The sequence below is a fragment of the Idiomarina ramblicola genome, assembly GCF_003987255.1.
GTDB lineage: Bacteria > Pseudomonadota > Gammaproteobacteria > Enterobacterales > Alteromonadaceae > Idiomarina > Idiomarina ramblicola.
On record NZ_PIQC01000001.1, the window covers coordinates 57,672 to 519,044 of the forward strand.

Sequence of the window (461,373 nt, forward strand, 5' to 3'; positions counted from 1 at the left end):
GAGCGGTGGGGTTACCACCGCTTCTGGATGGCTGAGCACCACAATATGACCGGAATCGCCTCGGCCGCAACCGCAGTTGCTTTAGGTTATGTCGCCGGCAAAACCGACAAAATTAGGATAGGTTCAGGCGGTGTTATGTTGCCTAACCATGCGCCTTTTGTGGTCGCTGAACAGTTTGGTACGCTGGATGCCCTGTACCCCGGACGTGTCGATATTGGTCTGGGCAGAGCGCCGGGAACAGACGGCCGAACATTACGGGCTTTAAGACGTAAACCAGACGACGCCGAACAGTTTCCTAACGATGTTCAGGAGCTCTTAGGTTATCTGGAAGAAGCGCAGGAAAGTGATGCGATTAAGGCTGTGCCCGGGTTTGGACAACAAATTCCGGTGTGGTTGCTCGGCTCAAGCACTTTTGGCGCCCAGCTTGCAGCGCATTTAGGTCTGCCTTATGCCTTTGCATCGCATTTTGCACCAGACTATTTGCAGCATGCATTAAAAGCGTATCGCGAGAACTTTCGTCCATCGCGTTATCTCAGCAAACCTTATGCAGCAGCGGCAATGAACGTTTTTGCGGCAGACAGCGAAACCGATGCGCGAAAAATGATGAGCTCAATGCAACAGCAGTTTATTGCGTTGCGTCGCGGTACACCCGGGCCTTTAAAAGCACCGGTGGATGACATAAGAACGGTTGCTGCGCCTCATGAACTGGCCGGGGCGAATCATGCATTAACCTATACGGCGGTTGGCACTAAGGATTCAGTTCAACGGCATATTAATCAGTTTATTAACGATACGGGTATCGATGAAGTTATTCTTACCTGCCATGCCTTTGATCATCAGGCTCGTTTAAGGTCGTTAGAAATTGCTGCAGAAGCTTTAAACGGAAAGTGAAAAGCGTTTAGCTAAAAGACTGACGCTTTACCTTAAACACGTTAGAATAGCGGCATCTTAAATAAGCTGTTTGGTAGTAGACTTATGAGAATTATAATTCGTTACTTTTTCCGTACTTTACGACTGATTTTGACGCCCATTGTTTTGCTTGTTGAAAAACTGACCACCCCAAAAGGACAGGTGCGCACTGAAGAAGAGCAAAATAAGGTCGATGAGGCTTGTAAATCGCTGGCGTTGTATCAATTTTCCGCGTGCCCTTTTTGCGTGAAAGTTCGCAAGGAAATAGCGCGCCTTAATTTGAACATTGAGTTACGCGACGCGAAAAATAACGAGCAACACAGAAATGAACTGCAAGATGGTGGCGGTCGAGTGAAAGTACCGTGCTTACGAATAGAGCAGGGTGAGACAGTACAATGGATGTACGAATCTGACGACATTAACCAGTATTTGCAGCAACGTTTCGCTTAATTTAGTTTAGGCCGATCACTTCCCAGCCATTTATCCAAACTACGTTGGAAGTCGGGATCGGCCTTTAGCTGTTCAATAACCTGGTCTAATTGGTTGACTGCATTACGACCCCATTCGTTATTGGTGCAGCCAACAGCGCCTTCGATGACCAAACTACCGTATTCCTTTATTGGTAAAAAAACTAAACCGCTGTTTTTCGTACTAGCTTCAGTTTCGTTGTAGTAAGTCATTATTGCTCTATAGTCAATCGTATAGTCTATGCGATCGTTAACTATCATGGTGAGCAGGTTAACGTGTGCGTTTTCACCGCTAATGAAGCTGAAGTTTTCAGAGTCTATAAGGTGTGTTTCGAGTAATGTTTGTAGTTGCCCGTAACGTCGTTCGGTTGGTTGTGCAAAGCGTAAATCAGAGTCTTTAACTAAGTCGGAAAATTTGACGGGTTGACCGTATTTTTTAATGATCTTTGCCGCAGTATTAGCCCGGGTAATAATGCCATGAGGCTCATAAAGATGCGTTGTTTCTGTGTAATTGAAATCAGAATTGTAACTGGTTCTTTTAATTAAACAGGGAAAGCAAAGGTTTTTATTCTTCTTCATTATCATCGTAATACGGCGGGAAGGCAGTTTCCGTATGCGGTGAGATAATTCAGGTAGCTGGCGCTGAAAACTGTCAACTAAAGCGTCGCAAAAGCCTTGTTCCTTATATTCTCCAGAATAGATATGGAAAGGCGGCGATGAGTTAACGCCCCAGATGATGTCTTCGTCTGCGGCCAAGCTATTTGCACTAAACAATAGAGAGACGAGCAGTACGATAAGCTGCTTTTTAAAAGTCATTAAATTTGCTTTCATTGTTCTGACTCGCTTAGTTTTGGCCGGTCATTACCTAACCAATAGTCGAGACTTTGCTGAAAATCATTGTTATTTCGAATTTTTTTTATGGCTTGGTCAATCAGTCGGGTTGCATTTTTGCCCCATTGATTATTGCTGCAACCGACGGCGCCTCGAATCGTCTTTCCTTCGTATTCTCTTATTGGAACAAACGCGAGAGATTCGCCGCTTCCGAAGTTCTGTTCATTGCGTTGGTATGATTGAATCATCATTTCGTAGTCAATGGTATAGTCAACTCTGTCAATTAGAATCATTGCCAGTAAGTTATATAAAGCAAGTTCTCCATTCACTTTTTTGTGGTATTTAGTACCAATTAGGTATTCATTAATTAGTGGTTGAATGTCTCCATAGCGTCGACCAACGGGTTGGGCAAAACGTAATTCAGACTGAGCCAGTAACTTTTCAAGGGAAACCGGGTTTCCGTATTTTTCTTTGAGTTCGTCTGCGAGCGAAGAACGAGTAATAATGCCGTGCGGTGCGTATAAATGAGTTGCTCTAGTAAAATAGTAATTGGGGTTATAGCTCGTGCGGTTTATCATACAAGGGAAACACATACTCCCTTCGCGCTTCATAATTGTCCGAATGCGGCCATGGGGCATTTCTCGAATAATTTGGTGGGTATCGGGCAGCTCAGCCTGAATGGTTCTGACTAAAACATCGCAGAACCCGTTATTAGCCTCATCGCCTTGTGTAATATGAAAGGGCGGAGAGGCATTAATACCAAAAATGAGTGGAGCCGACAGCTCTTCTTCCTGAGCTAATACCGTTCCACTAAATAACAAAAAACTCATAAGCAGTTTCATGCGAGTTGGGTTTACTATCATGGTATTCGTTAACATTGTTACCTAATGATTAACATTTATACTCAATCTATCTAAGCAACGAACGATAGGCAATTGTTAAATGCAGGTTGTTTTTAATCACGGCAAAGAAAGTGGCCCCTGGGGTATAAAGATCAAGGTGTTAGCAAAAACGGCTAAAAATGTCGGCATGGGGGTTAACAGTATTGATTATCAAGGAATGGATGACCCTGATATTCGTGTAAAAAAGCTATTGGAGTACATTGAGCGACTATCAGAACCTTTTGTGCTGGTCGGTTCCAGTATGGGAGGGTATGTCGCTACAGTAGCTGCTGAGAAAGATAGCTGCAAAGGCTTGTTCTTAATGGCACCTGCGTTCTACTTGGGTGGCCAGGCTGACTTTGACCAGATAACGCCGAAGTGCAAAATAAACATCGTCCATGGGTGGAAAGATACTATCGTGCCGGTTGAAAACAGTTGGCGTTATGCAAAAAGGACGCATGCGCAGCTAAATGTGGTAAACGATGATCACCGTTTAGTTGACAGTCTGAACCAAACTAACGCACTGTTTAAAGAGTTTCTTCAAACACTTTAAGGATAGGTTGTTATGGAATTCACATTAGCTTCAGAATTAGCCAGAGACAGTTATCATTTAGCCGACTGGCCGTTATGCGAAGTCAGAGTCATGAATGACAGGCAGTTTCCCTGGTTCTTGTTGGTTCCGAAAGTGGCTGATGTACGCGAAATAATCGACCTCACTGAAGACGACCAACTGCAGTTATTAAGAGAAAGCCGTTTTTTATGCCACTGGCTAAAAGCGGAATATCAGCCAGATAAACTCAACGTTGCTGCGCTGGGGAATCAAGTGCCGCAATTGCATGTGCATCACCTTGCACGCTTTCAAACAGATGTCGCCTGGCCAGCCCCGGTTTGGGGAAAGCAGCCTATGCATCCTCTTGAAGAGGGAGAAGTGGCCAGGCTACAGTCTCTGTTTGCAGATATTACGTTTTAAATTGCTCAAGTTGGCTGCGTAGGCTGTCTGCAAGTGAAGACATTTGATCGCATTCGTTATGACTGCTTTTAACCGCCGTTGAAACCTGAGTAGAGAAGTCTGCGATAGCTTGAATGTTTTTAGCGACATCCTGACTAACAGAAGCTTGTTCTTCAGTTGCTGTAGCAATCTGAGTGCTCATGTCAGCGGTATCCTGAATTAAAACAACAAGGTCATTGAGTTTTTCATTCGCAGAACGAATACGCTCACTGGTATTTTCTGCTTGAGTGCGATTGGTTTCCATTGCTGATACAGCAGCTTTTGAACCTTGTTGTAAGCGTGAAATTTTCTGCCGAATTTCTTCTGTCGACTTGCTGGTGCGCTGAGATAGTGTACGTACTTCATCGGCAACGACAGCGAAACCTCGTCCGGCTTCACCCGCGCGGGCAGATTCTATTGCGGCGTTTAGCGCCAATAAATTGGTTTGTTCGGAAATGCCCTCTATGGTGTCAATGACAGTCACGATACTGGCGACTTCGTCAGCCAATTCCTCCACAGAACGAGCCGCTGTCTGCATCGAACCGGATAACTCTTCCATCGTAGCGACCGCTTGTTGCAACTGTTGCTGATTCTGAGAGGTGGTCTCACGCGAGTCACTGGCATGACTTGCCGTCTGATTCGCATTTTCAGCGATCTCTCTGACCGTTGTTTCCATCTCATTCATGGCAACGGCGACTTGATCGGTTTTGTTTTCCTGCTCGGCCGATAGGTTATCAATTTGCAGCATGGATTTATCGATACCTTGCACTTTCTCGTTGACTTCGTAAGCGGTATTTCGAACATGCGTTATGATGCTGCCTAAATTGGCTACGAATGCGTTAAAGCCTTTTGCTAAATCGCCAACTTCGTCATTGCTCTCGATATCGAGCCGTTGGGTTAAGTCACCTCCCTCGTTTGACATTCTATTGAGGTTATTAGCAACGTACTTGATTGGCCGGACGATACGGCGTGCATAAAACCAACTGGCGATAACGAAACCTAAACCAATGATAAAGCTGATGATGACTATTGCGGTCACTGTCTGATTCAAGCCTGAATACAACTCTGCTTCCGGTAGCTCAATCACGATTCGCCAATCACTATTTGGAAGGTAGGTACTGGCAACGATTAAATCTTCCCCGCTTTGGCTGGTGTAATCAATTTCAACTTCACTGTTGTTCAGGAGCTTACTCGCAACCTCGCTGCCAACTTCTGTTGATAATTGGCGAAAGTCAGATAGGCGCGGGTGGATTTGGATACGGCCCTCTGCATCAACGAGATAGGCCACGCCGCTTTCTCCGACATTAAAATCAGCAATCGCATTCTGCAATGCCTCCAGGCTTTGTCCTATACCGCCGACCCCAAGCGTGCGACCGTTATCGCTAATACGGACGTTGACAAATACGGTCGGTGTACCGGATTGCTCATCAACGTCAAAATTCAGCTCTTGATCAATATTACTTTTTGCAAAGTCGAAAAACCAATCATCTCTTTTTTCATCGGGAGAAACGGTTTTAAAGAAACCATCAGCCGTATAGTAATTGTTACTTTCTGCACTAACGGTAAATGCAGCAGCGGCATTTCTCTGTTTATAGATACGGTTAAGATAGCGAGTGATCTCACTTTGGACGGAGGCAGATTCGTCACTTTTGAGAGCGTCAATTAAGTACTGGTTATTGGCGAGCTCTTGCGAAACTAACATAGGTGTCGCTATAAGTTGACCGACTTCCCCGCGAATTTCACCCAAGGTAGCAGGCAACTCTTGCTTGGTTACGCGCTCTTCTATTAAAGAACGCATCATAAAAGTTGATACACCCATGGCTATGGCAAGTAATGTCGTTAATGCGATAGCCATACTCAGAGTTAGTTTGTTTTGTAAATTCATGGCAGCCTCAAATAGTTACCCGAGCGCTTATATATACGTTAAGCTGATAAATGTTGTATCGGCTAAAAGCCTACAAATATTAGAACAAATAACGGAGAGTAACCACGAGGTTACTGATAAACATGGCAGCACCTGATTACTTGATTACCAGTCGATGCGTTAATTTAGTGGCGCAAATTAGTACCGACTTCGGACGTTGGTTGGCGTTTTTAGAATCTGATAGCAACGATCTAGCAGACTTTAAAGAACAGCAGATGCCGCTAAAGGTTCTTGCATCGGTCGGTTTTGAGGAACAGCCGAAGCAACTACAAAAAATTCGTTTAGAAGATGCCTATAAAAAGCTAATGGAATGGCGATTTGACTCGGAAAATGATTTAAAGAATGCCCACCAGTTAATATGTGCAGCGGTAACACCAAGTGCGGGAAGTTATAGAGCGACTGGGATGGGAGTCTATCGAAATAACAAACTTGTTCATATGACAGCACCAGCAGGTCAAGCTGGGAAATCAGTCAGGGCATTACTTACTTGGTTAGAGCAAAGCGACGAACACCCTTTACTAAAAGCCGCCATTTTTCTTCAGCAGTTTGAGTTTATCCAACCGTTCTCTGTTGCAAACGGTTGTGTAGGCCGACTTTGGTTTAGCCTTATTTTAGCAGAATGGCATCCGGCTATCGCCTGGTTAAGTTTTGAAGAAGCTTTTAAGGTCAATAAAGATGAGTATCTTGATTGCTTAAGACGTTCAATCAGCGACAACGACAGAGTGCCGCTGGTGGAGTTTATTCTACAGTGTCTGCAATTGACTATTTCGCGAACACTGGAAGATGAAAAGGGCAAAGCCAGACCGTATGGAGAAGAAACTTACTCTGCTACTTTAATCAATGAGCCGCCGGGCGGTTCGGATAAAAGTTCGCTGTTTGGTTCGGTTAACGGTTCGGATAAAACCGGGTATTCTGGTGTCAGCACGAGAAACATGGTTCTGAGGCTATTAAATGAACAACCTGAGTGGAGCGCAGCCAGAGTCGCCGAAGTACTGAATATTTCATCGCGGGCGGTAGAAAAGCACATTTCAAAATTGAAGGAGAAAGGTCTGCTAATTCGAAAAGGCTCTGCCAGAGGAGGTTACTGGAGAGTAACAAGTGAAATAGAAGAGCAGCTTAGCTTGCCAGAGTGGCGTTAGAGAAAACGTTGAGGTTAAGAAGAATTGGTCGGCGTGAGAGGATTTGAACCTCCGACCCCTGACACCCCATGACAGTGCGCTACCAAGCTGCGCCACACGCCGACCGAGGACTGCTATGTTACTGGATTAGCCCGAATTAGCAAGCAGGAACACGCTTTAAGACGCTTAACTGCTGCTATTTTCAACAATTACTCGTTTCCTTCAGTGCTACTGAAGCGTTTTAAATCTTTCAGTGCATCAATAAGCACGGGAACAGGCGGCTCTGCTTGTTTCTTTAATTCAAAATCTGCACTGCTGTACACACTAAACTGACCGCTATTGTCTAAGATGGTAATCTCTTTTTCGTCGTAAATGACAATGTATGGGCTGTAAGTTTCAACCAGCGGCCAGCGACGTTTAAGCGTCTGCAAATTCTCGCCATTGGTATAGTTCTTATGAGACCCTGCGCAAGAGATTCGGCTTTGAAGCATGGTCGGGACGATATCCATGAGCCCGGCAATCGGTTGATCTGCTAGTTGATACTCTCGTTGCCAAAGCGGGACTTGCATGTTTTCCAGAGCAAACTGCTTATTTCCTAATAACTCATCACTTTGTGCCGGAGATAAGGAGGTCAGCAATAGTTGATGCTGTGCGGTTTGTTCAAGCACCTTATTTAAAGCCGAAATGTCATTTTCAGTGATTAGAACAATATTAATTTGGTTTTGGCTGCTGCCACTAAATTCAGTTAGATTCTGGCTGTTCCAGTCACGACTAAATTGATTCAGGCTTAACTCATCTTCCCAGTTTTCACTGTGATACCAGCGCACATCAAAGTTAAAGTCATTAAGCGGTTTAAGATAGGCTGGTTTTAACTGCTGACGTTCAATAGACTCCTGATAAAAATCAGGAAGACCATAAAGAACTTGAAATAGCCCGCCATCACGGCTTGGGTGAGCCAACAGTTGAAGTTTGGTTCTCTCAAGTTGGTGCTCACTGGCTAATGCTTTCAATTCTCGTTGAATTGTTGTGCTGACACGGTCAAATAAAATAAGCGTAGTCGATGGCTGTGAGTCTGTTTTTGAACACAATAAAGGTTGCTGCGGATACTTAAGTTTTATCTGGTCGGTAGCCATGAGCATCTGCTGCCTTGCCTGGTAGCTTTCAACGTCAATCACCCCATGCTTTGCCATTAATGTTTTGGCTGTTGTGGGGTAGGACACAGGAAACATGTCGTCTTGCTGTGTAATTGGATCATACAGTACAGCATCAGCCCAAACGTGAAGACTGTGACTTACGAAAAAGCATAAAACGAAAATGCTGGTAGCGGGCGCTCCGATTTTTCGATGTTGTAAGTCTTCAAGGCGTTTCCAGGCTAAGTTTGCAAGGACCAGTTGTACCCCAACGATTAATAGAAAGCCTAGCAGAATGGCAGAAACGATGACGAAACTGGCACCGGTGAACACAGCTTCCGCATCACGGGTCATTTGAGCCAAAGAATAGGTGTTTAAGTGATACCCGTACTGACGGAAAAACAGGGCATCTGCGATAAGCGCTATAAGACCAAAAGAGGTTATTAGGGCGGCAAATCCCCTAAGTATTTTGGAGTAAGGCACAACCAGACAGAATGGGAAGATTAAAATAATAAAGAACACAAAAGGCAGAAACGCGAAATGACCAATCCAACTGATTAGCATGTAAATATTGCCAATAGCTGTTGGTGGCTTAGGGGCTGCCTCAATATATAAAAGACCAATAAACAAGCAAAGGATGATATTGGCAAAGGTAAACCAATGTCCCCAGCTTATTAATCGGGCAATTTTATCTCTACGTTGGTACTTTCCCATCGTCCGTCAGTCCCGTGTTACAATGTCGATATAGTAACACAGCAAAACAGCAAGGATAGTCCCCGTTATGCAATTGCGGATAGAAGAAAGCATTATTCACCAGTTTTATCAGAATGACGGGCAGGTCGGTCTGCGACTGGCTCCCTCAGCGTTAACCGAAGATGATCAGTTGCATGACTTGTTAGTCGAACTGACAGACGTTTATACCAGTAAACCTGCGAAAGGTTACGCCAGTTTCCTTAAAGATGATGAAGAGGGTGACCCAAGCCCGTTTCCGGAACAATTGAGCTCCTGGTATGATGGACAGCTGGAGTTTGTGGAGTTTAGTCAGCAATCAGCGAAGTTACTACTGGAAGAACTGCAGAACTACAATCTATTAGAAGCCGGTTTTTTGCTCGTAACGCGCTATCAGCATATCAGTACCGAGTACCTGCTGGTGTGTTTTCTACCGGTAAAAGAAGGCGTGACAATAAACCCTGACCTGGCGGTTGATCGTTCTTCCCAATTGGATATTACCAAAGTTCAGCTAGCGGCTCGTATCGACTTAACTGAATGGAAAACATCGCCAGAAAGCGAAAGATACATCTCTTTTATAAAGGGACGTGCTGGACGCAAAGTATCAGATTTCTTTCTTGATTTTCTGGGGTGTACTGAGCGCTTAAATTCAAAGGCTCATACTCAACAGCTGGTTGACTCGGTTCAGGAGTATGCAAAGCAATCGGAATTGGAAAATGAACAAAGGCAAGCCTTAAATAAAGCAGCCTATGACTATTGTGATGATCAGTGGAAGCAGGGCGATACAGTTAAAATTAAAGATCTTTCGGAACAGTTTGCGGAACAATACCCAGTAGAAAAAAGCTTTGAAAGTTTCTCTAAAGATTTTGCGGAACAGAACTCACGTGAGCTGGTTGATGATTTTCCGGCAGATAAATCAACGTTACGTAAGTTAGTTAAGTTTCAGGGGCAGGGTGGCGGCGTGAGTGTCGGTTTTGATCACACAGCGCTTGGTGAACGAGTACACTACGACCCGGCGACCGATACTCTGACAATTAACGGAACGCCACCAAATTTACGTGATCAATTACGGCGTTATTTTGGTATAGATAGTTAGTTGAAGTGATTAAGTGAATTAAAACGCCGGGCGAACCGGCGTTTTGAAAGCACTTAAATTGTTTGGTTGAGCCGGTATTATTTATCGGCAGCACCGGGAACAATGTTGTTGGCATGCAAACCTTTAGGGCCTTCTTCGAGTTCAAACTCCACAGGCTGCCCTGCTTTAAGTGTGCGATAGCCTTCCATCTCAATGGTTGAATAGTGGGCGAAAATATCACCCTCGCGGTCCTCGCTTTCGATAAAGCCGAAGCCCTTCGAATTATTGAACCATTTGACTTTTCCGGTAGCCATACTTCTACATCCTTCTTCTGCAACAGATAGTTTATTATTATTAGGTGCTTTGGCTTGAAAATTAGCCGATTTAGCACCATGTTTAACTCTAGGTGACGTGAGTGATTAGTCAAGCCCTAAAGTTCAAAAAATAATCTACATTGTTAATATTTTGGTTGTTTTTTTCCATTTTCGCGCAAATTTAAAACTATTATTATGGCAGGTTGTTAATAAATGAGTCAGTTTGACCACCAGCACCTTAGTGATACAGAGGAAAAGCAGGAGCTCAAGCCACCATCCATGTATAAAGTCATCATCAATAACGATGATTACACCCCCATGGATTTTGTGATTGAAGTGTTAATGAGATTTTTTAAAATGGATCAGGAGCGCGCCACGGACACCATGTTACAGGTGCATTATAAAGGGAAGGCCGTTTGCGGTGTTTATTCTGCGGAAATCGCCGAAACTAAAGTCGTACAGGTAAACCAATACGCTCGGGAGAATCAGCATCCATTGTTGTGTACCATGGAGCAAGAATAATCCGAGTTGGCTGGTAAGGAGTGGTCTATGTTGAATAAAGCCCTTGAATTAACGCTAAACGATGCGTTTCGGCTAGCGCGCGAACGTAATCATGAATTGATGACAGTTGAACATTTGTTGGTTGCATTGCTGGATAACCCAGATGCATCCGAAGCGCTTAGAGCTTGCGGGGCGAACTTTCAACAGTTGAAAGAAGAACTGCTGAGTTATATCGATCGCAGTACACCGTTATTTGGTCCGGACGAAGAAAATCCTGACACTCAGCCAACACTCGGTTTTCAGAGAGTGTTGCAGCGCGCAGTATTTCACGTTCAGTCATCGGGTAACGCCGAGGTGACTGGCGCGAATGTGCTGGTTGCCATTTTTAGTGAGCAAGAATCTCAAGCTGTTTATCTATTAAATAAAAACGATATCACTCGTCTGGATATCGTGAATTTCATTTCTCATGGCATTTCTCGCATTGACGATGATGAACCCCTTGACGAAGAAATGGCGGAAGAAGAGACAATAAAAGGTGGTGAAGAGCAACAAAGCTATCTGCAGCGCTTTTGTGCCAACCTTAATGTACAGGCGAAAGAAGGCAAGATCGATCCGTTAATAGGACGTGATTTTGAGCTGGAGCGCTGCGCCCAAATTCTTTGCCGTCGTCGTAAAAATAACCCGCTGTTAGTCGGGGAAGCAGGTGTGGGCAAAACAGCCATTGCTGAAGGCTTAGCTTATCGAATTGTTAAAGGTGAAGTTCCCGAAATTTTAGCCGACGCGACCATCTATTCACTGGACATGGGTGACCTGCTGGCGGGCACAAAATACCGGGGCGACTTCGAGAAACGCTTTAAAATGCTTTTGAAAGAGCTCCAGGAAAAAGAGCACGCGATTCTCTTTATTGATGAAATTCATACCATTATCGGTGCCGGCGCTGCTAGTGGTGGCGTTTTAGATGCCTCTAACTTAATAAAACCTTTGCTTTCAAGTGGTCAGTTAAAATGCATTGGCTCAACCACTTATAATGAATTTAAAAATGTCTTTGAGAAAGACAGAGCACTGGTTCGTCGTTTTCAGAAAGTGGACGTGGTTGAACCTTCCGTAGAAGACACTACGAAAATATTAATGGGCCTTAAAGAGCGATACGAGAGTCATCATGGTATCCGCTACACGCAGCCGGCTATTAAAGCTGCGGCAGAGCTCTCTGCTAAATACATTAATGAACGACACTTACCGGATAAGGCTATTGATGTAATGGATGAAGCTGGTGCCTCTCAACGTCTGCTGCCACCGTCAAAGCGCCGTAAGACGGTTGGTGTGTCGGATATCGAGACTATTATCGCTAAAATAGCCCGTATTCCTGAACAGTCGGTTTCACAGTCTGATCAAGACTTACTGAAGCAGCTTGATCGAAACCTGAAAATGGTGGTGTTTGGTCAGGATGAGGCGATTGATAAACTCACTGCGGCAATTCGCTTGTCGCGTTCAGGTCTGGCCAATGAAAATCAGCCAATTGGTTCATTCATTTTTGCCGGACCAACAGGTGTGGGTAAAACAGAGGTAACGCAGCAGTTGGCGAAAGCCATGGGCATTGAGCTGGTACGCTTCGATATGTCGGAGTACATGGAGCGTCATGCTGTTAGCCGTTTAATTGGTGCACCTCCAGGGTATGTTGGCTATGAGCAGGGCGGTTTATTAACCGACGCTGTTATTAAACAACCGCACTGTGTGCTGCTGTTGGATGAGCTTGAGAAGGCCCACAGCGATGTCTTTAACATTCTGCTGCAAGTGATGGATAATGGAACGTTAACGGATAACAACGGCCGTAAAGCGGACTTTCGTAACGTGATTATTGTTATGACAACGAATGCGGGTGTACGCGAAACCGTACGTAAATCCATTGGCTTTAAGCAGCAGGATCACAGCTTCGATGCGCTGGCAGAAATTAATAACATTTTCACGCCGGAGTTCCGTAATCGCCTGGATGGCATTGTGTGGTTCAACCACCTGACACCAGAAGTGCTGGAGCAAGTCGTTGATAAATTTGTCTGCGAGTTACAGGCTCAGTTGGATAAGAAAGGCGTATCGCTTGAGGTTGACCCATCGGCTCATTCCTGGATAGCCACAAAAGGCTATGACAAAGAAATGGGGGCTCGTCCAATGAGTCGTGTTATTCAGGAGCATCTGAAGAAAACTTTAGCGAACGAGATTTTATTTGGAAAGTTAGCCCGTGGTGGCAGCGTAAAAGTTAGCGCTGATGATAACGACGGATTACGATTTGACTACGACAGTAAGAACGAAACCGTTGAAGGTTAGACCTTTGCCAGAAATGAAAAAACCGGCCTGATTAATCAGGCCGGTTTTTTTTAATCCTCAGTGCGGATTAACGTGCGCGGAAGACGATGCGGCCTTTTGTCAGGTCGTAAGGAGTTAACTGCACAGTCACGGTATCGCCGGTCAGGATGCGGATATAGTGCTTACGCATTTTTCCTGAAATGTGAGCCGTAACCACATGACCATTTTCCAGTTCTACTCGGAACATAGTGTTAGGAAGGGTGTCAAGAACCGTTCCCTGCATCTCAATACTGTCTTCTTTCGCCATTAAAATCCTCTAATATTTGTTTTGAGCTTTAAGTGTGTGCGATTTTAGCTCTTTTTTCCAATGATTGCCAACCAGTCGTTCATATGGCGCAAAACGAGTCTTATAATTCATCTTTTTGCAGTCGTCAATTTGATACCCTAGGTAGAGTCTTGCGATGTGTCGCTCTTGGGCAAGCCGAATCATTTCTAATATAGCGTAAGTCCCTGGTGAGCGCTTTTCATGATCGGGATGAAAAAAGGTGTAAACTGCTGACATAGCGTCGGCTGTGCGGTCAACAACAGAAACTATTATCAGTTTATTGCTCGGATCGCGCCACTCCAGTATGTCGGGTGTTAACCAGTCACAGGACACCCAGCTCCAGAATTTATCCGGGTCGGGTGGGTACATTTCCCCGTCAGCGTGCCGCTTTTCAATAAAATGTGAAAAAAGTTCACTGTACTCAGCTTCTGGTTTTTCTTTAATGCTTAGCCGTAAGTCATCATTCTTCTTTAAGAGTCTTTTTTGATTTTTACTAAAATGAAATTCAGGTATCACTACACGCAATGATTGACAGGCACTGCAAAGACGGCAGTGTGGGCGGTAAACGTCATTATGACTACGGCGAAAACCGTATTGCATTAATTGCTGATACGCGTCTGCGTTAAAGGGTTCCAACTGATTGGGCAAGGCGACTACAAGTCGTTCCTCTTGTTCAGTTAAATAGTGGCACGGGCTCTCTTTCGTCACGCCAAATTGCACTACAATTCTCCAGAGTTAGGAATCTCGCGAGCCTGCCAAAAAGTATCTGGCATCGGTTGTTGCTGTGCAATATTGAGTTTCATTAAAAAACGCTCCCTATGCAAATTCGCAGCACCCAAAGAAAATAAGTGAGGGTTACCTACCTGACAATCGATTAACTGTCCACCTTGTTCATTAAAGTGTTGAGCAAAACGCAGTAACGCAATTTTAGAGGCATCGGTTTTGTAATGAAACATGCTTTCTCCACAAAATGCGCGACCCACAGAAATGCCGTATAAACCACCAGCGAGCTCGTTGTCGAACCAGACTTCGACTGAGTGTGCATGACCGAGCTTATGCAGTTTACAGTAAGCCTCGATCATCTCTTCTGTGATCCAGGTACCCTCATTGTCAGAGCGCTGATCGGCACAGGCGCGAACCACATCAACAAAACAGCGGTTGATAGTGATTTGCCAGTTTGATTTGCGATTTGTCTTGGCAAGTGAGCGGCTAATGTGGATTTTATCAGGCAAGAAAACGGCTCTGGGATTGGGTGACCACCAAAGAATGGGGTCGTTATCAGAAAACCAGGGAAATATACCTTGTTGGTAAGCGTGTATCAGTCGACCCGGCGATAGATCACCACCTACAGCGAGTAACCCGTTTGGTTCATGCAAGGCTGTCGCTGTGGGGGGGAAACTGATCGATGCCGGATCAAGCTGAACAATCACGTTAAAAGACTAAGACTTAGTCAGTGCGTCTAGATAACGCTCGGCATCTAATGCAGCCATGCAACCCGTACCGGCAGAAGTCACAGCTTGACGGTAAACGTGATCCATAACATCGCCTGCTGCGAAAACACCCGGCACACTGGTTGCCGTCGCATTTCCCTGAAGTCCGCTCTGAACTTGAATATAACCATCCTGCATTTCCAGTTCACCGTCAAAAATACCGGTGTTTGGTTGGTGTCCAATGGCAATAAAGCAGCCTGCTACTTCTAGCTCTTCTGTACTGCCGTCTTGCGTGTCTTTAATGCGAACACCCGTAACACCGGCATCGTCACCTAACACTTCATCCAGGGTTTTGTTCAGATGGAAAGTGATATTACCGTTCTGCTCTTTTTCATTCAGACGGTCGACCAGAATTTTCTCAGCACGGAACGTGTCACGACGGTGGATAACATGCACTTCGCTGGCAATGTTTGACAGGTACAGTGCTTCTTCAACCGCCGTATTGCCGCCGCCAACAACACAGACTTTCTGCTTTTTATAGAAAAAGCCGTCACAGGTTGCGCAAGCTGAAACACCTTTACCCATAAAGGCTTCTTCCGAATCTAAACCTAAGTATTTAGCCGAAGCACCCGTGCTGATAATGACGGAGTCTGCGGTGTACTCGCCCACATCGCCTTTTAAGCGGAAAGGGCGCTTGGAAAAGTCAACGCTGCTGATGTGATCAAACACAATCTCTGTATCGAAACGTTCCGCGTGCTTCTGCATGCGAACCATAAGGTCGGGACCGGTTAAACCTTCGGCATCTCCGGGCCAGTTTTCAACATCGGTTGTGGTGGTTAACTGACCACCTTGTTGCATGCCCGTTACCATAACCGGATTTAAGTTGGCGCGTGCAGCATAAACGGCAGCCGTGTAACCAGCAGGACCTGATCCCAGAATAAGTAACTTGCAGTGTTTGGCTTCAGCCATTAGGAAAACTCCATTAATTCGTTTTTGATTGTTCGTTCTCTAGCTATGGGGATTGATTGTAGGGTTTACAAGCTTGGCGAACAAGAACTGCCAATAAAAAAGCCCGCAAACTTTTGTTCACGGGCTTGTCCAAAAGAATCTGGCTATTATGCCTGAAGCGCTTCGCGTGGGTCCTGGTAATCCAGACCTAACTGCTGACCAAGGTCATCGTGAATGGCTTTATAGGTAATTTTACCTTTGTGCATATTCAGGCCGCGTAACAGATGCTCGTTTTCCAACATAGCTTTAACGCCTTTGTTTGCCAAAGCAATGCCGTAAGGCAGTGTTGCATTGTTCAGTGCAATAGTAGAGGTACGTGCTACACCGCCCGGCATGTTTGCCACACAGTAGTGAACCACATCATCAATAATGTAAACAGGGTCCTGATGTGTGGTTGCTTTTGATGTTTCAAAGCAGCCGCCCTGGTCAATCGCAACATCAACCAGTACTGAACCCGGCTTCATGTTGCTGATGTTTTCACGGGTCAGTAATTTAGGTGCCGCGGCGCCTGGAATAAGAACCGCGCCAACCACCAAATCGGCCTCACGAGAGTATTTGTCGATAGCATCAACGGTTGAGTAAACCGTTTGTACGCGACCGGCAAAGATATCATCCAATTCACGTAAACGAGGCAGAGAGCGATCTAAAATGGTGACTTCAGCACCCAGGCCAATAGCCATTTTTGCAGCGTTAGTACCCACAACACCACCGCCAATAATAAGTACTTTGCCCGGCGCTACGCCAGGAACGCCACCTAATAAAGTGCCGCTGCCACCATGTGCTTTTTCTAAATAGTGAGCGCCTGCCTGAATTGACATGCGCCCGGCAACTTCACTCATTGGTGCTAAAAGAGGCAAACCGTTTCGGTTGTCGGTGACCGTTTCGTAAGCAATAGCAGTACAACCAGCGTTACCTAATAACTCAGTTTGAGTTGGGTCTGGTGCTAAGTGAAGGAAGGTGTAAAGAATTTGTCCTTCACGAAGCATTTTGCATTCGTTTGGCTGAGGTTCTTTCACCTTAACAATCATGTCGGCACGCTGAAAAATCTCTTCTGGTGTATCAATAATGGTTGCGCCAGCTTCCATATATTGCTCATTAGTGAAGCCTATTGCGGCGCCACCATTATTTTCGATGATAACATCGTGGCCATTCTCCACGTATTCACGCACTGCTGCAGGGGTTAAGCCGATACGGTATTCGTGGTTTTTAATTTCTTTTGGTACACCAATTAGCATTGTCTGCCTCTTACAATTTTTCGTGTTTAAGGGGATTTATTTGGCGCAAATTATAGACGTAAACCATAGTGCATGACTTACTTTTTTTAAGTTATTTTTTGGTGTGATATACTGTTTTTAATTAATTATTTAGAGATTTATTATGTTTAATGCTGAGCAGCCAGCAGAAGTCACTATTGATAAAACAGACAGGAAGATCCTTCGGCTGTTACAAGACGATGGGCGCATGTCAAATGTCGAGCTAGCAAGGCGTGTAGGCCTAAGCCAGACGGCTTCTCTGGAGCGAGTACGCAAGCTGGAGCGGGAACAGGTCATTGAAAGTTACCATGCAAAGATTAATCCTGCTAAGTTAGGCGCTAATCTAATGGTTTTTGTTGAAATAACCCTAACAAGAACCTCAGCCGACGCTTTTGCTGAGTTTAGCGACGCCGCGCGAAAAACGGATGAAATTCTTGAGTGCCATTTAGTGGCCGGTGACTTTGATTTCCTAATAAAAGCTCGTGTCCCCGATATGCGGGCCTATCGAAAACTTCTTGGAGAAACCCTGTTAATGATGCCGGGTGTTGATGAATCACGAACTTATGTGGTTATGGAAGAAGTAAAACAAGAAAATAAAGTATTGGTAAAGGGGTAACATTAGGGCTGACATTCGCTACAATCATGCGGATACTAATGCATATAGACTGTGAACAAACAATAATATTAACGAAGGCGCTGCAATAAGATAATGACAGGTGTACAAAGAGTTTTAGAAGCAGGGTTGCTGATAAGTGGTGCGCTAGCCATTTTCATTTTTTTGTCATTGGTGAGCTTCAATCCTGCCGATCCCAGTTGGTCTCAAACCGGCTATGAAGGAAGTATACACAATGCGGGTGGAGCCGTAGGTGCGTGGGTGGCGGATGTGCTTCTGTTCGCTTTTGGTTTTGTTGCCTACCTTATTCCCTTTGGTTTTGTTGGTCTGGGCTACTTACTGTTCCGTAAAACGTATCATTTACTGGAAATGGATTATCTTGCGGTCAGCTTACGTATGATTGGTGCGATGCTTGCGCTGATTGGCGCTTCTGCACTGTCCTCAATTAACTTCGATGATATTTACTACTTTTCAGCCGGCGGTGTTATAGGAAATGTTATTGCCGCATCGCTACTGCCTTATCTGAACTTTGTCGGAACCACATTGTTGCTATTGACGTTCTTTTTTACCGGAGTGACTTTAGTCACCGGTATCAGTTGGTTGCAGGTGGCCGACAAGCTTGGTGAGTGGGTAATAGACGGAGTTCTGTGGTTAATAGAAAAAGCGAATCTACTCTGGCAAAGTCGTGGAAGTTCAGCGCCGGAAGATAATGAATCAGACAGGACTTCATTTGATGAGAATGATTCAGAGCAAGCTCTTGAAGATAAAGAGTCCTCAACGTTAACCCGTGATTTGTTTGGCTCAAGTAAACAAGAGCCTGTTTTAAACTTACCTTCAATTAACGCCGTTGATAGCGAAGGTGAGACGGATAGTGATGTATCGCGCTTTAGTAAACCAACTGCAAAGAAACAAGAAGCGGGCAAGCAGCCTGCAACTGCAGAGGTAAAAGAATCCGCTAAAGCTGAAGACGTGACAGAAGAAAGCAACGACGAAGGTGAATTGCTACCGGCTTTGCCATCGATAGAGCTTTTGGATCGCCCGAATAAAAAAGAACATCCGGTAACTCAAGATGAGCTGGACCAGGTTTCGCGCACGGTTGAAACGGTATTAAAAGATTTTGGCGTGGATGTCCGCGTGGCACACGTAGAGCCTGGCCCTGTCATTACCCGCTTTGAACTGGATTTAGCGCCGGGCGTTAAAGTGTCCAGAATTTCAAATCTGGCAAAGGATATTGCCCGTACCTTATCTGCCGTAGCTGTGCGTGTGGTTGAGGTTATTCCTGGTAAATCCTATGTTGGTCTCGAGCTGCCGAATAAACACCGTGAAATCGTTCAATTGAGCGAAGTGATTAATAGCGACCAGTTTACCAATAGCAGTTCGCCACTGACGATGATTCTGGGGAAAAACATTGCAGGCACGCCGGTAGTGGTCGACTTAGCGAAGATGCCTCATTTGCTTGTCGCCGGTACCACCGGCTCGGGTAAGTCGGTGGGCGTTAATGTGATGATACTCAGCTTGCTGTATAAGAGCACGCCCGAAGACGTGCGCCTTATTATGATTGACCCTAAGATGCTTGAATTATCTGTCTATGAAGGCATTCCGCATTTGTTAACAGAAGTTGTGACTGATATGAAAGATGCGGCCAATGCGTTGCGTTGGTGTGTGGGTGAAATGGAACGTCGCTATAAGTTGATGTCAGCTTTAGGGGTACGGAATCTAAAAGGCTATAACGCCAAGGTGAAAGCTGCTCAAGAAGCGGGGGAGCCGCTTCGGAATCCTATCTGGAAGCCGGGTGATTCTATGGATGAGTTGCCGCCGGTACTCGAGAAGTTGCCAAACATTGTTGTGGTAATTGATGAATTCGCCGACATGATGATGATTGTCGGCAAAAAGGTTGAAGAACTCATTGCTCGTATTGCGCAGAAGGCTCGTGCCGCAGGCATTCATTTAATTTTGGCCACCCAACGTCCGTCGGTCGATGTTATAACGGGCCTGATTAAAGCGAACATTCCAACCCGAATTGCGTTTCAAGTGTCATCTAAGGTTGATTCACGCACCATTTTAGACCAACCGGGAGCGGATCAGCTTTTAGGGCAGGGTGACATGCTTTATTTACCACCGGGAAGCGGTTCGCCGGTTCGGGTACACGGTGCTTTTGTTGATGACCATGAAGTGCACGCCGTGGTTAAAGACTGGAAGAAGCGAGGCCGTCCAAATTACCTGAAAGAAATTTTATCCGGGGACCAGGGCGAAGAAGCTTTGTTACCGGGTGAACAGCAAGAATCAGACGATGCTGAATCGGACCCTTTATACGACGAAGCGGTTGCTTTTGTAACCGAAACACAGCGCGTGTCAGTATCCAGTGTTCAGCGTAAATTCCGAATTGGTTATAATCGTGCGGCGCGAATTGTCGAACAAATGCAAATGAGCGGTGTCGTAAGTAGTGCCGGTAATAACGGTCAACGCGACGTGTTGGCCCCCAGACCCCCAAGGGATTAATTCATGAAAGCAGTTGTATTTGCCATGGTTATGGCCGTTTCTTTTAATGCGTTTGCATCGGGCAATGAATCAGATAAACAAGAGCTGCAAAAATTACTGAAGCAAACTCAAAGCCTCTCAGCCGAGTTCGAGCAACAAGTGAAAGATGAGCAGGGCGAGGTATTGCAAACTCTCAGTGGAACGCTAAAACTAAAACGTCCGGCCAGCCTTTACTGGCATACGAAGACACCGGATGAGAGTGTCATGGTCGCTGACGGAAATAAAGTCTGGTATTACAACCCGTTTGTCGAGCAGGTCACCATTTATGCTCAACAAGACATGGTTGATGACAGTCCTTTATTACTGGTCTTGGATAGCAATGGCAACCAATGGCAGAACTACCGGGTGATCGCTGATAATAATCGTTATTTTGTTGAACATGAAACCAACGGTAGCCAACTTGAGCTTGCGTTTGCAGGCGGAAAATTAACAGAGATAACCTTGGTTCAGGCACAGGGCGAACGCACCGAATTGCTATTGAGCAATGTGGTATTAAATGAAACGATCAGCGACGAGCAGTTTGTTTTTGAAGTGCCTGATGGCGTTGATGTCGACGATCAAAGTTAATTGTTGTGGCAGGCCTGGATTTAGATTTTCAACCCGATTTTAAACCGCTGGCGGCGCGGATGCGTCCCCGGACGGTTGATGAATACGTTGGTCAGCAACATTTACTGGCTCCCGGAAAGCCCTTGCGGGTTGCTGTAGAGCAAGGCCATCTGCACTCGATGATCTTGTGGGGGCCTCCGGGGACGGGTAAAACCACGCTGGCCGAATTAATTGCTGCACAGGCAAATGCTACAGTCAGCCGTATTAGCGCGGTCACCTCCGGTGTTAAAGACATTCGAAAAGCCATTGAAGAAGCAAAGTTACTGGCTCAGCAACAGGGGCGCCGCACCATTTTGTTTGTTGATGAGGTGCACCGTTTCAATAAAAGCCAGCAGGACGCGTTTTTACCTCACATTGAAGATGGCACCATTGTTTTTATCGGTGCGACTACCGAAAACCCAGGTTTTGAACTAAATAACGCTTTGTTGTCGCGTGCGCGCGTCTACCGTTTGCAGACACTGTCTAAAAATGACCTTGAACGGGCTCTGGAGAGCGCGTTAAAGGAGCCAGAACGGGGGCTTGGTCAGCGGGAGTTAAAGCTAGAGGGAGAAGCCAGGGCTAAATTACTGGATCTCGCCGGTGGTGATGCACGCCGCTTATTAAACTATCTTGAAGTGGTTGCTGATTTTGTCGAAAGCAGCAGTCAGCCAATTACACCAGAATTGATCACCGCTGCCATTGGTGAAAAAGCTACGGCTTTTGATCATCAGGGCGACCATTATTACGATGTTTTATCCGCTTTTCATAAGTCTGTCAGAGGTTCGTCTCCTGACGGAGCTTTGTATTGGTACGCGCGCTTATTAACCGGTGGTGGCGATGCCCTGGTTATCGCCCGTCGGTTATTAGCTATAGCCTCAGAAGATATTGGCAATGCGGACCCTCGAGCGTTGCAGCTGGCATTAAACGCCTGGGATACCTATCACCGGGTGGGCCCTGCCGAAGGTGAACGAGCCATAGCTCAGGCTGTTATTTATTGCGCTTGTGCCGCGAAAAGTAATGCGGTTTACAACGCTTTTAAGAGCGCATTGAGAACCGCTAAAGAGCACAGCGATGCACCGGTACCTGAACATTTACGTAACGCCCCAACCAAGGTGCACAAAGCACAAGGCTATGGTGCTGACTACCAATACGCTCATAATTATCCTAACGCTTATGTGCCGGGTGAACGTTACTTACCATCGGAAATAGCCGATACCCAATTTTATACCCCGGAGCCACGCGGGCTGGAAATAAAGTTGCAGGAAAAGCTTCGTTGGCTGCAAGATATGGATTCAAAGTCTGATTGGCACAGGGAGCCCGATGAATAATCTTCTTCTTCATTTTTTTTGTGTAGCAGCGGGCGGCGCTATTGGCGCTTCCGGTCGTTTCGCTATTGGACTGGCAATGCAATCATTTGGGCTTCGGGCATTCCCTTTTGCGACGCTGACCGTTAACATATTAGGCTCTTTTTTTCTGGGCTTGTTACTGGCTTATGCGCAGCAACAGTCACTTTCGGAAACCACTCGTTTGTTTTTAGGGGTTGGTTTACTCGGCGCTTTTACAACTTTTTCGACATTTTCTGTTGAGGTTGTTGCTTTAGCCAGTCAGGGCGAACTGTTTAAAGCCGCACTGCACGTAGGCTTAAACGTAATTATTTGTATTGCTGCTGTGGTAGCCGCAATGATGTTGTACTCAACAACGGTTAAATAGGACACTCATGCTAGACGCAAAATACTTCCGAGAGGAATTAGACCAGACCGCAAAAAAGCTAGCCACGCGAGGCTTTGACTTAGACGTTGCCAAATTACAAAAGCTGGAAGAGCAGCGTAAAGAGATGCAGGTGCGCACTGAGCAGTTGCAGGCAGAGCGTAACAGTCGCTCAAAAGCCATCGGCAAGGCAAAAGCTTCAGGCGAAGACATACAGCCTTTGTTGGACGCGGTAAGCGATTTAGGTGAGCAACTGGATAACGCTAAAGAAGAATTGAAAGTTATTCAGCAAGAACTCAACGACATTATTATGGGCGTTCCCAACTTGCCGGCAGATGACGTTCCGGAAGGTGCAGATGAAGACGAAAATCAGGAAGTTCTGACCTGGGGCAAACCAAAAGCGTTCGATTTTGACGTAAAAGATCACGTTGATTTAGGTGAAGCTTTAGCGAAAGGAATGGACTTTGAAGCTGCTGCTAAACTCACCGGGGCACGCTTTGTGGTCATGCGTGGTGGAATCGCTCGCATGCATAGGGCGCTGACTCAGTTTATGCTGGATTTACACACCGAAGAGCACGGCTACTTAGAGACTTACGTGCCTTATATGGTGAACCAGGATTCATTATACGGTACCGGGCAATTGCCTAAATTCGGTAAGGATTTATTCCATATTGAAGGTGAGTCACAAGACCAGATACCCATGTCGTTAATTCCAACGGCGGAAGTGCCGCTAACGAATTTATACCGTGACGAAATAGCGGACGAAGATGAGTTGCCGCTGAAGTTTGCCGCACATACGCCTTGTTTCCGAAGTGAAGCCGGCTCGCACGGACGCGATACTCGCGGACTTATCCGTCAGCATCAGTTTGATAAAGTTGAACTCGTTTGGCTGGTTAAGCCTGAACAATCGATGGAGGCGCTGGAACAATTAACAGGGCACGCGGAAACCGTGTTGCAGAGACTTGAGTTGCCGTATCGAAAAGTACTTCTTTGTACTGGTGATATGGGCTTTGGGGCAACCAAAACTTATGATTTGGAAGTCTGGTTACCAGCGCAGCAAGCGTACCGTGAAATTAGTTCTTGCTCGAATATGCAGGACTTTCAGGCACGACGTATGCAGGCTCGTTTCCGTCGTAAAGGGGCGAAGAAACCAGAGCTCATGCACACATTAAATGGATCAGGTCTGGCTGTTGGTCGTGCGTTGGTTGCTGTCTTGGAGAACTATCAGCAGGATGACGGCTCAATAGTCGTTCCTGAAGCGCTACGTTCTTATATGGGTGGCGTAGAAGTACTTAAGGTTTAATTTAAATGCATTTAGCCGGTTTGGGCAGGCCCGCAATTCTTGTGGCCTGCTTTGCCGGGCCTTTAGGAAACAGCTTGTACAGATAGCGACTGTTGCCTTTATCTTCTCCGAGCTGTTTTTTCATGGCTTTAACCAGAACCCTCATCGCCGGGCTGGTATCAAATTCACGATAAAAACCCTGCACGAAAGTCACAACTTCCCAGTGTGCCGGAGTCATTTCAATACTTTCCAGCTGCGCAAAGTGAAGTGCCAACTCCTCGCTCCAGTCATCCAGGTTTGCTAGATAGTTGTGTTTGTCGGTTTCGTATTCCTTACCGTTAAATTTAATCATGCGGTGTTATTACCAGGTCATTTGTTGTTGGAAGCTAAGCACCAGCTCAACCCATTGCTCGTCAGATTTTAACACGACGTAGTCCGGCGGTGCAGTATCAAGAGTAGCAACTTCCTGCTCACGCGCATAAACAGGTAATTCAACCGGTGACTCAGGCGGCAGTTGATTAAGTGCTACGCCGGACATTAGCAACGCATCAGTTTCATCCAACAGATGGCTATGCTGTTCCAGCCAAGATGGTAAAGGCGTATTTCTTAACCAGTGCAAAGTAGAGGTCATGAGAATTGTAATACCTCGTCAAATTGGTTTAGATGGTGCTTTAATTGTTGCGGGGAAACTATAACCGTATCGATGTTTGCCGGCAGGGCAGTTGTATCAGTTATGTTTGTCGAACTTATTGCTATAGGTTCTGCATCCAGTAATTCCAGCATTGCGTAACGTTTTGATGGTTGATTCAGTAATGATTTTACAGCCTCGTCGGACAGTATTAATTGAACCGGGTAATCAAAGCTGGCTAATGCTAAAGCAATATCCAGTGCTTCGGTTGCTGAGTCACGCGCTGCACTGCATTGTAAAATTGCAATTCTTTTCATGGTCATTAAAATTGTAAAGTCCGATCGCTGTTAGCCATAGCCGTTGCCAGAGCAGTTAGGCCTGAGGCTTCAAAACTGGGGTGAAATTTTTCCATTCCCTTGCGTTCAGCTACCGTATGACAGACAACCAGAGGAACCTGGTTGTGCTGGCTAAATGCATCCCACCGCGTAATCAAGTCTTCATTTTCTGTTGGTGCAGGAAATGTCGCATGATTTACTGATTCCCGATAAAAAAACACACAGGTTATGGTGTGGCCGGTTGCTATAGCCGCTTTTGCAAACGCCAGAGCATCCATAGATTGGGCATGCTCTTTAACTGAGCTTTGAAGGATAAGGGTAAGTTTAGCCATAAGCCATCCGTTCATACAAAAACGCCCCGCATTGCGGGGCGCCTATTACGATATTACCGAAGCGATTACTCGTCGCCGCCAAATGCCATTAGCAAGTGTAGCAAGCTAAGGAATAAGTTATAAATTGAGACATACAAGGTTACTGTCGCGAGAATGTAGTTACGCTCGCCACCGTTAATGATGTCGCTGGTCTGCCACATAATCAGCATCGCCATTAATGGAATCATAATAGCTGAGATTGCAAGTTGTAACGCCGGCAACTGGAAGAACAGGTTAGCCAACATTGCTACAAAGACCATGATAATACCAGCAGTAACCAGACCGCCCAGCTTAGACATGTCTTTTTTCGTGGTTAAGACATAAGCTGAGGTTGCAAAGAAGGTTAAAGCTGTACCGCCTAACGCAGTAGCAACCATCTCGCCACCACCAGGCATTGATAATGCCATGTTAAGGATAGGGCCAAGGGTGTAACCTAAAAAGCCTGTTAGAGCGAAGGTTAGTACAATGCCCATGCCGCTGTCTTTGGTTTTGTGAATACCAAAAAGTAAGCCAAAATAAGCAACTAAAGTGATGATGAAACCCGGATAGGGCAAGTTCATCATAGTGCTGATAGTAGCAACAATAGCACTAAAGGCTAATGTCATTGCCAATAAAGTGTAGGTGTTGCGTAATACCTTATTAACGGCCAGCGTCGATTCGTTCTGACCGACATAAGTCTGACTGCGATTGTTCATAGATTTCTCCGTGTTGAACTTACTGTCTGTTAAGACGGTTTTTTATTTAAAAAGTTTCCTTAATACTACAGCATAAGTGGGGACATATGGCAGTGATTTCCAGTAAAATTTGTACAGGTTGTCTAATAAACGCCCAAACGGACACTTTGTTCGAATTTTTACTTTACAAGCGTATCTTAGGTCTTTAATATTCGCATCGTTCTCAACGACGCAGTTGAAGAGAGAAAAAACTCGGAGAGGTGGCAGAGCTCGGTTTAATGCACCTGACTTGAAATCAGGCGTGGGTTCATACCCACCGGGGGTTCGAATCCCTCCCTCTCCGCCAAATTTAGAAAAAAGCCCCGTTCATTTGATCGGGGCTTTTTTTGTGCCTGAAACTATTGTTTGCTGATAGCGCAATTTTATCCCCCTTGCTATATTAGGCAGAAATGGAATTTGCCATGGAAACCACACTCAACCATTGTAAGAACTGTAATACACCACTGACCGGTGAATACTGCCATCAATGCGGCCAGCAAGATAAACAAAGCGTCCGCAGCGTTTTTGCGGTTGTAGGTGATCTCTTTGGCGAGTTAGGGCATTGGGATTCGCGCTTTTACCGTACGCTCAGCGGGTTGTTTCTAAAGCCCGGCTTTCTTTCTTCGGAATTTGTTATGGGTCGCCACGCCTCGTACGTTCCTCCGCTCAGACTGTACTTTTTTATCTCCCTGATATCTTTTATGGTGCTGACCTCGTTGATTCGTATTGATTTTGAACAAACCGCAGAGAACCGTGCGCAAGGTAATAGTCAAATAAATTCTTCGTTTGAGTTTCAAGATACTGATCTTACCTGGCTGGATGAAGAGCAAAAAACAGAACTAGAAGTAAAACTTCATCATTTGCAGAAAAATCCCGATCAGTTTGTACAAAAGCTGATCTCAATGACGCCACAGATGATGCTGTTAATGTTGCCTTTTTGGGCATTGTATTTAAAAGCTTTGTATTTATTCACGCACCGTTACTATTTAGAACACCTCACAGTAGCGCTTCATACTCATGCCTTTATATTACTCTCTCTCATGCTACTCACCTTACTGGAGAGTACACTCGATAAGGTCTCTCAAAGCCTGGAGTGGCAATGGTTAACCTCATTTGGTGATCTGCTGGAATACATGCTTTTTGGCTGGGGCATTATTTATCTAATACTCACGCAAAAACGTTTTTATCAACAAAGCTGGCCAATGACTTTGTTCAAGTTTTGCTGGTGTTTTTTAGGGTATCTATTTTTATTACTGGGTTCTTTTGTATTGATGGTAATAATTGGTATTCTTAACGCTTAAATTAAACAGCCGTTTGAATAGGAAATGTATGAGCTTCCACAACACAATAGAACAGATTACCAGCGAGAAGAATAATCAAGTCATTGAATTGCCTTCAGGCTGGGCTCAGGGCCGCGCTTTTTTCGGTGGTTTCAGTGCCGCGTTAGCTGCTCAGTTCTTACTAAAGCAATTTCCGGTTGAATACCATCTTCGTTCCATGAGTATTTCCTTTGTTGCGCCGGCAGAACCCGGTGAAGCTCAGTTGAATTATCGCGTTTTGCGAGAGGGCAAATCGGTTATTCAGGTGGCTGTGGAGTTATTACAGCAGGGGAACGTGATGTTGTCATGTCTTGCAAGCCTGGGCAAAGCTCGAGACTCTAAGGTGAAGGTTGAAGGTGAAACACCACCGGATCTAAAAACCATTAATGATGGGCCGGGCTTACCGGAAGCGGATATTGTTCCGGAGTTTGCTAAAAATTTCGATTATCGTATTACGTCGGGAGGCATGCCATTTAGTGGCCAACCGGGACGTACCTTTGGTGGCTGGATTCGTTTTCGTAAAGAGCAACAACCGCTCACAACAGCTGCTATTTTGGCGTTGGTGGATGCCTGGCCCCCTGCGGTACTGCCTCACCTGGACAGTCCAGCACCTGCGTCGTCATTAACCTGGACGATTGAGTTTCCGGACATTACGTTAGGGAACATTAATAGTCATGACTGGTTCCAGTACGAAGCCTTTATTGAACAGGCTGAGCATGGCTATGGTCATAGTAGAGCAGGATTGTGGACTGAACAGGGAGAGTTATTAGCAATCAGTCGACAGACCTTTACGGTATTTGCATAATAGGAACATGAAAACAACGCCTGAAGTCGTCAGACAACATCTTATCGATACGCAACCTGGTATCGATTTGCTGTTGTTGCAGTTACCAAAAAGGGGACTATTAATCCCCTCAGAAACTCCAGTTATTGACGCATTACCACGAATCATTATTCGTCAAATGCTATCCTTAAAAGCTTCCGCCAAAATTATCGAAAGAGCGGAACAAAAAGCAAAAGCGTTGGAAGTTGGTTGTATTGCCTACCTCCCCGCAGAGGAGTTGCTGAGCTGCGGTGTGAGTCGTTCCAAGGCTGGGGCAATTCACAGCGTTGCGCAGTGTCATCGTATGCAGCCCGATAGAGTAGCAGCATGGTCGACTATGTCCTCGACTGAACTTGTTAGAGATGTTACCCGTTTGAAAGGCATCGGTCCCTGGACTGCGTCGATTTTAGCGATGTTCCATTTTGCTCATGAGGATCTCTTTCCTATTCAGGATAGTTCACTGCGTAAAGCAATAAGCCTGCTAAAAGATCAGGATATCCTTATTATTCCTGAAAGGGCTCAACCCTACCGAAGTTATCTGGCCTGCTATTTGTGGGATATGCTGGATCAAGCTCGGCTTTGAACGCACACCAAAAATCGTTGTAAAACCTTTGTTAGACGTCATTTTCACATCTTTTGCTTGGCTTTTTCAGAGTTTTTGTAAAGTTCTGTAAAAGGCGCTTGTTATTGTCTTCAAAAGCTCAGAATATTCGCTTCGAATTCGGGCAAAGTGGTACGGATTTAACCTAATCAGGAAGACAAATAAGGTATAAAAAATAAGGAATGTGAACTCATGAACCGTATTATCTTAGCTATCCCAAACCCCATAATTAGCGCCGGCATGGCGGCAGTTTTACAACAACGTTTTAGTGACGAAATACTCACTGTGACCGGTATTGCTGATTTACGACGTGCTTGCTATGAGTATGAAGATGCTGTCGTTGTTCTATGTAGCCAGTTAGGCGGCGCAGCAACCGTAGAACACTGGCGTCGCTTAAAACGCCGGCATTGCGATTTAAAGCTCATTGTCTGGGGACGTAATCAACAGGATATTCTCGACTTTCAGTGTGGTATTAGTGTTGTGGACGGGTACTTACTGGATTCCTGTGATAGTGCAGATTTAGTGCAGGCTATTCGTTCGTTAAAGCAGGGCAACGTTTATGTAGCCGCTCCAGTCGCCGCTTATCTGGCGCAAAACCCTCGTTCGCAGAAGCAGAAAACCATGGTTGATATGCTGAGCGAACGAGAACTGCAGGTTGCTCAGATGCTCAGCCGGGGGATTCGTGTAAGGGAAATTGCACGTCATTTATGTATCAGTAGTAAAACAATTAATACCTTCCGTTATCGGATTTTCTCTAAACTCGGTATCGATGGTGATGTACAATTGTCTCATCTTGCAATTCAGTCAGGTCTTGTCGACTTAATTCAGTTTGAAGGTAGATGACAGAAGGTAATCAACAAAAGCAGTTTGACAGCGACAGTTTTCTTCGTCACTTGACTCATCAGCCCGGCGTATACCGGATGTACGATGAGTCGGGTGATGTGATCTATGTCGGTAAAGCAAAAGACTTAAGGAAACGTGTGTCCAGTTACTTCCGCGATAAAGTAGACCGGATGAAGACGCAGGTGTTAGTTAAGCAAATTGCCTCAATGGATGTCACTGTCACTAATACAGAAGCGGAAGCCTTAATATTAGAAAACTCTTTTATTAAGAAGTACCGGCCACGTTATAACGTACTGTTGCGTGATGATAAATCTTACCCGTATATTATTCTGACCGCGCATGAACATCCTCGACTGGGGTTTCATCGGGGCGCCCGGCGCACTAAAGGCGAATACTTCGGCCCATTTCCTAATGGCTCAGCCGTACGCGAAAGCTTAAACCTTTTACAGAAACTGTTTCCAATTCGTCAGTGCGATGACACTTATTACAGGGCACGAACCCGACCTTGCCTGCAGCATCAATTGAAACGCTGCCTTGCGCCTTGCGTTAATGTTTGCACTGATGAAGAGTACGGTGAACAAGTGGCCCTGGCGCGACAGTTCCTGCAAGGTAAGAACCAACAGGTTATTGATGAGTTGATGGCAAAAATGGAGCAGGCTAGTGAGAACCTTGACTTTGAAAGGGCGGCTAGATTTCGTGACCAGATTGCGGCGTTGAGAAAAACCCAGGAACGCAATTCGGTTACCGGGAGCCAACAAGAGTTAGATGTTATTGGTTTAGCCCGCGGCAACGGCATGACCACAGTACAAATGCTATTTATCAGAGATAACCATTTGCAGGGAAGCCGTAGTTACTTTCCTAAGGTTCCAACGGATACTCCGGATGATGAAGTGCTCAGAGCTTTTTTGCTGCAGTTCTATTTGTCGGATACGACCGGGAGGAAAATTCCAAGAGAAGTCGTGCTTCCTGTCGATATAAAACCTGACAACGTTTTAGCGGAAGTAATGAGTGACGCTTTGTCACAGCCAGTCAAGTTGCAAAGCTCGGTGCGTGGAGATAAGCGTCAATATCAGTCACTTGCCCAAAAAAATGCGGTTAATGCGTTAGAAAGTCGACTGAACCAACAAAGTACAATGAACCGCCGTACTCAGGCATTACAGCAGGTATTAGATTTTGGCGTGCCCATACAGCGCATGGAGTGCTTCGATATTAGCCACACCATGGGGCAGCAAACGGTGGCTTCTTGCGTTGTGTTCGATCAAAACGGCCCTAAAAAATCCGATTATCGACGTTACAACATCACGGGTATTACACCGGGTGATGACTATGCCGCTATGTCAAAGGCGCTGGCTAAGCGTTATGATAATGCGAAGGAACAAGGCAACCTGCCGGATATTCTATTTATTGATGGCGGTAAAGGGCAACTGGCCCAGGCCGAGAATTATTTCAGTGACTGGGGTAAAGAAGCGCCTGTTTTAATTGGTGTGGCCAAGGGAGAGTCGCGGAAGCCCGGGCTGGAAACTTTGATAATGGCCGGGAGCCATGAAACCATTCCACTGAGTAAAGATGCGAGTGCGCTCCACTTAATTCAACATATACGAGATGAATCGCATCGTTTTGCCATAACCGGGCACCGACAGAAAAGAGCAAAAGTTAAAAAAACATCAACCTTAGAGCAGATTGAAGGGGTAGGTGCAAAGCGCAGACAGGCAATATTAAAAAATCTAGGTGGATTACAAGAGGTAAAAAACGCTAGTATTGAGAAGTTGGCCAGCGTACCGGGTATTAGCCAATCATTGGCAGAGAAAATCTATTACTCATTTCGTGATGAGTAAAAACAATAAGGAATCAGCGGATAATGAAGTGGAATATCCCTAATATTTTGACCAGCTTCCGGATAGCACTTATTCCGGTATTTCTGGTGATTTTCTATTTACCAATGGAAGACGCGCGCTTCTGGGCGGCTTTTATCTTTTGGCTGGCAGCGATAACTGATGCTCTGGATGGTTATATTGCACGTCGATTTAACCAATTTACTAAGTTTGGTGAGTTTCTCGATCCGGTAGCAGATAAAGCGATGGTTGTAGCCGCTTTAGTGGTTATTGTGGAAGATTATAATTCGGCATTCATTACAATTCCTGCACTGACAATGATTTGTCGTGAGCTTATTGTGAGCGCATTGCGTGAATGGATGGCACAAAGCGGTAACAGAGCAAAGGTCGCCGTTTCCAGTTTAGGTAAATGGAAAACTGTGGCACAAATGATTGCTTTGATTGGACTGCTTTGGAACGCGAACATCTATATTTACTGGTTATCTATGTTTTTATTCTACGCAGCCTTTGTATTAACGCTTTGGTCAATGTGGGAATATTTGCGCGGCGCCAGCAAGGAATTGACCAGAAAGTAACAGCTTTGCCGTAAATTTGTGCAAACAGTCATAAAATTGATAAAAAGTCATTGACTGAAAACGATTAGACAGTAGAATGCCACGGCAGATGACGGTGCGGGAATAGCTCAGCTGGTAGAGCACAACCTTGCCAAGGTTGGGGTCGCGAGTTCGAATCTCGTTTCCCGCTCCAAATTCTGGCGGGTTGGCAGAATGGCTATGCAGCGGATTGCAAATCCGTGGATCTCGGTTCGACTCCGGGACCCGCCTCCATTATTCGAGAACACTTCAATACAGTGCCCGGGTGGTGGAATTGGTAGACACAAGGGATTTAAAATCCCTCGAAGGTAACTTCGTGCCGGTTCAAGTCCGGCCCCGGGCACCAATTCCGAATTTACAGCAGTACTTCAAAGTCTCTATATACTTTCAAATAAACCTCTTCGGTCAACGAAGAAACCGTTTAAGGCTTCTTCTGCCATTGTCCGTCGACATTGATATAGAGCCCTGACTTCGTCATTTCAATAGCGCGTTTTCCGGCTACTAACTCCACATCGGCTACGGCAATGTCATTTTCGTCAGCAATTCGCGTGTACTCTGTACGGCGGGCCTCGTTAATTTTTTTGACAATTTGTTCGGCAACTTCTGTCGATTCTACGACTCCCAGGTAGCCGTCGGTTTTCTCGCCCACCAGGCCTTTTTCTTTAGCTTCACTTAATTGTGCCTTTGCTTGCTGCAAATCTAACTGTTGTGCTTGCGCCAGCGGGCTTGATAAGCCAATAAATGTAATTAAAAGTAGTGTCAGTATATATTTCATGATTGCAGTCCTTTGTCGTTAAAATAAGCCACTGGATTCAGAAATGACATCGTCGAGCGCTTTATCAACTTTGACATAAATTTGGTGTTCAATTTTGACGTTCAGGTTGATGGTAATAGGCTCTTTAGGCGCCGCTACCTGAACCGTCGGCGTGCACCCTAAAATAGCTAAGGGTATGCTTAGTAATAGAATAAGTCGCTTCATATCATCCCCTGATTAATTGATTTTTTGTTGTACTCGCTTACGAATGGCTTCGTTCAAGCTGTTGCTCAGTGTCAGTCCTTTCATCAATGCGGGTAAGTCTTCTTCTAAATTTACGTTAAGTTCAACCGGGCGTCCATTTTCGACCTCAGGATTTGATCCCTTTAACTGCACAGCTAAATACAGTTTACCGTTTTGATCGTAGTCAACCACCGTGGACAGCTGTTGATAATAAAAGTTGCTAAGAACACCAGCCAGAGTCTTCAAACTGGGGTTATTACCCGCTGCTGATACTAACGCAGACGAATCTACCTGCAAATGACCGCCGGGAGAAAGAGCCCCTAAATAGCCTTGCTCAACGGTGAACTGTTTAGAGTCCCAGTGGACAGGTATGGTTCCGGAGACATCACCGTCTATCGAAATTTTGTTGCTAGGATACTGACGCATCAGTTCGCCAAGCGAAATTCTTTCAAATACAACGGGCAGTGCAAAGTTGCCGGCCAATGAATAGCGTTGATTAGGAATACTGATACTGCCGCCAAGACCCTTAATAGTATGACTGGTCAAATCAAGCGTTGACTGCCTGGGATGCTGGAAGGGTAGTTGTAAATCAAACTCAGCATTAACCGGGCCAAATGCGAATCCTTGTTGCAGGCTACTAATGTGAAGTTGTGCATGACTGATATTGAGCTGCTCGTTATTGGCACTGAATTTAAACTCAAGGTGACTATCGACTGCGGATAAGGTATCCGCAACCCAGTCGCTTTGCCGAATCTCCACTTGGCCGTCATCAAGCTGCCAGTGGTCATCCGCCCATAAATAACTGACGTTAGTTTGACCGCTGACTGTTGCCTTACTGATAACAAACTGAGGTGCGAATTGCTTGAGTAACGCATCCAGTTGCGGAGTTTGTTTCCAGTCAACGTCGTGAATCTTAATCTGACTTTTTAATTGTTTGGGCGTAATTTCGCTATGATGCTGTAGACGAATGTGTTCCCCAAGCAAAAGCTCCCCGTTACCGAAAAGCTCCTGATCTTGATATTGAAACTCACTGTTAAAAGTGGCTTTGATTTGAGGGAATTGTTCGAACTTAAGGGCGTCGGTATGGATATTAAGGCCAAACTCGACAGCAATATTACTGAATTCTGAGTACGGATAATAAAAGTTGGAGAAATCGATATCTGCGGTGGCGTCGTTATTTAAATGGGAGAACTCAATGTGTGTTGGTTCAATACTCTGGAGCTTAGCTGCGTTGCTTGAAAACGAGCCGGAAAGCTTTGCTGTCAGCTTATTAATAATTAGAGCCTGTTCGGTAACGGGCAACTCTATGTTGTTAGCCTGAAGGCTTAAATGGCCTAATTCTACTGAGCTAAACTGCCATTGTTTTTGTTCAACTGACAGCTTTGCTGACAGGTTGAGATTCTCGTTTTTTTTACCTTTTGCAACGGCTTTTACACTAACAGGCCAATGGGCTTTATTCACTGCCTGTTGAACGTTAAGGAATGGCAACCTAAGCTGGTCGTTACTTCTCAACTGCCAAGTTATTGATTCTAATTGTACCGGCAACTCGGATATCTTTTTGGACTTTAGATTGCCAGTTTCACCAGCCAGTTCCAGCGTATAGGAGTCAATAACGCCATGATTCAAGTTGAGCTGAAATTGGCCTGAGGCAGTGGTTGAATGACCCATAACCTTTATTTGGGCGTCTTCATTAACCGACAGCAACAATTGACCCGACAGGGCGGATGTCACGCTCTCAATACTTTTGAGTTCGATATCGGGAGACAAATTGCCTCGCAACCGGGCATTAACGTTGATTTTCTCTGTGCTTACCCTCCTGGAAAATTGCTGCGCCGCAAGTAAATAACTGGCGTCGGCTTTTAGCTGCCCAGAGTGATAGTCATACTCAGCTTGCAACACGTTGCTGTCGTACTGCGCCTTTAGCTCAATACTGCTATCGCTTCGAATTACCTCCAGATAGCTGGTAATGGGTTCATCACTCTCAACTTGCAGCCTTAGCTTATCCTGAGTGAATAATTTAAGAGTTGCGGAAATCTCGTCTGGTAACAATGTCCCTTTTATGTGTAGCGATTTAATATCAATGCGTTCGGGCATTAGGGTGGGCACTTCGATTGAGAGTATCTGCGCTAATTTTAAAGCGGTGGTGGTTTTTTTTGCAGAAGACTGTGGTAACGAGTCGATTGTTACTTCCAGCCGCTTAATAACAATGTGGCTGACTGTTAAGCGTTCGAACTCAATATTCCAACTGATGATACCGAGAGACTTAAGTTGTTGATTCAAATAGGCATAACTCAACAGTCCTACAGCGAAAGCAATGAGCAATATTACAAGCAGTATTCGCCATAGTTTCATTGAGATATCATTCCCTTTGATAAACACCTGACTTCAATTGTAGCCCAACCAATATAACGAGTACCTATACTCGCTTCAAGATGAAAGAGCTGTATAAAAAATAGCCAATTCAAGGGAAAGCGTATACTCTATTGTTATAAAAATAATTGACTCACTTATTTGTGGTTAACTATTACTATAAATTTATATAAAACATGCGCTGACTTCAGGCCTACTCATTAGCTGCCCTGGCTTCTAGTCAGAAATTACTGGCAAAGGTTAAAGTTCTGTAAAGGCTCTTTTCTGGGGTGAGTGACAAAGATAGTCTGAAGGCTGTCTAATAATTCACCAGTAATTGCTTTGAATAACTTGTGACAGGAGCTGACCGTGAGCACGATAACCAATACCGCAGTCAATGTGACACCGGATAGCCCAGCGTTTCTGGGAAGTAGTAATCCGCTGGAAAATGATGCTCAGTATAGTTATTTCTTTAATGGTTGTTTTATCTATTCGTACAACCATATGACAGACCGTTGCGCCTGTCTTTGCGGATTGGATGTAGCCACCACAAAAGTTAAGCCTTACGGGCTGGTCGATAAACAATACGTTGTCATCGGCGATAAACCCTTTCGCTCTGTTACACAAGCTCAGAAAGCCAGAAGCAAGGTGTCTATTACAAATGCTTCTACTGATAGCAACTCTGGTAAGCATCCGGCGCTTCCCACCATTGAGCAACTGTCTCCGATAAAATCGTTAGCTCGGATTGAAGAGTGGTTTAATACCGACTTTGAAGCCAAGTGGGAAGCCTATAGAGAAACCCCTGAATTCTACAATCTGATTCAGTATTACCTGGCGCTTAGCTGTGATGCTTATAAACAAAAAGCGGATACAGCCTTTTTGGACGCGGGCATTGAGTTTTATTTAAGTATGGCGCATTACAGTTGGTTAAATCCGTCTATTTTGCATAATGCCGCCTGCATCTACTGGTTAGCCGGTGAACAGGAATACGCTCTGGACTGCATCGAGTTAGCTTTGAATTTTCGTTATGCCGGCATGGACAGTTTATTAAAAGATGAAGACCTTCAGGGGCTCAGAAAAACTCGGAGATTTCGTCAGTTGGCACGTCGGTATGAATCCCTTAAGCCCAGGTTTAGTTATGTAACACTTGAAGTATTTGAAGTGTTCGAAAATTTTGCTGTGCAACAACCTGAATCTTTTGTCCGCTTCATGCGCAGTCATTTGCTGGCTAGTTTTCGGTTCTACGACATATCGGATTTAAGCGCCCGTATTGACGACAGCGAAGACGAAGAAGAGCGTGAATATTGGCAACGGCTTGCAGCATTTAATAACAGTTATCTCTACAAACATATGTTGGTTGATGAGTCTTTGGATCTGTCAACGGAGCAGGGCAGGACGAACTATCAACGTTTTCAACAGTATCGGCATTATCGAATATTGAACCCTATTGTGTTTGCGAGAGTTTCAGAACAACTCTTTCATCATGCGCATTATTGGGCCAGCAGACACCAGGGTGTTTTTAACGAAAGAGACAGAGCGCTGCTATCGCAAAGTTTTCAGCTATTTGAAGAGTTTAATGTTGCGACAGAAGGCCTGTGCTTTGAAAAGCGCAATGAACTTATAGACAAAGCGAAGAGTTATGATATTCACTATTACATGAGTAATTTAAAGCGCTTCTAATCAACCAGCCTGGCGGATAGTCAGGTTAATTCTGCAGCGTCCAGTAATGGGATGAACATCGTCTTTAAGCTGTTGCACCCCGTGGTACCTAAGCCTGTCATTCCCACCCCAAACTAGAGCATCTGCATGTTGAAGTTGAAACTTTTGGTATTTTTGGGAGCGCTTAAAGCCACCCCATAAAAAGTTAACCGAAAGACCAAAAGAGAATGAAACGATGGGTTTAGTAAAGTCAGTCTCGTCTTTATCCTGATGCAGTCCCATTTTCGCTCCGGGCAAATAGACATTAATAAGGCAGGAGTCAGGGCGAAAGTCATCAAACCCCGCAAGTACTGCGGCTTCTATAGCTTTGTTTCTAACGAGAGAAGGCATTTCGGGCCAGGGCGCCTCTGTCATCGGATCAGTTTTTTGGTATCGATAACCCTGACTATCACTCAGCCAGCCATATTCGCCACAATTACTGCTTTTGACCGACATTTTATGTCCGGCAGGCGTTTGTATGTGTCGTAGGGGAGAGTGCCTTAGCACACCGCGAATATCGCTTAACAGAGCATCATCATCTTCAGCTAAAAACTGGTGAAATAGCGTTGCGTGCTGACTAATATCTGAGCTCAGCGGTTCAGAATCCAAATTGCTAAATAAATCGAGAGAGGTCATGTTATGCCTTTGCTAAAGGTAAGCTCATTAGAAGGCGGTCTTCACCAGGTCCTAAATAGTCTTTCATAGAGTCAGTAGTTTGAAAGCCAACCCCTTCATATAAGCTAACAGCGAACTTATTTTCCGGTGAAACACTCAGCTCAAGGCGCTCATAACGAAGTGACTGGGCTAGCAAAATAGACTGTTGCAGCAATTCTTTACCCAGACCTTGCCCTTGAAAGCCTTTTCCTAAAAGCAGAGACATAAGTGCTAAAGCATTGTCAGGTAGAGGAACCATAAGGCTGTAGCCAGCTACTTTGGCGTCCACCTTTAGCGATAGAAATGTGTCGGACCACTGTTGTAATGCCTGATAGAAAAAGAGAGCAGGGTAGGCCTTGTTTGAGTAAAGCTGTTTCTCCAGAAACGCGATTCTGGCGATGTCATCATAGGTCGCTTTAGCGATGGAAAATTTACTTTCAGTGTTATCCGATGCTGTTAGTGAACCGACACACAAACGACAATCTCTTTCTATGGGAGCTGAGGCTTCAACATAACGCAGCTTATGTGATGCACGTTCACGGTTGCTGGAAACCTGATACACGCGTTCTCTGGATGCTTTTTCCTCACTCATTGCGTTTTACCCGACGTTTGCCCGTTAGCATAGGGCGAATAAGCTCTATTTTACCGAAATAAGCGGTAATAAATACGGCAATAATGTGAATAACTGCAAGCGCGAAAATGATGTTGGCGGATAGGCTATGCAGTGAGGTTAAAAAGCTGTCTCCATAGAGCGCATCGACTTCTTCACGAAGAAAGCCTGTAACAGCCTGAATTAGAAAAAGAGCCAATATAGAAAACACCATCAGGCCCCCGAGTGGATTATGGCCCTGCTCCTGTTTCACTTCTCTTTTTTTTAGTTCATGAAAATGACTCTTTATACCCGAAAATGACGGTATAAAATTCTTAAAGCGCGCATTAGAGGGGCCGATGAACCCCCAGACAATACGGACTAAAACCAGAACTGCTGCTGTGTAACCTACGATTTGATGGACGTTGTTGCCGTGTTCGAGGAAAAAGTAGTTGAGACAAAAGCACAGTACCAATAACCAATGAAAGGTTCTTATAAACTTATCCCAAATGATCATTGGCACTGCCTTTCCTTTGCTTATTCGGTTTCTTGCTTAACGATACTGCCATCTACAGGGTTAAAGTAAATTTCAACTTTTTGTTCGTTCTGGTTAAATCCATAAATTTCATAACAGTTTCCGTCGGTTACTTTAAATTCGTTTATTTCATAACCTTGTTCTTTCAACGAGCTCTGAAATTGCTCCTGATCTAACCAGTTTTCTTTAGGTTCCATTGTGCACTGCGTCATACTTGATTCAGGACTGCCACAAGCTGAAATAAACAATCCAGTGCCTGCAACAGCCGATAATTTAAGAAGTTGCTTTTTCATTTGACCTCCAGTTGAGTAGAACTTAAGCCTAAATGTAGCAACTTAAGCGAAATAACGCTAATTCATTGAAGCAGGTTAAAATGGTAATGCCCAACTTAACCAAAAGAAGTCGAGGCCGTCGTTAGGGCGTTTGATATCAGCGTTTGAGTAGTGGGTATAACCTAAGGCGATACGAGCTTTAGAGTTGTGGCTGTACTGCCACGACAGCGAAACTCTGTCCTCAAACTGAAATTGGGTTGATAAGCGGCGGTTACTTATTTTCGTTTTGTCGAAGTAACTGCCGCCTATGCCGGCCTCAACGAATAACGGTCGTTGGGTTCCTGTTATTTGCCAGGAGAGAATAGGGCTGATAGTTAAAGCGGTTATGTTGTCGGCAGTATTGTCCGAGTCTTGCCAGTGATTTAAAGCCGCTTCGACATGAAGCTTTGGTGAACCTATCCAGGTGGGTAACTCGACCGGGAGGTCTGTTACTCTGTAACCCGCTCTGATGCCCCTTAGCTGGTCAGTTGAGTAAGCTCCGGTAAAATGGATTTCATCGGCTAGAGGCGAAAAGCTTAAAATTATCAGTACAACCAGTGATGTTATACGCCACATATCACTCTCCAATAATAAAAAAGAGCGATATTTTACATACAAACATGAATGTATGTAAATGGTGGTCTATTCAGGCCTTCACTTAAGACCTGAACTTTTTATTTATCCAATGATTAATTGCAACCACTTTATAAATGCAACAAGGGCGACGGGCTGTCGTTGTCGCTTACGATAGTAAACGCTTAATGGGTACTTACAGGGCTGAGTAAAGTCATTATAAACTTTTAAGTTAGACAAGCCGGGAGTCATAAGGCTGTTGTCGATGAGCGCAATTGCCTGTTCTGCTGACGACAAATCCAGGGACATTTGCACGTCGTTACAGTGGATAATGCGTGTAGAAGCCAATTCCTGGCTATAAGTTTTTAACATAGCTTGATGGTCCGGGTTATCAGGATTGATTAACCAGGGTAAATGGAATGGGCTTTCATTCGTCTGAATAGCAGAAACCGGAGTCAGTTGGGTTTTCTTTAAAGCAATTGACTGAATGTGTTTGTCCGTTATTTTTCCATAACCAATCGCTATATCCCAGCTTTGGTGCTGTATTGCTGAAGCCATTTCAGCAGCGCTTTCATTAATGAAGTACTCGTTACAGCGACTAAAACTGAGTTGAATATGAGGATACAACGAATGAAAGTCCGAAAGTTTTGATGCCAGCCAAAAACGTAAGCGCTCGGAACTGATTGCGACAGTTAGCTGCGTTGTTGTATTGTCACTAAGATTTCTGGTGCGTTCTATCGTCCGCTCCAGCTGTTCAAATATTTGTTCAATTTGAGGAGCAAGCTCAAGGCCCACGGGAGTGAGTGAATGAACTCTGTTGTCTCGTTGGAACAAGCGAACTTCGAGCTGCTCTTCCAATGTCTGTATTTGCCGGGTAACGGCGGACTGAGTAACTCCAAGCTCTTGTGAGGCTTGCTTAAAAGATCCGCTTCTGGCAGCAACATCAAACACTCTCAGTGCATTTAATGAGGGGAGTTTCGTGTTTTTCATATTGATTAATAGTAATCTGTAATTAATAAAAAGTAACTTTGATTCTGGCAGTTAAAGTCTAAATACGCAATAAGGAGTTTGTGTTGTCTTACTGGAGTGAATTCTTAACCATTGCCTTAATTCATCTGTTTGCGGTCGCAAGCCCGGGGCCTGATTTTGCTGTTGTTTCACGTTATAGCCTCAGCTTCGGACGTAAGGCCGGTTATTGGGTGAGCCTGGGCATAGCTGCCGGAATTATTGTGCATGTGACTTACTCGCTCATTGGTGTTGCGCTCATTATTCATCAAACCGACTGGCTGTATCAGACCCTCCTTTGTGCTGGCGCAATATATTTAGGATTTATTGGTGTCCAGGCTATAAAAGCAAAGCCTAGAAAAGATATGTCGGACAGTGAGCTAGCCGCCACTCAACCACGCAAGCGCAAAGCTTTTATCGTAGGTTTTATTACCAATGGTCTGAACGTGAAAGCAACGATTTTCTTTTTGACGTTGTTTACGACCATTATTGCGCCGCAGACGCCTTTTGCTATTCAATTTGGTTATGGTATCTACCTTATAGTCGCGACAGGTCTTTGGTTTCTATTTTTGACTTGGTTACTGACTCAACCGCGGATATTTAAAACACTCTGGCACTACAGTCACTGGGTAGACCGTACTATGGGCGCCGCATTAATTTTGCTTTCGTTGAAATTATTGTGGGAGTGGGCAAACCTGATTGAGCTTATCGGATAAGGCGTTTCAGGTTATACTGGTGGCAGTTACTAAAGAAGAGACGAGAAAAGCTCACTATGCAGTTATTTGTGAATGATTTAACCGTTATTGATTGCTCTTACCTTTGCCCTGAGAGGGGGATAGTTGGTGAGAGCTGGATTGTTGATATCGTGCTGGACGGTGCGTTAAATGAGCAATCTATGGTGCTGGACTTTGGCCGGGTAAAAAAGCAAGTTAAGGCCATTATCGATAATTCGGTTGATCATAAGCTAGTTGTGCCGGCGGAGCACCCGTATACACAAGTGACGCATAACTCTGATGACAGTGCCAACTGGGTTGATTTCTTGCGTCCTGATGAGCGTTCTATTCATTTGTTTTGCCCTGCCGATGCCTTTGCTTTTATTGATGCGGACGTTGTGTCTATACAAACCGTTACTGAATACCTGAAAGCGGTTATCAAACGCGAACTCCCGGGGAATGTTGAAGGTCTGCGTTTATTGTTGCGGCCAGAAAGTATCGATGGGTTTTATTATCACTATACTCACGGGCTTAAGAAACACGATGGTAACTGCCAGCGCATAGCTCATGGGCATCGTTCAAAAATTCAAATTCGGCTTGATGATATCCGCCAGCCAGTACTGGAAAAGAAATGGTCAGATAAATGGCAGGATATTTACTTAGGCACCACTGAAGATGTTTGTTCACACAGCCGCCTCAAGTTATCAGAAGCCGCTCATTCAGCAACATCTGATGGCAGTCATACGTATTACAGCTATGTTGCCGATCAGGGGCTATTTGAACTCATTGTTCCCAACGCCGAGAACTTTGTCATCGATACAGACTCTACCGTCGAGTGTATTGCTGATTTTCTGGCGACAGAGATCAAACGAGAATATCCGGCTAAGAAAGTTGAAGTTCGTGCCTTTGAAGGTGTTGGTAAAGGAGCTATAGCCTATGCGTAATATCGTCGGTATTATTATTCTATTATTCTGCTTTGCCGGTGTTGCTAATGCCGATGAGCCATTACCCCTGGAGATAAGAGGTTCTTTAACACAAGGGGCGTTGATTCTGGCAAAATCTGAACCCGGTGTTAGCGCAACGTTAAATGGCGAATCTCTGCAAGTGACTGAACAAGGTTACATTGTGTTTGGGTTTGCGCGAAAAGCCCCTTTAGAAAACACCTTAGTCATTACTAAAGGTGAAGAGAAAGTAACGAAGGAACTCACCTTAGAGCCCCGTGAATATAAAATCGATCGCGTTGATGGTGTACCACAAAAAACAGTAACTCCGGATCCTGAACAAGTAAAAAGAGCCAGAGCAGAGGCTGAGAAGGTTTGGTTAGCCAGACAGAAAGAAACCACACGAACTGACTTCTTAACATCGGTTGCTAAGCCTGCGGAAGGTCGTATTAGTGGGGTCTATGGTAGTCAACGAATTTTTAATGGTGAACCGCGTAACCCTCACTATGGTGAGGATATCGCCGGGCCAACAGGCACTCCGGTTAAAGCGCCCTGGCCGGGTAACGTAGTTTTGGCCGAACCTGACTTGTTTTACTCAGGAGGCACAATCATTATTGAACATGGTTATAAAGTAACGACAACCTATTTGCACTTAAGTGAATTGCATGTCGAGGTGGGCGATAAGGTCGAGCAGGGCGATTCAATAGGCGCCATAGGTGCAACAGGCCGCGCAACTGGTCCTCATCTTGACTGGCGTGTTAACTGGGGAAATGAACGGCTTGATCCAGCGTTACTTCCCCAGCTTTATCAGGACTAACCGGAAGGCGTTAGCCAACCTTTTAGTTTGTCTGGCTGTGCCACGCTTAACAGGCAATTGCTTTTAACAGGTTCCAGCCAGGTAAGCTCCAGTGTCATCAATTCGTCACGGCGAAACGCGTGAGCTGTCACGGTGTCTCCCGGAATGTAGCGATCCAAAACCCGCTTAACGGATTTATCCGTTACCTGCAAATGATCGATGGCAATAATTCGGTCACCCGCTGATAAACCGGCATGATAAGCACTTTCATCATGGTAAACGTTAGTCAGCTCGAGTCCTTGCGATGAGGCTTTATACTTTGCTCCAAAGTTGACTTTTGCGGGCTGCTCAGAGGCCTTACCACCTGTACTGTTGTCGTCGCCGGGTATTTGCTTTTCAACCAATATGCCGAAGTTTTGTAATAACTCCGTGATAGGCAATGACTCTTTGTTGTATAAAGCATCTTTTAAGAAATCTGAAACATCAATGCCCGGGTAGTGGTTTAGCCAGCTAAGAACGGTATCATCGGCTGTACCAATTGCTGTTTTACCAAACTCATGCCACAGTTCTTTCATAACTCTTGCCAGGGTCAACTTATGCCCGGACTGCAGGCGTAACATCAAGTCAAGACTCAGCGCAATTAATGCCCCCTTAGCATAATAACTGACAATACTGTTGGGAGCGTTTTCGTTTTGCTGATAAAATTTGGTCCATGCCAGAAAACTGGATTCTGTCACACTCTGTTGAAGCTGACCGGCACTGCGTTCAACGCGTGCAATGGTATCACCAAGAATTTTTAAATAGCGTTTGTCGTTGATGATACCACTGGCGTGCAGAAGGTAATCATCAAAGTACGACGTCATTCCCTCATAGAACCAAAGTTGCTCAGTATAAGATTCTTGCTCGAGTTGATAAGGAAGAAACGCGCGGGGCTTTAGTGTCTTTATATTCCAGCTGTGAAAGTACTCATGACAGCAGAGGCTGAGAAAGTTTTGATAGTTGTCATTCATCTCGTGCTGATGAGCACTGATTAAATCTTTACGGCTACATAACAGGGCTGTCGAGTTTCTGTGCTCCAGTCCGCCAAAACCATCGCCAACAACCATCGTTAAAAAGGTATAAGACTGAAAGGGAGCTTCATCGAACATGGTTAACTGAGTTTCGCAAATTCGGGCGAGGTCGGCGGTTATGCGTGATGTATCAGCAAAATGTCGGCCACTTAGGACAAGCGAGTGTTTAATGCCATGAGCAATAAACTCTTCAATGGTTAAGTTGCCAATTAAGAAAGGGTAATCAATCAGTGCATCATAACTGTCCGCCTGGAAAGTGCCCCAAGAGTGTGACTGCCCATTTTTTCTCGGCATGCCGGTTGCTACTTGCCACTCCGGAGCCTGCGGCGGTGCATGCAAATGAAGCTCACAGGGGAGATCGGTCTGACCTTCGACAGCCAGACACAAACTGGTGTTATTAAAGAATCCTTGAAACTGGTCAAGGTAGGCGGAGCGAACGGATAAGTCCCAGGCATAGACTTGATAGTGGACGGTAACAGGGTGTTGGGACGACTCAAGTTGCCAACGATTTTTAGCGATAAGGCGAACCTTTAATGGACGGCCGTTGCTTTCAGCGTGTAACCCAATAATGTGTTTGCTGAAGTCACGTATTAAATAACTACCGGGGATCCAGTTTGGTAACCATAGCTCTTGTTCATCCATTGTTCGTTCAATGGTAAGAGAGACATTAAATAAATGCCCATGTAAATCGATGGGTGTTATATCGTAAGCGATCAAGGAGCTCTCCTTTGCTTGACACAGCCTGACAACTAGCGATCATAGTAACATATTGTTTCATATCAAAGAGCCCCTTATGGCAAGCAAAATTTCAGAGCTCGTTACCGGTCAAAAAATAGAAGTTCAACTGGCTAGTTCAAATGTTCCTGCTCGGTTTTATTCTGAGTTTATTGGCGCAGTGAAAGACCGTTGGGTCATTGTTAATATGCCTGATGCGCGTAAATACAAGGATGTACGAGAGCTTCTTCAAGAGAAAACTCCGGTTATTGTTCGTTTTGTATTGGAAAATGAAAGCGGCGAGATTTGCGCGTTTCGTAGTGAAGTCAGTTACGTGATCTCGCATCCGACAAAAATGCTTTTTATCTTGTGGCCGAGCCAGGTAGAACATCGAGTTATCAGAAAAGGCCGTCGCTTCGACGCCTTTCTGCCCGCCTCAGTTTCGGGGCAATCGGTAAAAGGTGAAGAAAAAACGTTTAAAGGCCATGTTTTGGACGTATCTGAAAGTGGCTGTCGCCTGAAACATGAAAAGCCCGAAGAGAAACTAGCGGAGCTTTGGGAAAATGGCAGTAAAATTGCGCTTAAAATAGAACAGAAGAATAATGGTGACTTAACGCTCAATGCAATGGTTCGACAAATAAAGCAAGTTGATGATCAGATTGAGCTGGGAGTCCAGTTCATGGGGAATCAAAAAGAGCAGGTAAACTCGCTATTTTCAGGCAGTTTGGTCGATATTGATGAATTATCTCGGCTTGAGTCCCCAAAATAATGATAAAAAAGCCAATTAAAACGCAATGGCAATTGCTGATGGATAACCGCAATCGATTTTTCTGGTTGCTCCAGGCCGGTGGTTGGATAGGGTATGCGTTGGTGAACTACATTGGTTCATTGATGCATGAAATGCGCGATATCTACACGCTTATTATTATACTGGGCGCTTATGCTGGCTTTCTTATTACGATTCCACTCAGGTATTTGTACCGCAGAATATGGGAATTACCACCGCCACTGATGATGTTAATTGCCATTGTGGCCTCCTATGTGACGGCTGTCGCATGGGCTATCGTTGATAACGCAACCTACTGGGAAATATACAAGTTTGGATTTCGTCCGGACAGTCCGTTTTTCTATTTAAAGAACAGCCTGGCTAAGTTTTATATTATTCTCAGTTGGAGTGGATTATATTTTGGCATCAAGTACTACCAGATGCTGCAAGAAGAAAAGCAAAAGGCTTTGTTGGCTTCATCTATGGCGCACCAGGCTCAGTTAAAAATGCTGAGATACCAACTTAATCCGCATTTTTTATTTAATACACTAAACGCAATATCGACTCTTATTTTGTTGAAAGATAATGAAAAAGCTAACTTAATGGTGAATAAGCTCAGTCATTTTTTACGTTTTTCACTGGATAACGAGCCGATAAAAAAAGTGACTCTTGAGAAAGAAGTGGATGCGTTGCTTTTGTACCTGGATATAGAGAAAGTACGTTTTGACGAGCAGCTCGAAATTGATATTCGGCTGTCCGATGAAACCAAAAATGCCTTAGTGCCTAGCCTGATTTGTCAGCCTTTAATTGAGAACTCGATAAAGTACGCCATCGCAAATGTTGAAGGTGTTGGTAAAATAAGAGTCCGTTCCTGGTCAGAAGAGGGTAATCTGCTACTGGAAGTTTGTGACAATGGCCCGAAAATACAAACGGATCCTGAAAAGCTCTTCCGCAAGGACGGTGTTGGCCTGAACAATACTCGACAAAGACTTAAATCTTTATACGGTAAACATTATCGGTTTGAGATGTTAAAGGGCGAGGAAAGTGGCCTCTGTGTGCGAATTACTCTTCCGATGGAAATGCTGGAGAACCAACAATGAATCGATTGAAAACCTTGGTTGTTGACGATGAGTCACTTGCCAGAAAAGGTTTGACTATCCGCTTGAAGGAATTTGAGTACCTGCAGTTGATGCCTGAATGCAAAAGTAGTCGAGAAGCCGTCGAAGTCATTATAGAGCAAAAGCCTGATTTGATTTTTCTTGATATACAAATGCCGGGGTTGAATGGTTTCGAGGTATTAAAAGCAGTTCAAGAACAGGGGAAAAAGTTGCCGATAGTGGTTTTTGTTACCGCGTATGACGCCTACGCAATAAAGGCATTTGAGGTAAGGGCTCTCGATTACTTGTTAAAGCCAGTTGATGATGCCCGCTTAGCTGATTGTGTTAAACGTGTTATCAGTGAGCATCAACAAGTTAAGGATGAACAACAGGATAAGCTCATAAGTCTTGTCGCTGACGTAACAGGTCAGGACGCTAATACCTTACTTGAGAAACTGGCAGCTGGAGAGAATATAGCGGCAAATGAGTACCCTGACTACATAGCAATTAAGGACAGTGGCGAGATAACTCGTGTGGCCGTTAATGATATTAAATGGGTTGATGCCGCTGGAGATTATATGTGCATTCATGCCGGGGATGAGACTCATATTTTGCGCAGAACAATGAAGGAACTTGAGCAAGATCTTAATCCTAAACTCTTTCAGCGGGTACACCGTTCCGCCATCGTTAATGTAAAACAAGTTGAAAAGCTCTGTAATCAGCAAAACGGTGAATATCATTTACAATTAAAAAATGGTCAAAAATTGAAAGTGAGCCGTAGTTATAAATACCGTATTAAACAACTTATTCTGAGCTGATCATGTATCGACTGTTAGGTGTACTCATCGTTCTTACTTTTATTGCAGGCTGCACAGCAAATATAGGTTATAAATTTGCTGATACTCTGGTGGAATGGAAGGTAAAGGACTATGTCGATCTGAATGATAAGCAAGAAGAGTTGCTGTCAAAAAAAGTTGATGAAATGCATCAATGGCATGCTCAAACCCAGCTTCCTTTGTATAGAAAAGAGTTGAAGAGCTTGCGCGATAAGGTCGAACAAAAGTCTTTAACACAACAGGATATTTCGGATTTTGAAAGTCGGCTGTGGGACTTTTGGGGCAATGTTTTAACACAAGTTGAAGCTGAAGCAGACTTACTCACCACACTGACTCTAACGCAGCGCGAACAGCTTATTAGACGCTTAGAAGAAGCTCAGGAAGAGCGTTACCAGCGTTTAGAGGAAGATAAAAAAGAAAGCGATATATTGCGCCGACTTGACCGCATTACTGAAGTTGAAGAGGATTTAGAAGATATTCTGGGCGATTTAACAACAGAGCAGGATAAGTTACTGCGGAGCTGGGTGAGTGAGTCGCCTGAATTACGCGAGCAGTGGTTAAGTTACAGAGCGAGCTGGCTGACGGAATTTGAGAAAGCGTTAATGAGTCGGCCTATTGATGAAAAACGGTTATCTTCTTTAATTCTTGACCCACGACAACTCAGAAATGAAGATTTTCAGCAGAATTCAGAACAAAGTAGTGAGTTGAGGAAAGAGTTTCTATGGGACATGTACCAAAGCCTTAATCCAGAACAGCGTAAAAAGGTCATAAAAAAGGCCGATGAATACATCGACCTTTTGGACTCACTTATTAATGACTTTAGCGATTAACGTACTTCGATAATCTTACAGGTATTGCTCGAGCCCACAGTTTCCATCACATCTCCATGGGTCAATATCACTAAATCGCCGGCTTTAATATGCCCACTCTTTTTAACAACTTCGATAGCTTCAGTTATTGGGTTATCAACACTGGTTGAGTCAAAGTTAATGGGGTAAACACCACGATAAAGAGCCGACTTATCACGGCTGTGTGAATGACGAGACAATGAAAATATCGGTAAATGCGAGGTGATTCGCGACATCAACTTGGCGGTAAAACCAGACTCTGTTAAGGCAATAATGGCCGTAACGCCATTAAGGTGCGTGGCAGCGTACATTGCTGACATTGCTGTCGCTTCTGTAATGCTGGAAAACATCTCTTCAAGATCCTGGTGACGCAACTGAGCCGATGGGTGAGTTTCCGCACCCAGGCAAATATCAGCCATGGCTTTTACGGTGGCTACAGGATGCTTGCCAGCCGCGGTTTCTGCAGAGAGCATCACCGCATCGGTTCCGTCCAGTACCGCGTTCGCTACGTCCATGACCTCTGCACGGGTTGGCATGGGGTTTTCAATCATTGATTCCATCATCTGAGTGGCAGTAATAACAACGCGGTTTAATTGACGTGCTCGAGAGATGATTTGTTTTTGCTTACCGACGAGCTGTGCATCGCCAATTTCAACACCTAAATCGCCACGGGCTACCATGACAGCATCAGATGCTCTTATTATGTCATCCAGAGCGTGCTCGCTGGCAACCGCCTCTGCTCGCTCTATTTTCGCACATAATACGCCTTGGCCTCCGGCATCCCTCAATAGGTGACGAGCCTGGTTAATGTCGTCGCCAGAGCGGGGGAAAGAAACGGCCAGATAATCGACGCCAATTTCAGCCGCCAGTTTTATGTCGGCGAGATCTTTTTCAGTTAATGCCGCAGCGGATAAGCCGCCACCCTGACGGTTAATACCTTTATTATTAGAAAGCAAGCCACCGACAGTGACTTCTGTTTTCACCTGACTGCCGTCAATTTCTTCAACTTTTAACTGAATGCGGCCATCATCCAGCAATAAGATATCACCTGAATTAACGTCATTCGGTAAATCTTTATAGTCCAGACCAACTCGGTTTTGGTCACCGCTGTCTTTTCCCAGCTCAGCGTCTAAAATGAACTTATCACCGACTGATAGCGTAATTTTATCCTGTTGGAAGCGCGCGACACGGATTTTAGGCCCTTGTAAGTCACCTAAAATAGCCACGTGAGCTTCTAATTCACGTGAAATTTTTCTGACCATAGAAGCGCGTTGCTTGTGGTCGTCGCCACTGCCATGAGAGAAATTTAGACGAACAACATTGGCACCTGCTTTTATCAATTCTCTGAGAGTTTCTTCAGAGTCTGTAGCTGGTCCGAGAGTAGTCACAATTTTAGTACGACGAAGCATGCAAAACCTCAGTAAAAATTACCCATGAATTTGGGATTAAGTTTAGCACAACCACTGTTACAGTAGTACGAAATTTAATTGAAAGATAAAGGAGTTAACTGAGTATGAGCGAAGGTGAATGGGGTAGTAAAACTGAGCAGGAATGGCGTGAGCAATTGGGGGATGAGGCCTATTACGTGTTAAGAGAAAAGGGCACGGAACGTCCTTTTTCTGGTAAATACTTGAGTTGCGACAAAGAAGGGGTTTATCGTTGTGCGGGTTGTGGACAAAAACTCTTTGAGGCAGATCATCAATTTGACGCTCATTGCGGCTGGCCAAGTTTTGATAAAGCGATACAAGGAGCTGTTGAGTATATTGAGGACCAAAGTCATGGCATGATGCGAACGGAAATACTTTGCAGCCGTTGTGGCGGGCATCTGGGGCACGTATTCGACGATGGCCCCACAGAAACCGGGCAGCGTTACTGTGTTAACTCGCTTTCTATGCGTCACGAAGAAGACGAGTAATAACCGCGGAAATTGCCGCTTTTTATTTTATCGACAATAGACTCTGCGCGATCGTCCCATTCTTCATACTGCTCTTTGCTGGCGTTGACAATATTCTTCATACTGTTTTTTTCCAGGTTGTCCTGACCAAGTTGCCAGGCAACCTGTGACCAGACGTAAGCTTCAGCACCGTTGCCTTCCTTTAAGTACATAGAAACTAAAGTTGATGGTATTTCAGGATTAATACGATCGCCCGGGCCGTAAAGTCTTAAGGCACTATAAAGAAGCGCAAACGTTTTCTGCGAGTCATGCTTGGTATAGTAAGTCGCTAATGCGAGTTTGAGTTCAGGTTTTTCAAGCTTAGCGGTTCCTTCTAAAGCCAGTAGTTTCTGTAAAGCGTCTTGATCACCCCGGTTTGACCAATGCCAGTAGAGCCAGAGCGGATGCTCAGAGTCAGCAGTTTGATCAGCCAGTTGCTTAATGTTTTTTTGTGAGTTAATAAAAGCTTCAATGCGGTTCGACTGCTTTCGTTTTAGCTTTTTATGTTCAATAGTTGAGGCCAGTTCAATACATTGCGAGTATTCTTGTAAATCCCGCATGAGGAAGTATTGCTTTTCATTTGTATCGTTTTGCTTCCGCTCATAACGACTAAAAATAAGTTGCCTACGCTCTGAATTACACCAGTTGTCGTCATTTAAGTCGTTGCACAGAGCTGGTGAAGACTCACAGATTTCCCGCACCGTCGGCTTTCCCTCAACACAACCTGTTAAGGCAACAACGGCACTTGTAAAAACAATTCTCTTGAACATAGGCTTCAACATTTTTTTAGTGAAATTCAATTGTTTCTTAAAATTGGCTTCATGCCAAGCTTTTCAGTACAATATCGCGGTTTTTAAAGCGTAGCACTTTATTAGCTCACTGACATTAGCATAGAGGACAGGGCTCACTATGAACTCTAACCAGCAAGATCCAACCTTATCAAGTTGGCAGGAACGCCAGGAATTCGCCGAGCAAATGCAACCTTTGCTTGGGAAGTTGTACCGGAACTTCGGTGTTGAAATTTTGGTTTACGGACGTTCATTATTGAATGTATCGACTATCAATATTATTAAGGCACACCGTCTTATTCTTCGCCACGAAGGGCAAAAGGTTCGCCTACGCGAAAGCTTTCCTTTCTTGCAAGCTATGGCAGAGCTGAAGCTCTCACCGGCCCGGGTGGATTTGGGCAAATTAGCTTATGGTTACTTGTTTGGCAACAAAGCCGATAATTTATCAGTGACCGATTACGTTAAACGTGAGTTGGCTGACATTATCGATTGCGAAGACAACATCCAGCCGCGTGATGTGGTTTTATATGGTTTTGGCCGTATTGGTCGTTTGTTAGCCCGTCAGCTAATTGAGCGAAATGGCGCTAATAATAAAATGCGTTTACGTGCGATTGTTGTGCGAGGTGGTCGTGAAGGTGACTTAGAAAAACGGGCAAGTTTACTGCGTCGTGACTCTATCCATGGCTTATTTAATGGCTCTATCACCGTCGATCACGAAAACCAGAGTATAAAAGCTAACGGTACAAATATTAAAGTCATTTACTCTGACGGCCCGGATCAAGTGGATTATACTCAGTACGGGATTGATAATGCCATTGTGATAGACAATACAGGCATTTGGAAAGATGAAGCAGGCTTAGGTCTGCATCTAAAATCAAAAGGCGTGAATAAAGTCCTGTTAACGGCACCGTCGAAAGGCAACATCAAAAACATTGTTTTCGGCGTTAACGACAACATGATTGAAGACAGTGACAACATTGTGTCAGCTGCAAGTTGTACTACAAATGCTATTACGCCGGTATTAAAAGCTTTGAACGATCAGTATGGTATTCGTAACGGTCATGTCGAAACCGTACATTCTTATACCAACGATCAAAACCTAATTGATAACTATCATAAAGCGGACCGTCGTGGTCGTTCTGCGCCTTTAAATATGGTCATTACCTCTACTGGTGCGGCTAAAGCTGTTGCTAAAGCGCTACCGGAAATGGAAGGGAAATTAACAGGTAACGCCATTCGCGTGCCGACGCCTAATGTTTCAATGGCAATCATGAATTTGAACCTTGAAAAGCTGACGACCCGTGACGAGTTAAATGATTACCTTCGTCAGACGGCATTGCACTCAGAGTTGGTCAATCAAATTGACTATACGGCTTCAACCGAAATCGTATCCTCAGATTTAGTCGGTTCACGTCATGCTGGTGTCGTTGATTCTCAAGCTACTATCGTAGAAGATGACAGAGCTGTTCTATACGTTTGGTACGATAACGAATTTGGTTACAGTTGCCAGGTCATTCGCGTAGCAGAAGCTATGGCTGGACTTAAAGTTCCTAATTTACCGAAGTAAGTGAGAAAAGCGCCTGTTTGGCGCTTTTTTTCTAGCGTTTTTCTTAGAGACAATTTAAAAGGTGAAGTATGCATATCACTGCAAACTTTGACAGTGGCAATATTCAAGTTATCAGCGCAAACAATGCTGATGATATCCGTTTAGCAATTAAAAAAGATCATCAATCCGATTTTTATCAGTGGTTTCATTTTAAGCTGTTTGCCGAAGCTGGCGAAGAACATGTGATGACTATTGAAAATGCATCGGGTTCGGCATATCCCGATGGTTGGAAAGGTTACCAGGCACTGGCTTCTTACGATCGTGAAACCTGGTTTCGGGTTCCGACCGAATACAATGGTAAAGAACTGACTATCCGCCACACACCAGAGCAAGAAAGCGTTTTCTATGCGTATTTCATACCTTATTCCTATGAGCGCCATCAGGATCTGATTCAGTCAGCTCAACAATCAATTGACTGTTACCATGAGCTACTGGGCGAAACCCTGGATGGTCGTGAATTAAACTTATTAGTTATTGGTGAGCCTGCTGAGCATAAGAACACCATTTGGGTGACAGCACGACAGCACCCGGGTGAGTCGATGGCTGAGTGGTTTATGGAAGGTTTTATTACACGTTTACTTGATGATGAAGATGGCGTTGCCCGAAAATTATTAGATGAAAACGTGTTTTATGTTGTACCTAATATGAACCCTGATGGAAGTGTTCGCGGACATCTACGGACTAACGCCGTTGGTACCAATCTAAACCGTGAATGGGCAGAGCCTAGCCTGGAAAAAAGTCCGGAAGTTTTTTACGTGCTTAAACGTATGCAGGAAACCGGCGTTGATATGTTTCTGGACGTTCATGGTGACGAAGACCTACCCTATAATTTCGTTGCAGGCTGTGAAGGTATCCCGTCGTATGACGAACGCCATAAAGAGCTGGAAGAAACCTTTAAAGCAGCATTTTTAGCGGCAACACCAGAGTTTCAGACTCAGTATGGCTATGAGTTAGATGCTCCTGGCAAAGCGAATATGACAGTGGCAAATTCAGCAGTGGGTGAACGTTTTAAGTGCTTATCTTATACACTGGAAATGCCCTTTAAAGACAATGCAGACTTGCCTGATGAAGATTTCGGCTGGTCAGTGGCTCGCTGTCAGCGTTTAGGGGAAGATGTATTAACAGCAATGTTGGCAGTCTCACCCAAATTGCGTTAAAACTAGAGTTGTATCACAAAATAATAACAACAAAGGGGGTCTTCCTTGGAAGTGCTCAACAATTTTTTGCTTTGGATTGATGGGTTCTTAGGTTCTGCAGCCTATTTCCCATTTATTTTGCTCGGTGTTGGTTTATTTTTCACCTTATATCTTGGTTTCCCTCAAGTGCGCTATTTTCGGCATGCGTGGAGAGTACTCGCGGGGAAATTTGATAAAAAAGACTCGCAAGGTGATACCAGCCACTTTGAAGCTTTATCTACCGCTTTATCCGGTACCGTCGGTACCGGTAATATCGGCGGCGTGGCGCTTGCTATCTTTTTAGGTGGCCCGGCGGCTATTTTCTGGATGTGGATGACGGCTTTCCTCGGTATGACCACGAAATTTGTCGAAGTGACTTTGTCGCATAAATATCGTGTTAAAACCGAAGACGGAACGATGGCCGGCGGCCCAATGTATTACATGGATCGTCGTTTGAATATGAAATGGCTGGCCGTTATTTTTGCCATTGCAACAATCATCAGTTCGTTTGGCACCGGGAATATGCCGCAAATTAATAATATTGCCCAGTCAATGGAACAGACCTTTGCGATTGATCCTATCTGGACTGGCGCCATTTTATCGATTTTGCTGGCTATGGTTATTATTGGTGGTATTAAGAGAATAGCGGCGGTTACCTCGAAAATAGTACCGATAATGGGGATTCTTTATGTTATCGGTTCTTTAAGCGTTATCTTCTTCAATATCGATAACATCGGCGCATCCTTCGTGTCTATTTTCAGTGACGCCTTCACGGGCTCTGCAGCTGCAGGGGGCTTCCTTGGAGCAAGCTTTGCTTATGCCTTTAACCGAGGGGTAAACCGTGGACTGTTTTCGAACGAAGCGGGTCAGGGTTCAGCGCCAATTGCACACGCATCAGCAAAGGCAAAAGATCCCGTAGCTGAAGGCTTGGTTTCAATTCTCGAACCTTTCCTGGATACCATCTTAATTTGTACCTTAACGGGTCTGGTTATTTTGTCTTCCGGTGTATGGACAGAGAAATTTGAAAACAATTTTGCACGAAGCGATCTCGATTTTATTGTCGGTGAATATAACGATGTTGAGAGCAATGACCGTCAAGAACTATACAAGTACTTGAATGGTATTGGTGATACAGAAATTGAACGTTATTCAGGTACACTACAAGTTGTTGACGGCGAAGCACAAACGAATGGGGAAATCACCATTTTACATGCTCGTTCAGTAGCTGAAGATGTTCGTTTCATTATCGCTGGCGAGGATGCATACAACGGTCAGGTGAAAATTGAAAATGGTAACCTGATAAAAGAGGACATCGAAGTTGTTGGTAAGTCACTGGTTCATTCCGCGGCACTGACATCATTAGCTTTTGCTAATGGTTACTTTGGCGATTACGGGCAGTACATTATTCCAATTACTTTATTGATGTTTGCTTTTTCTACTGCCATAGCCTGGTCGTATTACGGTGACAGGGCGGTCGTTTACCTAGTCGGTCAGAAAGGGGTAATGCCTTATCGTATACTCTATGTAGCCGGCTTTTTCTGGGCTTCATTTGCCGACACCACGTTAGTCTGGACGGCCTCGGCAGTCGCTATTGTCTTAATGACGTTACCCAACTTATTGGGTATGATTTTGCTCCATCGTGAAATGAAGTCGACAGTGAAGTCTTACTGGAAAGATTTTGGTGATGCGGACAAGAAAAAGTAATTTAGTACGAACAAGTTAATGCTAAACGGCCAACTTAAAGTTGGCCGTTTTACTTTTATTCCGAGGCAATGCTTGAAATTAAGAGCAAAAGCCTTATATTGCAAGGACTGCATAAGAGATAGGTTGTTTATGGCGTTAACACAATGTCCTTCGTGTAATAAAAGAATTTCAAGCAAAGTCAAAGAGTGTCCACATTGCCAGTTTGTGCTGGCAGGTCAGTCTAAAGATGAGATGGAGCGAGAGTCGCATAGATTAAGGCAAGAAAAGTCCGATAAGCTTGTATCACGCTCTATGCTCGCCTTACTTATTGCTATTGCCGCTTTTACTTACTTATTCCTTCAACAGCCAATGCCTGATACTTGGCAGTATGGTGTATCTGTCGGCTCTATGGTAGCTGGGTTGGTTTGGTTTGTTATCAACCGTGTACAACTTGTCTTTTTGAAAAAGAAAAAGCGCTAATTATGCAATTCGACGATTTAATAGGAAGTATGAACCAGGAAATTTATCAACGCCTGGTTCAAGCCGTTGAAACAGGCCGATGGCCTGATGGTAACAAGCTCACCGATGAACAACGCGAAAACTCAATTCAGCTGGTTATGGCGTATCAAGCTCGTTATGCCAATAGCGAAGAGGCATTTACTATTAGTTCAAATGGCGAAATAGTAACCAAAACTAAACGTGAATTAAAAGAGCAGTTTAAAGCCAGTTCTGGCGAGTCAATTGCTCGTTTCAAACTTGACCAACAAAAAGGCGAACTATGAGCTCTCAGTTGTATTCTGATTTATTAGCTCAAACTCGAGCTTTAACAGAAGATGAGCCTGATTTAATTGCAAACCTTGCGAATATTTCTGCGCTACTCTATGAACATATTGATGATATTAACTGGTTAGGTTTTTATTTAGTCCGTTCTGAAAACGAACTGGTGCTCGGACCGTTTCAAGGTCGTGTTGCCTGTGTCCGAATTTTGTTCGGTAAAGGGGTCTGTGGTGTTGCTGCAGAAACGCAGGCGTGCCAGCGAGTGGACGATGTTCATCAGTTCGCCGGACACATTGCGTGTGACTCAGCTTCTAATAGTGAAGTTGTAGCACCTATTGTAGTTAACGGAAAAACCGTTGCAGTGCTAGATGTTGATAGCCCATCGGTTAGTCGTTTTGGTGAACAGGATGCAAAAGGTATTCAAGCTATTGCTAACTATTGCCAAACCTTAGATTGGTCGGGGTTGCAACGCTAATATGTTTGTTGAATTTGATATTCATAGCTATTTAGTGACCAAACAAGATGCTGTTTTTTTTGAAGAGCAGGAAGAAGAAGCTGCTGATAGAATCAATGAAATGTTGCATCACATTAATGCATTACGAGAGGATGACGATACAACAGAGCAACTGGAAGAAATGGTTCGTCGTACACTGTACGACTGGATTGAAGAGCCTGCGTTGTTAGATCTGTCATTTGATGAAATGGACGACTACGTTCGAAACTTAATGAAAGTTGTCCGCGAACAGGAAGAAGAATGGAATGAGTGAACCTGAAAAGCTGACGAAAAGTAAAGATGTTATTGCTTATTTAACTGAGCAATTTCCTGAATGTTTTAGTGTTAAAGGCGATGCAAAGCCGTTAAAAATTGGCATTTTCGAAGATCTGGCAAAGCGTCTGGAAAGTGACGATAAAGTTAGCAAAACTCGTTTGCGAACAGCTTTACGTCATTACACGAACAGCTGGCGTTATCTTTATAGCGTAAAAGCGGGTGTCCAACGCGTCGACCTGGATGGTCAGCCGGTTGAAGCTGTGAATGAAGAACACCAGCAACATGCTCAGGAAACATTGAAAGAGTCTAAAGCAAAGGTGGCTGAAAAAAATAAAGCTGCCGCTAAAGCTTCTGCAAAAAAAGCGCCGACCAAAGATAAAGGTGCAGGTTCATCTAAACCTAAATCTAAACCCAAAGCGGCAAACAAACCAAACAAGCCTCAAGTTAAATTGGCTGACGTGGAACTCAATAAGCTTTCTGTTGGTCAACAGGTACAGGTAAAGGCAGGGAATACCCCAATGTCAGCAACAATTATGGAATTGGACAAAGATGATGTTCAAGTTCAGTTGCAAAACGGTTTAACCATGAAAGTTAAAGCAGATAAAATTTTTCTGCGCGCGTAGGAGTAGTCGATGAAACACTGGGCTGTAAAAAAATGTGCATTGGCACTGATGTGTGTTGTTCCTGCTGCGGTTGCAATACCGCCAGAGCACAAAATCAGTGAGTTACCAGAATTAGAGCAAGAAGCTCAACACGATACAGCCAGTGAGCGTATAACGTCTTATTTTACTCGTTATCACTTCAGCAGTTTAACGCTGGATAATGAGCTATCTGAAAAAATCCATGAACGGTATTTTGAGCTACTTGATTACAGCAAAATGTTTTTGCTTAAAAAGGACGTTGAGGCTGCTGATGAGTACCGTCACCTATTCGATGATATGTTGAAACGAGGGGAGCTGGATGTTGCCTTCGATATTTATCAAAAAAGCCTGGAACGCCGCTTCCAACGCTATGAATATGCGCTGTCTTTGCTTGATGAAGAAGAGCCCATGGATTTCTCAGCAGAAGACGATAAATATTACTATGATCGCGAAGATGCAGAATGGGCTGAATCTTTGGATGAACTCAATGATCTTTGGCAAAGTCGGGTTAAGTACGATGCGCTTAATTTAAAGCTTGCGGGCAAAGAGTGGCCAGAAATTGTTGAAACCTTAGGCAAGCGCTATAACAGCGCCTTAAATCGATTGACGAAATCTAAAAGCGAAGATGTCTTTCAAACAGTGATGAACGCTTTTGCCCGTTCAGTTGAGGCGCATACCAGTTATCTGTCGCCTTCGAATTCAGAACGTTTCCAGCAAAACATGAATCTTGAACTGGAAGGTATTGGTGCTGTTTTACAGTCGGAATACGATTACACGATTATCCGCAGTCTAGTGCCCGGTGGGCCGGCGGATAAAACGGGTGAGCTGTCACCTGAAGATAAGATTATCGCCGTAGGCCAGGGTAACGGTGAAGATGAAGAAGACTTCGTCGATGTTATAGGCATGCGTCTGGATGATGTTGTCGAATTAATTAAAGGTCCGAAAGGAACAACCGTCAGACTGCAGGTGTTAAAAGCGAGCCAAGGTGCTGGCGGTACGCCTAGCGAAATTGAGATTGTTCGGGATAAGGTCAAACTTGAAGACCGTGCAGCCAAAGCGGAAGTCAAAGAGTTTGAAGAAGGCCCTTATAAAGGCCGTCGCCTTGGTGTTATTGAGATTCCGGGTTTCTACAACAACCTAACCGCCGATGTGAAAAAGCTGATAGAAGACTTAGAGAGTAAAGACGTTGAAGGTCTTGTGGTTGATTTACGTGGTAATGGTGGCGGTGCCCTGACCGAGGCAATTAACTTAAGTGGTCTGTTTATTGATAAAGGACCTGTAGTCCAGGTTAGTGATGGTCGTGGTCGTGTGGATATCAGTAGAGATAAAGACGGAAAAACCTATTATGGCGGACCGCTATTTGTCATGGTTGACCGCTACAGTGCATCGGCTTCTGAGATATTCGCTGCAGCAATGCAGGACTATGAGCGTGCGCTTATTATTGGTGAAAACACCTTCGGAAAAGGTACCGTTCAACAGCATCGCGGATTAACTCGTCGTTTTGATTTTTATGATAAGCCGTTGGGCAGTGTCCAATATACAATTGCGAAATTTTATCGTATTGATGGTGGCAGCACACAATTGAAAGGTGTTCAGCCTGATGTTGTCTTTCCTTCTTTTGTAGAAGCCTCAGAGTGGGGTGAGAGCAAAGAAGATAACGCCTTACCATGGGACAAAATTGATAAGGCTGATTATAGCCAAGTAGGTGAAATCGACAGTGCTGAAGTCAAAGAGCTACAGCAACACTTAAACCAGAGAATTGAGGATGACCCAGAGTTTTCTTATATTTTTGAAGAAATAGAAAGATTCAGAAAAGAAAAAGATAAAACTTGGGTGAGTCTTGTTTTAACTGAACGAGAGCAAAAACAAGAGCAACAGAAAGCAAGACAGCTTGAGCGGGTTAACGAACGTCTAAAACGAGCTGGTAAAGAGGCAGTAGAAAGCGTTGAAGATGCACCCGATGAGTTTGTTGAGGTTGATCCTTACCTGGACCAAGCTGCGTTAGTTGCTTTTGATTTTATTGATAAAGCTCAACTTGCTTCAAATTAGTATAACTCTTTTAAAAGTACCGCCTTTACGGCGGTATTTTTTTGTGAACTTGTCATTGACCCACATTTTGTGGTCATATAGCGCGTTAATTAACACAAACGATTAATAATAATGACAACAAATAATCAGGCAATATCAAGTCGGTGGTCAAGCCGCTTGAGTTTTATCTTGGCATCTTCTGCTGCCGCTGTTGGCTTAGGAAACATTTGGAAATTTCCTTATGTTATGGGCGAAAATGGTGGTGGGGCATTTGTCCTTGTTTACCTTCTTTGCATTTTAGCCATTGGCATTCCCATTATGATGGCGGAAGTGATTATCGGCCGTCGCGGCCGTCACTCTCCAGGCTACGCAGCCAAATCGGTTGCACTAGAATCGGGTAAGCATCCAGCGTGGCAGACAGCAGGTTGGCTCGGCATGCTCACGGGCTATTTAGTTTTAAGTTTCTATACCGTTATAGCTGGCTGGGCATTGGCTTATGTATTCAAGGCTGGGCAAGGCGTATTCACCCAAGCTTCGGCTGAAGATATCGGTAAAACCTTTGAAGGGTTACTGGCATCTCCGGGTGAGTTAATGCTTTGGCACAGTCTGGTTATCATCGCCACGGTTTTGGTTGTTGGTAATGGTGTAAAAAATGGCCTTGAAAGGTCAGTTAGGCTATTACTTCCCTGCATGATTGTTCTGTTGGTTGTTATTGCTATTTATTCCGGCAGTATCGGGGACTTCTCTGCTGCAATTGGTTTTATGTTTGAACCGGATTTTAGCAAGCTAAGCGTTAATGGCGTCATGATAGCGCTAGGCCATTCATTTTTTACTTTAGGCCTGGCGTCCGGTGTGGTTATTATGTATGGCGCCTATCTTCCGCGGGAAACCTCAATTGTACAAACCAGTCTTTGGATTGCCGTTATAGATACTTTTGTAGCCTTGCTTGCCGGTCTGGCCATATTTCCGCTGGTTTTTGGTTATGGTTTAACGCCAAGTGAAGGGCCGGGGCTTATTTTCACAACTCTGCCATTGGCCTTTAGTGAGATGCCTGCGGGTGGTTTTGTCGGAACGGTATTCTTTATTATGCTGGTTATTGCAGCATTTACATCTGCCATTGCCATGATTGAATCGTCGGTTGCGTTTGTGGCTGAAAAGTTTTCTTTAAGCCGCTGGCCGGCAACACTCATTTCTGCCGGTGTGCTGTGGCTTTTAGGGCAGTTAACCATTCATTCGTTCGCTGGATCCGGTTGGGCTCAATTAAGTGGAGAGTGGTTTGGTAAGCCCATTAACTCACTCTTTGATATTATAGACGTTTTAACATCCAGCTTATTACTCCCGCTGGGTGGCTTACTGCTGGCAGTATTAGCAGGTTGGGTAATGCGCTCAGAATTTACGAAAGACGAACTGGATACCAAAAAAGGCATTTTCGATGTCTGGTTACTCTGTGTTAAGTACATTTCTCCAGTCGCTATCATTATTATTTTTTTACAGCTAATTGGCTTTATAAAACTTTAGGTTGAATAATTAATGAGTCACAAAACAAAAGCACCCAGTTTATTACAGGCGCTCATCCCTTTACTTGCGCTGATTGCGATGTTGTCTTCATCGGTTTATTTGTTCGGAGAGGATTCTTCTTACGGGCCTAATCAAATAGCCTTGTTGGTAGCAGCCGGTATTGCCGTCATTATCGGTTTTCGAAATGGTTTTAGCTGGCAACAAATAGAAGAGGGTATCACCGAAGGCATTTCCGTTGCTCTTGGAGCGATGTTGATTATTCTCGCTGTTGGCTCATTAATTGGTACCTGGCTGTTGTCGGGGACCGTTCCCACACTTATTTATTTTGGCCTCGAATTATTGAATCCAAGTCTATTTTACGCTGCAAGCTGCATTATTTGTGGCGTGGTTGCACTGTCTATCGGCAGCTCGTGGACAACCGCCGCGACTATTGGTGTGGCTTTAATGGGCGTAGCGTCCGGAATGGGGTTAGAACCGGGTATAGCGGCGGGTGCGATTGTATCCGGTGCCTACTTCGGCGATAAAATGTCACCACTGTCCGACACCACCAACTTAGCGCCGGCCGTTTCCGGAACGGAATTGTTTGCTCATATTCGCTATATGGGCTACACCGCAGGACCGGCGTTTGTGATTTCAGTTGTGTTGTTCTTAATTTTAGGCCTTAATGCCGACACTAACGTCAGTTTACAGCGTCTTGAACTTATGCAGGAGCAACTGCAAGCAACCTTTAATATCGGCTGGGAAATGCTAGTGCCATTGGCGATATTGCTCTATTTGGCGGCCACCCGTAAACCGGCTTTACCGACGGTATTCTTCGGTGCATTACTGGGTGGTATCTGGGCGCTTATATTCCAGCCTGAAATGATCAGTCAAATTGCCGGTGAGCAAGGCTGGGTGCCAGCGATTAAAGTCGTTTGGCTGGCTTTGTCTGACGGCGTTTCGGTTAGTACTGGTAGTGCCAATTTGGACTCTCTGCTAAGTGGCGGCGGAATGGTTTCAATGTTAAATACCGTCTGGCTTATTCTGAGTGCGATGACGTTTGGCGCTATCATGGAAAAGGTTGGCTTGTTGGAGCGCTTCATCCGCGGCATGCTAAAATCAGCTAAAAGTGTGGGCTCGCTGATTACTGGCACCATTTTTACTTGTTTTGGAGCCAACGTTTTAACCGCGGACCAATACATGGCGATTGTTCTGCCCGGGCGTATGTTTAAAGAAGAGTATGAAAAACGTAATCTGGACCCCAGAGTACTGTCCCGTACGCTGGAAGACAGCGGCACCATTACCTCCGCGCTGATCCCATGGAACACCTGTGGTGCTTATATGTTCTCAGTACTTGCAGTAAGCCCATTTGAGTACGGTATTTATGCGTTCTTTAACTACCTGACACCGCTTATTGCCATTGTATTTGCTTACACAGGCTGGACAATACTGTATCTAAATCCTAAAGAAGAAGCTGCTAAGGCTTAATCAAGACAGAAGGAAGCTATGACTCAATTACCAAAGGCGAAATATCGTAAAGATTACCAAGCACCTGAATTCACGATAACGGATGTCGATTTAACCTTTGATCTTCATCCGACAGAAACTCGGGTAAAGAGCGTCTTAAAAGTTGTACGGCAAGGCGAACATGAAAAGCCTTTGGTACTTGATGGTGAACAGTTAACGTTACTGAGCATTAAAGTTAATGGGGAAGAGGTTGCTGAAGACTTATATCAGCATGATGAACAAAACCTTACTCTCAAAACTTCTCTCAATTCGTTTACCCTGGAAATTGAAAACAGTGTGAATCCAACCGCTAATGAAGCGTTGGAAGGACTTTACCTGGCGGAAGATACCTTCTGTACACAATGCGAGGCAGAGGGTTTTCGTCGAATAACCTATTATCTTGACCGCCCGGATGTTTTAGCCAAATTCACCACCACCGTTATTGCCGATAAGAGTGACTTTCCTTACCTCCTATCAAATGGTAACCGAATCAAAAACCTTGAACTTGAAAATGGCAAACATTTGGCTACCTGGCAGGACCCTTTTCCTAAGCCTTGTTACTTGTTCGCTCTCGTTGCCGGCGACTTTGATGTGTTGCGTGATGAGTTTACCACTCGCGAAGGGCGCAGTGTTGATTTAGAGCTATTTGTTGATAAAGGCAACCTCGATCGGGCGGACCACGCTATGTTATCGCTTAAAAATGCGATGAAGTGGGACGAAGAACGTTTTGATCTGGTTTACGACCTGGATATCTACATGGTCGTAGCTGTCGACTTCTTCAACATGGGCGCGATGGAAAATAAAGGCCTGAATGTATTTAACGCAAAGTATGTACTAGCGAATCCGAAAACGGCAACAGATCAGGATTTTCTCAACGTTGAATCTGTTATTGGGCATGAGTACTTCCACAACTGGACCGGCAACCGGGTCACCTGTCGAGACTGGTTTCAACTGAGCTTAAAAGAAGGGCTAACAGTATTTCGAGATCAAGAGTTCAGTTCTGATTTAGGCTCTCGTGCCGTTAACCGAATTCAGGATGTTAGGGTTATTCGCAGTCACCAATTTACTGAAGACTCAGGCCCAATGGCGCATCCCATTAGACCAGACAAAGTGGTTCAGATGAACAACTTTTATACGGTAACGGTCTATAACAAGGGCGCTGAAGTAATTCGTATGATTCATACCTTGCTAGGTGAAGCTGGCTTTCAAAAAGGTATGAAGCTTTATTTTGAGCGCCATGACGGCAACGCCGTTACCTGTGAAGATTTTGTCAAAGCCATGGAAGATGCTAACGACCAAGATTTTAGTGTTTTTCGTAACTGGTACTCGCAGGCAGGAACACCGGTTGTGACAGTTGACGAGTCGTACGATGAAAAAGAGAAGCGACTGACATTGGTATTAAAGCAATCAACCGCTTCAACACCAGGGCAAGAAGAAAAGGCCCCGTTTCATATTCCCGTTAAATGGTCAGCGTACAGCCAACAGGGGCAACGATTGTCATTAGGCCATGATGACGTCCTGCATTTGCAAGACGCTGAAGCAACTTTTACTTTTGATAACGTGCCTGAGAAGCCTATTTTGTCCTTGTTTGACAACTTTTCAGCCCCAGTAAAAGTAAAACGGTCGTTAACGGGCGACGAGCTAAGAGTATTGCTTGCTCATAGTGACGATGACTTTAGCCGCTGGGATGCTGCCCAGTCTCTATTTACGCGCATTATAGAAAAAGCCATTGCGAACGAAGGTGATGCGGAATTATCGGAAGAAACGGTTCAAGCTTGCCAAAATTTACTTCGCGCCAATACCGATCCAGCACTTAAAGCGCTGGCATTAACTTTACCGACTGCATCAACTATCGCTGACGGTTATAAAATCATTCCGGTTGAAGCAATTAATACTCAGTTGAAATTGTTAAAACTGAAATTGGCTGAGGCGTTACAAGATGATTTCAAAAATCTTCTGGATGCTTGTGTATCGAGCAAAGCTTATCAGTTAAATGGTGAGGATATAGCTAAGCGTCAATTGAAGCAGGTTTGCCTGAGTTACTTAGCTGAGCTTGGCGACAAGACTTCCAGTGACCTGAAACAGCAATTTGAGTTGGCCGACAACTTAACGGATCAGCTTGGTGCTTTACAGGCCAGCGTCTGGGCGAATAACGCGGTGGCTGCACCGTTGTTAACTCAGTTTGAGGAACAATGGCGCGGTGAAAAACTGGTGATGGACAAATGGTTCAGTACTCAGGCGCTTGCTAATAATGATAAAACGGTTGAACGAATTAAGAAATTAATGACGCATTCGGATTTTTCAATGAAAAACCCCAATCGTATTTATTCACTGTTAGCGGCATTTACTCAGAATCAACCGCAATTCCACCGAGCTGATGGAGCAGGGTACGAGTTGATTGGCGAGATAATCCAGCAGTTAAATGACAGTAACCCGCAGGTTGCTTCACGGCTACTATCTGCTTTTGTTAGTTGGCGCCGATATGACGAAAATCGTCAGCGCTTAATGCGAGAACAGCTTGAGTCTTTACGCCGGCTGCCCAATTTAGCCAGTGATTTATTTGAAAAAGTAGAAAGTTGTCTAACTGAATAATTATTTAAAGGTATAACGCAACGGTGACCATCGAGTATGTTTTTGGCCTGAGCATGAGCTATCAAGAGTATTGTGATGTGTATTACAGCAAAGGCTATCAACAAGTCGTTGTAACGACGGATAACGGCACGCGGGTTGCACTTCCCGCGGGTCGCTTAATCCCTTTTATTGACAGTCAGGGCATTCATGGGCGCTTTGTTTTACAAGTTGATCATCAGCAAAAATTTGTGGGGCTAAAACGACTGCCATAGAGTCCATTCAATTAATCCTAATAGTTATTTTGTCTTACCAGCCATATCTGGTCTAAACACCTGTTTTTAGCGCGAATAAGCGTTGAAACCCCAGTCTAAATGTTCGACAATAACATCAATCATATATTCTCTGGCCGTGGGCCGCATTTGGGCTTGCCTACGACGTTTCACCAACAACCTCAAGGACTCTGTAATTATGTCGTTGGTCGATAGTCAATCTCCGGTTTTACTGGAAAAAGTCGTTGAATTGATAAATAAAAAAGTTCCTTCCTCTCAAGCGCATCTAGTAGCAGATTTTGCCAAGCGCCTATATCGTAATATTGCCAGTGATGACTTAACCAACCGCCACGACAGTGACATGTATGGTGCGGTTTTGGGCTTGTGGCACAGCTTTAATGAGTACAAGTCCGGCGATCAAGCGTTAATAAAAGTCTATAACCCGGAAGTTCCAACCGACGGCTGGGAGTCACCGCATACCATTATTGAAATTATTCAAAGTGACATGCCGTTCATGGTTGATTCTGTCCGTATGGCACTAGCTCGTCTTGGAATCACGTCGCATTTGCTTTTGCACATGCCGCTAAGCCATAAAAGAGATAAAAAAGGTCAAGTCACAGAGCTGCAGAAACCGGGTACCCGTAATGACGATAACTACGTCGACACCGTTTTTCTTATAGAGATAGATCGCCAGACCAGTAAAAAAGAAATTAAAGCGTTAAAAAGTGAATTAGTTTCGGTCATGGAAGAAATCAGTCTTGCTGTGGAAGACTGGCAGCCGATGCGTAAACGTTTGCAGACGGTTTCAGAGCAACTGAATCACGATTATTATCCGGGCACCAAGAAAGAGAAGAAAGAAATACAGCAGTTTTTGCAATGGCTGGCCAACGATAACTTTACTTTAACTGGGTATCGTTCTTACGAGTTAACGCCGGTAAAAGGCGACTATGAGCTCAAACAGGTAAAAGATTCCAGCCTTGGCCTAATGAAGAATTCGGTTAGCGATAAAGGACGTTTAGTTTCGAGCCTACCAGAAGATGCCCGGGAAATTACTCACAACGATCGTTTATTGTTGTTAACTAAGACAAACTCCAAATCCCGAGTGCATCGTCCAGCTTATTCAGATTACATTGGCGTCAAACGTTTTGATGAAAACGGGGAAGTGGTAGGTGAGGACCGCTTTATCGGTTTGTACTCAGCTAATTTCTATAACAACAGTGCACGTGATATTCCCCTCGTTAGCGAAAAAATATCACGAGTCTTGGATATGTCAGGCTTTGCGCCTCAGTCTCACGCAGCCAAAGCATTGCTGAATATTTTAGAAACTTACCCTCGTGACGAAATTGTACAAGCAGAAGAAGACGACTTATTGACCGTCGGCCTCGGCGTTTTGCAAATGCAAGAGCGTGATATGACTCGGGCTTTTTTGCGCCGTGATATTTTCGGCCGCTTTATGTCGTGCATGGTTTACGTGCCTAAAGAACGCTACAACACTTTATTACGCCAAAGAACTCAAAGTGTTTTGGCACGCACGCTGAAAACTGAATATGACGTCGATTTTACCACTTATTTTTCAGAGTCCTCATTAGCGAGAACACATTACACCGTGCGTTTGAGCCAAGACCATCAGGATGTGAACGTGAATGAACTAGAACAGAATTTAATTGAAGCGGCCCGCACCTGGGAAGACAACTTTGAACGCATTTTGCAGTCAACTTTTGGCGAAGCAAATGCGACACGCTTAAATAAAAGATATTCAATGGCTTTTCCGAGAGCCTACAAAGAAGACGTTCTCCCATCCGTTGCTATTTCTGATATTAAGCAGCTGGAATCGTTAAATGACGAACATAAACTGGGGATGGTTTTATACCGTGCGCAGGAAGAAAAGGACGACAGCAAGCATCTGCACCTGAAGTTATTCCATAAGGATGAACCTATTCATCTGTCAGATGTATTGCCTATGTTGGAAAACTTCGGGTTGCGTGTCATTGGGGAAAGCCCGTACCAGATAAAAGCCGCAGATGGCGATATTTACTGGGTACTAGACTTCCACATGCTCCACACAGCAGGCTCGCTTAACCTGGAAGAGAGTCGTGAGACATTCCAGGAGGCTTTTGCCTTAGTCTGGAACGGTAAGCTGGAAGACGATGGCTTTAACCGACTCGTACTTGGCGCTGGGATGAACGGTCGTCAGGCAACGATTTTGCGTATGCTGGCAAAATACATGCGCCAAATAGGCACAACCTTCAGCCAAAGTTACATAGAAAGTACGTTCAGCAAGTATCCATTATTAGCAAAACTGGTTGTAAAAATGTTTTACAGCAAGTTTGAGCCGGGTACGAAAGGTGCTGAGAAGAAAATCGAAGCGCTTCATACCCGCATTAACACCGAACTGGATAACGTTGCTAACCTTGACGATGACCGGATTATTCGTCGTTACGTTGAACTGATTGATGCGGCATTACGCACCAACTTCTTCCAACAAGACGAACAAGGTAACGATAAACCTTATATTTCGGTTAAGTTCTTACCTGAGTTAGTACCGGAAATGCCGTTACCTCTGCCTAAGTTCGAGATCTTTGTCTATTCTCCTCGAGTAGAGGGTGTGCATCTTCGGGGCGGAAAAGTCGCTCGTGGTGGCCTGCGCTGGTCTGATCGTCGAGAAGACTTCCGTACTGAAGTCCTGGGCTTGGTAAAAGCACAGCAAGTGAAGAACACCGTTATTGTACCTGTGGGTGCCAAAGGCGGCTTTATTTGCAAAGCATTACCAGAAGACCGTGAAGGTATGATGAGCGAAGGTAAAGAGTGCTACAAAACCTTTATCCGCGCGCTGCTGGATATTACCGATAACATTGTTGAAGGTGAGGTTGTCCCACCTAAAGATGTGGTTCGCCACGACGAAGATGACTCATATTTAGTGGTTGCTGCAGATAAAGGTACCGCTACTTTCTCAGACATTGCCAACGGCATTTCAGCTGAGTACAACTTTTGGCTTGGTGATGCTTTCGCCTCAGGCGGTTCCGTTGGTTATGACCATAAGAAAATGGGTATCACTGCGCGTGGCGCTTGGGAATCTGTAAAGCGCCACTTCCGTGAAATGGGCATTGATTGTCAAACCACTGCTTTTACTTGTGTCGCTGTAGGGGACATGGGCGGTGATGTTTTTGGGAATGGTATGCTGTTATCAAAACACACCCGCTTGCAGGCGGCATTTAACCATTTACACATTTTTATTGACCCTGAGCCGAACGCGGCGAAGTCATGGGAAGAACGCGATCGCTTGTTTAAAATGCCCCGTTCAAGCTGGGACGACTACAATCGCGACTTAATTTCAAAAGGTGGTGGCATCTTCTCAAGAAGCGCTAAAGCTATTGAGTTAACGCCTGAAATTAAGAAAATGCTGGGCACCCAGAAGAAATCGATGACGCCTAACGAGCTGATAAAAGCCTGCTTAACGATGGAAGTTGATCTTATCTGGAACGGCGGTATCGGTACCTATGTTAAAGGTAAGGCTGAAACAGACAGTGATGTTGGCGATCGTGCTAACGATTCATTACGCGTAAATGGCCGAGATCTAAACGCTAAAATTATTGGTGAAGGCGGTAATTTAGGCTTTACTCAGTTAGGTCGTATTGAATTTGCCCAGAAGGGCGGGCGAGTCAACACAGATTTCGTCGACAACGTTGGCGGTGTCGACTGTTCGGATAATGAAGTTAATATCAAAATATTGCTCAATGGTTTGGTCAATAATGGCGATTTGACTAAGAAGCAACGCGATAAGCTGCTTTATGATATGACCGACGACGTTGCGAAAATTGTGCTTGATGACTGTAACAGACAAACGCAATCCATCTCAGTAACCGCATTGCGTGGCACAGACCAGGTTAAAGAATACCAGCGCTTCATTCATCATCTAGAGCGGGAACACGCATTAAATCGTCAGCTTGAGTTTTTACCTGATGATGACGAACTGGTTGAGCGGCAGGCAGCTAACCAGGGTCTGACACGCCCAGAATTAGCCACTATAACGGCTTATGGAAAAATGGTCTTGAAAGAGCAGCTGATTACGGATGAAATTACGGAAGATCCGTATCACATGCGCGAATTATTTGACTCTTTCCCTCAAGCGTTGCGTGAAAGCTTTGCGGATAGCATGACATCACATCCGCTAAAAGGTCAGATTATCGCTACTAAGTTGGCTAATAATATCGTTAACGATATGGGGCCGAACTTTGTCTTCCGTAAGCAAGAAGCTACCGGCGCATCGTATGCAGAAATAGCATCGGCTTATGTGGTCGCACGCGAATGCTTTAAAGTTGAAGAGCTATGGGAACAAATTGAAGCGTTGAATAACAAGGTTCCTGCAGAAGTTCAGAACGACGTGTTATTCCAGCTGCGGCGCATGGTTCGTCGGGCAACTCGGTGGTTCTTACGTCATCGCAACCCAGCGTTAAGTGGCGTGCAGGAACACCTGGATTTCTACATGGGTGCCTTCGATGACTTGCGTAAAAATAGCCTCAAATACATGATTGAAGAGGAAGCCAAAGTCATTGAAGAAACCATTGAGAAATATAAAGAACACGGCTTCCCGGCTAATCTTGCTAAACAGGTTGCCAGCCTGAGTACGGTGTTCTCTGCTATGGACTTAGCAGAAGTTGCTAATGAAACAGGGCAATCGTTTAAGACGGTGGGAACCTTGTACTTCCGCTTAGGCGCAGAAATAAATCTGCACTGGTTCTTAACTCAAATTAATAACCAACCTGTTGCAAATCACTGGCAGGCACTGGCACGAGCAGCCTTCCGGGAAGAGCTTGACTGGCAGCAGCGTTCGTTGACTCAGGTTGTTCTGCGTTCGACGCCGGATGTTAGCGACCCTGAGAAAATGATCAGCGAGTGGATAGAGCAAAACGAAGTGCTGTTATCTCGTTGGCAGCAAATGCTATCAGACTTCCGTACAACGAAGAGCCACGAGTTTGCTAAGTTCTCGGTTGCTTTGCGCGAGCTTATGCTGTTGAGCCACAACTGTGCACCTAAAGTGATCAGTTAATGTACAAACTTATAAAGCCATTTTTGTTCCGTCAGGATCCTGAGAAAACGCACGAGTTAATGCTCGGGATCCTGAGTAAATGGCATCGCACACCGTTGTCGCTGTTCTGGAAACAAAACGTAGCTAGCAAACCGGTTCGGGTTATGGGAATTGATTTCCCTAACCCGGTCGGTTTAGCCGCGGGTCTTGATAAAAACGCCGAGTGTATCGACGCATTTTCTCAGATGGGCTTTGGCTTTATCGAAGTTGGTACAGTGACACCTGTAGCTCAGCCGGGTAATGATAAACCGCGTTTATTCCGCCTGACCGAAGACGAAGCAATTATTAACCGCATGGGTTTTAATAACCATGGAGTTGATGAGCTTGTTAAGAATGTCAAAGCGTCTTCCTATGAAGGCGTTTTAGGCATTAATATTGGTAAAAATAAAAACACGCCGGAAGAGCAGGCCATTGATGACTATCTTGCGTGCCTGAGTAAGGTTTATCCTTATGCAGACTACGTAACGATTAACATTTCATCTCCTAATACTCCGGGTTTAAGAAACCTTCAGCATGGCTCCAGTCTTGATGGCTTATTGTCCAGCCTTAAAACGGCTCAGCTCACTTTGGCAAAAGAGCATGATCGCTATGTGCCGCTGGTGGTTAAAATAGCTCCGGATCTTGAGGATCATGAAGTGGAAGTTATGGCGCAATCATTATTAAAAAATGAAATGGACGGCGTAATAGCAACCAACACAACTTTGTCGCGTGACGGATTGCAAAGCAGTCAGGCGGGTGAAGCAGGGGGGCTAAGCGGTAAACCACTTCAGGATAAAAGTACTCGAGTGATAGAGCTGTTGTGTAAAGCTTTGCAAAGAAAAATACCGGTGATTGGCGTTGGTGGTATTGACTCAGTCGAGTCAGCAGAGGCCAAACTCAAGGCTGGAGCGAGCCTGGTGCAAGTTTACACTGGGTTTATCTATCAAGGCCCAGGGCTAATTCGCTCAATTGTTAATCACTTGTAATGGTTAAGTGACTTTAGTATCTTATCGCAAAGCTTAAATTCTTCTAATAATAAAGGCTAACATCGTGGAATCGGAATCCCATTGGTTATGGTTATTCAATACAGAAAACGGCAAGCTTAGCGTTAAACTAAGTGATACCGACGTATTTGATACGCCTTACAAACCGAGTCAGCTAGTCAATATTCACTTTAATGAACAAATGATGGATATTGAAGACGCGACAACTTTCCAAACCGTTAGTGAAACATTAGAGGCTTACCCTGCCGATAAAATGCCTTGCGCACCGCAAAATGCAGCTCTTAATGCAACTGCCTGGTGTCGCTTTGGTCGTCCTCAAATGCCGCAGAGTTGGCATTTTCAAAAGTCTGATATTAACGAATGGCCGATAGAGCGGCGTTTATGCGAATTGAACTCAGGTTTTGATCAGGGACTGTTCTTAATTCTTGATACAGATGATGAATTTGCGACTTGCTTGCTGTTAAGTGAGGGCATGCAGCTTTCAGCGATTAAATCGCTACGTCAGTATCATGTCATTAAAGTCACCTTGAACCGCTTGTTACCGGCAACTGTTGATTTAGCTTTGTCGGCTCAGTCTAACTGGGGACAACAACTGGCGTAATTACTTTAAGTTTAAAGCTTAAGATTTAAGTGTATTTCAGGCTTACTTGGGAATTTATTCAAAGAAAGAGTATTTAGCAGGAAGGTATTACTGAATTCTAATTCCGGACGTTGGTTGCGGGGGCAGGATTTGAACCTACGACCTTCGGGTTATGAGCCCGACGAGCTACCAGACTGCTCCACCCCGCGTCCGATTGAGAGCGCATAGTATAGTCATAATTCGTGCCGCGCAAGCTTTATTTAAACCAACCGCATAGTATTTATACAAATACGGTTTAACTGCTGTTTTATTAGTCATTCCTCTTTGTAATTCCCTTATTTCAGCTGGAATTACAGACAGCCACTGAGCTCTCCGTTATAATTGTCTCCTTAATTTTTTAGGCGAAGTTTCTATGTATCGTTTTTTTATTGCGTGCTCCAAAGGCCTTGAAGGGCTTTTGTTTGATGAGTTGCAAGAGTTCAATTTAAGTCATGTTAAGCAAACCCTTGCGGGCTGCTATATAGAGACTGATTTACAGCAAGCTTATACCGTGGCTATGTGGTCCAGGTTAGCAAGCCGTATGCTATTACAACTGGGTGAAAAGGACGTTTCCAGCCTGGATGAGATTAAACTGGCATTGACTCAATTCTCGTGGAGCAAGGTTTTCGATGCGAACAGAACCTTTGTGGTTGATTTTTCCGGCGGTAATGACGACATCCGCCATACCCAGTTTGGCGCACAGTTAGTAAAAGACTGTATTGTCGATAACTTTCGTAATAGCGGATTTGAACGCCCCAGTATCGATAAGCAGGACCCGGACATTCGTATTGCCGTGCGAGTCCATAAAGACAAGCTCACCTGGTCTTTAGACTTTACCGGTGATGGCATGCACAAAAGGGGATATCGCTTGCAGCAGGGCGAAGCACCGCTGCGGGAGACCTTAGCTGCCGCCATATTAGTCCGCGCAGGCATCAAAAACGAATTAGAAAAAGACAAGCCCGTTATTTTTGACCCATTTTGTGGCTCGGGTACCTTAGTCATTGAAGCTGCCATGATGGCAATGGACCACGCTCCAGGCTTGAGCCGGGCGCATTGGGGCTTCTTGTTTTGGCATGAACATTCGCCGCAATTATGGCACGACGTACTAGAGCAGGCAGAACAGCGTTTTAAGGAAGGGAAAAAGAACTTTAAAGGCCAATTGAAAGGCTCTGACAACAACCCGCACTTGGTGGCTAAAGCCAAAGATAACGCCAAACGTGTGTTATTAAATGACCTGGTAGAGTTTGAAGTTGCGGATGCGACAAGCTGTGAAGCACCGGCGGAAAGTGGCCTGTTAGTCTGTAACCCTCCCTACGGTGAACGTCTGGGTGAGGCCGTTGAAACTTTGCTGTTGTATCGTCGTTTTGGCCGTCAATTAAAAGACACTTTCCATAATTGGCATATAGCCGTACTGGCAGGAGACGAGCAGCTACTGAAACGTCTGAAACTGCGTAGTCATAAGAAGTACCCACTGTTAAACGGCGCAATTCCGGTTAACCTGGCGCTTTACGACTTAACTAAAGAGCAACCTGACTTCGCAGAAAGTCAAGCTGATGACCTTGTCAATAGGATTAAAAAGAATTATGCGAAATTAAGTAAGTGGGCAGACAAGGAAGGACTGGATTGCTGGCGTGTTTATGATGCCGACATTCCTGAGTACAACGCGGCTATCGATATTTACCAGGATTACGTGGTTGTACAGGAATATGCAGCGCCGAAGGACATTCCTGAAGGCGTTGCCAATGACCGTTTGTGGTTCATGCTGGAATCCTTGAGTTCTGCCTTACCGGTATCAGAAGATAAAATCATTTTGAAACGCCGCCAGCGCCAAAGCGGTAAGCAGCAATACGAAAAACAATCGCAGGACAGCACGGTGTTAACGGTTAATGAATACGGCGCCAAGTTTGAGGTGAATTTAACCGATTACCTTGATACCGGCTTATTTATGGACCACAGACTGGTGCGTAAAGAGTTACTGGATAAGTGTGAAGAATTGGATGTACTGAATTTATTCGCCTATACCTGTACGGCTTCGGTTCAGGCCGCCAGAGCCGGAGCCGCACGAGTGGTTTCTGTTGATATGTCGAAAACTTATCTGAAGTGGGGCGAGCGTAACTTTGCGTTAAACCGCTTACGAGGCGACTACCAGTTTATTCAGGCTGACTGCTTTAGCTGGATGCGGGAACAACGTGGCAAACAACTGTTTGACGTTATTTTCCTTGATCCGCCCACCTTTAGCAATTCCAAGCGGATGAGCGGAACCTTAGACATCCAGCGTGACCACGTTGGTTTGATAAAAACCGCGACGGGAATGTTGAAAGAGGATGGCGTGATTCTGTTCTCTAACAATAGAAAGAAATTCCGCATCGACACCGAAGGCCTGGATAAAGCCGGTCTTGAAGTGAATGATCAGACACAAGCCTCGATACCGGAGGACTTCAAACGTCATAAAGGTATTCATCATTATTATATTATTTCACGGGCGTAGTTAATGTCAGACTTTTATTTGCTGATAAAGCCGAATTGCCCGCTCTGTACTCAGGCTATTCAGTTATTGCATTCGCTGTCACTGGATGAGCCGGTTGAACTTGGCGTGGTCGACATTGCCGAACAGCAGGAGCTGCAAGAAGAGTACGGCTGGTTGGTACCAGTCTTTATTCGGGGAAAAGACGACGCAGAATTGCGTTGGCCTTTCGATGCTAATCAATTGCTGGAGTTTGTAGAGCAATGAGTTTATTACGTGTACAAGATGCACACCTGGCCTTTGGCGCTGATGCCATTTTAGACGGTGTTGATTTTACCATTGAAGCCGGTGAACGAGTTTGTTTGGTTGGCCGTAACGGTGCCGGTAAATCCACCTTTTTAAAAGCAATAGATAACGAAGTGGTCTTAGATTCAGGCCAGATACAGTGGGTAGGCGACACTAAAGTGACCCGTTTGCCGCAGGACCCGCCTAAGCAGTCGGAACAAAGAGTTTTTGATTATGTTGCCGAGGCTCTCGCGGAGTCCGGTAAAGCGCTGGCCCGGTATCATGAACTGTCTGCCAGTCTTACTGATTCACCCAGCAGCGCAACGCTTGATGAAATGGACAAACTGCAGAATCAACTGGACGCTATTAACGGCTGGCAAGTCAATACGCGAATAGAGCAGGTTTTGACTCAGTTGCAACTACCGGCGGATGAAACCATGGCCGCACTTTCGGGCGGTTGGCTGCGTCGCGTAGCGCTGGCTCGTGCCTTGGTGGTTGATCCGGACATTTTACTGTTAGATGAGCCGACCAACCACTTGGATATTGAAATGGTGCGTTGGCTGGAAGAGCAAATCGTTAACTTTTCCGGCGCCGTGTTATTTATCAGTCACGACCGGGCATTTATCCGCCGTTTGGCCACACGAATTATCGATTTAGACCGCGGGCATTTAACCAGTTATCCGGGCAGCTACGATACTTACCTGCAGAAAAAGCAGGAAGCACTAGAAGTTGAAGCAAGCCACAACGCTGAGTTTGATAAAAAGCTGGCAGCTGAAGAGACCTGGATACGCCAGGGCGTTAAAGCGCGTCGTACTCGCAATGAAGGGCGGGTACGCGCTTTGCAGGATTTACGCAAGCAACGTCAGCAAAGACGAGAGCTTCAGGGTAAAGCGAACCTGTCAGTGAACGAGTCTTCTCGTTCCGGTAAAAAAGTGTTTGAAGGCGAAAATATGGCTTTACGCTTTGGCGAAAAGCCCATTATTAATGATCTTGACCTGCTACTAATGCGCGGCGACAAAGTGGCGTTTGTGGGGCCTAACGGTTGTGGTAAGAGTACGCTGATTAAGGTTATTTTGGGTATGCAGGACGTCGATAGCGGAAAGGTTCAGCTAGGCACGAATCTGGAAGTTGCTTACTTTGATCAACATCGATCGCAACTGGATCCTGAACAAACCGTGATGGATAACGTGGGTGACGGCAAGCAGGACATCGAGTTTCAAGGCCGCAGTCGCCATATTTTAAGTTATTTGCAGGACTTCCTGTTTTCACCGAAACAGTCGAGAACTCCCGTCCGGGCATTATCTGGCGGTGAGAGAAACAGGGCGCTACTAGCTAAAATACTGCTTAAGCCCAGTAATATTCTGGTACTGGATGAGCCGACTAATGACCTTGATATTGAAACCTTAGAATTACTTGAACAAATAGTTGCGAATTATCAGGGTACGGTTTTGCTTGTCAGTCACGATAGGGAATTTGTCGATAACACAGCAACGAGCGTGCTGTACTTTGAAGGCGAGGGCGTTATTACTGAAGTGATAGGCGGTTTTACAGAACTAAACCACTATTTGGCCGCAAAAGCCGAAAATTCATTTCATAACAACGGAACCAAAGCAGCAGCGAGAGAGTCTGACAGCAACAAAAGTTCGCAAAACAAGCAGAAAACGGCAGACAAAGGTTCAGACAAACCCAGGAAGAAGTTATCCTATAAGCTGCAACGTGAACTAGAACAGTTACCCAAAGTTATTGCTGAAAAAGAAGCTAAACTTGAAGAATTACAACAGTTAATGAATGAACCGGGGTTCTTCGAACAGCCATTAGAAAAAACTGAACCAGTCATGAGTCAAATAGCCGAAATTGAAGGGCAGTTGATGCAGGATCTGGAGCGCTGGGAAGAACTGGAAAACTTATCAGAACAGAGTAGTTAGTTAATAATGAAATCATTTACGCTGAAAACACTCACTGTCGCTATTGTGTCGACAATATCTTTGTCTGCAGTAGCAGATAAATATCAAGTTGAAGAAATTCCGACTGCAGATAACTTCCGCAACAGTTTTGCGCAAGATATTAACGCTCAGGAGTTTATTGTCGGTGTTTCAAGATTACCGACTGATGTAGAGATTGATTTGACTAAGGTATCGACCAACATTCTAAGAAATGCGGGTATTACCGATGTAGAAGAAGTCGAAACGTTAACGCAAGAGCAGCGTGAATATATCACGCGACAGCTGGCCAACGAAGCCAATTCCAATGCTCAACAGCAACGGGTTGGTGTTAACGGAGCTTACTACTTTGATACAACGACTCAGTCAATAGAGCCTTTTCCGGCAAATGAGGATCAGCTTGCAGACAGCACTGACAGCTATTTCTATTCTATAAATAACCAAAACTCTGCAGTGGGTTTTAGTAGCGCTCCATTTAGCCTTATAGAATACAGTTACACCGATGGTGATGGTGAAGAACAAAATCGGGAATACTTCGTATCGGACTTCATTACACGCGGTGTTTGGTACAACAACGGTGAAACAGCCTCAATTACGCCGCCAGAAACAGAGTATCTGGGTGGTGAAAGTGCTTTGTTTGACATTAACGAAAGTGGACTCGCCGCAGGTTATGCCAGTATTGATGTCAGTCCCAGAGCGGAAGAACGAATCGCCAGTTGCGCTCCTGAAGATGAAGAAGTCATTGTTACCACGCCATTTCAGGTCTGTGCGTGGAATATTTGGTTTGAGTTAAAAACGGCAGGAGCGACTAATATCGAGCCGTATTATAACCCCTATTTTGGTGGTAGCCGTTCAAACTTCTCAGCCAGACGTTCAATTTATGATATCAGAGGCTTCCTATGGCAACTTGATGCTAATGGCGAAGTCATTAGTGGCCAAGAGCTGGGAACCTTAGAGCCTCGCGATGAAGAAGATGAACGTGATTTTTCAAGTTATGCTTTTGCTGTAAACAATAACGACATCGCAGTCGGTCAAAGCTGGACCTATCATTCTCAACGTGGCGCGATTCGCATGCCGGCCGTTTTCATTAATGGTGACGCAGTTGCTGTATCTGAAGAAGATAAGTACTTTTGGGGAGCTGCGAACGATATTAATGACAACAATGTAACGGTAGGCTATTTAGTTGAAAACCTTTCCGGAACACTGAGAAACACCGGCTTTATTTATGATATCGATGCTGACGAGTTGACTCCTGTTCCAGGTTTCTTTACAGGTTCATCGACTATTGTCCACTCTATTAATAATAATGGTATGGCAGTCGGTACCGGTGAAATTGAAGCAACACTCTCTAATGTAAGGCAACGTGTTGGTTTTGCTTATGACAGCACCGATGATGCCGCAGAGTTCATTAATTTGAACGACGCAATCAGTTGTGAGAGTCCTTATAATATCGTTGAAGCAAACAGCATCAATGATAATGGCGTCATCCTCGCCACGGCTCTGAAACAAGAAGAGTACCAGGACGAGTCAGGGGAAACTCAAATTCGCGAAAAGTCGGTGACGGTAAAACTCGATCCAGTTGAAGGCGAATTGAACAATTGCCGTCAGGAAGAAAACCAAGTAGAACGTGAGGGCGCATCAGTTGGGCTATCCTCATTGCTAACTTTGGGTTCTTTAGGCTTGCTTATTACAGCAATAAGAAGAAGAGCTTTTCTTAAGACCAAAAAATCATAATAGCGCACTGAACAAAAAGTAGCACAGTTTCAACTCGTTAAAAAAAGTCAATGGATACTGTGCTGCTTTTACAATTGAACTCTACTGAAATAAGTCTATCAATAGTAGTGAGGCAGGAAGAAAAGTGTCTCAACTCTCTAAATAATAATCTGTGAATAACAGGCGAGGGATAGATTTATGAAAAGACAAAAGCGAGATCGCTTTGAAAGAGCACATACTCAAGGCTTTAAAGCTGGTTTGCATGGTCGCTCAAAAGACAACTGTCCTTATCAAACCCAAGATGATTTTCGTTCCCACTGGTTGGGAGGTTGGCGAGATGCAATGGAGGCTAGGAATACCGGCTTATTCCGCTAATTGTCAGATAAATATCATAGTTAAATAATTGAAACGCCGATGCCAAAGCATCGGCGTTTTTTCATTTCAAAAGCAATTAGAACGTTGAGGTGTCTGTAAATAGACCAACTTTCAAGTCTTTAGCGGTATAGATTTCACGACCGTCAACTTCGACCCGGCCATTACCCACACCCATAAATAGTTTACGCTTAATAACCCGCGTCATATCGATGAAGTAGCTGACCTTTTTGTGTTCCGGAAGTATTTGTCCTGTGAATTTCACTTCACCCACACCTAACGCACGTCCACGACCAGGACCACCTGACCAAGCCAAATGAAAGCCTAGTAGCTGCCACATAGCGTCAAGACCCAAACAACCAGGCATGACCGGATCACCTTTAAAGTGACAATCGAAAAACCAGAGGTCAGGATGGATATCAAGCTCGGCGTGAATAAAACCTTTTCCGGCAGAACCGCCATCTTCATTAATTTCAATGACGCGATCCATCATTAACATATTAGGTGCCGGTAACTTACTGTTACCAGGACCAAACATTTCCCCGCGACTGCAGGCTAGAAGTTCTTCACGAGTAAAGCTCGACTGATTCATAAATACCCTAATTTATTATGTCCAAAAACTAAGGCGCAGTTTAGCGTACAACTGTACGCTAAACAAATCCGACAAGTTCTTTATTAGCCAAATACACGACGCCAAAAGCTACGAGGCTGATCATTGTCAGGATTATCCAGTGTACGTTCTCGCACATTCCGGAAGAGTGTTTTAACGTGTGTTTCAGTGAGTAGTTCTAAAGCTTCTTCAACATGTTCTACGGTATAAACATGGAACTGCCCATTTTTAACCGCTTCAACAATCTCATCATTCAGGTTGAGTTGGTGTTTGTTTGACTGCGGAATAATAACGCCTTGCTCACCGTTGAGCCCGCGATGAGCACAAAGCGCATAGTAACCCTCTATTTTTTCATTTACCGCGCCAATTGACTGGACATTGCCAAACTGGTCAACCGCGCCGGTAATAGCAAGAGACTGTTTAACTGGCTGCTCCGCCAGAGCCGAAATGAGGCAACAAAGTTCGCCCAGTGAAGCACTGTCGCCATCAACTTCGTAGTAGGACTGCTCAAATACGACGGTTGCCGAAACTGATAGCGGCTCGTGACGAGCAAACTGATTAGCTAAATAAGCGCTTAAAATCATGACGCCTTTGGTGTGAATATTACCGGAGAGATCGGATTTTCTCTCAATATCAATAATGTCACCGTCACCATAATGGATGGTTGCCGTAATCCTTGATGGCTCACCGAATTCACTACCGCCCATCGTCACAACGGTCAGGCCGTTTAACTGACCGATGGCGGAACCATGGGTGTCAATGCGGACCTGCTGTTCAAGAATACTGCGACGACTGAGTTCTGCAAGATTACCCTCGCGATCACGCTGCTGCTGAAGCGCTAAGTCAATTGCTGCTTTATCAATTTTTGCGTGTTGATTTTGCAACGCGCAGTCATTGGCTTCCCGAAGCACTTGCAGTAGCTGTATTGTATTTAATGTGAGTTCCTGCTGATAATCTGTGTATCGTGCGCAAACGCGTAATAACGCCGAGTAACCATCGGTTGTTAAGGGCAAAACATCGGCCAGCTGCCAAACGTACTGCAGGTAATTAAAGTAGGGCGCTACCGGCTCGTTTTGGGTTGCGTAATGGCCGTGGAAATCGGCCAGAAATGGGAAGAAATTATCGAAATCCTCATCGTATTCGCGCAATTGCGCATACTCATTGCGTGAACCCAGTAAAATAATTTTGATGTTAATAGGAACAGACTCAGGGCGATAAAAGAAGGCCGCACCTGCATCAGGAGACTGGCGAGGCCACTCAAATTCACCGCCTTCAATGACATCTTTCAAGCGTTTCCAAAGCTTTATGTTCTCAAGCAACTGAGCTACTTCAATAGCCAGAACACCGCCATTGGCCTTATGCAACAGCCCGGATTCAATGAGATGAAGCTCTGAACTGACTGTACCTTCAACCGACTGGACGCCAATATGGCCGAACAAGCGCTCTTCAGTTACACGGTCACAATAATAATAAGGGGCAGGGTGCTCATGTCCCACTAAAACAGATGCCAGGCTTTCACCCTGAATATCTTCAGCCTTTTTATCACGTATCTGCTGCATATAGTCTCGCAGCTTATGAGTATCAAACTGCTCTATAATCGCTTTATAGGCCTCTTCTCGTTGCTCTAAAGGCCGTTGCAGGAAGCCCCAAATTGCTTTAATTGCCGCTTCAGCTGTGCCGGAAGGCAAATTAACACAAAGCGGACGTAAAGGATCCGACGAATTTGCTAAATATAACCAGTCGTACCAGCTCGTAAACTCCCAGTGATTACCTTCAAAGTACGCATCAAGAATGTCACGCTTTAATAGTCCCGGCGGAAACAACGCATAGATATTTGAGTAGGTGCCGTGTTGACGCAAGGCACTATCTAACGCGTTAACTGCGCGCTTTTGTCCAACCAGAGCATTCTCTGTAAGCTCTGCTGGTAGCTCTTTAAGCCATTCTGTGGTTTGCGGCTGCAGTGCCAGATGGTCTAAATTCATTGATTTGTTCTTCTATTAACTTGCAATAAACACATGATAACAGAAATGGTTAATTGAGAGAGTTTTGCTATGGTAAATAAAAACGGAGATAAACCATGCAATCAATCAAGCTCAGCTCTGTCATTCTATTCAGTCTTTTAGTCGTTGGCTGCAAAAGCTTATCCGAAGACTCACTTTACCCAGAAAGCTATAAAGCTTCCTATGTAAGACAACTGAATGATTACCAATTAAAAGGAACCGGAGCTGAGGCGCTTGGGCTGGTTTCCGCTAGCGATTGTCAGTCAGAAAGCAGCAACGAACCCGCAAGCCGACAACAAGCTTTAGACAGATTAAAAGCTGAAGTCTATAACCTGGGTGGCAATGTTGTCGTTTTGTCATCTTGTCACGATACTCGAAATAACCAGTGCCAAAGTTCCATTTCCTGCATTGGCGGAGCGTATTTTATTCCGTGGCAACGCAGGCCAGGGAACCAGCGAAGAACTTTTTAGAAAAGCGGCTGAACTGGGGGTAATCTTCTTTAATATATGATTGCGTATAATGTATAAAATAATAAGTGAAGCGACACACGGTCAAAGCTAAGATTATCATATCCGCATTTTTTGTCTAGCAGGGCGTGGTACAAGGCTCTTAGCGGCATTGGATTCGCACTGATACACCTCTTTTTGAGTCCATATGGTTTGAAATATTGTCAATCATCAGGGGGCTTTGCCCCCTAATAACCCCCAAAAACGGATAAATATGGCATTGTAGGGGTATAACCGATGGTTATGACTTTGATCATTTGTCCATCACGAAATTACGAGGACGGTTAATGGAAAATTTAGAATTAATACTAGCAATCATTTTTGGAGCAATAATCCTTGTATGTTCCATAATTTATTACTCTGACTCTAATTTGAATAGCTGCTTTGTTTGTGAAAAGCCTTTTAAATCAATAAAACAACACAGGGTTTGGTGGGAATTTGATGGAACAAAGAGACCTGTATGTTTGAGGTGCGATAAAAAGCTAGAAAAAGAAATGGAACAAGGTAATTAACGGCTTAGCGCCAACCAACCCGTCATTCTGCCTGCTTGCTTGCCGCTAGCCTATCCTTGTTTTATGTAGGGTGTTCAGTAAAGAACTGGCTTCATCAACCATGGATTGTAAGCGTCTTTCTATTTCAGGGACTCGTTCACGCTGGTTTCTGGCAATATCGGCGTATCGCCTTGATGACCATTTGTAGAGGTTTAGGAACTCCAGTTCAGCCGCCTGAAAACGCCCGTACGGCGTGTTGATGTAATCACCATCTATATACCATTGTATATACGGCTCTCTATCAGGCAAATAGCCCCGAGCGACTATCATTAGGTACTTTGTAACGTGCTTCGGAGCTTTATTAGCGTCAAACCACCTGTAAACAGTTCTAAGCGATATTCCTAAGTCATCCGCAGCAGCAGGGTAGTTGAATCCGTAAATATGGACGAATAGGGTGCGGAAGTCTTTAAATTCAATCATGACTCAGTACCCGAAAGGTCTATATTCATGATCTGATGCCGATGATTACGCATCCAACGTTCGCCCAAAGCTTCTTTCATGCTTTCAAATGATGGCTCGACACCTAAGTGATCTGCTACTGAATGCACGAAAATGGCTAGTTTTGTTCTGAAAAGCTTGGCACCATCAGAAAACCATTTAGCTCTGGAGAAACAGAAGAATAATCTCGCTTCCTGACAGCTTCAAAATCAAAGCCAGTCCTAATGTCGGCATCAACTGAGATGAGTAAATGAAAATGAATCCGGCCGGATAGGTGGCGTTCCTGAACCTTTATCCAGGACACTGTGTTTTTTCTGAGGAAGTTCGAAGCAAAGGAGTTAAAACGGCGGTTAGCTTCTTTGGGTTTATCTACGGGCTCTTTAAAAGTCAGAGTTAGAAAACCGACTGAGTTTAAACCAAAGGTATCAATGAAATATTCAGTATTGAGAGACAACGCAAAAACCTGTTTTTTGACGTTTGAGGGTAAACTCTCGATTGAGTTGTTCTTATTTAGACAAGGAAGAGAATCTCCGCTGCGCTCCGATTCTCGAACCACTGATTCAGCATCTGAATCACAATTAAATTTTGCGACCATAATCTGCTCCATTTCTGGAGCAGGCAACGATTTTGTAGTACATTAATTACGTCACCTGCGAGTTCATTCGAAAAGTTTCTAGGTGACCGCGCCCCCGAGGTTTTGCCGAACCTGCGGGGGTTTTCTGTTTTCGCTAACCAGCTTTTCTGGTGGACGTCGCCAATCCAATTCCTACCAATTACACGCTTTTCTTAATAATCACATTAGGAGGTAAAATCGTTAAAATACTTAATTGCGTATAATGTATATTATGTTAAATCATTACTATATCAGCATAACAGCCCGACGAAGTACTTACTTTTTAAAACTGTCTCTGTGCCAATTCTGGAAGCTTTTCAGCAAGGAAATCGATGAGAACACGCACGGATGGTAGTATTCCGCGTCGATGTGAGTACGTCATATGCATAATACCAACCGGTAAATGCCAGTCCGTTAAAACAGGAACTAGCTCGCCGTTATTAACGGCCTCTGTGCAGAGGTAATTCGGTAAGCTGGCAATTCCAAGCTTATTAATTGCAGCTTCTCTTAAAACGATCATGTCGTCACTAATGAGTCGGGGTTTTATTCTGATGTTTTTTTGACTCCCGGAACTGTGAGTCAATTCATAGCCATATCGACCATGAGTGTAGTGCATGCTGAGATGTTCAAACTTTTGTAAGTCTTCAGGTTCGAGTATTGAATCGTTCTTAATTAATGCCGGCGCGATGTATAAAGTTTGTGGGGCTGGGCTGATTGGCCTGGCGATCAAACTCGAGTCTTCTATTGTTGGACGAACCCGTAAGGCGATATCAATGCCCTCTTCTATCAGGTTTACCGGACGATTGGTTACGATAAGTTGAATTTCAACTTCGGGATATAAACTCATAAATTCCGGCAACACCTGCACCAATAAGCTTTGGCTTAAGGCATAAGGTGCACTTATTTCAACTTTTCCTCGGGGTTTCTCTAGTAACCGTTGTGTGACTTGCTGGGCTGATTCCGCTGCGCTGACTAGACGTTCGCAGTGCACCAAAAATTCCCTTCCTACATCGGTTAGCTTGAGTCCACTTCTACTTCTATGGAAAAGTCGTGTGCCCTGCTCTTGCTCAAGTTGAGCCATTCTACGACTGATAGTTGACTTGGGCAGGCTAAGTTCCCGTGATGCTGCACTAATACTGCCTGAGGCAATAACTTGAGCAAAAAGGTAATAGTTTGTGACATCAGGAAAGGACATAAGTAACCTCTAAAATGGTTCCATAAATGGAACAAGAGTTCTCATTTTATCGCCTTATTAAAGTATTTGGAACAACTTATACTGCGTGAATCAATTGGAAAAAGAAGAGGTTTTTATGAAAGTTTTACAATTAGATTCCGGTATTTTTTTAGAGCAATCGGTCAGCCGTCAATTAAGCCAGGATATTGTCACTAAACTCAAGGAAAAACAGGACATTACTGTTGTGCACAGAGACTTAGTGGCCAATCCTGTTAGTCATTTAACTGCAGAAGAACTCTTAGCGGAAGAGAAACCTCTGATAGATGAGCTGGTGCAGGAGCTGTTCGACGCAGATACGCTCGTTATAGGCGCACCCATGTATAACTTTACTATTCCAACTCAACTTAAAGCCTGGATTGATCGTGTGCTACAAGCCGGTGTTACCTTCAAGTACACGGAGCAAGGTCCACAGGGCTTGGTCAACGATAAGAAAGTGTATATAGCGTCTGGCCGCGGTGGTATTTACTCTGAGGGGGATGCAAAGGCACTTGATCACCAGGAAAGTTATATGAAACAGGTACTTTCTTTTATTGGTATTACAGACGTTACCATTATTCGGGCAGAAGGTTTAAATATGGGCGACGAGCCCCGTCAGCAAGGTTTGAAAGAAGCTTCGCTGGACATTGAAACGATATAATCTTGTAAAGCGCACCTTACTCGTCATCACGGTGCGCTTTTATCTGCACATCATCCCCTAACTGCAGTATTTCTATCTCAATTGGCTGACAACAGACCTGACAATCGACAATCTGGTGTTGGCCAATATCGTTTAACCAGTCAACTTCAAGATCGTTAATTGCCATGCAATAAGGGCACTCAAAAGTTTTCGGATCCGTTAAGCTCATTGAAACACCTCAGATTTAAGACTTAGTCTACAATAGTAATCGAATCTGCTGGACTTTGCGTAGTCTATAAAATAATCGTTTAAATAAACTGGCTGAGTACAAATGAAGACATCATGGTTCAGACAATCGTTATTATTGACGTTGCTAATAATCAGCAACGCAGCGCTGGCTCAGACTCCGGTAGAATACGTTGACGCTAAAGAGAAATCGATAATAAATACTATCGATGTACCCACCACTCTATCCGCCCTTAATCGTTCTCAACTTAGTTTTTCGGTTGAAGGAAAGTTACTTAAACTTAGAAAGGATATTGGCGATGTTGTGAGCAAGGGTGAGGTGCTTGCGACACTGGATAAGCGCCGAATAGAGTCAACGATTGAATCACTTAAAGCTCAAGTCGCCAGTGCACAAGCAAGTCTGGCCGATGAAAAACAACAACTGAATGAATTGCAGACATTAGCTGAAACAGATTTCGCACCGGTTAGTGAGTTACGGCGTTCCCGCACCAGAGTCCGGGTTGCGGAAGCACAATTGGCTGAAACCAAAGCACTGCTTGAAGAAACAAAAGTTAACCTTAATTATCATGAACTGAAAGCCCCCTTCGATGGCGTTATAACGAGTAGAAATGCAGATTTGGGCGAATGGCTTAACTCTGATCAGATGGTATTTCAGTTGGTCGGCAATCAGGTTCTTTATGCTGATGCCTTTCTTTCGCAAGCCTATTACTCATCTATTAATTCAGACACAAGAGCAACCCTGACTTATCAGGGAACGGCGATTGAGGCGGAGGTGCTTCGTATTGTTCCTTTTATTGATGGAACTGATCGCTCTTTCAGAGTTCGCTTAATCGGTAGTTATCCAGACAAATGGGTTGCTGGTAACTCTTTAAAGGCAACATTCAGAATCGATACAGGTCGCCGTCAAACAACGGTTCCTCAGGATGCGGTTGTCCGATACAGTGACGGACGCACATCTGTTTGGGTTGCAGTTGAAGATAATGAACAGTGGCAAGCTGTTGAACGCCCTGTAGAGCTCGGCTTGCGCTTCGAAGGAAGTGTTGAAATAGAAAGCGGGCTAGAGAACTCCGAGCGCGTCATCGTAAAGGGTAATGAGGCTCTTGTAGATGGCCAGACGCTAGAGTTAACGGAGTCTGACGACTATGATTGAAGCCGTCATAAAGCACAAACACGTTACTATTGTCGCCATTTTAATACTCTGTCTACTTGGGATAACTGCAGCGTTTCGTATTCCGATCCAAATGATTCCTGATTTAGAAGTCCGGACCATCTCAGTTCAGACTCAATGGCCAGGTGCTACACCTCAGGATATCGAAAAAGAGATTTTGATTGAACAGGAAGAGTTCCTGCGAACTGTACCGAATCTACAACGTATGGAAAGCAGCGCCAGTAACGGTGAAGCAACCATAGAACTCGACTTTCCTTTTGGTGTTGATGTTACCGAAACATTAATCCTAGTTAACAATGCGTTAAGTCAGGTTCCGGATTATCCGGCTAACGTCGATGAGCCAAGAATATTTTCTGCTTCATTTTCAAGTAACGCCTTCATGTATTTCCGCGTAGCTCCAGTCGAGGAAAATCCTAAGAATATTAATATGATCATGATGCGGGATTATATCGAAGACAATGTCCGTCCGAGGATGTCATCGGTTGCCGGTGTCTCGCAGGTGAATGTGAGTGGTGGCGCGCAGAGGCAAGTTCGCATTTTAATGGATAAAAACGCGCTCATTCAGTACGGCGTATCGGTTAATGAAGTTCGCTCAGCCATAAGCAGTCGCAACCGGGATACATCCGCGGGTGAACTGGAACAAGGTAAACGTCGTTTTTTACTCCGCACTGTAGGTCGCTTTGATTCGCTGGAGGAAATTGAGAATACCATCATTCGCAGAACGGGTGACAGCCTGGTTCGGTTAAAGGACGTGGCAAACATAGACTTTAATCATTTTGAACTTAATAGTGAATCCTGGTTTAAAGGTCAACAGGTACTTAGTCTTCAGGTTCAGCGTGAACTTGGATCCAATGTTATTGATATTAAGTACGCCATGCTCGACGAGGTTGAACGTATTAATGAAGAGTTGCTGCGGCCAGCGGGAATGGAGATCACCCTAAACTCAGATGACGTTCGTTACGTGGAGAGCTCAGTTCAAAATGTCTTAGTAAATTTATTGCTGGGTGCCCTATTTGCAACCTTAGTGATGTACGGCCTTATGCGGTCCGGCCGCGCAACGCTGATTGCTGTAATTGGTATCCCCATCTGTACTCTGGCCGGCTTTCTCGGATTGTTGTTGCTGGATCGAACTATTAATGTGATTTCGTTAGCGGGCATCGCTTTTGCGATTGGTATGACACTGGATAATACCATTGTTGTACTAGAGAGCATTGAACTTGAGCGTCGTAAAGGACTTAACCCGAAGGATGCCGCAATTGAAGGGGTGAAGCGAGTCTGGACTGCGGTACTGACCTCCACCCTGACCACCGTCATGGTCTTTCTGCCCATACTCTTTATTGTACAGGAAGCCGGGCAGCTTTACTCCGACATCGCTATCGCTATCTCTGCGTCCATTATTGCGTCAATGTTCGTGTCTGTCACATTAGTGCCCTTGTTAGCGGCTTACTTTCCTGCCAAGGCAAAAACGGAAGTGACCGACAAGCTGAGCCATCGTATTGATTCGATAAGCAGTCGATTATTACGCTCAAAACAATCGAAGCTGGGTACGGTAGGAGTTACTTTGGTTGCTGTCGTGGGTATCTGGTGGTTCTTAATGCCGCCAGCGGAGTACCTGCCCGAGGGTGAAGAAGCAAAAACCTTCGCTACAATGAGCGCCCCACCCGGCTACAATTTGCAAACCATGTCATCTATTGGTGATGAAATCCGAGATATTTTTGATCCGGCTTTAACAACAGAAAACTCAGAGATAACTCGTTCAGGCGTTACTATTCCTGCGCTTAAAACAATTAGTTTTAGTGTCGCGCCGTCAAATATTCGAATTATTGCTGAAACTCGGGATAAGAACAGAATTGACGAATTAATGAACGTGATTACGGATGTTTACGAACGCTATCCGGGCATGCGGGCCTTTGCTGCGAAAGGCTCTATCATCAGTAGTAATGACGGCGGTACCCGCAGTATTAATGTTGATGTTGGTGGACAAGAGTTAAACGAGGTGTATGCCGCAGCCCGAGCTATCTATCAGCGTTCACAGACGGTATTTGAAAACCCCAGAATACAATCGACACCCAATTCATTGACCCTGGCTCAACCGTTATTAGAAATACGTCCAGACTGGGAGCGAATGAGTGAATTGAACTTAGATGCTGACAGCTTTGGCTATGCTGTGTCAGCTCTCACCGATGGTGCCTTTGTTGGGGAGTATTTTCAGGGCGACGATAAAATTGACATGTACCTTTATAGCGAAAAAGGGACCGAGGTGACCCCTGAAATGCTGGAAGACTTGCCGGTTCTTAGTGTCGATGGTCGCTCGGTGGCGCTTAATGCTATCAGCGATGTTCGGCAAATAGTTGATACCAGCACCGTGCGTCGCATCGACAGTCGACGAACTGTCACTTTAAATATTATTCCGCCGGAATCAGTAGCACTGGAATCCGGTGTTGAAATGGTTAGGACTGGAGTCCTGCAACATCTACGCGATGAAGGCATTATTGCCGCTGATATTTCAACTCAGTTATCCGGCGCGGCCGATCAATTAGCGGAAACTCAGGCAGCCTTAAGTGAAAATTATCTTATTTCTGTGGCTATAATTTATCTGCTGATGGTTGCTATATTCGCGCATTGGGGCTATCCCCTGCTGATTATGGCGACTATTCCTATGGGGATCAGCGCCGGTATCGCTGGACTGGCATTAATGAACGGCGTCGGGCAACTGTTGCCAGCTATTGGGTTGCAACCATTAAACCAGCCTTTCGATATGATCACTATGCTCGGTTTTCTAATACTGATGGGGACCGTTATAAACAACCCTATTTTAGTGGTTGAACGCGCTATTTATCTTCGCGATAAGGAAAACTACCCCATTAAAAAAGCGGTTCACGAAGGACTACTTTCCCGTGTGCGGCCTATTACTATTACCACCTTAACGACCCTTTGCGGTATCGCTCCTTTAGTTTTCATCCCGGGAGCGGGTACGGAACTCTACCGTGGGGTCGGAGCTATTGTGATGTTCGGGCTAATTGGCGCTGCCCTTGTCACTATTTTTACATTGCCGGCATTATCTGCACTAGTACTTAAAAAGCGAATGGAGAATTCTTAGACAAAACATTGATCTTTGCCCTACTTTATTACTGTAAATATTTTGTAAACTGCCGATAATTTTTTAGATAAGCTTCTCGTCGGTTGGCTAAGGATCATCAATGAAGATCATACAACAGTTAAGTATTACGCAGAGACTTGTATCGCTACTGGGAATTGCCGCTTTAGGAACGGCTTTGATGGTGGCGTTTATGATGTTTATTCTGAACAACCTTTTGGTTGAAGAAGAAAAACGAAAACTCAACGCCGTACTTGATGCAGCTCATACCATAGTCAGCCATTACCATGAGCAATATCAGAATGGTAACCTGAGTGAATCTGAAGCCAAGGCGGAAGCGTATGCTCGTCTGGATAACATTAGATACGAAGGCGTAGAGTATATTTTTACGCTGAGCCGCGCTGGTGTTTTGGTGCAGCACCCTTTTTCTAAGCAATTAGTTGGCCAGGATGTCACTAGCTATGAAGATCCAGAGGGCACACGATTGTTCCAGGAAATGGTTCAAAAAGCACGATCCGCTGACCGCGCAACCGTTGAGTACATATGGCAAAAAGGCAGTGACGAAAGTAACCTGGTGCCAAAAATTAGCAGAATACGAGTGTTTGAACCCTGGAATCTTATTATGGGGACTGGCCAGTACACCGACAATATCACCGGTATGTTGTGGCAGGAGTTTTTGAAATTAGCCGGTTTAGCTGCATTTTTGGCCATCCCTCTCCTCTTTGTTTTTGTTTTGATCATACGCAGCATTACCCGTCCGCTGAAAGCGATTAATAATGCCATGTTTGATATTGCTGAAGGTGAAGGTGATTTAACCCGCCGGCTCGATGACTCAGGCTCTGATGAATTAGCCAAGTTGGCAACCTCATTCAATACCTTTGTGGACAAAATTCAGCAATTGGTGCAAAGCGTCCAGGAGAGCGCTCAAAATGAGAGCGAAGCTGCCAGCCAGCTCACTGACTTATCGACTACCAGTAGCCGCCAGAGTGATGAACTGAGTTCGCAAACAAGCTCTATTGCAACCGCGATTACTGAATTGTCGTCATCGGCATCAGAAGTTGCCGATCATGCTCGCCAGGCAGCCGATTCAGCGAACACCGCAGATGAAGAAGCCGGCCGTTCTGCAATTATTGTTCGCGAATCCGTCAACAACATTGAAGCATTGACCTCCGAACTCAGTAAGGCTGGAGAAAAGGCCCGGTTGTTACAAGATGGTTCAGATAAAATTGGTAATATCTTAGGTGTTATTGTTGCCATTGCCGAACAAACCAATTTATTAGCTTTAAATGCCGCTATTGAAGCCGCCAGAGCCGGTGATGCCGGTCGTGGTTTTGCAGTTGTCGCTGACGAAGTCAGAACGTTAGCGACCCGGACCCAGCATTCGACCGATGAAATTTCTTCTATTGTTGAGAGTATTCAGGGTGCGATTAAAGAGGTCAGTCAGATTATTAATGATGTAGAGCATCGTTCCTCGTCAACCAACGAAGAAGCATTGAAAGCTGAGCGGGCAATTAGTCAGATTCAAGAGGCGGTAGCCAACATTTCCAGCATGAACATTCAGATTGCTTCAGCGACTGATGAGCAAAGCCGGGTAACGAAAGATCTCAATGAAAATATCACCGGTATCTCAGACCTTTCTCATGCTAATCAAGACGCAAATACACGTGTCGCTGAAGTGAGTCAGGATCTCAGTAAAAACAGCGTTGATCTAAGTCAACTTGTCAGCCGATTCAAGACGAAATAAGCCCAAAGGTACTAGGAATACAAAGAATCTCCCCTGTACCTTTTTGCTCATAAGACGTAAAATAGGCGCACTTTTACATGGATTGTGTCTGGTAAAAGTCACCTTTTTCCTGATCTTAATCACTGCGGATTTAAAAGATGAGTCAAACAATTCCACAACAACCGATCGAATATAATATGAAGGTCGTTCGACAGTTTACTGTCATGACCATTATTTGGGGTATCGTCGGTATGGCGTTGGGCGTATTGATAGCTGCTCAGCTAGTCTGGCCGGAACTAAACTTCAATACACCTTGGTTAACTTACTCCCGTCTTCGTCCACTGCACACAAACGCGGTTATTTTTGCGTTTGGTACCAGTGCACTTTTTGCTACTTCTTACTACGTTGTTCAGAAAACCTGTAAAGTCAGCTTATTTTCAGACAAGCTGGCAGCCTTTACTTTCTGGGGGTGGCAGGCGGTCATCCTTGCAGCGGTTATTACTCTGCCTTTGGGGCTAACCAGCAGCAAAGAATATGCAGAACTTGAATGGCCAATTGATATTCTGATTGCTGTCGTTTGGATCGCTTATTTAATCGTCTTTTTCGGAACACTGGCAATTCGTAAAACATCGCATATCTATGTGGCTAACTGGTTCTACGGCGGTTTCATTGTCGTTATTGCTATGCTGCATATTGTGAACAGCATGGCTATACCCGTCTCGTTTACTAAGTCATATTCCATTTACTCCGGCGCTGCCGATGCCATGATTCAATGGTGGTACGGACACAACGCCGTAGGTTTCCTTTTGACCGCGGGTTTCTTGGGGATGATGTATTACTTTGTTCCTAAACAAGCCGAACGCCCTGTTTACTCATACCGCTTATCAGTGGTTCATTTTTGGGCTTTGATTACGCTTTATATTTGGGCCGGTCCTCACCACCTGCATTACACTGCTTTACCAGACTGGACTCAGTCGGTTGGCATGGTGATGTCAGTGATTCTGTTCGTTCCTTCTTGGGGTGGCATGATCAACGGTATCATGACCCTATCGGGTGCATGGCATAAGCTCAGAACAGACCCTATTTTGCGTTTCTTGATTGTTTCTCTGTCATTCTACGGCATGTCGACTTTCGAAGGCCCAATGATGGCAATCAAATCAGTCAACGCCCTCTCTCATTACACAGACTGGACTGTCGGCCACGTGCACTCTGGTGCTTTAGGCTGGGTTGCGATGATCACCATCGGCTCTATGTATTACCTGGTGCCTCGTTTGTTTAATCAGAAAGAAATTCACAGCACCAAATTAGTGAACGTCCATTTCTGGTTACACACTATCGGTGTTGTTTTCTACATCGTTTCAATGTGGATTTCAGGAGTTATGCAAGGTCTTATGTGGCGTGCAACAAACTCAGACGGAACATTGACTTATAGTTTTGTAGAGAGTGTTGAAGCATCATACCCATTCTGGACCGGCCGTTTTATCGGTGGCGTTTTCATTGTCATTGGTATGCTGCTTATGGCTTATAACTGTTATCAGACAATTCGTGCCGGCCGTCGTGAGACAGCTGCAGGCAACGTCGTACAAACTGCCTGAGGGAGAGAATAATGAGTCGCTTTAAACACGAATTTGTTGAAAAGAACTTAGGTTGGCTGTCTATTTTGATGATTATTGCTGTTTCTATTGGCGGGTTGGTGGAAATCACTCCCCTGTTGTTCCAGAAGCAGACGAATGAGCCCATAAAAGGCTTACAACCTTATACCGCTTTGGAACTTGAAGGTCGAGATATCTATATCCGAGAAGGTTGCAACAACTGCCACAGCCAAATGATTCGTCCTTTCCGTGCAGAAACCGAGCGCTATGGGCACTACTCATTAGCCGGTGAGCACGTTTGGGAGTTCCCTCATCTTTGGGGCTCTAAACGCACGGGGCCTGACCTGGCCCGTGTGGGTGGGCGTTACAGTGACGAGTGGCACCATGTTCATTTAATGAACCCTCGCAATGTGGTTCCTGAATCCAATATGCCTGCGTTCCCATGGCTTGCAGAAAACACGCTGACCGGTGAAGACACCGCTAAGAAAATGGAAGTAATGCGTACGTTAGGTGTTCCTTATAAAGATGAGGACATTGCTGGTGCAAAAGAAGCCGTTCAGGGTGAAACCGAAATGGATGCACTTATCGCTTACTTGCAGTCTCTTGGCACCGCATTACAGCAGGCTGATAAGTAATGGATTATGGAACTTGGCGCGGCGTGTTCAGCCTGATCATACTGGCAATATTTATTGCTATTGTGGTTTGGGCGTTCAGCCGCCGTACGAAAAAACAATTTGATGAAGCGGCTAATTCCATATTTGAGGACGAATCATCAATAGATAAAAGCGACAAACCGGAGTCGAAGAAAGATGAGTAGCTTCTGGAGTGCATGGATAATTGTTCTAACCTTAGCCACCTTAGTGGCATTAATATGGCTATTGCGCTGGAACATGAAAAATTATACTCACATCGAAGAAGGTCAGGAAATGGACCACGAATTCGATGGGATTGTTGAGTTAAATAACCCTCTTCCTAAGTGGTGGACCTATCTATTCTGGGCCTGCTTTGTCTGGGGCTTTTTGTATCTGGCCTTGTTTCCGGGGTTGGGTAATTTTAGCGGGTTGCTTGACTGGAAAAGCTCAAACCAGGATGTTCAATCGTTAGAAGAGTCTCGGCAGGCTATGGAAGAAGCTCACGAAAAAGGCATGATTGTCGAGTACGACCGTGCGGTTCGTGCGGCGGAAGAAAAGTATGGCCCTATTTTCGAAGCTTTCGCAGAACAGCCTGTTGAAGAATTGGCAAAAAACGAAGACGCTTTAGATGTTGGTCAACGTTTGTTCCTTCAGAACTGTGCTCAATGCCACGGCTCTAATGCTATGGGGGGCCAAGGCTTCCCTAACCTAACAGATGATGACTGGCTTTATGGTGGCGAACCCAACGATATTAAAACGTCTTTACTTCAAGGACGTCGCGGTAACATGGCCCCCTTTGGCGAGCAGTTTAGCGACAAAGAAATTAATGAGTTAGCGAATTATGTTGCCAGCCTGAGTGGCCGTGACAGAGATCCTGATCTTATTGAAGCCGGCAAGGCTAACTTTGCGGTTTGCAGTGCATGTCACGGCGCTGATGGTAAAGGTAACCAACAACTTGGTGCACCAAACTTAACTGACGATGTGTGGCTGTACGGCGGTTCAATTAATAAAATTGAAGAAACCATTCGCTATGGTCGTAGTGGTGTTATGCCTGCCTGGAAAGATATTTTAGGTGAAGATAAAATTCACGTTATTTCAGCCTATGTCTACAGCTTATCTAACGACGAATAAAACGTAATAAAGCCCCGCTACGGCGGGGTTTTTTGTAAGAGGTCTTATTATGAATCAACCTTGGTATAAGCAGTTTTGGCCATGGTTTCTTATTTCTCTCCCCGTTACCGTCATGATTGTTTGTGGCGTTATTATTTATCTGTCCATCTCTCAGGGCAATTTCTCAATGGTTGTTGATGACTACTACAAGCGTGGTAAAACAATTAACGCCATTATTGAACACGTCGAAGAGGCTCAACGTCGTAATATTTCTTTTGAGTTCACCGCTGACCAGGGCAAATTTACTCTTAAATATGCTTCAGGACATCCGGATGAATTATCGGCATTGAAGGTTTACTTTGTCCATGCAACTCAGGCAGAAAATGACTTTGTACGCATGCTGACTGTCGCTGCAGATGGTACCTATCGAGCTGATATTCCAGAAGATATCGAAGGCAAATGGACCATAACGGTTGAGCCTTATAATAAAGTCTGGAAAGTCAGTGAAAAATACCAACTGCCGAAAACCGAACTAACAAAACTTCGTCCGCTATTATACGGAGTTTAATTTGATGGAATGTTTCCACTGCCTGCAACCGGTGCCTAAGGGCGTTAATCTTTCAGTTGAATATAAAGGTTCAGATAGGCCCGTTTGTTGTGCTGGATGTCAGGCCGTAGCACAAACTATTATTCAACACAGGTTACACGCTTATTATGAGCACAGAGATCCCACTCAACTACAAGAGTCCCCTGTTCTTCCCGATGAGTTAAATGATCTGGCGCTGTACGATCATCCGGACTTACAAAAGGATTTTGTACGACACGAGAGTGACGATACAGAGATTGCCACCTTGACGGTAGAAAACATTACCTGCGGCGCTTGTGGTTGGCTTATAGAACGCGAATTAATGCGTTTAAAAGGCATACAAAAGGCAGTGGTTAATGTCACCAGTCGCCGCTTACAAGTTACCTGGTCCCCGGGTGAGTTAAAACTCAGCGAAATTTTAAGAGCTTTGGCTGGAATTGGTTACAAAGCGTTGCCGTTTCAACCAAATGAAGCCGAACAACAATACACGCGCCAAAGGAAAAACTACATTCGCCGCCTTGGTGTAGCAGGCATTGCGACCATGCAAGTCATGATGGTTGCTTTTGGCTTGTACTTTGGTGCAGTCAGCGATTTATCCCCAGATTTACAGCGCTTTTTGTGGGGTGTCAGTTTGGTTTTTGCAACACCGGTCATTCTATACAGTGCACAACCCTTTTATGCAGGGGCATTACGCGCATTGCAGGCGTCCCGTTTAAACATGGATATACCGGTCAGTATTGCCTTATTAGGGGCTTACAGCGCAAGTGTTTATGCCACGATAACGAATACCGGTGAGGTTTACTTCGAATCGATATCGATGTTTACTTTCTTCTTATTAACTGGGCGTTTTCTTGAATTACTGGCAAAAGAACGAGCATTAAAGTTTGCTACGAACCGCTTAACGCTGTTGCCAAAACTAGCAACCAGAGAAACCGAAAATGGTTCAGAGTCAATAGCCATTCGACAGCTTAATGTCGGTGACATCATTCGTGTGAAAGCGGGTGAAACAATTCCGGCCGATGGAAGCTTATTGAGTTCTCAAGCTCAAGTTGATGAAAGTCTGTTAACTGGCGAAAGTCTCCCTAGATCAAAAAAGCCAGGTGATGCCGTTATTGCTGGTAGCATTAACCAACACTCGCCTATAAGAATTGAAGTTACAGCAACAGCACAACAAACCGTTTTAGCCGGAATTGTATCGATGCAGGACTCTGCATTAGCGGTTAAACCGAAAGCTCAGCAAGTTATTGACAAAATTGCCGGGTATTTCATTGCTGCACTTTTGATTATTGCGGTTATTACATACTTTTGCTGGTGGTGGATTCAGCCAGAACACGCCCTCTGGGTAACCTTAGCTGTATTAGTTGCAACCTGCCCCTGCGCACTCTCTTTGGCCGCTCCCACAGCATTAACCGGTATTATTCATCGGCTTAATCGCGATGGCATTCTATTAAAAGGCGCCGATGTCCTGGAGTCGGTAAAGGAATTAGACAAAGTATGCCTTGATAAAACCGGTACTTTGACGGAGGGCAAGTTTAGGTTAGTGGAGCGAGATGATGTTATTGACTCTGAAACAGTGAATGACTTAGTTAGTGGTCTGGAGTCATTTTCTGAGCACCCTCTTTCTGTTCCTTTAAGCCAGCTCTCTGAAAGCCCTGCTCAGTTCCAAAACGTAGAAAATGAGATAGGTCTGGGGCTGCAAGGAGAGTTTAATGACAGACAGTATCGAGTCGGCAGTGAAACCTACATACAACAATGGCATCCTGAGTTTAAAGCACTTAACAAGCATCAGGTCATTATTGCCAGTAGAGAACGCGTTTTGGCACAGTTCAGGGTTGAAGATCAACTGCGTGAGGATGCTTTGGTGACCATTAACTGGTTAAAGGAAAAAGGGTATCAACCGATTATCTTAAGTGGTGACAGCCAGTCAAGAGTTGAATCATTGGCTCAGGAACTTGGTATTTCAGAATATCACGGGGCGCTGAAACCTGAACAGAAGCTCGCTTTTGTCACAGAACAACAAGACACCGGTAACACCGTCTGGATGATCGGTGATGGCATCAATGACAGCCCGGTTCTGGCTAAGGCGAATCTTTCGATGACATTTTCTCAAGCCTCTGATTTAGCCCAGACCGCAGCTGATGTGGTATTACTGTCTGAGCCGCTAAGCCAGGTTAAGACAGTGATAGAGAGCGCGTTAAAAACCCGTAGAATTATGCAACAAAACTTTGTTTGGGCATTAGTTTATAATGTTTCTATATTGCCGGTTGCCGCTATGGGAATGATAGCTCCATGGGCTGCAGCGCTTGGTATGTCATTAAGCTCGCTGTTGGTGATTGGAAATTCACTAAGGTTGTATCGAAAATGAGTGTAATTTACGCGTTAATACCTGTTGCAATTATCTTTGTCATTATTGCCGTTGCGATTTTCTTTTGGGCGGTTCGCTCTGATCAATTCGAGGACATTGAACGTCAGGGACTCAATATTCTGATGGATGATGACGACAAAAGCAGTGATGATGAATCCGATAACTCAAAGCGCTGATCTCATAACCGCATTACTAATGGGGCTGGCTGGTGCCGGGCATTGCTTAATGATGTGTGGTGGTATAGCCAGCGCCATGGGTATCAATACCCGTCCTCATCATGTCTGGCTTTATAATTTAGGCCGGGTCAGTTCTTATATGCTTATTGGCGCATTAGTCGGTGGTGCCATTGGGCTATTTGCCCCTGAAGGGGGGTATACGACGGTTGTTCTACGTTGGTTAGCGGTTCTGTTTTTACTTTTACTCGGACTCTATTTTACCGGCTGGTTTGCCGGATTGGTTTACCTGGAGAAAGCGGCACGACCCGTTTGGAATAAAATACAACCGCTGGCCGCTAAGCTTCGAAATAAACCAAACGGTTTTGCGGCTTTTCTAGCTGGTACCTTGTGGGGGTGGCTTCCCTGCGGCATGGTATATAGTGCACTAAGCTGGGCCGCACTAAGCGGTTCGGCTGGTAATGGCGCATTAACTATGGCAGCTTTTGGTCTGGGGACCTTACCGGCTATGATAGCTGCCGGTCATTTTAGTCAATTCTTACATCGCTTTTTACAAGCACAAGGGGTGCGAACCGCAATGGGAATCTTGCTTATTATTTATGCTTTATGGAGCATGCTGACTCTCATCAAACCTTTTTTTCAATAAAGCCTGCAAAGCCCCCTGCTTTCGTCTAATCTAAAATAGTGGATATAGATTAATTACGAGGTAAGTATGGATGCATTCCGTCATGTTTTAGTTGTTATAGACGCTGCCGACGAAGAGCATAAAGCGCTGAAGCGAGCCTTGCACATGGCTCGGTTAAGTGACGCAAGGTTGACCTTGTTCTTGTCTATTTATGATTTTTCTTACGAAATGACCACAATGCTATCCAGTGAAGAACGCGATGTCATGCGATCGAATCTGATTTCCGACAGAAAAGCCTGGTTAACCGATGTACTCAGTGAGTTTGATACCGATTCAGTTCGTATCGATATTAATGTGGTCTGGCATAATCGGCCTTTTGAAGCCATCATAAAAGAAGCCATTAAGCACGAGCATGACCTTATAATAAAAGGAACTCAGGTTAGTGCCAGCTTCCAGAATTTAATATTCACACCCACCGATTGGCATTTATTAAGAAAAGCCCCCTGCCCGGTTTTACTGGTTAAAGAGCATGAATGGCCAAGCCACGGCCAAATTATTGCGGCAGTCCACACAGGTTCAGAAGAGGAACATCATCAAAACCTGAATAGGCGAATTATCGAGCATGCCCAATCAATGAGTAAGGTCTTGAATGCCAGTGTCCACCTTGTTAATGCTTACCCTACCGCTCCCGTCAATGTGGCAGTAGAAATCCCCGAATTTGATGTCAGCGAATATACCGATGCACTTGAACAACACCATGTTAATCGCATAGCCGCCCTTGGTCGTGAGTATGGCATACCTAAAAACTACCAATACCTGTCGCAGGGGTTACCCGAACAGGTGATCCCTGAAGCCGCAAAGCAGTTGGATGCTGAACTGGTGGTACTCGGTACTATCGGTCGTACAGGGCTAAGTGCCGCGCTTCTGGGTAACACGGCTGAACATGTACTGGATAGACTAAATTGCGATGTGCTTGCTATAAAACCAGAAGACTTTGTTAGTCCCCTCGCGTGAGTTTAATGCCTCAGGTATAATCCGGCTCCTAGAACTTCCAGATGACACAGGTTGCAGGAGCCATTATGGCCAGTGAAAAAAAATACAGTTTCAATAAACTACAGAAACGTATTCGTCGCGACGCAGGCAAAGCCATACAAGATTTCGGTATGATTGAAGAAGGCGATCATATTATGGTGTGCCTGTCGGGTGGCAAGGACAGCTACACGATGTTAGACACCCTGCTTTACCTGCAAAAGGTGGCGCCGATTCATTTTTCTTTGGTCGCCGTTAACCTGGATCAAAAGCAACCGGGTTTTCCTGAACATGTGCTGCCCGCTTATTTAGATAAACTGAAAATTGAATACCAGATTGTCGAAGAAGACACATACAGCATAGTGAAGGACAAGATCCCGGAAGGAAAGACAACCTGTTCACTTTGTTCGCGGCTTAGACGTGGTATTTTGTACCGCACAGCAAAAGAACTGAAAGCGACTAAAATTGCCTTGGGTCATCATCGTGACGATATGATAGAAACACTTTTCTTGAATATGTTTCACGGAGGCAAACTAAAATCAATGCCACCCAAGCTGGCGAGCGATAACGGTGAGCACGTTGTTATTCGTCCTCTGGCTTATGCTCGTGAAAAGGACATAGAAGATTACTCAACTGCAATGGAGTTTCCAATAATTCCATGTAATTTATGCGGTTCTCAGGAAAATCTGCAGAGAAAACAAATCAAACAAATGCTGAATCAATGGGATAAACAATTTCCCGGCAGAATTGAAAGCTTATTCACCGCGATGCAAAATGTTGTTCCTTCGCACTTAGCTGACAGTACCCTGTTCGACTTTAAAGCAGTGACCGCCGACGGCGTTGCCGATGAAAATGGGGATAAAGCGTTTGACACTGACAGTTTCAGTGTCGACTTTTCGAGCACGGAAGTGCCCTTAGCAAGCAGTATTCCAATCAAGCAACTAGCATAAAAGCCGACAAAAAAAGGGCTCTTTATTCGAGCCCTTTTTTACTCATTTCTTTGTCGCCTACTTTATTCCGGCTTTGGTTCCGGCGAGTTTAGTTCTTCACTGACTCGTTCGACAATGGGTTGATTTATACGAATCATCGCCCGTAATTCGTCGATATACTCTTCTCCACGCTCTGAGTAACTGGATAATCCCGTAATCAGATCACGCGCCCGTATATCGGCGTTATCTAAACGTTTTTGCTCACGTAATAAACGTAAATCCAGATAGGCACCATGAGTATTAATATTACGCATGTAGCTTTTTACCGATGCATTAACGGAATTAAATTGCGCTACTTCGTGGCGACCACCTTCAACCCGCCCGGTAGGAACAAGGCCACAGCCTTTTGAGTAACACCATTGACCAAATAGATTTAAACCCTTTCGCGAAAATCTGGAAGTACCCCAGCCTGACTCGTTAGCTGCCTGAACCAACACCATCATTTCCGGAATAATATCAATACGGCGCTTTAAAAGGCCGAATAAATTTTCGTCAACGACGATATCGTCCTCTAAACGATAGTAAACTACCCACTCTTCTAGTTGCTTTTTATCTGCACCGGTAAGCTCATTGTTCTTAAAGCGATCATGTATTGCTTTAAGATAAGCCCGGTCATGCAGTATGCGGATATTTTCCGCTTCAACCAGGGGTAATAAAAAACGAAAGAACTCTTCTTTTTTCTCTGTTACATCGGTCATTGACATAAAGTCAGGCAGATCTCTATGCACTTCAACCTCTGGAATTGACGGTAGATGTGCCGTTACCGATTGCTCAGGAACTTGTACGCCGGACTCTTTAATAAACCAGGGTAAAAGCAGTGCCGCTATGCTCAGTACGACAAACAGTAAAATAGTTAATAATCGCATGTATTCCTCACGCCGAAATGTTTTCAGACGAATTGTCTTTTGGGTTCTCAATAACCGTTACGCCAATAATGTCCCGATAGACCACTCCAATCAGGTTATAAATCATTGGCAGTACCCAAATAAGACCTAACCCAAGAGTAAGAATACCCAACAGCAATAAGCCCGCAATAACCAAAAATAACAAAATAAATTTGGGCAATTGAAAATGAACAATTTTTATTGAGTAAAACAAAGCATTCAACGGGCCAGTGCCACGCTCAACCACCAATGGCATGGCTAAGACTAAAATGGCAGTAATATAAAGCTGCACAACTATCATAAGATTAGGGTGGATCAAGCCAAGTAATTGCGCCCCAATTAGTTTTAAAATCGTACTAATAAGTGCTATAGCAATTAAAGGCATCATGGCATTAAAACCCTTAAAAACATCTCCCGACTTTGTGGTAATACCGACACTATGTTTTATTGCCATTAACATCAGTCCACCCAACAATGGAGCAGTTATTACAGTCAATAAAATTTCTGAGAGGTATTGAACCTTTATTGAATTTTCCATTGCCTCAAGTGAGAACACATTCATCAACACCAATACCACCAGAAAAACAACAGCTATCAAGATCAAAAAGCCGCCAAGTAACGGAAGCAAACTTGATTTGGTAATGTTAAACGACTGTTCTAAAACTTGCCGCAGCGACAGCTGATAGTTTCCCTTCAGCGACTCAACTAAGGAACCGCCAATTATTACTTTATTATCATCCACAGAAATTCCCACACTTTTTTAATCAGTAAGATAAACTAGCGCCCGATATACTAGAGTATCCACTAGCGCGATCCAATTTAAATCGATACAAGAATTCGAGGCAGGCATGAAATCACAGAGTAAACGACCCGCCAACCCTAAGCTGGTTTTACTGAACAAGCCCTATGGGGTTTTATCTCAGTTCACGGGTGAGGAATCGGACCAGACATTAAAGTCATTTATCCCTCATAACGATGTCTACCCTGCCGGACGTTTGGATAAAGACAGTGAGGGGTTGCTGCTGTTAACTAATGATGGTGTCTATCAGGCTCGTCTGGCCAACCCGAAATACAAAGTTTGGAAAACCTACTGGGTGCAAGTAGAAGGCGACCCAAGCGAAGAACAGTTAGAGCAATTGAGAAACGGCGTAGAATTAAACGATGGTATGACTCGTCCCGCCGAAGCTTTCGTGATGCCGGAACCGATGAATTTATGGCCTCGTAATCCACCAGTTAGAGAGCGCAAAACGGTTCCGGATACCTGGCTCTGTCTGAAAATACGTGAGGGTAAAAACAGGCAGGTTCGTCGTATGACAGCTCACGTAGGCCTCCCGACTCTGCGTTTGATTCGAGCTGCTGTCGGACCTTTTCAGTTAAAAGGCCTGCAACCCGGTGAATGGCGATCGGAACCTCCGGTTTGGTAGCTTCCGAGCTACCCTCGTGCAGCCTAAAATGATAGAATGCGCAGCCAATTCAGGAGTTACAGTCAGTTAGAGTCAATCTATGTCAAATGCCAGTAAAAAAGTCATTGTCGGAATGTCCGGAGGCGTCGATTCCTCCGTTTCAGCTTACCTTCTTATGCAACAGGGCTATCAGGTAGAAGGCTTGTTCATGAAGAACTGGGAAGAAGACGATACTGATGAATACTGTGCTGCTTCGGAAGATTTAGCCGATGCCGAAAAAGTCTGTGAAACGCTTGGTATAGAACTACATACCATTAACTTCGCAGCAGAATATTGGGACAACGTATTCGAGTACTTTCTGGAAGAGTACAAGGCTGGTCGCACGCCTAACCCCGATATTATGTGCAACAAAGAAATTAAATTTAAGGCATTTCTTGAATTTGCAGCAGAGGCGCTGGACGCAGATTACATCGCGACCGGACATTACGTTCGCCGTCAGCAACGTGACGGTAAATGGGAAATGCGGCGTGGTTTGGACAGTAATAAAGACCAAAGTTACTTTCTTTATACCCTGAGCCATGAACATATCGGACAAACCCTTTTCCCGGTCGGTGAGCTCGAAAAACCTGAAGTCCGCAGAATTGCAGAAGAACAAGGACTGGTAACGGCGGATAAAAAAGACTCCACCGGTATTTGCTTTATTGGCGAGCGCAAATTTAAAGACTTTTTGCAGCAGTACCTACCAGCGAAGCCCGGCCCGATTGAATCCGTGGACGGTGAAAGCCTAGGCGAACACGAAGGCCTGATGTACCACACGCTGGGGCAGCGTAAAGGTTTACATATAGGCGGCATGGCCGATACCTCCGGCGAACCCTGGTATGTTGTCGACAAAGACGTCGAACGTAATGTTTTAATTGTGGCGCAGGGCAAAAACCACCCGCGCTTATATTCTCAGGGGCTTATTGCCGGTCAGATGCATTGGGTGAGTCGCCAAACGCCGTCAGAAGCTTTTGACTGCACGGTTAAAACGCGCTACCGCCAGCAAGATATCCCCTGCCGGGTCACTCCACTTGGCAACGGTGATTTTCAGGTTCAGTTTAAAGACCCTGTTGCTGCGGTGACTCCCGGTCAGTCCGCAGTCTTCTACCTCGACGACGTTTGTTTAGGTGGCGGCATTATTGAACAACGTATTACCGATTTTGAGGTCAAGCTATGAACGAATGGCAGCAACGAATTATTGCCTTAGCTGGCATGTCGTTAAGTGCTATGGCTGTGCAGAAGCTGGCTCGCAGTGGAGAACTCTATCCTGAGTCGATTACAAACACTTTGATTCATAGTCTCCTGCAACAGAACCCCGACAGCATAGAAGATATTTACGGCGGTCTGGAGAATATTCAGCCAGGCATTCAGGCATTTATTCGTCAGGCCGGAAATAATAAAAATAAAGATCTAGAGGTCACCCGCTATTTGGTGGGATTAATTCATCTTTCCAGACGTTTACTCAAACAGCCCGACGTACTTAATTTACTGGGCGAACGTATCGCTCAGGTAAAACGTCAGAAAGAAGAGTTTGAATTTGAAGATTATCGGGTTCAGCAGAGTTTTGCGGGAATTTATCGCGAATTGATAAGCCCTCTGGGACAACCTATTCGAATTAATGGTAACCCGGAATTTTTGAAACGGGACTCCAATCAAGACCACATTAGAACCTTGTTGCTGGCCGGCATTCGCAGTGCCGTGCTTTGGCAGCAAGTAGGCGGCAAACGCCGTCATTTCGTATTTTCAAGAAAGAAAATGTTAGATACAGCACAGCAATTGTTGCATGTCGCATAAAACGATTAATGACTTAATTAACTCTCGGAGAGCCAGTTTATGTTGCCCTTTTCTTCACTAACCGCGGTGTCACCTGTTGACGGACGATACGCCTCAAAAGCGGAAATGCTGCGTCCTATCTTTAGCGAGTACGGACTGATTAAATTTCGTGTGACTGTTGAGGTTCGTTGGTTGCAGTTATTAGCCGATGTAGACGGCATTAAAGAAGTGCCTACACTAAGTGAAGAAGCAACACAAATACTGAACGCCATTGTTGAAAACTTCTCAGTAGAAGACGCTGAGCGCATAAAAGCCATTGAGCGCACCACCAATCACGACGTGAAAGCGGTTGAATACTTCCTGAAAGAGCAAGTCGCTGATAACGAAGAACTGAATAAAGTATCCGAGTTCATACACTTTGCCTGTACGTCAGAAGACATTAATAACCTTTCTCACGGTTTAATGCTAAACACGGCTCGTGATGAGGTCTTAGTGCCGATGATGCAGGAGTTGGTTGACCGAGTTAAAGAGCTGGCGAAAGAGCACAAAGCCGTTCCTATGATGGCCCGTACTCACGGCCAGCCGGCAACGCCGACCACAATGGGCAAAGAATTTGCAAACGTTGCTGTGCGTTTGCAACGCCAACTGACACAGCTTAAAGCCGTGGACGTTATGGGTAAAATCAACGGTGCTGTCGGTAACTATAACGCGCACCTGGCGGCCTACCCTAATGTCGACTGGCATCAAATTTCAGAACAATTCGTGACGTCATTAGGTTTAAGCTGGAACGCATACACAACACAAATTGAACCGCACGATTACGTTGCGGAATACTTTGACGCACTGGCTCGTTTTAATACTGTACTCATTGATTTTGACCGTGACGTATGGGGTTATATTGCTCTTAACCACTTTAAACAACGCACGGTTGAAGGCGAAGTTGGCTCTTCGACTATGCCTCACAAAGTGAATCCTATCGACTTTGAAAACTCCGAAGGCAACCTGGGTATCGCTAATGCCGTTATGCAACATTTGGCTCAGAAGTTGCCTATTTCCCGCTGGCAACGTGATCTGACTGACTCTACCGTTTTACGTAATTTAGGTGTAGGCGTTGCGCATGCCGTTATTGCATTTCAGGCAACCTTAAAGGGGTTGAGTAAACTGGAAGTTAATGAGGCCCGTCTGGCAGCAGAGCTGGACGAAAACTGGGAGTTAATGGCGGAGCCGGTGCAAACCGTTATGCGCCGCTACGGTGTTGAAAAGCCGTATGAAAAGCTTAAAACCTTAACTCGTGGTAAGCGCATTAACAGCAATGATCTGGCGAAATTTATTGACTCTTTGGACGTGCCTGACGCCGCTAAAGACGAAATGAAAGCATTAACTCCAGCTAACTATATTGGCCGTGCAATTCAGTTTGTTGATGATCTTGTATGAAATTAGTTTTTGATAAAGATGATTTCTTAGCAAACTACTGGCAAAAAAAGCCTTGTCTTATCCGACAGGGCTTTGTTGACTTCATTGATCCGGTCAGCCCTGAAATTCTGGCGGGATTGGCCATGGAAGAAGGCGCTGACTCTCGGATTATTGAGTCACAGACCGATACCGAATCTGGCTGGCTGGTAACCCACGGACCGTTTGAGGAGTACGAACAGTTCGGTGAAAGTCACTGGACTTTATTAGTGCAGTCGGTCAATGAATGGCTGCCCGATGTTGGTGACTTGATTACGCCCTTCCGTTTTGTTCCTGACTGGCGCATCGATGATGTCATGGTCAGTTTCTCATGCGAAAACGGCGGTGTTGGTCCTCACCTGGATCAATATGATGTTTTTATCATACAGGGCGCGGGCTCTAGACACTGGCGTGTTGGTGAACGGCAATCAATGCGGGAGTACCAGCCAGCAGCCGATCTTTGCCAGGTAGAAGGCGAATTCACAGCGGTTATTGATGAGCACCTGCAAGCCGGTGACGTTTTATATATTCCTGCCGGTTGTCCTCACGATGGCATAGCCTTAGAGCCTTCGCTTAACTATTCGGTTGGCTTCCGAGCACCGTCAAAAGCTGAGCTGTTATTGCAGCTGGGTGATATTGCGATGCAACAGGAGTCTTTGCAGGAACGTTATCAAGATCCAGAATTGAGCAGCGAAGACATCTCCTGGGAGATTGCAGATAGCCAACTAAGCGCCTTGAAAAGTTTTTTAAAAGACGCTTTGACGGGTAACGACATAGACGCGTTGCTGGCAAGAATTATTTCTCAATCAAAACGCCCTCTTCCAGAGCCAGAACTACCAACAACAGCGCAGCAAGTGCCAGACTTATTGGCGCAACCGAATGCGTTCATCGAGAAGGCATCCGGTGCCCGCTTCCTGAAGCTGAGTCATACCGAGTTTTATGGTAATGGAGAAAATTTCAAAATTCCTCAGGAAGCCTTAGCAACAGCAGAATGGCTGGCTCAGTTGCAAGGCTCCAAACCGGCATCGGAATTGGCTGAGTTAGCTCATTTGGCACCACAGTCAGAGCTAATTGCTGAGATGATAAACCAGGGAATTATCTATTTATACATCAATGAATCGTGACTGATTCTGTGTAAACAAGAGTTGATAAACGCCCGTTTGAATAGCCTAATTTATTCACTCCATAAAGTAGCGCGAGCCTTATCTAAATGGTAATGTTCGCGCAATTTTTGAAGCAATGAGGAATTGAAATTCATGTCTCTATACGAGCATCCCGAATTCGATCATCACGAGCAAGTTGTCTTTTGTCATGATCAAGAATCAGGCCTTAAAGCCATTATTGCAATTCATAATACAACGTTAGGTCCAAGCCTTGGTGGTACCCGTTTGTGGAACTACGCATCATCAGCAGAAGCGTTGACGGATGTACTGCGTTTGTCCCGCGGTATGACCTATAAAAGTGCGATGGCAGGCCTGCCTTTAGGTGGCGGCAAAGCCGTTATCATCGGCGACGCAAAGAAAATCAAAAGCGAAGAGCTTTTCCGCGCTTATGGTCGTTTTATTGAGTCTTTAAGCGGTCGTTATATTACCGCTGAAGACGTGAACATTCGCACCGAAGACATCGATATGGTTGCGAAAGAAACCAGTCATGTTGCCGGAACTGCTGATAAAGCAGGCGATCCTTCACCACACACGGCACTGGGTACTTACCTGGGTCTTAAAGCTGCGGCAAAGCACAAGTTAGGCAGTGAAGATCTTAAAGGTGTAAAAATAGCGGTTCAGGGTCTTGGTTCTGTGGGCTATGATTTTGCTAAATACTGTGCAGAAGATGGTGCTGAGCTTATCGTTACCGACATTAACGACGACGCGGTCGAGAAAGCAGTTAAAGAACTTGGTGCCAAGGCTGTAGGTTTGGATGAAATCTACGGTGTTGATGCTGACGTCTATGCGCCATGTGCGCTGGGTGCAACCATCAATGACGAAACTCTAAAGCAACTGAAAGTTAAAATCATTGCCGGAAGTGCCAATAACCAGTTAGCTAACCCGAAGCATGATCAAGCGGTAAAAGATATGGGAATCCTTTATGCACCTGACTATGTGATTAATGCCGGCGGTGTTATTCATGTGTGTTCAGAAGCCGCTAATATGAGCTTAGAAGAGACCGATAAACGCGTTCGTGGCATATACGATACGCTGGATCAGCTTTTTGCTCGTGCAAACGATGAAGATCGTCCTACCGGAACCGTCGCTGACCAAATGGCACGCGAAATCATTGCCAAAGGTAAGCAGTAAAAGCCTGATTTAACTCAGGCTTTGTAAAAGAATTTCAAGCGGGTGTCTCACCCGCTTTTTTTCTATCCGCTTTATCTGAGACCGGCATGAGAAACCGGTAACAAGCACACCGCTGCTGCCGTATTGCTGAACAGCCTGCTCCCATCCCATTTCATAAAGACCCAGACTGTCATCCTGGTTTTGCTTTTCGTGACCAAAAGTTCCCGCCATACCACAGCAACCAACGTTAACGATATCCAGCGTTAACCCCAGTTGAGTAAATAAGGCTTGCCACTGTCGCGCAGACTCCGGAACGAAACTTTGTTCAGTGCAGTGTAATAACAATCCATAGTGGCTGGTACTGCCTGAGCTAACTTCACCAAAGTCTAATGTGCTGAGCCACTCTACAACAGTCATCACATCAACTTCAGGCAATTGACCTTCGTTTGATTTTTGGTATTCATCTCTAAATATCAACGCCGTAGAACTGTCCGGCCCAATTAATGGGATCCCCGCATCTGAAAGCGGCTTTAATTGCTCAGTGACTTTAGCCGCAGTTTTGTCGAAGTCATTAATAAAGCCTTTTACGTGCTGCGCCTTACCATGCCCTAAAAAGGGCAGTAGAACCGGTGTAAAGCCTAGCTTCTTAATAAGTAAACCTAACTTTAATACAAAATCAGCGTCGTAGAATGTCGTAAAAGGGTCTTGGGCAATCACAACGATCTTTCTAAGCTCGTTCTCGGTTAAACTCAGAGTTTGTTCTGTTGTTAACTCAGCAAGACCATTGCGTTTCCAGGCTGTTCTTAGGTTTGGTGCCGAAAATAAAGGAGTGTCGACATAACCTACGCCGTATTTAAGTACAAGCCGGCTTAAAGGGTTATTAATCAGTAAATTACTCAGAACAGGGAACTTACTTGCAACAGGCGCCGTTTTTTCTATGCCTTTTACTAAGTAGTCCTTTAATGGACGAGCGTATTTGCTGTAATAATGATCGTAAAAACGTGCACGAAATGTTGGAACATCGACGTTAACCGGACACTGATTCGTACAGGCTTTGCACGCCAGACATTTATCCATCGATTGTTTTACTTCGTGACTGAAATCGTTCGGTGCTGTAAGTCGATTTAATTGGCGTTTCAAAAAGCTTACCGATTCAGGGCGTTGAGTAGCATCGTAGCCTGCATTATGAGTCAGGCGTAACCATTCGCGCAGAAGCCCTGCCCGACCTTTAGGAGAATAGCGACGGTCACGTGTCACTTTATAGGAGGGACACATAGCGGATTGCGGGTCGTAATTAAAACATAAACCATTACCGTTACAATTCATCGCATTACTGTAACTATCTCGGGTCGCTACCGGAATTTGCCGATCAAAAAAGCCACGTTTTACCGCATCAACAGAAATTAACTGTGCGTCAGTATTCAGAGGCGTACAAATTTTACCCGGGTTCAATTGATTATAAGGATCAAAACTGGCTTTAATTTTCTGCAATTCGGTATAAAGGTGTTCTCCGAAAAAAGCCGGCGCGTATTCTGAGCGATAACCTTTTCCGTGCTCGCCCCACATTAGCCCGCCGTATTTCTGGGTTAACTCAGCGACCTGATCACTAATCTCCCTAAGCAGAATTTCATCTTCCGGCTCGCACATATCTAAGGCAGGACGCACGTGCAAGACACCGGCGTCCGCGTGTCCAAACATTCCGTAGTGCAACCCTTTTGCATCCAACAGAGCTCTGAATTCATTAATAAAATCAGCCAGCTTCTCTGGTGGCACAGCGGTATCTTCTGCAAAGGCAACAGGCTTACGGCGACCTTTTGTGGCGCCTAATAAGCCAACGGATTTCTTACGCATGGCATAGATGAGCTGTATACTCGGCAGGTCATCACAAATTTGATAACCAATGACGCCCTTGTTGTCTTTACTCTTAATCAGTTTATCCAGACGCTTGGTCAAAGAACCAACCTTTTCGTCAATTTCCTCCTGACTCAGTCCGGTAAACTCAACCATGTTAATACCGTCCATACGCTGACCTTCAACATCGGAAAGCAACGGTTCAACCGACTTCCAGATGATGTCTTTGCGCGCCAGACTTAAAACAGTACTGTCAACCGTCTCGACTGACGTTGCCTCAGCATCAACCAGGAAAGGAGAGTTTTCTAAAGCCGCCTGAAAATTTGAGTATTTGACGTTAACCAAAACACGGTGTTTTGGAATAGGTGTAATATTTAGCCTAGCTTCACTGACAAAGCCTAAAGTACCCTCAGAGCCCGCTATGATGCGTGACACGTCAACCTTCTGCTGTTTTGCGTCATACGCGTGCTTTAAATCGTAGCCGGTTAGAAAACGATTCAGTGGTGGAAACTTTTCTCGAATGCTTTTTTCTTCACCAACACAGGTATCAATGACCTGGCGATAAATTCGGCCCGTTCGATTATCCTGACGGGCTATAGTCTCTGCTTGCTCTAAAGAGACAGGTCCGCTGTCCAGCACAATACCATCTAGTAAAACTGTCTTTAGCCCCAGAATATGATCGCTGGTTTTGCCATAAACCAATGAGCCCTGACCTGACGCATCGGTATTGATCATCCCCCCCAGTGTCGCGCGGTTACTGGTGGAGAGATCTGGCGAAAAGAAGTAACCATGGGGTCGCAAAATATCGTTGAGTTGATCTTTGACCACCCCCGCCTGAACCTTCACCCAACCTTCTTCCGGGTTAACTTCAAGTACCCTATTCATGTGGCGACTTAAATCCACCACAATGCCCGAAGTTAAAGATTGCCCGTTAGTACCAGTACCACCGCCTCGTGGAGAGAACTGCACGCTACTGTTACTCTCCTGTCCGGCTAGCTTCATTAATAGCACGAGGTCATCATGATGATGTGGGTACAAAACTGCCTGAGGCAAATTTTGATAGACGCTGTTGTCCGTAGCCGCGATCAAGCGGCCCGAATAACTCACATCAATTTCGCCTGCAAACTCTGAGCTTCTTACCTGCTCAATAAAGTGCAGGTAATCATCTGGTAACGCATTCTCAGCAGCAATCTCAGGTAATACAGTCATACTTATAGGTTTTCCGCCAGGTACATCCAAGTCTCAATAACGGTGTCCGGGTTCAGCGATACTGAATCAATCCCCTGATCCACCAGCCAGGCAGCAAAATCAGGATGGTCCGAAGGCCCCTGACCACAAATACCAACGTACTTACCACGTTTCTTCGCGGTTTGAATGGCCATTGCCAACAGCTTTTTGACTGCCTCGTTACGCTCATCAAATAAATGAGCAATAACGCCAGAATCACGATCCAGACCCAAAGTTAACTGGGTTAAGTCGTTAGAGCCAATAGAGAAACCGTCGAAGATGTCGAGGAATTCATCTGCCAGCAGAGCGTTAGAAGGCAGTTCACACATCATAATAACGCGTAAACCATTTTCGCCTTGAACCAGCCCCTGCTCGGCCAGAAGCTCGATGACCCTGCGCCCTTCTTCCAGCGTTCTGACAAACGGGATCATGATTTCGATATTAGTCAGACCCATATCGTTACGAACGCGTTTAATTGCTTCACACTCTAGTGCAAAGCAGTCACGGAATTCTTCAGAGATATAACGTGAAGCACCACGGAAACCAAGCATTGGGTTTTCTTCGCCTGGTTCGTATTGCTTTCCGCCAATAAGGTTTGCGTATTCGTTCGACTTAAAGTCAGACATACGAACAATGACTCGTTCAGGCGAGAATGCGGCACCTAATGTAGATATGCCTTCAGCTAAACGCGCTACATAATATTCGCGAGGGCTGCTGTAACCGGCCATCATGCTATCAATTGTCTGTTTCAGCTCATCGCTTTGTTGGTCGTAATTTAATAAAGCTTTCGGGTGAACGCCTATCATCCGGTTAATAATAAACTCCAGACGAGCCAGGCCAATACCAGCATGTGGCAAGCTGGCGAAGTCGAAAGCTCTGTCCGGGTTACCCACATTCATCATAATTTTCAGTGGTAAATCCGGCATGGCGTCAATTTGTGACTCGGTAATATCAAAGTCCAGTTCACCCTGGTAGATATAACCGGTATCGCCTTCGGCACAAGAAACCGTAACCGCCTGACCGTTACTGATATGATCAGTTGCGTCACCACAGCCAACCACAGCCGGAATACCTAACTCACGGGCAATAATGGCCGCATGGCAGGTACGTCCGCCACGGTTAGTCACTATAGCGGCTGCACGCTTCATAATCGGTTCCCAGTCAGGGTCGGTCATATCGGTTACCAATACGTCGCCTGGCTGAACTTTGTCCATTTCGCTGATATCATTCAGCACACGAGCAACACCACGGCCAATACGCTGGCCAATAGCACGACCAGTGCAGACAACATCACTTTTGGCTTTTAACGCAAAACGCTCAATAGCCTGCCCTTTTTGGTTTGATTGCACTGTTTCCGGGCGTGCCTGAACAATATACAGCTTGCCGTCGACGCCATCTTTTGCCCATTCAATATCCATTGGGCGGCCATAATGCTTTTCAATAACCACAGCCTGTTTGGCCAATGTTTCAACTTCTTCGTCCGTTACCGAAAACGTCAGGCTTTTAGACGAATCAATGTCTTCAATTAGTGTCTGTTTTCCATGTTCTCTGTCGTCAGAGAAAATCATCTGAATTTTTTTACTACCCAACGTTCTGCGCAGAACTGAAGGACGGCCTGCTTCTAATGTTGGTTTATGTACGTAGAATTCGTCTGGGTTAACTGCGCCTTGCACGACCATCTCACCAAGGCCGTAAGATGAGGTAATGAAAACCACATCATCAAAGCCTGACTCTGTGTCAATACTAAACATAACCCCAGAAGAGGCAATATCACTACGCACCATTCGTTGGATACCAGCTGACAGCGCAACGCCGCGGTGGTCGTAGCCCTGATGGACACGATAGGAAATAGCGCGGTCGTTAAATAATGAAGCAAATACGTGTTTAATCGCTTCCATAACACTGTTTAAACCACGTACGTTAAGGAAAGTTTCCTGCTGACCGGCGAAAGAAGCATCCGGCATATCTTCTGCTGTAGCTGAACTGCGTACCGCAAAGCTAAATTCGTCGTTATTCTCACTTAGCTCAGCAAAAGTGTCTTTAATAGCCGCTTCAAATTCCGGCTGAAACGGTGTATCGATAATCCATTGACGAATTTTTTTTCCCGCCTGAGTTAAGGCCTGCACGTCTTCAACATCAAGCGTGTCGAGCAAATCGTGAATACGATCGTTTAAGCCACTTTGCTCCAGAAACTGGTTATAAGCATCTGCTGTTGTCGCAAAACCACCTGGAACTTCAACCCCTGCTCCGGATAAGTTACTGATCATTTCACCCAGTGAGGCATTTTTTCCACCCACTCGATTAACGTCCTGCATTCCCAGGTCTTGGTACCAAACTACGTATTCTTGCACGTCACAATCCTTAATTGATTTTTTCGGCATGGAAGTAGCATCTATTTTACACGCTGCAGCCCAACAAGTTAATATCGAACCTACAATCGCTTAAAAAGAGATCCGCCTGTGCGCTACGCATTTTACATTTCTGACGGTACTGCTTTAACCGCCGAGGCCTTTGGTCACGCGCTCTTATCAATGTTCCCGGTCACTTTTGAGCACAAAACATTGCCCTTTATCGATGACCCGGAAAAAGCCAATGAAGTGTGTAAAACAATAAAAAAAGCGCTTTCAGAGAGTGGTGAACCGCCTTTAATCTTCCATACTTTCGTTAACGAGAAGCTAAAAGCAAAAATTACTGACTGTGGCGGGATCTGTTATGACTTTTTAGACCACTTCGTGGCTCCGGTAGCGAAAGAGCTGGGAGTAAAAGCTGAGCCCAAGACACATCGTACTCATGGTGTTCATAAAAATTATAACTTCAGAATAGATGCAATTAACTACGCTCTCGATAACGATGACGGCAAGCGCTTAAATCAACTGGATAAAGCCGACCTGATCTTAATTGGTGTATCTCGCACGGGGAAAACCCCAACCAGCCTATACCTTGCCATGCAGTATGGGATTAAAGTTGCTAACTACCCACTGACGGACGATGATGATTTTGAGCGGTTACAACTGCCCAAAGAACTGAAATTGCATCGTCATAAGCTATTTGGCTTAACTCTTTCTTCGCAACGGTTGCATGAAATAAGAAGTCAACGTCGTGAAGGCAGTCAGTACGCCTCAATGGCTCAGTGCCGATTTGAACTTGCAGAAGTAGAACGACTTTACAGTCGAGAAGCCATACCTTTTATCAATTCAACACACTATTCTGTGGAAGAAATTGCAGCAAAAATTCTGGCTAAGACAAACTTAGAGCGGCATCGCTATTAATGCCGCTTTAAGCGTTTTAGAGCAAAAACTTATTTCGCGTTGGTGCTTTCAAAAATTTTGTCCGCTGACGCCGCGACAAAGCCGGTATACAGCTTGCCATCTTCAATCTCATAGCGTTTAGCAAACTCATAAAAGCAACTGGGAATTTCCGCCGTCTTATCAGAAAACTCGACAGGATGGTGATCCGCCATAGTGGATGATTGCTCCAGGAAAACTTCAGGAGAGCCTTTGATTTCACCACCAGAAGCATTCAGTTTGAACCCATTATCTTTCAACTTCTGGTTTACTTGCTCAAGTGACTCATAACCCGGCAACTGATTCACGCTAACCGTAAAGTGGTTGGCACAATAACCAAATGCCGCCATCCAGGCCGCGTACTCGCTCTCTTCTAGCAAGGCCTGGTAGTCAGCGTGGCTGACTTTCCAGTGTGTGCCTGAGTACAAGAAGTCCGACTTTCTGGTGTCTTCAGCTGACACCTGAGCCACCATGTCTTTGACCTTGCTTTGCAGCTCATCTGAAAACTCAGCTGTCATTAATTCGCTGATGAAAACCTTGGGCAGCTCAGGATCTTCATGCTCAAAGTGCTTTGCACGAAGTTTCTTCGCTTCAAAATGGTAATCTCCACCTTCTTTGTATCCCAAATCCAGAAAGTGCTGTGCCAATACTTCTAAGCCTACCGGGCTGATATCAAACGTACGAAACGCAACATGATCATTAACGATCGGATACCCTTCGCCTAAAATTTTATGAACCTTCTTTGCTGAAGGTGTACGTGATAAATAATCTTGCCACAAGTTTTCAAATAACACTTCTACCTGTTGCGACATACAACACCATACCTCTTAAATAATCGGTTAAAAGAGACTATCAACCCTCACCGTTGCGGGCTGCTTTTAATGACTCGGCGACTAAAAACGCCAATTCTAACACTTGATCAGCGTTCAGTCGTGGATCGCATTGCGTGCGGTAACGACTGGATAAATCCGCTTCACTGATACGGTAAGCGCCACCGGTGCATTCCGTAACATCTTCCCCGGTCATTTCTAAATGAATACCACCGGGATAAGTACCTTCCGCCTGATGAATAGCAAAGAAGTGTCTTAATTCCTTATGTATGGCATCAAAATTGCGAGTTTTCAAGCCGTTATCGGCTTTAATGGTATTGCCGTGCATAGGATCACTCGACCAGACCACATTGCGACCTTCCTGTTTTACACGACGTACTAATTCGGGCAATTTATTCGCAAGATTATCGGCGCCCATACGGGTAATCAGCGTTAAACGACCCGGTTCGTTATCAGGGTTCAACATATCAAGTAGCGCGATCAGTTCATCCGGTGGCATGTTCGGGCCTACTTTTACCCCTATTGGGTTGTGAATACCACGCATAAACTCAACATGAGCCTGATCCAGTTTGCGCGTGCGCTCTCCAATCCAGACCATGTGTGCAGAGCAGTCGTACGGAAGCCCGGTTAAGGTGTCTGTGCGTGTCAGCGCTTGCTCGTAAGGCAATAACAACGCCTCATGAGAGGTGAACAGAGACGTCTCATGAATGGTTGCATTGTTATCTGCGTTAATTCCCAGTACTTCCATAAAGCGCAGAGCAGACTGTATTTCTTCAGCGATTTGCTGGTAGCGCTCTTTTAGCGGATTTGATGCCAGAAAACTCAGATTCCACTTATGAACTTTGTGTAAGTTAGCCAGCCCCCCTTGAGCGAAGGCCCGCAGTAAATTCAGGGTCGCTGCGGAGTGATGATAAGCTTTAATCATACGCTCAGGATCAGGCTGACGAGCCATTTCATCAAACTCTGAACCATTAATGATGTCACCACGATAGCTAGGCAGACTCAGGTCACCAATGGTTTCAAAGTCACTGGAACGCGGCTTGGCATATTGCCCTGCCATGCGTGCAACTTTAGTTACCGGGCAGGAGCCTGCAAACGTCATGACAATGGCCATCTGCAGGATGACTTTAAAAGTGTCACGAATTTTTGGTGCATTGAAGTCACTAAAGGATTCAGCGCAATCACCGCCCTGCAGCAGGAACCCCTCTCCAACACAGACATTCTTTAACTGGTTTCTTAACGCTCGTATCTCTTCTGCGAACACCAGTGGCGGGAACTGACTCAGCTGCTGTTCTACAGCCTGCAACTGCGACGGATCTGAATACTTCGGTTGTTGTTCTATTGGCTTATCGCGCCAACTGCGCGCACTCCACTGGGCCATAACAAAAATTTATCCGTTTTATCGGTGAGTAAGAACTAAGAATGTACCGCTGTATCCCTTGAAAAGCAACGACTAACGCCGTTGCTCGAGAGCATGAATGCGCTCATCCAAAGGCGGGTGACTCATAAACAATTTCGACATTGTTGAGCGTTTGCCGCTAATGCCAAACGCCAACATCGTACCGTCAAGTTGTGACTCTTTACCTTGCTGCAAGCGACGTAAAGCGGCAATCATCTTTTGCTTTCCGACTAAGTCTGCAGAACCAGCGTCAGCTCTGAACTCACGCTGACGCGAGAACCACATAACAATGGTACTGGCTAAGACCCCGAATACAACTTCAAGCAACATCACAACGCCGTAATAAGCAAAACCCCCACCGCGTTGATTTCCACCACGCATTAATGCGCTGGCAATAATTCGTGCAAAAAACATCACAAAAGTATTGATCACGCCCTGAATTAACGTCAGCGTCACCATGTCGCCGTTAGCGATATGGCTTACTTCGTGCGCCAAAACGGCTTCAACCTCGTCGGCATTCATGTTTTGCAATAAGCCGGTGCTAACCGCAATTAAAGACGCGTTTTTACTACGCCCCGTAGCAAACGCATTAGGTTCCGGTGACTGGTAAACCGCAACTTGAGGCATAGGGATTCCAGCTTTTTTCGTCTGCTGCTGCACCATGCGAAGTAGCCATTCTTCAGACTGATTCTGGGGTTGTTCTATCACTCGGGCACCGGTTGAACGTAATGCCATCCAGCGTGATATCCAAAGCGAGACAAAAGCACCACCAAAACCAAACAACGCACAGAAGACTAACAATCCGACGGACCCTTGGGCATCAATGCCGGTTGCTGCAATCACAACATTAAACACCACACTAACCACCAGCAGAATGGCCAGGTTAGTGGCTAAAAACAGCAAAATTCTCTTCATTGCTCGTACTCCAGGGGGAACTTAACCTGATAAACTATGTGGGGTTAGTTCCTTAAATTTCAATCGTGTTTGTGGAAATAAATGCTCAAATCTTTTGCCGACCAGTCCGGTACATAAGGTATATGAGCAAGCTCCTGAGTGTTGAGCAATTCGCGTAATGAAGCGAGGTTCTCATCTTGTCTTGGCATCGGTTCCGGCTCCGTCTGTACTGCTATCCATCCGATAACCTCACAACCTTCCTGTCGTATTGACTGGAGGCTAAGTAAGGCGTGATTCAGACACCCCAGTTTTAATCCAACCACCAAAATCACTTGGGCATTAATAGCTTTGACAACCTCCGGCATGCACAATCCTGGTGCCAGAGGTAATTGCCATCCCCCTGCTCCTTCTATCACCAGACTGTCTATCTGCTGATCGCCAAACCACTCAACTGACGCCACTAACTTATCTTTCTCTATGACAGTATCGTTATCTGCAGCCGCAATATGTGGCGCTATTGCCGCTTCAAACGTGTACGGATTGACCTTGTCGTAATCAAAACTGGTATTGCTCTGGTGCATTAAATTCAGCGCGTCATCGTTCACCAGTTGCCCATTCTGTCGCTGGCATCCGGAAGCAACAGGCTTCATCACGGCGACTTTCTGCCTGGACTTAACCAGATGCTGAACAAAAGCACAGGCAGCAACCGTTTTACCTGCATCAGTATCCGTTCCCGTAATAAAATAGGTATTCATATAAACTTAAACTCAATACTACTTGATTAATTTGATATTAAGAATTGACCACTCGAGTGGCAATCCTTTCATTGTTCGATAACGTTCGAATGCGCTTTCCAGCTGCTGCAAACGACGGTGAGTCATCAATCCCGCATGCTCCGTTCGTCTGACATAATTCGCACCAACCCCTTTAATGCTGACCATAAGATCACGAACGTTAGAAAAGTGCTGAGTGTGTTGATCTAAAGAAAAATCTGCGGACTGCCAATTAAGTGCGGTGACTTCCTTTTGAACTCCATCGGCTGTTTGGAAAGCTTGTGTATGTTGCAGATCATCGACTGCATTCCAGCTTTTTATAAATGAACTGAAAGTCCCCTCAACAACGGTATTAACAGTAACGACACCACCAGGCTTTAAAACTCGGTAAGCCTCGCTCATTGCGCGCTCTAAATCATGTACCCATTGCATGGATAAATTAGCAAATATCCAATCAACGGTGTTATCAGCAATAGGCAGTGCTTCCCACTCACCATTAAGCCAGGTGAGTTGCGGATAATCCTCTACGGCTTTTGATAGCATAGCCTGTGCTATATCAACACCAAGGTAGTTATCCGCCCGGGTTAAGATATCTGCGGTCGTTGATGCAGGACCACAACCAACATCTAGCGCATTAGATGCGTAATCCGGACCGATACTTAATAGTTTACTCGCCGTCAGCCGCTGAATATCCGCGTGCTGGTGATAGTGTTTGGCTGCTTTATTAAATTGCCGCGCAACGGCTGGTTGAAAATTCATGGGTTTCATAATCGGCTACGAACTCTATCGACCGTATCCCAAAACGTGCTGAGTTCCGATAGTGGCATTTCTGACGTTAAACTAAACCGAATACGAGAGCTTCCCCACGGCACAGTTGGCGGGCGAATAACGCTGCACAGGTAACCATGAGTCTGCAACTGTGTTGCCATATTCAACGCGTCTTCATCAGAATCGAACAACCAGGTTTGTATCGCAGAACCTGAATCAATCGTTTTTAAATCGCGCTGTTTAAGCTCATCACGGAAATACTGAATACGCTCATTGAGTCTGCCACGACGTTCATCGCCTTCTGAACTGCGCACAATTTCTACCGAAGCTTTTATTGCCGCTGCCTGTGCCGGCGGCATCGCAGTGGAGTAAATATAATCGCGACAAAATTGAATCAAACTTTCAACCTCATCATCACCGGCACAGACAAATGCTCCACCAACGCCCAGGGCCTTACCGAACGTCCCGGTTACCACATCAGCAACAGACGATGCATGAGTTAACGACCCTTTTCCTTCGGTGCCGTAGGCGCCTATTCCATGAGCATCATCCAGCATGATTTTTATCATGTGTTCCTGCTTTAAACATGCCAACTGGTTTAAATCACAGGCATCGCCATCCATACTAAAAACGCCTTCAGTCACCAGCCAGTCGCCGGCAATTGCTTTGCTGACTATAGGCAATGGTTGATTATGAGGGTATCGCTTAAACCGGGCTTCGCCATGCTGCATACCATCAATAATTGAGGCATGAACCAGTTTGTCTGCAAAAAGTCTTTGTTGTTTATCAAGCAGCGTTGTCAGCACACCGTGATTTGCTGCAAAGCCCGAATTAAACAGCAAAGCTCTGGGTTTACCCAGCCAGTCTGCCAACAATTCTTCGAGCTCTTGGTGAATGCCACTATAACCACTGAGTAACGGAGACCCAGTACTGCCAACCCCCCAGATATCAACAGCCTGCTTAAAAGCTCGCTTTATACCCGAGTGCTGGCTTAGGCCGAGGTAATCATTGGTACTGAAATCCAGCTGCCATTGGGTATCACAGCTCCGTATTTTTCGTTTACGAAAAAGCGAAGACCCCTTTCGCTCTTCAAGCTGCTGTTGATACCCCGACACGGTCTTCTCCACTTTTTACTAGGATGCGTCGTAATATCGAACAGGATTCTGCCGTTCTTTAATAGCGTCTTCAATAACCGCCGTATGAACGTCATCATCATAACCATCGCGTTGTTCCGGCGTTATTCCAAGGCGCTCGAACAAACGTAAATCAGCATCAGCCTCAGGATTCGCTGTCGTCAGCAGTTTTTCACCATAAAAGATTGAATTAGCACCGGCTAAAAAGCATAACGCCTGCATTTCATCACTCATATCTTCACGACCAGCCGACAAACGAACATGTGAGGCCGGCATTAGAATACGTGCAACAGCAACCGTTCGTACAAACTCAAAATTATCCATGTCTTCTAGCTTAGCGAAAGGTGTTCCTTCCACTTTTACCAGCATGTTAATAGGGACACTTTCAGGATGCTTAGGCAAATTAGCTAATTGAACTAATAAAGAGGCGCGATCGGTGACACTCTCACCCATACCCACAATACCGCCTGCGCAGACTTTCATACCGGCATCACGAACATTATTCAGTGTATTCAGGCGATCCTGATAAGTTCGGGTCGTAATAATATCGCCATAAAATTCCGGTGACGTATCGAGATTATGATTATAATAATCAAGACCTGCCTGCTCTAGCATTTTTGCCTGCTCATTGCTTAGCATGCCAAGAGTCATACAGCTTTCTAAGCCCAATGCTTTAACGCCTTTTATCATTTCAATAACGTAAGGCATATCGCGATCTTTTGGATTACGCCATGCGGCGCCCATACAAAAGCGGCTAGCGCCCTTTTCTTTTGCCGCCTGAGCTTCTGCCAGGACACTTTCTACAGCCATTAAACGCTCGCGCTCCAGGCCCGTATGATAATGAGCGCTTTGCGGACAATACTTGCAGTCTTCAGGGCAGGCTCCGGTTTTAATCGACAGCAAGGTACTAACCTGAACTTCGTTCGGATTAAAGTGCTGACGATGCACGGTTTGCGCTTCAAAAACTAAGTCATTTAGCGGCTTTTGTAACAGTTCCTGAACCTCTTCAATGGTCCAGTCATTGCGGACTTGTGACATGATGAATCTCATAGGTTTGGCAAATTATGGTCGACTAGAATAATTCAGCTCGATACACTGTCAATATACTTTGCATTCCATACTTTACAATAGATTATTTTATGACCAAAAGCGATATTGAATTTGATCGCCAGCATATTTGGCACCCCTACACTTCTATGCTGAACCCGCTACCCGCCTATAAAGTCGAGTCTGCAGAAGGTTGCACGCTCATTTTAGAGGAAGGAATTAAGGTAATTGATGGAATGTCTTCCTGGTGGGCTGTCATTCACGGCTACCGTAACCCACGCTTAGACGCAGTGGCACACAGCCAAATTGATAAAATGAGCCATGTCATGTTTGGTGGAATCACCCATCAGCCCGCCATCGATCTTGCCAGACGCCTGCTTGATTTGACCCCTGCACCACTGGAGCGGGTATTCATTGCTGACTCCGGATCGGTGAGCGTAGAAGTTGCCATAAAAATGGCGCTGCAGTTTTGGTTGGCTCAAGAGCGCTCGGAAAAACACCGTCTACTAACAGTAAAAGGCGGGTACCATGGTGACACCTTTAAAGCGATGTCGGTTTGTGACCCTGTCAACGGTATGCATCACTTGTTTAATAAAGCGATTAACTCACAGCTTTTTGCTGATGCGCCAGCATTAAGTCCTGATGACGAATGGACAGACAGCGCAGGCCAGCAGCTCAAACTGTGGTTTGAACAGTTTCATAAAGAGCTTGCGGCGGTGATACTTGAACCCATTGTTCAGGGTGCCGGCGGCATGCGTTTTTATCACCCGGAATACTTGCGATTAATACGTAAACTTTGCGATGACTATGATGTACTGCTCATTGCAGACGAGATTGCCACAGGCTTTGGCCGTACTGGCAAGTTATTTGCGTGTGAGCATGCGGAAGTTACGCCTGACATTCTTTGTTTGGGTAAAGCGCTCACTGGTGGTTATATGACGTTGGCAGCAACGCTAACCACGAAAAAAGTGGCAGAAACCATAGGGGAAGGCCCTGGTGGCGGTGCCTTGATGCATGGCCCTACGTTCATGGGGAACCCCTTAGCGTGCGCGGTCGCTACAGAGTCGCTGGCCATTATTGCTGAAGGCAATTGGCAGCAACAGGTCAACGACATAGAAAGACAGTTAAAGAAAGAACTTCTTCCTTTAGCAAAATACAGTTCGGTAAAAGACGCACGAGTCTTTGGGGCTATTGGCGTACTGGAAATGAATCAGCCAATTGACGTAGCCAGTGCACAAAAACGGTTTATTGAACTGGGTGTCTGGATCCGGCCTTTCGGGCGTTTACTTTATATTATGCCGCCTTACATCATTAGTGCAGAAGAGCTTAGCCAGCTGACTTATGCAATGAAAGACTATGTTGAAAATCAGGACAATGGAACGGTTTAGAAACCAAAGAAATAAAGCGATAAGCCACCCAGGCAACTCATGATTAATATCATAATATTAATCCATAAATGCTGCTTGTGCTGGCGGAACAGGACATAATTAAGAACAAAACTAACCAGGCTAACAAACAACCCGATAATTAAAAGTATGACAAATAAGTCGCCTAAAGTGAGGTGCCAGTAGTCACGTACCGAAATCCCAAAAATTTCGGTCAGAATGGTATTTCGTTCAGGTTTCGCATAATTGAAAACAGTGGCCGCAATCACAAAGATCAGCCAGCCAAAAATAGACAACCATCCCAGAACTCGAGACCAAAATGGTACCCGCTTTAAATCCGTTAAGGATCCCCTTTTCATAATTTTTCTCTCTGTTCTCAGGGGTTATACTTGAGTCTGCGCCAAACCGAGGTAACATAGCAACCTTTCTATAGCAAAATAGTGTAAATTTCGGAGAAAACCAACTCATGTCGTATGCTTCTGTAGTGGATGTTCTGGCAGGAAAAATCGCTGTCGATGAAACCGTCACAGTCCGGGGCTGGGTCCGCACTCGCCGTGACTCAAAAGCCGGTATTTCATTTATTAACTTGCACGATGGCTCATGCTTTGATGCCATTCAGGCCGTGGTTCCGGCTGAACTTCCCAATTACAGTAATGAAGTGCAGAAGCTGACGACTGGTTGTTCTGTTGCTATTACCGGTGTTGTTGTTCCTTCTCAGGGCAAAGGTCAGTCATTTGAACTTCAGGCAACCAAAGTTCACGTGTATGGCTGGGTTGAAGATCCTGACACCTACCCGATGTCGCCTAAGCGTCATAGTATGGAATATTTACGCGAATACGCTCACCTGCGCCCTCGCACGAACATTACCGGCGCCGTAATGCGTGTACGTAATGCCTTATCCCAGGCTATTCACCGCTTCTTCCATGAGGAAGGTTATTTGTGGGTGAGTACACCCATTATTACAACATCCGATTGCGAAGGCGCAGGCGAAATGTTCCGTGTTTCAACGCTGGATATGCTAAACATTCCGAAAACGGACAAAGGTGAGGTCGATTATTCTGAAGACTTTTTCGGTAAAGAAGCTTTTTTAACCGTTTCCGGACAGCTGAACGTTGAGTCTTACGCCTGCTCTCTGTCAAAGGTCTACACCTTTGGGCCGACATTCCGCGCCGAAAACTCAAACACCAGCCGTCACTTGTCTGAGTTCTGGATGGTAGAGCCGGAGCTGGCATTTGCTACTTTAGATGATGTTGCCGGCTTAGCTGAAGCCATGTTGAAATATGTCTTTAAAGCCGTGCTTGAAGAACGCCCGGACGACATGACATTCTTTGCTGAGCGCATTAACTCAGATGCTATTAGCCGTTTAGAGGCTATTGTTAATAATGACTTCGTGCACATGGATTACACCGACGCTATCGAGATTCTGAAGAGTTGCGACAAAAAGTTTGAGTATCCGGTTGAATGGGGAGTGGATCTACAATCAGAGCACGAACGTTATTTAGCCGAGGAGCATGTCGGGGCGCCGATTATTCTGAAAAACTACCCGCGTGACATCAAAGCGTTTTACATGCGTCAGAATGAAGATGGTAAAACGGTTGCCGCCATGGACGTTTTGGCGCCGGGTATTGGCGAAATCATTGGTGGTTCAGCCCGTGAGGAACGCTTAGACATTCTTGACCAGCGTATTGAAGAAATGAACCTGCCAAAAGAAGAGTATGGCTTTTACCGCGACTTACGTCGTTACGGTACCGTTCCTCACGCCGGTTTTGGTCTGGGCTTTGAACGTTTAGTGGCTTATGTCACTGGCGTACAAAATATTCGCGACGTTATCCCATTCCCACGGGCTCCGAAAAGTGCTGAGTTTTAATCCAGCACTAAGTCGTTAGCGTCCATAAAAAACGGTGATGGATCTTTTTGTGGTTTTATCGGCGTAGGGACCGCAGGTGTCCCTACGTACAGAAAGCCAACAATGGCATCGTCTACTGATAATCCTAGCTGTTCCTTGATAAATTCGTCCTCAGCCATCCATCCCGTACGCCAAATTGCCCCAATGCCTTGAGAAAAAGCAGCCTGTTGCATGCCATGAGTCGCACAGGCAACCGTACAAAGTTGTTCATCACGCGGGACTTTTTGATGTTCCTGGAAGCGTAAACAGGAAACAATCACTAAAGGTGCACGAAAAGGTAATTGCCCTGCTTGTTCCACGACCGTTTCAGAAAAGCCACTAAGTTGAGCTGCTTGCTGGTAAATGTCGGCCAGAAGCTGCCTTTCTTTGCCTTGAAATTGAATAAACTGATAAGGCGTTAGCCCCATGTGATCAGGCGCTCTTACGGCAGCAGCCTGTATCAGTTCTAACTGTTCTTGTGTAGGTCCCGGCTCGTTTAAACGCGGCATAGAGGAGCGAGTTGTTAATAATTCTTCGGCTTTCATACATCAACCTTATTCAATGTGTAACGCTTCGTTACATTCTCTGACTGGTCTGTCGCCCAGACATTCGATATGCTAAGACCAATTTAAATTAGCAAGTGAGAATTAACTATGCGTTCAGTCGGGTCAATCTTCAGTTATTTGTGGAAAATAATCAACGGTACTCGTAAGTTCATCTTGAACCTTATATTTTTCATTATTTTAGCGATTTTTATTGCTAGCTTGATGCAGGGAGAAGATCCTATCGAAGTTCCTGAAAATGGAATTATGGTTCTTAATCCAAACGGAATGTTAGTTGAAGAAAAAACCTGGGTTGATCCTTTCAACAAATTTCTCAATGAAGCAATGGGCAATGGAGATGAAGTTCCTGAAGTACTTTTATCTGATGTTATTGACTCAATTGAGAAAGCTAAAACTGACGAACGCATCGGTGCGCTTTATCTGAACCTACAAAACTTGTACCCCAGTGGTTTGAATAAGCTACGCGCAGTTGCAGATGCATTAAATGACTTCCGTACCTCTGGAAAGCCAATTATCAGCAATGCTGACTATTATATGCAGCACCAGTATTACCTGGCAGCTCACGCCGACCAGCTTTACCTGAACCCAATGGGCGCCGTGGTTTTTGAAGGGCTTGACTATACTCAGGTTTACTTCAAAGAGTTGCTCGACAAACTCAAAGTTCAGCCTCATGTATTCAAGGTTGGTAAATTTAAAGCGGCTGTTGAACCTTTTATCCGCAACGACATGTCAGATGAAGCCCGCGAAGCCAACCAGTTCTTATATTCTGCATTGTGGGAAACTTTCCATGCAGATGTTACCGCAGCTCGAAACATTAATCCGTTAGTCACCAGCGGTAAAATAGATGATTATATGTCAGCATTTAATAATGCCGATGGTGATATGGCTAAGATGGCATTAGAAACGAACTTAGTTGATGCCCTGCGTACACGGACAGAAGTTCGTAATGAACTGATAAACCTGGCCGGGCACGACGAAGAGGAAGACACGTTCCGTCATATTACGTTTGACAATTACTTAGCTTCTGAAAAGGCTGTTCCTGAGAGTTTGGAGCCGAAAGATCGTGATCAAATTGCCGTTATCATGGCTCGAGGTCAAATCGTTAATGGTTCACAAAAAGCTGGTATGATTGGCGGGGACAGCACCGCCAAGCTTATTCGTGATGCGCGTAATGACGAGCAAACCAAAGCCATTGTACTTCGCATTGACAGCCCCGGCGGCAGTGCTTTTGCGTCAGAAATTATTCGACAAGAAATTTTACAGGCGAAAGAAGCGGGCATTCCGGTCATTGCATCAATGAGCTCAGTAGCAGCTTCTGGTGGTTACTGGATTGCGGCCGACGCAGACAAAATTGTTGCAGCACCAACAACAATTACGGGTTCAATCGGTGTTTTTGGTCTGCTAATGACGTTGGAAGACAGTTTCGCGGCTATTGGAATTCATAGTGACACCGTGAGTACCACCGAGATATCGGCATTGAATCCTCTTGAGGAAATGACCGATTATCAAAAAACACTCATACAGCGCTCTGTTGAGACCACTTACGAAAACTTTTTAACCATTGTTAGTAACGCACGTAATATGTCTCGCGATGATGTTCACGAAGTTGCTCAAGGTCGCATATGGACAGGAAAGCAAGCAATGGAGTTTGGCCTGGTTGACCAATTAGGTGATTACGATGACTCCATTACGCTTGCGGCTGAACTTGCGGCCATTGACGATTATGATGTAACTATTGTTAAGCAAGAGCTGTCTTCAAAAGAAAAGTTTTTAGCTGATTTATTTAACAGCAGTTCAGATTACCTGCCAACGCCGGATCTCAGTTCACAGCACTGGTTAATGGGTACCTTGAATAAGGTGAAATCTGAAACTGCGGTTCTGCAGAACTTTGATGACCCTAAAAATGTTTACTCTTATTGTGCACTCTGCCCTCAACCGCGATAGAATTATCGCGGTTATTTCGTAGAGCACAGGAGTGAACTTTGCCGCGTAAAAAGATTTATGTCGCCTACACGGGGGGCACCATAGGTATGAAAAAATCAGCTCAGGGTTATGTTCCGGTTGCGGGACACCTGAGCCGGTGCGTTGAAAACATGCCTGAATTCTTTCGTGATGAGATGCCGGAGTTTACCATTAATGAATACTCTCCATTAATGGATTCCTCCAATATGGCACCTTCTGACTGGGTGACTATTGCTCGAGACATTGAACGAAACTACGCCGATTATGACGGGTTTGTCATTTTGCACGGTACTGACACCATGGCATACACCGCATCGGCATTGTCATTCATGCTACAAAACCTGAGTAAACCCGTCATTGTTACTGGGTCTCAAATACCGTTAGCGGCTTTACGTTCCGATGGTCAAACAAACTTACTTAACTCATTATATGTTGCAGCGAACTACCCTATTCCAGAAGTTGGTTTATTTTTTAATAACACGCTTTATCGTGGAAACCGCTCTACCAAAGCCGACGCTAACGGGTTTAATGCGTTTGCTTCACCCAACTACCCGTCCTTACTTGAGGCTGGAATTCAAATTCAATTAAATGCGGGAGAACTCTCTGAGCCCTCAACTCATTCGTTAAAAGTGATTGAGATGACGCCTCAGCCCATTGGGGTTGTCATGCTATATCCAGGGATTTCAGCTGATATTATAAAAAATCAGTTACAGCAGCCGGTAAAAGCCATGATTTTGCAAAGTTACGGAGTGGGTAATGCCCCACAAGATGATGCGCTACTGGCAAGCTTGAAAACTGGAATTGATCAGGGGATTACCATTCTTAATTGCACTCAATGCTTCCGTGGGCGAGTTAATATGGATGGTTATGCGACAGGGAATGCTCTGGCTGAAATAGGTATCGTTTCAGGTGCTGACATGACCATAGAAGCGGCTCTCACAAAGCTACACTATTTATTGTCACAGAACTTAGATCAGAGCAAAATGCAAAAGTTGTTACAGAAGAATTTACGTGGCGAGTTAACTCCGCCATAATTTGACGCTGCTCAAATAATAATAAGAAAAAAGACATGGCAAATTCATCACCCGCGTTCGCAACCCGACTGGGTTTTATTTTAGCCGCCGCCGGTTCAGCGGTAGGCGTTGGAAATATTTGGGGCTTTCCTACACAGGCTGCCAGTAATGGAGGCGGCGCATTCCTGCTCGTTTACCTTATAATGATTGTGTTATTGGCTTATCCTATGCTGGTGGCGGAAATCACCATTGGCCGGATACGACGCCAAAACCCCATAGAGGCTCTGCGCAACTTATCCGACAAACCTTTTCTAAGGGGCTCAGGTGCAATAACGGGAGTTATCGGGCTGATAGTACTTAGCCTAATCCTAAGCTTCTATGCCATTGTATCTGGCTGGCTTTTATCTTATATGCTTGCGCCATTGATGGTACTCGTTGGTTTACCTGAAACAGCCGCTTGGTTTACTGAGTTTTCCGTCTCCAGAAACATGGCAACCATGGTATTTTTCATGCTGTTGACAATTTATGTGGTGCGCTCAGGAGTCAATAACGGTATCGAGCGTTGGTCCCGGCGATTAATGCCTTTGTTATTTATTCTGCTGATTGGTATGTCTGCCTATATTCTGACGCAGGACGGCGCTATGGAAGGCCTGAAGATGTACTTGTTACCAGACTTCTCAACCATAACGGATCCAAACCTCATTATTCGCGCTATGGGGCAGGCTTTCTTCTCTCTGTCACTGGGCGTTTGTGTCATGATGACCTACGGGGCATACCTTTCGAACTCTGAAAACATTCCAAAAACAGCAGCCTGGGTAGCGGGCATTGATACCAGTGTTGCCTTTTTAGCCGGATTATTGATTCTACCCGCCATGTTTGTTGCACAATCGAATGGCGTTACGATTTATGCAGAAGACGGTACCCTATTATCTGCAGACACTCTCGTTTTTACCGTATTACCAGCAATGTTTGATGCGCTGGGCTACGCGGGTTTATTTGTTTCCTTTGGATTTTTTCTACTCATGGTGATTGCAGCCATTACTTCGTCAATCTCTATGCTAGAGGCGCCCGTCAATGCGCTGCGGGAAGAAGCGAACTGTGACCGCAGTAGTGGCGTGTGGATCATTGCACTGGTCGTAACCAGTATTTCAACGGTCATTATTTATAATTTTGAACTACTCTTCGGTGCGGTTATTACCTTCAGCACGGTCTATATGCAACCAATAATGGCTCTTGTATTCGGTATCATGCTGACTTGGGTGTTACGCCAAAATCATTTGTTAAAAGCGCTAAAACAAGGTTCCCCCAATATTGATAAGAGCCTGTTCTGGAAAATATGGCCCTGGTACGTCAAGTTCATTTGTCCGGTACTGATTTTATTAGTTATCTGGCGAGGGTAAAACCTATAAAGCCCTTCGGTCTTGCGAGCGAAGGGCTTTTTTACTTTTGACTTTTAAATATGGACTAAATAACAAACATATCCATAAAGTCATTAACCGATATATTTTCAAAAGACACTTGTTGGCTACAACGGTTAAAAATAGAATTCACCTGTTGCTCAGGGAAGCGTGTCGCTAAATTTGCTTTAAATTTGCTCTCAAGCACCGATACCCCCTCTTCTCTACGTCGTCTGTGTCCTATCGGGTACTCGACAGTGACTTTTTCCGTGCTGCTCCCGTCTTTAAAGAACACCTGCAACGCATTAGCAATAGAACGCTTACTCGGATCGTGATAATCCTTACTGAACTCTTTGTCCTCAACCACCTGAATTTTTTCCCGAATGGTATCAATAACGGGGTTACCTTCATGAAATCCGTTCTCGTAATGATCCGCATTGAGCTCCCCAAAGAGTAAAGGCACCGCGGTCATATACTGTAGGCAGTGATCGCGATCAGCGGGGTTTGCCAGCTTTCCTTGTTTGGAAATAATGCGAATAGCCGACTCATGAGTGGTAATCTCGACTTTTTCTATCTCATCAATTCTGTCTTTTACTTCTGGATGCAGTGTCACCGCTGCTTCGCAAGCAGTCTGAGCGTGGAACTCAGCAGGAAATGATAACTTAAACAGGATGTTTTCCATGACATAACTGCCATAGTCTCTTTGAAATTTAAATTCCCAATCAGATTCTGGTTTCAGTTGCTGATCTTTATTCGTCTTATTAAATAAGACATCGTAAAAGCCCCACTGAGGTGCTGTCAGTGCTCCCGGAATGCCCATCTCACCGCGCATCGTCATATCCGCTAAGCGAACGGCTCGCGAGGTGGCGTCCCCCGCTGCCCACGATTTTCGTGAACCTGCATTGGGCGCATGTCGATAGGTTCTCAAAGACTGACCATCAACCCAGGCTTGCGACACCGCTGCCATGATTTGCTCTCTGGAGCCCCCCATTAACCAAGTAACGACAGCAGTAGAAGCGACCTTTACCAGAACCACATGATCAAGGCCGACACGATTAAAGCTATTCTCAATGGCTAAGTTGCCCTGAATTTCATGCGCTTTAATCATAGCCTCTAAAACGGTTTTCATCGTTAAAGGCTTGTCACCCTTCGACAATCGGTTTTGCGAAATAAAATCAGCAGTCGCTAATATGCCACCTAAATTATCCGACGGGTGTCCCCATTCAGCGGCTAACCAAGTGTCGTTAAAATCCAGCCAACGAATGATGCAGCCAATATCCCAGGCCGCCTTTACCGGATCCATACGAAATTGAGTGCCCGGTACCCGAGCCCCGTTTGGAACAGTCGTTCCTTCAACTAAAGGCCCCAGATGTTTAGCGCATTCCGGAAAACGCAGAGCTAACAAGCCACACCCCAAAGTATCCATCAGGCAATTGCGGGCGGTATTCCAAGCTTCATCACTCTTAATTTCATAATCAATGACATAGTCTGCGATAGTTTGAATCACTTCGTCATAGTCTGGACGTTCATTACTTTCAACTGTTGCACTCATCGCTGACTCCTCAGTTCAAATCTATAAGCATGATTTCTCAATAAACTTTCTTGATTTATTTGTACCTAAAAAGTCCTGTTTTTGATCGCTATCTTTTCTATCAGATATGATTTAAAAGGCAAAAAAAACCCGGAACCAATCCAAATTGTTCCGGGTATAGGGGAATGGCTCAAGTAATGAGCCGTGCGCTAACTCATGATAAAACGATAAAATAATTCGCCTAAAATTTGTTCGGTAAATTTCAGTTTAGACAATATTGAAGAGATGTCTAATATTTTAGTGAAAATTTTTATCTTACTGTTTTTAGTGAATTTTCATAAACTAGCACACAAGTTATTCACAGCTAATTAAGAGTTACTAAACAGCTTGTAATAGTTGGCTGTTGTTGTCTTCGCTACCTCTTCTAAGGTCACTCCCTTCACATCAGCAACACACTTTGCAACGTCCACAACATAGGCAGGCTGGTTTTCTTTACCTCTATGAGGAACCGGCGCTAACCAAGGACTGTCGGTTTCGATAAGCAATTTCTCCAGTGGCAAAGCTTTTATTGTGTCACGTAACTGTTGAGCATTTCGGAACGAAGCGATACCCGAGATAGAAATATAGAAATCGAGATCATCAATGGCTTTTTTAGCCATCTCAAGAGACTCTGTAAAGCAATGCAGAACACCACCTGGTTTCTCAGCGTGCCCGTTTCTTAATAACGACAAGGTGTCATCCTGCGCATCACGGGTATGAATAATCAGCGGTTTATTTATGTCACTTGCTATTTCAATGTGCTGCTCAAAGTTCTCCCGCTGTAAGGTTTTTGATTCAGGGTGATAAAAATAATCCAAACCTGTTTCTCCAACTGCTACAACATGGTCTGCAGAAGCCAGCTCGCGTAATTTTATACTGAGTTCAGCTATAGGAGTTTGGCTGTCTTTGACGTATAGCGGATGTACCCCACAAGAAATCGAAACGTCCTCAAACTCCGCAACCGCGGCCTGCATAGCAGGAAAGTCTTCAAGAGTAACGCAGACACACAGCATGTGTTCAACTTTGTTAGCACGTGCCTTATTAATAATATCTTTTAACTGAGCACCCGCTTTTTCAGGATTAATTTTATCCAAATGGCAATGCGAGTCGACAAACATAGAGGGCTCCACTTAGCGTTTATGACAGTGACAAGAGTCGTTAACAAGTTGATGAAAGAGTTTACCATATTCACTTGTATGATGGCGGCAAAGGTAACGAACAGAGTGAATTATCGCGTGCTGCTTGGGTGAAATCGAAACCGCTAACCAATGCTTCAATTCTTCAGTCTCAAAACGGAAAACAACCGTTACATCTAAACGCAGAACGTCCTGGTTTGATTCAAACCTTTCAATTTCTAATATCATCTTATCGCCAAGCGCGAGCTCATCGAGACAGCTTGCGTCATGATATACAAGCAAAGTAAATGAGGAAAACTCGGGAAGAACGTGTGTGGCAAACTCAATGGCAGAACCAGGTTTAAATTTTAAGGTCAGCACGGACGGCTCCTTTCTACGGAGTAGCTACCGCGAAAAGCTATCTGCCCAGCGACTCCATGCAAAACTTAATAATAGCGGTAAATTAATCCCGGTTGACCCCTGAAATCGCTGACGTAACTGTCGGCATTCTGATACCCATTCACTCAGTTGAGCAACACTGACCCATTCAAAGCGACTCACCTGCTGCAAATCATCCACTAACGGCTGATACCGCAAGCGACTGGTTGCCGCATTTTGACTCATTAGCAGCCAGTCGAGGAGCAAGTTTTCAGAAACATCGAGCCAAGCTAAAGCAACCTCTTTGTCTTTTAATAATGGAAACTCTTTTTGCCCTCTCAAAGCAATCAAAAGTTCTTTCGCAAAATCAATTTGTTCGTCGCTTTGGATGGTCGTTGGATAAGAGACACTGAGCCATTGCATACGACTTCTTAGTGTTGGAAGTAATCGCTCGGCATCGGCCGTTGAAACTAACCAATGTGTATCTGACGGAGGTTCTTCCAAAACTTTCAACAAAGCATTTCCCGCCTGCTCTGTCATTTTCTCAGCCTGTAATATTACCGCAACTTTTAAACCGCTCTGGTTTGCCGTTTGCATAACGTTTCTCTGTAACTCTCGAACGCTATCGACACCAATACGGTTAACCTCAGCACCATCAATTGTCCAGGTATCCGGATGATTACCTGACTGGTAAAGTAAACAGGATTTACATTTTCCACAGGCACTCTTCCCCGGCTGCTTACACAATAAAAACTGGTTCAACCGCTGAATAAACTCAGTTGAACCGGCCTCGACATTGTGCTGCAAATAATAGGCATGAGCCAAGCGCCCTGCTTCTGCACTCGCGACTAGTCTCAGCCAAGGTTCTCGCAGCCATGGAAAAGCCATTAAAACAAGTACTCCTCAATTGCTCTTAATATTTCCTGATGCACGTCCAGCATTGACTGATTTGCATCAATAACAATAATGCTTGGATCTTTAGCGGCAATGTTCAGATAGGCTTGCCGAGTCCGCTGAAAAAACGCCAAATCCTCTTCTTCAATCCGATCAAGCTCTCCGCGCTCTCGCGCACGCTCAAGACCTTTCTTTTCATCAACATCAAGCAATAGGGTTAAATCCGGTGTAAAGCGTCCTAACGTAATCTTGCGTACTTTTTCTAGCAATTCATCGCCAAGCTCACGCCCACCTCCCTGATAAGCTCTTGACGATAAATCATGCCGATCGCCAATCACCCAGCGATTCTTGGCTAACGCTGGCTTAATGATATTATCAACAAGCTGAACTCTGCTCGCGTACATCAATAATAGCTCAGTGGTTGGACTGACTTTTTCATCCCACTTCTTTTTTACTAAATCGCGCAGAGACTCCGCCAACGGAGTTCCGCCTGGCTCCCGAACCGTCTCAGCCTGAATCCCTTTAGCTTGCAAGTGCGTAACAACACTTGCTATAGCCGAGCTTTTGCCGGCACCTTCGAGTCCTTCGATAACAATAAATTTTCCTGACATAATCACTCTTGGTTCAGTTGGTATCGGCGTACAGCCTGTTGATGTTCTTTCAGTGTCTCAGAAAACACATGACCACCCGATTTGTCCGCGACAAAATAATAATAAGGAGAACGTACCGGGTTAGCGGCGGCTTCAATCGATGCTTTTCCGGGCATAGCAATTGGTGTTGGTGGCAACCCATTAATTCGATAGGTGTTATAGGCTGTTTTTTCGCGCAAGTGGGCTCTCGTCAGGTTACCGTCAAAGTTATCAATACCGTAAATTGTGGTTGGATCAGACTGCAAACGCATGCCGGTGGCCAGACGATTAGCAAAAACGCTGGCAACCAACGGACGTTCATCGGCCAAGCCCGTTTCTTTTTCTATAATAGAAGCCAGTATGAGCAGTTCATAAGGTGAGCTTACGGGGCAGCGATCCGAACGCTCCTCCCAGGCATGCTGTACGGCATTCTGCATTGAAATATAAGCCTGCTTCAGTATAGAAATATCGGTCGTATAGGCCCTGTAGCTATAAGTTTCTGGCAATAAAACGCCTTCGGCAGACGCTTCTTCAATGCCCAGCTTTTGCCGCAGTTCTGACTCATTTAACTCCGATGTTTTATCGATAAGATAAGGCTGTTCACTAAGTTGAGCTAACCATTGCTGCAGAGTTAACCCCTCGACTAAAGTGACACTAAAGGTTTTTTCACGCCCTTGGTTGAGCATCTTCCAAATATCAAACCAACTTTGCTGGCCTTGTATTTCATAAAGTCCTGCCTGCAAGTGGTTAATATCTGCAAAAATCTGGCTAAGACGATAACTTACCGCTGAGTGCCCGGATTGAAAATGCACTGTAACTTGGTTTGTTACGCTTCGTGCTGTTGCACCACCTTTAAAGTCTAGTAATAAAGGCGTCGTTGCCTCAGGTTTTATCGGTTGCGACAAATACCACCGGCCCGCTAAAAAGGCTGCAGTGACTGTCATTGCCAACGCCACAATAAGCAGCAATAAAGGAAGACGTATTTTCATAATGTAAACTGTTCTAATACCGCTGGTAACTCACTATTATCCAATACTTTACCATTAAACTGACTCACGCGAACAGCGCCACGGACGCTATTAGTGATTATCATCTGTTCAATATTGTCCATTTCATTCAGTGAGTAATCACCAATATTCAGAGGTCCAAGAAGCCCGCCATCAATAATGAGTTGCCGAATCACCCCGTTAACTCCCGCGACACTCAAATCAGGTGTGTACCACTGACCCTGCTTATGCCAAAACACATTACCCTGTATCGCTTCAATCACATTATTATCAGAGTCACACACTAATAAATCATCAAATGTTGACGCACGGCACTCTTTAGTCAATAAAACTTGTTCCATTCGGTTTAGGGTCTTTAAGCCGGCAAGTTTGGGTTGTTTTGCTAAACGTAGCTCAGCAAGCCCAAGGTGCACTGTTCGGACCGGTGCAGGCAAGTCACTCACCTGAATATACTCGTTCGCAACAGCATCATCCGAAAAGCTGTAACCGCGCCCACCGTATCCTCTGGTGACAATAACTTTGCAAACCCCTTCCCGGAATTCGGAACACGCCTTATGAATACGTTCATGGAGAGAATCAAAGTGTGAATGGTTTATGAATAAACGGGCATTCGCTTGAGACAACCTTTGCAGATGTCTTTCAATGAACAAGGGTTCACCGTTTACGACCCGAATGGTCGTAAAGTGCCCATCACCAAACTGTAATCCTCTGTCTATTTCAGAGAAATGAAACGGCTTATTATTGAGTAGTATTTTTCGTATTGTCATAACAAAAAAGGCGGAACCAATGGTTCCGCCTTTTATATCATGTTCAACGACAAATTAGTCGTTAGAATGATTATTTACGTAATCAATAGCTGATTGAACAGTTTTGATTTTCTCAGCTTCTTCGTCTGGAATTTCAGTTTCAAATTCTTCTTCCAAAGCCATTACCAGTTCAACGGTGTCCAAAGAGTCAGCACCCAGGTCATTTTCAAATGACGCTTCAGGCTTAACTTCTTCTTCTTTAACACCTAACTGTTCAACAATGATTTTTTTAACGCGTTCTTCAATAGTACTCATGATTATAAAATCCCTCAATAGTCATCGCGAGAGTGAAAATTGGCTGTAGTGTAGTGAAACCAGCCCCATTAATAAAGTAAAAAATAGCATAAAGTTAAGAGGTCGTACCGCTTACCCCTTAAACCATCGCCATACCACCATTAACGTGAATGGTTTCACCAGTGATATAAGCTGCACCGTCAGATGCTAAAAATGCTACCGCAGCAGCAATTTCCGCCGGTTCGCCCAAACGCGAAGCCGGAATATTATCAAAAATAGCTTGTTTTTGTTCGTCGTTTAGCGATTTTGTCATATCGGTATCGATAAAACCCGGTGCAACACAATTAACGGTAATACCGCGTGCTGCAACTTCCTTTGCCATAGCCTTACTAAATCCGACTAAACCAGCTTTAGCAGCACAATAGTTAACTTGCCCGGGGTTTCCAGTGGTACCAACCACTGAGCTAATATTAATAATGCGACCATTGCGACGCTTCATCATACCTCGCACAACCGCCTTACAAACCTTAAATACCGCTGACAAATTGGTATTCAATACGGCATCCCACTCGTCATCTTTCATTCTCATCATTAAATTATCACGAGTGATACCGGCGTTATTCACAAGGATATCGATAGAACCGTATTCTTTCTCAATATCTTTGATGACCTGTTGCAAGCTATCTGAGTCAGTAACATCAAGCGCTAATCCTTTGCCTTTTGAACCAAGGTAGTCAGAAATCGCGGCGGCACCTTTATCTGAGGTAGCCGTACCAATGACTTTGGCCCCCTGGCTGGCAAGTAGCTCAGCGATTGCTTTTCCTATCCCCCGGCTTGCACCGGTAACCAATGCGACTTTATTTTCAAAGTTTTGCACGTAAATAACCTTTTAATTAAAGTGAGTTCAAAGAGTCTAGCGTATTCAGTGCACTACAGCCAAAAGACTTAGTAATGCGCTTGTTCAACCCAGTTAAAACTTTCCCCGGGCCAACTTCATAAGCTGTTTCGACATCCATTTTCGCTATCTGTTCCACCGTTTCTGTCCAGCGAACTGGGCAGTAAAGTTGGCGCACTAGCGCATCTTTAATAGCCGCTTCATTATCCGCTATAGCGACATCTACGTTATTAATAACGGGGGTACGTGCTGATTTTAAAGTTACTGATTGCAATGCCTCAGCCAATTGGCTAGCCGCTGGTTGCATCAGAGCACAATGCGACGGAACACTTACGGGTAAAGGTAAAACACGCTTAGCACCGGCTTCTTTCAGAGCTTCGGCAGCTCGAGCAACCGCTTCCGTGTGTCCTGCTATAACCACCTGCCCCGGCGAATTATAATTAACTGGAGTAACAACTTGTCCAGCCGCCTGCTCTAAACAAATTTTCTCAATTTCTGCATCCTCTAAGCCAATAACTGCAGCCATGGCACCTTCGCCTTCTGCTACGGCCTGCTGCATAAACTGCCCTCGCAAGGCGACAAGTTTAACAGCATCACTAAAATCAAGAACCCCGGCACAAACAAGAGCTGAATACTCACCCAGACTGTGTCCAGCCATTACACTAATATCGGTCAAGCCCTTTTCTTTAGCTACACGATATAGAGCGACACTGGCCGTTAATAATGCCGGTTGAGTACGTTGCGTCTCATTCAGCTGTTGCTCTGGACCTTGCTGCACCAATTTCCATAGATCGTAATCCAGAGCACTGCTGGCTTCAGAGAACGTTTCTTTAATTAGTGCAAAGTCATTTGATAAATCACCAAGCATTCCGACACTTTGTGAACCTTGCCCCGGAAATAACAACGCTGTTTTAGTCATAACTATCCTCTTAATATTGAACCAGCGCGGAGCCCCAGGCGAAACCGCCACCAAAGGCTTCCAATAAAAGTTTTTGGCCGCGCTTAATACGCCCATCCTTAACTGCCCAATCAAGTGCAATGGGCACCGACGCAGCGGATGTATTTCCGGTTTTATCCAGAGTAATAACGACCCGATCCATCGGCATCTGCAATTTTTTTGCTGTGGCGTTAATAATACGCAAATTCGCCTGATGTGGAATCAACCAGTCTAAATCCTGCGCATGTAATTGATTTTTTGCCAAGGTCTCTGTCACTAGACTGCTCAATTTCGCCACTGCAACCTTAAAAACTTCATTACCCTTCATATACATCCAGGCACTTTCAGCACTGCTTTCTTTGCCCCTGGTTGCCTGTTTAGCTCCTAATAAATGACTATACTCACCCGCACTGTAGAGGTGAGTTGACAGAATACCGGGTGTGTCACTCTGCTCGAGAATAACCGCCCCGCCGCCATCACCGAATAATACCAGGGTATTGCGATCTTCAGGGTCACATAAGCGAGCCAGTACATCCGCGCCGATGACTAAAATACGTTGGTGTTGACCGCTTTTGATAAATTGGTCGGCTACTGAGAGCGCATAGATAAATCCAGAGCAGGCAGCTCCGACATCGAAAGCCGGAATTGATGTCACTCCCAGCATCCGTTGAATCTCACAAGCAGCACTTGGAAACGCATGCTCCGCTGAAGTTGTTGCCACCACAATCATATCCACATCTTGTGGACTCAGATTAGCTGATGCCAGCGCTTCTTTTGCAGCTTCATACCCTAACGTTGCCGCTGTTTCATTCGCTGCGGCTATACGTCGTTCCGAGATGCCGGTTCTTTCCTTAATCCATTCATCGGAAGTATCAACGCGTTGGGTGAGCTCTTCGTTAGTGAGTCGTTGTTCTGGGAGATAATGCCCGGTACCAACAATTTTTGAATAAGTCATAACGCTACTTAACTGATTACAGCTGTTCTGATAAGACTGCTTCAACACGATGTTTAATTCGCTCAGGAAGCTGTTCATGCGCTTCTGCGACGGCTTGTTGAATTGCACTATAAAAAGCGCCGGCGCTAGCACTACCGTGACTTTTTATCACGACATGCCGCAATCCTATCAGACTCGCACCGTTGTAGTGGTCGGGCTTCAGTCTATCCCAGGACTTATGTGTTCTTTTTTGTAGGAAACGAAAGAAAAATCGATAAAGCCAATGTGAATTTAACGTTTCCCGCATTTGTTCAATAATGAATGTTGCCAGACCTTCACAGCTTTTGAGTGCAATATTCCCGACAAAGCCATCACAAACAACAACATCCGCACGACCACTAAACAAGTGATTACCTTCAATAAAACCAATATAATTTACCTGGTCGCATTGGGCGAGTCTCGCTGCCGCATTACGTACAACGTCGTTACCTTTAATATCTTCTTCGCCCATGTTCAACAGACTAATTTTAGGAGCCTGCACGTCAGAAAGGTACTCTGCTGCCACTGCTCCCATCACACCAAACTGGAATAACGTTTCTGAATCGCAGCTGGCATTAGCACCAAGATCCAACAAGTACGATTTTCCACCCGTTTGGTTCGGTAGAGCAGTCATTAAGGCAGGACGCAACACCCCGGGCAAGGTCTTTAGTGTGAAATAGGCGTTAGTCATCAATGCGCCCGTATTGCCGCCGCTTACCATAGCCTGACATTCACCGTCAGCTAAGGCATTGAGCGCAATTCGCATAGAAGATTCGGGCTTGCTCCGCAGAGACTGACCAGGTTTTTCATCCATTTCAATGACTTGCTCGGCATGGCTAAGTTTTACTGAAGGATGAGAAGTTAAGTGATACTTTTCAAGTAGTGGGACGAGTTCTTGCTGGTGCCCGACAACGGTGAATTTAACATCGGGATACCGATGAACCGCTTTTTCCAGGGCTTCTATAACAATAGAGGGGCCATTATCGCCCCCCATTGCATCAATCGCTATGTTCAGTTCAGGCATGGCCTGTCTTACTTGTTAACGACCTTACGACCCTTGTAATAACCGTCGGCTGTTACGTGGTGACGACGATGCGTTTCACCCGTAGTTGAGTCAACCGACAGTGTGGGGCCGTCTATTGCATCGTGTGAACGACGCATGTCGCGTCTTGAACGACTTTTCTTACTTTTTTGAACAGCCATTTACGCTATCTCCTGATTATTTACGCTTCAATTCTTGTAATACGGCAAACGGGTTATCTGACTCTTCAGCAACTGATTCGTCAATCTCACCCCATGTCATCGCATCACGATCCACCTGACATGCCTTAGCATCGTGCTTAGGAGCTAATGGCATAGCCAGAATTAATTCGTCTTCAACAAGCCCATGCAAGTTAATTTCCCCAAAATCGTTTACCTCAACAGCTTCATAGCTATCAGGAAAGTCATCTGCTACCTGCCGCTTAGTGACAGGAGCATACGCAAATTGCGCGAGAATATCAACATCCAGAGGCGTATTACAGCGTTCACAAAGTACTTTGACAGCAACTTTTGCTTTCCCTGTAAAATAACTAATGCCTTGCTCATCAATTCCAAACTCAACACTGACCTCGGGATCTGAGCATGGTTCGACCAAGCTTTCCTGAAGTCTTGTTAATGTTTTGCCAGGTACTACCCCATCATATACCACTTTCTTGTTGGCACTTTTGACTGGGTCTACCGTTACGGGAATACGAACTTTTTGCATAGCGCGCGAATGTTAACGAAGTTCCACCTTAGTGACAAGGGAAATCTGTCGTTAATCCTTATTTAGAGGGTTAATTCCGTGAGTTCTCAGCATATCCAGTAAAGCGATAGCGGGTAACCCGATTAAGGTATTAGGGTCGTTACCTTTTAGACGGCGGAACAAACTGATACCCAGTCCTTCACTTTTAAAGCTTCCGGCACAATCAAAAGGCTTTTCGAGCTCGACATAGCGCTCTATTTCGTTGACTGTCAGTTGACGAAATTCAACCTCAAAAGGCTCTACTCTCACTTCGCACTGTTGAGTCTCTGTATTAAGAACGGCCAGCCCTGTATAAAAAGTCACCGTTTTGCTCACAAAGCCAGACAACTGTCGTACAGCATTTTCATAATTACCGGGTTTCCCTAATATCTGCCCGTCACAAACGGCGACTTGATCAGAACCAATAATAACAGCGTTGTTATGAGTCATACGTTGTTCAACTGCACGGGCTTTAGCGTCAGCTAAACGCCCCACCAGTTGCTGTGGACTCTCAGAAGTAACAGCGGTTTCATCAATATCGGGCTTCACAACGTCATACTTCAAGTGAAGTTTATCTAAAATTTCGCGACGATACTTAGAGCCTGACCCCAGAATTAATGGCAACGTCATAACGTCTCCCTGATAAGTTTATTGCTGAGTTCTGACAGCGAATCGACCACTATGCTTGCGCCGGCTTCGCGTAAACGTTCTGCATCATGCACACCAAAACTAACACCCACCGGATGCACACCCGCTGCGACCGCCATTTTTATATCATGAACTGAATCACCAACCATTACCGTTTGTTCCGGATGAGTTTTGAGTTCATTCATTATTTCATACAGCATTTGAGGATCGGGCTTACCCAATGTCTCACTGGCACACCGGGAAGCTGCAAAATAATGTTCGGTTTCACTTTCTGACCATACCCGCTGTAAGCCCCTACGAGCTTTACCGGTTGCAACAGCCAACTGAAAGCCCGAATCGGTCAATGCAGAGAGGATAGCTTTTGCATCATGAAATAACGGTGACGGTGTTGGGTTTAAATCAACATACTCATCACGATATCGAGCCAAAAAACTATCCAGTTGTTTAGGGTTAAGCATACCGAACAATTTTTCTATTGCCGGTTCAAGACTTAAACCAATAATATCTCTAACGGCAACATCGGTTGGAACAGGCAAACCGATGTACTGAGCGGTATTTTGCATCGATGACACAATCCGGCCGATCGAGTCCATTAAGGTGCCATCCCAATCAAATATAATCAGTCGCTTATCGTCCGTCATTATAAGCTATCCATATTATTGGGGAGTTAATTGCTTTAATGTTTGCTGTAAGTTGTCATCAAGAGGCGCTTCAAAAGCAACATCTTTTTCCGTAATCGGATGCAAAAATCGCAGCTTCCATGCGTGCAGAAACAGTCGGTTTAAGCCAGTTTCTGCCATAGCATGATCAAAGTCTGTATCGCCGTATTTAGGATCTTTTGCAATAGGATGACCGGCGTGCAGAGCATGTACCCGAATCTGATGTGTTCGCCCGGTCACAGGAGAAGCTTCAACTAATGTCCCTTCCTTATACCGCTGTTGAATTCTGAATCGTGTTAAAGAGGCTTTTCCCTCAGCATCGACACGTACAATTCTCTCGCCGGACTTTAACGTATTCTTTTTTAATGGCGCCTCAACACTGCGAACCCGTTTTTGCCATTGCCCCCGAACCAGCGCCAAGTATTGTTTGTTCATTTCTTTATTGCGCAGTTGCTCGTGCAAGCTTCGTAATACAGAACGCTTTTTAGCCACAAGTAATAACCCGCTGGTATCACGATCCAGGCGATGAACCAGTTCTAGACTCTTTTCCTTTGGTCGCAGAGCTCGTAATCCCTCAATAAGTCCAAACTGCAGACCCGAGCCACCATGTACCGCAACACCTGAAGGCTTGTTAATTAAAATCAGTGCGTCATCTTCATAAACTATGGCGTGTTCCAGCGCAGCAACCTGCTCAAGATTAGCTGAAGGTAATTCCGGCCGTTCGCTGACTTTAACCGGTGGAATACGAATAAGATCGCCTTCCTTTAGCTTATAATCCGGTTTTATTCGCTTTTTATTGGCGCGCACTTCGCCTTTGCGAACAATTCGGTACACCAAAGACTTAGGTACACCGCGTAATTGCGCAATGAGAAAGTTATCTATTCGCTGCCCTGACTCCTCTGTAGAGACGGTGTGCCAGCGCACTTCTTGTTGAATTGTTTTCATACCGCTATTTTACCATCATCTACGAGATTCAACAGCGAAATTGTTGCTTGTATTTTCAGTGGTTTTCATGAAATAATTAAGTGTCAAAGTCCATCGAAGATGGCAGACGAAGAATATATTTCGCGCAGTCGAAGTAACAGAGCGACGCATTATCCACATCAGCATACGGTTTTAAAGTTTAAAAGAGACTTGCCCGAGATGTTGATGGCACGGAGAAGAACACAGCACATAGAATACGCTTTGTTTAATAATCGATTGCAGACGTAAAATTTAGCGACAATATGACACCGAACAGTTGGTGTTATCGGCACAGTCAAACTCATTTTAGTTACACGTTGTAGATGACGGGTAACGCAGGTCCCAAAGGACCTGCAGCGACAGACGAATTCGATAATTGCACGATCGCCATAGGGGCGTGTCATATTGTGGCCCAAAGAATTGAGTCACAGTAATGAAAAGAATGCTAATAAATGCCACGCAATTAGAAGAATTGCGTGTAGCGCTGGTTGACGGCCAGCGCCTTTACGATTTAGATATTGAAAGCCCTGGTCACGAACAAAAGAAAGCCAACATCTATAAAGGCAAAATTACTCGTATTGAGCCTAGCCTTGAAGCCGCTTTCGTTGACTACGGCGCTGACCGCCACGGCTTCCTTCCTCTTAAAGAAATTGCAAAAACCTATTTCCCACAAGGCTATACCTTCCAGGGCCGTCCCAACATCAAAGATGTGGTTAAAGAAGGCCAGGAAGTTATCGTTCAAATAGATAAAGAAGAACGTGGTCAAAAAGGCGCTGCCTTAACCACGTTTATTTCTTTGGCTGGCAGTTACTTAGTGTTAATGCCAAACAACCCTCGTGCCGGTGGTATCTCACGCCGTATAGAGGGAGATGAACGTTCAGCTCTTAAAGAAGCACTGTCTGAACTAAACGTTCCTAAAGAAATGGGCCTTATTGTTCGTACAGCCGGCGTCGGCAAGTCGAAAGAAGAGCTGGAGTGGGATTTAAACGTCTTACTTAACCACTGGGAAGCTATTAGTAAAGCTGCCGATGAGCGCCCTGCCCCTTTCCTTATACATCAGGAAAGCAATGTTATTTTCCGGGCCTTACGTGATTACTTACGCCGCGATATCGGTGAAGTCTTAATAGACAGCCCGAAAGTTTATGAACAAGTTCGCAGTCATATACAACTTATTCGTCCAGACTTTTTGCAACGCGTTAAGCAATATGAAGGCGATGTTCCACTATTCAGCCACTACCAGATTGAAAGCCAAATTGAATCTGCTTTTCAGCGTGAGGTTCGTCTTCCCTCTGGTGGTTCAATTGTAATCGACCCAACTGAAGCCTTAACGTCCATCGACATTAACTCGTCGCGTGCGACTAAAGGTGGTGACATTGAAGAAACCGCCTTACAGACTAACCTGGAAGCAGCAGAAGAAATTGCGCGTCAGTTACGTCTCCGCGATGTTGGTGGATTAGTTGTCATCGACTTCATTGATATGACGCCTTCTCGTCATCAGCGTGATGTAGAAAACCGTTTGCGTGACAGCTTATCTCAGGACAGAGCCCGAATTCAGGTAGCCCGCATCTCACGTTTTGGTTTGATGGAGATGTCACGTCAGCGTTTACGCCCTTCATTGGGTGAATCGGCAAACAATGTTTGCCCACGTTGTAACGGCCAGGGAACCATACGTTCAAGCGACTCTTTAGCGCTTTCAATCTTACGTTTGATTGAAGAAGAGGCCATAAAAGATAACACCATTCAGGTGCACTCTCAGGTTCCGGTTGATGTAGCAACATACTTGCTAAACGAAAAACGTCAGTCCGTTAATCACATCGAAAAACGTCATAACGTCAAAATCGTTATTATTCCGAACCATCACCTTGAAACACCTCACTTTGAAGTGCTGCGTATTCGTGATGATGAAGTCCCTGAATCAGCAAGTTTTGAATTAGTACAGAAGCCGGAACAGACTGAATCTACTGTTTCTATTACTTTGACTCAGGATAAGGCAAAGTTTGAAGAGCCGGCACTTAAAGGCCTGCAGGCACCGAGTGCAGCACCTACACCAGCACCGGCCCCTAAAGTTGCAGAGAAGAAAGCAACTCAGGCTTCGCTTTTAAGTCGTTTAAAGACTTGGTTCTCCGGCTTGTTTGGCTCTGATGATGAGCAAAAGCAGGTTGAAGCTGATAAAGAGAAAGAGCGCAAGGCTCAAAGTCAGAGGAACCAGCAACGTCGCGGTCGTAATCGTCGCTCTGGAAATCGTCAGCAACGTGGTCGCAACCAATCAACAGGTAAGGACAAAGAAGCAGGTAAAGAGAATCACTCTGGTGCTACTACTACAGAAGAAAAGTCGGCGGAGTCCCGCGATGATGCAGGTAACCGCAACAGTCGCAACCGAAACGACCGCAGACGTCGTGGTCGCAGTAATAAAAATAATCAGCAACCAAAACCAGAAGCGACTAAGAGTGAGCAAGTCGATAGTCCAGCTGAAGCAGAAAAGCCCAAAGAGACTAAAGCTGTTCAGGACAAACCACGCCGTCAGCGCAAGCCAATTGAAAAATCTGTTCGTGTTTCAGCAACGGGTGATTCAGTAAAAGCTAATGAACCAAAACAGCAAGCTCAAAAGCCTGTTGATGCCTCTACCGATGATGCAAACACTCAGAAGCCAAGTCAGGCTAAAGAGAAACCAACACAACAATCAGGTTCCGGCAAGAGCGAGAGCAAAGCCATTTCTGATAAGGTGCTGGATCCGCGTATGCAGGCAGCCGCTGAGTTGGTACAAAATCAGACGCAAGCTACAACTCCGGTAGAAGAAAGTGTAGAGAAGAATGTTGACGAGAGTACTGAAAAGCTAGCTCAAACGGACGCTCAGGCAACTCAACAAACTGATACTGAAGCATCATCGAGTGCTGGAGAAGGGTCGGACACTAGCGAACCGGCAGCCACACCTGAGGTCGCTTCTGATGACAGCACAGACGCGCCAGTGACAAAGACCGAAGAGCCGGTATCTGAGTCAGAGGAAGAAGAAAATAGCAATGACGCTGCAACTGACGAAGCACCTAAGTCAGCTGAGGCAGATGAAGCAATTGAAGAAAAGTCCGAGCCTAAGGTTGAAGAGAAGAAAGGCAGAGATCGCTCTCGCCGCTCACCTCGCCACCAACGGGCAGCCGGACAAAAACGTAAGCAAATGAAAACCGAAGCGGTTATACCCAACCGGTCATTGAGTGGTTCATCATTTTCTGCAATGACAAAGGCAACAGCGGAAGAGCGCAAAGAAGCGTTTAAAGCTTTACCAGTAGCATCCGCAGAGAATCGTCCAAAAATTGTTAAAGACAGTCGTATCGCGAGCATTTCTCAGGCTAGGTCAAGCTCTTACGCTGAAATGGCAAAATGTGACTAAACTTAATTAAGCTCAATTTGAATATAAATTAAAAGGCCGGTAGTCAGAAGATTACCGGCCTTTTTATCTCTGGAGTTTGGCTTTACGGTTTAATCGTAATGAAAGCTCGGTTTTTTTCTAAAGTTTTAGCACCAATACCTTTTACATCAAGTAGTTGCTCTACTTCAGTAAAACCACCCAGTTGCTCTCTTAATTTAATAATCTGCTCTGCGCGCTTCACACCAACACCAACCAGTACAGCTGATATTTCGTGTGCTGAGCCGGTATTGATATTGACTGTTTTAACGTCTGCAGTTTGTGCTGTCGGCGATAAGTTTGGTAGAGCGGATAACGGAGAGGCTTGTGCCCCTGCTGCTAAGAACAGCGATGAGGCAACAAGTATGGGTATTAATTTTAGCTTCATAGTCTCTATTCCCTATTGAAAAATCACTGCGTCACTGCAGTAGGGGTACTATAGCTGAAGTTTCTTACCCTATTAGAAAGTTACGAGATGACAGAGCTATAAGTGAGTTATTCTCCTATGGAGCTTAGTATCTCGGTAATAGCGGCAGTGGGATCACCTGCCTGCGTAATGGGGCGACCAATAACCATATAATCCACTCCGGCCTCTATTGCTTCTGCTGGTGTCATAACCCGCTTTTGATCACCCGCTGCGCTGTTAGCCGGTCTAATACCAGGAGTCACAAGTTTAAACGAAGTGCCTATACTGCTTTTAAGCATTTTAGCCTCCTGAGCAGAGCAAACAACACCATCTAAGCCAGACTGATGCGCTAACTTGGCTAACTTAAGCACCTGCTGTTCTGCCGTTAGTTGAATACCCACTTCAGCAAGATCAGCATCACTCATACTGGTGAGCACAGTCACTGCTATCAGCAAAGGAGGTTTTTCAAACGGCTTCAGTGCGTCCTTTGCAGCGCTCATCATTTCGGTACCACCACTGGCGTGCACATTGACAATATCAACGCCCATCTTAGCGGCAGAAGTTACCGCCTTGGCCACAGTGTTTGGGATATCATGAAATTTTAAATCCAGAAAGACTGAAAACCCTTGAGCAACTTGCTTTTTTACCCAGTCTGGCCCAATCGCGGTAAACAACTCCTTGCCTACTTTCAGCCCTACTTTTCCGGCAGGTAATTTGCTGACTAAATTGTCCGCTTCTTCCTGTGTCTGGCAGTCCAGAGCAACATAAACTTTCGGTAATACCATCATGTTGTTATTCACCATCTAATCCAAAAATAGGTTTTGTTGTTGCCCAGCTTTTACAGGACGGACAACGCCAATACAAAGTATGCCCGGAGAAACCACAGTGGCGGCATTTATAATTTGGCCGCTGTACTATGTGCTCGTGAACCATTTTTTGCAGTCTCCGCAGGCTGTCGCGTGCACTTCCAACATCAGCAGCCCGAATATGCAACCCCATTAAATGATGGAAGCCACGCATAGTCGGGTGTTGCTCCAACACTTGTGTCATAAAGTGTTCAGCATCTTCAATACTTTGCGATTCACAAATTTTTTCCGAAAGCGTAATCGCTGCGGTAATTCCCGCATTCTGTTCAACACAGTTGTGCAGAAACTCAATAAAACTGTGTGTGTCGGACGTCTTTTCGAATGCTTCTTGTAGTAGAGGTATGGTTTCACAAACGTATGATTTATCTTGCTCAAACACTCGAGTTAGATAATTTATAGACTCAACATATTGCCCTTCTTTCATGTGAATTTTACCCAGGGAAAGTACGGCTCGAACACAGTTATCGTCGTGTTTAAGTGCTTTGTTATAGTGTTTTATTTTACTCGATATATTGTCGTCCAGCTCAGCCAACTCACAATAAAGCTGTGCCAGAACAATCCGAGCATCACTGTCTTGCTTTGCTAGCCGTAGGGCTATTTTTATCGCCTTATCCCATTCATGTGTAGACTCGTACAATTCAAGAAGATGCTTTTGGCTTTTTTCTCGAAACAATTTATAACTTTGCAAGCCTGCAAACATTTGCTCAGCGCGATCATAAATTCCGGCTGAGAGGTAATCTTTACCTAACTCGTACATTGCCGTTAATCGGTCATGCTCTGTCAAATTGGGAAGTGATGTCAGATTTTTATGAATTTTTATTGCACGGTCAACTTCGCCCCTACGGCGAAATAGCTTTCCTAAGGTCCAATGCGTTTCGATTGTTTCGCTATCGACATCTAATAGCTCTACGAACAAATCGACCGCTTTGTCCGGTTGATCAGACAGCAAAAGATTGATGCCGGTAGCGTATTGTTTAGAAAACCTCTTCTGCTCTTTTCTTTCTTCCGTACGAACACTATTACGACCCATGAACCAACCATAGGCAGCGGCAATAGGTAAAAGCAAAAAGAGAAGCTCTAACATGAGCTGTTAACTCTCCTTATCCAATTTATTCACGCGCTTTAACAAACGATTATACCGATAGCGCCAGGACAAACTCGATAAACAAAGTAATAAAATACCGACAACAAAACCACTACCAAAAAAGATAGCAAGCAATGACGCAACGGCCATTTCTGTTTGCAGAACCAGAAGATTAACAACGACTGTTTGCGGATTCTGCGCACCAAAAGCCATTGCTAAAAGGAATATAATTAGTACAGGGATGAGAATAAGCAGCTTTTTAAGCATAATTGCTTACCTGTTAGTTATAAAAAAACGGCATGCCAGTATAGCATGCCGTTTTTATCAATCGAGCGTAAAAACTAACTTAATATATTGACCCTCTCGCGAAGCTCTTTGCCCGCCTTAAAATGCGGTACATATTTCCCGTCCAATTCAACAGGATCACCTGTTTTAGGGTTACGACCAACACGAGGAGCCCGATAATGCAGAGAGAAGCTCCCAAAACCCCGAATTTCAACGCGCTTGCCTTGTGATAAGGATTGCACCATCTGTTCGAGTACCTCTTTTACAGAAGCTTCAACCTGCTTAGGAGGTAACTCGTGTTTCAAAGTTAACCTTTCAATCAGCTCTGATTTAGTCATCATTACCTCCTCTAATTAACTGCGAAAGTGCAGTAAATTATTCGTCGTCAGTTTTTGCAGCTTTAAAGGCTTCAGCCATTGCGCTGTTAAGACCTGATTCACTATCTTGCTGCTTATTAACGCTTTCAACCGCTTCTTTCTCTTGAACTTCGTCTTTCGCACGGATAGACAGGCTAAGAGTACGGTTTTTGCGGTCAACGCCCATGAAGCGAGCTTCAATAGAGTCACCAACGCTCAGTTCAGTACTTGCATCTTCAACACGCTCACGTGAGATGTCTGCTGCACGAACATAGCCTTCAACGCTTTCAGCTAACTCAACTTTAGCGCCTTTAGCGTCTACTTCAGTAACTTTACCTGTAACAATAGCACCTTTTTTATTGGCCGCCAGGTAGTTATTGAATGGGTCTTCTTCAAGCTGCTTAATACCCAGAGAAATACGCTCACGTTCAGCATCAACCTGCATGACTACAGCGGTAACTTCTTCACCTTTTTTGTAATCACGAACAGCTTCTTCGCCAGTAGCGTTCCAGCTAATGTCTGACAAGTGAACCAAACCATCAATACCACCGTCAAGACCGATGAAGATACCGAAGTCAGTGATTGACTTGATCTTACCAGTAACTTGCTCGCCTTTATTGTGGTTCTTGGCAAACTCTTCCCATGGGTTTGGTTTACACTGTTTCAGGCCTAATGAAATGCGACGACGTTCTTCGTCAATTTCCAGAACCATAACTTCAACAGTGTCGTCCAGGTTAACCACTTTAGAAGGATGAACGTTTTTGTTAGTCCAGTCCATTTCTGATACGTGTACCAGACCTTCAACACCCTCTTCGATTTCGACGAAGCAACCGTAATCAGTCAAGTTCGTAACACGACCAGTTAAACGATGCCCTTCTGGGTAGCGGTTTGCGATATCAGCCCATGGATCTTCGCCTAATTGCTTAAGACCAAGAGATACACGAGTGCGTTCACGGTCAAACTTCAATACTTTAACAGTGATTTCATCGCCAACGTTTACGATTTCACTTGGGTGCTTAACGCGTTTCCAAGCCATATCGGTAATGTGCAATAAGCCATCGACGCCGCCTAAATCAACGAACGCGCCGTAGTCAGTCAGGTTCTTAACGATACCCTGGACTTCTTGGCCTTCCTGCAAGTTCTCAAGCAGCTCTTCACGCTCTGCACTGTTTTCTTTCTCGATAACAGCACGGCGAGAAACAACAACGTTGTTACGTTTTTGATCAAGCTTGATAACTTTGAATTCTAAATCTTTGTTTTCCAGGTGCGTTGTTTCACGTACTGGACGTACATCAACCAGTGAACCAGGCAAGAACGCGCGAACGCCGCCTAAGTCTACTGTAAAGCCACCCTTAACCTTACCAGAGATAATACCGATAACGGTTGCATTGTCTTCGTGTGCTTTTTCCAGTTGCAGCCATGCTTCATAACGCTTCGCTTTTTCGCGAGACAGAATGGTTTCACCAAAGCCGTCTTCAACTGCATCAAGGGCTACGTCAACTACGTCGCCGACGCTGACTTCTAATTCACCTTCTGCATTACGGAATTGTTCTGCTGGAATCGCGCTTTCCGATTTAAGACCGGCATCGACTAAGATCAAATCTTTTTCGATAGCAACGATAGTACCTTTAACAATGGAGCCCGGGCGAGTTTCAACTTCCTTTAGGCTTTCTTCAAATAATTCTGCAAAATTTTCTGACATAGTAATTAACTTCGCTTATAAATAAGACGTCCACTGAACTTCCGTATACAGCGGGGTTATTAATAAAGTCTGTTTGCTTCCTTACAACAGACGCCTAATTAAGGTCACATGACCCTAGCTAGTCTTTGAGAGTTTGCTGTGCGCAAACGTCAATACGTGTTCCAATACGTCTTCTATCGGCGTATTAGTAGAATCTAGATATAACGCATCCTCGGCTGGCTTGAGAGGTGCCACCGAGCGATTCGTATCTCGATCATCTCGTTCTTTTATTTCGTTCACTAATTGATCAATATTAGCATCAAAACCTTTTCCCTTCAATTGCTCAAAGCGTCGTCTTGCACGCTCTTCGGCAGATGCGGTTAAAAAGATCTTTGCGTCGGCATCAGTGAAAACAACAGTACCCATGTCACGTCCATCTGCTACCAGGCCGGGAAGTTCTTTAAAACCACGCTGCCGACGAAGCAAAGCTTCTCTGACTCTTGGCAAGGCCGCCACTTTTGATGCCATATTACCAACCTGCTCAGTTCGGATGGTCATGGTAACGTCCTCACCCTCAAGAATAATATGTGTCAGTGAGCGTTCTTCTTCCGCTTCAAACTTTACATCCAAATGCGCAGCTAAAGCCACCAGGCTCTCTTCATCTTCCGGCGTAAAATCGTGATGCAAAGCCGCTAATGCCAGTACGCGATAGATCGCGCCACTGTCCAGCAAATGCCAACCAAGCTTTTCTGCCAATAGTCGGCTTATCGTTCCTTTTCCTGCCCCACTCGGCCCGTCAATTGTAATGACTGGAATATGAGTTGCCATAAAATCCTCTAATTACTCTGCATTACGCAGCATTTAGCCGCGCAATTATACGCATTTGTAAAAAAATTGCATTAATCAAAGTCAGCAAGTCTATGAGTTAACTGTGACAGAGCCGTGAAAACTCGGAGAAATAGTTGGGATAAGTCTTGGCGCAGCAATCCGGATCATTGATAGTGACTCCGGTAGGTGAAAACGCCGCAAGTGAAAAGCACATTGCCATGCGGTGATCATCGTATGTATCAATACAGGCGTGTTGCCAGTTCTTAATAGGCTCTACACGGAGGTAATCTCGCCCTTCTTCTACTATCGCACCCAGTTTGCGCAATTCTGTTGCCATAGCGTACAGGCGATCGGTTTCTTTAACACGCCAATTAGCGACATTGCGTATGGTTGTCGGTTTATCGGCAAAAAGCGCCAATGGAGCAACCGTCATTGCCGCATCAGGAATATCATTAAAGTCTTGATCGATGCCTTTTACTATTCCCGTTCCGCTTACTGTTATGCTGTTATTCTGGTAAGCCACAGAGGCTCCCATTTGCTCTATTACCTCTGCAAAGCGCTTATCTCCCTGTATCGATTTTTCACCGATACCAATTATCTCGACCGGGCCTCTGCCTAACAGCGCAGCTGCCATCCAGTATGAGGCCGCACTGGCATCGCCTTCCACCCAGTACTCACCCGGAGACTGATAAACTTGTTTTCCTGCAATGGCATAGCATTGAGGAGACAGCTCTTTTACCAAAATGCCGAAGTCCGCCAGCATTTGCAGTGTCAGATTAATATAAGGGCGGGAAACCACTTCGCCTTTTAGCGTTAAGGTTGAATTGCCAGGCAATAGAGGAAGCGCCATGAGTAACGCCGAAATAAACTGACTAGACACTGAGCCATCAATTTCAAACTTGCCCGGGGCTAAACCTTGTGAAATCGATAAAGGAGGAAATCCAGGTTCACCCAGATAATCAATTGACGCTCCCTGCATTTGCAAAGCATCAACTAAGTGTTGAACCGGGCGCTCATGCATTCGGGCATCGCCCTTCAGAACAATAGGTGCCTGCTCTTCTTTTGCCGTCGCTGATAACACGGCAATAAGCGGTCGCATCGCTGTTCCAGCATTACCTAAATAAAGTTCAGAGGAAGCCTGACGCCAATGACCACCAAAACCTTCAACCTGAGTTGTAAGTTCATCGTCTTTAAAGCTAACACCCAGAGCGAGCAAAGCTTCACGCATACGACTGGTGTCATCACTAACCAGTAAATTGTGTAAGGTAACGGGAGTCTGGCATAAAGCGGCCATAAGCAGTGCCCGGTTAGCAATGCTTTTTGAGCCGGGTAAAGTGACAGAGCCGCGACAATGCTGTCGCGGCTCTAAATGAATAGAATTAACCACGCAGCTTTTTCATTGCCTTAATAAAGGCCTGGTTTTCTTCAGGCAGGCCAATGCTGACACGTAAATGATTAGGCAACTCATAGCCACCAACAGGACGTACAATAACGCCTTCATGCAGAAGTTCGTCATAGAGCTTCTCGGCATCAGGACCGACTTCTATGGTTAAAAAGTTACCGTAAGAAGGAATGTAATTAAGTCCTAATTCTTCGCAAAACTCAGTTAACTGCTTCATGCCCTGGGCGTTTAGCTCAACGGCCTTTTGCAAATAGGCGTGATCATCCAGTACGACCTCAGCAGCTTTAAGTGACAGCGAGTTCATGTTGAATGGCTGACGGATACGGTTAAGAACATCGGCTACGCTTTCGTGGCTTACTGCGTAACCTGCGCGCAAACCGGCTAAACCGTAGGCCTTAGAAAAAGTTCGGCTCACCACCAAGTTAGGGTAACTCTTTATCCAGTCAACCGATGGTGCCCTTTCTTCTTCAGGAACATACTCGTAATAGGCTTCATCCAGAACCACAATGATATTCTGCGGTATTTTATCCAAAAAGCCTTTCAGTGCAGAAGTAGATAAAAATGTACCCGTTGGATTATTCGGGTTAGCAATAAAAATCATCTTGGTTTTATCGGTAACGGCTTTAGCCATGCCATCAAGGTCATGTCCATAATCTACCGCCGGAACGGCAACGGGTTTTGCGCCTATCGCCTGGGTAACCAGCGGATACACCACAAACGCATGCTGAGAGAAAATCACTTCGTCTTTATCTGACACAAAGGTACGAGCTAAAATTTCTAAAACATCGTTAGAGCCGTTACCCAGAGTAATTTGTTGCGTACCGACCTCGTTGAGTTCCGCCAGACGACTTTTAAGGTAATAACCGTTAGCATCGGGATAACGCACTAAGTCTGTTAACTCAGCTTCCAGAGCCGTTTTGACTTTTTCACTCAAGCCCAGAGGGTTTTCATTTGAAGCCAGCTTAACCACGTGCTGCAAACCTAACTCACGCTGCAATTCGGACGTAGGTTTACCCGCCTGATACGGACGTAATTTTTTAACTCCGGGATTAACCAGTTCTAATGCGTTAAATTCTGCCATAGCGATTCACTACCTTTTTTATTCTATTTATTTAGCCAAGCTTACGCTCAAAATCAGCCATATAACTTAGCAATGCTTCTACACCTTCCACCGGCATTGCGTTATAAATACTGGCTCTCATGCCACCAACAAAGCGATGCCCTTTTAACCCTAATAAACCTTCCTTTTTAGCACCGGCTAAAAAATCGGCATCGAGTTTGTCATCGGCTAACTGGAAAGGCACATTCATAATCGAACGGTAAGCAGGATTAATGTTATTTCTGTAAAAATCTGAAGCATCAACAAAGTCATAGATAAGTTGGGTTTTACGATGGTTGCGTTCGCCCATAGCCGCTAATCCGCCCTGAGCTTTTAGCCACTTGAAAACCAACCCTGCAAGGTACCAGGCAAAGGTGTTGGGCGTGTTGTACATAGACCCGTCTTTAGACTGGAGTTGGTAATCCATAATGGATGACACTTGCTTCTGCGGTTGACCCAAAAGCTTTTTATTGACGATAGCAATAGCAAAACCTGAAGGGCCTATATTCTTCTGAGCGCCGGCGTATATCACCCCAAATTTTGAGACATTCAGAGGTTCAGAGAGAATATTCGATGACATATCAGCCACAATGGGGGCTTTAACGTCAGGGATTTCATGTAACGCAATACCATCGACCGTCTCATTAGGACAGTAATGAAAATAAGCAGCGTTTTCAGACAGTTTCCAGTCTTTTGGCGACTGAATTTCCTTGCCTCTAGCGCCTTCCTGAACTTGCCCGGCAATATTCACTCTGGAAACGAACTTTTCGGCTTCACGGATAGCAAAACCAGACCATATTCCTGTATCCAGGTAATCTACGGTGGCATCCGGTGACGCGATATTCTGTGGAACCGCAGAAAACTGCCCGCGACCTCCACCTTGCAAAAAAAGCACTTCATAGTCATCAGGAACATCGAGCAAGTCGCGGAGATCTTGCTCAGCTTCTCGTGCCATATGAACATAAGCTGGGTCGCGGTGTGAAATTTCCATCACCGACACACCCTGTCCGTTCCAATTCAATAACTCTTCCTGAGCTTGCTTTAAAACATCGACCGGCAGCATGGCCGGTCCGGCAGAAAAGTTAAACAACTGACTCATGACTCGTCGGAACCCTCTTGATTTTCAGCGCTTTCTTCCGAGGAAACCTCACCTTCTTCCGTGACAATTTCTCCGTCAATTAACGCTTCTTCATCATCAATTTCATCAATTTTCTGTAAGCCAACCACTTTTTCGTCATCAGCGGTACGAATTAAGCGTACACCCTGAGTATTACGACCTACGGTTGAAACCTCATTAACGCGGGTTCTGACCAGGGTGCCTTTATTACTGATCAGCATGATTTCATTGCCATCAATCACTTCCATGGCGCCGACAACTGAGCCATTCCGCTCGCTAACTTTAATAGAGACAACGCCTTTGGTGGCACGGCTCTTAGCCGGGTATTCACTTAACGGTGTACGTTTGCCGTAACCGTTTTCAGTCACAGTCAATACGTTGGCTTCTTCGTCTTCGTATTCACGAGGAACAATCAGCGAGACAACGCGTTGCCCTTCTTCCAGACGAATACCGCGAACACCGGTAGCTGTACGGCCCATTGAGCGCACTTGCTCTTCCGCAAAGCGGACGACTTTGCCTGCGTCAGAGAACAACATGATTTCGCCCTTACCGTCGGTAATATCAACGCCTATCAGCTCGTCGTCATCAACCAGGTTCAGTGCAATGATGCCACCGTTACGAGGACGTGAGTACTCTGGTAATGGCGTTTTCTTGATAGTCCCTTTGCGCGTTGCCATAACAACGAACTTATCCTCAGGATAGTCCCGTGTCGGTAGAATAGCGGTGATACGCTCATCAGCTTCAAGCGGTAATAAGTTCACGATTGGTTTACCGCGCGATGCTCTGCTAGCCAACGGCAACTGGTAGACTTTCATCCAGTAAATACGACCACGAGTTGAGAAACACAGAATGGTGTCATGCGTATTCGCTACCCACAGTCGCTCAATAAAGTCTTCGTCTTTCATTTTAGTCGCAGCTTTACCTTTACCACCGCGACGCTGAGCTTCGTACTCCGTTAAAGGTTGGTACTTCACATAACCTTCGTGAGAGAGCGTCAGTACGACATCTTCTTCGTTGATTAAATCTTCCATGCTGATGTCGTGTGCAGCAGCCGTAATATCCGTTTTACGCTCATCGCCAAAGTTGTTACGTACTTCAACCAGCTCTTCACGAATCACTTCCATCAAGCGCTCTGAACTGTTCAAAATATGCAGCAGTTCAGCTATTTGTTCTAACAGGCCTTTGTATTCATCCAGAATTTTTTCGTGTTCTAAGCCGGTCAATTTGTGCAGGCGCAAATCAAGAATTGCCTGAGCTTGCTCTTCAGTCAGGTGGTAATTATCGCCTTTAATGCCATATTCTTCCGGCAAATGATCAGGACGAGCGGCGTCGACACCAGCGGTTTCCAGCATAGACGCAACGTCACCCAACTGCCATGCGCGGGCAATTAGTCCAGCCTTAGCTTCAGCCGGCGTTGGCGAGCGACGGATCAATTCAATAATTTCATCAATATTCGCCAGTGATATGGCCAGACCTTCTAAGATATGTGCACGCTCACGTGCTTTACGCAACTCATAGACTGAGCGGCGCGTAACCACTTCACGACGGTGACGGATAAAGCAATCCAGCATGTCACGCAGGTTAAACAGCCGTGGCTGATTTTTATCCAAAGCCACCATATTGATACCAAATACAACTTGTAGCTGTGTATTGGCATATAAATGATTAAGAACAACCTCTCCGACATCACCGCGGCGTATCTCAATAACAATACGCATGCCGTCTTTATCAGATTCATCACGTAAAGCGCTAATACCTTCAACGCGCTTTTCTTTAACCAGCTCGGCTATTTTCTCAATCAAACGAGCTTTATTCACCTGGTACGGAATTTCCGTCACAATGATGGTTTCTTTACCGGTTTTTTCGTCAACTTCGACTTCCGCCTGAGCGCGCAAATGAATACGGCCACGGCCGGTTTTATAAGCTTCAACGATACCGCTGCGACCAGAAATTGTTGCCGCCGTCGGGAAGTCTGGTCCTGGGATATATTCCATTAACCCTTCAACATCAATATCCGGGTTATCTATCATCGCAAGCGAGCCATCAATAACCTCTTTCAGGTTATGTGGCGGGATGTTCGTTGCCATACCCACAGCGATACCTGATGAACCATTCACTAAGAGGTTCGGTACCCGGGTAGGCAATACATCAGGAATGCGTTCCGTGCCATCGTAGTTGTCAACAAAATCGACCGTTTCTTTGTCAAGGTCAGCGAGCAACTGGTGAGCAATTTTTGCCATGCGAATTTCGGTATAACGCATCGCAGCGGCTGAGTCTCCGTCTACTGAACCGAAGTTACCCTGACCGTCGACCAGCATATAACGCAATGAGAAGTCCTGCGCCATACGAACAATCGTGTCATAAACCGCGCTATCGCCATGAGGGTGATATTTACCAATAACGTCACCAACGACACGGGCTGATTTTTTATAAGGTTTATTAAAGTCGTTACGCAATTCGTTCATTGCGAATAAGACACGTCTGTGCACTGGCTTCAGGCCATCACGGACGTCGGGTAAAGCACGCCCAACAATGACGCTCATGGCATAATCGAGGTACGAACTCTTTAGCTCGTCTTCAATATTTACCGGTGACACTTCTCTGGCTAGATCGCTCATAGTTTATTCCCTAAATATAGATCCGCATATTCATTGTTATTTTGATCCAATCATTGTACCCATCCCAAACGAGTCTCGCACCCTCTTTTTCTTATTCTTTGCCTGAGGTAGACTAGCCGCGTTATCCATCTCTTAAAGACGCATAATCTATGACCACCAGTCGCTCTAAAAGTGAACAAAAAAACGTCGATCCCGAAGAGATCGCTAAGTTTTCAGCTCTTGCCTCACGCTGGTGGGATCCCGATGGTGAGTTTAAACCTTTGCATAAAATCAATCCCGTCCGGTTGGGATTTATTGAAAACCATACCGAAGGGCTATTTGGCAAGAAGGTACTGGATGTCGGCTGTGGTGGCGGCTTACTCAGTGAGGCCATGGCAGAACGAGGTGCCGAGGTCACCGGTATTGATTTAGCAGAGCAGTCATTAAAGGTTGCCCGTTTACACGCGTTAGAAAGTGGCCGCCAAATTGATTATCAATGCATAGCTGTCGAGACTCTGGCGGAACAGCAGCCTGCAAACTTCGATGTGGTTACTTGTCTGGAGATGCTGGAACACGTGCCTGACCCCAATGCTATCGTTCAAGCCTGCGCTAAAGCGGTCAAACCGGGCGGGTTGGTCTTTTTCTCTACGCTAAACCGTAACGTTAAGTCCTGGCTGCTGGGAATCGCCGCCGCTGAACATGTCTTAGGTTGGGTGCCGAAAGGCACTCACCAACACCAACGCTTCATCAAGCCTTCGGAGCTGTTGCGTATGACCGATCAGGCAGCGTTGGAAGATATGGCAATTAACGGTCTTATTTTCCACCCCCTGAAGGGATTTATACTTTCGGATAACGATGTCGATGTAAACTACATAGTCGCATTAAGAAAGCCGGAGTAATCAATGACCACACCCGATATAAGCTCTCCGGTAAAAGCCGTTCTGTTCGATCTTGATGGTACTTTGCTTGATACAGCTCCGGATTTAGGCGCCGCGCTAAATGCGGTTTGTGAGCAATATGAACGCCCGGCTGTCACTGCAGAAACTTTCACACCAGTTGCGTCTCATGGTTCCAGAGGCTTACTTCAACTGGCGTTTGCCGATGACTATATTGACATGGAAACCGAGCTGCGACATGCGTTCCTTAGTGCTTATAAAGAAAACATAGCCCTTCATACACAGCCCTACCCCGGGGTTTTGGAGTTACTCTCGGTGTTACAACGAGAGTCAATCAAGGTTGCTATAGTGACCAATAAGCCAAAGCGACTGACAGAGCAACTGCTGCCGCACTTCCCTGAGTTTGAAGCCATTAAAGTTGTCGTTAGTGGTGATACGCTAAGCGTTTCAAAACCCTCTCCTGAGCCTCTCTTTTACGCCGCTGAACAATTGGGTATAGAGCCATCTGATTGTCTTTATGTCGGGGACGCCGAACGGGATATTGAAGCCGGTCGAAATGCAGGAATGGTAACAGTGCTTGCCGAATACGGTTATATTAGTAACGAAGACCAGCCACAACGTTGGCAAGCCGATTATCATATTGCATCGCCTTTAGCGTTACTGGAATTATTGGCCATCGATAACTCTTGATCTATAAACTTTATTTGAAAGACAAAAAAATTATATAGCAACCTTTTCCGCGCAAACTCACGCCAGTTAAAGGCTGACAAAAAATCAAGATTCCGAAATTAAAATTATTCGGTTTTTGACCGTAAATTCACTTGATCGTATTGGCAGTTAGACCTAGCATACAGTTCATCTCCAACCCACTAGATATTGTGTAAATATCGCTCTGTACAACTAATAAGCACTATATCTTGTGGCTACAAACCTATAACAAAAAGCTAAGAGTCGGCGCAAAATGAACGAGCAACTTTATGTTACGAAACGCAGCGGCGAACGCGAACCGCTAAACCTCGATAAAATTCACCGGGTGATCATGTGGGCCGCTGAAGGACTGAATAATGTTTCAGCTTCTCAGGTTGAAATTAAGTCTCACATTCAGTTTTACGATGGCATTAAAACTGAAGATATTCATGAAACCATTATTAAAGCCGCCGCTGATCTGATTTCAGAAGAAGCACCCGACTATCAGTACATGGCAGCCCGCCTGGCCATCTTCCATTTGCGCAAACGTGCCTACGGTAAGTTTGAGCCGCCCCGTCTTTACGATCATGTGAAGAAGATGGTTGCCGAACACCGTTATGATGAGCACCTGCTGGACGACTATACGGAAGAAGAATTCGACCAAATGGACGGCGTTCTGGATCACTGGCGTGATATGAACTTCTCTTACGCGGCAGTTAAGCAGCTTGAAAACAAATACCTGGTTCAGAACCGGGTTACAGGTGATATCTACGAAAGCGCGCAGTTCTTATACATCTTAGTCGCTGCCTGTTTATTTTCGGATTACCCGAAAAGCACTCGTATGGACTATGTTAAGCGCTTCTACGATGCGACTTCCGAATTCAAAATTTCGCTACCGACACCGATTATGTCAGGCGTGCGCACACCGACTCGCCAGTTCAGTTCCTGTGTCTTGATTGAAGCGGGTGATAGCTTAGACTCCATTAATGCCACCGCCAGCGCTATCGTAAAATATGTATCACAGCGCGCGGGTATTGGTATTAACGCGGGCCGTATTCGCGCATTAGGTAGCCCTATTCGTAACGGCGAAGCCTTCCACACCGGTTGTATCCCATTCTATAAATACTTCCAGACAGCGGTTAAAAGCTGCTCGCAAGGTGGTGTTCGCGGTGGTGCGGCTACTCTGTTCTACCCGCTTTGGCATCTGGAAGTTGAAAGCTTATTGGTACTAAAAAACAACCGCGGTGTTGAAGAAAACCGGGTTCGCCATCTGGATTACGGTGTGCAGTTTAACCGCACCATGTACCAGCGTCTCATTAAAGACGATTACATTACCTTGTTCAGCCCATCTGACGTTCCGGGGCTTTATGACGCGTTCTTTGAAGATCAGGACGAGTTTGAACGATTGTACCTTCAGTACGAACAAGACGAGAGCATCCGTAAAAAACGTATTAAGGCCATTGAACTGTTTGGTCTGTTTATGCAGGAACGTGCCAGCACCGGCCGTATCTATGTGCAGAACGTTGACCATTGCAACACACACAGCCCGTTTGATTCTAAAGTTGCTCCTATTCGGCAGAGTAATCTGTGTCTTGAAATTGCCTTACCAACGAAGCCATTAAGCCACGTGAATGACGAAGAAGGTGAAATTGCGCTTTGTACTCTGTCAGCGTTTAACTTAGGTAAAATTGAGAACCTGGGAGAATTTGAAAACTTGGCAGATTTGGCTGTTCGTGCGCTGGACAGCCTGCTGGATTATCAGGAATACCCGGTACCAGCGGCTTATAACGCCACCATGAACCGTCGTACACTGGGTATTGGTGTTATTAACTTTGCTTATTACTTAGCGAAGCATGGTGTTAAATACTCAGACGGCTCTGCCAATGGCCTGGTTCACCAGACCTTTGAAGCCATACAGTACAACCTGATGAAGGCATCAATGAACTTGGCCAAGGAGAAAGGCGCTTGTCCCAAATTTAATGAGACCACCTATTCTCAAGGCATTATGCCAACCGATACCTACAAGAAAGATTTGGATAAGGTTTGCGATGAACCACTGCATCTGGACTGGGATCAGCTTCGTGCAGACATCAAACAACACGGTATGCGTAACTCAACCTTATCAGCGCTAATGCCTTCTGAGACATCATCGCAGATTTCTAACGCAACCAACGGTATTGAACCGCCTCGAGGTTTTGTCAGCATTAAGTCATCAAAAGACGGCGTGACCAAACAGGTTGTTCCAGACTACGAAAACTTAAAAGACAAATACGAACTGCTATGGCAGATCCCTAGCAACAAAGGGTACCTTGAACTGGTCGGTATTATGCAAAAATTTGTTGACCAAACAATTTCCGCTAACACCAATTATGACCCAGGCAAGTTTGATGCTGGCAAAGTACCGATGAAGCAACTGCTGCAAGACTTATTAACGGCTTATAAGCTTGGAGTAAAAACGCTTTACTACCACAACACCCGTGATGGTGCTGCGGATAACCAATCCGACATTGCTGCACGTCAACGTGCCGATAAGCCTCAAGCCCAGCCGACAGCAGTCATTATTGAAGACGATGACGATTGTGCCGGCGGTGCCTGCAAAATTTAATAAGAAGGATTTTAGCGAATGTCGTACTCAACGTTTAACCAAGAGCAGAACAACCCGTTAACGGAGCCTATGTTTTTAGGTAACTCCGTTAACGTTGCTCGCTATGATCAGCAAAAGCACAGTATTTTTGAGAAGCTCATTGAAAAACAAATCAGTTTTTTCTGGCGTCCAGAGGAAATCGATGTCAGTCGCGACCGCATCGACTTTAATAAACTGACCGCCAGTGAAAAGCACGTGTTTATTTCTAACTTGAAATATCAGACACTGTTAGATTCAATTCAGGGACGTTCGCCGAACATTGCGCTACTTCCTATCGTTTCTCTTCCTGAATTAGAAACCTGGATCGAAACCTGGTCATTCTTTGAGACGATACATTCGCGCTCGTACACGCACATTCTGCGTAACCTGTTCAGTGACCCCAGCGAAGTCTTTGAAGACATCGTCATTAACGAGCAAATTAAAATTCGCGCTAATGACATCTCAAAGTACTACGATGATCTCATTTTTTACACTCAGCTGTTACAAACCCACGGCGAAGGTGATGTTGTCGTTGATGGCAAGACCCACACCGTTACCCAGCGTGAAATAAAGAAAAAACTGTTTTTGTGTATTAACTCGGTTAACGCCCTGGAAGCTATTCGTTTTTATGTCAGTTTTGCCTGTACATTCGCTTTTGCAGAACGTGAATTAATGGAAGGTAACGCGAAAATCATAAAGCTAATCGCCCGTGATGAGAACGTTCACCTGACATCGACACAGCATATTCTTAACTTATGGCAGTACGGCGAAGACGATCCGGAAATGAAGGAAATTGCCGAGGAGCTTCGTGATGAAGCCTATGAAATTTTCATGACGGCAGTAAAGCAGGAAAAACAGTGGGCACACTACCTGTTTAAAGACGGTTCAATGATTGGCTTGAACGAAAGCATGCTTTGCCAGTATGTAGAATACATTGCCAACTTGCGTATGCAGGCCATTGGCTTTGATGCTCCGTTTGAAAACCAGCGTTCTAATCCTTTGCCTTGGATGAACAAATACCTGGTTTCAGACAACGTTCAGGTAGCACCACAAGAGTCTGAAATTACCTCTTATCTTGTCGGCCAAATAGACAGTGAAGTTAATGCTTCCGACCTTGGGGACTTTGATCTCTAAGCTATGGCTAATACCTTTAAAGTCAAAGTCAACGGTGGGCCTGAGCTTGCCGTTGATGCGACTGAAGGCACCTTACTCGAGGCCTTAGAAAAGCACCAGTTAGAAATGCATTACCATTGCCGTAGTGGTTTTTGCGGTGCCTGCCGTAGCACCTTAAAGTCCGGCACAGTTCGCTACACAACCGAACCGCTCGCCTATGTCAGGAAAGGGGACATTTTGCCTTGTTGTTGTGTTCCTGAATCAGATTTAGATATTGAGCACTAGCCTCATTCATTAAATCGATTGTGCCCATCGTACAGAAGAATTGTTAACCAGCTCTAAAATCTGGATAATAGAGGCATAAATTTTTATGAGAGAGGTATTTCATGTTTACAGTAATTTTTGGACGTCCGGGTTGTCCTTTTTGTGTTCGTGCCGTAGAAGTTGCAGATAAATTAAAAGCCGATATGGATAATTTTGATTATCGCTATGTCGATATTCATGCTGAAGGCATCAGCAAAGCTGACTTGGAAAAAACGGTCGGCAAGCCGGTACAGACGGTTCCTCAGATTTTTGTCGACGAACAACACGTTGGCGGTTTCACAGAGTTTGAAGCCTACGCAAAAGAAAATTTAGGGCTTTACACTGCATAACTTTGTGTAAGTAATGTGACCCTATCGTAGAGGCGGCTATTTAGCCGCCTCTATTGCTTGTTTAACCCGCTTTTCTGACACCGGATACTTGGTTCCCAGCGTCTGCGCAAAAAACGACACTCTCAGCTCTTCAATCATCCAGCGAATTTCAGCAACCTCATCCGGAATCACCGAGCCTTTATTTTCATGAGCTTTTACCGCTGCTTTGTACTGCTCTTCAAGGTTGGCCAGAGTCAGAGTCATTAAACGGTCTTTATTCGGATCGACCGGCAGCTTTTCCAGCCGACGTTGAATAGCCTTCAAATAACGCACAATGTCACTCAAACGATCCCCGCCAAAAGCGGATACAAAACCAGCGAACACCAGGTTATCCAATTGATCCTGAATATCCCCCCGCGACTGAATCTGGTCCAGTGGAATTTTACCTTTAAGAGACTTTCTGACCTGTTGCGACAAAAGTAAACACTGCTCGACTTCCCCTGCTATTTGCTCAACACGTTCATTCAAATTAGCACGGACAATGTCTTTTAATTGCTCAAAGCCCTTTTGTTCACGGAGCTCATTGCCCTGTTCAATTTGCTCTTGAACGAGCCCGCCTACCGCCGCTGCGATACAGTCGGCTATTAACGCATCCACTTTTCCCCAGGGGTTAAAGTACATAGCCAACTTGGCTTTATTCGACAGTGATTTTTGTAAATGCTTAATTGGTGACGGTATTTGCTGTAGTAACAATTCGCGTACACCGGCTTTATGATGCTTCTTCGCCTGCTCCGGGTTATCGAACAATTGCAGAGCAACCTGTCCTTTGCCTTTATTGATTAAGCCCGGATACGCCTTCAGCTCAAAACCTTGCTGGCGCTCGGTAATAACTTCCGGTAAGTCATCAAAGTCCCAGCTATCGACGCGCTCACGGCTAATATCGTCACCGGCTGTTTTCTCCAGCCGCTGCTGCACTTTACCGGACAAACGCTGTTGAAGGCTTTGCAAGTCGCGCCCCTGACTCACCAGTTTCTTGCCGTCAAAAATCTTAAAGTTCATGCGCAAATGAACTGGTAACGACGAATCATCCCAATTTTCTTCCGGAACTGTCACGCCGGTCATACGGCGCAATTTAGTCGCCATAGCGTCAGTTAAGCGCCCTTGCAGCGGCTCAACATCGGCTATAATCGCACCAGCGAAGTTAGGTGCAGGTACAAAATTCCGACGTAAGGTTTTCGGCAGCGACTTAATTAAGTGGGCAATACGCTCTTCACGCAACGCCGGAATATGCCAGTCGAAACCTTCCTGCTTAACCTGGTTCAGAATACCCAGCTGAATATTCACACTGACACCGTCATCTTCTGCGTTAGGCTCAAAATGGTAGCTTAACGGCAATCGGAGGTTACCTTGTCGCCAGAACTCCGGATAGTCGCTTTCTGTAATATGCTCGGTTTCACCAGCAATAAGATCATCGCGCTCAAAAAACAGCAGCTTAGGTTCTTTTTTGGCCGCCTTATGCCACCAGCCTGCCAGTAGCTTTTCGTTGTAGATACCCTCGGGTATTGCGCGGTCGTAAGCCTCGAACAGTACCTCTTCATCCACCAGAATATCTCGCCGGCGGGACTTTGCCTCCAACGCCTGAACGTCCTGAATTAATTTCAGGTTGTGTTGAATAAACGGCAGCTTGCGCGTTAGCTGCGAATTAACCAGCCCCTCGCGTATGAATATTTCCCTGGCCTTAACCGGCGACACCGGGCCGAATTGAACGCGCCTTCTCGGTACCAGAATAAGCCCCAGTAAAGTCACCTGTTCATCGGCAATAACACTGCCTTGTTTCTTTTCAAAGTGAGGTTCAAGGTATTGTTTTTTAACTAAATGCGGAGCTGTTTCTTCTATCCACAAAGGGTCGATGTCAGCATTAATTCGCGCATACAATTTTGAGGTTTCGGCAAGTTCAGCGGTGACAACCCACTTAGGCGGTTTACCGAACAAACCTGAGCCCGGGAAAATATGAAAACGCGTTTGCCGTGTTCCCTGATATTCGTGCCGGTCCTCTTTAAAGCCCACTTGAGACAATAAGCCGGTAATTAAAGCCCGGTGCACTTGCTCAAAGGTGGCAGCATCCTCATTAATGGATAGTCCCATTTCCCGAACCGTTTGCCGGCTTTGCGTGTAAATGTCCTGCCATTCACGCAAACGCATAAAATGAATAAACTCACGCCCCATCTGCTTACGGAACTGGTTTCCTGACAGCGCTTTCTGCTGCTCTTTGACGTAGTTCCATAAATTGAGAAACGCCATAAAGTCAGAGCTTTTGTCGCGGAAACGTTGATGCCACTCGTCAGCCTTTTGCTGTGCATCGTGTGGCCGTTCACGTGGGTCCTGAATACTCAAAGCCGCCGTAATTATCAGCATTTCACGAACACATCCGTATTGCTGCCCGGCTATGACCATTCTGGCCAGTCGCGGATCCAGCGGCAGCCGTGACAGCTGCCGTCCCGTATCTGTTAATTTCGGTTGTTCATTTTTACGTCCGGGTTTAATGGCATGCAGCTCTTCCAATAAGTTCAAACCGTCTTTAACAAAGCGTTCGTCGGGCTTCTGTACGAAAGGAAACTGGCGAATGTCACCCAGGCGCAACGACGACATTTGCAATATGACCGCCGCCAAATTGGTACGGAGAATTTCTGGGTCGGTATACTCCGGACGCTGCAAAAAGTCCTCTTCACTGTATAAGCGAATACAGATGCCCGGACCAATACGGCCGCAACGCCCCTTGCGCTGGTTGGCACTGGCCTGTGAAATCGGCTCAATGGGTAAACGCTGCACTTTAGTGCGGTAACTGTAACGACTCATGCGCACCGTTCCCGGGTCAATCACGAAGCGTATGCCCGGCACGGTTAATGACGTTTCTGCTACGTTGGTGGCAATAACCACACGCCGTTGACTGTGCGACTGAAATACACGGTTCTGCTCGTGTGACGACAAACGCGCATACAGGGGCAAAACTTCCGTATTACGCAGTTGCAAGTCACCAATAGCGTCCGCGTAATCACGAATTTCGCGCTCACCACTGGCAAAAATAAGGATGTCACCTTCGCTTTCACGTTGCAGCTCTTCTACCGCCTCACAAACACCCTGCAATACGTCTGCATCAGCAGCTTTGCCGTCTTCTTTCGGGGGACGATACCGAACTTCCACCGGATAGGTTCGGCCGGTTACCGTCAGTACTGGGGCATCGTGAAAGTGTTTGGAGAAACGTTCTGTCTCAATGGTCGCTGAGGTAATAACAACTTTGAGATCACGGCGTTTGGGCAGCAGCGTATGCAGCACACCCAGCAAGAAGTCGATGTTCAGACTGCGCTCATGCGCTTCATCAATAATAATGGCGTCGTATTGCAGTAGCAGAGGGTCTTGCTGCAGTTCGGATAACAGCATACCGTCGGTCATCAGTTTTATTGCCGTCGTCGGTGCGGTCTCATCCTGAAAGCGGATTTTATAACCCACCTGTTTTTTAGCGTGATCCTGTAGCTCATCTCCAATACGGGCTGCAACACTGCGAGCCGCCAAGCGTCGCGGTTGAGTATGACCAATCGTACCTTTGCGACCATAACCCAGTTCCAGCAACATTTTCGGCAACTGCGTGGTTTTACCCGAACCCGTTTCACCGGCAATGACCACGACCTGATTCTGCTCAATGGCTTTTTTAATGTCGCCACGTTGCTGCGCAACCGGCAGTTCCTCGGGGTAACTGATATGAAACGTTTGCTGCTGACGTTCTAAGTATGCCAGCTCGGCGGTTTCGATATCGGCCGCTATCCGCTCCAGCACCTGCTGTTGCCGTTGTTCGTTTTTAATTTTACTCAGGCCACGCAAACGACCGCGCAAAAGCGCGGCCTGTTGTGTTGTACATTGCTCTAATTGTGTCTGAAACTTATCAACAAAGGGCTTACTTTGTAATTTATCGTGCGATTTTTGACGACTCATAGACTCCGAACTTATTCATCCTCGTTATAAATAGCAATATGGGCATCACCCTCGCCTTTAATATAGCCACGATACATACCTTCGGTATTAAACGGCATAGCAATATTGCCTTCTGCGTCAATAATGATAACGCCACCGGTACCACCGGCTTGTTCCAGCACGCCGTGAATGACTTCATCACCCGCGTCACTTACCGAAAGCCCTTTATACTTAACCCGCGAGCAGATATCAGCCGCCACGTGGAAGCGAATGAAGTACTCGCCGTGTCCGGTCGCAGACACCGCACAGCTTTCATTGTCAGCCCAGGTACCAGCACCAATAATGGGTGAATCACCTATTCTACCATAACGCTTCGCGGTCATGCCGCCGGTTGATGTTCCGGCACTCAATAGCCCATCTTTATCGACCGCCACAGCGCCGACGGTGCCGTATTTATAATCAAGATCCAAATATTCCCAGGCTTGTTGCTCCGGCTGTTCACTTTTCTTAATGGTTTCTTTGGCTCTCTGTAGCTGCTGATAACGGTGGTCGGTATTAAAGTAGCTGTTCTCTACCTGCTCCAGGCCTTGTTGACGGGAAAACTGCTCTGCGCCTTCACCACTTAGCATCACATGAACAGATTCTTCCATCACTTCGCGAGCTAATTCTATAGGGCTTTTTACTGTTTTCACGCCGGCAACTGCCCCCGCATTGCCATTCAGACCTTCCATCAACGAGGCATCCAGCTCATGCTCTCCATCCCAGGTATAAACCGCCCCTTTACCAGAGTTAAACAGCGGAGACGCCTCCATTACCTGAATTGCGGCAATAACCGCAGTGGTGCTGTCACCACCTTCTTTTAGTACCTTACGACCTGCCTCTAAAGCTTCAGTCAGTTTATCTTTGTAGGCTTGCTCTTGCTCGGCGGTTAAATTAGCCCGGGTAATGGTGCCGGCACCGCCGTGGATCGCCATAGCGTATTCCACATCGGTATCGCTCGCTTGAGCGCTTGGCATTAACGATGCAAAGGTAGCAGCGGTAAGTAATGCAGATAAGTAAAGTTTTTTCATCTCGACCTCGGTTTTATTGTTATAGGCTAGATTGTTAGTCATAACATAGTCGCAGGAAAGCACCGAACTGACAACGAGGAGATTTTTAGATGCCGAATTATCACGTTGAATACACACACTTAGGCGATAAACAACAAATTACGCTCGAAGTGGATAGTGGTTCGTTAGACGGTGAACAAGATTGAAAAGGAGTGAGTGGCTCACTTTATCTCAGCTTAGTTAAACTGGAAATCAGCAAAATGTTTTTATGCTAATAACATAATCCCCTAGCCTGTCAGAGTAATGAGCTTCACAAAGCGGCTTCTTGCCTCTGCTCTCTTCTTCAGGAGCTTCGCCGAGAAATAGACTCTCCTTACCCGGCATTGGGTTGTAGTTATCGCTGCCGTTATCTATCGTTGCTGAAACTGAAGCTGTTCCATACACTTCGCTCAGCGCTTCTACAGCACATGGAGAAAGTTCTAGCGGTGTTAACCTGGGGTTCTTCATATCGACCCAATATTTTCTGCTTAGATGCGTTTTCGTTCCATCTAAGCTAATTGAAGTGCCGTTATCAGATGGCGATAATCTAAAAGCCACTTGTGAAATTTTCTGATTGTTTTTTGTAGCTAAAAGGTCAGGATTTGAAAAAGTAAAAAAAGGGGTTTTATCGACTCGCTGATTATCCCAGTTGATTGAGACCCTGGTCCCCTTTTTTTCTAAGCGCAAACCAAATTCGGTAAACTCGGCATCATCAAAATTGCCGTTTAACTCTATATCTTCATCGGAATACGCACTATTGATTTTTGCTCGCAAGCGATTTCTAAACTCACCAGAAGTAATAGCTTTCACAGCCAGGTACTCAGAGCTTTCATTGCAAGAAAACTCAGAGGGTGAAGTGTTAGCTTGTGTTATAGCGGAATGCTTTGTTTCAGTCTGGTTGCTCAGCCAGTGTTCATACTCAGTCGACGAAGAGAATGAGCTACTCACTTCGCTGGCAACGTTTTGAAGCGCTGCAGATAAATCCTGGGTATATTGCACTCCATTTCTAATCACCTCTTCGATGGTTTGATCATGTTGGTGCTCCTCAACTTGAAGTTTCATTGCGCCAGTAGCATCTCCCTGCTTTGATTGGCTTAAGCGGAACCCCCAAAGTGCACCGCTGGATTGATTCAAAACAGCACTGTAAACAGCTTCCCTATAACACAACGTTTCCTCAACAGGCGTCATACCGCTATCACCAGTTTTACATTGCGAACCCGGAGACGCTTTGGATTTAACCATCTCCTTTGCTTCATCATAGCTGCAACTATCACAAATAAAGGCTAAAACGTCAGAATCATATGCGTACACAAAAGGTGAAAGACTCATTATAGTGGTCGAAAATAGCCCTATTACCAGTGAATGAATTTTCATAGTTTTTCCTTTTTAAGTCCTTGTAATTACGCTCCAGACCAATACATTTTTTTAACATAAGCTCATTACGTTAGCTACCTTTAGTTTCTGCGTATATGATATCCCACATGAGGTCTCTTCAGTTTGTTCTAAAAGCTCCTTTGATCTAGCGCTTTCCTTTCATGTCTGTAAGAATAAACAGATACACAACGACAAAAAGCCGCCCGGTATAAGACATGCAGCCAAACCTAGACAAAAATAATGAACAAGAAACCTTCTACTGGCACGACTACGAGACATGGGGGGCTAACCCGCTAGTGGATCGCCCCGCACAGTTTGCCGGCTTGCGCACAGACACTGACTTTAATGTTATCGGCCGGCCGTTAACGCTTTACGCTCAGCCCACACCAGACTTTCTGCCAAATCCGGAAGCCACTTTAATTACCGGGATAACCCCGCAGCTTGCTGCGAAGCAAGGTGTCGGTGAAGCCGAATTCAGCAAAGCCATAGCAAATGAGTTTCAAAAGCCTAACACCACCATTATTGGCTACAACAACATTCGTTTTGATGACGAAGTCACCCGTTTGCTGTTCTATCGCAACTTTTATGACCCTTACGAATACAGCTGGCAAAACGGCAATTCACGCTGGGACTTAATTGATGTGGTGCGCGCCTGTTTTGCACTTCGCCCTGGCGGTATTAACTGGCCGGAAAATGCCGATGGGCAACCCAGTCTAAAACTGGAGCATTTGAGTGTTGCCAATAACATTGAACATGGTCAGGCGCACGACGCTATGTCGGATGTTTATGCGACCATTGGTCTGGCAAAGCTCATCAGCGAGAAACAGCCTAAGCTGTGGCAATGGGCTTACAGTATTCGCCGTAAACAAAAACTACTGAACTTGTTTAACTGGCAGGCACCTGAGCCGCTGGCGCATGTCAGTGGCTTTTACGGTACGGCTAACCGCTATTTGTCGGCTATATTGCCGCTGGGCTTTCATCCTAAACAAAATAGCAACGTCATTGCCTGGGATCTCCGCATTCCACCCATGGGTTTTGCCAATAAATCGGTAGAGGAATTAACGACATTAACCTACACCAGTCGTAGAGAGTTGGAAGAGCAAGGCTTACAAAAGAGCGGTATACAAAATATTCACCTCGGTCGCTGTCCTTTCTTAGCGCCCATTAAGACCATTTCTGCTGAAGCTGCTGATAGTGCCGCATTAGATACAGCCGCCCTGGAGACAAACGCTAAATGGTTACAGGAAAACAGCGACTTCCGCGACAAGCTCATGCAGGTGTTTGAGCAGACCAAAGAATTTGCTCCAAGAACCGACGTTGACCACCAGATATACGATGGCTTTTTCTCCCCTCAGGATAAAAAGCACATGGAAATTATACGCTCATCAGAGCCACAACAACTGGCCGGGTTGGAACTGGATTTTCAGGACAATCGTATGCCTGCACTGCTATTCCGCTACCGGGCACGCAACTACCCCTCAACTCTTAGCGATAAAGAGCTAAATCAGTGGCGACAGTTTTGTCAGCAACGTTTAATTGAACCTCCCGAAGGCTTATTGTCCGCAGAAGACTATGCTCTGAAGCTGGAAGATCTGGCGAACCAGCATCAGGAAGACACGCACAAGCTGCGTTTACTGAAGTCTTTGTATGACTACGCCGCATCACTCTGACACCACGAAGTCGTTTGACTACATTATAGTCGGAGCCGGTTCTGCCGGCTGTACTCTGGCTAACCGACTCACGGAATGCGGGAAATATCGGGTCTTATTGCTAGAAGCTGGATCATCACATGGCGGGCTATTCTCTGATATGCCCTCGGGCTTCGCACGATTTATGCACAGTAAAAAATTCAACTGGCTTTACCGGAGTACTGAAGAACCACAGCTTACCAATGCCAAAGGCTGCTATACACCCAGAGGAAAAATGCTGGGCGGCAGCAGTGGTATTAACGCTATGATTTACACTCGGGGCCTACCCAGTGACTACAACGCCTGGGCTGAGCAGGGTAACCCGGGCTGGAGTTATAACGACCTGCTGCCCTATTTTATAAAAAGTGAGTGCAATAGTCGTGGTTCTAATCGATACCATGGAGATAATGGGCCTTTAGCCGTATCCGATGTAGCGCCGTACTACCGAGTATCGCAACGTTTCTTAGATGCCTGCAGCGAATACGGATTAGCGATTAATACCGACTTTAATGGCGCAAAACTGGAAGGCCATGGCCCCTTCCAGTTCACTATTAAAAATGGGAAGCGATGCAGTGCCTACCATGCTTATCTAAAGCCCGCCCTGGAACGAAGCAACTTAACCCTGCTGTCTGAATGCCTAACCGAGCGCGTGGTCTTTTGTGGCAAAAAAGCCACCGGGGTGTGCTATCACCAACGCGGCAAACGTTATATCGTCCATGCGGCAAAAGAAATAGTCCTTTGTGCGGGCGCTTTTAATTCCCCACAGATCTTACTGCGCTCGGGTATCGGCCCGGCCAGCGAGCTCTCAGAGTCTAACGTTGAACTTCTTTATGACAATTCTGCGGTGGGTAAAAACCTTCAAGAACACGTAGACATCAGTATTCACTGCAGAAATAAAGCCAAAGATGGCCTAACGCTGACGCCCTGGAGCTTAATTAAGTTGTCGATTCCTTTTATACAGTACCTGTTTACACGAAAAGGTCAGTTGGCACACTCAATTGCTGAGGTCGGCGCCTTTTATCGCTCCTCAGAAAAAATTAAGGAGCCTGACATTCAGGTGCATTTATTACCGGTTATGTTTAACGACAGCGGTTATGACTGGATGCCAACCTTAAAACACGGCTTTACATGCCATGTGTGTCTATTGCGTCCGAAATCACGCGGGCAATTACGCTTAAACCCGAATGACCCGCTTGGTAAACCAAAAATCACCTATGGCTTTTTAAATAAGCCCAGCGATCAAAGCGCCCTGCTTAATGGCATTAAAAAAGCGTTTGAAATACTGAACCAACCGGCATTGACTGAGCATCATGGTGGGTTCCTATTTCCCGGATCCAACACAAGCGATGAGCAACTTCTGGAACAGATTAAGTCCAAAACTGGATTGATTTATCACCCAGCAGGCACTTGCAAGATGGGGCCTGAAACGGATCCTGAAGCGGTCGTTACACCGACCTTAAAAGTGCGTGGTGTAGAGCAGCTTCGAGTGGTAGATGCGTCTATTATGCCTAATGTGATTAGTGGTAATACCAACGCGCCAACTATCGCTATAGCAGAAAAAGGCGCCGACTTAATAAAAGCCGACGCCTCAATTTATTCACTGACACCAGAATAAACGAGTTAAGCGTTCTTACTACCGACTCTGAACAACCTCGCTAGTGCCGGAATTAGAATCAGCGCACCCAACATATTCCAAAGGAACATAAAGGTCAGTAATATCCCCATATCCGCCTGGAATTTAATGGGTGAGAATATCCAGGTAGCGACACCGATGGCCAGGGTTAACCCTGTAAAGCCAACCGCCTTCCCGGTATTATCCAGTGAGTATTTGTAGGTTTCCTGCAACGACATTCCCTGCTGTAAACCCTCTTTTACCTTACTGTAAATATAAATGCCGTAGTCGACACCAATACCCACACCAAGAGCAATAACCGGTAAAGTCGCCACTTTAATACCAATACCAAGCACAGCCATTAATCCCTGGCTCATGACAGTGGTAAAGGCTAATGGCAACACGATACAGGCTACCGTACGAACGCTACGGAAGGTGATAAAGCACAGCACAATAACGACGCCATACACCCACAACAGCATCTTATTCTGAGCCGCCTCAATAACCGAGTTGGTTGCTGCTTCAATACCCGAGTTACCGGCTGCCATCAGCAGCTCTAAACCTTCCTGCTGATAGTTTTGATTAAACTCATTAACCGATCCAACGACATTTTCCAGCGTTTCAGCTTTGTGATCATCCAGATAAATAATCACCGGCGCCATTGAGCAATCATTGTTAATCAGGCCGTCAGGAATTCGGCTTAACGAGGCGTTAATAACGTATTGGTTACGGTTTAGACTAAACCACTTCAGATTGCCTTCGTTAATGCCAAACATGCCCATTTTAGAAACGTACACCACTGACTTAACGTCCTGTACGCCACTGGTGTTTTCCATATGCCAGCTAAAACGTTCCATCAATTCCAGATTGTCGTACGCAATACACTGCTCTGGAGCCGATGCGGCCATCACCACAAAAATGTCCGTACTGGAACTGTAGTTATCGACGATAAAGGCATTGTCCTGATTATAGCGGCTATCGGGACGAAGCTCCGGCGCTCCTTTATCAAGGTCGCCAATTGCCATGTTCTGACTATTAACCAGTCCCCAGGCCAGCATGACGAGCGCGACACCAAGTGCTGAGTACGCCCATTTAGGCTGAGTAAACTTAGCAAAGAACTCAAATAACGGATGACGTTCGCCTTCAATTCTCTTCTGATAAGCAACGCCGTTATCGGACGTGCCCAGGTAAGACATCAGAATAGGCAATAAACCAAGATTGGTTAGTACGACCACAGCAACACCAATACTTGCAGCTATTGCTAACTCTTTAATCACCTCAATATCGATTACCATTAAGGTGGTAAAACCTATCGCATCACTGGCCAGCGCAGTAAGACCGGCTATATAGAGCCCACGAAAGGCGGTACGTGCAGCAGCAACTTTATCCATTCCGGCTACCCGGTTAATACCAATGGCATTAATCACTTGCACACCGTGCGAGACTCCTATCGCGAACACCAGAAAAGGAACCAGCATTGAATACGGGTTAATTCCGCTGCCTATCAGTTTAATAATGCCCAGCTGCCAGATAACGGCAATAATCGAACAACTGAGTACCATAAAGGTGCTACGCCAACAGCGACTGTAGAGATAAAGCATTATCAGAGTAATGCCTATGGCTAACAGGAAGAACAGGCCAACTTGCTCAGCGCCTTCAATAAGATCACCGATGAGCTTTGCAAAACCGGTAATATGGATCGCGATTTTATCGCTTTGGTATTTATCCCGAACCAGCGTTTCAAGCTTTTCCGAAAAATCCTGATAATCCAGCTTTTCCCCGGTATCGGGGTTAACTTCATCAAGCGGGATATAAACAATGGTTGATTCGAAGTTATTAGCTACCAGATTTCCAACTTCGCCGGAGCGTAGAACGTTCGTTCTTAATTTCTCTAATGACTCTTCGCTGCCATCGTAGCCATCCGGAATAACCGGACCACCGACAAACCCTTCCTCGGTCACTTCCATCCAGCGAACATTCGGTGTCCACAAGCTGCGAAGCCCTGAGCGGTTTACACCGGGAATGAAAAATATTTCGTCGGTAATTTTCTGCAGTTGCTGCTGGAAGTCAGCTTCAAAAATGTCACCCTCTTTATTTTCAACAGCAACCCGCACAACATTACCGAGGCTTGCTAAGTCATCCTGATAATCAAAATAGTTCTGAATAAAAGGGTGATTGGTCGGGATCATTTTCGTCAGACTTGCGTCGGGACGAACCTGCGATGCGTGATACCCCAAAAACAGGGTGAGTAACAGGAAGACAATTAGCCAGGGAGCCCGTACCGTGAATAATAGTTTTTCCAGCAGACCGGCTGGTTTATTCGCACTCGGATTATCCATTTACTGCGCTCCTTGTTGCGTTGCTACGGCTTCTTCTTCGCTAATTTTTGCTGGCCAGTGTAGTAAACCACTGCGGCCAGTCATAATCCACTTGCCTTCAGTCACTTCTATAATATCGGTCATAACCGAACCGCTTGGATGCGTTCTATTTTTGACGTTAAGTTGATCGTCGATTTCAAGAATCGTTCCTGAATGCCCGACAATCAGCTGAGTTCCTGACTCGGTGCTGGTTCCGGCTGACAAATTCACTCGCGTTCCCGTATCAATTGTAGAGAAGCTCTGTCCCTTATCCTCAGAAACATAAGCATTGCCCCGCAAGCCATAGACCCAAACATCGCCGTTGGCATCAAGATGCCCGCCGAAAAGAGAACCACGATAAGGTGAATTTAAAGTCTGCCAGGTGCTACCGCCATCATAACTCGCAAAAGCTAAACCAGATTCACCGACAATATAAAGATCATCGCCCCGACCAAAAATGGTATTTAAATGGTAACCCCCGGGGTTTTCTAATTGACCTGAAATGACCTGCCAACTGTCTCCACCGTTTTCAGTTTTCAAAAAAGTGCCATAAGCGCCTATCGCCCAAACGGTATTACTGTCCTTAACATAAAGATCTAAAAACGGTTTACTCGGTCCCTCTTCTTCAGCAACTTCAATGTTACTGATTTGAAACTGAGCTTCTTCAAGCTGCCATTCCAATTCAGCGATGGCTTCTTCACCATCCGTTGATTCAATCTCTGCACTTAGTTTCTCTATGCGCGCTTCAAAGTAGCTCTTCTCTAGCCCCATCAGCTCAAAACCGTCGAGCTGGCGCTTCCAGGTTTTACCACCATCGTTGGTATTAATAATGACGCCGTGATGTCCTGTAGCCCAGCCATTCTGCTCGTCAGCAAAAGCAACACTGGTTAGTAATACACTGGTGTCTACTTCAGCTTGTTGCCAATCGCTGTCTTCATTCCAGAGAATATTGCCATGCGCTCCAACCGCAATCAGGCGCGGTCCGACAGTTGTCACTTCAATAAGTACTTCGTTTTCTATTCTGTCCGATGACAATGCTGGTGCACTGATCACGTCGTAATCAGTAATTGTTGCTGTGTCGCCATCCTGTGCGAGCACTGTGGTGCTAAAAAAAGCCCCCAACAACACCCCTAATGGGGTTAAAGACAAGCGCATGGAACCTCCCGGGTACTAAAAATGTCATAGGATTGTATAAGCTCAAGATAATTTGAAAACCTTTTTTCGTTAAATTTGTGCTTTTTTTCGTTAAAGTATTGCTTGAGAGGTCAGTCCTCTGGCAAAGTGATGTTGGAAAGTAGAACAACAAGGAAAATTATAATGAATAAACTGATGCTAAAAGCTGGCGTATTCGCCATGTCGGTGATTTCCGCGAGCGTTGCGGCTAAAGTATCACCAGAAGAAGCCGCACGGCTTGGTCAGGATCTCACTCCAATTGGTGCGGAGAAAGCTGCAAACGCTGATGGCTCTATCCCGGCATGGGATGGCGGTTACTCTGACCACGCGGTTGACGTTGTTCGCGGTAATGACCCATTCGCTGATGATAAACCTTTATTTACCATCACTCATGACAACTTGGATGAGCACAAAGAACATCTGAGCGAAGGTCAAATCGCGATGTTTGATAAACACTCCGACTATAAAATGATCGTATACCCAACTCGCCGTTCAGCGACTTACCCAGACGAACTCTGGCCAAAAATCAAGTCAAATGCTGAACAAGCTGAGATGGTTGCCGGTGGTAATGGTGTTGAAAATTTTGATACGACCATTCCTTTTCCTATTCCTGAAAATGGTTTAGAGGCGGTTTGGAACCATATTACACGCTACCGTGGTGGTGCTGTAACTCGTAATATTGCTCAGTTCCCAGTTCTCTCGAACGGTAACTACACCACTGTTGAGCTTAAAGAAACTCTGGTCTTCCCAGAATACCTTAAAACCGGTCGCCAGGAAGCTGATGACAACATTCTGTTCTATTTCATGCAGGAAGTTGAAGCGCCTTCTCGCCTAACCGGCACGGTATTATTGGTTCACGAAACCATTAACCAGGTAAAAGAAGGTCGTCGCGCCTGGATTTATAATGCAGGTCAACGTCGTGTTCGCCGCGCTCCTAACGTAGCTTACGACGGACCAGGTACAGCAGCAGATGGCTTACGTACTTCTGACAACCTGGACATGTACAATGGCGCTCCGGATAAATACAACTGGGAGTTAAAAGGAAAAGAAGAAATTTACATTCCTTATAACAACTACAAAATCATGGATCCTGAGCTCAACTATGACGATATTATTAAAGCCGGTCATATGAATCAGGACTTAATACGTTATGAGAAACACCGCGTTTGGGTTGTTGAAGGCACGCTAAAAGACGGTGAACGTCATATTTACTCTAAACGTACCATGTACCTTGACGAAGACAGTTGGACTGCGTCACTTGTTGACCACTACGATGGACGTGGTGAATTATGGCGTGTTGGTGAAGCACTGAATACTCAGTTCTATAACCAGGATGTTCCCTGGATGGCGGCAGAGGCCCTTTATGACCTGGACTCTGGTCGTTATATCTCTTTAGGCTTAGGCAATGAAGAAAGCCCTTATATGGAATGGGATATCTCACCAAGCCGTGACGACTTCAGTACTAACGCATTACGTCGCAAAGGTTTCCGTTAAGTTTTATACTTAGCTGAACAAAAAAGGAGGCATTTGCCTCCTTTTTTATTGCCCAAACAAACCGGCTTATTTTTCCAACCGAGCTAATAGGCTCGAAGTATCCCAGCGACTTCCGCCCATCTTCTGAACATCCGCATAGAACTGATCAATCAATGCTGTCGCTGGCAAAGAAACCCCCTGTCGGTCAGCTTCAGCTAATGCAATTTTCAAGTCTTTTCGCATCCAGTCGACTGCAAAACCATGTTCATAATGGCTTTCCCACATGGTTTTATAGCGATTTTCCATTTGCCATGAGCCTGCCGCTCCCTGACTAATCGCAGAAATTAGTTTCTCCGGATCCAGGCCTACCTTTCGCGCCAGTTGAAGCCCTTCCGAAAGCCCCTGCAACACACCGGCAATACAAATCTGGTTAACCATTTTTGCCAGTTGCCCGCTGCCAGCCGGACCCATTAACTGCCGAGTTTTTGCGTAACATTGAAAAAGTTCATCTGCAGCCTCAAAAGTCTGTTGCTCACCACCCAGCATAGCGGTTAAAACACCGTTTTCAGCTCCGGCTTGTCCGCCAGACACCGGCGCATCCAGAAAGGCCCCCTGTTTTTCTTTTACAGCCTTCTCCAGCTCACGAGCCAATTCGGCTGAAGCTGTGGTGTGATCAACAACAACAGCTCCCGATTTTAAATTAACGAGTAATCCATCATCACCGTAAAAAACGCTGCGTACATCATCATCGTTACCAACACAAACCATGACAAAGTCAGCATCATTCACCGCTTCAGCAGGAGTTGCGCCATAGTTACCAGAGTATTCCTCTACCCACTTTTCTGCTTTAATCTGAGTGCGATTAAATACGGTTACCTTGTGACCCGCTTTTTGCAGGTGGCCGGCCATTGGGTAACCCATAACACCCAGCCCAATAAATGCACATCGTTTCCCCATTTTCACTCCTCCTGACAATTTGGTTTCTCAATAATCCAATGCTGATAGCGTCCAAGCTCACGATAAGGCGACATCTGGTTATACTTCATTTCAAGTGCAAGTAATTCATCAAATCTCTGCTGATGCTCTATATTGCGCAAGTAGTCATGAAAACATCGGACACCCGTTTTTTGCGTTACCGCTAACCCTTCATTTTTTAGCCAACTCTCGACCTGTTCTGGTACAGCCGGATTCTCCGGACTTAAGCGAACCGTTTTCTTAACTTTCAAACCGCGCTCAATGTAGTCAAAGTTTCCATAAATCGCATTAGCAAAGAGTTTGGCATGATGGTTATAGAACATTAATGAGAGCCTGCCGCCAGGCTTTAACAATGAGGCCAACTGTTGAATAGCCAATTCGGTGTCGGGTAGCCATTCCAGTACGGCATGACAGAGAATAATATCGTACTGAGTAAACGGTTGCTGATTAACCAGGTCGGTTAAGCTTGACGAAATATACTGACATTGCTGATCCAAGCCTTGGGCCTTATGACGGAGTTCAGCCTCTTCAACCATCTCCGATGAGAGATCGGAATGAACAACCTTAAAGCCTTTCTGCTGGAACCATTGGTTCACTTGACCAAGCCCCGCCCCGACATCCAGCACTAAACAGGGCTCACTGGCTAGCAAAGGGGCTAAATCGCGTTTAAGCACCTCCATACGCAACTGACCTTTGCTAGTGTCGTAGATTGATTTAGAGAACTTTTGACTGATACCGCTAAAGTCGCCCCGTTCCTGCTTTTGCTTATTTATTGATCGCTTCTTTGTCATCAGGCTGGGCTATCAATATCTATAAACTGAACATCGAGCTCAAAATGACTTGCTAAATGTTCGCCCAATGCCTTAGCGCCATAACGTTCAGTGGCGTGATGGCCTGCGGCAAAAAATGCTATCCCCTGTTCGCGGGCGCTATGAACGGTGGGTTCAGAGACCTCTCCGGTAATAAAAGCATCCACGCCGAGTTGAGCCGCCCTATCAATAAAACCTTGTCCACCACCAGTGCACCAGGCCACCTTCTTAATCTTACTTGAACTATCCACCCGGCAAACCAGGCGGCGCTGCAGGCGTTGTTCCAACACATTGGCAAAGTCCTCACATGATAGAGGCTTAGCTAAACGACCCGTTACTAACGGACAAGCCGGATCAGACGAGTCTACCGCCCCCTCAAACTGCCAATCCATCAGTTTAGCCAACTGGGCGTTATTCCCTAGTTCAGGGTGAACATCAAGCGGTAAGTGATAAGCAAATAAATTAATGTCATGCTTTAGCAGCTGTTGTAACCGCCTTTTTTTCATGCCAACAACTTCTGCAGGCTCACCTTTCCAAAAATACCCATGATGAACAAGTATCGCATCCGCTTTTTCTTCGACCGCTCTGTCCACCAATGCCTGGCAGGCCGTTACACCACTCACAATCTTGTGTATAACGGGCTTACCTTCTACCTGCAGTCCGTTAGGACAAAAATCTTTAATCTGATGACTGTTTAAAAGTTGATTAAGATAATTTTGTAATTCATTCCTACTTATAGACATAATTAAAACCAAAATGACTGTCTGAATGACTCCAGTTTACCCGAAATTAGACAATAATCCGAAAAAACGGTATAAACGAAGAGTGAAGTATTTTTATACAAAACCTTCTAAAACAAACCTTGAATAAAGGAACACTTGAATGAGCAATCTGGATAAAGAAAAGGTAATTGCGGAATATACCGAAGCTTATCAAAAAGCTCACGGTAAAAAGCCTAAAATCGAGAGCAGCAACGGCTGGTACAGCGTTGATGGTGGTAAGAATATGCGTCTTGCACAATTAGCAGACGACACAAAGACGCTCGGTAAAGAGAAAAAAGCCGCCCCGAAAAAAGCTGAGTCGAAAAAATCGGAACCTAAGAAAGCCGAAACCAAGAAACCAGCGGCCAAGAAAGCTGAACCTAAAAAGCAGGCAACCAAAAAGCCAGCAGCTAAAAAGTCACCAACTAAGGCATCCACAGCGAAGAAATCCCCCGCTAAAAAGTCCAGTTCTGGCGGCTTAACAGCAAAAGAGCTGTGGAAACAGAAATTAGAAAGCAAAGAAAGTGATTGCCGTCTACCCAGAGGCAGCGTGTAATCAATAAGTAATAACGTAAAAAGCGACCTAATGGGTCGCTTTTTTACTTATAAGACATCCGGATTTTTACCCGCAACCCGGTCAATTGGAACCTTAATTTTACGATAGCGGTGTACCAAAAAGTCACTGCGCTTAAAAATAACCTTCTCGGAACCAAAGTCAGCCTGAGAAATCAGGAAACGGTCGCTATCCATTGATTTTGCTATTATTCCTAACTTCCCCTGGTGTGGACCGCGTTTAATAAAAACCGTCTGCCCATGAATGCGAGGGTTATTGTAAGAAAATGTCGGATAATTTATTGCCACTGCAGCTTCCCTAAACCTTTTAAGGCTTTACCAATACCTGGATTATACTGATATTATCGGTCGCTGACAGAGATTCTTGATATTTATTTCTTACCGATATACAGCGTTATCTCGCCAACTGGAAAGCCCCATTTAGACATATCAGTACGATTGATCATATTGTTCTTATCAATAAGATAAAGCCAGTCATCAAGGGTTAATACCATAGGTTCGCCATCCACTTCGACTTCTAACTGGTATTCCCAGTTCAGTACGTTTCCAGCTGTCGTCCCTTTTGCAACACCGTCAACATCATCTGCACGGCCTTCATAGCTGTTAGGTCCAGTTTTGGTTATATGCCAAACTCGTTGTTGTTCGCGTCCATCGGCATAAGTGAAGTGTTCATCTAAAACACCTTTATTGCCATTCCAGGTTCCGGTCATCGTTACTTCAAAGCGCTGAATCACCTCCCCGCTATAATCCTGAACCATGCCGTAAGCTACCAGCTCACCATTAAAAAACTCTTCAAGCTTCAGCTCCGGCTCCTCTGACTTATAAGCGTCAATTCCTGTTGAACAAGCTGAAATTAGCAAAAGTAACCCGGAAACCGTCAGAACTCTTAAAGTTTGCATTTTATTTTTCTCCAATTAACTCGTTTCGCTCAGACTTAAATCGGCTTTCTTCAGACAACCAGATAGCCAGAAATTGTTCAGTAAACTCATTGTCATCAATCTCTCCAAGCAATTTGTCGCCTTGATAGAACTCAGCTGCTCCGTTTGATTTTTCAACTAACAGAAGGCAGTCACCCTCCTTAATATCCGGCCAAATTGAGTCCAGCTTCGTTAACCATTTCTCATGGCTGTCACTGTTAAGACCTAGCTTCTGCCATTCTTCTTCTGTGGTTTCAATTAAGTCCTTCGCTTTGATATCGCGCAAGTAGTCCAGCATCAACGCTTGTCGTTCATCTTGGTTGTACTTACCTGACGGGCTGTAAAGAGTCGCATCATATACATCCCAGAAATAGACGCTGAGCCTTGTTTCACCCACTTTAGTAAAGTTCTCGGGAACCGAACTTGTGCATTCGGCCGCTAATAAATTCATGCTAAAAAGCGCAATAACACCACTTAGAAAATATTTCATAACGCTACACTCCCTTCTGTTTTCTGGGTGACATGGAGAAAACAAAATAGGCCATCATTAATCCCCAAACCACAGCATAACTCGCCACAACGACTGGCATTGAATCAATGGTTGCTGCATTTAATTTTATTCCGGCAACGTAACTCAATGGCCCGGAAACCATACCAACCAGAATGGCAAAAATTGTTTTAGGCGCTAGCCAGTCCAGCGCCACCGGCGCCATAGAAGAAAACCCCAGCCATAGCATCACCAGCCATAGCGGGAAATACCCGCCAACAAAATTAATAACGCCAAGACTAATAACAATGGCTTCCAGCAGTATGCCGACCGCAAAAAGGCGTAATATTAGGGTCCAACTGACTTTAGCGACAACAATGCTGTAGATAAATTGCAACGCCAGCAGAACACCACTCAGTACAATATAGTCTTCACGGCCTGCAACAGCGCTTAGCCAAAGTCCGTTGAATAAAACAAAGCTAACAATTTTATGCTGAATAGAAGTCATGAGTAGGCCTGCGATTTGCTGGCTGTAACCTGAACAACAGAGACCCGCTGCTCAAGAAAGCCACCTTCACAATAGCTAAAATAATAGTTCCATAGTCTCGAAAAACGCTCGTCATATCCGAGTTCTGCAAGTTCCGATTGTCTGGTGTTAAAGCGTTGCTCCCATTGCTTCAGCGTTTTTGCGTAACTCAAGCCAAAATCATGAACATCACGCACAACTAAGTCCGTATAACGAGTAAAAAGCTGAGTCATTTGGCTGAGAGAAGGCAAGAAGCCTCCGGGGAAGATATGCTTTTGAATAAAATCTACCGAACGCGCGTATGAAACGGCCCTCTGGTCGGCAATGGTAATCGCCTGTAAGGACATTTTGCCACCTTCTTTTAGCAACTTATTGCAGGTTCTAAAAAATGTGGGCAAGTATTCTTTACCAACTGCTTCAATCATTTCGACAGAAACCAGTTTATCGTATTGGCCTTTCAGATCACGATAATCACATTTTAACAGCTCAACCCTATCTGAAAGACCGGCAGCCTCAACCTGTTCTTTTGCGTATTGGAACTGTTCTTCAGAGATCGTTGTGGTGGTAACCCGGCAACCATAGTTTTCCGCGGCATAAATCGCAAGGCCACCCCAGCCAGTGCCAATCTCTAATAAATGATCATCGGCCTCTAACTCCAGAGAGTCACATAACCGCTGCATCTTGTTACGCTGTGCCTGCTCAAGCGAGTCTGTTGAGTGTCGGAATAATGCGCTTGAATACTGCATGGCATCGTCAAGAAAACGGGTATACAGTTCGTTACCGAGATCATAATGGGCAGAGATATTCTTCTTTGCCTGGCCTTTATGGTTTCGGTTACTCCAGTGCTGGTATTTATTAAAAGGAAAGGTTAACCACGCCAGTCGTGTTTCCAGCTTATCCAACGCGGGTAAATTACGGGCAAAAACTCGTATTACGGCTGTTAAATCCGGCGTATCCCAGTGTTTATCAATGTAGAGTTCGGCAGCACCAATGCTACCGCCTGTCACCAGCCTGCGATAAAAGGACGAGTCCTTCACATCAATTTCGCCGGCCAGATCCTTATCAGGATGGCCAAACGTTTCAATTAGCGTCCCTTTTTCCTTTATCGTCAGTTGCCCATATTCCAAATGAGCTAATAACTTAAATGCGATAGTACGGAAAAGCTTATCCCACACGCCATATTGAATAGGCGCAACCATAGTCGTTTCACCACTGGACATACAAACTGCCTTCTAATTATTTAACTACCAGGATTTCCGTAAAATGGAACCCGCTTGATAAAAAGCTTTAACGCCTGCCAATAAATGCCACCAATAATTCTAAGGGCCATGAAAGGCGTTGTTCTTAATACGCGGTAAATGCCACTACGGTTTAGCGGTTGACGATTTAATTTCATTCCAGCAACAAAATCTTTTTGTTCCTGATGAGCACTCAAAATAATTTTAAGACTGTCTGTAGGAGGAGCTACCTCCCAATGGTAAGTCATGTTCATTGGATTAAATGGGGAAACATGGAATTGCTTAGTCGTTTCAGGAGACTCTTCTGATAAATTGACCAAGTAATAATGGCGCTGCAGCCAGGGAGTATTACTTACCTCTGCCAGCATGTAAGTATATTCACCGTCGTTCTGGCGAAGGAAATAGAAATTAACCGGACTGAAGAAAATTCCAAACGTTCGTAAATTACCGACAAAGAGAACGTTACCGCTTAGAGCTTTTCCGGCAAGAGAAGACATTTTAGCCAACGCCGCCTGCTGTAAAGTACCCGGCTCGTCTTTCAAGTAGTCTTTTCGACGGAACCACAACGGAGCAAATCTCTTGCAGGACAACCATCGACTGAGAGAATGGCATTGCTCAAGCTCAGATAGATCGATGCACCACTGCTGAAACCGGTAATTAAACGCATGATGTTTAGGGCGATACCTTACGTGAAAAACGTCGCCCCAATAAATGCCACTTTTCATGAGTTCTCAATAGCGACTGTATTGAACCGATTAACCACATCAATAGCACTTCGTACACCGTCTTCATGAAAACCGTTATACCAATATGCACCAACGAAGTGGGTATTGTTTTTCCCGCAAATCAAACCGCGTTGCGCTCTGGCTTTTAAAGAGTCCACTGAGTATTGGGGGTGATCGTAACGGAACGTTTGAATAATCTCGTCAGGGTCAATGGCAGCGGTATTATTTAAAGTCACACAAACGGTTTTATCGCATTGTAACCCCTGCAATATATTCATATTATAGGTAACCGAGCTTGGCTTTTCCTCAGCTTCATTATCTTCGCGTAGTAAATAATTCCAGCTCGCCCAGGCTCTGCGATTCTTCGGAAGCAAGTTTTCATCGGTATGCAAAACGACATCATTCGGGCAGTACTTAATTTTGCCAAGAACTTGCTGCTCGTCTTCTGTCGCATCGTTAAGTAAAGCCAATGCCTGATCGCTGTGACACGCAAATACCACTTCGTCAAAATACTCTTCTTTACCATTACCAAAAATTAAAACGATTTGCTCGCACTGACGTTTAACCGCAACAATTTGACTGTTTAACTGAATATTATCTTTAAAGGGTTCGGTAAGCATAGGAATATAAGCATGAGAGCCACCAATTAACGTATGCCACTGAGGCCGGTCAGCAACATTCAATAAACCGTGATTATCGAAAAACCGTAAAAAGAATCCCAGAGGGAAGTCTTTCGCATCTGCCAGACTCGCCGACCAAATAGCCGATACCATTGGCAGTAAGTAATACTCTGAGACGGTTTCAGGAATGTCATGTCGAGTCAGAAAGTCATTTAAGGTGACATTATCTAATTCACTCATATCCCCTTGCAGCGCATTTTTTGCAGCCGAATTAAACTTCAGAATGCCTTGCAACAATCGATAAAATGACCAACTAAACAGATTCTTACGTTGAGCGAACAAGGTATTCAGGTTATGCCCGTTAAACTCTAAGCCTGATTTAGGATCGCGTACGCTAAAACTCATTTCAGTGTCGCGCCAGGTGACTTTTAACTCACTTAACAAGCGTTTGAATCTTGGGTAGGTCTTATCATTAAAGACAATAAAACCTGTATCAACAGCAAACATATTTCCGTTAATTTTAACGTCGCTGGTATTCGTATGTCCGCCGATATAGTCGTTTTTTTCGAACACACTCACTTGATGTTCACGGCTCAAATAATAGGCACTTGTTAATCCCGCAATACCACTCCCAATAACGGCGATCTTCATTTTGACTGCTTCCTTGCCATTTGCTCTGATAACTTAACTTGTATGCCTTCCGGCAAAATTGACATCAATTTCAAAAGACGACTAAATAACCAGGGAAACGCGATGTCTCGCTTTTTCTTTTTAACGCCCTTTATTATTGCTCGAGAAGCAAACTCAACATCAACTCGCATGGGCATTTCAAAATCGTTGGCATCCGTCATCGGCGTTTTCACAAACCCAGGTGAAACTGTTTGAACTTGCACTCCCTTTGACTTCAAGTCAACCTCCAGACTTCTGGCTATGTAATGCATGGCCGCCTTCGAACCACCATAAGCCTCTGCCTTAGTAAAAGGCAGGAGTCTCGCCAGGCTATCTACAATAACTAGGTGAGCAGAACTGTTGAATTGAGGTAATAACGCTTCGACACAATTCATTGTGCCAAACACATTCACCTTAAATACCCGTTCAAACATATCAGCGTCAAAATCATTCACATCAAGATACTCGCAAACACCAGCGCACAGTATGGCAATGTCAACGTCGCCAACTTTCTCCAGTGCTTCTTTCGTCGAACTTTTCGAGGTAATATCAAAAGCACTGCAGGTAATTCTGTCAGGGTACTGCTGTTGCACCTCCGACAAAGCGTCAATATTGCGACCGCACACCACCACTTGATTGCCGTCAGCAGCATAGTCCAACGCAAGCTGACGACCAATGCCTGATGACGCGCCGGTAATTAAAATATTCATTCCTCTGTCAGCCTCTTTTTGATTTTATCAATGACATAGCCTACCAATGGAACGTGCTCATAGAGCATAGCGCCAAGATCATAGTAATCTCGCTGCTCTCGAATTTTGCCATCTTCAAAAGTTAAGTAAGAAACGCCAGGCAAAATAATCTCCATGCCATTAGCAAGTTTCGGGTGAGCGTAGCGCATCTGCCAGGCAAGAAACGCCTGCTCTTTTCCGACGCATTGATCATCAAAGGCAAAATGGCAGTACTCAACATTTTCCATCGTATGCTTTAAATAGCTACGAAAGTCATCCAGACCAACAACATGCTGTATCGGATCGGTGAAAGCAATTTCCTCATGATAAAGCTCATCTAAATCATCAAGGTTTTCTGTTTTCAGTTCATCGTAAAATGCTTGTAGCTTTTCAACTAATTCACTGTTATCCATTTTTCACCTGCTTAAACGTTGTTAAGAATCGCTCGCGAGCAAATTTATGCTCAACCACGGGGTCGCAGTAGCTATTACTGCTTTGTTGCTGAAGCCAATTATGAGGCCAGTGAATATGCTTTGTTGGTACATCCTTAAGCTCGTCTACCCATTTACGAATGTACTCTCCGTCAGGATCAAATTTCTCACTTTGCTTAACAGGATTGAAAACGCGGAAATAAGGAACAGCATCGGTTCCAACCGAAGCACTCCACTGCCAACCGCCATTATTCGCCGGAAAGCTCCCGTCAATTAAATGCTGCATAAAAAAGCGCTCGCCTTTTCGCCAATCCATTAATAGATCTTTTACCAGAAAATTGGCTGTGATCATTCGTAAGCGGTTGTGCATCCACCCCGTTGATGTCAGCTGACGCATTCCGGCGTCAACAATTGGGTAGCCAGTACGACCATCACACCAACGCTGAAAAGCGTCCTCGTTTTCTAACCACTGAATACTGTCGGTTTCAGTCTGAAAGCTTTCACCTTTTGATAAGCGTGGCACAAAATACATAAGATGCTGATAAAATTCCCGCCATGCCAATTCTGTAAGCCAGGTATCGGCACCAGAAGCCAGTCCAAACGGAAACTCCGGTGAAAACTTGTGTAGTGCCCGGGCAGCCGTTTGCGGTGCGATAACACCTTGCGCCAAATAGGCAGAAAGTTGTGAGGTTCCATTTTCAGCCGGTAGATCTCTGGCTTGTTGATAATCATCAACACTGTGGCCAACGAATTGTCCCAGTTTCCCCAGAACTTGTTGCTCGCCGGCACTCCAGTCAGATGAGTCTTTTCTAGCCAGCGGGCACTCAGGGAGGCCCTTTACGGCTACCGGAGGAAAGGATTTGATTTGTAACGGTTCACCGTAAGCTTTTTCGCTTAATACTTGTCGCCAGCGTCGGTTGAAAGGCGTAAACTTTTTGTAGTACTCCCCTTGTTGTGTTCTTACCTCTCCGGGCGCCACCAACAGGTTGCCATGATGCGAAACCAGTTCAATATTATCATTGCTTAGTACCGCATTGGTCGCGGCATCTCTGCGCTTTTCATCCAATGCGTATTCCGCATTAATATGTAATCGGCCAATTCTATTTTCCCGACAGAAGGAACGTAAAGCCCCCGGAACCTGACTGAATTTGGGTACTAACAGCACATCCAACTCAATGCCTTTCTCGGCTAAATCCTGCTGCAGGCATTCTAAGTTTCTCCAAATAAAATCAACTTTTATCGGTGCCCAGTCATGGCTTTCCCAAGTTTCATGGCACACAAAGAATACCGCCAACGGTGGCTCATCGCCTTGGCATGCAGAAAACACCGCCGAGTTATCTAATATTCTTAAATCACTACGAAACCAAATTGCTTCTCGCATCACTACAACCCATAACGTAATTTTAAATCATCGGGATAAGGGGTCAGATACCATTGCCCTTCTAAATACTCTTTCGGAAACTCGCGCAAATAATGGCGTATTAACGTTAGAGGAGACATCAGCGGTAATATGCCATCGTGATACTGAAGAATAATGTCACTCAACTCCTCTCGTCGCTCATGAGCTAAGTCCGCTTTAAAGTAACCTTGTATATGTTGAAGCACATTAGTATGGTTTTTACGCGATGCCGGTTTAGATAAGGCATCCATAACATCAACGATGTATTGCTCCGCAAACTTTTCGTCTATCACTTCCTTTTCGCCTACACGTTTACCCAGCTCACGATAGCTTTGCTGGTTGTGCGCTAACAGAAGTAACTTACAGCGCTGATGAAACTGCAAAAGTTGATGCTTTGTCAGTTTTTGCATCATCTCTTTCCACTGACTAAAGACATAAACCCGCATTACAAAGTTTTCACGTAAATGAGGGTCATTGAGTCGTCCATCTTCCTCTAAAGGTAATGCCGGGTTATTTGCTTTCAATCGCGCAGCGAAGATACCCATACCGGCTTTTTGAGCGTGCCCGGTTTCAGGATCGTATAACTTAACTCTCTCCATGCCGCAACTAGGAGATTTAGCACAGAGAACGTAGCCACTTAACTCATCTACTTTGACCTGAACTTTGTCCGCAAAGCTGGCTAATTCTGAGGTTACATTTTGTCCTGTTTTAGGCACTACGGCCTGCACACGGCTATGTTGTTCCAATCTTATGGTTGGTCTCGGCACCGGCATACCAATACCAACCTCGGGGCAAAAACGTACAAGCTGAATGTGTCGACTTAACTCATCAACACAGAACGCCGATTTCTTGTGCCCACCATCAAACCGAACTTCATCACCCATTAAACAGGAGCTAATACCAACCTTTAGTTTCACCATTTTTACCCTTGTTAAACTTTTCTAATCGTAATGTACGGCATATCACTAAAAATAGTTTGTCATTTATAGGATAAAAAAGATCCAACACGACCTGCGTCAACGTAATGTCTATTAAATGTCCCGAATTGCTAACCAAATGAGGTTATATGCAGCAGTATCAGCAGTTACCGCTATTCCCGCTCACCGCGCATATAATGCCGGGCGGGCGCATGAAATTGAAGGTGTTCGAGCCTCGTTACACTCGGTTAGTAAAGGATTGTCTAAAAGATGACAGCGAGTTTGTCGTTGCCATGTTTAATAACGAACATGCGGCTACATCTGACGATTACCTCCTTCCCTATGCCACAACAGTCAAAATTATCGATTTTGAGCCAAGAGACGATGGTTTATTAGGTATCACCGTCGAGGGAAGAAACCGAGTTCGAATTGACGAGCACTGGTCTGAGAACGACAAATTACGACTCGGAAAGGTAGAGTACCTTGAAAACTGGCCTGAGCTAACACTGGATGCAACCTCAAATAAACTGAAAATGCGACTGCAAGAAGCCTTTGAAACTTACCCTGAATTATCAGAGCTTCTGCCGGACTTAGGCTACGAAAAACTCGATTGGGTTTGTTCGCGCTGGCTGGAAATACTGCCACTCGATGTTTACACAAAACAGGAGCTTATTCGTTGCGAAAACTGTCTTAAAGCAAAAGAATATCTGTTAGACTTAATTCGTTAATTGAATAAACATTCTGCCATTTGGGTGATCCAATTTTTTTGACACCCCGTAATAGTTAGAACATTGTGTGAAAAGTAGCAGGTCTAATTATGCAAATGGTGTCAGGAAGAACATCGAAACGGGGGTCTATGACTACCACCCAGACAGACGCTGCAGACAAAGCAGCGGAACTGCTGTCAAAGATTGCAGAAAATAGAAGTCGTGCTGCCTTTAGTGAACTTTTTAGGTTATTCGCACCTAAACTGCAATCCTACGCTACAAGACAGTTTGGTAATGAACAAACAGCTATGGACCTGGTCCAGGAAACCATGACAAACGTCTGGCATAAAGCGCATTTGTTCAAGCCTGACCGTGGCTCGCCCTCCACTTGGATATTCACCATAGCGCGAAATATCCGCTTTGATTTGCTCCGTAAAAATAAAAAGCGTAAAGACGACATTAGCGCCGATGAACTTTGGCCTATTCTCTCAGAACAGAACGACAGCCTGGACGATGGCTATGCGTTAGACCATGACGTTCTGATGCAGGAAATTTCATTTTATTACGCAAAACTACCCGACGCACAAAGGGTTGTTATTGAAAAGATTTATATTGAAGGTAAATCCCAGCAAGAAGTATCTGATGCTTTGGGAGTGCCTTTAGGGACAATTAAATCCCGAACTCGTCTAGCATTAAAGAAACTGAAAGAGTTGATAGTCGATGATGATTAAATCACACCCAGGCGAAAGCCTTTTATATCAGTACGCCTCTGGCGATTTGAGTGCGGCAATGACATTAGTTGTCGGCACGCATGTCGATATGTGCAAAACTTGTCGTCAAACGGTATGTGAGATTGAGCAGAAACTGTGTGAGGAAAACCTAGACGCCTTGGTTGGCGTTGCCAGCACGACCATGAGTAAATCTCAGTGCGATCAAATGCTGGAAGCCATTTTTGCTTCCTCAGCTTGCAACAAACAGGCGCACCAACCAAATGAGATATTATCTCTCGAAGGTCGCCGCTTTACCTTACCGCGCACGTTGGCACACAACAGTCATCGTATTGGCGAGTGGTCAAAACTGGTAGGGAAACTTTGGCGGGCCCCATTAACGTTAGATAATGGTAATCAGACCAATCTCATTTATATGGCACCTGGTGCAAAGGTTCCGGAACATACGCATAAAGGACAGGAAGCGACATTGGTTATTGATGGCGTTTTTAATGATGAGCAGAGCGAGTACCGGGACGGCGACTTTATTTTGTTAGACCCGAGTCGAACTCACACGCCGGAGACACAAGATGAAGATTGTTTAACTTTGGCAACTTTAGATGCACCGCTGCATTTTACTTCTGGTATCAGTCGGTTACTGAATCCCTTTAGTCAGCTCTTCTTTCGCTAACTCCAAACAACTAAGTACAAACTCAAATAAAAAAGAACCCGAGGTTAATCCTCGGGTTCTGCGTTTTCGACTCGACTTTTAAATTTCTGACCAGGCTTGAAAGTCACCACCCGACGCGCGGAAATTGGTATTTCCTCACCCGTTTTAGGGTTACGTCCGGGGCGCTGATTTTTGGTTCGCAGCTCGAAGTTACCAAAGCCTGACAACTTCACCTGCTCCCCTTTCTCCAAAGCAACTCTGATTTCTTCAAAAAAATCTTCAACTAACACTTTGGCATCTTGTTTACTAATACCGTATTTGTCGAACAACACTTCTGCCAGTTCTGCTTTGGTCAGCGCCATAGTTTAATCCCTCAATGTTGCATTAAACTCACTCTTTAATGTCTCAATAAATTTCGTCATAAGCTCAGTAACATCGGCTTCTTCCAACGTTTTGTCGCTGTCTTGTAAGGTGACAGATAACGCCAGGCTTTGTTTGCCCTCAGGTACACCTTCACCGACATAAACGTCAAACAAGTTTAGGTCAACTAACTGTTTTACGCCAACATTTTCCATCGCAGCAATCAGCTCACCCGCCGCAACGTGCTTATCAACGACCAAAGCAAGATCGCGGCGAATGGATGGGTAGCGTGAAACAGGTTTAGCTAATGGCAAAGGCCGTTGCGTTACTGCAGATAAAGATAACTCGAAAACGAAGGTGCGTTGATTAAGTCCCAGGGCTTTATCAAATTTCGGGTGCAGAGCACCAATATCACCAACCTTTTCTGACCCGCAATAAATAGCCGCCGACTGTCCTGGATGCAACGCCGGGTTTTGTGACGCAACAAAACGAAACGCTGCAATATTACCGGTTTGAGCGAGTAAGGCTTCAACATCGCCTTTCACATCGTAAAAGTCGACACCGCGATCACCTTCCGACCAATGCTCTGAATGCGCTTTACCAGAACGTATACCGCTGATAACCGCTTCCTGACGAACACCGTTTTCAGCTGACTCGTCTGGAATAAAGCGTAACCCCGTTTCTACGAAAGCCAGCACAGACTGCTGACGCTTCTGATTATGAGCAACCGCACCGACTAATCCCGGCCATAAGCTCACACGCATAGAAGACATATCAACCGAAATTGGGTGTGGCAAAGTCAACGCTGCGGTTTCATCAAACATCAGTGCCTGATGCTTTGGATCAACAAAGCTGTAGGTTATCGCTTCCTGATAGCCACGACTGACCATAGCATCCACCAACTGATGGGTACTAAGCTGGCTTTCTTTACGCTCGGTCATACGCAGTTGCGCTGCCGGCGGTGCAGCCTGAATTGAGTTGTAACCGTAAACACGGGCAACTTCTTCAATTAAGTCTTCTTCAATGCTTAAGTCAAAACGGTATGAAGGAATGCCCACCTGCCACTGTTCACCGTCAAATGAAACATCAAAGCCTAAACGCTCTAGAATTTCAGTGACATTGTCATTAGCAATGCTGACACCCAATACTTTAGCCAATCGACTGGCTCTTAACGTAATACCGTCACGCTTAGGCAAAAATGCTTCTGCAACCGCTTCAGTTACAGGTCCGGCTTTACCGCCGCAAATTGCCAACAATAATTCAGTGGCTCTCTCCATTGCAGTATGCTGCAACTGAGGGTCGACGCCGCGCTCATAACGATGCGATGCATCGGTATGTAACCCGTAACGGCGCGCTTTGCCTAAGATGGCATCCGGTGCAAAGAACGCGCTTTCCAGAAAAATATTTTTACTGCTTTCTGTTACACCACTGTTTTTACCACCGTAAACCCCCGCCATGGCTAGTGCTTTTTTCTCGTCAGAGATAACCAGGGTGTCTTCGTCCAGTTCAACTAATTGCTCATCTAATAAGGTCAGCTGCTCTTTCCGCTTAGCTAGGCGAACATCAATGTTCCCTTCCAGCGAGTCGAGATCAAAAGCATGCATGGGGTGACCCAGTTCAAGTAGCACGTAGTTAGTGACATCAACTACCGGGTCAATGCTACGAATACCGCTGCGTCTTAACTTTTCTGTCATCCATACCGGCGTTGGGCGAGTTAAATCGACACCTTTAATAACACGGCCTAAATAACGCGGACATTGCTCAGCCGCAGACAAACTAATGCTTAGCGTATCTTCAATACCAGCGGCTACTTTGTTGCTCTCTGGTACTTTAACATCCAGACGGTTCAATACCCCTACTTCGCGTGCGATACCACGAATACTCAGACAGTCACCACGATTCGGAGTTAAGTCGATATCGATGCTGTTGTCGTCAAGTTGCAGGTATTTACGATAATCTTCTCCGACCGGAGCATCTGCCGGAAGCTCAATAATTCCATCGTGCTCATCAATAAGACCCAGCTCTTTGAACGAGCACAACATGCCGTTTGACGGCTGACCGCGAAGCTTCGCTTTCTTAATTTTGAAATCACCAGGCAATACCGCACCAACTTTAGCCACCGCTACCTTAATGCCAAGGCGACAGTTAGACGCGCCGCAGACAATATCCACCGGCTCGCCATCGCCAACATCAACTTTGGTAATTTGCAGTTTATCTGCGTCCGGGTGAGGACCACATTCAATCACTTCACCAACGACGACAGTATGGAATTCATCGGCAACCGGCTCAACAGCATCTACTTCAAGGCCAGCCATACTGAGCTGCTCACTCAATTCATGACTGCTGATGTCGGGGTTAACCCATTCCCTTAACCATTGTTCACTGAATTTCATTGCTTACTGCCCGTTAGTTAAATTGTTTGAGGAAACGCAGATCGTTCTCAAAGAACGCACGTAAATCATTCACGCCGTAGCGCAACATGGTAAGGCGCTCAACGCCCATACCAAAAGCGAAACCGGTGTATTTTTCCGAATCAATACCCACCGCTTTCAGCACGTTTGGATGCACCATGCCGCAGCCTAAAACTTCTAACCACTTCCCATCTTTACCCATGACATCAACTTCTGCTGAAGGTTCGGTAAAGGGGAAGTACGAAGGTCTGAAACGCACCGTTAACGACTCTTCGAAAAAGTGATTCAGGAAGTCTTCCAGAATTCCTTTTAATTGCGTAAAGCTGACGTCGGTATCAACCATTAACCCTTCTACCTGATGAAACATTGGCGTATGGGTCTGGTCATAATCATTCCGATAAACTCGTCCCGGAGAGATGATCCGCAATGGCGGTTTTTCATTTTCCATAGTACGAATTTGTACACCTGAAGTTTGCGTGCGCAGCATTGTTGAGGGAGTAAAATAGAAAGTATCGTGATCCGCACGTGCCGGATGATTAGCCGGAATATTCAATGCATCGAAGTTATGAAAACCATCTTCGACTTCCGGACCTTCTTTTACGCTAAAGCCTAAATCACCGAAAAACTGTTCAATACGGCGAATAGTCTGAGTTACAGGATGCACACCGCCTACCGCTGAGTGCCGTCCGGGTAAAGTGACGTCTATACGTTCCGCTTCCAGCTTCTGCGCTAACTCAGCAGCTTTCAATAGCTCTTTACGGGCATTGATACTGGTCTGCACTTGCTGTTTGGCTTCATTAATTTTTTGTCCGGCTTCCCGGCGTTCAGACGGGTCTAACTTACCTAAGCCTTTTAAGAGCTCAGTGAGCTGCCCTTTCTTGCCCATATACTCGACGCGGACTTCGTCTAACGCAGTCGGTGAATCTGCGGCCGCAATGGCGGATTCAGCCTGCTCAACAATTTGCTCTAGCTGCATCGTATCCCTCAACAACACAAGATAAATAATAAAGGCGCTATGATAGCGAATTTTCAATGAAAAAGGGAGCCAATTGGCTCCCTTCTGAATCTGTTTATTCGAACCCCTAAAGGTTTTGAATAATTACAGTGCGCCTTTTGCTTTCTCAACCAAAGCGGCAAAACCGTTTTGATCATGAACAGCGATATCGGCTAAGATTTTGCGATCGATTTCAATAGATGCTTTTTTCAGACCATTGATAAAGCGGCTGTAAGACAGACCGTTTTGACGAGCCGCAGCATTGATACGAACAATCCATAGTTGACGGAATTGACGTTTCTTGTTGCGACGGTCACGGTATGCATATTGACCTGCTTTAGTGACTGCCTGGACCGCTACGCGATAAACGCGACTACGGGCACCATAATAACCTTTCGCCTGCTTCAGGACTTTTTTGTGACGCGCTCTCGCGATTACACCACGTTTTACTCGTGCCATTTGCTATCTCCCCTTATGCGTACGGTAACATGCGAGCGACTAATTGAACGTCGGCCTCATGGACCATGTTCTTCGCGCGAAGCTGACGCTTACGCTTAGGGCTCTTCTTTGTCAGAATGTGACGCAAGTGAGATTGCTTGCACTTAAAACCACCAGAAGCAGTCTTCTTAAAGCGCTTGGAAGCGCCTTTGTTCGATTTCATTTTTGGCATGAAATTAAACTCCGCATTGTTGATAAAAGTGTGAAAGGGTGAGCCTGACAATCAGACTACTTGTAAACCACGATCACTTCTTGTTGGGTGCCAAGACCATAATCATCTGGCGCCCTTCGGCACGTCTTGGGAACGACTCAACAATTGAGATTTCTTCTAAATCGTCTTTAACACGATTCAGCAATTCAATACCCAATTCTTGGTGTGCCATTTCCCGGCCACGGAAACGGATAGTGACTTTGGTTTTGTCACCTCCCTCGAGGAAACGACGCAGGTTGCGCAGTTTTACCTGGTAGTCGCCCTCATCAGTACCAGGTCGGAACTTAACTTCCTTAACCTGAATCTGTTTCTGCTTTTTCTTTTGCTCTTTCTGTTCTTTACTCTTTTCAAAGAGGAACTTGCCGTAATCCATCAAGCGGCAGACTGGTGGTTCTGCGTTAGGGCTCATCTCCACCAAATCAACACCAGCTTCCGCTGCTGCATCAAGAGCCTCGTTAATACTGACGACACCAGCTTGTTCACCATCGGTTCCGATTAAGCGAACTTCATCAACGCCTGTAATTTGTTCGTTGATACGGTTTTTATCTGCAGCTTTCTGAGTTCTTTTTCCGCCTTTAATGGTTTATTCCTCCAAACAATTAATCAATTTTGCGAGTACGGACTTCGTCCTCTACACGAGTAATGAAGTCTTCTAACGGGAATTTGCCCAAGTCTTCACCACCACGTGTACGTACCGCAACCTCACCAGCTTCGACTTCTTTGTCGCCGACAACCAGTAAATATGGAACACGTTTTAATGTGTGTTCACGGATTTTAAAGCCTATCTTCTCATTTCTCAAGTCAGCTGATGCACGAATTCCCTTTTCGTTCAGGGTTTTGACAACTTTTCGCACATAGTCGCTTTGATTATCCGTGATATTCATTAACACAACTTGCGTTGGCGACAACCACAACGGGAAGTGCCCTGCGTACTCTTCAATGAGAATACCCATGAAGCGTTCAAGTGAGCCCAAAATAGCGCGGTGAATCATAACTGGCGTGTGTCGCTCGTTATCTTCGCCTACGTATGTGGCACCTAAACGTCCTGGCAACGCAAAGTCGAGCTGTATTGTACCACATTGCCACGCTCTGCCCAGACAATCGAACAAAGTAAATTCTATTTTCGGGCCATAAAAGGCACCTTCACCCGGTAAATAAGAAAAATCGATGTCATTATTTTTCAAAGCCTGAGCTAATGCAGTCTCCGAGCGGTCCCATGTGGCATCGTCACCTAAGCGCTTTTCAGGGCGAGTTGAAAGCTTCACATCGATGTTCTCGAAACCAAAGGTTTTGTAAGTTTCGTACACCATTTTAATACAACCCGCGACTTCTTCCTGTACCTGCTGTTCGGTACAGAAAATGTGTGCATCGTCTTGTGTGAAACCACGAACACGCATCAGACCATGCAACGCACCTGAAGGTTCATTTCGGTGACAACTGCCAAATTCCGCCATGCGTAACGGCAAATCACGGTAAGATTTCAAGCCCTGATTAAAGATTTGAACGTGTCCCGGGCAGTTCATCGGCTTAACGGCATACTCGCGGTTTTCCGATGACGTGGTAAACATCAGTTCTGAGAATTTCTCCCAGTGCCCCGATTTTTCCCACAGTACCCGGTCCATCATCATCGGACCTTTAACTTCCTGATAGTCGTACTCGCGCATTTTCTCGCGAATGTAAGTTTCTAACTCGCGGAAAATGGTCCAGCCATTGTGATGCCAGAACACCATACCCGGCGCTTCTTCCTGCCAGTGAAATAAGTCCTGAGCCTTAGCTATTTTACGGTGGTCGCGCTTTTCAGCTTCTTCTAAACGCTGTAAATAGGCCTTTAACTGCTTCTTATCTGCCCAGGCCGTACCGTATATACGCTGCAGCATTTTGTTGTCAGAGTCACCACGCCAGTATGCGCCGGCCATTTTCATAATTTTAAAATGTTGGCAAAATTTCATGTTTGGCACATGAGGGCCACGACACATGTCGACGTATTCTTCGTGATGATAAAGCCCCGGGTTGGCATCGGTTGGGATGTCTTCGTCCAGGATCTCTATTTTGTAGGGTTCATGGCGTTCTACGAAAGTTTCACGGGCTTCTTTCCAGCTGACCTTTTTCTTAATAACGGCATATTCCGTTTTAGCCAGCTCTTTCATCCGCTTTTCAAGCTTTTCCAGGTCTTCCTGAGTGAAAGTGTGATCAACGTCGATGTCGTAGTAAAAGCCATTATCGATGACCGGGCCAATAGCCATTTTCGCATCTGGCCACAACTGCTTTACCGCGTGCCCCATTAAGTGAGCACAAGAGTGACGAATAATGTGTACGCCGTCGTCATCTTTAGGAGTGACAATTTCGACACGCGCATCGTGTTCAATCAGCTCACAGGCATCAACCAGTTCGCCATCAATACGGCCAGCAACCGTTGCTTTCGCAAGGCCAGCGCCAATATCGGCAGCCACTTCCATAATGCTTACGGGGTTATCGAATTCGCGTTGACTTCCGTCAGGGAGAGTAATTACAGGCATGAAACTTCCTTTCCAACCAGTGGTGACACCTACCAAGTGCCACGTGCTCTATTTTTGGTTTTAACTGCTCTATAGAAAAAACCTACGAAATTTTTTGCGTTCGGTACCATCGAACGCGAGACGCTACTATAATCGACCGCTTACATTTGAGCAACCGCCGAGCCCGTTTTGACATCAGACATTGCCGGAGAATTAACCGGACAACTTGCCGCTTTATTAGCCGCTGGCTTCTGGGCTGTCGCCACCGTGTTGTACCACCGCGCCGGTAGTCATTTCTCGCCCTTACAAATGAATTTGGTTAAAGGCGTTATTGCAACTCCCCTGCTTTTGATTGTGAGCCTGTTACTAGGTAACTCGCTGGAACTCAATTACGGCCTGTGGTTACTCGCATTAAGCGGCATTATAGGTATTACCATTGGCGACAGTTGCCACTTTGCTGCGTTGCGGCGTCTAGGTCCCTGGCACGCTATGTTACTGGAGTATCTGGCACCGCCACTGGCTGCATTCATGGCCTGGATGTTTTTAAGTGACGGTTTATCCACCATTGAAATTACCGGTGCAGTCATAACCTTAAGCGGTGTTCTGTGGGTCGTTACTGAAAAAGCTCCGGACAAACAGCCTGCGCTTTCATTATCAGGTATATTCTTCGGCTGCGGCGCAGCACTTTGTCAGGCTTCCGGTTTAGTCATGGCTTTTGCGGTACTAATGCAGTCGAATGTTAACGCTATTGATGCGGCATTTGTCCGTCTTGCCGCCGGCTCCTTTTTACTCGCCATAATTGTTGGGCTTTCGAAACGAGGCGCGTACGGCGCAATCATAAAACAAGTTGGTTCTATCAACCCGTTGCCGCTGCTCGGTGCCATTGTATTCGGTACGTTCCTGGCTATTTGGTTACAGCAAATATCTATCGCCAATATCAACCCGGGCCTAACCCAGACCTTACTCTCCACCGCACCACTCTTTTTAATACCGATATCTTTACTGAAAAAACAACGAATTACCCCACGTTCTATAGCCGGCGCTTTAATCTCACTGGGCGGAATCAGTATTTTATTTCTATAGTTACAACTAGGACTTTATAGTTGGCGAGCAAATTATGAACGAAGAAAACTTACAAAGCGTGCCAGTAAAATGCCCTCATTGTGGGCACAACACGTTTTTAGACATTGATGCATCAGAAGGCAGTCAGGACTATCAGGAAGAGTGTGCTGCCTGCGGTGACCTCATCCATGTTCAGTTGCAGGTTGATGAAGTTAACCAGCAGGCGCGTATTAAAGTAGACGGGAACGATGAGCAATTTTACTGACGTTCAGCCAACACACGCTCAACGGTTTCAACAATGGTGATGGTTTGCTGATCGAGTTCAATATTCAGTCTGTCACCCACCCGAGTTGATTCTAAATTGGTTAAGCGTAAGGTTTCCGGTATTAAGTGCAGACTAAAGCAATTACCTTCCACCCGACCTACCGTCAAACTGGCCCCATTAACCGCAATAAAACCTTTGGCGAATAAATAGGTTTGGTGTTGCTCAGGAACCTCTAACCACATAGCGACATTATTCTCCGACGTGTCAATTTTAGTCACTTTGCCCTGGCAGTGAATATGACCTGAAACCGCATGCCCGCCAATTTCGTCGCCCACTTTAAGCGATCGCTCCAAATTAACCGTGTCACCCTCGCCTAACAAACCCAAATTCGTTAGCCGTAAAGTCTCATCAATAACGTCAAAGTGTACCTGAGTCTCGCTAAATTCAACCACGGTTAAGCAGCAACCATTTATTGCAATACTTGCACCAATAGCCAAATTTTGTAGAAATTGAGGTTCAGTTTTAATAACCAAGTGTCGAAAAGATCCTTGGTCAGAGACTGAAAATATCGTAGCTTGGGTTTGGACAATACCGGTAAACATCGATAAAACCTTGTTGCAAGGAATAAAACAATGAAGCGAAGTGTACTGATTTTCAGGTCTTTTGGCTATGCGTTAGTCGTTATAGGCTTATCAGCCTGCTCAGATGATCCTGGGCTAACGGAGTACGCCGATAAGCTACATAACCAAGTTCACAGTACACTCAACCTGCCTACTCAAACGATACAAGCGCCTAAACCTCAACTGCAGTACCCTGCTAAACGCGATTTAACCCAGAATATTGAGCGCACCAGCATGGGGTTACTGGACAGCCTTCAGCTTAATCATTGTCAGTTAGGACAACTGATTGCAGAAAACAACAGCTCATTAGGAAGACTAAAAGATGGTTTTAGTCGATACCATGCTGACCTGACTATAATTCAAGCACTCAAAAAATGCATTGAGCACCCTGAGTCAGCCAACGTTAAAGATAAATTAAAAGAAGCTCTGGAACATAAGGAGTCACAACTTAAGCACAGCCTGGCAAATGCCTTTGCTCGTGACGACGGACTAAGAAAAGCGCTGTCTGTAGGAAATAATTCGTTACCCAAAATACACGTGACAGAGTACAACTATGCGGTGAATGCACTTGAACGCTTTACCCGCATATTAGAGCGTTGGAGCTACACACAAAAAGTCGACGATCCGGCAGAGTTAATAAAAATGCTTGGCCGTTTAGAGCGCAGTAATTACCTTCCCGACCTTTACCGCACTATGCTGGACTACTCCTATAAACTGGAGAAGATGACCGAACGACTGCCCGAAATTCCGCAATCTGTTTACTGTCAAGATGAGCAAGTGCCAGATAAAGCTCTGGAGCTGAAAAAAACGTTTAACACCATTTACATTAAAGAAATGCAAGGCGACATAGCAGAAATTATCGAACAGCATCAGCGTTTATTGATGACTTTGGAGAGCCTCGAAGGCATAGCACCTCAACCTGAACTAAAGGCGTACATTGCAGAACTAGGCACACTCAGTAAAAAGCTCACCGATGCATCAGTACATTTTGTGCGTCCATGGCAGAAGTTTTACAGTGTCTGTAAGTTTACGCCGGGGCTTGATTAACGCTTACAAGTGCCATTTCTTAGTCAGGCCTGGATGTGGTTTACCTTGCTCTTTTTGATGAATTTCATTAATAACGTACCGCAAACCAAGAAAAACCCAAAGCCAGAAAGCAGCAAACAACGTACCAACCATAATAACGATAACTGATGAGCGCATCACAACATCAACATGTAAAATGTTAAACCCTAGCTGGGCAATGATACCGGCTATTCCGGCAAGAAAAAGAAGCCCGGCAAACACCCTGATTACTCGTAAAAAATTCAGCATTAAACCTCCTAGTCTTCGCCTGTTATTTGTGACCTCTCTCCCCTTTATTGAAGCCGAAAAGGCAAATTTGAGCAAATAGAACCAGCCCCCAATACAATACGAGCTGGCTTTGCGTTGAATATAATTTCGGCAAACAAATGGGTTTCATAAAAAATCACTTGCACCTGTTAGCGCAAATCACTAATATACCGCCCGTCTTAACGACACTTCTAAAATGTGCGTCCGTAGCTCAGTTGGTTAGAGCGCTGCCTTGACATGGCAGAGGTCGGTAGTTCGAGTCTACTCGGACGCACCATTTGAAAATCCCCCTCTCGTCTTCTAAATTCAATACTTTCGGCACGTTAAACTTTTCACTTAGAAGTTGACCAATGCATGACGAATTCAGGCATCATACTGGTAGCGTCAGCGGCTTTTTTCTGGGGGTTGTCGGGCGGAATTGCCGGTATCCTCATCAATAATGACTGGGATGCCCTACTAATATCTTTTTACCGCGGTGCAGTCGGACTGTTGTTCGTGCTTATCTGGTTGTCACTAAAGCCGCGCTGTAGCGGTCTCGCTGATAGTCGCTTATGGCTGTGGTCGATAATTGCCGGGCTGGGTGTCGCCGGTAACTTCGGTTTTTACTTCTTTAGTATTTCTGAAAGTAGCGTTGCGGTTGCTGCTACCCTTATGTATTGCGCACCAATATTTGTCTACCTTATTTCTTTTGCACTCAAGCTGGAAAGCCCGACTCTCGTAAAGTGGGCAGCAATTGCGTTAGTTATGGTGGGTGTTGTGCTGCTGACCCGTGTTTATCAAATGGAAGGAAACAGCATTACCCTGCTGGGTGTCGCAACGGGGTTACTCTCAGGACTGTCGTTGGCTCTTTTTATCTTTGGTTTTAAGTATGCCACTCAGTACGGCAGTCCTCAGGCCATTCTTACCATTGCTTTTTTAACCCTTGTTGTGGCGTTGGGTGTTCTTATAGACCCGGCAGAAGCAGCTCAGGTGCCAGGTTCGGTCGACTGGCCCCTATTTGCCATTATCGGCGTACTTGGCGGCGGCACATCCTTTATTTTATACCTGATTGGTTTACGCCAAACACCACCGGCCTTAGCCTCTATTGTGGCTACAATAGAACCCGTCACGGCTTCGCTTTTTGGAGTTATTGTTTTAGGTGAAATACTGGCTTATTCACAAATATTGGGCATGTTGCTTATTCTCGTAACAGTTACTGCTTTGGGTGTTTATTCCGGTAAAGAGTCGTCTGATTAAACGGATTATCGCACTACCTTTTGTCCAAAGCCTGTTACAATACGCCCAGAAACTTAAACCGAAAGTAGCCTATTAATGCCTGACCAGACTCCAGCAAACACAACCGAAATTACTCAATTTAATCAGCTAAGCTTAGCGCCAGCCTTAATCTCCAGACTGAATGAAATTGGTTATGAACAAATGACGCCAGTTCAGTCATTAAGCTTGCCAGTTATTCTGGATAATACGGATGCGGTCGTACGGGCCAATACCGGTTCAGGAAAAACAACGGCTTTTGCGCTGGCTCTGCTCTCCAAGCTAAATACCAAAAGCTTTACCCCACAAGCGTTAGTGCTTTGCCCTACACGCGAATTAGCTCATCAAGTCGCCGAAGAAGTTCGTAACTTAGCTAAATCTATGACGAACATAAAAGTATTAACTTTATGTGGTGGAGAGCCAAGCCGTATCCAGACGAGTTCCCTTGAGCATGGCGCTCATGTACTGGTTGGGACTCCCGGGCGTGTACTTGACCACCTCGAGCAACGAAATGTTGATTTATCCGCGCTGAACATCTTCGTTCTGGACGAGGCTGACCGTATGCTCGAGATGGGGTTTCAGGAGAGCCTGAGCGCTATTGTTAAGCACATTCCTAAAGCGCGACAAACCCTGTTATTTAGTGCGACTTATCCAAAGAATATCGCGGCTTTGGCTGAGCAGGTAACAGCCAAAGCGACCAATATTAATGCGATTCAGGAAGAGGCCAAACCCAGGATTGAACAACACTTTTATGCAATGAACCATGAAGACAGCGCACAGCTGATTATGAACTTATTAAATGAACATCAGCCAGAGAACGTTCTTATTTTTTGCAACACAAAGAACGAAGTTAAGGACATACTCAGTACACTGCAGGCAAATAAATTCAGCGTGTTAGCTTTGCATGGAGAGCTTGAACAAAAAGACCGTGATCAGGCAATCATACAATTCAGTAACGGCAGCGTGCGGGTAATGGTGGCAACTGACGTCGCCTCCCGCGGGTTAGATATTGCTGAGCTCGACTTAGTCATTAATGTTCATATGGCACACGATTTAGATACCCATACCCACCGTATAGGCCGTACCGGCCGAGCCGGTAAAGAAGGTATGGCTATAACCTTAGTTGCCGCACAGGACGACTACAAAATGCGGTTGCTCGAAGACACTTTTGCTGAACCGATTCAGATAAAGCCAGCACCCGCCTTGTCTAACAACAAACCATTAAAGGCAACCATGACAACGCTGCAAATAAGCGGCGGCAAAAAAGACAAGTTAAGGCCTGGTGACATTGTCGGTGCACTGACCAAAGACAATGTTCTGAGCGCTGAAGATATTGGAAAGATAAAGCTGGAAAGTACGTTTGGCTTTGTTGCTGTAAACTCGCGTTTGGCGAAACACGCTTTAGGCCTTATTAGTAACAACAAGATAAAAGGTAAAAAGTTTCGCGCAAAACTGCTTTAGATGATAACTGTGTTCAGTATAAAAAACGGTGGCATTTTACCGCCACCGTTTCACTTCTACTTTTGCTGAGTTCAGGTTTTATTTCATATCAAAGCGATCTAACTGCATGACTTTCGTCCATGCTTGAACAAAATCGCCAACAAACTTCTGATCTGCATCACTCATTGCATAAACTTCTGCAACAGCACGCAATTCAGAATTCGAACCGAAAATCAGGTCAACCGGGGTTGCGGTGTATTTCTGTTCACCGGTCTTACGGTCGTAACCTTCGTAAATAGCTTCGTTGTTCGATGACTGTTTCCATTCGTTATCCATGCTTAGCAGGTTAACAAAAAAGTCATTACTCAACGTGCCCGGCTGGTCAGTAAACACACCATGATCACTCCCATCATAGTTAGCGTCTAAAGTACGTAAGCCACCCACTAGTACCGTCATTTCCGGTACCGTCAAGGTTAACTGGTCGGCTTTATCCACCATATGTTGAGCTGGTGAAACACGGTTGCCCTCAGCATAGTAATTGCGGAATGCGTCAGCTTTAGGCTCAAGGAACGAGAACGAATTAACGTCGGTCATTTCCTGAGAGGCGTCAGTCCGACCAGGTTCAAAAGGAACGGTTACGTCATAACCGGCGTCTTTCGCTGCCTTTTCGATAGCTGCTGCGCCACCAAGAACAATAACGTCCGCTAAAGACACTTGCTTGTCTCCAGACAGCTCATCGTTAAAGTCTTCCTGAATGCCTTTCAGCGTATTCAATGCCTTCTTGAGCTCAGTTGGATTATTCGCTTCCCAGTTGACCTGAGGCTCCAATGCGATACGAGCACCGTTTGCGCCTCCACGCATATCGGTACCACGGAAACTTGATGCCGATGCCCAGGCAGTACGTACTAGCTGAGGTACAGAAAGTCCTGAATCCAGAATAACAGCTTTAAGCTGGTCAACGTCATTATCGTTAATCAACTCAAAGTCCACTTCAGGAATTGGATCCTGCCACAAAAGATCTTCCTGCGGAGCCATATCACCTAAGTAACGCTGCTTAGGACCCATGTCACGGTGAGTTAGTTTGAACCAGGCTTTTGCGAACGCCAATTCAAACTCTTTCGGGTCTTCGTGAAAGCGTTTAGCAATTTTGCGATACTCCGGGTCTTCTTTTAACGAAAGATCCGTCGTAAACATGATAGGAGCGTGACGCTTACCTTCAACGTGCGCATCAGGAACCAGTTCTGACGCCTGACCGTCAACAGGGATCCACTGAATAGCGCCTGCAGGACTCTTTGTCTGTTCCCACTCAAAACCAAACAAGTTATCCAGATACTGAGTTGTCCAGGCTGTCGGATTAACTGACCATGCACCTTCTAAACCACTGGTGATGGTATCTTCAGCGTTGCCCTTGCCACATTTATTTTTCCAGCCAAGACCTTGTTCTTCGACACCTGCAGCAGCTGGTTCAGCTTCTAAACACTCTTCTGGCTTGTGCGCACCATGTGCCTTACCAAAGGTGTGTCCACCGGCTATCAGAGCGACTGTTTCTTCGTCGTTCATTGCCATACGACCAAAAGTATCACGAATGTCTTTCGCGGCCAGCAAAGGATCGGGCTTGCCGTTAGGTCCCTCTGGATTAACGTAAATCAGACCCATCTGAACAGCCGCCAATGGGTTTTCAAGTTCACGATCACCTGAGTAACGTTCGTCACCGGCTAACCACTCTTTTTCAGGACCCCAGTAAACAATGTCAGGTTCCCAGGCATCCTCACGCCCACCAGCAAAACCAAAGGTTTCAAAACCCATCGACTCAAGCGCCACATTGCCGGTTAGCACCATTAAGTCAGCCCATGAAATATTCTTGCCGTACTTCTGCTTAACCGGCCATAGCAAGCGACGTGCTTTATCCAGGCTCACATTATCCGGCCAGCTATTCAACGGTTCAAAGCGCTGCTGAGCGCCACCTGCTCCACCACGGCCGTCCTGAACGCGATAGGTTCCCGCTCCGTGCCACGCCATACGAATAAAGAAAGGACCATAATGACCGTAGTCAGCTGGCCACCAGTCCTGATCCGAGGTCATCAGCGCTTCAATGTCCTTTTTTACTTGCTCAAGATCAAGCTGATTAAAAGCTTTGGCATAATCAAAATCTTCGCCGTAAGGGTCTGACTCCGGACTGTGTTGACGTAAAGGCTCTAAATTGAGCTTATTCGGCCACCAAAATTCGTTCGACTTAGGCTCTGGAGAATTCACCTCGTAAGATGAATCTTGCTGAGCATTAGCAACACCTGATCCCACCGAAAACGATATAGCAATCGCAACAACAGAAAGTAAAGGTACTGTTTTCTTAAACATGATTAATTACCCTTTTTGTTAGACACAGTTAGTGCGCTATTAATATAGACTAAACGTACAGTTTTAGGGGGCTCAGATAGATTTGAAAAATAGATTGGCGTAATCGAATAGTCAGTATTTATTTAAAATAGAAGAGGAAATGTTAGTAATAAAAGCTTTTTAACTTACCTATTGTATGCGAACACGTTCTCGTCTTAACTGGAATTTACAGAACTAGAGTAAAACACTCAGAGTCAACTATATTAATGACTCTACTTAAAAAAATATTACAACACAGCCTTAAACCTGGAGAATAAATGCTCTCACTAGCCAGCGCTGCTTTATTTAGCCAGTTATCGCTTCAGCAACCTGAGAATGTTGAAAAGGAACCTGAGGATTGCGCTTTCGAGCAAATTAGTTTTACCACCAACTTTGCTGTCGGTCGGCTGCACCATTGTGAAAAAACCGATAACAATCAATACAGTCTCTACCTAGAGCCAGAAAGGGAAAAAATTAATCCAAGCCCATGGTACGCCTTTGCGATAGAGAACCTTACTGAAGAAAGTCAAACCATTGATATCACTTTGGTCGCCAGCGAAGGAGTGTCACGTTATAAGCCTAAGCGCAGCGAAGGTGACGACATGTGGCACCCAATTCCCTTTTCTGAAGGTGACAACTGGCTTCAGTTCGAACTGACGTTATCTGCTAAAACAAAGGAGTTTATTGCCGGGCAGGAGATCATCGATAACGTCCATTACATTGAGTGGCTTAGTAGCTTAATTAAAGAGCCGCAACAATCAGAAGTTATTTCTCTGGGGGTTTCAAGTGAGGGGCGAAACTTAGCGGCCTTAGAACACAAAGTGAAGTCGAGCGACAAATGGATAATACTTATTGGCCGACAACACCCGCCTGAGGTTACCGGAGCTCTAGCTCTACTCCATTTTGGCGAGATCTTATTCAGCGACGAAGCTTACGTGGTTAAGTTTCGCCAAAAATACAATATATTACTGGTTCCTAACATGAACCCCGACGGTGTCTATCATGGAAACTGGCGTCTAACAGCAGCCGGCATAGATATGAACCGTGACTGGAACAACCAAACGCTACCGGAAACCCAGGCCTTGACCAACTACCTCGAAAAGCTTGTCGAAAACGGTGGACAGATAGAATTTGCCATAGACTTCCACTCTACTCACCGCAATGTTTTCTATACCATGCCGAAAGACTACGAGTCACCTAGCGGAGCTCCTTTAAGAAACCCTCATAGGGTTTACGACTGGATTGAAGAAATCGCTGAAATGATCGACTCGGTTGAGCTCGAATATCAATCAGGAAATCATCCTGAAAGTGGCGTATTCAAACAGTTTATAGCTGACGAATTTGCCGCTCATGCCGTGACTTATGAGGTCAGTGATAGCGAAGACCGCAATAACATTAAAAAAGTTGCTGAGGCTGCGCTCGTTTCCTTAGTTAATCGCTTAGATTAAAGGTTTCGTAAAAGCCATTGCTGACTAACCTTAGTGCGACTAGGTTGAGTGCAAGGATAACCAATTGGTTACCCTTGCTGAGAGACTTACAACTAAGGAAGTATTATGAAGAAAACATTAATTGCAATTGCATTGATTGGAACTTCAACTAGCGCATTCGCTGATTCTCCTAATTGGGATAAAATCCAGGCATCCTATATCGAAACAGATATAGAGACGCCCATCGATGAAGATATCTCAATGGATGGTTATGCCGTGTCAGGGTCTCTGTCGCTAAACGAATCTATTTTTGTCCTGACAAATTTTGATTCCGTCGGTGACGAATCTGATTTCGGCGATGTTGATTTAGACTCTCTTAACGCCGGTATCGGATTTAATCATAACATCACTAATTCGACCGATTTCTTTGCAACGGTCACTTACGAAAAGCTCGAGTTGGTCGGTTCCGTGGATGCTATCGGCTCGGAGTCCTTTGATGAGTCAGGATATGGCGCAGGGCTGGGTATTCGGTCCATGATTACCGACTTTTTCGAGTTATCAGTAAAAGCGGACTATCTGGACATTGATGACGAAAATGCCATTCGTTACGATGCCTCAGCTTTTTTCCACCTGACCAGTAACCTGTCACTAGGGGTTGGTTATAAACTCTACGATTTAGACGAAATCGATCAGGATATTGATACTGTCGCCGCAACCGTTCGTTACAGTTTCTAACTCATATTTTTCCCTAAACACTGACGTGCCCCCCTATACAGCGCACGTCAGTGTCCTATTAAAGCAATTAAAATGCTTCTAATCTCTTATTTTCACAGCAAAAAACCGATCTAACTTTGAGAAATCTGCGTAGCTCTCTATACTCTAGTAATGAATTTAGAATAAACGTTTAAATTCAAGGCTTAAAAATGCCTACTTTTATAAAGGGGAGAGCTAATGAGCAAAAAAGAAGAAGAAGTGCTCCGCGGAGATAAAGATCTCGAGCGCGAGCGTCAAGCCAATGACCCGATGGTTCCTGACGGTGAAGTCAACCCAATAAACACCGACTATCAAGTAGGACAAGACAATGTTGTTATGAAAGTAGGACCTTTTGGTCTGGATTTCCATAACCGCGTATTTGCTATTTCAGGACTGGCAATTGTTGCGTTCGTGGTCATAACGTTAATGTTCCAAAATCAGGCAGAACCCATATTTACCAACACTAAAAACTGGTTAACGGGTAATCTTGACTGGTTCTTTATTGGTGCAGCCAACATTTTTGTCATTTTGTGTTTGTTTTTAATTTTTTCCCCACTTGGCAATGTTCGTCTTGGCGGTACAGAAGCCAGCCCTGATTTTTCCTACCTGGGCTGGTTTTCGATGCTATTCGCTGCCGGGATGGGTATCGGACTCATGTTCTATGGTGTCTCTGAACCGATAACTCACTTCAGTACGGCTCTGGCTGGAACGGAAACCAATGCCGACGGTATTCGTACCGACTGGGCTCCTCTTGGTGGTGCGGGTGGCGATCAAGCCGCGGCTATGAAACTGGGCATGGCAGCCACCATCTTTCACTGGGCGCTTCACCCATGGGCTATTTACGCCGTATTAGCCCTAGGTCTGGCACTGTTCTCATTTAATAAAGGGTTACCATTAACCATACGCTCAATTTTCTATCCAATTTTGGGTGAGCGCGTTTGGGGTTGGCCAGGACATATCATCGACATCATCGCCATTTTAGCGACCTTATTTGGTCTGGCCACCTCTCTTGGTTTGGGCGCTTCTCAAGCCGCAGCCGGGCTTAACTTCCTATTTGGCTGGGCTGAAGGCGATACAACAGAGGTATTACTGGTTATTGGCATAACAGCCATAGCACTTATTTCAGTACTGGCAGGACTTGAATCCGGTGTACAGCGACTTTCTCAAATCAACATGTCGCTTGCGGCTCTGCTGATGCTGTTTGTCATTATCGTTGGCCCAACAGTGGCTATTCTGACAGGCTTTGTTGATAACCTTTACAATTACATCGTTAACCTTCCGGCATTTTCTAATCCGGTCGGTCGTGAAGACCTCAATTACTCGCAAGGCTGGACCTCGTTCTATTGGGCCTGGTGGATTGCTTGGTCACCTTTCGTAGGCATGTTCATTGCGCGGGTTTCAAGAGGCCGTACTGTACGCGAATTCTTAATTTCAGTACTTTTGATTCCCTCGCTGGCTTGTGTCTTTTGGATGACCGTATTCGGCACTGCCGCAATTGAACAGTTCGTAGCAGGAGCAGAAGAAGTCGCCAACGTGGACCTTTCATTACAGCTATTTGTTATGCTTGAAGGCCTTCCTTGGACTGGCATCACCTCTTTTGTGGGCATTATTCTGGTTATGGTGTTCTTCATCACCTCATCAGACTCAGGCTCACTGGTTATCGATACCATCAGCGCGGGTGGTAAAGTCGAGGCGCCAGTACCCCAGCGTATATTCTGGTGTACATTTGAGGGCTTAGTTGCAATTGCTCTAATACTCGGTGGCGGTCTGGTAGCGTTGCAGGCAATGGCGGTGTCGGCAGGCTTGCCGTTCACTCTTGTGTTACTGGCCGCTTGCATAGCAGTCGTTCAGGGTTTGCGTTCTGAGCCCAGAGTTGGTAAACCTGCTAAATAGACGAGCTACGCAGTTCTTTAACCATGTAAAAGCGGCGCTCTCGCGCCGCTTTTTGCTATAACGGGTAAACTTATGGAAGCTGAACACATTGAAATTCTAAGTTTTTTACGTCGTTTCCCGCCTTTCAACGAACTACCTGAAGAAGAACTTGTTCAGCTCGTTAAGAATATCGAAATTGGTTACTTCAAAGCTGGCGTGCAATTGCTTGAATACAACCAATCAATCTCCGACCTGTACGTTATTCGTAGCGGTTCAGTAGAAACGTATAATCGTAACGGTGATTTATTTAACCGATTAAGCGAAGGCGGCTTTTTCGGTGAGGCTGGCTTATTGCGCAAAGGCAAAGTTCGGTATCCGGTTAAAGCGCTTGAAGATACCTTAATCTATTTTATTCCGGGCACCTTATTTAACCGTTTGTTTGACGAATACGATAGTTTTGCAGATGCCGTTGAAGTTGAAGGGCATCGTCGAATAAACCAAGCAGTAAGAGAGCAGGAAAATCGCAATGAATCACTCACTGCGACTGTCGACACTATCGTTACACGAGAACCCGTCTCTATTAATTTAAACGCCAGCATTCATGACGCCGCGTCTAAAATGACGGATGAAAAAGTGTCATCTTTACTTATCGTTGATGAGTCCCAGCACCTTCCTGTCGGTATTATAACCGATAAAGATCTGCGCAAACGGGTGCTGGCCGTTAACCGTTCCAGCACACAGCCTGTCTCATCCATTATGAGCGAGGACCTTACTTTCATTCAATACAATAGCCGGGTATTTGAAGCCCTGCTAACGATGATGCGAACCAACCTTCATCATTTACCGGTGTTGAAGAAGGGCCAAATTATCGGTGTCATCGCTTTATCGGATGTCGCACAGCATGAATCTAAAAGTTCTCTGTTTATCGTTAGCGGTATTTTCAAACAGAACTCTATTGAAGAATTGACCGAGTTGGCTGAAGGGGTTCCTTCCAGTTTCGTGCGCATGGTCAACGAAGATGCTAATTCACGTATGATAGGTTCTGCCATGGCGACTATTGGGCGCTCATTCAAACAACGGCTTTTAGAGCTTGCCGAGGAAAAATTTGGACCACCACCTGTGCCCTACTGTTTTCTGGCTTTAGGCTCTATGGCGCGGGATGAACAAAGCATTGTTACTGATCAGGATAACGCCCTGGTTTTACATGACGACTTTGACCCCAAAATACACGACAACTACTTCAAAGAGTTAGCTGCTTTTGTTACCGACGGCTTGAATGCCTGCGGTTACACCTATTGCACCGGTGGTATTATGGCGACAAACGACTCATGGCGACAGCCACTGAAAGTCTGGAAGAACTATTTTACCGACTGGATTGAAAACCCTTCTGCCGAAAAACTTCTGCATTCGTCCATATTCTTCGATTTAGACGGGGTCTGGGGACAACAAAAATACGCCGACGAGCTCAACTCCCTTATCCGCAGTAAAGCGAAGGGAAATAAACGATTTTTAGGCTCTATGGCGCGTAACGCTCTGAATCGCACGCCTCCGTTAGGCTTTTTTAAAGACTTTGTCATGGAAAAAGATGGCAAACATAGAGACAGCATTAATACGAAAAGGCGCGGCACCGGTCCTGTAGCGGACTTAATACGCGTTCATGCTTTGGCCATTGGTTCATCGCAACGTAACTCATTTGCACGGCTGGAAGACATAATCGAGTCACAAATACTCCCACAGGGACGAGGCCCGGACTTACGCGACGCTCTTGAGTTAATTTCAATGGTGAGAATTCGTCACCAAGCTTTAGCACTTGCCGCTGGCGAAATCCCTGATAATAATGTTGCCCCGGAAGACTTATCAGATTTTGAACGTAAGAATTTGAAAGACGCCTTTCAAATCCTAAGTAATGCGCAAAAATATCTGCGTTATCGTTACTCAGGAGCTTAATAGAAGATGCTTTATCTAGCCCCCGAAAAAAAGCAACGCCAGATGAAACCCAGAACGATTGACTGGCCCGAACGCTTTAACAGTTTGTCCAGGCAGAGCCAATCTTACGCACTGAAAAAGTATTATAACTACGGTATAAGTGCGCCTGAAGCACCAATAAACCAAGTACCTATGGTCGCCGTTGATTTTGAAACTACAGGTATGGATCCTGAACAACACGGCATTGTGAGTATAGCCGCAATTCCCATGACAACAGAACGCATCTTTTTCTCCCAGGCAAAAAGCTGGGTCGTTAAACCGCGGCGCACATTAACCGATCAGTCCGTTGTCATTCATGGGATTACTCATAGCGATATTGAGCAGGCGCCAGATCTTGAATCTATTATCGATGAACTATTAGAACTTGTAGCTGGAAAAGTGTGGGTAGTACATTATCACGGTATTGAGCGCCCTTTTTTACAAGATGCCTTTAAAGAACGTCTCAATGAAAGTATTCAATTTCCTCTTATTGACACTATGGAAATAGAAGCTCGTTTTTACCGAAAGCCCTTATCTTTATGGCAAAAACTGCGCGGTAAAAAGCCAGAATCGATTCGGCTAGCAGACAGTCGTGACCGCTATAACCTGCCCTTTTATCCACCGCACAATGCAACAACCGATGCGCTTGCCTGCGCCGAGCTTTTTCAGGCACAAATAGCGAAACATTTCGAGCCAACAACGCCGCTGGATAAAATCTGGCTACCTTAATCGAGGAATCGCTACACCAAGTTTTGCTATTTCTTTGCATTAAGGCAACTCAAGAATTAGTGACTAATGGAAACGGTTGTGACAGGGTACTCGGTATAACTTCATAATTATTTGATGCTAATTTAGGATAATTGAATGAACAGCTCTAAAATAAAAACCATCAACACGTTACTCATTGTTGGTTTAATGAGTACAACCCTCGCAGGAACTGCCTTAGCCGTTCAGCAAAATCAGGTAATTAAACCTGCCCCTCGAGTGGCTACACAAACTCAAGCGCAGTTTTTCTCGGCGGTTAACGAGCTTTGTGGTAACGCTTTTGCTGGGGAGGTGACGGTTGATACACCCAAGTCAGAAGGTTTTGAGGGTGATTTGATTATGCATGTGCGCAAATGCGGCGACCAACGTATTGAAATTCCATTTCATGTGGGTGATAACCACTCGCGAACCTGGATTTTAACGCAAACCGGATCGGGTATTAGCCTTAAGCACGATCATCGTAAGCCAGATGGTAACTATGACCCATTGACTATGTATGGTGGACATACAACCGATAAAGGCCACGCAACAGCGCAGTCTTTCCCAGCTGATGCTTATTCTAAAGAACTGTTTATTGAGCTTGGCGTTCCACAATCTAATACCAATATCTGGCAGATGTACATTCACGATGAGACATTTACTTATCGGTTAATCAGAGAAGGTCGTGAGTTTCGGGTCGATTTTGATTTAACTGCCCCTGTAGATACACCACCAACTCCCTGGGGATACGCAGACTAAGAAAGTCGCGCTAATTGCGCGACTTCTCATTTTACAGAATAACTTCTGGAATACGCACCTGCCCTTCCATTAGCACTCGGGCACTGCGACTCATAATAGCTTTAATGGCCGTCCATTGCCCATTAACTTGCTTGCATTCAGCACCAACTTGCAAGGTACCCGATGGGTGACCAAAGTTCACCATAGTACGGTCATTACCGCCTGCAGCTAAGTTTACGGTGGTACCTGGAATTGCCGCAGCGGTGCCGATAGCAACAGCAGCGGTTCCCATCATGGCGTGGTGCAATTTGCCCATCGACATCGCCCTTACCAACAAGTCAACGTTATCGGCCTTAATCACCTTACCACTGGATGCAGTGTAATCCTTCGGTGCGGCAACAAAGGCGACTTTTGGAGTATGCTGGCGGTTAGCCGCTTCGGCAATATCGCCAATCAAGCCCATCTTCACCGCACCATAGGCGCGGATGGTTTCAAAGCGATCCAGCGCTTCCGGACTGCCATTAATGACTTCCTGCAGCTCGGTGCCATCGTAACCAATCTCTTCCGCATTGAGGAAAATGGTCGGGATACCCGCGTTAATCATCGTGGCCTTCAGTATGCCAATACCCGGAACCTCTAAATCATCGATTAAATTACCGGTCGGAAACATGGAGTCGCCGTCGGCAGACGGGTCCATAAACTCCACCGCCACTTCAGCCGCAGGGAAAGTGACGCCATCCAGAATAAAGTCGCCGGTCTCCTGCACTTCACCATTAACCATAGGCACTTTATTGACAATGGTTTTACCAATATTGGCCTGCCAGATACGGACTTCGCAGACACCATTCTCAGGAATTTTATCGGCATCAACTAAGCCATTCGCAATCGCAAAAGGTCCTACGGCTGAGGATAAGTTCCCACAGTTCCCGCTCCAGTCAACAAACGGTTTATCAATAGAGACCTGCCCGAACAGATAGTCTACGTCATGCCCGGGTTGCTCGCTTTTAGAGACGATAACCGTTTTGCTGGTACTTGACGTTGCGCCACCCATACCATCTGTGTGCTTAGCATAAGGATCCGGACTGCCGATGACACGCATCAATATAGCGTCACGCACAGCGCCCGGCTGTTGAGCCGGCTCGGGTAAGTCCTGCAGGCGAAAGAAGACCCCTTTCGAGGTCCCGCCACGCATATAAGTGGCGGGAATTTTAATTTGTGGTTTATGCATCGTTTTAGAACCCCTTAGCTTGCTTCTGCTTCTAAAAAGTCCTGAGCAAAACGTTGTAATACACCACCAGCTTCATAAATTGATACTTCTTCTTTGGTGTCTAAACGACACTGTACCGGTACTTCTTCACTGTCACCATTGGCACGATGAATCACCAGCGTTAGCTTAGACCCGGCCTCAGGCGTACCTTCCACATCAAAGGTTTCAGTACCATCAATACTCAGCGTCTTACGAGTTGTGCCCTCTTCGAATTGCAGCGGCAATACGCCCATACCAATCAAGTTAGTACGATGAATGCGCTCAAATCCTTCGGCAACAATCACTTCAACACCCGCTAAACGCACACCTTTTGCGGCCCAGTCGCGTGACGAGCCCTGACCATAGTCGGCGCCGGCCACAATAATCAGCGGCTGTTTGTTCTCCATATAGTGTTCAATGGCTTCCCACATGCGCACGGTTTTACCTTCAGGTTCAATACGTGCCAGCGAGCCCTGAATCGCTTTGCCGTCTTCGCCTTTCACCATTTCATTAAACAGCTTCGGGTTGGCAAAGGTTGCGCGTTGCGCAGTTAAATGATCACCACGGTGCGTTGCGTAAGAGTTAAAGTCCTCTTCCGGCACGCCCATTTTCGCCAGATATTCACCCGCGGCACTGTCAGCCATAATGGCATTTGACGGTGACAAATGGTCAGTGGTGATATTGTCACCCAGCACCGCCAACGGACGCATTCCCTTCATGGTGCGTTCCGCAGCTAATGCGCCTTCCCAGTATGGCGGGCGGCGAATATAGGTGGTTTGTGGACGCCAGTCGTACAGCGGATTGTTCTTCTCACCGTAATCCACCGACAGGTCAAACATTGGGTCATACACCTTACGGAATTGCTCAGGTTTAACGCTCTGTTTTACAATGGCATCAATCTCTTCGTCGCTTGGCCATATATCTTTCAGCGTTACCGGATTACCGTCCGGGTCAATGCCCAATACGTCTTTCTCAATATCAAAGCGAATGGTCCCCGCTATAGCATAAGCCACAACCAATGGTGGAGAAGCCAGGAACGCCTGCTTTGCATGCGGGTGGATACGCCCGTCAAAATTACGGTTACCGGACAGTACCGCCGTGGAGAACAAGTCACGATCAATGATCTCCTGCTGTATTTTCGGGTCTAACGAACCACTCATGCCATTACAAGTGGTACAGGCAAACGCCACAACACCGAAACCTAAGCCCTCCAGTTCCGGTAACAACTCAGCTTCTTCCAGATACATTTTGACCGTTTTAGATCCCGGTGCCAGCGATGACTTAACCCACGGCTTACGGGTTAAACCCAGCTTGTTCGCGTTACGGGCAATGAGGCCAGCAGCAATCATATTGCGCGGGTTACTGGTATTGGTACAGCTGGTAATAGCTGCAATAATCACCGCACCGTCCGGCATTTTGCCTTCTTCCGGGTTCTCAATGTGCTTAGCTACACCACGCTCAGATAACTCTGATGCCGGTAACAGCGAGTGCGGGTTAGACGGTCCGGCCAAATTACGTTTAACTTTCGATAAATCGAACTTAAGCACCCGCCCATATTCGGCTGACTTGAGGCTGTCAGCCCACAATCCAGTTTCCTTGGCAAAATGCTCTACCAACTCAACCTGATCGTCATCACGACCGGTCAGTTTCAGGTAGTCAATGGTTTGATCATCAATATAGAACATGGCTGCAGTCGCGCCGTATTCCGGTGTCATATTTGAAATGGTTGCACGGTCGCCTACCGTTAGGGCTTCTGCACCTTCACCATAAAATTCCAGATACGCCCCAACAACACGCTCTTTACGCAAGAACTCGGTCATTTCCAACACTAAATCGGTACTGGTAATGCCCGGTTGCAGCTTACCGCTAAGCTCAACGCCTACAATATCAGGCAAGCGCATGTAAGATGCACGTCCCAGCATAACGCTTTCCGCTTCCAGGCCACCGACGCCCACAGAGATAACACCTAAGGCATCAACCATTGGCGTATGACTGTCAGTACCCACACAGGTATCAACAAAAGCGACATTGTCGCGTACCTGAACTACCGGAGACATTTTCTCCAGGTTTATCTGGTGCATAATGCCGTTGCCGGGAGGAATCACATCCACGTTTTTAAACGCGGTTTTGGTCCAGTTAATAAAGTGAAAGCGGTCGTCGTTACGACGGTCCTCAATAGCCCGGTTCTTCTCGAAAGCGTCTTTATCAAAACCGGCGTGCTCAACGGCTAGTGAGTGGTCAACAATCAACTGAGTTGGCACCACAGGATTTACTTTGGCGGGGTCACCACCTTTTTCTGCAATAGCGTCACGCAAACCAGCCAAATCAACCAAAGCAGTCTGCCCCAGAATGTCATGGCAGACCACGCGAGCCGGAAACCAGGGAAAGTCGTGTTCTTTTTTACGGTAAATCAACTGTTCAAGCGATTGTGTCAGAATGTCCTGAGGACAACGACGAACTAAGTTTTCAGCTAATACACGGGAAGTATAAGGCAGGCGCGCATAGGCACCCGGTTCAATCGCATCGACCGCGGCTTGAGTATCAAAGTACTCGAGCGTGGTACCAGCGAGTTTTTTACGGTATGAAGTCATGAGTTACCACTTATCGTCATGGTTAAACGAAAAAAGGAGCAGTCGATAACTGCTCCTGTACTATTTATCAGTTAGAGAGCCGATTAACGCTCTTCTAAAGCTGGAACTTTACGCGGTTCTGGGCCCGTATAATCTGCGCTTGGGCGGATAATACGGTTGTTTGCGCGCTGCTCTTTTACGTGGGCTGTCCAACCCGTAACACGCGACATCACAAAAATTGGCGTAAACAGTTTGGTTGGAATACCCATGTAGTGATAAGCCGATGCATGGAAGAAATCCGCATTCGGGAACAGCTTTTTCTCGTCCCACATAACTTTTTCACAACGTACAGAAACGTCGTACAAGCGGCTGTCACCCACTTCTTCAGACAGCTTTTTAGACCAGGCTTTAATGACATCGTTACGTGGATCAAAATCACGGTAAATGGCGTGACCAAAGCCCATGATTTTTTCTTTACGTTCCAGCATGCCTTTCAGCTTCTGTTCAGCGTCATCAGCATCTTTCATGCCTTCAATCAGCTCCATTGCCGCTTCGTTTGCACCACCATGAAGTGGGCCGCGTAATGAGCCAATGGCGCCGGTTACACAAGAGTGAATGTCTGACAGTGTTGAAGCGCAAACGCGAGCCGTAAAGGTTGATGCGTTGAACTCATGCTCAGCATACAGAATTAACGACGTGTTCATTACTGCTGCGTGCAGCTCCGAAGGCGATTCGTCGTGCAATAAACGCAGGAAGTGCGCACCAATAGACTCTTCTTCCGAGTCGGTATCAATACGGACACCGTCATGAGTAAAGCGGTACCAGTACAACACCATACCCGGAAAGGTCGCCAACAGACGTTCAATATGGTCATCAGCTTCATCAAAGCTCTCTTCCGTTTCCAGGTTACCCAGCATTGAACAACCGGTACGCATAACGTCCATTGGGTGCGCTGATTTTGGAATACGCTCAAGTACGTCTTTGACTTCCTGAGGTAAGGTACGCAGTGACTTCAAGCGCTTTTTGTAGTCTGTTAGCTGTTGCTTATTCGGCAGCTCACCTTTCGCTAAAAGGTAAGCCACTTCTTCAAAACTGACTTTTTCTGCCAGTTCAGAAATGTCATAGCCACGGTAGGTTAAACCTGAGCCACTTTTACCAACCGTACATAATGCCGTTTCGCCGGCTGACTGTCCGCGCAAACCTGCGCCACTTAGTTTCTTCTCTGCCATAATATTGTTCCCTTTATCTTCGAATTTATTTTTTAAATAACTGGTCGAGTTTTTCTTCAAAGTCGTGATAATTCAAAAAGTCATACAACTCTGCACGAGTCTGCATATCATCTACAACGGCTTTCTGATCACCGTTCTCTAAAATACTATTGTAGACGTTCAATGCCGCTTTGTTCATTGCACGGAATGCGCTTAACGGGTAAAGAACAATTTCCACCCCGACATCGGCCAATTCCTGTTTATTAAATAATGGCGTTGCGCCAAATTCAGTAATATTTGCTAAAACCGGTACATCTAAAGCTTCGGAGAACGCTTTGTATTGGTCAAGCGTGTGAACGGCTTCAGCGAAAATGGCATCAGCACCAGCGTCAACACAAGCCTGGGCACGTTCAATAGCCGCTTCCAAACCTTGTTGCTGCAGCGCATCGGTACGCGCCATAATCAAAAACTGGTCATCAATACGTGCATCAACCGCGGCTTTAACGCGGTCAACCATTTCTTCCTGAGTCACAATCTCTTTATTAGGACGGTGTCCACAGCGTTTCTGAGCAACCTGATCTTCAATGTGCATTCCAGCCGCGCCGGCACGTGTCATTTCCTGAACGGTACGGGCTATATTAAACGCTCCGCCCCAGCCGGTGTCTGCATCAACCAGCAGCGGCAAGTCGGTTGCTGCTGTTATGCGACGAATGTCTTCACAAACATCATTTAACGACGTCATACCCAAATCAGGTAAACCAAAAGACGCATTCGCCACACCGGCACCAGACAGGTAAAGCGCTTTGTGACCAACCTTCTCTGCCATCATTGCAGTGTATGCGTTAATGGTGCCCACAATCTGTAATGGATTTTCGCTGGCAATGGCTTGACGCAATTTAGCGCCTGGACTTGTCATTTGAGTCATGAGGTTTCCTTTTCTGTTTGTAACCGTAATTCAATGTTTTTACGAGACGCGCCAATATGGCGGCGCATTAATAAGTCGGCCAATTCACCATCGCGATTCGCGATGGCATTAATAATAGCTTTGTGTTCATCGAAAGCGCGTGAGACTCGCGGGCCGTTCATTCCCATCTGTACTCGATACATACGGACAAGGTAATACAGCTCGTCACAGAGCATATTGATTAAATACTGGTTTTTACTGCCGAGGATAATGCGATAATGAAAGTCCAGATCGCCTGCTTCCTGGTAATAACTCTCGCCTTCGCGCACTCTTTGAGTTTCGAGATGTTTGTCTAACAGTTGGCGTAACTCGTCTATTTCGCTCTCCGGCATTTGCTCCGCCGCTAAGCGGCAAGCTAACCCTTCCAGCTCTTCCCGAATTTGATATAACGAAATTAATCCTTCCGGAGACAGGGTAACCACTCTGGCACCAGCGTTCGGTATTCGTTCAATAAGATGACAACGCTCAAGTCGTGCTAAGGCTTCACGCAATGGCGCACGACTTACATTAAAACGTTTAGCGAGTTCCGGCTCGCTAATTTTACAACCCGCAGCAATATCACCTTCAACAATAGCCCGTTGTATTTCAAACAAAACTCTGTCTGAAGACGTAATGGCTGAACGCTCTAAAGGACTGACTATTTGCATTAATTGTCGACAGTAATTTTTGATTGCGTTATTTTCCATTAAAATACTCGTATTTGCAAGGCAGGCTAACTCAAATTGTCGACAATCTGAATTAGATTGTGTTTATCACTAATACCTTTCAATATAACGTCATTGTTTTAAAACGAATTAAGAGGTCAGTATGTTTGAATGGATAGCCATGCCAGAGGCCTGGATTGCCTTAGCAACCTTAACCGCTTTAGAAATTGTACTGGGCATTGATAACATCATCTTTATTTCCATTCTGGTTGGGCGTCTACCTGAGCATCAAAGGGATAAAGCTCGCACCATAGGTTTAGGCCTTGCTATGGGAACCCGGTTACTCCTGCTTTTTTCTTTAACCTGGGTAATGACCCTCACCGACCCGCTATTCAGTCTCTTTGCAGAAGAGATTTCAGGTCGCGATTTAATTTTGCTTTTAGGCGGCCTATTCCTTCTGGGCAAAAGCACATTAGAAATTCACCACGCGCTGGAAGGCGACTCTCAATCTGAAAAATCACCGGTTGCCGCGTCTTTTATTTCTATTCTTGTGCAAATAGCCATTTTGGATGTTGTGTTCTCTCTTGATTCAGTCATTACCGCTGTTGGCCTCGCCGAGCAGTTAAGCGTTATGGTCATTGCAGTGGTTATTTCCGTCGGCGTTATGTTAGTAGCCGCCAAATCGGTTAGTGATTTTGTCGATAAACACCCCACCATCAAAATGTTGGCTCTCAGTTTTCTAATATTAATAGGGATGACCTTAGTCGGCGAAGGATTCGGATTTCACGTTCCCAAAGGCTATGTTTATTTCGCTATGGCATTTTCTCTTGCGGTTGAAATGCTCAATCTAAGAATAAGAGCGAACCGCAAAAAGCCAGAGCCAGTGGCGCTGCGCAAGAGTATTCCGGGAGATAAACACCCCGAAAACTGAGTATTTCGTCGTTTTCGGTTTTATTTCTCAGCCGTCGCTAGTAAAGTAAGGCCACTTTTTTCGGCTTAGACCAAAGTCGAACCGGACCGAAGTTTCAATAACAAAAACGGATAATAAGAATGGATCCAACAAAAATAGTCGACAAAGACGCAAGCTTTTTCGGACAGCCTGGGGGCTTACAAACCCTGTTCTTTACCGAAATGTGGGAGCGCATGAGTTACTACGGTATGCGCGCATTGCTGGTTCTTTTTATGACGGCCAGCTTACAAGAAGGCGGCATAGCATTCACCGTTGCCTCAGCAACAGCCATTTACGGTTTGTATACCGGGGCCGTTTATTTTATGGGCCTGCCTGGCGGTTGGATTGCTGATAGGTTACTAGGTGGACAGCGCGCTACCTGGTACGGCGGCATCATTATTATGCTTGGCCACATAGTCTTGGCCATACCAAGTAAGGCTGGCTTCTTTATTGGTATGATTTTGGTGGTACTGGGTACCGGTTTATTAAAGCCAAACATCACCGCCATGGTTGGCCAGCTATATAGTTCTGACGACGACCGTCGCGACGGTGGTTATACTCTTTACTATATGGGTATCAACATTGGTTCTATCATCGGTTACATCGTTACCGGTTACCTGATGGAGAATGCTGGTTACCATTGGGGCTTCGGCGCAGCGGCTGTTGGTATGGCACTTGGCCTTATTCAGTACAAGCTGACGTTACCTAAACTGAAAGGCGTTGGTGAGAAACCACCAAAACCTCTAGGCCCGAAAGCAGCAAAACGCAGTTGGGGAATCATTTGGTTTTTACTGGCGAGTTTGGCTGTCTACACATTCCTGGCGCTAAACAACTATGTCAGCATTAATCCAGTCGCTGCTGCTGAAAGCGTTTCTATTATATTCACCGCTATCTTTTTCCTATTTTACCTATCGGTTTTCATTTTCGGTAAGCTAACCCGGGATGAAATGAAGCGGCTGGGTGCATTATTCTTAGTCTGTATTGCTTCGACTATGTTCTGGGCAGGTTTTGAACAAGCGGGTTCTTCGTTCAACTTATTTGCTCGTGACTTAACCGATCGCATGGTCGGCGACTTTGAAATTCCAACTACCTGGTTTCAGTCACTGAACTCGTTCTTCCTGGTCGCTTTGTCGCCCTTCTTCGCAGCGCTTTGGATAAACCTAAGCAAACGCATGATTAACCCATCTTATGGATTTAAGAGTGCGATTGGCCTAATCATTATGGCAACAGGCTTCATTGTCATGTTCTTTGCGTCGCAAGCAGCGGCAAGTGGCATGAAAGTCGCTCCATACTGGTTAGTCGCGGTTTACTTTATCCATACTGTAGGTGAGCTGTGCCTAAGCCCGGTTGCACTGAGCGCGGTGAGTAAACTGTCTCCGAAACGTATGGCAGGTCAAATGATGGGTATCTTCGTATTGACCTATTCAATCGGTAACGTCGTTGCAGGCCGAATAGCGGGAGGCCTTAACCCTGACGACCCACAGGCAATGCCTGAGCTTTACTGGACCATTTTCTTATTTGGTGTCAGCGTTGGTGCGGTTGTGTTCGTGCTGGCTCTGTTTACTCGTAAATGGGAGAAACTGGCTCCGGACGATGGTGAAGACGAGCACCCCGGTGCCGTTATTGATGCTAACGAGCCTGTCGGAAAACCATAATTCACTTCTTTGTGAAAAACTGCTAGAAAGGGACCTTCGGGTCCCTTTTTTAATATCGGTAGCACTTATGCTAAAACAAATCATTCTCCTGGTCAGCCTAACGTGCAGCACGCTCTTTTCCGCTAACGTGCTTGCAGAAAGTATCAGCCCCCTACCTCTTAAACAACGTGCAGAAGTTGTTGATGAGCTTCTTCAACAGCGAGTACAGCAACTACTCCCTGAGTTAATGCAACAAAATGACATTGATATGTGGGTATTAATAAGTCGCGAGTACAACGAAGATCCAATTCTTAAAACCCTTCTGCCCAGCGACTGGTTATCTGCAAGACGGAGAACCATCTTAGTTATACATAACCCCGACAATGGTGAGAATCTGGAAACCTTAGCAATAGCTCGTTATAACGTTGGCGAGGTGTTTAAAAGTGCCTGGAACCCAGAGCAACAACCTAATCAATGGCAACGTCTGACGGAAGTTATTACCGAGCGTAATCCTGGTTCTATTGCGATTGATCAGTCGAAAGACTTCGCTCAGGCGGACGGGATTACAGCAACAGATAAAGCACTTTTTATGGCAGCTTTGCCCGATAACCTAAAAGATAAAATTGTCAGTGCCGAACCGCTTGCCGTGTCCTGGCTTGAAAAGAGAATTGATGCAGAAGTTCCCTATTATCGCAATGCAGTTAAGTTAGCTCATCAAATTATAGCGGAGGGATTCTCCAGCAAGGTTGTTTCAGTTGGCAAAACTACTACCGAAGATCTCCAGTGGTGGTTCCGCGAACGGGCGGCGGAAGAAAACCTGCCGGTGTGGTTTCACCCTTCTGTGAGTCTACAGCGTATTGATGACCCTCAACCCGGACATCCTCGTTCAACTGGGCTCACCATACAACCCGGCGACTTATTGCATGTGGACTTTGGCATTACCTACCTGCGTTTAAATACCGATACTCAGCAACATGCCTACGTTTTAAAGGAAGGTGAATCCGACGCGCCTGATCATCTAAAACAAGCACTAACCAATGCCAACCAGCTACAGGATATTTTAATAAAGCAATTTAAAGAAACACGTTCAGGCAATGATATTTTGTTAGCAGCTTTAGAAGAGGCTAGAGACAAAGACCTGGAGCCCATGATTTATACTCATCCTATTGGCTATTACGGACATGGCTCAGGGCCAACCATTGGTATGTGGGATAAGCAGCACGCTATACCAGGCGGTGGCGAATACCCTCTGTTTTCCAATACGGCTTATTCTATCGAGCTTAATAACAAAACGACTTTTGAAGAAAAAGCCATCACCATCATGCTGGAAGAAGACGCATTTTTTGATGGTGAAGGTGTTAGCTACTTAAACGGCAGGCAGCAATCTTTTCATCTTATCGACTAGGCTTTTCTGAAACATAAATTGTAATGTGTCCGGCGGCTACAACGGTGCCGTCGCTGCGTTTTGCTTCTACGGATATTGGCTGATCACCTGGTTGCCAGGTGGACTCTGAAGCACTGGCTTCTATCGTCACATCGCTGTCCGTTTTCGCCAGATACTGCACATTCATACCTTTCGGAAGCCAACGCAGGTGCTTAGGAATTGACGCTTCGGCTAATGCGCCCATCGCCATTTCCATGCCGTTGCATACAGCAATGGCGTGCACAGTGCCAATATGGTTCTGAACTGCCTTTCGTTTTTTAAACGTCAGCTGACAGAAGTTCGGCTTTAGTTCAGTAATGAGCGGCTTAATCGTTTTAAAGTAAGGCGCTTTTCGGGCAAACATTGTCGAAAAAATCTTACGTCCAAAAGGCAGTTTCAGGCAGCGTTCGTATAAGTTAATAAGATAGTTGCTACTGGCCAAAATCTTGACTCCAAATAGGTTGGGTACAATTTGTCGATATAAAAAAAGCAGGCCGAGGCCTGCTTCTTACATTTATAGCTTTATTTACACTATGTAAATTATAAGCTGGCAAGCGTTTCATTCAACATAGAACAAGGACGCATTGCTGCTGATACCTTATCTGTGTTTGGCTGGTAGTAACCGCCAATGTCCACTTTAACGCCCTGGACTTTGTTCAGCTCGTCGATAATCGCCTGCTCGTTACCAGACAGTTTTTCAGACAGCTTGCTGAAACGCTCTTTCAGTTCAGCATCGTCGTTCTGGTTAGCCAGCGCTTCTGCCCAGTACATTGCTAGGTAGAAATGTGAGCCACGGTTATCAATTTCACCTACTTTACGTGACGGTGATTTGTTCTCTTCCAGGAACTTAGCCGTTGCAACATCCAGGCTGTCTGCCAGCACTTGAGCACGTTTGTTATCAAAAGTGCGACTTAAATGCTCAAGAGAGGCTGCCAACGCAAGAAACTCACCTAAAGAATCCCAACGTAAGTGGTTTTCTTCAACAAACTGCTGAACGTGCTTAGGCGCTGAACCGCCAGCACCTGTTTCAAATAGACCGCCACCGTTCATTAGAGGCACAATAGACAGCATTTTCGCTGACGTGCCCAGCTCCAGAATTGGGAACAAGTCAGTCAGGTAGTCACGCAATACGTTACCAGTAACAGAAATGGTGTCCTTGCCTTCTTTCACACGTTGTAATGTATGACGCGTCGCTTCAACCGGCGCCATGATCTGAATGTCCAGACCATCGGTGTCGTGCTCTTTTAAATACTCTTCAACTTTCTTAATCAACTGAGCATCGTGGGCACGGTTACTGTCGAGCCAGAATACCGCTGGCATATCGCTTAAACGTGAACGGTTAACCGCCAGCTTAACCCAGTCACGGATAGGTGCGTCTTTTACCTGACACATGCGCCAGATGTCACCTTCCTCTACGTTGTGTTCAAAAACAACATCACCAGCTTTGTTTAATACTTTCACAACGCCATTTGACGGAATCTCAAAGGTCTTATCGTGCGAACCGTATTCTTCTGCTTTCTGCGCCATTAGACCCACGTTAGGTACTGTCCCCATAGTGGATGGATCAAAGGCACCGTTTTCTCTGCAGAAATTAATGGTTTCCTGATAAACACCCGCGTAGCTGCGATCAGGGATCATTGCCTTCGCGTCTTTCTGGCTATCATTTGTATCCCACATTTTACCAGAATCGCGGATCATCGCCGGCATAGATGCGTCGATAATGATATCACTTGGAACGTGCAGGTTAGTGATACCTTTATGAGAGTTAACCATAGCCAGTTCCGGCTGTTTTGCATAAACCGCGTTCATGTCTGCTTCAATAGCATCGCGTTGCTCTGCAGTCAGTTTGTCCAGCTTACTGTATAAGTCGCCGATACCGTTGCTTGCATCAAACTCAATCTCTTCCATGACATCGGCGTGCTTTTCTAAAACATCTTTATAGAAAACACGTACCGCATGACCAAACATAATTGGATCAGAAACTTTCATCATGGTGGCTTTTAAGTGCAGTGACAACAACACGCCTTGCTCTTTAGCCGCTGCCGTTTCTTTCTCAAAGAATGCCTGCAGTTGCTTTTTGCTCATCGTCGCTGCATCAACCACTTCGCCAGCCAGTACCGGTACGGATTCTTTCAGTACTTTTTGCTCGCCATTGTTTTCAAAAACAATTTTGAAAGTATCTTCGCTAGCAGAAGTCACTGACTTTTCACTGCTGTAGAAGTCGCCTTCATTCATGTGCGCAACGTGTGACTTAGAGTCTTTAGACCATTCGCCCATACGGTGCGGGTGCTTCTTAGCATAATTTTTTACCGCGCTTGGGGCGCGACGATCAGAGTTACCCTCACGTAATACCGGATTAACCGCACTGCCTTTCACTTTGTCATAACGTGAACGAACATCTTTTTCTTCATCGCTTTGCGGGTCAAACGGAAAGTCAGGCAGTTTATAACCCTGTTCTTGCAATTCTTTGATGCAAGCTGTCATCTGCGGAATAGACGCGCTGATGTTTGGCAGCTTAATAATGTTAGCTTCTGCTGTTTTCGCCATTTCGCCCAGTTCAGCTAAAGCATCTGACTGACGTTGTTCTTCGGTCAGGTACTCCGGAAACTGCGAAATAATACGACCAGCTAAAGAAATATCGCGAGTTTCAACTGAAACACCGGCTGCCTTAGTAAATGCTGCAATAAAAGGCAAAAACGAATAGGTTGCCAAACGCGGCGCCTCGTCCGTTTCAGTATAAATAATCTTTGCTTTATCAGTCGACATAGTCATTCCTATTTATTGGACCAAAGTAAAAATCTATTCACTTACTTATGTAATTTTGTGGCGCAGATTATAGAGGATTTGCCCCGGAATTACCATTCGCCCGTATTTTCCATAGAAGCCCAGGGCTCCTGTGGCGGCAAGTTATCACCCTTTTGCAGCAGCTCGATAGAGATATTGTCCGGTGAACGAACAAAGGCCATGTGCCCGTCCTTCGGAGGACGGTTGATAATGACACCGTTGTCCATGAGCTTTTGGCACAACTCATAGATATTTTCGACTCGAAACGCTAAATGACCAAAATTACGGCCGCCACTATAAGTTTCTGGATCCCAGTTATAGGTCAACTCCATCATCGGCGCTTGTTCATTTTTAGCTCGCTCAACATCATCCGGGGCGGCTAAAAACACCAGAGTAAACCGGCCTTTTTCAACCTCTTTGCGCTTAACTTCCTGCAGTCCCAGTAAGTCACAGTAGAAATTTAAAGACTGCTCTAAATTGTGAACTCGCACCATGGTATGTAAATATTGCACTCACTACTCTCCTTGCTGTTCAATAAAGTCGACAAAGGGTTTAACCCCATCCTGCTACCCAGAATACGGGTTGAGAACCTGCAATGGTTCATTACTATTTTGATTATGAAATACCGACAAAACAATTCGACTTTCTGCCTAGGCTCTGCTGCTTATGTTTTGCATTCGTTACAAATGATCTTAACAGGTTTCTTCAAAGTGGCTTATCTGTGTTCAGGTTGATAGTACAAAATCAATGAGGAGAAGAGCTCAGGTAAACTGATTGGTCAGTTTTTTTCGCTCACGCCAGTCAGGGAGGAATTCATCCATTAGAGCGTAGAAACGCGCGTTGTGATAACGCTCAAACAGGTGCGTTAGTTCATGAACCACCACGTACTCAAGGCATTCAACCGGCTTTTTAACCAGCTCCAGGTTCAGCCATATCTTTTTGCTGCGTATATTGCAGCTACCCCAACGAGTTTTCATTACCCTGATGCCGAAACTGCTACTGTACGCTTTCATTCGCGGTTGCCAAATATCCAGTAAAGCTTTGACTTCCCGGGTAATTTGCTCTCGATACCAGCGGTCCAAAATCTGTTTACGCTGAACCGCATTGTAATGTGGCAGCGAAACCAGCTGTAGCTGATCATCCATGAACCTAACCGAAGTTCCACGTGTTTTAACCACAACATCCAGTATATGGTTCTTGCCCCAGAGCCGATGCTCTTCACCTGAAGTAAACTGAAGCTCGGGCTGAACTGGCTGCATGGCAATTCTTTTTCTTTGTTTTATCAACCAGTCATGACGCTCGAACAACCAGCTTTCAATTTCATTTAGAGAACACTGCTTAGGCGCTGAGACTTCAACATCGCCTGAAGGTGCGCGCACTCTTAAGTACATATTCTTGATCCGCTTACTCTTAACCGTAACGGGAATCTCGTTAATAAGAAGCTTTGCGCTGTATAGGCTTTTACTTTCTTTCGGCATCTTGCTGAGCCACTATCAGTTGTTTTAATTCCCTAATTTCCTGCTGCAGATCGGTTATTGACGGTTCCTGCTCAACACTGCCCTGCTCCGCCTGTTCCTGACCAAGCTCAACCTTACGCCCTTCTTTATCCATAACATTAATCACAATACCGATAACCATATTTAAAAACGCAAAAGCGGTCAGGAAAATAAAGGTCATGTAGTAAATCCAGCTCCAACCATAAACCTCCATGGTTTCGTACTGAATATCGGTCCAATCCTCAAAGGTCATCACCCGGAACAGCGTCAACATTGAAGTTGCAATGTTGTCCCATAAAAACGGATTGATGTCAGCAAACAAATAACTGCCTACTGCGGCATAAATATAGAAGATAATAAACATCAGCAGGACAACATAGCCCATCTGCGGAAGCGCTTTAAACAAAGAGTTTATTAAGGTTCTTAGCTCCGGAATGATGGATATCATTCGAAGTACCCGGAAGATCCTTACTAAGCGCGCCAGCAAAGCCAGTTCCGAGTCATTAATGGGTATTAGACTGACCAGCACGACCAGGGTATCAAACACATTCCAGGCGTCTTTGAAAAAGTGCTTTTTATGGTCTTCAGCAATAAAGCGAATGGTTATTTCAATTAAGAAAAACAGCGTAATAAAAAGGTCCAGACCGAAGGTCAGACTGTTAGCAAAGGCTGGTAACTCGTATGTTTTTGCGCCAATTTCTAATGCCGAAATAATGATGACGGCAACCACCAGCGCTTCAAATATTTTGTTACTTTTAAGATGAAATAACTGCTTTTTTATTTTTTCGTACATAAAGTAACAACTCAGAAGAATAGTAAGTACAAGACAACCGCTAAGACTAAACGGTAGATAACATAAGGCCACATACCGTACGCATTAAGCCACTTAAGAAAGAAATGAATAGCCGTAATAGCCGTTAGAAACGATACGATGCCACCAACCAGAAAGCCTAACCAATCAACGGCAATAGACTCTGAGGCTATGGTTAATAACTTTACCAAAGCAGCCGCCGCAGTAATGGGAATGGCCATAAAAAATGAAAACTTCGAGGCCGATTCCCGACTTAACCCCAAAAACAACCCAGCGGTTATGGTTGCGCCAGAACGTGAAGTGCCAGGAATAAGTGCTACCGCTTGAGCAAGCCCAACAATAATCGCATCTTTAAAGCCGATATCCTGCAAGGTTCGGCTTCCCCGGGCAAAGCGATCGGCAACGGCTAATAGTACAGCGAAGACAACCGTGGTGGTAATGATAACTCCCACAGCTCTCAGTGTCGTGTCGATATAATCAAGTAGCAGAATTCCGGCAATACAGGCCGGTATGGTTCCGACAACAACCGCCCAGCCTAAGCGGCTCTGACCGACATGCTGGCGAGCAGCAATAGATCGCAGTCCGTCAATAAAAAGTTCACTGACGTCTTTGCGAAAATACAGAATAACAGCAAGCAAGGTACCGACGTGAACCGCAAGATCAAAGCCTACGCCCTGATCGTCCCAGCCGGTAAGTATCGGCATTAAAATTAAGTGAGCAGAGCTGGATATTGGAAGAAATTCGGTTATTCCCTGGATAATGCCCAGGATGATCGACTGTAAGAAATCCATTAAAAATGCTCGCCTTCAATCTGCTCAAATAGAAAGCGAGCATTATAGTCAGTTTCGTTGTCAGAACGAAAGTAAGATTAAGCGATTAGGCTCCGCACTTACCTTCGCCACATTTGCCTTCTTCAGATTTTTCATCTTTTTTCTCGGCTCGTTCTTTCTTCTTGTCCTCGCCGCACTTACCTTCACCACACTTGCCTTCTTTCGCCTTTTCTTTTTTCTCTTTCATTTCTTCTTTAGACTTTTCTTTGTCTTCGCCACACTTGCCTTCACCGCACTTCATTTCCTGTGGCTGAGAAACTTCATAACCAGACGATAGTTCAGTTGCTTCGAACGGGTTAGCCTGTGCGGCTCCCATGCTCATTGCTGAGGCTACAGATAAGGCTGAAGTTATTGCCAGAGTTTTCGATGTTAATTGTTTCATAATAATCACCTGAATTTGGTTGCCAGAGTCTCTTTAACTGTAGTTTATTTTTACAATAAATAGACAGTTATTTACACATTATTAACTTAGTATCCGATCATGCAAGGTTCGAATCACATTCTCACCTTCACTGTCTTCTACGAGAAAGCAAAGATTATGCTCACTCGCTCCCTGGCAAATCAAGCGCACAGCGTAGTCGTTCACGGTATTAAACGTGAGTTGGCTGATATGAGCATCACGACCAATACCATTTCCAATAATTGCCACCAGCGACAACCCCGTTTCAATTTCTACGCGGCAAAACTGCTCCAGTTCCTCTAAAGCAGCGGCCGGTAATAAGGCTTGTCCATTTGCGATGCTTCCGCCTTCATCCAAAGTCAGCGCAATGCTCACTTCTGATGTTGTGACCAAATCCACACTGACATTATAGCGCGCCAGTATTTCAAACAGTCGTGCCAAAAAGCCGCTGGCATGCAGCATACTAAGACTATGAACGGTAACTAAAGTCTGATTCCGACGCAGCGCTACAGCTCTTACGTCAGGCCGGGTTGTGGGGTTAGCTGAAATATAAGTGCCACCTGCGGCTGCATTCTGGCTGCTGCCAATGAAGACCCGAATCGCATTTTTTATTGCCGGTGCCAGACTGGAGGGGTGTAGAATCTTTGCTCCAAAAGTCGCTAATTCGGCCGCCTCTGAAAAACTCATTTCGGCGATAGCGCGGGCGCTGGAGCAAATTCTTGGGTCCGTTGTATAAATGCCCGCAACGTCCGTCCAAATCTCTAAGTCGGTTGCATTAAAGCCGGCTGCTAACAAGGCTGCGCTATAGTCACTTCCCCCGCGACCTAAAGTCGTTGTCTGTGTCTTATCATCGGAGCCAATAAAACCCTGAGTGACCCACACACAACCGCAGTCGAGCTTTTGCTTCTGCTCAAGACAGTGTGATTTAGTAGAAACGTCATCCGGTTGTGCCTGCCCAAAGGCGCTATTGGTTTTCAGCAACTGACGCGCATCCAGCGTATCAGACAAAGTGCCTTGGTCATTTAGAACACAGGAGAACAAGAGGCTCGAGCAACGTTCACCAAAGCTCAGTAGTTCATCCCGCCAGGCACCCCAATTTTCGGTAGGTTTCTGGCAGTGGTATTCCAGTTCATCATGCAATTGAGACAACGAAGCTTCCAGGGTGCTGGAACGGTTTAGCTTCTGCTGAATAGATGAATGAATAGTATAAATTTCATTTCGCAGAGACTCTGTTTGTTTGCCTCGTTTATCAGCTATTTCCGCCAACCGATTCGTCACACCAGCACAGGCACTGACAACCACCAGCCGAATAGAGGAATTGTTCTGAACGATTTCGGCACAGCGCCGCATTGAGGGATAATCCGCAACGCTCGTACCTCCGAACTTAGCTACAGTAAAAGACACCGTTTTCTCCTGAACATAACAACATAAGTGTTCGGAGAACTCAGGTTTTGCAGAATACGTGGCGAGGTAAACTTAATAGCCAATAGGAAAATGCAAACACCAGAAGCTCTCCACCGTGAAGGTGACAGTTGTGGGTGTTCAAACCCTGCAACCGGTAGCATTGTCGCCAAGTGACAATACTACCTCGGCGTAATACCCCTCTCTTTCGACTCAATTCCGGCTTTGGCAACCTAAGTTCGAAAGTTCCTGGTATACGCACCTCTTCTCTGTGCAAATTAGACCACGCCCGACAAAGCGTGGTCAATTTATTTACTCATTAAGACTGCTTTAACGAGTCCATATCAATGACGAAACGATACTTAACGTCACCTTTTTTCATCCGCACAAAGGCGTCATTGATATTCTGTATATCCAACATTTCAACATCGCAGTGAATATCGTGTTCGGCACAAAAATCGAGCATTTCCTGTGTTTCAGGAAGACCACCAATTAAGGAGCCAGCTAATACCCGGCGTTTCATCACCAGCGCACCTGCTTGCAATGCAGGATCAACCGGTTCTAATAGCCCCACTAAAATATGCGTACCATCAACTTTCAAACAGTTAATGTACGGATTGAGATCATGCTGTACCGGCACGGTATCCAATAAAAAGTCGAAAGTCTCTGCTACCGCTTCCATTTGTTTTTCATCGGTCGAGATAACGACATGATCTGCGCCTTGCTTCTTAGCCTCAGACACTTTGCCCTCTGAGCGTGTGAAAATAGTCACTTCAGCACCCATAGCTTTGGCAAATTTAACGCCCATATGCCCCAGACCACCCATACCAATGACACCCACTTTGTGCCCTTTTTTCACACCAAAGTGGCGCAATGGTGAATAGGTTGTGATACCGGCACACAATAACGGTGCTGCTTTTGCCGGATCGAGCTTATCTGATACCCGCACCACAAAACGGTCACTGACCACGATTTTCTCGGAGTAACCACCATAGGTGATGCTCTTATCGTGTAAATCTTCCCCGTTGTAGGTTGGTACCATTCCATTAAGGCAATACTGTTCCAGCCCTTTTTCGCAGGAAGAGCACTCTCGACACGAATCAACCATACAGCCGACACCTACCGTGTCTCCGACACTAAAGCCCTTAACGTTATCTCCTACAGCCGTTACTTTACCGATTATCTCATGGCCTGGCACAACGGGGTAAATGGTACCGCCCCAGTCATTTTCCGCATAGTGAATGTCCGTATGACAAACACCACAATAAGTAATGTCGATAGCAACGTCATCGCTACGTAACTCACGACGCTCTATAGCGTGAGGCGCCAACTTAGAATTTTCTGATTGTGCAGCATAGGCTTTAGTCATTTATCGCTCCTTTGAATTATTGTCTCTCACTATTGTACTCATTAACTGGTTTTTTAGATTGTCGACTTTAGAGTTATTGCAACCCATCCTCCGACAACATACCATCAAGTTATACTGTTTAATGATAGATGACTTATGAAGTACTCCCTCTCTCTACTGTTGACGACACTTTTCTGCCTGAATTCATCGGTGGCGGCGGCTTTTGTTTACCAAAGCCACGCTACAGATCAGCAGAGCCCACTCAGTGACTACTTAGTCAGACACTGGGAAACGCGCGATGGTTTACCTCACAACTCTGTCAATGAAATTATTCAGGATGACAAAGGCTATCTTTGGTTAGCAACCTGGCAAGGTCCCGCCCGCTTTAATGGCCGTCGTTTTGATATCTACGATAATCTACGTGAAACCGGTTTACCTGATATTGGTATGTATACAGCCGCCTACAGCCATTGCGATGGCAGTGTTTACGTGGGTGGCAGTCGAGGGGGAATTGCACGCTTTTACGATGGCCGCTGGAAAACATTGCAGTCAGCTCCGCCATTCGTAAATCACTTATACACCGACGATAACTGTAATCTTTGGGTTTCGACTTCAGAGCTTGGTCTGTTAGTTTATAAAAACAACCAGCGCACCGCTCAGTTCACTACCGAACACGGTTTAAATTCAATGTTCGTTTACGAGTCCATTGTCGATAGCCAGGGCAACTTGTGGGCAGCAACCAATAAGGGGCTTCAAGTTAAAAAAGCTGGCGAGGCAAGCTTTCAAGCCGTTGCAACAGTTCCCAATCAACTGATTACGGCGCTGCTTGAACTTGATGACGGCAGTCTATTAATTGGTACAGAGCAAGGCCTCTATCAACAAACAAGTGACCCAGTTCAATTTGAACGTATGCTGCCGGAGGTGACGAGCAGAATCAGCACCCTATTTCAGTCACCTGACAACGGCCTTTGGCTGGGAACCTACCGTGATGGTCTCATTCGAATTAGCGAACATGGCATTGAAAAATTTGGTACAGAACAAGGACTCCCTAACAACCATGTGCTCGATATAATTCAGGACAAAGAAGGCAGTTTTTGGGTATCAACCCATGGTGGCCTGGTGCAGTTCAGAGACACATTGTTCTCTACGTATACGAAGGACGACGGACTTACCGGCAACTACATAAGAGCTTTAGCCGAAAATAAAGAAGGTGACATCATTGTTGGCTCTAGTAATGGAGCCGCTATCATCAAAAAATCAGGAATATCAGCACTCGCTCCCGGCAGCGTATTAACGGAGCAATCCATACTATCATTGGCTTACGATCATAAGCAGCAGCTTTATATCGGTACTTACACCGATGGCCTTTATATTTGGGATGGCGCGCAGATTGTTAGTCACTTTGACAGTGAAAATTTATTAAAAACCGACGAAGTTCGTCAGATAGAGCTGGATCCTAAACTCGGCGTCTTTCTGGCAACGCCGTTGGGTATCACCCATTTGTACAAAAATTCCGAGGGGACGTGGGCTTCCCAGCAAATCTCTCAAGAACACGGCTTAACCAATAACTATACAACCTCATTGTACCTGGATCAGCGAGGAACGCTTTGGGCTGGTTCGGCGCGTGGCGTGGTTAGCATTGACGTCATCTCCCAGAAAGAAAAATTCGATTATCGAATTACTCCCGTGGATTTAACTGAACTTAATGATGCCGAGCTGGCGTTTCATATCACCGGAAGGTCTGGTTACATTTGGATGGCCACAGACCGTGGACTTATTGTTCACCATCTCAATAACGACAGCTGGCAGATTTTCAATCGAGACCAGGGCTTGCCTTTCGATAACTTTATGTCTGTTGCTTTTGACGGTGACGGCAACCTTTGGCTGGGCTCAAACCGTGGACCGGTCATGGTAGAACATGATTCCTTCACCCAAGTTTTAAAAGGACAAGCCAGTAAACTTGATTTTCAACGTTTTAGCGAGGTCGACGGCCTTGCAAGTGCCCAAATCAATACCGGCGGTCCATCAATGCTTCAAGCCCAAAACGGTAATATCTGGCTGGCAACCAGCAATGGTGTTTCACAAGTTGATCCCAAAACTATTACCGAAATCGGCAATATTCCTCCTGATGTCAACATAGAGTCGGTAAAAGCAGACGGCGAAACAGTCATTTTTGGGGAAGAGTTAAGCGCAAAGACTGATCGTATTGTGTTTGAGTTCGTTGCCCCCGGCTATCTAATGGCAGAGCAAATTGATTACCAGGTACGCCTGGTCGGCTTTGACAAAGACTGGGTTAATAAAAACTCACTCAACTCAGTTGAATACACAACCTTACCTGCCGACGATTATGTACTTCAGGTTCGGGCAAGATACCCCGGAGGTCAATGGAGTCAGCCGGACTATTTCGCTTTCAGACAATCGGCACATTTTTGGATGCGGCCCTGGTTTTGGATTTTTTCCTCACTGGTTGTCGCTCTTTTAGCTCTGATTGCCGTTAGAGTCCGTCTTAATCAACACAACCGGACGCGTTTAAGACTTGAGCAAATGGTTAAAGAGAAAACCGCAGATTTGGAAACCATGGCGCGTCAGGACCCGTTAACCAACCTGGGTAACCGCCGTGCCTTTGACGAACGCCTGCAACACGAGTTAAACCGCTGTCGGCGTGACGGAACCTATTTAAGCCTTGCGATTCTGGATGTCGATTACTTTAAAGAAGTCAACGACACCTATTTACACACCGTAGGCGATAAAGTATTAATTCGTTTAGCTGAGGTACTTCGCGACGAAATCAGAGACATTGATTATGTTGCCCGCTGGGGTGGCGAAGAGTTTGCCGTGTTAATCACTCATTCTGAACTGGAAGTTGCGAAAGAAGCCAGTGAACGACTACGTGAACGTATAGCTGCTACCCCTTTTAAAGATCTTGTTGAAGACATGAAAATTACCGTTAGTATTGGTGTTGCAAGTAGTTATCACTATGCTGATCATGCTGGGTTACTGGTTGCCGCCGATCAAGCCCTGTATCAAGCAAAAAGCGCTGGTCGCAACCGAATAGAGTCAAAGCCATGAGTGAACACGATTGTATTAAAGTTACCGCCTTTCTCGATAACGACAGTGAAACTTTCAGTTATGTCGTTTATGACTCTGACAGTAAGCAAGCGGTTGTTATTGATCCAGTGCTCGACTTTGATTATCCCTCGGGTAAAACATATACCCAGGGCGCACAGCGAATTATTGATTTTATAAAAAGCCAAAACCTAAGTGTTGCATGGATATTAGAAACACATGCTCACGCTGATCATTTAAGCGCAGCACCCTTCTTAAAAAAGCACCTGAATGCGCCTATTGCTATTGGTCAACACATAACTGAAGTACAGAAGCTTTTTAAACAGGTCTACCACCTCGAAAAAGAATTTCTTCCTAATGGCGAACATTTCGACAAGCTTTTGGAGGACGGAGAGACTTTTCAGGTAGGCGCAATGGCATTCCGTGTAATACATACACCTGGCCACACGCCGGCAGATGTTGCCTACGTTGTTAATGAAAATAAAGTGTTTGTCGGCGATACCCTGTTCAACCCAGATGTCGGTACCGCAAGGTGCGACTTTCCTGGCGGAAGCGCCAGTACGTTATACCAATCGATTCAAAGATTATTTACGCTGGGGAAAGAAACGGAAGTTTATATTTGCCATGACTATCCACCCGAAGGCCGCCAGCACCAGTGCAAAACAACCATTGAAGCACAAAAGCAAAGCAATATTCATGTAGGCGGGCAAGCCAGCGAGGAACAGTTTGTAAAATGGCGGGAAGAGCGTGATGCGACCCTAAGTATGCCGCGCCTGATAATTCCCGCTATTCAGGTCAATATTCGAGCCGGACGACTTCCTCCTGCTGAAGACGATGGTACGGTGTACCTAAAAGTCCCGTTAAATAAGTTATAACTCATAGCAGGTACTCACAATGATGAAAAAAACCGCTCTCGCTATTTCAATGACACTACTATTAGTCGGTTGTGGTCAGCCACAACAAGCTCAGACGAGTACTGAATCGAAAAAAAGCTCAATAAAACAATCATCTCAAACCAAACAATTACAGCAAATTTATAAAGATTATTTTGACGAACAACTGCAGCTCAACCCTTTACTGGCCACTTATATCGGTGATAACCGTTACAACGATCAGCTACCAAATTTCTATTCTGAAGAGTATCTGGACAAATCACTGGCATTAGAAAAACGTTACTTAGAAGAAGTCGATAAGATTCATGCCGAACAACTTCCCCGTTCGGAGCGTATTAGTTATGAAATTTTTAAACGCAACCGTGAATTGGCCATTGAAGGAGCTCAATACCCAGAGCACTTATTACCCATTAATCAGTTTTACAATATTGCCGGTCGCCTCGCTATGCTCGCATCGGGTACCTCAGCCCAACCGTTCAACACGACAGAAGATTACCGGGCCTGGGCCAGTCGCATGGAGAAAATTCCAAGACTGTTTGACCAGGCTATCGAGAATATGGAAAAAGGGATTGAACAAGGCATCGTTCAACCTCGTGTTTTAATTGAAAAAGCCATCCCTCAAATTAATGCCCAAATTACCGAGGATGTAACTGATAGCATATTCTGGCGCCCTGTTGCAGATCTTCCAGAAGAAATTGCAGATACCGACGCGGAAGCGATTCGTAAGCAGTATCGTGACATTATTGCCAATACGGTCCTCCCCGCTTACCAGAAACTCAGCGACTACCTGAATAAGGATTACTTACCGGAGGCTCGCACCGACAGTTTCGGTTTAGGTCAGCTTCCGGGTGGTATGGAATGGTACAAGTATCGGATTCAAGCCAACACCTCAACCACTCTGAGTGCAGACCGTATTCACCAGATAGGGTTAGATGAAGTTGCCCGCATACATGATGAGATGCGCGATATTATGGAAGAAACTAACTTCGAAGGTGACATACAGACCTTTTTCAATTTCATGACTAACGACCAGCAATTTATATACGACAGCAGAGACGAAATGGTCGAAGATTACCGTTCCTTGCGCGGTGCCGTCGACAAAATGGTTGGCGAGCTGTTTGATATTTTCCCTCAAGCTGAATACGAAGTGCGCAAAGTAGAAGAGTTTCGAGAGCAGTCGGCAAGCTCCGGCTCTTATCAGGCTGCGCCTACTGATAACTCGCGCCCTGCCATTTTCTATCTGAATACCTACGATTTGTCATCTCGTCCAAGCTGGGCTAAAACGGCTCTGTTTCTGCATGAGGCAGCTCCGGGCCACCACTTCCAAATTTCTATACAACAGGAATTGGAAGACTTACCCAAGTTCCGGAAGTTTGGACGAGAAACAGCTTATACAGAAGGCTGGGGGCTTTATTCAGAGGCACTGGGTTACGACATGGGACTCTATGACGACCCTTACCAGCGTTTCGGACAATTAGCAGCAGAATTATGGCGTTCTATCCGTTTAGTCGTGGATACTGGCATTCACGCGAAGGGCTGGAGTCGCCAGCAAGTATTAGATTACATGTATGAAAGTGCCCCCGTTGCTGAAGCTCGTGCTGTATCCGAAGCTGAGCGCTTTATGGCGCTTCCCGGGCAGGCCCTGGCTTACAAAATTGGCCAACTAAAAATTAGTGAGTTGCGTCGTGACGCAGAACGAAAACTGGGGGATAAATTTGATATCAAAGCGTTTCACCGGGTCGTTTTAGAAGACGGCGCTGTTCCGCTTACTGTGCTTGAACGAAAAGTTAAGCGTTGGGTCGCACAACAACTTTAAACTACAGTAAATGATCAACCGGCAACCTGGCAGTTAACCACACCGCCAGGCGTCGCCAAATACCGGCACCGGGTTCTTTGTAAAGCTTCAGTGCCGGTATTTTACTTTTGTCCAACCAGTACAACTTATAAAAACGGTTCACCCGCGCTTCGTAAGTGCGCAGCGGCAGTTCGTGCTCAAACATCGCATTAATTCGCTCTGCCATCTCTGCGGACTCAATCAATAAACCCGATTCGGTATTGATTTGCGCTGATCTTGGATCAAAGTTAAAAGAGCCTACAAACACCTTTTCGCCGTCAACCGTCACTGTTTTTGCATGCAGGCTCGATGCAGAGCGTCTGAAATAAGGCCGAACAGCTTTGCGCAGTTGCTTTTCCTCTGTCCGGCGCAACTCAAACAGCTGAATTCCGCATAACAGTAAGCGCCTGCGATGACGCTGATAACCGGCGTGCACCGCCGGAACGTCTGTTACTGCCAGCGAATTCGTTAGCACCTTAACTTTCACCCCCCGCCTGGATAAATTTTCCAACTCTTTAACACCCACGGATGTCGGAACAAAGTAAGGAGACACCAATACGATAGAATGTTGTGCCGAACCTAAAGTTTTAGCTAACTGATAGGTTACGAGTCGACTGGGTTTACTATTGAGCTGCGCTTTTAAAGGGTCGTCACTGACTACAGTAGCTGACGCCTTGTACCAAATATCAGAGTTATCCTTAGGAACCTTGTTAAGATGCCCATCGGAAAGTACAAACTGATTTAAATCCTTAAGTTCTGGCTGCTTTTGATACTTAAGCCAGATATCCTCGAATAGCCGATGCCGGTCAGGTGACTTTATTAAATCAACCGACACCGATAATGAACAGTTCCAGTAATGCCGCCAGTCCTCAAGTAAAACCTTAACCACTTCACCTTTTGCAATCACATCAAGATCGGCAAAAAGCTGACCAGCGTGCGTTCCGAAGTATTCATTTCCTACATTACGTCCACCAACAATCCCCACTTTTCCATCGACCAGTAGAGACTTATTGTGCATCCGTCGGTTCATTCGCTTAAAGTCTGTCAACCAGTTAAGCCAGCGCCAGCGTCTGTGCTTGAAAGGATTAAAAAGCTTAATCGTAAAATTACGGCGTAACGACAAGTCTCGTAGTAACGGTTCTAACGGCTTACTGTGAAAATCGTCCAGCAACAAATCAACCCGGACACCGCGTTCGACGGCATTGAGTAACTCCTTCAGCAGCGTCAGTCCGCTGCTATCCGGACGCCACAAATAATACTGCAAAGCGATGTGGTGGCGCGCCTGGCGTATTAACCTAACGCGCTCAATCAGCGCCCGGTGAGCATCTTCCAGAAGTAAGAATTCATTGTCGGACGAAGCCGTTAATAAAGGGGTCATCTTATTGCGCTCATTGCCCTTTCAAGTCCACTCAGGGTCAAGGGGTACATTCTGCCGCCGACTAAATCGTGAATCATCCGCACTGACATATAATAGCGCCAATGATCTTCTGGTTGCGGGTTAAGCCAGGCTACCTTTTCAAAGTGACGGGTCAGACGATTCATCCAGGCTTCGCCAGGCTCCTCGTTCCAGTGCTCGACACTGCCTCCGGGGTAAGCAATTTCATACGGCCCCATGGTCGCATCACCCACAAATAGCAACTTATAATCCTCACCGTACGTCTGAGTTAACTGCTCGGTTGGAATCTGCCCTTCACGACGCCTTGAGTTCTCGCGCCATACCCCTTCGTACACGCAGTTATGGAAATAAAACAATTCCAGATGCTTAAACTCATTTTTTAATGCCGTGAACAACTGCTCGCACTGATACACATAGTCATCCATCGAGCCGCCAACATCCAACAACAGAATAATTTTAACCGCATTGTGACGTTCGGACTGCCACTTCAGATCAAGTAAACCGCCTTTTTTTGACGTGGCTTCAATAGTGCCGTTTAAATCCAGTTCGGTCGCCGCACCGGTACGCGCAAACTGACGCAGCTTTCTGAGCGCAACCTGAAATCCGCGTTGCTCCAGTCTGGCTTCGTCGTCCAAATCCTGAAACTCGCGTTTGTCCCACACCTTGGCGGCACTGCGATTACGATTGCCGTCCTGCCCTATCCGGATACCACCGGGATGATAACCATATGCCCCAAAAGGTGACGTTCCACCAGTACCAATCCATTTAGAACCACCCTGGTGGCGCTTCTGCTGCTCTTGCAAACGTTCATGAAAGGTTTTCATCAACTCATCCAGACTACCGAGCTGCTTTACCTTTTTTTTCTCTTCATCACTTAAATTACGTTTAAGCGCGTTATCCAGCCAGTCTTTAGGAATTTTATCGGTCACATCGACCTTCGCAACCTTATCCACGTACTCACTAAAAGCGCGATCAAACTTGTCGTACTGTGACTCATCCTTTACCAGGATAAGCCGCGACAAATAGTAAAACTGTTCGACATCAGCAAAAGCTAAGTTGGTCTTCATGGCACTTAATAAATCCAGCCATTCGGTAATACTGGTTTTAAGTCCGTGCCGCCGCAGCGTTTGAAAAAAATCAATAAACATAGTGCCGGTTAGCGCCGTTGAATGCGAGCGTGCTCAGCTAAGCGCTCGACATCCTGCTCGTGCTTAAGTAAAGCGCCTGATAAAGGTAATAGGCCCCCTTGTTCACGGCTTTTTTTCAACTCATTCGCGTCAATATCTTCCACTAACAACAACCGCAACCAGTCCAGTAACTCAGACGTCGACGGCTTCTTCTTTAATCCGGGGACATCTCTTAATTCAAAAAACAAGGCTAATGCGGTGTCCAGTAAATTACGCTGTAGATTGGGAAAGTGCACATTAACAATGGCTTTGAGTGTGTCACTGTCAGGGAACTGAATGTAGTGAAAAAAGCAACGACGCAAAAACGCATCGGGTAGCGCCTTTTCATTATTGGAAGTGATCAGAACGATAGGACGTTGTTGCGCCTTAATCTGCTCACCTGTCTCATAAACATGAAACGCCATTTGATCCAGCTCATGCAACAAATCATTGGGGAACTCAATATCGGCCTTATCAATTTCATCAATCAACAGAACCGGCCTCTTCTCCGCTGTAAAGGCTTGCCACAATTTACCAGGGCGAATGTAGTTACTGATATCATGAACTTTTTCGCTACCTAATTGACTGTCGCGTAAGCGTGAAACAGCATCATATTCGTACAGGCCCTGTTGTGCTTTTGTCGTTGATTTTATCGACCACTGCAGCAACTCGGTATCTAACGCATTTGCCAGCTCTTCTGCCAGTCGAGTTTTACCGGTGCCCGGCTCACCTTTGAGTAATAGCGGCTTTTCTAGTGTTACTGCGGCATTAACGGCTGTCGCTAACTCTTGCGACACGACATACTGAGAGCTACTGCTGAAATCCATTGGTCTATCCCTTAACTAAGCTAAAAACTGGGCCCATGGTACAACAGACGTCAGGGCTGTGCTAATCAGAGGGACTTTCCGGAGCGGAACATTTCAAAGCGCTCAAGAACTTTAGCGATATCAGCCTTCACAAAGGGTTTTGTGACATAGTCATTCATACCGGAACGTAAAGCCTGTTTCCGTGTTTTTGGGTAAGCATCCGCGGTAAGCGCAATAACATAAGGTTGATGGATGTTCATATCACGTAGAGCACGGGTAGCTTCCATTCCATCCATATGGGGCATGTGCAGATCCATAAAAAGTACATCATAATCTCTTGCCTGCATCATCTTTAAGGCGTTTCTGGCATCACTGACCAATTCCACGTCCTGGTTCAGCGAGAGCAGCATTTCTTTAATGATCAGCTGGTTAATTTTATTATCATCAACCACAAGAACGTACCTTTTGGCTAGGTTGGGTAACTCAGACGGCTGCCCCTCATGAGCACCTCCCAACTGTACTGTCATTGGCAGACACAGTGTGAAACAAGAACCGTGCTCAGGCTTACTATCGACCTGGATGGTGCCACTTAATAACTGGACTAAATTACGGACAATCGCAAGACCCAATCCACTCCCCCCTTCCGGCCGATTAAAACCGTCCTGCTCTTGTTCAAACAGTTGCCAGATACGCTGAGTGTCATGAATACCCACTCCAGTATCCTGTACCTTAATAACCAACTCACCTTCACTTTGCTTAGCAATATTGTCGTACCAGCTTGCACTCACCGCTATTGAGCCTTGCTGAGTAAACTTCAGTGCATTACTGACTAAATTACTGACAACCTGAGCAACCCTGGCCTGATCCATTAAAATCTGCTCAGGAATGTCGTCGCTAATATCGACAAGGAAATCTAGTCCTTTATCTTTTACCGGTTGTTCAAACAATCGAATGATATGGTTTAACACCTTTACTGGCGAATGCATTCCCAGCGTAACTTTAAGTTGCCCCTCTTCCGCCCGGGTTAAATCAAGCACATCATTAAGTGTGGTTAAGAGGTAATCGCCGCTGTTTTTTATCGTGCCTAAAAGTTGTTGTTGATGCGGGTTAAGATCGGTTGATTCGAGCACCGAAGCTATACCAAGAATACCGTGTAAGGGGGTTCTAATTTCATGCGACATATTGGCCAGAAACACATTTTTTGCATGTGCCGCTCTGCGCGCATCCAGTTCAGCCTTTTTCTGCTCGGTAACGTCCGTCACTGTTCCGGTGTAACGAATCGCCTTACCCTCACTGTCACGCTCTATTATTTTTCCGCGATCTAAGACATAAACCCAGTGCCCATCCCGGTGCCTTATGCGGTGCAGGCTTTCATAAAATGGTGTAATTCCGTCCAGATGATTTTTTATGGCTTGCCAGACGCTGTCATAATCCTCCGGGTGCAGACGACTGGACCAGCTTTCAACGTTAGTTTCCAGTTCAGACACTTCCCAGCCAAACATATTGGCCCAACGCTGGTTAAAAATGGTGACTCCGGTTTGAGGGTTCCACTCCCAGGTACCTAAGCGAGTGGCATCTAAAATTAACTGTAACCGGTTACGCTCCATCTCAAGTGCTATTTGCAGCTGCTTACGTTCGGTAATATCGATGAGATAGCCATAAAGATGATTTTTTCCATCGTCATGCCGAGTCACAACGGTGGTGTCTGATACCCAGATATCCTGCCCATTAAGGTTTTTTACGCGATAATCCTGATGAGTTAATGAAGAACCCGACTCGCTGCTTAAAAGGGTTTCGACTTCCTCAATTACCCGCGGTAAGTCATCCTGATGAATGAGATCCCGGTACTCAATTTCGCGATTTTCCAGTCGCGTCTTTTGATATCCCAGAAGTTCTTCTACATTGTCTGAAACAAAAAGTACCGGCCAACCTGGCGAGTCCTCCCAAATAAACAGACTCAGGCGACTGCCAACATTCAGCAGGGCCGCCAGGTTTTCATTAGAAACGGGTGTTATCATCGACTTCAACTCGCTTTAAACGCCATCTTCCAACCAGTTTGCCGCAGTAGCAACTTGGTGTACACTGGCAAAAATAATAACATAAAAACAACGATACGCGGATGACTCAGGCAAACGTCAATGAATGGCAAACAGCACTGCTAACGCAGGTTGATCAACTCATCGAGTTGGCTAAGACGCGCTTACCTGCAAAACAACAACCCATTATCCGCGGTCCTGAATACTGGCAACGTTTTGCTAAACATCACTACGTACGCGCTGCTGATTTACTTAAGTCAGAGCAAGGGTTTGAAGCAGCAAAACACTTTCGCCGGGCGGCTTTATTCGGACACAGTAAGGCCATGTTGTATTTAGGCCAGATGTTTTTACAAGGTAAGGACTTACCTGAAAGTGTCTTTCATGCTTGTTGTTGGCTGACTTTAGCCGATCGCGCAGGGGAAGCTGAAGCTGAAAAGATTATTGATAATTTGATTCACCAGCTTACGGCCAGACAGCTGAACAGCGCCCGCCAGCTTGCAGCTGAGCGCTTTGAGCAAATTTGTGATGCCAGCTTCGATGTACATGGTTTATAACTTAAGGTAACCACAACTGAGTCTTTTCACGCAGCTTGCCGGTAGCCACCCAATCCTGAAGCTGATCGGCCATCCGTTTTCCGGCATCAACCGCTTTTTCCCAGTAATCAATACGGGTCGCGGCATCCAGTTTCGCGAAATCTGTCCGGTCCGGAATTTTTCCGTAAGGCAGTGATTGTATAAAGTCATCCGATGGACTAATAAACACGACATTCGGCCATTTCTTTCCGGTCGTCCGTCGCCAACTTAAGCGCTTATCAAACCAACCAGGAATCGCCTCGCGATGAAAATGAGGATAAAGCACCAAGCCATTCACCTCAGAAAAATCCAGGTCAAAATGGTAATCGGTTACCCCCCCGTCACGATACGTTCCTGTCGGAGCGCCGGGAATATCAACGACGCCATCCAATACTAATGGTATGGAGCCGGTAGCGAGCAAAGCTTGTTGAAAGTTATTCTGCGTCAACTCAACGTGATGTGTGGGTAAATCTCGCCAGCCTTTAGAAAAACTAAGATCCGACTGAGGGTGGTGGAAAATAACCCGTTCATAGAACCGTCCTAGCCATCTGCGGTTAATGCTGTTAGCGAAAGCGGAGCTGAGTAAACCCAGCATCTGCTTTTTCGTTTCAGCAGCGGTCCACCCTCTGCAACGTGCAACAATGAAATGATGGCGAACCGCCGATTGCCCCAATATTTCGGTCACGGCCTGATCCGGAACATATTTAGCCAGTAGATCTTTCGCTTCACTGGTAATTTCATTGCGGTCCGGTTTTGAGCTGTAAGTCTGGGTTCTGTATAAGCGACAGAATAAATCACTGGCCGCCACCGGATCCTGCTGGCCCAGTGCCGCGAAACGCCAGGCCCCTGCCGAGGTTCCTAAAGTATTTAACGGTTCTTTCTTACCCTTAAAAAACTCACCGAACATCCACTTATCAAGCCCCTGCAGAACAAACCACTTAGGACCGCCGGAAGCACCTAACAACAACCCCACATCATCGGCGCTCAGCCCTTGTTCCTGAATATGCTGATAAGCCGAGGATCCGGCTTTTATGTTAATCCAATCCGTCATACAACTTTCCCTGGCTTATAATTGTCGTTTTCTCTCGGCGAGTAACCCCAGCAAGAACAATATTCCAACCGTACTGATCGCTAACAAATGCAGCGGAATAAGACTTAACCAACCGGCTAAAACAGGTGTAAACCAAACCGTCAACCAACCGTAACCAAAAGCACAAACTACGATAAACACTAAAGTTCGAAAGACAAAGTGCCAGTGCGCCACTTGTCGTCTCACCATTCGGTTCACTTCAGCGCCATAAATAACCAATAATGTCGCAACAATCACCATGGCTAATTCGTAAAAATGTGGGCGAATCATGAGGCCCAAATTATTTAATACGTTTTGCACGCTAATACCCCTATTAAAACCACCGCCAGAGTATACGAATTTTCTGCCGTGTTCGCATCCCAAGTTTGTGCTTTGCTGTGTTATCCTAAAAGGATAAAAAGCTCATTTATAGGACGTTTTATGAAAATCATTTCATTCAATATCAATGGTATACGTGCACGGTTACACCAACTACAAGCTCTAATCGATAAACATCAGCCCGACATTATTGGTTTGCAGGAAACCAAAGTACACGATGACCAGTTTCCGTTAAAAGATGTAGAAGCTATGGGTTACCACGTGATTTTTCACGGTCAGAAAGGACATTACGGAGTGGCAATGCTCAGTAAAAAGCCACTGGAAAACCCACAATTTGGTTTTCCTTCTGACGACGAAGAAGCACAGCGCCGAATGATTATGGGTGACTACCCGCTGGCTGATGGCACTCGTGTGCGCATCCTCAACGGCTACTTTCCACAAGGTGAAAGTCGTGACCACCCAACAAAGTTTCCCGCAAAAGAAAAGTTCTATCAGGACTTAATGAGCTACCTGGATAACGACCTTTCACCGGAGCAGCCCGTTATCGTTATGGGTGACGTGAATATTTCACGTATCGATTTAGACATTGGTATTGGTGAAAACAACGCAAAACGTTGGTTAAAAACAGGCAAATGCAGTTTCCTGCCAGAAGAACGAGAGTGGATGCAAAAGCTGATGGGTTGGGGCTTCACCGATACCTATCGTCAACTGAACCCGGATGTGGATAACCAGTTCAGCTGGTTTGACTACCGTTCTCGCGGCTTTGATGACAACCGCGGGCTACGCATCGACCTGATTCTGGCGACCAAAGCACTGGCAGAACAGTGTGAAGACAGCGGCATAGATTATGAGCTTAGGGGAATAGAAAAGCCATCGGATCACGCGCCAGTGTGGTCTACCTTTAAAATCTAAAATGCACGTTGCCGTCGGTTGGGGTTAATGCTCTTCCGGCGGCAATGTTTCTAGTGCTTTGCGCAGAATAATCGCTAAATCCATGTATTCTGGCCCTTTTTTTCCTTGCGGCTGACACTCAACCCCTTGCGCCCGCAATTTATCTCTCAACTCTTTATACCAATACCTTAGTGAGGGTTTTAATTGTTGTCGCGCACGCCAACCAAGCCAATACAATCCCTGAAGCGGTAGGCTCAACATGATCAAAGAGAGCATCAGTCCCGGAGCAAGCTGTTCCTGAGGCATAAATTGCCAGGTGAGTGCAGCATTTAATACCGCTATACCCGGAATCCAGCTAATCGCTTTACGGGTCACCGGTATGATCCGCGACTCAGCCATAGCAGCCACGACTGAGTGATGAGGCCATTTATCGGCATACACCTTTCCATCTCTTAAAACCGCAAAAAATGAACGACTCATGATGACCTCTTTGACAAACCTGTTGTAATTATAAACGATTCCCTATCTATTGTACGATATTCACACTTTTAATATTGTCTTTATTATTCAACACCTTACACCCTTACAACCGTGTAGTGCACAAAGATATCCACAGTTAATGTGGATACAGTTGCACCCGAGCTTTAGCTTTGCCACTATACTACCTGAATTAGTCAGTAGCATGGTGTCAGTCGTGGCAACAAGTAAACTTCCCTCTCTTTATGCACCGGTAACTGGTCGAGTCATCGCAGCACAACCGACAGCCGCAGTATGCCAGCAAGGCCTGCTGGGACAAGGCATCGTCATAGAAATGACCGGGAGTACGTTATATGCCCCGGCAGATGGCGAACTCAACCATATCAGCAGTAGCGGCGATTACTTATCTTTACGCCTAAATGACACGTACTCTCTACAGTTAGTCACAGGTTCAGGCGATGCGTTCGGAACCCACCCGGCTTTGACTGTACTTTGCCGTGAACAGACTCAGGTTAAATACGGTGACCCTTTGGTTAAAATTAATCAATCGCTATTGCGCAGCTTAAAGCCGATACAACAGCGTCTTGCCGTGCTGGTCTGTGCGCCGGATTCTGCGCAACCGATTGAGCCTTTCGACTGGCTGCAACCTGGACTCATTACCGCCAAAGACAGTCCACTTATTACTTATTAACATCGACAGGAGCTGTATCTATGTTGCGCGTTTATGGCATAAAAAACTGCGACACCGTAAAAAAATCACTGAAATGGCTGGATAAACATGAGCTTGCTTATGAATTTATCGATGTTCGCCAACAGCCATTACAAAAAGAAACCGTCAGTGCCTGGTTACAAAAACTACCGGCGGAGTCGCTGCTGAACAAGCGCAGCACCAGCTGGCGCAACCTGCCAGATGAACAAAAAGCGCTTGAAGACGCCAATGCCATAGCGGAATTAATTGCCGAACAACCGACACTATTCAAACGTCCACTGGTTCAGTCCGGTCAGGCCGTTCACTGCGGTTTTAATGAAAAACTCTGGAGCGAACGCTACTTATGAGTTCAGAAACATTAAAGCTTGCTTATGAGTTGATTTCCCGTCCTTCAATTACACCGGAGGACGAGGGTTGTCAGCAGCTTATCGGTGAAAGACTTGCTGCCTTAGGGTTTGAACTTGAATCCATGATTTTTGAGGATACGACCAATTTGTGGGCGCGGCGTGGTCAGGATCGTAAGCTGTTTTGTTTCGCCGGACACACCGATGTAGTTCCTCCCGGCGACGTCAACGACTGGCAGTTTCCGCCCTTTCAGCCAACCCTGCATGACGGCTACTTATATGGTCGCGGCGCCGCTGATATGAAAGGCAGCCTGGCAGCCATGATCACCGCAACAGAGCGATTTATTAAAGACTATCCAAATGTGGATGCTGACATTGGATTCCTCATAACCAGTGACGAAGAAGGCCCGTTTATTAACGGCACCAAGCGGGTAATAGAAACACTGCAGGAGCGTGACGAACAGATTGACTGGTGTATTGTCGGCGAGCCTTCCAGTACCGAAATCTTGGGCGACATTGTTAAAAATGGACGCAGAGGCAGCCTGACCGGCGATTTAACCGTGTTAGGAATACAAGGTCACGTTGCTTATCCACATTTAGCAAAAAACCCGGTACATGATCTTGCGCCGGCGCTGAGTGAGTTGATTAATGAAGAATGGGATCAAGGCAACGACAGTTTTCCGCCAACCACCTTTCAGGTGTCAAACATTCAAGCCGGCACAGGAGCCGGCAATGTGATTCCCGGGCGTATTGATACCCAATTCAACTTTCGCTTCTCCACCGAGCTGACAGCCGAAAAGATTAAACAACGCGTTGAAGCCATACTGGATAAGCATTCGTTAAACTACAACTTACAATGGAAGCTTAACGGACCGCCCTTTTTGACCGACTCAGGCGCCTTGGTTGAAGCCGTTCAATCTGCTATCGAACATGAATGTGGATTTTCTACTACCCTATCTACTGCCGGAGGCACATCCGACGGACGCTTCATTGCGCCAACCGGTGCTCAAGTAATTGAACTTGGGCCCGTTAATGCAACCATTCATAAAGTGAACGAGTGCGTCAAAGCCAGTGACCTGGATAAACTCAGCGAGGTTTATTATCGCTGTATGGAGAAACTTCTATGTTAAGCAACACAGAGCTTACGGGCGCCTGTGAAACGCACTTAACGGCGGTAGACGGACATAAGCTTCACCCTGATGCCGCGCACGCTTATCTCGCTATGCAGAAAGCCGCAGTCGCTCATGGACTTGAGCTCGCTATTGCCAGCGGCTTCCGTTCACTGGACAGACAGTTGTCCATCTGGAACAGAAAATGGAGAGGCAAGTTGCCTTTGTTGTCGAAGCAAGGTGAACCGCTGGATGTTTCGACTTTAACCGACACCGAAAAAGTGCACGCTATTTTGCATTGGTCTGCGTTACCCGGCAGCAGCCGCCACCACTGGGGAAGTGACTTCGATATCTATGACCCGCGCCCGTTCCAAAGCAATGAACTTAAATTGCGTTTAGTACCAGCAGAATATATCGACACGGATGGCCCTTGCCACAACCTTTGGCAATGGTTAACTCAACATGCACATGAAAATGGCTTTTTCTTCCCTTATGCCCGCTATCAGGGAGGCGTTGCACAGGAGCCCTGGCACTTAAGCTATCGCCCGGTTTCGCAAAAATGCCAACAGCAACTGAAGCTTGAATTACTGGCCGAAACCATTAATTCTATCGCTATCGAAGGTAAATCCATTATTCTGGATAACCTGGCACAAATTAAAAGCCAGTACATAGATACAATTACGGAGGATGACGGATGGACGAATATATGGTGTGGTTACTGATATTATTAGTTCTTGGAGTCATTATCAGTAATATTATGGTGCTAAAATATACGGCTAAATTTAAATGGCCAGGCACGAAGTCGCCTAAAACTAAAGACGACTCCGAGCAGGATCCTGATACTAAAGATTAGTCTAGTTGCACACCCAAGCGCTTGGCCACTTCACGATAGGCTTCAACGACACCACCTAACCCCTGGCGGAACCGATCTTTGTCCAGCTTCTCACGAGTTTCGGCGTCCCAAAGACGACAACCGTCAGGAGTGAACTCATCACCCAGCATGATTTCACCATCAAATACGCCAAACTCAAGCTTGTAGTCGACCAACAATAAACGCGCATCCGCAAACAAGGCCTTTAATACCTCATTGACTTTAAAGGTCAGCGCTTTCATCTTCTCAATTTGCTCTGCAGTTGCCCAGCCAAATGCCTGAATATGATATTCATTGACCATAGGGTCGTGCAATGCGTCATTTTTCAAAAAGAACTCGAATGTTGGTGGGTTAAGCTCTTTACCTTCTTCAACGCCTAAGCGTCTTACCAAAGAGCCTGCAGCGACATTACGGATAACGCATTCAACCGGAATCATATCGAGCTTTTTAACTAAAGACTCGGTATCACTTAAGCGCTCATCCAGTTGTGTCGGAATACCGGCTTCTTCCAGCTTTGCCATAATAAAGTGGTTAAATTTATTATTTACCATGCCTTTATCATCAAGCTGTTCTACCTTTTCGCCATCGAATGCTGAAGTATCATTACGAAACTCCAGGATCAGACGGTTAGGATCGTTAGTATGGTAGACCGTCTTTGCTTTGCCCCGATACAGTTCACTGCGTTTTTCCATGAATCTTTCCACTCGCACTTAAGTTAAAGTTGGCTTTGCTGTTTAACAGCATTCTTAAAGGCTTCAAACACTTGATTAACCCACTCATCCGAAACAATTTCATCGTCCTGATAAACGGTCACCGATGTATCTTCACCGTCTTCCAGTAACCGGAACTCGTACTCACCCTCAGCAATGCCAAGATCGTCGTAGTCATCTCCGCCAATGAACATAAAGCCGCTGCTAGGTTCGCTATACTCAACAAAGTAAGTTCCCGTTTCGCGGTTCAAGTCTTCAACTTCAAACCCGATATCTTCGAGAGCGAGGTTAACCAATGGCCAGGCTTGTTCAAAATCATCTTCAACGATGAACACAGAGTGGCCTTCAGTTGCTTTTGACAGGCGAGTATCAATTCCTTCCGCTTTTTCTCGAGCAACAGCTAATTGCTGCTTCCGGTTAACTTCCGAAATAACAGCATTGAGTAAATCCGTTTCCAGATTTCGCACAACCAAGGGCGCAACTTGTTTTTGTTCACCGTCAATAACCTGAGTAAACTCATTAACATCGACACGCAAAGCTGTGCTGCGCTGATGAGACTCCGTTTCCTGACTCAACTCATAGCGAAAGGTTCTTTCACGAGTACTATCACTCTCCCCGCCAAAACCAAGAAAACCGCCCTCACCATCAACACTTTGTTGCACGGTCATTTGCTCAGTAACCCAGCGGTTTTCATCAACTTTTTCCCATTCAATATTGCGACGCTCTAAAACATCAATGGTTGCCTGACGAACAAACTCAGTAACTGAGTCGCCCATACCGTCAACAATATCAAAATAAACGCGGGTCTCTGTTTCTGTTTCTAAAACCCGACTACCCAAGCCGATAGGACGAACCTGCTGGGGCGCAGTAATGTTCACTCTTTTCCCGATAGGAGCTGGAGCAATGTCAGTATCAGGAATTCGATATTGATCGCCCGTTTCCGGCTCGTCCAGATCTCCTGGAATATTCAGTGTTGCGGTAGGCTGAATATTGACGTATTCAAACCCTCCGCTCGCTCGTTCTTTTTCTACCGACGAACAACCTGTTACGACTACGGCAGCTACGCCCATCCACGCAAGGCGAGACAATTTCATTACGACTCCTGAATATTCAATAGGTTTGCTTGCTGCAATACTGACTCAATCAATTGTTGATTTTTTTCTTCCGGAGGTGTCAGTGGCAGACGATAATTTGCACTAACCCAGCCCATCAAAGCTAAAGACCATTTAACAGGAATTGGGTTAGATTCGACAAATAACATATTATGTAAGGGCTCAAGCTCGGCATCCAACTGGTTAGCTCGATCGGTATCGCCAGAAACAGCAGCCGTTACCATTGCTTTCACTTTAGCAGGTACAATATTAGCCGTTACGCTGATAACGCCATGACCACCAGCCAACATAAACTCGCGTGCCGTTGGGTCATCGCCGCTTAACAGGATAAAGTCATCGCCACAGCGTTGTTTTAGTTCCTGTACGCGACGGACATCACCAGTAGCTTCTTTAACGCCAATAACATTGTCAATTTTTGATAATTGTTCGATTACGTCCGGCGTCATATCAAGACTGGTACGACCCGGAACATTATAGAGAATCTGGGGTTTATCAGTGACATCTGCACAAGCTTGATAATGTGCAATAAGACCAGATAAAGAAGGTTTATTGTAGTATGGCGTTACATTCAAAAAGCCGCTTACACCAGCCTGAGTCATTTTCTCAGTAAGTTGAACTGCCTCGCTCGTTGAATTTGAGCCGTTACCAGCAATAATATCAATACGTCCTGCGCTCAGTTCGACCATCGCATTAACGACATCAATATGTTCTTCATGCGTTAAGGTTGTTGACTCCCCTGTTGTGCCAACCGCTACAATAGCGTCTGTACCCGCTTCGCAATGTTTATTGACCAGAAACTCAAGTTCACTGTAATCAACATTGCCATATTTTGTAAAAGGGGTAACTAAAGCGACAATACTGCCCTTAAGCATACATTCTCCAAGTCCTAAATTGGGGCTCCAATGGTAATGCCAGCCCCGACGAAACACAAGTGATAGGAACGTAACTTGCCAAGAAGGTTCCGTAAACTTTTTGCCAGTATGGCATTTTCCAAGACGGCATCTGTCCGCTATGATGTTGGCACTGTTAACTAAGTTCCAGGAGAATGCAATGCAGACACTACAACAAGGCGATAAGGCGCCTGATTTTACTTTACCCGATGCGAACGAGAACTCAGTGACTTTATCTGAGTTACTCAAAGAAAACCGGGTACTGGTCTACTTCTATCCTAAAGCGATGACGCCAGGCTGCACTGTGCAGGCACAAAATTTACGTGACAACCGCAAGCAACTGGAAGATTTCAATGTTGTGTCCGTCGGCATTAGCCCGGATGCGCCTAAACGTTTAGCAAAATTTACTGACAGAGATGAACTGAACTTTACGCTGCTGAGCGACGAAGATCACAAAGTGGCTGAAGATTTTGGTGTCTGGGGCCTGAAAAAATTTATGGGCAAAGAATACGACGGTATCCACCGTATTAGCTTTTTGGTAGAACAGGACGGAACCGTTTCAAAGGTGTTCGATAAATTCAAAACTAAAGAACACCACGATGTTGTGTTAGACCACCTTAAGCAGGCTTAAACTAAGAGCAAACACCGCGTTACAGCGGTGTTTGCTCTTCCGCTTTATTGCCTGTACCGCTGTCCCAGGCTGTTAATACGGCTTTCACCAGGCTCGCCAGAGGAATGGCAAAAAATACTCCCCAGAATCCCCAAATACCACCAAAGATTAATACTGCGCCGATAATATAGACCGGGTTTAAACTAATGGCTTCAGAGAACAGCAATGGCACTAGCAAGTTCCCGTCTAACGCCTGAATAACCAGGTAAGCCACCGTGACCCATACAAATGGTGCGGTTGGGCCAAACTGAAATAAGGCCACCAAAACAACCGGAATGGTCGCTACCGCGGCGCCGATATAAGGAATTAAAACAGACAAGCCAACCAAAATGGAAAGCAACGCCGAATAGCGCAAACCAAACAGGCTGAACGTGACAAAAGTCACTACCGCGACCACAACCACTTCAATGGCTTTACCGCGGATGTAATTCATAATCTGCAGGTTCATTTCCTGCCCTACCTGCGAAATTAACTGACGGTTTGATGGCAGCAAACGGCTAAAATGAGCAACCAAAACGTCCCGGTCTTTTAGCATAAAGAAGATGAGTAGCGGCACCACAATTAAATAAACCAGCATCGCCATCAAATTAACGATAGAAGTTAACGAGACCGTTAATAGGTTTTCCCCCAGACCAACGACCCGTCTTTTCATTTCCTGAGTAAATTCGTTAATTTGGCTGTCATCAACAATTGTCGGGAACATTTCAGGCAATTTATGAAGCCAAATTTGTAAGTTGGTCACCATATCTGGCAACTCCTGGATCAACGTGGTGCTCTGCTGCCAAATGACCGGAACCAAAGTCAGTAAGCCTATGAGCATTAACGCCAGGAATAGCGAGAACGTGATAATAGTAGCGGCAAGCCGGGACAATCCTAATTGCATTAACCGCATAACCGGCCAGTCCAGCAAATACGCCAGGGAAATGGCGATTAACAATGGCACTATCAAACTGCCAAAAAGCACAATGACAAGTACAGTAACCACCAGTAACAGAAACAATGTTACCGCATTAGGGTCTGCAAATTTCCGTCGATACCATTGTTGAATGTATTCCCACATAACCGTAGTCTCTTTGTCTTCGTTAACGTGATAATATCAGTCCTTGCAATCTTTCCATAACCCCATAGAGTAAAAAGGAACTAAAGATTAAAATTTGGTTCTTAAGAGAAGATTAAATCTGTTTCATTTAGCCAATGAGTCGTTGATGTCCGCCAAAACAATACACTTTTTTATCGCTTGCCTCTTCACCTTTACACTAAGCTTTAGTGCTGCAAGCAGCGCTACTCAGGATCGTCAGCGCTTACCCGAAATAGGTACCACCGGTGCTGCCTTCATGAGTATTGAACGCGAACAGGTAGTTGGCGACTTTTATATGCGTCAGGTTCGCTCGCAGGCACCTATCATTTACGATCCTGTGCTAGACAGTTATCTAAACAGTCTTGGTCAGCGCCTGGTAAGAAATACCGGCGGTGTTCGTTACCCCTTTAATTTCTTTTGGATAAACAATAAAGAAATAAATGCCTTTGCCTTTATGGGAGGCTATGTTGGTGTGCATACAGGGTTAGTCAACGAAGCCCGAACCGAGTCAGAGCTTGCTGCAGTGCTGGGACACGAAGTTGCGCACGTTACTCAACGTCATATTGTTCGACGCATGCAAGAGCAGCAACGCAGTATGCCAATGACTATTGCGGGTATTATTGGCTCGATTCTCCTCGGCATGGCAAATCCTGAAGCCGGCGCAGCCGGTATTTATGCCACTATGGGTATGACCGGACAATCGCAAATTAATTACACCCGCATGTATGAGCAGGAAGCTGACCGCATAGGCCTTTCTGTGTTGCTGGCTGCGGGCTTTGATCCTAGAGGTGCGCCCGACTTTTTTGGGCGACTGGCAGAAAAATACCGTTATGTGAGCAAGCCACCTGAAATGTTAATGACGCACCCCTTACCTGAGTCTCGTATAGCCGATACACGCGCTCGTGCGGAGAGTATGAGGCCGGTCGATGTGCCGCCAAGCCTTGACTTCGCATTAGCAAAAGCCCGGATTCAGGCACGCTATATTGGTAACAGTACACAGAGTGACTTTGAATCGATGCGTTCAAGTCGTAATGCAATTAATCAACAAGCGGGACAATACGCGCTAGCAATACGGGCATTGGATAACGGTCATACTGATTTAGCCCATGAATTAATGCAGCCACTGCTAGAACGCGCGCCGAACAACCCTTTTTATATCGATGTTCAAACCGATATTTTGCTTGCAAAAGAGGACTATGAAACGGTTTTAAATTGGTTACGCGGTAAGTATATCCAGCAGCCAACCGAGCCTGTCATTACACTTAACTTTGCAAACGCCGCACTCAAGGCCAGAGATACCGCGCTTGCTGAAAAGTTATTACGAGACTTTTTACTTCAGCAGCCAAACCATGCGCTGGCACTCGACCTTTTAATACAAGTTTACGAACGCGGTGGCAAACGCGCAGCTATGTACGAGACTCGTGCTGAAGCGCTTGCGTTACGGGGAAATTTTCAACTGGCAATTGACCAGTTGCATACCGCGCATAATCATACTGACAACGACCTGACCCATAAACGACTTAACGCACGTATCGATCAGATTCGAAACATGGAGCAGCAAGTTCAGTCGTTAATGTGAGTTCACAGCGTTTTCCAGTGACTCTAAGTCCTGCTCGCCCATCAATGGTCCTTTGATACTGCCATCCGGCTTAATCACGTAAGTCGCGGGTAGCATCTGAGGACGCTGAAAAGGAAATCGCGGGGCCGGATCCATAAGCGCCAGTTGAAATTCAATACCATGACGCTGCTTAAGCTCCGCAAGCTCACTATTCGACATTGGGTCAAAACTGACCCCGATTAACTCAACGTTTTCAGCCTTATGCTCATTAAACTCATTGAGTTCCGGAAGTTCTCGCAAACAAGGAGCACACCACTCCGCAAAATAATTCACAACCACGGTTTTACCTTCAAGCTCCGACCAGCGGAAGGCTTTATTTTCATCGGTAACCACATCAGGCTTTGGTGAACAGGCCGTTATCAATACAGCCGCGGCCGCGCAGACTAGCGTTCTCAATTTCATTCCTTACCTCAATTACGTTACTATTAACGGATACACAGATACTACAAGGTACGATACTCATGAGCCAAGTAACAATTTATCATAATCCGCGTTGCTCTAAATCAAGACAGACTCTGGAACTGCTCAAAGACAATAATGTAGAGCCAGAGATTGTCGAATACCTTAAGACACCGCCTAACGCCACAGAGCTAAAAGACATTCTGGGCAAGCTAAACCTTTCTGCAGATCAGCTTATGCGCAAAAAAGAAAACATTTATAAGGAATTAGGGCTGGCAGGTACCAGTAATGAAGATGAGTTAATTACGGCTATGGTCAACAACCCGAAACTCATTGAGCGCCCTATCGTTATTCAGGGTAATAAAGCCGCTATTGGCCGTCCTCCCGAAGCCGTACTGGACATTCTCTGATGACCCGCGTTGTTATTCTCTATTACAGCCGTAATGGAGCGACACAACTGCTTGCCGACGCCATAGCCGAAGGTGTGACAGCCGCAGGCGGCGAAGCCATTTTGCGCAGCGCCGGGCACGGCAGCAATGCCGTTAGCGACAGAGATCTCGAAATTGAGAACGCTGACCTGGAGGCCTGCGATGCACTTATTCTTGGTAGCCCTACGCGCTTCGGCCATATGGCTTCAAGCTTGCAAAAATTCTGGGAAGGCACTTCACGTGAATGGTTGCAGGCAACCCTAACCGATAAGCCCGGCGCGGTGTTTACTTCTTCCAGTTCATTACACGGTGGTCAGGAATCCACGTTATTAACGTTGGCACTGCCCTTAATCCACCATGGTATGATGTTGGTCGGCATCCCTTACTCAGAGCCAGCACTGCACCAGACGAAATCAGGAGGGTCGCCTTATGGCGCCAGTCACCATGAGCACAGCAATAAATTAACTGAGCATGAGCGTCAATGCGCTATCGCATTAGGCAAACGAGTAACAGACGCCGCTTCAAAGCTCTCATCATAGGATCTATCAATGCCAACATCCCCACGTTTTTATCGCTGGTTAACGCAAGTTTGCTATTGGCCTTTACTGATTTTAGTTGCGCTTTGGCACGGAGTACCAACCGATGCGCCCGGCACGCTGCCAGTTTATATTGCGCTATTCTTATGGGTATTGCCCCTGCTCTTTCCCCTGCACGGGCTAGTTAAAGGCAAACCTTATACACACGCCTGGACCAATTTTATTCTGATGTTTTACTTCCTGCACGGTTTAACGGTGGTTTATACGCATCCGGATGAACGACTTTGGTCAATACTGGAACTGATATTGACCACTGGTGCTTTCATTGGCGCAACAGGATATGCGCGTTACCAGGGCCGCGCGCAAGGTCTGGGACTGAAGAAGTTAAAAGACTACGACTAAATTTCGAGAACCTGCTTAACAAACGGAATTGTTAAGCGACGTTGGTAAGTAATAGAAGCCTGATCAAGCTCATTTAACGCTTTCATCAAATCACGCATTGAGCGACCTAAACGCTGCGTCATGAAAGCCGCGACATCATTCGGAAGTTCAAGCCCGCGCCACTGTGCCCGCAAAATTAACGCGTTAACTTTTTCTTCATCACTCAATGGCTGCAACTGAAACCCGGTTGCCCACTGAAAGCGGGATTGTAAGTCCGGCAAAATAACCTCGGTCTGAGCCGCAGACTGCTTCGCAGTCATGATCAGTCGCGTCGACTCATTATCGGTTACACGGTTAATGAGCGAAAACAATTCAAAACTCCAGCTCTGCTCAAAAGTGACGGTATCAATATCATCCAGACAAATGAGATCGGCTTGATCCATCCCCTGTAGCACTGCCGTTGGATCAGCATGTGCCAGTTCTCTCAAAGGTAAATAAGCAATACGTTGCTCTGGTTTTACCGATGCAATCACACTGTGCATTAAGTGGCTTTTACCAACACCACTGGCACCGGATAACCAGGTTAATTGTTGGCTCCGCTTTAACGGAGGTTTCGTTTCCGGTAGCCCTTCCAGCCAACTTAATAAAGTTGAGTTATCGCCGGTCAGAAAGGTTGAAAATATTTCGTCATCCGGTAACTGTACGGCTAATGGCAACTGCTGTGGCGACATCAGCGATTCTCGTTCCAGCGATAAACAGGTATCTCAGCTTCTCTGGCTGCGACAAACGGCCCAACTTCCTGAGACACCAGTCGCCCATCCAAGTTAATCGCCTGCAGTATTTGATCAACTGGACCGTTAACCACAATTTCAAATTCGCTCAGCGATTGCGAGTAAGTCAGTAAACGCACTTCCCGCACCGAAACAATACTTTTCAAAAAAGTCTCCAGTTCCAAAACACGACTTAAACTGGCTAACTGCTCGACCTTTACCGTCATGGTATTACGAACATTTTCATCACCCGCGGTAAGACTGTATTTTTGCGACAGTTTTGTCATTAACTGTTCAATTAACGGTTCCGCCAGCCAGTCCGGACTGGTTGCCGTCACTTCGCCAGAAAAGCGGTCATCCCCTACTTCCACAAACCAGTTTAAACTCCAGGGTTCTTCATTACCCTCTTGGCGAATAATTCGTCCAACCAATAAACCATCGGTACCATAACGTTCAGTACTGGTTCTGACCGGATCGAGAAACCGTCCCCAGACATCCATAGCACTGATGGTGAAGTTGTCAGTTAGGTCCATTAAAGGCAATTGAATTGGAATACTGTATTGACGCGCAAAGAACTTCAACTGCTGGGTAAAAACAGACTCACTGTTACTATCAATAATAATCCGTTGGCCGTTATTATTCTCCTTTGCTATCCACAACATCAATTGAGGACGGCGGCTGCCCCAATAAGGTAATTGATGCTCAGCAAGTAAAGCACGTAATTTCGTACCATCAAAAGTGGCCGTCAACGTACGTTGCCCCTCGTTTTCGCTATATCCGTATTGAACCAGGTAGTTGTTAACATCACGCTTTGCCCGTTTAACCGCTTCATGCTGTACCGACTCGCTCTGCCCGGTTAACTTGGTAATAACACGGTCAAAAGCTTTACCAATTGCTTGCTGCCGATGAGAAGCGCTCTGCGAATCAACCTCGACTTCTGCTGCATACAAATTGTCAATCAACCGCGCTTGGGCCTCGCTGGCTGAAAAGAACGCCAACAGCAAAAGTAAACCGGTAGCAATGTAATGAATCTGGAACTTTGACATGTCATTATCCAAATAAGACTTTGAGAGCATATTAAACAGCCAGATAGCGAACAGCAAGTAACAACTTGTGGATAAGCTTGTGGGAATCTCCACTAGGAAAATAAAGCCACTAAAGGTAGTATTGCGGCAAACGGACGAAGAGTGACAAAGGCATGCTAAAACAACAACTTCGAGGTATCAGTTCCTTACTTGGCAGTATCAGTCTAATTGGCGTCTGCGTCGGCATGACCAGTACCTTATTAAGTCTGCGCGCCACGATTGAAGGTTTCGGCACTCTCGTTACCGGTTTTATCATGTCGGCCTATTTCATCGGCTACCTGTTTGGTTCTACCCGTGCGCCAAAAGACATTCGCCGCGTTGGCTATATTCGATCATTTGGTGGTCTTGCAGCACTTGCAGCTTTCAGTATTTTAATGCAGGCCATATGGGTCGATCCCATTGTCTGGTTTGTCATGCGTTTTATTACTGGCTTTGCCATTTCCGGTATTTTTGTCATTGTAGAAAGCTGGCTGAATACCATGGCAGACAACCGCAGTCGCGGTACGCTACTGTCCATTTACCTGGTCATTATTTACACTGGTCTTATTGTTGGTCAGCTTATTTTGGGTGTTGCCGATCCGGCTGGCTTCGTTGCCTTTGCCATTGTCGCGTTATTGATTAACCTGGCACTTATACCGATTCTGGTCAGCGTGACAGCCGAGCCAACAACTCACGAAAACCGTAAAGTACCGGTTTCACTGTTGCTGAGAACCGTACCTCTCGGTGTGGTAAATGCCTTTATCATGCAGGCCTGTTACGCCATGTTTTATGGTATTGGGCCCATGTATGCGTCTTATATCGGCCTTAGTGTCGTGCAAATCACTTTCTTTATGGCCGCATTCATTGCCGGGGGCTTAGTATCGCAAGCACCTTTTGGCCTGTTGTCGGATCGAATCGATCGCCGCTTTGTCATTGCCATATGCGCCGCTGGTGGTACGTTGACCGCTGTCGCTCTGTCGCAACTTGATGCATCAAACGCTATTTTCATCTATTTGAACGTGGGTCTGTTAGGAGCGTTTATTTTACCCTTGTACTCACTGGGCATGGCGCACACAAACGACTACCTCGAACGCGATCAAATGGTGGGGGCAACGGGGGCAATCATTAAAATTGGTGGCGCTGGATCTATTATCGGTGCGCCGGCCGTTGCAGCATTAATGCAGTTTGGGGCAATTAACTACTTCTTTTTATTGCTGGCAACACTCACCGCCATGGTCGGTTTCTACTCGCTGTATCGCATTACCCGCCGGGCAAAAGCAGAAGACCAGTTACACAGCAACTTTGCCATACTGGCGCCGTCACAAACCTCTGATGAGCTATTAACATCAATGGCTGAGGAAGCGCCTGAGTCAGAAGAAGAGGACGACGAAGAAATGGAGTCCAACGCCGTCCTTCGTTAACTGACTAATCTGCCAGCAGGTCATTCACCCAAGTGGTGGCCTGCGCCAGAATGTCATCTAAATGCTGCTCGCTGACAAAGCTTTCCGCGTAGACTTTGTAAACCGGCTCTGTGCCTGAGGGTCTTGCAGCGAACCAGCCGTTATCGGTGGTCACTTTAATACCGCCAAACTGTGCCCCGTTACCCGCCGCTTTCGTGGATATCTCTGAAACAGTATCACCCGCCAGTTCTGATAGTTTCACTTTATACGCGCGAATGTCTTTAAAGCGAGCGTTTTTATCGGTACTGGAAACGGTATCAACCCGGCGATAATAAGCCGTGCCGTGTTGCTGGCATAAGTCATCATAATACTGCCCCGGATTTTTCCCGGTTTTCGCCAATATCTCTGCCGCCAGCAACGCCATCACAATACCGTCTTTATCCGTAGTCCAGGTGTTTCCTTTGCGATCCAGTAAGGTTGCACCAGCACTTTCCTCTCCAGCAAACGCAATACTTTGCTCAGCGAGCCCTTTCGCAAACCATTTGAAGCCAACCGGAACTTCCATCAATGGTCGTTCATTTGCGCTTACCACACGATCAATCATAGCGCTGGATACGAGCGTTTTACCGATGGCAATCCCTTTGTCCCAACCACGATTTTTGCATAAGTAATCTATCGCAACCGACAAATAGTGATTCGGATTCAGCAGACCATGTGTAGGAGTCACTATACCGTGACGGTCGTAGTCCGGGTCATTGCCAAAAGCTAAATCGTAGTTGTCTTTCAGCTCAAGCAAACTGGCCATAGCAAACGGCGAGGAGCAATCCATCCGAATTTTGCCGTCTTTGTCCAAGGGCATAAATGCGAAGGTTGGGTCAACAACGGCATTACGAACCTCAATCGATAAGTTGTAATGCTCAGCAATTTGCTGCCAATACTTAGCCCCTGAACCGCCCATGGCATCAACCGCCAGCGTCAGTTTTGCTTCCTGAATAGCTGACATATCAATGCAGTCTTCAAGCTGGCTAATATACTGCGCGCGCCAGTCTACAAAAGTCAGTTTAGGATGCTGTAAGACATCTTCGCTCTCGCAAGTGTTCACACCGACCAAACCGGATGATAACAACGCATTCGCGTACTTCTCTATGGTTCGGGTAACATCGGAGTCCGCTGGTCCGCCGTGCGGAGGATTATATTTAAAGCCGCCATCTTCCGGGGGGTTATGCGACGGTGTAATAACCACACCATCTGCTTTCGTTTTGTGATCGCGGTTCCACTCAATAACCGCACGGCTTAATACCGGCGTCGGGGTATAGTCGTGCTCGGTTTGTACCTGGACCTCTATACCGTTACCAATAAACACGTCCAGAGCGCTGATGTAAGCCGACTCTGACAACGCGTGAGTATCTTTAGCCACCATAATCGGCCCGGTAATGCCCTGCTCTTCACGGTAAGCGCAAATGGCCTGAGCAATTGCCAGAATATGAGCTTCATTAAACGAACGCTTCAATGAACTGCCGCGATGACCCGATGTACCAAAGCTGACTTTTTCTGCCGCCTTGCGCGGATCCGGCTCGTAAACATAATAGGCACTGGTGAGTTGCGCTATATTCGTCAGATCATCGGCCTGTGCCAGCTGACCTGCTCGCTCGTGATTCGCCATTATAAAAAGTCCCTAATCTTTTCTGCATCTACTGAATCATAGCCCAGCTTTTCTGCCACTTGAGTCAGCATGGATTTTTTCTTTGTGGTATTGGTATTGGTAATAACCCAAAAAGGCGAGTCCGGTATTTGCTTCGGGTTAGTACTGTTACCTGAGGTCAACAAAGCTTCTTCTGATCGGGCAAAATACTGGCGGTCACGCCCGCGAATATCCAACACTTGCGAGAACTCGTTGGAGTGGCAACGATATAGCATGCTCAAAATATAAAGAAAACGTGCTACCACGCTTTTTTGAATACGCACATCTTGCTCATTAAGGCGGTTAAAAACCGACTCAGTTTCTACACTTTTGCTTTCGACTTTAGGTTCACTGCTATTTACATCAAGCAACCGGCGCAGAATATCCGACGCGCTTTCACCTATTTGTCTGGTGTGGCTTGCAATGTGCGCGTATAAGTCATCGTCAATGTCAATCCGCTTCATTGTTGACTTTCTACCTCTAAAATTTGAAAGGTTGTGCTTTGTCACTTGCAACGCCCCGACAAAGCCTTGAAAATATACATCAAAGTTTATCACTAAAGGCGGTTCGATGGCAGACTCTTCCTTGTTGAATCACGAAACACTTGGCACCGAAAACAATCCGGCTATCATCATTATTCATGGACTGTTTGGCGACAAAGACAACCTAAAGAGCGTCGCCCGCGAGTTGTCTGAAGATTACTACTGTATCTTACCGGACACTCGTAACCACGGTGACTCGTTTCACAGTGACACTATGACTTATCCGGCTATGGCAGAGGACATCATCAACCTGGCCGACACCCTAAACATTAAGCAGTTTGCTGTGCTGGGTCACTCCATGGGCGGCAAAATCGCCATGGAAATCTGCATAAAGGCGCCTGAACGAGTCACCTCAGCCATATTCGCTGACATATCGCCCGCCGCTTACGATGGCACTCACGACAGCATCATGGACGCACTTTCAGGGCTGAATTTAAACCAGATAAAAAGTCGGGGTGATGCAGACAAGCAGTTAGCCGATAAAATTTCAGAAAAAGGTGTGCGTCAATTCTTACTCAAGAACCTGAAAAAAACCGACAACGGCTATCAATGGCGGCTTAACCTTGAAGGATTAAAGCAAAACTACGAGCAAATTTCAGCTGCTGTCAGTAAAGGTCAATATGAAGGTCCGGTGCTTTTTATCAAAGGCGGTAATTCAAACTACCTGACCGAAAAACACCAGCAAGAAGTCAGCTCGCGTTTCAACACTGCTGCAGTAAAGATAATCGAAGATGCGGGTCATTGGTTGCACGCCGAGAAGCCACGAATATTCAACCGCCTTGTGCATGAGTTTCTGGCTCAGTAATCTCGCCAGTAGCGCAGCTTTATGGTAATCTAGGCGCCGTAAAAAAGCAGCCCGAGCGATGCGTATCAGCGAGGTTAAGCCGTATGTTAGCTGAGTATTACGAACAAATTGAAGTTTTGGTCACCAATTTTACGCTGGCCATACTATTCTTACTCATAGGCTTAGCTATTCGTGACGTGTTGAAGCGCTCAGCCGTGCCCAAGTTTGGACAGATTATTGTTTGGGCGGTACTGTTTCTTGGCTGCTTTGGATTTATTGCAAAAGGTATTATTCAGGTGCTCTGGGAGTCCGGAGTTTAACCCAATTAATAATTTACGCCGCTGAGTGGCAATCCATTCAGTATTGTTTGTTCGTATAACTAGGTGAAAATTGATTTATGGCAACTGTTGGAATTTTCTTTGGAAGCGACACCGGTAACACCGAAGCCGTCGCTCAGATGATTCAGAAAGAGCTGGGTAAAAAACTTGTCGACGTTAAAGACGTGGCTAAATCCAGTAAAGAAGATATTGCCAGTTATGACCTACTACTGTTCGGTATTCCGACGTGGTATTACGGCGAAGCTCAGTGCGATTGGGACGACTTTTTCCCCGAACTTGAAGAGATTGACTTCACCGATAAGCTCATTGCTATTTTTGGCTGTGGTGATCAGGAGGATTACGCTGAATACTTCCTGGACGCTATGGGCATGGTGCGTGATATTGTCGAAGCACGAGGCGGCATCATTGTTGGTCACTGGCCAACCGAAAGTTATAATTTTGAGGCTTCCAAAGGCATGGCAGACGATAACCACTTTGTCGGCCTGGGTATTGACGAAGACCGCCAACCAGAGTTAACCAAAGAACGGGTTAGCAAATGGTGCCAGCAGGTTTATGAAGAAATGTGTCTGGCAGAACTGGCAAGTGACAGCTAATACAGGGTATGCTGTTGTACATGTTTAACTGAGATACGAATCATTATGGCGAGTAACGACGAACAGCTAAAAAAAGCAGGACTCAAAGTAACTTCACCACGGATGAAGATTCTGGAAATTCTAAAACAACCAGAAAACCAACACATCAGCGCTGAAGACGTCTATAAAATTCTGCTGGAACAAAAAGATGAAATTGGCCTGGCTACCGTGTATCGGGTACTAAACCAGTTTGATGACGCTGGTATTATTACTCGCCACCATTTTGAAGGTGGACGCTCGGTATTTGAATTAAGCGCAAAACATCACCACGATCATTTGGTGTGTTTAACCTGCGGACACGTCTTTGAATTTGAAGATGACGTCATTGAAGACCGTCAGGATAAAGTGGCCGCAGCCAATAAAATTAAACTGACTAACCACAGCTTGTATCTATACGGCGAATGTCAGCGCGGCGAAAGCTGCGAATACAAAGCCGCTGCTGAGGCAGACTAATGGCTCTACGCTGGCTCATATACGGGGCATACGGTTATTCGGGCAAGCTTATTGCCCATCAGGCAAAAAAACGTGGTTACCAACCCATTTTAGCCGGCCGTAACGAAGACACCCTTGAGCCAGTTGCCCGTCACCTGAACTTTCAGTACAAAGCCTTTTCGCTGGACAGCATTGATAAGGTGAAACAGCAATTAGAAGATGTCGATCTTGTCATCAATTGCGCAGGCCCGTTTAGCCAAACAGCGGCCCCTCTTATTCAAGCCTGTATCGATACCAAAACTCACTATTTAGACATTACCGGCGAGATAGACGTATTCGAGTACGCTCACTCGATGGACAAAGCCGCGCGCGAAGCCGGCATTGTTATTTGTCCTGGTGTTGGGTTCGATGTAATTCCCACAGACTGTATCGCCGCGCGGCTCAATGCCCAAATGCCGGAAGCCGAGCACCTGGCCTTAGGTTTTGATTCCGGTTCACGCATGAGTCGAGGTACAGCCAAAACCAGTATTGAGCGTTTAGGCCGTGGAGGCGCTGCTCGCATTAACGGACAAATTACTGATGTCCCGCACGCCTGGCACTCCCGCTGGATTGACTTTGGCAATGGTGAAAAATACGCCATGACCATTCCCTGGGGCGACGTTTCTACCGCCTACTACACCACGGAAATACCTAATATTGAAGTGTACATACCGGCCAGTCCGCGCTCAGTAAAAAAGATGCGTCGGATGAACTGGTTCCGTTGGGTATTTAACTTGAGATGGGTCCAGGCGAAATTAAAGAAAAAGCTGGAATCACAGCCTGCCGGCCCTGAAGAAAAAGAGCGGAAAAACAACCCAACTTACGTCTGGGGTGAAATTACCGACGCTAAAGGCAATAAGAAAAGTATGCGGGTAAAAGTGAAAAACGGCTATTCGCTAACCGCCGAAGGTGCGGTTGAGTTAGCCGTTCATACCTTAAGCCAGAAACAGTCAGGGGGCTTTTACACCCCCTCGCGTTTATACGGCGCTAAGCTACTGGACCAATTTACGATTCAGTAGTTTGCTGCTGTTCTATTTTCGCCCAGCTGTCGCGTAAGCCAACTGTTTGGTTGAATATCAAACGCCCTTCTGTCTCAGCATCTTGATCCAGGCAATAGTAGCCCAAGCGCTCAAACTGGAAATTCTCCGCCAGTTTTGCATTCGCCAGGTTCGCTTCCACAAAGCCTTTCTTAATAACCAGAGACTCAGGGTTCAGCGTCGAGAATAAGTCTTCCTCTGCAGCCGGGTTAGGTACCTGGAATAAACGGTCATACACACGGAACTCGGCTTCTTTCGCTGTTTCAGCCGAAACCCAGTGAATCACCCCTTTTACTTTACGACCATCCGCCGGGTCTTTACCCAGAGTGTCAGCATCGTAATGGCAGTAAATGGTCTGAATTTCACCGTTATCGTCTGTTTCTACCCGGTCGGCACGAATAACGTAGGCATTACGTAAACGCACTTCTTTATCCAACACCAGACGCTTAAACTTCTTGTTAGCCGACTCACGGAAGTCTTCCCGTTCAATCCAAATTTCGCGACTAAAAGTCACCTGGCGCGAGCCCATTTCCGGATCGTTCGGATGGTTTGGCGCGTCCAGCAATTCCTGTTCACCTTGCGGGTAGTTTTCAATAACAATTTTAACCGGGTCCATCACCGCCATAGCGCGGGGGGCATTGGCGTTCAGGTCGTCACGGATGCAGGCTTCCAGCATGCTCATTTCTACCTGATTATCCATTTTTGTCACACCAATCCGGCGACAGAATTCACGAATTGAGTCTGGCGTATAACCACGGCGACGCAAACCCGCCACACTGGCAACGCGCGGATCATCCCAGCCAGTCACTTTGTTTTCTTCTACCAGCGTATTAATAATACGCTTGCTCATCACCGTGTATTGCAGGTTAAGGCGCGAGAATTCAATTTGCTGCGGATGGCAGTCAATGCTGATGTTATCCAGCACCCAGTCGTACAACCGACGGTTGTCCTGGAACTCGAGCGTACACAACGAGTGCGTAATGCCTTCCAGCGCATCCGAAATACAATGGGTGAAGTCGTACATTGGATAAACGCACCATTTATCACCCGTCTGGTGATGATGCACAAAGCGCACACGATAAATAACCGGATCGCGCATACACATAAACGGCGAGCTCATATCAATTTTTGCCCGTAATGCCGCGGTACCTTCTTCATGCTTACCTGCTGTCATGTCAGCAAAGTGCTTTAAGTTCTCTTCCACAGAAGTATCACGGTATGGGCTATTCACACCCGGCTCTTTCAGGGTACCGCGCATTTCACGCATTTTATCCTGCGGGCTGAAATCAACGTAAGCCAGGCCTTTTTCAATCAGCTCAACCGCAAATGCATGCAGTTGATCAAAGTAATTAGAGGAATAGCGTGGTTCGCCTTCCCAGTGATAACCCAACCACTCCACGTCTTTTTTAATGGAGTTAACATAGTCCACTTTTTCTTTCAGTGGGTTGGTGTCATCAAAACGCAGGTTACAGGTGCCGTTATAGTCTTCGGCAATACCGAAATTCAGCACTATCGATTTGGCATGGCCAATATGAAGGTAACCATTAGGTTCCGGAGGAAAACGGGTATGTACGGTAGAGTGCTTACCACTGGCCAAATCTTTATCAATGATTTGACGAATAAAATTACTGGGACGTGAATCAGTATCAGCCATGAACCTTTTGTCTCCGCTACAAAATCAACACCGGATAAAATGAAGCGGTTATGATCGCAGGTTATCGCCTGCCTGACAAGCTAAGCGAACATTAAAAAACTGATAAAAACGGCGCAGTTGCTGCTGTGCGACTTTACCTTCAATGCGGGTAAAACGAACCGTCTGACCGGGTTGGCATTGCGCCAGCCGACCTAAATCGAACGGGTTAATGGTGCCCAGTTTGGGGTAACCGCCTAATGTTTGCCTGTCGTGCATCATAATAATGGGCTGGCCGTTCGCCGGCACCTGCACAGATCCCACATTCACACCTTCAGATACCAGGCCTTCATCGTCATATTCTAACGCTTTACCTGAAAGTCGTATGCCCATACGGTCGCTGTCTTTAGTGACTTCGTAATCTTCATAGCAGAAAGCTTCTCTTGCAGACATGGGAAAAGCATCGTACTGAAAGCCCGGTATTAAGCCAATAACCGGCGTTTTTTCGTAGTTTGGCCGATAAGTCCAGCCAACACGGCGTGATATTTGAAACTCTTGTTCATTAAAGTTGAGTTCATCATCCGCTTTTAGAGGCGAGCCGTCTCCATACAAACCACCCACTGCATCACGGGTAACCGTTGCACAGCTGCCCCACTTAGGTTCAACCTGAAACCCGCCCTGCACCGCTAAATACACCCGAACACCCGCCGTAGCGTAACCCATTTTTAGTCGCTGACCAGCTCGGACCTTAAAGTTCTGCCAGTTGTTTAACCTCTCGTCGTCCAATGTCAGTTCAACATCAGCGCCGGTTACGGCACACTGGCAATCACTGTCAAACTCTGCTTCAAAGCCACCTAAAGTAACTTCTATTTGTGCGGCATTAAAATCATTATTCAGTAGCCGGTTTGCCCATAAAAACGCATGCTCATCAACAGGTCCGCCCCGGGTCAGGCCCTTCGACAAATACCCAAAGCGCCCAAAATCCTGAACGGCTGAGCGCATACCCGGCTCAATAATACGCATCATGACAAGGCCTCCGTATCACCGCCTTCCTCAATAAACTGCTCTTTGCTTACCGCGTAAAACTCTACTTCATCACCCACATTAAGCGGACTGATGGTTCCCGATGACGGGTCATACAACTGGGTAGAAGTACGGCCAATAATGTTCCAGCCGCCGGGAGACGATGACGGATAAACCGCAGTCTGACTTTCGGCAATAGCAACACTGCCTGCGGTAATACGTTTTCTGGGGTTATCTAAACGAGGTGTTCTGATTTTCTCACTAACTTCACCTAAATAAGCAAAGCCCGGTGCAAAGCCCATGGCGTACACACGATAGATTTGCTCAGTATGGGCTTTGATCACATCATCTATTGAACAATTGTTTGTCTCTGCAATACGGGCTAAGTCCGGTCCGACACTCTCGTCATAATAAACCGGAATACGATGATGCTTGCCGTTCTGTTCTTGGTCATCGCTGGTTAAATCACTTAAGGTTTTACGCAGACGTTCTCGTATTTCGGGCTCATCGGTGCGCAAAACATCGTAATACACCATTAAAGAGTTATAGGACGGCACTAAGTCCAGCACCACGTCCGACAGTTGTTCCTCTACCGCTTTAGCTGCTGCAAGAACCTGTTGGTTAACCGAAACACTGATGCCCTCGCCTAAATAGACAATAACCGCGTCAGCTCCGGCCGACACCAGTTTGGGAAAATCAGTCCCTTTATTCGTAGAGTTACTCATAAGCTTTTCGGACGATATCCCGCAGTCTCTCCACTGTTTCTATCGCCTTTGGATTATCCCCGTGAACACATAGAGAATCGATTTCAATTTGCAGCTGTTTGCCCGAGACACTCTCAATAGCACGACCGTTAGCAAAAGCCTCAGCTTGGGCATACATGGTTTCAGGGTCACCATGCACGGCATCAGAATTGCTTCGTGAGCGCAGTTGCCCGTTGTCGTCATAAGCCCGGTCAGCAAAGCCTTCAAACCATAATTCGACATTAAATTTTTGCGCACGGTGGCGCCAGGCATCGTTTTCAGGGGTTGCCATAACCATTAACGGCAGCGGCTCATGCCGATCGTCCTGCAGCGCAGCAATAGCCTGACAAACCGCATCAAACTGCTGCCCGTCGCTCAGCATGTCGTTGTAAAGTGCTCCGTGCGGCTTCACATAACTCACTTCAGTTTTCTGCCCGGCGCAAATGCCCTGCAGAGCACCGACCTGGTATTGAATTAACGCCGTCACTTCATCGGGTTTTAACTTCATGTGGCGTCGCCCAAAACCAACGAGATCAGGATACGCGGGGTGCGCTCCTATGGTCACATTATGCTGTTTTGCAAGCTTGACGGTTTTTAGCATGGTCAGAGGGTCTGACGCATGAAAACCGCAAGCCACATTGGCGCAGTCAATGTGTGGCATGATTAAGTCATCGGCACCCATTTTCCAGGCGCCGAAGCTTTCACCAATATCGCTGTTTAATGTGATTTTTGGGGTAATCCGACGACTCATTCTTCGCCCTTTTCCGATTTTCTGGCTTCGATGTCTCCCATTAACTTGGTCAGACTCACGCCAAATAAATACAGACCAATACCAACAGAGGCTAACTGCAATGGAGGCAAGCTAAGCACCACCAACTGATGCTTAGCAAATACGGCTATTGCACCGATGAGCCCCATGGTGGTTATGGCACTGGCAACCAAAGTAACGGGCGCCATCCACGACAACAACCAACGCAGTCTTAACAGTGCGCAAAGTCCACCCAGTACTAAGCCCCAGGCAATAGGCACACCAAGCTTGTACCAACCGAGGTTAAAATTCGCAATCAGCGTAATCAGGTCTTCCTGCTCGGCCGTATAGAAAAATAAGCCGACTGCACCTGCTAAAATAACAATTCGTTTCGCTATATTCATTACTTAGATTCCTACATGAACAGACTGATAATAAAAAGGATAATCGCGATAATCGGAATCCACAGGATAGGCGACTGATACCACTTTAACGTCGGCTTATCAGTTCGATTAAGCGATTTTAAAGTGGGTTGCTTATAAAGCCAGATAATACCTATCAGCATGAGAACCGCACCCGACAGCCTGACATTGGTGTCGTTGTCGCTCACCACACCCAAAACAGCCATTAACAGTCCAGCAATAAGAATCAGTAATGCCAAAACACGTTGCCACATACTTCCCCCAAGTCATTGTTCTTATCATTATTGTCTTTATACTAAGAATTTATACTGTATCAGTTTCTGGAGCCATATGTTAAAGCAAATTCTGCTCGGCGTGAGTGCCATTATTATTACTGTTGTTGTTATTCTTGGTAGCGCGGTTATTTATCAAAAGACCACCATGCAGCCCGACCTTCCGCATGAGGAAGACTGTGAAATACAGCAAATGGCGACTACTGCCGATGGTTCTTTAGAAGCTCATAGTTATTGGTGTAAGCGTGGAGACAACACGCAGTGGCAAGGTTATGAAATTTGGCTGCACGAGCCACAACCAGACAAATGGCAGCGCATTATGACCACCGAACACGACGGCTGCATTAAACTGGAACTGGCTGATCAGAAGCTTGAGATCAACCACGACGGAGAACGCGGCGATATGTTTTTAGTCGAACCGGTATTTCTGTTTAACGATGCACAAGGCGTCAGCCAGTCGCTGTCGGTTCAGGTTTCTACCCGGGGCGACGCCGTGTGTTCTGACTCTGAGTAAAGCTCTGGCTCGGATTAAGCCAACTTTAACACCCACTTGAGCGGCAGGCGTTTCATTAGGAATGCCATTAACGCCCAGGGCCAGTAAGGGACGTACGCTTTTACTGGCTCTTTATTAATGGCCTTCGCCAGCAGTCGGCAACCTGTCTCGGTATCCACCATAAAAGGCGTGTTTTTCACTTTTTCATTAATTTCAGAACGAATGTAACCCGGATAAATGGTCGACACTTTAATTGGGCTGTTGCTGCCGTAGGTTTTCATTAAGTCCGCACGAATACCCTCGGTTAACGACGCCAGCCCGGCCTTGGTTGCCGCATACACCGTCATAGCCCGTGGCATACCACGGAAAGCACTCATGGACGAAATAGTCACTAAATGCCCACCCTTTTGCTCGCGCAGAATCTCCATAGCCGCTTCACATTGTACCAGCGCAGCCACAAAGTTCGTTTCCGCCGTGGCTTTATTGGCTTCGAAATACCCCGTACCTAACGCTGCGCCTTTGCCCATGCCCGCATTAATGATAAAGCGGTCAATTTGGCCCTGCTCTTGTTTGAACTCCTGAAACACACGGAATACGTCTTCATGAGCGTTTACGTCCAGCGTTTTAATGCTAACGGTTATGCCTGAATGCTTGTCTTCCAGCTCGGTTTTTAACGCCTCTAAGCGATCTAAACGGCGGGCGCACAGACATAAATTTTTGCCTTCTGCGGCAAATTCACGCGCCATGCCCTGTCCTAAGCCAGAGCTGGCACCGGTAATTAAAATAGTCTTCCGTTCTTGTGACATTACTGAGCTCTCTTTTTTTATAATTCGTTAGGCTTTAGCGATACGCCGACGGCAGCGCCACAGCAAATAGTTCACCAGGAACCAGAAGTTCTTAAAGGCTTTGTTATTGGTTTGCTTATGGTGGTAGCGGTAGTAGATTTGCTGGGCAATAACCGCCAAACGGAACAGACCAAACACCTCATAAAACGCAAAGTCTTCGACCTTGGTGCCAGTGCGTTCGCAGTAATAATCGATAATTTCTTTACGGGTTAACATGCCCGGATAATCACTCGGTTGGCGTTTAGTTGCGCGCGCCACTTTGTCATCGCCCGCTTCTATCCAGTACGCCAGCGAGTTGCCTAAATCCATTAACGGGTTACCTAGGGTCGCCAGCTCCCAATCCAGAATACCGATAATGTCGGTTGGGTCTTCCGGGTTGAGTATCAGGTTGTCCAGCCGAAAGTCATTATGAACCAAACAAATTTTCTCGCTTTGCGGCTGGTTCTCTTGTAACCAGCGCATGACCGACTTAGCGCCGAATACATTCCAGGTCTTTGCTTTTTCATAACGGCCACACCAGCCATTTACCTGACGCTCAGTGTAACCTTTACCTTTGGCTATTTTGCGTAGTCCGGTGCTGTCTAAATCCACCTGGTGCAGCTTTATCAGTTTATCCAGTGCATTCGTACATAACTTTCGAGCCTGCTCAGAGCTTAAGTCCAGCCCTTTGGGAAAGCGCCGGCGCGGAATAATACCTGTAATGTGCTCCATAACATAAAACTCAGCACCAATAACCGACTCGTCACGGCAATACGCCAGCATTCTGGGTACGTGTGGAAACTCTGGTCTCAGGCGTTTTTGCAGGCGGAACTCACGACCCATGTCGTGGGCTGACTTGGCCTTCGTGCCATCTGGCGGGCGGCGCAAAACCAAAGCCAGACCGTTGTAATCTAATCGGTAAGTCCAGTTAGACACTCCACCGGTATACTGAGTAATGCGTAGCGTACCCCGGTCTTCAGGCAGCTCATCACCAATATGCTCCGCCAACCAGTTATCTAAAGCCTCAATTGGTAAGGTTTCTTCTTCGCGTACGTCACTCGCCTGGTCAACTACGGCGGATGAAGGATCAGTCATTGGTGCGCCCTTTCCATTGTTTTAATTCGCTTTTTGCAATAGTCGCACGGTGAACCGCATCGGGTCCATCGGCAATACGTAATGAACGGGCTACCGTCAGTAACCCCGGTAACGGTGTGTCGTGACACATAGAAGCACCACCAAACAGTTGCATGGTTTCATCCACCACTTTTTGCAGCACATTCGGTGCCACCAGCTTAATGGCCGATATTTCTTTAATAGCCTTCATGGCACCAATGTTGTCGATTTGCCAGGCCGCGTGCAGAGTCAGCAAGCGCGCTTGATCAATCGCCACGCGTAAATCGGCTAAACGCTCGGTGTTGCCGCCCAGTTTCATTAAGGGTTCACCAAAGGCAATGCGCGATACGCCACGCTCAATGAAAAGCTCCAGCGCCCGCTCTGCCGCGCCAATAGCCCGCATACAATGGTGAATACGCCCAGGGCCTAAACGCCCCTGCGCAATTTTAAAACCCGCACCGGGGCCGACAATAATGTTTTCTTTCGGTACGCGCACATTGTCGAACACTACTTCACCATGGCCATAAGGCGCGTCGTACTCGCCTAACGCTGGCAGCATGCGCTCTATGTTAACGCCCGGAGTGTTTAACGGAACCAGCACCATAGAGTGACGATGATGCTTTTCAGCGTCTTCGTCGGTCAGCCCCATAACAATAGCAATTTCGGCGTCAGGGTGGCCTAAACCGGTACTCCACCACTTACGGCCGTTAATAACCCAGTCGGAGCCGTCGGCAACAATGGTGGTTTGCATATTGGTGGCGTCGGAGGACGCGACATCGGGCTCTGTCATACAAAACACCGAGCGAATGTCGCCGTTTAAAAGCGGCTTTAACCACTGCTCTTGCTGCGGATCATCACCAAAGTGATACAGCACTTCCATGTTACCCGTGTCGGGAGCATTGCAGTTGAATACTTCCGGCGCTAACAGGCTTCGCCCCATGCGCTCAGCTAATGGCGCATATTCCAGCGTGCTTAAACCAGCACCCAGTTCTTCGTCCGGCAAAAACAAGTTCCAAAGCCCCTGCTCTTTCGCTAACTGCTTAAGCTCCGCCACCCGTGGCGGCACCTGCCATTCACGCCAATTCGGCGTGCTGTTTAGCCGATAATTCTCTTTTTGATACTGGTCTTCATACGGCTCAATATGCTCGCGCATAAAAGCGTCAAGCCGCGCCAAATAGTCCTTTGTTTTCGCACTGTAGGAAAAGTCCATAATGCCCGCTCCGAACGAATATTTAACAGCATTGTAGACTTGAAACAGTTGGTGGTACAACCAGAGTTGAGGGCAAAGTTTTAGTAAACGATTGGTGAGGTTGCAGGTTTATAACTTAGTCAGCAGATTATTTAATTCGAGCATCGGAAACTTTTGGGTGGACGTCAGCCTTGTGCCAAGAGCGGACGTTAACTCCTCGTTATTGTGTTGTCACAACTCGACGACTTTAACTGCTCGCTTGTAGTCACCACCGCTAGGCTCAACAAAATATCTCATATCGCAATCTGGGCAGATTACACACGTATTCTCGCTTGGTCCTTTAAGTTGCCCTGACTTACCGAGTAAAGGAAGCTCACGCGCACAACAACATTGCCAACTGGCATTATTGCCAGTTGCTACGGCTCGTTCATCCGGTGTATTTGTTCGTACTAACGGGATTAACCTCTGTTCTTGTGGCATAAAATCTCCAAAAATAAATAGCGCTCATATTTCCGACAAATGTCGAGTGCAACCGAATGGAACCGAAAGCACAATGTGGTAGAAGTTAGCCAGCTCTCGTTAAAATCTTATTTGCTACTAGCAGTCATACCTGTCTTTGATGTAATGATGATAATGCCGACCTACTGAACGGGCATTGATAAATTCTCGGAATGCATGCTCTGGTACACCGCAGAAAGTGTAATACGGGTCGCTGTCTTCGAAGTCGATATACATACGACTTGTGGAAGCGTCGTAGCCAATTCTCCTTATTGCGGAAGACCTGACAATTACCCAATCGATCATCTTTCACTCCTTTGACTTTTAACGCTTATAAACTGTATGCGCGCTACTTTTGTTTTTTATGAAATCTACAAATTTGCATATTCAACCCACTGGGGAGGTGAATCCATTTTCTTAGTGAAATATTTAATTACATCAAATGCAGTCCTATGAGGCGTACTAAGCTTTAGCAATTGATGCCACAAAGTATCGTTTTCTGGGCCTGAAGATATCCTATCTTGGGACTTCATGTGAATAATTCGATCTCGTAATCTCTTTAGCTTCTTGAACTCCGACCAAGACTTATGCATTTTGGGCGACTTAACACCAAGGACTTCAGGGATTACTTTATCCAGTTTGTCTTCTAAAGAAATAAACCTTTCAATCTGTTGTTTGTTTGCAGTCTCTAGGATTGTCCTACTTTTACGAAAATGAGCGTACTCAAAATTATCAGGGATGACCTCGTTTGCGAAAGCTTCTATTGCCGAAAAAGCCAAAACGATTGATTGAATTGTATCTTCCAAGAAGTCAAAAGCGTCATATTCTGAGAGAAATGCGACTTCCCTCTTTTTTGATGAGTCAATCTTGCTTTTTACACGAAGCTCTTTTGCCCTCGAATGGCTCTTCTTCGAAGCATTCAGTAAAATAGCTGAACCGTTCGGGACTGGAATAGTAACAACTTTCTTGGAGTTTAGTTGTGCTACCGTTACAACTGTAATCCGCGTTCCTTTTGGTACAGTTTGACCAGTCCATGGATTATTCCAGTCTTTTGCAAGGCTGGTTGTTGTCTGAAGTCTCCAGTCTCGATCTGTCACGCAACACCTCTATTGGTTAAAAAACGCCCGCAACACGGACCGACAATTGGTTGTGGTTTTTACATACTAATGGCTAAGCTATGCGGTTGGCAGTCCGATGTTTAGTCTATTGACTTTTAATACGCACTATCCAGCAGCTACACCTAACACCGAAACAACAATCGCAAGTAAAGCAATGTTGGTTGAAAGCTTAAAGCCAGCTTGCGACTCATGAGAGTTCAGCATTTTTTGCGCTTCATCCAGTGTTGTTAAAACGACATTTCTAATCGAAAAGGTAACAGATAGCTTTCCTGAAACCATTTGTATTGAATTATAGTCGCCCGGTATTCTAGTATGTGGTCGAAGGCGTTGATCTACTTCGCTTAGCTGCTCTCTAAGCTCAACAAGCGCCGCTGTGTAATCTCCAAGCCTCCCTTTCGCGAATGCATGGTAGAAACTGGGCTTAAATTGAGAAAGCTCTTTTAATATTGCAACGATCTCCTCATTTAACCCCATCAGCTCTTCATTGAATTCGTTCATCGGCACTCCATTTGCGTATACATAGTATGTTAGAGCGACCACGCAAGGTCTTTTTCCTTACAAGCTAGATTACCTTGTAAGTTAAGGAAGTCCAACATCCGCTCTTCGCTCATTGCTGACTTTTGGTTTTGTGCCAGACACTGAAATTAACACCTAAATCAACGGGCTGAGTAATTGTTGGCTAAAATTGCGATGGAAGCGGAACATAGCCAACTGGACTTGCTACTTAAAATGGCTCCGATTTTTCGGGGAGATTACACACCACTAACATGCACAAACTCATGGTAATGGTTTCTCAAAGTAATTCCATCAAACTCATTTCCGTCAAAGACACTAGCTATGAATCCAGTGCCAGAAGGACTTAATGACAAAGACCAAAGGGTTGAATGGGAAAAGGACGGAAGCCTCTTTCTACAACGAGCCGACAGCTGAGCGTTGATACGTCCCGTGTAAAAAGAGAGAAGGTCGATGATTAGATATCGGGGTTTTCCATTAAAAAAGTGGTCATATGTTTAACGATATTCCAGGCACTTTTTCTGGCGGGCTTTAAATCGCCGTAATTGGTTGTGACGGCTATAGAGATTTGCAACTCCGGAATAATCACTAACAACGCAAACCAAAAGCGGTTAGAGCCGCTGTGATATAACACTTTGTGCTCATTCGCCCAGGAATCATCCAACGCCAAAATCCAACCATAGGCATAGTCTTCCATACCGGGTTCGTGGAGTCGTTGATAGGTTTGGGCACTCAACAGCTCGCTGTTACCCTGACTGCCCAAAAGATGTTCATTCGCATAGGCAGATAAGTCGTTGAGCGACATGTGAATCATACCAGCAGGTCCCATGATAGGCGAGTTATCAGTGTCGGTGGTTACCGCTTTCGGGCCGCTAAGCCAGGTGGTTTTATGACCTCGTGGTTGTTCCATCGTTTCGTTTACATCGACAGGTGGACCGAAGCCGCCGCTCGACAACTCCAGCGGTTGAAACACCTCTTCACGAATGAGAGCTTCCCAGGTTTTCCCGGTTTTGGTGGTAGCCAATACAGCAGCAATTGTATAGCCAACATTGGAATATTCGAAACTAGTGCCCGGCTTATAATCGGGCTTTCTCTCTAGTATTTTTAGGACTTCTTCTTTGCGCAGCGCGTCGCACTCTGTCCCTTCTTCCGGGGACAGCGACTGGATCCGCCAGGGAAAATCAGTTTTCGCTCCACCAGTGTGATTAAGCAGCTGCGACAAAGTGGCGTCTTGCCATTCAGGTCTTACCCTGCTGTCAGTGAGGATGTCACCCACTGTGGTATCCCATTGCAACACGCCTTTTTCCACCAGTCGGGCTATCATGGTGGCAGTCATTGATTTAGTGACGGAGCCAATATGCCATTTGTCATCGATTGATACAGGTACACCGCTTTTGGTTTCTCTTTCACCGTAAACCGCCGTCGCCAGATGTACTCGATTTTTGGAAATTGCCGCTCCCAGAGAGACTAAGCCACTGTCTGCATGTTCTTCAGACACGATAGCTTGCAGTTCTTTTGCTATTTTAGTATCTGTTGTCTGTGCAAATGTTACTGAAAAAGTCATACTCAATGTAACGGCAACCATTAGCTTCATTTGCCACTGAAACTCTACAAGATATTTTTTCAAAACTCTCACTTACTCGCTGTGGATTAAAAACCAAATAATTCAAGGCCTGATGAATAGCCAGCACCTGACGAATAATAAACTTACGTATTCAATCTGAAATTTTCAAGGATCTTGTTATCACACCATTTTATTTGCTGTTCTTTTTAGACGTCGAGGTTAAGCATACACACACTGCGAGGTCGCGAACATAAATTGAACAGTTGAGTCTGTTTTCTTTCTTGTTTCTGGACCTTTCCATATCATTGTGATCTTATACTCCCTTTTGGGAGCCGGTTTTATGAGTATTGATGTTTTCGCTGAACATTTTTCCAATGTCACCGATCCCCGGCAGTCTGCCAAAGTGATCTATCCTTTACACGATGTTTTGTTCTTATCCAATCAGGGTGTTATCACCGGATATGAAGGCTGGGACAACATTGAGGATTTTGGTCATGCCTGACTTAACTGGTTGCAGAGGTTAGGTTTATTCAGCCAGACGTAATTTTTAAAGAGCAGTTGCAACAAACTATGAGCGAGTGTTGCAGTTAATAGTTGAATTCGGGAATTGTTAAAAGCAGGGGTTGCGATTGAAAAGATTGATTTCATCAAAATCGACGACTTGTGCCAATGATTTAACTCGATGACATTGGAAATTGCCCCAAATTCTTTACACACTATGCATCCTGCCTCAATTTTAAGCAATTGGTACCAAATCGAAAGTCAGCAAAGAGCGAAGAGGCGACAAAATTGAGATTCTCAGAATAGTCTGCTCTTCGCTCTGAGCGGACTATCTGCATTCGGTAATTGTCGAGTGAAACTCGAAAGTCGTCCAGGTTGACGATACTATTAATGAAGTCACTGAAAATATTTAGTAAGGAGAATATATGAAAAGGCGGGATGGTGGAGACGCTGTTAATTATACTCTCGGAGTCACTGGCACCTCGACTCTCATTGCATTGTTTCAGTCTATAACTCGGTCAAAAGCTTTAGCTATCATGTTTGCCTTAGGCTTAGTCGCCTATATTTTCTCATGGCAGGTTGAGGAGTATTCTCTGAGGCAGTAATGCACTGAAAAGCTAATAAGCTGGTATCACATAAACCTAATCCTAACCACATACACGCCTGCAATGAGCGGGCATGTCGAAGTCATTATTCGACAATTCTATTAATCCACTGAATCGCATCTTCGACTGGGCGACTAGAGGATTCATCAACTGGAATCCTTCCTCCAAATATTGTACCACTCTTACTTGCCATAATTGCTGTCGTAATATTTAAGGTTGCCCCATTACTTAGCTTGAAAGATCGATTAGAGGTCGACATACCACAAGATGGTTCGCCAAACGAACGAACATTAGCTTTATCCTTAACAGCGACTAATAACGCCTCCCCAGAGCTCGCTGTTTGTTCGCTACTTAACACTGCTATTGGCATATCTACATCTCCCACGGAAGGCTTTTCAACTCCAATCATAAACTGATTATTGAGAAAACTTTGTCCGTCATAGGTTCCCCAAGCAGTTTTGGAGCCGTCAGGTTTCACAAAATAACCATGTACTCCGTTGCTTAGCAATGGCGCAACTGCAGCTAGCATAGGCCACATATTTCCGCCTGAGTTATACCGAAAGTCGATAATCCAGGTTTTTGTATCGCGATCTTTCTGTCTGTTGATCTCATCATGCAATTCTTTGATATAGCGAAGTTTAGCCTTATCCGAGGGGGCATTGAAGCTATTGACGCGAAGGTAGCCAATGTGCCCAGGAATGATAGGCAAGTCATAGGTATTCGTTGCCACACATTCAAACTTTCTTTGCATCACAAACTTTGGTTCAACGGTACTTTTATAAAATGTATGGCCAGTATCAGCTCGCTTTAAGATGAGATTTAGCGCCTCCCGTAAAGTCTCTCTGGTAAATGGGCGTTCAAGGTTATCCAATTCAGACTTTAATACCCGCCAATTTACTTGCTCTCGTGTAACAACGTGCTCCTTCATCAGATCCAAAACTTCATACGCTGTTACTTCGGGAGGTATATCTCCGCTGCGTTCTGCGCTTTGAGCGTATACCGAAAATGTCAATGCTTGCGAGAGAAGAAAAGCGCGTAATAAAAACACTTAGTTGAACCTCACTCCATGTGAAAAAATTAGCTTATACTAAAATGCTAATATGAAGGAAACCATTTTTACTGGAGATCCACATGCGTCCGATCCTGCCCCCCTGCTTTCCGGTAATCCCCGAAAACAGTGGAAAAAATAGCCGATTAATCCATATTAACTTAGGTAGTTTCATCACCGCTATTTAAGAAGCTCTGTGTGTAACACCTCGCCTTCAGCATTCGTTATTTTTATTTGACTACTGGACGGCGAAATAAAAATACCTGAAGCTTCATTCTCCGTTGATATGACTATGCGATCGGTGGGAACTTCATCTTCTCCATCGAGTCGGTAAACCTGAACAGTACAAGGGTAGCTTTCTCCACACCAACTTATATCAACGTGCATCAACTCCCGACCCAGACGAGCCCAGTCTGGACGATTTAAACTATACTCTGTTCTCGGCCAGATCACATTAACGTCGTATTTTTCAGGAGCAGACGACCAAAATTTACGCTCACTATCCATTAATAAAACGGGTGCATCAAAAGAATGATTCTCCACAAGCCATGTGTAAGTCTCCGACTCAAATTTCTTCTCGCTTTTTTCAGCAATCTCGGTCTGGTTTATCGTTAATGGATCCAGCTCTAATGATTCCTTTAAATAATATGCGAGCCAGCCATCTTCGTTAATATGATTGTAACCGACGTGGATAATAACTTTAGCGTCTGGAGTATTGTCGAATATTTTCTCGCGAAGGTTCTTGGCCGCACTTTTCTCTCTCGCTTCCGTTCCCCCTTGCATTTCAGAACCATAGTCATAAGAAACCAACTGAAAACCCAACTGCTGAGCATGCACTAGCAAATTTGCAAAGACTGGTTCTACTGTATAAAAGCCAGATTTCTCAGATACATAATCCTTAGCCAGTTCATTTTCAGCATTTTCTGATAAAGCTTCTAGAGCCAAGTAACGATACCCTTGTTCCCACAAGCCCTTTAGTAATCGATATGTCAGTACACGGTGCTGAGGAACATGGTGCGCTTCATTGATCATTAAAATTTGATACTCACCCGACGTTTCTACAATTGCATCCACTGCATTTTGTGTACTTAAGCTTTTAACCTCTTGATAAAGATTCTTAGGTTTGGAATTGCGCTTATCAAAAGCTGCCAACGCCTGCTGGTGCTGACCTATGAATGAATACGTGGTACCGCGCTCTTGAAGCAGCATGTCATACACCGCTTCATTGTCTGCAAACTCTACGGAAAGCTCTTTAAGCACATTAACCTGCTGACTTAACGTCTTCCCGTCCGTGGCCTCGAAAACTCTATCAAATGCCTTGTTAACTTCTTTTATATACTCTTCGTGAGATTGTTCGTCAGCAGAGCATGTGAAGCTCGTAAGCAAAGCGGCGACAAGAAACAAAGTTCTCATGATCTATCCTCCATGAATGATTATTTTCCATATATTGAATAAAATTAGTTTAGTCTAGCCTAGCCGGTTAATTACATGCATAGCATTCTCAAATCGTTATTGGGGTTCTGCTTAGTGACTAACCCCGACTATAAGGTAGTTTTCGTAAAGCAATAGTAAGCTCATATATTCTTAGCTATCAAGTCCGCCTTCAAAAGCCCACCTTTGGTAAACAGTTTCGCTGAAAACTTGGGATTCCGTCTCGACTTATAAGCCTCCAGTATTTTCTTCAAACCAGCAGCTTCCAACAATGAAATGTTCACTTCGGTATCCATCTCAGCCGACTCAACAAAGTCATTGGAAAAACTGGGGGCAACAATGAGTACCTGAGCAACGCGTTTACCTGCGGCTTCGCAACGTGTAACGTAAGCTTTTACCTGTCGAGATGTGGTGGAGTATTTCGCAAAGTCCCCCTTTTTAGAGGTCTTAGCTTCGCCGATAATAATATCGTCTTCACTTAACGACAGCAGAATGTCAGCTTTGTCTTTGGCTGTGTTGATGTCGCGGCGTAAGTCCTCGTCAACCGTTAGCCCAAGCTCTTCGAATATGGCTTTGGTGACCTCTTCAAACTTAACGCCAATATCAGCTTCTGCTATCTCAATATTCTTTTGCTTCAACGTAGCTAAATCTCTTCTCGCCAGGGCTTCGTAATTCTCGACTAACTTGTCTGTCGCATCAGCGAAGCTTTCAAGAATTACCTGTCTAGGATCGCCACGACGCGTAACTCCCATGTCAGACTTCAAATTCTTAACCTGCTCGTTCGAGAGCATAAATAAAATGTCATATGGTGTTATGGCAAGAGCTCTTAACTTCTCGACGTCTATGTCCTGATTGGGCTCAAGTTCAAACTCATCTTTTAGCATTTTCGGTAGCGTCGGCATATGCTGGCTTAGTGTCTCAAATAACGACTTGTAGCCTGTCGCTGAGAGAATATTAAATTCATGCTCTGCCGAAGAATTCAGCGCTCCAACAATTAAGCTGCAGCGTTCCTCTAAAGTTATTCCAAGTTTGTCCAGTGAGAGCTGCAAGTCATCAATAAGTGACTTTAAACGCTCCTTCTTCTCAGTCACGCCTGACTGTTCTCCATGCATATCTTCGCTAAGAATCTGACTGACCGATAATCCCATTTTAAAAACAGTTTCGATTTTCTCATCGCGACTAACACCACGAATGCGCTTGTCATGACTTTTCAAAATATTCGATAGCTCAGCATCGGAGAATGTCCGGAGAATTCTTAAAAGGTGTTTGTCGGCGAGCTCTTTAGATTGAATACGGTGTAACAATGCGACAATTTCATCAGGTACGTAAACGGTTTGATGCTTTTTAGAAACGAAGACAATACCTATTTCACGTAGCTGATTCAGACAGTCTGAAACACCCGTTTTAGGAATAGGATCAATTACGTGCTCAATGGCAACTCGGTTATCAGCAGTGACATCTAGTTTTTGAGCAAGAACATTTAGTATTCCGCGTTCTTCATCAGTGATTTTACCTTCCCGGTTAGAGCGTTCATCATTATGAAGTGCTTCATGTAAACACGCATAATAAATTCCTAACCGTTTAGGCTCGTCATAAACTTCCGTTTGTTCAGTTTCAGCAAAAAGTGCTTTTAAACTTTTACCTTGAGCATCGATTTGCTTCCATTCTTTTTCATACAATTGCTCTATCCAGGACACTCGCGCGACACAGTTTCCATCGCGACTAAGAATATTCACCAAGAGTGCGGCTTGAGCCCCACTGAGTGCTAGTTGCGATTTTACTTCTTTTTGAAATAACGACTGAGCAAGTTTAAATAATTGAGTAACCTCACCACTAGAGGCATTTTTTATCTGACCGTCTATATTTTTAAACTGCTTCGCTACTTCTTTATTGTGCGAGCTGGCTTCCGTGCATATACGATCAAGAAAGTTGATGAACTTAGACTTCTCAAACTGGTTAACGGTAGATAGGACGTTGGAGAGTTTCATTACGCGCCGTTCCCTGATTAGATTAATTATTAAACAATTAAACTACTCTTTTGCAACAATAAAGCAACCCAGATATAAAACATTTAGCCCTAGCGAGATACTCTATTGGGGTCAAGCCTGACCCAACAATTAAATCAAATGCGGCGAGCGCGGCCATCGGGTAGAATGCAGACTCTCATCACCATTGAATTGCTTATTGATACATGACTTTTTCTGATCTCGGACTTTGCCCTGAAACCCTTACTGCCCTTTCACGTCAGGGGTACAGCGAACCTACACCTATTCAGGCGGAAGCTATTCCGTTGGTGCTCGCGGGGAAAGATGTCATGGCAGCGGCGCAAACGGGGACGGGAAAGACAACGGCCTTTACGGCGCCTATTTTAGAGCGTCTGAAAGGTAACGAACGTGCAAAAGCAAACACAGCGCGTGCGCTTATTTTAACACCGACTCGTGAATTGGCAGCTCAGGTGGGCGAAAGTGTTGCGAATTTAAGTGCGGGTCTGCCATTAAACTACGCGGTGGCGTTTGGTGGTGTGAAAATTAATCCGCAACTGATGAAGCTTCGCAAAGGCGTGGATATTCTGGTGGCAACACCAGGCCGCTTGTTGGATTTATACAAACAAAACGCGGTTCGCTTCCCGAAGTTAGAAGTATTAGTGCTTGATGAAGCCGACCGCATGCTCGACATGGGCTTTATTCACGGCATTAACAAAATTATTAAGTTGTTGCCGGCTAAGCGCCAAACGCTTCTGTTCTCAGCGACCTTTTCTGATGATATTCGCACCCTGGCTACAGGCTTACTGAAAAGCCCGGTAGAAATTTCCGTAGCACCACCTAACGCCACTGCCGAGCCTATTGAGCAAACAATGTATGCGGTACAGAAAAGCGAAAAGCTGGGTATGCTGCTACGTATACTGCACAGCCTTAACGAGCCGCAAGTGCTTGTGTTTTCACGCACCAAACAAGGCGCCAACCGATTAGTTAAGCAGCTAGGTAAAGCCGGTTTCTCTGCCGCCGCTATTCACAGCGCCAAAAGCCAGGGTGCTCGCACCAGAGCGTTGACCGATTTCAAAAGTGGCAAGGTGAAAGTGCTTATCGCAACCGACATTGTCGCGCGTGGCATTGATATTGAAAAGCTGCCGTATGTTATCAATTATGACTTACCACAGGTTGCTGAAGACTATGTGCATCGCATTGGCCGGACCGGTCGTGCTGGCGAGGTTGGTCATGCTATTTCGTTGGTTACAGACGAAGAGTTTGCTGCCCTAAAAGCCATTGAAAAACTGCTTGGCCAGCCGATTCATCAGTGTAACCCAAAAAACGCTTTTTAGGGGGCATCCAACATTATACTCCCTCACACCTCATTCTCTTCAAATAGTTCATCACAGTGCGGTTAATTTCATCTTTAAGCCACGCAGGTCCGTAGTCCGTCATATCGTTATGCCGGGACTTTGGTATTTTCTTAACGCACATACCGTATTTTTCGCTCTCTTGCTGTGAAGGCAACACCCCGTCGTCTGCTGGGTAATCACTGCCGCGAATTGAGAGCACACCAATATCCTTATTGCGGGGAAGAGGAACGCGGCGGTGATCAATCGTAATGACAGTTTCTATGTAGTCCTTGCCCTCGTTCGCAAGCCAGGAAGAAATGTCGCCGCCGTTTGAGTGGCCAATCAGCAGCAAGTCATTAAAATTGTATTTCGGGTAAGCTGGCTCGAGGTTGTGCTTAATGAAATCAAGCGTTTTAGCGCCCCTGCTCCAGTTCTCGCTTCTGGTTTCATAAAGATCACCCGATACAGACAACGGAGGATCACTCTCTAGTTCATGCCCAATAGCCACAACCATATAACCCAACTGGTTTAGCTGCTCAGATAAAAAACTGTACTTGGCATGCGAGACGCCGTAACCGGCACTAAGAAAAGCTACCGGGCATTTTGGGGCTTCACCACCACACTGTTCTTCAGAAGTTGGATACGAGATTTGAACAGGAATATTTCTGTCTCTGGACTCATCGTAAACCATGTTGTCGGCAAAGCTAATTGAGCTGCAAAATAAGCCAGCGAGTAATATGAGGAGTTTCAAATTATAGTCTTTTAATATTTTTCTGGATTCTTATTCATACAGACTCAGAAATTCTGTGCCATCTGTAAAACGTTATGCCAGCAATAACGGCTTCTGCGGTCAAACCGAATTCTCGCTATTGCTAGAAGAAGAATCTGTTCAGAGATCAATTTGTCTGATAATAAAACGCGGTGTCTGAAATCTTTTCAATATCATCGTATTCATACCCAAGCTGATTAGTTTCACCGATTTCAGCCAGACGAAAATCAGCCTCATAAAGCACAGCGCCCCAATGATTATCAGCAAAACCACCGAAAACAATATTCAACCCGCCGTCTTCAATTTTTGCTATAGCGCTAACATTGTACTCATTCATGACTTCTATCAGTACTTCCGAATCTTCCGAGTACTTTTGGATTTTAGGCAATTCATTAAGCGTTCTGTGCTTTGTATATTGTGATGATGGTACGAATCCCGCATCCTTAGACGGCTCATAGGTCAATATTTCTACTGGACTGATAAAAGCATTATTTATTCTGTACAGTTCAGTGGATATCTGCTGAATAACTTCAAGTTCTCTATTTTTCTTGAATACCGTTAAGTGAGGTTTTACTTTATCAAGAAACACTTTAATTGCGTCGATTCTTCGTTTCCTGCATGAGTCTTCATAACATAGTGCGAGGTTTGATAAACTTTCAACTTGTGACTCATCCAGCCGTAACATTCCGTTAGATATAGCACCCAAATTAAAGTTGGCAAAGCTTTGTCTCTTTTCAACATCAGTATACTGAGTCGGGTGTACATCCAGAAAACCATAAGGCGTTAGCAAAGCAACAGAATACAAAGGATCAAGGTCGTCAGGAATGACATCCTCAAAATGATGGAGAACAGCCCGATATTCCTTATCAGACTTTTCTGATAACGGAATAGAATCATCAGCCAAGAGAGTGAAACTCGCTGAGAAAACGAGTATTGAAATTATTAGCGACGGTGTCTTCCTCATTGTTAACTTCCTTGTTGCAGATAGTATAGGTTTCGCCCCCTATAGAATAAGGGTATACAAAGAGTATCGTCCCAACGAATTGTTATCAACATGTTGAACTGATAGTGCACCTACGGCTGTTCAACAAATATCTCTAAAAACCTTAACGCCAGCGGGTTCTTCTCTATTTGTGCGCTAGTCAGACTATTAACCTCGTGTCGCAGTCCGTCGGTATTTCCGAGAGCAACTAATGTTACCCCATCATCAGGTGCTTTTAATAAGAGACCAGCATAGGCATCCGGCCACCAACCACCATGCCAAACAAGCTTATGACCTTGCCAATTCTGCACATACCAGCCATAGGCATAAGGCATTGCGTTGCCCTCTTTATCCTTTGCTGGCGTCCACATTTTCTCTCTCAAAGACGCAGGAAGAATTCGTTCTTCATCCAGAGCTATGGAATAGTGTGCAAGCGCTCTGGCGCTGGCGATAATTCCAGAGCTGGCGTTCAATTCAGTGTTCGGTAATACCGAAGGGGCAAGCCCATCCGATTGCTCAGGCGCGTGGCGAAACGGTGGCGCAATATGAGTCAGTACCTCGCCTCCATCCGGGTCACGCCAACCGGCTGCTACATTCTCTAATTTTGCCGGTTCAATAACGTATTTTTTCATCCAATAGCGCCAACTCTTATCCGTATTCTCCTCAACCCAGTTAGATAAACGGCCAAATACAATGGGGTTGTAGAAGAAGCTAGCGCCAGGCTCACCCTGTACCTGGTGCTGAAGGACATGACGCAGCGTTATCGCTTGGTCGCACTTTACCTTAGGTACTTCGTAGCCGTTATCCAGAGTGCCTCCACCGAAGACCGTCCCGCTTGTTGTTAACCAATGGCACCTTGCGCCCCAGTCACTTAAGGCCGTAAAGTCGGCATCGAGATCAATGTGTCCGTCGGCCTCCATGGCCAGTAACGTCGCACCAGTGAATGTTTTTGTGATAGAAGCCGCAAGATACGAAGTGTCTCCCGTCGTGAGCTCTTCGGCGTCGTGATCTTGAAAGCCAATACTTTCGAGCATAATGATTTCACCGTCTTTAACTACCGCAACGGAAAAACTTAAGACTTTGTTCTCCTTACGAAAGTCTCTGAGATAAGACTGAAATGCCTGGATTTTTTCGCTGGAAATTTCTGGTTGTGCCGTCGCTTCGCTTGCTGAAAAAAAGACGAGCGTACCCGCCAGCAAATAATAGATTATTGCTTTCATGGTTTTTCCTTTATTAACTATTTTAAATGTGGGGCTGCGCTATCAGCTATTTTTTGCCAAGGAAAGGAATACTGGGGTAAAAATACTTTTGTGCTTTTATCACAGCGATAACGTTAGCCAACATAACTAAGGCGGTATAAGGGATCACGGCAATAAAGAATAAAAATCCAAAACCTTTGACGCTGAGTAGTGCAACAAAAGCAAGCGCGTAAATGAGCATCATGGTTATTTGAAAATTAATAACCGCACGACCATGAGCATCATACAGCGGGTTATCTTCGCGCTTATGGATCCAAATAAACAGCGGGCACAGGATATTGAGAAATGGCACCACAAAGCCAAGAAATGGAGATGAGTGCATTAATAGCAGCCACTTTGTTTGAATATTCTCGTTGCTAGGGTCATCGAGTTCGAGTAAATCGTCAACATCTAACTCGAGTGCCGCCGCTAGTAGCTTTACCGTTCTTAAATGGGGGGTAACTTCACCTTTTTCTAAGCGTTGGATGGTGCGAACAGTCACCCTGGTACTCTCCGCAAGCTGTTCCTGCGAAAGTCCTTTTAATTTGCGCTGGTAAATTAATCGTTCTGCGAATTTGGTACTTTTCATGGTTGTATTCAGCTCTATTGCCCGATAACTCGAGTAAAATCTTATCTAAAAGCACCCGACACGGTTACGACATTGCTATGTCATGTTCCTGTCATTCGCATTAATGAGTCGCTACCTGAATGCACGCAGTTGGTATTCTGGATTTAAATTTGTCATAAGTACTTGATACATTACAATGCCATTTTAGTTTCTGAAACAGGATGTTAAGAATGGCCTCCTCTTACGTTGCAGTTAGACTGCTACTCGTTTTGTCTTTCTCTACTTTGTTCGCTGCGTGTGCATCATCTCCGGACAGCACAACGACCAACCCACCAACCAACTCATCCGCTCCAAGCTTAGATGAACCAAGATCCGGCCACGCTGCAGTAGCCGATGATGAATATATTTATGTCATTGGTGGCTTAAATAAAGCAGGGAATCTCTCCAGTATAGAGATTATCAACCCTAAAACTAAAGAAACGATGGTTCTGCGAGATAAAATCACAGCTCGCCGCTATTTAACCGCGGTCTGGGATGGAAAAGAGTCGATTTACATATTTGGCGGTATCAGCCAACAGGACGGTGTTATTTGGCAAGAAAAAACTGTCGAGGTTTTTAATACCCGGACACAAGAAGTAACAACCACCACTCCCATGCGGGTGCCCCGCCGCTTTAACAGTGCAGTACTGTTAAATAATAAAATTTACGTACTGGGTGGATCTATTTACTACCCTGAAGCCGTTGAAAAAGCATATGCCTTACGCGCGACATCGCTAGTCACCGCCTTTGATATAAACACTAAAAAGTGGTCTCGAGTAGCCAACTTACCTGCAGCAAGAAACACAAGAGCCTTCACCTTTAATGACCAAGTTTGCGCTGTAGGTGGTTACGATGGTTTTCACAAATGGTCTGTATTTGACTGCTACGATAAAGCAGCTGGAAAATGGCAGTTAATGCCAGATGCGCCCGATTCTGTCAGTGCGCATTCGGTTGCTGTCCACAATGACAAGCTCTACGTTTTCGGCGATTACGATAACCTTGATCAGGTCTTGATGTACGACTTCTCAGACAATACCTGGTCGTATGTTGATGCCCCTTACCGTGCTAGCCGGCATAATGCCGCTGTCGTATTTGGTAATGAGGTATTTGTGATTGGCGGTACTACCGGTGGTTCTGGTCCATTCTTAGACGATATTCAAGTGCTTTCCTTGCCATTGCAGTAAAAACTATAAAACCAGGGCTGCCATGAGCAACTTTTTCTCGGCAGCCCTAAGCCTCTTACAAGTGCTCACTTAATTTGACACCAAACCCGCCACTTCTTTCGCTCTGTTCAAACCTTGCGTTGCTTTTTCAGTCAGCTCTGTGGCTTCAGGCTGCCAATCAGCGATTTGCTTTTTACTTTGTTCAACCTCTTGTGGCTCTAGCTCACTTTCTAATGACTTCCTCATTTCTTCTACCCGGGCGTTATCCGGCGCCAAAGTTTTGATTTTTAAGATAGTTTGATACGCCAAGGTTCCACTGGCGAAATCGGAGTCGGGTTCCTGATACAAAGCCATTAGACTCATAAGAGCACCGGGGTCCCCCTGTTGCGCTGCGCGTCGGCTCCACTCCAATGCTTTTTGTTTATCTCCCTGCCGATAATATATTGCCGCTACATCGTACTGTGCCAGACTATACCCCGCCTCTGCCGCTTTTAGCTTATGGGACAAAGCCTTCTCTTTGTTCGGAGAGAAACCTTCAAAAGTGCCAAACTGGCCCGCGTAATAACATCCCACTTTATAATGAGCCAATAAATCCCCCTCTGTGGCCGCCTGAGCGAAAAGCTCAAAGGCCTTTTGCGGAGACTTATCAACTCCCAAGCCATTGTTGTATAACATCCCAAGGTGGTACCGGGCTTCAACCACACCCGAGTCAGCCTTATCGGTTAATGCATCAACAAGTTCGTCAGAATTAGCCTGAGAAGTGAAACTCGTGAGAAGTAAAACAAAGGGAATAGCGAGTTTTAACATGATTATTGTCCTTATTATTGTCTATTTAATGCCAAGTTAGTCTGCATTTCTACTTAGGCACTATCTGTTTTTCGTCCTTCCAGTAAAAGCCGGAACCATAGTGCATCTTCGTCACTGGTCAGTTCTTTCAAATGCTTCAGAAGTTGCTCAGTCTCCGTGACTTGCTCAGTCATATACCAGTGTAGTAGCCGCGCGAATTTCTCTTCGCCGATTTGCGCTTTTAACTGCTTCAACTTTAAAGGGCCTAAACCATAGTTCACTTTGGATGATGCTCTTTGCTCTATATCTGCGCGCCATACAAAGCTCTGTTTTTTCGCTCGAGATTTCCAGGCTGCTAAGACTTTTTCGTATGCTTCGGTGCCGAAATTCAATTTAACCTCTTCCGCGGCTACGTATTCCGCAAAGGATTCCATCATCCAATAGTCATGCGACATTGCGTTGCCAAGTGAGGTCCAGTTATGGGCTAGCTCATGACAAATATAATGATAGCTCTGTTGTTTTGATCGCCCGCCTTGGCTACTAACCGATAAATAGCTTCCACGTGCAAAACTGGGGCCTGCACGTTCTAAAATCACTAAACTGGCTGACTCTAACTCCTCGGTCTGACCAAACTTGCCATTCAATGCAGCCAGACAATTATTGCCTGCTGTAGCCAATCGTTTAGCTCTGTCTTTGTTTGCCTTGTCATAGACAACCGTGAAGTTTCCGTCTGTGTACTCATTGCCATTAGGCGAGGCATAGAAAGACACATCAATACGGTCCTTCGTCACACTCATTTGGTGTGCATTATTTTGCATGGAAACGGAGCCGGGTCCGTATACTTTCCATTTTTGCGGCAATATAACCTCAAGTTCACCCTGCATCGGTGTTGCAAAATTCTTATAGAACGGGTGCCAGGCCGAATCGATACTCAGATGAATACCTTTTGAAGCAATGAAATTGCCGTGCCCCGCAGCTTCATCTATCTCGCCACGGTAAGAAACCGTAACTTCATGTACTTTCGAGACCGATTCAAAAGACAAAGTGACTTCATTCCATGGCGGTACTTTTTTCGACGGGCTGACTGAGTATTCCTTTAAGCTTTCCCCTGCAATATCGTCAATATCGAAGCTTTTATTCAGGAATAGCTGCGCCTTATTATTTGTTAAAGCCGACACTGGAATCGTTAATTCGGTTAAGACCTTTAACTCATTAGACTCAAGAGCAAAACTGACCGAGGTGTTGTAACGCGTCAAGTCAGTTTGTTCCTGAGCAAGAGTAACGCCTGGAAGTAAAACTAAAATTGAAAGCAAGAGAGTTTTTTTCATATTTGTTCCCTGACTGAGTTTACCTAAAGCGGAAACTTCGAACGAAATAGAGTAAAACTCATCGGCACAGAAACGCTGACACCCTTTAATTTATCCGCACTCTTTTGACTCAATACAACTTCGTTTCCAAACTTTTCGCTGCCTTCTGTACGTATCCAGATATCTTCCCCTTTTAACGTGATTTGATCCTGCTGAAACTCTGAAGTTAAAGGATCCCAGGGCCCCAGAGGATAGAGTTTAAATTGCGAAGGACCATCTGCAGAATGTATTAGTCGAATTAAAGCCGGTTCGTTGCTCCAGCGAGCAATGCCTAACCACAAGCCGTACACGCCCTCTTGCTCAATCTCCTCCGACTTTTCTTCTGTCGGATACCAGTCTCCTCTATGTTCTTTAAAAGTAGATGAGCCAACCCGCCGCTTTAACGTATAAGATTGTGCGTCTACTCGCTGGTTGTCGATATCACTTTGAATTTCCATAACCTCAACGGCACCTCGTGTAGGAGCCCCTAAAATAAGACGAACAACGCCACCCCTTTCACTATTTTTATGATGAATAATACATTCATACTCGGAACATTTAATGTCGTCACTCGTAAAATCAACGGCTCCTCCAGAACGAAAACCGTCTTTAATGTTTAACTTAAACAATCGGTGCTCGCCGCTTTGCTTCAGTTCTAACAGGGTATAGAAGTGCTTGCTTTCAACTATGCCTTCCCATAATCCATAGGGAATATCGATAGCTTTTGGTTTACTGGCGAAACTTGAAAATGAAATAGCACCACCCAGTAGCGCCAGGATTAAAAACCTATTTACTCTATAGCTCATCGTGAATTGCCTCACTTTCTGACACTCAGTACGCACTCAGCGAATTGGTATGCATTTCAAATTATTGGCGTCAAACCCAGGAACAGCCTCTCTAAGTTAGCGAAGAGCATTGACTCAACCACCTGTTAATAATATGTTAATTAAAACTAAAATTACACACCCAATAAACGAAAGTTACTATGGTTAAGATAATAATCACCTTATTGCTAGTATGTTTTGCCTCAACGCTTAAGGCTCAAGAGGTTCCTACCTTTGTCATGAGCTGCAAAGATTGCTCAGCAAGAGAGGTTCGGGGGTGGTTCTTAAATGACATGGAAGTTGCGGTTGATGGCGAATCACAAGTTAACTATCACAATGATTCTCTTAGTTATAAATTTTTGGTTTTTCAATCACAAACGTCAGAATACAACGTTTTTAAACTCGTACCTAAAGGCTCCAAGCCTCACCTTAATCTACCGGAAACGGTGTTCAACATAGTTGATGATACCGCTTCCGAAGAGGAGGAGAGGCTGGCAGATAAACTACTCTCTTTCAATAAATCACTTAATGAAAAAATCGATACCATTGCTAAGCAGTTGAGCTTGTCATTTGATTCACTAGGTTCGTTTAACAAGTGGATTAATAAACCTGGTGAACCTTCCATTTTTCCTAAGCAAGAGGCTTTAGAGGGGTTCAATAACTACAGTGATGTCTGTCGCGATGCTCCCGGCTATTTATCACTAAAGGCGATACACTCCGAAGGTATAACTAAGCGACTGCTAGAGAAATCCTATGAGCTTTTTGACAAACAAAAGCTCACTCTTCAGCCGGATGATTACACATTAAAAAATGGTGAACTCTTTATAAGAGGCTCTCATAACGAACACTCCCTCTATTTAGTTAAAAGGGTATTTGATCATAAGCAAACCATTCGTCTTCAGTTCAAGGCAACTGATACCTCGGCTGAGGCGGCTTTTACTCTCTCATTAAGTGAAAATAACCTGGCCATTAATCCAAATTCTGTTTTCACGAAACTGGGTGACGTTTCTCTTGGCACGCTTAGCAGTTTTGGTGGTGAAGTTTCAAATTGCACCGTGGTTGCTATGAATGAAATACGGGGAATGCCAATTGTTAAACAAACCAAAGTAATACCTAAAGCTAACTTTAATAAAATCGACGGAGAAAAACGGCAGTTGTGCTCTTATATTTACTCTGATGCAGAGAGTACGACCCGCATGACTTTAGGTTCCAGTTGCTCTCTCGTAGAAAATAAATCTCTAATTCAGGATCTTAGATAATGACTAGAATGGACACTAAAATCACTAGAATTAATTCGTTAAGCGCATTTTCATCTATTCAGGTCCAATATTATTAAATAAAGCTGATGAAAGTGTCACAGATACCCGCCAGCCACTTGCATATTAAAAGGATACAGCGATGAAATGGACTTCTGTTCTTGCTTTGAGTATTGCCATTACTTTATTGTCTGGTTGCAGTTCTATAGTTTCTCAACAGATTCTTTACCCATATAGTGAGCGCGTAGAAGTTGAAGGAGCGTCTTATGAGCAATTGCTTGAAGAGCATAATCTCGAATTCAAGCTAGCTAACTCCTCTCAAGGTAACGCCATCCCCTATCTCTTTGGAGATTCAAGTAAATTAGATGAGGATTATTTAATTCCCAAGTTAGAGGTCTCATTTACTTTGACTAATACATCGTCCGGGGAAAAGCGACTGTATGAACTAGAATTTACTGGCAAAAACCAATCGCCACCCGAGAGAAAAAATAATAACGGTCTAGTTGTACTCCTTCACGCGTACAGTGCCACTCAAAAGCAGCTCTTTTTTGATAGTACCGCATGGCAACTCAAAGGTTATGACACTATTGTTGTTGAACTATTAGGACATGGTAGCAGTACAGATGGCCCAATTAGCTTTGGGCCCAAGGATATAGAGCGTATTCACACTATTATTGAAGAGTACTCACTCAATAACGAGCAACGACTGATCTTATACGGGAAGTCTTATGGTGCCTCAATAGCAGCACAATACATTCAAAAATACGAAGGTGTCGATGCATTTGTCGCAGTAGCTCCAATGACAAGTTTCACTAGCGCAGCTATGAACTTTCACAAACGTTATCATAGCGGTTTAATAAAGCTCATTCCCGAAGGTTGGCTACACGATAATATTGAAAAAACTCTGGTTGACTCTAATGTGACTTCAGAAAGTATTGCTACACCTTCTATTCTAAAAACCTTACCAAAAAATAGGCAGGTACCCACACTGATTTTATCAGGCCAAAATGACGTTGTGAGCGATTTTAACGAAATCGATTCCGCAACTAGTTTACCGAATGTAACCTTAAAAATGTTGCCGGAGCGTTTCCATCTTCTCATGATGGCTTATGACGACGTTATGGATAAAGACATTAACGACTGGCTAAACACTCACTTCTAAGAGCAAGCTTACTTGTTGCTGAGCAACAAAAAACCCGGCGCGAAGGCCGGGTTTTGTTTAAGCGTTGGCGAGTTATTACCAGCCAGTTTTCTCTGCAACAGCTTTGCCAATTTCGGCCAGGCTGCGTACAGTTTTAACGCCTGCTGCTTCAAGTGCAGCAAATTTCTCGTCAGCAGTACCTTTACCGCCTGCAATGATGGCACCAGCGTGGCCCATACGTTTGCCCGGAGGCGCAGTAACACCAGCAATGTAAGAAACAACCGGCTTAGAGACATTGTTTTTAATGTACTCTGCCGCTTCTTCTTCTGCTGTTCCGCCGATTTCACCAATCATTACGATAGCTTCGGTTTCTGGATCTTTTTCAAACAGTTCCAGAATATCGATGAAGTTAGAACCCGGGATAGGGTCGCCACCGATACCAACACAGCTAGACTGACCAAAACCTGCGTCAGTAGTCTGCTTAACCGCTTCGTACGTTAATGTACCTGAACGTGACACGATACCCACTTTACCTTTCTTGTGGATGTGGCCAGGCATGATACCGATTTTGCACTCGTCCGGAGTGATGACACCCGGGCAGTTTGGACCGATCATGCGCACGCCTTTGTGCGTCAGATATTCTTTTACGTACAGCATATCCAGTGTCGGAATGCCTTCAGTAATACAAACAATCAGTTCGATACCAGCGTCTGCTGCTTCGATGATTGAGTCTTTACAGAAAGGTGCTGGTACGTAGATAACGGATGCAGTTGCGCCAGTTGCTTCTACGGCTTCTTTTACAGTGTTGAATACAGGCAGGCCTAAGTGCTCTTGACCACCTTTGCCCGGTGTCACACCGCCAACCATTTGCGTACCGTAAGCAATGGCTTGCTCAGAGTGGAAAGTACCCTGACCGCCAGTAAAACCCTGGCAGATAACTTTGGTATTTTTATCGATCAAAATGCTCATTATTGACCTCCTGCCGCAGCAACCACTTTATCGGCAGCATCAGATAAGCTCTCTGCAGCGATAATGTTCAGGCCACTTTCGTTCAATTTCTGGGTACCCAGTTCAGCGTTGTTACCTTCAAGACGAACAACCACTGGTACTTTAACGCCCACTTCTTCAACAGCACCGATGATACCTTCAGCAATCATATCGCAACGTACGATACCGCCGAAAATATTAACAAATACGGCTTTCACTGAGCTGTCAGACAGGATAATTTTGAACGCTTCAGAAACACGTTCTTTTGTCGCGCCGCCACCAACATCAAGGAAGTTAGCTGGTTCGCCGCCACTCAGTTTAACGATGTCCATTGTACCCATCGCCAAACCAGCACCATTAACCATGCAACCGATGTTGCCGTCTAATGCTACGTAGTTCAGTTCCCATTTAGCCGCTTCTGCTTCACGTGCGTCGTCTTGTGACGGATCGTGCATTTCACGGATTTTAGGCTGACGGTACAATGCGTTGCTGTCGATACCGACTTTCGCATCCAGACAGTGAACGTTGCCTTCGTCAGTGATAACCAGCGGGTTAATTTCTAACAGGGCCAAGTCGTACTGTTCGAACATCTTAGCCAGGCCTAAGAAGACCTTAGTAAATTGCTTAACCTGATCTGGAGTCAGACCCAGTTTAAAGCCTAATTCGCGACCTTGGTATGGCTGCGCGCCGACCGTCGGATCAATTTCAGCTTTCAGGATTTTTTCAGGTGTTTCTTCAGCAACGGTTTCAATTTCTACGCCGCCTTCGGTCGATGCCATGAACACGATTTTGCGTGAAGCACGGTCAACAACTGCACCTAAGTAAAGCTCGTCTGCAATGTCTGTGCAGCTTTCAACTAAAATCTTAGCAACCGGCTGACCTTTTTCGTCGGTCTGGAAAGTGACTAAGTTTTTACCTAACCACTGTTCAGCAAATGCGCGAACATCGTCTAAACTCTTCACTAATTTCACGCCACCCGCTTTACCGCGGCCGCCTGCGTGAACCTGACATTTGACGACCCAAATGTCGCCACCAATACGTTTTGCCGCTTCTACCGCTTCATCAGCAGTGTCGCAAGCAAAACCTTCAGATACTGGTAAACCAAACTCTTTAAAGAGTTGCTTACCCTGATACTCATGCAAATTCATGATGCTCTTCCGATTCGTTGAAACAACTTAAGCAGCGAAGTGCTGCCTACCCGAATACCGCGCCGAATTTTAACGTGATCGGCGCATAATTAACAGCCGCAAGCTCAATTAGCGTTGCGGCTGGTTCTCAGCGTCTTTAGATATCCAGGATAAGACGTTGAGGATCTTCCAATAACTCTTTCACGGTAACCAGGAAACCTACCGATTGTTTACCATCAATAATTCGATGGTCATAAGAGAGAGCTAAGTACATCATCGGTAAGATTTCAATCTTACCGTCCACCACCATGGCACGCTCCTGAATTTTGTGCATACCCAGAATAGCGCTTTGTGGTGGGTTCAAGATTGGTGTCGATAACAGCGAGCCAAATACGCCGCCGTTAGTGATGGTGAAGTTACCACCCTGCATTTCGTCCATGGTCAACTTACCGTCACGACCTTTGATAGCCAAGTCACGAATACCGTTTTCCATGTCCGCAATGCTTAAGCGGTCAGTATCACGCAGAACTGGCGTTACCAGACCACGAGGTGTCGATACTGCAATACTGATGTCGAAGAAGTTGTGATAAACAATATCATCGCCATCAATCGATGCGTTCACGTCAGGGAAGCGTTTCAGTGCTTCTGTTACCGCTTTGACGTAAAAGCCCATAAAGCCAAGACGCGTGCCGTGCGTTTCTTCAAACACGTCTTTGTATTTCTTACGCAAGTCCATAATAGGCTTCATGTTGATTTCGTTAAACGTGGTCAACATGGCCGTGTCGTTCTTCGCTTGCAACAGACGTTCTGCGATACGTTTACGCAGACGTGTCATTGGTACGCGCTTCTGGTCTCGGTCACCTGAAACCGCAGGCTGTGAAGACTGTTGCTTGCTGCTACTGTCAGATGATTTAGACGAAGACTGACCTTTCACGTGTTTCTCAACGTCTTCTTTAGTGACGCGACCGCCTTTGCCCGTGCCTTTAACATCACTTGGCTTAAGGCTGTGCTCACCGAGCAAGCGACGAACCGCAGGACCCGCTACTTCGTTATCACCGCCGTCGTCTTTGCTCTCACCTTTACTTTCTGAAGAAGATTCGGATTTGCTCTCATCAGATTTGCTTGAACCTGAACTAGCAGAGCCACCGGCTTCTACTATACCGATAACGTCATCAGCACCGACTGTTGCGCCTTCTTCATGCTTAATTTCAGCTAAAACGCCATCAGCCGGAGCAACGACTTCCAGAACCACCTTGTCGGTTTCAATATCAACCAGGTTCTGGTCACGTTTGACTGCGTCGCCAGCTTTTACGTGCCATGTTGAGATTGTTGCATCGGAGACAGATTCTGGTAACTGAGGAACTTTAACGTCCATCTTTTCACCAGAGCCTTTCTTATCCGAAGAGTCAGATTCTTTCTTCTCTGATTTCTCTTTCTTATCTTCTTTGTCGTCTGAGCCTTTGTCTTCTGATTTATCATCAGAAGCTGACTCACCGTCACCTTCTTCAATTTTACCGATGACTTCTTCAGCAGTTACTGTGGTGCCTTCGTCGGCGGTAATTTCGCCAAGCACACCGTCCGCTTCCGCGACAACTTCAAGCACTACCTTGTCGGTTTCGATGTCAACCAGATTCTGGTCGCGAGACACTTTATCGCCAGGTTTTACGTGCCATGTTGCAATGGTTGCATCTGCAACAGACTCGGGTAATTGAGGAACTTTTATATCAATCGCCATGGTTCATCTTCACCTATTTAATGGTTAGCGCTTCGTCAACAAGTTTTTGCTGCTGCTTGTTGTGCTCTGATATGTATCCGACCGCTGGTGCGGCTGACGCACTACGACCACGATAAGACAACTGAGCTCCTTTAGGAATTGCGGCCCAGAAGTGGTGCTGGCTGCTATACCATGCGCCTTGGTTCTGAGGCTCTTCCTGACACCAGACAAAATCTTTAACGTGCTGATAATCTTTCATAATTTCTGCCACTTCTTCCGCAGGGAACGGGTAAAGCTGTTCAATACGAATAAGGGCAACATCTTCTTGTTCGCGTTCGCGGCGTTCTTTCAGTAAGTCGTAGTAGACTTTACCAGAGCAAAATACCACGCGTTTTACTTTTTTCGGGTTCAGATCGTCAATTTCAGCAATCGCATTCTGGAACCCGTGATCCGCTAAATCGTCCATTTCTGAAACGGCTAACGGATGACGTAATAATGATTTAGGCGTCATCACAACCAAAGGTCTGCGCACAGGGCGCAAGTGTTGACGACGGATCATATGGAAAACCTGTGCCGGCGTCGTTGGCACACACACTGACCAGTTGTGATCAGCTGAAAGCTGCAAGAAACGCTCCAGGCGTGCCGAACTGTGTTCCGGCCCCTGACCTTCGTAACCGTGCGGTAACAATAGTGTCAGACCACACAAACGACCCCACTTCTGTTCACCAGAGCTCAAGAACTGGTCAATAACCACCTGAGCACCGTTTACGAAGTCACCAAACTGCGCTTCCCACATGACCAACGCTTTTGGTTCTGCTGTGGCGTAACCATATTCAAAAGCAACAACGGCAGCTTCCGATAGCACTGAGTCGTAAATTTCAATCTGGCCCTGCTCTGATCCCAGATTATTCAGAGGCATATAAGTCGACGCATCTTCCTGATTATGCAACACAGCATGACGGTGGAAGAAAGTACCACGTCCACTGTCCTGGCCTGTCAGACGAATATGTGTACCGTCGTTTACCAAGGTGGCATAGGCTAAGGTTTCTGCAAAACCCCAGTCCATTGATTTATCGCCTTTCGCCATCTTCAGACGCTCTTGATAAACCTTAGCAACGCGTGAGTTTAGCTTATGTTCTTCTGGGTATTCTGTGATTTTTTTACCCAGATCTTTTAGCTTTTTAATCGACACTTTGTAGTCGTACTCAACGTCCCAGTCATTACCAACATACGGTGACCAGTCAACGGAGTGCTGACGCATAGGGCGATGCTCATCAACCACTACTTCGCCTTTATCTAATGCATCACGATAATCAGACATCCACTGTTTGGCAGTGTCTTCATCAACTATCGATTTTTTAATTAACTCTTTGCCATAAAGTTCACGAGCCACCGGCTGCTTTTTAACTTTAGCGTACATTAATGGTTGTGTTGCACTTGGTTCGTCGGCTTCGTTATGCCCGTGACGGCGATAACAAACCAAATCGATAACCACATCACGTTGAAACGCATTACGGTAATCTAGTGCTAACTGAGTGACAAAAACTACCGCTTCCGGGTCATCCGCATTCACATGGAAGATAGGCGCCTGCACCATTTTTGCTATGTCAGTACAGTACTGAGTAGAGCGTGCATCTTCTTGCTTTGCTGTGGTAAAACCGACCTGGTTATTAATAACAATTCGAACCGAACCGCCAACACGATAAGCTCGTGTCTGCGACATATTAAAGGTTTCTTGTACTACGCCCTGTCCAGCAACAGCTGCATCACCGTGAATGGTAATTGGTAGTACTTTTTTGCCTTCTGGATCTTGCAAACGATCCATACGCGCTCTGACTGAGCCCATAACTACCGGATTGACAATTTCCAAATGTGACGGGTTAAACGCTAATGCTAAGTGGACATCACCGCCCGGCGTAGCGTAGTCAGAAGAGAAGCCCATGTGGTATTTAACATCACCTGAGCCTTTTGTGCTGTCGTGCTTACCGGCGAATTCGTCGAATAAGTCTTGTGGTTTTTTACCCAGAACGTTAACTAAAACGTTCAACCGCCCCCGGTGCGCCATGCCAATAACCACTTCTTTGGCACCCTGCTCACCCGAGCGTGAAATAAGTTCTTTTAACAACGGAACGAGACTGTCACCGCCTTCCAGCGAGAAGCGTTTAGCACCCGGGAATTTAGACCCCAGATACTTTTCCATTCCATCAGCTGCGATCAGCTCTTTCAGAATTTTGGTCTGCTGTTCTTTTTCAAATTTTGGCTTGCCAAGAACACCTTCTAACCGTTGCTGAATCCAGCGTTTTTCCTCGGTTGAAACAATGTGCATGTACTCAGCACCGACAGAACCACAATAAATACTTTCCAGCGCTTCGTGAATATCACTCAGCTTCATTGTGTCTTTGCCGACCGCTAGAGAGCCCACATTAAACTCGCGTTCTAAGTCATCTTTACTTAAATCGTGGAAGTTTAATGACAAATCTGGAACGGTTTCCTGTTTCCATAAACCGAGAGGATCAAGATTGGCATGCTGATGACCGCGGAATCGGTAAGCATTGATGAGCTGTAAAACTTTAACCTGCTTTTGATCAGCGGCAGTCGTACTACCTGTTTGAGATTGCTTAAGCTTATTCTTTGCTGCTTCGCGGAACTGCTCTCTCACTTCGCTGATTTTGGTATCAACGATGTGGTTTTCTTTCGGCAACGCATCGAACATTTGACGCCATTCATCACTGACTGCCGTCGGATCATCCAGATACGCCTCAAACATTTGTTCAATGTAGGCAACGTTACCACCGGCTAGATGCGATGTTTCTAACCATTCACGCATTACACCATCTTGCATTGCGTTTCCTTCACCTGAATAGTAAACCGTTTTTATAAAAAAATAGCCATCCTTTGTGGGATGGCTATCCACAACATCAACCGCTTGAACTGACGCAACAATTTAACAAGTTAAATTGCGCGGTTCAAAAGCATCGATTTAATGTGTCCAATAGCCTTCGTCGGATTCAGTCCTTTTGGACAAACATTGACGCAGTTCATGATTCCGTGACAACGGAAGACACTGAAGGCGTCATCAAGATCATCCAAACGCTCATTCGTTGCGGTATCCCGACTGTCAATTAAGAATCGATACGCCTGCAACAAACCAGCAGGACCCACAAATTTATCCGGGTTCCACCAAAACGATGGGCACGATGATGAACAACATGCACATAGAATACATTCATACAGACCATCAAGCTTAGCACGCTCTTCTGGTGACTGTAGTCGTTCACGCGCTGGCGGCGTTTTCTCGTCGTTAATTAGGTACGGTTTGATCTTCTCGTATTGCTGATAGAACTGACTCATATCAACAATCAAATCGCGAATAACCGGCAACCCGGGCAACGGACGGATCACAATCTTACTGCCTTTAAGAGCAGAAGTTGGAGTAATACAGGCCAAGCCGTTTTTGCCATTTAGGTTCAGGCCATCTGAACCACAAACGCCTTCTCGGCATGACCGCCGGAACGCCAACGATGGATCTTGCTCTTTCAGTTTAATAAGCAAGTCCAGCACCATCATGTCCTGATTTTCTTCCACCTCTAGGGTGTAATCTTTCATGTATGGCGCGTCATCAACATCCGGGTTGTAACGATAAATCGAAATGTTCAATGTTTTCATCGTTGAACCCCTCTATTAGTACGTACGAGCTTTCGGAGGGAAAGCTTCGCGCAGTTTAGGTGCCATATTAACCTGACGAGTCACCATATCTTCCGATTCTGGACGATAAACGGTGTGAACCAACCATTTTTCGTCATCACGATCCGGATAGTCTGCACGACTGTGAGCACCACGACTTTCTGTACGGAAGTTTGCTGAAACCGCTGTTGAGTATGCAGTTTCCATAAGGTTATCCAGTTCCATACATTCAACGCGTTGCGTATTAAACTCTTTAGACGTGTCATCTAAACGCGCATGCTTCAGACGCTCACGAATCTCTTTCAATTCTTTCAGGCCGTCAGCCATCGCATCGCCTTCACGGAAAACAGAGAAGTTCATCTGCATGCAGTTCTGCAAGTCTTTCTTAATTTGTGCAGGGTCTTCACCTTTCTGCGTATTTTCCCAACGGTTGAAACGAGCCATTGCTTGCTCAACATCGGAATCCGACGATTCGCGAGCTTCACTGTTGGCCGCTAGGGTTTCGCCTAAACGCATACCGGTAGCACGACCAAAGACAACCAAATCAAGCAGTGAGTTACCGCCCAGACGGTTAGCGCCGTGTACGGATACACAAGCAATTTCACCACAAGCAAACAAACCAGGTACGGGCTTGGTTTCACCTTTGTCATCAACGGTAAGAGCCTGACCATGAACGTCGGTCGGAATACCACCCATCATATAGTGACAGGTTGGGATAACAGGAATAGGTTCTTTTACCGGGTCGACGTGCGCGAAGGTACGAGACAAATCACAAACGCCCGGAAGACGACTTTCCAGTGTTTCTTTACCCAGGTGGTCCAGCTTAAGTTTAAGATGAGGTCCCCACGGGCCTTCACAAGCGCGCCCTTCACGGATTTCTGTCATCATTGAACGAGCAACAACGTCACGTGAGGCAAGGTCTTTCGCATTGGGTGCATAACGTTCCATGAAACGTTCGCCGTCTTTATTCAACAGGTAACCACCCTCACCCCGGCAACCTTCAGTTACCAGACAGCCAGAGCCAGCAATACCCGTTGGGTGGAACTGCCACATCTCCATATCTTGTACCGGAACACCGGCACGTAACGCCATGCCGACACCATCACCGGTATTAATGTGCGCGTTGGTTGTTGATGCATAAATTCGACCTGCACCACCAGTAGCAAGAACAACAGACTTAGCTTTTACATAATAAACTTCACCAGTTTCAATATTCAGCGTGGTAACACCGGTTACTGCGCCGTCCTGGTTCTTCACTAAATCGAGTGCATACCACTCAGAAAATACGGTGGTTTTATTCTTAACGTTTTGTTGATACAGCAAGTGCAATAAAGCGTGACCTGTACGGTCCGCAGCTGCGGCTGTACGAGCGGCCTGCTCGCCGCCAAATTCTTTTGACTGGCCACCGAATGGACGCTGGTAAACTTTGCCGTTTTCAAAACGTGAGAAAGGTAACCCCATGTTTTCCAGCTCAAGAACAGCTTCAGGGCCAGCTTTACACATGTATTCGATAGCGTCCTGGTCACCAATGTAGTCTGACCCTTTGACGGTATCGAACATGTGCCACTGCCAGTCATCTTCGTGTGCATTACCTAAAGCAACGGTAATACCACCTTGCGCAGAAACGGTGTGAGAGCGCGTTGGAAATACTTTGGACATCAACGCACAACTCATTCCCTCTTGGGAAATTTGCAGTGCTGCTCGCATGCCGGCACCGCCAGCACCAATCACCACGGCATCAAATTCTAAAGTTTTAACGTTCACTTAAACACCCCACAGTACGAATAAGCCAGTGAGCCAAACAGCGATAAGACCAACGCTGAAAACTAATTGGATAAAAGCTCTTAAACCAGCCGCTTTCACATAGTCTGTTGACACCTGCCAGATACCAATCCAGCCGTGAATCAATACAGCGGACAGTGCCAGCATGGTAAAGACTTTCATCCAGATATTGGCAAACAGACCATTCCACACTTGATAAGTTACATCTGGCGTAGAAAGGAAGAACCCTGCCATGAACAGTGTGTATAAAACCAATACAATCGCGCTGGCTCTCAATAAGATAAAGTCATGAGTACCACTACGACCAAAAGTAGCTGCTGCTGTTACCATAGCCAAACTCCTACTAGCACGGAAAGAATGACAGAAAGTGCAATTGAAATCGTTGCGCTAATTCTTCCCGAATCGAGTTCTTCCCAGTAGCCCATGTCCATTACTAGGTGACGCAGACCGATGATTAAGTGAAATCCTAGCGCTGTCAAAATACCCCAGCCAATAAACTTCGCAATAAAGCTGGTCATGATACTCTCGATTTGAGCAAAACCTTCAGGACCGCTAAGTGACACGGCAAAAGCCCAAATTAAAAATGCCAGAGAGAACAGCATAACAACACCAGAAATACGGTGCAGTATGGATGCTTTGGCAGCGGCAGGAAACTTGATAGTTGATAAGTCTAAATTAACAGGTCTTTCTTTTTTCACGATAGATTGCCTTTTAATAAAGCACAAAAGAAATGCAATTTTCGTTTGCGCGACACAGATACATGCCACCAATACGGCGCAAAGTATATCTAGCCAAGCTATTAATTACAACGACAAACTCAGATTTGAGCGCTCAGTTAATACGCTCTACTACTAAAGTCTAACGCAACTCTGTAATTGTTCAATCTGAGTAATCTTTTCGTCATGTTTATTACGTATGTTTGACTATAATTGGTTCATGTTCCCCGATTAAAATTGACATTTAAGGGCATGATCGAGTTAAATTAGCGCACTTTTTCAAAGTAGACAGTGAGGAGAATTCCTTATGGCTGATCGTAAAGCCACTTTACAGATTGACGGCCAATCCATTGAGTTGCCGGTACTTTCACCAGCGGCAGGCAAGGATGTAGTTGACGTCCGAACTTTGGGCAAGCATGGTTACTTTACCTTTGACCCTGGGTTCCTGGCTACAGGCTCTTGCGAGTCGGCTATCACCTATATCGATGGTGAGAACGGAGTTTTACTGCACCGCGGCTACCCAATTGGCGAATTAGCAACTAAGGCAGATTATTTAGAAGTTTGCTACATGCTGTTACACGGCGAAGCGCCCGACGAAAAGCAATACCATGAATTTAAAGACACCATTACTAAGCACACCATGGTGCATCAGGGAATTCATAACTTCTTTAACGGCTTCCGTCGTGACGCGCACCCAATGGCAATGCTCTGTGCGGTAACCGGTGCTTTATCATCTTTCTATCACGATGATTTAGACATTCATGATGAAAACCAACGTTTACGCAGCGCTTACCGCCTAATTGCTAAGATTCCAACCATTGCAGCAATGGCGTATAAATTCAGCATTGGGCAGCCGTTCGTATACCCGCGTAATGACTTAGGTTATGCAGAAAACTTTCTGAACATGATGTTCTCTGTACCGGCTGAAGATTACAAAATTAGCCCAGCCGTTGCCCGTGCTATGGATCGCATTTTTACTTTGCATGCTGACCACGAGCAAAATGCATCAACTTCAACGGTTCGCCTTGCCGGTTCTTCTGGCGCAAACCCATACGCTTGTATTGCGGCCGGTGTTGCTTCTTTATGGGGACCTGCACACGGTGGTGCAAACGAAGCTTGTTTGCGCATGCTGGCTGAAATTGGCTCAGTAGAGAACATTCCAAAATACATCGAGAAAGCAAAAGACAAGAACGACCCGTTCCGTCTAATGGGCTTTGGTCACCGTGTTTACAAGAACACCGACCCTCGCGCTACCGTTATGCGCGAATCTTGCCACGAAGTATTAAAAGAACTGAACCGTGACGATCCATTACTTGACGTCGCGATGGAACTTGAGCGTATCGCGCTGGAAGACGACTACTTCATTGAGAAGAAACTCTTCCCTAACGTTGATTTTTACTCTGGTATCGTACTGAAAGCGATTGGTATTCCGACCAATATGTTCACCGTTATTTTTGCGCTATCACGTACTGTCGGCTGGGTTTCTCACTGGCACGAAATGATGGGTGAAGCGAACCAGAAAATTGGTCGTCCACGTCAATTGTATACCGGTTATACAAAACGCGAGTTTTCACCAATTAAAAAGTAAGATAAGTTCGTTTTGAAAAGCGCTCATTTGAGCGCTTTTTTTATGTCTATCGCTAATTAGTTTGAGTACATCGCTTTTTACCCCTTACAGAACGTGCAACCAGGCCTCAGTTTCTTTATACTACGTCGCATTTCGTTGGTCGCCACAGAGCTGACAGACAAATTCATTTTCAACGTGCTTAAGCAGGTTGCAGATAATTACAGAGAGGCTTATGCAGCAAGTAGTTAATGTACAACAACCCATCATTACACCACGCAAATTCAAGGTATATCAGCATCGCCAATTAGATAAAATTGAGGCGTTAAAAAAAGTGCCTGCTGACATGCGCTTTGAAATGAAAGTTGTTGCTAATGTTCTGCCATTCAGAGTTAACGAGTATGTGTTTAATGAACTCATTGACTGGGAAAATGTACCCAATGACCCGCTGTTTCAACTGACATTTCCACAAAAAGACATGCTGGAGCCCTCGGCATACCAGCGTATGGCCGACTTGATGTCGGGCAAGCATACCACTAACGAAGTGTTTGACTTAGCCACCCAGTTACGCGATGAAATGAATCCTCACCCTGCCGGGCAAATGCAAATGAACGTGCCGCATGTTGATGGCGAACCACTGCCCGGAATGCAGCACAAATACCGCGAAACGGTACTCTTCTTCCCGGCTCAGGGTCAGTACTGTCATTCTTACTGCACCTTTTGCTTCCGCTGGGCGCAGTTTGTCGGTAAAGCAACGCGGTTTAACTCAAACGATGCCGACCAATTGCACCGTTATTTGGCTCAGCACAAAGAAGTCACCGACCTGTTGGTTACCGGTGGCGATCCGATGGTTATGCGCACGCGTAAACTGGCACATTATTTAGAAGATTTGCTTAAGCCAGAGTTTGAGCACATTAAAACCATACGTATTGGTACCAAGTCACTGACCTTCTGGCCATATCGCTTCATTACTGACCCGGATGCGGATGATATGCTGCGCTTGCTAGAGCGTTTAGTCGCCGGCGGCAAACACGTTTCAATTATGGCGCATTTGAACCACCCCAATGAACTGCGTACCGAGGTTTGTCAGGAAGCTATCCGTCGCCTGCGTGCCACCGGCGCTCAAATACGCTGTCAGGCACCGCTGCTTAAGCACATTAATGATGATCCTGATGTCTGGGCTTCTATGTGGGAGAAGCAAGTACAGCTGGGTATGATTCCGTACTATATGTTTGTTGAGCGGGATACTGGCGCCAAACGTTACTTTGAAGTACCGCTGGAGCGCACCTGGGAAATATTCCAAAAGGCCTACCAACAAGTGTCGGGTATTGCGCGTACAGTTCGCGGCCCTTCAATGAGCGCGGGGCCGGGTAAAGTCGAAGTTCAGGGCGTGACCGAAATAGCTGGCGAAAAAGTCTTTGCTTTACGTTTTATTCAGGGGCGCAATCCTGACTGGGTGCAACGCCCCTTCTTTGCTAAATATGACCCGGACGCAACTTGGTTGCATCAATTAAAACCGGCCTTTGGTGAAGAAAAGTTCTTTTTTGAAGACGAATATTCAAAAATGTCAGCGATGGATTAACCATCGCCTGCCCGTTTTCGTGCCCGCTGCAGGTCTTCTTCAGTATCAATACCTGTAGCCGGTGCGAGAATGGCTTCAGCCACGTGAATACGCTCACCATGCCAAAGTACCCGCAGTTGCTCTAACGATTCAAGCTGCTCTATAGGACTGGCCTGCCACTCAATGTAGCGTCGCACAAAACCTGCCCGATAAGCATAAATACCAATGTGTCGATGGTAATGATCAACAACGACATCTGTTGCCCGGTCGGCAGAAAAATGCTCTCTGTCCCAGGGAATAGCCGCACGACTAAAGTACAATGCATAGCCGGCTGCATCAGTAACCACTTTTACCGTATTAGGATTAAAAATATCCTCTGCATCGGTAATCGGCACGGCCAACGTTGCCATAGGCGCCTGTCGCTGATTGGCTAAGTTGTCTGCTACCTGTCTAATAATCTCAGGTGGAATGAAAGGCTCATCACCCTGAACATTAACCACCACCTCATTTTCTGCCAGAGCCAGCTGTTCGATAACTTCTGCCAGTCGCTCCGTACCCGAAGTGTGTTCACTGGAGGTCATCATAACGCGACCACCAAATTTCTCGACGCCTTCTTTTACCCGAAGATCATCAGTTGCGACAATCACTTCCGCAGCGCCACTGGCTTCCGCTCTTTCAACCACGTGTTGAATCATTGGTTTGCCAGCAATGTCTGCTAAAGGCTTACCCGGCAAACGGCTAGAGCCATAACGAGCGGGAATAACAACGGTAAAACTCATGAAGGAACCTTTTCTAACTCTTGTGCGGACAGTTCTCGTGCTTTATCCGCTAACAGTACCGGAATGTTTTCATCAATCGGATAAGCCAGACGCTCTCCCCTGCATACCAATTCGTCTTTTTCTGTGTAATACGTCAGCTTGCCTTTACACTTTGGGCAAGCCAAAATCGCTAATGTTGTTTTATCAATGGACATTTTTCTTCCTTTCCAGCTCCACAAGCAAATTGGTTTTCATTACTTCGGGCAGCTTCGCGTCAATCGTTTGGTAATACCAATCAGGCTGGGCAAATTGTTGGCACTTCCCGGCATCTTTTTCAGTCATTAATATAGGCTTACCCATTAATTGAGAAAAGTCCCTCTCACTAAAAACATGATGATCGGCAAATGCCTGACTTTTCTCTAGCTCAATTCCCTGGTCTGCCAGCGAATTAAAAAATCGATGAGGATAGCCGATGCCAGCGACCGCGTTATACTTATCCTCGGTTTTGAGCTCAACCTTCTCATTATTATCAACCCGGAACCAACTGCCGGGCTCAACATCCACCACGTGTCGGGCAAAAGCATGACGACCGTAATTAGAAATGACCCAGTCAGCGCCTTTTAATCGCCAGGGGCCTTCTCGTAAAGGACCAGCAGGTAATAACCAACCATTTCCGGTTCCTCTTTCAGCATCTAACATGATCAACTCAATATCACGCTTTAATGCATAATGTTGTAAGCCGTCATCACAAATAATCACATCAACGTCCGGGTGCTGTTCTGTCATCAACTGTGCCGCTTTTCCTCGCTTAGGGGCAATGATAACCGGACAGCCGGTCCGTCGACGCATAAGCAAAGGTTCATCTCCGACTTTTGCTGGCTCATCAGTCTCTGCAACTGAATGAGGAAAAGGTCCTTTGGCGCCATAACCGCGACTAATGATTCCCGGCTTCCAGCCCTCTTCTTTCAGCCACTGACATAGCGCAACCACCAGAGGTGTTTTCCCGGTACCACCCACACTGATATTACCCACCACAATGACAGGAACTTTCGCCTTATAACGAGGAGCCAGGCCGGAAAAATAAAAGCTCCGGCGCAAATTGGTAATAAGCCAAAACAGCAAAGACAGTGGTGTAAGCAAATAAAGAAAGGGGTGCAGCTTGGCTTTATACCACTGCTGTTGAAGCCACATTAGGCACCCCCACTAAACTGCAGGTTATACAGTTGAGAATACGCGCCTTCCTGCTCCAATAATTGTTCGTGGGTACCACGTTCGATGATCTCACCGCTGTCCATAATCAGGATCTCATCCGCATTTTCAATGGTCGACAGTCTGTGAGCAATAACAATAGCAGTACGGTTCTGACGCAGAGTTCCCAACGCATCCTGAATATGGCGCTCTGATTCCGTATCCAGCGCCGAGGTTGCTTCATCCAAAATTAAGATGGGTGCGTCCTGCAGCAGTGCCCGGGCGATAGCAATACGCTGACGTTGCCCCCCCGATAACATAACACCGTTTTCACCCACCATAGTATCCAGCCCTTTCGGCATATTATCCGTAAACTCGGTGACATAAGCTTGTTCCGCCGCTTTAATGATATCGTCACGAGACAGATCTTTTACTGCACCATAAGCAATGTTGTTCGCGATCGTGTCGTTAAACAGGGTTACGTGCTGAGAAACCAATGCAAATTGACGTCTCAGACACTTCAACTTGTAATCATTAATATTATGACCATCCAATAGAATCCGTCCCTGTTGTACGTCATAGAAGCGGGTAAGCAAATTAGAGATGGTTGATTTACCGCTGCCCGAACGTCCTACCAGCGCTACTGTTTTGCCCCGATCAACACGAAAGTTTATGTGCTGAAGAGCCGGCTCATCGTCTTTTTGATAAGCAAAAGTCACGTCGTCAAAGACAATATCACCTACTGCACGATCAATGGCTCGCGACCCTTTGTCGATTTCAATTGGCTCGTCAAGTATCTCAAACACACTGGTGGCAGCCGCAATACCACGTTGAAAATCACTGTTTACATTAGTCAGCTGTTTCAACGGACGCAACAGCATCAGCATCGCCCCTAATAATGTTGTAAAAGCCCCCGCGGAAAGCTCACCTAACATTTCTGGGAAACTCGCTATTACTAACACCATCGACAGGCTTAAGGATGCGATAAACTGGATCACCGAGGTACTGATAGCCCGTGTGTTCACCAGTTTCATATTTTGATTACGGGTAATATTGTTTATTTCAGAAAAGCGTGCAGACTCTTTTTCTTGCCCTTCATGCATGACCACAACCTTATGGCCATTAATCATCTGTTCTGCGGTTGTGGTGACATTACCCATCGCGGTTTGAATTCGGCCGCTCACTTTACGAAAACGCCTAGAAACAACGCTGACAACTTTTGCAATTAAAGGGCCTATCACTAAAAACACCAACGATAATTGCCAGCTGTGATAAAACATCAGGCCTAACAGCCCAATGACGAATGCACCTTCTTTAACCAAAACTAAAACAGCCCGACTACTAGCTTCCGATACCTGCTGGGTGTCATAGGTTATTTTTGAAATTAAATCGCCGGTGGAATGCTGGTCGTGAAAACCTACCGGTAGCTTCATCATATGGTCAAACAACTGCTGACGCATTTTAGTTACAACTTTAAAACCAACCCAATTCAAAAAATAACTGGAACCAACGTTAAGTAAACCACGCAAAATGAAGATAAAAGGAACAAAAACCGCACCATAGATGAGAACGTTAGAGTTTTGTTCTGTCAGTCCATCATCGATTAAAGTTTTGATTTGAGATATGAATAAGGTGTCGATGCCTGCGTAGCCAATCATGCAAACAACAGCAACAATAAAAGCCGCTTTATAAGGTTTGATATAGCCTAATAAACGTTTAAAGGTGGTCTTTTTCTTAAACTGAGAATCCATGTAGTCTCAAATTAGTTATTAACACTTTGAGTATTCTACCTGTTTTCAAAGGGTAACTCCAAACTCCATGTACTGCCGTTACTGATAATAGTTAATTGCCCGTTGTCTTTGGTGCCGAACCAAGGCGTATGAGTGCGGGAAAGGCGCTTCAATGTATAACGGTGCGGAAAACGGTACCCACGATGCCTGCCATAGCTAATCAAGTAGATGTCTGCATCGACAGCTTGCAATAACGGCCAACTGCTTGAGGTTTTACTACCATGATGCGGGACAAGCATAACATCGGAGCTGATTTCGGCAGGCGAATCTAGCCTTGCCAACAGCAATTGCTCTGCTGGCATTTCGATATCGCCAGGCAGAAAAACGCTGAAATCACCAAAGCTAAAAACTAACACGCATGAGCGGTTATTTTTACTTAATTGCATCGTTCTTTGAGAGTCACTCGTTGGCCAGAGCACTCTCCAGTCCATACCGTTCCACTGGCCTGAGTCATCAGCTTTGCATGGCGTATCACTGCCGTCACCCCGCCACTGTAACTCAGGGTAACGCTGCGAAAGAAACGCTCTACCGCCGTTATGATCACTATCGCCGTGACTAATAAAGGCGTATTCAGGAACCAAACCATGATAATTTAGAAAAGGTTCAATAACTGATTCTGCGACGCTGAAACCCGAATTAAATTCAATGCCAGTGTCAATTAACATCGCCCGCCCATTTCTCTCCAGAACCACTGCCTGGCTCTGACCCACATCCAGAACATGAAGGCGCAAGTTACCGTCTCGTTGATTAAACAGTGCGAAAACAGACACAGGTAAACACAGCAATAAGCCGAAGCGCTGCCAGACATGCCTGACCGGAACTAATATGACTGCGATAAGAGCCAGTAGAAGAGCAAAGCGAGCTTCGCGGGTTATTGGCCATTGATTCAACTGCAGCCAATTAACTGGCTGTTCAGCCAAAACCTCTAGTATCGGATTAACATAGCGTAAGGGCAGTTCAGCCAATTGCCAAAAAGTTTCGGCAAAGTTTGAATCAAAAACAGCAAAACCTGTCCCGGTTAAAGCCAGCGGAAGTAGCCAGAAGCTGATAATCGGCAGCACCAATAAGTTGACCACTGGAGCCAGCAATGAAAATCCACCAAACAGCAGAAACGAGAGCGGAGACATCACAACAAGCAGCAGCCACTGAATTGACCAAAGGTTTTTGATAGTGGAAAACCGCCCACGGATTTTTTGCCAGCGCCAGCTTGCTAAAAACAATGCGGCAACGGCTGTTATCGACAACCAAAAACCCGGATCCTGCCAGGCAAGTACGTCAACGATCAACACTGACACGGTGACTCGCAACAATAAACTCAGCGGGCTCACCTTAAGGTTTAAAATCACATGCGCGAGCACAACCAAAAACATGGTCAGTGCTCTTACTGTGGATATGGGAAAATCGGCCAAGGTGGCATAAAATATTGTAACAAAGGCCGCAAAAACTAATGACCCAACGCGAGTATTTAACCGCTCCCGGGCCTTTAAACCTACTGGAAGACAACAAAAACAGAAACGAAACAGCAAAATCGCAGTACCGGCAACCATACCAAGATGCAATCCTGATATCGCTAAACTGTGAGCCAAACCGTTTTTTTGCCAAGTTTCACGAACTGCAGGCGTCAGTAAGCTGCGCTCGCCAATGGTTAGTGCGGCGAGTATTCCCGGATGAGCCAGATCCGACTGCGTCAATTTGTCAAAAATTCTTTGCCGCAAACTAACCGACTCAGCCACCGGTTTTCCGTGTTGGATAGTGCCAATGGCATAAATATTATTACGCAGTAAGTATTGTCGATACCTGAAGCTACCATGGTTACGATAATCGGTTGCTTGCTTTAGTCGCACACCCAGCTGCCAGCGCTGGCCGATTTTAGGCATGTCGGTTCGGTTATCCCTATACCAATTCAACCGGACTCTGGGTTGTTGCCAGTAAGGCAACGCCTCATCAAAAAGCCTGACTACCTTACCCGTTACCCGTAAGTGATATGGGTAGCGGCGTGATATTTCATCAACAATTAAGGTTAACTCGCTTTCGGTATCCATTAGAGAGTCTGGTATGGCACGTAAATTTTGCCAATAAAGGTTGGCATTAGCCCATAAAATACCGCAAAATAACGCCATCAGTAGTGGTACGGTCGATCGCCGTTTTATTCTTCTCTGTCCCAAATTCAGAAAGGCGTAAGCTATCGCCAAAAGTAGTAATGCGATAGTTGAAACAATGAGCCAGAATTTACTGTCAGAGTGTAATGAGGCGGATAGAATGCCGCCGAGAAATACAAGTAACCAGCGATCCATCGTTGCTCCTTCCGTGGGGCAGTAACAGGATAGGTAATAAACGTCATATTATGGCTAGACGCTTCATTAAACGCTTAATGCCTGATCATCAAAAAGTGCGTGATTCAAAAGCGATCCGCTTGTTTGGCAGCCTTTTGCACGATGCAAACCTATGGCATCTGAACAGGCGTTCGGCTTCAGGTGCTTTTGCGGTAGGCTTATTTTGCGCCTTTATACCTGTCCCTTTTCAAATGTTATTAGCAGCGGCTTCGGCCATTCCGTTTCGCGTCAATCTGCCACTTTCAGTGGGGCTTGTCTGGGTCTCTAACCCAATAACGATGCCACCCATGTTTTATCTTTGTTATCTGGTTGGGAATGCCCTGTTAGCTGAGCCTCCACAGCCTTTCGCTTTTGAAGCCAGTTGGGAATGGCTGATGCACAGCATTTCAACCATAGGTCCTGCATTTCTGCTTGGATGCTTAGTTTTAGGCACTTTATCCAGTTTTATCGGCTACGTTGGCATTCGGCTACTTTGGCGCCAGTCGGTCGTTAAAGCCTGGCGGCGCCGTAATCCTTAAAGCAACTAAACACTCTCGTGCAAAGCCTGAGCAGGCTCAACTTTTACGGCCCGCCAGGCCGGGTAAATAGTCGCCAGCAAACTCATTACCATTGCCACCGAGGCAACCAGGAAAATATCCGGCCAAATCCATTGAGACGGGACCTCACCAACAAAGTAAATGTCACTGGAAAGCACATCGAAATTAAACCATGTTTCCAGAGTCATCATGATATTCGGTAAAAACTGAGCCAGAAGTACCCCGCTCGCACAACCAAAAGCGACACCGTAGAGCCCATTCATAAGCCCCTGAAATATAAACGACTGCAATAAATCTCTATCCGTCATGCCTAACGTCTTTAACATGGCAATTTGGCTACGTTTTTTAGCGACAGTCATAATTAAGGTTGAAACAATATTGAAGCAGGCAACCGCCATCACTAAGACAAGAACCAGATAAACCACCCAACGAACCAACTCTATATCGCGATATAAATGCCCATGGCTCCGCGTCCAGTCATCCAGGTAAACGAGTTCAGACAGCTGATTCCCAACCTCTCTGGCAACCTCCGGGGCTGAAAACACATCGTTTAAACGCAAACGAACTGAACTGACATCACTGGCAAAGTTTAGCTCATCTTTTGCTGTTTCCAGCGAAACATACGCGTTGTGATAGTCAATCTGTCCACCAAACTTAAAGACTCCGGTAACCTGGAGTCTGACGCGTTCTGGTGAGCGAAAGCCTTGCTCTGACTTTTCCGGCGTCAACAAAGAAACTGAATCGCCAACCGACAACTTCAATTTTTCAGCAAGTCCTGCGCCGAGCAACAAGCCGCCTTTTTGTTGCCAGCGTTGCCAGTCTTCATCACTAACATAATCGGATAACGCCGACACTTTTTGCTCATGCTTTGCCGATATTCCACGCACCTGAATGCCGTGAAACGTTGACTGTGTCTGCACCATAACGGTGGCGTTAATTCCGGGCGCAGCAGCAATAACCTGAGGGTGTTGCTGCGCAATTTCGGCAATACCTTCCCAGTCCTCCAGTTGCCCTTCAACAGCGCTGTATTCAACCTGAGGAACAACCGCCAACAGCCTTTCCTGTAGCACTTGGTTAAAGCCGTTCATCATAGACAGTGCCGCAATTAAAACAGCGCACCCCAGCGCAATACCAATGGTTGATGAGGCCGAAATAAACGACAGAAACCCTTGCTTAGCGGTTCCCTGACGAAACCGTCGGGCAATTAACCAGGCAAGCCGCATTAGTCTTGTTCCTTATGTAAAAGTCCGTTTCTCAGAACTTCTACACGCTGCAACTGTTCAGCCAAGTGCAAGTCATGAGTTACAACAATAAAAGCGGTGCCCATTTCCTGATTAAGCTCCAGCATTAATTGATAAATACTCTCCGCAGCTTCACCATCCAGGTTCCCGGTAGGTTCGTCAGCAAGAACGACCTGGGGTTTGTTCACAAAGGCACGAGCAATAGCCACTCGCTGCCGTTCACCTCCGGATAACTGAGCTGGCCGGTGCGATAACCGATGTTCCAAACCGACTCGCTCTAATAACTGCTTTGCCTGTTGTTTAGCCTCAGCCGGACTCTTACCTGCTATCATTTGCGGCATAGCGACGTTTTCCAAAGCCGAAAACTCAGGCAATAAGTGATGAAACTGATAAACAAACCCCAGGTTTTGATTGCGCCATTTTGCCAATTTGTCTGCTTTCCAATGCGTCATTTCCTCTGCTTTGTAAAACAACTGTCCACTTGAAGGCTTATCCAGACCACCCAGCAAATGCAATAACGTGCTTTTGCCCGAACCTGAGGCACCGACAACCGCGACCATTTCTCCGGGTTGCAGAGCAAATTCAATGTCTTTTAACACGGTCACTTCGTTGCTCCCGTCCTGATATGATTTACTCAGTCCTTTACAACGCAACAGCGCGTCAGTCATAGCGTAGAGCCTCCGATGGTTGGACATGTGCTGCTTGTGATGCAGGATATAAAGTTGCCACCAGGGTTAATACAATTGCAGCAACAGCAGTAGCAATAATTTGGAAAACATTTATAACAATGGGTAGACCTTCTTCTGAACCCGCAAATATTCGCGCGCCGAATAAGGTGAGAATGTCATTTAGATACCAGCTTAGTAACAGACCCAGAATGACACCCAATAAAGAACCCAGTACACCGTTATACAAGCCCTGAAGTATAAAAACTGTGCGAATATGACTATTTGATAAGCCCAGGGTTTGCAATATGGCGATATCGTGACGCTTATCGTTTATGACCATAACCAAAGCCGATAGCGTGTTAAAAGCGGCAACGGCAATAATTAGCGCCAGCATTAACCACATCATTCGCTTTTCCATGCCAACGGCTTCAAACAACTGACCATAGTTTTGACGCCAGTCATTAACGCTTAAGTCAGTTTGATGACGAAGGCTCTGGGCAACTTGCGGCGCCTGAAAAGCGTCATCCAAGAACAGCTGGAGCCCCGTCACTTTTCCCTCTGGTAAGCGAATAAGACGTGCTAAATCACTACCATGCGCAAAAACAACCGACTCATCAACTTCGGAGCCCATCGCAAATAAGCCACTGACCATAAAGCGACGTTGTGAAGGCACTAAGCCAAATGGCGTGTAAACTCCGCCTTGCGCCGCGATAACCCGAATGTTATCGCCTACCGTTATTCCTTGCTTCTGTGCCAGGCGTTGCCCTATAACTAAATGATAACTGCCAGCTTTTAAATTTTCCCACTGGCCTGTAATCATCTTATCAGTAAGAGAGGGCGGCACGGCTCCTGTATCGGGGTAGATGCCCTGTATATTCGCTACCGACATTTTCTCCGATAGCTGAAGTATCGCCTGTGTTTGCACATAAGGCATTGACCCTTTAACAGAGGTTAATTGTGGCAAGCGCTCCTGAGTTTTTTGCCAGTCGGTTAACTCGGTTGTACTACCAGCGTCTGTTAGGGTTACCTGCGGCACGGCGCCCAAAATACGGTCTTTCAACTGACCTTCAAAACCATTCATAACCGACATCACAACCACCAATGCCATAACGCCAAGAGCAATACCGGCAAAAGCAAAGCGATTGATAAAAGCGGTGAACGCAGACCCCTGCCTTGCCCGGCTATAACGCAGGCCAATAAACAGCACGACCGGCTGAAACATATACCCTCAATTATTTGATGGTTGCTAATTCATAACGAGCAAGGATAATGAGTTGTATTGAGCCTGACAACTAAAAGCCGACACAATGACGCAATCGCAGACATCAATGACATCACCAATCGGAGATTTCTTCACTGTAGGAGATCGTTTCCCGGTCAATTTAATTGCGCTGGAATCGGCAGATAGTATTCCGAATGAAGACGCCTTTATTGCTGAAATTCCGGAGCTCTTTACTATTGCGTCCAGCATGGCTGAAAGTGATCAGCAGCAACTGCAAAGTATCAAAGTTGAGCAGTCGTCAGGCAGTGCGTTAGTGGCTTTTCTTGAACAGCAACACAAACGCATGAACATTCTACTCGGTTACATGCTTCGCAACGAAGATGATCCTGAGCATCGCTTTGAGGGCGTTGAGTATGGTGGGGGCGGTATCCGTATACTCAATGATTCTCCCTTAACTGAGAGACAGGTATTTCAGGCTAAGCTGTTTTTTAAAGAAGAAGCACTGGCAATATATTGCTACCTTACCCTTGATAATTGTCAGCAAGAAAAAGACAGCGAGCGCTATCGTTGCACGCTCAGTTTTTCTCAAATTCGCGAAGAAGATCAAGAGCTGTTGATTCGGGCCAGCCTTCACGCTCAAAGCCGTCAGCTTAAAGAACGTTCAAAGCAGCGCCGCGAACAAAAAGAAAGCGACACCCCATCATCCAAATCCTGATTGATTTCGGTATAATACCGACGTTTTTCCAAACCAGTTGAGTAGTCATGACTAAGGCATCTGTATTAAGACCTCCTTTTCCACCGGCAACAAATAACGATATTACCTGGCAGGAACTGCACGGCAGTGCGCCTGCTCTGGCTCTTGCCAAACTAATAGACGCCACGCCCGGGCGGGTTTTAATCGTAACAGCGGATGCCAATCAGGCACACCGGTTAGAGCAAGAAGTTAAATACTTTGCCGGTGAACACACGGAGTACCATGACGACATTACTCTGTTCCCGGACTGGGAAACCTTACCGTATGACAGTTTTTCGCCGCATCAGGATATTATTTCCGATCGTTTGAATGTGCTCGCGCGCCTTCCGGATGCTAAGCGCGGAGCATTAATTGTCAGCGTTAACACCCTATTGCACCGCATTGCGCCCACTTCTTTCGTTCAGGGGCAGGCATTACAAATAGAAAAAGGCCAGAAACTCGACAGCCTGAAGCTGCGACAACAGTTGGAAAATGCAGGCTACCGCCACGTAAACCAGGTTATGGAGCATGGTGAATTCAGTGCCCGCGGTTCTATCTTAGATTTGTACCCAATGGGCAGTCAGACACCGTATCGTCTGGACTTTTTTGATGATGAAGTCGACAGCATTCGGCCGTTTGACCCTGAGACTCAGCTTTCAAAAGACCCAATAGATGGGATAAACCTACTACCAGCGCACGAGTTTCCGTTGACCCAAACAGCCATTGAGCGCTTTAGGGCAAGTTACCGCGAGCACTTCGAAGCCAGCACTGAACGCGAATCAGTTTATCAGCAAGTGAGTAAAGGCCAGTTGCCCGGCGGCATCGAATATTATCTTCCGTTATTTTTTGAAGAAACCGCCAGCTTGTTTGATTACCTTCCGGACGACACGGTACTGGTTACCTTTGGTAACATTCAGGCCAGCCTGGAGCGGCTCTGGCAGGACATTAATCATCGCTACGACCAGCGCCAATTCGACCCATTGCGACCGCTTCTGCATCCAAATGAGTTATTCCTTCCGGTTGATAATATTCACGCTGGCTTTAAACAATACCGCCGGGTACGAGCCAACGTACCAGCCGAGATGGCACAACCCGGACCAACACCCTTTCTGACTGAAACAGTCACTGAGATAGCTGCTGATCATCAGCAAAAGCATCCTTTTGCCAAGTTAGAAGCTAAGTTAGAGCAGGCGCAGGCCAACAACGAAAAGGTTTTGCTTTCTGCTGAGAGTGCGGGCCGGCGTGAAGCTCTGCGTGAAATTGTCAGCAAGCTTGGTTTTCAGGTGAGACTCTGCTCTGGATTAGAAGAGTGCCCAACCCAACAAATCGGGTTAATCATAAGTCCAGTTATTAACTCCTTTTATTTGCCGGATGCAAAACTCTGGTTTATCACCGAAACCGAGCTGTTTGGTAATCGCGTTGTACAAAGCCGCCGACGTCAACAAAAGGCAACCGTCAGCGCCGACACGCTCATTCGCAACCTAGCAGAACTGCAAGCCGGTCAGCCTGTTGTCCATCTGGACCACGGCGTGGGCCGTTATCAGGGGCTGACCACGTTAGATGCCGGTAATGTCACCACCGAGTTTGTCACCATTGAGTACGCCGGTGGCGCCAAGCTGTATGTCCCGGTAGCAAGCCTGAACGTATTAAGCCGTTACAGTGGCGGCGAAGAAAGCCATGCTCCATTGCATAAACTGGGTAACGATGGCTGGGAAAAAGCCAAAAAACGAGCGGCGGAAAAAGTGCGTGATGTTGCGGCAGAACTGCTCGACATTTATGCCCGCCGCGAAGCGAAACCCGGCTACGCATTTAACATTAATGAAGAAGACTACCAACGCTTTGCCGCGGGTTTCCCCTTTGAAGAAACCATTGACCAACAAGCCGCAATCGATGCCGTGAAACAAGATATGCAACAGCCTCGTGCAATGGACCGGTTAGTGTGTGGCGACGTAGGTTTTGGTAAAACCGAAGTGGCAATGCGCGCGGCCTTTATTGCGGTTAATGAAGGCAAGCAAGTGATGGTGCTGGTTCCCACCACCCTGCTTGCCCAGCAGCATTATGAAAACTTTAGTGACCGTTTTGCTGATCAGGCCATTCGGGTTGAAGTGCTATCGCGTTTTAAAACCGCAAAGCAATCCAAAGGTATTCTTGAAGATTTATCAAACGGCAAGGTCGATATTGTCATTGGTACGCACAAATTGTTGCAGGACAATGTTAAATGCCATGATTTAGGCTTACTGGTCGTGGATGAAGAACACCGCTTTGGTGTAAGGCAAAAGGACACCATTAAGCGTCTTCGTGCGGATGTTGATATATTAACTCTGACCGCAACGCCTATTCCAAGAACCTTAAATATGGCCATGAATAACATTCGTGATCTGTCGATTATTGCCACTCCACCAGCTAAGCGCTTAGCAGTGAAAACCTTTGTCCGGGAGTACGACGAACCCACGGTTCGAGAAGCTGTGCTGAGGGAGATTCTGCGCGGTGGTCAGGTTTATTTCTTACACAATAATGTCGACACTATTGAAAAAACCGCGGCAGATATCGAAGCGTTGGTTCCCGAAGCTCGTGTTGTAGTTGCTCACGGACAAATGCGTGAGCGTGACCTTGAACGCATTATGTCGGACTTTTACCATCAGCGCTTTAATGTTCTGGTCTGTACCACCATTATTGAGACCGGTATCGACATACCCAGCGCCAACACCATTATTATGGATCGCGCCGACCACCTGGGACTGGCGCAAATGCACCAACTGCGAGGCCGGGTTGGACGATCTCATCATCAGGCTTATGCCTATTTATTAACGCCACACCCTAAACGTATGACCAAAGACGCACACAAGCGGCTTGAAGCTATCTCTCAGCTTGAAGATTTGGGAGCAGGCTTCATGCTTGCAACTCACGATTTGGAAATTCGTGGTGCCGGTGAGCTGCTAGGTGATGATCAAAGCGGTCAAATTGAAAGTATTGGCTTTACTTTATACATGGACATGCTGGAGCAAGCGGTCAAAGCCTTAAAAGAAGGCAAAGAACCCGCGCTTGCACAGCTGTTGCACGAACGTGCTGAAATTGACTTAAAACTGCCGGCACTTTTACCCGAAGCTTACATACCGGATGTTAATAACCGTTTAAGCTTGTACAAACGAATTGCCAACTGTGAGACCAGTAAAGAACTGGATGATCTGCAGGTGGAATTAATTGACCGTTTTGGCCTGTTACCGGACGCAGCCAAGAACTTGATGCGCCAAACACAACTGCGTAATAACGCCGAGCAACTGGGTATCCGTAAAATTGATATTGGTAATCAGGGCGGTATTATTGAATTTGCCGACGACACGAAGATTAGCCCCGAAGTCATTATTGGGTTGATTCAAAAAGCGCCCAGTTACTACAAGCTGGATGGACCAAACCGTTTACGTTTAAGTCAATCACTGGAAGATACTCAAAGCCGGTTAAAACTGGTAGAGTCTCTGTTAGAAGAATTTGCAGAACAATCTCAGGCGGCGTAACACAGGAGTGAAGGAATGACGCTGGTGCATCGTGGATTAAAATCGGTACTGGGTTTAACAGCAGCTCTAATGGCATTGGTGTCTGTTGATGTCGTGGCTCAGTCTGATAAAGACTACTGGCGCTGGTTTGAAGTAGAAGTGCTGGTTTTTAAACATACCGCCACAGACCAGTCCGGCGAAAACTTCTCGTTAACAATGCAGCCAATAACCATCGCTGGCAGCCGCGATTTACTCACCTCTTATCATAGCCAGCAAAACCGCTCGCTTCGTGCCGCTTTACCTATTTGTGAAACACTATCGGAGCAAGAGTGGCAGTTTGACGTCGCCTGCCAGTATGAAAACGAAGACCAATGGATCCCCATTGCAGGTAACCCGTTTGCTCCTTCACATATTTTATCTGAAATGGCATCTACGGAGGTCGTTATCGATGGCCCGGGCGGTAATATAGAAACAGCGTCACAACCGTTCTTAATGCCTGAAGACGTCTTAGAACTGTCACCTATCCGTACCGAATTGAACAACAAAGGCCAGGGCAAACCCCTGTTACACCTTGCCTGGAGACAGCCGGTATTTACTCGCAATCAGGCCAGCAAGTTCCGCTTGTTTGGCGGTAAAAACTACAGTGACGAGTTTTTCTATAATGGCTTCCCTCAAGAGCGTGAAAAACTTAACACACCGCTGTCCAGCGCCAGTCAGCAACAACGTATGGACAATATCCAGAGCCTGCTTAACGTTATTAATTCCGGTAAGGAACCCTTTCGCCGTTTAAATGAAACAACCCCAGTTCGTCCACCACTGATGGCAGCAGGCCAACCCAATCTTTCCTGGGAGTTCGACGGACTGATGCAGATTTTTTTAGTGGGTAACTATCTGCATATTGATGGCGAGTTTAATTTACGTGAAACAGACAGAATTCAGCGCACAGCAAACGATATAGAAGAACAAGCATCGTTAGCTCTCAATAATGCCAGTGAACAAATTCCTTATCTACGTAGCTATTATTTTTCACAGTTACGGCGGGTCATCAGCCACGAAACGCACTACTTCGATCACCCCAAGCTTGGCGTCGTTGTTCAAATCCGTCGTACCGATTTATCCGCTCCAAGGTACTAGCAGGTTTCGAGGCAACTATGGAAAAATATGAAGAATTGCTACTTGCTCTTAGAAAAGTCATTCGGGCCATTGATTTATATTCTAAGCAATTAAACAAGTATTCAGGACTCACCGCGCCTCAGTTATTAATTTTGCGAGAAATTAACGCCGCCAATGGCATAACCGCCAGTAAGATTGCTCAGAATATCAACTTAAGTCCCGCAACCGTTTCAAACGTTATTGAGAGACTCGAGCATCGCCAGTTCATTCACCGGCATCGCAGTGAAAAAGATAAACGCCGGGTTTCTCTGTACCTGACCGAACAGGGGCTTACATTGCTGGAAAAAGCGCCGCAACCACTGCAGGAAGACTTTATTAAAAAGTTTCAGGCATTGGAAGAATGGGAGCAATCGCTACTGCTTTCATCAATGCAAAGAATTGCCAACATGATGGATGCGGAGCGCCTGGACGCGGCGCCCGTACTCGAAGTTGGAAGCTACCACAACCTGGATCATTAATATGAATAAACGACTACTTAATGTGTTACCCGCTCTCTTTCTGTCGGGGACTGCCGCTGCAAGCACCTGTGATAATGATAACGATATAACCTCTATTGCAAACATTCAGGGTGAAACCGAGCTTTCCCAAATGGTCGGCGAACAAGTTAATGTGCGCGGTATAGTCACCGCCACGTGGCAAGCAACCGACGGTCTGGGTGGTTTTTTTATTCACAGTTTTGCTGAAGATGCCGATGAGAATCCGGCCACCTCTGAAGGGCTATTTGTCGTCACAGACAAGCAGCACTCGACTGTCACGACAGGAGAACAGGTAAAGCTATCCGGAGAAGTTGACGAGCGCTCGCAGTTAACCTCTCTGGTTAATGTATCCAATATGACCACCTGTGGTAACGCTACTAGTACTCCTGAAGTGACTGCGTTGCAGCTACCCGTAGACTCACTTAAAAAGCTTGAGGCCTTAGAGGGAATGCCCGTAACACTGTCCTCTGCTAAGGATGAAGAGCTGACTGTATCCGGGCACTACAATTACCCGCGCCATGGTTTTTTTGATGTCTCCTCGGGCCGCTTATGGACACCGACACAAATTGTTATGCCCGGCAAAGATGCCAAGCGCCAGAAACAGGAAAACACACTGAATCGGTTGCAGGTTGATGACAACAGTCAGGTTGTTGAACCGAGCCCACTGCCCTTTAGCTCCCTTCAACACGGGGAGCAACGCAGCCTACGCTCCGGCTCAACAATAGACAGCTTTAGTGGCATTATCAGCCAGTTTAATGACGGCTACAGAATTCAGCCTACCGAAGAACTCGTACTAAAAGCTGTATCAAAACAACCTCAGTTGGCGGAAAAGAACAGTGATGCCATTCGTATTGCCAGTTTTAACGTTTTGAATTTCTTTAATGGCAATGGTGCCGGGCAAGGCTTTCCAACACCGAGAGGAGCTGATACCCCCGAGCAAATGGAACGCCAACTACAAAAGATTGTGGCCGCACTGACAACGATGGATGCCGACGTTATCGGTTTGATGGAGCTAGAAAACGATGGCTTTACTGAACGCAGTGCCATTATACAGTTGGTTAATGCACTTGAACGTGTCTCAGGCAAAGATTATGAAATAGCCGAACCCCGTGCTGAGAAAATTGGCACCGATCAGATCACTGTTGGTATTATCTATCAGCCTGAACGCGTTAAACCAAACTCTCATGCTCTGTTTACCCGGCAAGGACCATTTTCCTGGGGAAGCCGCCCGCCACTGGCACAAAGCTTTATTCACGAAAAGACTGACACTGAGTTCAGCGTTATTGTGAACCATTTTAAATCGAAAGGTAGCTGTCCGGAGGACTCTGAAAGCCCTAACAGCAATCAAAATGATGGCCAGGCTTGCTGGAACGATTTGCGACTAAAATCCTCAGAGCAACTGACACAATGGATTGAAAAGGAACCCCTTGTAAATCCGATACTTTTGGGGGATTTTAACGCCTACTATCACGAGGACCCGATTCGTTACTTCAGCAAAAATGGTTTTTATAACCCTTCCGATGCGACTGATTACTCGTATGTTTACGACAGCCAGGCCGGTGCTTTAGATCATGTTTTTGTTGCGGATTCGCTCAAAGACAATATTCAGGGAGTGTATCATTTGCCTTTTAACGCGGATGAGCCTTGGGTTTATGACTATCGTGATGACACATACTTTTCCGAAGGACCATTTCGTTCGTCGGACCACGATCCTCTGGTACTCGATTTACGCTTTTCTGGATCCGGCATGTAAGCATTGTCGGTGCCAAAATGAACCTCAAACTCAACGCCAACTAACCACTGGCCGCTACGCTGCTCTGCTAAATGACCGCGTGGCCAGTGGTAACCCACCCAGCCTTCAACAAAAAACCATTCTCGCAAGTAACGCTGACGATTTAAAAATCGCAATCCGTAATCTCGAATAGGCACTTCATGATCGGTATTGCCTTCTATCCAGGTTTCAGTAGCCCAGGCTTTATCTTCGCCATACAAATGGTATAAACGCGCGGTACTGCTCCAGCGAACACCATCCGTTTCTTCCGCAAAAGTACCTATTGAAGCCCACCTGAGTAACCAGGTTTCAGTTAAAGTCGCTTCATAATCGACACGCTGTGCAACACCAAAACCATCGCTGTCACGCCAGAAAGCTGAAGACTGAGTACGAACCTGTTGATTATCGGAAAAAACGATACCGGTCATGTAACGTGCTCTTGCATAAGTATCAAAACGCAGGCCTCCACGAATACCGATACTGTAAGACACGCGATGAGCTTCGTTAATTTCCGGGTCGAAGCCCAGGCCCACTAACCACTCTTCATCAGATTCAGGCGAACGAATAACGGAAGGCCGGCCAGCAGAATCATCATCCAGAAACTCGTTTTCATCAACCCGACCAATAAAAGCTGAAAAGTTTTCTTTAAGTTTGGGTAAGGCAACACGCGCTCTAAAGCGTGATTTCACTTCAAAGCCATCATACTGATCCCACTGCGGTGCAACCGAAAGCCGACCGTAAGAACGCTCATATTGACTGATGCTTTCATCTCCGAATAAGCCATCGACCCAGCGAGCTGTTGCATCAACAGATGAACCTAGTCCGCTACGAAAACTGTCCAGCCACATGTCATCTTCTTCGTCTGACTGCTGCAATGCAACGGCAGGTTGACAGCTAAGGCTGAAAATAAAAGCTAACCAAGTAATCTTTTTCATATTGAACGGTCTATAACTAAACACCACCTGTGGTTGGAGAATACAATGTCGCTTCGCCTAATAATTGTTACTGCCAGTTTGTTAGTATCTTGTATCAGCATGGCACAGAATAATGAGCCAACAAAGCAAAAAAATGAGAAAGTCGCTACTTTAGCTGGCGGCTGTTTTTGGTGTGTCGAAGAAGCTTTTGAAAAAATGCCCGGCGTCCGGGAGGTTGTATCCGGTTACAGTGGCGGCGATGAAGCTAACCCAACTTATAAGCAAGTTGCCGGAGGACAAACCGGACACACAGAAGCAGCCCAAATTTACTATAACCCGGATATTGTCAGTTATGCCGCTTTGCTTCAGAAGTTATGGCGCATCAGTGATCCAACAGACAATCAGGGACAATTTGTGGACAGAGGTCAACAATACCGCCCGGCTGTTTTTTATCATAATGAGCAACAAAAACGTATTGCCATGCAGTCGCGCCAATGGCTTGATAAAAATGGCCCCTTCCCGGACCCTGTGGTTATTGAAATAACCCCTTTTAAAAGCTTCTATGAAGCGGAGGAGTATCACCAGAATTACTACGATAAGAACCCGGTTCGCTACCGCATCTATACTTATAACTCCGGCCGGTACGACTTTGTGGAAAAGCACTGGGGAGACACATCTGACGTCGATTATCAGCAATTCACTAATGAAAGCCCTAGCGGCCAAAGTGACGAACAGGTCTACGTACAGCCCAGTAAACGTGAATTAAAAGAACGCCTAACGGACATTCAGTACGCGGTCACTCAGGAAGATGCTACGGAACCCGCGTTTGACAACCCCTACTGGGATAATGAACGCCCTGGCATCTACGTCGATGTTGTTAGTGGAGAACCACTTTTTTCATCAGCCGACAAATACGAATCGGGAACCGGCTGGCCAAGTTTTACAAAACCGATAACGTCCGATGCTGTTGTTGAAAAAGAAGACGACAGCTGGTTTTTCACCCGCACCGAAATTCGCAGTCGCAAGGCTGATTCACATGTTGGCCATGTTTTTAGCGATGGGCCTGAACCAACCGGATTAAGGTATTGCATGAACTCAGCCGCACTACGGTTTATTCCTTTAGAACGAATGAAAGAAGAAGGTTACGGTGACTACATTTCTGCAGTCACCGGAGATTAAAAGACTAAACAGTCCAGCCCAGCTCACTCGCTCGTTGCTGGGCTTGCTTAGGCACGTCAGTCGCTACAAAGTGATGGTGCAGTACCTGAACGCCCAACATGTGGTTTATCACCGCATCAAGCTGCACACGCTCTTCATTGGGCACGTTATCATCCTGGTGCCGCTCAAACGTCCGCACCACTTCTTTATAGTCAAGCAGCCCAGCTGATTTTACCGCGTCTTCATTCAAAAACTGTTCTGCCAGCTTCTCAACGGCTTTCCATTTTTCCGGGTCGGTATGGGCCGGCGGTGCCATAAACGCAAACTTCTCACGCTTATACAGCGTTTCCGGTAACAAGCCTTTCATTGCCTCCCGCAACACATACTTCTCTTTATTACCTTTAATACGCAGGTGCGGTGGCACTGTAAAAGCGTACTCTGCCAAGTGATGGTCCAAAAATGCAGGGCGTGCTTCCATTGAGTTTGCCATGTCGACACGGTCGCCGCCCCAGGTCAGGATTTGGCCTTCCAGCATAGTTTTAATCCACACGTACTGAGCTCTGTCCAACGGATGTCGGCCATCGAGCATCTTCTTATCCAGCGTATCGGCAATAGCCTTGCTGGGATCATAGCTCTCAACTTGTTCACGTTTTTTCTCTGACATCAGCGGCAACGCAACCGATGAGCACGACAGCCACGGCTGCACACAGCTTGGGGTAAAGCCCATTTTCTGGTTAAAGGCGTCGCTGACAAACTCCTCACGAGCTAACATAGCGCCCTTAAAGAGTTTATTGTTTTTCTCCAGCAACTCTTGCCATTCAACCCGCTCCACTTCAGGCAAATGGTCGAGCCCATGCAGGAACATGTCCTTTCTAAAAGCCGGATAGCCGGCAAAAAGTTCATCCGAGCCCTCTCCGGTCATCACAACTTTATAACCGGCTTCGTGTACCTCTTTACTCATCAGATACTTGGCTACGCCCAGTGTGTTGTAAATTGTTCGTTCTGTGTGCCACAAAGTTTTCACAAAATGGTCATACAGGTCATCGGCTTTAAGCCGCATAATGTGGTGGTCAGCCTGAGTCGCTTCAGCCATTTCTTCTGCGATAGGTGTTTCATCATAATCAGCAGAATCAAAACCTATGGTAAAGGCTTTTACCGAGGTTTGAGTTGACGCAGATGCAAGTCCCAGAATGGCACATGAATCAATGCCACCCGACAGATAGCAGCCTACCGGGACATCAGCTGTCATTCGGTGCTGAACGGCTTCCAGTAATTTAGCGCGAACCCCTTCAATATAAGATTCTTCGTCAACATCGGCGCCCGGATAGCTCTCCTCAGGCGGAAAATCGACATCCCAGTATTTGTGTTCCGTCGCAACCACCTTGCCATTTTTTCGTTGTAACTTAACCACATAGCCAGGCTGAACCTGATTAATTCCTTCAAAGGCCGTAGAGCCCGGAACCATGACTTGAATAAGCTGGTGGTATAAACCCTCGGCCGAAAACTCCCGCTTAACATCCGGGTGGGCAAACAGTACTTTCAGTTCAGATCCAAAAACGACACCCTGTTCCGTTTCCGTCCAGTATAATGGCTTAATCCCAAAACGGTCGCGCACAAGATAGAGGCTTTCGTCTTTGGCATCGAACAAGCCAAACGCGAATTCACCACGCAGCTCTTTTAACGTATCTTCCAGGCCATAACGTTCAAACAAATGCAGAACAATTTCAGAGTCACTTTTGCTATTAAAGCGCGCGCCACGAGCTGTTAAGTCTGCACGAATGCGTTTAAAGTCATAAAATTCGCCGTTGTGAGTCAGCATCAATCGTTTGTCGGCTGACAAAAATGGCTGACGACCCCGCTTTTCGTCCAGGTCAATAATAGATAAACGAGCGTGGCTGAATCCCACGCCATAGTCTTGTTGTACTTCATAACCAAACCCGTCAGGACCACGATGATGCATTATCGCTGCCATATTCACTAAGGTTTGGGGGTCAATCGCTCTTTCCGTTTGATGATGAAAAACGCCAGCAATTCCGCACATTCTTTGCTTTTCCTCGTATCAGACGACATCAATGACGCGTTCAGCTCGCTGTACCATACAGGTCAGTAGCGCCATACGTAAAAACACCGCCCCCCGTGCCTGGCTGAAATACCAGTTATGGGGCGTATGGTCGAGATCGGCGGATAATTCTTCACCGCGCGCTAATGGATGTAAAATAATAGCGCTGTCTTTTAGCGGTGACTGCGCCGTTAAGTGAAACTCACTGCCATAAGTACTAAAGGTATCACCTTCCCATGAAATAGCGTTGATATAAACCACGTCAAGTTCTGGTAGTACCTGCTCTAAATCGCGAGTCGTACGAATCTTTATTCCGGCTTGTTCAATCTGCTCTCGTTGCTCACTTCCGAATAACTGAGTCGACGATTCTTCGTCATGAATAATGACAATTTCATCGATTGCTTTTGGAAACTTTACTAAACATTTAATAAAGCTGCGCACGGTACGCATTTTATCTGGTACACCAATAATGCCGATTTTTATCGGTGCTTTATCGGCTTCGTCCGTCACTAAATCGGGACGCCATTTAAACAGTGCGTACATATCCGTAAGCGCTTGGGTTGGATGTTCATCTGAACCATTACCGGCATTAATAATGGGAATGCGCAGCGAATCAATCATCTCTTCCAGTGAGCTTTCATTATTGTCCCTTAACACCACACAGTCGCCATAGTTATTAAACATTTCAGCCACATCGGCCAAACGCTCACCTTTGGCTATACCAGTAGTAGAACGGTCAGTAATTGACATGATATCGCCGCCTAACCGGTGCCAGGCGCTTTCAAATGACAAACGAGTCCGCGTACTTGGCTCATAAAACGCGCTGATTAAAATTTTGCCCTGCAATGAGGTACTAAAACGACGGGGATTAGCTTCATATTTAGCTGCAAGTCGAAATAACTGCAGCATCCCCAGCTGCGAAAACTGGTCAGCAGATACCACATGCTGATTCGATAGTTTCAGCAGGTAATCACCATCTTCCTGAATTGCTTTCAATAACGCCTTTGGGTGAGCATCGCCACACACATCTGGGCGATCTCGTTCAAAGGAGACATCCTTTATAGTCATACAATTACCATATGGTTTTAGAAATAAAATCTTTAATAAACAGGCCCACTAACAATACCGGAGCCGCACAGGTCATTACCAGCGCCAGAGAAATCAACCATTCAAAAGCCAGTTCACTTATCAGCATGAATTTGTTCCCCTTCATCTAATTGGTTCCAGTCAAACTGCTTATTGCTACGCATAATACCGACTAAGCAAATGAGCCCGGAAACCGCGCACGATACCAATGCGGCAACATAAAAACCGATAACAAAGTAACCCAGCATACCGAAGAGTGTACCAAAAGCCATAGCACAAGCAGCATAACTACCCGTCAGGCGGCGCTGGTACAGCCCCAGCACTATCGGCCAAATAGTACTGGCAACGAAAGCCCCGGCAAAGTTCAGCAAGGCGCCTAACGTAGCAATACGAGGTAAGCACAATAACCAGGTCATGATACCCAGACCAAGAATACAGCTGCGATTAAAGCGCATTAAGGTTTTATCGCTTGCTTTGGGTTTCAGTTTTTTATGAAAGATATCTTGTGTAACTAAGTCCGAAGTTGCGGCAAGTAACGAGTCCAGACTAGAGGCCAGCGCAGAAAAAATCACAATAAAGACGATAACAGCACCGACTTTACCCAGCACAGCTGCGGCAACAGTAGGGCCAATCATGTCCGGGCTTGGAGGAAATATCCCTAGCTGCGGTGCAGCCAAAGCGATAAATCCTGTCACGATAGGAATAGGCAACCACAACAAGCCGCCGGTTAAGTAAGCTTTGTAAGCGACACCTTTTTTAAACGAAAGCGCCCGTGACCACCAGACGTTGGAGTGAAATATTTCGCCCAGCCCAAAGAAAATATTGTTAAACAAAAACATAACCGCGGCAGGGAATAACAGGTCCAGTAATTTCGGGTGCTCACTGGTGAGGTTACTGTGGATACTTTCCAAACCAACATTATCAATCAGCCAGTACGCGATGAAACTGACACCAACAATAATAATCAGCGCCTGAATAAAGTCGGTGGCAATAACGGCTCGCATGCCGCCAAATAAAGTATAGCCGACACAAATTACCAAAATCGTCGTCATGCCAATGTGGTAATCAAGGCCGCTAAGTGACTCCAGCAAAATGCCACCCGCCATGCCCAGACTGATTAACCAGCCAAACGCGTAGACAACAGAAATAATAATAAAGACGAGCCAGGCTAAATTACCATAGCGCAGACGAACAAAATCTCCGGAGGTGTAGCCATTAGGTAATAACTCTTTTATTCGCTTGGCCATTGGCGCAAATAGAATAAGACCTAGTGCGGCAAAGGAATACCCTATCATTCCCCAAATACCGAACTGATAAGTCAATTGAGGTGCCACCAGTGTGGTATTGCTGGTCACCCAGGTTGCCATGGCAGTTGCTGCAGCAAAAGCGAAACCAACATTTCGACCTGCTAAGGCAAAATCCTCGTGGGTGCGGTTTTTTCGCCCCAGCCAATAACCAAAAGCAACCCAAAACACCCCAAACAGGATGATAATAGTAATACCCGTACTCGTCTCTAATGCAAACTCAGTCATGATGCTTATGTTGTTTGGAATGTATCCATTGACGATGCAACAGCAGCAAGGTTGCTACCAACGTAATGAATATGACTAAACCAATAAAGAACAAGGTCAAAGCCTGCCACAAGGGGTAATGTTTTACGGTAACTTCAACGGTATTACTCACATAGCTTTGCCCGTCGGTATCTTCCGCCCGGGCACGTAAGTAGTATGTGCCGTTGCTAAATCCCGTTAACGAAATGTCTTTAAAATCACCGAGTGCAGGGAACTGACGAGTACTTTCTGTAAAATTCGAATCGCTGGCAACTTCAATGGTAACTCTGTTAAGCTCACTCATATCATTAGCACGAACAGAAACGGTAAAGTAACCTTCCTTGATGACGGCCTCAGGCCCGCTTAGCGTTAAGGAGCTTGCAAGCGTTGTGGTTGGCAATATGAAGAACATACACAAAACCAACAAAATATATCGATAGTTAAAGCAGCTTTTCTGTGTCGTCATTAAGACTTCTGCTCACCAGCGTTAGTTGAAATTTCAGGCTATCAGCAGATCTCCGCAATTTCAACTGTTTGAGTCTGTCATCTGTTTGGTGTTTTTACCCGTATTTAAATCAACATATTATTCACGTTTAGCGGTCAGATATTCAATGAAAAAGTATTTATGCAGTCTTGGCTCAAACATAGAGCCTCAAAGAAACTTTCCTCAGGCACAAGCTGCACTAAAAGCGTTGTCAGGCGATATTAGTTTCTCACGAAATATTCCGACCTCTCCGGTCAATATGAACACCGACAGAAATTTCTTAAATGCCCTGTTTATTATCCAAACGCCTATGACCGCTAACGAACTCAAATCTGAATTTAATAAAATTGAAGAAGCATTAGGTCGTGACCGCTCTGACCCGAAGAGAAGCTTGAAGGACCGCACCATTGATATTGATATTTTGGGGAGAGTAGAAGATAAACCTCAAGTCCCCGGCTATTTATCCTCCTTACTCACAGATTTAGGGCTTGCGTCATGAAAAAAACAGCACTTATTACCGGCGCAGGAAGGCGCTTTGGCTTTGAATTAGCAAAAGCACTACTGGCCGAGGGATATCAATTGTTTGCTCACTATAATAGCTCACGCGACGGCATTGATGAATTAGAGTCGTTGGGCGCTAAAGGGATACAGGCCGACTTTACCGACACAGCTAGTATCAAAGCGATGATCAAAACAATAAGCAATGCCACCAATTCCATCGAGCTTTTAGTGAATAATGCGTCCTGCTTTTTTGATAACGACACCGTTGATAACCATGAAAACGCGTTAGCAGCCGTATTTCAGGTTCACGGCATGGCGCCTTATTTGCTTATTAGTGGCCTTCAACAGCAACTTAGCCACTCAGAAAACGGACTGGTCATTAATATAACGGATATTTACGCCGACCGCCCTTCCACCGACTACATTGCCTATTGCGCAGCAAAAGCCGCACTGGCCAATATGACTCAGTCATTTGCCAAAACCTTAGCGCCATCGGTAAGAGTAAACGCGATTCAGCCAGGTCCTATTTTATTTTTGCCCGAGCATGATAAAGAGCATCGCCTAAAAGTTCTGGATGAAACACCTTTACGGGTGGAAGGTGGTTTAGAACCCATGATAGAAACAGTTCGCTTTTTACGCGATAACCCATTTATTACCGGAGAGTCGATTAAAGTCGATGGTGGCCGCGGCTTGATGATATAAAAAAACCCGGCTCAATGGCCGGGTTTCAGTTCACTATAGTGACTCTTATTTAAGCATTCCGCGCAATACGTAATGCAGGATACCACCACTTTTGTAGTAGCTCATTTCATTACCGGTATCGATACGGCACTTAACCTCAAACTCAACTTCGCTTCCGTCTTTGCGTTTAGCAACAACTTTCAGCATCTGTCCAGGTTTGAGATTCTCATCAAGGCCCAGAATCGATATCTGCTCTTCGCCGGTCAGCTTGTGTTCCTTAACACCCTCACCTTCAGCAAACTGCAGCGGCAGAACGCCCATACCCACCAGGTTAGAACGGTGAATACGCTCGTAGCTTTCAGCCAGTACGGCTTTAACGCCTAATAACGTTGTGCCTTTTGCAGCCCAGTCACGGCTTGAACCGGTACCGTACTCTTTACCGGCCAATACAACCAGCGGCGTGTCGTTTTCCATATACTTCATGGCAGCATCATAAATTGCCATCTGCTCGCCAGTTGGGATGTACTTGGTGTAACCACCTTCAACATCATCCAGCATCTGGTTTTTAATACGGATATTGGCAAAGGTACCGCGCATCATCACTTCGTGATTACCGCGACGCGAACCATAAGAGTTAAAGTCTTTAATTTCTACGCCATTTTCCTGCAGATACTTACCTGCCGGAGAATCCGGCTTGATAGAGCCTGCCGGTGAAATGTGGTCCGTCGTAATTGAATCAGCAAACACGGCCAGCACGTTAGCGTCTTTAATGTCGCTCGGTGCCTGTAGAGGCTTATCAATGCCCTCAAAGAACGGCGGATTCTTAACATAGGTAGAATCGTCCTGCCAGTTATAGGTATTGCCTTCAGCAACGCTAATTGACTGCCATTCCTCATCACCCTCGAAAACTTCGCCATATTCTTTGCCGAACATCTCGTTATCCACCATTTTCACGGCTTCAGCAATTTCTGAACTACTCGGCCAGATGTCTTTTAAGAACACGTCATTACCGTCAGAGTCTTTACCTAGCGGATCTTTACTCAAATCGGTACGTGTTGTACCCGACAACGCGTAGGCGACCACGAGCGGTGGTGACGCCAGCCAGTTCGCCTTAACTTCTGGGTGTACACGCCCTTCAAAGTTACGGTTACCTGATAACACAGAAGAGACGGTCAGATCGCCCTCAGTAATGGCTTCTGTTATTTCATCATCCAGCGGGCCCGAGTTACCAATACAAGTGGTACACCCATAGCCCACTAAGTTAAAGCCAAGCTTATCAAGATACTCATCCAAACCGGCTTTTTCGAAATAGTCGGTAACCACTTTAGAGCCTGGCGCCAGCGAGGATTTAACCCATGGTTTACGAACCAGCCCTTTTTCAACTGCCTTCTTAGCCACTAAACCAGCTGCCATCATGACACTGGGGTTCGAAGTGTTTGTACAAGAAGTGATTGCAGCAATGACCACATCGCCGTGCGACAATGAATAATCTTTGCCTTTCACCTGTACTTCTTTGTCTTTCTCACCCGATTTACCGTTAGTTTCCAGTATCAGGTCGAAATTACTGCCAAGCTGCTCCATATCCACGCGGTCCTGTGGACGTTTCGGGCCAGCCAGTGAAGCCGTAACGCTACTTAAGTCTAACTCCAGCGTATCAGTGTACTCCGGCTCGTTATCGTTATCGCGCCACAAGCCCTGCGCTTTAGAGTATTTCTCAACCAGCTCAATGGTTTCTTCATCACGACCTGACAAGCGGAAATAACGCAGGGTTTCATCATCGACCGGGAAGAAACCACAAGTTGCACCGTATTCAGGTGACATATTCGAAATGGTTGCGCGATCAGCTAACGGCAAGTTATCCAGACCCGGACCATAAAACTCAACAAACTTACCTACTACGCCTTTTTCACGCAGCATTTGAGTTACGGTTAATACCAAATCAGTCGCGGTAACACCTTCTTTCAGCGCTCCGGTCATACGGAAGCCAACAACCTCAGGTATCAACATGGAAACGGGCTGCCCCAGCATTGCGGCCTCGGCTTCAATACCGCCGACACCCCAGCCTAATACACCAATACCGTTGATCATGGTGGTGTGCGAGTCAGTGCCAACCAAAGTATCCGGGTAGGCAAAGGTTTTGCCATCTTCTTCTTTAGTCCAGACACTCTTACCAAGATACTCAAGATTAACCTGGTGGCAAATTCCGGTACCCGGTGGTACTACGCGGAAGTTTTCAAAGGCACCCTGCCCCCACTTAAGGAACTCGTAACGTTCTTTGTTACGTTCCATCTCCATGCGGACGTTTTCTTTAAAGGCTCCTTCAGTTGCGTATTTGTCTACCATCACCGAGTGGTCAATGACCAGGTCGACAGGCGACAACGGGTTAATGACTTCAGGGTCATGCCCTGCTTTCGCCACTGCGTCTCTCATTGCGGCTAAGTCGACAATACCCGGCACACCGGTAAAGTCCTGCATGAGAACCCGCGCCGGACGATACTGAATTTCGCGGTCGATTTTTTTCTTTTTCGACCAGTCAACCATGGCTTTTAAGTCGTCTTTCGTGACGGTTTCGCCGTCTTCATTTCGCAATAGGTTTTCGAGCAATACTTTCATTGAAGCCGGAAGTTTTGAAATGTCTCCTAAGGCTTCCTCTGCTTTAGGCAGGCTGTAGTAATGAAAGGTTTTACCTTTAACGTCTAACGTACTTAAGGTTTTCAGACTGTCTTTGCCTGACATAGATACTCTCCCATTCGCTTCTAAAAGCGTAGTTTTTAGCTCAACGGTCTTCTAAATATAGACAAACTGAACCGTTTCAGCCATTGAAATTGTGCTTTGATGAAAACATAAATCAACGTTTTGTGCCAATTAACTGGTGGTTAAGTACCCAGTTAAGCAACTATTTTTATTATAAATTGTGTTTATATTACATAGTCTGTAAAAAGCGTTTAAGATCAATAAACATCAGTCTTACCGAAATTAATAAGGACATAACGGATGAGTCAGGTACTCGACGATTTACTCAACTTACTGACCCTCGAGAGCATTGAAGACGGTCTTTATCGTGGACAAAGTCAGGATTTAGGCTTCGGTGCTGTCTTTGGTGGACAGGTTATTGGGCAAGCTCTGTCAGCGGCAAAAGAGACTTTACCGCAAGAAAGAGTCTGTCATTCGTTTCATAGCTATTTTTTACGCCCCGGCGATGCGAAAAAGCCTATTGTCTATGACGTGGAAACCATCCGCGACGGTAAAAGCTTTTCAGCCCGTAGAGTCAAGGCCATACAGTACGGTAAACCCATTTTTTACATGACGGCTTCATTCCAGCAACAGGAAAGCGGCTATGAGCATCAGGACACCATGCCCGAAGTTCCCGGCCCTGAGGGCTTAGTTTCAGACTTGGACATCTATCGCGAGCACGAAGAACTGATACCAGCACCACTGCGCAAAAAGTTCATTTGCGATAAGCCCATTGAAATGCGGTTTGTCACCCCCTACAACCCGTTTAAACCTGAAAAAGATCAGCCCCGACGTTACGTCTGGTTCAGAGCAAACGGTAACATGCCGGATGACCAACGCGTCCATAAATACCTGCTGGCTTATGCATCAGATTTTAACTTCTTGCCAACAGCTTTACAGCCTCATGGCGTCAGCTTTGCGCAACCCAATATGCAAGTTGCTACCGTCGATCATGCCATGTGGTTTCACCGGGACTTCCGTATGGATGACTGGCTGCTTTACGCAATAGACAGTCCGTCGGCCAGCGGTCAGCGTGGTTTAGTCCGCGGGCAGATATTCACACGTGACGGAGTGTTAGTTGCGTCGACAATTCAGGAAGGTGTCATGCGGGACCGCGGTTAAACGCGATCCCGATATTGATTTAGGTTAGTGATACAAAGAAGCCAGCGATTGCGGCACTCATCATATTTGCCAGAGTCGCGGCCAATAAGGCACGCATACCTAAACGAGCAATATCATGGCGTCTGCTCGGCGCCATACCACCTAACCCGCCCAACAAAATGGCAATCGATGAAAAGTTAGCGAAGCCACACAGCACAAAGGTAATGATCACCTGAGAGTTTTCACTTAACTGATCTTTGTAGTTAACAAAATCCAGATAGGCAACAAATTCGTTGATCACCAGCTTCTGACCAATAAAGCTGCCGGCCAGGTTCGCTTCGTCCCAACTCACTCCCAGTACATAAGCCACTGGCTGGAATACGTAGCCAAAAATTTGCTGTAACGTCAGCTCGGAATAACCAAACCAACCACCGACCCAGCCAAAAATACCATTAACCAATGCAATTAAAGCCACGAAGGCCAATAGCATGGCGCCAACATTCATCGCTAGTTGCAGGCCGCTGGATGCCCCTTGCGCTGCAGCATCAATCACGTTCGCAGAGTTATCTTCTACTTCTACTTCTTCCAGGTCGTTGCGTGGCTTTTCACACTCGGGAATCATCATTTTCGCCATGAGGAAACCGCCCGGAGCTGCCATAAAACTTGCTGCAATCAGGTACTTCAACTCAACGCCAACACCGGCGTAACCCGCTAAAACCGAGCCAGACACCGATGCCATACCACCGACCATAACGGCAAAAAGCTCAGAACGAGTCATAGTACCGATAAAAGGCCGCACCATCATCGGTGCTTCAGTTTGTCCGACAAAAATGTTGGCGGCCGCTGACATTGATTCAGGACGACTGGTACCCAGCAGCTTTTGCAAGCCACCACCTAAGATACGAATCACCCACTTCATAATGCCCAAGTAGTACAAAACTGAAATTAGGGAGGAGAAGAAAACAATAACTGACAAAACCTGAATAGCGAATACAAAGCCAAACTCTTCTGAGGCCAGGTTACCAAACAGAAAATCGATACCCGCTTTAGTGTAACCTATGACAGCCGAGACGCCCTGCGCAAAACTGAACAGTAACTCCCGTCCAATAGGCACATAAAGTACAAAGCCAGCCAGTACCACTTGAATACCAAAAGCGCCAATAATTGTGCGCCAACGAATGGCTTTACGGTTCGTTGAAACCAAATATGCAACGATAAAAATGACGGCAACGCCGAGAATACTATTCATAAAAGAACCAATTTTATTCCGCCAGCAACTGACGTATTTTTGTTTTTATAATATCAATGGCGATTTCGTTTTGACCACCGCGAGTGACAACGAGATCAGCAAACTGCTTAGACGGGAATATAAAGTCAAAGAATGCGGGACGAACATACTGCTCATATTGCTCAGTAACCGACTGCAACGTACGGCCACGCTCTTCAATATCGCGCTTAATACGGCGCAGCAGACAAATGTCCAAAGGCGTATCCATAAACACCGAAATATCGAATTGCTCACGTAGCTTTTCATCTGTTAATAATAGAATACCTTCAACCATCACAACTTTAGCCGGTGCAACCCGTATGGATTCTTCCAGTCGAGTATGAGTGGTATGGCTGTACTGCGGCATATAGACGGCTTCGCCGGCCTTTAGCTGTCGCAAATGTTGCATCAGCAAATCGTGTTCGAAAGCGGCAGGCTGGTCATAATTCGTTAAAACCCGTTGCTCCATGGTCATATGACTCTGGTCACGGTAGTAAGCATCTTCGGCCAGAATAGCAATACCGTCAGTTCCTAACTCAGCCACCAACTCCTGATACACCGTTGAGGCAAACAGGCTCTTTCCTGACGCTGAAGCGCCAGCTATAGCTATCACTGTTATTTTACTCACAAGCTTCCGTTTCTATTTGCTGCAAACCGCGCGCAATTATCCTTGATTGTCTGTGTAATTAAAAGACTTGACTGCCACCTTTATTCCCACAATTTCTCAGCGTAGGTTTCCAGATGTTTAATTTCGTTACAATTTAGTCTAAACATAAGCAGGCACATTAACCGTTCCTCTCGTATAGTAAGTTGGCTTAATAAAAATAATCCAGGAACTCTTATGAAAATGATAAAAACCCTAACCGCTATGGCTGTTACCACCGCACTGTTAGGCGGCTGCCAGGCAACTCAATCAGCAGATAATCAACAAACTGTGAGTCAGTCGCAGTTTCCGGAAGTCAAAGTAAACTACGAGAGCTTTACGCTGGACAATGGACTGACCGTTGTAGTGCATGAAGATCGTAAGGCCCCAATTGTCGCCGTTAACGTTTGGTACGCAGTGGGCTCTAAAGACGAAGAACCCGGCAAAACCGGTTTTGCCCATTTATTTGAACACCTGATGTTCAACGGTACCGAAAACTACGACGATGAGTACTTTGGCCCGTTTGAACGTGCCGGTGCAACCGAAATGAACGGCACCACCAATAATGACCGCACCAATTACTTTGAGAACGTTCCTACCCCTGCGCTGGATATGGCACTGTGGATGGAGTCCGACCGTATGGGCCACCTATTAGGGGCTGTCACTCAGGACAAGCTGGACGAGCAACGCGGTGTTGTTCAGAACGAAAAACGCCAGGGCGAAGCTCAGCCTTACGGTAAAGCGTGGTCTCACATTGCGGAACAAACCTTCCCTGAAGGACACCCGTACTCTTGGTCGGTTATCGGCTCAATGGAAGACTTAAATGCTGCCTCCCTTGATGACGTACACCAATGGTTTGAAGATTACTACGGTGCAGCAAACGCAGTCTTAGTTTTAGCTGGTGATATTGATGTTGAAACGGCGAAAGAGAAAGTCACGAAATACTTTGCCGATATCGGCCCCGGTAAGCCGTTACAAAAACAAGAAGCCTGGGTTGCTAAACGTGACGAACAAAAACGCGCAACCATGGAAGATCGCGTACCGGCTCCTCGCGTCTATAAAGTGTGGAATACCGCACAAATGGGAACCGCAGACTCTGAATACCTTAGCTTGCTCGCCGACATTCTTGCTAACGGCAAAAACTCACGTCTATACGAGCGCTTAGTATACAACGAGCAGATCGCCAGCTCTGTTAGTGCGTTCCAGTATGGTCGAAAACTGTCTGGGCAATTTTTTATCACGGCCGACGCCAAACCGGATGTCGAACTTGAACGGATTGAAGCCATCATTGATGAAGAAGTTGCGCGTTTAATTAATGAAGGCCCGACCGCAGCGGAACTACAACGTACCAAGTTCAGCACAACCGCAGACTTTGTACGCCGCGCTGAAAAAGTCGGTGGTTTTGGCGGTAAATCCGATATTCTGGCTTCCGGCGCTGTTTACCATGACGATCCCGGTTTCTATGCACAAGAGATGGAATGGACTAAACAAGCCTCTGTTAATAATCTTCAAAATGCTGCAGAACAATGGTTAAGCTCTGGCGACTTTGTTCTTAATGTTGTACCGCAACCAGAATATGCTGCGCAGGAAACCAATACTGATCGCTCACAATTGCCAGACGTTGGTAACTTACCTCAGCTGGAATTGCCGACAATAGAACAGTTTACTTTATCTAATGGTTTAGATGTTTATCTCGCCCAGCGTAGCGATACCCCTACCATCGAAATGAGCCTGGTCTTTGACAGTGGCTATGCCTCCGATGTTGGTGCAAAACTAGGAACTGCCAGTTACACCATGTCGATGCTGAAAGAAGGGACGGAAAACCTGAGCGCGTTAGAACTTAATAAACGTCTGGAGTCTCTGGGAACCAACTTAAATGCATCAGCCAGTCTGGACAGCTCGCGCATCAGTATGGATACCTTAAGCGTAAACTTTGCCGAAAGTTTATCGCTAATGAACGATATTCTACAAAATCCTGCGTTCGCAGAAGAGGAAATTGAACGTAAACGTTCAAACTGGTTAGAGCAAATTCGTAAAGAAGAAGCTCGTCCCCAAACTCAAGCACTACGAGTTTTACCAGGATTAATGTTTGGTGAAGAACACGCTTACAGCCAACCATTAACCGGTTCGGGTACACCTGAGTCAATCAAGTCATTAGCCCGTGAAGATTTAGTTCAGCACGCACAAACCTGGTTGCGCCCAGATAACGCGAAACTTGTGATTGTTGGTGATACCACAGTTGAACAAGCGCAAAAATTATTAGAAGAACAGTTTGCCAGTTGGCAAGCCCCAGCTTCTGATAAACCAGAAAAGACGCTTGATTCTTCTATGGCATCAGAAACCAGCCGCGTATTCCTGATTGATAAACCCGGAAATCCGCAGTCCGTAATCATTGCCGGTCAAATGGCTCCATCAGGTCAGGTCGACAACGCCGATACGGTTGATGTCATGAACACCATTCTTGGTGGCAGTTTCACCAGTCGTCTGAACATGAACTTACGTGAAGACAAAGGCTGGTCATATGGCGCTCGTTCTATCTGGCTGGATAATGAAGGCCCTGGCTTGTTAGTGGCTCTGGCTCCGGTGCAAACCGATAAGACCAAAGAGTCTATTGAGGAAATTATCAAAGAGTTTACTCAATACGAAGACGATAAGCCTGCAACCGCCGACGAACTGGCAAAAGTAAAAGCCAATAAAACGGCTAAATTACCTGGCGCCTACGAGACAAAAGGCAGCTTGCTAAGCGGTTTAGTCAGCACCTTCAATAAGGGAAAAGATGTTGAGTACCTTGAAAACTATGGTCAACGCATAAACGCCATTACGCTTGAAGACATTCAGCAAAATGCGGACAAGGTTTTAACACCTGATGCTATGACCTGGGTTATCGTTGGTGACTTAGCGGAAATTGAAGAAAAAGTGCGCTCACTGAACTTAGGTGAAGTCACTATTCTGAGTGAAAGCGACGTTAAATAATATCGTCTCCCCCAGTCGTTCTGACTGGGGGAATTCCTCTCTCATTACTCACCAAATAGTTGCTCTGCGCGGCTGTGCAGGATCCAGCTGGTTAAAATGTACTTATCATTTGAGACAGGCATTCTGCCTCTGTGAGTGTGAGTAAAGTAAGCCGGCGCTATGACCATTTGACCCGCTTTTGGCTTTAGTGAGCGTTCCTGATAATAAAAATCGGTTTCCCCCCCTTCATCGACATCATTCAGGTAATACATAAACAATAAAGCCCGATGCAATGGCTCTGTCGAACCTCTCTGAGGAAACGCCTCGCAGTGCCAATAATTATAATTGCCTTCGCCTTTTTGATAACGCTGCATTTGTATTGCACCAACGCGAAACAGCTTTTGCATAATCGCCATTTCGTTACCTTTTGCAATCTCGTCAAAATTATCATGAGTTAAAGCGACGGGTTGTTGAGTTTTCGGGTGCTGCAAAGTCAGTGCCACCGGTGCAATCAAGGCAAAATGATACTTTTTAAAATACGCCAAAGCATGCTCTGCTGTTGTTTGCTGTATCTTCAGCAGCAACTCTTGGTATTCCGCGTGATTGTTCAACGCTAAATCGGTGCTGGACTTTTTGCTCACATCAACGCCCCCTCCGGTACGCCCCTGGAAGGTATGCGGCGACTTTTCGAAAACCGTAATAAGCTGTTGGCACAGTTCGGAGGATAAGGCGTTGTCGTAGGTTTCGATAAAATCATTCATAACGAGGACTCTTTTCAATAACTATACGCTTGGGCTAAAAAACGTTTCAAAGCAGGGTTAGTTTAATACGCGGCTAACTTCCGGTGATGGTTTACCAATATAGTACCCCTGCAAATACTCAATTTGCTGATCACACAAGTAACCGTTAACGTCTTCACTTTCAACAAATTCGGCTACGATTGGAATGTGTAACTCCTTACAAATACTGATTAGTCCGTTAAGAATACTGGCACTGGTTGGGTCATTCAGTACGTTCTGAACAATACTCCCATCAATCTTCAGATAATCTGGACGCAAGCTTATCAGACGCGAGAAGTTTGAATAGCCAACACCAAAATCATCTATGGCAATTTGACCCCCTAAGCGTCTGACTTCTTTAGCAAAAGCCTGAACTTTAGTGAAGTCCTCTGTTGATTCAGTTTCAGTTATTTCAAAGATAAGCTGGGCTTTTTTGTGCTCAGCCAAAACATAATGAATAAAGCTTACCGTTTCTTCATTTAAGATATCTTCAATCGATAGGTTCACCGATATAGCCACCTGATAATGCTCTGAGGTCAGTACCGCCTGTTCGATAACAGAGCGGGTAATTTCGCAGTAGTATCGTGTTGTTTTTGCTTTATCCAAAAACAATCCCGGGGCCAAATCTTTATTGTTGTCTCTTAAACGAACTAAAGCTTCGTAATAACTTGGTTTATCCTTTTTCGTACTTTTAATTGGCTGGTAATAATTCACAAAACGGTGATCAACCAGTGCTGACTGAATTTTAGGTATCCAGTTAACATTATTTTCTTTGAGAAAATCACGTTCATACACCACTTCAATTTTGTAACCGGAATAAATTGTTTTTGCTTTCGATAAGGCGCTTTCTGCCAACTGTAGCTGCTTATTGCGACCCACTCCCATACCAATAGCAATATCCAGAGCCACGTCACTATTCGCGACCTTTAATTTCTTCGAAGATAATACCTGACAGAAGCTTAAAAGGTGATCTTCGAATAAGTTTGGGATCATTCTGAAATCGGGGATCAAAGCAAATTTATCGCTGTATAACCGGTAAATATTAATATGCTTACTTCGTAAAAATGCCGATGCCCAGACACTAAATTCACGCAATAACTGGTCGCCAAATTCTAAACCGTGAAAATCTGCGTAGCTTCGGAATTTACGAATATCCAATACAGCAATACACTGAGCCCCTACTCGCTTTAAATCGTTCAGCAAGTCAACTCGGGTCGGAAGTCCGGTAACCTGGTCAAATCTCGCTTCCTGCAGCAGCTCATCAAGATACATTTCGCGAGAAATATCCTGAAACAATAAAACCTGTTCGGTTAAATAACCGTCGGTTTCGTAAAGTGGGATAGCAATACAACGACACCAGTTGCTGCGACTATTACTATCAAGGCAAAGTGTACCGTTCCATGCATCGCCATTATCTGAGGCTTGTTTAATCGCAGCGGTTACTTTCTTACGGTGATCAGCATGCAAGAATTTAGAAAAAGCGGTAGTTTGCTTTAAATAGTGAATATCTAATAACTTATGAAGAGGTTCACTCATCCATCGGATGTTGCCTTCAGGCGACAACCGCGCACATAAGGCTGTAGATTCAAGCGTATTAATGTACTGCTTCAACAAAAATTTATCACGCATGCATGCTCAGTCTAAGTCGGCGAAAGTAAATGTTAGCTTTTTGTAATGTACCGAATTCGCTGAGATAATAACAGACCATAACAAAAGATATTTACTTAACCTGCCCCATCGAATCCCGTATAATCCGCTCAAATTTTGAGTCATCAGATCACCACCGGATATTACGTCATGAAAAAACTGATTTTTACGTTCCTTTTATGCAGTTTCATTTCTTTTACTGCTAACGCTGAAAAATACTGGTCTGATACCAGCTTAACCTACCTGAACGGCAGCGATTACGAAGCCGGCGACCCTGATCGTCAGGTACTGACTTTTGAATACGCTGGAGGCTACAGCTGGGGTAAAATATTCACTTTTGCCGACAGATTGGAGTCTGACAACAACGATACAGAAACCTATATTGAGTTATCACCTGAGTTTTACTTACTTGAGTTTAACGACAGCCCGGTTAAAAACCTCAGCTTTACCACCACAGCTGAAATTGGCGATGGCTTTACCAATTATTTATACGGCATTGGTGCAGCGTTTGAAGTTCCCGGGTTTCAGTACTTGGAACTTGATGCCTATAAACGTAATAACGATGGTTTACCTAACAATTATCAGTTAACAGCAACCTGGGGACTACCGTTCTCAGTCGGTGATACCGAATGGTTATTTGACGGATTCATCGATTACGCGTCAGGCATCAGTAACGTCGGTCCGGCTAATCTTAACTTTACCTCTCAGTTAAAGTGGAACATTGCACCTTACTTTGAGTTATCAGCACCACTTTATATCGGTATTGAATACGTTTACTGGCGCAATAAATTCTATATTGATGGATTAACAGAGAAAAACCCTAACCTTCTGGTTAAGTGGCACTTTTAACGAAAAAAGGGGCTTAAAGGCCCCTTTTTCTTAAAACACTCAGCTTAAAATCGATAAGTCACACCGATATTTAACGAGTTAATGGTGTACTCATCTTTATCAATTAACTTGATCCAGTCAATAAAATACGTGGTTCTGGGGTTGCGATCATACTGGATGCCGGCGCCGTAGCTCAGGCTGTTTAAGGTCTTATCCTCTCCTCCAACCATAAACTTGCCACGAGAGAAGCCCCCGGTAACGTACAAAGCGACTTCAGGTGATAAATACAAACGAGGTTTAGCCAAAAGGCTGGCTGCGTAGTCAGTTTCAAACTTCACACCGTTATCACTACTGCTGTTAACACCGAAGCCATAACGGGCTTCCGCCGATAAGCTGTTATTGTACCGATAGCCTAACATGAGATTAATCACATGCGGCGTAAATGAGGGCGAACCGTCAAGCTCAGCATCGACATTAAGCTGAGCTAACGCTCCCGCGCCGTAATAACCACTGTCCTGCGCCTGAGAAAACACACTGAAAAACAAAAAGGCACTACCACACACAGCGGCTTTAAAAAACGTCATACAACTTCCTTACTCACGTGGTTATTTGAATAAAGCCTAGTTTATCAGAATCTGTAACCGTTTCTGCACCACCTAAAAATATGATACGCATGAACTTTACCTCTCTATGCGATTCTTTCCATGTCTTTTCGCCGCTAATAAAGCTCTGTCTGCACGGTCAATCGTTGCCATAACGTGTTCATTAGAAACCACCTCAGCCACCCCGAAACTGAAGGAAAAATAATGCTCAGTACCGACCAGCATGGTTTTGCTAATTTCAGTTCGCAATCTTTCGGCGGTTTCTTCTGCATACTTAACCGAGCTCTCCGGTAATAGAATCATAAACTCATCACCGCCGAAACGCCCCAGCAAGTCGCTACTTCTTAGCGCTGAAGCCACTTTATTGGTTATCTGAACTAAGGCTTGGTCACCAGCAATATGCCCATAGCTATCATTAATGTTTTTAAAGTCATCGACATCGAACATGATCAAAGAAATGGGTTTATTTTGACGTTTGCTCAGCTTGATTAAAACATCTGCGCTCTGCATAAAGTGTTCCCGCGATGCCGTCCTTGTTAGGCCATCCTCTGACACTTGTCGGGTAAGCAGCTGATTATGAGCAATGAGTGCAGGAACCGTTAGCCCAAACCAGGCACTGGCGGCAATAACTGTGACAGCAAATTGATAGACAATGGCGTAGTCCATTAACTCCAGAAGTCCGACAGATAGTGCTGTAGCGGTGCTGAATAGTGCTAAAGCAATAGCCGTGTTAAGAGGCGATTCGGTATAAGAAACCCACAATAAAGGCAAGATGAGGAAAAATATCGAAAAAGCCGCTTCATCTTTATCTGCTGTAACCGTTAAGACCAAGCACAGTGCTAATAACACCAGAATAAGTAAAACTTTCCAGACAAAAGAGCTTTGGCTTCCTGTCTTGACTCTAAAGCTTAACCCGCCTAACCATTGTTCCAATTCCTGGTAACGCCAACTCATTAACCCGATAAAAATCGGCGACAACACGATAATGCCGCTCATGTCACCTATCCACCACGGTAACCAGGTGTACCAAACAACATTGGCTTCAAGCATCCCCCGTGCTGCCATGACTTCCGTCCCAAACCATGCGGCAAATAAAGACGAAACAGCAGCAATTCCCAGAAAAGCCATGATGGTACTTGCCAAACCGTGGCTGCCCAAACGCGTCAGCTTCGATCTCAATAGCCAGGCTCCAATGAAATATGGAGTACAATGAGCAACGCCAAATATTACCCCGGTTGCGACCGCCTCCCGGACAACCACTTCATCGCCGTATAAATCCGTAACCCATAGGGTAGATAAGACGCCAGCTACTAGCAGAGCCGGCAGGGCTTTCCAGCGCATAACTAAAAGCGCCGCAAAGGTTAATCCGGCCGGCGGAAACCATATACTAGCGTGGGGGGCGTACTCCATAATGGCAGCGACCCGCCATAAAACGACCCAGCTAATGATTAATAACAAACTTCTCAATAAATACTGACGCAAAATAAATCTTTTAATTTAAACAGAATGAATAGCCCTACTGTTATCACAAACCACGATAAAGGCAACTATTAAACCCATTGACTTCACCTTTTTTAGTTGCTTCACTCAGTTAATATTAAGGAGTGGAAAATGACACAGCAATACCCAAAAGCCGATCAGTTTATGGCCAGCACGCATGAGGTTGAAAACCAGCCACGAGCGCTGGAAAACTACAATCTCTATTTGGCCGATACCGCTCTGCAACAGGCCCTTGAGCGAGAGGGAGCCAGTTGGGCTTATTCCGATCTTATCGCCTTTGGTGAATTAGCTGGTAAGCGTGAAAGCATAGAGCTGGGCTTTCAGGCTAACAAATACCAACCGGAGTTACGTACGCACGATCGCTACGGACATCGCATTGACCAAATCGACTTCCACCCCAGTTATCACCGGCTCATGACTACAGCCATTGAGCATGGTTTGCACGCGAGTCCATGGAGTGATCCTAAACCGGGCGCGCATGTCGCCCGAGCAGCCAAATATTACCTGCACACTCAGGTAGAAGCGTCTCATGGCTGCCCTATTACCATGACTTTCGCCGCTATACCGGCGCTTCGACACCAACCGGATTTACTTAAGGAATGGGGGCCTAAAATTACCGCCCGCCACTACGACCCACAAAATTTACCTCATACCGAGAAGCAGGCTGTTACTATTGGTATGGCTATGACCGAAAAGCAAGGTGGGTCCGACGTTCGACTTAACAGCACATACGCTTACCCAATCGAAAAACAAGGCTCTGGTCAGGCGTATGAACTGGTTGGTCATAAATGGTTTGTTTCAGCGCCAATGTGTGATGCATTCCTTGTTTTGGCGCAAACAACCAATGGTCTGTCGTGCTTTTTAGTGCCGCGATGGCGCCCGGATGGCTCAAAAAACCCCATTCAAATTCAACAGTTGAAACAGAAAATGGGGAATGCCGCTAACGCTTCCAGCGAAACCGAGCTTCGTGGGGCTTTTGGCTGGATGGTGGGAGAAGAAGGTCGAGGCGTGCGCACAATAATAGAAATGGTCGCAACCACCCGCTATGACTGCATGATTGGCTCTTCCTCAGGCATGCGACAGGCCGTTGCGCAGGCCGTTCACCATGCCAGTAACCGCAAAGCCTTTGGCGCAAAGCTAAGCGACCAACCGTTGATGCAGAATCTATTGGCTGATCTTGCACTGGAAAGTGAAGCGGCGATGACTTACATGATGCGGATAGCGCGGGCGATGGATAATCAGGACAACGAGCATGAAAAGTTATTATCCCGTATTGCAACGCCGGTTGGTAAATACTGGATCTGTAAGCGTACGCCTAATCACGCTTATGAGGCTATGGAAGTAATTGGTGGCAGCGGTGTCATGGAAAATCACATCATGCCAAGGCTGTTTAGAGAATCGCCGGTAAATGCCATATGGGAAGGCAGCGGCAATGTTCAATGCCTTGATATTTTAAGAGCCATAGAAAAACAACCGGAAGTTTTAGATGCTTACTTTGCAGAATTACAACGTGCGCAGGGCGCGGATAAACGATTAGATCAATTTCTAATACGGCTAAAAAATGAGTTTACCAACAAAAACGCCATGCAATACCGGGCTCGTACTATTGCCGACAACATGGCGGTGGGCTTACAAGCTGCCTTACTAGTTCAGCACGCAAATAGTGATATCGCTGATGCGTTTTGTGCCAGTCGACTTGAGCAACATCACGGCTTTAATTACGGTACCTTACCAGCAGGTCTTAACTGCGGCTCGATTGTCGAAAGGGCTTCACCATCAACCGAACGATAAGTTCCCCAAATATCGCTAGCAACAAGCCCGACACCAGACCAAATAAAATAGCGCCAGGATTTAACTTAACAGTATAAGAAAAGCTGGCACGAACCTCGCGCTGAATGTCATCAACGGGGGTGAAAAAAGCCTGTTGATAGGCATTCCAGGCATGTTTACTGAAATCCGTGTAGGCTTGTTTCAGTTGCTGATTCCGTTGGTAGATTGCGCCAATACTCTGCCCCCCTTCCTGGAAGACTTTGTCATCGCTTGCCTGATAATGCGCTATCAGTTCTTCAATGCTGCCATCAAAGAACCGTTCTGCTTCATCGCGGAATTCATCCAGACTGCGGTCAGATTCAATTAAGTGCGCCTGTAGGCTTTTACCGTACTGATCAACAAATCCGGGCAATTGTATCCCCGCCAGAACACCGATAATCAGTAAGATAATGCGTAGATAGGAAGTGAAGATTGCCATGGTCTCTCCTTAAAAGCCCAAAACCACTTTAGAGTAGACCTCTAGTGACAATCAAACTTAATTACGCTTTATTACACTTAAACCTTGCAATAACACCCTTTTGCAACGGTATTAACCCACTGAGGCGCCTTTGAGTTTATCGAAACTGACGGAATTAACTCTTCCACAAAGCTACTCTCTGTAGTGCAGAATGCTCCATCAGCATATGGACCCAGGTAAATCAGTTCTGATGATTCATTAAACATAATAATAGCCGGCGTTGCCGGAACGAAGCGCTTCAGGCTCGAAACCTGATCAATATCGATGACAAGGTTCTTTCCATCAGACTCGGTTACCTGTCTTTTTACAGCGGCTATATGGCCTGATGATCGCCAATTACAGGGACAATCCCGGGAAGTAATGTGGAAAACATGCCCGGCTACTGAATACCCAAGGTGACTCAACTCTGAAACTAGCTCAACTTCAAGTCTGTCATTATTACTGAGTTCAAGTAACTGTCCTTGCTCGTCAAACCAGACTAAACGCTGCTCGAGGAAGTAACTGATACTAAAAAGCACCAGCCCAAACCAGGCTATAACGGCCACAATAAGCCATTGGCGGCGTGCTTTACTCAACTTTTTAGCCAACGATGAAACGCCCCTCTTATTAATCAAGCTCATTGATGCTTTAGTGAATCGGCATTTTTCTAAATAAAGGTTTTCCGCCGTCTGTGGTATAATGCCCCAAAGTCACATTACTGTGATACCTATTATCATAACTCCCGGAGCTTCATGTCCACAGAACAAAACCAATCCTCATTCCAATCACTCGGATTGAGCAACGATATTTTACGTGCCGTTACTGAATGCGGTTATACCACTCCCACTCCAATTCAACAGCAAGCCATTCCAACGGTTATGGCGGGTCATGACTTATTGGCAGCTGCACAAACGGGTACAGGTAAAACGGCGGGCTTTACGCTTCCTCTGCTGCATAAATTATCCAGCACGAAAACGGAAGGTAAGCCAATTATAAAGGCACTGATTTTAACACCAACAAGAGAGCTCGCGGCACAGGTTGAAGACAACCTGAATACTTACGCCAAATACACCGGCCTTAAGTCACTGGTTATTTTTGGCGGTGTCGGTATTAACCCTCAAATTAACGCCTTACGCCGCGGTGTTGACATTCTGGTGGCAACTCCCGGACGTCTACTGGATCACAGCCGTCAGGGAACCGTTGATTTAAGTAAAATTGACGTATTGATTCTGGATGAAGCGGATAGAATGCTGGATATGGGATTTATTCATGACATTAAAAAAGTCATGAAACTGATTCCTGAAAAGCGCCAGACATTGCTGTTTTCAGCGACCTTCTCCAGTGAGATTAAGGCGCTGTCGCAACAATTTATGCAACAACCCAAGCTCATTGAAGTTGCACGTCAAAATGCCGCAGCCGACACCATTGAGCAACGGGTTTACCCGGTGGATAAAAAGCGTAAAAGAGAGCTGCTCAGTTACTTAATTGGTAGCCGTAACTGGCGACAGGTATTGGTCTTTACTCGTACTAAGCATGGTGCTAACAGACTGGCAACGCAGTTAACCGATGACGGCCTGCCCGCTATGGCAATCCACGGTAATAAAAGCCAGGGTGCAAGAACCAAGGCTTTAGCGCAATTTAAAGCCGGTAAATTACGCGTGTTGGTTGCAACAGACATTGCCGCGCGCGGTATCGATATCGACGAGTTACCGCACGTTATTAATTTTGAGTTGCCTCAGGTTGCTGAAGACTATGTACACCGCATTGGTCGTACAGGCCGTGCCGGGAGTGAGGGCGAAGCAGCGTCACTCGTCTGTGTTGACGAGCATAAATTGCTACGCGACATAGAAAAACTGACGAAAAATGAAATACCTAAAGACGTTATCCCAGGCTTTGAACCAGACCCAAGTATCAAACCTGAACCCATTCAAAAACCCAGAACAGGGCGTCCTCAGAACTCACGCCGTGCACCTCGCCAGAAACGACCGGACGCACGACGTTAATTCAGCAGTCAGATTAACGGATTGGACTTTACTTTAAAAAGTCCAATCCTCCAGTTACCGCTGCAACCTGAGCTTCAATACATTGCTCTGGGGTGGCTTTCGAACTATCCGGATACACTTCTGTTGTGGTGGCATACTCTGCTTTACTAAAGCTAATACACAGCCCCATTTTTGCCGTTGGCAATAAAATAAGACCACGTTGCGCAATATCCTCACCTATCAGTTTGTTTTCATCGTCAGCATCAGCAATATGAGTCACAGTTTCAACAGAGTCTAGTACGGCCTTCTGAAACTCAGGGTAAGGCTTTTCCGAGTTTCCGACTAAGTAGAAGCCGTCCGGAATGTTCCAGTTGCTATTGATAACCCCGTCCATCGCAGCTTTTGCTGGACGAAACTCGCTGTTATCAGTGTCGGTTGTCTCATGCAAGTCGATGTGAGCAAGAATATCCACGCCCAAACCAGCAATATAGTTCATGACATGCGCACATTCACCGGCTGGAGAGTCCGCTACAAACGAACGATTAGGATCAATAGCCGCCGGGTTCCAACGATTAATCGTTTCATAACCCCATGGGCTTAAACAAGGCGCAACCACAACGTTAAAGCGCGACTGGTAATCTTTTGCTTTGGTTTCAATAAAGCGTAATGCCCCATGAATGCCACTGGTTTCATAACCGTGTACACCACCCGTTACTAAAACGGTTGGTTTACTGTCATCCCAATTTTTTGTTCTGACCACAAACAAAGGGTAAGTCGCACTTTCATAAGCCAGCTCACCGTATTGTTCCACATCAAAATCAGCTTTGAAGCTTTCGATCTTACTAACCACATCGTCAAAGTATGAGCGCTTTTTGCTTTGCTCAGCCAGCCACTGCGCTTTCTCTTCTGCGCCCCAAGGCTTACCGGGGGTTCCAATATGATAAATCGTTTGTTGCGTCATATTCTGATCCTATTCGCTCTTCATGAAAACAAGAGCGCTATACTACCAAAGTCTTTGCAGGCACTAAATCGTATTCAGCAATCAGGCCGCTTTTGTTGACTCTTTATTGCTTGTTTTCGACGATTCAGGCTTTTCCGCTGACACTTTTTCAGTCTTTGGTTTTTTCGGCTTTTTAGCTCCTAAAGCGATAAGCACATTTTCACGCTCTTTCGCTAAAAACAGCGCCATATCTTCAAGCTGCTGTTCATCAGTAAAGAGTTCACTGCCTTTAATTAATGGATTCAGTGCCTCTGCCATATCCAGAATTTTATCGTGCGCATCGGCTTCAGCTTTTGAAGTGAATGTCATTTTCTCGGCTCCGTCGCGAATAACTACATATTGGGTTACTACAGCCATGGTATGGTCCTTTGCTGATGTGTAAATATACTGTTTATTTGTACAGTAAAATCACATAGATTGCAATAGCTGCAGCATTCGCTAAACTGCGCAATCTCAATCGGCTCAATTACTACAGGAAGTAGAACTGACTCATGGCTCCGTTTTCTAAAGCACAAATTAACCTCGCTATTTTTGCCATGGCAATTGGCAGTTTTGCTATTGGTATCGGTGAGTTCGTCATTATGGGGTTACTACCCGACGTTGCTGCCGACTTTAATACCGACACCAGACAAACCGGTCACCTCATCAGTCTTTATGCCTTAGGCGTTGTTATCGGCGCACCGCTCATTACCATTTTATTTGCGCGCTTTCCACGCAAACCCATGTTACTTATGTTACTGCTCGCTTTTGCGTTGGGTAACTTTGCCAGTGCCTCAGCAGAGAGTTACCCGGTACTGCAGCTTCTGCGCTTTTTAACTGGCCTGCCACATGGAGCCTATTTTGGTATCGCCTGTCTGGTTGCCGCCGATATGGTGCGGAAAAATCAACGCGGAATGGCCGTGACCATGGTGATGATGGGACTGACGGTTGCAATTTTGGTCGGTAACCCTTTAGCGACCTGGCTTGGCCAACTCATTGATTGGCGTACGGTTTACCATACCGTCGGTGCTTTAGGCCTGTTGGCTCTGGTCATGATTTTATTAGTGGTGCCACAGCACCCTAATGAGCAAAAAACCTCGGCCAGAGGAGAAATGAGAGCCTTACAAAACCCTCAGGTTTGGCTGACTTTGGCTATAGGCGCGATTGGTTTTGGTGGTATGTTCGCGGTTTTAAGTTACATCGCGCCAACACTGATCAATGCAACAGGACTGGCACCCCACTGGATACCTGTCGCTTTATTCATTTACGGCATTGGCTCATTAGCCGGCAGCTTAGTCGGTGGCTGGGCAGCCGACCGAAACCTGAAATTAACCATCGGCGGTTCTCTTTTATGGTCAGCAATTGTTCTGGCTATTTTCCCATTAACACTACAGAGCCTATGGACCGTCATGCCAATGGTCTTATTGCTTGGCAGCGCAGCCGCCCTGGTTCCTGCCCTCCAAGTTCGTTTAATGGATGTTGCAGGTGAAGCTCAGACGCTAGCCGCCTCATTAAACCATTCAGCCTTTAACGCCGCTAATGCACTAGGAGCCTGGCTGGGCGGACTGGCCATTATCTCCCCTCTTAGCTGGCAAGGCACAGGCTGGATTGGCTGCGCACTTTCGTTAGTCGGTTTGCTGCTGTTTTGGGTGACCAAGAAACACAGTCGCAAAGCGCCTGGCATTATGAGCCTGTAGAGCTTCCATCAATATCCAGTTCTTTTATTTCTTCATCGGGCTGTGCATAAGATAACCGCGCCGCCCGTTGAGTCCTGTGGTAACCATCGAGCCCCGAAATGGTCATCGTTCCTAACGATTCAATATCGATATAGCCATCATGTTGTACAGCCTCTTCCTTAACTCCAACCCAGCGAACTTCGCCAACAATTAACGCAGTATCATTATGCTGTATCGGGATCACTTCAACCAGCTGCATACCAATTCGCAAAGCACTTTCGGCAACATAAGGGGCATGGAAACCATCTTCAAACTCAGGCGTCAGGCCACAAGCTTCAAACTCTGAAATCTCTCTTGGGTAACGAGCTGAAGTCTGATGAGCTTGCTTGAAAAACTCTTCACCGACCTGGTTAATAGTGTAAACGCCACTTTCTTCAATATTCTCCCACGTGTGCCGGGTGACCGAATGAGGGCGCATGACAAAACCAAGAAAAGGCGGATTACTTCCTAAATGCACCACAGAACTTATCATTGCCAGATTATTCTGCTGATGCCTGTCACGAGTGCCAACCACATTCGCACTTTTAAACCCAGACAAACAATTCACAAAGCGCGCTCTCTCTTTGTCTTCCATATTCGCCAGATCTTGCTGTTTGTATAATTTCATTAAAACTCCAAGTCTCTTGTTTTATGAGTTATCTATACGTCTTACTTTTAAATTACGATCGTTTACAAATAACTTGTTGCGAACTATTATCATTTGCGTTAGCTTGTTTAATCAAAGCCAAGCGAAGGACGCATCATGACAAATACTTATAAAAGCTACTTTAATAGCCAACAGCAATTAAAAACTGCCACCTCATTACTCAACCGCAAAGACTATGAATCGGCAGTATTCTCTCTTAGGCAGGCACGTGAGTCGGCGCAAGACGTAAGCAACGATCCGGTACTGGCCGGTAATGCAATCCAGAACTACACAACCTGTTCTATCTTATTGATCGCAACTCACATTAGACGTCACCAAACATTGCCCGCCTACGAGCTTCAGCAAGAAAGCATCGAACAATTAAGGCGCTGGCAAAAAACGTCTACCACCGAACCACTCAAACAGTTATGCCGCTACTGTTGTCAGCTACTTATTACTGGCTGTCAGCATTCCCGTTGTCTTGGCCATTGTTTACAGCAACTAGAGGAGTCTGGTTATGCGCAGGAACAAACCTGAACGTTTACAACTTTCAATGAGTAAAGAACAGCTCAAGAAGTTATTGCTCGAACAAAAGTTAGTCGCTAGTGATATTCGTTGTTGTGATTACTGTAGCCAATGCGAGCTTAAGCAGCTAATACTTGAATGCGCCCGAATCAATTGTGCCGGTTCGCTACAGAAGTTTGGTAATTAAAATTCCTTTTTCCTAAGTGCCTTTTTTTGTCCCTGCTGCTTTTTTCGGGTCAGTCGTCTTTCTTTGGCAGAGCGCCCGGGCCTTGTTGGAATACGCTTTTTTTGAACCTGAGACACGCTACGAATTAAATCAATCAGCTGCTCAAGCGCCAGTTCCCGGTTACGAGCCTGGCTTCGGGTCTCCTGACATTTAATAATCACTTTTCCGCTTTGAGTAATACGGTGATCCGATTTTTTAAACAAGCGTAGCTTGTAAAAGTCCGGCAGTGAGGAAGCCTGAATATCAAAAATGAGTTGAGCCGCAGTCGCGACTTTATTGACGTTCTGGCCTCCGGCACCGCTGGAACGGATAAACTGCCATTCTATTTCATGCTCTGCAAATTCAACGCGTTGTGAAACTCTGATCATTTTACTCTGCGGGTTCTATGAAGTTATCAATGCCTTCTTCTTTTAAGGCGTCCAGCGCTTCGGCAAGTGCGTCGTCTTCTTTTTCAAATTCATCTTCCCAAAGCGTCGAGTTGTTATTCTCATCGACAATTTCTAAAATCCAGCCACTGTCTTCAGTGCGGTAAATATCAATTTCTACGGTTTTACCATCAGCACTGTATTGCTGCGTATGCTTGCTTTGAGTCACTTGCTGTTCATCGCTCATAATGGGCTCTTTGTTGTTCATCAGTGTAGGAGAAGCAGTCTACCATTCTTCTGCTTCCCCTGACGGGTCTTTTTACAGCGCTTTTAGTACGTCGCGCACGAAATCATGCTCATTAAACCCTTGCTCTCCGGCAAGGTCATAACCACGACGAACCACCACTAAATTCTTTGACGGAATGATAACCAAAAACTGTCCCCTGTTTCCTCGCGCCGCAATCGTATCATTGGGTAATTCAGGGAAACGTTCATTGTAGAGCCACCATTGTGCCCCGTACCCGGGAGCAGCGTCAGGCGGCTGAACAGGTGCTGGCATACTGATATAGTCGAGCCAGCCTTCAGGCAGAATTTGCTCACCCTGCCACTGCCCCTTCTGTAGATGTAAAACGCCCAAACGAGCTAAATCACGAGATGTGGTCCACACTTGCGATGATAATATGAAATCACCTTGCCAGTCCGTCTCCGCAAAAGTGTGCTGCATTCCAATTTTTTCCAGCAATGCGTTATACGGAAATCTTAAGTAGTCATCGGTGGAGTCGAAGCGCTCGTGGAGTGCCCGCAAAGCCAGCATGGTATCATTATTAGCGTATTTCCAGCGGCTGCCCGGAGCCACTTCCAGCGCGGTTTCTGTCGCTGTGTCACTTACCAGCCCGCCTCCCATATAAACACGGTCAGTGCGATTCCCAGCCTTATTACTGTCTAAACCCGATGCCATATGCAATAGATTTTCTAGTGTAATATGGCCACGAGGATCGAGCGGATGAGACCAGTTTGAAATGCCTGCAGGCGCATCCAGATCGATTTTGTCTTGCTGAACTGCCGCGCCGATAACACTGGCACCAATGCTTTTCGCAACCGACCAGGTGCGCTGAGCCGTCTCCGGAGTAAATCCCTCAATATAGCGTTCGGCAATAATCTCGTCAGGTGTTGCTATCAACACTGCCGAAGTGCGCGCACCAGAACCATACGTTTTAGTAAAAGCCTGTTGAAGCACTGACTCTAACTCTGCGTTATCAGTTGTCGAATTCACTTCCGCTTTTTGCTGCCAGGGCTCTCCATTATCCTTTCCGGTCATTTTATCCCCACGAAAAGGGTCCGCAACAAACTTAGCGTCGTCGACCGTCGCACCAACAGGTAAATCAACACAGCCTAGCTTAGGTCGCCAAACGGATATCCGCTCCCTATTGCCGTCATCATATGGCACCCGGACCCATTGGTTTTCTTTATCAATTTTTGCTTCCATCGTCGCCACACGGTCAGCAATTAGCGAATAAATTCCACTCAACTCGTGCTCTCGAATTTGCGCTACAGATTTATTACCATTGAAAACACCGCTGCAAGTAAAGCCCGCTGTGTAACCAGCAGCATAAGCATTCAGTGTTGTTTCGGTCTCTTCCGCCTGCGCCGCAGCCGTGACCATTAGCGCGCTAACCAGAGTCATTCTTAGTGTTTTACTCATTAATCACTCACCTATTGGTTTCTCGTTGATTCCTCAATGTAAGAGCATGACACAAAAGAAGCAAACCGCTGCGGTCATCCGAATAGTAAAAATTATGGTATATTACTGCGCAACTATTTACCCAAGCAGGATAACCTTATGGCAGCTTTTGGCACCGTATTTATGCCACAGATGACGTTGGCAACTTTTGAGGATTCAAACTGGAGTGCGCCAGAACTGGTCTCTTCTGACACAATACAGTTACACCCCGGAGCCCATGTACTGCATTACGCCAGCACCTGTTTTGAAGGCCTCAAAGCGTTTCGCCACGAAGACGGTTCTATCAATTTGTTTCGTATGGATCGAAACATTAAACGTATGCAACAAAGCAGCAAGCTGCTTTCTTTGCCCGACTTTGATGCCAGCCTGCTACAAAAAATGATCACAGATGTGGTTAAACATTTCGCTGACGAGGTGCCTAAACCGCCAGGGTCAATGTACATACGCCCGACTCATATCGGGACCGAGGCCGCTATCGGAAAAGCGGCGTCGCCAACCAGTTCTTCTTTGCTCTATGTACTACTGTCGCCCGTTGGTGATTACTTTTCTGGTGGTGATAAAACCCTGCGCTTATTGCTGGAAGAAAATGGTTCACGCTGTGCTGCTCATATGGGAATGGTCAAAAGCGGAGGCAACTACGCCAGTGCGTTACAACCTATTTTGCAGGCACGCGCTTCTGTAAACGCGGATCAAGTTCTGTTTTGCCCAAATGGTGATGTCCAGGAAACAGGTGCTGCCAACTTTTTACTCATTGATGGCAACGAAATTATCACCAAAGCATTGGATAGCAGTTTCCTGCACGGCGTTACCCGAGACTCCATACTGACCATTGCTCGTGATATGGGAATGACAGTGTCTGAACGCGAGTTAAGCGTCGAAGAATTACTTGAGCGCGCAGCAAAACCGAACACCGAAGCCGCTTTATCCGGTACAGCTGCTGTTCTGGCTCCGGTCGGCACCCTGATTCACAACGGAAAAGAATGTTCAGTTGGCGATGGAACCGCGGGCGAGACAACCTTGAAACTGCGCAAAGCGCTGAACGACATTCAGTGGGGCAAAGCGGAAGACAAACACGGCTGGTTAACCCAAGCTTAATCGTTTGGTGGCAATACCACCCATTCAGGATCTTCGAATTCGCCTAAGGGTGTTATTTCGCAAAAAGGGGCTGCGCTGCGAATAATCTCAGCAACTTTCGCGTTGTGTTGTCCCTCCATAGCGTCACGCTGGTTTTTACTATCCCATGACGCTATGGCGATTAATGTTTTATCATCCCCCATTTTTCGGTGTAGCTCTGTGCCTCTGGCGCCAGGCGCTCGCTGAATAATCTTACTTGCTTTAACCCAAGCGTCTGCATATTCCTCCGCCGTATGACCTTCTTTAATACGAACCTGAAAAATATACTTCATAAATCCCCTTTCAATTTATTGCTTACGTTTTTCTCCGATTTAATCATCTTTATATAGAAGAAAATAGCGTAAAACGCACATAGACCTAAAACAATCGCCAAGCCGCTAAAAGAAAAGAATATAACCGGATCATTTAAAAACTCTTGCCATAAGCTCATGATTATTTCCTCTATCTGAGTTCTTAAGGTCAGTTTATTTAAACTTGGTAATCGCGATATTGATCTTAATCAAAAATCTTAATAACACTGTTTATTTTCTGCTCTTTATTAGTATGGTCTGAATAACCAATCGCTCTTTTATTTAAAAACTGTAAAACCATGTAAATAAATTTGCGTAAATTCGTAATAACGTCTTAGCTTATTGGGAGTTCTTAACAAAAAACGAGGGTATTATGAGTAATAATCAAGCGAAGACCGAAGAAGCGGTTAACAAATCAGCGAATAAAGCTCACGACACCATCGATAAAGTTGCAGATGCCGCTAAACATGCCTCTGACAATTTAGGTGAAAAAGGGCATGACCTTAAAGTGACTCAAGAAAAGTGGCTTTCTACCGCAACGGATTACGTTAAAGAGAACCCCATTAAATCTTTAGGAATAGCGGCAGCAAGTGGCTATTTATTAAGTAGGTTATTTAGTGACCGTTCATAATCAAACGGAAACGAACGAAACCGACAGTTTGCTTAAGCAAGTCCGCGCATTGGAAAATGAAGTGCGCGGTGTTGTTAGAACACAGCTCCAACTCGCTGGTATGGAAGCTCGGCGGGCGGGAGAAAGTTTCGTTCGCATGGTTGCTTTTGCTGTTATCGCCAGTTGCTTAGTTTTATCGGCTTGGGGAGCGTTAGTTGCGGCGGCAGTAGCAGCTGTTGTAAATAGCGGAGTTTTATCCCTGACCACAGCACTTATTATTGTTGCTGCATGTCATTTAGCTATTGCGTTTTACCTTATGAAGCGCATAAAGCAGAAAAGCCGCGACCTGCTTTTTTCTAAAACAAGCAGCAACCTTTAATGGAGGCTTTATGGCATCAAGCCTGGATGATCAAATTGCGCAAATGGAACAAAACCTTAAAAATCGTAAGCTGGCTTTGAAAGTTCGCTCGCGTCAGGTCGTTTCCACAACGTGTGACAAATTGTCATCTCCTACGGCTCTTTGCTTTGCCGTTGGTGCGGGCTTCTTTGTAGGCAAACTGTCTGACAGACCGAAAAAGGAAGCACCTCAAAAGCAAGGAAAGTCAAAATCTGGTGCAGTGCTAAAGGTATTAAGAATTATTACCAGCGCACAAACTGCAGCCAGTTTTGCAAAACATCTGTAAAGATGACCGTAATGTCGTAAAGATGTAGCTATAGTGATTGTGGTAACGATTTTTCAATAACAGGAGGTTACCCATGAAGAATTTTAAAATGGCACTACCAGCAAGTTTAATTGCGCTTTCAATGCTAACAATTTCTGGTTGCAGTGAAGCAGAAACCGAAAAAGCGGAATCTAAAGCTGAAAACGCAATGCAGGAAACGGAAGATAAAGCTCAGGAAGCAAAAAGCTACACTGAGAAAAAGGCTGAAGACGCAGGTGAATATGTTGACGATGCTGTCATCACAACCAAAGTTAAAGCCGTTATCTTTGAAGACGACAATCTGAGCAGCATGGACATCAATGTTGAAACCAATAACGGTATTGTTCAGTTATCAGGCTTTGTTGAAGATGAAGCTGATATCGATACAGCAGAGAACTTGGCTGCAACCGTTAAAGGTGTTAAAGACATCGAAAACGATATTCAGGTTCGCAAAGATTAAGTCTTTATTACAAATTACGACTCCCTGATAAAAAGCGGCTTTTTAAGCCGCTTTTTTATTTCCTAAAAGGCTAGAACGCTTAGTAAAACACTGATAACTTTAGGACATAACAGAAATGACATAAGAAAATAATGTTAGCCGATAAATTTAGCAATCAATCAATAAAGCCAGACAGCCTGGCAAAAGTCAGTGCACAACAGTTCACCCCATTAAGTCGAGCTTACGTTAAGGTGAATTTGATGTGCCGTTTAGTGTTTTGGTTAATCGTTGTTAGTGTACTTTTAGTTCTTTATTGGCAACCCTGGTTTCCTCTTCCCAAAATGGTTGCGCTTTATTTACCCCAGTTACAGTTAGCTGCAGGTCTCTTTGGTTTATTAAGCTCGACTTATGGCGTTATCGCGGATAAAAACAAAGGGTATGCCATACGGCAGCATGACTTTAGTTATCGTAGTGGTGTCATCTTTAAATCTGTCGTTAGCCAGCCGATTTTACGCATACAACACGTTGAATTAAAACACGGCCCCGTTGACCGTCATTTTGGGTTAGCGAACCTGGAAATTTATAGTGCCGGCGGTTCCATGCATACCTTTGCAATACCCGGCTTACCGGAAGAAAAAGCGCGAGAACTTCGCTCCTACGTATTAACTCATAGTGATATCGCTGAAAATGACTAATTATCACGGTCAATGGCTAAAACTATCGCCAGTTGCAATTATTTACTTCGCAGTGCAGTTCGTAAAGGATGTTGGCAACAACCTTATTTACTTATTACCGGCTATTCTTGTTGGCTATAATCAATTTTCTGAAAATGGTTTAGTTATTATTTCTGGCCTGTCTGCATTACTACTGTTTGTTGCAATAAGTGCTCTGCTTAAGTTCTACTTCTATCAATACCGATTAACTGACGGGCGCGTACAAATTCACTCTGGAGTCTTTCAAAAGAACCATATCGACCTGCCTTTTGAACGTATTCAAAATGTTCGCTTTGAACAGCCTATCTTTTACCGGCCGACTAACCACATCTGTATGCTGTTGGATACGGCTGGCTCAAGCAAGCTCGAAGCAAAAATTATTGCTCTACCGAAAGGTGTTGCTGAATCTCTTAAGCAGGAAATTCTGTCCCATAAAACGGAACAAGTTTCTAACGCCGAGAACGAGCAGCCTGAGGCAGAACACGAGCAAATTTTAAACTCTCGCTCAGTTCAGGATTTAATTATTCATGGGCTTGCCAGTAACCGTATTTGGATTGTTTTAGGTGCTTTGGCACCTTTCTTTAATTCACTTTCAGAGAAGTTTATTGCGGGCATAGAAAACCTTGGAGTGGATGTTGACGCGCTAATGGCTTCTTCTCAATACGCCTTTTGGCAATACGTGCTGTTCTTTTTATCCATTGCCTTTATCGTCATTGCTTTTATGGCATTAATTTCAGTCTTAGGTTCAGTTATCACTTTCTATGACTTCAAATTAACCCGAAGCAATGATCGCTACATTCGGCGTAATGGCTTTTTCACTCGTCATGAAGTGGTCATGAAATTATCGCGACTTCAGATGATTGTTTACCAACAGAATTGGCTTGACCGAGTACTCCAAAGAGTTAACTTAAAGTTTGAACAGTTAGGAGCGAGCCTTGATCGCCAATCTGCCGGGACATCCGGTGGAAAAATCATGGTGCCTTCTGTAACCCAGGGTGAAGCAAACGATTTAGCGGCCGACGCCTGGCCTGAGAATAAGTTAAGTGCCATCAACTACCATCCGGTTAGCAAGCGTCTGGCTGTCAGAAACACGCTTATTGCCTTCTGGTTATTAATACCTCTTAGCGGCGTGCTGGCTTATTTTGGCAATGGCGAGCTTGCCGTAGCATCCATCACCCTTTTTATTCTTTCTACCGCCTTTATTATTTTAAGTTGGAAACGCTGGGGCTATGCAATTGACGATAATTTCATTTATCTCAGAAAAGGTCTTATTGGCGTTAACTACCGCTGCTTCCCTATTCATAAAGTTCAACAGACAAAGCTCTCGCAAAGCTGGTTTATGCGCCGATTCAAATTGTGTTCCGTTAAGCTTGTACTGGCCTGCGGAGGGCAAACACTGCCTTTCATAAAAAGAACAACCGGAGAGAAATACATAGACACCTGTCTTTACCAGGTAGAGGCCTTGCGAAAATCCTGGATGTGAATGCTGTCGATTCTCTTTTTGCTCATTCGACTACACTTAAAATGAAATAAAAGAGGCGAACGCTATGAAATATCTCTGTCTTGTTTACGCAAATGAAGAACAACTTCACAGCTTACCAGAAAGCCCTGAAGACTCTGAATGCTACGCTTATTCAGAACAGCAGAATCCACACGCAAACTTTCTGGCTAGTGAGGCACTTGAGTCGGTAGAAACCGCAACTACCGTCAGACCCAGAGGGAATGACGTGACCATTACCGATGGTCCTTTTGCGGAAACCAAAGAGCAGTTAGTCGGATTTTATATGATTGAAGCCCGTGACCTTAATCACGCTATTGATTACGCTAAAGGCATTCCCGCAGCCAGAGTTGGGTGTATTGAAGTCAGACCGGTACGAGACTTGGATATCTGACGTCTATGCCAGGCTTAAGCATCCAGCAACAAATATCGCTGCTTTATAAGCAGCAGTCACGACGGATCCTGGCAACATTAATACGTTTACTCGGAGACTTTGAACTTGCTGAGGAAGCTATGCAGGAAGCATTCTCGGCAGCTTTAAAGCAGTGGCCGGCTGAAGGCATCCCTGAAAAACCCCGAGCCTGGTTAATTTCAGCAGGCCGCTTCAAAGCCATTGATCGCCTGCGTAAATTAAAACGACAAGCGGCCTGGGCAGACGAGTTCATCGAACACACTGGCGACTCGTTTAGTTTATCGACACAAGATATCGATGATGACCAGCTACGCCTTATATTTACCTGTTGCCACCCTGCTCTTCCCGAAGATGCCCGTGTAGCGCTCACCTTAAGAGAGGTTTGCGGCTTGACCACAGAACAGGTTGCCAGTGCGTTCTTGCTAAAACCCACAGCAATTGCGCAACGCATTGTCCGGGCGAAACGAAAAATCCGTGAGGCAGGCATTCCCTACGAAGTCCCTGAGAAAAAGCAGCTACCGCAGCGGCTAAATACCGTTCTTCAGGTTATTTATTTGGTTTTTAATGAGGGCTATTGCGCCTCATCGGGTGATAATTTAGTGAATTCAGCACTGATGGACGAAGCAATACACCTGACGAGGCAGCTGTCACACCTACTGAATACAACTGAGATAAACGGTTTACTGGCACTTATGCTATTTCAGTCGTCACGACGAGCCGCACGGACGAACGAGCAAGGGAAGCTATTGCGTCTGGACCAGCAGGACAGAAGCCTATGGAATAACCAACAAATTAAGGAAGCTGACCGTTTACTCCAGGACATTTTACCCAAGCCCGATATGGGCCCTTATACGATACAAGCCGCCATTGCCGGGCTACACGCTGACGCACCCCATTACAAAGACACCAACTGGCGAGAGATTCTGGCCTTTTATGACTTGCTTATACGAATACAAAATACGCCAGTTGTTGCTCTTAACCGCGCTGTCGCTCTATCTATGGCCTTTGGTCCTGAGGAAGGCTTAAAAGCCATTAAACAACTCAATCATTCCGGGGTATTAGATAACTATCATCTGTTGCACGCCAGTCAGGCTGACCTTCATCGCCAGTTGAAACAGTTCAATCAAGCTGCCGCATGTTACCGGCGGGCAATTGAACTTAGCGAACAGTCTGCTGAACGACACTACCTTCAGCAGCAGTTAGATAAGCTCAATAAACCATAATTTCATGTCGACTTCCGGCTTTGCAAAACGACTATTAGACGAAGTCTACCTTCACAATAATAAAGGAGCATCGTTATGCAAGCTACAGAACAGTTTTTGAAAATTTTCAGTGACGCATGGGCAACTCAGGATATGGATACCATTCTGAACGCTGTAACTGAGGACTTTCAGTTTCGTATGGCCAATTGCGAAGAAGCCGTGAAAGGTAAAGCTGCCTTCGCCGACTGGCTAAAAAATATGAACTGCGGCGAAGGAAAAGCGACCATCACTCACAACCGAATTATCATCAACGAGCAGCAAGCCGCATTAACCGGAGAGATAAAGGTCACTGGTGATGGGCCCGAGCAGCATTTTGCTTTTTGTGATGTCTATACCCTCTTAGACGATAAGATCAGCACCCTAACAGCTTACTGTGTGAAATATGGGGAAGGTATGGGCTGTGAATAAAGGCTAATGGCCACCGAGTAGCCCCTCATTAAGTGTGGGGCTATCTTTTCATCGCTTCTCTGTTAAATTATCCGGCACTTAGAAGACAACTCGGTGAAACTTTATGGAACTCCCTTTCTCGCAAGCATGTGAAAACAACAAAAACCCAATACTTAATGTGCTGGAAGTCGCTTTTGCTAACGCTTCACGGGTTCTGGAAGTTGGCAGCGGTACAGGGCAACATGCCGTCTACTTCGCCAGAAAACTCTCTCACTTAGAATGGCAGGCAAGTGACCAGCCGGCCTATTTACCGGGGGTAAAAGCCCGAATTGAAAAAGAAGGAGTACCAGGTCAGCCTTTGCCGGTTGAGTTCGATGTGTTTCAGTCTGCACCTCATGGACAGTTCGATGCCTTATTTACCGCAAATACTTGTCACATTATGCCCAAAGAAGGTGTCGAAGCGCTGTTTAATCAATTAGCGGACAAGCTTAAATCAGTGAAGCATCTATGTATTTACGGACCGTTTAATGACAACGGGCATTTCACCAGTGACAGCAACCGTGCGTTTAATCAGTCTTTACGGGCGCGAGACAGCCAAATGGGGATACGTGATAAACAATGGATTGCGAAGCTTGCCAGCCAGCAAGGGTTAAGCTTAAAAAACATCCATGCTATGCCGGCAAACAATCAAATTCTGGAATTTCAGCGTTAATGCCTTAACTACCGCACTTATTTTGTATTAGGGACAATACGCAACTCAACCCGACGGTTTAACTGACGGCCGCTCTCCGTGTCGTTATCTGCAACTGGCATACTCTCGCCATAACCTTCTGTTGTTACACGACGCGAGTCCACGCCACCTCCAACTAAGTGGTTGCGTACGGCCTTAGCGCGGTTTAAAGACAGTTGCTGGTTATACTCTGCGGACCCTGTGCTGTCGGTATGACCTTCTATCAGCATGGTGGTTTTCTCATACTTTTGCAGAACCCGGGCAACATCGTCCAATACCGGATTAAAGCTTTGAGAAATGTTCGCACTGCCTGTGGCAAACGTAATATTGCTTGGCAGTTGCAAACGAAGGTTATCGCCGTCGCGTATTACCTTCACGCCACTGTCAGCCAGCTCTTCCCTGAATTCTTCTTCCTGCTTATCCATATAAGAACCAATGGCACCACCTGCCAGTGCACCAACAGCAGCACCCCAGACATAGCGGCTTTTGTCGTGATCGCCCGTTCCTTTACCAAGCAATGCACCCGTTACAGCACCTATAGAGGCCCCCTTTTGGGTGTTACTCATATTTTCACAACCAACAAGCGCTAACGATGACATTGTCATAGCCAAAACTAATTTTTTCATACCATTACTCCTTTAAGTGGTTAATGCCCTGAAAACTAGCATGCTTTAGTATAGACCCTTATAAGATTTGCGGATTCTTTACTAACCGTTTCACCTTCGTACTCAGCAGTGGTAACTTTAGGGGAAAGTTGTAACCCGTAAATATTTACTGCTATGACAATAACTGATCCTATCCAGGCCCGTGACGTTCTTATGGAATTTCTGCATAAGCACGCCCCGGTCACTATCATTACAGGTGCCGGTATGAGCACCGACTCTGGCATTCCTGACTACAGGGATAGTGACGGCGAGTGGAAACGAACACCTCCGGTTCAGCACCAGGACTACATGCGCAGCGAAGCTGTTCGTAAAAGGTACTGGGCGCGCAGTTTGTTTGGCTGGCCAGTTCTATATCACGCAAAGCCTAACTCCGCACATTACGCTATTACCCAATTGCAACAGCAAGGGTTAGTTCGTCACATTATTACGCAGAATGTTGATGGTCTGCACCAAAAAGCCGGCGCGAAAAGCGTGATTAACTTGCATGGGTACGCCAACGACATGGTCTGTATGAATTGCCGCCAGATTAGTCCCAGACTGGACATGCATGAACGCAGCCTGAAGATGAACCCGGATTTTGCTGCCCTTGAAGCGGTCGCCGCGCCGGACGGAGACGCAGACTTAGAAGCTGACTTTGAAAAATTCAACGTCGCCAGTTGCATGAGCTGTGGCGGCATTCTTAAACCTGATGTTGTCTACTTTGGCGATAATGTTCCCCGCCTCCGCGTCGAAGAGGCCCAAAAGGCATTAAAGGAGAGTAACGCTCTGCTCGCTATCGGAACATCGCTTATGGTTTTTTCAGGCTACCGTTTTGCCCGACAAGCCCATCAAAATAACCAGCCTATTGCCTTGTTAACACTTGGTAAGACTCGGGCTGACGATTTAGCGGATATGAAACTGAACTGCTCTATCAGGGACGTATTGCTATGAATTACGAACTTTCCAAAGGCAGTTTGTTTGAGTTGAGGAAGAAAGCTCAATGTTTCTTCCTCGTTTGTGCCAAAAAACTTATTGTATTAAGGCTTGCTGAATAGCATCGTCTAAGAAAATTGACTCAAAACGGTGCTTATAAATAGTTTGCATTTCGTTTGAGATAAGACCGTTGCCTACATCATTCTCGCCTTTAAAGCTTCGCTTGGTTTTCTCTTCGCCGTTTTTTCCTAAAACAAGCACGTCCACGTCGTACCAGGAGCTGTCAGAAAAGGCGTGGTAGTCGTATTTCCACTCATTCAGAGCAATAATAACTGAAGGACGCTCTTGCTTTGCCAGTGCCTCTTTAATACTGCTAACACTCATTGAGTGAGATGTCAGATAAGCCTCGGCTTTTACGCCTTGCTTTTTAAAGCCTGCAACTAACCGGTCAGTTAAGTATTCAGACATAGGCTGCCGATTATAAGTGTACTGAGAATAAGGGATCCCAAAGCTTGAACGCAACAACCCTTCAAAGCTTGGCGCTTTATCGTTATTCAAAACGTACTCTCGTTTATCAACCACAGCTATTGAAATCGACTCAAGTTCATTAGGTGTATTTACAGCAGGGGCCGCTTGCTCCGCATTCATTGTCGAAGTACAGCCCGACAAATAGAAACTCGCAACGGCTAACGCGACCAACTTTCCAATTTTAAACATTTATTTTCCTTAATTATTAAATACTAACAACGGTATTCTGAGGTTATCAGTGAGGCACCCCAAAAAGCCGCGCCAATAGTATCCTAATAACTAATTGTTATAAATATAGCATCCACTGTATATTTTAGGTTTTGGTGATAAGCTACGAGTTATTCATTAAAAAATTTGCTTTATTTAACGGAGCCGTGCCATGAAAGCAGTGATTTTAGATAGCGATAGTTTAGGTGAAGGCATTGACTTATCCCCTATTGAAAATCAGGTCAGCGAGCTCGTCTGTTACCCTCTCACTTCGCCTGAGCAAGTCGATGAACGTATTCAAAATGCCGATATCGTTATTACCAACAAAGTTGTGCTCAAGGGGTCTTCTTTAGAGAGGACAGAGAAGTTAAAGCTAGTCTGTGTACTGGCTACAGGCATGAACAATATCGACTTAGAGGCAGCCAAAAAGCTTGGCATTCCAGTTAAAAATGTTGAAGCCTATGGTACGCCAAGCGTTGTCCAACACACGCTAATGATGATGCTGTCGCTGGCGACAAAAATGCCGGTTATGCAAAAACGTATGGCAGCCGGTGACTGGCAACAATCCCCGTTGTTTACTCTGCTTGACCCGCCAACATTTCAACTTGAGGGCAAACACCTGGTTATTGTCGGCTCAGGCGAACTTGGGCAAGCGGTAAAAAAACAAGCTGAAGCTCTGGGTATGCGCGTGACCTTTACCGCCCGTCCGGGAAAAACCGACGACTCGCGCCCCAGTTTTGAGGCATTATTGCCTGAGGCCGACGTTATTTCTTTCCATTGCCCGTTAAACAACGAAACAAAAAGTTTACTTAACCGCGAGAATCTTAAGCATTGCCAGCCTCACGCTTTAGTCATTAATAACGCCCGGGGCGGTGTTGCAAACGAGCACGACGTGCTGGACGCGTTACGTAACGGCCAAATTGGCGGCTACGCAACCGATGTGCTTCCACAAGAACCTCCTAAAGACGGTCATCCGTTACTTGATGCACTCAACGAACCCTTGAACCTAATTGTGACGCCGCATAATGCCTGGACTTCTCCGGAAGCACGACAACGTATTGTCGAGCTAACTGCCAATAACATAAGCAGCGGGTGTTCCCAGACTTAAACTCTCACTCTCCTGCACCATTAGGGGAAGAGGGTTGGCAAGGACAACGTCACCGCCAACCCTCTGGCTTTATGGAAAATCACTTAACTCAAATTCGTCCTCAAAATATTCTTCTTTCAATTCGCCATTTTCGTAAACTGAAATTGAGAAGGGTTGACCTGACGTATATGACCAGGTTTTTCCATGTCTACGGTCGTTCTTGTATTGGCTTATACTATACAGAGCACCTTCCTCACTGAAACTAACCATAACACCTTCCAGCACACCGTCATCACTAAATGACTCAATACGACGCAAGTAGCCCTCTGGCGAGTATGTACGCCACTCGCCTACTTTCACATTACTCTCATAACTGCCCTGATAAGTTTTATAAGGCGCATAACCAAGTGACTCATGCCACTCACCCTCGCGTTTTCCATCAATATACTCGCCTTTAACGACAAGCTCTCCGTCTGAGTACTCACGGTATTCACCATCTCGAACACCATTTTTATAATGCTCTCGCAGTCGCAGGTTACCTTTATTATCGTAGCTTTCACGTACACCATTGAGTTTGCCTTCAGAGTTATACTGTTCTTTTAGAACACCGTAACTATCATCAATGACCCACTCACCCACTTTTTTACCATGGTCATACTCACCCCGTGACTTAACCTCACCTTCACTGTTGGTCACGGTATAGGACCCGTGTCTCTTTCCTTCAACGAACCGAACTCGCTCTAGTCCATTTCCATAACGAGAGACATAAAGACCATGAAGATCGTAACCTTTAAATTCGCGACGATCCCGAACCTTTCCATCTTCATCGTAGCTCTCACTCATGCGCCATTTCTTATCTAACGCCTGGCGAGTTAACCGGGTTAATTTCCCTTGTTCGTTGAACCATTTCCGTTCATCAACTAACCCTTTATCAGTCTCAATCTGTTCCCGCGAGCTGGTTAGCACGCCATTATTGTCGTAAGCACGATGAGCTATGACTTGACCTTTATCATTACGCTCTTCATAGCGTCGTAAATCACCGCTCTCATAATAGTGCTTCGTTTCGCCAACCCGCTTACGCCCTTTATATTCCTGAGTCTTTTTAACTGAGCCATCCTTAAAATAGTCGGTCGATACACCTTCACGTTTACCCTCTTTGAAATAAGATACTTTTGTCAGCTTACCTTCGGGGTCCCAGCGTTCTTCTTTGCCATGTTTTTCCCCGTTTTTATACTCCGTCTCATACATGACCTGACCATTCTTAAAATAACCGCGTTTCAGACCATTTATCTCGTCGTCTTTCATCACTTGTTCGGTCAGTAATATGCCGTTAGCCATGTAGGTTTTGTAAGTGCCATTGAGCTCACCATCTTCGTAGGTCATCTCACGCTTTTTCTTGCCGTTTTTATCATAGACAACTGTAGTTCCCTGCTGCACTCCATTTTTGTCGCGATAACCTTCCATATGAACCCCACCTGACTTAAAGTAGGTTTTATAGGGCCCTATCGCTATTGCCTTGTCGAACTCCAGAGAGTCAGAGCCAGTTTCGTAATATCGGCTGCCATCAAGGTGTTTAATGACCAGGCGGTAACCGTCATCAACCTTGTTAACTTCGGCCAATAAGTAAGCGGCTTCGTTTTTATCATCTGTTGGCTGCAACTCGTCATCCAGCCATTTGATTTCAGTTTCTACTTTTGAAGGCTCAGCAGAGTTATCATCCTGGGTATCTTGCCCCTCGGTATTAGCCAAGGCATTAAATGAAACCAGTGTTAAAGCGATTAAAAATAAATTTAAGAGTCGTTTCACTAAAGTCATCAGTTTGCCTCCTGCAGAGATTCAAAGTCAGGCATAGCCGGTAATTGATGTGACCATTCTTTCGTAAAAGGGTCACCTTCAACGACCAATTGCTCAATTCTTTCGACTCGTCCACCTATGCGGAGCAGACCATCATTCGAAACAAACTCACTCACACTTCTTTCAAAGTAATCAACCGAATGACGCGAACCATCTTTTGGCAAAACGGCTAAAGCCTGCCCACTGGCATCCAAAAACCGATACTCTCTCAATACCTCACTCATAGGAATATCAGACTGATTCTCTTCCCAGCTCTCACCCAACAGATCTTCAACCGGCACCATCCAGTCTTTTTCATTTAAAGCAATATCGAGGGGCTGCCAAACAGGCTTGCCATCACAACTAAGCTCTAACGACACTGTCTTGTCATAAAAATATCGTTGAACCCCATCGTCGGTCATCAACTGATAAACCACTTTGCGTGGCATTTGTAAGCTCGCATCAACATAACGCCGGTTAGGGTCTCTATTTTCCTTCATACGCAGCTCAGCTCCACTTTCTGTGGCATCGACATCTGTCTGCAAGCGACACACATTCGCTTGTTCAGGCGTTAAGGTAAGATACAACTGGGGGCGTCCAAAGCTTGTTGGTTCCAGTTTGTCCAGAGTTGACGTGTTAAACTCAAGTGCCTGATCATTGACGTAGTAATCCCGATTTTGCTCCGATTTAAACAAGGGAATATTGTCAATTGGTGCTATTGTCGTATCACCCTTAAGGGTTTCTTCGTCATAAAAAACAATGGTTTTCTCAGACAGTTTTTCATCGGTGAAATGGCTGAATTTAAGTTCAATAGAATCGGGAAGTTCATCCATAAAGGTTAACTGTAGGGTAACGGGGTAGTTACCGGCTTTGGTTACCGCTAATGCCCGGCTCTCTCCATCAGAAATCCAGCTCGGTGCTTTCGTGTCTTTGTCATACTTGAGGGACGCACCACTAACGCCATTAACCTGAGTATTGAAGTATGCCGTTTCAGTCGAAGTCAGCTTAAGTTCAAACACTCGCTCGTCACCGGTAGGCACCAGAGTGGCTTTGGCTCCTTCCATCGCTATACTCGAGCCTTCCTTATCAATTGGAAAATCAATAACCTCATGCGTCGCAACATAACGTTCTAGCGTTGCCTCAACAGAAACCATTTGTTCGAGATCATCAACCACGTTTTTCCACCCCAGCGGGTAGAGGTCAGTTACCGTCGTCGCGTTGTTGTTCGTCATAGCGGTATAAGTCAGAGCCCCGTTATAGTGCATGTCGACGTCGAGGGTTTCTCCGTCCTTTCCCTTAACCTGAACATCTTTTATTTTTATCGAGCCAAGCCTTTCAAAATCAACACCAGGGTGCGAATAACTCAATGTCATTCGGCCATCATAAAACAGTATTTTGCCCGCGTTGTTTGCAAACACTTCTGCGTCGGTAGCGTCATCATCAGGTGCTTCTTCGCTAAAGTCGGTGTTACTCATACTTATCGGATCTGCACGACGTAAAAATTCCAAATCCTGACCAAACATCCAGTCTTCCGGGTAAATGGATGTCACCATTCTCATCGAGCCGCTTGATGCAGCGGCCTCTTTAGGTAATGGCATATCAATGACCATAGTTAGGCGTTCAGTCCAGCCCGATTCGCGCTCCATTACCACGTAGCCAAACACCTTGGCTTCGTCATTTTCACCGGAGGCCGATAACGTCACAGTACTGTTTGTGAAGTCTTCAATACGCACAGTCACAGCCGGAAGCGGACTTTCCATTTCAATAACTTGTTCCGCACCTTTTTTAATTTTCAGGCCAGATACAAATCCGGGGCGTCCAAACTCGTCATTGAGTATTTCCTTGACCGGGTCAAAGCCTTTACTGCGAAAATCTTCAGGCTCTTCATGCACAATAAAGTCCAGCATTTCATTGCTGTCTTTATCGATATCGACCGTAAATCCCGCTTCCATCATGGCACGAATGTCATCGTCAGGACCTCCACGGCTCGGCTTCTCGAAACTGCGGTAGCCGCCCTGAGGAAATTTCATCTGCATATATAAAGGGGTCATCCGGATGCTGTATATATTGGAGCTTTCGGACACTTCGTAGTCCATCAACGTCATCATTTCGAGACGCTCAGAGCGGTTACCATAACGACTTTCAGCGCTGATCTTTGTATCCGAATACATTTGATAGCGCCTTTTTTCACCATCCTCTGGTTTAAACGATAAGGTCGTTGGTGGGCCACTTTCAGAACAAGCAACAGCAAAAAGAGCTGAAAAAGCCACAATTGATATACGCCTTAACATAAGTTTCCTTAAAGTTTATAAACTAATATGAAGAAGCTCATATGATAAACACTACCAATTTTTTGCTCAATGCAAGACCGTCATCTTAACTATTTCTTTACAGTAGGAAGGCTTACTTCGGAGTGGTTTAGTAGGACCATGTCCCTTTTTCGTCAACGAGAACACGGTCTTTTCCCTGAACAACTCGCAATACACCAGATTCGAGTACGATGTAGGTCGTGTTTCCATTTTCGAAACGATAACCGAGGAAGCGGCAAGGCGTAACGCCGTCTGCGCATTTGGTGTGCCACGTTTTCCCTTCTAAATTAATACGGTTGCCTGACACTTTGGATACGCCAGTATAGTGAACATCATTACAAGATACTGAACCTTCTGCACAGCGACTCTCAACCTCAACAATGTAGTTTTCGGTCGTCAGCGTGTCCGCTGCCGTCACATGACTAAATACGAAAGCAGATAATAGTAAAAGCGTTCTCATGCAGCTTTCCTTGTTAAATGGGTTCTTTGTTCGCGAAGTCTGATTCGGTTAATTGAAGCGACCAGAACAAAACTCAGCAACATTAGCAGAAACCAGGAGCTAAGCTTGGCTAAGGGAACAACTTCCCATTTCCCCGTTTGATTCGGATAAATCCAGACATTCGCGTATGTGCCAATATTCTCCGCAAACCAAATAAATAGTGCGACTAAAAACCAGCCCAATAGAAGCGGCATACTGCGATGCGTTTTGTGGACTTTGTAATAAATAGTGGTTCTGTAAAACAGGAAAACAGTGAATGCCAGTAATACCCAGCGCATATCCCAAATATAGTGATGACTGAAGAAGTTAAGATAAACGAAAACAACTAATAATATCGTAGCGCTTTTGGGAGGGTAGTACGAATACTCAAATTCAAAAATGCGCCAGACTCGTGCGATATAACTTCCCACCGCACTGTACATAAAGCCAGTAAACAAAGGTACGTTAGCAATACCAAAAACATACTCTTCGGGATAAACCCAGGCCCCTATCGAGTCAGATGTTTTAAATAATTCCATAACCGTTGCTACGATATGAAACACGAAAATCACAATAAACTCACGCCGCGTTTCTAAGCGAAAAGCCAGGAGGAATATTTGGAAACCAATGGCGGACAGGAAGATAAAATCGTACCGGTGCAACGCCTCTAGCGGATACCAAAACTTGGTAATCAACATTAACGCCAGTAAAAAACCACCAAACAAACAAGCGTAAGCTTGCTTTACACCGAATAACCAAAACTCTTTCAAGAAAGTTTTGACGTCCATATCTTCAATCCATCGAATTTATCAGGCAAGGCTAACCCTATGTTTACCATTCCCTTTGATGACAAACAATTTTTTTACTTTACATTTAACAAGAAAAGGCACCGCAGTGCCTTTTCTCACAAGTACAACTTAGAAGCTTACCGTAACACCAAACCAGAAGTTTCTGGCTTTGTCTTTCACATTGTAGTCGTCCGTGAAAACAACCTCACTTACCGCGCCGCGACCTGTTACGTATTCAAACTCGCCGTCACCGTTTAAGTCGGTATAGGTTGTTGAATATGTCGTGAAGTCACGGTCCAGTAAATTGTTAATACGCAGATTTAAATCGACCGATTCCGTCAGTTTATAATTCGCCCCTAAGTTAAGCAGACTGTAGTTTTCAAAATAAAGCTGTTTATCAATGCTGCTGTCATAACCGCGGTAACGATCAGAGCGAAGCTCACCTTGCAGGTAGACCGTCAGAACATCCGACGCTTGCCAGTTCAGCCAAAGGTTGGCCATATGCTCTGCGGTGTTGGTCAGCGGTAAACCGATTTGGCTGCCACTTTTTTGTTCGCTGTCGGTCCAGGTGTAATTACCACGGACTGACCAGTTCGTGCTGATAGCATATTGAGCAGCCAGTTCGACCCCTTGCACATCCACTTCATCAATATTGATATTCTGGCTGTAAGAGTCATAACCCAATTGATCGTACTCGCCTAAATTAACACAAGGACGAACACCATCGGTAAGTTCACAACTTAAAATCGTATCGCCTCGTGCAATTTTGTCGTCGAAGCGCGTATTAAAATAGGTGACATTAAAGTTATGGTCACCATTCATTGAGTTCCAGTAAAGCGCAATTTCTGAGTTAACACTGGTTTCAGGCTGCAACTCAGGGTTACCGGCAAATGGCATGGTGCCCTGTCCGCCAAAGCCAACAATTCCATCATACAAATCGGTCGTTTTTGGTGTCTTATAGCCGGTACTCACTCCTCCTTTAACGGTCCACGCAGCACTTAGGTTATAAACCGCATAAAGACGCGGTGATACCTGACTACCGAAGACATCGTGCTTGTCATAGCGGACTCCCCCGGTCAGAGTGAAGTCAGCAATTGGCATCCAGTTATCTTCGACAAATAATGAATACATTTTCTGCTCTTGAATAGCCCCGGCATTCCCGTCTTCCAGACCAAAGACACCGTCCTGTAGTTCACCATCAATAAGCTGACCACCAATAACCAAATTATGATGCCCGGCCAAACCAGAAAAAGGGATATCCAGTCGCGCATCAACCGTGTATTGACTGCTGTCTAACGGACGATCGGGTCGTGGTAAAAACGTTGCTTCAGCAATTGAGCGACGCTCGTCCTCAGAAAGACCGGCATATTCCCCTGTGCCATCGTACATTTCCTGCAGTAATAAGCGCTCGTCGACGCTCAACGGCAGTGTTCTGCCATTATTTTCAGTATCAACATAAGACAGAGAGACCATGCTTGAACCAAAGGACCAGTCAGCGTCATGCGCAATTGACCACCAGGTGCGATCAAAAGTTTGATCGGCGGCATAACCTGCCCGTGGGTTGACTTGCCCGCCACGTGCCTGCCAAATTGATTCAATGCTGTCCTTGGTTCCCAGAGGATACGTAATAGTATCGGTTTCTACGTCGTAGGACGGTGTGTTGTCGTACGACTGGTGCGAGTCGTCGTAATCAAATTTGATGTTATGGCCTTTTGCCGGCGTGTAAGAGACAGAGAAACCATAATGCTCGTCTTTATTATCAACAGTCCGTCCGCCGCTACCGAACCCAAGCTCTCTAACATGCACTGTACCGTTAGGGTCAACCGCTGGTTCAAACTCAGGAGAGGACGCTTGCTGATCATACAAACTGGCACGCACACCCAGGCTTAAAACATTCTCAATCAATGGGCCTGTCGCGCTAAAGTCGGTGGTGAAATCGTCACCAAAGTTATCGTTGGTTTGCAGGCTGCGACCGAAGGTTACCGCGCCAGACCAGTCTTCCGTATGCTTTTTAGTGATCACGTTAATGACCCCACCGAGTGCATCTGCACCATACAGAGTTGAAGCCGGGCCGCGGATCACTTCAATGCGATCGATGGTTTCCAGTGGTGGGATATGATTGAACGCATTACCGCCAAAATTATTTGGGTAAATATCGCCGTGGTTATTCTGCCGAATACCATCAACCAGAATAAGAGTGTAGTCGCCCGTTAAGCCGCGCATGCTAATACTGCCCTGACCGGTTTTATCACGCGAGGTTCCAATATCGATACCCTCTTGATATTTGACGGCATCTAGCAACGAGGTAAAAGAACGCGACCGTATCTCTTCGTTTGTAATAACCGAGATACTGGCAGGCGCTTCAGTGAGCTTTTGCTCAAAACCAGCCGCGGTCACAACAATGCGTTCCATACCATCAGGCAATACGTCTTCATTGGCTAAAGCGCTGCTTCCAAGAGTCGAGGCAATTAACAATGCAAGCGAGCTAGGTACGAGTTTATCCATTTCTGATTGTCCTTAATTAAGTTGGCTAAGCGGCTCAGTATGCTACCGATGCTTTCTCTAAATGTAAATACAAATAACAATAATTCGCATTATCAGTTTATAGGCAAACTAAATCTCGGATAATTTCGTATAAGGAACAACAACTACAACAGTATCTGGAGTTTACTTTGACGACATTGGCTTTTGACGTTTACGGAACACTCATCGACACTCAGGGCGTGGTCTCATTGCTGAGTTCATATCTTGATGACGAAAAAGCGCTGAAGTTCTCAAACCGTTGGCGTGATAAGCAATTGGAGTATTCGTTTCGACGTGGGCTCATGCAGCAGTACCAGGACTTCTCTACCTGCACTAAAGACGCACTCACGTTCACTAATAACGAATACGGCTCGGCTTTAAATGAAGAACAACAAGAAAAACTGCTAGAACTCTACAGAAGTCTGCCAGCGTTCGACGATGCTAAAAGTGCACTCAGTAAGCTCAACTTAGCGGGCGTACAGTGTTTTGCATTTTCCAACGGCAGTCCGGATGCAGTCGCCGGCTTATTGGCTCAGGCCGAATTAACCAGTTACTTCAAAGATATGGTTAGCTGCAACGACATTAAGAGCTTTAAACCTAGCCCACAGGTGTACCAGCACTTTCTCAATAGAAGTGGCGGTAAGGCTGAATCAACCTGGCTAGTATCCAGTAACAGCTTCGATATTATTGGTGCTCATGCCGCAGGCTGGAAAACCGCCTGGGTCAAACGTTCGAGAGACGCTCAGTTTGACCCGTGGGGAATTGAGCCAACGATTACAATCAGTTCCCTTTCACAATTACATGAAAATATAAAATAACGGTACTTGCGGTAGCGCAAGTTAACACTAAAAACTGGACCCCGGCTGTTTAAGGAAAGCTTCCTCTTCCGGGGTAGATTCACGGTTTAATATCGCGTTTCGATGCGGGTAGCGACCAAACTGATCAATGATCTCTTTGTGTCGAATTTCAAATTGATAATTGTTTTCAAGGCCAGGCTGGTCAAAAAGCCGCATTGCTTGTTCATGAATTAATTTTGATTCGCTATGCATATAAGGCATGTACAAAAACGCTTTTTCATCGCTCTCCAGCAGTTTGTCCGCGCCCTTCTCTATCGCTTCCTGCGCTAACACCAAAGCAACGTTGTCCTGCGCGAAAGCACTTGGTGTATTACGATAAATGTTGCGCGAGAACTGATCCAACACAACAATTTCGGCCAAGCGCCCTTTCGCTTCATTTCGCCACTGCCAGCACTCGCCGTTGGCAGCCGCTTCTAACGTGGGAGAAAATCGCTCTTTAATGGTGTTGTCCAGTTCATTACTTTTAACAAACCATTGTTTTGGCGTTAGTTCTTTAAACCAAAAATCCAGAATTCGTTGTGCTTCCATTTTATGTCCTGATTGCTCATTTGTTTGAGAAAACGACAGCACTTGTCGGCAGCTGACGATAAAGGTATGTTTTACCGTTATAAACTAACCACCGATAATACCCTGACAACTTATGCGCAGCCTCTTTTTTATTATAATCTTTATTGGTCTGTTTCCCAGTCTGGCATTAGCGGACACCTATACCCTGTATTTTACTCGTCATATGGAAAAAGCAGACGACAAAACGGATCCCGAACTCAGCCTTGTCGGCAAACAGCGTGCACAAGTGCTCGCGCAAGTTTTAAAAAACAGCAATATTGAAGCAATATTTTCTACCCAATTTAAACGCACTCAACAGACGGCTGAGTCACTCGCTAACTACCTTGGTTTACCGGTAGAAAACTATCCTTCTAAAGACTTTAAAGGAATCATGACGAGCATAAAGGGACTGAAGAAAAACGCTCTTATTGTTGGCCACAGCAATACCGTGTCGGAGCTTATCAAAGCCGCTGGCGGAACCGCTAAAGCACTTGAAGAAGACGAGTATGGTGATTTATTTCAGGTTGTTGTAAGTGACGATAGTGTTGTGACAAACCGACTTTATATTCCGGTTGTGCAGTAATCACTACGACGCAACTCTTTTTCACACAAGTAAATTCATTTCAAAAAGAAGCTTACGCGTACTTTGTCGAGAGTCCATAACCAGCAACAACTCAACTCTCGAATCAGATTGATTAACCTTGTAAATAATCAGGTTATGCTCATCAATTAACCATTGCCTATAGTCCGTTAACCCTAAGTCAAACAAACGCTCACTTATCGGTGCTATTTCAGGATTTACAGGCAACCTTTCCTGAATGCGAGACTTTATTGTCATTACCGTATTAAGGGCAACAGATTGGGAGTGTTTTCTGGTCAAAAAGGCTTTAAAGCGTTGTAGAGATAACCTAAATACGGGCGAAGCAACCACCACATAATTTCTATTCGAAGGCGTCGTCAAGGCTCAATACCTCATCGCTTAAAGACTTCTCCGACAACTTAATAAGTTTTAGAAAAGCCAGGGTTTCTTGCTGAAACTCATAGTCTGAATAGGACTGCACCACATAAGCCGGCTTACCCTTTTTTGTAACCAATAGGTCTTCTTGTAACTCAAGTGAATTGGCGTTTTCTTTTAAATACGTGACGGTTTCAGTTTTCATAGCAAACCTTAAAAAGACTTTTTACGGACTGTTTTAAGCATAGCAACTTATGCGGAGTTGAGAAACTCGGTTTTAACTTTTTAACGTACTAATAGAAATGGCGGCGTCGTAAAGCGGCCAAACAAGGCTTGCCTGGCCGCTAGCAGCTCCTAACGCTAAACGTTATTCCCAATGTGTTTTAAACCAGGACATCATTTCGCTTCTTATTGCTTCTGCGTTCTCACCATACCTATGCCCTCCCCCTTCATATATCGAGAGCTTATGTGTAAAGCCTTTTTCCTCAAGAATTTTATCCAGACCAATACTGGAATCCACTGAAACGCGTTTATCATCATCCCCGTGTATCAACAGAATAGGAATGTCATTATCAATTTCATCCATCCAGAACATAGCCGAGCGCTTTCTCAGCTCTTCTTCTCTATTTTTTTCATAGTTCGGGATACGCGCTTTATGCACTCGCTCCATTTCAGGTCGATGCTTTTGCCCCTCGAGTAAGTCGTATTGGCCCGCAAAAAGAACTATTGCATCAACGTCTAACCCGTTCTTTACTGCCAACAGCGATTGCATGCCGCCGCGACTGGCACCATATACTCCTACCTTTTCCGGATTAACATTAGGGAAGTGTTTAAACAACAATGGTAAAGCCACGACGTCATTCACATCCGCCCCACCAAACTCATCTTTACCCGGCAGTTTAGGATAGATGCCACGGTAGTTAGAAGCAAAAATAGCCACATTCTCATTTTTGGCTAAATCAAAAAGCTGAAGGTACACATTACCAAACACCCAGGCACCATAACGACCATTACCACCTCTATTATTGATGATCACTGGCAAATTGGATTGGCCTTTAGGGGCAACATAATAGCCAGTGACTACCGCATCATTAACTTTATAAACTATATTTTTGCATTTAATGTTTTCTCGGTAGTTTTCAAAATCCTCTTTTTTAAAAAGTTCTTTCATATTCTTTAGTCGCTGTTCAGAGCCGGGCTTATCAGAAACCTTTTCAGTAAGTTTCTTTATCCAGCGATCATAACTAGCAAAAGTTCCACTGAAGCAGTCACTCGTCTTTATTAACTCAACATCAAGCCCCGCCTGCACGGGCATACCTGTAAAACCAGCTACAGTGAACAGACTAAGAATAGCGGTGTGTTTTATTGTTTTTAACATTTTCCCTCCTTGGGTTCTAAGTTCCGACATTTAATCAACACATTTAAAAACTTACTTTATGAGGATTAAAATAACAAGGATGGGCAAAACCGAGGATTAAGCACCGCAATTTAATATATAATACAAAAAATCAAGGCAGGGGCTGATAGCCTTTCCAGTCTGGGATCAGCGCCTGTTGCTCGCCGTCAAACTCGAGAGTGACAAAATGATTGTCGACAAGGTCAACGCAAAGGCAGTCATCGACAGTCAGTAAATCATCTTTATGGATTAACTCTGCCCCGGCTAAGCCAGCTTGAGAGACCTGCGCGCGAGCCTGTCTTTTAGCGGCCTCAGGCGAGTCAGCCACGACCACAGTAAAGTCGTGATACTCAGCCAGTTTATTGGTGAAGTAGCCACCGAAGTTCACAAAATACAGTTGTTTATTGGCGCGTTGCTCAGGTGGTTCTGACGCCAGATGAATACGATAACCGTCGACATGATGTAACTGTACGAAGCTGTCGAGATGCAAACCTTTTTGAGTACCAAACCATTGCCGGCGGATAGCCTCATACGTGTCTTCCATCTTCTTACCGACAACAAAGCGGATATCGTGTAGCTCGATATTAGCTCCCTGCGCTGTGCCGCCAATGTACACTAAAAAGAGTTTGTTATCGGCTCCGTTCATCAATTTACCTCACTCATTCTCTCACTATCGACGATCAAAATAAGACTGGTCATTGAGCGTGTCATAAACGCCTTTAATATTCAGAGGTAACCACTCTTCATACATTTTTAAATCAGAAAACTCATTGAGTTTAATTTCCTGCTGCAGAGTTTCCAGGCTTTTTCCAGCCAGCATACCATCACGAACTTCTGAATAGAGTGCTTCCAGGTAACTCAAATACTGTTCTACGTCTTCTCTATCACCCATTTCAGCATGAGCCCCAACGAACACCTCGAACGGCTGCTCCTCTAACACTTTCTGCGTCGAGTGTATCATTCCGTGAATATCGTATCCGGGAAGCGTCTTATAAGGCATACGGCCCAATACAATCCAGTCCGCCACGAAAAGTACATTGCTGGGCATAAAGCGCATGCTGACCGACCCTCTGCCATTATTAGGGCCATAATACGTCATTTCCACGGTGCTTTTGCCCAGCTTAACGTTCAATTCGTCAGTAAATGTCAGGGTAGGCAATGCGGTTGGCGTCTTTGTCCAACGTAAATCTTTATCGGCAGAATCGTGCGCAATTACGTCCACATTACTCGTCGCTATTACCTCACCGCCCAATGTATGGTCCACATGGTTATGGCTATAAGCTAAGTAGCGTATTGGTTGCTCAAAACGCTCGGAGAGTTCCTTCTTAAGGTAACTGGCGGCATCCGGATTAATTGGGTCGGCGACAAAAATTCCCTGTTCCGTTACCATAAACACCGAATGGTAATTTCCTGCAGAAAACCGATAGACATTGCCCTTAACCTTCTCTATTGAATACTCGGCCGCCGCCAGAGTCCCACAAAGACTCAACCATAACATCAGGCTAAACAGTGCTTTCATAATATATTGTTCCCGTTTATCGGTTGAATCTTTCTGGACTCGCTGAACTTCAACTTAAAATTCTACGCAAATTTTACCGAAGTGTTTGCCCGACTCCTCATAACGAAAAGCGTCAGCCAAATCTTCCAGCGCAAAGGTTTTATCAATGACCGGTTTAATGCCATTAGCATCTAAGGCGCGCACAAAATCCTTTTGATTATCGCGACTGCCAACAATGAGCCCTTGCAAACGCGCCTGCTTAGCCATTAATTTAGCGGTTGGAACTTGCCCTTCGCTTCCGGTCAACACACCAATGAGTGCAATATGACCCGCAATAGCGACCGCATTAATAGACTGCGGCAAGGTGCCAGGACCGCCCACTTCAATCACATGGTCGACACCCCGGCCACCGGTTAATTTACGAACCGTCTTGCCCCATTCCGGATCTTCTTTGTAGTTAATCAGATGATCCGCTCCAAGCTCTTTATACTGCTTAAGCTTGTCATTAGACGACGATGTCGCAAATACGGTTGCTCCCAGGCTCTTCGCTAACTGGCAGGCAAATACGGACACGCCGCCACTGCCCAGTACCAGCACTGAGTTACCCGGCTTAATACCACCGTCTACCACCAAAGCTCGCCACGCAGTCAGGCCAGCCGTGGTCAGGGTAGCGGATTCCGCATGACTGTAGTTTTTAGGCTGATGCGTGAAGAACTGAGTGGGACGCACCACAACTTCCCTCGCATAACCATCAATGCCATCGCCCGGCGTATTGCGGAAGTCGCCCACTGGCGCCGGTCCGCTTTGCCAAAAAGGGAAAAAGGTTGAAACAACATTGTCCCCTACTTCAAACTCTTCCACACCATCACCAACAGCTTCCACAACGCCGGCTCCGTCAGACATAGGAATGCGCCCGTCCTCTGTTGGAATAAAGCCGGCCGCAACCCCGTAATCATGGAAATTAAGCGAGCTGGCTTTAACTTTAACGCGAATTTCTCCCGGCCCGGGCTGGCCAGGGTCTTCCATTTCGGTTACTTGAATATTATCCAGGCCAAACGGTTTTTTGAGCCGTAGCGCTTTAATCTTCTCAGTCATGTTGGTAGTCCTTTAACTAGAGTGTGTGTTCAATTGTAGTTCTTATGGGGGGGTATTGGATCATAACTAACGGACTAATTTCGGATATCCCGAATATGCTTGGACAAACGCCAGATAAAGAACAAGTAAAAAATTAACATTGTTACTAACGAATATGGGCCAACGTGGTCGGTTTCTTTACCGTAATAAGTGGCATCACCATATAAACTAACCACACCCAGAATAATGGCTAAGGGTATTAGCCGTATACCAACCACCCAGCCTATTGAAAGAAACTTATCTAGAAAACGACTTCCCTCATTACCACCATTCGACCTATACGCCGTTACAAACATCACTAAGAAAAGCGCAGCCTCTACTGCCATTTGAACGTTGAGCCATATAGATTCTGGATATGTAACTAACAGAACTCCCAAATAAGTTAATACGACACTTGCAATGGCATATACAAGACTATCCTTTTCCTGATACTGACCCGAGGTGTGTTGTTCCTTTAAAGAATTGATATTCACAAAATACATTTTTCTAAACCATCCCTGCTGTTAAGTAATTGTTATATCTCAAAGCTTTAGACTAAAGCAGGTACTGTTATGATTCAAATTCAGCAGGTTATATATAAAGTTTAGCTGGCAAGTTTAAGGACGATAACACCAGCAACTATCAGAGCTACGCCTGCGTAGCGAGCTAAGGAGGAAGGGTCACCGAAGCAAAGCACGCCGACCAGAAAGGTGCCGGCAGCGCCAATGCCCGTCCATACTGCGTAAGCAGTACCGATTGGTATTTCGCGTTGGGCTAACCAGAGCATCACGCCGCTAAACAGCATAAAAATAATAGCAATGCCGATGCCGAGCCAGCGAGTCTCCGGTTCCTGCGATACTTTTAAACCAACAGGCCAGCCTATTTCGAGCAGTCCGGCTATTACTAGGTATATCCAGGCCATGTTCATGGCTCCTCTGTTGTATCAGGAACTTCGACTGCGATAATAGCAGGCACAAAAAAGCCGCTCAAATGAGCGGCTTTTTATTTGGAATTGGTGGAGCTGGCGGGAGTTTTGTTTTAGACTTAATGACTTGATAATATTAAATATTTTAATAAAGCTAAATATTTTGGAATACAATCTGGAATACTAAAATCTATTCTAAGCCCTAGCCAGCAAATACTATTTTCATCAAACGTAAATCATCTTTCGCTTATCCACTGAAACTCATGATCTAAAACAGAGTCAGGTTCGACGTTTCCCGTTATTGCCAGGGCAACTGTTTCTCGGAATTTTTTGATTGATCTCATCCTTTCAATATCTTGGAACCTATTTGGTCGGCGACTCGGCGCATTACCTTTTAGCCCCTCTACATCAAGGTAGTGATTAAGCTTTTCTAAATCATATTCTTCAAAGAGCTTTATGACCATAGACTGAAGATTCTCACACAGTTTCACTATCTCAGAAAACCGCTCATCATCAAACTCAATATCTTTAACTTGCTTAGCCAGTTCGCTCCTGTGAGAGTTCACTTGCCTTCTCAAATGATCACACTCTTGTCTTAGGCTTTTCGCCTCCACGTTTTCACGATACCAACTGTATGCATCGTCGACCAGCTTACCAATCAGCAGCTCCTCTGATCTGATATCATCATGCTTATATACAGCACTTCTGTATTGTCTCAATCGGGACTCAATCGTCTCACTCAAGTAAATGAAGTCTTCTATCATCAAATCATCAGAGTAATCACCTAGTCTAGTGTCTGATATCGGGTCTTTTAAACGTTCAAAACTATCTGTGTTAGCGACAGACTTTCCAACGTCGTATAATACCCCTTCTTTCTCCATGACTCGGACAAACTCATGAGTCGTAAGAATTGGTTTACTGTCTCTTCTTCTTGCAATTGAAATGTTTAGCTTCTTAACGATAGCTTTTATACGCTGAACCAGCTGTTCTTCGTTAGGAAATGCTCGTGTGCCAAAGATTAAATCCCCTACTCGATTGAACTTCGCATATGAGCGGGCTATTTGCTCTGAGGTCAGCTTAGCCCCCTTTTTATCAGAAAGGTCATAAAGAGAGTCGACATTAGCTTGTTCCTCAATCAAGGCCTCTACTATCTTCTCTTTTGGAACCTCAAGCTTAGCTGCTAAGCCATCTAACTTGTCGACCGCAGATTTTGATAAGCGGTAAGTCCTATCAACATACTCTCTTTTATCGCGTCTCTTTTGCCTTTGCCGGTAGGACTCAGAAAGATTTCTGAGAAGCTGATAATGTATTGGGTCAGCCTGCTGATAAAACTTAATGACAATCCGTTTAGCTGCTTCCCGAGTGTCCTCTCCTGAATTCCTGTGAATCGATATATTCCTACTAGTTAAGTACCGAACCAACCAGGCACCATCCTGGTCCTTTTTGGGGTCAAGCTTTTTGATCCACTCAGGTACTTCATCACCATGTACATCTTCCTTCATTAGTCCAGTCTACTCCCTTAGAAAAAGGTCAATAAAAAATTCATTTATAGAGAATTTAAAAGTTTTCAACAACATTAACAACTTGTTGCAAACAAGTTTTTTATTAAGTCTTATAATCACTATTATCAATGCTTTTGTGCAGCCATAGGTACACGAAAATCATAAACTATCACACAATAAGATCATAAAAAATAATAAAGTTAAATGAAGATTTACGGTTGGAAACTAGGCGGAGCTATACGTGTGGTTTGTCGGTAATAGTAATATATACAACAATTACTACTACCACTGTTTACATCATTCATTGGTACGTCTAGTAACCAATACTTAGCCAGTGATGAGGTAAGCCCCAAAGCTTACCGTCTGACTCATGGTTAAAAGTTACAGGATCAGATCTCCTATGACTCAACAACGATCTAGGAGGTCAAAATGAATCAACCCAAACGCAGTAAATACAACCCTAACCACATCCCTTGCTACGGCCCCCGATATAAAGGCTTCGATATGTGGAAGCAGAATGCTCCTTACATTGAGCAGTACCTGGATAAGTTGTACGAGGTGTTCCAAAGGAGCTTTTACAATCATCCTCGAACACTAGTGGTGTGTTTTGACTTGCACTTACCTTTTTACAGTCAGCATAGCTTGGTTCGGAATCCAATAACGGAGTTCATTGAGAACATCAAACGAGGCATCAAAAGTTATCAACTGAAGCAGCAACGGGAAAAGAAACGGATACACCATACGCAAATCGAGTATGTCGCCAAGGTAGAGCAAACCATTGAGAGCCCGCTAGAGCATTACCACGTCGTTTTGTTCCTCAACAAGGATACCTTTTACAATGTCGGTAACTTAAGCCATGAGGACAGGACTCAGCTCGGTAGAATCATTCGTCATGCTTGGTTGAAAGTACACGGGATATCCACTGATTCAACAGCGGCGTTACTACATGCTTCAAATCCCGTCAGTTATTCATTGGTAGGACCGTTAACCTGCCTTAATAAGCAACACGAGGTGGTGTTTAAGCGTATCAGTTATCTGTGCAAAGAAGCGACAACCAAGTATCAGGGACGACACCAGTCGTTTTACAGCAGTAATGCAAAAAATAAAGCGCCAGCATAAGCCATTAAGCAACGTAGAAAAGGCCCAGGGAAAACCTCTTCTACGCGCTTAGCGGCATTACAACTACAACAACCCCCTTTCAGCAAACGAAACCGTGTCTTGGCCTACTACAATGTGGTCAAGCACGGGGACGTCTATGTGATTGAGCGCGTCCTTGATACGCGTCGTTACACGCTTGTCAGCTTCCGATGGCTCAGTCATACCCGAAGGATGGTTGTGCGCCAAGATGATGGCTGCAGAATTTTTCTGAAGCACTTCTTCCATGACTTCACGGGGATACACCGGCGCTGCGTTAATGGTCCCGAAGAACAGTTCCTTGTATTCGATTAAGCGATGCTGTGAGTCCATCAGCATCACAGCGAATACTTCGCGCTTTTGATGCGCCAGCTTGTATCTCAAGAAGTCTTTTGCCGCAGACGGGCTGGTAAAGCCCTCCCCCTTCAAAAACTTCGTCTCCAGGATCTCAGACGCTTTATTCAGCACATCGCGCTCAGTCATCGGCTCATTCGTTACATACTCGGCATTTTGCTCGTGCATTTTGTGTCTCCATGTTTTTAATTCTTCAATGCACGTGCGTGATATAGGCCTGAAATCGATTGGAATCTCAGTCCATGGTTATTTCTTACAGGATCAACTCATCCCATGAGAGAAACCAAAATCGGGAGAAAACTCATGCGATTAATACGATTAAACGAAGTCAAAGCCAAAGTTGGTCTAAGCCGTTCCACCATCTACCGTCTGATGCAGGAAGATAGCTTTCCTAAATCAATTATCCTGGCAGGCCGGTCAGCGGCTTGGATTGAATCAGAGATTGATGAATGGATTTTACAGCAGGTCCGCGAAGTTCGTGGAGCTGATTGGGAGGAATCACGTCATGCGGTTTGATTTTACAACAGGATATAGCGATACCGTCCGTAAATTGGGTATTTGCACGGTAAATCAGCGTGACCCATTAACGGGCCGCACTAACGTTGTTCAAATGCACGAGGTATACGACGAGGAGCAGTTTAAACAATGGTTAAACATGCCACCAGTAACATTTGAGCTGCTCGACTCAATACTGGCAACAATACCTATCAACCAATGGAGCGAGACGAACGACCGAAAGCTTCGGCAATACATGCTGCCAATCGTCATTAGTAGTTTTAAGGTCGCTGCTCATGCCTGCGACCCTGCTCTTCACATTGCATCGACTGCAAGGGAGATAGCTTACTTTGTATCAAGCGATAGCGACGACGATAACAAAGAGCTGGCGCTATTTATCGGCAAGCTAATAACGGTCTACCTCAGAGCTCAAGGGCAAAACATGCCAAAAACAGTCCGGCCTGAGCTGCTTGAGGCTATTCAACGGCAAGAAGCAGGTATCATTCATCGTGTCATCAACTCGAACCTATTGGGTATCAGCCCTCACCCACACCGGAAATACGTGGGCGAGACCAAACGGCAGGTTATTGACGATACACATGAGAGCAACGAATTAAGTGACTCAAACCACATAACCGCTTAGGTGGCAGCAAGCATAACCAATGACATCAAGTTAAACGCTTAATCATCACCCTACCCTTAACTTGCGTGACAACACCTGACAGGTGTCGAAAGGCAACCTTTCCGACAACCTCTTCTAACGACTCAAACTGTCGCATCACGCGTTTAAGATTGTACCCGTGACATCAATGTAAACCGTGGCATAATAACTGCAATTTACGGATGACAGTTTCATGTATAAAGTATTAGCAAGGAGCATCTTATGGAGAATATGGATAAAGTTGAGCGGCTAACTAATCTTTTAGATAGCACTGAATATCAAGAGATAACAAAGCGAGAAGCGCAATTTAATATTTTTGATGCTCTGGGAACGCGCCGACAAGAACTACGTCACTCCGACTTCCTTGCTTTTCTATTAGATCCAACCAAACCTCATGGTTTACAAGACCGCTTTTTACGAAAGTTTTTAACCTCGACGTTGTCATCGTCTGACAAGCACACTTTTTCAAAGCACTTAAATCCAGTCAATATAAGGCTCGACAACTTAGACGAGGTACGTGTTTTCCGAGAAAAACATCGATATGACCTCATGCTGCACTTTCCCGATAAGTGGCTTGTCATAATAGAGAATAAAGTTGGAGCTCAGCTCAGTAAGAACCAGTTAGAAAATTATCGAGCCAAAGCAGAGACTAATTTTCCAGATATAGAAAGGTATTACCTGTATTTGACTCCCGCAGGCGACAAGCCGACAGATGAAGAATGGCAATCAATCTCGTACAGGAAAATTTATGAGTTGATTGATAGTTTTACTAGAGTCGAAACCATTCAGGATAGAACTCTAAACGCATTACTTGACTACAACGATTATTTGGAGACTCACGTGCTAGAAGATTCCAAAGTTGCCGATCTTTGCCGAAAAATATATCGAGAGCACCGAGATGCAATCGATTTAATAGTTAGTCATGCAAATTCGCCCAGAGATCTGCTAAAACAAGCTGTTATTTCTTCATTACAAAATTTGGAAAATAAGGGATTAGTTAAGACTGATAACCTGCTAAATGGGATTCCAAGGTTTGCAGATGTTAGATGGGTAAATTCCGTGCCTGAAATTGCGGATGGTGTCACCTGGACAAGCTCTAGAAAAGGTATTCTTTTCGAATGGGGTTTTGCCAATAATGAGTTACAAGTTGATCTTGTAATAGGCCCGATTGAACGGACATCCCGAGATGATCTTATCAAGTTTTTATGTAATAAAAGCTCTAACTACAAAGACTCGGGTGGTAAGCAATACAATCACATCTCCAAAACGTCTATAGTGGCGTTAGATGATATTGAGCAATGGATGGATGAAAGCGATACAGAAGAGTTTAAAGAAAGCATCGAAGAAAAAATTAAAAAAATACTCAACTCTCACTGTAGTAACCTGCAGGATTTTATTGAATCACGCGGCTGTAAACAATCATAGCCTGTACTCATAAGCCATCCGGCGGAAACGAACAAGAGAAAATCTACTTGCAGCAATTCAAGTAGAGTTAAACGAGTTGGAAGCTGAATAAAACAAAAAATAAAAGGGGACGCTCTCGTCCCCTATCTAACATCGATATAATTGCATTAAACTGTACTAGCTGACTTCGCGTTGACACTCTCATCTGTACTTTCTTTGTTTGATCATGAACGCGCTCCCTGCGGGCAAATTATACCTCGTTTTGAATATGTCGTTAAAATCACGTAAAGCCCCGCAAACATTCACTACATGAGTTCTTAAATCTTTACTGTCGTTTTAATACGTAGTAGCCGCGGCCGCGTCTCCAACCCTCTAAGGTATTACCTTCTTTAGTAAAGTTAATAGTATCGCCCGAATCATATCCCCATGTGACTAGCGTTTTTGTAAAGTCTAATCCCTTATTTTCAGGCTCTTTTAACACGAAGCCTGGCAAGTTTGAGGTTACTTCATAAACTGCCTCAAACGTCGACTCGCTATACAAGTCTTTAGGATAGTCGCGCGTATATACAGTTACCTTTGCAACACCAGTTAAGTCGTCAGTGTCCGGAATGACAACTTTATAGCCAAAAGAAATCCCCCAACGTGAATAGATCTTTCCATCCCATTGGAATGGTACTGAAGTGTCCCATGTCCCGGTTAGTGACTTTCGCAGTTCCTTCTCGAGCTCTAACTTCTCTTTCCGCTCTTTTTCTAATCGTGCAAGGCGCTCTTTCTCTCGTTTCTCTCTGGCTGCCTCTTGTTTTTCGATGGCGTCATTTATTTTGGCAACATATGCAGCTAACTCGTCAGATCCTTTAATCAGGTAAGAGTTATCGTTTAGTCCTGATAAAGTTCGCCCGCGAAGTTCCGGGATTTCAACCTTCTCGAACGTGATATCCCAAACCCCTTTTTCATTACGCTTGGCCCTCGTGACAACCGAGCCTGATACTTGCTTTCCTGCTTTGTGAGTGAGTTCCATTACAGGTTTAAAATCAACGCCAGCACCACCAACCCTATCTACCTGCGCGTAAAGGTCTTCAGTGGCTTTTAACGTTACTTCGCTGCGAGCCTGAACTTCTGGATAAACATCAGTTCCAAGGTTAGTCTCGGCAATTTTATTAATTTCAGATACAACGATGCCACTTTTTAGATCAGATGACATAGTCACCTTAATGGCTTCTTCTGAAGGGCCAATATCGCTCCCAAAACAGCCTGAAATGAGTAAAGATAATAGTCCCGAAAGTAAGGCTCTAAGTTTCATGAGTTGCTCCTAGCTATCATTCTGTTATTTACTGCCACTCTCCAATTTCTTCCGCTCAACATAGGAAAAGCTGCTGGCATATGAACGCCCTGAGCGGTACTTCTTAACGTTAAGTTCTCGTTCACCGGTAATTAATACTGTCCCGTCATCAAAGAACTCAATATCGCTAATTGTGTCGTCTCCCAAAAAGGTTTTGGTAAGCAATACTCCCTCACTGGATAAAGTTACGAAATAAGTTTCTACTTCTGCGCCAAATGCTTCCTGTAATCTCATAGCCCCCGCTATGGTATTCCCCTTATTGTTTTCGGCTAAATACCTAAAAGATCCTACTTCGCCATCATGTTCAAAGGTCCTAGACCAGAGCATTTCGCCTTTGTAATTGAGTTTGGTTAGCCACATTGAGGCATTCTGTTTATCTCCGCGGCTAAAATCTATTGCGGAGCCAGCTACTAAAATATGATTATCCAAGTACTCGACGTGGCTAAGCTGAAGCCGACGCTGCCCCAACTCAATATTCGGCATCGAAAAAGTCTGCCATTGCTGCTCTCCCGTGACAGAGAACTTGCTTAAACTTAGGCTTTTCTGTCCAGTTTCTGGGTTGTAGTTGATCGCGACGCTGTAAAATGAACTGTCTTCTAAGAATTTAAGGTTGCCTATCGCGGTGTCCTCATACAGAGATTCACCGATCATTCGCATGTCGCTGTTAAACTTTGCCAGCCATGACACTTTTTGTCCTTTATAGGACTTTTTACCAACCGCCATGAATCCATTATCGGGTGTTTCTTTAATGTAATAGACAAAATCTCCTACACCACCTACCCTTCGTTTCCAAAGCTCTTTACCTTCTTCGTCAATTTTTACCGCATAGTTCTGCATTGAGGTTAAGCCGCCGTGATAACCACTGACTAAATAGCTATCATCTTTCATCAGTGAGACGCTGCGCGCCCTATTGGGCTCGGTGGTGGATAAGCTGAAGGGCTTTATCCATAGCGTGTTACCAAAAAAGTCGACCTTTTGCACAATTAGTTGTTCTATTGGATTACCGCCACGAGTAAAAAGCTTAGTAATTTCCGGCATCTGACTTAACCCAGCCAAAATAACTGACTGATCGTCGTGGTCTATAGTCATCGCGCTAAACGTACGTAACCCTTCACCACTACCGTATTCTCGCCGCCACTCAAGTGTTTCATTTCCAAATTCGCTAGGCTCGCTCGACTTTGCAGTATTGCCAAATCCTTGTTGAGCGATGGCGGTCGTTATAGGGAAGCAAAACCAAAGCATTACGATAAAAAAAAGATGACGATTAAGAGACATAAAATCACCTTGCTGATCAAATTTTACACAGTCTCTTTTATTGACGTTTTAATTACAAGTTTATGTATGAATTTTTTATATTAATAATCTTAGCTTTCTTTAATCCTACAAATGCTTAGTACAAAAAATAAGCTCAAGGTTAACCAACCCTGAGCTCACTATTTATAAACCAAGCTCAGCATTAGCTAGCGCTTATAATCACCTCCAAGCGGTAATATAGTCTCGTCAGCTAACTCAACTTGCCGGTAGCGACAAAGCGAACTTCACCGGGTCGAGTTTTCACTGCAATAATGTTTCTACCTATTCTAGCCATTATTAATCCCTCTCCATGACAAGATCGGCATCAATGCTATTACCGCCAGCTAACTTAATTGAAGATCGGCCTTTAATTGAGTAGTCGTTGTATACCGCGAAAATTAGAGTCGTACTTAACCCAATAGCGACAATCGCGGTGATCAACGTCCCGGTTGATAGTGTACCGATAATACCTGAACCCCATCCCAGCGGATTCCAGAAGTTAGTGGCAAACACACCTACTGACCCAATAGCTAAAGCAAAGGCCCCGGACGATGCAGACTTAATTGTTTTCACATCAGCCGCAAGTGCACGACTTCTTATTAAGACTGTTTTGTCACAGTGCTCAATTGCTTTTTCCAGTTCGCTCTTGGTATGAACTATCGTTACATCCGACATAATTAATCTCCTAGTGACAGTTAAATAAACGCAGCAATAACTGCCATTCGGTGATATAGGTTTGATTTATTTTCCTTTGGTAGTGAATATCAGCGAACGCCTACTTCCCCTAACGAGCCATCACCTGGGTAACAGACGAAATTCACGAATGGAGCTTGCAGCGTATTGCGGAACGTGATGACGAGTAACTAAATCAAAGAAATATCTCGCAGGCCATTACTTGGTCTGCGAATAAAACTGAGACAACTGCTCTTTAAGCTGCTATCAATGACATCAGATTTATCCGTGGCATAATGATTCTCTGCTTATAAAAAGGAGTTTATATGTTTTACCGTTATACAAAAGCCGCTTTCATATTTTTTACCATCATAGGACTTTCAGGCTGCGCTTCTTATCTGCCCTACGAGCAACAAATTCCCAAAACCAATTACGAAAATAATAAGACTATCCTAGTTTCAGTCGTAGATAACCGTTTCCCTAACTCCGAGCAATCTAATAACTTTATTGGTGTTTACCGTCAGGCGTTTGGAATTCCTGTCGACCAGTATGTATCAGATATTTCCCCTAAAGAACCGAATGCAGAGCTTGCCTTCTTTTTAGAAAGACGCTTAATCGATGGCCTTTCAAGTGGTGGGATGAAAGGAATTATAGCCAAAATTAATAATGTTCCAAGCGACGACGAAAGTGAAAATAAGCTCAATAAATCATTGGCATCCAGATGGCTGCTCATAGAGCTACAAAACTGGTATTTCAGTACTGATATGCATTTTGTCACAAGCTTTAATTTTGACACTGCTTATACAGTCTATGTATACGACGAAGTTGAAGGGTTAATTTTCAAAAAGTCCTTCAAGAAGCGTCAGGTGATTAAAGAAACCTCAGAGCGACACAATGATATTTTACGAGCTTATAGAGATAAGCTCTCGGAAATATTAAATGAAAAATCGATAAAAGAAGCGTTGCTTTAGACTTCCCTTTGATCCCTATTCGTTAAACGATAAACGACATTAAAGGCAAAGGCTACGAGCTTAATGATGATTAATTCTCGTTAATTAACCAGCAAGGTAGCCTTCAGCCTTAACCCAAAGCTCAGATGGCTTGCACTTGAGGGTTGTAGCTATTTTCTCAACTGAGGTAACAGAGGGGTTTGCTGCGCCCCGCTCAACTCGTGAAATAAACGAGCGAGCCATTTCAGCCCCATTCGCTAATTCTTCTTGGGACATGTCATTTTCAACACGCTTTATTTTTACGGCCTTACCAAACGCAGTTTTAATGTCCATAGCGGCATCACATTGAGAAAAGATATATAAATGATGTCAGTCTATGGACAATCGCTACACGCTCGATAAAATACCCATTGACTCATATAGTGATCATTGAGATTCTTTTAGGCACATATTTAAAAAGGAGCGTGTAAATGTCTAAAGTAAAATGTCCAGAATGTCGCGGTAAGGGCGAAATTCCATGTCCCCTCGAATACGGTGGTAGTCGCCATCCTGATAGTTGCCCCACTTGCGGCGGTGACCCTCAGTTCAGAATGGAATGCAATTACTGCGAAGGTGAGGGCAAGATCGACGACGAGTAATGGATTACGCGGAGCCACATGCTCCGCTTTCATTTGAGGGCAACGCCATGGGATTTTGGGATAAAGCTTGGGACATCAGTAAGAAAGTCGTCGCAGAAGTCACTGATCAAGCACAAGAAACTAACGAAAACTATAAGAAGCTTAAAGGAGCGAGTGATAACGAACTCCTGAAAATAGTACATACGAGTTCACTTTCCGCAAAATACGATCAAAAAGCTAAAACAGTAGCTCGTTCAATGTTAAAAGCACGAGGTTATGACGACGAGAAAATCCGTCAGAACAAAGTGTAAGCTAATCAAGGATAAGATTAATATGAAAGTAGCAAATCTCACTGTAATTTTATTAACGCTATTTACACTGTCAGCATGCGGCGGTGGTTCTGATTCAGAAACAGGTACTACTACTCCACCTCCTACAGGTGGTGGTAACGATGGTGGTGACGATAACGATGGTGATGGTGGTACTGGTGTAACCATCAGTGGCAAAGTCATCGATGGGTATGTTGTTGGTGCGACAGTATTTCTCGATATCAACGGCAACGGTCAACTGGATGCTGGTGAACCTAGCGGTAAGTCTAAAGAAGGTGGTGAATACGCCGTCGATATGTCAGACGTAGACGAAAGTGTTCAGGAGTGTCTTGCCTTTGCACCTGTTGTTGTTGATGTACCAGTTGGTGCTATCGATGAGGATCTGGGTGAAGTGGAAGAAGCCTACACCATGACTATCCCACCACTTAACGAAGATGCGTTTGATGAAGCACACATCACCCCATTGACTTCAGTCTTATGGGAAACCTTCCAGAATGACTTTGCTATAGAGGACGGTATCGAAGATCCGGTACTTGCCTGTGAACGCCTACTGGAAAACAACGAACTGATCTCTCAGTTCAAAGACCGCTTAGATCGTACCCTGGTCAAAATGACTGAAGACTACAATATCTCTGAAGAAACCATCTACGGTGACTTTGTAGAAAGTGGCGACACTGAAGCTTATGACCTTGCACAAACGATCGTGAAAGGTTTAAAGATGTCACTTGCTGAAACCAAAGCCATTATGGATGAAAGTCCTAATGCTGTACCACAAATCAGCTATCTGAAAGAAGATGGTCAATGGGTACGTGATGAGTACGTCTACATGCCAGCAAGAGAAGTGTCATCAGATCAATGGTCTGCTGATGCCCGTGTTAGCGCTAAGACTGAAGTAGTCAGTGATGACTTTGAACAACGTTTCGAAACCATCTGGGTATACAACCGCCGTTCATCTTTCAAGAACATCGATGAAGCCCAGGCTCAAGTCTCTTATTACGAGGAGACTTGTAATATGGCTGACCATTTCGAATGGACAGGTGATCGTGATGCCGCTCAAACTCAAGTCATTGAAGTTGTTAACAACAGCGACAGCTGCTTAGGTTTCCGTTCTAAGATGATCACTGTGCATAACTATACAGACACAAACGATCAATTAGGTGAAATGTACAGCTACATGATCAACTACGAATTTGATGCTGCTGCGTATCCACTATTCGACTACATGGAAGACTTCTATACTCGTAAAGAGTCTCTGAATATCGACTCTATCGTGTCAGATGCAACCTCATACGAGTTCAGCATGAGTCAGGATTATGATGCAGCTCAGTTGATGGAAACGTTTGCTATGGTTGAAACTCGTACTCGCGAGATGGATGGTGAAAACTTAGTTGATACCCGTCGTACATACTCAAGTGAAGACGGTGCTAGCTGGGAACGTCGCACGACTTACCCCGATGGTACTTATAATGATGAGTGTAAAGACGTCGGTGAAACCGAGTGGTCTGCTTGTGAATAATTAGTCACTTACCTAAGGCGGCAAGTACCTTGCCGCCTCTTCTATTAGAAGCTCCTTTCTTATAGGAAGGTAATTTATTTCCTTCTCTTTTAAACCGGGCGTAAAGCCCATCACGACTAGAAAACTGTAAAAACCACTTGTGAAATTTATGTTAAAAGTGTAGAAACTGATACAAACAAAATCTAATTGTAGAGTTCATAATGGCTAGAAAAGGCAACGCCTTCAAAACTGTAATGAAAGTAGCCAAAGCTATGGATCGAGCGGCTAAGGAACGACAACGGGAACTGCGTGCACAAGAAAGAGAGCAAAACCGTCAAGAGGCTGAATACCAAAGAAAATTAAGACGTCAAGAAAAAGAGCACCAACGAGAACTACAGCGCCAAGAGAAGGAAGCTAAAGCAGAATCACGGCGGATTCAGCGTCAAAAAGAACAAAACGAGCGGCTCCAAAACAAAGCCGAGATAGATGCAGTCAAACGAGAACAGACTGCGGCAAAGGAAGTTTTCGCTCAGCGAACAAAACAACGCGCTGAATATAAGACGAAAGTACTCCAAACCTACATGAGGTGACATATGGAAGTGATAATAGTAATTGGAGGCGTACTTAACCTAATAATAATAGTGGCTGTTTACAGTTTTATTTCGAAACGTATTCAAAAAAAATTGGATCGTTACAAAACGCTTGATGAAGCATTGAAAGATACGGAGTTGAGGGAGCACCGACTCAAGACAGTCCTAAATGAGACCATTGAAACCATCACTACGAAAGACACTGAACTGAGCAAACTTAACACTTATCTAGAAAAGTTAGAATCGTCGATCCTTGAGAAAGAAAATGAATTCAGAGAAATCGATACTGCAACAAAAGATCTTCAAGACCTGTCAAAGAATGCGAAAAATATCTCGGACCAACTTGAGCTCGATAAAAACCGACTAGAAGAAATAAAAAGTCTAATAGCTCTACAACAAGGTAAATTTGACTCAAGCGAAACCCAACTTCATGACATCATGGCAAAAATAGATCTTTACAGTCGTATAGAAGAATTTGTGGATTACGGTCATTTTGAGATGCCCGAATATCTGTACGAAACAGGTGAACGTTTTGCGGCCGAAATAAAGATGTTGCGAGATCAACAGAAATCAATGATAAAAAATGGCCTTGCGGTCACTAATATCAGCGAAATCAAGATTACCGGTGTCTCATCAATCGACAAAAGCATCATAGACGGTCAAATGAAAATGCTTTTAAGGGCATTCAATATAGAGTGTGATATGTTGATTAGCAAGGTTAGTCCAGCGACATTTGAGCGTGTACTGAGCCAGATAGAAAAGTTAGCAAACGATCTTGAAAAATTAGTCGCATCAAAACGGTGTGGCTTTAATAATGATTACGTGAACCTAAAGTATCAAGAATGCCGAGTACAATACCAATACACGCTGAAGAAAAAGGATGAGCAGGAAGAGCAACGGCTAATCCGAGAACAAATGCGTGAAGAAGCGAAAGCTGAGCGAGAATATCGAGAAGCTCTAGCTGCTGCAGAAAAAGAAGAAAAGTTGTATCGCGAACTTCTTGAAAAAGCACGTGAAGAGTTAACTGGAAGCTCTATTGAAGAACGAGCAGTAGCTGAAGCGAAGATAGCAGAACTTGAACAACAATTATTAGAGGCTGAAGCTAAAGAGCAGAGGGCCAAAAGCCTTGCTGAGCAGACAAGAAGAGGCCATGTCTACGTTATAAGCAACGTAGGATCATTCGGCGAAAATGTTTACAAAATAGGCATGACTCGACGCTTAGATCCTATGGACCGAGTTAAGGAATTAGGTGACGCCAGCGTCCCCTTTTCATTCGATGTGCATGCGATAATCTTTTCAGACGATGCTCCAGCTATGGAAACGGCACTGCATAGAGAATTTAATAAACACCGAGTTAACTCAGTGAACTTACGCAAAGAGTTTTTCAAAGTTGATTTGATAAAAATACGCGAAGCCGTCGAGCAGATTGGCGATGAGAAAGTTGACTTTAAGACAACAATTGTCGCCGAAGAGTTTTACGAGTCCAAACGCTTGCGTGATCAGCTTGTGGTTAGTTGATCGACTAAGAACTATGGATAATCTAATCTTGAAAACGAGCTTTGATAAAGGGATTTTTCCGATGAGTACAAAAATTAGTCTTATAGCTCTGTTAGCATCTGTTTTAGTTGCCTGTAAATCTACAGGTCCAGAGAAACTGACGACGATCGACGGCTCAAACTTCAACTATGATCCAAAAGAAAACAGTGAATTCGTCTTCGGTGAAGTTGCTAGCACTTTACAAAAGTATGCGTATAGCGATATTTGCTTTGAGTTACCTAAACGTTCGGTGGCCAATGATTGTATGAATGACCAACTAGCCTACGAGAACTATGTTGGTAAAAGAGGTTATTATACAGAAAAAGAGCCCTTAGTTGACTACAGCGGATACGTAATAAAAGAAGCAATTTTAGAAACAGGTGAGCGGATTTACATCGTCAAATCCAATGAATATGATCATGTCGGTGATAACTTTATAGCTCTTGAGGATTATAAAAAATACAGCCAATTCCAGCCCAAACCGATTGTTCCCGGAGCAAACGTAAATGTTATTGGTTATAGCAACATAAGTAAAGGACAACTAAAAGTAAGCAGCCAAGACGGACATACCTTTTCTGAAAAGGAAATTAAAGCAATAAAAAAGATAGCCTCTTCTTATCCTGAGAGGGGGACTCGAATCGCGGACCTTTTAACAACACTTAAAGTAGATTACGACGATTTCGAGAAGAGAACAATTGTAACTGGGCTACCCTACAACAACCCTGATTCGTTCGTTACCATTCGAATCATCATTTCTGACGATATTGTGATCAATTCGTTTTTGGTTGTTCACTACGAAGCAGATAACTGGTTATTTGTTGAAAGGTTTTCTATAGCTGCTGACGAGTTTCGTTGGAAGAGCCCCGCTTTGCAATTCAGCAGAGACCATTCAGCAGGCACTATATGGGAGTGGAATACCTCGAGGTTAGATAACGAGAATTTGTCATTAGTAAGCAAACTTGCGAATGCCTCAAATGCTAGAGTTCGCTTTCACGGCAAAAAATACTACAACGACTTTGAACTTAGCAAAACTCAAAAAGAAGAGCTCGCTAAGCTCGCAGAAGTTGTTAGGTTAATGAACCCATAATTAGGTATTGAGCAATAGATAAGTTAGACGTCAATAAAGTCGTCTAACTTACAGTTCTAACTCAGCAAAGTCCCTATCAACATCCTCCTGAGTAATGCCAATATAACGCAGCGTCACAGCCTCTGAGCTATGACGTAGCATCTTCATTACCCTGGCTATGTCGTTCGTATTCTTGTAAAGGTGATAGCCTCGGGTCTTTCGCATTGAGTGAGTTCCAAGTTTAATGCCAACCTCCTCTCCTATCGCCGCGAACGCCCGCGAAACGTAGCGGCGGCTAATCGGGGCCCCGTCCAAACCTTTGGACCATTGGCTCCGGTAGGACTGAAACAGGTAGATATGCTCGGGGTGCTCATTCTTTATCCGAGCAATAATCGACCTCGCTTTGTCGTTCAATTTAATGGTTGCTTGTTTCGACGTCTTCCCTTCAACCAGGGTCAAACGCTCATCGTTGATGTTTTCAAACTTGATAGACAGTAAATCTGAGATCCGTAACGCTAGATTCAAGCCAACGTCCCAAACGTCAGCAATTTGCTGACCATAAGTTCGTTTGAGAAGATAGCTAATCAGCTTTACGGTATCCAGATTCTTAACCGCTTGTACTTCGGCCATAATCTAGTTCCTTTTTTGCGGTAAAACGTGATTTTGAGTACTTAAGGGGGTATAAAGGGGTAAATAGCCCGTTTTTAGTGGGTTCGCTTGTTCCCATTTCGTTATTTTGGGAACAAGTCTAGGAGCAAGGCTTCCCTTGCTTCACGAACATGATGTATGTTTGAAATTTTTAGCTAGCGCACCTTAATACGTCTTATACTTGGGCTTTATAAGCTGGTATCGTGTTCAAAAGCGTGCCAACATTAGTGAAGGCTCAAGTTACGGAGTTGCAGCAATGGAACTTAAAAAAATTGAAAGTGAAGCGATGCATCTATCGGCAAAAGATAGAGCACATCTGATTCAAAAGCTCGTACAAAGTATCGACTCCCCTTCAGCTGATGAACTCAAGTCTGAATGGTTATCAGTTGCTAAAGATCGAGCAACACAATTAGATTCAGGCGCAGTAGATCCTGTTCCAAGCGATGTTGTATTAAAAAAAGCTCAAGCTCTGATTAAATGAGCTATACATTTCACCCTGCGGCAGAATCAGAGTTTCTCGAGTCTGTCGGTTACTATGAGTCAAAGGTTCAGGGACTTGGGCAGGCACTCATTAACGAGTTTTCTGTTCTGGTGAACTTAATTATCGACAACCCTGAAGCTTGGCAAGTCGAAGCAAAACCAGGAATCCGAAAGGCCCCGCTAAGTCGCTTCCCTTTATCGATAATTTATCGGAAATCTACAGGCAATATTCAAGTTCTTGCTATCGCACATCACCATCGACGCCCTCAGTACTGGCTTGGACGTGCGCTTTAACCGGAGTTTTAAGTTAAGGCTTCGACTCAGTAAAAGCAGATCGAAATATAAACGGAGTGAACTTTCCGTCTCCCAGGCTTTACCAGACAATAGTTTCGCCTATTTATAAATGTGTCTGTAAAATCAAGGTAGAACCCAAAGGAGCATCAGAATATGACGAACGAAACAATTATTCTCACGCTGGTTTCATCAGTTATATCAGGAGTGCTTGGGGTTGTAATCTCCTCCATATTCTACTCTCGATTGGAAAAGCGTCGTATCAAACTAGAAACTGCACGCAAGATGTTCGGAAATAAACATGCCATGTCAGGTAAAGAGTTTCAGGAATCGATTAATGAGGTGATGATCGTATTCTCTGATAGCCAGGAGGTAATTGATTTGGTGCAAAAACTTTTTGACGTGGTATCGACGCCGCAAGACGCGAGGGCACCAAAGGCCGCTGATGAAGCACTGATCAAATTAATGAAAGCCATCTGTAGGAGTATTGGCATAAAACACAAGAACCTACCAGACACCTATTATCTCAACTTTTTTACAGTTCCAAGCAATCCTTAACAAGGAGCAACACTACGCTTGGTCAACGCTCGGAAATATACGTCGAATGTGCTAAAGGAAGAAAAGAATGCACGATGATATTGAAAATGGGCTCAAAGGAGCTCATGCCATTGGATTAACAAAATTAGATTCTGATAATAGGACTATATTTTCTTACAACAAGAGAATCTATCGCACGTCAATGCAGAGAGGAAAGCCTAAGACAAGGCTCATATGTAATGTACTGGCTGAGCTGATAAGTATTGATAACAAAGGTACGGAAGATTGTCCTGCTCACGAGTATCTATTTAAAGTCCAGGCAAATCACTACGATCACACAGAAAAAAGGTACTTTAAGCCAAAGAACTTAACCTCTCCGCGTACATTTACAACCAAACTTATGGGCATGGTTCCTTTTGGAAAATTCTGTGGGAATCAAGATGATTTTTCACAATTTTTTATATCAGAAGTAGACAGGCTTCATACAAAGCAACATAGCAGATAATATTGCTGTAATTCGCTCCAGCCATAAAAGGGCCTTCATAGGGCGCGGAAAAATACCGCGCCGTTAAGTAAAGCGTTAGAATAAATATGAAACTATCGAATGAACTTTTAAGTAAAATAAATAAACAACTTAGCTCAGAAAATGTTGAACACAGAGCCCGACCTTGGAAAGCAATGGAATTGCTATCAACTCAAGAGGGAATTTCGATAGCCATACCTTCACAAGAAGCCGATTTTCTCTTTAAATGGTTTGAAAGTAATGGAAAGCCCAGAGCTCAAAAGCAGGGTCATTATCATCAAGGAGCTTATCTTTTCGACTCAGAATTTTGGTCAGTTAGCATTCCTCTGATTTACGGCAGTGTGAAAATAAATTCGTTAGACGCTTTGCACGAAATGCCAAAATCTATAAAGGATTCCTTGATAGCGAACAAGAATCGACTTTCGGACTATGTAATTTACTGGGCAGATTGCATTGATTTTGGAATGGGATATGGTGACTTAAGAGACGATAAAAATTTAGATCCGTTTGGAGTCGATCTTTTAAATGCAGGTTATGAAGAGCTATCTTCCGCTACGTTACTTATGCTAGAACATAGGCTTAACACCAGAGCAATTCTAAATTGTAGAATGGCCACAGAAATGTTCTTGAAGTCATTTATAAGCTTAAAAATCAGCCTGTCAGATAAAGAAGCAAGGAAAGCCGAGCATAATCTGAACACACTAATGGATAAGTTCATAGAATGTTCTGGTTATAAGCATTTGGAAAAAATCAAGCCGGGATTATCGATGTTTCCTGAAGTTAATGAGCGTTATAAAGAACAAAAGATAGATAGAAAGCAGCTCTTTGAAGCTTATTGCTTTGCACAGTCAATCGGTGTTTTAATCATTAGGGAGTTTACTGACAGAAATACGCTTAAGCAGGTATTAGCTTTTAACAAACCGCTATAATCGTTGAGACTGTAAACCCGATCCTGATACATAGTCTCGAACTGCGCCATAGCTGTTTTCTTAAACTAAATTCCGGCTTCCAAAGTAACAAATGCTAACGGTTAACTAAATCCCCCCACCACTCCATCATCTCAACCCGTTCACCCCAGTACTCAGCCTTATGCGAATAAGCTCCCTTCACTTTATTCTGTTCAACGTGTGCTAATTGTTGCTCAATAGCGTCAGAGCGAAACTTCTGGTCACTCTCATGCAGCGTTGAAGATGCCATGGTTCTAAAGCCATGTGGCACCGCCTTCTCTTTCAAACGACCATCCGGGTAATGTGCATTGTCCTAGTACTTGAGGTAGGTTTTTGCGATCTTACCGTCTTTAGTATCTTTCGCCTTTGGAAAGTAGCCCACTTTGAACATAGCCTGGCGCATTGTGTTATCAGACATTGCTCGCCGGTTTCAGTTGCAACAGCAGCTCATACTGTCCAGTCATGCTCGATACTCTCAAACTTAATCGATAGTAAATCAGAGGTTCGTAACACCAGGTTCAAGCCCACATCCCAAACATTAGAAATTTACTGATGTAGGTTCGCTTGAGAAGGCAACTAATCAGCTTAACGGCATCCTGCTCTTTAACCGCTTACACTTCGGCCATGACCGAGTTCCTTTTTTGCTGTAAAACGTGATTTTCAGTATTTAAGAGGATATAAAGAGGGAAATAGCCAGTTTTTAGCGGGCTTGCTTCCATTTCGGTCTTTTGGGAACAAGCTCAGGAAAATAGTTAATTATCTAAGTTTTCTTCCGTGATATCTATTTCAAGTTTTCGAGACCTCAGTTAGATGTCAGATCGAAACTAACCATGTCTTTTTGGACTCATTGTACTTAAGAATGGGGCATCCCCTAGTAATTAGTCCTCTACAAGTGTTATCAAAGTTAAAGCTACTATAAAAATTTGACAGAGTTCAAAAAAAATACAATATTAACTTGTTATTATTTAAAACTTGCTAATCCATAAATGCAAGTAAACTTCTTCTAAACGACACTCTCCTTAAGACGTTGAGAGGAATTCAAACTAAGGTAAAGAGCTATGAAAAGGCACGTACCCAATTGGACTATCATCATTATTACTTTTCTGAGTCTGTCAGGTTGTTTTAATGGAAACAACAATGAGCCTTCAGAAGAAAATGTTAAAAAAAGTCTGATGCTCAAGCTTCCCCCTGTAATAAAAGTAACAGAAATGGAAATTGAAGTTTCACAAAATATCGGAAACGAGGTCGAACCTAGAGTAAAATCACGTTTTAAAGGGGAGCTGGAGCTAACAGAGCCTTTATACAAAAGTGTTGAATACGTTATGGGCAAAGCGGTATTAAAAGAAATCACTAGGAAAGGAACGCAGTTCAAAGTTTACGGAGTTAGTCAAGCTGAATTGAAAATGGAAAGTTGGGATATTAGATTTGAAGAATTGCAGATATCGCCAGAAATCGATGGAAGTCCACTCTCCGAGTGGAAAAGCGGCCAATATGTTTTTATTGGCTCTTCAGAAGAGAGTGCTCTAAAAAAACAGTATGCAGAGAAAATGGAAACTGAAAGAGAAAATAAAGAGCGAGAACTAGAGTTAGCTAAAAAGAAAAAAGAAGAAGACAGAAAAATCTTGGTAGCTATCTTAGAATCCGAAAAAACCCAGACCGGAGAAGCGGGGAATAGGAGTAGCACGTGGCCGTTTCGCCTAACATTTAAAGGTTATGACTCCAAAGAAAATACTTTTACAGGGGAAATGGAGTGGCCCACCCTTTCTGGAGTGACCAAGATTGAAGGCACACTGATAGGAGGTTCTCTCGTGTTTAAAGAAGTCGCCCACATTAATAAAGGTAATGTAGATTTAGGCACTATGTACGAATTGAAAGCTGTTGAGCGAGGAAAAGTTAGAGGCACTTGGAATCAACGTAATTACAACTATGCATGGTTTGACATTAATATTTAATAGAAAATTATTACTCAATAGTATTTATTTACCCACCTAACTTTTCTCTTATTACATAAGGCCCCCTAATTAGGGGGCTAAACTCAGCTTTAGAGGTACCGGGGAAGATAAGAGCTCCACTAGAATAAAGTATCTACTTTATTTGCGAAGCCGTTATCAAACAGAAGAGGCTGAAAGTAATAGTCTGACTCAACAGTTGGCGACCAAAGAAAAAGAGGAGTTTTTCTGTCAACTCCCCCCGAATTTAATAGGGTCAAGTCTAAGACACATCCATCTTCTAGAGTTAACCAGACATGTGTGTCTAACGGTTCAGCTGATGGTCCTTTTTTAATTATAGATTTTAATGTATCAACAGTTTGCTCTTCATACTGGATTTCATTTTTAAAATATACGTTTCCGATCGTCATATACATTTTGATAGGGTAACCCTTTGATATGTCATTGTAATTTCTAATAAAATTATCGTTTACTATATGACACTTTCTCCCGATTAAACCATCGTCAGGTATGTTACTCAAAAACATTTTTGCAATAATCCCAACCTCTAACAGCTCATTTGAACTAAGGAATTTCGCTATATCAACTCCTATAGGCTTACCGAATAGTTTGGTGCTGTTATTAACTGCAAGTAACAAAGAATTGTTATAGGTTCTATTTTTATCTTCCATGTAGAGTCGCTCCTTTCTCTCTTTAGTCATTTAATTAACCTGAATATCCATATTTTGATTTCCGCACAATTATGAACTATATCTTATTAGCATGTTACCAATATTGTCTAACCATCAACAAAGGAAATCAAATCATGGCTGTTAAACACACACCTACCGGAGTCGTTCATCAAGGGACTAAAGGAGGCACCACCGGTTGTGGCAAAAATACAAAAGAGAGGTCTGAACACTGGGTAAACTCACATGAAAAAATCACCTGCGAGAAGAATGGTTGTAAGAATTAACTAAGTACAATTTGGAGCTACTAGTAAGTCCCTGTAGCTCCCCGACTTTCCCTCACAAGCCTATCTTGCCTTTATTAAAAGCCTTATCCAAATACCCTCCCCACCACTGCATCAACTCGCGACGACGCTCAAGGTATTGAGCCCGGTTATAAGCACTTCGCACTTGGTTAGGATCACCATGCGCCAGCGCCGATTCGATCAGGTCGGGATCTTTGCCTTCCTCGTTCATAATGGTGCTGGCTAAGGCCCTCAAACCATGGCTAACGAGTTTATCCTGGTAACCCATGCGTCTTAACGCCATATTGGCCGTTTGGCTGTTAATGGGAGTTTGTGGCTTTCGTAGTGAGATAAATATGTGCTCATACTGATCGCTTACGCTCTTCATGTCCTCCAGTACTTTCAATGCCTGTTCACACAGGGGGACGGTGTGCTGGCGACGCTTTTTCATCCGTTCAGCCGGGATAACCCAATTCACTTGTCCATCATCAAGCCATTGGATCTCGCTCCATTTAGCGCCAGCAGCCTCGGATGGCCTAGTCATCGTTAGCAACTGCCACTTAATAACTTGGCGAGTAATATACGTAACATTTGTTTCGTGGAGCTTTTTTAAGAAGTCAGGAAGCTCTTTTGCTGTAATTGTCGGTAAATGCTGCTTTTTAGGCTTTTTAAACGCAGATTTAATTGCAACGATTGGATTTCCGGTGATTAAGTTCTTAATGACAGCGTAATTCATTATCTCGCTTAATCGTTGAATCACACGCTTAACGGTTTCCAACCGCCCTGTTTTCTCAACCGGTCGTAGCACGTCAATTATCGTTTGAGCGCTAATCTGGCTAACCGGCGTTTCACCTAAACGGTTAAATACATGTAGCTCTAACGACCGCCAAATATCGTCGGCGTAGTCAGCAGTGACCTCGCTCTTTTTAATCTCGAACCACTCTTCAGCGACTTTTATCAAAGTCGCGTTCTCTGAATAGCGTTGTGCCGCCTTTTCTTCCTCTCTGGCGAGCTTAGGGTCTACTCCTTCAGCAACTTGACTTCTAGCAGCTTCTGTAAACTCACGAGCTTTTTTAAGGCTCACATCGGGATAACTACCCAACCCCATGTTCACGCGTTTTTTGGTAATAGGGTGAATGTAATTGAAGTTCCAAAGCTTAGAGCCATTGACTCTCACTCGCAGCTGCAAGCCCTTCCCATCGGACTTAACGTAGTCCTTGTCTTTTGGTTTGAGTTGTCTGACGGCTGTATCCGTGAGCCCAATAGTAGAGCGCGCCATAAGCAGATCTCCCTTCGTTGTATTCCAAAGAGTGTATCCCAAATCGCTTGGAATACAAATTGGAATACTAAAAACTCAGGCTGCTAGCAATTTTCTTGGGAAGAATTGGGAGGAGAAATGCCTCTGAAAGCCTTGTTTTCCGTGAAATAGAAAGAAAAAAGGGGATGCCGTGAGACATCCCCTTTTATGGAATTGGTGGAGCTGGCGGGAGTTGAACCCGCGTCCGCAATACCTACATCCTCGGTCCTACATGCTTAGTCAGTCTTTTAGTTAATCAGTGTGACGCCGACTGACAGGCTTCACAACTGACGAGTCCGATTGGTTTTAACGCTTCAGCTCCGGACAAAGCATCCACGCGAGTCTACATTAGTTTGAGCCATCCTGGTCCGGTCTCGCAGACAAAGCGCCGGGGGATGGGCTTAGCGGGTTATTAAGCCGCTAGAGCGTAGTTGTCGTCGTTTGCAACTATTAGGTTGAGGCTTTTTACGAGGCCTGCCTCACCTCGGCATGCACCTTGGGTTTCGTGTATCCCGTCGAATCCAGATCAGCCCCAAAGCTATTACTTACGTAACTTGTGTACTATAACTCAGACACCGCTTAAGTGCTATAAGTTCTGCACTCAAGCGGTTATTTATTGGACGTTAAGTTAGGTATTAGGCAGCCATATACAAGACTTTTTCAACCAGCTTGCTAATGCCCTCTTCGGCATCCGGCAGGTTTTCAGCCAGCATATAGGCAGGCGTGGTAACTAACTGGTGCTTGTCATCCACAACAATATCGCGAACACCGCAGTTCACGTGCTCACCACCCATTTTATTAATGGCACTGGCCACTTCACCGTCGGTACCGATAGTCACTTTGACGCCTTTCCCGTAAATTTGCGGCAACAATACAGGGGCAATACACATATAACCCGCAGGCTTGTTGGCATCAACAAAGGCTTTGCCTACTTTCAGCACTTGTTCGTTGATTGTCATATCAGCGCCTTTTACGGCAAAGTCGCAGAAGTTCTTCGCCACACCGAAACCACCTGGCAGAATTAACGCATCAAATTCAGACGCATCTAAATCGGTTAAGGGTTTGACCTCACCGCGAGTGATACGCGCAGCTTCTTCCAGTACATTGCGCTTATCGCCACTCTCTTCACCTTTGAGGTGGTTAATGGTATGCATCTGCTCAATGTCTGGTGCAAAACACTCATAGCTCGCCCCCTGCTTTGCTATGTGCAATAAGGTCAATACTGTTTCGTTAACTTCAGCTCCGTCAAAAACACCGGAGCCGGATAAAACAACAGCTACTTTTTTCATAGTGGAAACCTCCTGTCCGCTACTTAAAATTCGCTTTAATCTATCTCAATATGAGCATCGTTCTCGTCGCGCCACTTCCACTCATTTTCAAGTGTAGCGGTTGGTTGCAGCATGGCAAAATCTAGCTGACGTATTGGCTCCGAAGACTTTATCCGAATTGGAAAGTCCGGATTCGCCAATGACGTTTTTGCCATAGCCAATAAAGCATTCGGATAATGCGCCGCGACATGTTCATAATTTTTCTCGCTAATACCGCCGTTCACAATCAACGGAATATCCGAAAATTCCTGAACAATATCACCCAATGACTTATTGCTTCCGCCTGTAAAGGGTTTACGCATGACATCAGTATCGGTTGTGTGAATGTAATCCACACCCGCTTTTTTCATGGCCTTGACCACTTTTATCATGGCATCTTCACCTTCCGGCCACTGGTACTCAGAATCTGTTACGGTAATCTGGCTTAATCGCACACCCACAATAAAGTCGTCTCCGGCTGCTGACTTCGCGGCCTTAACAACCAGCTCCAGAAAGTGCATGCGTTTGGCCATGTTGCCGCCCCACTGATCAGGGCGCTGATTAAAGTAGTCACTTAAAAACTCATTCAGCAAATAGCCGTTAGCCGCATGCAGCTCCACTCCCTCAAAGCCTGCCTCTTTAGCCCGGTTTACGGCACCGACAAAACCGTTCATCACGGCATCAAAATCGGTTTCGTCCATGGCCTTAACTTCGGGCCAGCCATCTGTTTTACCGTACAGATCTAAGGGTTCGCCTTTCGGTTTGACTTCGCTGGGGCCAATTGGTGTATCGGTGTACTCGTTGTGTTGGAACTGCGCGCCGGCGTGCATCAACTGCATAATGAATTTGCAGTCATGCTTGTGAACCCGTTCGACAATTTCTTTCCAGGCATCAGTTTGAGGGGCATCGGTAATGCCTGGCTGATTTTCATAACCCTGACTTGCCTGACGGTCAGTGTAAACACCTTCACTGATGATCATACTCCAGCCACCTTTGGCAAAGCGCTCGTAATAGTCACCCATTAACTTAGTTGGCTTGCCTTTTTTATCGGCGCTGGTTCGCGTCATAGGGGCAACAACAAAACGGTTTTCCAGTTTGTGGCCTTTTAATTCAAAATCATCAAATGCTGAACTCATACGGAATTCCTTTTTCATCCAATACTGTTATATGACTTTGAGCATAATTACGGATAATTCAAGGGCAATTGATCACTTTGTTACCTAATTAGCCCAAAGCACAACCGCCGCTTTTTGCTTCCGGCCGCCGTAACCAAAGGCTTTGCTGAAGGTGCTTATAGGCACAGGTAAATATTGACGTTCGGTTGGAGACTCCCAGGGTAAGGTGTCGTAGTCTGGGTCATTTATGTAGATAAAATCATCATCCGCGGCGCAAATTAAAACCCAGTGTGGCGCGCGAATGCCGTCAAACTGATAAGTTGAAATCAGCGCCATAATCAGACAACCCTGACTTAAATCGTCCTTTATTAAATTGACGTCATAATCACGCACTGCAATGGGCACATCGTGCTCGCGTAAATAGCTCATATCTGCCTGCTGTATCCGTTGCATCACTGTTTTTTTCTGTTCCTGACGAACTGAATCCACAAACAAAGGCTGCTCGGTATTGACCTCCACCCGCACTTTCAAACCACGTTGGTACGCCGCTCGCGCCAGCCCATGTGGGCCACACCCACCATGCCCGGAGGTCATATAAATGGTGGTCGCCTGACGCCAAATTTCCAGCTCTTCGGCTTGCGGGTCGCTACTGGGACGACCGAAATAATCCATTGCCATAAGCAGACTGGCCGGACCGCAGGTAAATTCAGTCGACTGAGTCAGCATCGGAACGTACTCTTCCGTCGCTCCTACACCGGCATCCTCACCCATCTCGTATCGGGGAAGCAGCTTTTGTAACACTAATGCATCGGTCGATTGCGAAGCTGAAGGCGGGAAATAAGCCTCGCGCAGTTCGATAGCGCGAAACCCTTCACTGTTCATCAACTGTTGTGCCACCGTATTAGAGGTGGAAATTTCGGTACGCAAAAACAATGAATGTCGCTTATCCGCAAGCGCTTCTGCAGCTTGAAGCAAACGGCGCCCATAGCCTTTACTGCGGCAACTTTTTTCAACGACCAAAGCGTACAAACGAGCCAGATTGGTGTTATTACGATAAAGGATAACCGTGTAGCCAATGATCTTTTCATCATCCACTAACACGCGAAAATCCGCAGTTGGAGATTCAATGAATCGCCGAAAGCTGCGCTTACTGATTGCATCTTCGGGGAAAGTCAGAGCTTCCAACGCAGTTACTGCATCTAAATGCTCATTCCGCGCTGGTTGAATACAAGCCATATTAAAAACCCCTTAATTTTACGGAGATTTTACGCCTAAAGACGTTTTCGGTATAGAGATTTTACGCGCGCGAAGATTATTGTCAGTCATAGAACAATCAGGTTCAGAAAACGAGGTTATCGTGAATTTAAAAGCAACTTTGCGCCTACTGACCTGGCCTATAATCTGGATAGCCTCTATTCAGTTCTTTTTTGCTTTACTCTCTGTTTTTGTATTTAGGGATAAAACCTTTACCGACTTTATTTACCCCTCGTTGGTGTGCCTTATTCTGGCGCTTTTCCTCTTTGTCCGCACAAATCGCGGAGAACAGAAAAAAATTTTTTTCAGGGAAGCACTGGCCTTTGCTTCTTTTACCTGGATCCTCATGGGCGTTTTAGGTGCTCTGCCCATCATGTCCGTTACGGGTGTCAGTTTCACCGATGCCGTGTTCGAATCCGTTAGTGCCATGACCACCACCGGTGCAACTATTCTTACCGGTCTGGATGAAATGCCGAAAAGCTTTTTGCTATACCGCCAATTCCTGCAGTGGATGGGAGGGCTTGGTATCGTTATTTTTGTGGTCGCCATTCTTCCGATGTTGAATGTCGGCGGTATGCGATTACTAAAAGCTGAAACACCGGGGCCCATTAAGAACGATAAACTGGCACCTCGAGTTGCCAGCACGAGCCGTTACCTATGGCTGGTTTACCTCTGTCTCACATTAGGTTGCGCCAGCAGCTACTGGTTAGCCGGAATGTCCGCTTTTGACGCTATAGCTCATAGTCTGACTACTGTCTCAACCGGCGGTTTCTCGCCTTACGACGCCAGTATGGGTCACTTTCAACAGCCTGCTATTTTGATAGTCGCCGATGTGTTTATGATTCTCGGTGCCATTAGTTTTGCACTGCATCATAAATTATTCTCTAGTAAAGCTTTAAGCGGGTATTGGCAGGATGAAGAAACGCGCTGGTTTTTAATCGCACTAGCCATTTTCATCGTTATTCTCACTGCTCTGGCTTTTAGCTCACAAACTCACGACTCGTTCTGGCAATCGTTCAACCAGGCGGTTTTTCATGTTATTTCTTTTATGACCAGCACCGGCTACGGAGCCGACGATCTTTCTGCCTGGCCGGCAGCGACAGCAGGCTTTCTAGTGACTGCGAGCTACCTTGGTGGTTGCGCCGGTTCAACTGCAGGGGGCAATAAATTCATCCGCAATGTCATTACTCTGCGCGTACTCAAACATCAAATGCTACAAGCAATACACCCACGTGCCATTATAAAAGTGGTTTATCAGGGAAAAGCCATTACCTCAGACGTTATTCAGGCGGTAATGAGCTTTATGCTATTAGTTGCCATGAGCTCCTTAATATTCACCGTGATTCTTATGCTGACCGGACTCGACTTCTTTTCAGCATTTACCGCTGTTTCCGCCTGTTTAAACGTATTGGGACCGGGCTTTGGTGAAGTTTCGAGTAATTTCATTCCGGTTAGTGATAGTGGCACCTGGGTGCTGACCCTGGCTATGATTTTAGGGCGCCTTGAATACTTTACTTTGCTAACATTACTACTTCCTCAGTTTTGGCGGGATTAAAAAATGAGATTAATACATGAATAGGCATCCCTGGCTGGGCTACATTGCGGCTATTGTCATTACCAGCATCGCTGCGGGTCTTTCTTACTTGCTTGATCACTGGTTATTACCAACATCGGGCACAGTATTGATTCTGCAATTAGCCGTATTATTGATCGCATTTTTGACTAACTTTCGTGCCGCTTTACTAGCGGCAGTTTCGGCCGTACTGTTGTTCAACTTTTTATTCACTGAGCCTCGCTATTCACTGCACATGACCGACGTGGATGAAATTGTGACAACGATTGTTTTTATCGCTGTAGCCGTTATTACCAGTCACTTAGCAACGTCGTTCAGACACCAAAAAGAAAGTTTACGTCAGGCTCAGCTACGTTCAAATATTCTGCTGTCGGTGTCACACGACTTGAGAACGCCGCTTGCCAGTGTCATCGGTAACTTAAGTACTTTGCAGGCTTATCAGGAACGCTTGCCGGAACATGAACGGGCTGAACTTCTCCAGGGCGCGCTGGATGAGAGCGACCGCTTACATCGCTACATTGAAAACCTGCTGCAAGCCACGCGCTTACAACATGGTGAAATCCGTTTAACGCACGCAGTACAGGATATCCGCCCGGTTATCAGTAAAACAATTGCTCGTTTTCCCGCCCAGTCGCGATTATTAGTCCATGACAGCCTGCAATACGCAATGGTAGAGGTTCAGTCGTCATTACTCGAGCAGGCTCTGTTTAATGTCATTGATAACGCCCTGCGCTTTTCCGGTGACACAGCGCCAGTCTCTATTAACCTGTACGAGACCGATAACGCCATTATTATTGATATTAAAGACGAAGGTCCCGGTATCGATTCGAATAAACGGGCATTGGTCTTTAATGTTTTTTATTCTTCTCGGGAGAAAGATTCGGGCACCGGTGGCACCGGCCTGGGGCTGTCCGTTGCGAAAGGAATTATCGATACCCATAATGGACGAATCAGCATTGAAGACAGCAATAAAGGTTGTTTAATCCGAATTTCTTTGCCACGCGCCAGTATGACCGAGGAAGTCAAATGAATGCTCAAAGCAGCACCGTCGGAACCCGCATTTTAGTCATTGACGACGAGCCACAGATACGGCGTTTTATGCGCGCCTCGCTAACCGCCGAAGGTTACATCTATCTGGAGGCGGCAACCGCAGAACAAGGGATAAAACAAATCACCAGTCAAAACCCTCATTTGGTTATTCTGGATTTGGGTCTGCCGGATGCTGATGGTTATGAAGTGATGCAAAAACTGCGCGAATGGAGTCAAGTTCCCGTGTTGGTTTTAACGGCACGTGATGACGAATTGCAGAAGGTTAAACTGCTGGAAGGCGGTGCCAATGACTATCTAACCAAACCTTTTGGCATTCGTGAGCTGATGGCTCGTATCCATGTTTTACTGCGCGATCTTTCAGATCAACAACAGCCCTCTGCTGAAACTCAGTTTCATTTTGGTGAGTTATTAATTGACCGCGAGCAACACAAAGTATTTTTGCAAAACGAAGTCATTAACTTATCCCGTAAAGAGTATGCCCTGCTTGACTTCCTCGCCAGCCACCCGCAAAAACTGGTAACACAACAACAGCTATTGGAAAAAATTTGGGGACACACGCACCACGAAGACACCCATTACTTGCGTATTTTCGTCAGTCAGATTCGCAAAAAGCTGAAGGATGACCCGGCACATCCGCAATATATAGAAACAGAACCCGGTGTCGGTTATCGGTTCATTGCTCAAAAATCGTGATTGAATAAGCGCCGGCATGAGCTACCTTTTATCACTCAAATCGTGTTAAACTTGCGCGCAAATTTTGCCAGTCGGGATTATTCTGTGAGCGATAAAAAACCTTCTTTAAGTTATAAAGACGCGGGCGTCGACATTGACGCTGGTAATGCATTGGTTGAACGCATTAAAGGCGTAACCAAGCGTACGCACCGGCCTGAAGTCATGGGTAACATTGGTGGGTTTGGTGCTCTGTGTGAAATTCCGGCGGGTTATAAGCAACCGGTTCTGGTTTCCGGAACCGACGGTGTTGGTACCAAATTACGCTTAGCTATCGATCTTAAACGTCACCGTGGTGTGGGTATCGATTTGGTTGCTATGTGCGTTAACGATCTTATTGTACAGGGTGCTGAACCGCTGTTTTTCCTCGACTACTACGCAACAGGCAAACTGGACGTTGACGTCGCAGCCGATGTGGTTGCCGGTATCGGCGACGGTTGTGAGCAATCGGGCTGTGCACTTATTGGTGGCGAAACGGCAGAAATGCCGGGCATGTATGAAGGCGGCGATTATGACTTAGCCGGTTTTTGTACCGGAGTGGTCGAAAAATCTGAAATTATTGACGGCACCAAAGTTGCCGACGGCGATGCATTAATTGCTCTGGCCTCTAGCGGTCCTCATTCCAACGGTTACTCACTTATTCGTAAAATTATTGAAGTCAGCGGCGCAGATTTAGAATCTCACCTACAGGGCAAAACACTGGCTGACCATTTATTAGAACCAACGCGCATCTATGTGAAGTCGGTTCTGGAACTGATTAAACACGTGCCGGTACACGCTTTGTCGCACATTACCGGGGGTGGCTTCTGGGAAAACATCCCTCGCGTGCTGCCTAAAGGTAGTAAAGCCGTTATTGATGGCAACAGCTGGGACTGGCCGGTTATTTTCGACTGGTTAAAGGAAAACGGCAATGTCAGCATGAAAGAAATGTACCGTACCTTTAACTGCGGTGTGGGTATGGTTATTGCAGTTCCAAATGAACACGCAGACAAAGCCATTCGCCTTCTGACCGACGCTGGCGAAGACGCCTGGAAGATTGGCCGTATTGCCAACGCTGCTGAAGGTGAAGAGCAAGTCGACATTCTGGCCGACGAGACTCACTAATGAAGCGCATTGTTGTACTGATTTCAGGCACGGGCAGTAACATGCAGGCCATTCAACAGGCCTGCGAAAATGGAAAAGTCGCCGGTAAAGTTGTTGCGGTTATTTCTAACAAAGCGTCAGCTAAGGGCCTTGAGAAGGCTGCGACTAAGGGTATTGATACCGAAGTGCTTAGCCACAAAGAGTTTGACTCCCGTGAGGCTTATGACGCTGAGTTAAAGACATTGATAGACAGTTACCAACCCGACTTAGTGGTTCTGGCGGGCTTTATGCGCATCCTGACCGGTGAGTTTACGCGCCACTACGAAGGCCGTATGTTTAATATCCACCCATCGCTATTACCTAAGTACAAAGGCGTGAATACTCACCAGCGAGCTTTGGACGCAGGCGATACTGAACATGGTGTGAGTGTGCACTTTGTGACTGAAGAACTCGATGGCGGCCCTGTCGCATTACAGGCTAAAGTCCCTATTTTCGAAGGCGACACGGTAGAAGATATTCAGGCACGAGTTCACGAGCAGGAACACCGCATTTATCCGCTAGTGGTTAACTGGTTCTGTCAGGAACGTCTGAAACTGGAAGGCGGGCGCGTCACCTTGGATGGCGAAGTTTTAGGCGCCCAGGGTTACGCAGCAGATTAATTTACATCGACAAACTTTTCAGTGACATCGTCGCCTGTTCGTCGCCTTCTTTAAATTGCTGCATTTTAACCATCACGTAGTTTAGCTCCGGCGCAAACCAGAAAAAGGTCTGGCGCCGGTTATTATCCCGAATACGTGCCACTTTTATGGCTTCAACTTCACCATAAGGCAAGGACAGCGACTCTTTTGCCTGCACTTCAAAGCGATACTCATCCTCTTCGCCTTTCTCATTCACAACACGATATTCGAAAGTTTCAACGCCACCAGCCAAATCAACACGCAACTGTTCGGTCACATTGGCTTCATCGAATAAAGCGCCATCCCAGTTCACTTCCAACATGCGGTCAGTGTCTAGGTTACGAACCTTTTTTTCGTCAGCTTTGAATTCGCCGTGAAATGATTTATCTGACCCCGTACCGGTTCGCGTATAGATAAACTCGCGCGGTTCCAGTCGGTTATTTTCTTCATCAACAATAAACACCGAACGAGCTTCACGCGTATCCGACAAAATGAACCAGGAAATATCTGATTTAGTCCGTAATTGCCATTCGCTATCAGGCGAGGCTTCCAGGTAACGATACCCTTCTCCGTATTCGCTATCACCGCGCGTGATCACATAGTTGGCCTCGTAGGGCTTCATAGTTTGTTTCATTGATTGTGCTGCATTTTGATGGTCATCAGCACCGGCAGAGCTCATTGTCATACTGGTGACTAAAACGCTTGATACCAACCAACTGGCTATCCTTTTCACTGTCACTTCTCCACTTTTTCTCACTACTGGACGTTTATATTGACAACAAAATTCAAACGCGCGTTCAATTTTTGCTTGAAAATAACGGCTTGTTGATCTAACTTGCACAGTATCACTGGTCAGACCTCCAAGTCGGAGTATTACACTATGAGTATTGCACTTTGGATTGTCGCTACTGTTTTAGTTGCGGCTGCATTAATTTACAAACGAGCCAGCCTGCCCATGTTCAGCGCCGGCTTAGTTATTATGTTCGCTATTGGTAGCGCAATCGACATTGTTGGCCCAGTTCTCTGGGTTATCTTAGCCATTGTGCTGATACCACTCAACTTAGCACCGATTCGTTTAAACCTGCTGACTAAGCCTATTCTTAGCGCATATCGCAAGGTAATGCCAGAAATGTCTGACACCGAGCGCGATGCACTGGAAGCCGGCACCGTATGGTGGGATGGCGACTTATTCAGCGGCGACCCTGACTGGAAAAAACTTCACGACGTACCTAAGGCCGAATTAACGGCTGAAGAAAAAGCCTTCTTAGAAGGTCCATGTGAAGAAGTCTGCAAAATGCTGAACGACTGGGAAGTCACGCACGAGCTAACCGATATGCCCGAGCATGTCTGGCAGTATCTGAAGGATGAGAAATTCTTCGCCATGATCATCAAGAAAGAATATGGTGGTCTGGAGTTTTCTGCTTACGCGCAGTCGCGTGTGTTACAGAAACTGGCAGGCGTGAGTACAGTACTGGCTTCAACCGTCGGTGTACCTAACTCATTAGGTCCGGGCGAACTGTTGCAGCATTATGGTACCAAAGAACAGCAGGACCATTACCTGCCTCGCCTGGCCAGCGGTGACGAAATTCCATGTTTCGCACTGACCAGCCCGGAAGCCGGTTCTGACGCCGGTGCTATTCCTGACTCAGGTGTGGTTTGTAAAGGCGAATGGAACGGCGAAGAAATTGTCGGCATTAAGCTGAATTTCGACAAGCGCTACATCACGTTAGCGCCAGTGGCGACCGTACTAGGTCTGGCATTCAAAATGTACGATCCTGACGGCCTTATCGGCAAAGAGGAAGAGCTGGGTATTACCTGTGCCTTGATCCCTCGTGACACCAAAGGTGTTGAAATAGGTCGCCGTCACTTCCCGCTGAACGTTCCGTTCCAGAATGGTCCTATTCGCGGTAACGACGTATTCGTTCCATTAGATTACATTATTGGTGGTCAGAAGAACGCCGGTAAAGGCTGGCGTATGCTGGTTGAATGTCTGTCAGTTGGCCGTTCAATCACTCTGCCGTCAAACAGCGCCGGTGGCATCAAGTCAATTGCTCTGGCAACGGGTGCTTATTCACGTATTCGCCGTCAGTTCAAATTGCCTATCGGTAAAATGGAAGGTGTTGAAGAGCCAATGGCTCGCATCGCTGGTAACGCGTACCTGATGGACGCGGTCACCATGTTATCGACCAAAGGTATCGACCTGGGCGAAAAACCTTCGGTTATTGGCGCCATTGCAAAATACCACATGACTGAAAAGTTACGTTCTTGCATGGACGACGCTATGGACATCCATGGTGGTAAAGGCATTTGTTTAGGACCAAATAACTACTTAGGCCGTGGTTACCAGGGTGTTCCGGTTGCTATTACCGTTGAAGGCGCCAACATCCTGACTCGTAGCATGATGATCTACGGTCAGGGCGCCATCCGTTGCCATCCATTTGTCTTAAAAGAAATGGAAGCCTCGGCGGAGCAAGGCCCTGAAGCTCTGAAGAAGTTTGATAAAGCCGTATTTGGCCACATTGGTTTCGCCATCAGTAATTTCGTTCGTTCCGTGTTCTATGGCTTTGGTGGTCATCGCCTGAGCTCGGTTCCGGCAAGTGACGGAACTCGTAAATACTATCAGCAGATGAACCGCTTTAGTGCCAACATGGCCTTATTGTCAGACATTGCTATGGGTAAACTGGGCGGCAGCCTAAAACGCAAAGAGCGCGTTTCTGCACGTTTAGGTGACATGCTGAGCTACTTATACATTGGCTCTTGTATTCTGAAACGTTTCCATGACCAGGGTCGCATTAAAGAAGACTTGCCACTGGTTCACTGGGCTATGCAGGATACTTTGCATAAGCTGCAGGAAGCGCAGTTAGAAATGCTGGCGAACTTTGGTGGTGTTGGTAGCTTCATGCGCGCAATAATGTACCCGTTAGGCCGCATTGCTAAGCGTCCTTCAGACAAGAACGACCACAAAATAGCGCGTATGCTGATGTCACCGAATGATGTACGCACACGCTTAGGCGAAGGGCAGTTCCTGAGCCCTGAAGGCCACTTTGGTTTCCTTGAGCAAACGCTGCAAGACGTCGTTGCTGCCGAGCCATTGTACGACAAAGTCTGCAAAGCGGCAGGTAAACGCTTCAGCTTTACTCAATTAGACCAAATTGCTGCTAAGGGTAAAGAGCTGGGCGTGCTGAGTGACGACGAAGTGGCGCTGCTTGAGCGTACCGAGGTAGGTCGTTTACGCACCATCAACGTAGATGACTTTGCCCCGGAAGACTTATTAGCCGGTAAAGCTGCGTTTGATTATGCACTGAAAAACCTTAAAAAAAGCGACGCGGCATAACCGCTAACCGCTAATGTAAAAACGGCGCCCTGGTTTCAGCGGCGCCGTTTTTTTATGCTAGAATCTTGCGCTGGTCTAAAAACTGATAATAAAGGCGTGAGTAATGCAGTCTCCCAATAACGACTACAACGCAACCAGCAAGCGCGGTTGGTTTACCCGTTTTCTTGATAGCGTTGAGTGGCTCGGTAACCTGTTACCCCATCCTATTACCTTATTTGCTCTGTTCTGTCTGTTCATCATTTTTATTAGTGGCATTGCCGCTTACTTTGGTGTCAGCGCCATTGACCCCAGAGACGGCGAAACCGTTATTAAAGCGGTCAGCTTACTGAATGCGGAGGGAATACAGCGCATTGTCACCAATCTGGTCACTAACTTTACCGGATTCACGCCTCTAGGTACGGTTTTGGTTGCTCTTTTGGGTGTCGGCGTTGCCGAACGGTCAGGCTTAATCTCAGCCGCCATGCGCGGACTGGTCATGAAGGCTCCACCGCGCCTTATTACCGTTACTGTCGTATTTGCCGGAGTGGTTTCCAATACCGCGGCCGAGCTTGGCTACGTGGTTCTGGTGCCTCTTGCTGCAATGATTTTTTATGGACTGGGTCGTCACCCTCTTGCCGGTCTTGCGGCCGCTTTTGCCGGTGTCTCTGCCGGTTATAGTGCCAACCTGTTAATTGGAACGGTTGACCCTTTACTGTCGGGTATAACTGAAGAGGCCGCTAAAATAATAGACCCAAGCTATACCGTTGGCGCCGAAGCCAACTGGTACTTTATGATGGTCAGCACCTTCTTAATTGCCATTATGGGCGCTTTGATCACAGACAAAATTGTTGAGCCGAAACTCGGTAAGTATGACAAAGACGAAGCCTCTATTGATTTATCCGATCAATCCTCTATGGATCCACTCAGTAAACAGGAAAAACGAGGGTTACTGAATGCCGGGCTAAGTGTGCTGATACTTGCGGGCATTCTGGCTTTAACGGTCGTGCCTGAATGGGGCATTCTGCGCCATCCGGAAACGGGTGCTGTTAAAGGCTCCCCTTTCTTAGAAGGCGTTGTTGTCTATATTTTCTTCTTTTTTGCCATTCCCGGTTACGTCTATGGTCGTACCGTTGAAACCATGCGAACCGACCGTGATGTGATTGACGCTATGTCGCACAGCATGAGCACTATGGGCATGTACATTGTGCTGGTATTTTTCGCGGCACAGTTCGTCAACTTTTTTAAGTGGACTAACTTCGGGACCATTTTTGCGATTAACGGCGCTGAATTCCTGACCAACATTGGTATGACGGGTCCGTTAATTTTCCTATTCTTTATTATGGTTTGTGGTTTCGTCAACCTGATGCTGGGCTCAGCTTCTGCACAGTGGGCAATTACCGCTCCTATCTTTGTGCCTATGCTTATGCTGATTGGTTACTCACCGGAGGTTATTCAGGCCGCCTACCGTATTGGTGACTCAGTAACAAACATCATTACCCCTATGATGAGTTACTTCGGTTTGATACTAGCCGTGGCAGCGCGCTATAAGAAAGACTTGGGTATAGGAACATTGATTGCCATGATGCTGCCCTACTCTATGGTTTTCTTTGTCGGCTGGTCGGTGCTTTTCTTCCTTTGGGTATTTGTATTCGGTTTCCCTGTTGGACCCGCAGCACCGACCTTTTATAACTAAAACGCTTATTCCGGCCGGCGCATTAGGCGGTATGCAATAACCGCTAATAAGCCGGCCACACCTATCACCCAGGCCATGGCGTAATCAGTAAACGAGCCCGCCTGACTGACGCCCGCAGACACCAAACCGGCAATCAAGAATTGTAAGCTACCGGTCACTGCTGACGCGGAGCCTGCACGTTCTTGCTGCTCTGCTAGAGCCCCCGCCATCGCGTTCGGGAAAACCAGACCCAGCGTCGAGATATAAGCAAATAATGGCAGCAAAATGCCCCAAAAGCCCACGTTTAAGTAGGCCATTACACACATCACGATGGAAACAACCGCTAATATCGGTAGCGATACGTTCAGGATCTTGCGCGAAGAATGGTACTTCAACAACCAGCCATTAAGCTGAGAAAAACCAATAATGCCAATAGCGTTTAAACCAAACAACCAGCTGTAATGAGTGGGATCTAATCCGAACACCTCAATGAACATCTTTGGCGAACCGGTGATATAAGCAAATAAACCAGACTGGGCAATAGCGCCAGTTAAAGAGTAACGTAAAAAAGAGGGGTCCCGCAGAACGGTCCAATAGGTGCTACCGGTATTGCGCATGCGCACATCGTAGCGACGGCCTCGTGTTTCCGGCAGAACAAAATGAATGGTCACTGCAGAAGCAATACCTAAACCCGCGACAATTAAAAACAACGCACGCCAGCCCATCCACTCGGTCACGTAAGCGCCAAACAAAGGTGCTAAAATGGGTGCCACACCCATGACCAGAATCAGAAACGAAAATACCCGGGCAGACGCCTGCGGGGTGTATAAATCCCGTACGACAGCCCGCGCTATGACAATACCAGCACAAGCGCCTATCGCTTGTAAAAACCTCAAAATAATAAGCCACTGAATGTCAGGGGCAAAGGCACACCCAATAGACGTTACAACATAGATTGCCAGGCCGATATAAAGCGGGTTCTTACGCCCAAATTTATCGGTGGCCGTGCCATACAACAACTGACCAATAAAAAGCCCAAAGAAGAAGGCTGTGAGAGACAACTCCACGTGGTGTGTGTCGGTTGCATAATCAGAGGCAATAGCGCTAAATGCCGGCAGATACATATCAATGGAGAGCGGCGCAAAGGCGGTCAGTAACGCCAGAATGACAACGATAAAATCAAATCTGGCGTTATCAGAGACGGGTTTAGGCTCGAAACCTCGAGCCATTATTTATCTCCAGCAGGAACGTAAGACTGCGTTGCAAAATCCTGTGGGCGTCTCAGTATTTCTTGAGCGCGGGCGTAATTAACCAGCGACTCGGCGTAATCGATACCGGTGTTGCGAGCCCGTCCGCGCTCACTCACACGATAGAACGTATCATAACCATCCTGACCGCCGGCAATAAAGCTATTAGTGACCATGACGTAAGTTGCTCTTGCTGTCATTGGTTGCCAACTGTTACTGCCTTTATCCCACACTTGCAGATTAGACACGCGGCTGCCCTTTTCGTTGGTTAAGTCGACCGAATACCGAATACCAGCGCCGTATGGATAAGCTCGGGTTGAACCACCGTCAGAGACAGAATAGGCTAACGCCTCTTCCATAGCCTGCTTAAACTCAGAGCCACTAAGCTCCAGTTTTACCAGGGTATTTGCAAACGGAAGTACGGTAAACGCATCGCCGACTGTGAAGTCTCCCTGACTAATATCAGAACGGACACCGCCACCATTTTGTATCGCAAAATCTGCTTCGGGCACCGCATGCAAAAACGCTTCGGCGACTAGTCGGTGGGCACCTGAACTCATTCCATCTGCGCAGCCTTCCCTGCGAGGCAAATCAATTTCCTGGCTGCAAATTTGCTGCGGAACTTCTGCTAACACTTCAGCAGAAAAGTCCTCCACTTTGCGCTGATAATCTTCCAGCATGCTTTGCAACTCGGCATCCGGCGTAACAAAGCTGAACACACCGCTTTCTTCCAATGCTGTTTTGATGGGTTCATAAGTTGTCACAATACCGTCACTGACTTGGATGTCGTCGCTCAACAGATAATGTGGACGGCCACCGCATTCTACAATTTTATCGCCGTCAAACTTCGCCTGCATTTCGCCAACAACTAATGAATACTGGTACGCATGGCCAATACAAACCTTATCACCATCGGCATTTGTTAATTCTGTTGGGTAAGGGCCGCTGGCTTCCATTCCAAACTCACTGAAGTCGCCCAACAGCGTGTGTGAATCACCGCCTATAACGATATCGACTCCGGGCAGTTGCTGTACCAGTTCTTTATCGCGCTCGTATTGAATGTGCGTCAGTAGCACAATTTTTTCGACACCTTGCTGTTGAACTTCAGCTATATATTTACGAGCCGTTTCCAGCTCGTCTAAAAATTCCGTGTTTTCGTCGGGCCGCGATGACTTTTTCGTTTTACTGGCGATATCCAGGCCAATAATGGCTACTTCTTCGCCGCCACGCTCAACGATTGTGTACGGCTGAAACATTTGCCATTCGCGGTCGGGGGTTAGAGGCGACTGCCCTACTTTCGGCTTAATATTCGCTCCGAGCTTCACAGTTGGACAGCTGTCGGTACCCAGTTGCTGCAGAAATTCAGCCAGTCCGGCATCGCCATTATCAAACTCATGATTACCAATAGTAAACGCATCAAAACAGACATTATTCATCATACGAGCGTCGGCTTCACTGCCAAACAATGTGAAGTACAGACTACCGGTAAGAGCGTCACCAGCGTGCAATGTCAGTACGTTTTCATTCGCTGCTCGCAACGTTTTAATTTGCGCCCCAAGCCGCGGAAACCCACCAGCTTCAACCTGCCACTCCTGCTCGCCCCAGACCAACGTCTGTTGCTTTGCGGCCAAAGCAGAGTGATGATCGTCAACGTGCAATAATGTGAGTTGAAACTCGCTACTCTGAGGTTCCGACGGAGCCGATGCACAACTCAACAACAACGAGGAAACAGTGACAGCAGCCACAGCTCGAATCATATGTTTTAAAGTAAACTCGCCTGTTTTCACCAGTTGTTCCTTTTAGTCTTTTATTAGCCCAATCTCACGTAAGCGTTGCATTAGGTAATCATCCGCCGTGATCGGTTCATCGCGCTGCGGATTTTCATCAGAAATGCAGCTTTCCAATGGCGTAATCAGCACATCAGGATTAAAGTGCAAAAAGAACGGGATTGAGTAACGCGATTTAGCATTATAAGGCGCAGGAGGGTTAACCACCCGATGCGTCGTTGATGGTAGCACATGGTTGGTTAAACGCTGCAGCATATCGCCTACATTACAAATAATCGCACCTTCAATAATGGTCACCGGTACCCAACTGCCATCTTTTGCTAAGACTTCCAGTCCGGGTTCACGCGAACCAACGAGTAAAGTCAAAACGTTAATATCTTCGTGAGCACCGGCGCGCACCGATGGGGTATCTTCATCAATAATAGGCGGATAGTGCAAAGGCCGCAAAATCGAGTTACCGTTATTCACTTTGTCGCGGAAAAAGTCTTTCGGTTGCCCCAAATAAGCAGATAATGCTTCCAATACCTGGTTACCTAAGTTATCTAATGCCGCATAAATAGCCAGCATATCTTCTTTAAATTTGGGCAGCTCCTGCGGCCAGACGTTTGGCAAGAGTTGTGGGTAGGGTGGCTCACCTTCAATTTCACGACCCACATGCCAGAACTCTTTTAAGTCAACATGGGTCGCATCTTTCGCTACTTCTGTTCCAAACGGAGTATAACCCCGTGCCCCACCCTGTCCCGGGCGATGATATTGTTTTTTCACTTCATCCGGTAAAGCAAAAAGCTCACGACAGGTGTCCAGTGCTCTTTCAATAAGCGCCGTATCAACACTGTGCTGGGTTAAGGCAATAAAGCCGTACTTTTCATAACCGCTGCCTACATCTTGGGTAAAGGCATCAAAGTCGTCATGATAACGACGCATATCAACGTGCGGGATAGACTGCATGGTGGCTTCCAACTTCCTACAAGAACTGAGTGAATAGCCTTTCATTGTATGAATTTCAGGCCTAAATCACAAGTTTTCAAGCACTCGCTTAACCGGGTTAAATCCCTTTCTGTGTATAGGACAAGGGCCATGTTTTTCTAACAACTCCAGATGCTTTTTGGTGCCATAGGCCTTGTGTTTATGGAAGTCGTACTGCGGATAACGCTCATGCCACTCCAGCATCTGTCGGTCCCGTTCTACTTTCGCCAAAATAGATGCTGCGGCGATACATTGCTCACTGGCATCACCGCCTACAATGGCTTTCGCCGGTACATTCAGTTCGGGAACCCGGTTACCATCTACCAACACCATATCCGGTTTCACCGGAAGCGCTTCTATCGCTCTTTCCATGGCCTTCATAGAAGCCCAGAGAATATTAATGGCTTCAATTTCATCTGGGTCAGACTGAGCAATTGCCCAGTAAAGTGCCTTTTCTTTTATTTCCAGGCTGAGTTTCTCGCGCTTTTTCTCACTCAGCTTTTTGGAGTCATTCAGCCCTTCAACCGGATTATCCGGATCCAATATGACGGCAGCTGCTACCACAGGACCTGCAATAGGCCCACGGCCCGCCTCATCCGTACCACAAATCATTAACACTTTTTCATCCTGTTTGCTTTGTTCCGCTTCACAATAATGGTTATGATACCTGCGCATAATAATTAGACCAATAAAATAACAACCAGGGGTTTCACCATGGCTCAATCTCCACAACCTGACCGTTCGCAAAAGGAAAAGCCGGACAGTCTGCTTAATCGTCTTCTCGACGGCGTTGAAAAGGTCGGGAATAAACTGCCCGACCCGGCCGTCATGTTCTTTGGCTTACTAATCATTGTCTGGGTCATGTCCTGGCTGCTTTCAGGCGTGAGTTTTGATGAAAAGCACCCGCTTACGGGGGATTCCATTGGCGTTATTAACTTGCTAAGCGGAACCGAATTTACCGCTTTTCTCGCCAATATGGTCGATACCTTTATGGGCTTCGCACCGTTAGGAGTGGTCTTGGTGGCCATGTTAGGTGTCGGTGTTGCCGAACGCTCGGGTTACATTAATGTCGCCATTAAACTCATGTTGAACGTTACGCCGAAAATGCTGCTGACACCCATACTGATTCTGGTTGCTATAGTCAGTCATACAGCAGTTGATGCCGGCTACGTTCTGGTTATTCCTTTAGGTGGCGTTATTTTTTATGCTGCAGGCCGTCACCCTTTAGCCGGTATTGCTGCCGCGTTTGCTGGGGTATCTGGTGGTTTCAGTGCCAACTTTGTGCCTTCGGCTATCGACCCGTTACTGCAAGGCTTTACTCAAAGTGCCGCGCAAATTATCGACGCGGACATGCAGTTAAATCCGCTCAACAACTACTTTTTTACCGCGGCCTCTTCAATTGTGGTCGTTGCTATCGGCTGGTTCCTGACCGACAAGGTTGTTGAGCCTCGTTTACGCGGTGCAGAAGTTGATGGTGAAGCAGAAGACATGCCGGCAATGGATGAGGTTTCATCTCGTGACCGAAAAGCATTTCATGCCGCCACTCTGACTATGGTAGTTGGTTTAGCGCTGCTTTATTTCGCAGCGACAGCCGAGGCTTCACCTCTAGCCGACCCGGAAACAGGAAAGCTGGCATCAGTTGGAGCCCCTCTTATGGGCATGATTGTGCCGCTCATTTTCCTGCTGTTTATTATTCCGGGCATTGTTCACGGCTATGTTTCCGGGAACTTTACCAACTCGCAGGACGTTATCGGCGCAATGACCAAGTCAATGGAAGGCATGGCTTACTACATGGTTATGGCATTCTTCTGCGCCTTATTTATTAAAGCATTCGGCGACTCTCAACTGGGCACCTTAATTTCCGTTAAAGGTGCGAACTTCCTGGCTAGCCTGGAACTGTCCGGTGGGGTTACCATGGTCGGTATCGTCTTTTTAGTGGCTTTTATTAACTTATTTGTTGGTTCAGCATCAGCAAAATGGGCACTTATATCGCCTATTTTTGTTCCCATGCTGATGCAGTTAGGTTATTCACCCGACTTAACTCAGGCCGCTTATCGCGTGGGTGACTCCTCCAGTAATATCATTACCCCACTACTGCCCTACTTCCCGCTGGTTGTCCTTTACTGCCAGCGCTACGTTAAAGGCACGGGTATCGGCACGCTGGTTGCCATGATGCTGCCTTACACCATCGCATTATTAATTTTGTGGTCAGCGTTCCTGATTCTTTACTGGACTCTGGGCATTCCTCTGGGTTTCCAAGCAAACTACGTTTACCCGGCAGGTTAAATATTTAAGCTTTAACTCGTATGAAAAAACCAGTGAGTCACTTTACGAAAGGTGGCTCACTGCATTTACGACGTCAGTCGCACCTCTGTCAATTTCTTCCATTACCGCTTTCGCCTTTTCAATTTGCTCTTTACTGAGTTGAGCCATAGCCTGAATTTCATCAATAGACGTTGATATTGCGTTAGAGACCTCTGTACTACGCTGCATTACTCCAGAGATTTGGCTTGTTGCCTGAGTGGTTCTTGAGGCCAGGTTTCTCACTTCATCCGCGACCACAGCGAAGCCTCGTCCATGCTCTCCTGCCCGAGCCGCTTCAATAGCAGCATTTAACGCCAACAAGTTAGTTTGCTCGGCCAATCCATTAATCGTTTTGACGATATCCTCAATACTGTCTGCCTGCTCCTGAAGCTGCTCTATCACTTCATCTGTTTTATTACTTTTAGCCAGTATCTTATTCGACGTTTCTACCGAAGCCTCAATCGAGGTTTTACCATCTCTGACAATAGCAGCCGTCTGTTGTGAGGTTGAATACGCAACGGTTGCCGCGTCGTCAGTCTCCTGTGCTTTTACTACTCGCTCCGTCACATCACTGGCAAATTTGATAATCTTTGTAACTTGGCCGTTCTCATCGAAAATTGGGTTGTAGCTGGCTTCAAGCCAAATTGGCTCTCCATTCTTACTCAGGCGTTTAAATTGCCCTGCTTTAAACTCACCGTTACTCAGCTCTTTCCAGAAATTAGGGTTTTGATCATAAAACTTTTGCTCACAAAATAGACTATGGTGGCGCCCTTCAATTTCATCTGCACCATAACCTATAGTCACTAAAAAGTTATTATTGGCGCGAAGGATATCGCCTGCCGGAGAGAACTCTATTATTGCCATCGACTTATCAATTGCAGCACTAACAGCTACCTGATGCTCTAATTGAGAAGCCTCGCGTGTCACATCTTTAGCGATTTTAGTAATATACTCGACATCACCTTCCGAGTTTTTAATCGGAAAGTAAGAAGCTTCTAACCAAATAGCAGTGCCGTCGCTGCAAAGTCTTTTAAAGCGTCCATGATGAGACTTTCCCTGCGACAACTCCTTCCAAAAGTTCTGGTATTCTGCGCTTGTTGCATAACTGCTCTCACAGAAAATTTTATGATGCTTTGACACTATCTGGTCAAGCCGATAACCCATAGCGTCTAAAAAGAGATGATTGGCATTTAAAATATAGCCTTGAGGAGTAAAATCGATTCGTGCAATATTACTGTCTATGGCATTTACCAACTGCTCGTATTCATCCAGTTCTTTCCTGTTTTGCGCGAACTGGTACTTCTTTTTTGATCCAAACATGGGGCTTCCTATTTATAATAAAAGTTCACACAGATACGCTTAGAAAAGTCATTCAGGATCATCGGTGAGCTTCATTGTGACTGTAAATTCCGATAAACCTAAATATATCAACAACTCACTAATGAACTCTTTCTACTAAGTACTCCAACTGGGGTTCCAGGTCACCTCCCAAATGTGTCCGTCCGGGTCTTTGAAAAAGCCACCGTAGCCACCCCAGAATAAGTCTTTTGCAGGTTTTAAGATCTCAGCACCGGCTCGTTTTGCTTCTGTCATCACCTCATCAACCACACTTCGGGAACTGACATTGTGACTCAAAAGAACTTCATTAGCCGCATGAGCTACATCGACGCCCATTTCTGCGGCAATACTTTTACGTGGCCATAAAGCCAGTCTGAGCCCACTGGGTAACTTAAAGAACACCACCGCACCATGCTCAAACTCTTCGCCAATAATGCCATCGGTTTCCCAACCCAGTCCGTCTTGATAAAACGCCAACGAACGCTTCAGATCATCGACGCCTAAGGTAATTACACTAATACTCGGGTTCATAGAACCGACTCACTATTAACGCTAAACTCTTACAAACACTCTAATCAACATTGATACTCTGGTCAAAGCATGGATAAAGAGCTGCTCAATCATTACAAAAATACCGATTACCGGTTCCGGGTCGGTACCGGCGAAGTCATCCTGAGTATCGGTCAAAAGAACCGTCATTTTGATCGTTTATGTGAACGTCTCGGCTGTACCACAGGGACTTTTATCACAGCCACTAACCCGAGAAGCCAGATCCTTAAAAAGGACGAAAATGAAAGCAGAAACGTTCAATTAGAGACTCGTTTAAAACAAATAGACGAAATTAACTACTTTTATGGTGCAGGTCAGGATCGCGACCAACAATGGCCACCGGAAGCCAGCTTTATGGTTTTAGGGCTCAGTCAGAAAACAGCCATTGACCTGGCGCAAGAGTATCAGCAAAATGCGCTGGTCTGGATTGAATACCAACAAGCTGCAGTACTCATCGACGTATGAGTTAAGGGGGCCATCATGCCATCACACCATAACCGCTGATAAACAAGCATTTCTCTATGCGATCATTGCTGTGCTGTTATGGTCGACGGTCGCTACTGCCTTTAAAATAACCCTTCAGTACATGACACCACTGCAGATGGTTACCGCTGCAAGTACAGTTTCTTTTGTTATTTTAGGCTTGGTCTGCCTTATTCAGAAGAAAACTTCAGAGCTGATACTTGAGTTGCGTAAAATGCCCCTGTATTACCTGCTAATGGGGCTGATTAATCCGCTTATTTACTATTTAGTGCTTTTTCAGGCTTATAAACTGCTGCCTGCCTCCGAAGCTCAGCCTCTCAATTATACTTGGGCGATTGCGCTCAGCATTATGGCCGCTTTGTTCTTAAAACAGAGTATACGCCGTCGCGACTGGGTTGCCTGTGCCTTAGGTTATTTTGGAGTGCTGGTTATTGCCACACGAGGTAATGTGCTGGAGCTTAGCTTCAGTGACCCCTGGGGTGTCACGCTGGCGTTAATTTCCACATTCTTGTGGGCTGGCTACTGGATATTGAATACACGCCGCAACGCCGATTCAGTAGTCAGTTTGGTGCTTTCTTTCGGCTTAGCCTTACCCATACTAATTGCTGCCAGTTTTATCTGGAGTGACTGGTCTGCCATTCCGTGGCAAGGTTGGGCCGCGGTCAGCTATGTCGGACTTTTTGAGATGGGAATAACCTTCTTATTCTGGCTAAAAGCCATGAAAACAGCCACCAATACAGCGCTCATTAGTAACTTAATTTTTATTTCGCCTTTTATTTCACTGTTGCTACTTTCGGTCGTCATTGGCGAAACCATTTACCCCAGTACAATCGTGGGTCTTATGCTCATTATTTTTGGGCTCTTAGTTCAACGTATTCACTTTAGGCGTAAACTTAAGCCATAGCCTTTTTCACAATATCATCGGCGGCTTCCTTGTCTTCTTCATCTGGCGACGGCCCATCATTCACTCCATTTTCTCCCGGGGCTAAAGCAAGCTCTGTCAATAATGGGAAGTGGTCAGAGCCAAAGCCCGGTAATCGCGTCATAGAAACCAAACCAAAATGATGGCTATGAAAAATATGATCCAGTGGCCAGCGGGCAAACCAATGCTCGGCATGAAAAGTATTGAACATACCGCGCCCAATTCGAGGGTCTAACAAGCCACTGATTTTGCGGAAAAGAAGCGTGGTGCGGGACCAGGCAACGTCGTTTAAATCTCCGGTGACTATGGTCGGGTATTTCTCCGGTTCTACCCTGCGAGCAACTAACACCAATTCGGCATCACGCTCTTCCGACTCTTCATTCTCAGTCGGGCTTGGCGGCGCCGGGTGCACAAAATGCGCTTTCACCTTTTGCCCGCAAGGCAGCTCAATAAAGCAATGCACCGACGGTTTATCGTCCTCAACTAAATACTCAACACTAACATCGGACAGGGGCAACCGAGAGTACACGTGCATGCCATAGAGGTTATCCAAAGGCGCCTTTACCGTGTGCGGATAATCCTTTTCAATCGCATCTAACCTTTCCTGCCACCAGTCATCAGATTCAAGCGTGACCAGTACATCCGGAGTAAAATCCCGCACAAGATGGAGCAAACCAGCACTGTTATGATTGGGCATTAACACGTTTGCTGTCATGATCCGCAGGTGCGTTCCACCGCCACCAGCAGCAACGGCCTCAACCTCTTTTGGAAAGAAAAACGTATACGGTAAAATCCACCAGAGCTGACACACCAGACAGCCTATGACGATGCCTAATGCTACTGCCGTAACGGAATTCCAGTCGCGTGTAACAATGAGTCCGATAACCAGCAATGCGCCTAATAATACCGACAACTGCAAGCGGGGAAAATCCAGGCCTCGTATCCACCAAACCTGCGACCAAGACAACGGCGCCAAGGTAAGCACCATCAACAATACCGCTAAAGAAAGGTAAGTAATTTCAAACATGCTGGCTCTCAATGCTTCTCAGATAAGAAAACCATAGCACAGCTAAACAAAGGAAGCCGATAAGAAGTGTTAAAGCTCCTACGGATAGTGCGCGACGCTAGAAGTCAAAACCCTCTGCTCATTACAGCTCACGGCGGGACTTAGTGAAGCGGTAAGAGTTAAGGCCCTCTACTACAGGAGTGTCGAAGGCCATGGATGGCCTTCGTCAAGCCCTCATGGATGAGCTCGTCGCGTCTCCTGTAGTAGAGGGCCTTAACTCCTAGCGAAACTAAAAGTCCCCCGGGAGCTGTGTGACGCCAAGGATGGCGTCACACAAGCCCCCATATACGGGTTCACGGCGTGTTTCTTAACTTTGCCTAACTCTCTTTGTTTCTGGCTCAGCCTTTATCTTAGACCATGTTTACCAGCATGCTGGTTGGGTCTTCGAGGTATTCTTGCCAGAGTTTGTTGAAACGGGCAATGGTACCACCATCGATAATACGATGATCGCCTGACCAGCTTACCGTCATTATCTTACGGGCTACCACGTTACCGTTGGCATCAAAGCGCGGCAGTTCCTGCACTTTACCTAAAGCCACAATCGCGGCTTCCGGTTTATTGATGATAGGAGTTGCCACTGTACCGCCAATAACACCAATATTTGAAATGCTGATGGTGCCGCCTTTCATATCGGCTTGCGGCAACTTGCCTTCACGCGATGCCTGAGTCAGACGAGTCACTTCATTGGCGACATCAATAATGCTCTTGTTTTGTACCTGTTTTACGTTTGGTACTAACAGGCCAATTTTGGTGTCAACGGCCATACCAATGTTGTGATCATCAAAATAGGTGATCTCAGTACAGTCCTCATTCACCTGTGCATTCATCACAGGGAATTCCTTCAGCGCCAACGACAGAGCTTTGATAAAGAATGGCATGACAGTTAAGCGAATGCCTTTCTCTTTGTATTGCTCTTTTAGCTTTTCACGCAATGCGATTAAGTCAGTAACATCAAACTCATCGGCGTAGGTGAAATGAGGAATGGTGCTGACGGAGCTCATCATCTGCTTAGCCATAGCCGCTTTCACACCGCGTATCGCTTCGGTGCGAGTACCACCGCTAGTAGCAGCTGCTTTTTGAGGTTGCTGACTATCGCTTGATGCGGCTGACTTCTGGTCGCCCGATTTAAAGGCTTCAATATCTTTCTTCAGCACACGGCCCTTTTTACCTGAACCGGGTACTTCGGCAATATTAATATCGCTCTCACGTGCCAGGCGACGCACTGCCGGGCTGGCAACAGCTTTGCCCTGACGTGCCTTCGCTGGTGGCTCCGCTTCTGCTTTTGAGTCCGATGGCGAAGTCTTAGCGTCGGGGTCAACATGGTTCTGTGGAGCATTTGAACCCGACTCTTGAACGCCGCCCGCAGGCTTCAACGCAAACAACGGCTTGTGTACTTCGGCAATGTCACCTTTTTTGTGATACAGCTTAACCACGGTACCGTCGTCTTTAGCCGGGATTTCAACCGTTGCTTTGTCCGTCATGACTTCAACAACCGGCTGGTCTTCTTTTACTTCATCGCCTTCAGACACCAGCCATTCAACGATTTCACATTCGACAATACCTTCACCAATATCCGGTAAAATAAAGTCTGTTGTATCGCCGCCGGCTGAGGTTTGATTTTTCTCTGTTTTCGGTTCTTCTTTTTTCGCAGGCGCGCTGTCTTTAGCTGGAGCCTCATCAGAAGATCCGTCAGCTGGCTTTATTGCAAATAACGGTTCATGAACCTTGGCTATATCACCTTTCTGGTAATACAGTTTTTCCACAACACCATCATCTTTAGCCGGGATCTCAACCATGGCTTTATCGGTCATAACCTCAACCACTGGCTGGTCTTCTTTAACTTCGTCACCTTCGGCAACCAGCCACTCAACGATTTCGCACTCTACGATCCCTTCGCCGATATCGGGCAGAATAAAGTCTTTACTCATGTCGATGGGTCCTTAGTAGTTCATTGAGCGTTTAATCGCTTCATAAATCTTCAAGTGATCAGCCATGTACTCTTTCTCGTGACACAGCGGATACGGTACGTCGATACCGCACACTCGGCCAATGGGTGATTCCAGGTACAGGAAGCATTTGTCCTGAACTGTAGCCGCAATTTCGCTGGCAAAACCGCCGGTAATAGGCGCTTCCTGAGTAATGACCAAGCGGCCAGTTTTCAGAACTGACTGAGTTACAGTTTCAACATCCCATGGAGAAATAGTGCGCAAATCAATGACTTCGCACGAAACGCCGTCTTCTTCGGATTTTTCCACCGCTTTTTCAATCATTTCCATCTGCGCGCCCCAGCCAAGAACGGTAATATCTTTACCTTCTTTGACCACCTCGGCTTTGCCTAATGGAATGGTGTATTCTTCTTCTGGAACATCGCCTGTTGACGCGCGGTACAACCGCTTAGGTTCCATAAACAACACCGGGTTTTTATCAAAAATAGCACTCAGCAATAACCCTTTTGCTTCGTACGGGTTACGCGGGGTCACTATTTTAATACCCGGCGTATGCGCAAAGTAAGCTTCCGGAGACTGCGAGTGATAATGACCACCCGCGATACCACCACCGTACGGGGTACGAATAGTTAAACCACCCACGTTAAACTCATTACCTGAACGATAACGGAACTTGGCCGTTTCATTCACTATTTGGTCAAACGCCGGAAAGATGTAGTCACCGAATTGAATTTCAGCAATGGCATAACTGCCCTGAGAAGCAAGGCCATTGGCGAAACCAATAATGCCCTGCTCAACCAATGGTGTATTAAAGTTACGATGCTTACCGTACTTTTCAGTTAAACCTGAAGTGGCACGGAACACACCGCCAAAACCACCCGTGTCTTCACCAAAGCTGTATACATTGTCATGTTTGGCCATCGCCAGGTCTAGCGCGCTGTTGATGGCTTGTAATAAATTCATTTTAGCCATTAGTCCAGTCTCCCCGACGTTTTGCTGTAAGCATCCGGATACTTACGAATGTGTTCTTTTAACTCGTCTAACTGCTCTTTCAGCATGTCAGTCGGCTTGTCGTAAACATCGTTAATCAGTTCATCAACGTGCGGGACCGGTACTTTTTCTGACTCTTTTAAGGCTGCCAGCACTTTGGCTTTCACTTCCGCGTGATGCTCTTCAACATGGTCTTTATCCAACCAGCCTTCGTTCATCATCCATTTCTGTAAGCGATCCAGTGGATCCTTAGCCTGCCAGTCAGCTTCTTCTTCACGAGTACGGTAACCTGTCGGGTCGTCCGAGGTTGAGTGGCCTGACATACGATAAGACATGGCTTCAATTAAAACCGGTTCGTTTTCTTCTACGGCCAAACGACGGGCTTCCTGAGTCGCTTTCAACACAGCAAACGCATCATTACCATCAATACGTATGGTTTTCATACCATAGCCAATACCACGTGGTGCGATACCGTCGCCGCTATATTGTTCACCTTGTGCCGGAGTAGAAATAGCATAACCATTATTACGACAGAAGAAGATAACCGGCACTTTGTAAACCGATGCCATGTTCAGAGCCGCATGGAAATCACCTTCTGACGCTGCACCTTCACCAAAATAACAGATGGTGCACTTTCCAGTTTTATCCATTTTCTGGCCAAACGCATAGCCGGTTGCCTGTGGAATTTGTGTTCCCAACGGCGAGGAAATGGTCATAAAGTTCAAGTCAGCGCAGCCGTAATGAACCGGCATTTGACGACCTTTGCCTAAGTCTTTTTCGTTGGAAAACAGTTGATTCATGAACTGCTCAACGGTAAAACCACGATACGCTAAGGCGCCCTGTTCACGGTATTGACCCATGATCATGTCACCGAAATCAAGCGCCGCCGCAGAAGCCACACTTGCAGCTTCCTCACCGCGGGAAGCAAGATAAAAGCTGATGCGACCCTGACGTTGGGCGGCAATCATGCGTTCATCAAGAATACGAATAAATTGCATGGTGTCGTGAATTTTCACGATCAGCTCTTTATCGTATTCCGGCATGTCCGCATCTTTATGAAAACTGCCATCTTCTTTTAAGATTTGCAGCATTGGAATTGTGACAGAGTCTTTATCAAACCATTTCGGTTTAGTCACAATTTCTGTGTTGTGTTTTTTATCCTTGGCCATAACCTTCTCTTTCGGTTTTAAGCTGGGTGGAAAATTGCCGCTACTTTACCTTTACGTAAAGTGACATGCAAACCACACACTAATGAAAACTGAGTGCGCTAAGTGTAAATAGAAACGAACAGTAATAACAACAATGTCTGACTACTTAGACCAGTGAGTATCAGACCAGGTTAAGCGATTCTGTCGGTACCCTTACCACGGTTAATAGCGCTCGATGTCCCAGTGCCACATTAGCATTGGGGAAAATAATATGTTCACCGTCATGTTGTGCGTAATGCGCTTTGTCACCATCACGAGCCAACAAGTCGCCTTTATTAAAAGAGGTGAAATTAGCAACATCGTCCGCAAAGTTTAGTTCAAAGTCTTGTTGAGTGCGGTTAATGGTTTGCGCTTCTTTGAACACATAGTGTTGTTGCGGCTCAAATGGACCAAAATCCAGATCCGCGTCGGATATCAATTTGCGCAATGTGTTTTCTGCAGCGGCAAACTGCGTACGGTCATTTTCACCAAATGGACGCACCTTTCCTAATTCAACCGTAAATGCCTGCGCGTTAAACTGTCTGGCACTGAAGTAAGAAAAGGTAGTTGTCGGCGCCTGGTTCAGCAGGACAGTATCAACCCCACACGCCAATAAAACTTGAAGCTGTTGGCGACTGTAAGGTGCGCCGTGTGTAAACGGATAAACGGCAAACTTCTCGCGTTTTGAGTCACGGATAGCGGTGTGCAAGTCATAATGCAGACGCTCGCGCTGACCGTCCGGAGCCGCTTGGTAAAAACGCTCGACATAACCTTCAATTTTGGCCGCACGCTCACGTTCTTTATTACGCGTATCGCCCTGACTGTGCGTTCCGCTAAACAAGCGATTCATATTTTCTTCGACAAACCGCTCGCCTTTATTAATCGAAGCGGGGTTTGCGATTAAAAACAGTGTTCGATGCGTTACTGTCTGCTTTTCATTAATAATATCGTTAATAATGTCACGACAAATTTCGATAGGTGCCGTTTCGTTGCCATGTACCGCACAAGACAGAATAATGTCTTTATTCCCAGGTTCCGCGGGTACCACTTCCAGCACGCCACTATCCCAGACAGACAGTTTCGTGCCATCGGTCAGAGTCAAATTATGACTTTCATTACAACCCCATTCATGTTCACGGGTCCAGGCAAGAAAATCAGAAAATACCTTATTCACAACCTTCTCCTATTACTTTTTTCCCGGCACGTAGCCTTTAGTAGCCAGCAGTTCACGTAGTACTCTTGAGCGATACTCACGGCGATACAGTACCGCGACAACAATAGCGCTTGAAATAATCAGCATGGCAGGATGCAAAAACCAGGATAAATACGCTAAAGCGAAATAGTAAGTCCGCAGCCCTTTATTGTATTCGTGGCCAGACTGATCAAGCACTTTCGCGGCATGCATCGCAAAGCGTTGACGTTCTTCTTCTGGCTTATTGTCCTGATGATATTCTACCGAAGCGCCGAGAAGCACTGACACGAACCCGAATTGACGAATTGACCAGGTGAACTTAAAAAACGCATAAATAAAAATGAGCGCTAATACCGACAGTTTAAACTGCACTAAAATAGCGCTGGTATCAGGGTTTAATGGAATTTCATTCAAAACCAAAACCACTTCATCCGCGTGTGCCAAAACGGTAATAACCCCCGCCAAAACCAAAATGGTCGAAGAGGCAAAAAAAGTGACCGTTCGTTCCACATTGCCGATAAGCGAAGCGTCAGCAACTTGGTTGTCTTTATGCATCACCGTTGTAAACCAGTCGATTCTTAGGGTGCACAAAATACTGGATAAACAATGCGTGGTTCTGGCTCGCTTACGCGCAAACAGTGAATACCCTATCCAGGAGAAAAAGAAGAAGAGCAGTGCACTAAAATCAAGCAATGACAGCAACATGTCCGCGTTTCCTATGGAGTGGTTCAGTATTGATGAGTGAACAGTTTATTGTCGTTAGTTTACCAGTTTATGAACGTCCATACGATAAAGCCGGAGACTTAGCTCCGGCTTTATTTTACTTTCTCAGGCACTTAGTAGTTTTCCAGTGCCTCTTTGGTACTCATGTCTTTCGGTTCCGGCGGCTTCGCAAGCCCATACCAGGACAGCATAGTACGCATCCCCCGTTTACTGTCTGCTAAAATTAAATACAGACAAGGTATGAGCAGCAACGTAATAACCGTGGCAAAGATAATACCGAATGCCAGCGATATCGCCATCGGAATAACGATTTGAGCTTGCAGACTCTTCTCAAGAACAATAGGCAGTAATCCAAAGAAGGTGGTCAACGAGGTTAAGGTAATGGCCCGGAAGCGGCGGCAACCAGCATCCAGAACAGCCTTGCGTAAGTCTGTTCCCACTTCACGTGCACGGTTCACATAGTCGACCATAACCAAACTATCGTTTACCACAACCCCGGCCAACGCGATGATACCGAACATGCTCAACATGCTAACAGGCATGCCAATCACCCAGTGGCCGATGACGGCACCAATAACCCCAAAAGGTATGACCGACATAATAATCAACGGCTGACTGTAGGATTTTAACGGAATGGCCATTAACGCATAGACCGCAAGCATTGCAAGCAATCCACCGATAGCGAGTGAGCCTGTTGCTTCAGCTTCGTCCTGAGTCGCACCCTGTAATTGGAAACTAACGCTTGGGTGCTTATCCAGAATGGCCTGCATTTTCTCTTCGCGCACCTCCTTCACTATGCGGAAAGGCTCCACTTTGTCTTTATCCGCACGGGCACGAACATTCACAGAACGTTGACGATCGATACGAGTAATGGTGCTGTAACCTTCCGCAAACTCAATATCAGCCAGTTCGGTAAATGGGATTTCAGAGCCGTCTGGAGCCCGCAACTTCATATCCTGCAAGTTACCGACCGATTCACGTTGATCGCGAGGGTAACGAACCATCACTTTAATTTCTTCATCACCCCGTTGTATACGTTGTGCCTCAGCGCCGTAAAATGCGTAGCGAACCTGGGTTGCTAATTCAGCCAGGTTGATACCCATAGCCGTAGCCAGTGGCTTCGTTTGTAAAAGAATTTCTTCTTTGCCGTCACCAAAGGTATCTTCAATATCAAAAACCCCATCGTAGTCGGCAAGTACCAGTTTCAGTTCATCCGCTGCCGCTTTCAGTTCATCAAGGTCTTCGCCTACTACTTGAAATTCAATATCAAAGCCACTACCGCCGCTCATACTGCCCTGAAAATTCAAAGCTCGTACGCCGGCCAGTTCAGGCACAGCTTCACGCCATTGGTTCACAATTTCAAAACCGTCGATTTGACGTTCTTCACCCTTTTTCAGCTCAACGAACACAGTTCCGGAGGTAGTACCATTCATCCAAATATTCGTATGACGAACGACCTCTTCGCCTTCATTGGCTTTAATCTTTTGATTTACCTGTGCTAACGATTCCTGAACACTGTTCAGAACCTCAATAGTGCGAGTTTCCGAGGTTCCCGGCTGCATTTCCACATTCGCCTGTACAAAGTCACTAGGAATATCAGGGAAGGGCACCCAGCGCACTATTCCGCCGCTCATAAGTCCACTCATTAAAATAAGCAAGCCAAGGAAGCTGGCTAAGGTCGTGTATCGGTAATGCAGACATTTTTTCAGGAAAGGACGGTAGTACGTGTCTACAAAAGACTTAATGGCACTCGCAAACTTATTACGAAAACGTTGAAAAGCGTTAGCTTTCTCGCCTTTTTGCTTGGAGTACTTCATGTTGGCGATGTGCGCTGGCAATATCAGCTTGGATTCCACCAAAGAAAAAGCCAGACAGAGAATAACCACCCAGGCAATAGATTCCCAGATTGCCCCCATGCTCCCTTCAACGGTCAGCATTGGCACGAAAGCAACCATGGTGGTTAAGACACCGAAGGTGGCGGGCATTGCGACGCGTTTAGCCCCGGCAATGACATTATCGATGCTTTTGCCATTCTCCTCTATTTCGGTGTAGGCACTTTCCCCTATGACTATAGCGTCGTCCACCACTATCCCTAACACGAGTATAAAGCCAAACAGCGATATCATATTGATAGAGACATCAAACATCGGCAAGGGCATTAGCGCAATGGTCCCCAAAAAGCACACGGGAATGCCTATCATGACCCAGAATGCTAAACGCAACTGTAAAAACAGCGACAACATAAGAAAAACTAACAGACCGCCCATCCACATGTTGTTAAGCATGAGATCTAGACGCCCCTGCAGATAATGGGAAGCATCACCCCAATGAGCGAGCTGAACCGCATCTGGTAGTTCTTTATTCTTTCTTTCTACGTAGCCGCGAACGTATTCCGCTATCTTAAGATCGTTCTGATCCCCAACCGATTGCACCCGGATAAACGTTGAGGGCTTACCGTCAAAACGCGTGTAAGATTCCTCTTCCACAAAGCCGTCTTGTACTTTGGCTATGTCTCCTAAGGTTAGACTGGTGCCGTCCGCACGACTTAATAAAACGATTTTTTCATATTCGCCGCCGACATAAGCCTGATTATTGGCCCGCAGCAAAATATCGCCGTTGGGGGTTCTAATTGAACCACCGGCGACATCAATTGAGGTTCCCCGGACAGCCTCCACTATTTGCGAGAATGTCAGCCCGTAGCGCTCAAGGTCCTGTTGTGAAATTTCAATCGAAATCTCATAATCACGGTCACCAACAACATCAACTTTGGTAATTCCCCCCACCGTTTTCAGTTCATCTCTGACTTCTTTCGCTAACTCCTTGCGAGCTCGCTCATCCAAGTCCCCATAGACGGACATCCAGATAACTTGTCGCTGTGGCCGCACCCGGTAGATGTTGGGTTTTTCAATCTGCTGAGGGAAGTTGGGAATAGCATCGACCAGCATTTTCACTTCATCCATGACCACCTGCACATCATAGTCAGGCTCAACTTCCAACGTGACGCTACCGCCCCCCTCTCTGGACTGGGAGGTCATCTCCTCTATACCATCAACATCTTCGATAGCGTCCTCAATCAGCATGATAACGCCTTGCTCCACTTCCTGCGGAGCAGCACCCGGGAATGGCACCTGAATACTGACGATGTTGAGTTCAATTTCGGGAAACATCTGCTTGCGTACGGTAAACACCGATAACACGCCGGCAACCAGGATAATGATCATCAATAAGTTTGCGGCTACAGAGTTGCGTGCAAACCACGCAATCAGGCCAGTTTGTTTTTCTGTCGTCATGATGCTTACCCGCCTACGTTTTCAGAATCACCGGCTTCTTTCTGGCCGCTATCATCGTCTTTAGCTGCTGTTTCCATTTGCTCTGGTAATGGGTCACCCTGTAGACGCACTTTCGTACCGGGTAGCGCATTTTTCAGTTGCGTCAGCACCACTCTTTCACCACTTTCCAGCCCTGAGCTGATTAAACTTGTGTTGCCTTGTGTACGCACAACTTCAACATCGCGTTTTTCCAGCTCTCTGTTCTCAGGAACAGTCCAGACAGACCCATCCGGGTTGATGGCATAAGTCGGAACTTCCATAACGTCTTGTGCCGCTGTACCTTCTATTTTTGCCTGTACAAAGCGCCCATAGCGTAAAGCGACCGGGTGCGTTTCGGCATTAAGGTTATACGGATCCTTGACTTCGACAACCCCGTAAATAACCCGGCTGCTTTCATCTAAAACACCTTCCGTGCGAACTAAGCGGCCTTTCCAGGTTGCTGATTGACCCGAAACCATAGACTCTAACTGCACTCGAGGCTTTTCTTCCGCTACCGCAGGATCCAGAATGTAAGTCATATCGAGGTCGCTTAGTGGCAAGCGAACTTCGGCCGTACGAGTATCGAATACCAAGGCAATTTGGCTACCGGTTGAAACGAATTGCCCCAAGTTTGCCTCTTTACTTCTTAAAACACTGTCAAACGGTGCTTTGATGGTTGTCCGCTCCAGGTCACGTTCAGCTTTAGCCAGATTAGCTTCTGCCGACTCAACGGCCGCGACAGCACTGGCTAACTGTGGTTTACGTAAGCCTAATTCCGGCGCCTTACCTTCCTCGAATGCCGCCCATTCTTCTTCAGCAACACGAGCTCTTGCTTTTTCTTGTTCAAGCTCTGATTGAGCCTGCAACAACGCAGCACGTGCCTGCTGCACGGCCACTTCGTAATCGGAAGGGTCCACCTGAATGAGCATGTCACCTTCTTTGAAAAAGCCACCGGCATTATAATTGTCGGCAACATCAACAATCTGGCCGGTAACTTCTGCCACTAACATCGTGGAATGTTTCGGCTTGACTGTTCCCTGGGAATCAACAATAAACGTCATGTCACGAGGACTGACTTCCAGAACCTCAACCATTGCGGCTGGTTTAGTTTGCTCTCGTTGCTTTGGCGGCTCAGCAGTCATGCTTGCCAGTACCGCTAAAACGACAGCACCAACAATGATCAAAGGTGGAATAAAGGCGCGTTTTGGAAATTTCATTTTATTGTTCTACTCATAATTGGTTAACTCACAGCGTTATTATCGCCGCTAATAATGTAAAATGTTAGACGTTAACTGTTGCCAGTTGTGTGAATACGCCGAAAAGTTGTAACCGACTGTTTCAGCCTTCCAATAACCAACGCTCAGCAGCCTCTACATAACGCGGTTTACCCACGAGTAAGACCACATCCTGTGATTGCAGCTCGATATCACTATCAGGATTCGGGAATTCTTCATCATCACGCCGCAAAGCTTTCAACTGAACCTGATGCTTCTCCCAATCAAGCTCGTCAATGCGTTTACCATTAGCCCAGGCACCTTCCGGCAACGTTAAAGCTCGCAAAAACTCAAGTTTATCGGGAAGTTCTGGATCCATATCCGTTTCTGACCCCTGGAAGAAGCCATGCATCTCACCGTAATGGTTACGCCGTTCTTTATCCAGCCGCGCCAGAATGCGGCGTATCGGAATGCCACTTCGATTCAGCACATGAGAAATCAGCATCAAACTCGCTTCCAGTGTATCCGGCACCACCTGAGAGGCGCCGGCTTCCTGCAACTGAGTCAGTCGCATATCATCCTTACTACGTACAATAATATAAGCCTCTGGATTTAACTGCCGCAGCTCTTTTAATACGTCCAAAGCCCGTAAGTCATCAGCGAAACTGATAATAATCAAATCGACTTTTTCGGCCCCTACAGCCCGCAAAATATCTCGACGTGAGCTGTCTCCAAAGTAAACCCGGGCACCACCAGCCACTGCCTCCTGCACCCGCATAGGGTCATTGTCGACGGCAATATGTGTAATTCCCTCTGCGTCCAGAAACCGGCTCATGGTCTGCCCAACCCGGCCAAAACCGCAAATGAGCACCTGATTTTCAAGTCCTTCATTGCCCGTGGTACGTTGTTGCTCTATATCAACTAAGGGATCGGGGTGGCGAACAACCAAGTTAACCAGAGGTTTAAGGCGATGAATGGCGATGGGTGTTATCGCCATACTCAGCACACCAATGCCTATCATGCTGGTGATAATCTCTTTGCTCAGTAAGCCGTGGCTACTTGCTAACGCCACAATAACGAAACCAAATTCCCCCATTTGGAACAACGAAATACCGCTACCCCAGGCATCTTCGTCTCTTTCCCCCATAAGTCGGGCTACCGAACTTATCAGAGCAATTTTAATCACCGCCATAATAACCAATGCAAGCAGTATCCAGTGCAAATTCTGAACAAATCCGTAAAGCTGAAGCTGCATGCCGATAGTGGTAAAGAACAAACCCATCAGAATGTCACGAAATGGACGAATATCGGCTTCCAACTGATGTTTGTACTGGCTTTCACCCAGCATCATTCCGGCAAGAAAGGCCCCCAGCGCCATAGAAAGTCCGAATATGTGCGTCATACCACCAGCAACCAAGGCAACCAGCAGTGTGGCAAGAACAAACAGCTCGTCCGTCCTTTGCTTGGCAATTTCCTTAAATAAATAGGGTAATACCCACTTGCCAATGGTCATCAGCACAGCAATAACCGCTGCACCTTTCGCTAGCGCAAGCAGTAAAGTATAGCCAATGTTGCCGTCATCAGATGCCAGTAATGGAATAATAATAAGTAACGGGACAACGGCTATATCCTGAAATAATAGGATAGCGACACTCATCTGCCCCCGCCGAGTGGAAGTTTGCGCGCTTTCTTTCAGCTGTTTAATTACAACCGCAGTAGATGAAAGCGCTAACGCCCCCGCTATCGCCAGCGAAGCTGCCCATTCGTCCAGCCAAATAAACCCAATGAGCAAAAATATTAACAGCGACCCGAGAACCTGAGCCGCCCCTAATCCGAAAACCCAACGTCGCATGGCAATCATTTTCGGCAACGAAAACTCTAATCCAAGCGAGAACAAAAGCAGTACTATTCCCAGTTCTGCCACCAGGTGATAGTCATCAGGGTCGGCTATCCAGCCCATGACATCCGGTCCGGCAATAATACCAGCCACTAAGTAAGCCAAAATGGCTGGTAGCTTAATTCTTCGGAACAACCAGACCAAAATCACGGCAACTGCTAATAACAGCAGAAGACTGGAAAAAGTACCGTTCATTTAGACGCCCCCGAATAGATGTATTTCTGTCGTGTCAAAATAGTAACACTCTTTTGTTTCAGAAAAACTAGCTCTTATAAAGTTTTGTAAATTCTACAGTTTTTATTTTTGGCTTAAATTTTGCAATGTCATTTTTAATTACTAAATTGAGGTGCAAAGGTTTGCCATGTTAAACAGAGCAGTCGCAAAAGCTGAGAGTAAAATAACTGAGGGAAAAACTCAGGCGATCATCAGTCAATTGACGTCATCAACTGATCTGCAAAGCCGATCGACGCCATTAAGCGAACGTTTGCAAACCTCACTAGACCTGCACCAAGTGCTTTCCATATACGCGGAGTACATGCTCCAGCGTTTACCTGTCAGCGCGCTACAATTCATTTCCGATGACCAAATTATTAATGTCGTCGGTGACTATGAGAATCGTGAAAGTGAATTTTCCGTCATGCTCTACGCAGACAAAGAATATCTGGGCCAAATGGTTTACCAATTCAAACGCCCTCCCTCATACGTCAATAAGGTTCGACTGGAGCAGATGCACCGTCTGTTGACTTTCCCTTTGCGAAACGCCATTCAATTTTCACGTTTAAGAAAAGTTGCCGTACGCGATCATTTAACCGGCTTGGGCAACAGAGCGTTACTGGATGAAACATTAGAACATCTTAGTGCCCGTTTAAAGCGCGATAACAATCAATCGCATAGTGTAATGCTATTGGATATGGATGGCTTCAAAGCAGTCAATGACCGCCACGGCCATCAACAAGGCGATGAAGTACTCAAACAGTTTGGGCGTTTATTGCAACAACAGTTACGCGATACCGACCGAGTGTTCCGCTATGGCGGTGATGAGTTCGTCCTGATATTAGAAAATACGCAGGCTGAACAGGCTGAAGAAATTTTTTCGCGCATTCGTAATGCTCTCAATAATGACATTAACCTTGCCACTTTTAATATTGGTGTCAGCGCTGGCAGTCTGGTAATGGAAAGCTTTCACAGCCCTCAGGATATTATTGATGAGGCAGACAGACGCCTATACGCCGCTAAAGTAGCGGGTAAAGATCAGCATCTGAGCTAATCCAGACAGGTTCAGGTAAGGCAATATTATCGATAGTCTGGTAGCTAAACCAACCAAGGCTCGCAACCCATAGGTATTCGTCGTTTAGCTCAAGGACCGGTCGTCTTTGTCTTAACCAAGGTGGAACTCCCGCTTGCTTTAACCAGTCTTTAAGTTTTTTTCGCCCTTGTCGTCCCGGTTTTGCCAGCTTTTCTGCCGTTGGTGAAAAAGTCAGCTTGAGTCGATTATCACCGGCAATTAAATCCGCCGGAATACTCAGTTTACCCCAGACACCTAAGTCTATATCGGTATCAATAATCTGGCGCTCTTCAGGTAACTCCCCTGCGACAATATCGCACCACAACGCTTGCTGAAAATAGCGGACGCAGTACCCATCACATTGCACTTGTAACTGACTATCTTTACGGGCCGACTCTGCCTGCAGTCGAATTTGTTCTAGTTGCTCATAACTGGGCAGCGAGCGCTTCATTGTCTGCAACCAGGTTCTCAGTAAAGCTCTCTGCATTGCAGACGACTGATTTTCTAAAAGGCTGAGCGGAAAGTGACTCTTATGCGTCTGAGCTTTACCTAATCTCTCCAGTAACAGCTCGTCCATAACCTGTTGTTGCTCAGCACAGAGTTTTGCTGCCCTTAAAACGCTCTGACCGAATTGTGGCCAGCGTTCTTCTATAAGCGGAACCACTTTGTGACGCAGAAAATTTCTTTCAATACGAGTGTCGTAGTTGGTGTCGTCTTCAATCCAGGTCAGACTCTGTTGCTGTGCATACTCAAGAATTTGCTCTTTACTGACACTGAGCAACGGACGGCACAATCGACGGTTTCCTGTCCATGGCTGAATACTGGCCATAGACGATAATCCTTTCGGGCCACTGCCGCGTTTTAATTGCAGGAAAAACGTTTCGATCTGATCGTTTCTGTGTTGTCCCAATAACAGCACAGCGTCATCTTTGGTTAGCTCTGCTAATCGCTGATAGCGTCTTTCCCTTCCGGCCGCTTCTTTGCTTTGACGGTTTGCAATCGGCACGTGCAGCGGTTCAAAAATGGTTTCAATACCATAAGCTTTAGCCGCTTGCTCGATAGTCAATGACCAATTAGCCGAACTTGGATGGAAACTATGATCGAGATGAATCGCCAAATAGCGATATTGTGGGTTTTGCCGACGATACCGCATCAGCAAATCAAGAACAGTCTGCGAGTCGGCTCCCCCGCCCAGGGCCGCAACCAATTGCTGCCCCGGCTTTAGGGAGAGAGACTCTAAGCTTTTAGAAAACAGGTCGTAAAGACCATCAGCCATCATTGGAAATTAGCAGTAGCCAAAAGACATGAGTTTACGGTAGCGCTGGTCCAGCAACTCGTCGTGACTCAAGCCTTCCAGGCTTTCCAGGTCAGACAACAACTGATGTTTCAGGCGTGACGCCATTTCTTCCTGGTGACGGTGCGCGCCACCCAAAGGTTCCGGTATAATCGCATCGATAAGCCCAAGTTCCTTGCTGCGCTGTGCCGTAACGCCCATTGCTTCTGCGGCTAATGGTGCCTTGCTGGCGCTCTTCCACAGTATCGAGGCACACCCCTCAGGAGAAATGACCGAATAAGTGCTGTATTGCAGCATGTTGACCCTATCACCAACACCTATTGCTAATGCGCCGCCAGAGCCACCTTCACCGATAACAGTACAAACGATAGGAACGGTTAAACGTGCCATCACTTTCAAATTACGTGCGATGGCTTCACTCTGACCGCGTTCTTCTGCACCAATACCGGGATAAGCCCCAGGCGTATCAATAAAAGTAACGACGGGCATGTTAAAACGTTCAGCCGTTTCCATCAGGCGCAACGCTTTACGATAACCTTCAGGTTTTGGCATACCAAAGTTACGACGGATTTTTTCTTTGGTTTCGCGCCCTTTTTGTTGACCGATAACCATGACTGGTTTACCGCCTAAACGGGCAATACCACCAATAATCGCTTCGTCGTTGGCAAACGAACGATCTCCGGCCATTTCATCAAACTCGGTGAATATCATGCGAATATAGTCAAGCGTATAAGGTCGCAATGGATGCCGTGCCAGTTGAGCGACTTGCCACGCGCCAAGATCAGAAAAGATTTTTTCTGTCAGCTCCTGACTCTTAGTGGTCAACCGCTGAACTTCTTCTTCTAAGTTAAGATCCAGTTGTCCACGGTCACCGACAGATTTCAGCTCTTCGATTTGCGCTTCAAGTTCCGCAATAGGTTGTTCAAAATCCAGAAAATTAAGGCTCATTCGCTGTCATTTCCTTTAAAATTCAAGTGAAACTTGCTGAATTCCCAGCAAATTCTGTAATTCGTATAGTAATTCATCAGACGGATTCACATACCATTGTGCGCCAACATTTAAAGTGGCCTCAACACGTTCCGACTGATACCGCATTTTTATCGGACAAGTCCCTTCAGCAAAGGGCTGTAATAGCTTTTCCAGTTTTCCGGCCAGGCCGTTGGCGAGCTGTTCATCTGTTACTGTAATCGCCAAATGTCGGAGATAAGTCTCCCGAGCCTGTTCAATTGCCATCACTTCTCTGGCAGTCATTGTATTGCTATTACTGAAGTTATCAAATCTGACCTCACCTTTTATCCACAAAATTCGGTCTTTTTCGAGCAATTCCTGATAACTTTCGTACTCATTACTAAATAAGCGTACATCCATGCGCGCGGTTTTATCATCTAAGGTCACTATAGCAAAACGCTGACCCCGTTTATTGGTCAGAACCCGTACATCGATAACTAACCCAGCAATGGCGATACTTTCATCTTTACGGGTTGGAGTAACATTCGCCAAGGTACTATTAATATAGTGCTTAAGTTCTTCTCGAAAACGATTAATTGGATGGCCCGTTAAATATAAACCAAGGGTATCACGTTCCCCTTCTAACCAAACTGCTTCCGACCACTTACGAACACTGACAAACTCTTGTTCCACGGCTTCCGGCTCTGTCGTCAGAACCCCAAACATATCCGACTGACCAATTTTTTCTGCGTTCAAATGCTGCTCTGCCTGACGAATCGCTTTTTCCAGTGTTGCCATTAACGCTGCACGGTGAGGCCCCAGATTATCCATTGCGCCGGCCCGAATTAAACGCTGAAGAATACGTTTGTTCATTCGTTTTAAATCGACCCGGCAACAGAAATCAAATAAGTCGCGGAATGGACCACCTTCTTCCCGCGCTTTTATTATTGATTCAATTGGCCCTTCGCCTACACCTTTTATCGCACCAATACCGTAAACCACCCGCTGCTGCTCATCGACGATAAACTTGTACTCGCCTTTATTCACGTCTGGTGGCAGCAAATCCAGTCCCATGCGTTCACATTCGTCGGCCAGGGTGACAATTTTGTCCGTGTTGTCCATATCAGCAGACATCACCGCTGCCATGAACTCCGCTGGATAATGCGTTTTCATCCATAGGGTTTGATAAGACACCAACGCATAGGCTGCAGAGTGTGACTTATTAAAGCCATAACCCGCGAACTTTTCCACCAAATCGAAGATTTTCGTGGCCAGTTCGGGATCGATGTTGTTTTGAGCTGCCCCTTCGCGGAAAATCTCGCGCTGCTTCTCCATTTCTTCGAGCTTTTTCTTGCCCATGGCCCGGCGTAATAAATCTGCCCCGCCCAGCGTATAACCAGCTAAAACCTGAGCAATTTGCATGACCTGCTCTTGATACAGAATAACGCCGTAAGTCGGTTCCAATATGGGTTTTAAACTGTCGTGCTGATACTCCACGTCAGGATAAGAAATTTCTTCCCGGCCATGCTTACGATCGATGAAGTTATCCACCATGCCAGATTGCAATGGGCCCGGACGGAATAACGCAACCAAAGCGATGATATCCTCAAACGAGTCTGGTAAGAGCTTTTTAATCAGCTCTTTCATACCACGCGATTCCAACTGGAAAACTGCCGTGGTTTCCGCCTTTTTAAGTAATCTAAAACACTTCGGATCGGTTAAATCAATTGAGGTAATATCAATAGGCTCTTTACCACTTTGGGCATGGCGACGGTTCACCATATCAACGGCCCACTGAATAATGGTCAGCGTTCTCAACCCCAAAAAGTCGAACTTAACCAGGCCTGCCGATTCCACATCGTCTTTATCAAACTGAGTTACCGGATTGTTGCCTTCGTCATCACAATACAGCGGCGAAAAATCGGTAATTTTAGTTGGGGAAATAACCACACCACCGGCATGTTTACCGGCATTACGGGTCACACCTTCCAAAATTCTGGCCATATCAATAATGGCCTTAACTTCTTCATCTTGTTCGTACGCGGCACCAAGTTGAGGCTCAATTTCAAAGGCTTTGGCCAGAGTCATGCCCGGATCGCCCGGTATTAATTTGGAAATTCGGTCGACAAAACCATAAGGGTGAGCCAGTACTCGCCCAACATCTCGTATCGCCGCCTTGGCCGCCATGGTGCCGAAAGTAATAATCTGCGAAACCGCTTCACGACCATAAAGGTCAGCAACGTGATCAATAACCTCATCGCGGCGATCCATGCAAAAATCGACATCAAAGTCAGGCATAGAAACCCGTTCTGGGTTCAGGAATCGTTCGAAAAGCAAGTCAAACTCGAGCGGATCAAGATCAGTGATTTTAAGCGCATAGGCCACCAATGACCCTGCACCCGATCCCCGTCCCGGTCCGACTGGTATGCCGTTGTCTTTACTCCACTGAATGAACTCCATAACGATAAGAAAGTAGCCGGGAAAGCCCATATCGTTGATAACACCCAGCTCTCGTTTGAGTCGTTCATCATACTCCGGCCGTTTTTGTTGCCGCTCTTCGGCATCCGGAAACAAAAACTCTAAGCGCTCTTCTAAGCCTTCTTCCGAAGCTTTAATTAAAAATTCTTCAGTGGTCAGATTACCGGTTGGGAACTTGGGCAGAAAGTACTCACCCAGCCGCACGGTGACATTACAGCGTTTTGCTATCTCAACCGTGTTCTCTATTGCTTCAGGAATGTCAGAAAACAATTCGACCATCTCTTCGCTGGAGCGTAAATATTGCTGCGGAGAGTATTTTTTGGGGCGGCGCTTATCTTCCAGCTGATACCCGTCGTGAATAGCCACTCGAATTTCGTGAGGATCAAAGTCTTCTTCTTTGAGAAAAACGACTTCGTTGGTGGCGACAACCGGCAGTTCTGTTTCACCGGCAACAGCGACGGCTTTATGCAGATAATCTTCTTCCTGAGGGCGTCCGGTGCGAACCAGTTCAAGATAAAATCGATTCGGAAAGTATCGCTGATAAAAGTCCAGTGCAGCATTAAGCGGGCCATCATGGCCTCTGATTAAAGCTTGTCCAACATCGCCCTGACGACCACCGGAAAGCAGAATAATGCCTTGGTTATGCTCTTGTAACCAGTCTTTATCGATAACTGGCTTACCTTTAATATTACCGCGCAGATAAGCCTTTGAGATAAGCTGAGTGATTTGTTGGTAGCCATCATTATCCATGGCCAGCGCAGTCAGCCGGAAAAGCTCCGATTCAGGATAGTCAGCCTGTACCCAAAAGTCACAGCCAATTAAGGGCTTTAGCCCAAGCTTGTGCGCCGCGCCATAGTAGCGAACCAAACCACAAAAGTTCATTTGATCGGTAATAGCTAACGCTGGCATGCCAGCATCAGCAACCGCTTCACAAATCGGCCCAACTTTCGCCAGGCCATCTATCATGGAAAAGTCACTATGAATTCTTAGGTGAACAAAATTTGGTGCAGTCATTTTACGAATACAGTCTGGCTTTTTTCATTATCATTTTATGGTCTTTATTGTGCCTTATGCGGGCTCTGAAGTATATCGTCAGTGTAACTTCAAGCGTGGCTTTACTACGTGATTCAGTTTATCGACCATCAATAACAGCAGCATTTTCCACCAACCGTGTAAGGCTCTTTGGTGCATGCGATATAAACTGGCGTAAGCCCAGCGCGCCAAAGTCCCCTCAAGCGACATCGACAAGCTCTTACTTTGCATCAAGTTACCCACAGCGGAAAAGCGGCTGAGCGAGACAAGTGAACCTCTGTCTTTATACTGAAATAATTTTGCGGGTTTGCCCCGGTACTCACGCACAATATTCTGATACAAGCAGTCGGCCATCTGATGCGCAGACTGAGCCCTGGGCGGTACCCAACGTTCATCATCAATGCGACAACCAGCGCAGTCACCAATGGCATAAATGCTTTGGTCAGATACCGACTGAAGATATTCATTCACTTCAATTTGATTGTTTTTACGGACTTTTAAGCCCCACTCTTTCACAATATCGGGCGCGCGAACACCGGCTGCCCATACCATCAAGTTTGATTCAATGTTCTCGCCTTCTGACAGTACCAGAGTATTTTCTTTAACCTCCGTGACAGGATTATTCAGGATAACCTCAACGCCAAGCGACTTGAGCTTTTTCTCGACCGACTTTGACAAACGTTCAGGCAAAGCCGGTAAGAGTCGCTTACCAGCTTCAACCAGACGGACTTCGAAATGCTTTTGGTCCAAATAAGACAAACCATAAATAGAAAGCAACGAGACTGAATGAATTAACTCTGCCGCTAATTCAACTCCTGTAGCGCCACCGCCAACAATAGCCAACGATAACTTTGTTTTCTGACCGTCTTCAATTGACTGATTTACCCGCAAAAATTCATTTAACAGATGTTCATGAAACTCATCGGCCTGACGTAACGAATCCAGAAAGTAACAGTGGTCTGCGACTCCAGGCGTGCCAAAGTCTGCGGTAACGCTACCGATTGCCAAAATTAACCGATCATATTTAATGCTTCGCGGCGCTAGCACTTCATGGTTTTGTTCATCTTTTATCGCTGCTAGTTGAATCGACTTTTCTTCTTTGTTCACTGACTCTAATGTACCCACCAGGAATTGAAATCCTTCGCGAGCACTTTGCCCTCGATAATCCAGCTCAGCTAAGCGTGAATCTAAAGCACCCGAGGCAACCTCGTGTAATAGCGGCTTCCACAAATGAGTGCTATTACGGTCAATTAACGTTACTTTTGCTTTCTTTTTGCGACCCAGCTTTCTTCCCAGCATCGTCGCTAATTCCAGTCCACCTGCACCACCACCAACAATAACAATCCGTTCTTGCATTTGTGCCTCACCAATCTGCAGATAATAAAAAAGCCACTGACGATGATAACGCCAGTGGCTTTATATAACGACTGTTCAGTCGAAATTATTTCAGCACAACTTAGTCGATGCTTGGATCAGTCAATCCTCGACGTTCCAGCAGTGCTTCAACAGTCGGCTCCTGGCCACGCCAGTCAATGTACTGTTGCATTGGATCTTTGCTGCTGCCCTGTGACAGAATTTCCTTACGGAAAGCCTGACCATTTTCAAGGCTCAAACCACCGTTATTGCCCATGTGTTTGAACGCATCGGCCGCCAGCACTTCACTCCACATGTAAGCGTAGTAACCCGCTGAATAACCACCGGCAAATACGTGAGCAAAATAAGTTGAACGGTAACGCGGCGGTACCGCTTCAACGGCTACACCGTTTTTCTCCAGTGCTTCTTGCTCGAATGCCGCAACGTCATCAATCTCAGTTCCTGGCTCCACAGTGTGGTATTCAAGGTCAAGTAATGCAGCAGAGAGATACTCTAAGGTATCAAAGCCCTGGTTGAAGTTACGTGCATCCAGTACTTTTTGCAGTAGTTCGTCAGGTATCTGCTCACCGGTTTCATAATGCTTCGCATACTTCGCGATAACTTTTTCGTTCAGTGTCCAGTCTTCCTGGAAGGTCGATGGAAACTCAACGTAATCACGTGGTACTGACGTACCCGCTTGCGACGGATATTTCACATCAGAAAACATACCGTGCAATGCGTGTCCCATTTCATGGAACATGGTTGATACTTCATCAAAGCTGATTAAGGTTGGTTCACCTTCCGGCGCTTTGGTGATGTTCATGTTGTTCAGAATAACTGGCTTCTGATTCATCAGCTCAGACTGACTACGGAATGAACTCATCCAGGCACCACCACGCTTACTGTCACGAGTGAAGTAGTCAGCGTAGAACAAACCAATACTTGAGCCGTCGACGTCTTTTACTTCATAGACAACCACTTCGTCATTGTAAACCGGAATGTCGTTGCGCTCTTCGAAAGTAATGCCGAACAATTGGTTCATTGCGTAAAACACACCGTCTTCCAACACGCGGTTAAACTCGAAGTATTGTTTTACTTCTTCTGCATCAATAGCGTATTTTTCTTCACGCACTTTCTCTGCATAATAGAACCAGTCCCAAGGCTTCAATTCAAAATCTTCGCCTTCGGCTTCAATCATAGCCTGAATTTCAGACGCTTCTTTTTCAACGTTGCTAACAACGGCCGGAACTAAGTCACGCAGCATCGACTGCGCCGCTTCTGGTGTGCCCGCCATGTTGTCGGCCAGCACGTAATCGCCCCAGCTGTCATAACCCAACAATTGCGCTTTATCAGCACGCAGTTTTGTCAAGCGCTGAACCATAGGACGAGTGTCAGTCTCGGTATTACCTGAGCCACGATTTGCTGAAGTTTCCCAAATTTTCTGACGTAATTCGCGATTTTCCAGATCAGTAAGAATTGACTGACGAGTGGTGTTTGTCAGGGTAATTGCGTACTTGCCTTCCATATCACGACTTTCTGCCGCACTTGCCAAAGAAGCAATTTGGCTGTCGCTTAATCCGGCCAATTCTTCTTTATTATCTACGACAATAACGTTTTCCTGAGTCAACGCCATCAAGCTCTTTTGGAACTCGGTGGTTAAGCTTGAAAGTTCCTTGTTGATATCGCGGATTTGCTGCTTTTGCTCTTCATTCAGTTCCGCACCAGCGCGAACAAAACCTTTGTAAGTGTCTTCCAGCAAACGCTCAGACTCAGAGTCCAGATCAAGTGCTTCACGGTTATCAAATAAGCGTTTAACTCGCGCAAACAAATCTGCATTGAGCATAATATTGTCGCGGTGTGACGCCATCTTAGGCGCTAACTTGCCTTGTAATTCACGAATTTCATCGCTGCTGTCAGAAGAGGAGAGGTTATAGAACACTGAACTGACGCGGCCGAGGATTTCACCGGCTTTTTCCATCTCGACGATGGTATTTTCAAAGGTCGGTTCTGCCGAGTTTGTCGCAATAGCATCAATTTCTGCCATATGCTCTTCCATACCGCGTTCAAATGCTGGTTCAAAATGTTTGAACTCAATCGCATCAAAATTCGGTGCCTGATAAAGCAAAGAGCTTGCCTTGAAGAACGGATTGCTTGATGTCGCTTGCTGACTACTGTCAGCTGAAGCGGCTTGGTTTTCAGTTGTTGATGAGTTATTTGCATCACTGCAAGCTCCCAACGATACTGCTGCACTCACAGCAACAGCCAGTAAAGTTTTACGCATGGGTATCTCCCGTTGTCTTTGTTTTGTCGTTGTGTTTTTGGTGACATTACTCTAGCCCTGCAAAGGCTCAGGCTCAAGAGGTAAACGGCAAAAAGCATGATCTTCGGGGTAAAATTTGAAAACAGGCTAAGAATAAAACAATACAGGGGAACTTTTTAAGCGGGTGCTTATAAACTTGAAGAATAATGGCGGAGTGGACGGGACTCGAACCCGCGACCTCCGGCGTGACAGGCCGGCATTCTAACCAACTGAACTACCACTCCGCAATATTCTTTGGGGGCGTACTAAATGGCGGAGTGGACGGGACTCGAACCCGCGACCTCCGGCGTGACAGGCCGGCATTCTAACCAACTGAACTACCACTCCGCACTCAGTACAACGTTGAAGTATCTCTCCCTCAACGCGGCGTGCATATTACGAGTGAGGGGCAAATGAGTCAACACTTTTTTTAAAGATTTTAACCGACTGTCTGATTTATATTCAGATCTGTGCTTTTTTGACCACAAAGGTCATTTTTTACCACTTTTCTCTGATTTTAAAGATTCGGAACTAGCAACGTCGGTTGCTACTTTCTTTTTGCGAAATTTAAACCACCAGAGTGCAAATAGAGCCAAGCCAATTAAAACAATATTCACCACCACAATAATTATCAGATTGGTCATCGCTTGCTTTTGCTTTGCCTCGCGTTCTTGTCTCGCCAGTTCTCGCTGTCGTTCAAGTTCAATTTTCTGCTGTTGAGCCCGTTCTGCGGCGGTCGGTTCCGGAGGTGGCGGTTCTTTCGCTATAAAGCTAAAGTCATCAATTCTGGCCTCGAATTCGCGACCATCGACACTGGTTGCGAAAATATCTAAATCGACCAGATGCTTACCAAAGGCAAGGTTGGCAATAGCAACATTATGTGGAAACGTCTCTATTTCACTGACCGTAAACTTTCGCACTTCACCGTTAGGAAAACTGGTTTCACCGTTGATAACCACACTTTGTGGATCAATCCAATTTTCATCAACCTGAATAGTCAACTGGTGGTTTTCATCTACCGCTTCGGACTGAATCACATTGAATTCAACCGGCAAGGGCTCTACCTCTACGGGTCCAAACTCGAACACACGTTGATACAATGGTGTTGTCATTTCATAGGTCGCCAGCCATTCGCCGGGCTCAACGTCCAGATTAAAAAAGCCTGTAAAAACACCATCACCGGCACGTTCATCATGACCGCGCCCATTATCTTCAAATTGTGCTACTCGTGCCGGATTGGCACCAAAGTTATCAAAAT

The 461,373-nt window shown here is 45.6% G+C and carries 440 protein-coding genes, 9 tRNA genes, 1 other RNA gene, 1 pseudogene and 1 riboswitch (2 of these 452 running past the window's edge); of the genes and pseudogenes, 199 read left to right on the forward strand and 252 right to left on the reverse strand.

Annotation, left to right across the window (positions count from 1 at the left end):
* Together CWI78_RS00270 and CWI78_RS00275 are read left to right on the forward strand one after the other, a co-directional pair.
* Nucleotides 1–891: the 3' portion of an LLM class flavin-dependent oxidoreductase gene (locus tag CWI78_RS00270; RefSeq protein WP_126779131.1), read on the forward strand. It extends 93 nt beyond the left edge of the window; only the last 891 of its 984 coding nucleotides appear in the window; the start codon falls outside the window, past its left edge; its stop codon occupies nucleotides 889–891.
* Between the two features lie 84 nt (nucleotides 892–975).
* Nucleotides 976–1,359 (forward strand): glutaredoxin family protein, encoded by a 384-nt coding sequence (locus CWI78_RS00275; protein WP_126779133.1) that lies wholly within the window; start codon nucleotides 976–978, stop codon nucleotides 1,357–1,359.
* Here CWI78_RS00275 and CWI78_RS00280 read toward each other — a convergent pair.
* Both CWI78_RS00280 and CWI78_RS00285 read right to left on the reverse strand, forming a co-directional pair.
* Entirely contained in the window at nucleotides 1,356–2,207 is an 852-nt protein-coding gene (locus CWI78_RS00280) for a TIGR02285 family protein (RefSeq protein ID WP_244213039.1), read from the reverse strand. The two genes, CWI78_RS00275 and CWI78_RS00280, sit on opposite strands and share 4 nt — an antisense overlap.
* Nucleotides 2,204–3,037 carry a hypothetical protein gene (locus CWI78_RS00285; RefSeq protein ID WP_126779135.1) on the reverse strand — a complete coding sequence of 278 codons (834 nt, stop codon included), beginning with the start codon at nucleotides 3,035–3,037 and terminating at the stop codon, nucleotides 2,204–2,206. The genes CWI78_RS00280 and CWI78_RS00285 overlap by 4 nt, the downstream gene beginning before the upstream one ends.
* A gap of 112 nt (nucleotides 3,038–3,149) precedes the next feature.
* Here CWI78_RS00285 and CWI78_RS00290 point away from each other — a divergent pair, with 112 nt between their 5' ends.
* Both CWI78_RS00290 and CWI78_RS00295 read left to right on the forward strand, forming a co-directional pair.
* On the forward strand, nucleotides 3,150–3,641 hold the full coding sequence (locus tag CWI78_RS00290) for an alpha/beta hydrolase (protein WP_126779137.1): 492 nt from the start codon (nucleotides 3,150–3,152) through the stop codon (nucleotides 3,639–3,641).
* Between the two features lie 12 nt (nucleotides 3,642–3,653).
* On the forward strand, nucleotides 3,654–4,058 hold the full coding sequence (locus tag CWI78_RS00295; RefSeq protein WP_126779139.1) for an HIT domain-containing protein: 405 nt from the start codon (nucleotides 3,654–3,656) through the stop codon (nucleotides 4,056–4,058).
* On the opposite strand, the gene CWI78_RS00300 is transcribed toward CWI78_RS00295, so the two are convergent.
* On the reverse strand, nucleotides 4,048–5,961 hold the full coding sequence (locus CWI78_RS00300; protein WP_126779141.1) for a methyl-accepting chemotaxis protein: 1,914 nt from the start codon (nucleotides 5,959–5,961) through the stop codon (nucleotides 4,048–4,050). The two genes, CWI78_RS00295 and CWI78_RS00300, sit on opposite strands and share 11 nt — an antisense overlap.
* A gap of 122 nt (nucleotides 5,962–6,083) precedes the next feature.
* Between CWI78_RS00300 and CWI78_RS00305 the strand changes: the two genes are divergently transcribed.
* Entirely contained in the window at nucleotides 6,084–7,139 is a 1,056-nt protein-coding gene (locus CWI78_RS00305; protein WP_126779143.1) for a Fic family protein, read from the forward strand.
* A 25-nt stretch (nucleotides 7,140–7,164) separates the two neighbouring features.
* Here CWI78_RS00305 and CWI78_RS00310 read toward each other — a convergent pair.
* A tRNA-Pro gene (locus CWI78_RS00310) sits at nucleotides 7,165–7,241 on the reverse strand.
* Nucleotides 7,242–7,327: 86 nt separating this feature from the next.
* On the reverse strand, nucleotides 7,328–8,962 hold the full coding sequence (locus CWI78_RS00315; protein WP_126779145.1) for a DUF3413 domain-containing protein: 1,635 nt from the start codon (nucleotides 8,960–8,962) through the stop codon (nucleotides 7,328–7,330).
* Between the two features lie 67 nt (nucleotides 8,963–9,029).
* Here CWI78_RS00315 and yejK point away from each other — a divergent pair, with 67 nt between their 5' ends.
* A complete protein-coding gene (yejK, locus tag CWI78_RS00320; protein WP_126779147.1) occupies nucleotides 9,030–10,073 on the forward strand; it encodes a nucleoid-associated protein YejK in 1,044 nt (347 codons plus the stop codon).
* A gap of 77 nt (nucleotides 10,074–10,150) precedes the next feature.
* Here the strand turns inward: yejK and cspD are convergent, their stop codons facing one another.
* Nucleotides 10,151–10,366: a cold shock domain-containing protein CspD gene (gene cspD, locus CWI78_RS00325; protein ID WP_011233928.1), complete on the reverse strand. Its 216-nt coding sequence runs from the start codon at nucleotides 10,364–10,366 to the stop codon at nucleotides 10,151–10,153.
* Between the two features lie 213 nt (nucleotides 10,367–10,579).
* On the opposite strand from cspD, the gene clpS reads away from it, so the two are divergent.
* Both clpS and clpA read left to right on the forward strand, forming a co-directional pair.
* Entirely contained in the window at nucleotides 10,580–10,888 is a 309-nt protein-coding gene (gene clpS / locus CWI78_RS00330) for an ATP-dependent Clp protease adapter ClpS (protein WP_011233927.1), read from the forward strand.
* Nucleotides 10,889–10,915: 27 nt separating this feature from the next.
* Nucleotides 10,916–13,186, forward strand: a complete 2,271-nt coding sequence (gene clpA / locus CWI78_RS00335) for an ATP-dependent Clp protease ATP-binding subunit ClpA (RefSeq protein WP_126779149.1) — start codon at nucleotides 10,916–10,918, stop codon at nucleotides 13,184–13,186.
* A gap of 67 nt (nucleotides 13,187–13,253) precedes the next feature.
* On the opposite strand, the gene infA is transcribed toward clpA, so the two are convergent.
* The 5 genes from infA to ald form a co-directional block, all read right to left on the reverse strand.
* The gene (gene infA, locus CWI78_RS00340; protein ID WP_008489926.1) at nucleotides 13,254–13,472 is read right to left on the reverse strand and encodes a translation initiation factor IF-1; all 219 of its coding nucleotides are present in this window, start codon (nucleotides 13,470–13,472) and stop codon (nucleotides 13,254–13,256) included.
* A 9-nt stretch (nucleotides 13,473–13,481) separates the two neighbouring features.
* Nucleotides 13,482–14,210 (reverse strand): arginyltransferase, encoded by a 729-nt coding sequence (locus CWI78_RS00345; protein ID WP_126779151.1) that lies wholly within the window; start codon nucleotides 14,208–14,210, stop codon nucleotides 13,482–13,484.
* The gene (gene aat, locus CWI78_RS00350) at nucleotides 14,210–14,920 is read right to left on the reverse strand and encodes a leucyl/phenylalanyl-tRNA--protein transferase (RefSeq protein WP_126779153.1); all 711 of its coding nucleotides are present in this window, start codon (nucleotides 14,918–14,920) and stop codon (nucleotides 14,210–14,212) included. The genes CWI78_RS00345 and aat overlap by 1 nt, the downstream gene beginning before the upstream one ends.
* A gap of 9 nt (nucleotides 14,921–14,929) precedes the next feature.
* Entirely contained in the window at nucleotides 14,930–15,889 is a 960-nt protein-coding gene (trxB, locus tag CWI78_RS00355; protein ID WP_126779155.1) for a thioredoxin-disulfide reductase, read from the reverse strand.
* A 146-nt stretch (nucleotides 15,890–16,035) separates the two neighbouring features.
* Nucleotides 16,036–17,163, reverse strand: a complete 1,128-nt coding sequence (gene ald, locus CWI78_RS00360) for an alanine dehydrogenase (protein WP_126779157.1) — start codon at nucleotides 17,161–17,163, stop codon at nucleotides 16,036–16,038.
* Between the two features lie 142 nt (nucleotides 17,164–17,305).
* Between ald and CWI78_RS00365 the strand changes: the two genes are divergently transcribed.
* From CWI78_RS00365 to serS, 6 genes are all read left to right on the forward strand, one after another.
* Entirely contained in the window at nucleotides 17,306–17,797 is a 492-nt protein-coding gene (locus CWI78_RS00365; protein WP_126779159.1) for an Lrp/AsnC ligand binding domain-containing protein, read from the forward strand.
* 93 nt (nucleotides 17,798–17,890) lie between these two features.
* Nucleotides 17,891–20,293 carry a DNA translocase FtsK gene (locus CWI78_RS00370; protein ID WP_126779161.1) on the forward strand — a complete coding sequence of 801 codons (2,403 nt, stop codon included), beginning with the start codon at nucleotides 17,891–17,893 and terminating at the stop codon, nucleotides 20,291–20,293.
* Between the two features lie 3 nt (nucleotides 20,294–20,296).
* Nucleotides 20,297–20,899: an outer membrane lipoprotein periplasmic chaperone LolA gene (gene lolA / locus CWI78_RS00375; protein WP_126779163.1), complete on the forward strand. Its 603-nt coding sequence runs from the start codon at nucleotides 20,297–20,299 to the stop codon at nucleotides 20,897–20,899.
* Nucleotides 20,900–20,904: 5 nt separating this feature from the next.
* Complete coding sequence (locus CWI78_RS00380; protein ID WP_126779165.1) at nucleotides 20,905–22,245, forward strand: replication-associated recombination protein A; 1,341 nt, start codon at nucleotides 20,905–20,907, stop codon at nucleotides 22,243–22,245.
* Complete coding sequence (gene crcB / locus CWI78_RS00385; protein ID WP_126779167.1) at nucleotides 22,238–22,627, forward strand: fluoride efflux transporter CrcB; 390 nt, start codon at nucleotides 22,238–22,240, stop codon at nucleotides 22,625–22,627. Before CWI78_RS00380 ends, crcB begins: the two co-directional genes overlap by 8 nt.
* 7 nt (nucleotides 22,628–22,634) lie before the next feature.
* Nucleotides 22,635–23,927, forward strand: coding sequence for a serine--tRNA ligase (serS, locus tag CWI78_RS00390; RefSeq protein ID WP_126779169.1), 1,293 nt, complete (start codon nucleotides 22,635–22,637; stop codon nucleotides 23,925–23,927).
* A 1-nt stretch (nucleotide 23,928) separates the two neighbouring features.
* On the opposite strand, the gene CWI78_RS00395 is transcribed toward serS, so the two are convergent.
* From CWI78_RS00395 to CWI78_RS00415, 5 genes are all read right to left on the reverse strand, one after another.
* Nucleotides 23,929–24,258, reverse strand: a complete 330-nt coding sequence (locus CWI78_RS00395; protein ID WP_126779171.1) for a TusE/DsrC/DsvC family sulfur relay protein — start codon at nucleotides 24,256–24,258, stop codon at nucleotides 23,929–23,931.
* Nucleotides 24,259–24,267: 9 nt separating this feature from the next.
* Nucleotides 24,268–24,537, reverse strand: coding sequence for a hypothetical protein (locus tag CWI78_RS00400; RefSeq protein ID WP_126779173.1), 270 nt, complete (start codon nucleotides 24,535–24,537; stop codon nucleotides 24,268–24,270).
* Nucleotides 24,534–24,857, reverse strand: coding sequence for a DsrE family protein (locus CWI78_RS00405; RefSeq protein WP_126779175.1), 324 nt, complete (start codon nucleotides 24,855–24,857; stop codon nucleotides 24,534–24,536). Before CWI78_RS00405 ends, CWI78_RS00400 begins: the two co-directional genes overlap by 4 nt.
* Nucleotides 24,857–25,201, reverse strand: coding sequence for a sulfurtransferase complex subunit TusD (gene tusD, locus CWI78_RS00410; RefSeq protein ID WP_126779177.1), 345 nt, complete (start codon nucleotides 25,199–25,201; stop codon nucleotides 24,857–24,859). Before tusD ends, CWI78_RS00405 begins: the two co-directional genes overlap by 1 nt.
* Nucleotides 25,202–25,266: 65 nt before the next feature.
* Nucleotides 25,267–25,935, reverse strand: a complete 669-nt coding sequence (locus CWI78_RS00415) for a Bax inhibitor-1/YccA family protein (RefSeq protein WP_126779179.1) — start codon at nucleotides 25,933–25,935, stop codon at nucleotides 25,267–25,269.
* Between the two features lie 233 nt (nucleotides 25,936–26,168).
* Between CWI78_RS00415 and CWI78_RS00420 the strand changes: the two genes are divergently transcribed.
* From CWI78_RS00420 to CWI78_RS00465, 10 genes are all read left to right on the forward strand, one after another.
* Nucleotides 26,169–26,260, forward strand: a tRNA-Ser gene (locus CWI78_RS00420).
* 115 nt (nucleotides 26,261–26,375) lie between these two features.
* Nucleotides 26,376–27,254, forward strand: coding sequence for a DUF3667 domain-containing protein (locus CWI78_RS00425; protein WP_126779181.1), 879 nt, complete (start codon nucleotides 26,376–26,378; stop codon nucleotides 27,252–27,254).
* Between the two features lie 28 nt (nucleotides 27,255–27,282).
* Entirely contained in the window at nucleotides 27,283–28,077 is a 795-nt protein-coding gene (locus CWI78_RS00430) for a thioesterase family protein (RefSeq protein WP_126779183.1), read from the forward strand.
* 7 nt (nucleotides 28,078–28,084) lie between these two features.
* Nucleotides 28,085–28,678 (forward strand): DNA-3-methyladenine glycosylase family protein, encoded by a 594-nt coding sequence (locus CWI78_RS00435; RefSeq protein ID WP_126779185.1) that lies wholly within the window; start codon nucleotides 28,085–28,087, stop codon nucleotides 28,676–28,678.
* A gap of 210 nt (nucleotides 28,679–28,888) precedes the next feature.
* The gene (locus tag CWI78_RS00440) at nucleotides 28,889–29,539 is read left to right on the forward strand and encodes a LuxR C-terminal-related transcriptional regulator (protein WP_126779187.1); all 651 of its coding nucleotides are present in this window, start codon (nucleotides 28,889–28,891) and stop codon (nucleotides 29,537–29,539) included.
* Complete coding sequence (uvrC, locus tag CWI78_RS00445) at nucleotides 29,536–31,374, forward strand: excinuclease ABC subunit UvrC (RefSeq protein WP_126779189.1); 1,839 nt, start codon at nucleotides 29,536–29,538, stop codon at nucleotides 31,372–31,374. Before CWI78_RS00440 ends, uvrC begins: the two co-directional genes overlap by 4 nt.
* A 23-nt stretch (nucleotides 31,375–31,397) precedes the next feature.
* On the forward strand, nucleotides 31,398–31,946 hold the full coding sequence (pgsA, locus tag CWI78_RS00450; protein ID WP_126779191.1) for a CDP-diacylglycerol--glycerol-3-phosphate 3-phosphatidyltransferase: 549 nt from the start codon (nucleotides 31,398–31,400) through the stop codon (nucleotides 31,944–31,946).
* A 96-nt stretch (nucleotides 31,947–32,042) separates the two neighbouring features.
* Nucleotides 32,043–32,118, forward strand: a tRNA-Gly gene (locus CWI78_RS00455).
* 6 nt (nucleotides 32,119–32,124) lie between these two features.
* Nucleotides 32,125–32,198, forward strand: a tRNA-Cys gene (locus CWI78_RS00460).
* Between the two features lie 25 nt (nucleotides 32,199–32,223).
* A tRNA-Leu gene (locus CWI78_RS00465) sits at nucleotides 32,224–32,310 on the forward strand.
* Between the two features lie 75 nt (nucleotides 32,311–32,385).
* Here the strand turns inward: CWI78_RS00465 and CWI78_RS00470 are convergent.
* The 3 genes from CWI78_RS00470 to CWI78_RS00480 are packed head-to-tail and all read right to left on the reverse strand — an operon-like array spanning nucleotide 32,386 to nucleotide 35,313.
* Nucleotides 32,386–32,739, reverse strand: coding sequence for a YdbL family probable chaperone protein (locus tag CWI78_RS00470; protein ID WP_126779193.1), 354 nt, complete (start codon nucleotides 32,737–32,739; stop codon nucleotides 32,386–32,388).
* 18 nt (nucleotides 32,740–32,757) lie between these two features.
* Nucleotides 32,758–32,943, reverse strand: coding sequence for a YnbE family lipoprotein (locus CWI78_RS00475; protein WP_126779195.1), 186 nt, complete (start codon nucleotides 32,941–32,943; stop codon nucleotides 32,758–32,760).
* Between the two features lie 12 nt (nucleotides 32,944–32,955).
* Nucleotides 32,956–35,313, reverse strand: coding sequence for an intermembrane phospholipid transport YdbH family protein (locus CWI78_RS00480; protein WP_126779197.1), 2,358 nt, complete (start codon nucleotides 35,311–35,313; stop codon nucleotides 32,956–32,958).
* Nucleotides 35,314–35,679: 366 nt separating this feature from the next.
* On the opposite strand from CWI78_RS00480, the gene CWI78_RS00485 reads away from it, so the two are divergent.
* Nucleotides 35,680–36,990, forward strand: coding sequence for a TPR end-of-group domain-containing protein (locus CWI78_RS00485; RefSeq protein WP_126779199.1), 1,311 nt, complete (start codon nucleotides 35,680–35,682; stop codon nucleotides 36,988–36,990).
* Here the strand turns inward: CWI78_RS00485 and alkB are convergent, their stop codons facing one another.
* The 6 genes from alkB to CWI78_RS00515 form a co-directional block, all read right to left on the reverse strand.
* Entirely contained in the window at nucleotides 36,991–37,644 is a 654-nt protein-coding gene (gene alkB, locus CWI78_RS00490) for a DNA oxidative demethylase AlkB (RefSeq protein WP_126779201.1), read from the reverse strand.
* A gap of 1 nt (nucleotide 37,645) precedes the next feature.
* A complete protein-coding gene (locus tag CWI78_RS00495) occupies nucleotides 37,646–38,254 on the reverse strand; it encodes a GNAT family N-acetyltransferase (protein WP_126779203.1) in 609 nt (202 codons plus the stop codon).
* A complete protein-coding gene (locus CWI78_RS00500; RefSeq protein ID WP_126779205.1) occupies nucleotides 38,247–38,768 on the reverse strand; it encodes a cytochrome b/b6 domain-containing protein in 522 nt (173 codons plus the stop codon). Before CWI78_RS00500 ends, CWI78_RS00495 begins: the two co-directional genes overlap by 8 nt.
* Nucleotides 38,769–38,788: 20 nt before the next feature.
* Complete coding sequence (locus CWI78_RS00505) at nucleotides 38,789–39,079, reverse strand: PepSY domain-containing protein (protein ID WP_126779207.1); 291 nt, start codon at nucleotides 39,077–39,079, stop codon at nucleotides 38,789–38,791.
* Nucleotides 39,080–39,154: 75 nt separating this feature from the next.
* Nucleotides 39,155–39,673 carry an acyloxyacyl hydrolase gene (locus CWI78_RS00510; RefSeq protein ID WP_126779209.1) on the reverse strand — a complete coding sequence of 173 codons (519 nt, stop codon included), beginning with the start codon at nucleotides 39,671–39,673 and terminating at the stop codon, nucleotides 39,155–39,157.
* A gap of 102 nt (nucleotides 39,674–39,775) precedes the next feature.
* Complete coding sequence (locus tag CWI78_RS00515; RefSeq protein WP_244213040.1) at nucleotides 39,776–40,660, reverse strand: LysR family transcriptional regulator; 885 nt, start codon at nucleotides 40,658–40,660, stop codon at nucleotides 39,776–39,778.
* Nucleotides 40,661–40,740: 80 nt separating this feature from the next.
* Between CWI78_RS00515 and CWI78_RS00520 the strand changes: the two genes are divergently transcribed.
* Genes CWI78_RS00520 through CWI78_RS00530 form a run of 3 tightly spaced genes read left to right on the forward strand, consistent with a single transcriptional unit; the run spans nucleotide 40,741 to nucleotide 43,146 of the window.
* Nucleotides 40,741–41,391 carry a LysE family translocator gene (locus tag CWI78_RS00520; protein WP_338067613.1) on the forward strand — a complete coding sequence of 217 codons (651 nt, stop codon included), beginning with the start codon at nucleotides 40,741–40,743 and terminating at the stop codon, nucleotides 41,389–41,391.
* Between the two features lie 56 nt (nucleotides 41,392–41,447).
* Nucleotides 41,448–42,332, forward strand: a complete 885-nt coding sequence (locus CWI78_RS00525) for a 6-carboxytetrahydropterin synthase (RefSeq protein WP_126779214.1) — start codon at nucleotides 41,448–41,450, stop codon at nucleotides 42,330–42,332.
* Nucleotides 42,325–43,146: a M23 family metallopeptidase gene (locus tag CWI78_RS00530; RefSeq protein WP_126779216.1), complete on the forward strand. Its 822-nt coding sequence runs from the start codon at nucleotides 42,325–42,327 to the stop codon at nucleotides 43,144–43,146. The genes CWI78_RS00525 and CWI78_RS00530 overlap by 8 nt, the downstream gene beginning before the upstream one ends.
* Here CWI78_RS00530 and CWI78_RS00535 read toward each other — a convergent pair.
* Complete coding sequence (locus CWI78_RS00535; RefSeq protein ID WP_126779218.1) at nucleotides 43,143–44,912, reverse strand: M61 family metallopeptidase; 1,770 nt, start codon at nucleotides 44,910–44,912, stop codon at nucleotides 43,143–43,145. The two genes, CWI78_RS00530 and CWI78_RS00535, sit on opposite strands and share 4 nt — an antisense overlap.
* A 76-nt stretch (nucleotides 44,913–44,988) precedes the next feature.
* Between CWI78_RS00535 and CWI78_RS00540 the strand changes: the two genes are divergently transcribed.
* From CWI78_RS00540 to CWI78_RS00555, 4 genes are read left to right on the forward strand one after another with little or no spacing between them, the layout of a single operon-like run.
* On the forward strand, nucleotides 44,989–45,678 hold the full coding sequence (locus CWI78_RS00540) for a flagellar brake domain-containing protein (RefSeq protein WP_126779220.1): 690 nt from the start codon (nucleotides 44,989–44,991) through the stop codon (nucleotides 45,676–45,678).
* Nucleotides 45,678–46,775 carry a sensor histidine kinase gene (locus CWI78_RS00545; protein ID WP_208642023.1) on the forward strand — a complete coding sequence of 366 codons (1,098 nt, stop codon included), beginning with the start codon at nucleotides 45,678–45,680 and terminating at the stop codon, nucleotides 46,773–46,775. Before CWI78_RS00540 ends, CWI78_RS00545 begins: the two co-directional genes overlap by 1 nt.
* Nucleotides 46,772–47,590 carry a LytR/AlgR family response regulator transcription factor gene (locus CWI78_RS00550; protein ID WP_126779222.1) on the forward strand — a complete coding sequence of 273 codons (819 nt, stop codon included), beginning with the start codon at nucleotides 46,772–46,774 and terminating at the stop codon, nucleotides 47,588–47,590. The genes CWI78_RS00545 and CWI78_RS00550 overlap by 4 nt, the downstream gene beginning before the upstream one ends.
* Before the next feature lie 2 nt (nucleotides 47,591–47,592).
* Nucleotides 47,593–48,438: a DUF6279 family lipoprotein gene (locus tag CWI78_RS00555; RefSeq protein WP_126779224.1), complete on the forward strand. Its 846-nt coding sequence runs from the start codon at nucleotides 47,593–47,595 to the stop codon at nucleotides 48,436–48,438.
* Here the strand turns inward: CWI78_RS00555 and pyk are convergent.
* Nucleotides 48,435–49,865, reverse strand: coding sequence for a pyruvate kinase (gene pyk, locus CWI78_RS00560; RefSeq protein ID WP_126779226.1), 1,431 nt, complete (start codon nucleotides 49,863–49,865; stop codon nucleotides 48,435–48,437). The genes CWI78_RS00555 and pyk overlap by 4 nt on opposite strands.
* 104 nt (nucleotides 49,866–49,969) lie before the next feature.
* Here pyk and msrB (CWI78_RS00565) point away from each other — a divergent pair, with 104 nt between their 5' ends.
* Complete coding sequence (msrB, locus tag CWI78_RS00565; protein WP_126779228.1) at nucleotides 49,970–50,371, forward strand: peptide-methionine (R)-S-oxide reductase MsrB; 402 nt, start codon at nucleotides 49,970–49,972, stop codon at nucleotides 50,369–50,371.
* On the opposite strand, the gene CWI78_RS00570 is transcribed toward msrB (CWI78_RS00565), so the two are convergent.
* On the reverse strand, nucleotides 50,353–51,159 hold the full coding sequence (locus tag CWI78_RS00570) for a DUF2989 domain-containing protein (protein WP_244213041.1): 807 nt from the start codon (nucleotides 51,157–51,159) through the stop codon (nucleotides 50,353–50,355). The two genes, msrB (CWI78_RS00565) and CWI78_RS00570, sit on opposite strands and share 19 nt — an antisense overlap.
* Nucleotides 51,160–51,298: 139 nt before the next feature.
* Here CWI78_RS00570 and CWI78_RS00575 point away from each other — a divergent pair, with 139 nt between their 5' ends.
* From CWI78_RS00575 to CWI78_RS00650, 16 genes are all read left to right on the forward strand, one after another.
* The gene (locus CWI78_RS00575) at nucleotides 51,299–52,744 is read left to right on the forward strand and encodes a glyceraldehyde-3-phosphate dehydrogenase (RefSeq protein ID WP_126779232.1); all 1,446 of its coding nucleotides are present in this window, start codon (nucleotides 51,299–51,301) and stop codon (nucleotides 52,742–52,744) included.
* A gap of 68 nt (nucleotides 52,745–52,812) precedes the next feature.
* Nucleotides 52,813–53,940: a M14 family metallopeptidase gene (locus CWI78_RS00580; protein WP_126779234.1), complete on the forward strand. Its 1,128-nt coding sequence runs from the start codon at nucleotides 52,813–52,815 to the stop codon at nucleotides 53,938–53,940.
* Between the two features lie 45 nt (nucleotides 53,941–53,985).
* Nucleotides 53,986–55,662, forward strand: coding sequence for an alanine/glycine:cation symporter family protein (locus CWI78_RS00585; RefSeq protein ID WP_126779236.1), 1,677 nt, complete (start codon nucleotides 53,986–53,988; stop codon nucleotides 55,660–55,662).
* Nucleotides 55,663–55,791: 129 nt separating this feature from the next.
* Nucleotides 55,792–56,121 carry an eL43 family ribosomal protein gene (locus CWI78_RS00590; RefSeq protein WP_126779238.1) on the forward strand — a complete coding sequence of 110 codons (330 nt, stop codon included), beginning with the start codon at nucleotides 55,792–55,794 and terminating at the stop codon, nucleotides 56,119–56,121.
* Between the two features lie 2 nt (nucleotides 56,122–56,123).
* On the forward strand, nucleotides 56,124–56,423 hold the full coding sequence (locus tag CWI78_RS00595) for a YeaC family protein (protein ID WP_126779240.1): 300 nt from the start codon (nucleotides 56,124–56,126) through the stop codon (nucleotides 56,421–56,423).
* Nucleotides 56,420–56,893, forward strand: coding sequence for a GAF domain-containing protein (locus CWI78_RS00600; RefSeq protein ID WP_126779242.1), 474 nt, complete (start codon nucleotides 56,420–56,422; stop codon nucleotides 56,891–56,893). The genes CWI78_RS00595 and CWI78_RS00600 overlap by 4 nt, the downstream gene beginning before the upstream one ends.
* A 1-nt stretch (nucleotide 56,894) precedes the next feature.
* Nucleotides 56,895–57,185, forward strand: a complete 291-nt coding sequence (locus CWI78_RS00605) for a hypothetical protein (RefSeq protein WP_126779244.1) — start codon at nucleotides 56,895–56,897, stop codon at nucleotides 57,183–57,185.
* Nucleotides 57,178–57,810, forward strand: a complete 633-nt coding sequence (proQ, locus tag CWI78_RS00610) for an RNA chaperone ProQ (protein ID WP_126779246.1) — start codon at nucleotides 57,178–57,180, stop codon at nucleotides 57,808–57,810. The genes CWI78_RS00605 and proQ overlap by 8 nt, the downstream gene beginning before the upstream one ends.
* A 9-nt stretch (nucleotides 57,811–57,819) precedes the next feature.
* Complete coding sequence (gene prc / locus CWI78_RS00615; RefSeq protein ID WP_126779248.1) at nucleotides 57,820–59,877, forward strand: carboxy terminal-processing peptidase; 2,058 nt, start codon at nucleotides 57,820–57,822, stop codon at nucleotides 59,875–59,877.
* A 111-nt stretch (nucleotides 59,878–59,988) separates the two neighbouring features.
* Nucleotides 59,989–61,374 (forward strand): sodium-dependent transporter, encoded by a 1,386-nt coding sequence (locus tag CWI78_RS00620; RefSeq protein WP_126779250.1) that lies wholly within the window; start codon nucleotides 59,989–59,991, stop codon nucleotides 61,372–61,374.
* 12 nt (nucleotides 61,375–61,386) lie between these two features.
* Nucleotides 61,387–62,841, forward strand: a complete 1,455-nt coding sequence (gene nhaC / locus CWI78_RS00625) for a Na+/H+ antiporter NhaC (RefSeq protein WP_126779252.1) — start codon at nucleotides 61,387–61,389, stop codon at nucleotides 62,839–62,841.
* Between the two features lie 18 nt (nucleotides 62,842–62,859).
* Nucleotides 62,860–65,451: an aminopeptidase N gene (gene pepN / locus CWI78_RS00630; RefSeq protein ID WP_126779254.1), complete on the forward strand. Its 2,592-nt coding sequence runs from the start codon at nucleotides 62,860–62,862 to the stop codon at nucleotides 65,449–65,451.
* 23 nt (nucleotides 65,452–65,474) lie between these two features.
* Nucleotides 65,475–65,702, forward strand: coding sequence for a DUF2835 domain-containing protein (locus CWI78_RS00635; protein ID WP_126779256.1), 228 nt, complete (start codon nucleotides 65,475–65,477; stop codon nucleotides 65,700–65,702).
* A 196-nt stretch (nucleotides 65,703–65,898) separates the two neighbouring features.
* Entirely contained in the window at nucleotides 65,899–70,746 is a 4,848-nt protein-coding gene (locus CWI78_RS00640) for an NAD-glutamate dehydrogenase (RefSeq protein ID WP_126779257.1), read from the forward strand.
* Nucleotides 70,746–71,750 carry a quinone-dependent dihydroorotate dehydrogenase gene (gene pyrD, locus CWI78_RS00645; RefSeq protein ID WP_126779258.1) on the forward strand — a complete coding sequence of 335 codons (1,005 nt, stop codon included), beginning with the start codon at nucleotides 70,746–70,748 and terminating at the stop codon, nucleotides 71,748–71,750. The genes CWI78_RS00640 and pyrD overlap by 1 nt, the downstream gene beginning before the upstream one ends.
* Nucleotides 71,751–71,814: 64 nt before the next feature.
* Nucleotides 71,815–72,369 carry a cell division protein ZapC domain-containing protein gene (locus CWI78_RS00650; RefSeq protein ID WP_126779260.1) on the forward strand — a complete coding sequence of 185 codons (555 nt, stop codon included), beginning with the start codon at nucleotides 71,815–71,817 and terminating at the stop codon, nucleotides 72,367–72,369.
* A gap of 111 nt (nucleotides 72,370–72,480) precedes the next feature.
* Here the strand turns inward: CWI78_RS00650 and CWI78_RS00655 are convergent.
* Nucleotides 72,481–72,557 (reverse strand) — tRNA-Met (locus CWI78_RS00655).
* 203 nt (nucleotides 72,558–72,760) lie between these two features.
* Here CWI78_RS00655 and rlmKL point away from each other — a divergent pair.
* The 5 genes from rlmKL to rmf all read left to right on the forward strand — a co-directional run bounded on the left by rlmKL (nucleotide 72,761) and on the right by rmf (nucleotide 79,164).
* Nucleotides 72,761–74,875: a bifunctional 23S rRNA (guanine(2069)-N(7))-methyltransferase RlmK/23S rRNA (guanine(2445)-N(2))-methyltransferase RlmL gene (gene rlmKL, locus CWI78_RS00660; RefSeq protein WP_126779262.1), complete on the forward strand. Its 2,115-nt coding sequence runs from the start codon at nucleotides 72,761–72,763 to the stop codon at nucleotides 74,873–74,875.
* A gap of 3 nt (nucleotides 74,876–74,878) precedes the next feature.
* Entirely contained in the window at nucleotides 74,879–75,118 is a 240-nt protein-coding gene (locus CWI78_RS00665; protein WP_126779264.1) for a glutaredoxin family protein, read from the forward strand.
* Nucleotides 75,115–77,061, forward strand: a complete 1,947-nt coding sequence (gene uup / locus CWI78_RS00670; RefSeq protein WP_126779266.1) for an ATP-binding cassette ATPase Uup — start codon at nucleotides 75,115–75,117, stop codon at nucleotides 77,059–77,061. Before CWI78_RS00665 ends, uup begins: the two co-directional genes overlap by 4 nt.
* Nucleotides 77,062–77,067: 6 nt before the next feature.
* Nucleotides 77,068–78,810, forward strand: a complete 1,743-nt coding sequence (locus tag CWI78_RS00675; protein ID WP_126779268.1) for a DUF3466 family protein — start codon at nucleotides 77,068–77,070, stop codon at nucleotides 78,808–78,810.
* A gap of 177 nt (nucleotides 78,811–78,987) precedes the next feature.
* Nucleotides 78,988–79,164 carry a ribosome modulation factor gene (rmf, locus tag CWI78_RS00680; RefSeq protein ID WP_011234532.1) on the forward strand — a complete coding sequence of 59 codons (177 nt, stop codon included), beginning with the start codon at nucleotides 78,988–78,990 and terminating at the stop codon, nucleotides 79,162–79,164.
* Nucleotides 79,165–79,240: 76 nt separating this feature from the next.
* Here the strand turns inward: rmf and fabA are convergent, their stop codons facing one another.
* Nucleotides 79,241–79,753: a 3-hydroxyacyl-[acyl-carrier-protein] dehydratase FabA gene (gene fabA, locus CWI78_RS00685; protein ID WP_126779269.1), complete on the reverse strand. Its 513-nt coding sequence runs from the start codon at nucleotides 79,751–79,753 to the stop codon at nucleotides 79,241–79,243.
* An 83-nt stretch (nucleotides 79,754–79,836) separates the two neighbouring features.
* The gene (locus CWI78_RS00690) at nucleotides 79,837–81,753 is read right to left on the reverse strand and encodes an AAA family ATPase (protein WP_126779271.1); all 1,917 of its coding nucleotides are present in this window, start codon (nucleotides 81,751–81,753) and stop codon (nucleotides 79,837–79,839) included.
* Between the two features lie 95 nt (nucleotides 81,754–81,848).
* On the opposite strand from CWI78_RS00690, the gene CWI78_RS00695 reads away from it, so the two are divergent.
* Together CWI78_RS00695 and CWI78_RS00700 are read left to right on the forward strand one after the other, a co-directional pair.
* Nucleotides 81,849–82,241 carry an Rcs stress response system protein RcsF gene (locus tag CWI78_RS00695; protein ID WP_126779273.1) on the forward strand — a complete coding sequence of 131 codons (393 nt, stop codon included), beginning with the start codon at nucleotides 81,849–81,851 and terminating at the stop codon, nucleotides 82,239–82,241.
* A gap of 323 nt (nucleotides 82,242–82,564) precedes the next feature.
* Nucleotides 82,565–82,789 carry a hypothetical protein gene (locus CWI78_RS00700; protein ID WP_126779275.1) on the forward strand — a complete coding sequence of 75 codons (225 nt, stop codon included), beginning with the start codon at nucleotides 82,565–82,567 and terminating at the stop codon, nucleotides 82,787–82,789.
* A gap of 45 nt (nucleotides 82,790–82,834) precedes the next feature.
* On the opposite strand, the gene CWI78_RS12910 is transcribed toward CWI78_RS00700, so the two are convergent.
* The 4 genes and pseudogenes from CWI78_RS12910 to CWI78_RS00715 form a co-directional block, all read right to left on the reverse strand.
* Nucleotides 82,835–83,098: a hypothetical protein gene (locus tag CWI78_RS12910; RefSeq protein ID WP_126779277.1), complete on the reverse strand. Its 264-nt coding sequence runs from the start codon at nucleotides 83,096–83,098 to the stop codon at nucleotides 82,835–82,837.
* 42 nt (nucleotides 83,099–83,140) lie between these two features.
* Nucleotides 83,141–83,248, reverse strand: a pseudogene (locus CWI78_RS13020) (helix-turn-helix domain-containing protein); the annotation flags it as partial.
* Nucleotides 83,249–83,384: 136 nt separating this feature from the next.
* Nucleotides 83,385–83,861 carry a rolling circle replication-associated protein gene (locus CWI78_RS00710; protein ID WP_126779279.1) on the reverse strand — a complete coding sequence of 159 codons (477 nt, stop codon included), beginning with the start codon at nucleotides 83,859–83,861 and terminating at the stop codon, nucleotides 83,385–83,387.
* A 301-nt stretch (nucleotides 83,862–84,162) separates the two neighbouring features.
* Nucleotides 84,163–85,074 carry a LysR family transcriptional regulator gene (locus tag CWI78_RS00715; RefSeq protein WP_126779281.1) on the reverse strand — a complete coding sequence of 304 codons (912 nt, stop codon included), beginning with the start codon at nucleotides 85,072–85,074 and terminating at the stop codon, nucleotides 84,163–84,165.
* 115 nt (nucleotides 85,075–85,189) lie between these two features.
* Here CWI78_RS00715 and CWI78_RS00720 point away from each other — a divergent pair, with 115 nt between their 5' ends.
* A complete protein-coding gene (locus tag CWI78_RS00720) occupies nucleotides 85,190–85,750 on the forward strand; it encodes an FMN-dependent NADH-azoreductase (protein WP_126779283.1) in 561 nt (186 codons plus the stop codon).
* Between the two features lie 16 nt (nucleotides 85,751–85,766).
* Here the strand turns inward: CWI78_RS00720 and CWI78_RS00725 are convergent, their stop codons facing one another.
* Nucleotides 85,767–85,958, reverse strand: a complete 192-nt coding sequence (locus tag CWI78_RS00725; protein WP_126779285.1) for a zinc ribbon domain-containing protein — start codon at nucleotides 85,956–85,958, stop codon at nucleotides 85,767–85,769.
* A gap of 102 nt (nucleotides 85,959–86,060) precedes the next feature.
* Between CWI78_RS00725 and CWI78_RS00730 the strand changes: the two genes are divergently transcribed.
* The 13 genes from CWI78_RS00730 (at nucleotide 86,061) to ttcA (ending at nucleotide 101,025) form a co-directional block, all read left to right on the forward strand.
* A complete protein-coding gene (locus CWI78_RS00730; protein ID WP_126779287.1) occupies nucleotides 86,061–87,125 on the forward strand; it encodes an efflux RND transporter periplasmic adaptor subunit in 1,065 nt (354 codons plus the stop codon).
* The gene (locus CWI78_RS00735; protein ID WP_126779289.1) at nucleotides 87,118–90,243 is read left to right on the forward strand and encodes an efflux RND transporter permease subunit; all 3,126 of its coding nucleotides are present in this window, start codon (nucleotides 87,118–87,120) and stop codon (nucleotides 90,241–90,243) included. Before CWI78_RS00730 ends, CWI78_RS00735 begins: the two co-directional genes overlap by 8 nt.
* A gap of 100 nt (nucleotides 90,244–90,343) precedes the next feature.
* Nucleotides 90,344–91,984 carry a methyl-accepting chemotaxis protein gene (locus CWI78_RS00740; RefSeq protein ID WP_126779291.1) on the forward strand — a complete coding sequence of 547 codons (1,641 nt, stop codon included), beginning with the start codon at nucleotides 90,344–90,346 and terminating at the stop codon, nucleotides 91,982–91,984.
* 137 nt (nucleotides 91,985–92,121) lie between these two features.
* Nucleotides 92,122–93,558, forward strand: a complete 1,437-nt coding sequence (gene ccoN / locus CWI78_RS00745) for a cytochrome-c oxidase, cbb3-type subunit I (RefSeq protein WP_126779293.1) — start codon at nucleotides 92,122–92,124, stop codon at nucleotides 93,556–93,558.
* A gap of 11 nt (nucleotides 93,559–93,569) precedes the next feature.
* On the forward strand, nucleotides 93,570–94,190 hold the full coding sequence (ccoO, locus tag CWI78_RS00750) for a cytochrome-c oxidase, cbb3-type subunit II (RefSeq protein WP_126779295.1): 621 nt from the start codon (nucleotides 93,570–93,572) through the stop codon (nucleotides 94,188–94,190).
* Nucleotides 94,190–94,372 carry a cbb3-type cytochrome oxidase subunit 3 gene (locus CWI78_RS00755; protein ID WP_126779297.1) on the forward strand — a complete coding sequence of 61 codons (183 nt, stop codon included), beginning with the start codon at nucleotides 94,190–94,192 and terminating at the stop codon, nucleotides 94,370–94,372. Before ccoO ends, CWI78_RS00755 begins: the two co-directional genes overlap by 1 nt.
* Nucleotides 94,365–95,318, forward strand: coding sequence for a cytochrome-c oxidase, cbb3-type subunit III (gene ccoP, locus CWI78_RS00760; protein ID WP_126779299.1), 954 nt, complete (start codon nucleotides 94,365–94,367; stop codon nucleotides 95,316–95,318). The genes CWI78_RS00755 and ccoP overlap by 8 nt, the downstream gene beginning before the upstream one ends.
* Before the next feature lie 49 nt (nucleotides 95,319–95,367).
* Nucleotides 95,368–95,865, forward strand: coding sequence for a FixH family protein (locus tag CWI78_RS00765; RefSeq protein WP_126779301.1), 498 nt, complete (start codon nucleotides 95,368–95,370; stop codon nucleotides 95,863–95,865).
* Nucleotides 95,866–95,869: 4 nt separating this feature from the next.
* Nucleotides 95,870–98,248 carry a heavy metal translocating P-type ATPase gene (locus tag CWI78_RS00770; RefSeq protein WP_126779303.1) on the forward strand — a complete coding sequence of 793 codons (2,379 nt, stop codon included), beginning with the start codon at nucleotides 95,870–95,872 and terminating at the stop codon, nucleotides 98,246–98,248.
* Nucleotides 98,245–98,424 (forward strand): cbb3-type cytochrome oxidase assembly protein CcoS, encoded by a 180-nt coding sequence (ccoS, locus tag CWI78_RS00775; RefSeq protein WP_126779305.1) that lies wholly within the window; start codon nucleotides 98,245–98,247, stop codon nucleotides 98,422–98,424. Before CWI78_RS00770 ends, ccoS begins: the two co-directional genes overlap by 4 nt.
* Nucleotides 98,399–99,067, forward strand: a complete 669-nt coding sequence (locus CWI78_RS00780; protein ID WP_244213042.1) for a sulfite exporter TauE/SafE family protein — start codon at nucleotides 98,399–98,401, stop codon at nucleotides 99,065–99,067. The genes ccoS and CWI78_RS00780 overlap by 26 nt, the downstream gene beginning before the upstream one ends.
* Before the next feature lie 66 nt (nucleotides 99,068–99,133).
* Nucleotides 99,134–100,060 carry a universal stress protein UspE gene (uspE, locus tag CWI78_RS00785; protein WP_126779307.1) on the forward strand — a complete coding sequence of 309 codons (927 nt, stop codon included), beginning with the start codon at nucleotides 99,134–99,136 and terminating at the stop codon, nucleotides 100,058–100,060.
* 65 nt (nucleotides 100,061–100,125) lie between these two features.
* A complete protein-coding gene (gene ttcA, locus CWI78_RS00790) occupies nucleotides 100,126–101,025 on the forward strand; it encodes a tRNA 2-thiocytidine(32) synthetase TtcA (protein WP_126779309.1) in 900 nt (299 codons plus the stop codon).
* 62 nt (nucleotides 101,026–101,087) lie between these two features.
* On the opposite strand, the gene CWI78_RS00795 is transcribed toward ttcA, so the two are convergent.
* A complete protein-coding gene (locus CWI78_RS00795; protein ID WP_126779311.1) occupies nucleotides 101,088–101,930 on the reverse strand; it encodes a glucosaminidase domain-containing protein in 843 nt (280 codons plus the stop codon).
* Nucleotides 101,931–101,937: 7 nt separating this feature from the next.
* Nucleotides 101,938–102,690: a hypothetical protein gene (locus CWI78_RS00800; protein WP_126779313.1), complete on the reverse strand. Its 753-nt coding sequence runs from the start codon at nucleotides 102,688–102,690 to the stop codon at nucleotides 101,938–101,940.
* Between the two features lie 106 nt (nucleotides 102,691–102,796).
* Between CWI78_RS00800 and CWI78_RS00805 the strand changes: the two genes are divergently transcribed.
* From CWI78_RS00805 to CWI78_RS00830, 6 genes are all read left to right on the forward strand, one after another.
* Complete coding sequence (locus CWI78_RS00805) at nucleotides 102,797–103,372, forward strand: pseudouridine synthase (RefSeq protein WP_126779315.1); 576 nt, start codon at nucleotides 102,797–102,799, stop codon at nucleotides 103,370–103,372.
* A 79-nt stretch (nucleotides 103,373–103,451) separates the two neighbouring features.
* The gene (gene mnmA, locus CWI78_RS00810) at nucleotides 103,452–104,567 is read left to right on the forward strand and encodes a tRNA 2-thiouridine(34) synthase MnmA (protein WP_126779317.1); all 1,116 of its coding nucleotides are present in this window, start codon (nucleotides 103,452–103,454) and stop codon (nucleotides 104,565–104,567) included.
* A complete protein-coding gene (gene hflD / locus CWI78_RS00815) occupies nucleotides 104,564–105,184 on the forward strand; it encodes a high frequency lysogenization protein HflD (protein ID WP_126779319.1) in 621 nt (206 codons plus the stop codon). Before mnmA ends, hflD begins: the two co-directional genes overlap by 4 nt.
* Nucleotides 105,185–105,226: 42 nt before the next feature.
* A complete protein-coding gene (gene purB, locus CWI78_RS00820) occupies nucleotides 105,227–106,597 on the forward strand; it encodes an adenylosuccinate lyase (protein ID WP_126780302.1) in 1,371 nt (456 codons plus the stop codon).
* Complete coding sequence (locus CWI78_RS00825; protein ID WP_126779321.1) at nucleotides 106,594–107,736, forward strand: cupin domain-containing protein; 1,143 nt, start codon at nucleotides 106,594–106,596, stop codon at nucleotides 107,734–107,736. The genes purB and CWI78_RS00825 overlap by 4 nt, the downstream gene beginning before the upstream one ends.
* A gap of 132 nt (nucleotides 107,737–107,868) precedes the next feature.
* Nucleotides 107,869–108,906 (forward strand): Glu/Leu/Phe/Val dehydrogenase dimerization domain-containing protein, encoded by a 1,038-nt coding sequence (locus tag CWI78_RS00830; protein WP_126779323.1) that lies wholly within the window; start codon nucleotides 107,869–107,871, stop codon nucleotides 108,904–108,906.
* A 9-nt stretch (nucleotides 108,907–108,915) separates the two neighbouring features.
* Here CWI78_RS00830 and ydiJ read toward each other — a convergent pair whose 3' ends face one another.
* Complete coding sequence (gene ydiJ / locus CWI78_RS00835; RefSeq protein WP_126779325.1) at nucleotides 108,916–111,945, reverse strand: D-2-hydroxyglutarate dehydrogenase YdiJ; 3,030 nt, start codon at nucleotides 111,943–111,945, stop codon at nucleotides 108,916–108,918.
* Nucleotides 111,946–111,947: 2 nt separating this feature from the next.
* The gene (gene ppsA, locus CWI78_RS00840; RefSeq protein WP_126779327.1) at nucleotides 111,948–114,314 is read right to left on the reverse strand and encodes a phosphoenolpyruvate synthase; all 2,367 of its coding nucleotides are present in this window, start codon (nucleotides 114,312–114,314) and stop codon (nucleotides 111,948–111,950) included.
* Nucleotides 114,315–114,422: 108 nt separating this feature from the next.
* Here ppsA and ppsR point away from each other — a divergent pair, with 108 nt between their 5' ends.
* A complete protein-coding gene (ppsR, locus tag CWI78_RS00845) occupies nucleotides 114,423–115,232 on the forward strand; it encodes a posphoenolpyruvate synthetase regulatory kinase/phosphorylase PpsR (protein WP_126779329.1) in 810 nt (269 codons plus the stop codon).
* Nucleotides 115,233–115,261: 29 nt separating this feature from the next.
* Here the strand turns inward: ppsR and CWI78_RS00850 are convergent, their stop codons facing one another.
* From CWI78_RS00850 to bioB, 7 genes are all read right to left on the reverse strand, one after another.
* Nucleotides 115,262–116,059, reverse strand: coding sequence for a DUF1338 domain-containing protein (locus tag CWI78_RS00850; RefSeq protein WP_126779330.1), 798 nt, complete (start codon nucleotides 116,057–116,059; stop codon nucleotides 115,262–115,264).
* Nucleotides 116,060–116,099: 40 nt separating this feature from the next.
* The gene (locus tag CWI78_RS00855) at nucleotides 116,100–117,458 is read right to left on the reverse strand and encodes a class II 3-deoxy-7-phosphoheptulonate synthase (protein ID WP_126779332.1); all 1,359 of its coding nucleotides are present in this window, start codon (nucleotides 117,456–117,458) and stop codon (nucleotides 116,100–116,102) included.
* Nucleotides 117,459–117,530: 72 nt separating this feature from the next.
* Nucleotides 117,531–118,391, reverse strand: coding sequence for a protease HtpX (gene htpX, locus CWI78_RS00860; RefSeq protein ID WP_126779334.1), 861 nt, complete (start codon nucleotides 118,389–118,391; stop codon nucleotides 117,531–117,533).
* Nucleotides 118,392–118,450: 59 nt separating this feature from the next.
* Nucleotides 118,451–119,125 (reverse strand): dethiobiotin synthase, encoded by a 675-nt coding sequence (gene bioD / locus CWI78_RS00865; protein WP_126779336.1) that lies wholly within the window; start codon nucleotides 119,123–119,125, stop codon nucleotides 118,451–118,453.
* A gap of 18 nt (nucleotides 119,126–119,143) precedes the next feature.
* Complete coding sequence (locus CWI78_RS00870; protein ID WP_244213043.1) at nucleotides 119,144–119,902, reverse strand: methyltransferase domain-containing protein; 759 nt, start codon at nucleotides 119,900–119,902, stop codon at nucleotides 119,144–119,146.
* A gap of 5 nt (nucleotides 119,903–119,907) precedes the next feature.
* Nucleotides 119,908–121,026, reverse strand: a complete 1,119-nt coding sequence (locus CWI78_RS00875; protein WP_126779340.1) for an aminotransferase class I/II-fold pyridoxal phosphate-dependent enzyme — start codon at nucleotides 121,024–121,026, stop codon at nucleotides 119,908–119,910.
* An 18-nt stretch (nucleotides 121,027–121,044) separates the two neighbouring features.
* Nucleotides 121,045–122,082, reverse strand: coding sequence for a biotin synthase BioB (bioB, locus tag CWI78_RS00880; RefSeq protein ID WP_126779341.1), 1,038 nt, complete (start codon nucleotides 122,080–122,082; stop codon nucleotides 121,045–121,047).
* A 101-nt stretch (nucleotides 122,083–122,183) separates the two neighbouring features.
* Here bioB and bioA point away from each other — a divergent pair, with 101 nt between their 5' ends.
* Nucleotides 122,184–123,479: an adenosylmethionine--8-amino-7-oxononanoate transaminase gene (bioA, locus tag CWI78_RS00885; protein ID WP_126779343.1), complete on the forward strand. Its 1,296-nt coding sequence runs from the start codon at nucleotides 122,184–122,186 to the stop codon at nucleotides 123,477–123,479.
* Here bioA and CWI78_RS00890 read toward each other — a convergent pair.
* Nucleotides 123,476–123,835 (reverse strand): hypothetical protein, encoded by a 360-nt coding sequence (locus CWI78_RS00890; protein ID WP_126779345.1) that lies wholly within the window; start codon nucleotides 123,833–123,835, stop codon nucleotides 123,476–123,478. The two genes, bioA and CWI78_RS00890, sit on opposite strands and share 4 nt — an antisense overlap.
* A 107-nt stretch (nucleotides 123,836–123,942) precedes the next feature.
* Here CWI78_RS00890 and asnS point away from each other — a divergent pair, with 107 nt between their 5' ends.
* Nucleotides 123,943–125,343, forward strand: a complete 1,401-nt coding sequence (gene asnS, locus CWI78_RS00895) for an asparagine--tRNA ligase (RefSeq protein ID WP_126779347.1) — start codon at nucleotides 123,943–123,945, stop codon at nucleotides 125,341–125,343.
* Here the strand turns inward: asnS and CWI78_RS00900 are convergent.
* Nucleotides 125,340–125,906, reverse strand: coding sequence for a nitroreductase family protein (locus tag CWI78_RS00900; protein WP_126779349.1), 567 nt, complete (start codon nucleotides 125,904–125,906; stop codon nucleotides 125,340–125,342). The two genes, asnS and CWI78_RS00900, sit on opposite strands and share 4 nt — an antisense overlap.
* Before the next feature lie 108 nt (nucleotides 125,907–126,014).
* Between CWI78_RS00900 and sppA the strand changes: the two genes are divergently transcribed.
* From sppA to CWI78_RS00915, 3 genes are read left to right on the forward strand one after another with little or no spacing between them, the layout of a single operon-like run.
* Nucleotides 126,015–127,868, forward strand: a complete 1,854-nt coding sequence (gene sppA, locus CWI78_RS00905) for a signal peptide peptidase SppA (RefSeq protein ID WP_126779351.1) — start codon at nucleotides 126,015–126,017, stop codon at nucleotides 127,866–127,868.
* A 38-nt stretch (nucleotides 127,869–127,906) separates the two neighbouring features.
* Nucleotides 127,907–128,920, forward strand: a complete 1,014-nt coding sequence (gene ansA / locus CWI78_RS00910; protein ID WP_126779353.1) for an asparaginase — start codon at nucleotides 127,907–127,909, stop codon at nucleotides 128,918–128,920.
* Between the two features lie 35 nt (nucleotides 128,921–128,955).
* Nucleotides 128,956–130,299 (forward strand): sodium-dependent transporter, encoded by a 1,344-nt coding sequence (locus CWI78_RS00915; RefSeq protein WP_126779355.1) that lies wholly within the window; start codon nucleotides 128,956–128,958, stop codon nucleotides 130,297–130,299.
* A gap of 64 nt (nucleotides 130,300–130,363) precedes the next feature.
* On the opposite strand, the gene CWI78_RS00920 is transcribed toward CWI78_RS00915, so the two are convergent.
* The 17 genes from CWI78_RS00920 to rluC form a co-directional block, all read right to left on the reverse strand.
* Nucleotides 130,364–131,848 (reverse strand): bifunctional 2-methylcitrate dehydratase/aconitate hydratase, encoded by a 1,485-nt coding sequence (locus CWI78_RS00920; RefSeq protein ID WP_126779357.1) that lies wholly within the window; start codon nucleotides 131,846–131,848, stop codon nucleotides 130,364–130,366.
* Between the two features lie 347 nt (nucleotides 131,849–132,195).
* Nucleotides 132,196–132,984, reverse strand: a complete 789-nt coding sequence (locus CWI78_RS00925) for a TatD family hydrolase (protein WP_126779359.1) — start codon at nucleotides 132,982–132,984, stop codon at nucleotides 132,196–132,198.
* A 12-nt stretch (nucleotides 132,985–132,996) separates the two neighbouring features.
* Entirely contained in the window at nucleotides 132,997–133,362 is a 366-nt protein-coding gene (locus CWI78_RS00930) for a hypothetical protein (RefSeq protein ID WP_126779361.1), read from the reverse strand.
* A 24-nt stretch (nucleotides 133,363–133,386) separates the two neighbouring features.
* A complete protein-coding gene (locus CWI78_RS00935; protein ID WP_126779363.1) occupies nucleotides 133,387–134,247 on the reverse strand; it encodes a DNA polymerase III subunit delta' in 861 nt (286 codons plus the stop codon).
* Nucleotides 134,247–134,864: a dTMP kinase gene (tmk, locus tag CWI78_RS00940; RefSeq protein WP_126779365.1), complete on the reverse strand. Its 618-nt coding sequence runs from the start codon at nucleotides 134,862–134,864 to the stop codon at nucleotides 134,247–134,249. Before tmk ends, CWI78_RS00935 begins: the two co-directional genes overlap by 1 nt.
* A 2-nt stretch (nucleotides 134,865–134,866) precedes the next feature.
* Entirely contained in the window at nucleotides 134,867–135,871 is a 1,005-nt protein-coding gene (gene mltG / locus CWI78_RS00945; protein WP_126779367.1) for an endolytic transglycosylase MltG, read from the reverse strand.
* Nucleotides 135,868–136,656 (reverse strand): aminodeoxychorismate lyase, encoded by a 789-nt coding sequence (pabC, locus tag CWI78_RS00950; RefSeq protein WP_126779369.1) that lies wholly within the window; start codon nucleotides 136,654–136,656, stop codon nucleotides 135,868–135,870. The genes mltG and pabC overlap by 4 nt, the downstream gene beginning before the upstream one ends.
* Nucleotides 136,657–136,710: 54 nt before the next feature.
* Nucleotides 136,711–136,950 (reverse strand): acyl carrier protein, encoded by a 240-nt coding sequence (acpP, locus tag CWI78_RS00955; protein WP_011234585.1) that lies wholly within the window; start codon nucleotides 136,948–136,950, stop codon nucleotides 136,711–136,713.
* Between the two features lie 118 nt (nucleotides 136,951–137,068).
* Complete coding sequence (gene fabG, locus CWI78_RS00960; protein WP_126779371.1) at nucleotides 137,069–137,806, reverse strand: 3-oxoacyl-ACP reductase FabG; 738 nt, start codon at nucleotides 137,804–137,806, stop codon at nucleotides 137,069–137,071.
* 16 nt (nucleotides 137,807–137,822) lie between these two features.
* A complete protein-coding gene (fabD, locus tag CWI78_RS00965; protein WP_126779373.1) occupies nucleotides 137,823–138,743 on the reverse strand; it encodes an ACP S-malonyltransferase in 921 nt (306 codons plus the stop codon).
* Between the two features lie 10 nt (nucleotides 138,744–138,753).
* On the reverse strand, nucleotides 138,754–139,716 hold the full coding sequence (locus CWI78_RS00970) for a beta-ketoacyl-ACP synthase III (protein WP_126779375.1): 963 nt from the start codon (nucleotides 139,714–139,716) through the stop codon (nucleotides 138,754–138,756).
* Between the two features lie 16 nt (nucleotides 139,717–139,732).
* A complete protein-coding gene (gene plsX, locus CWI78_RS00975) occupies nucleotides 139,733–140,758 on the reverse strand; it encodes a phosphate acyltransferase PlsX (protein WP_126779377.1) in 1,026 nt (341 codons plus the stop codon).
* 8 nt (nucleotides 140,759–140,766) lie between these two features.
* On the reverse strand, nucleotides 140,767–140,937 hold the full coding sequence (rpmF, locus tag CWI78_RS00980) for a 50S ribosomal protein L32 (RefSeq protein ID WP_011234590.1): 171 nt from the start codon (nucleotides 140,935–140,937) through the stop codon (nucleotides 140,767–140,769).
* A 16-nt stretch (nucleotides 140,938–140,953) separates the two neighbouring features.
* On the reverse strand, nucleotides 140,954–141,481 hold the full coding sequence (gene yceD, locus CWI78_RS00985; RefSeq protein WP_126779379.1) for a 23S rRNA accumulation protein YceD: 528 nt from the start codon (nucleotides 141,479–141,481) through the stop codon (nucleotides 140,954–140,956).
* 51 nt (nucleotides 141,482–141,532) lie between these two features.
* On the reverse strand, nucleotides 141,533–142,129 hold the full coding sequence (locus CWI78_RS00990; RefSeq protein ID WP_126779381.1) for a Maf family protein: 597 nt from the start codon (nucleotides 142,127–142,129) through the stop codon (nucleotides 141,533–141,535).
* The gene (locus CWI78_RS00995) at nucleotides 142,126–142,788 is read right to left on the reverse strand and encodes an HAD-IA family hydrolase (protein WP_126779383.1); all 663 of its coding nucleotides are present in this window, start codon (nucleotides 142,786–142,788) and stop codon (nucleotides 142,126–142,128) included. Before CWI78_RS00995 ends, CWI78_RS00990 begins: the two co-directional genes overlap by 4 nt.
* 15 nt (nucleotides 142,789–142,803) lie before the next feature.
* Nucleotides 142,804–143,751, reverse strand: coding sequence for a 23S rRNA pseudouridine(955/2504/2580) synthase RluC (gene rluC, locus CWI78_RS01000; protein WP_126779385.1), 948 nt, complete (start codon nucleotides 143,749–143,751; stop codon nucleotides 142,804–142,806).
* Nucleotides 143,752–144,202: 451 nt separating this feature from the next.
* On the opposite strand from rluC, the gene rne reads away from it, so the two are divergent.
* Nucleotides 144,203–147,151 carry a ribonuclease E gene (gene rne, locus CWI78_RS01005; protein ID WP_244213045.1) on the forward strand — a complete coding sequence of 983 codons (2,949 nt, stop codon included), beginning with the start codon at nucleotides 144,203–144,205 and terminating at the stop codon, nucleotides 147,149–147,151.
* Between the two features lie 82 nt (nucleotides 147,152–147,233).
* Here the strand turns inward: rne and CWI78_RS01010 are convergent, their stop codons facing one another.
* The 11 genes from CWI78_RS01010 to gyrA form a co-directional block, all read right to left on the reverse strand.
* Complete coding sequence (locus CWI78_RS01010) at nucleotides 147,234–147,554, reverse strand: ComEA family DNA-binding protein (protein ID WP_126779387.1); 321 nt, start codon at nucleotides 147,552–147,554, stop codon at nucleotides 147,234–147,236.
* A gap of 107 nt (nucleotides 147,555–147,661) precedes the next feature.
* Entirely contained in the window at nucleotides 147,662–148,357 is a 696-nt protein-coding gene (gene pyrF, locus CWI78_RS01015; RefSeq protein ID WP_208642026.1) for an orotidine-5'-phosphate decarboxylase, read from the reverse strand.
* Nucleotides 148,358–148,364: 7 nt separating this feature from the next.
* Nucleotides 148,365–149,522, reverse strand: coding sequence for a lipopolysaccharide assembly protein LapB (gene lapB, locus CWI78_RS01020; RefSeq protein WP_126779391.1), 1,158 nt, complete (start codon nucleotides 149,520–149,522; stop codon nucleotides 148,365–148,367).
* Nucleotides 149,523–149,528: 6 nt separating this feature from the next.
* The gene (locus tag CWI78_RS01025) at nucleotides 149,529–149,789 is read right to left on the reverse strand and encodes a lipopolysaccharide assembly protein LapA domain-containing protein (RefSeq protein WP_126779393.1); all 261 of its coding nucleotides are present in this window, start codon (nucleotides 149,787–149,789) and stop codon (nucleotides 149,529–149,531) included.
* A gap of 74 nt (nucleotides 149,790–149,863) precedes the next feature.
* Nucleotides 149,864–150,145 (reverse strand): integration host factor subunit beta, encoded by a 282-nt coding sequence (gene ihfB, locus CWI78_RS01030; protein ID WP_126779395.1) that lies wholly within the window; start codon nucleotides 150,143–150,145, stop codon nucleotides 149,864–149,866.
* A gap of 37 nt (nucleotides 150,146–150,182) precedes the next feature.
* Nucleotides 150,183–151,865, reverse strand: a complete 1,683-nt coding sequence (rpsA, locus tag CWI78_RS01035) for a 30S ribosomal protein S1 (RefSeq protein WP_126779397.1) — start codon at nucleotides 151,863–151,865, stop codon at nucleotides 150,183–150,185.
* 114 nt (nucleotides 151,866–151,979) lie between these two features.
* Nucleotides 151,980–152,672: a (d)CMP kinase gene (gene cmk / locus CWI78_RS01040; RefSeq protein WP_126779399.1), complete on the reverse strand. Its 693-nt coding sequence runs from the start codon at nucleotides 152,670–152,672 to the stop codon at nucleotides 151,980–151,982.
* Between the two features lie 97 nt (nucleotides 152,673–152,769).
* Nucleotides 152,770–154,059, reverse strand: a complete 1,290-nt coding sequence (aroA, locus tag CWI78_RS01045; protein ID WP_126779401.1) for a 3-phosphoshikimate 1-carboxyvinyltransferase — start codon at nucleotides 154,057–154,059, stop codon at nucleotides 152,770–152,772.
* A complete protein-coding gene (gene hisC, locus CWI78_RS01050; protein WP_126779403.1) occupies nucleotides 154,052–155,155 on the reverse strand; it encodes a histidinol-phosphate transaminase in 1,104 nt (367 codons plus the stop codon). Before hisC ends, aroA begins: the two co-directional genes overlap by 8 nt.
* A 31-nt stretch (nucleotides 155,156–155,186) precedes the next feature.
* Nucleotides 155,187–156,272, reverse strand: a complete 1,086-nt coding sequence (gene serC, locus CWI78_RS01055) for a 3-phosphoserine/phosphohydroxythreonine transaminase (protein WP_126779405.1) — start codon at nucleotides 156,270–156,272, stop codon at nucleotides 155,187–155,189.
* On the reverse strand, nucleotides 156,269–158,908 hold the full coding sequence (gene gyrA / locus CWI78_RS01060; RefSeq protein ID WP_126779407.1) for a DNA gyrase subunit A: 2,640 nt from the start codon (nucleotides 158,906–158,908) through the stop codon (nucleotides 156,269–156,271). Before gyrA ends, serC begins: the two co-directional genes overlap by 4 nt.
* A gap of 149 nt (nucleotides 158,909–159,057) precedes the next feature.
* Between gyrA and ubiG the strand changes: the two genes are divergently transcribed.
* From ubiG to CWI78_RS01090, 6 genes are all read left to right on the forward strand, one after another.
* Complete coding sequence (gene ubiG / locus CWI78_RS01065) at nucleotides 159,058–159,786, forward strand: bifunctional 2-polyprenyl-6-hydroxyphenol methylase/3-demethylubiquinol 3-O-methyltransferase UbiG (protein WP_126779409.1); 729 nt, start codon at nucleotides 159,058–159,060, stop codon at nucleotides 159,784–159,786.
* 3 nt (nucleotides 159,787–159,789) lie between these two features.
* On the forward strand, nucleotides 159,790–160,473 hold the full coding sequence (locus CWI78_RS01070) for an HAD family hydrolase (RefSeq protein ID WP_126779411.1): 684 nt from the start codon (nucleotides 159,790–159,792) through the stop codon (nucleotides 160,471–160,473).
* A 271-nt stretch (nucleotides 160,474–160,744) separates the two neighbouring features.
* Nucleotides 160,745–163,075, forward strand: a complete 2,331-nt coding sequence (nrdA, locus tag CWI78_RS01075; RefSeq protein ID WP_126779413.1) for a class 1a ribonucleoside-diphosphate reductase subunit alpha — start codon at nucleotides 160,745–160,747, stop codon at nucleotides 163,073–163,075.
* Nucleotides 163,076–163,093: 18 nt separating this feature from the next.
* Nucleotides 163,094–164,227: a class Ia ribonucleoside-diphosphate reductase subunit beta gene (nrdB, locus tag CWI78_RS01080; protein WP_126779415.1), complete on the forward strand. Its 1,134-nt coding sequence runs from the start codon at nucleotides 163,094–163,096 to the stop codon at nucleotides 164,225–164,227.
* 3 nt (nucleotides 164,228–164,230) lie between these two features.
* Nucleotides 164,231–164,491, forward strand: a complete 261-nt coding sequence (gene yfaE, locus CWI78_RS01085; RefSeq protein WP_054487612.1) for a class I ribonucleotide reductase maintenance protein YfaE — start codon at nucleotides 164,231–164,233, stop codon at nucleotides 164,489–164,491.
* Between the two features lie 101 nt (nucleotides 164,492–164,592).
* Nucleotides 164,593–164,859 carry a GrxA family glutaredoxin gene (locus CWI78_RS01090; protein WP_126779417.1) on the forward strand — a complete coding sequence of 89 codons (267 nt, stop codon included), beginning with the start codon at nucleotides 164,593–164,595 and terminating at the stop codon, nucleotides 164,857–164,859.
* Between the two features lie 36 nt (nucleotides 164,860–164,895).
* Here CWI78_RS01090 and hrpA read toward each other — a convergent pair whose 3' ends face one another.
* From hrpA to CWI78_RS01105, 3 genes are all read right to left on the reverse strand, one after another.
* Nucleotides 164,896–168,825: an ATP-dependent RNA helicase HrpA gene (gene hrpA, locus CWI78_RS01095; RefSeq protein ID WP_126779419.1), complete on the reverse strand. Its 3,930-nt coding sequence runs from the start codon at nucleotides 168,823–168,825 to the stop codon at nucleotides 164,896–164,898.
* Nucleotides 168,826–168,836: 11 nt separating this feature from the next.
* Entirely contained in the window at nucleotides 168,837–169,874 is a 1,038-nt protein-coding gene (locus CWI78_RS01100; protein ID WP_126779421.1) for an isoaspartyl peptidase/L-asparaginase family protein, read from the reverse strand.
* A 231-nt stretch (nucleotides 169,875–170,105) separates the two neighbouring features.
* The gene (locus CWI78_RS01105; RefSeq protein WP_126779423.1) at nucleotides 170,106–171,266 is read right to left on the reverse strand and encodes a hypothetical protein; all 1,161 of its coding nucleotides are present in this window, start codon (nucleotides 171,264–171,266) and stop codon (nucleotides 170,106–170,108) included.
* A gap of 215 nt (nucleotides 171,267–171,481) precedes the next feature.
* Here CWI78_RS01105 and sbcB point away from each other — a divergent pair, with 215 nt between their 5' ends.
* Both sbcB and CWI78_RS01115 read left to right on the forward strand, forming a co-directional pair.
* Complete coding sequence (gene sbcB / locus CWI78_RS01110; protein WP_126779424.1) at nucleotides 171,482–172,936, forward strand: exodeoxyribonuclease I; 1,455 nt, start codon at nucleotides 171,482–171,484, stop codon at nucleotides 172,934–172,936.
* A complete protein-coding gene (locus tag CWI78_RS01115; RefSeq protein WP_126779426.1) occupies nucleotides 172,914–174,569 on the forward strand; it encodes a GMC family oxidoreductase in 1,656 nt (551 codons plus the stop codon). The genes sbcB and CWI78_RS01115 overlap by 23 nt, the downstream gene beginning before the upstream one ends.
* 5 nt (nucleotides 174,570–174,574) lie before the next feature.
* On the opposite strand, the gene CWI78_RS01120 is transcribed toward CWI78_RS01115, so the two are convergent.
* Both CWI78_RS01120 and CWI78_RS01125 read right to left on the reverse strand, forming a co-directional pair.
* Nucleotides 174,575–176,905, reverse strand: coding sequence for an efflux RND transporter permease subunit (locus CWI78_RS01120; RefSeq protein WP_126779428.1), 2,331 nt, complete (start codon nucleotides 176,903–176,905; stop codon nucleotides 174,575–174,577).
* Nucleotides 176,906–178,078 (reverse strand): WD40/YVTN/BNR-like repeat-containing protein, encoded by a 1,173-nt coding sequence (locus tag CWI78_RS01125; protein ID WP_126779430.1) that lies wholly within the window; start codon nucleotides 178,076–178,078, stop codon nucleotides 176,906–176,908.
* A 162-nt stretch (nucleotides 178,079–178,240) separates the two neighbouring features.
* Here CWI78_RS01125 and CWI78_RS01130 point away from each other — a divergent pair, with 162 nt between their 5' ends.
* Nucleotides 178,241–179,590 carry a DUF1329 domain-containing protein gene (locus tag CWI78_RS01130; RefSeq protein WP_126779432.1) on the forward strand — a complete coding sequence of 450 codons (1,350 nt, stop codon included), beginning with the start codon at nucleotides 178,241–178,243 and terminating at the stop codon, nucleotides 179,588–179,590.
* Between the two features lie 66 nt (nucleotides 179,591–179,656).
* On the opposite strand, the gene CWI78_RS01135 is transcribed toward CWI78_RS01130, so the two are convergent.
* The 3 genes from CWI78_RS01135 to CWI78_RS01145 are packed head-to-tail and all read right to left on the reverse strand — an operon-like array spanning nucleotide 179,657 to nucleotide 182,096.
* A complete protein-coding gene (locus CWI78_RS01135; RefSeq protein ID WP_126779434.1) occupies nucleotides 179,657–180,526 on the reverse strand; it encodes an NAD(P)-dependent oxidoreductase in 870 nt (289 codons plus the stop codon).
* A gap of 2 nt (nucleotides 180,527–180,528) precedes the next feature.
* A complete protein-coding gene (locus tag CWI78_RS01140; RefSeq protein ID WP_244213046.1) occupies nucleotides 180,529–181,335 on the reverse strand; it encodes a methyltransferase domain-containing protein in 807 nt (268 codons plus the stop codon).
* A complete protein-coding gene (locus CWI78_RS01145) occupies nucleotides 181,335–182,096 on the reverse strand; it encodes a Nif3-like dinuclear metal center hexameric protein (protein WP_126779436.1) in 762 nt (253 codons plus the stop codon). Before CWI78_RS01145 ends, CWI78_RS01140 begins: the two co-directional genes overlap by 1 nt.
* Nucleotides 182,097–182,235: 139 nt before the next feature.
* Here CWI78_RS01145 and CWI78_RS01150 point away from each other — a divergent pair, with 139 nt between their 5' ends.
* Complete coding sequence (locus CWI78_RS01150) at nucleotides 182,236–182,670, forward strand: hypothetical protein (RefSeq protein WP_126779438.1); 435 nt, start codon at nucleotides 182,236–182,238, stop codon at nucleotides 182,668–182,670.
* A 47-nt stretch (nucleotides 182,671–182,717) separates the two neighbouring features.
* Here CWI78_RS01150 and CWI78_RS01155 read toward each other — a convergent pair whose 3' ends face one another.
* The 11 genes from CWI78_RS01155 to CWI78_RS01205 all read right to left on the reverse strand — a co-directional run bounded on the left by CWI78_RS01155 (nucleotide 182,718) and on the right by CWI78_RS01205 (nucleotide 191,347).
* Entirely contained in the window at nucleotides 182,718–182,975 is a 258-nt protein-coding gene (locus tag CWI78_RS01155) for a DUF3912 family protein (protein WP_126779440.1), read from the reverse strand.
* An 83-nt stretch (nucleotides 182,976–183,058) separates the two neighbouring features.
* The gene (locus CWI78_RS01160) at nucleotides 183,059–183,586 is read right to left on the reverse strand and encodes a DUF3833 domain-containing protein (RefSeq protein ID WP_126779442.1); all 528 of its coding nucleotides are present in this window, start codon (nucleotides 183,584–183,586) and stop codon (nucleotides 183,059–183,061) included.
* A 1-nt stretch (nucleotide 183,587) separates the two neighbouring features.
* Nucleotides 183,588–184,094 carry a chalcone isomerase family protein gene (locus tag CWI78_RS01165; RefSeq protein WP_126779444.1) on the reverse strand — a complete coding sequence of 169 codons (507 nt, stop codon included), beginning with the start codon at nucleotides 184,092–184,094 and terminating at the stop codon, nucleotides 183,588–183,590.
* 4 nt (nucleotides 184,095–184,098) lie between these two features.
* Entirely contained in the window at nucleotides 184,099–184,599 is a 501-nt protein-coding gene (locus CWI78_RS01170) for a DUF2878 domain-containing protein (protein WP_126779446.1), read from the reverse strand.
* Nucleotides 184,596–185,837 carry an SAM-dependent methyltransferase gene (locus CWI78_RS01175; protein ID WP_126779448.1) on the reverse strand — a complete coding sequence of 414 codons (1,242 nt, stop codon included), beginning with the start codon at nucleotides 185,835–185,837 and terminating at the stop codon, nucleotides 184,596–184,598. The genes CWI78_RS01170 and CWI78_RS01175 overlap by 4 nt, the downstream gene beginning before the upstream one ends.
* 20 nt (nucleotides 185,838–185,857) lie before the next feature.
* Entirely contained in the window at nucleotides 185,858–186,580 is a 723-nt protein-coding gene (locus CWI78_RS01180) for a DUF1365 domain-containing protein (protein WP_126779450.1), read from the reverse strand.
* A complete protein-coding gene (locus tag CWI78_RS01185) occupies nucleotides 186,577–187,851 on the reverse strand; it encodes an NAD(P)/FAD-dependent oxidoreductase (protein ID WP_126779451.1) in 1,275 nt (424 codons plus the stop codon). Before CWI78_RS01185 ends, CWI78_RS01180 begins: the two co-directional genes overlap by 4 nt.
* Nucleotides 187,848–188,579, reverse strand: coding sequence for an SDR family NAD(P)-dependent oxidoreductase (locus CWI78_RS01190; RefSeq protein ID WP_126779453.1), 732 nt, complete (start codon nucleotides 188,577–188,579; stop codon nucleotides 187,848–187,850). The genes CWI78_RS01185 and CWI78_RS01190 overlap by 4 nt, the downstream gene beginning before the upstream one ends.
* A complete protein-coding gene (locus tag CWI78_RS01195) occupies nucleotides 188,576–189,010 on the reverse strand; it encodes a nuclear transport factor 2 family protein (protein WP_126779455.1) in 435 nt (144 codons plus the stop codon). The genes CWI78_RS01190 and CWI78_RS01195 overlap by 4 nt, the downstream gene beginning before the upstream one ends.
* Entirely contained in the window at nucleotides 189,003–190,409 is a 1,407-nt protein-coding gene (phrB, locus tag CWI78_RS01200) for a deoxyribodipyrimidine photo-lyase (RefSeq protein ID WP_126779457.1), read from the reverse strand. The genes CWI78_RS01195 and phrB overlap by 8 nt, the downstream gene beginning before the upstream one ends.
* A gap of 2 nt (nucleotides 190,410–190,411) precedes the next feature.
* Complete coding sequence (locus tag CWI78_RS01205; RefSeq protein WP_126779459.1) at nucleotides 190,412–191,347, reverse strand: YbgA family protein; 936 nt, start codon at nucleotides 191,345–191,347, stop codon at nucleotides 190,412–190,414.
* 146 nt (nucleotides 191,348–191,493) lie between these two features.
* Here CWI78_RS01205 and CWI78_RS01210 point away from each other — a divergent pair, with 146 nt between their 5' ends.
* From CWI78_RS01210 to CWI78_RS01220, 3 genes are all read left to right on the forward strand, one after another.
* Entirely contained in the window at nucleotides 191,494–192,072 is a 579-nt protein-coding gene (locus CWI78_RS01210) for an LON peptidase substrate-binding domain-containing protein (protein ID WP_126779461.1), read from the forward strand.
* A gap of 89 nt (nucleotides 192,073–192,161) precedes the next feature.
* Nucleotides 192,162–192,782, forward strand: coding sequence for a sigma-70 family RNA polymerase sigma factor (locus CWI78_RS01215; RefSeq protein WP_126779463.1), 621 nt, complete (start codon nucleotides 192,162–192,164; stop codon nucleotides 192,780–192,782).
* On the forward strand, nucleotides 192,772–193,449 hold the full coding sequence (locus CWI78_RS01220; protein WP_126779465.1) for a ChrR family anti-sigma-E factor: 678 nt from the start codon (nucleotides 192,772–192,774) through the stop codon (nucleotides 193,447–193,449). The genes CWI78_RS01215 and CWI78_RS01220 overlap by 11 nt, the downstream gene beginning before the upstream one ends.
* A 44-nt stretch (nucleotides 193,450–193,493) precedes the next feature.
* Here the strand turns inward: CWI78_RS01220 and CWI78_RS01225 are convergent, their stop codons facing one another.
* From CWI78_RS01225 to thrS, 7 genes are all read right to left on the reverse strand, one after another.
* Nucleotides 193,494–193,790: an integration host factor subunit alpha gene (locus CWI78_RS01225; RefSeq protein WP_126779467.1), complete on the reverse strand. Its 297-nt coding sequence runs from the start codon at nucleotides 193,788–193,790 to the stop codon at nucleotides 193,494–193,496.
* Nucleotides 193,791–193,793: 3 nt separating this feature from the next.
* A complete protein-coding gene (gene pheT, locus CWI78_RS01230; protein WP_126779469.1) occupies nucleotides 193,794–196,181 on the reverse strand; it encodes a phenylalanine--tRNA ligase subunit beta in 2,388 nt (795 codons plus the stop codon).
* A gap of 13 nt (nucleotides 196,182–196,194) precedes the next feature.
* Nucleotides 196,195–197,175 carry a phenylalanine--tRNA ligase subunit alpha gene (pheS, locus tag CWI78_RS01235; RefSeq protein WP_011234641.1) on the reverse strand — a complete coding sequence of 327 codons (981 nt, stop codon included), beginning with the start codon at nucleotides 197,173–197,175 and terminating at the stop codon, nucleotides 196,195–196,197.
* 123 nt (nucleotides 197,176–197,298) lie between these two features.
* Nucleotides 197,299–197,652 (reverse strand): 50S ribosomal protein L20, encoded by a 354-nt coding sequence (gene rplT, locus CWI78_RS01240; RefSeq protein ID WP_011234642.1) that lies wholly within the window; start codon nucleotides 197,650–197,652, stop codon nucleotides 197,299–197,301.
* 13 nt (nucleotides 197,653–197,665) lie between these two features.
* A complete protein-coding gene (gene rpmI, locus CWI78_RS01245) occupies nucleotides 197,666–197,863 on the reverse strand; it encodes a 50S ribosomal protein L35 (protein WP_054487561.1) in 198 nt (65 codons plus the stop codon).
* 73 nt (nucleotides 197,864–197,936) lie between these two features.
* Nucleotides 197,937–198,482 (reverse strand): translation initiation factor IF-3, encoded by a 546-nt coding sequence (gene infC / locus CWI78_RS01250; RefSeq protein WP_126779471.1) that lies wholly within the window; start codon nucleotides 198,480–198,482, stop codon nucleotides 197,937–197,939.
* A 19-nt stretch (nucleotides 198,483–198,501) separates the two neighbouring features.
* Complete coding sequence (gene thrS, locus CWI78_RS01255) at nucleotides 198,502–200,418, reverse strand: threonine--tRNA ligase (RefSeq protein WP_126779473.1); 1,917 nt, start codon at nucleotides 200,416–200,418, stop codon at nucleotides 198,502–198,504.
* Nucleotides 200,419–200,586: 168 nt separating this feature from the next.
* Here thrS and CWI78_RS01260 point away from each other — a divergent pair, with 168 nt between their 5' ends.
* Together CWI78_RS01260 and CWI78_RS01265 are read left to right on the forward strand one after the other, a co-directional pair.
* Nucleotides 200,587–201,480, forward strand: coding sequence for a DMT family transporter (locus tag CWI78_RS01260; RefSeq protein WP_126779475.1), 894 nt, complete (start codon nucleotides 200,587–200,589; stop codon nucleotides 201,478–201,480).
* A gap of 34 nt (nucleotides 201,481–201,514) precedes the next feature.
* Entirely contained in the window at nucleotides 201,515–201,724 is a 210-nt protein-coding gene (locus CWI78_RS01265) for a CPXCG motif-containing cysteine-rich protein (RefSeq protein WP_126779477.1), read from the forward strand.
* On the opposite strand, the gene CWI78_RS01270 is transcribed toward CWI78_RS01265, so the two are convergent.
* Nucleotides 201,718–202,326 (reverse strand): riboflavin synthase subunit alpha, encoded by a 609-nt coding sequence (locus CWI78_RS01270; protein ID WP_126779479.1) that lies wholly within the window; start codon nucleotides 202,324–202,326, stop codon nucleotides 201,718–201,720. The two genes, CWI78_RS01265 and CWI78_RS01270, sit on opposite strands and share 7 nt — an antisense overlap.
* 30 nt (nucleotides 202,327–202,356) lie before the next feature.
* Between CWI78_RS01270 and CWI78_RS01275 the strand changes: the two genes are divergently transcribed.
* Nucleotides 202,357–203,391 carry a DUF3080 domain-containing protein gene (locus CWI78_RS01275; RefSeq protein WP_126779480.1) on the forward strand — a complete coding sequence of 345 codons (1,035 nt, stop codon included), beginning with the start codon at nucleotides 202,357–202,359 and terminating at the stop codon, nucleotides 203,389–203,391.
* Between the two features lie 3 nt (nucleotides 203,392–203,394).
* Here CWI78_RS01275 and CWI78_RS01280 read toward each other — a convergent pair whose 3' ends face one another.
* Nucleotides 203,395–203,658: a hypothetical protein gene (locus CWI78_RS01280; RefSeq protein ID WP_126779482.1), complete on the reverse strand. Its 264-nt coding sequence runs from the start codon at nucleotides 203,656–203,658 to the stop codon at nucleotides 203,395–203,397.
* Between the two features lie 218 nt (nucleotides 203,659–203,876).
* On the opposite strand from CWI78_RS01280, the gene CWI78_RS01285 reads away from it, so the two are divergent.
* The 3 genes from CWI78_RS01285 (at nucleotide 203,877) to dbpA (ending at nucleotide 206,388) form a co-directional block, all read left to right on the forward strand.
* Nucleotides 203,877–203,953, forward strand: a tRNA-Val gene (locus tag CWI78_RS01285).
* Between the two features lie 77 nt (nucleotides 203,954–204,030).
* Nucleotides 204,031–204,912, forward strand: a complete 882-nt coding sequence (locus CWI78_RS01290; protein WP_126779484.1) for a DMT family transporter — start codon at nucleotides 204,031–204,033, stop codon at nucleotides 204,910–204,912.
* Between the two features lie 75 nt (nucleotides 204,913–204,987).
* On the forward strand, nucleotides 204,988–206,388 hold the full coding sequence (dbpA, locus tag CWI78_RS01295; protein ID WP_126779486.1) for an ATP-dependent RNA helicase DbpA: 1,401 nt from the start codon (nucleotides 204,988–204,990) through the stop codon (nucleotides 206,386–206,388).
* A 78-nt stretch (nucleotides 206,389–206,466) separates the two neighbouring features.
* Here dbpA and katG read toward each other — a convergent pair whose 3' ends face one another.
* The gene (gene katG / locus CWI78_RS01300; RefSeq protein ID WP_126779488.1) at nucleotides 206,467–208,722 is read right to left on the reverse strand and encodes a catalase/peroxidase HPI; all 2,256 of its coding nucleotides are present in this window, start codon (nucleotides 208,720–208,722) and stop codon (nucleotides 206,467–206,469) included.
* Nucleotides 208,723–209,018: 296 nt separating this feature from the next.
* Between katG and CWI78_RS01305 the strand changes: the two genes are divergently transcribed.
* From CWI78_RS01305 to CWI78_RS01330, 6 genes are all read left to right on the forward strand, one after another.
* On the forward strand, nucleotides 209,019–210,188 hold the full coding sequence (locus CWI78_RS01305; RefSeq protein WP_126779490.1) for a M14 family metallopeptidase: 1,170 nt from the start codon (nucleotides 209,019–209,021) through the stop codon (nucleotides 210,186–210,188).
* 105 nt (nucleotides 210,189–210,293) lie between these two features.
* The gene (locus CWI78_RS01310; RefSeq protein WP_126779492.1) at nucleotides 210,294–210,902 is read left to right on the forward strand and encodes an outer membrane protein; all 609 of its coding nucleotides are present in this window, start codon (nucleotides 210,294–210,296) and stop codon (nucleotides 210,900–210,902) included.
* Nucleotides 210,903–211,118: 216 nt separating this feature from the next.
* Nucleotides 211,119–212,813 carry a BCCT family transporter gene (locus tag CWI78_RS01315; protein WP_126779494.1) on the forward strand — a complete coding sequence of 565 codons (1,695 nt, stop codon included), beginning with the start codon at nucleotides 211,119–211,121 and terminating at the stop codon, nucleotides 212,811–212,813.
* Nucleotides 212,814–212,885: 72 nt separating this feature from the next.
* Nucleotides 212,886–214,739, forward strand: coding sequence for a DUF294 nucleotidyltransferase-like domain-containing protein (locus CWI78_RS01320; RefSeq protein ID WP_126779496.1), 1,854 nt, complete (start codon nucleotides 212,886–212,888; stop codon nucleotides 214,737–214,739).
* 6 nt (nucleotides 214,740–214,745) lie between these two features.
* Nucleotides 214,746–215,486 carry a 3'-5' exonuclease gene (locus CWI78_RS01325; RefSeq protein WP_126779498.1) on the forward strand — a complete coding sequence of 247 codons (741 nt, stop codon included), beginning with the start codon at nucleotides 214,746–214,748 and terminating at the stop codon, nucleotides 215,484–215,486.
* A gap of 186 nt (nucleotides 215,487–215,672) precedes the next feature.
* Nucleotides 215,673–216,260: a hypothetical protein gene (locus tag CWI78_RS01330; RefSeq protein WP_126780308.1), complete on the forward strand. Its 588-nt coding sequence runs from the start codon at nucleotides 215,673–215,675 to the stop codon at nucleotides 216,258–216,260.
* A gap of 31 nt (nucleotides 216,261–216,291) precedes the next feature.
* Here the strand turns inward: CWI78_RS01330 and prpF are convergent, their stop codons facing one another.
* From prpF to CWI78_RS01355, 5 genes are all read right to left on the reverse strand, one after another.
* Nucleotides 216,292–217,467: a 2-methylaconitate cis-trans isomerase PrpF gene (gene prpF / locus CWI78_RS01335; protein ID WP_126779500.1), complete on the reverse strand. Its 1,176-nt coding sequence runs from the start codon at nucleotides 217,465–217,467 to the stop codon at nucleotides 216,292–216,294.
* A gap of 14 nt (nucleotides 217,468–217,481) precedes the next feature.
* Nucleotides 217,482–220,076 carry a Fe/S-dependent 2-methylisocitrate dehydratase AcnD gene (gene acnD / locus CWI78_RS01340; protein WP_126779502.1) on the reverse strand — a complete coding sequence of 865 codons (2,595 nt, stop codon included), beginning with the start codon at nucleotides 220,074–220,076 and terminating at the stop codon, nucleotides 217,482–217,484.
* A gap of 83 nt (nucleotides 220,077–220,159) precedes the next feature.
* The gene (gene prpC, locus CWI78_RS01345) at nucleotides 220,160–221,284 is read right to left on the reverse strand and encodes a bifunctional 2-methylcitrate synthase/citrate synthase (protein ID WP_126779504.1); all 1,125 of its coding nucleotides are present in this window, start codon (nucleotides 221,282–221,284) and stop codon (nucleotides 220,160–220,162) included.
* A gap of 25 nt (nucleotides 221,285–221,309) precedes the next feature.
* Nucleotides 221,310–222,188 (reverse strand): methylisocitrate lyase, encoded by an 879-nt coding sequence (gene prpB / locus CWI78_RS01350; protein WP_126779506.1) that lies wholly within the window; start codon nucleotides 222,186–222,188, stop codon nucleotides 221,310–221,312.
* Nucleotides 222,185–222,874 (reverse strand): GntR family transcriptional regulator, encoded by a 690-nt coding sequence (locus CWI78_RS01355; protein WP_126780310.1) that lies wholly within the window; start codon nucleotides 222,872–222,874, stop codon nucleotides 222,185–222,187. Before CWI78_RS01355 ends, prpB begins: the two co-directional genes overlap by 4 nt.
* 160 nt (nucleotides 222,875–223,034) lie before the next feature.
* On the opposite strand from CWI78_RS01355, the gene CWI78_RS01360 reads away from it, so the two are divergent.
* The 3 genes from CWI78_RS01360 (at nucleotide 223,035) to CWI78_RS01370 (ending at nucleotide 226,859) form a co-directional block, all read left to right on the forward strand.
* The gene (locus CWI78_RS01360; protein WP_126779508.1) at nucleotides 223,035–223,802 is read left to right on the forward strand and encodes a TerC family protein; all 768 of its coding nucleotides are present in this window, start codon (nucleotides 223,035–223,037) and stop codon (nucleotides 223,800–223,802) included.
* A 119-nt stretch (nucleotides 223,803–223,921) separates the two neighbouring features.
* Nucleotides 223,922–225,475: a peptide MFS transporter gene (locus CWI78_RS01365; RefSeq protein WP_126779510.1), complete on the forward strand. Its 1,554-nt coding sequence runs from the start codon at nucleotides 223,922–223,924 to the stop codon at nucleotides 225,473–225,475.
* 67 nt (nucleotides 225,476–225,542) lie between these two features.
* Nucleotides 225,543–226,859 carry a M24 family metallopeptidase gene (locus CWI78_RS01370; protein WP_126779519.1) on the forward strand — a complete coding sequence of 439 codons (1,317 nt, stop codon included), beginning with the start codon at nucleotides 225,543–225,545 and terminating at the stop codon, nucleotides 226,857–226,859.
* Here CWI78_RS01370 and CWI78_RS01375 read toward each other — a convergent pair.
* The 9 genes from CWI78_RS01375 to CWI78_RS01415 form a co-directional block, all read right to left on the reverse strand.
* A complete protein-coding gene (locus CWI78_RS01375) occupies nucleotides 226,849–227,319 on the reverse strand; it encodes a hotdog fold domain-containing protein (RefSeq protein WP_126779521.1) in 471 nt (156 codons plus the stop codon). The two genes, CWI78_RS01370 and CWI78_RS01375, sit on opposite strands and share 11 nt — an antisense overlap.
* A gap of 98 nt (nucleotides 227,320–227,417) precedes the next feature.
* Complete coding sequence (locus tag CWI78_RS01380) at nucleotides 227,418–229,643, reverse strand: NADP-dependent isocitrate dehydrogenase (protein WP_126779523.1); 2,226 nt, start codon at nucleotides 229,641–229,643, stop codon at nucleotides 227,418–227,420.
* An 89-nt stretch (nucleotides 229,644–229,732) separates the two neighbouring features.
* On the reverse strand, nucleotides 229,733–230,173 hold the full coding sequence (locus CWI78_RS01385; protein ID WP_126779525.1) for a VOC family protein: 441 nt from the start codon (nucleotides 230,171–230,173) through the stop codon (nucleotides 229,733–229,735).
* A gap of 249 nt (nucleotides 230,174–230,422) precedes the next feature.
* A complete protein-coding gene (locus CWI78_RS01390) occupies nucleotides 230,423–231,052 on the reverse strand; it encodes a YgjP family zinc-dependent metalloprotease (RefSeq protein WP_244213047.1) in 630 nt (209 codons plus the stop codon).
* A gap of 70 nt (nucleotides 231,053–231,122) precedes the next feature.
* A complete protein-coding gene (locus CWI78_RS01395) occupies nucleotides 231,123–231,950 on the reverse strand; it encodes an ion transporter (protein ID WP_126779529.1) in 828 nt (275 codons plus the stop codon).
* 11 nt (nucleotides 231,951–231,961) lie between these two features.
* Entirely contained in the window at nucleotides 231,962–232,759 is a 798-nt protein-coding gene (locus tag CWI78_RS01400) for an undecaprenyl-diphosphate phosphatase (RefSeq protein WP_126779531.1), read from the reverse strand.
* Between the two features lie 85 nt (nucleotides 232,760–232,844).
* Entirely contained in the window at nucleotides 232,845–233,180 is a 336-nt protein-coding gene (locus tag CWI78_RS01405) for an HvfA family oxazolone/thioamide-modified RiPP metallophore (RefSeq protein ID WP_126779533.1), read from the reverse strand.
* Nucleotides 233,181–233,261: 81 nt separating this feature from the next.
* Entirely contained in the window at nucleotides 233,262–234,602 is a 1,341-nt protein-coding gene (lysC, locus tag CWI78_RS01410) for a lysine-sensitive aspartokinase 3 (protein WP_126779535.1), read from the reverse strand.
* Between the two features lie 95 nt (nucleotides 234,603–234,697).
* Nucleotides 234,698–234,874: riboswitch (Lysine riboswitch) on the reverse strand.
* A gap of 44 nt (nucleotides 234,875–234,918) precedes the next feature.
* On the reverse strand, nucleotides 234,919–235,968 hold the full coding sequence (locus tag CWI78_RS01415; RefSeq protein ID WP_126779537.1) for an NAD(P)-dependent alcohol dehydrogenase: 1,050 nt from the start codon (nucleotides 235,966–235,968) through the stop codon (nucleotides 234,919–234,921).
* Nucleotides 235,969–236,103: 135 nt separating this feature from the next.
* Here CWI78_RS01415 and CWI78_RS01420 point away from each other — a divergent pair, with 135 nt between their 5' ends.
* Genes CWI78_RS01420 through CWI78_RS01430 form a run of 3 tightly spaced genes read left to right on the forward strand, consistent with a single transcriptional unit; the run spans nucleotide 236,104 to nucleotide 241,722 of the window.
* A complete protein-coding gene (locus CWI78_RS01420; RefSeq protein WP_126779539.1) occupies nucleotides 236,104–239,016 on the forward strand; it encodes a ligand-binding sensor domain-containing protein in 2,913 nt (970 codons plus the stop codon).
* The gene (locus tag CWI78_RS01425) at nucleotides 239,013–239,888 is read left to right on the forward strand and encodes an MBL fold metallo-hydrolase (RefSeq protein ID WP_126779541.1); all 876 of its coding nucleotides are present in this window, start codon (nucleotides 239,013–239,015) and stop codon (nucleotides 239,886–239,888) included. Before CWI78_RS01420 ends, CWI78_RS01425 begins: the two co-directional genes overlap by 4 nt.
* A gap of 19 nt (nucleotides 239,889–239,907) precedes the next feature.
* Nucleotides 239,908–241,722, forward strand: a complete 1,815-nt coding sequence (locus CWI78_RS01430; protein WP_126779543.1) for a DUF885 domain-containing protein — start codon at nucleotides 239,908–239,910, stop codon at nucleotides 241,720–241,722.
* Nucleotide 241,723: 1 nt separating this feature from the next.
* On the opposite strand, the gene CWI78_RS01435 is transcribed toward CWI78_RS01430, so the two are convergent.
* The 4 genes from CWI78_RS01435 to CWI78_RS01450 all read right to left on the reverse strand — a co-directional run bounded on the left by CWI78_RS01435 (nucleotide 241,724) and on the right by CWI78_RS01450 (nucleotide 247,126).
* Nucleotides 241,724–243,118, reverse strand: a complete 1,395-nt coding sequence (locus CWI78_RS01435) for a phospholipase D family protein (protein ID WP_126779545.1) — start codon at nucleotides 243,116–243,118, stop codon at nucleotides 241,724–241,726.
* A complete protein-coding gene (locus CWI78_RS01440) occupies nucleotides 243,115–244,284 on the reverse strand; it encodes a vWA domain-containing protein (protein ID WP_126779547.1) in 1,170 nt (389 codons plus the stop codon). The genes CWI78_RS01435 and CWI78_RS01440 overlap by 4 nt, the downstream gene beginning before the upstream one ends.
* An 8-nt stretch (nucleotides 244,285–244,292) precedes the next feature.
* Nucleotides 244,293–245,129, reverse strand: a complete 837-nt coding sequence (locus tag CWI78_RS01445; protein WP_126779549.1) for an AAA family ATPase — start codon at nucleotides 245,127–245,129, stop codon at nucleotides 244,293–244,295.
* 65 nt (nucleotides 245,130–245,194) lie between these two features.
* Nucleotides 245,195–247,126: a hybrid sensor histidine kinase/response regulator gene (locus tag CWI78_RS01450; protein ID WP_126779551.1), complete on the reverse strand. Its 1,932-nt coding sequence runs from the start codon at nucleotides 247,124–247,126 to the stop codon at nucleotides 245,195–245,197.
* 101 nt (nucleotides 247,127–247,227) lie between these two features.
* On the opposite strand from CWI78_RS01450, the gene CWI78_RS01455 reads away from it, so the two are divergent.
* The gene (locus CWI78_RS01455; RefSeq protein WP_126779553.1) at nucleotides 247,228–247,698 is read left to right on the forward strand and encodes an SEL1-like repeat protein; all 471 of its coding nucleotides are present in this window, start codon (nucleotides 247,228–247,230) and stop codon (nucleotides 247,696–247,698) included.
* A 1-nt stretch (nucleotide 247,699) separates the two neighbouring features.
* On the opposite strand, the gene CWI78_RS01460 is transcribed toward CWI78_RS01455, so the two are convergent.
* Nucleotides 247,700–248,767, reverse strand: coding sequence for an alpha/beta hydrolase (locus CWI78_RS01460; RefSeq protein WP_126779555.1), 1,068 nt, complete (start codon nucleotides 248,765–248,767; stop codon nucleotides 247,700–247,702).
* A 15-nt stretch (nucleotides 248,768–248,782) separates the two neighbouring features.
* Nucleotides 248,783–249,106 (reverse strand): DUF3392 domain-containing protein, encoded by a 324-nt coding sequence (locus CWI78_RS01465; RefSeq protein WP_126779556.1) that lies wholly within the window; start codon nucleotides 249,104–249,106, stop codon nucleotides 248,783–248,785.
* Between the two features lie 120 nt (nucleotides 249,107–249,226).
* Here CWI78_RS01465 and xthA point away from each other — a divergent pair, with 120 nt between their 5' ends.
* Entirely contained in the window at nucleotides 249,227–250,036 is an 810-nt protein-coding gene (gene xthA / locus CWI78_RS01470; RefSeq protein WP_126779558.1) for an exodeoxyribonuclease III, read from the forward strand.
* 24 nt (nucleotides 250,037–250,060) lie between these two features.
* Here xthA and yfbV read toward each other — a convergent pair whose 3' ends face one another.
* The gene (gene yfbV / locus CWI78_RS01475; protein WP_126779560.1) at nucleotides 250,061–250,495 is read right to left on the reverse strand and encodes a terminus macrodomain insulation protein YfbV; all 435 of its coding nucleotides are present in this window, start codon (nucleotides 250,493–250,495) and stop codon (nucleotides 250,061–250,063) included.
* A gap of 214 nt (nucleotides 250,496–250,709) precedes the next feature.
* Between yfbV and CWI78_RS01480 the strand changes: the two genes are divergently transcribed.
* From CWI78_RS01480 to CWI78_RS12925, 5 genes are read left to right on the forward strand one after another with little or no spacing between them, the layout of a single operon-like run.
* The gene (locus CWI78_RS01480; RefSeq protein ID WP_244213048.1) at nucleotides 250,710–251,183 is read left to right on the forward strand and encodes a PTS glucose transporter subunit IIA; all 474 of its coding nucleotides are present in this window, start codon (nucleotides 250,710–250,712) and stop codon (nucleotides 251,181–251,183) included.
* Between the two features lie 20 nt (nucleotides 251,184–251,203).
* Nucleotides 251,204–251,548: an arsenate reductase gene (locus tag CWI78_RS01485; protein WP_126779564.1), complete on the forward strand. Its 345-nt coding sequence runs from the start codon at nucleotides 251,204–251,206 to the stop codon at nucleotides 251,546–251,548.
* Entirely contained in the window at nucleotides 251,545–252,675 is a 1,131-nt protein-coding gene (gene dapE / locus CWI78_RS01490; protein WP_126779566.1) for a succinyl-diaminopimelate desuccinylase, read from the forward strand. Before CWI78_RS01485 ends, dapE begins: the two co-directional genes overlap by 4 nt.
* Nucleotides 252,669–253,376 (forward strand): M15 family metallopeptidase, encoded by a 708-nt coding sequence (locus tag CWI78_RS01495; RefSeq protein WP_126779568.1) that lies wholly within the window; start codon nucleotides 252,669–252,671, stop codon nucleotides 253,374–253,376. The genes dapE and CWI78_RS01495 overlap by 7 nt, the downstream gene beginning before the upstream one ends.
* A gap of 35 nt (nucleotides 253,377–253,411) precedes the next feature.
* A complete protein-coding gene (locus CWI78_RS12925; protein WP_244213062.1) occupies nucleotides 253,412–253,507 on the forward strand; it encodes a hypothetical protein in 96 nt (31 codons plus the stop codon).
* Here the strand turns inward: CWI78_RS12925 and purC are convergent.
* The 3 genes from purC to dapA are packed head-to-tail and all read right to left on the reverse strand — an operon-like array spanning nucleotide 253,504 to nucleotide 256,219.
* The gene (gene purC / locus CWI78_RS01505) at nucleotides 253,504–254,217 is read right to left on the reverse strand and encodes a phosphoribosylaminoimidazolesuccinocarboxamide synthase (protein WP_126779572.1); all 714 of its coding nucleotides are present in this window, start codon (nucleotides 254,215–254,217) and stop codon (nucleotides 253,504–253,506) included. The two genes, CWI78_RS12925 and purC, sit on opposite strands and share 4 nt — an antisense overlap.
* Nucleotides 254,218–254,240: 23 nt before the next feature.
* Nucleotides 254,241–255,329, reverse strand: a complete 1,089-nt coding sequence (bamC, locus tag CWI78_RS01510) for an outer membrane protein assembly factor BamC (RefSeq protein WP_126779574.1) — start codon at nucleotides 255,327–255,329, stop codon at nucleotides 254,241–254,243.
* Nucleotides 255,329–256,219, reverse strand: a complete 891-nt coding sequence (dapA, locus tag CWI78_RS01515) for a 4-hydroxy-tetrahydrodipicolinate synthase (RefSeq protein WP_126779576.1) — start codon at nucleotides 256,217–256,219, stop codon at nucleotides 255,329–255,331. Before dapA ends, bamC begins: the two co-directional genes overlap by 1 nt.
* Nucleotides 256,220–256,397: 178 nt before the next feature.
* On the opposite strand from dapA, the gene bcp reads away from it, so the two are divergent.
* Entirely contained in the window at nucleotides 256,398–256,868 is a 471-nt protein-coding gene (bcp, locus tag CWI78_RS01520) for a thioredoxin-dependent thiol peroxidase (RefSeq protein WP_126779578.1), read from the forward strand.
* 19 nt (nucleotides 256,869–256,887) lie between these two features.
* Here bcp and CWI78_RS01525 read toward each other — a convergent pair whose 3' ends face one another.
* Nucleotides 256,888–257,967 carry an AI-2E family transporter gene (locus CWI78_RS01525; RefSeq protein ID WP_126779580.1) on the reverse strand — a complete coding sequence of 360 codons (1,080 nt, stop codon included), beginning with the start codon at nucleotides 257,965–257,967 and terminating at the stop codon, nucleotides 256,888–256,890.
* A gap of 145 nt (nucleotides 257,968–258,112) precedes the next feature.
* Between CWI78_RS01525 and bepA the strand changes: the two genes are divergently transcribed.
* Entirely contained in the window at nucleotides 258,113–259,564 is a 1,452-nt protein-coding gene (gene bepA, locus CWI78_RS01530; protein ID WP_126779582.1) for a beta-barrel assembly-enhancing protease, read from the forward strand.
* Here bepA and CWI78_RS01535 read toward each other — a convergent pair.
* The gene (locus CWI78_RS01535; RefSeq protein WP_126779584.1) at nucleotides 259,556–260,005 is read right to left on the reverse strand and encodes a TlpA disulfide reductase family protein; all 450 of its coding nucleotides are present in this window, start codon (nucleotides 260,003–260,005) and stop codon (nucleotides 259,556–259,558) included. The two genes, bepA and CWI78_RS01535, sit on opposite strands and share 9 nt — an antisense overlap.
* Before the next feature lie 59 nt (nucleotides 260,006–260,064).
* On the opposite strand from CWI78_RS01535, the gene arsC reads away from it, so the two are divergent.
* The 3 genes from arsC to CWI78_RS01550 are packed head-to-tail and all read left to right on the forward strand — an operon-like array spanning nucleotide 260,065 to nucleotide 261,368.
* Entirely contained in the window at nucleotides 260,065–260,412 is a 348-nt protein-coding gene (arsC, locus tag CWI78_RS01540; protein ID WP_126779586.1) for an arsenate reductase (glutaredoxin), read from the forward strand.
* A complete protein-coding gene (locus tag CWI78_RS01545) occupies nucleotides 260,412–260,969 on the forward strand; it encodes an NAD(P)H-dependent oxidoreductase (protein ID WP_126779588.1) in 558 nt (185 codons plus the stop codon). Before arsC ends, CWI78_RS01545 begins: the two co-directional genes overlap by 1 nt.
* 9 nt (nucleotides 260,970–260,978) lie before the next feature.
* On the forward strand, nucleotides 260,979–261,368 hold the full coding sequence (locus tag CWI78_RS01550) for a DUF2069 domain-containing protein (protein ID WP_126779590.1): 390 nt from the start codon (nucleotides 260,979–260,981) through the stop codon (nucleotides 261,366–261,368).
* On the opposite strand, the gene hda is transcribed toward CWI78_RS01550, so the two are convergent.
* Both hda and CWI78_RS01560 read right to left on the reverse strand, forming a co-directional pair.
* On the reverse strand, nucleotides 261,365–262,078 hold the full coding sequence (gene hda, locus CWI78_RS01555) for a DnaA regulatory inactivator Hda (protein ID WP_126779592.1): 714 nt from the start codon (nucleotides 262,076–262,078) through the stop codon (nucleotides 261,365–261,367). The two genes, CWI78_RS01550 and hda, sit on opposite strands and share 4 nt — an antisense overlap.
* The gene (locus CWI78_RS01560; protein ID WP_244213049.1) at nucleotides 262,078–263,163 is read right to left on the reverse strand and encodes a DUF2066 domain-containing protein; all 1,086 of its coding nucleotides are present in this window, start codon (nucleotides 263,161–263,163) and stop codon (nucleotides 262,078–262,080) included. Before CWI78_RS01560 ends, hda begins: the two co-directional genes overlap by 1 nt.
* A 152-nt stretch (nucleotides 263,164–263,315) precedes the next feature.
* Here CWI78_RS01560 and CWI78_RS01565 point away from each other — a divergent pair, with 152 nt between their 5' ends.
* Nucleotides 263,316–264,602 (forward strand): MFS transporter, encoded by a 1,287-nt coding sequence (locus tag CWI78_RS01565; protein ID WP_126779596.1) that lies wholly within the window; start codon nucleotides 263,316–263,318, stop codon nucleotides 264,600–264,602.
* A gap of 4 nt (nucleotides 264,603–264,606) precedes the next feature.
* On the opposite strand, the gene pgm is transcribed toward CWI78_RS01565, so the two are convergent.
* Nucleotides 264,607–266,244, reverse strand: coding sequence for a phosphoglucomutase (alpha-D-glucose-1,6-bisphosphate-dependent) (pgm, locus tag CWI78_RS01570; protein ID WP_126779598.1), 1,638 nt, complete (start codon nucleotides 266,242–266,244; stop codon nucleotides 264,607–264,609).
* The gene (locus CWI78_RS01575) at nucleotides 266,244–266,726 is read right to left on the reverse strand and encodes a replication initiation regulator SeqA (protein WP_126779600.1); all 483 of its coding nucleotides are present in this window, start codon (nucleotides 266,724–266,726) and stop codon (nucleotides 266,244–266,246) included. The genes pgm and CWI78_RS01575 overlap by 1 nt, the downstream gene beginning before the upstream one ends.
* Before the next feature lie 106 nt (nucleotides 266,727–266,832).
* Between CWI78_RS01575 and CWI78_RS01580 the strand changes: the two genes are divergently transcribed.
* The 5 genes from CWI78_RS01580 (at nucleotide 266,833) to CWI78_RS01600 (ending at nucleotide 270,048) form a co-directional block, all read left to right on the forward strand.
* Complete coding sequence (locus CWI78_RS01580) at nucleotides 266,833–267,609, forward strand: alpha/beta fold hydrolase (protein WP_126779604.1); 777 nt, start codon at nucleotides 266,833–266,835, stop codon at nucleotides 267,607–267,609.
* An 83-nt stretch (nucleotides 267,610–267,692) separates the two neighbouring features.
* Complete coding sequence (locus tag CWI78_RS01585; protein ID WP_126779606.1) at nucleotides 267,693–267,908, forward strand: DUF2788 domain-containing protein; 216 nt, start codon at nucleotides 267,693–267,695, stop codon at nucleotides 267,906–267,908.
* A 77-nt stretch (nucleotides 267,909–267,985) separates the two neighbouring features.
* A complete protein-coding gene (fldA, locus tag CWI78_RS01590) occupies nucleotides 267,986–268,519 on the forward strand; it encodes a flavodoxin FldA (protein WP_126779608.1) in 534 nt (177 codons plus the stop codon).
* Nucleotides 268,520–268,564: 45 nt separating this feature from the next.
* The gene (fur, locus tag CWI78_RS01595; RefSeq protein WP_126779610.1) at nucleotides 268,565–269,011 is read left to right on the forward strand and encodes a ferric iron uptake transcriptional regulator; all 447 of its coding nucleotides are present in this window, start codon (nucleotides 268,565–268,567) and stop codon (nucleotides 269,009–269,011) included.
* A complete protein-coding gene (locus CWI78_RS01600; RefSeq protein WP_126779612.1) occupies nucleotides 269,011–270,048 on the forward strand; it encodes a saccharopine dehydrogenase family protein in 1,038 nt (345 codons plus the stop codon). Before fur ends, CWI78_RS01600 begins: the two co-directional genes overlap by 1 nt.
* On the opposite strand, the gene glnS is transcribed toward CWI78_RS01600, so the two are convergent.
* The 6 genes from glnS to CWI78_RS01630 are packed head-to-tail and all read right to left on the reverse strand — an operon-like array spanning nucleotide 270,035 to nucleotide 274,886.
* The gene (gene glnS, locus CWI78_RS01605) at nucleotides 270,035–271,720 is read right to left on the reverse strand and encodes a glutamine--tRNA ligase (RefSeq protein ID WP_126779614.1); all 1,686 of its coding nucleotides are present in this window, start codon (nucleotides 271,718–271,720) and stop codon (nucleotides 270,035–270,037) included. The two genes, CWI78_RS01600 and glnS, sit on opposite strands and share 14 nt — an antisense overlap.
* Nucleotides 271,721–271,768: 48 nt before the next feature.
* Nucleotides 271,769–272,722 (reverse strand): 5-oxoprolinase subunit C family protein, encoded by a 954-nt coding sequence (locus CWI78_RS01610; protein WP_126779616.1) that lies wholly within the window; start codon nucleotides 272,720–272,722, stop codon nucleotides 271,769–271,771.
* A complete protein-coding gene (gene pxpB / locus CWI78_RS01615; protein ID WP_126779618.1) occupies nucleotides 272,719–273,444 on the reverse strand; it encodes a 5-oxoprolinase subunit PxpB in 726 nt (241 codons plus the stop codon). Before pxpB ends, CWI78_RS01610 begins: the two co-directional genes overlap by 4 nt.
* Nucleotides 273,437–274,213 carry a 5-oxoprolinase subunit PxpA gene (locus tag CWI78_RS01620; RefSeq protein WP_126779620.1) on the reverse strand — a complete coding sequence of 259 codons (777 nt, stop codon included), beginning with the start codon at nucleotides 274,211–274,213 and terminating at the stop codon, nucleotides 273,437–273,439. Before CWI78_RS01620 ends, pxpB begins: the two co-directional genes overlap by 8 nt.
* Nucleotides 274,210–274,614: a hypothetical protein gene (locus CWI78_RS01625; RefSeq protein WP_126779622.1), complete on the reverse strand. Its 405-nt coding sequence runs from the start codon at nucleotides 274,612–274,614 to the stop codon at nucleotides 274,210–274,212. Before CWI78_RS01625 ends, CWI78_RS01620 begins: the two co-directional genes overlap by 4 nt.
* An 11-nt stretch (nucleotides 274,615–274,625) precedes the next feature.
* On the reverse strand, nucleotides 274,626–274,886 hold the full coding sequence (locus tag CWI78_RS01630; RefSeq protein ID WP_126779624.1) for a hypothetical protein: 261 nt from the start codon (nucleotides 274,884–274,886) through the stop codon (nucleotides 274,626–274,628).
* Between the two features lie 76 nt (nucleotides 274,887–274,962).
* Here CWI78_RS01630 and CWI78_RS01635 point away from each other — a divergent pair, with 76 nt between their 5' ends.
* The gene (locus CWI78_RS01635; RefSeq protein WP_126779626.1) at nucleotides 274,963–275,418 is read left to right on the forward strand and encodes a hypothetical protein; all 456 of its coding nucleotides are present in this window, start codon (nucleotides 274,963–274,965) and stop codon (nucleotides 275,416–275,418) included.
* A 14-nt stretch (nucleotides 275,419–275,432) separates the two neighbouring features.
* Here the strand turns inward: CWI78_RS01635 and CWI78_RS01640 are convergent, their stop codons facing one another.
* From CWI78_RS01640 to CWI78_RS01675, 8 genes are all read right to left on the reverse strand, one after another.
* Nucleotides 275,433–276,203 carry an SDR family oxidoreductase gene (locus tag CWI78_RS01640; protein WP_126779628.1) on the reverse strand — a complete coding sequence of 257 codons (771 nt, stop codon included), beginning with the start codon at nucleotides 276,201–276,203 and terminating at the stop codon, nucleotides 275,433–275,435.
* 27 nt (nucleotides 276,204–276,230) lie between these two features.
* On the reverse strand, nucleotides 276,231–277,316 hold the full coding sequence (locus tag CWI78_RS01645; RefSeq protein ID WP_126779630.1) for a phosphotransferase family protein: 1,086 nt from the start codon (nucleotides 277,314–277,316) through the stop codon (nucleotides 276,231–276,233).
* Nucleotides 277,309–278,544, reverse strand: coding sequence for an acyl-CoA dehydrogenase family protein (locus CWI78_RS01650; RefSeq protein WP_126779632.1), 1,236 nt, complete (start codon nucleotides 278,542–278,544; stop codon nucleotides 277,309–277,311). The genes CWI78_RS01645 and CWI78_RS01650 overlap by 8 nt, the downstream gene beginning before the upstream one ends.
* Before the next feature lie 210 nt (nucleotides 278,545–278,754).
* Nucleotides 278,755–279,003, reverse strand: a complete 249-nt coding sequence (locus CWI78_RS01655) for a hypothetical protein (RefSeq protein WP_126779634.1) — start codon at nucleotides 279,001–279,003, stop codon at nucleotides 278,755–278,757.
* A gap of 117 nt (nucleotides 279,004–279,120) precedes the next feature.
* The gene (locus CWI78_RS13025) at nucleotides 279,121–279,327 is read right to left on the reverse strand and encodes a KTSC domain-containing protein (RefSeq protein ID WP_126779636.1); all 207 of its coding nucleotides are present in this window, start codon (nucleotides 279,325–279,327) and stop codon (nucleotides 279,121–279,123) included.
* 65 nt (nucleotides 279,328–279,392) lie between these two features.
* Nucleotides 279,393–280,118: a hypothetical protein gene (locus CWI78_RS01665; RefSeq protein ID WP_126779638.1), complete on the reverse strand. Its 726-nt coding sequence runs from the start codon at nucleotides 280,116–280,118 to the stop codon at nucleotides 279,393–279,395.
* A gap of 126 nt (nucleotides 280,119–280,244) precedes the next feature.
* Nucleotides 280,245–280,637 carry a hypothetical protein gene (locus tag CWI78_RS01670; protein WP_126779639.1) on the reverse strand — a complete coding sequence of 131 codons (393 nt, stop codon included), beginning with the start codon at nucleotides 280,635–280,637 and terminating at the stop codon, nucleotides 280,245–280,247.
* Between the two features lie 472 nt (nucleotides 280,638–281,109).
* Entirely contained in the window at nucleotides 281,110–282,279 is a 1,170-nt protein-coding gene (locus CWI78_RS01675; RefSeq protein ID WP_126779641.1) for a serine hydrolase domain-containing protein, read from the reverse strand.
* A gap of 277 nt (nucleotides 282,280–282,556) precedes the next feature.
* Between CWI78_RS01675 and CWI78_RS01680 the strand changes: the two genes are divergently transcribed.
* Nucleotides 282,557–282,718, forward strand: a complete 162-nt coding sequence (locus tag CWI78_RS01680) for a transposase family protein (protein WP_126779643.1) — start codon at nucleotides 282,557–282,559, stop codon at nucleotides 282,716–282,718.
* A 689-nt stretch (nucleotides 282,719–283,407) separates the two neighbouring features.
* Here CWI78_RS01680 and CWI78_RS01685 read toward each other — a convergent pair.
* From CWI78_RS01685 to CWI78_RS01695, 3 genes are all read right to left on the reverse strand, one after another.
* Nucleotides 283,408–284,370, reverse strand: a complete 963-nt coding sequence (locus tag CWI78_RS01685) for a S41 family peptidase (protein WP_126779645.1) — start codon at nucleotides 284,368–284,370, stop codon at nucleotides 283,408–283,410.
* 180 nt (nucleotides 284,371–284,550) lie between these two features.
* Nucleotides 284,551–285,783 carry a hypothetical protein gene (locus CWI78_RS01690; RefSeq protein WP_126779647.1) on the reverse strand — a complete coding sequence of 411 codons (1,233 nt, stop codon included), beginning with the start codon at nucleotides 285,781–285,783 and terminating at the stop codon, nucleotides 284,551–284,553.
* A gap of 161 nt (nucleotides 285,784–285,944) precedes the next feature.
* On the reverse strand, nucleotides 285,945–287,789 hold the full coding sequence (locus tag CWI78_RS01695; RefSeq protein ID WP_126779649.1) for a hypothetical protein: 1,845 nt from the start codon (nucleotides 287,787–287,789) through the stop codon (nucleotides 285,945–285,947).
* Between the two features lie 203 nt (nucleotides 287,790–287,992).
* Here CWI78_RS01695 and CWI78_RS01700 point away from each other — a divergent pair, with 203 nt between their 5' ends.
* Nucleotides 287,993–289,120, forward strand: coding sequence for a DEAD/DEAH box helicase (locus tag CWI78_RS01700; RefSeq protein ID WP_126779651.1), 1,128 nt, complete (start codon nucleotides 287,993–287,995; stop codon nucleotides 289,118–289,120).
* Between the two features lie 13 nt (nucleotides 289,121–289,133).
* Here the strand turns inward: CWI78_RS01700 and CWI78_RS01705 are convergent, their stop codons facing one another.
* The 4 genes from CWI78_RS01705 to CWI78_RS01720 form a co-directional block, all read right to left on the reverse strand.
* Nucleotides 289,134–289,871: an alpha/beta hydrolase gene (locus tag CWI78_RS01705; protein WP_208642024.1), complete on the reverse strand. Its 738-nt coding sequence runs from the start codon at nucleotides 289,869–289,871 to the stop codon at nucleotides 289,134–289,136.
* 145 nt (nucleotides 289,872–290,016) lie between these two features.
* Nucleotides 290,017–290,793 carry a hypothetical protein gene (locus CWI78_RS01710; RefSeq protein ID WP_126779653.1) on the reverse strand — a complete coding sequence of 259 codons (777 nt, stop codon included), beginning with the start codon at nucleotides 290,791–290,793 and terminating at the stop codon, nucleotides 290,017–290,019.
* A 170-nt stretch (nucleotides 290,794–290,963) separates the two neighbouring features.
* The gene (locus CWI78_RS01715; protein ID WP_126779655.1) at nucleotides 290,964–292,091 is read right to left on the reverse strand and encodes a serine hydrolase domain-containing protein; all 1,128 of its coding nucleotides are present in this window, start codon (nucleotides 292,089–292,091) and stop codon (nucleotides 290,964–290,966) included.
* 46 nt (nucleotides 292,092–292,137) lie between these two features.
* Nucleotides 292,138–292,698, reverse strand: a complete 561-nt coding sequence (locus tag CWI78_RS01720) for a helix-turn-helix domain-containing protein (RefSeq protein WP_126779657.1) — start codon at nucleotides 292,696–292,698, stop codon at nucleotides 292,138–292,140.
* Nucleotides 292,699–292,907: 209 nt separating this feature from the next.
* Between CWI78_RS01720 and CWI78_RS01725 the strand changes: the two genes are divergently transcribed.
* A complete protein-coding gene (locus tag CWI78_RS01725; protein WP_167468590.1) occupies nucleotides 292,908–293,900 on the forward strand; it encodes a Kelch repeat-containing protein in 993 nt (330 codons plus the stop codon).
* A gap of 69 nt (nucleotides 293,901–293,969) precedes the next feature.
* Here CWI78_RS01725 and CWI78_RS01730 read toward each other — a convergent pair whose 3' ends face one another.
* Genes CWI78_RS01730 through CWI78_RS01740 form a run of 3 tightly spaced genes read right to left on the reverse strand, consistent with a single transcriptional unit; the run spans nucleotide 293,970 to nucleotide 296,817 of the window.
* Nucleotides 293,970–294,686 (reverse strand): tetratricopeptide repeat protein, encoded by a 717-nt coding sequence (locus tag CWI78_RS01730; protein ID WP_126779661.1) that lies wholly within the window; start codon nucleotides 294,684–294,686, stop codon nucleotides 293,970–293,972.
* A 53-nt stretch (nucleotides 294,687–294,739) separates the two neighbouring features.
* A complete protein-coding gene (locus tag CWI78_RS01735) occupies nucleotides 294,740–295,993 on the reverse strand; it encodes a M1 family aminopeptidase (RefSeq protein ID WP_126779663.1) in 1,254 nt (417 codons plus the stop codon).
* Nucleotides 295,994–296,016: 23 nt separating this feature from the next.
* Nucleotides 296,017–296,817, reverse strand: coding sequence for a hypothetical protein (locus CWI78_RS01740; protein ID WP_126779665.1), 801 nt, complete (start codon nucleotides 296,815–296,817; stop codon nucleotides 296,017–296,019).
* 179 nt (nucleotides 296,818–296,996) lie between these two features.
* Here CWI78_RS01740 and CWI78_RS01745 point away from each other — a divergent pair, with 179 nt between their 5' ends.
* Together CWI78_RS01745 and CWI78_RS01750 are read left to right on the forward strand one after the other, a co-directional pair.
* The gene (locus tag CWI78_RS01745) at nucleotides 296,997–298,094 is read left to right on the forward strand and encodes a hypothetical protein (RefSeq protein ID WP_126779667.1); all 1,098 of its coding nucleotides are present in this window, start codon (nucleotides 296,997–296,999) and stop codon (nucleotides 298,092–298,094) included.
* A gap of 139 nt (nucleotides 298,095–298,233) precedes the next feature.
* A complete protein-coding gene (locus CWI78_RS01750) occupies nucleotides 298,234–299,253 on the forward strand; it encodes an alpha/beta hydrolase (protein WP_126779669.1) in 1,020 nt (339 codons plus the stop codon).
* A 75-nt stretch (nucleotides 299,254–299,328) separates the two neighbouring features.
* Here the strand turns inward: CWI78_RS01750 and sucD are convergent, their stop codons facing one another.
* The 8 genes from sucD to sdhC form a co-directional block, all read right to left on the reverse strand.
* Nucleotides 299,329–300,201 (reverse strand): succinate--CoA ligase subunit alpha, encoded by an 873-nt coding sequence (gene sucD, locus CWI78_RS01755; RefSeq protein WP_054487381.1) that lies wholly within the window; start codon nucleotides 300,199–300,201, stop codon nucleotides 299,329–299,331.
* Nucleotides 300,201–301,367, reverse strand: coding sequence for an ADP-forming succinate--CoA ligase subunit beta (gene sucC, locus CWI78_RS01760; protein WP_054487379.1), 1,167 nt, complete (start codon nucleotides 301,365–301,367; stop codon nucleotides 300,201–300,203). The genes sucD and sucC overlap by 1 nt, the downstream gene beginning before the upstream one ends.
* A gap of 136 nt (nucleotides 301,368–301,503) precedes the next feature.
* Nucleotides 301,504–303,081, reverse strand: coding sequence for a 2-oxoglutarate dehydrogenase complex dihydrolipoyllysine-residue succinyltransferase (gene odhB, locus CWI78_RS01765; protein ID WP_126779670.1), 1,578 nt, complete (start codon nucleotides 303,079–303,081; stop codon nucleotides 301,504–301,506).
* 13 nt (nucleotides 303,082–303,094) lie between these two features.
* Nucleotides 303,095–305,902, reverse strand: coding sequence for a 2-oxoglutarate dehydrogenase E1 component (locus CWI78_RS01770; protein ID WP_126779672.1), 2,808 nt, complete (start codon nucleotides 305,900–305,902; stop codon nucleotides 303,095–303,097).
* A 110-nt stretch (nucleotides 305,903–306,012) separates the two neighbouring features.
* Complete coding sequence (locus CWI78_RS01775; RefSeq protein ID WP_126779674.1) at nucleotides 306,013–306,726, reverse strand: succinate dehydrogenase iron-sulfur subunit; 714 nt, start codon at nucleotides 306,724–306,726, stop codon at nucleotides 306,013–306,015.
* A gap of 15 nt (nucleotides 306,727–306,741) precedes the next feature.
* Nucleotides 306,742–308,508 carry a succinate dehydrogenase flavoprotein subunit gene (gene sdhA / locus CWI78_RS01780; RefSeq protein ID WP_126779676.1) on the reverse strand — a complete coding sequence of 589 codons (1,767 nt, stop codon included), beginning with the start codon at nucleotides 308,506–308,508 and terminating at the stop codon, nucleotides 306,742–306,744.
* On the reverse strand, nucleotides 308,509–308,856 hold the full coding sequence (gene sdhD / locus CWI78_RS01785; protein ID WP_126779678.1) for a succinate dehydrogenase, hydrophobic membrane anchor protein: 348 nt from the start codon (nucleotides 308,854–308,856) through the stop codon (nucleotides 308,509–308,511).
* Nucleotides 308,850–309,224 carry a succinate dehydrogenase, cytochrome b556 subunit gene (gene sdhC, locus CWI78_RS01790; RefSeq protein WP_126779680.1) on the reverse strand — a complete coding sequence of 125 codons (375 nt, stop codon included), beginning with the start codon at nucleotides 309,222–309,224 and terminating at the stop codon, nucleotides 308,850–308,852. The genes sdhD and sdhC overlap by 7 nt, the downstream gene beginning before the upstream one ends.
* A 325-nt stretch (nucleotides 309,225–309,549) precedes the next feature.
* Here sdhC and gltA point away from each other — a divergent pair, with 325 nt between their 5' ends.
* Both gltA and CWI78_RS01800 read left to right on the forward strand, forming a co-directional pair.
* Nucleotides 309,550–310,830, forward strand: coding sequence for a citrate synthase (gene gltA, locus CWI78_RS01795; RefSeq protein ID WP_126779682.1), 1,281 nt, complete (start codon nucleotides 309,550–309,552; stop codon nucleotides 310,828–310,830).
* 211 nt (nucleotides 310,831–311,041) lie between these two features.
* On the forward strand, nucleotides 311,042–312,388 hold the full coding sequence (locus CWI78_RS01800; protein ID WP_126779684.1) for a KamA family radical SAM protein: 1,347 nt from the start codon (nucleotides 311,042–311,044) through the stop codon (nucleotides 312,386–312,388).
* Here CWI78_RS01800 and kdsB read toward each other — a convergent pair.
* From kdsB to CWI78_RS01825, 5 genes are read right to left on the reverse strand one after another with little or no spacing between them, the layout of a single operon-like run.
* A complete protein-coding gene (gene kdsB / locus CWI78_RS01805) occupies nucleotides 312,385–313,146 on the reverse strand; it encodes a 3-deoxy-manno-octulosonate cytidylyltransferase (RefSeq protein ID WP_126779686.1) in 762 nt (253 codons plus the stop codon). The genes CWI78_RS01800 and kdsB overlap by 4 nt on opposite strands.
* Nucleotides 313,143–313,340, reverse strand: a complete 198-nt coding sequence (locus CWI78_RS01810; RefSeq protein ID WP_126779688.1) for a Trm112 family protein — start codon at nucleotides 313,338–313,340, stop codon at nucleotides 313,143–313,145. The genes kdsB and CWI78_RS01810 overlap by 4 nt, the downstream gene beginning before the upstream one ends.
* Nucleotides 313,330–314,316: a tetraacyldisaccharide 4'-kinase gene (lpxK, locus tag CWI78_RS01815; RefSeq protein ID WP_126779690.1), complete on the reverse strand. Its 987-nt coding sequence runs from the start codon at nucleotides 314,314–314,316 to the stop codon at nucleotides 313,330–313,332. Before lpxK ends, CWI78_RS01810 begins: the two co-directional genes overlap by 11 nt.
* Nucleotides 314,316–316,064 carry a lipid A export permease/ATP-binding protein MsbA gene (gene msbA, locus CWI78_RS01820; RefSeq protein WP_126779692.1) on the reverse strand — a complete coding sequence of 583 codons (1,749 nt, stop codon included), beginning with the start codon at nucleotides 316,062–316,064 and terminating at the stop codon, nucleotides 314,316–314,318. The genes lpxK and msbA overlap by 1 nt, the downstream gene beginning before the upstream one ends.
* Nucleotides 316,065–316,099: 35 nt before the next feature.
* Nucleotides 316,100–318,397, reverse strand: coding sequence for a DNA internalization-related competence protein ComEC/Rec2 (locus CWI78_RS01825; protein WP_126779694.1), 2,298 nt, complete (start codon nucleotides 318,395–318,397; stop codon nucleotides 316,100–316,102).
* 50 nt (nucleotides 318,398–318,447) lie between these two features.
* Here CWI78_RS01825 and CWI78_RS01830 point away from each other — a divergent pair, with 50 nt between their 5' ends.
* On the forward strand, nucleotides 318,448–318,954 hold the full coding sequence (locus tag CWI78_RS01830; protein WP_126779696.1) for a DUF2062 domain-containing protein: 507 nt from the start codon (nucleotides 318,448–318,450) through the stop codon (nucleotides 318,952–318,954).
* A gap of 5 nt (nucleotides 318,955–318,959) precedes the next feature.
* Here CWI78_RS01830 and CWI78_RS01835 read toward each other — a convergent pair whose 3' ends face one another.
* Genes CWI78_RS01835 through CWI78_RS01845 form a run of 3 tightly spaced genes read right to left on the reverse strand, consistent with a single transcriptional unit; the run spans nucleotide 318,960 to nucleotide 322,103 of the window.
* On the reverse strand, nucleotides 318,960–320,195 hold the full coding sequence (locus tag CWI78_RS01835) for a lipoprotein-releasing ABC transporter permease subunit (protein WP_126779698.1): 1,236 nt from the start codon (nucleotides 320,193–320,195) through the stop codon (nucleotides 318,960–318,962).
* Nucleotides 320,195–320,881 carry a lipoprotein-releasing ABC transporter ATP-binding protein LolD gene (gene lolD, locus CWI78_RS01840; RefSeq protein ID WP_126779700.1) on the reverse strand — a complete coding sequence of 229 codons (687 nt, stop codon included), beginning with the start codon at nucleotides 320,879–320,881 and terminating at the stop codon, nucleotides 320,195–320,197. The genes CWI78_RS01835 and lolD overlap by 1 nt, the downstream gene beginning before the upstream one ends.
* The gene (locus tag CWI78_RS01845) at nucleotides 320,874–322,103 is read right to left on the reverse strand and encodes a lipoprotein-releasing ABC transporter permease subunit (protein WP_126779702.1); all 1,230 of its coding nucleotides are present in this window, start codon (nucleotides 322,101–322,103) and stop codon (nucleotides 320,874–320,876) included. Before CWI78_RS01845 ends, lolD begins: the two co-directional genes overlap by 8 nt.
* Nucleotides 322,104–322,209: 106 nt before the next feature.
* On the opposite strand from CWI78_RS01845, the gene CWI78_RS01850 reads away from it, so the two are divergent.
* From CWI78_RS01850 to CWI78_RS01870, 5 genes are read left to right on the forward strand one after another with little or no spacing between them, the layout of a single operon-like run.
* Nucleotides 322,210–322,818: a PilZ domain-containing protein gene (locus tag CWI78_RS01850; protein WP_244213050.1), complete on the forward strand. Its 609-nt coding sequence runs from the start codon at nucleotides 322,210–322,212 to the stop codon at nucleotides 322,816–322,818.
* A gap of 47 nt (nucleotides 322,819–322,865) precedes the next feature.
* Nucleotides 322,866–326,348 carry a transcription-repair coupling factor gene (gene mfd / locus CWI78_RS01855; RefSeq protein WP_126779706.1) on the forward strand — a complete coding sequence of 1,161 codons (3,483 nt, stop codon included), beginning with the start codon at nucleotides 322,866–322,868 and terminating at the stop codon, nucleotides 326,346–326,348.
* Nucleotides 326,349–326,363: 15 nt separating this feature from the next.
* Nucleotides 326,364–327,461 (forward strand): peptidoglycan binding protein CsiV, encoded by a 1,098-nt coding sequence (locus CWI78_RS01860; protein ID WP_126779708.1) that lies wholly within the window; start codon nucleotides 326,364–326,366, stop codon nucleotides 327,459–327,461.
* A 17-nt stretch (nucleotides 327,462–327,478) separates the two neighbouring features.
* Nucleotides 327,479–327,958 carry a MarR family winged helix-turn-helix transcriptional regulator gene (locus CWI78_RS01865; RefSeq protein WP_126779710.1) on the forward strand — a complete coding sequence of 160 codons (480 nt, stop codon included), beginning with the start codon at nucleotides 327,479–327,481 and terminating at the stop codon, nucleotides 327,956–327,958.
* A gap of 1 nt (nucleotide 327,959) precedes the next feature.
* On the forward strand, nucleotides 327,960–329,729 hold the full coding sequence (locus CWI78_RS01870; protein ID WP_126779711.1) for an ExeM/NucH family extracellular endonuclease: 1,770 nt from the start codon (nucleotides 327,960–327,962) through the stop codon (nucleotides 329,727–329,729).
* Here CWI78_RS01870 and CWI78_RS01875 read toward each other — a convergent pair.
* On the reverse strand, nucleotides 329,633–330,682 hold the full coding sequence (locus CWI78_RS01875; RefSeq protein ID WP_126779713.1) for a hypothetical protein: 1,050 nt from the start codon (nucleotides 330,680–330,682) through the stop codon (nucleotides 329,633–329,635). The genes CWI78_RS01870 and CWI78_RS01875 overlap by 97 nt on opposite strands.
* A gap of 45 nt (nucleotides 330,683–330,727) precedes the next feature.
* Between CWI78_RS01875 and msrB (CWI78_RS01880) the strand changes: the two genes are divergently transcribed.
* A complete protein-coding gene (gene msrB / locus CWI78_RS01880; RefSeq protein WP_126779715.1) occupies nucleotides 330,728–331,840 on the forward strand; it encodes a peptide-methionine (R)-S-oxide reductase MsrB in 1,113 nt (370 codons plus the stop codon).
* Between the two features lie 4 nt (nucleotides 331,841–331,844).
* Here msrB (CWI78_RS01880) and asnB read toward each other — a convergent pair whose 3' ends face one another.
* Genes asnB through CWI78_RS01900 form a run of 5 tightly spaced genes read right to left on the reverse strand, consistent with a single transcriptional unit; the run spans nucleotide 331,845 to nucleotide 336,980 of the window.
* Nucleotides 331,845–333,860 carry an asparagine synthase (glutamine-hydrolyzing) gene (gene asnB, locus CWI78_RS01885; RefSeq protein WP_126779717.1) on the reverse strand — a complete coding sequence of 672 codons (2,016 nt, stop codon included), beginning with the start codon at nucleotides 333,858–333,860 and terminating at the stop codon, nucleotides 331,845–331,847.
* An 18-nt stretch (nucleotides 333,861–333,878) separates the two neighbouring features.
* Complete coding sequence (locus CWI78_RS01890) at nucleotides 333,879–334,946, reverse strand: aspartate/ornithine carbamoyltransferase family protein (protein WP_126779719.1); 1,068 nt, start codon at nucleotides 334,944–334,946, stop codon at nucleotides 333,879–333,881.
* 4 nt (nucleotides 334,947–334,950) lie between these two features.
* Nucleotides 334,951–335,073, reverse strand: a complete 123-nt coding sequence (locus tag CWI78_RS12985) for a hypothetical protein (RefSeq protein WP_276567873.1) — start codon at nucleotides 335,071–335,073, stop codon at nucleotides 334,951–334,953.
* Complete coding sequence (locus CWI78_RS01895) at nucleotides 335,060–336,496, reverse strand: sodium:solute symporter family protein (protein WP_126779721.1); 1,437 nt, start codon at nucleotides 336,494–336,496, stop codon at nucleotides 335,060–335,062. Before CWI78_RS01895 ends, CWI78_RS12985 begins: the two co-directional genes overlap by 14 nt.
* A complete protein-coding gene (locus CWI78_RS01900) occupies nucleotides 336,489–336,980 on the reverse strand; it encodes a hypothetical protein (RefSeq protein WP_126779723.1) in 492 nt (163 codons plus the stop codon). The genes CWI78_RS01895 and CWI78_RS01900 overlap by 8 nt, the downstream gene beginning before the upstream one ends.
* Nucleotides 336,981–337,125: 145 nt before the next feature.
* Between CWI78_RS01900 and folK the strand changes: the two genes are divergently transcribed.
* Nucleotides 337,126–337,497, forward strand: coding sequence for a 2-amino-4-hydroxy-6-hydroxymethyldihydropteridine diphosphokinase (gene folK, locus CWI78_RS01905; protein ID WP_126779725.1), 372 nt, complete (start codon nucleotides 337,126–337,128; stop codon nucleotides 337,495–337,497).
* A complete protein-coding gene (locus tag CWI78_RS01910) occupies nucleotides 337,494–338,201 on the forward strand; it encodes an SDR family NAD(P)-dependent oxidoreductase (RefSeq protein WP_126779727.1) in 708 nt (235 codons plus the stop codon). Before folK ends, CWI78_RS01910 begins: the two co-directional genes overlap by 4 nt.
* A 45-nt stretch (nucleotides 338,202–338,246) precedes the next feature.
* Here the strand turns inward: CWI78_RS01910 and acnA are convergent, their stop codons facing one another.
* Entirely contained in the window at nucleotides 338,247–340,916 is a 2,670-nt protein-coding gene (acnA, locus tag CWI78_RS01915) for an aconitate hydratase AcnA (protein ID WP_126779729.1), read from the reverse strand.
* A 258-nt stretch (nucleotides 340,917–341,174) separates the two neighbouring features.
* On the opposite strand from acnA, the gene tesB reads away from it, so the two are divergent.
* Nucleotides 341,175–342,035, forward strand: a complete 861-nt coding sequence (tesB, locus tag CWI78_RS01920) for an acyl-CoA thioesterase II (protein WP_126779731.1) — start codon at nucleotides 341,175–341,177, stop codon at nucleotides 342,033–342,035.
* Between the two features lie 19 nt (nucleotides 342,036–342,054).
* Here tesB and CWI78_RS01925 read toward each other — a convergent pair whose 3' ends face one another.
* Together CWI78_RS01925 and udk are read right to left on the reverse strand one after the other, a co-directional pair.
* Nucleotides 342,055–343,263, reverse strand: a complete 1,209-nt coding sequence (locus CWI78_RS01925) for a NupC/NupG family nucleoside CNT transporter (RefSeq protein WP_126779733.1) — start codon at nucleotides 343,261–343,263, stop codon at nucleotides 342,055–342,057.
* 13 nt (nucleotides 343,264–343,276) lie between these two features.
* Complete coding sequence (udk, locus tag CWI78_RS01930) at nucleotides 343,277–343,909, reverse strand: uridine kinase (RefSeq protein ID WP_126779735.1); 633 nt, start codon at nucleotides 343,907–343,909, stop codon at nucleotides 343,277–343,279.
* Between the two features lie 213 nt (nucleotides 343,910–344,122).
* Between udk and CWI78_RS01935 the strand changes: the two genes are divergently transcribed.
* A complete protein-coding gene (locus CWI78_RS01935; RefSeq protein ID WP_126779737.1) occupies nucleotides 344,123–346,897 on the forward strand; it encodes a M16 family metallopeptidase in 2,775 nt (924 codons plus the stop codon).
* Between the two features lie 44 nt (nucleotides 346,898–346,941).
* Here CWI78_RS01935 and CWI78_RS01940 read toward each other — a convergent pair whose 3' ends face one another.
* Both CWI78_RS01940 and CWI78_RS01945 read right to left on the reverse strand, forming a co-directional pair.
* On the reverse strand, nucleotides 346,942–347,637 hold the full coding sequence (locus CWI78_RS01940) for a 2OG-Fe(II) oxygenase (RefSeq protein WP_126779739.1): 696 nt from the start codon (nucleotides 347,635–347,637) through the stop codon (nucleotides 346,942–346,944).
* Nucleotides 347,638–347,694: 57 nt separating this feature from the next.
* Nucleotides 347,695–349,284, reverse strand: coding sequence for an EAL domain-containing protein (locus CWI78_RS01945; RefSeq protein WP_126779741.1), 1,590 nt, complete (start codon nucleotides 349,282–349,284; stop codon nucleotides 347,695–347,697).
* 168 nt (nucleotides 349,285–349,452) lie between these two features.
* Here CWI78_RS01945 and CWI78_RS01950 point away from each other — a divergent pair, with 168 nt between their 5' ends.
* Nucleotides 349,453–350,151, forward strand: a complete 699-nt coding sequence (locus CWI78_RS01950) for a nucleoside-binding protein (RefSeq protein ID WP_126779742.1) — start codon at nucleotides 349,453–349,455, stop codon at nucleotides 350,149–350,151.
* A gap of 44 nt (nucleotides 350,152–350,195) precedes the next feature.
* Here the strand turns inward: CWI78_RS01950 and CWI78_RS01955 are convergent, their stop codons facing one another.
* Both CWI78_RS01955 and CWI78_RS01960 read right to left on the reverse strand, forming a co-directional pair.
* A complete protein-coding gene (locus tag CWI78_RS01955) occupies nucleotides 350,196–350,714 on the reverse strand; it encodes a porin family protein (RefSeq protein WP_126779744.1) in 519 nt (172 codons plus the stop codon).
* A gap of 96 nt (nucleotides 350,715–350,810) precedes the next feature.
* Nucleotides 350,811–352,214 (reverse strand): GGDEF domain-containing protein, encoded by a 1,404-nt coding sequence (locus CWI78_RS01960; protein ID WP_126779746.1) that lies wholly within the window; start codon nucleotides 352,212–352,214, stop codon nucleotides 350,811–350,813.
* A gap of 129 nt (nucleotides 352,215–352,343) precedes the next feature.
* On the opposite strand from CWI78_RS01960, the gene CWI78_RS01965 reads away from it, so the two are divergent.
* Nucleotides 352,344–354,023 (forward strand): isovaleryl-CoA dehydrogenase, encoded by a 1,680-nt coding sequence (locus CWI78_RS01965; RefSeq protein ID WP_126779748.1) that lies wholly within the window; start codon nucleotides 352,344–352,346, stop codon nucleotides 354,021–354,023.
* On the opposite strand, the gene CWI78_RS01970 is transcribed toward CWI78_RS01965, so the two are convergent.
* Both CWI78_RS01970 and CWI78_RS01975 read right to left on the reverse strand, forming a co-directional pair.
* Complete coding sequence (locus tag CWI78_RS01970) at nucleotides 353,974–354,480, reverse strand: DUF2937 family protein (protein WP_126779750.1); 507 nt, start codon at nucleotides 354,478–354,480, stop codon at nucleotides 353,974–353,976. The genes CWI78_RS01965 and CWI78_RS01970 overlap by 50 nt on opposite strands.
* Before the next feature lie 77 nt (nucleotides 354,481–354,557).
* A complete protein-coding gene (locus CWI78_RS01975) occupies nucleotides 354,558–355,106 on the reverse strand; it encodes a DUF6436 domain-containing protein (protein WP_244213051.1) in 549 nt (182 codons plus the stop codon).
* Between the two features lie 144 nt (nucleotides 355,107–355,250).
* Between CWI78_RS01975 and CWI78_RS01980 the strand changes: the two genes are divergently transcribed.
* Entirely contained in the window at nucleotides 355,251–356,501 is a 1,251-nt protein-coding gene (locus CWI78_RS01980; RefSeq protein WP_126779755.1) for a DEAD/DEAH box helicase, read from the forward strand.
* 28 nt (nucleotides 356,502–356,529) lie between these two features.
* On the opposite strand, the gene CWI78_RS01985 is transcribed toward CWI78_RS01980, so the two are convergent.
* A complete protein-coding gene (locus tag CWI78_RS01985; RefSeq protein WP_126779757.1) occupies nucleotides 356,530–357,441 on the reverse strand; it encodes a M14 family metallopeptidase in 912 nt (303 codons plus the stop codon).
* An 81-nt stretch (nucleotides 357,442–357,522) separates the two neighbouring features.
* Nucleotides 357,523–357,837, reverse strand: coding sequence for a YebG family protein (locus CWI78_RS01990; protein ID WP_126779759.1), 315 nt, complete (start codon nucleotides 357,835–357,837; stop codon nucleotides 357,523–357,525).
* 134 nt (nucleotides 357,838–357,971) lie between these two features.
* Here CWI78_RS01990 and CWI78_RS01995 point away from each other — a divergent pair, with 134 nt between their 5' ends.
* A complete protein-coding gene (locus tag CWI78_RS01995) occupies nucleotides 357,972–359,156 on the forward strand; it encodes an MFS transporter (RefSeq protein ID WP_126779761.1) in 1,185 nt (394 codons plus the stop codon).
* Here CWI78_RS01995 and CWI78_RS02000 read toward each other — a convergent pair.
* Nucleotides 359,143–359,802: a flavin reductase family protein gene (locus CWI78_RS02000; protein ID WP_126779763.1), complete on the reverse strand. Its 660-nt coding sequence runs from the start codon at nucleotides 359,800–359,802 to the stop codon at nucleotides 359,143–359,145. The genes CWI78_RS01995 and CWI78_RS02000 overlap by 14 nt on opposite strands.
* Before the next feature lie 135 nt (nucleotides 359,803–359,937).
* Here CWI78_RS02000 and CWI78_RS02005 point away from each other — a divergent pair, with 135 nt between their 5' ends.
* Nucleotides 359,938–360,357 (forward strand): hypothetical protein, encoded by a 420-nt coding sequence (locus CWI78_RS02005; RefSeq protein ID WP_126779765.1) that lies wholly within the window; start codon nucleotides 359,938–359,940, stop codon nucleotides 360,355–360,357.
* Entirely contained in the window at nucleotides 360,338–360,532 is a 195-nt protein-coding gene (locus CWI78_RS02010; protein WP_126779767.1) for a hypothetical protein, read from the forward strand. The genes CWI78_RS02005 and CWI78_RS02010 overlap by 20 nt, the downstream gene beginning before the upstream one ends.
* On the opposite strand, the gene arfB is transcribed toward CWI78_RS02010, so the two are convergent.
* The 3 genes from arfB to CWI78_RS02025 form a co-directional block, all read right to left on the reverse strand.
* Nucleotides 360,529–360,939: an alternative ribosome rescue aminoacyl-tRNA hydrolase ArfB gene (gene arfB, locus CWI78_RS02015; RefSeq protein WP_126779769.1), complete on the reverse strand. Its 411-nt coding sequence runs from the start codon at nucleotides 360,937–360,939 to the stop codon at nucleotides 360,529–360,531. The genes CWI78_RS02010 and arfB overlap by 4 nt on opposite strands.
* Nucleotide 360,940: 1 nt before the next feature.
* Nucleotides 360,941–361,183: a hypothetical protein gene (locus CWI78_RS02020; protein WP_126779771.1), complete on the reverse strand. Its 243-nt coding sequence runs from the start codon at nucleotides 361,181–361,183 to the stop codon at nucleotides 360,941–360,943.
* A 72-nt stretch (nucleotides 361,184–361,255) separates the two neighbouring features.
* A complete protein-coding gene (locus tag CWI78_RS02025; RefSeq protein ID WP_126779772.1) occupies nucleotides 361,256–362,638 on the reverse strand; it encodes a serine hydrolase domain-containing protein in 1,383 nt (460 codons plus the stop codon).
* 138 nt (nucleotides 362,639–362,776) lie between these two features.
* Between CWI78_RS02025 and CWI78_RS02030 the strand changes: the two genes are divergently transcribed.
* Nucleotides 362,777–363,772, forward strand: coding sequence for a branched-chain amino acid aminotransferase (locus tag CWI78_RS02030; RefSeq protein ID WP_126779774.1), 996 nt, complete (start codon nucleotides 362,777–362,779; stop codon nucleotides 363,770–363,772).
* On the opposite strand, the gene CWI78_RS02035 is transcribed toward CWI78_RS02030, so the two are convergent.
* On the reverse strand, nucleotides 363,769–364,083 hold the full coding sequence (locus CWI78_RS02035; protein ID WP_126779776.1) for an antibiotic biosynthesis monooxygenase family protein: 315 nt from the start codon (nucleotides 364,081–364,083) through the stop codon (nucleotides 363,769–363,771). The two genes, CWI78_RS02030 and CWI78_RS02035, sit on opposite strands and share 4 nt — an antisense overlap.
* Nucleotides 364,080–364,241, reverse strand: a complete 162-nt coding sequence (locus tag CWI78_RS02040; RefSeq protein ID WP_126779778.1) for a DUF3149 domain-containing protein — start codon at nucleotides 364,239–364,241, stop codon at nucleotides 364,080–364,082. Before CWI78_RS02040 ends, CWI78_RS02035 begins: the two co-directional genes overlap by 4 nt.
* 233 nt (nucleotides 364,242–364,474) lie before the next feature.
* Here CWI78_RS02040 and CWI78_RS02045 point away from each other — a divergent pair, with 233 nt between their 5' ends.
* The 10 genes from CWI78_RS02045 (at nucleotide 364,475) to CWI78_RS02090 (ending at nucleotide 370,835) form a co-directional block, all read left to right on the forward strand.
* Entirely contained in the window at nucleotides 364,475–364,732 is a 258-nt protein-coding gene (locus CWI78_RS02045; protein ID WP_126779780.1) for an ElaB/YgaM/YqjD family protein, read from the forward strand.
* Between the two features lie 49 nt (nucleotides 364,733–364,781).
* A complete protein-coding gene (locus tag CWI78_RS02050) occupies nucleotides 364,782–365,090 on the forward strand; it encodes a phage holin family protein (RefSeq protein WP_244213052.1) in 309 nt (102 codons plus the stop codon).
* A 10-nt stretch (nucleotides 365,091–365,100) separates the two neighbouring features.
* Nucleotides 365,101–365,394 (forward strand): hypothetical protein, encoded by a 294-nt coding sequence (locus CWI78_RS02055; protein ID WP_126779784.1) that lies wholly within the window; start codon nucleotides 365,101–365,103, stop codon nucleotides 365,392–365,394.
* A 73-nt stretch (nucleotides 365,395–365,467) separates the two neighbouring features.
* Nucleotides 365,468–365,872, forward strand: a complete 405-nt coding sequence (locus CWI78_RS02060) for a BON domain-containing protein (protein WP_126779786.1) — start codon at nucleotides 365,468–365,470, stop codon at nucleotides 365,870–365,872.
* Nucleotides 365,873–366,003: 131 nt separating this feature from the next.
* Nucleotides 366,004–366,546, forward strand: coding sequence for a PH domain-containing protein (locus CWI78_RS02065; RefSeq protein WP_126779788.1), 543 nt, complete (start codon nucleotides 366,004–366,006; stop codon nucleotides 366,544–366,546).
* Nucleotides 366,539–368,047, forward strand: a complete 1,509-nt coding sequence (locus CWI78_RS02070) for a PH domain-containing protein (RefSeq protein WP_126779790.1) — start codon at nucleotides 366,539–366,541, stop codon at nucleotides 368,045–368,047. Before CWI78_RS02065 ends, CWI78_RS02070 begins: the two co-directional genes overlap by 8 nt.
* Before the next feature lie 64 nt (nucleotides 368,048–368,111).
* Nucleotides 368,112–368,456: a YciI family protein gene (locus CWI78_RS02075; RefSeq protein WP_126779792.1), complete on the forward strand. Its 345-nt coding sequence runs from the start codon at nucleotides 368,112–368,114 to the stop codon at nucleotides 368,454–368,456.
* Between the two features lie 5 nt (nucleotides 368,457–368,461).
* Nucleotides 368,462–369,697 carry an RNA polymerase sigma factor gene (locus CWI78_RS02080; protein ID WP_126779794.1) on the forward strand — a complete coding sequence of 412 codons (1,236 nt, stop codon included), beginning with the start codon at nucleotides 368,462–368,464 and terminating at the stop codon, nucleotides 369,695–369,697.
* Nucleotides 369,698–369,772: 75 nt separating this feature from the next.
* Nucleotides 369,773–370,144, forward strand: coding sequence for a nuclear transport factor 2 family protein (locus CWI78_RS02085; protein WP_126779795.1), 372 nt, complete (start codon nucleotides 369,773–369,775; stop codon nucleotides 370,142–370,144).
* 103 nt (nucleotides 370,145–370,247) lie between these two features.
* Nucleotides 370,248–370,835: a DUF938 domain-containing protein gene (locus CWI78_RS02090; RefSeq protein ID WP_126779797.1), complete on the forward strand. Its 588-nt coding sequence runs from the start codon at nucleotides 370,248–370,250 to the stop codon at nucleotides 370,833–370,835.
* Nucleotides 370,836–370,852: 17 nt separating this feature from the next.
* On the opposite strand, the gene CWI78_RS02095 is transcribed toward CWI78_RS02090, so the two are convergent.
* Nucleotides 370,853–371,479, reverse strand: a complete 627-nt coding sequence (locus tag CWI78_RS02095; protein WP_126779799.1) for a YiaD family glycine zipper/OmpA-like lipoprotein — start codon at nucleotides 371,477–371,479, stop codon at nucleotides 370,853–370,855.
* Between the two features lie 153 nt (nucleotides 371,480–371,632).
* On the opposite strand from CWI78_RS02095, the gene CWI78_RS02100 reads away from it, so the two are divergent.
* The gene (locus tag CWI78_RS02100) at nucleotides 371,633–372,448 is read left to right on the forward strand and encodes an NAD-dependent protein deacetylase (protein ID WP_126779801.1); all 816 of its coding nucleotides are present in this window, start codon (nucleotides 371,633–371,635) and stop codon (nucleotides 372,446–372,448) included.
* Between the two features lie 78 nt (nucleotides 372,449–372,526).
* Here the strand turns inward: CWI78_RS02100 and CWI78_RS02105 are convergent, their stop codons facing one another.
* Nucleotides 372,527–373,147: a hypothetical protein gene (locus CWI78_RS02105; protein WP_126779803.1), complete on the reverse strand. Its 621-nt coding sequence runs from the start codon at nucleotides 373,145–373,147 to the stop codon at nucleotides 372,527–372,529.
* Nucleotides 373,148–373,337: 190 nt separating this feature from the next.
* On the opposite strand from CWI78_RS02105, the gene CWI78_RS02110 reads away from it, so the two are divergent.
* On the forward strand, nucleotides 373,338–374,273 hold the full coding sequence (locus CWI78_RS02110) for a D-2-hydroxyacid dehydrogenase (protein ID WP_126779805.1): 936 nt from the start codon (nucleotides 373,338–373,340) through the stop codon (nucleotides 374,271–374,273).
* 69 nt (nucleotides 374,274–374,342) lie between these two features.
* Here CWI78_RS02110 and CWI78_RS02115 read toward each other — a convergent pair whose 3' ends face one another.
* From CWI78_RS02115 to CWI78_RS02135, 5 genes are all read right to left on the reverse strand, one after another.
* Nucleotides 374,343–376,067 (reverse strand): toxin-antitoxin system YwqK family antitoxin, encoded by a 1,725-nt coding sequence (locus tag CWI78_RS02115; RefSeq protein ID WP_126779807.1) that lies wholly within the window; start codon nucleotides 376,065–376,067, stop codon nucleotides 374,343–374,345.
* The gene (locus tag CWI78_RS02120; RefSeq protein ID WP_126779809.1) at nucleotides 376,067–378,376 is read right to left on the reverse strand and encodes a hypothetical protein; all 2,310 of its coding nucleotides are present in this window, start codon (nucleotides 378,374–378,376) and stop codon (nucleotides 376,067–376,069) included. The genes CWI78_RS02115 and CWI78_RS02120 overlap by 1 nt, the downstream gene beginning before the upstream one ends.
* Nucleotides 378,377–378,503: 127 nt before the next feature.
* The gene (locus CWI78_RS02125) at nucleotides 378,504–378,854 is read right to left on the reverse strand and encodes a hypothetical protein (protein ID WP_126779811.1); all 351 of its coding nucleotides are present in this window, start codon (nucleotides 378,852–378,854) and stop codon (nucleotides 378,504–378,506) included.
* A complete protein-coding gene (locus CWI78_RS02130; protein ID WP_126779813.1) occupies nucleotides 378,851–379,660 on the reverse strand; it encodes a DUF817 domain-containing protein in 810 nt (269 codons plus the stop codon). The genes CWI78_RS02125 and CWI78_RS02130 overlap by 4 nt, the downstream gene beginning before the upstream one ends.
* Before the next feature lie 129 nt (nucleotides 379,661–379,789).
* Entirely contained in the window at nucleotides 379,790–382,165 is a 2,376-nt protein-coding gene (locus CWI78_RS02135) for a TonB-dependent receptor domain-containing protein (RefSeq protein ID WP_126779815.1), read from the reverse strand.
* 167 nt (nucleotides 382,166–382,332) lie between these two features.
* On the opposite strand from CWI78_RS02135, the gene CWI78_RS02140 reads away from it, so the two are divergent.
* Nucleotides 382,333–383,001: a haloacid dehalogenase type II gene (locus CWI78_RS02140; protein ID WP_126779817.1), complete on the forward strand. Its 669-nt coding sequence runs from the start codon at nucleotides 382,333–382,335 to the stop codon at nucleotides 382,999–383,001.
* A gap of 27 nt (nucleotides 383,002–383,028) precedes the next feature.
* On the opposite strand, the gene CWI78_RS02145 is transcribed toward CWI78_RS02140, so the two are convergent.
* Nucleotides 383,029–383,568 (reverse strand): DUF924 family protein, encoded by a 540-nt coding sequence (locus CWI78_RS02145; RefSeq protein WP_126779819.1) that lies wholly within the window; start codon nucleotides 383,566–383,568, stop codon nucleotides 383,029–383,031.
* A 112-nt stretch (nucleotides 383,569–383,680) separates the two neighbouring features.
* On the opposite strand from CWI78_RS02145, the gene CWI78_RS02150 reads away from it, so the two are divergent.
* Nucleotides 383,681–384,169 (forward strand): phosphoglycerate mutase family protein, encoded by a 489-nt coding sequence (locus CWI78_RS02150; RefSeq protein WP_244213053.1) that lies wholly within the window; start codon nucleotides 383,681–383,683, stop codon nucleotides 384,167–384,169.
* 358 nt (nucleotides 384,170–384,527) lie between these two features.
* On the opposite strand, the gene CWI78_RS02160 is transcribed toward CWI78_RS02150, so the two are convergent.
* The 8 genes from CWI78_RS02160 to CWI78_RS02195 all read right to left on the reverse strand — a co-directional run bounded on the left by CWI78_RS02160 (nucleotide 384,528) and on the right by CWI78_RS02195 (nucleotide 390,975).
* Nucleotides 384,528–384,746, reverse strand: coding sequence for a type II toxin-antitoxin system Phd/YefM family antitoxin (locus tag CWI78_RS02160; RefSeq protein ID WP_126779823.1), 219 nt, complete (start codon nucleotides 384,744–384,746; stop codon nucleotides 384,528–384,530).
* A gap of 162 nt (nucleotides 384,747–384,908) precedes the next feature.
* Nucleotides 384,909–385,919 carry an alpha/beta hydrolase family protein gene (locus tag CWI78_RS02165; RefSeq protein WP_157982687.1) on the reverse strand — a complete coding sequence of 337 codons (1,011 nt, stop codon included), beginning with the start codon at nucleotides 385,917–385,919 and terminating at the stop codon, nucleotides 384,909–384,911.
* 130 nt (nucleotides 385,920–386,049) lie between these two features.
* Nucleotides 386,050–386,583 carry a DUF1543 domain-containing protein gene (locus CWI78_RS02170; RefSeq protein WP_126779826.1) on the reverse strand — a complete coding sequence of 178 codons (534 nt, stop codon included), beginning with the start codon at nucleotides 386,581–386,583 and terminating at the stop codon, nucleotides 386,050–386,052.
* Nucleotides 386,584–386,607: 24 nt separating this feature from the next.
* Nucleotides 386,608–387,456 carry an MBL fold metallo-hydrolase gene (locus CWI78_RS02175; protein ID WP_126779828.1) on the reverse strand — a complete coding sequence of 283 codons (849 nt, stop codon included), beginning with the start codon at nucleotides 387,454–387,456 and terminating at the stop codon, nucleotides 386,608–386,610.
* A gap of 54 nt (nucleotides 387,457–387,510) precedes the next feature.
* Entirely contained in the window at nucleotides 387,511–388,530 is a 1,020-nt protein-coding gene (locus tag CWI78_RS02180) for a zinc-dependent alcohol dehydrogenase family protein (protein ID WP_126779830.1), read from the reverse strand.
* Between the two features lie 74 nt (nucleotides 388,531–388,604).
* The gene (locus CWI78_RS02185) at nucleotides 388,605–389,051 is read right to left on the reverse strand and encodes a hypothetical protein (RefSeq protein WP_157982688.1); all 447 of its coding nucleotides are present in this window, start codon (nucleotides 389,049–389,051) and stop codon (nucleotides 388,605–388,607) included.
* 101 nt (nucleotides 389,052–389,152) lie between these two features.
* Nucleotides 389,153–389,470, reverse strand: coding sequence for a DMT family transporter (locus CWI78_RS02190; RefSeq protein ID WP_126779834.1), 318 nt, complete (start codon nucleotides 389,468–389,470; stop codon nucleotides 389,153–389,155).
* Nucleotides 389,471–389,709: 239 nt separating this feature from the next.
* Nucleotides 389,710–390,975, reverse strand: coding sequence for a hypothetical protein (locus CWI78_RS02195; RefSeq protein ID WP_126779836.1), 1,266 nt, complete (start codon nucleotides 390,973–390,975; stop codon nucleotides 389,710–389,712).
* A gap of 429 nt (nucleotides 390,976–391,404) precedes the next feature.
* Here CWI78_RS02195 and CWI78_RS02200 point away from each other — a divergent pair, with 429 nt between their 5' ends.
* Nucleotides 391,405–392,094 (forward strand): YagK/YfjJ domain-containing protein, encoded by a 690-nt coding sequence (locus tag CWI78_RS02200; protein ID WP_126779838.1) that lies wholly within the window; start codon nucleotides 391,405–391,407, stop codon nucleotides 392,092–392,094.
* Nucleotides 392,095–392,157: 63 nt separating this feature from the next.
* Here CWI78_RS02200 and radC read toward each other — a convergent pair whose 3' ends face one another.
* Nucleotides 392,158–392,631, reverse strand: coding sequence for a RadC family protein (gene radC / locus CWI78_RS02205; protein WP_126779840.1), 474 nt, complete (start codon nucleotides 392,629–392,631; stop codon nucleotides 392,158–392,160).
* A 135-nt stretch (nucleotides 392,632–392,766) separates the two neighbouring features.
* Between radC and CWI78_RS02210 the strand changes: the two genes are divergently transcribed.
* The 3 genes from CWI78_RS02210 to CWI78_RS02220 all read left to right on the forward strand — a co-directional run bounded on the left by CWI78_RS02210 (nucleotide 392,767) and on the right by CWI78_RS02220 (nucleotide 395,044).
* Nucleotides 392,767–392,979 carry an AlpA family transcriptional regulator gene (locus CWI78_RS02210; protein ID WP_126779842.1) on the forward strand — a complete coding sequence of 71 codons (213 nt, stop codon included), beginning with the start codon at nucleotides 392,767–392,769 and terminating at the stop codon, nucleotides 392,977–392,979.
* Nucleotides 392,969–393,601, forward strand: coding sequence for a hypothetical protein (locus CWI78_RS02215; RefSeq protein ID WP_126779844.1), 633 nt, complete (start codon nucleotides 392,969–392,971; stop codon nucleotides 393,599–393,601). The genes CWI78_RS02210 and CWI78_RS02215 overlap by 11 nt, the downstream gene beginning before the upstream one ends.
* Before the next feature lie 240 nt (nucleotides 393,602–393,841).
* Nucleotides 393,842–395,044 (forward strand): PDDEXK-like family protein, encoded by a 1,203-nt coding sequence (locus tag CWI78_RS02220; RefSeq protein ID WP_126779846.1) that lies wholly within the window; start codon nucleotides 393,842–393,844, stop codon nucleotides 395,042–395,044.
* Between the two features lie 304 nt (nucleotides 395,045–395,348).
* Here the strand turns inward: CWI78_RS02220 and CWI78_RS02225 are convergent, their stop codons facing one another.
* From CWI78_RS02225 to CWI78_RS02235, 3 genes are all read right to left on the reverse strand, one after another.
* On the reverse strand, nucleotides 395,349–396,323 hold the full coding sequence (locus CWI78_RS02225; protein WP_126779848.1) for a hypothetical protein: 975 nt from the start codon (nucleotides 396,321–396,323) through the stop codon (nucleotides 395,349–395,351).
* A 24-nt stretch (nucleotides 396,324–396,347) separates the two neighbouring features.
* Nucleotides 396,348–397,637: a hypothetical protein gene (locus CWI78_RS02230; RefSeq protein ID WP_126779850.1), complete on the reverse strand. Its 1,290-nt coding sequence runs from the start codon at nucleotides 397,635–397,637 to the stop codon at nucleotides 396,348–396,350.
* 315 nt (nucleotides 397,638–397,952) lie between these two features.
* Entirely contained in the window at nucleotides 397,953–398,330 is a 378-nt protein-coding gene (locus CWI78_RS02235) for a hypothetical protein (RefSeq protein ID WP_126779852.1), read from the reverse strand.
* Between the two features lie 323 nt (nucleotides 398,331–398,653).
* On the opposite strand from CWI78_RS02235, the gene CWI78_RS02240 reads away from it, so the two are divergent.
* Complete coding sequence (locus CWI78_RS02240) at nucleotides 398,654–399,298, forward strand: YajG family lipoprotein (protein ID WP_126779854.1); 645 nt, start codon at nucleotides 398,654–398,656, stop codon at nucleotides 399,296–399,298.
* 84 nt (nucleotides 399,299–399,382) lie between these two features.
* Here CWI78_RS02240 and CWI78_RS02245 read toward each other — a convergent pair whose 3' ends face one another.
* Complete coding sequence (locus CWI78_RS02245; protein ID WP_126779856.1) at nucleotides 399,383–399,610, reverse strand: helix-turn-helix domain-containing protein; 228 nt, start codon at nucleotides 399,608–399,610, stop codon at nucleotides 399,383–399,385.
* 304 nt (nucleotides 399,611–399,914) lie between these two features.
* On the opposite strand from CWI78_RS02245, the gene CWI78_RS02250 reads away from it, so the two are divergent.
* The 5 genes from CWI78_RS02250 to CWI78_RS02270 all read left to right on the forward strand — a co-directional run bounded on the left by CWI78_RS02250 (nucleotide 399,915) and on the right by CWI78_RS02270 (nucleotide 404,931).
* Nucleotides 399,915–400,205: a hypothetical protein gene (locus CWI78_RS02250; RefSeq protein WP_126779858.1), complete on the forward strand. Its 291-nt coding sequence runs from the start codon at nucleotides 399,915–399,917 to the stop codon at nucleotides 400,203–400,205.
* A 22-nt stretch (nucleotides 400,206–400,227) separates the two neighbouring features.
* Nucleotides 400,228–401,739: a hypothetical protein gene (locus tag CWI78_RS02255; protein ID WP_126779860.1), complete on the forward strand. Its 1,512-nt coding sequence runs from the start codon at nucleotides 400,228–400,230 to the stop codon at nucleotides 401,737–401,739.
* Between the two features lie 200 nt (nucleotides 401,740–401,939).
* Complete coding sequence (locus CWI78_RS02260) at nucleotides 401,940–402,308, forward strand: hypothetical protein (RefSeq protein ID WP_126779862.1); 369 nt, start codon at nucleotides 401,940–401,942, stop codon at nucleotides 402,306–402,308.
* A gap of 3 nt (nucleotides 402,309–402,311) precedes the next feature.
* The gene (locus CWI78_RS02265; protein ID WP_126779863.1) at nucleotides 402,312–403,826 is read left to right on the forward strand and encodes an SNIPE associated domain-containing protein; all 1,515 of its coding nucleotides are present in this window, start codon (nucleotides 402,312–402,314) and stop codon (nucleotides 403,824–403,826) included.
* A 61-nt stretch (nucleotides 403,827–403,887) separates the two neighbouring features.
* Complete coding sequence (locus CWI78_RS02270) at nucleotides 403,888–404,931, forward strand: hypothetical protein (RefSeq protein ID WP_126779865.1); 1,044 nt, start codon at nucleotides 403,888–403,890, stop codon at nucleotides 404,929–404,931.
* 48 nt (nucleotides 404,932–404,979) lie between these two features.
* On the opposite strand, the gene CWI78_RS02275 is transcribed toward CWI78_RS02270, so the two are convergent.
* Nucleotides 404,980–405,540: a tyrosine-type recombinase/integrase gene (locus CWI78_RS02275; RefSeq protein ID WP_126779867.1), complete on the reverse strand. Its 561-nt coding sequence runs from the start codon at nucleotides 405,538–405,540 to the stop codon at nucleotides 404,980–404,982.
* Nucleotides 405,541–405,814: 274 nt separating this feature from the next.
* Between CWI78_RS02275 and CWI78_RS02280 the strand changes: the two genes are divergently transcribed.
* The 5 genes from CWI78_RS02280 to CWI78_RS02300 all read left to right on the forward strand — a co-directional run bounded on the left by CWI78_RS02280 (nucleotide 405,815) and on the right by CWI78_RS02300 (nucleotide 408,318).
* Entirely contained in the window at nucleotides 405,815–406,039 is a 225-nt protein-coding gene (locus tag CWI78_RS02280; RefSeq protein ID WP_126779869.1) for an addiction module protein, read from the forward strand.
* Nucleotides 406,036–406,332: a type II toxin-antitoxin system RelE/ParE family toxin gene (locus tag CWI78_RS02285; protein WP_126779871.1), complete on the forward strand. Its 297-nt coding sequence runs from the start codon at nucleotides 406,036–406,038 to the stop codon at nucleotides 406,330–406,332. The genes CWI78_RS02280 and CWI78_RS02285 overlap by 4 nt, the downstream gene beginning before the upstream one ends.
* A gap of 153 nt (nucleotides 406,333–406,485) precedes the next feature.
* Nucleotides 406,486–406,887, forward strand: a complete 402-nt coding sequence (locus tag CWI78_RS02290; RefSeq protein ID WP_126779873.1) for a DUF6680 family protein — start codon at nucleotides 406,486–406,488, stop codon at nucleotides 406,885–406,887.
* Between the two features lie 67 nt (nucleotides 406,888–406,954).
* A complete protein-coding gene (locus tag CWI78_RS02295; protein ID WP_126779875.1) occupies nucleotides 406,955–407,371 on the forward strand; it encodes a hypothetical protein in 417 nt (138 codons plus the stop codon).
* Nucleotides 407,372–407,457: 86 nt separating this feature from the next.
* Nucleotides 407,458–408,318: a hypothetical protein gene (locus tag CWI78_RS02300; protein WP_126779877.1), complete on the forward strand. Its 861-nt coding sequence runs from the start codon at nucleotides 407,458–407,460 to the stop codon at nucleotides 408,316–408,318.
* 94 nt (nucleotides 408,319–408,412) lie between these two features.
* Here CWI78_RS02300 and CWI78_RS12930 read toward each other — a convergent pair whose 3' ends face one another.
* Nucleotides 408,413–408,622 carry a hypothetical protein gene (locus CWI78_RS12930; protein WP_244213054.1) on the reverse strand — a complete coding sequence of 70 codons (210 nt, stop codon included), beginning with the start codon at nucleotides 408,620–408,622 and terminating at the stop codon, nucleotides 408,413–408,415.
* 772 nt (nucleotides 408,623–409,394) lie between these two features.
* On the opposite strand from CWI78_RS12930, the gene CWI78_RS02315 reads away from it, so the two are divergent.
* Nucleotides 409,395–410,288, forward strand: coding sequence for a hypothetical protein (locus tag CWI78_RS02315; protein WP_126779879.1), 894 nt, complete (start codon nucleotides 409,395–409,397; stop codon nucleotides 410,286–410,288).
* A gap of 119 nt (nucleotides 410,289–410,407) precedes the next feature.
* Here the strand turns inward: CWI78_RS02315 and CWI78_RS02320 are convergent, their stop codons facing one another.
* From CWI78_RS02320 to CWI78_RS02350, 6 genes are all read right to left on the reverse strand, one after another.
* Nucleotides 410,408–410,956, reverse strand: a complete 549-nt coding sequence (locus CWI78_RS02320) for a hypothetical protein (RefSeq protein WP_126779881.1) — start codon at nucleotides 410,954–410,956, stop codon at nucleotides 410,408–410,410.
* A gap of 336 nt (nucleotides 410,957–411,292) precedes the next feature.
* Nucleotides 411,293–412,516, reverse strand: coding sequence for an integrase domain-containing protein (locus CWI78_RS02330; RefSeq protein WP_126779885.1), 1,224 nt, complete (start codon nucleotides 412,514–412,516; stop codon nucleotides 411,293–411,295).
* A 193-nt stretch (nucleotides 412,517–412,709) separates the two neighbouring features.
* Nucleotides 412,710–413,068: a transfer-messenger RNA gene (gene ssrA, locus CWI78_RS02335) on the reverse strand.
* A 101-nt stretch (nucleotides 413,069–413,169) separates the two neighbouring features.
* Entirely contained in the window at nucleotides 413,170–413,823 is a 654-nt protein-coding gene (gene elbB, locus CWI78_RS02340) for an isoprenoid biosynthesis glyoxalase ElbB (protein ID WP_126779887.1), read from the reverse strand.
* 35 nt (nucleotides 413,824–413,858) lie between these two features.
* Complete coding sequence (locus CWI78_RS02345; RefSeq protein WP_126779889.1) at nucleotides 413,859–414,977, reverse strand: NADH:flavin oxidoreductase; 1,119 nt, start codon at nucleotides 414,975–414,977, stop codon at nucleotides 413,859–413,861.
* Between the two features lie 84 nt (nucleotides 414,978–415,061).
* Nucleotides 415,062–416,192: a peptidase C39 family protein gene (locus CWI78_RS02350; RefSeq protein WP_126779891.1), complete on the reverse strand. Its 1,131-nt coding sequence runs from the start codon at nucleotides 416,190–416,192 to the stop codon at nucleotides 415,062–415,064.
* 121 nt (nucleotides 416,193–416,313) lie between these two features.
* Here CWI78_RS02350 and CWI78_RS02355 point away from each other — a divergent pair, with 121 nt between their 5' ends.
* The 5 genes from CWI78_RS02355 to purN all read left to right on the forward strand — a co-directional run bounded on the left by CWI78_RS02355 (nucleotide 416,314) and on the right by purN (nucleotide 421,304).
* Nucleotides 416,314–417,765 (forward strand): TrkH family potassium uptake protein, encoded by a 1,452-nt coding sequence (locus CWI78_RS02355; RefSeq protein WP_126779893.1) that lies wholly within the window; start codon nucleotides 416,314–416,316, stop codon nucleotides 417,763–417,765.
* Between the two features lie 16 nt (nucleotides 417,766–417,781).
* Nucleotides 417,782–418,813 (forward strand): sensor histidine kinase, encoded by a 1,032-nt coding sequence (locus CWI78_RS02360; protein WP_126779895.1) that lies wholly within the window; start codon nucleotides 417,782–417,784, stop codon nucleotides 418,811–418,813.
* Nucleotides 418,810–419,526 carry a response regulator gene (locus tag CWI78_RS02365; protein ID WP_126779897.1) on the forward strand — a complete coding sequence of 239 codons (717 nt, stop codon included), beginning with the start codon at nucleotides 418,810–418,812 and terminating at the stop codon, nucleotides 419,524–419,526. Before CWI78_RS02360 ends, CWI78_RS02365 begins: the two co-directional genes overlap by 4 nt.
* An 84-nt stretch (nucleotides 419,527–419,610) precedes the next feature.
* Nucleotides 419,611–420,666: a phosphoribosylformylglycinamidine cyclo-ligase gene (gene purM, locus CWI78_RS02370; RefSeq protein ID WP_126779899.1), complete on the forward strand. Its 1,056-nt coding sequence runs from the start codon at nucleotides 419,611–419,613 to the stop codon at nucleotides 420,664–420,666.
* Entirely contained in the window at nucleotides 420,666–421,304 is a 639-nt protein-coding gene (gene purN, locus CWI78_RS02375) for a phosphoribosylglycinamide formyltransferase (protein WP_126779901.1), read from the forward strand. The genes purM and purN overlap by 1 nt, the downstream gene beginning before the upstream one ends.
* A 1-nt stretch (nucleotide 421,305) precedes the next feature.
* Here purN and CWI78_RS02380 read toward each other — a convergent pair whose 3' ends face one another.
* Nucleotides 421,306–422,055: a DUF3108 domain-containing protein gene (locus tag CWI78_RS02380; RefSeq protein WP_126779902.1), complete on the reverse strand. Its 750-nt coding sequence runs from the start codon at nucleotides 422,053–422,055 to the stop codon at nucleotides 421,306–421,308.
* Between the two features lie 147 nt (nucleotides 422,056–422,202).
* Here CWI78_RS02380 and fadE point away from each other — a divergent pair, with 147 nt between their 5' ends.
* Both fadE and CWI78_RS02390 read left to right on the forward strand, forming a co-directional pair.
* Nucleotides 422,203–424,656, forward strand: coding sequence for an acyl-CoA dehydrogenase FadE (gene fadE / locus CWI78_RS02385; protein ID WP_126779904.1), 2,454 nt, complete (start codon nucleotides 422,203–422,205; stop codon nucleotides 424,654–424,656).
* Nucleotides 424,657–424,759: 103 nt separating this feature from the next.
* On the forward strand, nucleotides 424,760–426,328 hold the full coding sequence (locus CWI78_RS02390) for an AbgT family transporter (RefSeq protein WP_126779906.1): 1,569 nt from the start codon (nucleotides 424,760–424,762) through the stop codon (nucleotides 426,326–426,328).
* 5 nt (nucleotides 426,329–426,333) lie between these two features.
* Here CWI78_RS02390 and CWI78_RS02395 read toward each other — a convergent pair whose 3' ends face one another.
* The 4 genes from CWI78_RS02395 to rnhB form a co-directional block, all read right to left on the reverse strand.
* Entirely contained in the window at nucleotides 426,334–427,536 is a 1,203-nt protein-coding gene (locus CWI78_RS02395) for a multidrug effflux MFS transporter (protein ID WP_126779908.1), read from the reverse strand.
* A complete protein-coding gene (locus tag CWI78_RS02400; RefSeq protein ID WP_126779910.1) occupies nucleotides 427,536–429,341 on the reverse strand; it encodes a bifunctional metallophosphatase/5'-nucleotidase in 1,806 nt (601 codons plus the stop codon). The genes CWI78_RS02395 and CWI78_RS02400 overlap by 1 nt, the downstream gene beginning before the upstream one ends.
* Nucleotides 429,342–429,353: 12 nt before the next feature.
* Entirely contained in the window at nucleotides 429,354–430,289 is a 936-nt protein-coding gene (locus CWI78_RS02405; RefSeq protein WP_126779912.1) for an isopenicillin N synthase family dioxygenase, read from the reverse strand.
* A gap of 66 nt (nucleotides 430,290–430,355) precedes the next feature.
* Nucleotides 430,356–430,919, reverse strand: coding sequence for a ribonuclease HII (gene rnhB / locus CWI78_RS02410; protein WP_244213063.1), 564 nt, complete (start codon nucleotides 430,917–430,919; stop codon nucleotides 430,356–430,358).
* Nucleotides 430,920–431,021: 102 nt separating this feature from the next.
* On the opposite strand from rnhB, the gene CWI78_RS02415 reads away from it, so the two are divergent.
* On the forward strand, nucleotides 431,022–432,593 hold the full coding sequence (locus CWI78_RS02415; protein ID WP_126779916.1) for an AbgT family transporter: 1,572 nt from the start codon (nucleotides 431,022–431,024) through the stop codon (nucleotides 432,591–432,593).
* 42 nt (nucleotides 432,594–432,635) lie between these two features.
* Here CWI78_RS02415 and CWI78_RS02420 read toward each other — a convergent pair whose 3' ends face one another.
* The gene (locus CWI78_RS02420) at nucleotides 432,636–433,931 is read right to left on the reverse strand and encodes a methyl-accepting chemotaxis protein (RefSeq protein ID WP_126779917.1); all 1,296 of its coding nucleotides are present in this window, start codon (nucleotides 433,929–433,931) and stop codon (nucleotides 432,636–432,638) included.
* Between the two features lie 135 nt (nucleotides 433,932–434,066).
* The gene (locus tag CWI78_RS02425) at nucleotides 434,067–434,480 is read right to left on the reverse strand and encodes a VOC family protein (protein WP_126779919.1); all 414 of its coding nucleotides are present in this window, start codon (nucleotides 434,478–434,480) and stop codon (nucleotides 434,067–434,069) included.
* A 69-nt stretch (nucleotides 434,481–434,549) separates the two neighbouring features.
* Between CWI78_RS02425 and CWI78_RS02430 the strand changes: the two genes are divergently transcribed.
* Both CWI78_RS02430 and CWI78_RS02435 read left to right on the forward strand, forming a co-directional pair.
* Nucleotides 434,550–434,963 (forward strand): DUF3293 domain-containing protein, encoded by a 414-nt coding sequence (locus tag CWI78_RS02430; protein ID WP_126779921.1) that lies wholly within the window; start codon nucleotides 434,550–434,552, stop codon nucleotides 434,961–434,963.
* Nucleotides 434,911–435,885, forward strand: a complete 975-nt coding sequence (locus CWI78_RS02435; RefSeq protein WP_338067614.1) for a DMT family transporter — start codon at nucleotides 434,911–434,913, stop codon at nucleotides 435,883–435,885. The genes CWI78_RS02430 and CWI78_RS02435 overlap by 53 nt, the downstream gene beginning before the upstream one ends.
* Here CWI78_RS02435 and CWI78_RS02440 read toward each other — a convergent pair.
* The 9 genes from CWI78_RS02440 to CWI78_RS02480 form a co-directional block, all read right to left on the reverse strand.
* On the reverse strand, nucleotides 435,875–436,930 hold the full coding sequence (locus CWI78_RS02440; RefSeq protein WP_126779923.1) for an endonuclease/exonuclease/phosphatase family protein: 1,056 nt from the start codon (nucleotides 436,928–436,930) through the stop codon (nucleotides 435,875–435,877). The two genes, CWI78_RS02435 and CWI78_RS02440, sit on opposite strands and share 11 nt — an antisense overlap.
* 389 nt (nucleotides 436,931–437,319) lie before the next feature.
* A complete protein-coding gene (locus CWI78_RS02445) occupies nucleotides 437,320–438,897 on the reverse strand; it encodes a dihydrolipoyllysine-residue acetyltransferase (protein WP_126779925.1) in 1,578 nt (525 codons plus the stop codon).
* Between the two features lie 12 nt (nucleotides 438,898–438,909).
* A complete protein-coding gene (locus tag CWI78_RS02450) occupies nucleotides 438,910–439,887 on the reverse strand; it encodes an alpha-ketoacid dehydrogenase subunit beta (protein WP_110013809.1) in 978 nt (325 codons plus the stop codon).
* Complete coding sequence (locus CWI78_RS02455) at nucleotides 439,887–441,074, reverse strand: thiamine pyrophosphate-dependent dehydrogenase E1 component subunit alpha (RefSeq protein ID WP_126779927.1); 1,188 nt, start codon at nucleotides 441,072–441,074, stop codon at nucleotides 439,887–439,889. Before CWI78_RS02455 ends, CWI78_RS02450 begins: the two co-directional genes overlap by 1 nt.
* Before the next feature lie 160 nt (nucleotides 441,075–441,234).
* Complete coding sequence (gene astE, locus CWI78_RS02460) at nucleotides 441,235–442,266, reverse strand: succinylglutamate desuccinylase (protein WP_126779929.1); 1,032 nt, start codon at nucleotides 442,264–442,266, stop codon at nucleotides 441,235–441,237.
* A 12-nt stretch (nucleotides 442,267–442,278) separates the two neighbouring features.
* On the reverse strand, nucleotides 442,279–442,989 hold the full coding sequence (locus CWI78_RS02465) for a DUF599 domain-containing protein (RefSeq protein ID WP_126779931.1): 711 nt from the start codon (nucleotides 442,987–442,989) through the stop codon (nucleotides 442,279–442,281).
* Between the two features lie 131 nt (nucleotides 442,990–443,120).
* Nucleotides 443,121–446,297, reverse strand: coding sequence for an efflux RND transporter permease subunit (locus tag CWI78_RS02470; RefSeq protein WP_126779933.1), 3,177 nt, complete (start codon nucleotides 446,295–446,297; stop codon nucleotides 443,121–443,123).
* Between the two features lie 5 nt (nucleotides 446,298–446,302).
* Nucleotides 446,303–447,532 carry an efflux RND transporter periplasmic adaptor subunit gene (locus CWI78_RS02475; protein ID WP_126779935.1) on the reverse strand — a complete coding sequence of 410 codons (1,230 nt, stop codon included), beginning with the start codon at nucleotides 447,530–447,532 and terminating at the stop codon, nucleotides 446,303–446,305.
* Nucleotides 447,533–447,653: 121 nt separating this feature from the next.
* The gene (locus tag CWI78_RS02480; RefSeq protein ID WP_126779937.1) at nucleotides 447,654–449,621 is read right to left on the reverse strand and encodes a monovalent cation:proton antiporter family protein; all 1,968 of its coding nucleotides are present in this window, start codon (nucleotides 449,619–449,621) and stop codon (nucleotides 447,654–447,656) included.
* 166 nt (nucleotides 449,622–449,787) lie between these two features.
* Here CWI78_RS02480 and CWI78_RS02485 point away from each other — a divergent pair, with 166 nt between their 5' ends.
* Nucleotides 449,788–450,693, forward strand: a complete 906-nt coding sequence (locus tag CWI78_RS02485; protein WP_126779939.1) for a GGDEF domain-containing protein — start codon at nucleotides 449,788–449,790, stop codon at nucleotides 450,691–450,693.
* Here CWI78_RS02485 and tilS read toward each other — a convergent pair.
* The 8 genes from tilS to CWI78_RS02525 all read right to left on the reverse strand — a co-directional run.
* Nucleotides 450,659–451,990, reverse strand: coding sequence for a tRNA lysidine(34) synthetase TilS (gene tilS, locus CWI78_RS02490; RefSeq protein WP_126779941.1), 1,332 nt, complete (start codon nucleotides 451,988–451,990; stop codon nucleotides 450,659–450,661). The genes CWI78_RS02485 and tilS overlap by 35 nt on opposite strands.
* Nucleotides 451,991–451,996: 6 nt before the next feature.
* Nucleotides 451,997–452,953: an acetyl-CoA carboxylase carboxyl transferase subunit alpha gene (gene accA, locus CWI78_RS02495; RefSeq protein WP_126779943.1), complete on the reverse strand. Its 957-nt coding sequence runs from the start codon at nucleotides 452,951–452,953 to the stop codon at nucleotides 451,997–451,999.
* 15 nt (nucleotides 452,954–452,968) lie between these two features.
* A complete protein-coding gene (dnaE, locus tag CWI78_RS02500) occupies nucleotides 452,969–456,445 on the reverse strand; it encodes a DNA polymerase III subunit alpha (protein WP_126779945.1) in 3,477 nt (1,158 codons plus the stop codon).
* Nucleotides 456,446–456,523: 78 nt separating this feature from the next.
* Nucleotides 456,524–457,819: an NAD(P)/FAD-dependent oxidoreductase gene (locus CWI78_RS02505; RefSeq protein ID WP_126779947.1), complete on the reverse strand. Its 1,296-nt coding sequence runs from the start codon at nucleotides 457,817–457,819 to the stop codon at nucleotides 456,524–456,526.
* Between the two features lie 100 nt (nucleotides 457,820–457,919).
* On the reverse strand, nucleotides 457,920–460,097 hold the full coding sequence (locus tag CWI78_RS02510; protein ID WP_126779949.1) for a M3 family metallopeptidase: 2,178 nt from the start codon (nucleotides 460,095–460,097) through the stop codon (nucleotides 457,920–457,922).
* 186 nt (nucleotides 460,098–460,283) lie between these two features.
* A tRNA-Asp gene (locus CWI78_RS02515) sits at nucleotides 460,284–460,360 on the reverse strand.
* A 26-nt stretch (nucleotides 460,361–460,386) separates the two neighbouring features.
* Nucleotides 460,387–460,463, reverse strand: a tRNA-Asp gene (locus CWI78_RS02520).
* 143 nt (nucleotides 460,464–460,606) lie between these two features.
* On the reverse strand, nucleotides 460,607–461,373 hold the 3' portion of the coding sequence (locus tag CWI78_RS02525; protein ID WP_167468591.1) for a TIGR03503 family protein. The gene runs 562 nt beyond the window's last position; only the last 767 of its 1,329 coding nucleotides appear in the window; the start codon falls outside the window, past its right edge; the stop codon is at nucleotides 460,607–460,609.

Coding starts and splice junctions, on each gene's coding strand:
- CWI78_RS00740 (WP_126779291.1), top strand. CDS start 90,344: ATGAAGATCATACAACAGTTAAGTATTACGCAGAGACTTGTATCGCTA.
- CWI78_RS02315 (WP_126779879.1), top strand. CDS start 409,395: ATGAAAAGGCACGTACCCAATTGGACTATCATCATTATTACTTTTCTG.
- hrpA (WP_126779419.1), bottom strand. CDS start 168,825: ATGAGTCGTCAAAAATCGCACGATAAATTACAAAGTAAGCCCTTTGTT.
- CWI78_RS01150 (WP_126779438.1), top strand. CDS start 182,236: ATGAGCAATCTGGATAAAGAAAAGGTAATTGCGGAATATACCGAAGCT.
- CWI78_RS02430 (WP_126779921.1), top strand. CDS start 434,550: ATGGATAAAGAGCTGCTCAATCATTACAAAAATACCGATTACCGGTTC.
- CWI78_RS01875 (WP_126779713.1), bottom strand. CDS start 330,682: ATGAAAAAGATTACTTGGTTAGCTTTTATTTTCAGCCTTAGCTGTCAA.
- CWI78_RS01770 (WP_126779672.1), bottom strand. CDS start 305,902: ATGCAAGATGGTGTAATGCGTGAATGGTTAGAAACATCGCATCTAGCC.
- CWI78_RS00425 (WP_126779181.1), top strand. CDS start 26,376: ATGGAAACCACACTCAACCATTGTAAGAACTGTAATACACCACTGACC.
- uspE (WP_126779307.1), top strand. CDS start 99,134: ATGGATGCATTCCGTCATGTTTTAGTTGTTATAGACGCTGCCGACGAA.
- CWI78_RS02025 (WP_126779772.1), bottom strand. CDS start 362,638: ATGAGTAAAACACTAAGAATGACTCTGGTTAGCGCGCTAATGGTCACG.
- trxB (WP_126779155.1), bottom strand. CDS start 15,889: ATGGCTGAAGCCAAACACTGCAAGTTACTTATTCTGGGATCAGGTCCT.
- purN (WP_126779901.1), top strand. CDS start 420,666: ATGAAGCGCATTGTTGTACTGATTTCAGGCACGGGCAGTAACATGCAG.
- CWI78_RS01545 (WP_126779588.1), top strand. CDS start 260,412: ATGACCCGCGTTGTTATTCTCTATTACAGCCGTAATGGAGCGACACAA.
- rpmF (WP_011234590.1), bottom strand. CDS start 140,937: ATGGCTGTTCAAAAAAGTAAGAAAAGTCGTTCAAGACGCGACATGCGT.
- CWI78_RS02230 (WP_126779850.1), bottom strand. CDS start 397,637: ATGTCTCTTAATCGTCATCTTTTTTTTATCGTAATGCTTTGGTTTTGC.
- CWI78_RS00370 (WP_126779161.1), top strand. CDS start 17,891: ATGACAGGTGTACAAAGAGTTTTAGAAGCAGGGTTGCTGATAAGTGGT.
- nrdA (WP_126779413.1), top strand. CDS start 160,745: ATGAACGAGCAACTTTATGTTACGAAACGCAGCGGCGAACGCGAACCG.
- CWI78_RS02245 (WP_126779856.1), bottom strand. CDS start 399,610: ATGGACATTAAAACTGCGTTTGGTAAGGCCGTAAAAATAAAGCGTGTT.
- pheS (WP_011234641.1), bottom strand. CDS start 197,175: ATGCAGCTAGAGCAAATTGTTGAGCAGGCTGAATCCGCCATTGCGGCC.
- CWI78_RS01440 (WP_126779547.1), bottom strand. CDS start 244,284: ATGTTTATTGATTTTTTTCAAACGCTGCGGCGGCACGGACTTAAAACC.
- CWI78_RS01140 (WP_244213046.1), bottom strand. CDS start 181,335: ATGACAAAGAAGCGATCAATAAATAAGCAAAAGCAGGAACGGGGCGAC.
- CWI78_RS01400 (WP_126779531.1), bottom strand. CDS start 232,759: ATGGATTTCTTACAGTCGATCATCCTGGGCATTATCCAGGGAATAACC.
- cspD (WP_011233928.1), bottom strand. CDS start 10,366: ATGGCTACCGGAAAAGTCAAATGGTTCAATAATTCGAAGGGCTTCGGC.
- mnmA (WP_126779317.1), top strand. CDS start 103,452: ATGTCAAATGCCAGTAAAAAAGTCATTGTCGGAATGTCCGGAGGCGTC.
- CWI78_RS01560 (WP_244213049.1), bottom strand. CDS start 263,163: ATGTCAAAGTTCCAGATTCATTACATTGCTACCGGTTTACTTTTGCTG.
- CWI78_RS01320 (WP_126779496.1), top strand. CDS start 212,886: ATGGAAGCTGAACACATTGAAATTCTAAGTTTTTTACGTCGTTTCCCG.
- CWI78_RS00480 (WP_126779197.1), bottom strand. CDS start 35,313: ATGAAACTATGGCGAATACTGCTTGTAATATTGCTCATTGCTTTCGCT.
- yceD (WP_126779379.1), bottom strand. CDS start 141,481: ATGCAAAAAGTTCGTATTCCCGTAACGGTAGACCCAGTCAAAAGTGCC.
- CWI78_RS02110 (WP_126779805.1), top strand. CDS start 373,338: ATGAAAGCAGTGATTTTAGATAGCGATAGTTTAGGTGAAGGCATTGAC.
- rne (WP_244213045.1), top strand. CDS start 144,203: ATGAAAAGAATGCTAATAAATGCCACGCAATTAGAAGAATTGCGTGTA.
- CWI78_RS01715 (WP_126779655.1), bottom strand. CDS start 292,091: ATGAAAGCAATAATCTATTATTTGCTGGCGGGTACGCTCGTCTTTTTT.
- CWI78_RS01535 (WP_126779584.1), bottom strand. CDS start 260,005: ATGAAATTGAGAACGCTAGTCTGCGCGGCCGCGGCTGTATTGATAACG.
- clpS (WP_011233927.1), top strand. CDS start 10,580: ATGAGTCAGTTTGACCACCAGCACCTTAGTGATACAGAGGAAAAGCAG.
- CWI78_RS02345 (WP_126779889.1), bottom strand. CDS start 414,977: ATGAGTTCAGCATTTGATGATTTTGAATTAAAAGGCCACAAACTGGAA.
- CWI78_RS01460 (WP_126779555.1), bottom strand. CDS start 248,767: ATGACGGATTGGATTAACATAAAAGCCGGATCCTCGGCTTATCAGCAT.
- CWI78_RS02075 (WP_126779792.1), top strand. CDS start 368,112: ATGAAATATCTCTGTCTTGTTTACGCAAATGAAGAACAACTTCACAGC.
- CWI78_RS02070 (WP_126779790.1), top strand. CDS start 366,539: ATGACTAATTATCACGGTCAATGGCTAAAACTATCGCCAGTTGCAATT.
- glnS (WP_126779614.1), bottom strand. CDS start 271,720: ATGGCTGATACTGATTCACGTCCCAGTAATTTTATTCGTCAAATCATT.
- CWI78_RS02350 (WP_126779891.1), bottom strand. CDS start 416,192: ATGGCTTGTATTCAACCAGCGCGGAATGAGCATTTAGATGCAGTAACT.
- htpX (WP_126779334.1), bottom strand. CDS start 118,391: ATGAAGAGAATTTTGCTGTTTTTAGCCACTAACCTGGCCATTCTGCTG.
- CWI78_RS00275 (WP_126779133.1), top strand. CDS start 976: ATGAGAATTATAATTCGTTACTTTTTCCGTACTTTACGACTGATTTTG.
- CWI78_RS02130 (WP_126779813.1), bottom strand. CDS start 379,660: ATGGACGTCAAAACTTTCTTGAAAGAGTTTTGGTTATTCGGTGTAAAG.
- xthA (WP_126779558.1), top strand. CDS start 249,227: ATGAAAATCATTTCATTCAATATCAATGGTATACGTGCACGGTTACAC.
- CWI78_RS00715 (WP_126779281.1), bottom strand. CDS start 85,074: ATGTCCTTTCCTGATGTCACAAACTATTACCTTTTTGCTCAAGTTATT.
- CWI78_RS00300 (WP_126779141.1), bottom strand. CDS start 5,961: ATGAATTTACAAAACAAACTAACTCTGAGTATGGCTATCGCATTAACG.
- CWI78_RS01750 (WP_126779669.1), top strand. CDS start 298,234: ATGAAATGGACTTCTGTTCTTGCTTTGAGTATTGCCATTACTTTATTG.
- odhB (WP_126779670.1), bottom strand. CDS start 303,081: ATGGCGATTGATATAAAAGTTCCTCAATTACCCGAGTCTGTTGCAGAT.
- CWI78_RS01390 (WP_244213047.1), bottom strand. CDS start 231,052: ATGTACTTAAGAGTGCGCGCACCTTCAGGCGATGTTGAAGTCTCAGCG.
- CWI78_RS00710 (WP_126779279.1), bottom strand. CDS start 83,861: ATGGTCGCAAAATTTAATTGTGATTCAGATGCTGAATCAGTGGTTCGA.
- CWI78_RS01740 (WP_126779665.1), bottom strand. CDS start 296,817: ATGAGCTATAGAGTAAATAGGTTTTTAATCCTGGCGCTACTGGGTGGT.
- CWI78_RS01315 (WP_126779494.1), top strand. CDS start 211,119: ATGAGCAAAAAAGAAGAAGAAGTGCTCCGCGGAGATAAAGATCTCGAG.
- CWI78_RS01405 (WP_126779533.1), bottom strand. CDS start 233,180: ATGAAACAATTAACATCGAAAACTCTGGCAATAACTTCAGCCTTATCT.
- lolA (WP_126779163.1), top strand. CDS start 20,297: ATGAAAGCAGTTGTATTTGCCATGGTTATGGCCGTTTCTTTTAATGCG.
- CWI78_RS00530 (WP_126779216.1), top strand. CDS start 42,325: ATGCGTAATATCGTCGGTATTATTATTCTATTATTCTGCTTTGCCGGT.
- CWI78_RS02440 (WP_126779923.1), bottom strand. CDS start 436,930: ATGTTTGAAATTACTTACCTTTCTTTAGCGGTATTGTTGATGGTGCTT.
- CWI78_RS01835 (WP_126779698.1), bottom strand. CDS start 320,195: ATGCGGCTTGCCTGGTTAATTGCCCGACGGTTTCGTCAGGGAACCGCT.
- CWI78_RS01965 (WP_126779748.1), top strand. CDS start 352,344: ATGACACAGCAATACCCAAAAGCCGATCAGTTTATGGCCAGCACGCAT.
- CWI78_RS00500 (WP_126779205.1), bottom strand. CDS start 38,768: ATGATCATTTGGGATAAGTTTATAAGAACCTTTCATTGGTTATTGGTA.
- CWI78_RS01130 (WP_126779432.1), top strand. CDS start 178,241: ATGAATAAACTGATGCTAAAAGCTGGCGTATTCGCCATGTCGGTGATT.
- CWI78_RS13025 (WP_126779636.1), bottom strand. CDS start 279,327: ATGATCGATTGGGTAATTGTCAGGTCTTCCGCAATAAGGAGAATTGGC.
- kdsB (WP_126779686.1), bottom strand. CDS start 313,146: ATGAGTTTTACCGTTGTTATTCCCGCTCGTTATGGCTCTAGCCGTTTG.
- pepN (WP_126779254.1), top strand. CDS start 62,860: ATGACTCAATTACCAAAGGCGAAATATCGTAAAGATTACCAAGCACCT.
- CWI78_RS01970 (WP_126779750.1), bottom strand. CDS start 354,480: ATGGCAATCTTCACTTCCTATCTACGCATTATCTTACTGATTATCGGT.
- CWI78_RS00600 (WP_126779242.1), top strand. CDS start 56,420: ATGAGCTCTCAGTTGTATTCTGATTTATTAGCTCAAACTCGAGCTTTA.
- CWI78_RS00795 (WP_126779311.1), bottom strand. CDS start 101,930: ATGCGATTATTAACTATTTTACTGTTTGTCGTACTGAGCATAGCGGCA.
- CWI78_RS01900 (WP_126779723.1), bottom strand. CDS start 336,980: ATGACGACACAGAAAAGCTGCTTTAACTATCGATATATTTTGTTGGTT.
- CWI78_RS02255 (WP_126779860.1), top strand. CDS start 400,228: ATGAAAGTAGCAAATCTCACTGTAATTTTATTAACGCTATTTACACTG.
- CWI78_RS00580 (WP_126779234.1), top strand. CDS start 52,813: ATGCATATCACTGCAAACTTTGACAGTGGCAATATTCAAGTTATCAGC.
- CWI78_RS02420 (WP_126779917.1), bottom strand. CDS start 433,931: ATGTTTGGATCAAAAAAGAAGTACCAGTTCGCGCAAAACAGGAAAGAA.
- CWI78_RS00970 (WP_126779375.1), bottom strand. CDS start 139,716: ATGACTTATTCAAAAATTGTTGGTACCGGGCATTATCTCCCAGAACAA.
- CWI78_RS02505 (WP_126779947.1), bottom strand. CDS start 457,819: ATGCAAGAACGGATTGTTATTGTTGGTGGTGGTGCAGGTGGACTGGAA.
- CWI78_RS02270 (WP_126779865.1), top strand. CDS start 403,888: ATGAGTACAAAAATTAGTCTTATAGCTCTGTTAGCATCTGTTTTAGTT.
- CWI78_RS00805 (WP_126779315.1), top strand. CDS start 102,797: ATGAAATCACAGAGTAAACGACCCGCCAACCCTAAGCTGGTTTTACTG.
- pyk (WP_126779226.1), bottom strand. CDS start 49,865: ATGCTTCGTCGTACTAAAATTGTGACTACTCTCGGACCAGCTACAGAC.
- CWI78_RS01650 (WP_126779632.1), bottom strand. CDS start 278,544: ATGGACTTTTCCTACAGTGCGAAAACAAAGGACTATTTGGCGCGGCTT.
- CWI78_RS02390 (WP_126779906.1), top strand. CDS start 424,760: ATGCAGTCTCCCAATAACGACTACAACGCAACCAGCAAGCGCGGTTGG.
- CWI78_RS02275 (WP_126779867.1), bottom strand. CDS start 405,540: ATGGCCGAAGTACAAGCGGTTAAGAATCTGGATACCGTAAAGCTGATT.
- CWI78_RS01950 (WP_126779742.1), top strand. CDS start 349,453: ATGAAAAAACTGATTTTTACGTTCCTTTTATGCAGTTTCATTTCTTTT.
- lapB (WP_126779391.1), bottom strand. CDS start 149,522: ATGTTAGAGCTTCTCTTTTTGCTTTTACCTATTGCCGCTGCCTATGGT.
- tilS (WP_126779941.1), bottom strand. CDS start 451,990: ATGATGGCTGATGGTCTTTACGACCTGTTTTCTAAAAGCTTAGAGTCT.
- CWI78_RS01445 (WP_126779549.1), bottom strand. CDS start 245,129: ATGGATTTCAGCAGTAGCTCTCAGTATGTCGTGTCGCAAGAGTTAGCG.
- CWI78_RS01730 (WP_126779661.1), bottom strand. CDS start 294,686: ATGTTAAAACTCGCTATTCCCTTTGTTTTACTTCTCACGAGTTTCACT.
- CWI78_RS00920 (WP_126779357.1), bottom strand. CDS start 131,848: ATGAGTGCAACAGTTGAAAGTAATGAACGTCCAGACTATGACGAAGTG.
- CWI78_RS00400 (WP_126779173.1), bottom strand. CDS start 24,537: ATGACCTCTACTTTGCACTGGTTAAGAAATACGCCTTTACCATCTTGG.
- CWI78_RS02060 (WP_126779786.1), top strand. CDS start 365,468: ATGAAGAATTTTAAAATGGCACTACCAGCAAGTTTAATTGCGCTTTCA.
- CWI78_RS01330 (WP_126780308.1), top strand. CDS start 215,673: ATGAGTACAACCCTCGCAGGAACTGCCTTAGCCGTTCAGCAAAATCAG.
- crcB (WP_126779167.1), top strand. CDS start 22,238: ATGAATAATCTTCTTCTTCATTTTTTTTGTGTAGCAGCGGGCGGCGCT.
- CWI78_RS01640 (WP_126779628.1), bottom strand. CDS start 276,203: ATGTCACAAGAACGGAAGACTATTTTAATTACCGGTGCCAGCTCTGGC.
- CWI78_RS02095 (WP_126779799.1), bottom strand. CDS start 371,479: ATGAAAAAATTAGTTTTGGCTATGACAATGTCATCGTTAGCGCTTGTT.
- CWI78_RS01635 (WP_126779626.1), top strand. CDS start 274,963: ATGTTAAAGCAAATTCTGCTCGGCGTGAGTGCCATTATTATTACTGTT.
- CWI78_RS02150 (WP_244213053.1), top strand. CDS start 383,681: ATGCGCAGCCTCTTTTTTATTATAATCTTTATTGGTCTGTTTCCCAGT.
- CWI78_RS01525 (WP_126779580.1), bottom strand. CDS start 257,967: ATGTGGGAATACATTCAACAATGGTATCGACGGAAATTTGCAGACCCT.
- CWI78_RS01995 (WP_126779761.1), top strand. CDS start 357,972: ATGGCTCCGTTTTCTAAAGCACAAATTAACCTCGCTATTTTTGCCATG.
- CWI78_RS01575 (WP_126779600.1), bottom strand. CDS start 266,726: ATGAAGCGGATTGACATTGACGATGACTTATACGCGCACATTGCAAGC.
- bioB (WP_126779341.1), bottom strand. CDS start 122,082: ATGTCACAAGTCCGCAATGACTGGACCATTGAAGAGGTTCAGGAACTG.
- CWI78_RS01010 (WP_126779387.1), bottom strand. CDS start 147,554: ATGAAGCTAAAATTAATACCCATACTTGTTGCCTCATCGCTGTTCTTA.
- CWI78_RS00285 (WP_126779135.1), bottom strand. CDS start 3,037: ATGAGTTTTTTGTTATTTAGTGGAACGGTATTAGCTCAGGAAGAAGAG.
- CWI78_RS01610 (WP_126779616.1), bottom strand. CDS start 272,722: ATGATGCGTATTATTGAGCCGGGTATGCGCTCAGCCGTTCAGGATTTT.
- CWI78_RS02180 (WP_126779830.1), bottom strand. CDS start 388,530: ATGACTGAGAAGATTAAAGCGCTACGGCTCAAAAAACCGTTTGGCCTG.
- CWI78_RS02105 (WP_126779803.1), bottom strand. CDS start 373,147: ATGTTTAAAATTGGAAAGTTGGTCGCGTTAGCCGTTGCGAGTTTCTAT.
- CWI78_RS01280 (WP_126779482.1), bottom strand. CDS start 203,658: ATGCTGAATTTTTTACGAGTAATCAGGGTGTTTGCCGGGCTTCTTTTT.
- CWI78_RS00720 (WP_126779283.1), top strand. CDS start 85,190: ATGAAAGTTTTACAATTAGATTCCGGTATTTTTTTAGAGCAATCGGTC.
- CWI78_RS01380 (WP_126779523.1), bottom strand. CDS start 229,643: ATGTCGACTGATAAAGCAAAGATTATTTATACTGAAACGGACGAGGCG.
- CWI78_RS01720 (WP_126779657.1), bottom strand. CDS start 292,698: ATGAAAAGTACCAAATTCGCAGAACGATTAATTTACCAGCGCAAATTA.
- arfB (WP_126779769.1), bottom strand. CDS start 360,939: ATGATCAGAGTTTCACAACGCGTTGAATTTGCAGAGCATGAAATAGAA.
- CWI78_RS01580 (WP_126779604.1), top strand. CDS start 266,833: ATGGCAGACTCTTCCTTGTTGAATCACGAAACACTTGGCACCGAAAAC.
- CWI78_RS02115 (WP_126779807.1), bottom strand. CDS start 376,067: ATGACTTTAGTGAAACGACTCTTAAATTTATTTTTAATCGCTTTAACA.
- CWI78_RS01800 (WP_126779684.1), top strand. CDS start 311,042: ATGCAGCAAGTAGTTAATGTACAACAACCCATCATTACACCACGCAAA.
- CWI78_RS01600 (WP_126779612.1), top strand. CDS start 269,011: ATGGCTCTACGCTGGCTCATATACGGGGCATACGGTTATTCGGGCAAG.
- CWI78_RS02470 (WP_126779933.1), bottom strand. CDS start 446,297: ATGACGACAGAAAAACAAACTGGCCTGATTGCGTGGTTTGCACGCAAC.
- sdhD (WP_126779678.1), bottom strand. CDS start 308,856: ATGGTAACAGCAGCAGCTACTTTTGGTCGTAGTGGTACTCATGACTTT.
- CWI78_RS02040 (WP_126779778.1), bottom strand. CDS start 364,241: ATGAGCTTATGGCAAGAGTTTTTAAATGATCCGGTTATATTCTTTTCT.
- CWI78_RS01980 (WP_126779755.1), top strand. CDS start 355,251: ATGTCCACAGAACAAAACCAATCCTCATTCCAATCACTCGGATTGAGC.
- acnA (WP_126779729.1), bottom strand. CDS start 340,916: ATGTCAGGCAAAGACAGTCTGAAAACCTTAAGTACGTTAGACGTTAAA.
- CWI78_RS01655 (WP_126779634.1), bottom strand. CDS start 279,003: ATGCCACAAGAACAGAGGTTAATCCCGTTAGTACGAACAAATACACCG.
- CWI78_RS02240 (WP_126779854.1), top strand. CDS start 398,654: ATGTTTTACCGTTATACAAAAGCCGCTTTCATATTTTTTACCATCATA.
- CWI78_RS00495 (WP_126779203.1), bottom strand. CDS start 38,254: ATGAGTGAGGAAAAAGCATCCAGAGAACGCGTGTATCAGGTTTCCAGC.
- CWI78_RS00555 (WP_126779224.1), top strand. CDS start 47,593: ATGTATCGACTGTTAGGTGTACTCATCGTTCTTACTTTTATTGCAGGC.
- bioA (WP_126779343.1), top strand. CDS start 122,184: ATGACCAAAAGCGATATTGAATTTGATCGCCAGCATATTTGGCACCCC.
- rpsA (WP_126779397.1), bottom strand. CDS start 151,865: ATGTCAGAAAATTTTGCAGAATTATTTGAAGAAAGCCTAAAGGAAGTT.
- CWI78_RS02285 (WP_126779871.1), top strand. CDS start 406,036: ATGAGCTATACATTTCACCCTGCGGCAGAATCAGAGTTTCTCGAGTCT.
- nrdB (WP_126779415.1), top strand. CDS start 163,094: ATGTCGTACTCAACGTTTAACCAAGAGCAGAACAACCCGTTAACGGAG.
- CWI78_RS00440 (WP_126779187.1), top strand. CDS start 28,889: ATGAACCGTATTATCTTAGCTATCCCAAACCCCATAATTAGCGCCGGC.
- CWI78_RS02330 (WP_126779885.1), bottom strand. CDS start 412,516: ATGGCGCGCTCTACTATTGGGCTCACGGATACAGCCGTCAGACAACTC.
- CWI78_RS02135 (WP_126779815.1), bottom strand. CDS start 382,165: ATGGATAAACTCGTACCTAGCTCGCTTGCATTGTTAATTGCCTCGACT.
- CWI78_RS02455 (WP_126779927.1), bottom strand. CDS start 441,074: ATGGCCAAGGATAAAAAACACAACACAGAAATTGTGACTAAACCGAAA.
- lpxK (WP_126779690.1), bottom strand. CDS start 314,316: ATGTGGCTTCAACAGCAGTGGTATAAAGCCAAGCTGCACCCCTTTCTT.
- CWI78_RS02120 (WP_126779809.1), bottom strand. CDS start 378,376: ATGTTAAGGCGTATATCAATTGTGGCTTTTTCAGCTCTTTTTGCTGTT.
- CWI78_RS00675 (WP_126779268.1), top strand. CDS start 77,068: ATGAAATCATTTACGCTGAAAACACTCACTGTCGCTATTGTGTCGACA.
- ihfB (WP_126779395.1), bottom strand. CDS start 150,145: ATGACTAAATCAGAGCTGATTGAAAGGTTAACTTTGAAACACGAGTTA.
- arsC (WP_126779586.1), top strand. CDS start 260,065: ATGAGCCAAGTAACAATTTATCATAATCCGCGTTGCTCTAAATCAAGA.
- sucC (WP_054487379.1), bottom strand. CDS start 301,367: ATGAATTTGCATGAGTATCAGGGTAAGCAACTCTTTAAAGAGTTTGGT.
- CWI78_RS02320 (WP_126779881.1), bottom strand. CDS start 410,956: ATGGAAGATAAAAATAGAACCTATAACAATTCTTTGTTACTTGCAGTT.
- CWI78_RS00695 (WP_126779273.1), top strand. CDS start 81,849: ATGCAATCAATCAAGCTCAGCTCTGTCATTCTATTCAGTCTTTTAGTC.
- phrB (WP_126779457.1), bottom strand. CDS start 190,409: ATGCGAGAAGCAATTTGGTTTCGTAGTGATTTAAGAATATTAGATAAC.
- CWI78_RS00365 (WP_126779159.1), top strand. CDS start 17,306: ATGTTTAATGCTGAGCAGCCAGCAGAAGTCACTATTGATAAAACAGAC.
- fldA (WP_126779608.1), top strand. CDS start 267,986: ATGGCAACTGTTGGAATTTTCTTTGGAAGCGACACCGGTAACACCGAA.
- CWI78_RS01945 (WP_126779741.1), bottom strand. CDS start 349,284: ATGCGTGATAAATTTTTGTTGAAGCAGTACATTAATACGCTTGAATCT.
- CWI78_RS00575 (WP_126779232.1), top strand. CDS start 51,299: ATGAACTCTAACCAGCAAGATCCAACCTTATCAAGTTGGCAGGAACGC.
- ccoP (WP_126779299.1), top strand. CDS start 94,365: ATGAGTAGCTTCTGGAGTGCATGGATAATTGTTCTAACCTTAGCCACC.
- CWI78_RS02510 (WP_126779949.1), bottom strand. CDS start 460,097: ATGCGTAAAACTTTACTGGCTGTTGCTGTGAGTGCAGCAGTATCGTTG.
- CWI78_RS00725 (WP_126779285.1), bottom strand. CDS start 85,958: ATGAGCTTAACGGATCCGAAAACTTTTGAGTGCCCTTATTGCATGGCA.
- clpA (WP_126779149.1), top strand. CDS start 10,916: ATGTTGAATAAAGCCCTTGAATTAACGCTAAACGATGCGTTTCGGCTA.
- plsX (WP_126779377.1), bottom strand. CDS start 140,758: ATGCCTGAACTGAACATAGCGATTGATGCAATGGGGGGCGATAATGGC.
- yfbV (WP_126779560.1), bottom strand. CDS start 250,495: ATGAGTCGTTCATTTTTTGCGGTTTTAAGAGATGGAAAGGTGTATGCC.
- CWI78_RS01265 (WP_126779477.1), top strand. CDS start 201,515: ATGAACGAAGAAAACTTACAAAGCGTGCCAGTAAAATGCCCTCATTGT.
- infA (WP_008489926.1), bottom strand. CDS start 13,472: ATGGCGAAAGAAGACAGTATTGAGATGCAGGGAACGGTTCTTGACACC.
- CWI78_RS00890 (WP_126779345.1), bottom strand. CDS start 123,835: ATGAAAAGGGGATCCTTAACGGATTTAAAGCGGGTACCATTTTGGTCT.
- CWI78_RS00700 (WP_126779275.1), top strand. CDS start 82,565: ATGGAAAATTTAGAATTAATACTAGCAATCATTTTTGGAGCAATAATC.
- CWI78_RS00545 (WP_208642023.1), top strand. CDS start 45,678: ATGATAAAAAAGCCAATTAAAACGCAATGGCAATTGCTGATGGATAAC.
- pheT (WP_126779469.1), bottom strand. CDS start 196,181: ATGAAATTCAGTGAACAATGGTTAAGGGAATGGGTTAACCCCGACATC.
- CWI78_RS01450 (WP_126779551.1), bottom strand. CDS start 247,126: ATGATAACACCCGTTTCTAATGAAAACCTGGCGGCCCTGCTGAATGTT.
- msrB (WP_126779228.1), top strand. CDS start 49,970: ATGAGCGAAGGTGAATGGGGTAGTAAAACTGAGCAGGAATGGCGTGAG.
- CWI78_RS02080 (WP_126779794.1), top strand. CDS start 368,462: ATGCCAGGCTTAAGCATCCAGCAACAAATATCGCTGCTTTATAAGCAG.
- CWI78_RS01935 (WP_126779737.1), top strand. CDS start 344,123: ATGAAAATGATAAAAACCCTAACCGCTATGGCTGTTACCACCGCACTG.
- CWI78_RS01850 (WP_244213050.1), top strand. CDS start 322,210: ATGACATCACCAATCGGAGATTTCTTCACTGTAGGAGATCGTTTCCCG.
- CWI78_RS01695 (WP_126779649.1), bottom strand. CDS start 287,789: ATGAAACTCTCCAACGTCCTATCTACCGTTAACCAGTTTGAGAAGTCT.
- rplT (WP_011234642.1), bottom strand. CDS start 197,652: ATGGCACGAGTAAAACGTGGTGTAATCGCGAGAGCGCGTCACAAAAAA.
- fabD (WP_126779373.1), bottom strand. CDS start 138,743: ATGACTAAAACAGCGTTGTTATTTCCGGGGCAAGGTTCACAAAGTGTC.
- CWI78_RS00430 (WP_126779183.1), top strand. CDS start 27,283: ATGAGCTTCCACAACACAATAGAACAGATTACCAGCGAGAAGAATAAT.
- CWI78_RS02045 (WP_126779780.1), top strand. CDS start 364,475: ATGAGTAATAATCAAGCGAAGACCGAAGAAGCGGTTAACAAATCAGCG.
- CWI78_RS00515 (WP_244213040.1), bottom strand. CDS start 40,660: ATGAAAAACACGAAACTCCCCTCATTAAATGCACTGAGAGTGTTTGAT.
- pabC (WP_126779369.1), bottom strand. CDS start 136,656: ATGACAATACGAAAAATACTACTCAATAATAAGCCGTTTCATTTCTCT.
- ccoO (WP_126779295.1), top strand. CDS start 93,570: ATGAGTCGCTTTAAACACGAATTTGTTGAAAAGAACTTAGGTTGGCTG.
- CWI78_RS00305 (WP_126779143.1), top strand. CDS start 6,084: ATGGCAGCACCTGATTACTTGATTACCAGTCGATGCGTTAATTTAGTG.
- CWI78_RS02035 (WP_126779776.1), bottom strand. CDS start 364,083: ATGAAGTATATTTTTCAGGTTCGTATTAAAGAAGGTCATACGGCGGAG.
- CWI78_RS00540 (WP_126779220.1), top strand. CDS start 44,989: ATGGCAAGCAAAATTTCAGAGCTCGTTACCGGTCAAAAAATAGAAGTT.
- CWI78_RS01845 (WP_126779702.1), bottom strand. CDS start 322,103: ATGTTTCAGCCGGTCGTGCTGTTTATTGGCCTGCGTTATAGCCGGGCA.
- CWI78_RS02365 (WP_126779897.1), top strand. CDS start 418,810: ATGAATGCTCAAAGCAGCACCGTCGGAACCCGCATTTTAGTCATTGAC.
- CWI78_RS01725 (WP_167468590.1), top strand. CDS start 292,908: ATGGCCTCCTCTTACGTTGCAGTTAGACTGCTACTCGTTTTGTCTTTC.
- CWI78_RS01455 (WP_126779553.1), top strand. CDS start 247,228: ATGACTCAGGCAAACGTCAATGAATGGCAAACAGCACTGCTAACGCAG.
- CWI78_RS02085 (WP_126779795.1), top strand. CDS start 369,773: ATGCAAGCTACAGAACAGTTTTTGAAAATTTTCAGTGACGCATGGGCA.
- sucD (WP_054487381.1), bottom strand. CDS start 300,201: ATGAGCATTTTGATCGATAAAAATACCAAAGTTATCTGCCAGGGTTTT.
- CWI78_RS01415 (WP_126779537.1), bottom strand. CDS start 235,968: ATGACTAAAGCCTATGCTGCACAATCAGAAAATTCTAAGTTGGCGCCT.
- CWI78_RS02405 (WP_126779912.1), bottom strand. CDS start 430,289: ATGCAGTCTATCCCGCACGTTGATATGCGTCGTTATCATGACGACTTT.
- mfd (WP_126779706.1), top strand. CDS start 322,866: ATGACTAAGGCATCTGTATTAAGACCTCCTTTTCCACCGGCAACAAAT.
- CWI78_RS02300 (WP_126779877.1), top strand. CDS start 407,458: ATGAAACTATCGAATGAACTTTTAAGTAAAATAAATAAACAACTTAGC.
- CWI78_RS00850 (WP_126779330.1), bottom strand. CDS start 116,059: ATGTCGCAACAGGTAGAAGTGTTATTTGAAAACTTGTGGCAAGATTAT.
- CWI78_RS02175 (WP_126779828.1), bottom strand. CDS start 387,456: ATGAAAGCACTGTTTAGCCTGATGTTATGGTTGAGTCTTTGTGGGACT.
- CWI78_RS00295 (WP_126779139.1), top strand. CDS start 3,654: ATGGAATTCACATTAGCTTCAGAATTAGCCAGAGACAGTTATCATTTA.
- CWI78_RS01175 (WP_126779448.1), bottom strand. CDS start 185,837: ATGTCCAGTGGTGAAACGACTATGGTTGCGCCTATTCAATATGGCGTG.
- CWI78_RS02065 (WP_126779788.1), top strand. CDS start 366,004: ATGTTAGCCGATAAATTTAGCAATCAATCAATAAAGCCAGACAGCCTG.
- CWI78_RS02215 (WP_126779844.1), top strand. CDS start 392,969: ATGCGGTTTGATTTTACAACAGGATATAGCGATACCGTCCGTAAATTG.
- CWI78_RS01360 (WP_126779508.1), top strand. CDS start 223,035: ATGTTTGAATGGATAGCCATGCCAGAGGCCTGGATTGCCTTAGCAACC.
- CWI78_RS01990 (WP_126779759.1), bottom strand. CDS start 357,837: ATGGCTGTAGTAACCCAATATGTAGTTATTCGCGACGGAGCCGAGAAA.
- CWI78_RS00735 (WP_126779289.1), top strand. CDS start 87,118: ATGATTGAAGCCGTCATAAAGCACAAACACGTTACTATTGTCGCCATT.
- CWI78_RS01890 (WP_126779719.1), bottom strand. CDS start 334,946: ATGACTATAAAGGATGTCTCCTTTGAACGAGATCGCCCAGATGTGTGT.
- CWI78_RS01225 (WP_126779467.1), bottom strand. CDS start 193,790: ATGGCGCTGACCAAAGCAGAACTGGCAGAAGTGTTGTTCGACAAATAC.
- proQ (WP_126779246.1), top strand. CDS start 57,178: ATGAGTGAACCTGAAAAGCTGACGAAAAGTAAAGATGTTATTGCTTAT.
- CWI78_RS01925 (WP_126779733.1), bottom strand. CDS start 343,263: ATGAATAGTATTCTCGGCGTTGCCGTCATTTTTATCGTTGCATATTTG.
- CWI78_RS01690 (WP_126779647.1), bottom strand. CDS start 285,783: ATGAGAACTTTGTTTCTTGTCGCCGCTTTGCTTACGAGCTTCACATGC.
- CWI78_RS00290 (WP_126779137.1), top strand. CDS start 3,150: ATGCAGGTTGTTTTTAATCACGGCAAAGAAAGTGGCCCCTGGGGTATA.
- CWI78_RS02190 (WP_126779834.1), bottom strand. CDS start 389,470: ATGGCCTGGATATACCTAGTAATAGCCGGACTGCTCGAAATAGGCTGG.
- CWI78_RS00830 (WP_126779323.1), top strand. CDS start 107,869: ATGTCTCTATACGAGCATCCCGAATTCGATCATCACGAGCAAGTTGTC.
- CWI78_RS01145 (WP_126779436.1), bottom strand. CDS start 182,096: ATGTCTATAAGTAGGAATGAATTACAAAATTATCTTAATCAACTTTTA.
- CWI78_RS01210 (WP_126779461.1), top strand. CDS start 191,494: ATGCAGCAGTATCAGCAGTTACCGCTATTCCCGCTCACCGCGCATATA.
- CWI78_RS01290 (WP_126779484.1), top strand. CDS start 204,031: ATGACGAATTCAGGCATCATACTGGTAGCGTCAGCGGCTTTTTTCTGG.
- pgm (WP_126779598.1), bottom strand. CDS start 266,244: ATGGCGAATCACGAGCGAGCAGGTCAGCTGGCACAGGCCGATGATCTG.
- CWI78_RS00405 (WP_126779175.1), bottom strand. CDS start 24,857: ATGACCATGAAAAGAATTGCAATTTTACAATGCAGTGCAGCGCGTGAC.
- CWI78_RS01620 (WP_126779620.1), bottom strand. CDS start 274,213: ATGAGTCGTCGGATTACCCCAAAAATCACATTAAACAGCGATATTGGT.
- CWI78_RS01090 (WP_126779417.1), top strand. CDS start 164,593: ATGTTTACAGTAATTTTTGGACGTCCGGGTTGTCCTTTTTGTGTTCGT.
- CWI78_RS01585 (WP_126779606.1), top strand. CDS start 267,693: ATGTTAGCTGAGTATTACGAACAAATTGAAGTTTTGGTCACCAATTTT.
- hisC (WP_126779403.1), bottom strand. CDS start 155,155: ATGGCAGAATTTAACGCATTAGAACTGGTTAATCCCGGAGTTAAAAAA.
- purC (WP_126779572.1), bottom strand. CDS start 254,217: ATGGAAAAACGCAGTGAACTGTATCGGGGCAAAGCAAAGACGGTCTAC.
- CWI78_RS01435 (WP_126779545.1), bottom strand. CDS start 243,118: ATGACCCCTTTATTAACGGCTTCGTCCGACAATGAATTCTTACTTCTG.
- yejK (WP_126779147.1), top strand. CDS start 9,030: ATGCAATTGCGGATAGAAGAAAGCATTATTCACCAGTTTTATCAGAAT.
- asnB (WP_126779717.1), bottom strand. CDS start 333,860: ATGTGCGGAATTGCTGGCGTTTTTCATCATCAAACGGAAAGAGCGATT.
- prc (WP_126779248.1), top strand. CDS start 57,820: ATGAAACACTGGGCTGTAAAAAAATGTGCATTGGCACTGATGTGTGTT.
- CWI78_RS01185 (WP_126779451.1), bottom strand. CDS start 187,851: ATGAAGATCGCCGTTATTGGGAGTGGTATTGCGGGATTAACAAGTGCC.
- serC (WP_126779405.1), bottom strand. CDS start 156,272: ATGAGTCAGTTGTTTAACTTTTCTGCCGGACCGGCCATGCTGCCGGTC.
- CWI78_RS02055 (WP_126779784.1), top strand. CDS start 365,101: ATGGCATCAAGCCTGGATGATCAAATTGCGCAAATGGAACAAAACCTT.
- hflD (WP_126779319.1), top strand. CDS start 104,564: ATGAACGAATGGCAGCAACGAATTATTGCCTTAGCTGGCATGTCGTTA.
- tusD (WP_126779177.1), bottom strand. CDS start 25,201: ATGGCTAAACTTACCCTTATCCTTCAAAGCTCAGTTAAAGAGCATGCC.
- CWI78_RS12910 (WP_126779277.1), bottom strand. CDS start 83,098: ATGATAGTCGCTCGGGGCTATTTGCCTGATAGAGAGCCGTATATACAA.
- CWI78_RS01365 (WP_126779510.1), top strand. CDS start 223,922: ATGGATCCAACAAAAATAGTCGACAAAGACGCAAGCTTTTTCGGACAG.
- CWI78_RS02010 (WP_126779767.1), top strand. CDS start 360,338: ATGCGCAGGAACAAACCTGAACGTTTACAACTTTCAATGAGTAAAGAA.
- msbA (WP_126779692.1), bottom strand. CDS start 316,064: ATGGATTCTCAGTTTAAGAAAAAGACCACCTTTAAACGTTTATTAGGC.
- CWI78_RS01745 (WP_126779667.1), top strand. CDS start 296,997: ATGGTTAAGATAATAATCACCTTATTGCTAGTATGTTTTGCCTCAACG.
- CWI78_RS01870 (WP_126779711.1), top strand. CDS start 327,960: ATGAATAAACGACTACTTAATGTGTTACCCGCTCTCTTTCTGTCGGGG.
- dbpA (WP_126779486.1), top strand. CDS start 204,988: ATGCCTGACCAGACTCCAGCAAACACAACCGAAATTACTCAATTTAAT.
- CWI78_RS01195 (WP_126779455.1), bottom strand. CDS start 189,010: ATGGATAACAGTGAATTAGTTGAAAAGCTACAAGCATTTTACGATGAA.
- CWI78_RS02485 (WP_126779939.1), top strand. CDS start 449,788: ATGTTAAACAGAGCAGTCGCAAAAGCTGAGAGTAAAATAACTGAGGGA.
- CWI78_RS01955 (WP_126779744.1), bottom strand. CDS start 350,714: ATGACGTTTTTTAAAGCCGCTGTGTGTGGTAGTGCCTTTTTGTTTTTC.
- msrB (WP_126779715.1), top strand. CDS start 330,728: ATGTCGCTTCGCCTAATAATTGTTACTGCCAGTTTGTTAGTATCTTGT.
- acpP (WP_011234585.1), bottom strand. CDS start 136,950: ATGAGTACTATTGAAGAACGCGTTAAAAAAATCATTGTTGAACAGTTA.
- CWI78_RS01165 (WP_126779444.1), bottom strand. CDS start 184,094: ATGAAATATTTTCTAAGTGGTGTTATTGCGCTTTTTAGCATGAATTTA.
- CWI78_RS02395 (WP_126779908.1), bottom strand. CDS start 427,536: ATGGCTCGAGGTTTCGAGCCTAAACCCGTCTCTGATAACGCCAGATTT.
- folK (WP_126779725.1), top strand. CDS start 337,126: ATGAAAAAGTATTTATGCAGTCTTGGCTCAAACATAGAGCCTCAAAGA.
- CWI78_RS01190 (WP_126779453.1), bottom strand. CDS start 188,579: ATGAATATTTTAATTACCGGCGCGTCATCAGGCATTGGTCGTCAGCTT.
- dnaE (WP_126779945.1), bottom strand. CDS start 456,445: ATGACTGCACCAAATTTTGTTCACCTAAGAATTCATAGTGACTTTTCC.
- CWI78_RS00765 (WP_126779301.1), top strand. CDS start 95,368: ATGAATCAACCTTGGTATAAGCAGTTTTGGCCATGGTTTCTTATTTCT.
- CWI78_RS00855 (WP_126779332.1), bottom strand. CDS start 117,458: ATGGCCCAGTGGAGTGCGCGCAGTTGGCGCGATAAGCCAATAGAACAA.
- CWI78_RS02145 (WP_126779819.1), bottom strand. CDS start 383,568: ATGGAAGCACAACGAATTCTGGATTTTTGGTTTAAAGAACTAACGCCA.
- CWI78_RS00415 (WP_126779179.1), bottom strand. CDS start 25,935: ATGAACAATCGCAGTCAGACTTATGTCGGTCAGAACGAATCGACGCTG.
- CWI78_RS02290 (WP_126779873.1), top strand. CDS start 406,486: ATGACGAACGAAACAATTATTCTCACGCTGGTTTCATCAGTTATATCA.
- CWI78_RS00770 (WP_126779303.1), top strand. CDS start 95,870: ATGGAATGTTTCCACTGCCTGCAACCGGTGCCTAAGGGCGTTAATCTT.
- rmf (WP_011234532.1), top strand. CDS start 78,988: ATGAAAAGACAAAAGCGAGATCGCTTTGAAAGAGCACATACTCAAGGC.
- CWI78_RS00995 (WP_126779383.1), bottom strand. CDS start 142,788: ATGACGGACGATAAGCGACTGATTATATTTGATTGGGATGGCACCTTA.
- CWI78_RS01680 (WP_126779643.1), top strand. CDS start 282,557: ATGAGTATTGATGTTTTCGCTGAACATTTTTCCAATGTCACCGATCCC.
- CWI78_RS01180 (WP_126779450.1), bottom strand. CDS start 186,580: ATGAAAAGTGGCATTTATTGGGGCGACGTTTTTCACGTAAGGTATCGC.
- CWI78_RS01775 (WP_126779674.1), bottom strand. CDS start 306,726: ATGAAAACATTGAACATTTCGATTTATCGTTACAACCCGGATGTTGAT.
- bioD (WP_126779336.1), bottom strand. CDS start 119,125: ATGAATACCTATTTTATTACGGGAACGGATACTGATGCAGGTAAAACG.
- CWI78_RS00395 (WP_126779171.1), bottom strand. CDS start 24,258: ATGATTAAATTTAACGGTAAGGAATACGAAACCGACAAACACAACTAT.
- CWI78_RS01645 (WP_126779630.1), bottom strand. CDS start 277,316: ATGACTGATCCTTCATCCGCCGTAGTTGACCAGGCGAGTGACGTACGC.
- gyrA (WP_126779407.1), bottom strand. CDS start 158,908: ATGAGCGATCTAGCCAGAGAAGTGTCACCGGTAAATATTGAAGACGAG.
- bamC (WP_126779574.1), bottom strand. CDS start 255,329: ATGAAATTGTCTCGCCTTGCGTGGATGGGCGTAGCTGCCGTAGTCGTA.
- CWI78_RS01420 (WP_126779539.1), top strand. CDS start 236,104: ATGAAGTACTCCCTCTCTCTACTGTTGACGACACTTTTCTGCCTGAAT.
- dapE (WP_126779566.1), top strand. CDS start 251,545: ATGAGTTCAGAAACATTAAAGCTTGCTTATGAGTTGATTTCCCGTCCT.
- gltA (WP_126779682.1), top strand. CDS start 309,550: ATGGCTGATCGTAAAGCCACTTTACAGATTGACGGCCAATCCATTGAG.
- CWI78_RS01215 (WP_126779463.1), top strand. CDS start 192,162: ATGCAAATGGTGTCAGGAAGAACATCGAAACGGGGGTCTATGACTACC.
- CWI78_RS12925 (WP_244213062.1), top strand. CDS start 253,412: ATGGTGCTAAAATATACGGCTAAATTTAAATGGCCAGGCACGAAGTCG.
- bcp (WP_126779578.1), top strand. CDS start 256,398: ATGCAGACACTACAACAAGGCGATAAGGCGCCTGATTTTACTTTACCC.
- CWI78_RS01355 (WP_126780310.1), bottom strand. CDS start 222,874: ATGCAAATAGTCAGTCCTTTAGAGCGTTCAGCCATTACGTCTTCAGAC.
- CWI78_RS01735 (WP_126779663.1), bottom strand. CDS start 295,993: ATGAAAAAAACTCTCTTGCTTTCAATTTTAGTTTTACTTCCAGGCGTT.
- CWI78_RS00475 (WP_126779195.1), bottom strand. CDS start 32,943: ATGAAGCGACTTATTCTATTACTAAGCATACCCTTAGCTATTTTAGGG.
- CWI78_RS02450 (WP_110013809.1), bottom strand. CDS start 439,887: ATGGCTAAAATGAATTTATTACAAGCCATCAACAGCGCGCTAGACCTG.
- CWI78_RS00755 (WP_126779297.1), top strand. CDS start 94,190: ATGGATTATGGAACTTGGCGCGGCGTGTTCAGCCTGATCATACTGGCA.
- CWI78_RS02280 (WP_126779869.1), top strand. CDS start 405,815: ATGGAACTTAAAAAAATTGAAAGTGAAGCGATGCATCTATCGGCAAAA.
- CWI78_RS00935 (WP_126779363.1), bottom strand. CDS start 134,247: ATGGCTTTTCCATGGCTGCGAGAACCTTGGCTGAGACTAGTCGCGAGT.
- CWI78_RS00315 (WP_126779145.1), bottom strand. CDS start 8,962: ATGGGAAAGTACCAACGTAGAGATAAAATTGCCCGATTAATAAGCTGG.
- thrS (WP_126779473.1), bottom strand. CDS start 200,418: ATGCCTGTAATTACTCTCCCTGACGGAAGTCAACGCGAATTCGATAAC.
- CWI78_RS02445 (WP_126779925.1), bottom strand. CDS start 438,897: ATGAGTAAAGACTTTATTCTGCCCGATATCGGCGAAGGGATCGTAGAG.
- CWI78_RS01160 (WP_126779442.1), bottom strand. CDS start 183,586: ATGCAAACTTTAAGAGTTCTGACGGTTTCCGGGTTACTTTTGCTAATT.
- CWI78_RS00505 (WP_126779207.1), bottom strand. CDS start 39,079: ATGAAAAAGCAACTTCTTAAATTATCGGCTGTTGCAGGCACTGGATTG.
- CWI78_RS01170 (WP_126779446.1), bottom strand. CDS start 184,599: ATGACTTCTATTCAGCATAAAATTGTTAGCTTTGTTTTATTCAACGGA.
- elbB (WP_126779887.1), bottom strand. CDS start 413,823: ATGAAAAAAGTAGCTGTTGTTTTATCCGGCTCCGGTGTTTTTGACGGA.
- CWI78_RS02160 (WP_126779823.1), bottom strand. CDS start 384,746: ATGAAAACTGAAACCGTCACGTATTTAAAAGAAAACGCCAATTCACTT.
- sppA (WP_126779351.1), top strand. CDS start 126,015: ATGCGTTCAGTCGGGTCAATCTTCAGTTATTTGTGGAAAATAATCAAC.
- CWI78_RS00470 (WP_126779193.1), bottom strand. CDS start 32,739: ATGAAATATATACTGACACTACTTTTAATTACATTTATTGGCTTATCA.
- CWI78_RS00595 (WP_126779240.1), top strand. CDS start 56,124: ATGCAATTCGACGATTTAATAGGAAGTATGAACCAGGAAATTTATCAA.
- radC (WP_126779840.1), bottom strand. CDS start 392,631: ATGCACGAGCAAAATGCCGAGTATGTAACGAATGAGCCGATGACTGAG.
- CWI78_RS01395 (WP_126779529.1), bottom strand. CDS start 231,950: ATGTACGAAAAAATAAAAAAGCAGTTATTTCATCTTAAAAGTAACAAA.
- rlmKL (WP_126779262.1), top strand. CDS start 72,761: ATGTATCGTTTTTTTATTGCGTGCTCCAAAGGCCTTGAAGGGCTTTTG.
- CWI78_RS01485 (WP_126779564.1), top strand. CDS start 251,204: ATGTTGCGCGTTTATGGCATAAAAAACTGCGACACCGTAAAAAAATCA.
- katG (WP_126779488.1), bottom strand. CDS start 208,722: ATGTTTAAGAAAACAGTACCTTTACTTTCTGTTGTTGCGATTGCTATA.
- CWI78_RS02260 (WP_126779862.1), top strand. CDS start 401,940: ATGGCTAGAAAAGGCAACGCCTTCAAAACTGTAATGAAAGTAGCCAAA.
- CWI78_RS02195 (WP_126779836.1), bottom strand. CDS start 390,975: ATGAAGGAAGATGTACATGGTGATGAAGTACCTGAGTGGATCAAAAAG.
- CWI78_RS02165 (WP_157982687.1), bottom strand. CDS start 385,919: ATGTTAAAAACAATAAAACACACCGCTATTCTTAGTCTGTTCACTGTA.
- CWI78_RS12985 (WP_276567873.1), bottom strand. CDS start 335,073: ATGCTGATAAGTGAACTGGCTTTTGAATGGTTGATTTCTCTGGCGCTG.
- CWI78_RS01220 (WP_126779465.1), top strand. CDS start 192,772: ATGATGATTAAATCACACCCAGGCGAAAGCCTTTTATATCAGTACGCC.
- uup (WP_126779266.1), top strand. CDS start 75,115: ATGAGTTTATTACGTGTACAAGATGCACACCTGGCCTTTGGCGCTGAT.
- ccoS (WP_126779305.1), top strand. CDS start 98,245: ATGAGTGTAATTTACGCGTTAATACCTGTTGCAATTATCTTTGTCATT.
- rpmI (WP_054487561.1), bottom strand. CDS start 197,863: ATGCCAAAAATGAAATCGAACAAAGGCGCTTCCAAGCGCTTTAAGAAG.
- CWI78_RS01305 (WP_126779490.1), top strand. CDS start 209,019: ATGCTCTCACTAGCCAGCGCTGCTTTATTTAGCCAGTTATCGCTTCAG.
- nhaC (WP_126779252.1), top strand. CDS start 61,387: ATGAGTCACAAAACAAAAGCACCCAGTTTATTACAGGCGCTCATCCCT.
- CWI78_RS01625 (WP_126779622.1), bottom strand. CDS start 274,614: ATGAATATAGCGAAACGAATTGTTATTTTAGCAGGTGCAGTCGGCTTA.
- prpC (WP_126779504.1), bottom strand. CDS start 221,284: ATGGCAGAGAAGAAACTAAGTGGCGCAGGTTTGCGCGGACAGTCAGCC.
- pyrD (WP_126779258.1), top strand. CDS start 70,746: ATGTACAAACTTATAAAGCCATTTTTGTTCCGTCAGGATCCTGAGAAA.
- CWI78_RS01100 (WP_126779421.1), bottom strand. CDS start 169,874: ATGAAAAAACTTTACTTATCTGCATTACTTACCGCTGCTACCTTTGCA.
- CWI78_RS02225 (WP_126779848.1), bottom strand. CDS start 396,323: ATGAAACTTAGAGCCTTACTTTCGGGACTATTATCTTTACTCATTTCA.
- CWI78_RS01135 (WP_126779434.1), bottom strand. CDS start 180,526: ATGGGGAAACGATGTGCATTTATTGGGCTGGGTGTTATGGGTTACCCA.
- CWI78_RS02005 (WP_126779765.1), top strand. CDS start 359,938: ATGACAAATACTTATAAAAGCTACTTTAATAGCCAACAGCAATTAAAA.
- CWI78_RS01895 (WP_126779721.1), bottom strand. CDS start 336,496: ATGACTGAGTTTGCATTAGAGACGAGTACGGGTATTACTATTATCATC.
- CWI78_RS02125 (WP_126779811.1), bottom strand. CDS start 378,854: ATGAGAACGCTTTTACTATTATCTGCTTTCGTATTTAGTCATGTGACG.
- CWI78_RS01370 (WP_126779519.1), top strand. CDS start 225,543: ATGCTAAAACAAATCATTCTCCTGGTCAGCCTAACGTGCAGCACGCTC.
- CWI78_RS02170 (WP_126779826.1), bottom strand. CDS start 386,583: ATGAACGGAGCCGATAACAAACTCTTTTTAGTGTACATTGGCGGCACA.
- alkB (WP_126779201.1), bottom strand. CDS start 37,644: ATGACCTCTCTCGATTTATTTAGCAATTTGGATTCTGAACCGCTGAGC.
- CWI78_RS00525 (WP_126779214.1), top strand. CDS start 41,448: ATGCAGTTATTTGTGAATGATTTAACCGTTATTGATTGCTCTTACCTT.
- CWI78_RS00915 (WP_126779355.1), top strand. CDS start 128,956: ATGGCAAATTCATCACCCGCGTTCGCAACCCGACTGGGTTTTATTTTA.
- CWI78_RS02425 (WP_126779919.1), bottom strand. CDS start 434,480: ATGAACCCGAGTATTAGTGTAATTACCTTAGGCGTCGATGATCTGAAG.
- fabA (WP_126779269.1), bottom strand. CDS start 79,753: ATGAATCAGTCGAGCTTTACTCGTGAAGAACTTCTAGCCTGCAGTCGC.
- cmk (WP_126779399.1), bottom strand. CDS start 152,672: ATGGCAACTCATATTCCAGTCATTACAATTGACGGGCCGAGTGGGGCA.
- CWI78_RS00280 (WP_244213039.1), bottom strand. CDS start 2,207: ATGAAAGCAAATTTAATGACTTTTAAAAAGCAGCTTATCGTACTGCTC.
- CWI78_RS02030 (WP_126779774.1), top strand. CDS start 362,777: ATGGCAGCTTTTGGCACCGTATTTATGCCACAGATGACGTTGGCAACT.
- ydiJ (WP_126779325.1), bottom strand. CDS start 111,945: ATGACTGTATTACCTGAGATTGCTGCTGAGAATGCGTTACCAGATGAT.
- prpB (WP_126779506.1), bottom strand. CDS start 222,188: ATGACTCAAATGACAAGTCCAGGCGCTAAATTGCGTCAAGCCATTGCC.
- CWI78_RS01125 (WP_126779430.1), bottom strand. CDS start 178,078: ATGCGCTTGTCTTTAACCCCATTAGGGGTGTTGTTGGGGGCTTTTTTT.
- ccoN (WP_126779293.1), top strand. CDS start 92,122: ATGAGTCAAACAATTCCACAACAACCGATCGAATATAATATGAAGGTC.
- fur (WP_126779610.1), top strand. CDS start 268,565: ATGGCGAGTAACGACGAACAGCTAAAAAAAGCAGGACTCAAAGTAACT.
- fadE (WP_126779904.1), top strand. CDS start 422,203: ATGAGTATTGCACTTTGGATTGTCGCTACTGTTTTAGTTGCGGCTGCA.
- CWI78_RS01630 (WP_126779624.1), bottom strand. CDS start 274,886: ATGTGGCAACGTGTTTTGGCATTACTGATTCTTATTGCTGGACTGTTA.
- CWI78_RS00825 (WP_126779321.1), top strand. CDS start 106,594: ATGAAATTAGTTTTTGATAAAGATGATTTCTTAGCAAACTACTGGCAA.
- CWI78_RS00870 (WP_244213043.1), bottom strand. CDS start 119,902: ATGAATTTTCAACCAGCCGTTGCGCGGCAATTTAATAAAGCAGCCAAA.
- CWI78_RS02090 (WP_126779797.1), top strand. CDS start 370,248: ATGGAACTCCCTTTCTCGCAAGCATGTGAAAACAACAAAAACCCAATA.
- CWI78_RS00570 (WP_244213041.1), bottom strand. CDS start 51,159: ATGTTCAAGAGAATTGTTTTTACAAGTGCCGTTGTTGCCTTAACAGGT.
- hda (WP_126779592.1), bottom strand. CDS start 262,078: ATGTCGCCACAGCAGTTGCCATTAGCCGTACAGTTACCGGATGACGAA.
- yfaE (WP_054487612.1), top strand. CDS start 164,231: ATGGCTAATACCTTTAAAGTCAAAGTCAACGGTGGGCCTGAGCTTGCC.
- CWI78_RS00435 (WP_126779185.1), top strand. CDS start 28,085: ATGAAAACAACGCCTGAAGTCGTCAGACAACATCTTATCGATACGCAA.
- CWI78_RS01565 (WP_126779596.1), top strand. CDS start 263,316: ATGCTAAAACAACAACTTCGAGGTATCAGTTCCTTACTTGGCAGTATC.
- CWI78_RS01070 (WP_126779411.1), top strand. CDS start 159,790: ATGACCACACCCGATATAAGCTCTCCGGTAAAAGCCGTTCTGTTCGAT.
- CWI78_RS02250 (WP_126779858.1), top strand. CDS start 399,915: ATGGATTACGCGGAGCCACATGCTCCGCTTTCATTTGAGGGCAACGCC.
- tesB (WP_126779731.1), top strand. CDS start 341,175: ATGAGTCAGGTACTCGACGATTTACTCAACTTACTGACCCTCGAGAGC.
- CWI78_RS02210 (WP_126779842.1), top strand. CDS start 392,767: ATGCGATTAATACGATTAAACGAAGTCAAAGCCAAAGTTGGTCTAAGC.
- CWI78_RS01025 (WP_126779393.1), bottom strand. CDS start 149,789: ATGCTTAAAAAGCTGCTTATTCTCATCCCTGTACTAATTATATTCCTT.
- CWI78_RS00605 (WP_126779244.1), top strand. CDS start 56,895: ATGTTTGTTGAATTTGATATTCATAGCTATTTAGTGACCAAACAAGAT.
- CWI78_RS01910 (WP_126779727.1), top strand. CDS start 337,494: ATGAAAAAAACAGCACTTATTACCGGCGCAGGAAGGCGCTTTGGCTTT.
- CWI78_RS01700 (WP_126779651.1), top strand. CDS start 287,993: ATGACTTTTTCTGATCTCGGACTTTGCCCTGAAACCCTTACTGCCCTT.
- accA (WP_126779943.1), bottom strand. CDS start 452,953: ATGAGCCTTAATTTTCTGGATTTTGAACAACCTATTGCGGAACTTGAA.
- CWI78_RS01275 (WP_126779480.1), top strand. CDS start 202,357: ATGAAGCGAAGTGTACTGATTTTCAGGTCTTTTGGCTATGCGTTAGTC.
- CWI78_RS01205 (WP_126779459.1), bottom strand. CDS start 191,347: ATGGTGAAACTAAAGGTTGGTATTAGCTCCTGTTTAATGGGTGATGAA.
- ald (WP_126779157.1), bottom strand. CDS start 17,163: ATGCTAATTGGTGTACCAAAAGAAATTAAAAACCACGAATACCGTATC.
- CWI78_RS01105 (WP_126779423.1), bottom strand. CDS start 171,266: ATGAAAATTCATTCACTGGTAATAGGGCTATTTTCGACCACTATAATG.
- sbcB (WP_126779424.1), top strand. CDS start 171,482: ATGCAGCCAAACCTAGACAAAAATAATGAACAAGAAACCTTCTACTGG.
- CWI78_RS00590 (WP_126779238.1), top strand. CDS start 55,792: ATGGCGTTAACACAATGTCCTTCGTGTAATAAAAGAATTTCAAGCAAA.
- ttcA (WP_126779309.1), top strand. CDS start 100,126: ATGGCCAGTGAAAAAAAATACAGTTTCAATAAACTACAGAAACGTATT.
- uvrC (WP_126779189.1), top strand. CDS start 29,536: ATGACAGAAGGTAATCAACAAAAGCAGTTTGACAGCGACAGTTTTCTT.
- prpF (WP_126779500.1), bottom strand. CDS start 217,467: ATGCATAAACCACAAATTAAAATTCCCGCCACTTATATGCGTGGCGGG.
- CWI78_RS01985 (WP_126779757.1), bottom strand. CDS start 357,441: ATGACGCAACAAACGATTTATCATATTGGAACCCCCGGTAAGCCTTGG.
- CWI78_RS00510 (WP_126779209.1), bottom strand. CDS start 39,673: ATGTGGCGTATAACATCACTGGTTGTACTGATAATTTTAAGCTTTTCG.
- CWI78_RS00730 (WP_126779287.1), top strand. CDS start 86,061: ATGAAGACATCATGGTTCAGACAATCGTTATTATTGACGTTGCTAATA.
- asnS (WP_126779347.1), top strand. CDS start 123,943: ATGTCGTATGCTTCTGTAGTGGATGTTCTGGCAGGAAAAATCGCTGTC.
- CWI78_RS02480 (WP_126779937.1), bottom strand. CDS start 449,621: ATGAACGGTACTTTTTCCAGTCTTCTGCTGTTATTAGCAGTTGCCGTG.
- CWI78_RS01825 (WP_126779694.1), bottom strand. CDS start 318,397: ATGGATCGCTGGTTACTTGTATTTCTCGGCGGCATTCTATCCGCCTCA.
- CWI78_RS02235 (WP_126779852.1), bottom strand. CDS start 398,330: ATGTCGGATGTAACGATAGTTCATACCAAGAGCGAACTGGAAAAAGCA.
- CWI78_RS02435 (WP_338067614.1), top strand. CDS start 434,911: ATGCGCTGGTCTGGATTGAATACCAACAAGCTGCAGTACTCATCGACG.
- CWI78_RS00990 (WP_126779381.1), bottom strand. CDS start 142,129: ATGACGTTGCCATTAATTCTGGGGTCAGGCTCTAAGTATCGTCGCGAA.
- CWI78_RS01120 (WP_126779428.1), bottom strand. CDS start 176,905: ATGGATAATCCGAGTGCGAATAAACCAGCCGGTCTGCTGGAAAAACTA.
- pyrF (WP_208642026.1), bottom strand. CDS start 148,357: ATGGTATTACCGAAAGTTTATGTTGCTCTGGACTGCCAGACACAGGAA.
- CWI78_RS02360 (WP_126779895.1), top strand. CDS start 417,782: ATGAATAGGCATCCCTGGCTGGGCTACATTGCGGCTATTGTCATTACC.
- CWI78_RS01115 (WP_126779426.1), top strand. CDS start 172,914: ATGACTACGCCGCATCACTCTGACACCACGAAGTCGTTTGACTACATT.
- CWI78_RS01940 (WP_126779739.1), bottom strand. CDS start 347,637: ATGAATGATTTTATCGAAACCTACGACAACGCCTTATCCTCCGAACTG.
- bepA (WP_126779582.1), top strand. CDS start 258,113: ATGTCCGCCAAAACAATACACTTTTTTATCGCTTGCCTCTTCACCTTT.
- CWI78_RS01270 (WP_126779479.1), bottom strand. CDS start 202,326: ATGTTTACCGGTATTGTCCAAACCCAAGCTACGATATTTTCAGTCTCT.
- CWI78_RS00550 (WP_126779222.1), top strand. CDS start 46,772: ATGAATCGATTGAAAACCTTGGTTGTTGACGATGAGTCACTTGCCAGA.
- CWI78_RS02295 (WP_126779875.1), top strand. CDS start 406,955: ATGCACGATGATATTGAAAATGGGCTCAAAGGAGCTCATGCCATTGGA.
- ubiG (WP_126779409.1), top strand. CDS start 159,058: ATGACCACCAGTCGCTCTAAAAGTGAACAAAAAAACGTCGATCCCGAA.
- CWI78_RS00620 (WP_126779250.1), top strand. CDS start 59,989: ATGACAACAAATAATCAGGCAATATCAAGTCGGTGGTCAAGCCGCTTG.
- CWI78_RS00640 (WP_126779257.1), top strand. CDS start 65,899: ATGTCGTTGGTCGATAGTCAATCTCCGGTTTTACTGGAAAAAGTCGTT.
- CWI78_RS01495 (WP_126779568.1), top strand. CDS start 252,669: ATGTTAAGCAACACAGAGCTTACGGGCGCCTGTGAAACGCACTTAACG.
- CWI78_RS02100 (WP_126779801.1), top strand. CDS start 371,633: ATGACAATAACTGATCCTATCCAGGCCCGTGACGTTCTTATGGAATTT.
- serS (WP_126779169.1), top strand. CDS start 22,635: ATGCTAGACGCAAAATACTTCCGAGAGGAATTAGACCAGACCGCAAAA.
- CWI78_RS02475 (WP_126779935.1), bottom strand. CDS start 447,532: ATGAAATTTCCAAAACGCGCCTTTATTCCACCTTTGATCATTGTTGGT.
- pxpB (WP_126779618.1), bottom strand. CDS start 273,444: ATGAGTAACTCTACGAATAAAGGGACTGATTTTCCCAAACTGGTGTCG.
- CWI78_RS01310 (WP_126779492.1), top strand. CDS start 210,294: ATGAAGAAAACATTAATTGCAATTGCATTGATTGGAACTTCAACTAGC.
- CWI78_RS00690 (WP_126779271.1), bottom strand. CDS start 81,753: ATGAATTTAGACCATCTGGCACTGCAGCCGCAAACCACAGAATGGCTT.
- CWI78_RS02200 (WP_126779838.1), top strand. CDS start 391,405: ATGAATCAACCCAAACGCAGTAAATACAACCCTAACCACATCCCTTGC.
- CWI78_RS01670 (WP_126779639.1), bottom strand. CDS start 280,637: ATGAACGAATTCAATGAAGAGCTGATGGGGTTAAATGAGGAGATCGTT.
- CWI78_RS02020 (WP_126779771.1), bottom strand. CDS start 361,183: ATGAGCGATGAACAGCAAGTGACTCAAAGCAAGCATACGCAGCAATAC.
- dapA (WP_126779576.1), bottom strand. CDS start 256,219: ATGCTTAAGGGCAGTATTGTCGCTTTAGTTACCCCTTTTACAAAATAT.
- rluC (WP_126779385.1), bottom strand. CDS start 143,751: ATGAAAACAATTCAACAAGAAGTGCGCTGGCACACCGTCTCTACAGAG.
- CWI78_RS00780 (WP_244213042.1), top strand. CDS start 98,399: ATGAATCCGATAACTCAAAGCGCTGATCTCATAACCGCATTACTAATG.
- CWI78_RS02465 (WP_126779931.1), bottom strand. CDS start 442,989: ATGTTGCTGTCATTGCTTGATTTTAGTGCACTGCTCTTCTTCTTTTTC.
- rnhB (WP_244213063.1), bottom strand. CDS start 430,919: ATGATTTGTGGTACGGATGAGGCGGGCCGTGGGCCTATTGCAGGTCCT.
- CWI78_RS01550 (WP_126779590.1), top strand. CDS start 260,979: ATGCCAACATCCCCACGTTTTTATCGCTGGTTAACGCAAGTTTGCTAT.
- lolD (WP_126779700.1), bottom strand. CDS start 320,881: ATGACTGACGCGCTGTTGCGTTGTAAAGGACTGAGTAAATCATATCAG.
- CWI78_RS02220 (WP_126779846.1), top strand. CDS start 393,842: ATGGAGAATATGGATAAAGTTGAGCGGCTAACTAATCTTTTAGATAGC.
- CWI78_RS01830 (WP_126779696.1), top strand. CDS start 318,448: ATGGCTAGACGCTTCATTAAACGCTTAATGCCTGATCATCAAAAAGTG.
- mltG (WP_126779367.1), bottom strand. CDS start 135,871: ATGAAAATACGTCTTCCTTTATTGCTGCTTATTGTGGCGTTGGCAATG.
- tmk (WP_126779365.1), bottom strand. CDS start 134,864: ATGTCAGGAAAATTTATTGTTATCGAAGGACTCGAAGGTGCCGGCAAA.
- CWI78_RS02265 (WP_126779863.1), top strand. CDS start 402,312: ATGGAAGTGATAATAGTAATTGGAGGCGTACTTAACCTAATAATAATA.
- CWI78_RS01865 (WP_126779710.1), top strand. CDS start 327,479: ATGGAAAAATATGAAGAATTGCTACTTGCTCTTAGAAAAGTCATTCGG.
- CWI78_RS02415 (WP_126779916.1), top strand. CDS start 431,022: ATGGCTCAATCTCCACAACCTGACCGTTCGCAAAAGGAAAAGCCGGAC.
- CWI78_RS02000 (WP_126779763.1), bottom strand. CDS start 359,802: ATGAAATTATACAAACAGCAAGATCTGGCGAATATGGAAGACAAAGAG.
- CWI78_RS01860 (WP_126779708.1), top strand. CDS start 326,364: ATGACGCTGGTGCATCGTGGATTAAAATCGGTACTGGGTTTAACAGCA.
- CWI78_RS02185 (WP_157982688.1), bottom strand. CDS start 389,051: ATGTATTTTGTGAATATCAATTCTTTAAAGGAACAACACACCTCGGGT.
- CWI78_RS01430 (WP_126779543.1), top strand. CDS start 239,908: ATGATGAAAAAAACCGCTCTCGCTATTTCAATGACACTACTATTAGTC.
- CWI78_RS01425 (WP_126779541.1), top strand. CDS start 239,013: ATGAGTGAACACGATTGTATTAAAGTTACCGCCTTTCTCGATAACGAC.
- CWI78_RS01325 (WP_126779498.1), top strand. CDS start 214,746: ATGCTTTATCTAGCCCCCGAAAAAAAGCAACGCCAGATGAAACCCAGA.
- pgsA (WP_126779191.1), top strand. CDS start 31,398: ATGAAGTGGAATATCCCTAATATTTTGACCAGCTTCCGGATAGCACTT.
- CWI78_RS00925 (WP_126779359.1), bottom strand. CDS start 132,984: ATGTTTGTCGACTCGCATTGCCATTTGGATAAAATTAATCCTGAAAAA.
- CWI78_RS00665 (WP_126779264.1), top strand. CDS start 74,879: ATGTCAGACTTTTATTTGCTGATAAAGCCGAATTGCCCGCTCTGTACT.
- CWI78_RS00900 (WP_126779349.1), bottom strand. CDS start 125,906: ATGAAAGCCGAAGAATTATTAACAACTCGCTCCTCTATGCCGCGTTTA.
- CWI78_RS01810 (WP_126779688.1), bottom strand. CDS start 313,340: ATGTCCATTGATAAAACAACATTAGCGATTTTGGCTTGCCCAAAGTGT.
- acnD (WP_126779502.1), bottom strand. CDS start 220,076: ATGACTTCATACCGTAAAAAACTCGCTGGTACCACGCTCGAGTACTTT.